Here is a 460,097-nt window from a genome sequence, read left to right on the forward strand (position 1 = left end):
TGCCCTGGAGGAACCGCAGCAGCACGAGCAGCACCGGCGCCGCCACGCCCAGCGTCGCGCTGGTCGGCAGCAACCCGATCAGGAACGTCGCCGCGGCCATCAGCGCCAGGCACGTCACCAGCGCGGGCTTGCGGCCGAACCTGTCGCCGACGTGCCCGAACACCAGCCCGCCGACCGGCCTGGCGATGAACCCCGCCCAGAACGTGCTGAACGACAGCAGCAGTCCCACCAGCGCGGACGCCTCGGGGAAGAACAACTTCGGGAACACCAGCGCCGCGGCGGTGGCGTAGATGAAGAAGTCGTACCACTCGAGCGACGAGCCGACGAGCCCGGCCGCCATGAGTTTGCGCAACGTGCGCCGCTCGGGGGGAGCGGTCGTGACCATGTGCTTGTTCCCTTTCACCAGGTGTCCACGAACGGGCGTTTCTTGCCGGTCCGGACCGGGACGGGGTCGGGACCGGTGAGCAGGGTGGTGATCCAGCGCCGGGTGTCCGCCGGGTCGATCACGTCGTCGATCTCGTACGCGGACGCCACGTTGAGCGCCTTGCCGTGCTCGTAGGCGGCGGAGACCATCGCCTCGAACATCTCCTTGCGCTGCGCCGGGTCGTCGATGGCGTCCAGCTCGCGCCGGTACCCGAGCCGCACCGCGCCTTCCAGCCCCATCGGGCCGAACTCGCCGCTGGGCCACGACACCGCGAACAGCGGCACCTTCAAGCTGCCCGCCGCCATCGCCTGCGCGCCCAGCCCGTAGGCCTTGCGCAGCGCCACGAACCCGAACGGCACGTCGAGGTTCGCGCCGGCCACGAGCATCCGGGTCAGGTGCCGCACGGTCGCGGTGCGCTCGGCGTCCGGCCCGACCATGAACCCCGGCGTGTCGCACAGCGACACCACCGGCAGGTCGAACGCGTCGCACAGCCGCAGGAACCGGGCGGCCTTGTCGGCGGCGTCGGCGTCGATCGCGCCGCCGAGGTGGCCGGGGTCGTTCGCGATCAGCCCCAGCGGCCTGCCCTCGACCCGGACCAGGGCGGTGACGATGCCGCGCCCGAACTCCGGTCGCAGCTCCAGCACCGAGCCGGTGTCGGCGAGGGTCTCCACCACCGCCCGCACGTCGTAGGCGCGGACCCGGTCCTCCGGCACGAGGTGGCGCAGCAGCCGCTGGTCACCGCACTCCCAGCTGTCCACCGGGCCCTGGAAGTACGACAGGTACTTCCTGGCCACCGCGACGGCCTCGGCCTCGTCGGACACGAGCACGTCGATCACGCCGTTGGGCACCTGCACGTCGACCGGGCCGACCTCCTCGGGCCGGAACACGCCGAGCCCGCCGCCCTCGATCATCGCCGGACCGCCCATGCCGATGGTCGCGTCCCGGGTCGCGATGACCACGTCGCACGTGCCCAGCAGCACGGCGTTGCCGGCGAAGCAGCGGCCGGACGCGATGCCGATCAGCGGCACCAGCCCGGACAGCTTCGCGAACAGGTGGAACGCCATGCAGTCCAACCCGCTGACGCCGCCGTGGTCGGTGTCGCCGGGCCGCCCGCCGCCGCCCTCGGCGAACAGCACCACGGGCAGCCGCCGCTGCTCGGCCAGCTCGAACATCCGGTCCTTCTTGGCGTGGTTGCGCAGGCCCTGCGTGCCCGCCATGACCGTGTAGTCGTAGGACAGCGCGACGACCTGGCCGCCGTTCACCCGCCCGACGCCCGCCACCAGCCCGTCCGCCGGGGTGCGCTCGACCAGCTCGTCCAACGACCGGCGGCGGCGTTGCGCGGCGATGGCCAGCCCGCCGTACTCCACGAACTCCTCGCACAGGTCGGCGATGTTCTCCCGGACCGTGCGGCGGTTGGCCGCGTGCCGCTTCGCCTCCACCTCGGGACGCGAGAAGTCGTGCCGCGCCAACGTTTCCGCGAGGTCGGGCCGCACGTCGTCCAGGTCGACCTCGACGGCCTTCTCCTCGACGGCCAGGTCCACCCCCTCGGCGAGCAGCGCGCCCTCCGCGACCGTGTCGCCGACCTCGACCAGCACGCGCGCGTCGCCGACCGGCACGACGTGCTGCATCTTCATCGCTTCCACGACGACCGCGCCGTCCTCGATCGCGACGACCGTTCCCTGCACGGGAGCGCGCGCTCCGGTGTCCTCACGGGGGAGCGAGTCGACCAGGCCGGTGTGCGCTTTCAGGACGTCCGGGTGGTCCAGGAGCCCGCGCAGGAAGCCGATGTTCGTCCGCGCGCCGTCCACGGTGAACTCGTCCAGCGCGCGACGGGCGCGCCGCAGCGCGGTCTCCAGGTCGTCGGCGTGCACCACGACCTTCGCCAGCAGCGGGTCGAAGCCGAGGCCCGCCCGGTAGCCGACGGACGCGTGCGTGTCGACCCGCACGCCCGGTCCCGTTGGCGGGACGAACGCCGACAGCCGCCCTGTGGACGTCAGGCTCACGCGCAGCTGCAACGCGCTGCCGCGTGGCGTGTGCGACAGGTCCGGCTCGACCTCGGCCGCCAGCAGCAGTTGGGCCCGCACCAGGTCCAGCCCGGTGACCTGCTCGGTGACGGTGTGCTCGACCTGGAGCCTGGGGTTGGCCTCCAGGAACGCGAACCGGCCGTCCGGCGCGACCAGGAACTCCACCGTGCCCAGCCCGGTGTACCGGACGGCGCGCGCGATCGTCGCCGCCGCGTCGTGCAGCGCGGACCGCAGGTCGGGGGAGAGGTCGGGCGCGGGCGCGACCTCGACCAGCTTCTGGTGCCTGACCTGCAACGAGCAGTCGCGGTCGCCGAGCACCGTGGTGCCGACCAGCTGCACCTCGACGTGCCGGGCCGGTTCGAGCAGCTCCTCCACGAACACGGTGCCGTCGCCGAACGCGGCCAGCGACTCGGCCCGGCACCGCTCGACGACGGCGGCGAGGTCGGCCAGGCGGCGCACCACCCGCACGCCCTTGCCGCCGCCACCGGCCACGGCCTTCACGACCACCGCGCCGTGCGCGCGGAAGAAGTCCTCGAACCCGTCCTCGGCGCCCGCGAGCACCGGCACGCCCACCTCGGCGGCCAGGGCCCGGGCCCGGCTCTTGTCGCCGAGCAGCTCCAGCACTTCCGGCGGCGGTCCGACGAACGTCAGCCCGACCTCGGCGCAGCGGCGGGCGAACCGGGCGTTCTCGGCCAGGAACCCGTAGCCGGGGTGCACCAGGTCGCACCCCTCGGCGGCGGCGAGCACGGCGTCCACGTCCAGGTAGGAGCCTTGCAACCGGACGGCGCGGTCGGCGAACCGGCCGTGCGCGTCGTCGGAGTCGGTGACCAGTGCGACGGTCCGCCAGCCGAGGTCGGCGGCGGCGCGCAGCACCCGGACGGCGATCTCTCCCCGGTTGGCGACGAGCAGCGTGGGCACTTCAACCTCCTGAGCGACCGCTTAGTATGTGACGGCGGTCGCATAGTGGCACCCGTGCTCCGCGTTCGTCCAGAGGGAACCGATGCATCTCTCACGACGTCCTTGGAGCAACGCGAGCTCAAGGGCGTGACCCACAGCAGGCCAGGAGGCACCCACCGTGGTTTTCAAGAGGATGTTGCGCGCGTTCGGAGTCGGCGGTCCGTCGGTGGACACGGTGCTGACCAACCCGAACACCCGGCCGGGCGAACTGCTGACCGGCGAGGTGCGGATCGCGGGCGGTGACCACCCCGTCGAGATCGACCAGGTCAAGCTGTCGCTCGTGACGCGGGTCGAGGTGGAGAGCGGCGACGACGAGCACAACCGCGACGTCGAGTTCGCGCGGGTCGTGGTCGGTCAGCGGATCACCGTCGCGCCGGGGCAGAACCTGGTGCTGCCGTTCCAGTTCCCGGTGCCGTTGGAGACGCCGCTGACCGTCGTGCACGGGCAGCACCTGCACGGCATGACGATGGGCCTGCGCACGGAGCTGGAGGTGCGCGGCGCCGTCGACCCGGGTGACCTCGACCCGGTGGCCATTCACCCGATCCGGTCACAGGAACACGTGCTGAACGCGTTCGGCGCGCTCGGGTTCCGGTTCCAGCGCGCGGACAACGAGTCGGGGCGCATCCACGGCGTGCCGCAGCAGCTGCCGTTCTACCAGGAGGTCGAGTTCCTGCCGCCGGGGCAGTTCCTGGGCAAGATCAGCCAGCTGGAGCTGACCTTCGTGACCGACCCGCACCGGCTGTACGTGGTGCTGGAGGCGGACCGCCGCGGTGGTCTGTTCCGGGCGGGCGGCGACTCGTTCGGGCACTTCGCCATGTCCCACGATGAGGTGATCCGGACGGACTGGGCGGCGCTGCTGCACCAGTGGATGGACCAGGTCTCCGGCAGGCGATCTTCCCACGGTTTCGGCCACTAGGGCGGCCGGCGCGGAGTTCGTCGCTGCGGCGGGCGCAAGTGGGTGAAGTCGTCGCTGACACTGCGGCTGGAGTGCCCGGTGGGGATGATGATGGGTGAGGCCCTCGGCGAGGTCGGGGACTTCTTCGCAGGCGACTAACCCGCAGGAGGCATCGTGGGCATCGGCGGTGTGATCAGCGCTCTGATCGTGGGTCTCATCATCGGCTTGCTGGGCAAGCTCGTCGCGCCGGGCAAGCAGGCCATCCCCATCTGGCTGACGATCGTCGTCGGCATCGTGGCGGCGTTCCTGGGCACGTTCATCGCCCGGGCGCTCGGCGTGGAGGACACGCCCGGCATCGACTGGATCGAGGTCATCGTGCAGGTGGTCCTCGCCGCCATCGGCGTCAGTCTCGTCGCAGGGTTCTACGGCAGGAAATCCGTGCGCTGACCGCGAGAGTCCTACGTTCGGCCCGCGTGAGTCCTACCTTCAGGTCTCGCGTGTCCTACGTTCAGAACGACCGTGTCCTACGTTCAGGACACCCGAGTTGAACGCTCAGCGCAGTCGAGCGCGTCCTGAGTGTTCAACTCGGGGTACGCGAACGTAGGACACGCGCGTTCCGAACGTAGGACACGCGCGGGCTGAAGGTAGGACTCACGCGGGGTCAGGGGGTGCGGACCATGCGGAGGACCAGGTCGGCGTAGAGGTCGCCGATCTCGGTGGGCGTGCGGTGCGCCGTCGGCCGGTACCAGCGGGCCACGTCGATGCACAGCGACAGCACCGCCAGGGTCGCGCCGCGCACGTCCGGCACGTCGAACGCGCCCGCGGCCACGCCCGCGGTGATCATGTCGCGCACGGCGGCCTCGATCCGCCGCCGCAGCTCCACCACCTCGGCCAGGTGCTCCGGCGTCAACGCGCTCAACTCGTACTGCACGACCCGCGCCGTGGTGTGGTACTCCGCGTGCCACGACGCGAACGCCCGCACGGCCGCCGCCAGCCGCGCCACCGGATCGACCTCGGACACGCCCGTCAGCACCGACAACGACGTCGCGTGCCCGACCCGCGAGATCTGGAACAGCAGTTCCTCTTTGGACCGGTAGTGGATGTAGACCGCGGCCGGTGACATGCCCGCCTGCGCCGCGATGTCACGGGTCGTCGTCGCGTGGTACCCGCGCACCGAGAACGCGGCGGCGGCGGCGATCAGCATCCGCCTGGCCGCCGGCGGCGTCACCGAGGACCACGTCTCATCCAGGAGCGCGAACTCACCACTGGTCGTCGTCACAGCCGGCCCTCCTTGACACGAACCCGAACGATACCGCAGGCTAAGCACACGCTTAGACCTAAGCAACCGCTTAGTATGGAGGATCCGAGAGTGCGCCGCACGCTGTTCGAACCCGACCACGAAGCGTTCCGCGAGACCGCGCGCGCGTTCTGCGACCGCACCCTCACCCCGAACTACGAGCGGTTCGTCGAGCAGCGCCACATCGACCGCGACGTCTGGCTCGAAGCGGGCAAGCAGGGCCTGCTGGGCCTGGAGGTCCCCGAGGAGCACGGCGGCAGCGGCGCGAACGACTACCGGTTCAACGCCGTGCTCGGCGAGGAGCTGTCCAAGGTCAGCGCCGGCATGTCGTCCTGCCTGGGCATCCACGGCGACGTCGTCGCGCCCTATCTGGTCGACCTGTGCACCGAGGAGCAGAAGCAGCGCTGGCTGCCGAGGTTCTGCTCGGGCGAGCTGACCACCGGCATCGGCATGACCGAGCCCTCCGGCGGCTCCGACCTGGCCGCGCTCAAGAGCACCGCCGTGCGCGACGGCGGCGACTGGGTCCTCAACGGCTCCAAGACGTTCATCACCAACGGCTTCTCCGCCGACCTGATCGTGGTCGCCGCGCGCACCAGCCCGGAGAAGAAGGCCAGGGGCATCACCCTGTTCGCGGTCGAGACCGGCATGAAGGGCTTCGAGCGCGGTCGCAAGCTGGACAAGGTCGGCCAGCCCGAGTCCGACACCGCGGAGCTGTTCTTCGAGGACGTCCGCGTGCCGCACGAGAACGTGATCGGCGAGGTCGACCAGGGCTTCATCTACATGATGGAACGCCTGCCGCAGGAACGCCTCGGCGGCGCGATCTCCAACCTCGCGCACGCCAAGCAGATCCTGCTGGAGACGATCGCGTACACCAAGGAGCGCAAGGCGTTCGGCCAGGCCATCGGCTCGTTCCAGCACAACAAGTTCACCCTCGCCGAGCTCGTCACCAAGATCGACGTGACGCAGGCGTTCCTGGACCAGTGCACCGACGCGCACACCCGCCGCGAGCTGACCGCCGTGGACGCGGCGAAGGCCAAGTGGTGGAGCGCGGACGTGCAGAACGACGTCATCGACGCGTGCGTGCAGCTGCACGGCGGCTACGGCTACATGACCGAGTACCGGGTGGCCCGCGCCTGGATGGACGCCCGCGTGACCCGGATCTGGGCGGGTTCGAACGAGATCATGAAGGAACTCATCGGCCGCGACCTCGGCCTCTAGACACAGGAGCACCGCCATGCCCGAGGCTGTCATCGTCGCCACCTCGCGTTCGCCGATCGGCCGCGCGCGCAAGGGCTCGCTGGTCGACCTGCGCCCGGACGACCTGGCCGCGCAGGTCGTCGCCGCCGCGCTGGACCAGGTGCCGGAGCTGGACCGGGGAGAGATCACCGACCTGCACCTGGGGTGCGCCGAGCCGCAGGACGAGCACGGCCAGAACGTGGCCCGCCGCATCGCCGTCCAGCTCGGCCTGGACTCCCTGCCCGGCACCACGGTCAACCGGTTCTGCGCGTCGTCCGTGCAGACCGCGCGCATGGCCTTCCACGCCATCAAGGCCGGCGAGGGCCACGCGTTCATCAGCGCCGGTGTGGAGTGCGTCTCCCGCTACCGGCACGACGACCCGCACTTCAACCCGCTGTTCGACGCCGCGCGCGAACGCACCCAGCACACCGCCGAGACCAACGAGCCGTGGCACGACCCGCGCGCGGACGGCGAGCTGCCGGACTACTACATCTCGATGGGCCAGACCGCCGAGAACGTCGCCACCTCGCTCGGCATCAGCCGCCGCGACCAGGACGAGTTCGGCGTCCGCTCGCACAACCTGGCGGAGAAGGCCATCGCGGACGGCTTCTTCGCCCGCGAGATCACCCCGGTCACCCTGCCGGACGGCACGGTCGTCGCCACCGACGACGGTCCGCGCAAGGGCGTCACCTACGAGGCCGTGTCGGCGCTCAAGCCGTCCTTCCGCCCGCAGGGGACCGTCACACCCGGCAACTGCTGCCCGCTCAACGACGGCGCGGCGGCCGTGGTCGTCATGAGCGACGTCCGGGCCAAGGAACTGGGCCTGACCCCGTTGGCGCGCATCGTGTCCACCGGCGTGTCCGGCCTCTCCCCGGAGGTCATGGGCCTCGGCCCGGTCGACGCCACCAGGCAGGCGCTCGCGCACGCGAACCTCACCATCGACGACATCGACCTGGTCGAGATCAACGAGGCGTTCGCGGTGCAGGTGCTGGCCAGCCAGCGCGCGCTCGGCATCGACATGGACAAGCTGAACGTGCACGGCGGCGCCATCGCGCTCGGCCACCCGTTCGGCTCGACCGGCGCCCGCATCATGACCACCCTGATCAACGGGATGCGCGCCCGGGACGCCCGGTTCGGGCTGGAGACGATGTGCGTCGGCGGCGGTCAGGGCATGGCGATCATCCTGGAGAGGCTGAGCTGAATGGGAATCCTGGACAAGTTCCGGCTGGACGGGCAGGTCGCGATCGTCACCGGCGCGTCCTCGGGCCTGGGCGTGGCGTTCGCCAAGGGCCTCGCGGAGGCGGGCGCGGACGTCGTGCTCGCCGCCCGGCGGGTGGACCGGCTCGAAGGCACCGCGAAGCTGGTGGAGGACGCGGGTCGGCGCGCGCTGGTCGTGCGGGCGGACGTGGCGCAGCCCGACGACTGCCGCGAGGTGGCCCGTGCCGCGGCGGAGTTCGGCCCGGTCCGCGTGCTGGTGAACAACGCCGGTGTCGCGTCGGCGGTGCCCGCGTCCCGGGAGACGCCCGAGCAGTTCCTCGGCGTCATGGACGTCAACCTCAACGGCGCGTACTGGATGGCGCAGGCGGCGGCGGCCGTGATGACCGACGGCGGTTCGATCGTCAACGTCTCCAGCGTGCTGGGCCTGGTCTCCGGCGGCCTGCCGCAGGCCGCGTACTCGGCGTCCAAGGCGGGGCTGCTCGGCCTGACCCGCGACCTGGCGCAGCAGTGGACCGGCCGCAAGGGCATCCGGGTCAACGCGCTCGCGCCGGGCTACTTCGCCTCCGAGATGACCGACCAGTACCCCGAGGGCTACCTCGAAGGGCACATCTCGCGCCTGCCGCTGGGCCGCGTGGGCGACCCGGAGGAACTGGCCGCGGCCGTCGTGTTCCTCGCGTCGGCGGCGGGCGGCTACACCACGGGCGCGACGTTCGTGGTGGACGGCGGCGTCACGCTGGGCGGCTGAATTCCCGACTTGTGACCCACCGCGGCGGTTCGGCGATCTAGCCTCTAGGCAGGGAAGATCGCCGTCCGCACGGGGGAGTTCCGGTGGTCGTGAGCAGCTCGACCGAAGAGCCCGCATTAGTCGTCCTCGACCCGCCCAGGTCGGTCTTCCGGCGCAAGCGCTTCCTGCTGCCGTTCGGCGTGTCGACGGCCATCGCGCTGGTCGGCGCCATCACGCTGCTCGCCAACGGCGTCGTCGCGCTGCCGTTCCAGGGCGTCACGATCGTCCGCGCCATGATGGCCTCCAAGGTCGAGTTCTTCGCCGACCCCGAGGTCCGCCGCATCCTGATGGCCAACGGCGTCCAGGTGCACGTGACCGACTCCGGCGGCTCGACGGAGATCGCCAAGGAGCGGGCGAACCCCACGTCGTTCGACTTCGTCATGCCCTCCGGCCAGCTCACCGCGCGGCAGATCCACGACCGGGTGGGCGGCAAGCCGTACTACCCGTTCACCACCCCGCTGGTGATCGCCGCCTTCAGCGACTACGCGCAGGCGCTGGCGAAGCTGGAGGTGGCGCGCCCGCAGGAGAACACCGAGGGGCTCTACTACACCCTCGACATGGCGAAGTTCGTCCAGCTCACGCTCGACGGCAAGACCTGGGACGGCATCGAGGGCGGCGGCCTCACGAACGTGAACCAGATCATCGCCCAGTCGCCCGATCCGTGCCGGGCCTACTCGGGCGCGGCCTACCTCGCCGTGGTCGCGTTCGCCGCCAACGACAGGCGCGCGCCGACCGAGGCCGACGCCAAGGCGGTCGCGGCGAAGATCAAGCCGCTGTTCGAGGTCGAGGGCCAGTTCGGCGCGGGCATCGGCCGCACGTTCTTCTCGCCGGACGGCCGCACGTTCGCCCCGGTCGGCGTCATGTACGAGCACCAGTACCTGGCCTACCAGATCCGCACCAAGGAGCAGCGCGGCTCGGTCGACCACGAGCGCGTGCTGCTCTACCCCGACGCGCACCACCACGCCGAACCGTGGCTGATCGCGTTCAGCGAGCAGGGGGAGAAGGTCGGACGCCTGTTGCAGGAGGACCCCCGGCTGCTCCGGCGCGCGGTGGAGCTCGGCTTCCGCCTCGGCCGGGCGGGCAGCGCGTCGGTCGGGACCGTGCTGGACGAGCGCGGCATCCCCAAGGGCAACCCCGGTCAGGGCGACACCGAGACGTTCGTGGCCAAGCCGGAAGCCCTCGCGGCGATGATCGAGGAGCTCGGCTCCTGCCCGAGCGGGGTGCCGCTGTGAGGGCTGCCCTGGCCGCGTCGCTGGTGGTCGTGGCGGCGCTGGCCGGCTGCACGGCCGGCGCCCCCGAGCCGGTCACGTTGACCGTGCTGGCCAGTTCGGAGCTCGCGGACCTCGCGCCCGTGCTGGACGACCTGCGCCGCGACACCGGCGTCGAGCTGAAGCTCGACCGGCGGGGCACGGTGCGGGCGAGCGAGGAGCTGGCCGCGGGCGTCGACCACGACCTCGCCTGGCTGGCCACGAACCGGTACCTGAAGCTGAAGGCCGCAGACCTGCCGCTGTCCACCAGCACGATGGTCTCCCCGCTGGTCCTCGGCGTGAAGGCGGGCAAGGCGGACCTGCTGCGCGGTGCGTCGTGGGCCGACGTGGCGAGCCGCGCGGCGGCCGGTGAGCTGCGCTTCGGGATGGCCGACCCGAGGGTGTCCGGCAGCGGGATGGCGGCGTTGATCGGGGTGGCCACGGCCGCCGCCGGCACCGGCGCCGCCCTGCGCGCCGAGGACGTCACCTGCGACAAGCTCCAGGGCTTCCTCACCGGACGGGTGTTCGGCGCGCCCGGCGCGGCGGAGGTCGGTGACGAGTACGCGAAGCGGCAGGACGAGGTGGACGCCGTGGTCGCCTACGAGTCGACGGTGCTGTCGCTCAACGCGTCCGGGCAGCTCCGCGAGCCGTTGGAGGTCGTGTACCCGAAGGACGGCATCGTGCTGTCCGACTACCCGTTGATGCTGCTGAAGCCGGACAAGCGGGCCGCGTACGACCGGGTGGTGGAGTGGCTGCGCTCGCCGCCGGCCCAGCGGGCGATCATGGAACGGACCTTCCGCCGGCCGTCCGACCCGCAGGTGGAGCGCGTGGCGGCGCTGCGCGAGCCGATCGGCACCGCGCTGTACTTCCCGGGCACGCAGGCGGTCGTGGACACCCTGCTCGCTGCCTACGACCGCGCCGGCCGGTCCGGTCGGGTGGTGTTCGTGCTCGACCACTCGACGTCCATGGCGGGCGCGCGGATCGCCGGGCTGCGCGAGGCGTTCGCGACGTTGAGCCGGGCGGGCGGGTTCGACCGGTTCCGGCTGGGCGAGACGGTCGTGCTGGTGCGGTTCGCGGGCGCCGTGCTGGAGGAGCGCGGCATCGTCATCCGCACCGCCGCGGACCTGGAGGAGTTGGCCGGCGCGTTGACGTCGGCCGAGCTGTCGGAGACGGGCACCGCGATCTGGTCGGCGCTGGACCACGCCTACCGGGTGGTCGGCGACGGCACGGTGGTGCTGATGACCGACGGCGAGAACAACGCGGGGATGAGCGCGGACGAGTTCCTGGCCGCGTGGCCGACCCCGCCGGCGCGCACGTACGCGATCCGGTTCGGCGAGGCCGACCCGGTGGAGCTGGACCGGGTGGCGCGGGCGACCGGCGGGCGCGTGGTGGACGCGGGCTCGGGGTCGCTGCTGGAGGCGGTGAAGGAGATCCGTGGCTGTCGATAGAGCGCTGTGGTGGTCGGTGTGGTGGCCGTGGGTGGTGCTGTGGGTCGTGACCGCGTCGGCGTTCGCCGTGGCCCTCGGCGTCGGCCTGTGGACGTGGCGGTCGCGGCGCCGGTTCACGCCGTCGCGCGAGATCCCCGGGTTGACCATCTACCTGCACGAGAAGTCCGTGATGGACCTCTACCAGGTCGGGCGGTACGGCGACGCGATGACCAAGGAGGTCGTGGACCGGGTCGGCGTCACCAAGGACGGCAAGATCGCGTTGAAGGGCCTGGACCTGGGGGTGGAGGGCGCGCGGACGTCCGGGCGCGAGGTGGTGAAGACCTACATCGAGCAGTACGAGCCGATCGCGGTGGTCGGCGTGCTGCTCGACGCGCTGGAGGCGGCGTCCGGTGTCGTGCACGTCGACCTGCGCGACCTGTCCGTGCGGCGGAACACGGCGCTGGAGCAGCACCTCGAACAGCACCTGAAGCCCGCGGACGTGGTGCGGCTGCGGCGGATCGACTCGTACGTGTCGGTGAAGGGCGTGTTCCGGGTGACGTCCGACCGCGACGGCACGACGGTGTTCCTGGCGCCGTTCGGCGACCCGGACGACCCCGAGGCGGGGCCGCAGGTGCGGGTCGAGTGCTACCACGCCGGGCTGCGCGACGACGTCGTGCCCGAGGGCGGCTTCCAGGCGCGGTGCCTCGGCAAGGTGCAGGCGTGGAAGGCGGACGACCAGCAGTTGGTCATCCGACCGATCGCGATGTTCCAGTGACGCGGCGTGCGATGCTTGGCCCATGGCATCGGTACCGGAGCGGCTGATCGACGCCGCGACGCGGTTGTTCGCCGCCAAGGGCTTCGACCGGGTCGCGGTGCAGGACATCGTGGACCTGGCGGGCGTCACCAAGGGCGCCATGTACCACTACTTCGGGTCCAAGGACGACCTGCTGCACGAGATCTACGGCAGCCTGCTGCGGATGCAGACCGAGCGGCTGGACCACTTCGCGTCCGGGTCCGCGCCGGTGGCCGAGCGGCTGCACGCGGCGGCGGTCGACGTCGTGGTCACGTCGGTGGACAACTTCGACCAGGCGCGCGTGTACTTCCGGTCGGCCGACCACCTGGCCGAGGACAAGCGGCGCGAGATGCGGGTGGAACGGCGGCGCTACCACGAGCGGTTCCGGTCGCTGGTGGAGGAGGGGCAGGCCACCGGCGTGTTCCGCGCGGACGTGCCCGCGGACCTGACCGTGCACTACTTCTTCGGCACCGTCCACCACCTCGGCCAGTGGTACAGCGCCGACGGGCCGCTGTCGGCCAAGCAGGTGGGACGCCACTTCGCGGACCTGCTGCTGGCGTCCCTGCGCCCGGTGTGAGGATCGTGCCGTGAAATCAGACCTGCACCGCTACCTGCGGATCGCGCGCGAGGCCGTGCTGTGGAAGCTGGAGGGCCTGTCCTCCTACGACGTGCGCCGCCCGTTGACGCCGACGGGCACGAACCTGCTGGGCCTGGTCAAGCACCTGGCCGCGATGGAGATCGCCTACTTCGCCGACACGTTCGACCGGCCGTTCGGCGAGCGGTTCGAGTGGATGGACGAGGACGCGGAGCCCAACGCGGACATGTGGGCCACGGCCGACGAGTCGCGTGAGGACGTCGTCAGGCTCTACCGGCGGGCGTGCGAGCACGCGGACGCGACGATCGAGGCACTGGACCTGGACGCGCCGGGCGCCGTGCCGTGGTGGTCGGCGGAGCGCCGGGCGGTCACCCTGCACCGCGTGCTGGTGCACATGATCGCGGAGACCAACCGGCACGCGGGGCACGCCGACATCGTGCGCGAGCTGGTCGACGGCGAGGCCGGCCTGCGCCCGGACAACGACAACATGCCGTCGTTGGACTGGCAGACGTACCGCGAGCGACTGGAGCGCGTGGCCCGCGAGGCACGGGACTGATCGTCCGCGCCGGAGGTCGGCGAGCCCACGGCGCGAGACCGGTAGGACGACGGGCACGGCACTCGTCGGGGGGAGTGCCGTGCCCGTCGGGTCAGGCGGCCGGCACGAGCAGGACCACGGTCTCCGCCACGCACCCCGGCTTCGGGTTGCCCTCGATCTCGACGGTCACCTTCACCACGGCCTGCTTGCCCTGCGCCACGTCGGTGATCTCCGCCAGCTCCGCGCCGGCCCGCACCCGCGACCCCACGACGACCGGGCTCGGGAAGCGCACCTTGTTCAACCCGTAGTTCACGCCCATCGCCAGCCCCCGCACCGCGTAGATGTCCCGGACCAGCAACGGGATCAGGGACAACGTCAGGTAGCCGTGCGCGACCGGACCGCCGAACGGCCCCGCGGCGGCCTTCTCCAGGTCGACGTGGATCCACTGGTGGTCGCCGGTGGCGTCGGCGAACAGGTTGATCTCCGCCTGCGTGATCTCGTGCCACTCGCCGTGGCCGAGGTGCTCGCCCTTGGCGGCGGCCAGTTCCTCCAGGTCAGCGAATACCCGCATGTCAGTCCTTCGGTCCGCCGGCGACGTAGATGACCTGACCGGACACGAACCCGGCGCCCTCGCTGACCAGGAACGACGCCGTGTGCGCGATGTCCTCGGGCGTGCCGACGCGCTGCACGGGGATCGCCGCCGCCGCGCCCTTCTTGAAGTCCTCGAAGTCGATGCCGACCCGGGCCGCCGTCGCGGCGGTCATGTCGGTCGCGATGAACCCCGGCGCGATCGCGTTGACCGTCACGTTGAACTTGCCGAGCTCGATCGCCAACGTCTTGGTGAACCCCTGCAGGCCCGCCTTCGCGGCCGAGTAGTTCGCCTGGCCCCGGTTGCCCAGCGCCGACGTGCTGGACAGGTTGACGATCCGGCCCCACTTCGCCGCCGTCTGGAACTTCTGCACCGCCCGGCTCATCAGGAACGTGCCGCGCAGGTGGACGTTGATCACCGCGTCCCAGTCGTCGTCGGTCATCTTGAACAGCAGGTTGTCCCGCAGGATGCCCGCGTTGTTGACCAGTACGGTCGGCGCGCCGAGCTCGTCGGCCACCCGCTGCACGGCCGCGTCCACCGCCGCGCTGTCGCTGACGTCCACGCCCACCGCGACGGCCGTCCCGCCGGAGGCCTTGATCTTCTCCACGGCCTCGGCGCAGCTGCCCTCGTCGAGGTCGAGCAGCGCGACGGCCAGGCCGTCCTGCGCGAGCCGCGTGGCTACGGCGGCGCCGATGCCGCGTGCGGCACCGGTGACGATGGCCACCCGTGCGTCCGTCTCGGCCACGGTCAGTCCTCCTTGATCTGCGGGCCTAAGCAACCGCTTAGTAACCTACCGGCGACATCGCCTTGACGCCAGAGCGTGTCAGGAGAACCATACCGACTGGTCGGAATGCCAGCCAGAGGAGGCGCGGTGGAGTTCTCGGGCAAGGTCGCACTGGTCACCGGAGCCGCGAACGGCATCGGCGCGGGGGTGGCACGCCGACTGGCCGCCGCCGGCGCGTCCGTGGTCGTCGCCGACGTGGACGACGCGCGGGGCGAAGCCGTGGCCGACGAGGTGGGCGGCGTGTTCGCGCGCTGCGACGTGCGCGACCCCGGGCAGAACGAGGCGGCGGTCGCGACGGCCGTGGCGCGGTTCGGCGGGCTCGACATCGCCGTGCTCAACGCGGGCATCGCCACCGGCTTCGGACTGGGTGACGACTTCGACGCCGAGCGGTACCGCACGGTCATGGGCATCAACCTCGACGGTGTCGTGTTCGGCGCGCACGCGGCGTTGCCCGAGCTGAAGAAGCGCGGCGGGCGCATCGTCGCCACCGCCAGCATGGCCGGCCTGATGGCGATGCCCATGGACCCCCTCTACGGCGCGAACAAGGCCGCCGTCGTCGGCCTGGTCCGCGGCCTGGGCCCGATCGCCGCCGCCGACGGCGTCACCGTCACCGCGGTGTGCCCGTCCTTCGCCGACACCGCCATCATCACCGGCTTCAAGTCCACCCTGGAGTCCGCCGGGATGCCGGTCATGAGCGTGGACGACGTGGTCGACGCCTTCGTCTCCGTGTTGCGCGACGGCAAACCAGGTGAATGCTGGTTCGTGCAGGCCGGACGCCCCAGCGCGCCGTTCACCTTCCCCAACCCACCCGGCCCGCGCACCGCCACCGGTGAGCGCGTGCGCCTCGACCACGACCCGATCGCCAAGGAGAACTGACCACCGTGCGCGCCATCCAGATCACCGAGTTCGGCGGACCCGAGGTCCTCGACGAGGTCGAGCTGCCCGACCCCGTCGCGGGCGAGGGCGAACTGCTCGTCGACGTCAGCCGCGCGGGCCTCAACTACGCCGACACCCACCAGGCCGAGAACTCCTACCTGTCGAAGATGCAGCTGCCGATGGTGCCCGGCGGCGAGGTCGTCGGCACGGCGGGCGACCGGCGCGTGGTCGGCCTCACCAACTTCGGCGGGTACGCGCAGAAGGCCGTGGTGCCCGAGGCGACCGCGTTCGACGTGCCGGACGGCGTGGACGACCTGACCGCGTTGAGCCTGGTCGTGCAGGGTGCGACGGCCTGGCTGCTGCTGCGTCGCAGCGCGCACTTGGAGCCGGGGGAGAGCGTCGTCGTGCACGCGGCGGCCGGCGGGGTCGGGTCGCTGGCCGTGCAGCTGGCGAAGAAGTGGGGCGCGGGTCGCGTCATCGCCACCGCCAGCACCGAGGACAAGCGCAAGCTGGCGCTGGACCTCGGCGCGGACGTCGCCGTCGACTCCACCGCGCCGGACATGACCGACGTGCTGCGCGAGGCCAACGGCGGTCGGCGCGTCGACGTCGTGCTCGACATGACCGGCGGCGCGGTGACCGACCAGAGCATCGCCGCGCTGGCCCCGTTCGGGCGGCTGGCGTTCTACGGCATGGCCAGCCGGGAGCAACCGACCCCCGTCGCGCCTGGCAAGCTGCTGGTCAAGTCGACCGCGATCGCGGGCATGTGGCTGCCGCACGCGTTCAAGCTGCCCGGCCGGGTCGTGCACCGGGCCATGGGCGAGCTGTTCGACCTGGTCCTGGCGGGCGACCTGCGTGCCGTGCCGGGGGGCGAGTACGGGATGTCCGAGGTGCGCCGCGCGCACGAGGACCTGCGCGCCCGCCGAACCACCGGCAAACTCGTCCTCGACCCGTCACGCTGACGTCGACGTGCGAGAACCCCGCTCCGCCTGCCACAGCGGAGCGGGGTTCTCGCACGTCGAGGTGTGCGAAAGCCGTTGGCCGAAGAGGGGGCTTCTCGGCCGTTCCAGGTCAGCGCGACGGTCGTGACGCGATCGAAGCTGACCTCGCGGTCCCCGTCCGCGATGATCGACTCTTGGGCCTCCGCCTGACATCTCTTCGCGTAGGTGCTGGTTATCGGCAGCTGTCCAGGCTGTCCGGATAGGTTCTACGATGGGTGATGGTCCAAATGAGGCCATCGATCAACTCCGTGCTGAGGGGTTGGTGCTGAGCGTGGCCGGCAGGGGTTGGTTCGTCTCCGAGCGGAAGCCGATCGTCCGCCTCGCTCGCAACCGTCTGAGCAAGGCGGAGCGAACCGGGGGTCGCGGCACGTTCATGTCGGACGCGGCGGCCGGGCGGTGGCAGCCCGCTGTCACGGTGAAGGTCGGGCGGGAGCAAGCAAGCGAGGACGTCCGCTCCTACCTCGGGTTGGATGCGGAGCAAGAGCACGAGGTGGTCGTGCGAGACCGGGTCATGCGCGCCGACGGCGAGGTGGTGCAGCTCGCCGTGTCGTACCTGCCCGCCGAGATCGCCGGTGGCACCCGGCTCGAAGAGGTCGACACCGGGTCGGGCGGCGCCTACGCACGGCTGGAAGAGATGGGGTTCGAGCTGACGCACTTCACCGAGGTGGTGTCGGCCCGCTCTCCGCGACCGCGAGAGGCGGAACTCCTGCAGCTCCCGCTCGGCTTCCCCGTGCTCCAGGTGATCCGGGTCGCCTTCGCGGGCGACCGTGCGGTGGAGGTCAACTACATCACCATGAGCAGCGAGCGCTATCAGCTCGTGTACCAGATCGACGCCGACTGACGCGGAGCACGGACTGGTGCTCGACCCGTCACGCCGAGGAAGAGTGCCGTCGCTCTGCTCGGGCGGCGGCACCCGTCCTGGTAGGTCAGTCGCTCAGCTCGGCCAGCGCGGCCTTGACCCTCGCGAGCTCGGCCTCCAGCTCCTCCATCCGCGTGCGGTGCTGGGCGCGGGCCGTCTCGATGACCTCGTCGATGCCGCCCGCGATGTCGTCGTGCAGCTCCTTGGCCGCCCGCGACACCGCCGCGGCCGAGATCGACAGGCCCTGCACGACCCGCTTGGTGCCGTGCACCAGGTCGGCCTGCCAATCGCCGTCGGCCGTCCCGGTGACGGTCAGCGTCAGCTCGACCGTGCGGGTCTTCTTGGCCGTCGACTTCGGCCGCTTGGCGGGCTTCGCCTCGGCGTCCGCGGGCTTGGCCTCGGGCTCCGCGGGCTTCGCCTCGGCCTCGACCTTGGCGGGCTGTGCTGCCTGCTCTGCCTGCGCCACGGGTGCGACCTCCTGCTGCACGGGTGCGGCGGGCGCCTCGGCGTCCACCGTCTCTTCCTGCTCCACGAGCGTGTCCGCCTGCACGTTCTCGTTTTCCTCTCTGCGCATCCGGCTCGACCCGGCGTGATCATAGAACACGTGTTCGATGGTGGGTCGATTGCCCCGCACAGCGTAGGGTGTCCGCCTTGTGAGTGGTTGGAGGGACTTCCCCGCTCGCCGGTTCTTGGACCGGTTGAGCGACGAACTCGGTATCGCGGCGGTGCTGGCGCCTGGCGTCCTGGCGCCCGGGGTGCTGGCGGCGATCGACCAGCACGGTGCGGCGGTGCGCGACATCCTCGCGTTCGGCGTGCCGGCGGTGGCGGTGGCCGGCGCGGTGCTGCTGGCCGGGTACGCCAAGGGCGTGCTCGACGAGGCGGAGGCACACGGCTGGGCGCCGCCGGCGATCGTGGACTGGGCGAACGCGGACTGGCTGACGCTGAGACTGGCCTCGGTCTGCCACCTCGCCCGGCGTGACGAGCCGGCCCTCGAAGCCTGAGTCCGCGCACCGGCGGCTGCCGGTGCGCACGCCGCCGGGATCATGCCGGTCGGTCCGAATCGCGCACGTCCCGCGTGTCCCGAGTGCCGGCTGGTTCATACCTGCCCAGGGTGTGGACGCCCGGTTTTGTCGGTGGTCGCCGGCACAATAAAAGCAGGGGTCCCCTGGGCGAGCAGGGTTCCGGCAAAGTCGTTTGTGCTGGTGAGGGTTTGATTGTGGGACGGGCACGGCGCTCTGGTCGATCATGTGAGTGTCTACGTCGCATGATCTTGGGAGTGCCGTGCCCGCGTTGTCATCCTGCCCGATGCCCGTGGTTGTCGACCGGCTGGCCTCGGTGCCGGTCGGGCAGGTCGCGGACCTGCGGGTTTTTCTGGATCGGGTGCCGGATCCGCGCAAGCGTCGTGGGGTGCGGCACTCCCTGTCGTCGATCCTGCTGCTGTCCGCGGCGGCGGTGGTGGCGGGTGCGCGGTCGTTCGCGGCGATCGCGGAATGGGCCGCCGACGCGCCGCAGCGGTTGTTGCGACGGCTCGGGGTGCGGTTCGACATCGTCGGCGACCGGTTCCTGGCACCGGAGGAGTCCACGGTGCGCAGGGTGTTGTCGCGGGTGGACGGTGACGCGCTGGACGCGGTGATCGGCGCCTGGTCCGCGTCGCGGGTCGACGGACGGGAGACCGGCGGGGTGTTGCCGGCGGTGGCGGTGGACGGCAAGTCGGTGGCCGCCACGTTCGGCCGTGCCGGCGGCTCCGGGGTGCACCTGATGGCCGTGTTCCGTCACGAGGACGGCATCGTGGCCGGTCAGCGGCAGGTCCCGACCGGCGGCGAACTCGCCGGGTTCCGGCCGCTGCTGGACACCGTCGACCTGGCCGGGGTGGTGGTGACCGCCGACGCGCTGCACACCCAACGCGACCACGCCCGCTACCTGCACGAGCGGGGCGCGCATTACGTGTTCACCGTCAAGACCGGCTGGCCGAGGGTCTACACCCAGCTCGATTCGCTGCCCTGGGACGACATGCCGTGCCTGGTGTTCCGGGAGCGCGGGCACGGCCGCACCGAACTGCGCACCGTCCGTGTCGCCCCGCTCGGGGACCGCGGGTTCGGCGAGGTCGACTTTCCCCACGCGAACCACGCGTTCCTCGTCGAGCGCTACCGGACCTGTCACACCACCGGCAGGCGCGGTGCCTACGCCGCGCTCGGGGTGACCAGCCTGACCGGCGAGGACGCCCACCCCGCCCGCGTCGCCACCTACCTGCGCGGACACTGGCAGATCGAGAACCGGCTGCACTGGGTCCGTGACGTCACCTACGGCGAGGACGCCTCCCGGATCCGCGCCGGCCACGCACCCCGCATCATGGCCGGCCTGCGCAACCTCGCCGTCAACGCCCTGCGCCTGGCCGGCCACACCAACATCGCCAAAGGGTCACGGGCCATGGCCCGTGACCCCCGACGACCACTCCAACTCCTCGGAATCACCCACTGAACAGCACAAACGACTTTGCCGGAACCCTGCCCTGGGCGAGGACCCCTGCGTAGCGTTCGTTGACGCGTTCCGCCGGTGACGGGTGTTCCGCCGCGTGGCGGTGGAGGTCAGCGCTGCTCGCCCGGCGGGAACTGGCCGGGGTGCGGCTGGACCGGTCGGGTCGGCTGGACGGTGGACGGTCCCGGCTGCATCGGCGTGCCGACCGGCGGCGTCGGCATGCTCGCCGCGTGCGCCGGGGTCTCGGTCATCCGGGTGGTCTGCTCGGCCGGCGACACGCCCTGCGCGGTCCGCCGCACGTCCTCACGGCCGCGCTGGTAGGCCTGGGCCTTGGCCTGCGGAGCCTCGTTCTCGGCCTTCGTCAGCCACCCCTCCCACCGCTGCTGCATCGGCTTGATCAGGCCACCGCCGACGCCGATGACCGCGATACCGCCGACCGTCGCCAGGATGGTGATCAGGATCGGGGTGGTGACGGTGGTGGCGACACCGATCTGGTTCAGCGCCGCGATCACGCCGAGCGCGATGATGAACCACGAGGCGGCCTTGCCGAGCGTCGGCCCGTAGGACAGCCCGCCGAGCGCACGCGTGGCGATGTCCTGCACGGCGCGCGCGACGGCGAAGGCGACCACGATGATCACGATCGCCACGATCGCCCGCGGCAGCCAGGCCACGATCTCGGTCAACAGGGTGCTCACCGGGTTCGAGCCGAAGACGCCGAACGCGATCTGGAGCGCGATCAGCAGCACCGCGTAGTACACGATCTGCGAGACCAGCCCCGAGGCGTCGAACTTGGACTTCGCCATCGCCTCGCTGAGCCCGCCGCGCTGCACGGCGCGGTCGAAGTTCAGCCGGCTCAGCAGCTTGTTCACCGCCGCGCGCAGCACCCGGGCGACGATCCACCCGATGAGCAGCACGACGAGGAACCCGACGAGCTTGGGCAGGAAGGTCACCACGTTGCGCAGGGCGTCACCGGTGGCGTCACCGATGCCTTGAGCCTGCACCGTCTGCACGGCGAGCAGGGCTTCCATCGTCTTCGACCTCCTCGGACGACCGGTTCGTCTCCCGAAAACCGGTTACCCGAGGTGGCCGGGCCAAACGTCTCGTCCCCCGAACGGGTGACGCCGGCCCAGCCCACCATGAACGCCCTGGTCAGACGTCCGGCGGGAGGTGAACCGCCCGATCCACCTCCACGTGCGCGACGCCGGGCACGGCACCGAGCAGGTCGCCCGCACCCGGCGCGACCGACCCGGTGACCACGCCCAACCCCGCCAGCACCTGCTCGACCACCATCCCGGCGTCGCGCAACGCCGAGACGACGGCGGGCAGGTCCGCCACGCTGTCGTCGGCGACCGAGACCACGACCTTGACCACGGGCGCCTCCGTCAGGGGCTCAGGGAGCTTGCACCAATCCTGCACCCACGTCCGTGGAGGGCAAGCCCAGCCGACGACCGGACTGCGCCAGCCTCGCCCACAGCTCCCACCCGCGCGCGTCGTGCTTCTCCGCGATGAGCGCCGCGACGCCCGCGACGTGCGGCGTGGCCATGCTGGTGCCCTGGATGCGCTTGTGCATGCCCAGGCCGCCGTCCTCCTTGTTCCAGCTGGAGTAGATGTCCACACCGGGGCCGACGATGTCGACCTGGCCCACGGTGTCGACCGTCCCGCAGGAGAAGAACGCGATCCCCCGCTGCACGTCCACCGCGCCGACCGACAGGATCGACGGGCAGTTGGCCGGGTGCCCGACCGGCGCGACCTTGCCCGGCCGGTTGCTCTCGTTGCCCGCAGCCGCGATGATCAACGTGCCCTTCGCCAACGCGCGCGTGGCGGCCTGCTCGAAGATCTGCGAGTGCGGCGTGCCCGGTCGCACGCTCGCGCCCAGCGACATCGAGACGACCGCGCAGCCGTTGGCGATGGCCCACTCGATGCCCGCCAGGATGCCGCTGTCGGAGCCGCTGCCCCGGTTCGAGAGCACCTTGCCCGCGTAGATCTCGGCCTCGTGGGCGACGCCGTACCCGGGACCGCCGCTGGCGGCTTTGCGCGGACCCGCGGCGGAACCGATGCAGTGCGTGCCGTGGCCGTGGGCGTCGTCCACCGTCTCACCGGTGATGAACGACTGCGTCATCACGGCGCGGCCCGCGAAGTCCGGGTGCGCGACGGTGAAACCGGTGTCGAGCACGGCGACGCGCACGCCCTTGCCGGTGGCCGAGCTGATGTTCGCGCCGACGGCCTGCAAGCCCCACGTGAACACGGACTCGTCCACGGCGGGGGCCGCGGCCTGGTCGGTGCCCGTGTCGGGCGGCGCGGTGTAGGCGTGCACGACCCGTTCGGCCTCGACCACGGAGATCGGCCCCGGCGCCTCGACGGCCCGGGACAACCGCTGGACCTGGTCCGGCGTCGCGGTGACCACGGCGATGCCGAGGTCCTGGAAGATGATCCCGTCGGCCGCGGCCAGCTCGGCCCTCGTGGCCGAGTCCGCGGTGCTCGCGGCGCTGATCCCGGCGACCCGGTTCATCTCCCGCGCGCCCGCCGCGACCGATTTGTCGTCGAGCAGCACGAGGTAGCGGCCAGTGGTCTCGGCGTCCTTTGGTTGTGACATGACGACCCCCTTCGGGGTTGGACGGCAGTCAGGTGTAACCCCGGATCGCACCCGGGCTCAATCGGCCGGAAGAGTGGCCGCGAGCCCGAGCACGTCCGTATGCCGTAGTGGAGCCGTCAGGACGCGAAGAGATACAGGTCAGGCAGTCGCCGGAGCGGTACCACGCTTTCGGGTGAACTTCTTGGCCAACGGCTCCACGACCCGCGCCGCGACCGGTCCCAGCACCGCCATCAGCAGCACGTAGGCCGTCGCCAACGCCGCCAGCTGCTGGTCCACCGCGCCGGACGCCACCGTCAACGACGCGATCACGATCGAGAACTCACCGCGCGCCACCAGCGCCGCCCCGGCCCGGGCCCGACCCATCCGACCGATGCCCTGCCGCCGCGCCGCCCACCACCCGGTGGCCACCTTCGTCAGCGTCGTCACCACGGCCAGCGCCACCGCGAGCGCCAGCACCGGCGGGATCGACGCCGGATCGGTGTTCAGGCCGAACACCACGAAGAACATCGCCGCGAACAGGTCGCGCAACGGCTCCAGCATCCGGGTGGCGTTCTCCGCCGTCGACCCCGAGATGGCGATGCCCAGCAGGAACGCGCCCACCGCCGCCGACACCTGCAGCTCCGACGCCACGCCGGCGACCAGCAGCGCCGCGCCGAGCACCTTGAGCAGGAACACCTCCGGGTCGGGGCTGTCCACCAGCGCCGACACGTACCGGCCGAACTTCAGCGCGATCACCAGCACCACCGTGATCGCGGCCAGCGAGATGCCCACCGCGGTCAACCCGCCGGCGAAGCTCACGCCCGCCAGCACGGCGGTCAGGATCGGCAGGTACACCGCCATCGCCAGGTCCTCGAACACCAGCACCGACAGCACCACCGGGGTCTCCCGGTTGCCCAGCCGGCCGAGGTCGCCGAGGACCTTGGCGATGATCCCGGACGACGAGATGTAGGTGACGCCGCCCATCGCCAGCGCGCCGAGCGGCCCCCAGCCCAGGATCAACGCCGCGATCACGCCCGGCGTCGCGTTGAGCGCGATGTCCAGGAGCCCGGCCGTCCACGACCGCTTGAGCCCCGTCACCAGCTCGGCGGCCGAGTACTCCAGGCCGAGCAGGAGCAGCAGGAGGATGACGCCGATCTCGCTGGACAGGTGCGTGAAGTCCTCGATGCCGTGCAACGGCACCAGGCCGCCCTGCCCGAAGGCCAGGCCGCCGATCAGGTAGAGCGGGATCGGGGAGATGCCGATCCGCCACGCCATCTTGCCGAGCAGGCCCAGCCCGAAGAAGACCGCGCCGAGTTGGATCAGTGCGAGTGCGGTGCTGTGCAAGGTGCTCAGCCACCGCCCAGCAGCTCGGCCGCGGCGCCGAGGCCGTCCGCCGTGCCGACCACGACCACGAGGTCGCCGCCGCCGAAGACGAAGTCCGGGCGCGGCGACGGGTGCACCGAGCCCGCGCGCACGACGGCCACGATGGACGCGCCGGTGCGGGTGCGCAGCTCGGTCTCGGCCAGCGGGCTGCCGTCGAACCGGGAGCCGGGCACGATCGGGAACTGCTTGGTGGAGATGCCCGCGACCTCGCGGTGCTGCTCCTGCAGGTGCGCGACGAGCTGCGGCGAGCCGAGCAGCCCGGCCAGGGTGCTCGCCTCGGCGGGCGTCAGCGGTATCGAGGCGGTGCAGTCGTCGGGATCGTCCAACGAGGAGACGATCAGCTCGAACTTGCCGTCCCGGTGGGTGATCACCCCGACCCGGCGGCCCGCGCGGATCATGAAGTCCTGACGGGTGCCGATCCCCGGAAGCGGCGTCACCTCGACGTTCACAGCATGTGATCCTAGACGAATGCGTACAGGTGTTCGGGCGATAAGTCGCGGTTGGGTGGTTCGCGACCGGGTGCCCGGTCCGGACGTGGACGAGTTCGCCGAGCCGGAACGCGTCGTCGCCGCCCTGGCCCGCGCCCGCCCCGGCACGCTGCTCGCGGTCCAGCACCCGCACCGCACCCCCACTGCGCTGGCCGCCGGGTCATCGCTGCTCGACGCCCTGCCGCACGCCGTCGCCGAGCTCGCCCACCTGCGCGGCACCGCCTACCGCGAGGTGCGGGACGTGGTCGCGCCGTACCGGGTGGACGGCCCGGACGGCACCGCGCACGGGCTGCTGTGCATGGTCGACCCGGCCGCGGTCGGGCACACCGAGGACGTGTACCCGGACGTCGTCGCCGAACGCGCCCGCGTGCTGTCCGGCCTCGGCTGCGTGACGAGCGCCGCGATGCTGGTGCCGGTGGCCCGCGAGGTCCGGCTGACCCGGCTGGTGGCGGAGGTGGACGACGAGCCCGCCGTGTCCGTGGTCGATCCCGGCGGGCGGCGGCACTGGTTGTGGCTCGTGGGTCCGGGCGAACGGCAGGACGCCCTGCTGCGAGCCGCGGGCGAGCACCCGCTGATGGTCGCCGACGGCAACCACCGGGTCGCGGCGTCGGCCGGGCTGCCCGGACTGCTGGCGCTGGTCACGGCCGGTCCGGACCTGCGGATCGGGGCGATCCACCGCGCGGTGGCGGGCACCGGGCTGTCGTTGGCGGACATGGTGGCCGCGTGGCGTGCGCACGGCCTGGTGGTGCGGCCGGTCGACGCGACGACCCGCCCGTCACCGGGGGTGGTGGTCGCGGTGGCCGGGTCGTCCGCGGTGCGCGTCGAGCTGCCGCCGTCCGGCGTGGCCGTCGACCACGCGTTCGTGGAGGCCGTGCTGCTGGACGAGGCGCTCGGGCTGGACCCGGAGAGCCCGCACGTGCGCCCGGTGACCGGTGACGTGCCCACCGAGGGCGTGGACGCCGTGCTGCTGATCGCTCCCGTGCCGCTGGCGGACGTGCTGGCCGTGCACGAGGCGGGCGGCCGGATGCCGCGCAAGAGCACCTACTTCACGCCGAAGCCGCGCAGCGGTCTGCTGCTCGCCGACCTGGGCTGAGTGGCGTTCTCGGCTCGATGCCGCCCGACGACCCCGCCCGCGACCACTGCGCGGCCGACCTGCAACTCCATACACCGCGCACGTCTGCGGGCAGGTCGCGTCCCACGACGATGTTGCCTGGGTGGTGGGGGAGTCGACCGGGAAGCACGAGGCCGCTGCGAGACCGGCCGGCGAGCAGTCGGCCAGTAGCCCGACGAGTTGTCCACAGCCGCCCTCGGGAGCGACGACGTTGTCAGGCCGCTCTGGCAGGATAAAAGCAGGGGTCCCCTTGGCGAGGACGCCTGCGTAGCCCGCGCGTCGAAGCCTTGCCGCGAAAGTTCGTGTCGAAGCCGCGCGTCGGAGGTTCGTGGCGCTGGGCAAGAATCACCTCCCCGCAGACGTCCTGACCCACACGCCGTAGCGCCGCCCGGTCACGCTGGAGAGGTCGCCACGACCCCGGTCTTCCCGCCCGTGTCAGGGGCATCCGGCGTGACCGGACGGCAGCCGCTCGTCCACGGAGGCGAGGTCCGGCCACCTGATGCGGGTGTGACGGGCCGCACCAGGCACAATTGAAGGCCGACGACCGTCGTCGCGTTGAGGAGGAAAACCCGTGCAACACGGTGAGCTGCGTGGCGTGGTGGCCCTCGACGGGCCGTCCGGCACCGGCAAGTCCTCCGCTGCGCGCCGCCTCGCGGCCACGCTGGGCGCGCGTTACCTCGACACCGGCGCGATGTACCGCGCGGTCACGCTGGCCGTCCTGCGCGCCGGCGTCGACCTCGCCGACGCCACCGGGGTCGCCGAGGCCGCGTCCGCCGCCCTGCTCGTGCAGGGCACGGACCCGGAGCGCTCGACCACCCACCTCGACGGCGCCGACGTCGGCGCGGAGATCCGCGGCCCCGAGGTGACGCTGGCCGTGTCGCCGGTGTCGGCCGTGCCCGCGGTGCGCGAGCTGCTCGTCGCCGAGCAGCGCCGGATCATCGCGGAAGCGCTGGACGAGGCGGGCGGCATCGTGGTGGAAGGCCGGGACATCGGCACCGCCGTCGTGCCCGACGCGCCGCTCAAGGTCTACCTGACCGCGGACGCCGAGGCCCGCGCCCAGCGCCGCGCCAAGCAGGACAGCGCGTCCGGCCGCGAGTCCACGCTGGACGCCACGCTCGCCGACGTGCAGCGGCGTGACGCCTACGACTCGTCACGCGCGGTGTCGCCGTTGCGCGCCGCCGAGGACGCGGTCGTGCTCGACACGACGTCGCTCGACCTGCCGGGCACGCTGGCCGCGTTGCTGGCACTGGTGGACGCCAACGGGCTGCTGGCCCAGCCGAGCGGACGGGTGCGCGGGTGACCGGACAGCTCCCCGAGGGGTCGTCGCCCTGGCTGCACGAGGTCGGCCGGTGGATCGGGCGCGTGCCACTCCGGTCGGGGTTCCGCGTCCGGGCGCGCGGCGTCTCGCGGATACCGCTCGAAGGTCCCGTGGTCGTCGTGGCCAACCACAGCTCGATGGCGGACGGGCCCATCCTGTTCGGCCTCCTGCCCCGGCGTGTGGTCTTCTTGATCAAGCAGGAGATGTTCAAGGGCGTGGCGGGCACGCTGCTGCGCAAGATCGGCCAGCTGGCCGTGCGGCGCGGCGCGCCCGACCGGGCGCCGCTGCTCGCCGCGCAGAAGGTGCTGCGGGCCGGCGGCGTGGTGGGCGTGTTCCCCGAGGGCACCCGCGGCACGGGCGACGTGGCCGAGGCGCAGGCGGGCGCGGCGTGGCTCGCCCGCTCGACCGGCGCGGTCGTCGTGCCCGTCGCGTGCCGGGGCACCCTGCGCCCGGCCGGAACCCGACGGCGGTTCCGGCCCGTGGTGGACGTGCTCGTGGGTGAGCCGTTCGAGCTGCCGAGCGACAAGGGTCGCCAGGCGCTCGTGAAGGCCACCGAGCAGGTCCGCGACCGCTTGGCCACGCTGGTGGCCGAGCTCGACAGCCAGCGAGGAGAAGTCAGATGACGGACTTGGACGGCACCTGGGCGGACGAGTCCGACTGGACAGCGTTCGACGAGACGGTGGAGGGCGAGGAGGGCGGCGCGCCGCCGATGCCCGTGCTGGCCGTGGTCGGCCGGCCGAACGTGGGCAAGTCGACCCTGGTCAACCGCATCATCGGCCGACGTGAGGCGGTCGTGCAGGACGTGCCGGGCGTGACCCGCGACCGGGTCGCCTACGACGCGCTGTGGAACGGCCGCAAGTTCACCGTCGTCGACACCGGCGGCTGGGAGCCCGACGCGGTCGGCATGATGGCCGCCGTCGCCGCGCAGGCGGAACTGGCCATGGCCACCGCGGACGCGATCCTGTTCGTGGTCGACGCCGCCGTCGGCGCGACCACCAACGACGAGGCCGCGGTCAAGCTCCTGCGCCGGTCCAAGCGGCCCGTGCTGCTGGTCGCGAACAAGGTCGACGACGAGCGGCTGATGTCCGAGGTCGCGTCGCTGTGGTCGCTCGGCCTCGGCGAGCCGATCCCGGTCTCCGGCCTGCACGGCCGCGGCTCCGGCGACATGCTCGACGCCATCCTCAAGGCCCTGCCCGAGACGCCGCGCGAGACCTTCGAGGCCGTCCGCGGCGGCCCGCGCCGGGTCGCGCTCGTCGGCCGGCCGAACGTCGGCAAGTCGTCCCTGCTCAACCGCCTGACCGGGGAGAACCGGTCGGTCGTGCACGACGTCGCGGGCACCACCGTCGACCCGGTCGACTCGCTGGTCGAGCTGGACGACGAGATGTGGCGGTTCGTCGACACCGCCGGCCTGCGCAAGCGGGTCAACTTCGCGTCCGGCGCCGAGTACTACGCGTCACTGCGCACGAAGGCCGCGATCGAGTCCGCCGAGGTGGCGGTCGTGCTGCTGGACGCGTCCGAGCCGATCAGCGAGCAGGACCTCCGGGTGCTGACCATGGTCGTGGAGTCCGGACGGGCGTGCGTGCTGGCGTTCAACAAGTGGGACCTCGTGGACGAGGACCGGCGCCACGCCATGGTGCGCGAGCTGGAACGCGGCCTCGTCCGGGTGCCGTGGGCGGAGAAGGTGAACATCTCCGCCTTGACGGGACGCGCGGTGCGCAAGCTCGCGCCCGCGTTGCGGACCGCCCTGAACTCCTGGGACACCCGCGTGCCGACCGGGCAGCTGAACTCGTGGCTGACCGACCTGATCGCCGCGACCCCGCCGCCGGTGCGCAGCGGCAAGCAGCCGAAGGTGCTGTTCGCCACCCAGGCGAGCACGCGTCCGCCGACGTTCGTGCTGTTCACGTCCGGTTTCCTGGAGGCCGGGTACCGGCGGTTCATCGAACGCAGGCTGCGCGAGGAGTTCGGCTTCGCGGGCAGCCCGGTGCGCATCTCGGTGCGGGTGCGGGAGAAGCGCCCGAAGAAGTGATCGGCCGGACGGGGGCCGTTCGTCGCGGCAGGTTGCTCCGGCAGGCGGAATGCTGTTGCCTGGCGTCGTGCCGGTGCGATTGGTCCTCGCCGATGACGAAGCGCTGCTCCGTCGAGGGCTGAAGGTCCTGCTCGAAGCGGACGGCCGGATCGAGGTCGTGGCGGAAGCCGCGGACGGCGCCGGCCTGCTGGACGCCGTGCGCCGGTGCCGGCCGGACGTGGCGCTGGTCGACGTGCAGATGCCGGGCATGGACGGGCTGGCCGCGCTGCGGGCGCTGCTGGCCTGGCCCGACCCGCCCGCGCTGGCCGTGCTGACGACGTTCGACCTGGACGACTACGTGGTCACGGCGTTGGAGCTCGGCGCGCAGGGCTTCCTGCTCAAGGACGCCGAGCCGGACGCCCTGGTGCGCGCCGTGCTCGACCTCGCCGCCGGTGGCGCCGTGCTGGATCCCCGGATCACCGCCCGGCTGCTGCCCAGGATGCGCGCCGCCCGGTTGCGGCGCAGCCCGCGGCTCGACGGCCTGAGCGCGCGTGAGCGGCAGGTGCTCGAACTGCTGGCGAAGGGGCAGCCGAACGGCGCCATCGCCGCGGCCCTTGGCCTCAGCGAGGCGACGGTGAAGAGCTACGTGTCCACCGTGCTCACGAAGCTCGGCGTCGAGAACCGCGTCCAAGCCGCCCTCGTCGCGCACCAGGTGGGCACGTGGTGATCGTCCTGGAGCTCCTGGCCGTCCTGGTGCCCGCCGCGATGGTCCTGCTCGCCGACCACGTCCCGTACACGTGGTCGATCCCGACGGCGCTGGCGGCGTGCGCGTTGCTGCCGGTGCGACGTCGGCGGCCGTGGGTCGCGGCGCTCGCGTGCCTGCCGGGCCTCGTCGGCGGCCTGGGCCTGCCACCCACCGTCGTCGCCCTGTACCGCATCGGCCGCAAGTCCAGCGCGCCGGTGATGATCACGTGGGTGGCGCTGGCCACCGTGCTGCCGTCCGCGCTGGTCGTCGTCACCCAGGGCCTGCCTCCCGGCGCCGCGCTCCTGACGTTCGCGTTCAGCCTGTTCGTGGCCGGTGCGCCCACCGCCCTCGGAGCCCTGATCACGACCAGGCGCGAGCTGACCGCGAGCCTCGCCGAGGCGTCACGGGCCCGGATCGCCGAGGTGGAGGCCCGCGAGGACGGCGCGCGTGCGGCGGAACGCGCCCGGATCGCCCGTGAGATCCACGACGCCGTGGGGCACCACGCCACCCTCATCGCGGTCGAGTCGGCAGCCCTGGCCGCCACTGCCGAGGACGCCAAGACCCGCGACACGGCGCTGCGCCTGCGTGCGTCGGCGAAGGAGGCCCTGGCCGAGATGCGTGCCGCCCTGGGCCTGCTCAACACCGAGCCGAGCCCCGGCTACGACGGCATCGAACCCCTCATCGCCCGCGCGCGGTCAGCCGGCCTCACCGTCCGCTTCGAAGACCGGAGCGACCACCCCCCACCACCGGCCACCGGCCGCGCCGCCTACCGCGTGGTGCAGGAAGCCCTGACCAACGCGACCAAGCACGCCCCCTCCGCCCCGGTCCGCGTGCGACTGTCGCAAGAGGACGGTCACCTCCACGTGACCGTGACCAACGACCGCCCCCCGACCCCACCGCCGCCGTCGGACCAGGGAGGTCAAGGTCTGCACGGCCTGAAGGAGCGGGTGACCCAAGCGGGCGGCACCCTGACCACCACGGCGCGCGCCGACGGCGGCTTCGTGATCGACGCGACCCTACCGACGAGTCCGTCGAAAGTTGACACAGACGACTCGACTTTCGGCGGTAGTGCACGAAACCCGGCGAACGCATAGTTGACCGCGAGGCGTCGAACCGGGGGGAGGGGCGACACCGAGGGGACCAGGGGCCCGCTCCGGCGGGCCCCTGCCATTTCCCCAGGCAGACCGCTTGATCCGCCAACCTGGGGGGCCGTGTCGGGGGCCTGCCGCGAGTGCGCTAAGCTATCCGCGCACCCCACAACGGGATGCGGCCGGGACGTGGCGCAGTTTGGTAGCGCACTTGACTGGGGGTCAAGGGGTCGCAGGTTCAAATCCTGTCGTCCCGACGGTCAGTGACCAGCGGGTTTGCCTTTCGAGGCAAGCCCGCTGGTGTCGTTTTCGGCTAGTGTGGTCGCAGTGTGGTCGCGTCCTGCGGGTCAGGCGACGTCGGCCTCGTTCAGGGCGTGGGCGATGACGTCGACCGCGTCGTGGGCGACGTGGCGTAGCAGGTGGCCGTAGACCTCGGTGGTGGTGGACAGCGTCGAGTGGCGCATCGCGCGGGAGATCACGGCGAGCGGCACGTTCGAGTTCAGCATGGTGGTGGCGGCGAAGTGCCTCAGGTCGTGCACGCGGATCCTGGCTAGTCCGGCGGCGTCGGAGAGTTGGTGGAAGTGCCGGAGCACGTACTCGGGTCGCAGTGGCCTGCCGTCGCGTCGGTGGAACACCAGGTCGTCCCCCGGCTGGCGGAGCCGCTGATGACGCAAGGCGGCGACTACTCGGTCGGACAGGCCGATCCAGGTGCGGCTGCTCTTGGTCTTGGGTGCGGTGAGGACCGGTGTGGTGTTGTTGATGTTGGACAGGGTGTAGCGGATGAACGCCACGTGGTCGTCGAGGCTGATGTCGTCCCAGTGCAGGGCGAGCGCTTCGCCTTTGCGCAGTCCGGTGCCGATGATGACCTCGAACAGGTCTGTCAGCGGGTCGTCGTGGTCGTGGCAGTAGCGCAGGAACCGTGCTGCCTCGCTCGGTGACCAGCAGGTGGGTTCGTAGTTCGGTGGCCGCGGCACCAGGACGTAGCGGGCAGGATTGTGGGCCAACCGTCGTTGTCGGACGGCGTCGGTGAGGGCGCTGGACAGGGTGGCGACGCAGCGTCGCAGGGTGACCGGGCCGCGTCCGGCGGCCAGCTGGTCGTGGATGAACAGCGCGATGTGCTGGTGGCTGAGTGCGTCCAGTCGCACCGCGCCCAGGGCGGGGACGAGGTCCTTGCAGACGTAGTCGTGGTAGCGGGCTGTGGTGGTCGGCTTGAGCGCCGATGCTTTGTCGTGCAGCCAGGAGGTCAGGTAGTCGGCCACGGTCTGCTTGTCGTCGACGACGATGCCGGTGCGCTCGTACTCCAACACCTTGCCCAACGCTGCCTGAGCCTCTGTCCTGGTGGCGAAGCCGCTGCGCCGCATGGTCCGCCGACGCCCGTCCAACGACGGCAGATCGACCGCGAACGCCCATCGCCCGTGCCGACTGCCCGCCAGCTCGGGACACCGGGAGCCGAGCTGCCTGCCTGCGCCGTCCCGGCAGCCGCACCGCCGGTACACGCGTCCACGTTGAGGGTTGCTCATCATGACCTTCTTTCGTGTTCCGCCTCCGGTGTTGGAGGTGGAACACGAGCGTGCGCCGCGTGCGACCACACCGCGACCACCTGCGACGTCACCGCAGGTCTGGTTCACGGCACTTGTCGACAAGACACTAGATAGGCTCCATGATCAGGACCCGTCACTGTCGTTCGTCGCACCGCCTGCACTTGCTCGCCGCTGGTTCGGTGCAAGCCAGGGATCGTTTCCGGTGATGATCAATTCGCCGTCGGGGTGCGTGGTGGGACTGCTGGAGTCGCGTACGAATTCTGCGGAATACTGCCGTTCTCGCCGCAGTTGCGAGCTGTTGTGGCAGGTCGTGGGGGTCTTTATCGATGCGCTGCTTATTCTTAGTCACGGTGACTGATTGTTGTGGATTCACTCGGTCGGCCGTGTCTTTGGTTGCCGGGTTTCCGCTTCAATGGCACGGCACCGCCGTCTCGGCGGCGGGTTGATCACTTTGACATCCGGGGGGATGTTCATGCTGCTCGGTGGGGAATTTCTGACGTTGTAGTCGCTGGGTGCGTGTGGGCGGGCACGGCTCGTCCGGGTGGCTCCAGGGGCTTCGTTCCTGTGGTCGCGTCCTGACATGTATCGGCTGATTCCGCGTTTCGTGTCGGTTTCGGCCAGTTTCCTCATGTCCGGTTTTGTGCTGCGCACGATTCGCGTGTCGATCGAATTCGGGATTTGGGGGAGCGGTGACGGAACCGGGCACGATTCGGATGAGCCGGATTCGCTGGTTGGCGTCGGTGTGCGTGTTGTTGGTGGCGGCGAGTCTGCTGCAACCGGTGACGTGGGCGCGTGCGGTGGCGGGCGAGGTGCCCGGGGTGGCGGCGGGAGCGGGGCCGGTGGACAGACCGGCTCCGGAGTCCGCACGTCCGGACAAGGCGGTTGCGCCGGAGAAGTGGCCGCCGGTCGTGCCCACAGGTGTCAAGGCCGGTGGTGAGCCGGTACGGCTGTCCGCTCAGGACTGGGAGCGCGTCCGCAAGCCGGGCCAGGCGGCGGCGAACGCCGAGGAGGTGTTCGCCGGCGTCCTGACGCGACCGGGGTTCGCGTTGGGTGACACCTCGTTGGTGGCCTACTTCGACGTGCGGGAGGACGACCGTGCGTGGTCGTCGTGGCGTGCGCGGGTTTTCGAGGCCTCGACGGGCACCGAGCAGGCGTCGACGGTGTTGCCGCGGTCGGAGTTGCAGACCCCGTGTGGCGTGGTGCGGCAGTTCTGCCGCACGTTCGGCGCTCGTGAGGGTTGGGTGCTCGACCCGGGCAAGGAGTACTTCGTCACGCTGGCGGCCATCCTGGACGAGGGCGGCGAGCTGGTGTCCGCGCCGGGGCCGAACACGCGTCCCCGCACGACGATCGAACCTCCGCCGATCCCGGTCGAGCAGACGTCCGGTTGTGGCTGCGGCACGGCGTTGAGCACGACCGCCGCGCGGCAGGCGTTCCGCGGTGACGGTGTGAACACCGCGACGGGCGCGTTCACCCGGATCGAGCCCGACCTGGCGATGGCGTCGTTCGGCGTCCCGTTCTCCTCCACGCGCGTGTACTCCTCGACGTTGGCCGCTCCGGGTCTGTTCGGACCGGGCTGGGCGTGGTCGTACGGCATGCGCGTGACGCAGACCGACGATGGCGCGATCGTGCTGGCGGACGACGGCGCAAGCGTGCTGTACCGGCTGGTCGACGGCGGCTACAAACGTCCGCCGGGTGTGCGTTCGACGTTGCGCAAGACCGACGCCGGCTGGGAACTGGTCACGGTGAGCCAGCTGGTCTACGGTTTCGACGCGCAGGGTCGCCTAGTGTCGATCCGCACGCCGCGCGGTGTCGGCGTGACGCTCGCCTACAGCGAGCAGGAGATCACGATCACCGACCCGTCGGGCCGGGTGATGCGTGCGCGCGTCGAGGGCGGCCTGATCCGCTCGATCACGCTGCCCGACCACCGCAAGGTGCAGTACGAGTACGACGAGGCCGGCAGGTTGGCGGTCTATAAGGACGCCCGCGCCGGCCAATGGCGCTACGGCTACTCCGCCGAGGGCCGACTGGTCGAGGTGACGGATCCGCAACCGCACCGGACCACGTTGGTGCGCAACGAGTACGACGCGTCCGGGCGGATGGCGCGCCAGCTCGACGCGGTCGGCAACGCCACCACGTTCGTCTGGAACGCGGGCGAGCAGGAGGCGACGACCACCGACGCGGACGGCGTGATAGTTCGCGACGGCTATCGCGGCAACGTGCTGCTCTATACCCGGCGAGGGGCGGGTGATACCGATAACCACCGCTACGACGGCTCGCTCAACCGCAACCTGCTCGTCAACGGCAGCCACAACCAGCACGAGTCGCAGCACGACGCCAACGGCAACCCGACCCGGCGCGTCGCGCCGCAGGGTTTCGACGAGAAGACGAAGTACGACGAGCGCAACAACCCGATCGAGTTCGTCGACGCCAAGGGCAATGTCTGGAAGAACACCTACAACGAGTTCAACGAGCTGATCCGCAGCACCGACGCCGAGAACCACTCGATCAACCACACCTACGACGAGCGCGGCCTGCGGACCACCACGACCGACCAGCGCGGCAAGGTCACCCGCTACGAGCACATCCCGGCCGGACAAGTCAACTCCGGACTGCTCGCGGCCGTGACCTCACCGGAGGGGCGGCGCACCGAGGCCAAGTACGACACTACCGGACGTCGGATCGCCTCGACCGACCCGCGCGGGACGGTGCCAGGGGCAGACCGTCGGGCGTTCACCACCGAATACCGGTTCGACGCGCAGGACCGCGTGGTCGAGGTGTCCGAGCCCGGCAAGCACCGCTCATGGCGCACCGACTACGACGAGGTCGGCCGGGTCTCCAGCACCGTCAACCCCGAACACGTGAGGGTGGAGTACCACTACCTCGCCAACGGCCGGTTGGAGAAGGTCACCGACCCGCGCAAGACCACCTCGATCACCTACACCAACGCCGGGCGCCGTGCCGCGGTGCGGATCGAGATGGGTCGCGGCGAGCAGGACATCGTCACCGCCTACCGCTACAACGCCAAGGGCCTGCTGCACCAGACGGTCTCGCCGCGCGGCAACGTGCCGGGTGCGGTCGAAGCGGACTTCACCACCACCTACCGCTACGACGCCAACGACAACCTCGTGCGCATCTCTCGTCCGTACCCCGGCGGTCAGGTCGTCCATAAGGACATCAAGGTCGACGAGCTGGACCGCACGACATCCACAGTGGACGAGTTCAACAAGCCATCCACCTTCCAGCGCGACAACACCGGCCAGGTCACCGAGACCAAGGACACCCTGGGCCGCAGCCTGACCATGGGCTACGACCGCAACGGTCGACAAACCTCGAACACGGACGCCGGGCGCAACACCACGAAGTCGACCTACGACGAGGCCGGCAACAAGATCCGCCAGGAGAACGCCACCGGCGGCGTCACCACGTGGACCTACACCGACGACGGCCTGCTCGCCACCGTCACCGAACCGCGCGGCAACGTCGAGGGCGCCGACCGCGAGCGGTTCACCACGCACTTCGAGTACGACTTGGCGGGCAACCGCACCAAGGTCATCGACCCGCTTGACCACACCACGGTCTCGACCTACGACGCCAACAACCGGCTCACCTCGGTCACCGACGCCAACGACCACACCACCCACTACAGCTATCGGGAAGACAACCAGATCGAGAGCGTCCACTCTCCCGACGCCCGGTACCACCCGCACGCGCCGCACAACGACGCCACGGTCTACAGCTACCACGCGGACGGTCTGCTCGCGGCGATCCGCGACCCCAACCACCACGTACGGCGCATCGACTACGACCGGGCCGGACGCCCCACCAGCACCACCGACCCGCTCGGCCGCCGCGTCGAGGCCACCTATGACGTGGAGAACAACCTCGTCGCGGCTCTCACCCGCGGTGAGCACGAGTGGATCAGCGACGCCGAACGCGCCAAACGCACCATCATCGACACCTACGACATCGTCGGCCGCCGCGCCGACCGAGCTCTCGGAGACAGCGGGCCGAAGTACAAGTGGGGTTACGACGCCAAGGACCGCATCACCTCCTACGGCGACCCGCTCGGCGTGCGCAAGGTGTCCTACGACGACGAGGACCAGATCACGCGCGTCACCCGCGAGGAGGCGGCCGGGCGCAGCGAGACGTTCGACTACGACTACGACGTGCGCGGCAACATCACCGCTCGCGCCTATCCCGACGGCACCCGCGTCACCAGCGGATACGACGCCGACAGCCGCCTGTCCGAACTGACCGTGAACGGAGGCAGCGCGGGCGCCGACGCGGCCACGTGGCGGTTCGGTTACGACATCGCGGGCCGTCGCACCAGCACCACCCTGCCCCAGGGCACCGGCCTGGTGGAACGACGAACCTACGACGACGCCGGCCGCCTCACCACCATCGGCACCGACCGCACCCCCGGCACCGGCCCACCGGCCGACGTACAAGATCCGATTTCCGCCTACCAGCTCGACCTGGACCCGGTCGGCAACCCGACCAAGGTCACCACGACCCGCGGCGGGGTGTCCGAGGCCGTCGCCTACGCCTACGACCCGGCCGACCGCGTCACCTCCGCCTGCTACGCCGCCAGCGACTGCAATCAGCATGCGCAGGCCGCCGGCCGCATCGACTACAGCTACGACCTGGTCGGCAACCGCCTGACCCAGCAGCGCACCGGCACCGCCGGCAGCGACACCACCCGCTACCACTACGACGCCGCCGACCAGCTGCGCAAGCGCGTCCTCACCCAACATCGAACCGACGTCGCCAACGTGCCCGACGGTGAGACGAACGGGTGGCCCAGCACGGTCACCGAGTTCGACTACGACCTCAACGGCAACCAGACCAAGGCCGGCCGGGACGCCTTCGCTTACAACCTCGACAACACCCTGGCCAGTGCCACCACCGGTGGGCGCACCACCGCGTTCGCCTACGACGCCACCGGCCTGCGCCTGACCGCCACTTCCGGCGCTGGCCAGGCCGCCACCACCCAGCGGTGGAGCTGGGACGTCAACGGCACCCTGCCCCAGATCGCCCTCGACACGACCAGCAACGCCGCCGGTGCCACCACCGAACGTCGGGGCTTCACCTACGGGCCGGACGACGAACCGCTCGCCCTGCTCGACCCCGCTACCGGCGCCCACCCCTACACGCACGACTGGCTGGGCGGCATCGCCAACATGCTCAGCCCGAACGGCGTGCCCGAAGCGGGCTACGACTACGACCCGTTCGGCAACCCCCGCGAAGGCGGCACCCTCAAGCCGGGCGACCCGACCGGCCCCGCGAACCCGCTGAAGTACACCGGCGCGTACCAGGACTCGACCTCAGGCGAGGGCAACTACTACCTCCGCGCCCGCAACTACAATCCCGACACCGGCCGCTTCACCAGCACCGACCCCATGCCCCAACCCGGCCCGGCCATATCCGCCTACGCCTACGCCGAGAACAACCCGCTCTCCTACACCGACCCCACCGGCGCCGTGGTCGACGCGGGCGGCGGCAGCGGCTCACCCTCCGAAACCGGAGCCACCCAACCCACCGGCCCCAGCCCCGAGGACGTCGCCAAGGCCCAGCAACTTCAGAGCAAGAGCCTGCTCGACGTCATCCTCGAAGCCGGCGGCCAGATCCTCATGGAGTTCCTGGGGATCAACGACATCGTCAACTGCCTCAAAGGCGACATCGGCGCCTGCGTCTCCATGGTCATCGGCGCCCTGCCCTGGGGCAAGATATTCAAGGCCAAGAAGATCGCCGAAGCCATCTTCCGCGCCGGCAAAGCCGTCGTCACCTTCTTCCAGGAACTCAAGTGGGCGCGCGCCATCATCCAGGGCGCGGAGAAGGCCGCCGAAGCCGCCAAGGCAGCCGCCGCGGCCGCCGCCAAGGCAGCGGCGGAGAAGGCGGCCAAGGCACGAGCGGCAGCGGAAGCAGCCGCCAAGAAGGCAGCCGCGAAGGCAGCTGAACGGGCCAAGGCTCAAGCAGCCAAGGCGAAAGCAGCGACCAAGAAGAAGGCGGAGGGAGTCGGCGAGACCTGCCCCACCGGCCGCCGTCACAGCTTCCCGGCGGGCACCCGCGTGCTGCTGGCGGACGGGACGAGCAAGCGCATCGAGCAGTTCGCGCCCGGTGACGTAGTCCGAGCGACCGACACCACGACCGGCCAGTCCGGTGGTCGGCAGGTCACCAGGACCATCCGGACCGATCACGACAAGGACTACGTCGACCTCACCGTCCGCGGGACGGACGGGCGGATGCACGCGATCACCACGACCGACAACCACCCGTTCTGGTCGGTCACACGAGGGCGCTGGATCGACGCCGGACGTCTGGAGCGCGGCGAAGCGCTGCGCACCGCCAGTGGAACCGAAGCGCGACTGGACGACGTTCGCCCGCACCACGCCGGGCAACGCACCTACGACCTCACCGTCAACGGCACACACACCTACTACGTGGTAGTAGGTGAGCTGTCGCTGCTGGTGCACAACTGTGGTACGAATCCGGACAACCGCGGCGGCATGGACTTCACGGACGCGGGTCGGCAGGAGGTGTACGACGCCAACGCGGCGAAGAACGGCGGCCAATTGAAGTGCGAGTACTGTGGTCGTGACGTGGTGCGACGGCCTTCGGTGAGCGGTGTCCCCGGTCGGCCCGATGACGCGCAGATTGACCACCAGATTCCCAAGGCGTGCGGTGGCTGTGGGGATCCGCACAACGGAGTGGTGGCCTGTCGAGCGTGCAACCGGGACAAGTCAACGAAGACGGTGGAGGAGTGGGACGATGAACTGCGTGAGTTCCTACCGCCTCAAATCCTGGACGTCACACATCTCAATCTGATCCAACTCTAGGGAAGAGGGCCAGGTGGCAGAGCACCCCCGGAGACCGCCCGGTATGTTCCGGGTCGCGTTCGACCTTCCGCAGGTCTCTACCACCTGGCCGCCGTTCAACACCGAGCGGATCTGGGCCAGGAAGACTTCCGTCCCGTACCAGCTCGAAGTGCAGAACATCCCTTTCTTCGTGATCGGCCTGTCCTGTGGGGACATCATTCGGGCCAAGCCTGATCATGACCGGCGTGAGCTCGTGTTCGACTCGCTGGTGATGCACTCCGGGCACTCCACGATCCGCGTCCTCGTGCGAGAGGAGATGTCGGATCGTCGTGACGGGATCCTGGATTTATTCCGCTCGCACGAGTGTTCCTGGGAGTTCACCAATGTGGACCGCCACTTCGCTGTAAATGTACCGAAAAGTGTCGACTACGCATCACTGAGGGTGGAGTTGGTCAAGCTCGTCGAGGAAGGTGAGATCGAAGTAGAGGAGGCGTTCATCGCTTCGGGGCACAGGTCCCAAATCGGCGGTTGACGCCTCCGGTGCCCGAGGAGCGGTCCGTCCTCAGTGCCTGTATCCGAGCTTGGTCGGACGGAGAAGCTTTGGTGCGCGGACAGGGGAACTCCTGGTAGATCGGACGGTGTCTATGCGCCGTTCCACCAGGAGTTCCGTTGTTATCGTGCCCGATCCCCGCGGGCGCTTCGACCGCAGGTACCCCGTGCTGTCGTCTGGCCGCCTCGTATCAGCCCGCTCGACGGACAAGGCGGTATCCCACCGACGTCACCGACGCCCAGTGGGCCGAGCTGGACCCGTTGTTGCCCGATCCGGCGTGCCTGGCCGGTCGGGGCGGGCGGTGGGAGAAGCACTGCCGCCGGGTGATCGTGGACGCGATCGGCTACGTGGTCGACAACGGCATCAAGTGGCGGGCCCTGCCCGCGGACTTCCCGCCCTGGCCCACGGTCCACAAGCGCTTCGCCCTGTGGGAGAGGGCCGGTGCCACGCAGCGGTTGCTCGACGCGTTGCGCGACCGGGTCCGGCTCGCGGAAGGGCGGGTGGCGGCGCCGTCGGCGGCGGTCATGGACTCGCAGTCGGTACGCGCCGCCGAGACCGTCGGTCGGACCACCCGGGGCTGGGACGGTGGCAAGAAGGTCGCGGGGCGCAAGCGCCACATCGTGGTGGACACCATGGGACTGCTGTTGACGGTGCTGGTGACCCCGGCTTCGACGCAGGATCGGGTCGCCGCGCGCAGCCTGTTGCGGCGCCTGCGTGACACCGGAGGCAAGCGGGTGGCGCTGGTGTGGGCCGACGGCGGTTACACCGGCTCTCTGCTCGACTGGGCCCGGGCAACCCTGGGCCTGCTGGTGGAGATCGTCCAACGCCCGCAAGTGCCGTACTTCACCGTGCTGCCACGAAGGTGGGTGGTAGAGCGGACTCTGGCGTGGATCAGCGGACACCGCCGCTGCGTCCGCGACTACGAACGCCTACGCCACCACCACGAGGCCATGGTCCGCTGGTCCATGATCCGCATCACCAGCCGCCGACTCACCCAACCCCAGTAGCTCGGAAACAGCTACTGAGCTTGCCGTTTGAGGTCCCGGACCGGTGAGGTGCACCCCGGTTGATCATGGAAGCAGCCCTTGTTCGATCATCACTCTTGCGACAGAAGGATGTTCGACCGAAGGGCTGCGTGATCAGTGTGCACCATCTCGACCGCGAGCGGTCACTCGGGGCGTTGTCCGGGTTCCGGCGAGAGTTCCACCGGTGCCTGACTCGCCGGGCGGACGGGCTGTTCGAACTGGCCGACGCCGTGTTGTGCGCCGATGGGCCGGTGCGGACCCTGGTGGGGTTGTCGTTGGCGCCGGAGCATCGGCGAGGGCACGGCGGTCTCTACGACGCGGTCAACAACGGCCGCGTCGAGGTCGACCGGTTACGTGACGTGCTGGCCGGGATGCCGTTACCGAGGGCGGCCGACGGCCGCCTGGTGCTTGCGGTCGACGTCTCGCCATGGTTGCGACCGGACGGCGACACGTGCCCGGAGCGGTCGTTCTGCCACGTCTACGGACGCGGTAAAGGTGAGCACCACATGATCCCGGGATGGCCGTACTCGTTCGTGGCCGCGCTGGAGACCGGCGGCACGTCCTGGACCGCCCTGCTGAACGCGGTCCGCCTCCCGCCCGGCGCGGACCTCGCCGCGGTCACCGTCGCCCAGCTGCGCGGGGTGGTCGAACGACTGATCGCCGCCGGCCAGTGGAAGCAGGGCGATCCGGAGATCCTGGTGGTGTTCGACGCCGGCTACGACGCGCCCCGCATCGCGTACCTGCTCAGCGATCTGCCGGTGCGGGTATTGGGACGGATGAGGTCGGACCGGGTGCTGCGCCGCCCGCCCCCACCCCGGGTCCACAACCCGCTCGGCGGACGCTTTCCCAAACACGGGGCTGAGTTCGTCTTCGGCGACCCGGCCACCTGGGGCGCCGAGGACGTGGTCACCCGCACCGACACCCGCCTCTACGGCACCGCCACCGCACAGGCATGGAACCGACTGCACCCGCGACTGACCCGCCGAGCCGCCTGGATCGACCACGACGGCGCGCTGCCGATCATCGAGGGCACCGTCATCCGCCTGACAATGCAACACCTGCCCTCCGGCGGGGTGAACAAACCGGTCTGGCTGTGGTGCTCCGCCACCGACGCCGGACCCGCCGATGCCGACCGCTACTGGCAGACGTTCCTGCGCCGCTTCGACATCGAGCACACCTTCCGGATGCTCAAGCAGACCCTCGGCTGGATCAGGCCCAAGCTGCGCGACCCCCAGGCCGCCGACCGCTGGACCTGGCTGATCCTGGCCGTCCACGCCCAACTCCGCCTGGCCCGCCCACTGGTCGCCGACCTGCGCCACCCCTGGGAACGCCCCATCGAACCCGACCGGCTCACCCCCGCACGCGTCCGACGCGGGTTTCGCAACCTGCACACGAAGATCGCGAGACCAACGGCAGTACCGAAACCGGTCCGCCCCGGACGCGGACGACCGCCCGGGTCGAAGAACCGCGTCACCGCACCGCGCTTCGACGTCGGACTCGTCCTCGCTACCGGCCAGGCCCACACCCGACCAACTCACCACAAGAAGGGCACCAAACCCCGCCGAACAGCTTAAAAGACAAGCTGAGATCAGGGGACGCGGGTCCCCGGAGGGATGTCCCATCATGGAGTCCGTGGGCAGGAAGAAGCGGCGGCCTCGGCGGTCGTTCACCCCGGAGTTCAAGGCCGAGATCGTGGAGCTGTGCGGGCGGGGTGACCGTTCGGTCGGTCAGGTCGCGAAGGATTTCGACCTGACCGAAACCGCGGTGCGGCAGTGGGTCGTGCAGGCCGAGCGCGACGCCGGCACCCGCGCAGACGGGTTGACCACCGACGAGCGGGAGGAGCTCGCGAGGCTGCGGCGGGAGAACCGCCGTCTGACCGAGGACGTGGAGATCCTCAAGCGCGCCACGGCTTTCTTCGCGAAGGAGATCCGGTGAACGTGTATCCGTTCATCGAGGCGGAGCGAGCGGGCGGCGGCAACGTCCATCGGGTGTGCACGTCTCCCGGTCCGCCTACTACGCCCACCGCACCGCCGCGCCCACCGACCGCGCACGGCAGGACGCCGAATTGACCGCGGGGGTCGTCGCGATCCACGACGAGTCGCGGGGCACCTATGGCGCGCCCAGGGTGCACGCCGAGCTGCGGGCACAAGGCCATCGGCATTCGCGTAAGCGCGTCGCCCGGCTCCTGCGCGAAGCGGGACGCGCGGGACGCGCCCCGAAGCGGTGGCGCACCACCACCGTTCCCGACCCCGTCGCGACCGTGCCCGCGGATCTGATCCGGCGTGATTTCTCCTGCGCCGCAACAGATGTCGACACCCGGTGGTGCGGGGACATCACCTACGTCCACACCTGGGAGGGGTGGCTCTACCTGGCCACCGTCATCGACATCGCCTCACGCCGCGTCGTCGGCTGGGCCACCGCCGACCACCTGCGCACCGACCTCGTCGCCCAAGCCCTGGACAACGCCGTCCGACAGCGGCGCCCCGAATCCGGAGTGATCTTCCACGCCGACCGCGGCTGTCAATACACCTCCGCCCGGTTCGCCGCCCTCGCCGACGACCTGGGCGTCCGGTTGTCGGTCGGCCGCAAGGGCCAATGCTGGGACAACGCCGTCGCCGAGTCGTTCTTCGCCACCATCAAGACCGAACTGCTCGATCGGTGGCCCTGGCCCACCAGGACCAGGGCACACAAGGCGATCTTCGAATACATCGAGGGCTGGTTCAACACCCGACGCCTGCATTCCAGCCTCGGCTACCTCAGCCCCGCCACCTACGAAGCCACCCGCCACCACCCGGTGGACCGGGTAGCCTGACCACACTCATCGACCCTGTCCGTCAGAACGGGTCAACCCCACTACTGGCATGTGTCTGACCGCTCGACCGGCGACAGCGTCGTGCACAGCATATAAAGGCGTGCATGCCTCATACGGCAAGATGGCATGGTGGACTACGACTTGACGAGGCTTGGCACGCGGGAATTCGAGCACCTCGTCCAAGCCTTGGCGCTTCGGGTCCTCGGTGCGAAGGTGGAAGTGTTCGGTGACGGCCGCGACGGTGGCCGGGAAGTGACCTTCGACGGGAGGACGCACTATCCCGATCCGGATGCGCCCTGGGATGGGTACGGAGTCCTCCAGGCCAAGTTCCACCAGCGTCCACGTGACCCTGCGGCGAACGCCACGTGGTTGTGCGCTGAAGTCAAGGCTGAAGCCGAGCAGTGGCTCAACCGGCGCCGCGGTGAGTTCGGCAACACCCGCAGGCCGAAGTACATGATCTTCGCGACGAACGTGGTCCTCTCGGCCGTACCCGGCTCGGGCGGCATCGACAAAGTCAAGGAGACGCTTAGGTCCGTCGCCTCGTCGATGGGGTTACACGATTGGGCGTTGTGGCACTACGACCAGATCTGTCGCTTCCTGGACGGCCATGCCGACATCAGGAGGGCGTACGCCGCGTTCACCACGCCGGGAGACGTGCTGGCCAAACTGGCTGAGCCGCCCAGCTCGCCGCTGCTGAATGCCGAGCTCGCGGTGGCGGCCGACCGGCTGGCGGTCGAGGTCGCGAGCCAGTGGGCCGCGGAGGCCGACCACAGGAGGCTCCGCGTTCCGATGCCGGTGCCTATCCGCTGGCAGTGGGCGAAGGGCATGACCAGCACAGTGGGGGTCGTCGCGAACGTCCCGCCGCGGCGAAGACCGCTGTTCCCGCCGCTGCCCGGGGTGAACGCGGTCGGTACGGCGGGGTTGCGGTCCGGTGGGCTTCGTGACCTGTTCTCGGTGTACGCCGGACTCGACGGTGGGCGCACCGTGATCCTCGGCGACGCGGGTTCCGGGAAGTCAGCCGCCACGATCCTGACGTTGATCGAAGCGTTGGCCCACCGGGCGGGACTGGCAATGCAGCAGCGGTCGGCGGTGCCGGTGCCGGTCCTGTTTACGACGAGTGGGTGGGATCCGGGCGATCAACGGCTGGGGGAGTGGCTGGCCGAACGGTTGGCCGTGGACCACCCGTTCCTGCGCGCCGAGCAGTTCGACGACAGCATGGCCGCCCAACTCGTCAAAAGCGGTGGGGTCGCGCTGTTCCTGGACGGGTTCGACGAGATGGACCCGCGGTTACGCGCGGCGGCCCTGGACGACATCAGCAAGCCGTCGACATTCCGCCTGGTGCTGGCGACCCGGACGAGGGAGTTCGCCGACGCGGTGATCACCGGCGAACATGTCCACGCGGCCGCGGCGCTCGAACTGTTGCCGGTCCCGGCCGCGGACGCAGCCGATTACCTCGACGGGCTCAACCGCGACGACGCCGCACCGCAGTGGACAGAGCTGACCGCTCACCTGCGCGGGCACCCGGACAGCGTCGTCGCGCACGCCCTCGACTCCCCGCTCACCCTGACCCTGCTGCGTGACCACGCCGACGCGGACCTCGTTCGAGACCTGCTGACGCCGGGCAGGTTCAACATCAGGGAGGAGGTGGAGAACGCGCTGCTCGACCGCTCGGTCGGGACCGGTGAACACCGAGCGCTGCTGACCTTCGTCGCGGAGCGGATGCTGGAACAGGACAACACCCGCGACCTCGCCTGGTGGCAGATCCACCGGTGGGTGAAGCGGTGGCACGAGCGTGCGGTTCGCGTGAGCGTTCCCGCGGTCATCGGAGTGGTCATGGGCGCGGTGTCCGGGCCGGTGATGTTCGGACCGCACGGCAGGTACGTGGTCGACGGATCCACCGGTGCCGCTTTCGGCCTCGTCTACCTGTCCGCGATCGGCCTGGTGTTCGGTCTGTTGACCGGCCTCATGTCCGAACTGCGCCATTCCCGCCGGTTCGCCAAGACGAGCGGCAACACCGCGGCGTTCAGCCTCGGCGCGGCGGTGACCACCGGGGTCGCCACAGTCATCGCGGTCGGGAACCAGACGCAGTGGGGCCTCGGAGTCTTGGCGGGCCTCAGTGCGGGCGTGGTGATCTGGCGCGGGCCGACCGGCGCTGCGGCTCCGCTACGGACGGGCGATCGCTCGCGGTGGCGATCGCTCGCGAGCCGGTTCCACCCGCTGTCGGGTCTCGCGGGCGGACTGCCCATCGGGCTGGCGTACGGGTTCACCGACGGACTGTGGCAGGGTATCGGCGCGGGCTTGACGATGACGTTCGTCTTCGGGGTCATGGTCGGCTTCGGCCGTCCGTCCATGCAGACCGCCACGGATCCGTATGTGGCATGGGTCCAGGACGTGAAACGCGCCATCACCTTCGGTCTCACTTGCGGGTTGGCCCTGGGCGTGCCGCTAGGGTTGAAACAGGGGGTGCTCCACGGACCGTTGGCCGGGGCGATCGCCTTCGCGGCGATCACGGTCATGGTGGGACTCAGCCTCGGCATCGGTTCCTGCGATGCGTGGCGGACGACACTGGTGTGCCTGCAACTGAGGCTGCGAGGCATCCGGATCCGCGGCGTTTCCTCGCTCGAGGTGGAGCGCGACCGCCGCGTGCTGCGCACCGTGGGCACGCTGTATCAGTTCAAGCACCCTCGCCTGCAAGACCGGCTTGTGGACGAAAGATCGGCCGGTTGAAGCAAACTCCGCGATGACGGCGTGAACTGGGTGTCCTCGCGCCGCTCGCGTCGACAGAGCACTTGATTTGCGCTCAAGCGGCGCAGGCTGGGGACTGTTCAGCCGGTTTTCCAACAGTCCATGATCTCTTGCGGTCCCCATACGAGGTCGGCGTCGTCGGTGTCGATGTCGGCTCCGGATAGGGACACGACGGCCAGGCCGGAGCGGCCTGTTTCGTAGCCGGGGATGTGGTTGGCGGAGTGGCGGAGCGTTTGGAGGTCGTGGCGGTCGAAGGTGTTGCCGATCCACTTGATCGACCCGGCGAAGTCGATGCGGCCGGCGACGGGGGAGCGGTCGGCTCCGACGAGGTCGATCTCGGGGTTGTGCTGGCGGTTCCACCAGCCGCCTACTGCGGCGGTGTCGGGCCAGGGTAGTTCGCCGGCTTGTCCGGCGAGTTCGAGTGCTTCGCGGATGAGTGGTTCGACGGCACGTCCGCGCCAGGTGGTCCATTGGCGTTGCAGGACGCGGGCGCCGATGTGGGGGCGTCCGCGGCGGGCTTGTTCTTGGATGGCGCGTCCGATGGGCAGGTAGAAGCGCAGGTTGCTGTCGGCGATTCGGTAGAGGGCCGGTTTGCCGGGCTTGGTGGAGAGCGGGTGGTCCACCGCCAGGACTCGTTTCTCCTGGGTGAGTCGGCGCAGCAGCGGCGACAGCGTCCCGGAGGGGATGTGTCCCTGGTTGCTTCCGGCGGTGGCGGCGATGTCGGCGTGGGTGCGGTTGTCCCCGCCGATCGATTCCACGACGCGGTGGGCCTGGTCGGGTGAGGGGAACTCGGCCAGCAGGGAGGATTCGGGCACGCCGAACAGGGGCGCGGCCGGGTCGTCGCACTCCCCGCGCAGGAAGTCGGCCGGTGGCATGGCGTGGGGCCAGGTGCGGATGATGCCGGGCAGTCCGCCGGTGACGAGGTGGGCGTCGATGGCGTCCGCCGCGTCCAGGCCGAGGGCCTGTCCGGTCTCGGCGGGGTTGAGCGGTCCGAGCACGAGGTTGTCCGCACGCCCGTAGAAGGGGCGGTCGTAGGCGGTGAGGCGTTCCATCATGTGCAGGTCGCTGCCCAGCAGCACCAGCAACACCGGACGCCGCGACCACAAGGTCTGCAACGCGCCGTCGAAGACGTCGTCCTGTTCGGCCAGCCACGGCAACTCGTCGAGCACCACGACCGCGGGGGTGTCCGGCAGCGTCGCGCCCAGGACGCGGAATGCGTCGGGCCATCCGCCGGTGACCCCGCTGGGCGGACCGACTTGGCCGGCGGTCAGGGACGAGTCGGCGAGTTCGGCGAGGAAGGCGGTGGTCGACTCGACCGAGGACGCGCCCTTGGTGGCGGCGAAGTAGAAGTAGGGAACGTCGGCCCGGTCGCAGAACTCCTGGACCAGCCGGGACTTGCCCACCTGCCGTCGTCCGCGGATGGCGACCGCGGCCCCTTCCCGTGAGGTGATCACCCGGTCGAGGCGCTTGCGCAAGAGGCGCAGCTCGGCCTGTCTGCCCACGAAACCCGACATGGGCATCAGCGTAGATCGGATCTACGTAGATTGCATCTACACGCTTCGGGAGCTGTGGATCGCCCGCCGAAGCCGATCGGTCTGCCAGGGTTGACCCCGCTCGTCGATCAGCGCGAACCCGGATCGCTCGTACGGCTTGCCGGCCTTCATCGCCTCGCCGGCCTGCCTGGCTTTGAACGCCTCGAGTGCTGCGTGCAGGGGTGTGGGTAGGGGCAGCTTGCGCTTGCCCTTCCCCGACTTCGGTCCCTTCCCCTCCACCTCGCCCTCGACCGGCGTGCGCGTCAGCTCGATCGACAGCGTCTCCGCGTCGAGTTCGACGGCGCTCCACTTAAGCCCGCAGATCTCGGTGGGCCGCATCCCGATCGGCACCGGGAGCACGGGTGCGTGGAGCCGGTGGTCGCGGATCGCGGCGAGGAACTGTCTCACCTCCGTCTCACTCCAAGTCCGCTACCGACCTTGCCACCGCGCTTGCGGATTTAAGTCGCACCGACTGGACAAGGGACCGCATCATGTCTGGTTGCCCTTGGAATGTGCTGTTTTAGCTGCTACCGATTAGCGTTTGATCATTTCGAAATTTCAGAATAGCGCGATCGGCGCGGCGTGGGTCATATCTGCACTACGCTGAAGGGTGGTTTCGGTAGGCTGATCGGTCTAGCTTCGGAGATCGAGTGGCCGCGTCGTCGACGGTGACCTGTCCGCAAAATTGCGGACTGGCTATGTAACGGTGTGGTGTCGGATGTATCGCTGCGCGCCTCGCCGGCGATGAGCAGCGGGATCAGTTCGGTGGTGAGGAAGGGGGGACGGCTGTGGCGAACAACGGCGCTGCTCCGAATCCGCAGGGTACGGCGGTTGATCGAGCGGTACGGCTTTTCGAGTTCCTCGCGCGGAGCCAACAGCTCAAGTCGAACCCGCCCCGCACCACCGACAGTTACGACTCGGTGCTGTGGTTCGGGCAGTTGCCGGACCACCCTGCCGTCCGGCCCGCGCACCGGGAAGACGCGGCGGAGCCCGGTGCCACCCTGCTCACGGTCGAGCGGATCGCGCACCAGGAGCCGCCTGAGCCCGAGGCGGAACTGCGGCCCTGGCTGGACGGGGAATGGGACGACCCGAGCACGCCACCTCGCCTGCGCCAGTCGATCGGCGAGGGTGAGCAGCGCACCGCGCTCGACGATGCCCCCGAGATCCGTGACGCCCACGTCGAGTGGGAGGCGCGCTGGTCGGAGTGGGCCGAGCGCGAGCGGGGCGATCGACCGGCGCGGAACGTCTACAACGACTTGTTCTCCGCCTACGTCACCGCAGCCGGGCACGCCGAAGAACTCGAACTCGTCGTCGGGGTCGGCTGCCTGTCGTGGTCGCCGCCCGGCCACCACGTGGTGCGGCGACACCTCGCCACCGTGCCCGCTGTGATCCACTTCGACGACGGCACCGGGCGGCTGACGCTCCAGCAGACCGAGATCGCGGACGGCCTGAACGTCGAGCTGGACATGCTGGACCCCGGTCGCGTGGCCAACCCGCAGCACGTAGTGCAGATCAGGAACGAGGCACGCGAGCTCACCACCGCCGTCTTGGACCGCGAGGTCGTGGGCGGCGTGCTGCGCCGTCTGGTGCACGCCCTCGACGGCGATGCCGCCTACCTGGACGAGGACGACGCGCAGAAGCCCGGCACACACGCCGTGGCGGCGTTCGCGCTGGCCGTCATCCTGCGCAGGCGTTCGCGGCAGGGGATCGTCGACATCCTCGATTCGGTCGCGGTTCAGCTCGGCGAGTCCGGCGTCGTCCCGGACGGGCTGCTCCCGCTCGTCGACCCGGACCACCGGCCGACCGCGGAACGCTCGCCCGAGGCCGGTGCCCTGGTCGAACTCGACGCGGACCTCTTCCTGCCGCTGCCGGTCAACGACCGCCAGTTGCGCGTCCTCACGCAGGTCGACGCGAAGGCTCAGACCCTTGTCCAGGGCCCGCCCGGAACGGGCAAGACCCACACCGTCGCCGCTCTGCTGTCCCACCTCCTGGCGCAGGGCAAGCGGGTGCTCGTCACCGCGCACACCGACCGCGCGCTCAAGGAGGTGCGGGCGAAACTGCCCGAGGCCATCGCACCGCTGGCCGTCTCGGTCGTCGGCTCGTCGCGCTCGGACCTGGCGGACCTCAAGGTCGCCGTGGAGCGAATCAGCCACGTGGCCAGTGAGTACGACGCCGAGGCTGCACGCCGGGCCATCGAGGATCACGTCACGGCGGTCGAAGGACTCCGCCTGCGCCGGGCCGGGCTGTACCGGCGCCTGCTCGACGCACGGGGCGAAGAGGTGGCCGAGCACCAGGTCGGCGACTACCGCGGCACGCTCGCCGCCCTCGCGCAGCGCGTGGAAGCGGAGCGGGAGCGGTTCGGCTGGATCTCCGACCTGACCACCCTGACCGGTGTCGCCCCGTCACCGGTCTCCGTGAGCGACATCGCCGAGTGGCACCGGAGCGTCGTGGACGACGCGTTGAACGACGATGAGGCCGAATCGCGGCTCAAGCTGCTGCCTCTCGCCGACGTGCCCACCCCCGAGGCGTTCTTCGCCCTCGTGACGGCGGAGCGACAGGCCATCTCGGCCGAGGAGGGGCACGGCAGCCTGACGCAGCACACCGCCTTCGACGCCGTCCGCCGCCTGGACCAGTCCACGCGGACCGTGCTGCGGCAGCGGCTCAACGGGTTCGCGCGGGAGGCCGAGGACCTGTCGCGGCGGCGTGAGCAGTGGATGAACGACGCGCTGTCCGAGGTGCTCGCCGGCCGAGCGAACCACTGGCGGTCACGCGGGAGCCAAGTCGCCCAGCTCATCGGGCGCGTAGGCCCCCTCGTCGACCGCCTCGGCCCGCTCACCGAGGTGCGTGTCGTCGGTCCCGCCGACATGGGCGCGCTCGTCGCCCTGGCCGGTGCGCTCCGCACGCACGTCGGCGACGGCGGCAAACTCAAGACCAACCCGGACGGCTCGCCCAAGACCGGAGCGTTCGCCCCGAAAGCCGTGAAGCAGGCGCAGCCGCTGTTCCAGGCGGTACGGGTCAACGGCCTCCCGCCCACTGGAGCCGACCATCTCGACGCGGTCCTGATGTGGGCCGAGGCCACTCGGGCGCTGGACGCGTTGGACCGGGCGTGGCCCGACTCGGTGCACATCCCGGCCGAGGACACCTTGAGCGAACGGCTCCAGTGGCACGTGACCGAGCTGGAGCAGTTGCGTCGCGTGCTGGCGCTGGGCGAAGCCCTCGAAAGGGAGGAGCGCGGCCTGGCGGGACTCGGTCTGCCGCGCCCGAACTGGACGGACCTCGACGCAGTCCAGACCTACGCCCGGCTCGTCGACGCCGCCGCCGCGTCCGACGCGCGCACCGCCGCGACCGTGCCGCTGCTGGAGATCGTGCGGACGATTGCCGAGGTGGCGCAGTGGGCGGACGCCGCGCCCTGCGTGAAGCACCTGGCGCAGGCCGTGGAGGAGCGCGATCACGAGTCGTACGCGGTTGCGCACCACAGGCTGGTGCGGCTGACGGAGGTCGTCGGGCTGGCGCGTCGTCGGGACGAGATCGCGGCGAAGCTGGCCGGCGCGCTGCCGCGGGTGTACGAGGCCGTGTCGGTGGACCCGCGAGACCCGGCGTGGGTGGAGAAGCTGGCCGAGTGGGACGCCGCGTGGGCGTGGGCCGTGGCACGGGCCTGGGTACTCGGCCGTGGTGTCGAGGACGTCAACGCCCTCCAGTCCGAGGTGCTGCACGTCGAGGAACAGGTGCGCGGCGGGGTTGAGCGGTTGGCGGCCGAACGCGCCTGGGGGCACGCCGTGTCACCGCAGCGGTTGTCCGGCAAGGCCCGCGCCGACCTGCTCCAGTACGCCCAGCTGGTCAAGCTGCTGGGCAAGGGCACCGGCGTCTACGCGAACCAGCGCCGGGCCGACATCAAGGCGGCCATGGACCGCTGCCGCCCGGCCGTGCCGGTGTGGATCATGCCCGTCTACCGGATCGCCGAGCAGTTCCGCGTCCAGCCGGACATGTTCGACGTGGTGATCGTCGATGAGGCGTCCCAGGCGGGACTGGAGGCAACGTTCCTCCAGTACCTCGCGCCCAAGATCGTGGTCATCGGTGACGACAAGCAGGTTTCCCCGACGGCCGTGGGCACCGACCAGCAGCAGTTGCGCGACCTCGCCCAGCAGTACCTGTGGGACGACCCGTACCGCGCGTCGTGGCAGGACCCCAAGCGCAGTTTGTTCGACGAGGCGAAGATGCGCTTCGAGGGCATGATCACGCTCGTCGAGCACCGGCGCTGCGTGCCCGAGATCATCGGTTTCTCCAACCGGATCGCCTACGAGCCCGACGGCATCCGCCTGGTGCCCGTGCGCCAGTACGGCGCGGACCGCCTGGAGCCGATCAAGCCGGTGTTCCTCGACAACGGCTACGAGCGCGGCGTGACCGACAAGGTCAACCCGGTCGAGGCGGACGCCATCGTCGACCAGATCGAGAAGTGCATCGCCGACCCGCGGTACGACGGCCTGACGTTCGGCGTCGTATCACTGCTCGGCCGTGCTCAGGCCAAGAGGATCGAGAAGCGCCTGCTGGAGCGCATCCCTCCGGAGGAGTGGAAAGCGCGCGACCTGCGCTGCGGCGATTCCGCCGACTTCCAGGGCTCCGAGCGAAACGTCATGTTCCTCTCCATGGTCAAGGCCGCGGAGCCCGGCAAGCGGATCGGCGCGCTGACCCAGGACCTGTACGTCCAGCGCTTCAACGTCGCCGCTTCCCGCGCCAAGGACCAGATGTGGGTGTTCCACTCCCTGCGCCTGTCCGACCTCGGCAACCCTGAGGACATGCGGTTCCAGTTGCTCGACTACTGCTACGCGTTGTCCGGGCGCGTGGACGGCGTGGACGACGCCACGCACACGGCCGTGCCCGAGGACCGGAAGGTGGAGCCCTTCGACTCGCTGTTCGAGCAGCGGGTGTTCAACCGCCTCGTCGACCGCGGCTACAGCGTGGTCCCGCAATTCCCGGCCGAGGGTTACCGGATCGACCTGGTGGTCGTGGGCGCCAAGGCCAGGCTGGCGGTCGAGTGCGACGGCGACGCGTGGCACGGGCCCGACGCGTACGAGCGCGACATGGCCCGGCAACGCGACCTGGAGCGGTGCGGCTGGAGGTTCTTCCGCATCCGCGAGTCGGAGTTCTACGCGGACCGGCCGGCGGTCATGGCCCGACTGTGGGAGACGTTGCAGGAGCTGGACATTCACCCCTCTGGGTGGGTGCCGGACGGTGACGTCCCGTCAGCGGTGGGGTCGCGTCCGCCGGTGGCGGCCGTAGAGCACACTTCGGTGACGACCATGCCTGAACTTGTGGTGCCCGATCCGGTCGTCACCGATCCGGTGGTTCCAGAGCAGGCTGTGCGTATCGCGGGCGCGGTGGAGTCCGTGGTGGTGATCGAGCCCGTGGTGACCGCAGACCTCCCAGACCTGTCCGTACCGGTGGTCGCGGAGCACGAGGACGAGTTGCCACCCCTGGTCATCGAGGAACAAGCGCCACCTGCCGGGGATTCCGTGCTGGCCGCGTACGGGACGTTCACGGGAGCCGTGGTCCAGGTAGCCGAGGCATCACGACGGGACCTGCTCGACGGCCTTGTGCGCCTCGTCGAAGCCGAAGGGCCCGTGTTGGGCAACCGGCTGCACACCGCTTATGTTCGAACCTCGGGCTTCATCAGGGTCACGAAACTGGTCGCGGGCGAGTTGAACAAGGCGATCGCCCAAGCCGTGCGCGAAGGACGGCTCATCGAGGACAACCCGCTCGGTGAGAGCGGTGTCAAGCCACGCACGTACCGGCTGCCCGGTCAGCCGGAGGTGCGGATGCGCCACCTGGGACCGAGGTCTTTTGAGGAGGTGCCCCCGAGCGAGCTGGCGGCGCTGCTCGACCACGTCGCCGAGAGGGACGGGAGCAAGGGCGAAGAGGCATTGCAGCGCGCCGTGCTGGAGCTACTGGGCTTGAAGCGACTCACCGACAACGTTAAGAACCGCTTCGCTGCAGTTCAGACCCTCCGATCCTGATGCCGTGATCATCCGGCTCCCTGATCGCGATCGGACGGGGAGCCGGAAGCGGCGATGCGGACCACCTGTCAGTTCGTCCACCCCGAGTACTGGGTCAACGACTCGAAGACCGAGGACTGTACTCCCACCGACCCGCCGAGCCCCACCCGTTCGGGGACCAGGTCGCGACGGCAGGTTCCACCGGCGCCTGCCTCGATCTGGAGCGCTGAAACGTGTGAGGCGCGAGTTGGCGCGGGGCGTTCTGGACGAGGTGCTGTGGAGATGGTCGACGTTGAGCGCTGGGACCGGGTGTTCGTGCAGTACGGCGCCGGTCGCCGGGCACGGGTCGGTTCGGTCAGGGGTCCGAGAGCCGTTGGGTGGTGGCGATGGAGGCGGCTGATCAGGCCACGGCGATGCCGCGGGCTTTGAGGGTGTCTGCGGCGTCGGGGGCGGACATCATGGACTCGTTGCCGCCGTGGATGACGCGGAGGTTGGGGAGCAGGGCGAGGTCGTCCAGTGAGGTGATGTCGAAGAGGTCGTCCTCTCCGTCCCAGAACGGCGAGCACTGGTGGTAGATCTCCAGGCCGCCGTCGGTGGTCAGTTCTTCCACGGTGGCCAGTTGGTCGGGGGTGATCTCCAGGTCGGTGAAGTACTGGCGGGCTTCTTCGAGGACGGTGTACAGCAGGTCCTGTTTGTACAGGTACTTCCACAGGTCGCCGGTGGCGCCCTTGGCGTGGAGGACGTCGGCGATCCGGAAACGGGGCTGGATCACCTTGTCCTGGTACATGAGCTTGTCGATGACCAGCAGCTTGAAGTTGAAGTCGCGGAACATGCCCCACTATCTACCAGACCACCCCGACAATCCGGACGGGCAACACCGCTGCGATCGTGGGGGAGACGAGGCGAAGCTCCCGGTGGATGACCTCTCGATCAAGAGCAGGGCCATCGACCTGTCCAGTTCGCACCTGCGGTTCCTCCGCGAGTCGGGTGTGACGACGCGGTGGTGGTGGTGGGCGGTGCGATGACGTACGTCGGGACCGTCGTTTGACGGACGCGGCCGGCTCGGTTCGGTTCCTAGGTTGTGTCGTGCTCGGTTCGCGCAGGGCGGACGGGCGGGAAGGCACACTATGGGCACCATCACGGTCGGTACTGAGGGTTCGACCGACGTCGAGCTCTACTACGAGGACCACGGCTCCGGGCAGCCGGTCGTGCTGATCCACGGTTACCCGTTGGACGGGCAGTCCTGGGAGAAGCAGACCGCTGCGCTGGTCGGGGCCGGCTACCGCGTCATCACTTACGACCGCCGGGGCTTCGGCCGATCGAGCAAGACCATGATCGGCTACGACTACGACACCTTTGCCGCTGACCTCAACGAGGTCCTGACCCGGCTCGACCTGCGCGACGTCGTCCTCGTCGGCTTCTCGATGGGCTCGGGTGAAGTCGCCCGCTACCTCGGGACCTACGGCTCGGAGCGGGTGGCGAAGGCGGCTTTCCTCGGCGCGTTGCAGCCGTTCCTGCTCCAGACCGACGACAACCCGGCGGGCGTGCCGCAGTCGGTGTTCGACGGTATCGCCGACCAGGCCGAATCCGACCGGTACGCGTGGTACGAGAACTTCCTCGTCGACTTCTTCAACACCGACGAGAACCTCGGGTCCCGGCTCAGCGACGCCGCGCTCCGGGCGACCTGGGCCACCGCCATCGGCTCGGCCCCCGTGGCGGCGTACGCGTGTGTGCCGGCGTGGCTGACGGACTTCCGGGCCGACGTGGAACGCATCGACGTGCCGTCGCTGATCCTGCACGGCACCGCCGACCGCATCCTGCCGATCGACGCCACCGCCCGCGAGTTCCACCGCCGCCTGCCCCACGCCCGCTACGTCGAGATCGACGGCGCCCCGCACGGCCTGCTGCTCACGCACGCCGCCGAGGTCAACGCGGCCCTGATCGCCTTCCTCGAAGACTGAGAACCGGACATGAACACGCTCAAGCACCGCGTCACCGCACGCGTCACCGCCCTGCTGGCCGTCCTCGCCACCGTCGCCGGTCTCGGTGCGTCGACCGCGGTGGCCGACCACCCGACAGGCGGGCGCAAGCCCACGATCGTCCTCGTCCACGGCGCCTTCGCCGACGGCTCCAGCTGGATCCCCGTCATCGAGCGGTTGCAGCGGCGCGGTTACACCGCCGTCGCCGTCGCCAACCCCCTGCGCGGGGTCCGTGCCGACGCCGACGCCCTCGACGCGCACCTCGCCGCCATCGACGGGCCGGTGGTGCTCGTCGGCCACTCCTACGGCGGCGCTGTCATCACCAACGTGAAGGCCCGGTCCCCGAAGGTGAAGGCGCTGGTGTACGTCGCCGCCTTCGCCCCGGCGGAAGGGGAAGCCGCGGCACAGCTCGCCGGGAAGTACCCCGGCAGCACCCTGGGCGAGACGCTCGCACCGGTCCCGCTGCCCGACGGCTCGCAGGACCTCTACATCAAGCCCTCGCTCTTCCGGCAGCAGTTCGCCGCCGACGTCCCGGCACGACAGACCGCCCTCATGGCCGGCACCCAGCGCCCCATCCGGGACGCCGCGCTGGGCGAGGCGTCCGGTGAGCCTGCCTGGGCGAGCACCCCCTCGTGGTTCCTGCTGGCCGGCGCCGACAAGAACATCCCCTTGCAGGCGCAGAAGTTCATGGCCGACCGAGCCCGCTCACGCGCCACCGTGACCGTCGACGGTGCCTCGCACGCCGTGGCGGTCTCGCGTCCGAACGCGGTCGCCGAACTCGTCCTCCGCGCCGCGGGCTGACGCCTCCCCCGACCCCGTGAGCAGGGAGGCTCTCGGGGTCGGGGCGGTTGCCAAGCCGGAATGACCGTCGTCACCCGGATGAGGTGGGCGACGTCCTCTGCCCTTCCGATCAAGGAAAAGTCATGCGCTTCAGGCCGTCAATCGTGCTGTCCCGGATCATCGAGGGCGCGCTCGTCCTGCTCGGCGTCCCCATCTTCTTGGCGGACGTGGAGGACATCAGGTGGATCGCGCTGTGGGACCTCATCGCCGTCGTCTACCTCGCGATCCGCGTCATCCGCCTCAGTCGCGGCAAGCGGGCGGGTGACGACCAGGGCGCGTGGGTCAAGAGCGCGCTGGGTCGTCGCAGCGGCACCCTGTTCACCCTGTTCACCAGCTTCACCGGGATCACGTCCGGCCTGACCATCGCGCTCATCGAGGACGGCACCCAGGCGGCGGTGCTCGGCAAGGCCATGGGCGTGCCCGCCGTGCTGCTGGCGTGGGCGATCCTGCACTTCGGCTACGCCGACCGCTACGCGCAGGCCTATTACCGCGCCCTGCCCGAGAAGCCGCTGGTGTTCCCCGGCACCGAGCACCCGACGTTCATCGACTTCGCGTACTTCTCGTTCACCGTCGGCACCACGTTCGCGGTCTCGGACGTCGAGTCACGCACCTCCGGGATGCGGCTGCGGGTCCTCGCGCACGGCGTGCTCTCGTTCATCTACAACACCGCGATGCTCGGCATCGCCATCGGCGTGATCAGCGGCTGATCGCCGGCCCGGTGCGGGGGCGTTCGGTCAGCGGCTTTCTTCCTCGGTCAGCTGCTCTAGCAGGGTGAAGCCGTGCTGGTCCACCGAGAGCGCGGTCGCGGAGAGGAGGACCACCGCGGTGCCGGCGGCGCGGTCCAGGCCCAGCCAGGTGCGGAAGCCGCCGGTGCTGCCGTTGTGCCACGTGATGGCCCGGTCGTCGCGCTCGATGGTGATCCACGCCGCGCCGATGCGCGCCACCCGGCCGGTGAAGTTCTCGACGGGGTCCAGGGCGGCGGTGCCGGGGGCGGAGCCGTCGAGCAGCGCGGCGGTGAGGCGGGCCATGTCGCCGATGCGCGCGCGGATGCCCCCGGCCGGCCCCAGCGCTTCACCTGTCCACGGCTGACGCTCGCGGCCCCACCTGGTGGTGCCGGTGAGTGCGGCTGGTCGCAGGTCGGCCGGGGTGGCGGGCGCGTAGAGCACGTCCAGGCCGAGAGGGGCGGCGACCCGGCTCTGGAGCAGGCCTTGGAACGTCGTGCCGGCGGCGCTGCCCAGGGCGTGCCCGAGGAGCTGGAAGCCCAGGTTGGAGTAGCGGGGGCGGGGTGGGCCGGGGCGCACGCCACGGGCCTGGGCGAGCAGCTGGTCGAGCGTGTCGCCGTACGGGTTCGCGCCGTGCAGCCACAGCGCCAGCAACCTGCGCAGTGGCGAGGCCCCGGTGGGCAGGCTCGGCAGGCCCGAGCGGTGGGTGGTGATGGAGGACAGCGTCACGCCCGCCACCGCGGTGCCGCCCAGCGGCAGCAGGTCGCCCAGCGTGGTGGACGGCCCGATCTCGCCACGTTCCCGAGCGTCGGCGTAGAGCAGGCCGGTGATCCCCTTGGAGATCGAGCCGATCTCGAAGTCGGCGTCGGCGGGCGCGCCCACGCTCGCCACCGAGGTCCCGGCGGGCGAAACCGCGGCGACGGCGGCCACCGGGTGCCGGGACCCCAGGCGTGCGACCAACTTCTCCGCGAGGGTTGCACCTGACAAGACCCACACCCCTTGAGCTTCTTCCACCCGGTGACGAGCACACGGTAGTCGGCGTGCCCGTGATCGACATTGTCCCTTCGGCTACCGGTGGTGCGACTTCGGTATGAGCAGGCCGAGCGCCTGTCCGGCCCCGGTGAGGTTGAGAGGGCCTTACCCGGCCCCTCCGCAGGGTGGTCCAGCGGAGGACCGGGTAAGGCGACCGCTACTCGATTCGAGCGCTCACGGTGGCTGCGGGACGGACAGAGGCCGTGGTGGCGCGTGCCTCGTTGTCGTCACCCTTGTCGTCACCCCGCCGGCCGTAGCCGGCCACCTCGGCGCGCACCCGGAACGTCACCTGGCCCGCCGTCACGTCCTCCGGCCGGTAGGTGTAGGCGAACGGGAACTCGGTCGTGCCGGTCGTCGAGACCGGAACCCGCTGCGTGAGCCGGCCGATCTCCTTGTCGCCCTCCCCGTTCGCGCCGACGCGGTAGAAGGTGACGGTGACGTCGTCCTCACGACGGGTGCCGGACACGAACGCCTTGACGGGCTTGCTCTGACCGGCGCGTGCCGAGGTCGGCACCGTCAGCCCGGACACCGACACGTCGTGCGTCTCGACCTTGAGCGTCCGCACGCTCGTGCCGGTGCGGCCGTCGGGGGTCGTGACCGTGGTCGTGACGCGGTAGTCGCCGTCCTTGGTGAACCGGTGCGTCACGTGCCCGTCGGTCACCGGGATGACGGTGCCGTCACCGAGGTCGATGGTGCCGCTCGCGACCGGCTGGTAGATCGGGTCGCCCGACGACGCGCCGAGGGTCGTGTCGCTGAGCACGTTCGGGACCTCCGGCCGCGTGGACGTGTGCGGAACGATGTCGGGGGCCGTGCGCAGGCTGACCTCGAACCCCTCGGTCGCCTCCGGGGAGGCGGCCATCCTGATCAAGTAGCTCTCGTTCGCGGTCGCGCGGAACACGGCGGTCGAGTACCGGGTCGAGCAGTCCACTTCGGACAGGTCGTCCGCGCGGTGGACGCTGATCGCCTGCTCCGAGCCGACCTGGACGAACTTGGTGTGCGTGGGCGTGTAGCGGTACCAGACCGACCGGGTCGCCTCGGGAGCGCAGCTCGGTGGCGCCTCGCCCGGCTCGGCCGTGGCGCGGGTGAGGTCGGCCTGGTGGTCGCCGGGCACGGACGTCACCGTGGCCGCCGCCCGGTTGTCGTTGGGCTCCGGGGTGGTCTCGCGCAGGGCGAACGAGACCGTGTCGGCGGTGCTCCCGCTGCGCTCGACCAGCATGAAGTAGTACGTGGTGCCCGCCTCGGCGTGCACCGTGTAGTTCCCGTTCTGGACGCAGGCGCTCGGCTCCAGGTCGAGCGCGCCGCGCTGCCCGGTGTAGACGGCGAGCATCCTGCCCCACGTGTCCGTGCGCGCGCTCACCCGCAGCAGCCCGTCGCTCTGCGCCGTGTACTTCTGCCAGACGGAACCCTCACCCCAGAAGTAGCAGGGGTTCGGGTCGTCGGCGGCCTTGCCGGCTCCGCTGGTGTCGATCGTCGTGGTGAACGGCAGCGAGGTGATCCCGGTGGCGGAGTCGAAGTCGTCGCCCGCCGGCGCCGCGTGGGCGACGGCGGGTGCCAGCGCCGCGACCACGGCGAACGCGATGAAAGTCGAACTGGCCCGTCTGAACACGGTGTCCCCCTGATCAGTTCACGAGAGCGGTGGTGGTGGCCGCCGGGAGGACGGTCGTGGCGGTGGAGATCACCTCGTTGTCCAGCGGCAGCGCGTCCCGCGACGGGTACGGCAGCGAGACGACGGCGCGGAACGTCACCTTGCCCCTGATCGCGTCCTCCTGCGTGAACGTGTAGGCGAACGGGAAGGTGACCTTGCGCGTCGGGTGCGCCGGCACGTCCAGCTTCGTCAGGCCGACCTCCTCCCACCCCCACTGGCCGTACTTGTAGAGCGTGACCGCGGTGTCCTTCTCCAGGTAGCGCGTGTTCGACACCTGCACGGAGAGCTGCTTCTGCTGCCCTGCCCGCACCGAGGACGGCGTGGTGAACTTGGCGATCCCGACGTCGTGCGTCTTCACCACGACGGGGACCGCGTCCGTGGCGACGCGGCCGTCCGCGGAGGTCGAGCGGACGGTCACGGTGTAGTCGCCGTCCTCGGCGTAGCGGTGGACCGCCTGCTCCTCGGTGCTCGGCGGCACGCTCGTGCCGTCCCCGAAGTCCCATTCCGCCGTGACCGGCTGGTCGTAGTCGTTGCGGTGGTACAGCCTGAAGTCGATGTCCTGGAAGGTCGACCACTCACCGGACGAGGTGGGGGTGAGCTCCGTCTCCAGCGGCGGCGCCTCCTCCAGCACCACGGTGGCCTCGGCCGAGCTGTAGAAGCTGTACTGCAGTTGCAGGTGGTAGGTCGTGCCCGCGACGAGCCGGAACGCCTTGCCGTCCCAGTAGTGGCCCTCCGCGCACCCGAGCGACCGGAGCTCCGGCAAGGACGAGCCTTCGTAGACGGACAGGACGGGGCCGGCGCCGTCCGTCCTCACCCGGGCGAGGACGGACTCCGTGCGGGTCGGCGTGTAGCTGAACCAGACGGTGGGTGCGCCTTCCCGCACACCGGCGCACTCCGTCGCCCAGGGCTCTTCCGGCTCGGCGCCGGCGAGCGTGAAGTCCGGCTGTGGCGCGCTGAACGGCAGCGACGTCACCGGCTGCGCGTCGGCGAAGTCGTCGTTGGCCACGGGCGTCATCCGCTGCACGCTCAGGTTCAGCCCGGCCCCGCGACCGTCGTACCCGTCGGCGGCCATGAAGTAGTACGTCTGGCCCGCGGTCACCCGCAGCGTCAGCGGGCCTCCGGGACCGCTGCACCCGAGGGACCGCAGGTCGCCGCGAGTGCCGATGAGCACCGACAGCTTCACGTCGAGGTCGCTGCCGTTCGTGTCGACGCGGACGATCCCGCTCTCGGTCGCGGTGTGGTGGAACCAGACGGACCCTTCCGCGGGCCGTCCCACGCAGTTGGTCGGGTCGTCGGGTCCTCTGGTCGCTTCGGTCCTGTCCGACTGCGTGGTGAACGGTAGTGCGGTGATCGGCGTCGACGCGTCGAAATCGTCGTTGTCCGGTGGTGCCGCGTGCGCCACGCCCGGCGCCGGCGTCCCCAGTAACACGGCCACGACGACCGCTAGTGATCTCAAAACAGGCATGCGAAATTTCCCCCAAAGTCCCCTGCGCCCCACACCTCCCGTGGAGGCGCCCCACCACGTGGATACAGCCGGGGCGGGGATGTGTAGCGCGCTTTGCCCCGAAATACGCCGTTCAGCCCACTGCCGGTTCGCCCGGGATCCGCCGATGACCCCACCACGGGTTGTCTCCGGTGAAGCCGCGGCATGGTGCGTCGATCGGTCTCGAATGTGAGTCGGGTGGCCGGGTGGCGGCTGAATGGACTATTCTCGGCTCACTCGGCCCGAAGTGAATTCGATCGAATCCTCCGTATCATTCTTCCAGTGGCGCGATCAAGCTGCCGAACAGGTCGGACCGATGAACTTTCAGTGGGTCCCCGCAGCGGTTGCTGCGCTTCTCGGGTGATGTGCCCGACGATTCCCGGAATGCGGTAACGAGCGCTGCGAACGGCTCGATGACCGCGGCAGTGCGCCGAGGTCAAAGGGGACCGTCATGCCTGTTCCGGGTCGTCGTCAGTCTGCGTCGGCGCTGCTCGTCCTGGCCTTGCTGGTGGCGGTGCTGGTGCCCGGCAGCCAGTCGACGGGGGCGCCCGCCCTGGTGAGCGGCAGCACGGCCGTCGACGTGCCCGAGCACCCCGAAGGGGACTCGTTCAACCCGAACCGGATCAAGGACCTGGAGGCCGCGAACCCGGGGGAGGGCGTCGCGCTGATCGGCGCGCCCGGCGCCTCGGCCACCGGCGACGCGAAGCTGAGCTACCCCCTCCCCACCCCACCGGGACGTGCGGGGGTGGAGCCGTCGTTGGCCCTGCAGTACAGCTCGGCGGGCGGCAACGGGTGGCTCGGCGTCGGCTGGGACCTGCCGATGCCGGCCATCGCCATCGAGACCCGCTGGGGCGTGCCGCGCTACGACGCCGCGCTGGAGACCGAGACCTACCTGCTGGCAGGCGAGCAGCTGACCCCGCTCGCGCACCGCTCGGCCGCGGTCGCGCGGACCGCGGAGAAGGAGTTCCACACCCGCGTCGAAGGCCGGTTCGCCAAGATCACCCGGCACGGTTCCGCGCCCGGCGAGTACTGGTGGGAGGTGACCGACAAGAAGGGCAGCGTCTCGGTCTACGGCCCCGACCCCGGCACCCGGCTGACCGACGCCCGCGGCAACGTCGCCGTGTGGGCGCTGCGCGAGGTCCGCGACGCCAACGACAACCTGATGCGCTTCAGCTACACCACGGTCGCCGACGGCGGCGTGCCCAACGCGAGCACCCCCGGCTCGAACCTGTACCCGCAGCGCATCACCTGGACCGGCAGCGGCACCACCGAGGGGCGCTACTCCGTCACCTTCCTGCGTGATCGCGACCGGGGCGAGCCGCGTCGCACCGACGTGCAGATCGACGCCCGCCTCGGGTTCAAGAAGGTCACCGCCGACCTGCTGCGCCGGGTCGAGGTCGAGCTGGACGACCAGCTCGTCCGCGCCTACGAGCTGAACTACGGCACCGGCGCGTTCTCCAAGACCCTGCTGCGGTCGGTGTCGCAGTTCGACGCCGACAACGCGCTGTTCACCACGCACTCGTTCGACTACTTCGACGACATCCGCGACGCGGGCGGCGACTACGACGCGTTCACCCCGGCGGACGGCTGGACCGTCCCGGGCGACGGCCTGGCCGCGGGCGTCGTCGACGGCGACGCCAGTGCCGTGCAGGCCAACTCGACCGACAGCGCCGGCGGGCACCTCTACGTCGGCTACAACCCCACCGGCATCAGCAAGTCGAACTCGGCCGGTGTGAAGGTCGGCTACAGCGAGGGCTCCAGCGAGGGCCTGCTCGCGCTCTCCGACGTCAACGGCGACACCCTGCCGGACAAGGTGTTCCGCACCGGCGACGGCATCTTCTACCGGCCGAACCTGTCCGGTCCCGGCGGCGAGCCGCGCTTCGGCGACACCCCGATCCCCCTGCCCGGACTGCCCGGCATCTCCTCGGAGGAGAGCAGCTCCGGCACCGTCGGCGTCGAGTCCTACTTCGGCGTGGCCGCCCAGCTGGACTACGTCTCCACCACGACCACCTCCGACCGCTACTTCGCCGACGTCAACGGTGACGGCATCACCGACCTGGTCAACAACGGCGGCGTGCTGTTCGGGCGGGTGGACGCGAACGGCAACCCGACCTACACCGCCGACAGCGCCCAGACGCCGTCGCCGGTCGGGCCCGGTGCGGTCAGCGGGCCGGTGGTCGGGGACCGGACCGCCGAGTTCGAGCGCAAGGTCGACGCGTTCCCGCTGCTCGACGGCGTCCGCCGCTGGGTCGCGCCCTACGACGGCGTGATCGCCGTCGACGGCCGGGTGCGGCTGGTCGAGGACACCGGCCCCGCCCGCGCGGCCTACCGCAAGGCCGACGGCGTGCGGGTGGCGATCCAGCACGAGGACGCGGAGCTGTGGTCGCAGCGCATCGGCCCCACCGACCACATCGAGTTCGCCCCGACCGGCGTCGGCGCGATCACCGTGCAGCGGGGTGACGCCCTGTACTTCCGGGTGCAGTCGGTGCTCGACGGCCGCTTCGACCAGGTCGCCTGGGACCCGCGCGTCACCTACACGTCGCGGCCCGCCGCCACCGACGTCAACGGCCTGGACGCGGTCGGCTTCCTGGCCTCCCGCGACTTCACCCTGGCCGGACGCCCGTCCGCGGTGGTCGCGCCGCTGACCGGCGCCCTGCGGCTGACCGGCGACCTGGTGAAGACCGCCGCGACCACCGACGACGTCCGCGTGGTCATCACCCGCGGCACGACCGAGGTGTTCTCCCGGAGCGTGCCGGCGGGCGCGACCGGCACCACGCCGATCGCGCTGGACGTGCCGGTGACCCAAGGCGACACGCTGGCCTGGAAGCTCTCGATCGACTCCCCGGTCGACGCGGGCGCGCTGCGCTGGGCGCCGCGGGCGCACTACACCGCGGCGGAGGGCGGCGTGCCGGTGACCAACCCGGCGGGCGAGCCGACGATCGTGATCAACCCGCCCTACGAGCAGGACGTGTACCCGGCGACCACGCTGACCGCGCCGCAGCAGTCCCACACCGCGAGCGCCGACGGCACCGTCTCGGTGCGGCCCAGCCTGGCGCTGACCGGCACGGGCGACGCGCGGGTGGTGTTCACCGTCAAGAAGCGCGGCGCGCTGCTCGGCAAGCAGGTCGTGCAGGTCGCCGGCGGGGTCGTGCCCGCGATCCCGGCGCTGTCGGTGCCGGTGGCCGCCGGTGACGAGCTGTACTTCGACTTCTCCTCCACCGACCCGGCGGTGCTGGGCCGGGTCTCGGCGCACGCCGCGACCGTCGACGGCGCCGCCGTGCCGACCGCGGTGCACACCGCCGTGGAGCAGGGCGCGTTCGCCCAGCCCTACCGCGGGTGGGCCGCCATCGGCTACCAGGGCAACCGCGCCCGCGCGGACCAGCCGATCGCGCAGTCCGACCTGGTGATCGACGAGGACTTCCGCGACCAGCTCCCCGACGGCCCGACCGAGGACGACGTGCCGGGCTTCCGCGACGACCCGACCGTCGCTACCCCCAAGATCGTGGTGTTCGCGCCGATGCCCGGCGAGCAGCGCTGGGCAGGCTCCGACGCGAACACCTGGGTTGCCGCGGCTGGCGCGTCCAGCTCGCGGCTGGGCGCCGACACCATCGACGTGGCCGGCGACGCGGACTTCGCGGGCGCGACCGCGGTGCCGCGGCGCGGCAGCACCGAGCAGGTCTCCACCACGTTCGGCGTCGGGCCGCTGGGCGGCAGCCTGGCCCAGGGCGACGCCGAGTCCACCGTCGACTTCCTGGACCTCAACGGCGACCGCTACCCCGACGTGGTCGGCTCCGGCGGCGTGCAGTACTCCGACATGACCGGTGGTCTGGGCGGCACCAGGGGCAGCGTCGGCGGCAACGTCCGCGAGTCCGACTCGCGGGCGTACTCCGTCTCGGCCAGCGCGGGCAGTCCGGCGCGCACCGGCGGCACGGCGCGCGGCACCGACCTGCCGTCGGGGCGCGGCACCGCGAACACCACCCGGTCCGGGTCGGAGATGCCGTCGCTGGGCATCGGCGGGAACCTCGGCGGCGGCGAGTCCGAGACCAGGCACGACCTGGTCGACATCAACGGCGACGCCCTGCCGGACCGCGTCTACGCCAACGGCGACACCGCGCTCAACCTCGGGTACGCCTTCGCCGCGCGCGAGCCGTGGCCGGGTGGCCCGATCAACACCGGCAAGACCGAGAACGCGGGTGTCAACCTCGGCTTCAGCACCGACTACTACGGCTTCGCGGGCGGTGTGTCCGCCTCCACCGGCACCGGCAGCGCGGACGCCTCGCTGATGGACATGAACGGCGACGGCCTGGTGGACCGCGTGTTCGCGGGCGACCCGGTGACCGTGGCGATCAACACCGGCAGCGGGTTCCTCCCGCCGAAGCCGTTCCGCGGCAGCCTCGACGGCCTCAACTCCGACGTCAACGCCAACTTCGGCGGCGGTGCGTACTTCACGTTCGGGTTCTGCTTCGTGTTCGGCTGCATCGTGTTCAACCCGGGCGTGGACGCCTCCACCGGGGTCGGCCGCACCGAGCTGGCCCTGCGCGACGTCAACGGCGACGGCTACGCCGACCACGTGCGCTCCACGGGCGACGACGAGCTGGTCGTCGCCGAGAACCGCACCGGCCGCACCAACCTGCTGCGCACGGTCACCCGGCCGATGGGCGGGCGCATCGATCTCGACTACGCCCGCGACGGCAACACCTACGACCAGCCCGAGTCCCGCTGGGTGCTGACCCGCTCGGCGCTGTTCGACGGCCACCCGGGCGACGGCGTCGACAACCGGCTCACCACCTTCCGGTACGAGAACGGCCGCTACGACCGGTTCGAGCGCGAGTTCTACGGCTACGGCACGGTCGTCACCGAGGACCGCGACACCGGCCACGGCGACGCCCTGTACCGATCGTCGACCAGCGAGTACCGCACGGACAGCTACCCGACCCGCGGCCTGCTCGCCAAGCAGACCACGGCCGACGCGGCGGGCCGCAAGTACTCCGACGCGGTCAACACCTACCAGCCGCGCGACGTCGCCACCGGCGCGACCGCCGACCTGGCGAGCCCGACCGCGACGGTGTTCCCGCAACTGGTGCGCACCGAGCGCAACTTCTACGAGGGGCAGGCCACCGCGGGCAAGAGCACGTCGGTGGAGATGTCCTACGACGAGTACGGCAACACCGTCCGCACCGTGGACCGCGGCGACACCGGGGCCGCCGACGACCTGGCGAGCCTCCTGACCTACTCCTCGGCGATCCCGGCCTGCCGGGACCGGCACATCGTGGGCGTCGGCACGGCGCTGCGGGAGACCGGCGGCACGGGAACGCTGCTGCGCCGCCGCGAGGCCACTGTGGACTGCGCGTCGGCCGACGTCACCCAGGTGCGCAGGTACCTGGCGGACAACTCGGTGGCGGTCACCGACATGACCTACTTCCCCGACGGCAACCTGGCCTCGGTCACCGACCCGGTGACCAAGCACGGGCAGCGGTTCCGGGTCGACTACGGCTACGACACCGTCGTCGGCGTGCACGTCCAGTCGACCACCGACAGCTTCGGCTACCGGTCCACCTCGACGCACGACCTGCGGTGGGGTCAGCCGACCAGCCAGACCGACAAGAACGGCCGGCGGATCCAGCGCACCTACGACGCGGTCGGCCGGGTGGGCTCCGTGACCGGGCCGCACGAGCTCCCGGAGAACCGGCACACGATCGACTTCGAGTACCACCCCGAGGCGCCGGTGCCGTACGCGGTGACCCGCCACGTCGACCGCGCCGCGGACGGCGTGCGCGCCGACACCATCGACACGATCACCTTCGCCGACGGCGTGAAGCGGTTGCTGCAGACCAAGAAGGACGCCTCCGTCTCGGCCGCGCCGGGTGACGCCCCCGAGGCGGTGATGACCGTGTCGGGCCGGCAGAAGATCGACTTCCTCGGCCGCACCGTCGAGGAGCACTACCCCGTCAGCGAGCCGAAGGGGCCCGCGAACACCGCGTTGAACCCGGCGTTCGACACCGTCGCGCCGACCCGCACGACCTTCGACGTGCTCGACCGCGTGGTCCGCACGGTGGTGCCGGACCAGACGGCCACCACGCTCGCCTACGGGTTCGGCCCGGACCGCGCGGGCGTCACGCAGTTCGAGACGGTCACCACCGACGCCAACGGCAAGGCGCGGCGCACCTACCAGGACGTCCGCAACCTCACCACGGCGGTGAAGGAGGCCAACCCGGCCGGCGGGCAGCCCACCATCTGGACCAGCTACCGCTACGACGCCCTCGGCAAGATCACCGCGGCGGTGGACGACCGCGGCAACACCACCTCGACCGCCTACGACGACTTCGGCAGGCGCACGGTCATCGACAGCCCGGACGCCGGGCGCACCGAGACCCGCTACGACCTGGCCGACAACATCACCCACAAGGCCACCTCGAAGCTGCGCGCGGCCGGCAAGGCGATCGAGTACGACTACCAGTACAACCGGCTCGCCGCGGTCCGGTACCCGACGTTCACCGGCAACAACGCCACCTACACCTACGGAGCCCCCGGCGCGGCCGACAACGGGGCGGACCGGGTGATCCGGGTGACCGACGGGGCGGGCGTCGAGACCCGCGCCTACGGCCCGCTCGGCGAGCTGGTCCGCGAGACCAGGACCGTGCCGGACGCGCTGCTCAACGGCCCGGCCCGCGACTACACGACCAGTTACCGGTACGACTCGTTCAACCGGGTGCTCGACCTGACCTACCCGGACGGCGAAGTCCTGACCTACCGCTACGACACCGGCGGCATGGTCGACCGCGCCACCGGCCGCAAGGGCGGGTTCGACTACACCTACCTGGCGCGCCAGGACTACGACAAGTTCAACCAGAAGCTGCTCACCGACACCGGCACCGGCGTGCGCACCACGTACACCTACGACGCGGCGGACCGGCAGCTCACCACCCTGCGCGCGCAGCTGCCCGACGGCCACCGCTTCCAGGACATCAGCTACGACTACGACAACGTGGGCAACATCCTGCGACTGCGCAACCAGGTGGCGCTGCCGCACGGCAAGCCGATCGGCGGGCCGAGCACCCAGACCTACACCTACGACGACCTGTACCGGCTGACCTCGGCACGCGGCGAGTACACCTACGCCGACAACAAGCTCGACCGCTACTCGCTGGAGATGTCCTACGACTCGATCCACAACGTGCTGACGAAGAACCAGCGGCACGAGATCGTGGTCGACCCGGACCCCTCGACGGCGTCGGCGAGTGCGGTGGGTTCGGCGAGTGCCGTGGGTTCGTTGGGTTCGTTGGGTTCGGCGGGTGACTTCTCGGCCTCGGCGGTGGCCGCCCCGGTCGCCGACAGCTCGCCGATCACCGTGCCCGACGAGCCGTCGACCGACCCGGTCACCGATCCCGTGCCCCCGGAGCAGCTCTACCCGCCGCTCGGGGTGATCGAGGAGCCCGAGGACGAGCCGCTCGTCGACCCGCTGGACAGCCTGTCGGGCACGCAGCTCCGGGTCGCCGACGTGGGGTCGCTCGCGGCTCCCGCCGCGGGCACGCAGGCGAACGTGCAGCCTCAGCGCAAGACCAGCTACGAGTACGACTACGCCTTCACCGGTGGCCGCCCGCACGCACCGAGCAGGATCGGGCCGATCAACCAGGCCTACGACCCCAACGGCAACCTGGTCGACACCGTCAACACCATGCCGCCCGCGCCGGGCAAGCGCAGGCAGCTCGTGTGGGACGAGGAGAACCGCCTGGCCTGCAACCAGGACCACAACCGCAACCAGGTCGTCGCGCAGGACCCGAGCACCTGCACCAGCCCCAACCAACCCGCCACGGTCCGCTACTACTACGACGACCAGGGCACCCGGGTCGTCAAGATCGCCGGCCCGCAGCACGTCTACCCGAACCGCGGTTTCAGCGAGCGCAACGGGACCGGGTTCAAGCACATCTTCGTGGGCGAGGACCGGTTGCTCACCAAGACCGTCAAACCCGTCACCACCTACGAGAACCACGTCTTCTACTTCCACGGCGACCACCTCGGCTCCTCCGGCTACGTCACCGACGAGCACGCGGGCCTGACCGAGCACATCGAGTACTTCGCGTCCGGCGAGACCTGGGTCGACGAACACCCGGGCCAGCCGACGCCGGTGCCGTACCAGTACGGAGGCAAGGAGCTCGACGAGGAGACCGGCCTCTACTACTACGGCGCTCGCTACTACAACCCGCGGACCAGCGTCTGGCAGTCGCCCGACCCGGTCCTGGGGTCCTACTTGGGCGGTAGCCCGAACGACGGCGTCTACAACAGCGCCAACCTCGCCCTCTACACCTACTCGCAGAACAACCCGATCACCTACCGCGACCCGAACGGGATGTGGGGCATCGTCGGCCACCAGCTGACCCCGCAGGCCGCCGCCCTGGCCGTCGGCTTCTCCCCGACGGTGGCCCGCGCGATCGGCAACGCGGCCTGGGCGCCCGACACCGACGACCGCAGCGCCACGCACCTCAGCTCCATCATGGGCTCCCTCTTGCCGGGCTTCGGCAACGCCGACTCGCGGCGCATCCACCTGCTCACCGGCGGCAGTGCCGCCCAGACGCAGGCCGCGGCCCGGCAGCGGTTCCAGCAGGTGGTCGACAACATGCCGCTGACCGGCCAGTTCACCCAGGAGCAGGAGAACATCCTGCACTCCTTCGGCGACTCGTTCGCCCACGTCGACCCCACGTCCGCGCGACCCCGCACCGTCCTCATGCAGGCCGGCCCGAGAGGCACCCTGACGACCCCGGTGACCATCCCGCCGGACCCGAACTGCCCGTGCATGTTCGGCCTCCCCATCGGTCACGCGGCCACGGCGGACGGCGGCCACCAGCCGGACAACCCGAACCTCAACCCGGGCCAGTACCGGCAGTACCTCGGCGGCCTGTACGACGTGCTCTCCAGTCGCGCCCAACGGGAGAAGCTGACCCCGCGGATGTCCCGCGACCAGTTCATCGACACGATGATGGGGGGAGTGGCGGGCGTCGCCGGTGAGGCACGGCAGCAAGAGGCGGCCAACGGGATCATCCGCGGGATGGAGGGCCCGAACCCCTAGAGCGCGACCACGACGCGGCCCGGACCACCGGTGGAGGTGGTCCGGGCCGCGTCGTGTCCGGTGATCGGGAGAACGCCCTACGTCGAGGTGATCGACAGGACGAGGGTGGAGGTGGTGTCGGAGACGGTGCCCAGGCCGAGGGTGCACAACAGGATGGGGAGGGACGGGCCGACGGTGGTCGACAGCACGCTGTCGCCGGCGAAGAGCCCGGCGGTGACGGTGCCGGTCGTGGTGACGACGTGGGTCGCGCCGACGGTGGCGACGGTCGAGTCGCCGGAGATCGTGCTGGTCTGGCCGGTGTTCCAGGTGATGGTCAGGGTGATGGGGAATCCGGTGAGCAGGTCCAGGCAGGACCGGCCCGGGGAGGTGACCTCGACGGAGCGCGAGCCGGAGGTCAGGCCGGGCACCGTCGCGGACACGCAGCTGTACTGACCCGACGAGTTGACCACGACGGTCTGCGGTGTGGCGGTCAGCGGTGGGGTGTAGGTGTTCACGTTGGTGCTGGGTGGGCCGCAGGTGACGTCCAGGACTCCGGCCGCGGCGGGGGTCACGGTGGCCAGTGGTGCGGCGAGGCCGAAGATCGCGGCGATGAGGAGGTGCGGTAGGCGCATGAGGAATTCCTTTCCCGAGCGTTTCTCCTGTGATCGGGTGTCAGGGCTGGAGGGTGGTGATCTGGGCGACGACAGGGCCTGATTGGCTGGTGACACCCGGGCTGCTCAGGCACTGCGGGGGGTTCAGGACGGGGTAGAGCCAGAGCCGACCGCGTGGGCGATCCCGGCCGTGCCGGACACCGTGGCGGCGGTGGCCATCACCGCCGCCGTCACGAGCGCGGCGATCCGGCGCGAACGACGATGGTGTCTGGTGGTCGTGCTACGAGGGGTCATGACGGATGTCTCCCGGATCTGTGAGGGGGCGCCGGTCACCGGATCCCTGCGGGTGTCGTGTGCCGGAGTGGGATCTGGTGACCGGTCGCCCTGCGGTGGAGGTGGTCGGTCAGCAGCTGCTGGTGCTGTCGCCTCCGTCGACGGTGCAGGTGTCGGTGCCGAGGCCGCCGTTGGCGGTGTCGCCGCCGATGCCGTCCTGGACGTCGATGGTGTCGTTGCCGAGGCTGCCGGCCATGGTGTCGGTGCCGTCGTGGTCGATCAGCGTGTCGTTGCCGTTCTGGCCGTCGAGGTTGTCGTTGCCGGGACCGCCGTCGATGGTGTCGTCGCCGTTGTCGAACAGCCCCAGCAGGCTGTCCAGCAGCGACTCGCCCTTGCTCGTGTCGTTGCCGAGACCGCCGTAGAGGGTGTCGGCGCCGTTGCCGCCGACGATGGTGTCGTCACCGGCACCTGCGTAGACGGTGTCGGTGCCGTTTCCGCCGGTGATGGTGTCGTTGCCGCCCAGGCCGCAGATCACGTCGTTGCCGTTGGTGCCGTTGAGGGTGTCGTTGCCCGCGGTGCCGATGATGGTGCAGCCCAACGCGTTGTTCACGGTGGTGGACTCGGTGTCGGTGTTGTTGGCGGGCACGGGGTCGGGTTCGGTGGCCGAGACCCCGGCGGTGGCGGTGACCGTGCCGGACGTCGACGGGGTGACGGTGATGGTCACGCTCGCCGAGCCGGAGCCGGCGATCGTGCCGAGCGCGCAGGACACGGTGGCGCCGCTGGTCGAGCACGATCCTTGGGATGGGGTCGCCGAGTTGATCGTCGCGGAAGCCCCGCTGAGGGTGGTGGACACCGTCACGCCGGTGGCGGTGCTGGGTCCGGCGTTGGCCGCGGTGACGGTGTAGGTGTACGGGTCGCCGCCCAGGGACACCGGGTCGGCGGAGTCGGTGACCGCGACCGACAGGTCGGCGTCGGCGTAGGTGTAGCGGGACGCGGCGGTGGACGCGCTCGTGCCGCCGACGGTGGTGACGGTGACGTCGACGGTCCCGGCGGTGTGGGCAGGGGCGACCGCGGTGATGGAGGTGGAGCTGGTGACGGTGAACGAGGTCGCGTCGACGCCGCCGAACTTCACCGCTGTCGTCCCGGTGAGGGCGGTGCCGGTGATGGTGACGGAAGTGCCGCCCTCGGTGGGACCGCTGGTCGGGTTGAGGGCGGTCACGACCGGGGCTGCGACGTAGGTGTACCCGCTGCCGGGCGCGCTGGTGCCGCCGGCGTTGGTGACGGCGACGTCGACGGTGCCGGGCGTGCCCGCGGGTGCGGTGGCGGTGATGGTGGTGTCGTTGACGACGGTGAACGACGTGGCGGGGGTGCCGCCGAAGGCCACGGCGGTGGTTCCGGTGAAGTGGGTTCCGGTGATGGTCACCGGGGTGCCGCCGGCCGCCGGGCCCGTGGCCGGGTTGACCGCGGTGATCACCGGGGCGGGGTCGAGGTAGGTGTACTGGTCGGCGGCCGAGGTGGTGCTGGTACCGGTCGGGGTGGTGACGGTGACGTCGACCGTGCCGCTTGCGTGGGTCGGGGCGGTGGCGGTGATGGTGGTGTCGTTGACGACGGTCAACGACGTCGCGGGCGTGGTGCCGAACCGGACGGCGGTGGCCGCGGCCAGGCTGGTGCCGGTGATGGTGACGGTCGTGCCGCCCGCGGTCGGTCCGGTGGTCGGGCTGATCGCGGTGACCCGCGGCTGGACCGTGTTCGCGGTGGTCACGCCGAACGGGCCGGAGCCGACCGCGAAGGTCGTGGTGACGGTGTTGGTGGCCGTGTCGATGGCCGAGACCGAGCCCGCACCGTTGTTGGTGGCGTACACGGTGGACCCGTCGCCGGTGACGGCCACCCGACTCGGGTTGCTTCCGACCGGAACGGTTGCGGTGACGGTGTTGGTGGCCGTGTTGATCACCGAGATCGTGTCGGGGCCGATGTTGGCGACGTAGGCGCGGGTGCCGTCGGGGCTGACCGCGACACCCGACGGGACCGCGCCCACGGTGATGCTGCCGGTGACGGTGTTCGTGGCGGTGTCGATCACGGCGACGGTGCCGGTGCCGTACCGGGCGACGTAGACGGTGGCACCGTCGGGGGTGATGGCCACGCCGGCCGGCTGGGTCAACCCCAGGTTGATCGTGGCGGTCGCCGTCGCCGTGGCGGTGTCGATCACCGAGACGGTGCCCGAGGCGTCGTTGGTGACGTAGGCGGTGGCTCCGTCCGGGCTGATGGCCACGCTGGTGGGGTTGGCGCCGACGGTGACGGTCGCGGTCACCGCGTTGGTGGCCGTGTCGATCATCGACACGGAGTTCGACCCGCTGTTGACGACCAGGATCCGAGTGCCGTCGACCGTGATCGCGATTCCGTTGGGCTGTGAGCCGACCGCGATGGACGCCACGACCGCGCCCGCGGCCGTGTCGATGACCGACACGCCGCCGCTGAGCTTGGTGACGTAGACCCGCGCGCTGTCCGGCGTGGTCACCAGGCCCAGCGGCGTGGCGCCGACGACGATCGTCGAGGCCACCGCTCCGGTCACGGAGTCGTACGCGGTGACGGTGTTGCTGCCGCTGTTGGCGACGTAGGCGAACGAGTGGGTGACGACCGCGGCCGAGGCGGGCTGCGCGCCCACGGCGAGCAGGCTCGCCGACGCCGCCGACACGGCTGCCGTCATGGCCAACCGCCGACGCCAACCGCCTCTGCGGCGGCGCGATCTCTGGAAGGTTTCCACACTCATGCGACGTTCACATTCCCTTCGGGAAGTACATGCACATATCGACGACAAACGGGGAGGAGTCAGTGCACACCTCGGCCACGGTGAAAGCAATGCACACTTTTTGCGGACATCGTTTTCGCGCCTTGGTGGCGTGAACGTTAAAAAATGCAATCGGAGCGTGTGCGAGTGGGCACGTCGCGGAACCATACGCGTCCGGCAAGGCCTTGACCAGGCATGAAGTACCGTGCTGCGGATACCCGAACAGGGTCGGGTGACCCAGGGCGACCTGTCGGCACAATCAGTGGTCTGTTATTCCGGGTGACATCGCCACGATTCTCGGCACGTTTGCGGGCGGGTCGTCCGCGAACTGCGGAAAGATGAACTGCGGGTGTGCGTCCTTGCGCCGTCCGGGAGACTTTCTGTACCCGCTCGGCCCTGCGAGGTGTCGGAATTCGATCACACGGTCTGTCGTGCGGGTGCGGCGCGCGTTTCCGGTGCGGTCGCCCGATGGGGTGGGGTTGGTGGCGTCCGGTGCGTGCGACGGGTGGTCGGGTAGCCGTGACCAGTACCGGCCGGCACCGGCCGTCACCGAAATGACAGGACAGCCATGACGAACGCCAAGCGCACGATCCTCTACTACCAGACGCACTTCGCGAAGGTCGGTCAGACCGAACACCTGGTCTCCCCGTTGGCCCTGGTGACCAATGACGCCGGGGTCACCGACATCAACCTCGGCGCCGTCCACCTCAACGACCTCGACCAGGACGACCAGAAGGACGCCCCGCTCACCATCAACGACACCGTGCCCGAGGCGGACAAGTTCAAGCCCATGTGGGAGGAACTGGAAGAGATCCAGGCGAACCGGAGCGCTCAGCGGACGCAGGTGCACGCCTTCGTCGGCGGTGCCGCGGAAGGTACTTTCACCCGGCTCGAGAAGCATTTCGGCCGCTACTACCCGTTGCTGCGGGGATTCCTGGAGAAGTACCACTTCGACGGCGTCGACCTGGACATCGAGACGGAGGGGCGGAAGATGGAGAATCCCACGAAGGCGATGGGAGCACTCATCGACCAGCTCAGGCGGGACTTCGGGGACGGGTTCACGATCTCCCTGGCGCCCGGTGCCAGGGAACTGACCCAGGACGAAGGCGGACTGTCCTGCGTCAAGTACAAGGAACTCCACAAAACGCACGGCCAGGCGATCACGCGCTTCCACGCCCAGTTCTACTGCGGCTGGGGTGACATGTCCACAAAGGATGGTTACTTGACCGTGGTGCGCGACAGCGGCATCCCCGCCGAGAAGATCGTGGCCGGGGTGGTGACCCGCCGAGGCCATTGCGACGGCGCGGGTTACGTCGGCCTGGCCGACCTCAAGGAGGTCATCGCGGCCGTCAAGAAGGACTGCCCCGGTTTCGGTGGCGTCTTCGGCTGGGAGTACCACCGCTCGGGCGAGAGCGACGGCCCGCAGTACCAGGACAAGCCCTGGCTGTGGGCGAAGGAGGTCTCCACGGCCCTGCGCGGCGACTGAACGGCTGGCACGGTCCGCGCACGACTGCTCAGGGTGCGCGCGAGTCGTCCACGAGGTCGAGGTCCAGCGGGACGAGGGTGGTCGAGGAGACCAGTTCGCGCAGCAGGTTGTCGGTGAGGGTCAGGCCGACCGGCTCGCCCACCTCCTCGCGCAGCAAGCCGTAGACGCCGTTCGCGGCCAGGCGGGTGCGGACGGCGGCGACGGTGTGCTCGACGCGCTTGATCGTCCACTTGTCGGCCGGGTTCAGCTCGGTGAGCTGCCGCGCCGCCTGCTGACGGGACAGCGGTGACGGGTGGGGGTCGTGGAGGAGGTAGCGCCGGCCCAGCACGACGAGTGCCAGGCGTTCGTCTCGGCTGAGCCGCCAGCGCTTCGGCGGCTGGGTGACGTCGCCGGGGCGGGCCGCGGGCGGACCGCCCGACGGGCCCGCGACGTACAGTTCGAGGACGTGCTCGCGGCCCCGTGAGCCGCGCAGGAACAGCGGCGTGTAGCCGGTCGCCAGCGGGTGCGGCTCGCCGTCGTGGTGCAGCATGAGGGAACCCGCCAGCCGGATCGGGGAGCGTCCGGTGTTGCTGACCCACCACCGGCCCTCCCTGTGGTCGAGCAGGCCGTGCCGGCGGCTGACCATCAGGTCGTTCTCGCCGACGCACACCTCGACCTCCGGCCGGTTGCGGCCGAACCGGACGAGGTGTCCCTCCGCCGGGTCCGCGGTGACGCCGCCCGCCAGCGTGAGCGCGCACAGCGCGCCGGGTGCGATGTGAGCGGCGCCGAGCACCAGGCTGCGCCTGGCGATCGGCTCCAGGGGCGTGAGCGGCATGTGGGCCTCCCGGTGGCTGCTGGTGTGCCGCCACGGTAGGGCGGCGGGCAGGGGACCGGTCCCGACCGGCGGGGGTCGGCAGTGCTCCGAGCGGGTGACGGAACGTGTCGTCCGCACGGCGGTGACTGCTACCTTCCGACAGGTGCACCGCAACGCTCTGATCGCGAGCCGTTACCGGTTGGACGAGCAGATCGGCGTCGGAGGCATGGGCGTCGTGTGGCGGGCAACCGACACGGAGTTGGGCCGGCAGGTGGCGCTCAAGCGGTCCAGCACCGGGGACGGCGGCCAGATCAGGCGTGAGGCGAGGATGGGCGCCGGCCTGCACCACCCCCACGTGGTCACGGTGTTCGACGTGGTGGTCGACGCGGGCGACCGGTGGCTGGTGATGGAGTACCTGCACGCGCGCAGCCTGTCGGCGGTGCTCCAGGTGGACGGCCCGCTCGTGCCGGAAGCCGCGGCACGGCTGGGCGCGCAGATCGCCGCCGCGTTGGCGGCGATGCACGAGCGCGGGATGGTCCACCGGGACGTCACGCCGGGCAACATCCTCCTCGCGGAGGACGACACCGCGAAGCTGACGGACCTCGGTATCGCGCGGTGGGCCGAGGTGACCCTCACCGGGGACGCGCAGATCGCCGGCACACCCGCCTACCTGGCGCCCGAGGTGGCAGCCGGTGGTGAGGCGCGGGCGTCGTCGGATGTGTTCTCCCTGGGCGCGGCGCTGTTCACCGCGGTGCTGGGCCACCCACCGCTCCGGTCCGGAGACGAGGTCCGGGGGTGGGGCCGGGTGATGACGGGGGAGCAGGACGGCACGGAGGACCTCGGGGCACTGGCTCCGGTGCTGGCCCGGCTGCTGCGGCACGACCCCGCCGAACGCCCGAGCGCGGTGGAAGCCAAGGAGCTGCTCGAAGCCGTCGCGGGGGTCACGATTCCGCCGGCACCGCTGTCCGACCCGACACCGCTGTCCGATCCGGTACCGCCGATCGTGAGCGGTCGGCGATGGCCCGGCCGGCGCGCGCTGAGGCTGACGGTGGCGGCGGTCGTGGTGGTGGGGCTCGCGGTGGGGTCGGTGGTCTACTTCACCGCCGACCGGTCCCACCCGTCGGACCGCGGCACGGTCGGGGACAAGCGCACCGCGGACCCGTGCGCACTGCTCGATCCGGCGACGATGTTCCGGTTCGGCGAGAACCCGGTCCAGGTCGATTCCGAGTACGGCGGGTTCAACCAGTGCGGCCTGGTGCTCAGGCTCGACAGCCGCGAGGACAACATCGCGGAAGTGCGGCTGGAGATCCTCGATCCCCCCGAGTACGAGGTTCAGCCCCACACCCCCGGTGAGCTCGGGCCGATCAGGCTGGAGCCCGAACGGGACGGGGTGTGTCGACGGCCGATCCCGTTGGCGGACGGCAACGAAGTCCTGATCACGGCGCGCAACCAGGGCGGGCACCCCAGCGAGGTGTGCGCCATGGCCGACGCGGTGGCGAGTGCCGCCCTGGCCCGGCTCGGCCGGGGGCCGATCCCGCGTCGCACCGAGCCCTTCCCCTCCTGGTCGCTGGCCCACGTCGACGCCTGCGGCACCCTGGCGGCCGACGACCTCGCCACCGCGTTCGCCGGCATCGCCGTCACGGCGGAACCCGCCTTCGGCAACTGGACGTGCTACTGGGAGGACGGACCGCTCCAGGTGACCGTCGGGTTCGCGCGGGAGTGGCGGGAATCGCCGGAGGAGGGCGAGACCGTGCTCCGGATCGGGGCGAGCACGGCGACCGTGGACCTGATCACCTCCGGCGACGGGGACGAGGGCTGTGAGGTCGACCTCCCGCGCCGCGGCTACGACAAGGACACCGCCATCCACGACGAGTGGGTGGAGACGGCCACGGTCACCCTGGAGACCTCGGACGAGTCCACCGCACCGAGAGCATGTGCACCGGCGCGATCGCGCTCGCGCGGGCGGTGGAGGACCGACTCCCGGCGATCTGACCCGGTTCGCGACGGGGAGGGCACCCGAAAAGGATTACTACGCTCCGGCGGTGACGAGTCGAACGATCCGGGACCGTGATCGCGGATCGCACCGCGAGGAGGTTGGGCCGATGCTCGACGAGGTTGTCACACCCGTGCACAGGACCGTGGTCGTCGTGGACGTCGAGGACTCGACGTCGCGGACGAACACCGCACGAGCCAGGCTCCGGCGGTCGATGTACGAGCTGATCGGCGACGCGTTCCGGGCCAGCGGCATCGGGGAGCGGTGCCTGGACCCGTTCTTCGACCGGGGAGACGGGCTCATGGCGCTGGTGCGCCCTTCGGATGACGTGCCCAAGACGTTGCTGCTGCACACCTTCGCGCCGACGCTGGCCGGGCTTCTCGCCGCGCACAACGGGAACCGGCCCGACGACAGGTTCAGGTTGCGGGTCGCGATACACGCCGGTGAGGTGCACTACGACCGCTACGGCGTGTTCGGCGAGGCGGTCGACCTGGCTTTCCGCCTGGTGAGCGCGCCGAAGGTGAAGGCGGGGCTGCGCCAGGCGTCGGCGCCGCTCGTCCTGGTGGTCTCCGACGACATCCGCCACTCCGTGATCCGCCACCACTACGACGGCGGCGCCGGGCAGGTGTTCGAGCCCGCGGTGCGCCTGTGGTTCGCCGGGAGGCAGCAGTGCGGGTGGGTGAGCCTGTCCACGCCGCTCGGCGTCTCCTCGCCGGCCCGCGCCGGCCGGCCGGACCCTTCCCTCCCGCCGGATGCCTCCCCCGCGCGTTCGGCTTCACCGCTGGTCGCCTGATCGGTGCCGGGACCTCGTGCTCACCGACGTGGCACTGCGGCCATGGTGCGCGACCATCGCAGCCCGGAGACCGAGTCCGATCCGCAGGTCGCACCGTTCGGTCGATGTCGCGGATGGCCGGGACCGGTGATGCTGGTCACCGCCACACCGGATCGCCTCATCCGAAGGGGTCGAACTCGTGCGAAGACTGTCCCGTGCCCTCGCGGCCGTCATCGGTGTCCTGCTGCTCGTCGTCCTGCCCGCGACGGCTCGGGCCGAACCCGACCGGGTGGCCGGTTCACCGGTCGGAGTCCAGGCCGGCGGGCTCGAATGCACGGTCTACCCCTATTGGACCTATCCGCCCGTCTACAGCAACTCCTGCGCCTCTCCGCGTCCGTCGTACAGCTCCACCATCGCCTTCCGGGTGCAGTCGCCGACTCCGGGAGCCACCTACTCCTGGTCGCTGAGCGGCGCACCGCTGCCGTCGACCTGCACGTCCACGTCGTCCACCTGCGCCGTGACGGTGAACACCACCCGGGCCGACCGCTACGTCACGGCGACCGTCGTCGTCTCGGTGGCCGGCACGATCGGCCAGTTCGAGTCCTACGCCTGGGCGCTCGCGGCCTGTCCCGGACCGACCGGCGTCGAGTTCTGCTGAGCGGAAGAACCTCCGGGCGATGCGCCGTCGAGGGCCGCGGGTTCAGTACTTCGCCGGCCGGCCACGATCGGGAACCGGGCGAAGAAGGGCACCGATCCGGCGAACGGCATCGTGGCGACCGACGCGGAGTCCTTCAGCTGCGCTTTCCGGTGATGGTGCGTTTTCCGGTGGGATGACCGACGGCCGTTGTCCCCCGTGAGGACTACGGAAAAGTGTCCACACCAAGGGGAATCCGCAGCGGCGCGGTCGCACTGCCGAGGACCGCGCGGCCTGGCCGCTCACCGCGGGGATGCCCGCCGACATCCGGGCGTGCGCGTTCTGGCCGAAGCCGATCGAGGAGCCCGTCCGCGTGACGGACGAGGGACCGCGCAACACGCTGATCCTCCAGAACCGCGTGCCGGTAGCCGGGGAGCTCCTGGTGGGTGGGTTCACGTGCGCTGGAGGGGTGTCCGGAGACCGGTGACCACCATGTGGATCAGCAGGTCGTAGGTCTCGTCCAGCTTTTCGGGCAGTTGGAACGCGTTCTCCGCTTGCAGCACCGCGAAGCCGTGCATGGCCGCGCGCAGGCAGCGGGTCGCGTGGATGGCTTCGGCGTCCTCCAGGCCGTACGCGCGCAGGGCGGCCAGCATGATGTCGATCAGCCGCTGCCCGGCCCGCGCCACCATCGGCTCGGGCGTCTGGACGAGCGCGGCGTAGCGGTGCGGGTGCTCCACCACGTACTCGCGCCAGGTCGTCATGAGCGCGCGGATCGCCTCGTCGGCGGCTCGGCCGAGCACCGCGCCACCGATCCGCTCGGCCAGGTCGTCGATGACCTGCACCGACATGAGCGCGCGCAGCTCGGCCAGGTTGCGGACGTGCTTGTAGAGCGACGGCGTGGCGACGCCCGCGCGGGAGGCCACTGCCGCCAAGGTCAGCGCGGCGGGGCCTTCCTCGTCGACCAGGCGCAGCGCCACGTCGACCACCGCGTTCGCGGACAGCGCCGCCCTAGCCACGGGTGTCCGCCCCGAGGAAGGCCAGGACCGCTGCGGCGACCTCGGTCGGGAACTGCACGTGCGGGTAGTGGCCCGCGCCCTCGATCACCTCGACCCGGCCCAGTCCCGGCGGCATGGCCGCCACGATGCCCTCGCCCTCGGCGCGGGCATCGGTCCAGTCGGGGTCCAGCGAGCCCTCGACGACCAGCGCGGGGCAGCGGATGTCGCCGAGCCGGGCGCCCGCGTCGGTGGGCGCGGACATGCCCATGCTGCTCACCACCGCCATCCGGCCGGGCCTGCGGAGGTCGGCGTCGAGCGCGGCGACGTGCCCGTCGAAACCCGCCGGCTTGGCGCCGGGGTAGGCGTGGTCGAGGTAGCGCTTCCACAGCCCGACGCTGCGGAACACCCCCGCGCCCATGAGCAGCGCCATTCCCTTGCGGTAGCGGGGATTGGCGAGCACACCGCGGAAGTCGACCTTCTGCGCCCGGGTGAACGGGCTGATCTGCACGATGGCGCTGACCGACTCGGGCTCCAGCGCGGCCGCGATGGTGACGGAACCGCCGGTGAACGAGTGGCCCACGAGCACGGCCGGACCGCCCAGGTGCCGGACCACGGCGAGCAGGTCGGCCGCCGAGTCGGTGCGGCTGTAGGAGGCCCAACCGGTGCTGGACTCGCCGTGGCCGCGCTGGTCCACGGTGGCGACCCGGTACCCGGCGTCGGCCAGTCGGCCGGCCACCTCGCGGTAGGCGGCCCGGTTGTCGCCCATGCCGTGGGCCAGCACGATCAGCGGCCCGTCGCCGATCACGTCGTAGGCGAGCCGGCCGCCATCGAGCTCCAGGAACCGCGTCATGATCCATCCCCTGTCAGCTAATGACTGTAGCCCATAAGCTAATGCCATTAGCCGCAGCTGTCAACCGACTCGACCTGGGCGGAACCGCCGCGTCGATCCGGCGTGGCCTCGGTGGCAGGTGGGGATCGGGGTGGCAGGCGGGGATCGGGCGCGGTGCGGATCAGGCCGGGTCGCGCCCAGGTCCGACCCGCACCGCGCAACCAGACCGCCGTGGGCGCTGTCTGCTCAACGACACCGCGTCGAGCCTGGCCCACCACTTTCGCGGTCCCGCCGTACCCGCACGCGTGGGCACGGCGAGGCTTGGTTACCCCTCGGGTCTGCCTCAAACACGTCTGCGGCAGACCTCGTGATCCGAGTTCCGGGGTGGTCGACGTGATCGCTTCCGACGCGCTGTCGCCGCGGTCGGGAGTCCGGCCCGGCCACGAGTGCCGCCTCCGGGCGCCACCGCCTACGCGGCTGATCGGGCGATGTCCAGGGCTTCCCGCAGCGTCGGGCGCACCCGCAGCACCTCCACCGTCCCGGTGACCTGCAACGTCCTGAGGACCGGACGCCGACCCGCCGCCACGGCGAACCCGACGCCCAACCGGGCCGCCCGCTCGCGTGCCTCCAGCATCGCCGTCACGCCCAGCGAACCGAAGAACTCCACGCCTTCCAGATCGACCACCAGGCCGACGGGCCGCCGGTCCAACCGGGCGATCAGCTCCGCGCTGATCACCTCGACGCTGCCGTGGTCCACCTCGCCGCTCACGCTGGTGACCAGCACCCCGTCCTGCTCGGTGTGCGCGATGTCGACCCACGGGCCGATGTCGATGAGTCGGTCGTCCACCTGAGGGGACCACCCTTCGCCTTGTGACGGCGGGAACGCTCGTCCGAGCACGCTGTTGAACCCGGGAGGACGTTCCGCGAACAGCCCGCGACGTCACCGGGCACCACCACGGTACGACGCCATTCGGTGAAACTCCAACCTCGGCGGACCGGCCGGGAAGTGAGTTCACCTGACGGGACGACAGCGGTCAGAGCGGGACGCCGTCGAGGCCGGTGATGCGGTGACGGGCCAGCACTCCGTCGAACTCGCCGCACTCGTGGGCGGCCACGAGGTCGTGGGCGATGTCGCGCAGCTTGCGGTTGGTGCGCTGGGACGCCTGCCGCAGCTGCGTGAAGCTCCGGTCGGTGTCGTGGGCGAAGTGCCGCATCAGCAGGCCCTGGGCCAGGCCGATGGTGTGGCGGGTGTCGAGCGCCGTGGTCAGGTGCCGCACCAGTTGCCTGCTGTGGTGCAGCACCTCGATGTTGTCCAGGGCGACGCCGGCGTGCAGGGCGATCAGCAGGATGATGTCGTAGGAGTGGTCGTTGAACCGGTGCGGTTCCCGCGACAGCAGCACCGCCGCGGCGGTGGGGGAGTGCTGGGTGGGCACGGGCAGCACGAGGCAGCTGCGGTGGCCGTCCTCGGCGAGGCGTGCGGCGAACAGCGGCCAGCGGTGGTCCTGCGCGGTGTCGCCCAGGCGGCGCGGCTCGCGGTAGCGCAGCACCTCGCGGACCGGGTCGCCCCCGGCGGCGGCGAGGTCGGGCGGCGGGTGACCGGTGGACGCGGCGATGTCGACCTCGCCCCCTCGATCGACCGCGAGGAGCGCCAGCTCACAGCCCGGGACGGCACGGACCAGGTGCTCGGTGAACCGGCGCCCGACCTCTTCGTGCTCTTCGTCCTCGACCAACCTGCCCATCCGGACCAACTCGGAAGCCAGTGCGCGGACGGAGACGTCCTGGTCATGTGTCATCGGTGCACCCCTCGACAGGCCGCGCCCCGCACGACGGTCACGAGACCGGGCGGAGCTGGGAACCGGGATGCTGTGCTGCTCAACACCCTTCAAGCGGCCAACATAACGCACTCCCGGGCCGGGTTCCCCGACCTGTGACGGCGGAGGCAGTCGGCGCGCACCGGGACGCGGACGGCCTCGTCGTGCCCGGGCAGGCGGGCGGCGCCGTTGTCGGTGCGGCGGGAAGATCATGCCTCCGCGCGGCCCGCGGCGCGTGATCACCGCAGCTCAACGGGCCGGTGCGGCGTTCTCGCACCCGGCGCCCGTCGATCCGCCCACCGCCGGTCTCGAGCCCGCCCTGGCTGGTCTGGTCAGCGCGAACAGTCGTTACGCTGTGTCGAGCCGGTGATGACGGAAGGGTGGCCATGGTGTTCGAGCGGAAGTACAGCGACGAGGTGCGCGACGCCGCTGTCCGCCGCGTCGTCGAGCGCCGCCAGGCGGAGCCGGGCAACCGGTCGATCCTGCGCGAGGTGGCCGAGGAGTTCGAGGTCGGCGAGCAGTCCCTGCGGATCTGGGTGAAACGGCTGGACGACGGGATGTTCAGCGTGGGCGAGGCGGTCAGGCTGCGGCAGGCGCCGCGGGAGCGGTTGCTCGCGCGCATCGCCGAGCTGGAGGCGGAACTGGAGTCCGCGCACGTCCGGATCGGCACGATGGAGGAGGAGATCGAGGTGCTGAAGAAGGCCTCGGTGATCTTCGCCGCGGAGCTGGCCAAGCGGTGACGGGGTCCGCGGTGTCCAAATAGCGGTACGGCTCCGGTCCGAAGGGGTGCTTGGCGCACACTGGACGCGCGACCTCGCGCTCTCGGAGGGCAGATGACCGGCTACGACTACATCAGCGCCATCACCGGCTGCACGACCGACGTCGGCGGGCGCTTCGCCGTGCGCGGTCCGGCGTTCGAGCTCCTCGCCGACGGCTCGGTGGCTTCGGGTGGCCCCGGCAAGGCCCCCGGACCGCTCGACCTGCTGGTCTCCGCGCTCGTGGTCAACCTCCTCAACGTGCTGCGCACCGACGGCGACCCCGACGCGGACAACCCCGGCACGCGGGCGGTGAACGTGCGCGCGCGCACGTCCCGCTACACCCCGAACCGGCTCAAGGTGGGCCGGGTGCTGGTCGAGGTGCTGGTGGACGGGTTGGCCGAGCCGGAGGTCGAGCTGCTGCTGGAGCAGTACCGCGCGGGCTGCCGGGTGCTGCCCGCCGTGTCGACCGTGCTGGACGTGGACATCCGCGCGGTGGTGCCCGCCCCGGTCGGTTGACCGCGGCCGGCCGGGGTGGGGGTCACCCGGCCAGCAGCGCCTGCGTGTAGTGGTGCCGCGGCGCCAGGACCACCTCCGAGGTCGGCCCGTGCTCCACGATGCGCCCGGCGCGCATGACCGCCACGTGCCGTGCGACGTCCGCGACCACCGCCAGGTCGTGGGTGACCAGGAAGTAGGTCAGGTTCAGCTCGCGCTGGAGTTCGACGAGCAGGTCGAGCACGCGGGCCTGGACCGTGGCGTCCAAAGCGGACACCGGCTCGTCCAGGACGAGCAGCTCGGGGCGCGGCGCCAGTGCCCTGGCGATGGCGACGCGTTGTCGTTGGCCGCCCGACAGCTCGGCCGGTTTGCGGTCCTCGTAGGACCGCGGCAGGCGGACCAGGTCGAGGAGTTCGCGCAGGCGGGCGTGGCGTTCGGCGCGGGTGCCGGTCCGGAAGGAGTCCAGCGGCTCGCTGATGATGTCGCGCAGGGACAGCCGGGGGTTCAGCGACTCGAACGGGCTCTGGTACACCACCTGCACGTCGCGGCGCAGCGCCCGCAGTTCGGCGCGGCGCAGCGCGGGCACGTCGCGGCCGAGCACCCGCACCGAGCCGCGGTCGGGGCGTTCCAGGCCGAGGATCAGCCTGCTGGTGGTCGTCTTGCCCGAGCCGGACTCGCCGACCAGCGCGAACGTCGTGCCGCGTGGCACGACGAGCGAGACGTCGTCCACGGCCTGGGTGCCGCGCCTCGCGGTGCCGAACCGCTTGGCCACCGACACCAGCTCGATCGCCGGCGGCGCGGTGGGCTCACCCGCCGTCGCCTGGTTCGGCCGCCGCGCGTGGGCCTCCGCGATGCTGAGCACGCGGCCACCCGACACCCGGGCGGAACTGGCCAGCAGGGTGCGGGTGTAGTCGTGCGCCGGGTCGGCGAAGACGTCCTCGATCGGGCCGGCCTCGACCACCTCGCCGCGGTGCAGCACGACCGCGGTCTGGGCGTTGCGGCTGGCCAGGGCGAGGTCGTGGGTGATGAGCACGACCGTGGTGCCGTGCTTGGCGCGTGCGGTGTGGATGGCGCGCAGCACCTCTCGGCCGACCAGCGCGTCCAGTGCGCTCGTCGGCTCGTCGGCGATCACCAGGGCGGGTCGCTGCGAGAACGCGATGGCCACCAGCACCCGTTGGCGCATGCCGCCGGACAGCTCGTGCGGGTAGCGCGCCGTCAGCGCGTCCGGGTCGTCGAAGCCCAGGTCGAGCAGGTCCTGCCGGATGCGGGTGGCGACCTCGTCCGGTGACAGGGTGGACCGGGCCAGCGTGAACGCCTCGCGCAGCTGCGCGCCGACCGTCTTGGTCGGGTTGAGCGAGGCGATCGGGTCCTGCGGCACGAACCCGATGTGCCTGCCGCGCAGCTCCCGGAAGTCCTTGTCGCCGCGCCGGAGCACGTCCTCGCCCGCGAACTCGACGCGACCGCCGGCGATGTGCCCGTTGTGCGGCAACAGGCGCACGACGGCGTGCGCGAGGGTGCTCTTGCCCGAGCCGGACTCGCCGATCACCGCGGTCACCTGGCCCTCGGGGATGTCCAGGGAGACCGAGTCCAGGGCGGTGCCCACGGCGCCGTCGCGCGCGTGCCGGTAGGTGACGGTGAGGTCGGTGATGCGGACGAGCGGTGTCATGCGCGGTCCTCCTGGAACAGGTAGGCGATGCGGCTGAGCAGCACGACCACGGAGGTCAGCGCCAGGCCGGGGACGATGGCGACCCACCAGGCGTGCGCCAGGTACTTCTGGCCGCCCGCGATCAGCACGCCCCACTCCGCCGACGGCGGGGCCTCGCCGAAGCCGAGGTAGCTCAGCGAGCCGATCGCCAGCATGGCCAGGCCGAAGTGCAGCGCGGTGTAGGACAGCACGGGGTGCAGGATGCTGGGGATCACGTGCCGGGTGATCACCCGCAACGGCCCGGCGCCGCAGGTGCGGGCCGCTTCGACGTAGGTCAGCGTGCCGGACCGGACCACGCAGCCGCGGATCAGCCGGGCGAAACCGGTCGCCTCGCCGACGCCGATGGCGATCGCCGCCACGAACGCGCCGCGCCCGTAGGTGGTGATCACCGCGAGGGCGAGCAGCACACCGGGGATGGCCATGACCGCCTCGGTGAGGATGCCGAGCCCGCGGTCGAGCAGGCCGCCGGGGCGCAGCCCGGACAGCACGCCGACCACGACGCCGCCGGCCAGCGCCACCGCGACCGCGAGCACCGAGGAGAACAGCGAGATCCGCAGGCCGTGCACCACCCGGGAGAACAGGTCGCGGCCGATCTCGTCGGTGCCGAACCAGAAGTCGCCGCCGGGCGCGGTGAACGGCAGCCCGTCGAGTTCGTACGGGTCGTGCCAGGTCACCAGCTCCGGGAAGACGGCGACGAGCACCAGGAACGCGAACAGTGCCAGCAGTACGTGCAGCTCGCGGACCCGCCGCCGGCGCGGCCCTCGGACCGGGGCGGGGGCGCCCGGCGACACGGGCGCGGGTTCGACGACGGTGGTGGTGATGGTGTCGGTCACGCCCGGACCTCCTGGGCAACGGCGCCGGCCGCACGGCGGCGCAGACGTGGGTCGAGCAGCACGTACCCGATGTCGACCAGGGCGTTGACGGCCACGTAGGCGACCGCGAGCACCACGACCAGGCCGAGCACGACGGTCAGGTCGACGGCCTTGACCGAGTCGACCATCAGCCTGCCGAGCCCGACCCGGGAGAACACCACCTCGACCACCACCGTGCCCCCGAGCAGCTGCCCGACCCGCAGGCCGAACACCGCCAGGAACGGGAACGACGCGTTGCGCAGGCAGTGCCGGTACAGGGTGTGGAAGCGGCCGGCGCCCTTGGCGGGCGCGGTGACCGCCGCGTACGTGGCGCCGAGCTCGGCGCGCAGGCCGCTGATCAGCACCTGGGCGAACTGCGCGGCGCCGAGCAGCGCCAGCACCGCCGTGGGCAGCACCAGCGAGGCGAACCCCTGGCTGCCGTTGGACGGGAACCAGCCCAGCGTGAGGGAGAAGAAGTAGATGAACAGGATCCCGACCCAGAACACCGGCAGGCTCACGTAGGCCGACGGCGCCAGCGAGGCCAGCGAGCGGACCGACCGGGAACGCGGGTTGACCGCGAGCACGGCCAGCAGGAAGCCCAGCGGCACCGAGAGCGCCAGTGACGCGAGGGCCAGCGTGATCGTGTTCGGCAGCACCTCGCCGAGCAGCCGCGTGACCGGTTGCTCGGTGATCAGCGAGTGGCCGAGGTCGCCGCGCAGGAGGCCGGCCAAGCCGTCGAGGTACTGGGTCCACAGGCTGTCGGACAGGCCGATCTCGTCCCGGAGCAGGTCCAGGTCGAGGTCGGCGACGTCGGCCGAGCCGATGGTGTCGGTGGTGCCGACGCGGGCCAGCACGGCGTCGCCCGGCAGCACGAACAGCAGGAAGAAGGACGCGGAGTAGGCCGCGAAGATCACCGCGGCGGCGTGCGCGAGCTTGGCCGCCACGACGCGGGCGAGGTCGCGCGCGGCGCCGGCGCGGGTGGGCGGTTCTGGTTCGCTCATCGTTGGCTCCCAACGGGTCGGGGCCGCGGGGACGGCCCCGACCGGTGACTCACTGCTGGTCGATCCAGGCGTCGCCGAGCCACGGGATGTGGGTGGCTTCCAGCAGGGGCAGGTGCGTGCTGTTGCGGTGGGCGAGCGGCTGGATGAAGTCGTAGAGGGGGATGTAGTACGCCTCGTCGAGGACGATCTCCGAGGCCCGGGCGGCGAGAGCCTTGCGCGCGGCGATGTCCGGCTCGGCCAGGATCTGCCCGAAGATCCGGTCCAGCTCCTCGTCCAGGCCGCCGTAGGTGGAGCGCAGGACGTCGGCGTCGGGCCGGGTGCCCGAGCCCCAGGAGAACGAGTAGTTGCCGGACTGCAGGCGCTGGTTGAGCTCGGCCTGGGTGAGGCTGCCGAACTTCAGCTCGACGCCGATGGCCTTCCACTGGGACTGCACCACGGCGATGTTCGGCTCGTGCGAGATCGTGGACGGGCTGTAGACCAGTTCGAGGGACAGCCGGGCGCCGTCCTTGGCCCGGACGCCGTCCGCGCCCCGCCGCCAACCGGCCTCGTCGAGCAGGCGTTCCGCCGCCGCGACATCGGTCTTGATCTTGGCGGACTGGTCGGTGAAGTACGGGTTGCTCGCGGTGTAGGCGCCCTTGGGCGCGATGTCGATCGCGGAGGCGCGCTTGAGCACCGCGTCGCGGTCGACGGCCAGCGCCAGCGCGCGGCGGACCCGCACGTCGTCCAGGCCCGGCACCTCGGTGTTGGCCGCGAACCCGAGCGCCGACCCCGGCAGCGGCTCCCGCCGGATGGTGATCAGGGAGCTGGTGGAGAACTCGGTCTTGTCCGCCGGTTCGGTGTTGTGCAGCAGGTCGAGGCCGCCGGAGCGCAGCTCGGCCGCGGCGATGCTGTTGTCCTGGATGTTGCGCACCTCGATCTTGTCGAGGTAGGGCGCTCCCCGGTTCGCCGCGGGCTCGGGCGCCCAGGCGTAGTCCTCCCGGCGGACGAGCGTGTAGCCCTCCTCACCGCGGCTCTCCGCGGCGACGAACGGTCCGGAGCCGATGATGCCGAGACCTTCCTGGCGCTTCTCGAACGGCAGCTCGGCGGTGGCGGGCGCCACGACGCCGAGCACGGTGGTGGACACCGCCTGGAGGAACGACGAGTTCGGCTTGGCGAGGTCGAACACGACCGTGTGGGGGTCGGGCGTGGTGATCTGCGCGAGCGCGCCGATCCACTGGTTGGCGACGGCGTACTTGGCGCCGCCGTCGCGCAGCGCCTGGTAGCTCAGCCGGACCGCGGTGGCGTCGAGCTTCTCGCCGTTGCTGAAGGTGACGTCCTGGCGGAGCGTGAACGCGTAGCGGGTGGCGTTGTCGTTGACCTCCCACTTCGTGGCCAGCCACGGCGCGAACGTGCCGTCCGGGTTGTTGAACACCAGGGAGTCGACCAGGCCGCGCAACGGCACGGCCAGGCCGTAGCCGGTCGTGGTGGCGGGGTCGATCGACTTGCCGCCGCCCGCCGCCCGGTACTTCAGCACGCCGCCCTTGACGGGGGTGCTGCTCACGTTCTGCACGCCGCCGCCCGCCGCGGCGCAGCCGGAGAGCAGGAGACCGGCTGACGTCAACAGGGCGAGCGCCGCGGTGGCGCGTCGGGGGAGCCGGACGCGCCCGGTCGCGTCGCGGAGGTGCCGCTTCATCGTTGGTGACCCACTCTCGTCTCGAGCACGTGCGCCGTCCGCAGCCGGCGTGTGCGCCAGAACGTTAGAGCTGTCATCGCCCGTAGTGGATGCCGTCTCGCTATATGAAACTTCTACGGTGAAGTGCCTGAACTACCTAGTCTGTGCGTGCACCCGTCGTAGAACTTCTAGCGTTCGCACTTGGGGATACCTCATGCCGAAGATCAAGATTGAGGCGACCAGCGCCGTCTTCTACCTGCCGTACTACGTGGCGGAGGAGGAGGGCTACTTCACCGACGAAGGGCTGGAGGTCGAGCTCATCCGCCACCGGCCCTCCGACGAGACCGGGCTCCGCTTCATCGAGGACCCGCGCAAGGTGTCCTCGTTCAGCAGCTTCAAGCTGTTCGAGGCCGGCGCGTCGCAGCTGTACAACGCCTGCGAGTGGGGCCAGCTGCGCCGCTCCCAGGACAGCCAGGTCAACGGCAAGGTGGTGGCGCGCCGGGCCGCGGTCGCCAGCCAGGCGATCATCGTCCGCCCCGACTCGCCCTACAACGTCCCCGGCGACCTGGCCGGCGTCCGGGTCGGCGTGAACTTCCACCACGGCTCGCACTACCTGGTGCTGCAGACGCTGGAGGGCTTCCTGGCCCGCGCCGACATCAACCTGGTCGGCATCAAGGGCAAGGAGCGGTTCGAGGCGCTGCGCGACGGCGACATCGACGCCGTCGCGGTGATGGAGCCGTGGATCACGGTCGCCGAGAAGCAGGGCTACAAGGTGCTCGCCGAGGCGCACTACTACGGCGCGGAGGTCGCCAACGACTCGCTCGACGCCGAGACGTTCACCAGGATCAACCGGGCCGTGACGCGCGGCGTCGACCGGATCCACGAGGACATCCGGCCGTACCTCAAGTACTTCATCACGCAGGCGGCGCCGATCGCCGAGCTGGCGCCGGAGGACTTCAAGACCGGGCGGCTGCGCTACATCCACCCCGGCCCGTACCCGGAGGACCACTTCAACCGGACCCTGGACTGGGTGGCGAGCTGGGGCCTGATCGACCCGGGCAACGAGTTCGGCGCGCTCGTCGACTCCGGCAAGATCCTCCAGGAGGCCTGAGGACAGGCGGGCGGCGGCGCGGTCAGCGGTCGCGCCGCCGTCACGGGGTCCCACCATGCCCACCACCGTCGTCAACCGCCGGGCCGTGCTGCTGCTGTGCGGCACCACCGCCGGCTTCCTCCTGCTCGACATCCACAAGGTGTCGATCGCCGTGCCCGCGATCGAGCGCGCCCTGCGGCCCGGACCGGCGGGCATCCAGCTGATCCAGGCCGCCTACGTCGTCTGCTTCGCCATCACCCTGGTCCCCGCGGGCCGCGTCGGCGACGCGGGCAGGCGACTCGCGCTCGCCTACGCGGGCACCTACCTCTACCTGGCCGCCAGCGTGCTGTGCGCGGTCGCGCCCACCGCGGGTGTCGTCATCACGGGCCGAGCGCTGCTCGGTGTCGCCGCCGGGCTGCTCATGCCGCAGGTGATGGGCATCGTCCAGCAGCTGTTCCCCGCGGCGGAGCGCGGCAAGGCGTTCGGCGTCTACGGCATGTGCGTGAGCCTGGCGACCGCTCTCGGCCCGAGCCTGGGCGGGCTGCTGGTCACCACACCGCTGCTGGGCTGGCGCGGGGTGTTCGTGATGAACGTCCCGGTGGGCATCGCCCTGATCGTCGCGGTGCACACCCTGCTGCCCGCCGTCGGCCGTGACCAGGGCGGGCGGCGCAGGCCGGACATCGACGTCGTCGGCCTGGCCCTGGGCAGCCTGGCCCTGGTCGCGCTGCTGACCCCCTTCATCCTCACCACCGGTCGACCGTCCGACGTGGACGCGCGGTGGCTCGCGCTGGTCCCGGCGGTCGTGCTCGCGGCGCTGTTCGCGACCCGGTCACGACGACGCGTCGCGACGGGCCGCTCCGGCGTGATCGACCCGGCCCTGCTGCGCATCCCGTCGTTCCGCAACGGCGTGCTCGTCTCGCTCACCTGGTTCGCCGCCGGACCGGGCGTCGCGCTCGCGCTGACCGTCTACCTCCAGGAAGCCCGCGGTGTCACACCGTTCCTGGCGGGCCTGGTGGTGCTGCCGTCGTCGGCCACGTCCGTGCTGGGCGCCTGGCTCGGCGGCCGGCACGTCGCCGCGCTCGGCCGGGTGCTGACCGGCACGGGCATGCTGCTGGTGCTCGCCGGCACCCTGGGCACCGTGGCGCTGGTGCACTCGGACCTGTCGACGGCGGCCGTGCTGGCGGTGATCCCGGCGCTGCAACTCGTGCAGGGGCTCGGTGGCGGGCTGGTGGTCTCGCCCAACCACTCCATGACCCTCGTGGACGTCCCGCCCGCACAGGGCAGCGCGGCGGGCGCGATCGGTCAACTCGGCCAGCGCATCAGCAACAGCACCGGTGTCGCGGCCGCGTCGACCGCGTACTACTCGACGATCTACGGTGCGGGCTCCACGCTGACCGACGCCCCGGCTCCGCTGCACCGCGACGCGCTCGACCGGGCCACCGCGGTGGCCTGCCTGTTCCTGTGCGCGGCGATCGTCGTCGTGGCCGTCGACCTGCGCCGCCAGAACCGGGCGCGGCGCGAGGTGGACGCCGTCGCCGCGACGCCCTGAGATCCGCGTCCGGCGTCCCGGCGGCCGGCGGTCGCGTCAGGACGGGTCAGGCGCCGGTCGACCACGGCGTGGTGGAGCGTTCTTCGGAGGTCAGGTCCGGGCGGACCCGCCCGCCTCGTCGCCCGATCCGGCCTGCCCGGCGTCGAACACCTCGTCGACGAGCTTCTGCGTCGCCTTCCGGAACGCCTCGGCCAAGGACATCGAGGCGTCGTCCACGTAGTTCAGCGCGGCGGTCAGGGTCTTGCCGCCGTCGAGGGTGCTGTACATCAGCGCCGCGTGGCCCGCGATGCCGCCGTTGTGGGAGATGACGGTGCCGCCCCCGGCCGTGGTCACCACGAACACCCCCAGGCCGTAGTCCATGTTCGGGATGCCCGTCGGGTGCGGGGTGAGCATCTCGGCCAGCAGCGGGGCGGGCAGGAGCTCGCCGCCCACGAGCGCGGAGATGAACGTGTGGAGGTCACGGGTGGTCGAGATCATGTCGCCGCCGCTGGAGATCCAGGAGGGGTTCTGGCGGGTGACGTCGACCGTCTCCTGCTCGCCGGCGTCCTCGTACCGGTAGTAGGCGTGGGCGTGCGGCTCGGGGAGCTCCGGCCTCGTCGTGCACGCGCAGCAGGACCCCGACGCAACCGGCGTCGACGATGTCCTCGATCACCTCCCGCAGCTCCGGGCGGTCCGGCCCGGTCCGCTGGGTGAACTCGTCCTGGTCGGTAACGGTGCTGGACATGGTGGTGTGCTCCCGTGGATCCCTCGTAGCGGTTGTCGGGACCACGATCGCCGTCGGACCGGACATGGCGCTGACACGGCCCTGACACCGACCACGCCGGGCACGTGGCGCGTGGCGCGTGTCAGGGCACGTCCTCCAGGCCGACCTCGACCACCTGTCAGTGCCACGAGGGTGGTTCGGGGTCGAGGTGCCCGAGCCGCACGACCCCGTGTCCGACATCCGGGATCAAGGCCCAGGAGCGCTTCAGGTGCCGTCCGGGCTGATGGCGGTGTCGTCGAGTCGGCGCTGTACTCGGGCAGCGTCGTCGTCGCGGCTTTGTTCGCGGTACAGGTCTACTGCTTCCTGCCAGGCTGCGCGGGCTTGGACGTGGTGACCAAGGGCGGAGTAGGGCTGCCCGAGGTGGTCCAGTGCGGTGGCGGCCCCGGTGGTGTGGCCGAGCGAGCGGCGCAGGGTGAGGGCCTGCTGGTAGTGCCGGATGGCCTGGTGGTGGTGTCCGGTGTGGTGCTCGATGTAACCCAGGCTGCTCAGGTCGGTCGCCTCGCCGTGCGGGTTGTGGTGCTCGCGGTGCAGGGTCAAGGCGGCCTGGCAGTGATCGCGGGCGGCGTCGTAGTCGCCCAGGTGTGCGGCGTACCAGCCCACCAGGTTGAGCGCGGTGGCTTCCCGCACCGGCTGGTCGAGTCCGCGGTAGAGGTCCAAGGCGTGGCGAGCGTGCTCCAGCGCCCGCCCGTGCTCTCCCTGCCGCTCCCAGACCCACGCGAGGGCCTGATGGGTGTAGGCGGACTGGACGAGGTCGTGGTGGCTTTCGGCCGTGGTGAGTGCCTGGTGCAGGTGGGCGATGGCCTGCTCGTGCCGCCTCAGCGCGGCGTGAGCACGGCCGATGTGCCGGTGGATGCGGGTTCGGGTGGCGTGGTCGGGCAGGTGGTCGACGGCATCGGCCGCGGCCTGCCACACGGCCAACTCGTCTTGGCGGTGGCCGCGTCGCAGGTGGAACGTGGTCAGGGTCCAGGCCACCTGCCACACCGCCTGGTGGCGGCGGTGCGCGGCGGCGGTCTGCTGGACGGCCAGCAGGTGCAGGTGGTGGACGTCCAGCCAGGACAGCGCGGCCGAGTGGTCGGGCAGCGGGTGGGGCTGGGTGCCCGAGGCGGGTGGGTCGAGCCGGACCGGCGCGCGGTGGGGGTTGAGAAGGCGGTCGGCAGCGTGGGCGGTGTGCAGGTAGAAGTCGATGATCCGCTCCAGCGCGGCGTGCCGTTCCGGTTCGGAAAGGGTGTGGTGGGCGGTGGTGGTGGCGTAGTCGCGGACCAGGTCGTGCATCGAGTAGCGGCCGCCGGGTGCGTGGGTGATCAGGGATGCGTCGGCCAACTCGCGCAGCACGGCGTGGGTGTCACGTCCGGACAGCCCGATGAGCCTGGTGACCGCGGGCAAGTCCGTGTCAGGTCCGGGGGCGATGCCGAGCAGGGCGAGTGCGGTGCGCTGCTGTCCGGTGAGGCGGCGCCGGGACCACGATAGGACGGTGGGCAGGCTGGCGTCGGGATCGTCGGAGTCCAAGGCGTCCAAGCCGTGTTCGCGGAGTTCGGTGACGACGTCCTCCAGGAGGTCGGGTTCGGCTTGGATGCGGGCGGCGACCAGTCCGAGCGCCAGCGGATGCCTGCCGCACAGCGCGACCAGCTCGCTGACGGCCCGTTCGACTTCGGCCCTGACGGGGGAGCCGCCGAGTGCGGCGCCCAGCAGGGCACGGGCCTCGGTGTCGGTGAGCACGTCGACGTGGACGGGGTGGGTGTTGTGGCGCGCGAGCAGGGCGGGCAGACGGTGGCGGCTGGTGACCAGGACGGTGCAGGTGATCCCGCCGGGCAACAGTGGGGTGACCTGGTTCGAGTCGGCGGCGTTGTCCAGCAGGATCAACAGGTGCTTGCCGGTGGTGTGGGTCCGGTACAGCGCGGCGCGGGCGTCGAGGTCTTGTGGTTGGCGGTCGCGGTCGACGCCCAAGGCGGTGAGGAAGTCGGCCAGCACGTCGGCGGCGGGCTTCGGGTCGCCGAGGCTGAAGCCGCGCAGGTCCGCGAACAGTTGTCCATCGGGGAAGCGGTGCAGGTTGCGGTGGGCCCAGGTCAGCGCGAGCCAGGTCTTCCCGACACCGCCGGCACCTCTGATCGTGGAAATCGCCATCGTCGCTCTCGCGCCTGACGCGCTGCTCCGGAGCGACGGGTCATCGGATCCGTCGGAGAGGACGCGGTCCATGTCGGCCAGTTGGGGCAGGCGGCCGGTGAACCGCGCGGGCGCGGCCGGCAGTTGCAGGGGCACCACCGGTGACCTGTCCGACCCCGACTTCACCCGGGCCGCGGACAGGGTGCCGTCGCCGGCGAGTATCCGCAGGTGCAAGCCCCGCAGGGCGGTGCCGGGATCGGTGCCCAACTCCTCGACCAGCCGTTCCCGCAGCTCTCGGTAGTGGGCCAAGGCGTGGGCGGTGCGTCCGGCCTGGTGCAGGGCCAACAGGTACTGGCCGGCGACCCGCTCGTCCAGGGGGTGTTCGGCGGTTCGTGCGGCCAGTTCGTCCACCAGGTCGGTGCCCTGGCCCAGGCGTAACCGGACGTCGGTCAATTCGTGCTGCGCGGACAGTCGTTCACGCTCCAACCGGTCGCGTTCGGCCTCGGCCCACTCGCCGTACACGCCGGTCAGCACCTGCCCGCGCCACAACTCCAGCGCCTCGGTGAGCAGCCGCGCCGCCTGCGCGTCATCGGTCTGTTCGCGGGCACGGGCGCACAGTTCGCGGAAGCGGTGCAGGTCGACCAGCGGCCGGGTCGGATCGGTGGTCAGGGTGTAACCACCTGGGCGGCGCTCGATGGCCACATCCCCCACCTGCGTCAACGCCCGGCGCAGCCGGGAGATGTAGCCGTGCAGCGTCGCTCGCGCCCGCAGTGGCGAGTCGGCGCCCCAGACCTGCTCGATCAACCTGTCCACCGGCACGACCCGGCCGGCATCGACCGCCAGCACCGCCAGCAGGCATCGCTGTTTGGCGTGGCCCAGCTCGACCGGCCGCCCGTCGACGTAGACGGCCACCTCACCAAGTAGGCACAGCACGCGACCACCTCTCCCGTCACCGTTCCCGGACCAGGGATAGCGCACTGAGCAGGGCAGCGAAGGAACATTGCCGGCTTTTCACACGATCACCCGCCGACGCTGACACCCGTGGCGGCCGACCCCGCCGCACCGGGGTGGGAGGGCCGGCGCCCTTCGTCCCGTGATCACCACACCGTCGTGCAGATCATCGAGGAGAGATCATGAACCGGGTCCGAACCCTGCTCGCCGCCCTGGGGGTGGTGGTGCTCCCCTGCGGGCTGACGGGGCTCGCCCAGCTCCCGCAACCCCCAATGGCACCGCCGGTTCCCTGAGGCCTTGCCGACCAGCCCGATCCTGGTCTGGTTGTTGCGCACCAGGGCCTTGGGCTCCGGTACGTGCCGCGTTCTCCCGCACGATCGATTCTGGGAAAGGTTGACGTGATGGAAAAACTGTTACCGGCAACGGAGTGGTTCGACCGGCGAGCAGAGCCGCGACGGTGGTGGACCCTGCTGATCGTGTCGCTGGTGGTAGCAGCCGTGACCGTCGTGGGAGCCCCGTCCGGTGTTCCGGCGCACGCCGCCCAGTCGACGTCGAGCGGCACGGGTGGGGTGATCACCCGGGACGAGGTGCTGTCACGGGCGCAGTACTGGATCGACCACCACGTTCCCTACAGCCAGACGTCGAGCTACCCGGACCCCCAGGGTGTGCGCTACCGGCAGGACTGCTCCGGCTACGTGTCGATGGCGTGGCACCTGCCGAAGTTGCCCGGCGGAGGCGACTACAGCACCGCCACCATCACCCAGGTCACCAGCACCATCGCCCGAACCGACCTCAAGCCGGGCGACGCGCTGTGGCGCCGGGACAGCAGCGTCCAGCACATCGCCCTGTTCGTCCGCTGGGCCGACAGCGCCCACACCAGGCCCGTCGTCCGCGAGGAGCCCGACTTCGGCAAGTTCGCGCAGGAGACCACCTGGTCTGCTTCGTACGCGAACACCTTCACCCCGCTGCGGTACCGCAACATCGACGTGTCAGTGCCCCGACCGGTGGACCGCACCGAGGGCGACGTCACCGGTGACGGATACGCGGATCTGACCGCGGTCGACGCCGACGGCCGACTCGTCGTGTTCGGCAACGGTCTGTTGCTCCCGGAGCACCACGGCGTGCCGTTCAAGGGACGGATGTGGCAGACCGACAACACGAACTGGGGTCGGGATGCGAAGTCCATGACCGTCGCCGACGTCACGGGGGACGGGTACGGGGACTTCCTCGTGTTGAACGCTTCCGGAAAGCTCCAGATCTACGGCAACGGATCGCTTGTCAACACCGGTGGGGCACCCTTCACCACGGTGTACCGGGAATATCCGAACTGGGCCGGTGCCGCCCGTATCGCCGCCGGCGACGTCAACCACGATGGTTGGGCCGACCTGGTCGCGACGATGACTGATGGGAGCTTGCGGATCTTCCTGAACACCAAGGAGGTCGGCGGTGATGCGTGGCCGTTCCGCGATGTCGACATCACCTACCCCGGAGGCTGGGGCGGCGACGTCCGTGACATCGCCATCGGCGACGTCACGGGTGACGGCTACGGCGATCTGGTCAGCATCCGGGACGACGGAACGCTGACCGTCTTCGGCAACGGCATCCTGTTGCCCGGCAACAACGGCTTGCCCTTCATCAACCCGACCTGGTCGGTCAAGTCCGGGTGGAACCAGGTCGACGACACCACCGTCAGCGACGTGACCGGTGACGGTTACGCCGACATCATGGGTGTGACCCGGTCCGGCGAACTTCAGATCTACGACAACGTCATCCGCAAGACGAACGGTCAGGACTACTACCAAGCAGCCGGCTGGCGCTACACCGACTGGGTCGGCGTGCACCACATCGCCTGAAGCACTTCCGGCTGCTGCGGTGTCGTCGGCTACTGCACGCAGCCGACGACACCGCTGTGCTGCACGAGAGGCGGTGGTCGACGCGTGGTACTGGTCGACCACCGCGGACAACCGGCCGGCGCGCCGCGCGCTGTTACCGGCGGGCCCACTTCTGGTTGGCCTGGCCGTTGCAGTTCCAGGACTTGACCTGGGTGCCGTTGGTGGTGGCCTGGTTGTTGGCGTCGAGGCAGAGGCCTGTTTGGGTGTGGCGGAGGGAGCCGTCGGTGTTGTGGGTCCACTTCTGGTTGGCGCCGTTGTTGCAGTCCCAGATCTGGGCTTGGGTTCCCGCGGTGGAGTTGGTGGGCAGGTCGAGGCATTTGCCGCCGTAGACCCGGAGTTCGGCCGCGCTGGTGAGGGTCCACTTCTGGTTGGTCTGGTTGTTGCAGTCCCAGAGCTGGATCTTCGCGCCGTTGGTCTGGCTCACCCCGCTCACGTCCAGGCAGCGGCCGGACTGCTGACCCACGTACGCACTACCGGCCGGGTCGCCCGGGGTCGTGGTGGTCGTGGTGGTGCTGGTAGTGCTGGTGGTCGTCGGCGGCGTGGAGGGCACGAGGGGGCACGTGCTCTGGTAGGTCCTGATGCCGTTGGAGTCGGCCAGCGGGCAGAGGAACTGGGTGTAGCGGGTGTCGCTGTCGACGAAGATCTTGAACCAGGGGATGATGGTGCGCATCATCGTGGTGTTGTTCGAGGTGGGGAAGCCGTGGCCGGCTCCGGTGAGTTCGAGGTAGGCCTTCTCGACGCCCGCCGGGATCCCGTTGTACAGGTTCAGGACGCTGGCGGGGGTGACGGTGCCGTCGTTCTGCCCGGACAGCAGCATGGTCGGGACCTTCGTGGTGGTCAGGTTCTGGGAGAAGCTGGCCGGCGCGAGCCCGATCGCGGTCTTGAGGGTCGGCCGCTGGAGGGACGCGTACGCCGCACCGCCGCCGCCCATGGAGTGACCCATCACCGCCGTGCGGCTCGCGTCGACCCGGTCCCGCACGGAGCTGCTCTGGGTCAGGTAGTCCAAGGCGGCCAGCAGTTGGGTGCCGCGGGCGTTGTCCCAGTCGTTGCGGCCGTTGGTGTCGATCCCGATCACGACGAACCCGAACGACGCCAGCCAGTGCCCCATCCAGGCGCCCTCGGCGGCCCACGTGGCGGTGTAGCCGGGCACGACGGCGATCGCGCCGAACCTGCCCTGGCTCGTGTCCGTCGGGTAGTAGATCACCCCGCCGCCGAAGCCGTTGCCCGCCGCCACGCCGACCTGCGCGGTGGCGAAGGTGCCGCGGTTCGCGGCGACGCTGGCCGGCGTCGGGTCCGGTCCCCGCTGGTACGGGTTGTCGGCCCCGGTCGCCTGCCGGCCCCCACCGGTGACCGTCAACGCCACCAACGTGATCGTTGCCGCGGCGAGCGCGATGCCGTACCTCCACGACCGACCCGCTATTGGTCCTGAATGGACAGTCTTGGACGGGTCGTGGGAAGGGCTTTCACTTCTGATCATGGTCGACTCCCTGTCGAATGCGGCGGACGGACTTGTGCGCGGCCCATCGCCACCGAGGCGATGAAGACCGTCAACCCTCTTGCGGCGTCACCGGACGGTCGGGTAACGCCGTAGGCACATCCACCACACCCGACACCGGCCGTCAACGTCGTTGTCCATGGCCTCACTGGCTCTCTGCGGAACCCGAATGTGTCATTCAGTCTGGCCAGGGTCGTGAGAAGTGTCAATCGTGTCTCGATACGGTTCCAGGCCTCGCGCGGCACGTCGTAACCCAACATTGTTAAGTTCTTGATGAAACCAAGTCAAGGAGCTGTCTCGATCGGTTCGCGCCCTTGACTTTGTTTCGTCGGGAACCTAACAATCTTCGGGCTGCTCCTGCCTCCGCCTCTTCCGCGATGATCAAAGGAGATCAGATGCGCGTTCCACCCCGCCTCGGCAGAGCCCTGCTCGCCCTGGCGCTGACCGCCCCGGCGCTGGCGCTGGTGACCACCCCGGCACAGGCTGCCCCGGCCCCCCTCGTCGGCGTCGCGTCCGGCCGCTGCCTGGACGTCACGGGCAACTCCAGCGCCAACGGCGCGCAATTGCAGCTCTGGGACTGCGGCGGCGGCGCCAACCAGGGCTGGGAGTTCACCTCGTCGGGCGAACTGCGCGTGTTCAACGGCGCGAAGTGCCTGGACGTGCCCAACGGCAGCACCACCGCCGGCACGCGCCTGGCGATCTGGGACTGCAACGGCGGCGCGAACCAGAAGTTCCGGCTCAACTCGAACGGCAGCATCACCGCCACCCAGTCCGGCCTGTGCCTGGACGTCCACAACCAGGCCACCGCGAACGGGACCGCCGTGAACACCTGGAACTGCAACGGCCAGCCCAACCAGTCGTTCCGCTCCGGCACCGGTGGCGGCACGCCCCAGTGCTCGGTGAACCCGGTCAACCCGAACGCGTCGCCGCAGGCCCGCAAGCTGCTGTGCTACCTGTACTCGCAGTACGGCAACCACATCCTGTCCGGTCAGCAGGAGTCGACCTGGATCGGCGGCCCGGACTACGAGATCAACCACATCCGGAACAACACCGGCAAGTACCCCGCCATCCGGGCGCTGGACTTCGGCGACTCCAAGGACCTCGCACCACGCGCCATCGCCTGGTGGAACGCGGGCGGCATCCCGATGATCGGCTACCACATGGGCGCGCCGACCAAGCCCGACACCTACGAGGGCACCCAGATGCAGGTGTCGATCAATGCCGTCCTCACCTCGGGCACGGCCGAGAACCGCTCGTTCCTCGACCGGCTCGACCAGGCCGCGGCCATGCTCCAGCAGCTCGAGAACGCCGGTGCGGCGGTGATCTGGCGACCGTTCCACGAGGCCGGCGGCACCTGGTTCTGGTGGAGCAAGGAGGGCGGCGGCCAGTACAACCGGCTGTGGAACTTCATGTACGACTACTTCACCCGCACCAAGGGCCTGGACAACCTCGTCTGGCTGCACGGCTACAACGGCCAGCCGCAGTCCTCGTTCTACCCCGGCAAGTCGGTCGTCGACGTCGGCGGGGCGGACACCTACGCCGGCGACGGCAACTACGACCCGCAGAACGCGATGTACAACTCCGTGCGCAACATCGTCGGCTCCTCCGTGCCGATCGCGCTGCACGAGAACGGGCCCATCCCCGACCCCGACCGGTTGCAGTCCACCGGCACGCGCTGGGTGCTGTTCGGCACCTGGCACGGCAACCATCTGACGGTCAGCAACTCCATCGCCCACCTCCAGAAGGTCTACAACCACAGCTACGTCGTCACCCGTGACGAGCTGCCCAACCTCAAGTAACCCTCCTGCGGAGGCGCCGGGGCCCGCTGCGGTCCCGGCGCTCGCCGACGGCCGGGGTGCCGGCCGCACGCGGAACAGGACCACCGTCTCGCTCGGAAGGTGTCACATGAAGACGCGCTCGACGTTGAGCAGTGTGCTCGTCGCGGTGCTGGCCGCGTTGTTCCTGACCGTGCCGCACGCTTCGGCCGCCACACCCACGAGGATCATGGCGCTGGGCGACTCCATCACCGGCTCGCCCGGCTGCTGGAGAGCCCTGCTGTGGCAGCACCTGCGCGACACCGGCTACACCGACGTCGACTTCGTCGGCACCCTGCCCGCGCCTGGCTGCGGGTTCGCCTACGACGGCGAGAACGAGGGCCACGGCGGGTTCCTCGCCACCCGGATCGCGGATCAGAACCAGCTCCCCGGCTGGCTGTCGGCCACGCGGCCGGACGTCGTGCTGATGCACCTGGGCACCAACGACGTCTGGAGCAACATCCCGGCGAGCACGATCCTGAACGCCTACACCAAGCTGCTGGGGCAGATGCGGGCGAGCAACCCGTCGATGAAGGTCGTCGTGGCGCAGATCCTGCCGATGAACCCGTCCAACTGCTCGGCCTGCTACCAGCGCGTGGTCACCCTGAACAACGCCATCCCGGGTTGGGCCGCGGCGAACTCCACGTCGCAGTCCCCGATCAGGGTCGTGGACCAGTGGAGCGGGTTCTCCACCTCCTCCGACACCTCCGACGGCGTGCACCCCGACGACAGCGGCATCCGCAAGATCGAGGCACGGTGGTACCCGGCGCTGGCCGCCGCGCTCACCCCGGGCAGCGGACCGACCGGTAACGCCTACGTGGGCCAGCAGTCCGGCCGCTGCCTCGACGTCACCGGCGCGAGCCAGACCAACGGCGCGAAGATCCAGCTCTGGGACTGCAACGACCAGACCAACCAGAAGTGGACCCTCACCAGCGCGGCCGAGCTCCGCGTCTACGGCGGGAAGTGCCTCGACCTGCCGTCGAACTCCGCCCCCGGCACCCAGGCCCAGATCTGGGACTGCAACAACGGGGCGAACCAGAAGTGGGCCCACAACACCGACGGCTCCCTCCGCCACACCCAGACCGGGCTCTGCCTCGACGCCGACAACCAGGCCACCACCAACGGCACCCGGGTCAACTCCTGGAACTGCAACAACCAACCCAACCAGAAGTGGGCCCGCCGATGAGACGCCTCATCACCTTGGTCGTCACCGCAGCCCTGGCCGTGGCCATCCCCACGACCGCCTCCGCGCACCGTGACCGGCCCGTCGACGTGCGGGTGGCCGATGAGGGAGCGACCCCGGAAACCCGGTCGTTGTTCGCCTACCTGCGCGCCCAGCGCGGTCGGGGTGTGCTGTTCGGGCACCAGCAGACCACCGAGTTCGGTCTCACCTTCCCCACCGCCGACGGCGTCAGCTCCGACGTGGAGGCCGGGGTCGGCGACCACCCCGCCGTGTTCGGCTGGGACATGAGCGACCAGGGCCACGGCTCCTCACCCGGCACGCCGGAGGAGAAGTTCGCCAAGTACGTCCAGCTGGTCCAGGCCGCGCACCGCGTCGGCGGCGTCAACACCATCAGCGCCCACATGAACAACTTCGTCACCGGCGGGAACTACGGCGACACCGCCGGCGACGTGGTCGCCCGCATCCTGCCCGGCGGCGACCACAACGCCGAGTTCCGCACCTACCTCGACCGGGTGGCCCGCCTGGCGCACGCGATCACCGACGACCGCGGTCGCCCCATCCCGGTCATCTTCCGGCCCTTCCACGAGAACAGCGGCTCCTGGTTCTGGTGGGGCGCGGCGCACGCCTCCGCGTCGCAGTACATCGAGCTGTGGCGCTACACCGTGGAGTACCTGCGCGACACCAAGGACGTCCACAACTTCCTCTACGCCTACTCACCGGGCGGCTCCTACGGTGGTGTCGGCGACGTCTACCTGCGGACCTACCCGGGTGACGACTACGTGGACGTGTTCGGCTACGACAACTACGACGGCAGCGACGGTTCGGCGCAGTGGCTGGACGGCCTGGTCGCCGACCTGGCCATGATCGCGCGGATCGCCGACGGGAAGGGCAAGGTCTCCGCCGCCACCGAGTACGGCATCAGCGGCGCGCTGAAGCCGAACGGGCAGAACGGCAACCTGCACTGGTACACGCAGGTCCTCGACGCCATCGAGGCCGACCCGGACGCCCGCCGGACCGCCTACGCGATGACGTGGACCAACTTCGGCCCCGAGCAGTACTTCGTGCCCCACCCCGCCACGGGCGACCTGCCGGAGCACGAGTTGCTACCGGACTTCCGCGCGTTCCACGACGACCCGTACTCGGTGTTCGCCGCCGACCTCGACCACGTCTTCGACCGCCGCACCAAGGCCGTCCGCCAAGCGCCGTCCGCGCACATCGTGTCCCCGACCGATCGCGAGCGCGTGGTCACGCCGACCACGACGATCCGGGTGAAGGTGAACAACGCCAAGGCTCTGCTGGTGTACTACACGGTCGGCACGTCGAAGACCCGGCACCTGCTCGCCTACGACCGCGCCACGGGCTACCACACCGGCACCTGGCGGATCGGCCAGGACAACCTGGACAACACGGTCACCCGGTTGGACGTCCACGCACTGGTCGTCGGTCGCGCACGACCACTGGAACTGGCCAACACCGTCATCCTGGGCGCGAAGCCGCCGCTGCCGCCGGGCGTGGTGGACGACTTCGAGGGCCACCCCGACGACACCGCGCTGCGCGCGGACTACAGCGCCTACGGTGCCAACACCATCTCGTTGGCGGCCGACAACGGCGGCAAGGCCCTTGAGCTCGACTACGACTTCGCCTTCCAGACCTACACCGGCATCGGCAAGCGGTTGGCGGGCGACTGGTCGGCCTACGACGGGTTGTCGCTGTGGCTGAGGCCCGACGGCTCCGGACACAAGCTCGTGCTCCAGCTCAACGCCGGCGGTGTCGCCTACGAGGCGTACCCCTCGCTCGCCGGCACCGCGGCGGGGGTCGTCACCATCCCGTTCGCCGACTGGCGCCCCGCGCCCTGGGACACCGCCAACGCCCACCGCCGCATCACCGCCGAGGACCTGCGGAACCTCTCGCAGTTCACCATCTTCGTCAACCAGGCCGACGGCGCGACCACGACGACCGGCTCCCTCGTCCTGGACGACATCCGCGCGGGCTGAGCGGTCGCGGGACGTTCTCGCCGTCAGGTCCGGGCGGGTCGCCGGCGACGGGCCGCGAGGCTGTCGAGATCCCCGACCGGGTCGGGTTCGGAACGCGTGCCGGCCGTTTCCGGGTGGGCGTCGGCGCTGGTGACGCCGACGGCCATCTCGGCCACGCTGTGGGCGCGGATGTCGGGGCGCGGTTCGTCGTCCACCTGCGCGGCGACGGCTCGCACGTAGTCCTGGGCCGGTTCCGCCAACCCGTCGTACACCGCGACGAACGCCTGCCGCGCACGGGTGCGCGGCCAGTCCGGCGGCAGGAGTTCGAGGGGGAGCAGGGGGTCGAGGGAGGGGAAGCGGCGGTAGGTGTCCATCACCTCGGTGCGGGCGAGCACGGCGTCCGCACCCGTGACGTCGTCGGCCCGGATGCGGGGCAGCAGAGGGGTCCAGCGCCGGATGAACCTGTCGTACTCCTCGGCGATGGCCGCGAGGTCCCAGGCTTCGATCGGGTCGCGGGTCGTGCCCGAGGCGAACCGCAGGTGCCGCGCGCGGAACGCGGTCGTGGCGCCGGGCGTCGACGCGACGAGCTCGGCGTGGTCCTGCTCCTTCATCGGGTGCGGTGACACCCAGACCCCGTCGTAGAGCGGCGCGTACCCCCGCCACCTCAGCTGTGCCCGCAGGGAGCTCCGCCGGGTCTTCTCCTCCTTCGGCATGGTGAAGACGAAGGCCGTCCACGACCCGTCCCAGGAGTCGGGCCCGGCGGCGAACCCCGCGATGGAGATGCCGCCGGAGGACAGGTCGCCCGCGGCGGGCCCGGTCAGGCGGTAGGAACTGTGCCTGCCCCGCCTGCTGCCCTCCAGCACGCCTCGGCGGGCCAGCCTGCTGATGGCGGTGCGAGCCGCGCCGGTGGTGACACCGGACTGGCCCAGCAGGGCCACGATCGCCGCGGTCGGCAACCAGGCGCGGCAGCGCAGGGTGTAGTCGGCGATCAGGGTCACCGCCAGGCCCTGGGGCGAGCTGCCGCTCTGCCGGCGCGGCAGCCGCACGGACTCGGCGCCGACGTCGGGGAAGATCTCTTCGACGTCGAACGGGCTTACCACGGTGCGCTCCGTTGCAGGTGGGCGTGCAGGACCACGTCGACTGTAGCGGGCGGGCACGACGACCAAGCCGGTCCGGCGCCTCGCGAGCGAGCGGCAGGGCGGCACCCCGGGTGATCGGGCAGGTTCGGGAACCGTGATCGTCCGCGCTGCCGCCTCGGGCTACCGGAACTTCACGAACCCCGTGACGCCCTTGCCGCCCTTCGGTTCGAGCTCCTCGATGTTCGTCGCCCCGTCGACCACGTAGCTCGCGCCACCCCCACCGCCCCCTCCTCCGCCGCCCCCACCGCCGGCCTGACCGCCCTTGCCGCCACCGGCGCCGACTATCGGGCCGCGATAACCACCACCGCCCCCGCCGCCACCACCGGCGGTCTGCCCCGCGTCGCTGCCACCGTCGCCGTCCGTTCCTCCGGCGTTGCCGCCCGAGCCGCCGGCGCCTCCGTAGGTGGCGTCACCGTGGGTGCCGTCGCCGGGTCGCAGGCCGCCGGCCCCGCCGTTGCCGCCGTCGATGTCCACGGCGCCACCACCACCGCCACCGCCACCGCCCCCGCCACCGCCGCCGACGATGAGGACGCCGTGGGCTTCGCTGATGACGGCACTGGCTCCGCCTCCGCCGGCCCCGCGAGTGGAGTCGACGTTGCCGCCTCCGTCAGAACCGCCTGGACCGCCGTTCGCCCACCCGGTGCCCTTGTGGTAGCCGTGTCCGTGATCCGCGACGTGGATCGTGAGGTGGTCCCCGGGGGTGACCTCCACCGTGGCCTGGATCGGTCTCCCGCGCCCCGGGCCGCCGGTGGGCCCGGTGCCGTACCCGCCCTGCCCGCCGGCCACCTGCATCGTCAGGGTGGAGATCCCGTCGGGGACGCGGTAGTCGTGAGTCCCCGGTGTGCCCCAGCTCCCGGTCGCGCCGTCGCCGTCGGGTGCGGCATCGACGGATAGAGTCTCGCGCGTGGAAGAATCTTGAGTGGTCACGAATTCCCTCTTTCCAGTGCGGAAGGCAGGGTGAATTGCCGGTACTGGCACGGATACCCGCTCGGGCGCGAGTAGTCGATGATCCGTCGAGTGCGGATCACCGCGATATCCGCCCGGCGGGGCCGTTGGTCCGGGCTTGCCGATTCGGGCAGCTCGACTGTAAGCGCCGGGTCGAGGGCCCGTCCACACCTCTTCGGCGAACCCGCGAGCAATCACCCGTACGTGTCGGAATGACGTGACACCCTGGACGAGGAGGCGCAGCGAGGTCAGCCGGCTCGCACTCGGGCGAGCCCTGGGAACTCAGCCCTTCACGGCCCCCGCGGTGAGGCCTTCGGTCAGGAACCGCTGCCCGAAGCCGTACATGATCGCGACCGGGATGCTGATCAGCAGCGAGGCCGCGGCCAGCTGCCCCTGCGGCACGACGTCGCCGAAGATCATCGACTGCATGCCGACGGGCAGGGTCTTGTGGTCGTCCTTGGTGATGAACACGAAGGCGAACAGGAACTCGTTCCACGCGTTGGTGAGCGTGAACAGCGCGACCGCGAGCAGGCCCGGTTTGGCCAGCGGCAACGTGATCCGGAGGAACGCCCCGAACCGCGTGCAGCCGTCGACCAGCGCGGCTTCTTCGAGGTCGGCCGGGATCGACTTGAAGTAGCCGACGAGCAACCACGTCGCGAACGGCAGCGTGAACGTCGGGTAGGTGAGCACGAGCGACCACAACGAGTCGTTGAGCCCGATCCCGCTCATCATCCGGTACAGCGGGATGAACAGCAGCGCGCCCGGCATCACGTAGGTGAGCAGGATCGTGACCGTGAAGCTCTCCGAGCCCCGGAACCTCAGCCGTGCCAGCGCGTAGCCGGCCAACGCCGCGCAGACCAGGGCGATCACCGTGGACGCCACCGACACGAGGACCGTGTTGACGTACCAGGTGCCGAACGCCCCGCCCGTGAACAGGTTGGCGAACTGCTCGGTGCTCCACGGGGTCGGCCACAGGTCGTCGGTGCGCGCGACGATCTGGGAGTCGGACTTGAACGCGGTGACCGTCATCCAGTAGAGCGGGACGAGCACGAAGCCCAGCAGGCCCACGAGCGCGATCCCCGAGCCCGTGCCGCTCACCAGGCGCGCGGCCAGGTGGTTGCCCCGCGCGGCGAGCGCGGAGACGACCCGTCCGACAGCAGCCGCGAGCACCACGAACACGCCCAGCACGAGCGCGGCCTTCCACACGATCCGCGGTGACGCCCAGACCAGCACGAGCACCGAGCCCACGACGACCACCCACGGCAGCGCCCGGCGCTGAGCGGGAGTCAGCCGCCTGCGCCCCCTGTCGCCCGCGCCCGGCAGGTCACCGCGCCGCATCATCCGCACGAGGATCACCACGAGGATGCCGATGATCGGCAGCATCACCAGCGTGACCGCGGCGCCCGCGCCCAGCTGCAACTGCTGGATGGCCTTGGAGTAGGCCACCATCACGTACGGGGCGGTGGCGTCCCCCGGTCCGCCCTGGGTCATCAGCCAGATCAGGTCGAAGTTGTTGAACGTCCAGATCGACGACAGCAGCACCGTCACGATCATGATGTTGCGCAGTCCAGGCAGCGTGATGTGCGCGAAGCGCTGCCACGGCGAGGCGCCGTCCACCATCGCCGCCTCGTGGAGACCCCGGTCGATGGCCTTGAGCCCGGCGAGGAACGTCACCGTGAAGAACGGGACGCCCTTCCAGACGTTGACCAGGATGACGGCGGGCATCGCGAGCGAGGGATCGGACAGCCACTGCGCGGGCCAGGAGTCGACGAGCCCGACCGCGGCGAGGACGGGGCCGATCCCGGAGTCGGTGAGCAGCACGTTGACGCTGCCGAAGATCGGGTCGAACAAAGACCTCCAGGTGAAGGCCGTGACGACCGTCGGCACCACCCACGGCAGCAGGATCACCCCGGCGATGATCGTCCGGCCGCGGCGCATGTGGTGCAGCATCAACGCCGCGATGAGACCGAGGACGACCTTGAAGATCTCGGCGTACGCGGTGAAGACGAACGAGTTGAGCACGCCCTTGTGGAACACGGAGTCGTGGATGAGGGCGGTGTAGTTGTCGAGCCCGACGAAGACCGTCTCCGCGCCGTGGCGCTCCGTGGCGCTGGTGAGGACCGAGCTGACGATCGGGACCAGGATCAGGGCCGCGACCAGCACCAGCGTCGGCCCGATGAACACGGCGGCGAGGCGCCAGTCGCGCCCGAGCAACCGCTGCGACGGGGTGAGCGAGGACGACGCTCTCCGCACCGGACGGTCCTGCGCCCGCCGCGGACGCAGGACGGTCACTGCGGGTAGCCCTGCTGCTCGAAGACCTGGACGATCCGGGCGTGGGTCGCGGCGACGGCGTCGGCCGGCCGGGCGCCCTGGACGACCGACTGCATCATGTCGGTCAGCAGGTAGGCGGCGGTGGCGGCCTGCTCGCCGGGGCTCGGGGCCTGGGGGAAGGCGTAGCCGGTCCTGGTGGTCAGCGGGAGCGGCGTGCGGGTCTGCTCCCGCAGCGCCGGGAAGGCCGGGTCACCGCCGGTGTAGTACGGGTCGGAGTCCCACACCTCGTCCCAAGCCGGGTTGACCAGGCACGGCGCCCCCTTCGCGACACCGAGCAGCGCGCTCCCGCCGGCCATGAACTTCGCCACCAGCTTGGCCAGGTCGGGGTTCTTCGCCCCCTTGAACACGACGAACGAGTTGGACTCGCCGTACGCGAGCGGCCGGTCGATCGCCGGTCCGGTGGCGCCGTTGAACGGGTGCGTGGTGGCGTAGACCGGGTTGTTCTTGGTCTTCGAGTCGGCGTAGACGCTGAACTGGTTGAGCGTGAGCCCCAGGACCTGGGCCAGCCAGTTCTCGTTGTTGCTCGAATCGGTCCAGCTCCCGACCCCGGGTGGCAGCATCGGCGCGTACTTCGGGTTCGTGTAGATGTCGCCGATGAACGCGACCGCGGCGACGGTCTCCGGCGAGTCGAACACCACCTTCGTGCCGGTGTTGTCCGCGATCGCACCGCCGTAGCAGTTGACGACGTTCGTGATGAAGCCGTTGGCGTCGCCGGAGCGGTTCACCGTGAGGCCCCAGCCGAAGCGCCGCTTCGCCGGGTCGGAGACCTCCAACGCGTTGTCGCGCAACTCCTCCCACGTGTAGTGGGGCTTGAGCGGGAGGCCCTTCTCCTCGTACCAGTCCTTGCGCAGGTACATCGCGGTCGCGATGAAGTGGTAGGGGATCGCGAACCAGCGCCCGTCGAACACGCAGAAGTTGGCCGCCTCCGTCGCCGGCTCGCCGTAGAGCTCGCGCATCTCCTCGACCACGTCGGTGACGTCGGTGAGGGCGCCGAGGTTGTGCAGCTGGCCGACGAACCGCCGGTCGCTCAGGAAGGCCAGGTCACGGCTGGTGCCGGCCTTCACCTCGGTGTCCATCTTCGCGACCATGTCGCCGGCGTCGCCGGAGACCAGGTCGTTGCCGATCGTGGTGCCGGTGGCCTGCGCGAACGCCTGCAACGACCGGTCCAGCGCCTGGTTGGCGGCCTCCGAGTAGAGCTTCTGCGAGAGCATCCCCACCGACCCGCCGCGCAGCGCCGCCGCCTGGTCGAGCAGCGCCCGGGGAACCTGGACGTCGACCTGCGGCACGGCGGGGCCGCCCCCGCACCCGGCGAGACCGAGCACGCCCAGCGCGCTCGCCCCGAGGAACGCGCGCCTCGACAAGTCCGTGTTCCCTGCCATGACAACTCCTCTCGCGCCCGATCGAGCGGACGCTTGCCGACGGGGCGACGGTGCAACCGGCGGGACAGCGGGGCGAACGCCGCGCTGCCGGGTCGTTCATGCGGCGGACGGAGCCGCACTGCTGATTCGACCGACGCTAGCGACCGGATCTCAGAATTCACTGAGATCCCGGTCCCGCCCGCGCTCCGTTGTCCGTGCTCGTCGACCGGGCCTTGCCGGCGTGACGTGGACCGGTGGGTGTGGTGCGAACGACCGATGCGGCCCGGTGACCACCCGGATAGCCTGTCGGTCCCGGTGAGCGGTGGACGTGCCGTCCTTGGGGAACCGATGGCTCGACCCGCGTAGGGTCACGTGACAAAGGCTTGTCCCTGGTCTTGAACCGGACGGTGCGCGTGCTCGGGGGCGTGGCCGCCACTGTGGACAGTCGAGCAGACGAGAGAGAACCTGATGACCGGAGACAACAACCCCGAGGTGGTCGCGGAGCTGGACCGCCTCGACGTGGCCGTCAGAGCGGCTCCCGCGGGGGACACGACGGCGCAGATCGCGCTGTGGCGGCAGGTGACCGCGCTGGAGCACTGGTTCTTCATCGCACGGGGCTCGGCCGACCGGCCCCGTCCCTACGCCGTGGCCGCCGAGCAGGGGTCGATGATCTGCCTGTACAGCAGCGCCGCACGGGCGGGTGAAGCCGCCCGCACCCTCGGGCTGACCGGCTCGGAGAGCGGCGCGGCGACGTTGTTCAGCGTGCCGGTGCCGGCCGCGATCGACTACGTGGCCTCGTTCGGCCAGGCCGGTGTCTTCGGTGTGACGCTGGACCACCCGCGGCTCGGCCACTACATCCCGCTGGGGAACCTGGGTCTGCTCAAGGGCTGGGTCCAAGGGGCCGGGCGGTGAGCGGCGCCGACCCGGGCGACGGCTTCGTCGAGGTGATCGCGAGCGAGGTGGAGGCCGACCCCGGCAACCTGGCGCTGCGCGAGGACTTCATCACGCTGCTGCTGGAGCGGGACCCGGACCGCGCCGCCACCGAGCTCAGCGCGTTCGAGGCGCGCGGCGGTGATCCGGCGCGGGTCCGCGTGCTGCGCGCCCGGCTGATGGCGGCGCGGTTGCGGACCTCGAACCCGCCGCCGCCCGCCGAGACCGCGCCCCCGGCCGCGTCATCCCGGCCGACGGCAGGGCGGCCGGCGACAGGGCGGAACCCGATCCCGACCCCGGCCGACGAGGACCGCCACGACAGCGGCGCTGCCGCGTCGGAGTCGCTGTGGGACGCCGAGCGCCCGGCGGTGACGCTGGCCGACGTCGCGGGTCTCGCCGAGGTCAAGCGGCACCTGGACATCGCGTTCCTGGCCCCGCTGCGCAATCCCGCGATGGCGGCGGCGTTCGGGCAGAAGCCGGGCGGGTCGCTGCTGATGTACGGCCCACCCGGCTGCGGCAAGACGCTCATCGCCAAGGCGATCGCCGGCGATCTCGGCGCGTCCTTCCTCCACGTGACCCTCGCGGACCTGCTCGGCAAGTGGGTCGGGGAGAGCGAGAAGGCGATCCAGAGCGTGTTCCGCAACGCACGCGCGGCAGCACCGTGCGTGATCTTCTTCGACGAGTTCGACGCGCTCGGCGGACGGCGCACCTCCGGCGGCGGCGGGTCGCAGACGATGCGGATGCTCGTCACCCAGCTGCTGGAGGAGCTGGACGGCGTGGCCAGCGTGAACGACGGGGTCTACTTCCTGGCCGCGACGAACCGGCCGTGGGACATCGACTCCGCGCTGCGCCGACCGGGCCGGATCGACAAGACGGTGCTGGTGCTGCCACCGGACGCGGTCGCCAGGGCGGCGATCGTCCAGGGCGCGCTGGCGGGCAAGCCCGCCGACGACGTCGATGTCGTCGCCGTCGCGGCGGTCACGGAGGGGTTCTCCGGCGCCGACCTCAGCCACCTGACGACCACTGTGCTGCAACAGGCGATGGTCGAGTCCATGAGCAGCGGTGACCTGGTGCCGGTCACCACCGATGCCCTGCTGGCCGCGGTCGGCGGCATCACCCCGTCCACGGCGTCCTGGTTCGACCAGGTGGCGCCGGTGCTGGAGTACGGCGTCGATGACGGCACCTTCGACCAGCTCCGGGCGTACCGGGTCAAGCGAGGCATGCGATGAGGGACTTCGAACACCACGTTCCCGACGGCGCCGATGCCGTGGCGCGGGACCTGGACCTGGCCTGGGAGCTCTTCGCGGCGCAGCCCGCGCATCCCAAGGTCGCCGAGCTGGCGCTGCGGGTGCTCGCGGCCCAGCCGGAGCGGAGCAGCGTGTCGCTGCTGCTCGGCAACCACCGCGAGGTCCGCGGCGAGCTCGCCGAGGCGCGGCGGCTCTACCTCCAGGTCGCCGGTCGCCGAGACAACCAGTTCGTCAACGCGGCTCGCGCCCTGCGGCACCTGGCGTTCGCCGAACACGATCATCCCGAGGCGCTGCGGTGGGCGCACACCGTGCTGGCCGAGGAGCACGAGGACTGGGCCGACTGGATGGAGCTGGGGTCCGCCCAGGCCCTCTGCGGGGAGCACGAGGACGGGTGGCGCCAGCTCGACGAGGCGGTGGCACTGTGCTCCCGGACGGCGCCGGACGACCTGCCCGCGGCGCTCGGGAAGCGCGCGGTGTGCCTGCTGGGGAGCTTCGCACCACCCGACCGGTTCGTCCCCGCGGCCGAGGAGGCCGTCCGGGCCGACGCGGTGAACTCCTCGGTCGCGCTGCTGCTCGGCTGGGCCTACCTGGTGCAGTACCGGTTCACCGACGCGGAACGACTCGGTCTGCGGCTGCTGCGCGAGAACCCGACCGAAGACCTGCTGCAGAACCTGGTGGGGACGGCTCGGACGATGCTCCGGATCGTCGAGAACGCCCACGCCCAGGACGTCACGCTGGAGGACATCCGCCGCACCGGGGTGATCGAGCTGGGGTGGCGGCAACTCCGCGACCAGATGCTCGGCACCGACCTGGCTTCCGCGTTGGCGGCGTTGGACGACGTGATGCCGGCCGAACTGCGCGCCACCTTGCGACCAGGAGCCTCGATTTCGGACGAGGCCGAGGCCGAGGCCGACAAGATCGGCTCCATGGTCGCGGAGGACCTGGTGGCCTGGCACGACGGCCAGCCGCCCGGCTCGGGCGCGGCCTGGGGGCAGGCCGAGCCGTTCCGCCTGATGTCGGCGGCCGAGATCATCGCCGGGGCCACCGAGATCGAGGCCGACCAGGCGGCGCACCCGGACTGGCCCGAGGACGAGGTCTGGGAGCAGGTGATGACCGACGACGCCGGGGCGTACCTGGTCGCCGTCGCCTTCGGGACGCTGGTCGCTCGTCGACCCGGACGACCCGACGAGCCCGTCGCCGCGTCGATGGCCGACTGGATCTGGGACCGGGTGGTCGACTTCGGTGGCCCGGACCCGCGCCCGGCGCCCCGGAAGGCCGGGGAACTCCCGGCCGACGACCTGCCCCCGGTCCCCGGGACGTCGCTGACCGGCGTCATCGCGACGGTGTACGCCGCTCTGGGCGCGTCCGAGAGCTCTGCGCCGTACGCGGAACTGCGCGAGCTCTTCCCCGGCGCGTCCGTCCGGCCGAGTGTGCTGGACCCCGTGATCCCGAGTCCCGACGGCGTCGACATCGCGTTGCTGGACGGACTGGTGAAGAAGGTCACGGTCGACGTGGCCCTCTGCCCGGGCGCCGACCACGTGATCTCCGGGCTCGACCTCGAAGGGCAACGTGGATCGGTTGACGCCTACCTGCGAGCGCACGGCGCGCTTGCGCACAACAGCTGGGACGACCGCGCCACCGGCGAGGTCACCGTCAACTACGACCTCGCCGAGCACCGGCTCGGCTTGCAGTGGGAGAACGGGAGGCTCGCCCGGATCTTCGCGTCCGCCACCGGCCGGTGACCGGCCACCACGGACCGTGACAACCGCTGCCACTGGTCACATCGAGTGGGGCAGCGGTCATGATGGTGCGGTGAATGCTGCTGACTCGCCTACCCCCGAGTTGACCACCGAGTCGCACGGCGACGCGACGATCGTCCGCGTTGTCGGCGACATCGACATGGTCAACAGTGATGACCTGCGTGATCGCTGCGTGGAACTGCTCGACAGCGGAGTGGACGCCTTGGTGATCGACCTGTCCGAGGTGCCGTTCTTCGCCTCCTCCGGCATCGCCGCGCTCGGTCAGATCCGTGCGCACAACGCCTCGCTCTCCCCACGACCGGTCCACGTGGTGGCCGGCCGCGCCGTGCGCCGTTCGCTGACGGCCACCGCGATGGACAAGCTGCTGCCGTTGCACGAGACGCTGGAAGACGCGCTGGCCGCCGCTCAGGCGGACCCTTCCTAGGACCGGGACGAGCAGCGGGCCCGCCGGCTGTGCGCCGGCGGGCCCGTGTGCTGTGGTGGGGGTGTCAGCTGTGTGCGCGGTGGCCTCGGCTGGTGACGACGTGGTAGATGCCGAGCACGACCAGCGAGCCGAGGATGGCGAGCAGCCAGGTGCTCAGGTCGAAGAAGCTGCCGATGTCGGAGCCGAAGATGGCCCGTCCGATGAAGCCGCCGATGATGGCGCCGACGATGCCGAGCAGCATGGTGATGACGATGCCGCCGGGGTCCTTGCCGGGCATGATCGCCTTCGCGATGGCGCCGGCGATGAGGCCCAGAACGATCCAACCCAGGATGCCCACAGTAGCTTCCTTGTCCTCGTGCCACGCCGTCTCTGCGACGCGGCGTGATCGTTGCCGAGGTCTGGATGCCCACATCGCACGGATTTCACACCTGGCGAACCGAGGGTCTCGTCCCGCGGTGGTGGTCCGCAGTCCGGTTCGTACTACCAGTGAGTAGTGGGTATACCGGCGGTGACACCGCGGTGGTTCGGCGGCGATCCGGCATGAGGAGGCAGGGTGGTGGAGCAGTCCCCGCGTTCCCGGCGGCAGTCACCCGACCCGCGCGTCTACGGGGAGGCGGAGGTGCGGGAGTTCCTCGACCCCTGGCACCCGCGGGCCAGCGTCGAGACCGACCATCCCGAGCAGGTGCTGGTCGACCCGGAACGCGTGCTGGACAACATCACCCTGGCCCTGCACCGGTTCGACGTCGACGTCGACGCGCCGCCGGCGTTCGAACCGGACACGGTGACGGTGAACGAGCTGGCGGTCATGCTCGACGACCTCGACCGGGCGGCGGCACTGGTGGCCCGCCTGGTCAACATCGCCGTGCAGCTCATGACGGCCCGCTACCCCGAGGAGCTCGTCCGCTTCCCGCTACCGGAGACCTACGACCTGCGTGCCGTCGACCGGCTGGCCATCAAGGACCGCGAGCACGACCTCGCCCGCGACATCCTCAACCAGCGCCTGGGCGCCGACGCCGACCTGCACCCCGACGACCTCGTGGAGCAGCTGCGCCCGCTGGGCCCCGGTGAGCAGGTCCACCTCCTGGTCGCCCTGTGCCGCATGTACCGCCACAAGCTCCTGGCCCTCAAGCACCACACCGGGACCCGCTGACGCCACCGGACGGCGGCGCCTCACCCGGCTTCGGCCCGGTCGACCGCGATCCGGACGGCGAGGGCGTCGCCGGTCAGGCCGTGCAAGCCGGACAGGGACAGCACGCGCGCGGGCGCGGTGCCCTCGACGGCGTGCACGGTCAGCGCGCGGCGGGCGCGGTGCGCGGTCGCGGCGGCGTCCAGCAGCAGGGCGATGCCCGAGCTGCTGAGGTAGCCGACCTGGCCCAGGTCGATCTCGACCGGCCGCGGGTCGGCCGAGTCGATGCCGGCGGTCAGGGCCACGCGCAGGTCGTCCACCGTCATGAGGTCCACGTCGCCGGCCAGGCGCAGGACCTGCACCGGGGCGTCGTCGGTGGAGCCGTTGACGTCCGCGTGCCCGCGGGTCGGCTCGTGCGCCGCGGCCACGGGCGTGCGCGTCGGCCCGTCGGCGAGGTCGAACTCGACGGTCGTGCCGCCTTCGGTGCGGTGGAACACGGCCCGTTCGGAGATCGAGCGGATGATCTGCAAGCCGCGACCGCGGTAGCCCTTGTCCTCGGGCTCGGGCCGCCAGTGGCCCCGGTCGCGCACCGTGACGCGGACGCCGGCCGCGGTGGTGGCGAGGTCGTAGCTGAAGTCCCCGGGCGCGTCGGGCGGGTACGCGTGGTCCACGGCGTTCGCCGCGGCCTCGCCGAGGGCCAGTTGCAGGTCGTCCAGCAGGTCCGCGGACAGGCCGGCGGTGGTGGCCCACGCCGTGACGTCGCGGCGCATCACGGCCAGCTCGGCGGGACGCGCCGGCACGGTGTTGAGCAGCGGCGGGGGCAGGTGACGGGCGAGGACCAGCGCCACGTCGTCGTCCTGGCCGTCGGCCAGCAGCGACCGGATGATGGTGTCGCTGAGCGCTCGGGGCGAGAGGTCGTGCGCGTCGCGGACGGTGTCGAGCAGCCGTTGCAGGCCCTGGTCGATCACCGTGCCGCGGCGTTCGACCAGCCCGTCGGTGTAGAGCACCACGGAGCCGCCCGGCGCCAGGCCGGTGGTGTTGTCGAGGTAGGGCGCGCGTCCCGGCGCGCCCAGCACCGCTCCGGTCTCCCCGGCGAGGAACCGAGCGCCGCCGGAGGCGTCGAGGACCAGCGGTGGCGGGTGCCCGGCGAGGGCCCAGCACAGCCGGCCGGTGCTCCAGTCGAACGTCAGGCAGGCGCAGGTGCTGCCCGCCGCGCCGTTGACCCTCGCGGTGAACGCGTCGAGCCGCTCCAGGGCGGCGGCGGGGGAGTGGCCGTCGAGCAGGTAGCCCGCCAGGGCGCTGCGCAGCTGCCCCATCACCGCGGCGGCGGCCGGGCCCTTGCCGACCACGTCGCCCACGGACAGGGCGACCGAGGTGCCTGCCAGCGGCAGCACCTCGTACCAGTCGCCGCCGATCCGGGAGTGGGTGGAGGCGGGCAGGTAGCGGGCGGAGGTGGCCAGCCGGTCCAGCGCGGGCAGCGCGCGGGGCAGCAGGCTGAGCTGCAACGCCTCGGCGATCTCGTGCTCGTGCCGCAGCAGCCTCTCCCGCTCGGCCTCGGCGCGCTGCCGCTCGGTGACGTCGCGCCCGATCGCCTGCACGCCGGTCGGGGTGGCCTGGATGCTCAGCTCCACGTCCACCACCGTGCCGTCGGCGCGGCGCAGGCCCCACACCTCGGTGACCACCCGGACGGCGGACAGGTCGGTGGTCAGCCGGGCCAACCGGTCCGGCGACTCCGGCACGACCAGGTCGCCCACCGCGCGGCCGACCAGGTCGTCCCGATCGCGCCCGAGCAGCGCGCACGCGGCCCGGTTGACCTCGATGAACCGCAGCTCGTGGTCCAGCACCCAGATGGCGTCGGTGGCCCGTTCCACGAGCAGCCGGTGGCGCTGCTCGCTGTCCCGCAGCGCCCGGTCGGCGTGCGCGCGCTGCAACGACTCCCAACAGCGGTTGACCACCACCGACACCACCTCGACCTCCTCCGGTCTCCAGTGCCGGACGGTCGCCTGGTGCACGGCCATGGCCGCGGCGAACCGCCCGCCGCGCAGCAGCGGCAGGCAGATCACCGCCCGGATGCCGGTGAACCGGTAGGCGGCCAGGTCCGCCGGACCGAGCCGGGTGTCGTGCTCGCTGTCGGCCACCACCCACGGCTCACCCGCGCGCATGGCCCGCAGCGCGCCCTCGCCGAACTCGGCCATGGCGAACCGGCCGGGCAGCGGGGGCAGCCCGGTGGCGTAGTCGCCGCTCATCACGAAGTGGTCCTCGTCGGCCTCGGCCCGCGCGTAGGCGCACCGGTCCACCCGCAGGTGCTCGCCGAGCAGGCGCGTCGCCAGCGCCATCAGCTCCTCGGCGTCGTCCAGCCGCTGCAACTCGCGGTCGAGGACGGCGAGGAACCGCTGCCGCTCCGACTCCGCGTGACGGGCGGTGACGTCGTTCACCGCGCCGCGCACGATCTCCGGCGTGCCGTCGGGGGCCCGCACGACGTGCAGCTTCTCCTTCAGCCTCCGCACGTCGCCCCGCGCGGTCACCGCCCGGTACTCCACCTCGAACACGTCCCGCCCGGGCTCGTCGCGCCACCGCGCCCCGGTGGCCTCGGCCCGGTCCTCGGGGTGGATCAGCGAGCCGAGGAAGTCCGGCTCGGTCAGCCAGCGACTCGCCGGGTGGCCCAGCAACCGCTCGGCGTGGGCGGACACGAACGTGCAGCGGCGGGTCCGCGCGTCGGCCTGCCAGAGGACCACGGCCAGCCCGTCCACCAGTTCACGCAGGTCGGTGGCATCGGCCGGTGACGACTCGGACGCGGCATCCACGTGCGCCGACCTCCCACCCTCGCGCGAACCGGTCGTCGTCCGGACTCCTGCCCGGAGCCCGGACGACCCGGCGACGACTGGGCCGAGGGTACCCACGCGTTCGCCGGACATCCCGGACGGCCGCGTGGTCACCACCGCGCGGACCGCCCGGTCACCTCCCGGGTGACACTCCGCGGTGACGTTGCGCGGCACCCCGTCCCCCACCGGTGGGGGACGGGGTGGAGACGCGGTGCGGGTTCAGCCGACGGTGATCGTGCCGTCCGCCGCCCTGGCGCAGGCCACCGCCCGGGTCGTCGTGGCGGCGGCCCCGGTGAGGCAGCGGCCCAGCGCCGCGTGGCCGGCGGCGTTGGGGTGCCACGACTCCTGGCACGTCTGGAAGTGCGTGACGCAGGTGTTGGCGATCCGCTGCACGTCGAGCTTGTCCTTGCCGGCCAGGCTGGTGACGAACGTGCCGCTCGGGCCGTCCTGGAGCCGGATGGGGGTGGCCAGGGAGTCGGCCGGGCTCCCGTCCTGCTCGCACAGCCGCGCGCCGTCGAACGCCCGCTGGACGTTGACGTAGACCAGGTCGGCGCCGGGGAACTCGGCGGACAGCGCCGCGTGCGCGCCCTGCACCACGGTGCCCAGCCGGGCGGAGAACACGTGGCCCGGGGCGAGGCTGGCGCGGTGCACCGGGCAGCCGGCGGCGTAGCGCTCGGCGCCGAGGTCGCGGAACTTGTCGCGGGTGTCGCTGCGCCCGTCCTCCTCGTGGTAGCGGGCGGCGAGGTCCAGCGGCAGGGGGTTGGTGTAGTCCTGGAAGACGATCCGGTGGCGGCCGTCGGCGTCGACCTGGGCCAGCGTGGTGAGCAGGGACCGCAGTGCCGCGGTGGTCTCGGCGGTGGCCGTCGCGATCTCGGCTTCCGTGGCCAGGTCGGACACGGCGCACGGCTCCTGCGGCACCGGGCCGCCGAGGTAGGCCCAGAACTCCCACCACCCGGTCCAGGCGTCGGCGATGAAGCGGTTGGCGCACAGCGTGGCCACGTCGCCGAAGGTGAACGAGCTGTTGTTCGAGCCGAGGCCGACCAGGACCAGGTCGATGTCGTGGGTGGCGCCCACCGCGCGGAGCTGGTCGAGCTGCGAGGCGACCGCGCGCCCCTTGGTCCGGCTCGCCGAGGGGTTGAGCACGTCGTGCGGCTGCCCGCCCGAGCAGGCCAGGTTGAACCGGGTCTGGATGCCGGGCAGGTCGGCCTTGTGCAGGGAGGCGTTGGCGGACCGGTGGCAGAAGAAGGCGTTGTCGTTGGGCGCGGACCAGCCCGGGAACCCCTGGAGCACGCCGTTCACGTCGGTCACCGGCTGGTAGGAGCCGGCGCCCTCGCCGCTGACGAAGCTGTCGCCGATCGCGACGGCGGCGGTGGGCAGCGCGGCGGCTGACGGAGCGGGTCGGGCGGCGGCGGTGCCACCGGACCAGGCGGTGACACCGGACCAGGCGAGGACACCGGACCAGGCGAGGACACCGGACCAGGCGAGGACGACGGCGAGCGCCGTCGTCAGCACCGGGCGTCGTAGCAGGGACATGACGACCTCCTCGTTGACGGCCGATCTGACGTGAAATTGGTTCACGTCGGCTGCCGGCGGTCAAGACCGAAGGCGTTTCCCGGGACGTCGTTGACGGGACGACGTCCACGCGGCACCACGCGCGACCCCGCGGCTGACGGCTCGCTTCAGGACGTCCGTGCCCGGGCTGCGGCCTCCGCGCACATCAGGAAGCTCACGGTGCGCACCGCGTCATCCGCGAGGTCCGGGTGGGCGCGGCGAACCGCGCGGTCGACCTCCCGCTCCATCAGGGCCCACTCGCCGTCCTTCTCGAAGGCGCCGCGGCCTCCTCGCCGGTCGGGGGAGATCCGCATCCCGGCGCACGCCCGCTCCGCGGTGGCGACCACGCGCACGACCGCGGGCAGCAGGTCGGGATCGACGGCATCGGGCTCCCGGGTCGGGACCCGTCCGCCGTGCGCGTAGCGGCCCGTGTACTTGAGGAGCGCCGCGTCGAGCGGGGTGAGCCGCACGCCGCGGCGGGCGCGGTCGCGGTCCGCGTCGTAGGTGTGGACGCGCTGCCAGTCGGACCGCGCGGTCGCCGAACGCAGCGCGGCGAAGACCTCGCCGCGCTCCAGCAGCGCGATGTCCGCGCCCTGGGCGATGAGCCGGCGCAGGTCGCAGGGGACGTCCCGGAACAACGACTCGACGTCATCGGGCGTGCCGAAGAGGATCGGGTCCAGCAGCGCGACCGCCGCGCGTTCGTCAAGAGGACCCCGGGTGCCCGCGGCCGTGCACAGGGGCAGGATCGCGCTCCACAGCAGCAGGTGCCGGACCAGGTCGTCCCGGATCACCCCGAGGTGTGCCTCGGTGATCGGGACGTGGAACGTGCGGGGGTCGCGGTTGGCGTCGGCTCCGGCGCCGAGCTGGAGCTTGAGCTCGCCGTCCGCGCGGATCACGCGCGGGATCCAGCCGTTCTCCCGGGTGAAGAGGACCTCACCCGTCCCGCCGGTCATGACCAGTGCCCGAGTTCGGCGTCGATCCGCGGGTCCGTGCGGACCCACACCTCGCCGGTGGCGGCTCCCGGCGGTGCGTCGACGCGCTCCAGCCCGAGCGTCCGGACCAACCCCAGGAGTTCGTCCCGGGCTTCACCCGCCTCTTCGAGGGTGTCGCCGTCGAAGAGCACGTAGTGCACGTCCCAGCGGTCGTTGTACCCGGAATCGGCCCAGATCCGGCAGAAGCGGTCCACCGCCTCCCGGTCGAGGGGCGCGGTCGCGGACCGCTCCCGCCCGGAGGTCGCGGCGAAACCTCTCGCGATGTCCTCGGCGCTCCACCACCGCGCCGCCTCCGCGACCGCGGCGGGGGTGAAGTCCTCCACCGTCAGGAAGCCGTCCAACAGCCGGCCGACCCCGGTGTCCGCCACGTCCAGCCGCGCGGCCTGCAAGCGGGACACCAGGCCGTCCGCCATGGCGCAGGGACCGGCGAAGGTGAAGATGCCGGTGGCGGCCACCAGGGTGCCGCCGTCGGGGTGCGGGACGACGAGCGTCGTTTCCGTCGGCGGCACGTCCCTCACCAGGGCGAGGAGGTCCGCCGGCATGCCCTCGTACAGGGCCGCCTGCGCGTGGGGGTCGTCGGTGGAGTCGAGCGCGCCGGCGTGGTCGAACGTCACCACCAGGCCGCGACCGTCGGCGGTGAACCAGGCGTTGACGGTGTCGCCGCCGCCGTTGCCGAAGCCGAGGTGCGTGACGCCGTCGGTGGCGATCGGCTCGCGTCCGTCGACGTGGGTCAGGACCTCCAGCCGTCGGCGCAGCTCGCGCGGGTGGGTCCGGCGCAGCACGGACCCGTCGAACTCGTGCCGGAGCTCATTGCCCCTGTCGTCGCTGAAGGTCAGTGCTCTCATCGCCATCCTCGGTGCGTCGGTCCGCGAATTCTTCCCCGGACGGTCGCGCCCCGGCTACCGAACCTCGAATCCCGGGCGCGCGTCACAGCGACAGGCTCCACCGGTCGAGGTCGCCCGGGCCCACCCAGATGACGTTGTGCACCCAGAGTTGCCAGGTGCCCTTGCGGGTCTCGCGGGACAGGTCGAGGGTGAAGGAGCCGCCGGGGTCCGGCAGGGTGCTCACGAGCTGGTGCTGGAGGCGGTAGGCCGTGCCGTCGGGGGCGACCAGGTCCAGCGAGATGATCGAGCTCATCAGGTTCTTGAAGCGCACCTCGACCCGTGACGCGGACCGGGCGTTGCCCTCGCAGCCGGTGACGGCGATGCGCACGGTCACCGGCGGGGTGCGGGTGACCGCCGGGGTGTCGGTGTCGTCGATCCGGGTGGCGCAGTCGGTCGACGGTTCGGGCGCCGGCGCGTAGGGGGCGGCGGTGTGGCGGGCCGAGTGCAGCAGCATGGGCAGCGCCTTGGGCCAGAAGAACCCGTCCTGGCACGAGTGGGCGGGGAAGAAGCCGCCGCACGCCTGCTCCGGCGGCGGACCCACCTCCCACACGAAGGAGGCGACGCCGAGGTCGTCGTAGACCCAGTCGTCGGTGGTGCCGGACGCGGAGTAGAGCACCTGGCCGGACTGCCCGTACTGCCAGCCGGAGCCCGCCAGCTCGGCCAGTCGCTGGGCGTGGTCGCGCAGCGCGGCGTCGTTGCCGGTGCGCCGGTCGGCCGCGCCGCCGCTCCAGGGGAACAGCACGTAGTTGCCGTAGCTGTGCAGTGACAGCACCAGACCCGTGGTGTCGACGGGCGCGGGCTGGGACTGGTCGGCCGCGCGGCGGTCGCGGTACAGGGAGCGCCACAGCGCTTGCAGCGCACGGGTCTCCGGTTCCGACTCGGGCCCGACGCCTCGGTAGTTCTGGTCGCACTGCCGTTCGGAGGCGTTCTGCAGGCCCGGGTTCGAGCCGGTGTTGCGGTTGAGGTCGACCCCGTGGTGGCTGTGGGACACGGCGCCGCAGGTGGTGCCCTGGTGGTCGGTGTCGTTGCCGTTCTTGCGGTGCGAGATCGGGGAGTCACCGCCCCGCTGGACGTTCTCCACGCCGTCGGGGTTGGCGACGGGCACGACCCAGAACTCGGTGGTGTCCAACAGGTGGGCGACCTCCGGGTCGGTGCTGCCGACGAGGTGGTCGATCCAGCGCCAGGCGATCTCGCCGGTGGTCAGCTCGCGGGAGTGGAGCTGACCCATGACGAAGAAGCGGGGTTTGGGCGCGTCGGGGGAGAGCGCGCAGTCGCCGGGGCGCTTGCGGGTGACGCAGATGGCGCGCAGGTCGTGCCCGCCGCGGTTCCGGGTCTTCAGCCACGAGTCGCCGTAGTCGACGACGGTGGCGAGGTCGGGGTGCTCGCGGGCGACCTGGTCGAGGTGCTGCCGGTGGGCGTCGACCGTGCGGTACCCGCCGAAGAAGGTGTCGGCGGTGGCCGTGAACCCCTCGGACGGCTCGGGCAGCACCTGGTCGACGGTGGCGGTGAACCCGGCCCGTTCGAGCGCGGCGCCCGTGGTCCGGTCACCCAGCACGAACAGGCTGTCGCCCTCGCGGTGCTCCATCACGTCGAAGCCGCCGGCGGACAGGGCCTGCTCGGCGCCCAGCGGGGCGTGCACCTCGTAGAGGTGTGGCCGGTCGTCCGGGGTCGCCACCGCCGGACCGGTCGCCACGAGCACTGCGGTCGCGCACATGAGGGCGAGCCGTGATCGGTTTCGCTTCATCGGGTCCTTCCCTGGCCGGGGGACGCGGCGGTCCGACCACTTTCCCAGCACCTGCGGGCGCGGAAGCTGTCGATCACGACAGGAACGCGAAGTCTGCCCTTAAGTGCTTCGTGGCCGGTGGCGCGGGGTGGTGCGATGACGACCGACACGTTGTTCTGGCTCGCGTCGATGAGCAAGCCGATCACGGCGGCGGGATGGCGCGCACCACCGCCAGGATCGAGCCGCGGATCCAGGCGCTCGTGCTGGGTTCCCTGACCTGACGCGCGACGGCCGGACCGCGGCGCTCGGGCGTCGGACCTCGATCGCCGGGCACGTGTCCGAGTCGCCGTTCGCGCTCGAACGGCAAAGGCGCACGCGATTTCTCGATTGTGGGGCACATCGCGTGAGCAGGCCACGCCTGCGAGCCCATACTTGTTGCTCCGCGCGGCATCGCTTGCTTATTCTGCGCGGGACGCGGGCATTCCTTCTGCCGCGGCCACTTCACCGGGGGGATTTTCGTGCGCACTTTCCGTGGCGCCAGAGCCTGCGCTGCCGCGCTTCTCGTGGGGACGACGGTGGTGGTGGGGGCGCCGTCGGCGGTGGCGGCGGAGCCGCCGGTCGCGCCGTACACGGCCCTGACGGTCCACTTCGAGGGCTGGGACGTGGACGGGAGCTTCTCCTACGAGGAGTCCCGCAGCACGGTCAACGTCTACCAGCAGACCACCAACGGCTACGCGTTGTCCATGCACGGGTACACCGAGGGGAACAAGCACTGGCACCACTTCAACGTGTCGCCGCCGAACGGGACGCGGTTCGAGGCGGGCCGGTCGTACCCCACGGCGACCTCCTACACCCCGTTGGACTCGATCTCGGTGTTCAACATCAGCGGTGACGGGCGTGGATGTTCGGCGCCGGGACCCGGCTCGGGCACGCTCGACGTCCACGAGGTCGGCTACGACGAGGCCACCGGTCAGTTCACCACGTTCGCGGCCGACTACTCGATGCAGTGCGCCAACCCCGACCGCACGGCCAAGGGCCAGATCCGGTTCCGGTCGGCCCTCGACTACCGGGCCGCCGACAGCTGGGACTACAAGCTCCAGTTCTACGACCAGCCGTGGGGGCGGACGGGCACGCCGCTCCAGGTGCCGGTCGAGGTGAACGGCACCCTGCCGTCGACCTTCGGCACGGCGTCGGTGACGGGCTCGCGCCCCGACTCGTTCCGGATCACGGCGGACACCTGCTCGGGCAAGACCCTCTCCTACGGCCAGAAGTGCTCGCTGACCGTCACGCCGGTGGCCATCGGGAAGGGCGAGCAGACGGCTCTGCTGACCCTGCCGGAGGACTCCTTCGGCGGCAAGGTCAGGCGCCTGCTGACGCTGAACGGCTACGACGCGCGCGGTGACCGCGGCACCTACTTCCCGGTGACGCCCTATCGCGTGCTGGACACCCGTTCCGGTCACGGCGCGGCGCGGGCCGTGGTCGGTTCCGGCCAAGCGCTGCGCCTGCAGGTGACCGGTCAGGGCGGGGTGCCCGCCGAGGCGTCGACGGTCGTGCTCAACGTGACCGTCACCGAGCCGTCCGGCGCGGGCCACCTCTCCGTCTACCCGACCGACGTGGCACGGCCGACCGTGTCCTCGTTGAACTACACGCGGGGGTGGACCGGGGCGAATTCGGTCACGGTGAAGGTGGGCGCGGACGGCGCGGTCAACCTCTACAACCACGGCGCGGCCGTGCACCTCGTCGCCGACATCAACGGCTTCTACTCCAAGGGCCGCCCGAGCTACCTCGGCGGGCAGTACCAGCCGTTGGCGCGCCCGGTGCGGTTGGCCGACACCCGTGAGTGGGGCATCGGCCGGGTCCCGGCGGGCTACTTCTTCAACGTCTCCGCGTCGTGGGACACCTCGACCAACTGGAGCGTCCGCGCCTTCGCGGTCAACATCACCGCGACCGACACGCGGGCCCCCGGCTTCCTCACCGCGTGGAACGGCTGGGGCCCGGGCCTGCCCGACACGTCCACGTTGAACTACGGGGCCGACAACACCGTGACGAACTTCGCGGTGGTGCCGACCACGCGCTGCTCCGACTGCGGCCAGTCGAACGCGCCGTCCATCGGCGTGTACACGAGCCAGGACAGCCACGTCATCGTGGACATCGTCGGCTTCTACGACGACAGCACGTTGCCGGGCGGGTTGCGCTTCAACCCGATCGTGCCCGAGCGGATCGCCGACACCCGCGAGGGTCTGGGCTGGCCGTCCGCGCTCGGCCACGGCGCCACCGCGACGGTCGTCGCGCCGGGTTCGGTCGCGGGCGCCGCGACCTGGGCGTTGGCCACCAACGTCACCGCCGTCGCGCCCACCGCGTCCACGTTCCTGACGGTGTGGCCGGCGGGCTACACCGACCTGGAGCGACCGGACACCTCCAACCTCAACCCGTCCGCCGGGACCGTCGTGCCCAACGCCGTGCAGACGATGATCGGCCCGGAGAACGGGTTCCACGTCTACAACAACCACGGTTCGACCCACGTCCTGGTGGACGTCGTGGGCACCTTCTACCTGGACGGACTGCCGTCCTCGCCCTCGCCGGCGACCGCGTCGGCCCAGGGCCCGCTGCCCACCCCGAAGGCGGTGCCCCTCAACCGCCTCCACCGCGCGTAGTCGCGGGCCGGCCGCCGGTCGCCCCCACTGCCGGCCGATGCCGCACGTGCGCCTCGAATCGCCTGTGCGGCATCGGTCAGCGCCTTCGCGTGGCATCACCGCGACGAGCGCGGGGTCGGCGGACAGGACGCGCTGGTGCAGCTCCCGCAGCGCGACACCGACCTCGGCACCGCGCACCTGGCGTCGCTGATCGAGGTGAGCCAACGGCACCTGACCCGCCTGTTCACCGAGCACACCGGCCGCACGCCGGCGCGGTTCGGCCTCACCCCGTCCCGCTTCCGCGCGGTGCACACCCCTCGTCCGTCGGCCGTGAGCGAGCGCTGACCGAGGCACGACATTGCGGTGGGCGTATCGTCGCGAGGCGTGTTGCCGAAGTGGAGGTGTGGCGTTGGCGCGCTAAAGTTTAGCAGTTCCGGGAGTGGTGCGGCGGTGCTGCGGACTCGGTCCGGATGAGTGGTCTGACCTGGGCGTTCAGGGGTCGGCGCAGCTAAATTTTCGGCCGTTCTTTGAGCAGTACACAATGCGTCCCGGTCGTCCGTCCGATTACCGTGCGAAACTTTTTCGTCCCATCTTGACCGCGCGGAAATCATCCTTCACAGTCTGGTGAATGCGATCGGCAACCGCGGCAGCGGCGCCTCAGTCCGTGCGCCCCTTTTCGGTCATCGAGTCGTCCACGCCGACGTAATCGTCGTTCGTCCAGAGGGCGCGTGATGGACCACTCGACGCAAAGCGGTCGTCCCGAACGTCGCCCGTGCCGCGGTTCTGCCCCCACCTCGACGAAGAGGAGCCCGACCATGGCCGGATCAGGCCATCACCCGACCACCGCCGTCCCCCGTGTGCGCAGACGTCATGCGATCGGCGTCACCGCCGTCGTCGCCGTGCTGCTCGGCGGCCTGATGACGGCCCTCGGCGCCACGTCCGCCTCGGCGGCGACCGTCGACACGACCGCCTGGTACGTGCTGGTGAACCGCAACAGCGGCAAGGCGCTGGACGTCTACAACCTGGCCACGAACGACGGTGCCCGCATCACGCAGTGGGCCCGCAACGACGGCAACCAGCAGCAGTGGCAGTTCGTCGACTCCGGCGGCGGCTACTACCGGGTGAAGTCGAGGCTGTCGGGCAAGGTGCTGGACGTCCACAACTTCTCCACCGCCGACGGCGGCGCCATCGTGCAGTGGGCCGACGGCAACGGCACCAACCAGCAGTTCCGCCTCGCCGACTCCGACGGCGGCCACGTGCGCCTGATCAACCGCAACAGCAACAAGGCGGTCGAGGTGCAGGGCGCGTCCACCGCCGACGGCGGCAACGTCGTGCAGTACAGCGACTGGGGCGGCGCGAACCAGCAGTGGCAGCTCGTCCGCGTCGGTGGCGGCGGCACCACGACCACCACGACGACGACGAGCAACCCGGGCGGGTGTTCTCTTCCGTCGACCTACCGGTGGTCGTCGACGGGGTCGTTGGCGAACCCGCGGTCCGGGTGGGTCTCGCTCAAGGACTTCACCACCGTGCCCTACAACGGCAAGCACCTGGTCTACGGCACGACCCACGACAACGGGACGTCCTGGGGATCGATGAACTTCGGGCTCGTCACCAACTGGTCCGACCTGGCCTCCGCCCCGCAACAGGCCATGAACTCCGGCACCGTCGCGCCCACGCTGCTCTACTTCGCCCCCAAGAACATCTGGGTCCTCGCCTACCAGTGGGGCGGCACCGCCTTCACCTACCGGACGTCGACCGACCCGACCAACCCGAACGGGTGGTCCTCGCCGCAGGTCCTCTCCACGGCGAGCATCTCCGGCTCCGGCACGGGACCGATCGACCAGACCCTCATCGGCGACGGCCAGAACATGTACCTGTTCTTCGCCGGCGACAACGGCAAGATCTACCGCCAGGTCATGCCCCTCGGGAACTTCCCCGGCAGCTTCGGCTCGAACTACACCACCATCATGAGCGACACCACGAACAACCTGTTCGAAGCCCCCGAGGTCTACAAGGTCCAGGGCCAGAACCAGTACCTCATGATCGTCGAGGCCATCGGCTCCAACGGCCGCTACTTCCGGTCGTTCACCTCCAGCAGCCTCAGCGGCTCCTGGACCCCCCAGGCCGCCACCGAGTCCAACCCCTTCGCGGGCAAGGCCAACAGCGGCGCCAGCTGGACCAACGACATCAGCCACGGCGACCTGATCCGCACCACCGCCGACCAGACCAAGACCATCGACCCCTGCAAACTCCAACTGCTCTACCAAGGCCGCGACCCCCGCTCCAACGGCGTGGACTACGGCCTGCTGCCCTACCGACCCGGCGTGCTGACCCTGCAACGCTGATCGTCCGACGCAGGTAGTCCGACGCAGGTCGACTCCAACCGGGCCGGCGCCCCACCCCTCACCGGGTGGAGCGCCGGCCTGTCGAGTACCGGGGGTGTCAGCGGGCATCGGCGGTGACCAGCAGCCGGAGGTGGGCGCTGAGCCAGGTGGCCGTGGACGGTGCGTCGGCGAAGGCCGTGACGTGGGCCGCCGCCGTGCGCAGGCCCGTGGCGTGCAGGTGGGCGCCGATCTCGCGCAGGCGGGTGAGCAGGCTGCCAGTCAGGTGGTCCAGGCCGCGGTGCGAGGCCTCGGCCAGCACGGTCAGCGCGCTGTCCACGCTCTCGCTCAACGGATCCGCCGTGATGAAGCCCGGCGGCAGTGGTCGCGGGGCCGTGTCCGGCGCCAGGTCCGGGACGACCACGCCCGCCGAGGTGCGGACGGCCAGGGGGTCGACCACCAGCGTGCCCCGGTGGCGGCGGACGGAGCCGGTGATCGTCGTCGGGTCGGCGCGCATCGCCGCGGCCAGCGCGTCGAGCGACCGCGGCGCGACGGCGCGGTGCGTCGTCTCCAGGACGCACGAGGCGCCGGCGGAGTCGTGCAGCGTGGCGGTGAGGCGTTGCGCGGCCGGGTCGTAGGCCAGGTCGGACACCTCGGCGACGCGGACCACGCGGACCAGCTCCGCCTCGACCCTCGCGCGGACCTGCCGCGGCGGCAGCTCGGCCAGGCGTGCCGCGGCCGTGGCGTAGTCGTCGACGACCAAAGCCCGCGGCAGGTCGTCCCAGGCCGTGCCGACCGGGGTGAGCGAGGTCTTGGCGACCCGGCCGGTCCTCAACGCCACCGCGCGGCTCGCGCTGCGCGTCGCCGACTCCGAGACCACGTTCGACGCGGCCAGGAGCCGGGCGGTGCGCGGGGGAGTGGCCCGCTGGACCAGGACCACGTCGCCCGAGGCGAAGTAGACGTCCGCCGCGGACCCGGAGCGCAGCCGGGCGCCCAACGCGGTCAGCCGCACCCTGCGCAACGGCGTCTCGGCGGGCTCGTCAGGACCGAGGACCTCGGCGCGCGGACCGTCGGCGGTCGTCCGCGCGTGCAGTTCGGTGAGCAGTCCGGCGAACCGTTCCGCCTGGTAGTCGGCGCTGCGCCCGCGGTACGCGGCGAGCTGGGCGAGCAGTTCGGCGATCACCGCGGCCGGCCAGTGCAGGCGCTGGGCCGTCAGGTCGCGGTGCAGGCGTTGCCACGCCACGTCGAGCACCTCGCTCGCGTTCGCGGCGCCGTCGAGCAGCAGTTGGTCGAGCAGGTCCGCCACGGCGGTCAGGTCCGTCGCGGTGGTGGGGGAGCCGCCCACGTCCACGACGTCGACGCCCCGCGCGTCGGCCTCGCGGAACGCCCACACCGCCAGCGCCGTCGCCTCGTCGCGGTTGACCGCGTCCGTGTGGACGTAGGACAGGTCGCCGGGCACGAGGAACGTCACCGTGCAGGTGGGCAGTTCGGCTTGGGCCGTCGGGTCTTCCGCCGCGGGTCGGCGCAGCTTCGCGCGGTAGCCGGCCTGCCGGACCCTGCGGGCGCGGCGCAACGTGCGTTCGCCCATCGACCTCGCCAGGTCGTCGTCCGTCACCGACCCCGGCGACCACGGCTCGGCGGGCGCGGTGCTCTCCTGGGTGCGCTGGTACGCCAGGACGACCGCGATGCGGTGCCGGCACACGCCCGTCGCGCCGCAGCCGCACCCCGCCGCGTCGAGCGCGACGCCGGGCGGCAGCGTGGTCGTGGTGCCGTCCGGGAACCTGCCCCGCACGGTGCCGGCCGGGTCGGTGTCGAGCACCGGGACGACACCCGCGTCCAGTTCCTTGACGGCGCGTTTCACCAGACCGCGGTTGGCCAGCGCCGCGAGCGCGTCCGGGGTCAGCGCCATCAGGTCGGGTCTGGTCATCCGAGCTTCTCCGCGACGAACTCCGCCAGCTGACCCGGGGTCATCGCGCCGACGTGGGCGCCGACGTTCGCCAGGCGCTGGGCCAGCGCGCGGTCGTAGGCCGGGTTCGCCTCGTCGTCCAGCGCGGCCAGGCACAGCACGTGCGTGCCCTGCTCGCACAGGCCCTTGACCGCGCGGACGAGGTCCGCCTCGCTGCCGCCCTCGTAGAAGTCGCTGATGAGCACCACGATGGACCGGCGCGGGCTGTCGACCAGGTCCGCGCCGTACGCCACGGCCTTGGCGATGTGCGTGCCGCCGCCCAGTTGCACCTTCATCAGCAGCTCGACCGGGTCCGTCACGTCCGAGGTCAGGTCGACCACGCTGGTGTCGAAGGCGACGAGGTGCGTCCTGATCCCGGGCAGCCCCCACAAGCATGCCGCGGTGACCGCCGAGTGGATCACCGAGCCGGTCATCGACCCCGACTGGTCCACGAGCAGGATCACCTGCCACGGCTCCAGGTGCCGCTTGGCGCGCGAGACGAACTTCGGGTGCTCGATCGCGAGCTTGCGCTCCTCGGGCTGGTAGCGGCGCAGGTTCGCCCTGATCGTGGCGCGGAAGTCGAAGTTGCGGGAGTTCCGGTGGATGCTCGGCCGGCGCGACCTGGCGCCGCCGAACGCCGTGCGCACCTCGGTCCTCAGCTTCGCCACCAACCGCTCCACCACCGCCTCGACGATCCTGCGCGCCATCGTCAGCACGGCGGGGTTCATCAGGTGCTTGGTCCGCAGCACCGCGCGCAGCAGCGCCGGGTTCGGCTCGATCCGCCGCAGCACCTCGGGATCGGTGACCACGTCGGTGATCTCGTACCGCTCGACCGCGTCGCGCTCCAGGCGTTCGATCGTCTCCCTCGGGAACAGGCTGTGCACCTCGTCGAGCCAGTCGACGGTCCGCAGCACCGAGTCCCCGCTGCCCGCCTTGCGCACACCGCGCTCGGCGAGGTCCGGATCACGTCCGTACAACCACTCCAGCGCTTCGTCGCGGCGCGCGTCCTCGCCTCGCAGCCCGCCGGTGTGGCGCGACGCGGGCTCACCGAGGATCAGCCGCCAGCGCTCCAGGTCCGTCATGCCAGGCCGCCCTTCGCCAGCAACGCGTCCACCCGCTTCTCCACCGCCATCGCCTCGGCCACGACCACCGGGTCGGCGCGGAGGCGGGTGACGCCCCTCGCGTCGCCCCCGACACCGCGATGGGCGAGCACGGCGGCGGCGATGGTCTCCCGCTCACCCGGCGGGAAGTAGCCGAAGGCGAGGCGCAACGCGGGCAGGGCCACCAGGAACTCCTCCTCCGTCATCGCGCCGACCAGGTCGTCGAGCACGCCGACCAGGTCCGGGCTCGCCAACACCTCTTCCCGGGCGACCGCGAACAACCCGGCCAGCCAGTCGCCGAGCGACCCGACGCCGCGCACCTTCCGCACGTCCGGCTTGGCGCCGAGCGCCCAGGCGAGGCCGAGCGCCGCGCCGCGCAGGTCCGGCGGCGCCTGCCCGTCGTCGCTCACCCGGATCGCCACGCCCGTGACGTCCGCCGCGTCCAGCGACAGCGCGGCCTCGGCGTGCCGCACGGCGTCCCTCGTCGCCGCCATCGCCCTGAGGCGGTGCGGGTCGGCCGGCGCCGGTCCGCCGTGCAGGCCCTCGACCAGCCACAGCACCCTCGCCGTGCCCGCGTCGATCACCGCGCCCAGCAACGGGTCCTGCCTGACGCCGAACAGCCGGTCGTGCCGCCACAGCCCGATGACCCCGCTCAGCACGCGACCGAGCGTCGCGAGGTCGCCCGTCTCCCGGACGCCCTCGCCGAGCGACTCCTCGACGTGGCCGGACAACGTCGAGATCCCGCACAGCACCGCGTCGAAGAGGAGCCCGGCCAGTTCGTCCAGCCGCGCGTGCCGCGACCGGCGTTCCAGGGCCACCCCCGCTGCTTCCGCGAGCGTGGCGCCGTTCTCGGCGGCCTCGATCAACGCCGGCAGCCGCCCCTCGACCGGCCTGAGCGTCCACTGCTCGTCCAACCGCGGCGCGGCGCCCTCCGCCGGCCCGCTCGTGCGTTCGAAGCCGGGGACACCCAGCACCCGCAGCCGGTGCAGGATCCTGCTCCGCTCCAGCGCTCCCGCGTCGGTGAGGTCGAGCGCGACCTGGCCCTCCCGGTCGAGGCCGTGCGCCCGCAGCAGCTCCCGCACCTCGGGGACCAGGGGTGGCGCGGGCGTGTCCGGGTGCAGCCGCCCGACCTTGTCGCCCCGCAGCGCGCCGATCATCTCGACCAGCGCCGGGTGCGCACCAGGGAGGAGGGGACCGCGCCGCGTCCACGGTGGTGGCTGCGTCAGGTCCTCGGAGATCAGCGTGCTGGTCAGCCCGTCCAGCACGTCGGTGCGCGTCGGGTGCTCGTGCCCCCGCAACCGGGCCAGCGCGCCGGCCTGGGTGCGCGCCGCGATGAGGTCGGCCGTCGACACCGGCTGTCGCCTGCGGCGCAACCGCGTCGCCACCGACTCGACGAGCCAGTCCGCCGCGCGCCGCGCGCCGTTCTCCCACACCTGCTGGTAGTAGCCCGGCGACGGCATTCCGGACTGGTAGCCGGTGAACGCGTCCAGGCGCGCGTGCGAGTACGGGACGAGGTAGCTGGCGCCCCGGTCGCGCTCGGGCACCTCCGGCCACTCGGCGTCGCCGTCGAGCGCGGCCTTGAGCGCGGGCGTGTGGAAGCCACCGGTGACCACGACGACGGGCCGGTCCCCGGCGTCCCCGACCGCCGCCCGGACCCAGCGCGCCATGTACTCCTCGCGCGCCGAGTCACCCTCGTTCGCGCCGGCCGTGCCGCGCAGCAGGTCGAAGTACTCGGCCAGGCCAGTGGGCTCGGTCTCGCACTCGAACAGGTGGTCCCACAGCACGTCCACGTTGTCGACCGCGAACTCGCGGCACAACCGCTCCACGACCTCGGCGTACCTCAGCTCCGCGTCGGCGTACCGGTTGCCCACGCCGCGGAACGCCTCGTGCCACGCGGGCAGGTCGATGAACCTGACCCGCGCTCCGAGGCGGCGCGCTTCGGTGATCGCGACCCACTCCGGCGAGTAGTCGCAGAACGGCGACCACGACGCGTGCTCGTCGGAGTAGCTGAACAGCGCGACGGGCAGCTCGTGCCCCAGCAGCAGCTCGTCGATCCGCCCGTTGAAGTCGGCGGGACCCTCGACCAGGACGTACGCGGGCCGCTGCTCCTCGATGGTGGCGGCGACCAGCCGGGCACAGGCGGGGCTGTGGTGCCGGACGCCGACGAACACGGCCCCCATCAGCCGGGCAGCAGGTGCCGCGCCCGGTGCAGCTCCTGCCACTGCTCGCCCTTGCGCCGGGGGGCGTGCTGCTCCAGGTACCGCCGCAACCGCGCCAGGTCCTCCGCGTTGTCCTTCGCCGCCGTGCCCGCCAGGCACTCGACGACGTCCGCGGCCGAACCCGCCTCACCACGCAGGAACCAGCCCCGCACCCCCACCGCGTGCGCCACCGACACCGCCTCGGCCGTGCTCATCACGGCCGTGAGCCGGTCGCTGCCCTCGCGCAGGTCGCGGAACGCGCGCACGAGGACCTCCAGCACGTCCCGCTTCGGCGCGGGCGCCACCCCGGACCTCGCCAGCAGCTTCGCCGCCTCCTGCTCGACCAGCGCGAGCTCGGTGTCGAAGTCCGCGATCGGGAACACCGTCTCGAAGTTGAACCGCCGCTTCAGCGCCGCGCTCATCTCGTTGACGCCCCGGTCCCGCGTGTTCGCCGTGGCGATCACGGTGAACCCGTCCTGCGCGAACACCATGCCGTCCGGTCCGGCCAGCTCCCCGATCGCCATCACGCGGTCCGACAGCACCGACAGCAGGCAGTCCTGCACCTCGATCGGGCAGCGGGTGATCTCCTCGAACCGCACGACCTTGCCCTCGGTCATGCCCCGCAGCACCGGCGCCGGCACGAGCGACCGCGGCGACGGCCCCTCGGCCACCAGCAGCGCGTAGTTCCAGGAGTACTTGATCTGGTCCTCGGTGGTGGCCGCACCGCCCTGGATGGTCAACGTCGACTCACCGCAGACGGCGGCCGCGATCAGCTCGGACAGCAGCGACTTCGCCGTGCCCGGTTCGCCGACGAGCATCAGGCCGCGACTGGTGGCCAGGGTGACCAGCGCCCGGTCCACGAGGGACGGGTCGCCCACGAACTTCCTGGTGACACCGTGCTCGTCGTCGCCCACCACGAACCGGCGCGCGGCGGTGAGGCTCAACGCCCAGCCCGGCGGCTTGGGCGCGGTGTCCGCGTCGCGCAGGCGCGCGAGCTCGTCGGCGAAGCGGACCTCGGCGGGCGGGCGCTGCATCGTCCGGGTGCTGGTCATGACCGCAGGGACTCCAGTTCGGAGAGGAGCTCGGAGCAGGTGATCGGGTCGACCTCGTAGGTGGTGGGCGCGTTGCCCAGGGCGGACCAGTCGCCGCGACCGCTGGGCGAGAACCACACGTCGCTGAAACCGACCTCGGGGAAGACGTCCACGGCGCCCACCGCGATGCCGGGGTCGAGCGAGGCGACGAGGGCCCCGCCGCCCGGGAACGGCCGGGTGATCCAGCACTCCACGCCCGCGTCCTGCGGCGTGCCGCGGACCCAGCCCTTCTTGGTCAGGCCGAGGATCTTGCCGATCGGGTAAGGGGTGGCGCAGTACTCCTTGAGCCGGGGGAGGAGCGCGTCGGCCGACTCCAGCAGGTGGACCGGGCGGCCCAGCTGCGCGAACGGCTGGAGGATCTCGTAGTCGGCGAAGACCTCGCCCCACGCCGCCGCCGTGTCCCGGAGGTCGACCGGGTGCGCGACGCGGACGGTGGCGTTCCCGGGCAGGGTGAACCCGTCGTCCGCCGAGTCGGCGAGCGTGCGGTCCTCGGCCAGGCGGAACGACACGCCCGCGTCGGTGAGCCACACCAGCCGGCGGACCAGGTGCCACAGCAGCGGGTGCGCGGCGAGCACCGTCCGGAACTCCTCGGCGGTCCACGTGCGCTGGTCGACCATCGCCCGTTCCAGGCGCTGGACCTGGTCCGACGCGATCGTGCGGACGTCCTTCTTCAACGCCGCGAACCGCTTGTGCTCCAGCGGCGCCAGGTCCGGGTCGTCCTTCGCCCCGGGTTTGGGCAGGTCCTTGCGGCGCTTGCCGTCCGAGTCCAGCACGTAGGGCTTGAGCTGCTCGTCGAAGCCGACGGTGAACCGGCGCGAGCCGTAGTCGACCGCCAGGCTCGCGGCGTCGTCGAGACCGAGCCGGGGCACCAGCCGGTCCGCCAGCTGGTCGCGGGACAGGCCAAGCTCGGCCGCGATCTGGGCCACCTTCTCCTGGGCCTTCGCCTTGAGGCCGCGGAACTTCACCTTCTCGGCGATGCCGTTGAGGTGGGACAGGGCCACCTCGGTGCCGATGTCGGCCAGCACGTCCAGGCCCGTCACGGCCCTGGCGTGCCGGCTCTCGCCCGGCCAGGCCCGGATCAGCGGCGACAGCGCGCGGACCGTGGAGTCGTCGCCGAACCAGCCGAGCGCGGTCAGCGCCCAGCTCTCCTTCGAGGGCGCGCCGGCCTCCTGCCAGCGCAGGTGCACCGTCCACGCGAACTCCGCCAGGGACGCCCGGTCGAGCGCCTCGCGGACCACCGGCAGACCGGCGTAGACGTCGTCCGGCTCGGACAGCGCGGCCATGATCAGCAGGTTCTCGGCGGCGGCCGGGGACAGCGCCTGCTTGCGGTCGCGCAGCAGCACCCGGGGCAGCAGCCGGGTGTCCGCCCACTCGCCGATCACCGGGAGCTTGGCCGGGAGCACGTCCAGCGGGTCGACGGCCAGGAACGTCCGCAGGGCCGCGGCGGCGTCGGCGGTGGGCGCGAGCGACGCCACGTCCACGCCCAGGGCGCGCAGGTGGCGCAGCGCGGTCTCGGCGTTGCGGCGCTCGGCGCCCGGCTTGCCCAGCGCGGCGGGGATCAGGAAGCGGGCGGCCGTCTCGCGGTGCCGGTCCAGCCACTCCAGCGCGACCTTGCGCACCTGCTTGAGCCGCACCAGCCAGTCCGCCATCAGCGCCGCCACCTCGGGGGTGGCGAACGGCAGCACGATCGCCGCGGCCCCCGAGTTGCCCTTCACCACCCGCACCAGCGCGGGCAGGGCGTCGAAGCCGAACTTCGCGGCCAGCCGCTTGCCCGCGGACTCGGCCCTCCAGTCCAGGTCGGGGTCCCACTCCGCCAGCAGGTGCCGCACCTCGTCCGCGGGCGCGTCGACGAGCAGGTCGATCATGCGGTAGCCGATCCGACCCGCGTGGTACTCCGCCAGCCAGTGCTGCCAGGTCCGGTTGCGCGGGCCGTCCCAGTGGCCATCGACCAGCCACCGCTCGCGCTCGTCCGGTCGCCACGCGATCGACGGGTCGGGCACCGGGAGGTCCGGGACCACCACCGGCGTCACCGGCGGCTTGCGGTGCAGCCACGGCGGCGAGACCAGCAGCGGCGGCAACTCCGCCGCGGGCGCTTCCGGCACGGCGGTGGACTCGACCGGGGTGAAGCCCTCGGGCGTCGCCAGGTGCGAGTGGGTCTTGAGGTGCACGCCGAGCAGTTGGCGCAGCTCGGCGTTGCCCGACTCCCGTTCGGCCAGCAGCCGGGCCGCCCGTGCGGGGAAGGCCGACATCGCGGACAGCAGCGCCGGCCGCACGTGCTGGGCGTCGATCCGGTCGAGCAGGATGGTGAACGCCTCGTCGGTGGGCAGTGCCGCGAGGACCTTCAGCACCAGCCTGCGGCGCTCCGCGCGCTGGTGCTCGTGGTCGAGCGCCGCCGCCAGCAACGGCGAGACCGCCGGCCCGAGCGCGTAGAGGGCCGTGTAGAGGAGGAACGCCCCGTCGTCGAGCGACACCTGCGCGTTCTGGAACTGGTCGAGCGTGGTGGCGCTGCACGGGAGCATCCACCGCCGCGGCGAGCGCTGCGGCAGCCGGCAGGCCTCGTCGAACCAGTCGGTCCGTTCGGGCACCAGGTACGCGCGGACCACGGTCACGCCGCTCTGCCGCGCCAGCACCGCTTCCGCCGCTGCGCGTTCGGCCTCGCCCGCGACCGCGATGGCGTAGCGGACCGTCGTGAGCAACTGGGCCGTCGAGTCGTTGTGGCTGATGTTCGTGGCGTTGTGGCGGTGCAGGTGCTTCTCGCTCCGGTGCTGCTGGTGGGAGATCCACCGCCAGGAGTAGTCGATCGAGAGGCCCTCGACCACCGCCTCCACCGCGAACGCCAACCCGTGGTCGGCGAGCCAGGCGTGGAAGGACGGGACGATGCCCTCCGCCGTGGCCGCGACCGCCGCCGCGCCGACGGGGTCGTGCCGTCCGCCGAGGTGTTCCCGCGCGGCCCGCACGAGCTCCGGATCGGACTCCGGCGCGGAGAGGGCTTGGTCGAGCTCGGCGGGCTGGTCACGTCCCTGCGCGGCCAGCCCGGGGTCGACCGCGAACACCGGCTGCGGGTGGAACCCACGCTGCCGCACCACGTCGCGCAGCCAGGCCTTGGGCATGACCCAGGTGTCCTCGTCGACGGCCGTGGGTGTGGCGGCGGCCGACGCGGTGGTGGTCGCGGCGGTCGGTCGGGCCGTGGCCGAAGAGGCTGGCTGGATGGTGGGCGAAGTGGTGGTGGGCACCTCGGCTGGCTGGGCGGTGGAGGAAGTGGCGGTGGGTCTGGTGGTCGGATCGGAGGTGTCGTCGGTGTTGTCGGGACCCTCCGCGACCTCGGCCGAACCGACGGCGCGGTAGCCCTTCTTCTCCTTCTCCGCCACCAGTTTCGCGATGTGGGCCTCGGCCGCCTCGGCGGACGCCAGTTCCTTGGTCTGGGTCTGGCCGTTCGTCCCCAGTCGTCCGAACCGGACGGTCACGGTGCCGCCGGCCCGCCCGATCTCCCAGAACTTCGCCGAACCGCCCGAGACGAGCTCCCACTTGCGCACCACGAGAATCCCCTGAACCCGATCCGGAAACCTGATGTCCGGGGACTGTACGCAGGGGGTCCGACACTCCGTCGCCGTTCGAGGACGGTGATCCGGTCGCGTGGACGCCTCAACCGCCCTACCTGGCCGCCAGCCCGTCCAGCACGATGCCGAGATGCCGGTCGAACCGCCGGTCGCCGTCGTCGTGGAGGCGCCCGGCCTCCTTGACCAGCGCCGCGCCTTCGCCCAGCCAAGCTTCCAGCAGGGCGACCGAGTGCCGCGTCGGATCGGTCTCGGCGGCCTGTCGCCGTTCCTGTTCCTCGATGACGAAGCCGACGACGAACGCGGTGACCACATCGACGGCGTCGTCGGCGTCGGCGGCCGTCCAGCCGGCCGCCGTCCACCGCTCGAACCACGGCTCCTTCAAGCGGACCACGTCCGGGTCGGTGAGCCGCGTGCCGCTGAAGGTGCGGGCGCCGTCGCGGTGGAGCAGGTACTCGGCGCGCAGGACGTGGGCGTAGGCGGCGAGGTCGTCGCGCCAGCCCGCGCCGGGCGGGATCGCCGCGAGGGCGCCGGTGACCCGGCGCATGACCTCGGTGGCCATCTCGTCCAGCAGTTCCTGCTTGTCGCGCACGTGCCAGTACAGGGCGGGCGCCCGGACGTCGAGCCGGGTGGCGAGCGCGCGGACGGTGAGGCCGTCCATCCCCTTGTCGTCGAGGAGTTCGAGCGCTGCCGCCACGATCCGCTCCCGGCTGATGCCCTTGGCCATGGTTGACAGCTTAACAATGTTCAAGGACGCTGGAGGCATCACTGAACTTAGTTAAGGAGATGCTGATGCGCGCCGCGATCGTCACGAACCCCGATGCGCCACCCGTCTGCGGTGACGTCCCCGAGCCGGCGGTCCTGCCTGGTCAGGAGCCGTTGCACCTGGTCGGCGCAGGCCTGCACAACATCGTGCGCGGGCTGGCCTCCGGCCGGCACTACCACGGTCGGATGACGTACCCGCTGGTGCCGGGGATCGACGCGGTCGCCCGCACCGGTGACGGGCGCCTGGTCTACACCGGGTACGCGCGTCCACCGTTCGGCACGATGGCCGAGCGGCTGCTCGCCCCGTTCCAGGCGGAGGTGCCGGCGGGCGCGGATCCGCTCGCGATCGCCGCGGGCATGAACCCCGGCCTGTCGGGCTGGCTGGTCCTCACCTCGCGACGCGCGGAAACGGGCGCGCTGGGCACCGTGCTGGTGCTGGGCGCGACCGGGATGTCGGGCAGCCTGGCGGTGCAGGGGGCGCTGGCGCTCGGTGCGGACCGGGTCATCGCCGCCGGGCGTGATCCGGAGGCGCTGGAACGGTTGCGCGGTGCGGGGGCGACGATCGTGTCGCTGGTCCAGGACGGGCCGGACGCCTTGGCGGAGGCCCTGGCGGGCGCGCTCGCCGGGACGGCGCCCGGCCTCGTGCTGGACTACCTGTGGGGACCGGTCGCCGAGGCCGCCTTCGCCGCGCTGGGTCGGGGCGGCGCGGACACCGAGGCGGACACGGCCTACGTGCAGATCGGCTCGCTCGCGGGTCCGGAGGCGTCGCTGCCCGGCGACCTGCTGCGCGGCCGGCGGATCCGGATCAGCGGCAGCGGCGCCGGCTCGGTGCCCGTCGAGCGGATGCTCGCCGCCGCGCCCGAGGTCATGGCCCGGTTCGCCGACGGTTCCCTGCGAGTGCCCTACACCGCGTACCCGCTGAGCCGGGTCGGTGAGGCGTGGGCCCACACCGGGCGCAGCCGGGCCGTCGTGGTGCCGGACTGAGCCGCGGCGCTGACCGGTTCCGGGCGGTTCGCCTCCGACCCGGTCGTCACGGCGAGGCGGGCGGGTGCGCCGAGGGTCCTGCCACGGTGTAGTCGCGGTGGTGCTCCAGTCGGGACACCGAGACCACGGTGTCGCCTCGGACGACGACCTCGGCCGCGGCCTGCCTGCCCAGGAACCGCAGGAGGCTCGCGGTCAAGCCGTAGGCGCCCGCGTTGGGGATCGTCACCACGTCGCCGACCGCCAGCTCCGGCAGGGTCAGGTCACGACCCAGCAGGTCGCCGGGGGTGCACAGCGGTCCGGTGAGGGTGGCGACCATCGACCCGCGACCGCTCTCGACGGGGCGCACCGAGGTGGGCAGCAGCCGGCCCAGGCCGGACAGCCCGCCGAAGGCGTTGATGCCGACGTCGAGCACGACGAACGTCTGCCCCCGGCTGTGCTTGACGTCGATCACCTCGGACACCAGCGCGCCGCTGCCGCCGACCAGGTGGCGGCCGGACTCGAACGCCAGCCGCGGCTGCCCGCCCCGCCAGTCCGGCAGGTGCAGGTCCAGTGCCTCCTCCAGCTCGGCGCGCAGCTTCGGGTAGCCCGGCCGGTCGCCCGGCACTCCGTAGGGCGCCGCGAAGCCGCCGCCGAGGTCGAGGAACCGCAGGGGCAGACCGGCTTCGTCGCGCAGCCGTGCGGCGACCTCGACCGTCCGCCGGAACTCGTCCACCAGGCTCTGCTCGTCGTCGGCGTTGCTGAGCGGGAAGAAGTGCGCGCCGATCACCCGCGTGCCCGGCACGCCGAGCAGACGGGGGAGCAGGTCCGGGAGCGTCTCGGCGTCGATGCCGAACCGCGAGGGGACGCCGGTCATCCGCACGCCGGTGGCCGAGCCCGACGCGGTGCTGTTGACGCGCAGCAGGCAGTCCACCACCACGTGGTGCTCGTCCGCCGCCGCGCCGATGCGTCGCAGGTCGGTCTCGGACTCGGCGGAGAACAGCCGCACCCCGCCGGCGACGGCTTCCGCGAGCTCGGCGCGGGTCTTGCCCGGTCCGGTGTACAGGCACGACGAGGTCGGGTACCCGGCCGCGCGTGCGGCGGCCAGCTCGCCGGTCGAGCTGATCTCGGCGCCGCACGCGCGATCGGGGCCCTCGCGCAGCGCGCGGGCGACGTCCGGGTGCGGGTTGGCCTTGAACGCGTAGAAGAGCTCGCACGGGTCCGGCAGCGCGGCGCGCAGCGCGTCGTGCGCGGCGGCGACGTCGTCGAGGTCGTAGACGTAGAGGGGGGTGCCGAAACGCGCGGCCAACGAGCGGTGGTCCGTCACTTCGGCATCCTGTCCACGAGCAGCGCCAGCTCCGCCGTCGCGTGCTTGCCGTGCGGGGTGAGCGGGAAGTCCGCGACGCGGTGGCAGGTCGCGGGCACCTTGGCCGGTTCGAGGCGGGCCGCCAGCTCGCGGAGCACGGCCTGCGGGGACAGGTCGCTGTCCACGAACAGGGTGAGGTCGCGGTCGGCGGTCGGGCGCAGGACGGCCGCGGCGCGGACGCCGGGCACGTCCATCGCCGCGGCCTCGATCTCGATCGTGCTCATCCGGGTTCCCCGGCGCTTGAACACGGCGTCCCGGCGACCCTCGAAGTAGAGGTGACCGTCGTCGTCCAGGTGGCCGTAGTCCCCGGTGTGCAGGCGTGGTGAGCCGGTGGCCGGGTCGTGTCGGAACACGCGTGCGGTCAGCTCGGGCTCCCGCCAGTACCCCCGCATCACGTGCGGTCCCGCCACGACGATCTCGCCGGTCTGCCCGGCGGGCAGCGGCTCGCCGTCGGCGTCGACGACGAGCACCGTCGTCCCGGGCAGCGGCAGGCCGACCGAGTCCGGGCGCTCGCGGTCCCGCTCGGGCGGCATGATGGTGATCCGCTTGCACTCCGTCTGGCCGAACTGGCGCACCACCCGTGCCGAGGGGAAGGACCGGCGCAGCGCGTCGATCGTCGCGCGCGGCAGGACCGCGCCGGTGCTGGTGATCAGGCGCACCGGTGGCGGGTCGCCGGGGTCGCGGCCGGCCAGCGCCGTGAGCACGGTCGCGAGCGAGGGGACCACCGGCACCACGGTGGCGCCCACGTCACGCATCCGCCGGATCGCGGTGAGATCCGCGCCGTCGCCCAGCACCAGCTCGCACCGGCCGAGGCAGCACAGCAGCGCCTGGTACAGCCCGTAGTCGAAGGACAGGGGCAGCGTCGAGTAGACGACGTCACCCGGCCGGTAGCCGAGCACGTCGTTGATGGCCGAGGCCGCGAACACCACCTGGGCGTGCGGCGACACCACGGCCTTCGGGGTGGCCGTGCTGCCCGAGGTGTACACCAACAGCGCGACGTCGTCCGGCGTGACGCCGCCGGGCCGGTCGGCACGCCCACCGCGGCGGGCGGTCTCCTCGGCGCCGCGCCGCAACGCCCCCGTGCCGCACACCGGCGCCGACGTCAGCGGTCGCAGCCGCGCGTCGTCGTCGGCGACGACCAACGCCGGGTCGGCGTTGTCCAGCACGGAACGCAGGTGGAACGCCTGCATCTCGGGGTTGAGGGGCACGAAGGCCGCGCCGACGCGCGACGTCGCGTACAAGAGGGCGACCAGGTGCCGTGACGGGCGCGCGTGCGCGACGACGCGATCCCCCGCCGTCACGCCCCGCTCGCGCAGCCACTGCGCCAGGGCGTCGCCGACCTCCCCGAGCCGCGCGTACGTCCAGGCCCCGTCGCCGTCCCGGACGGCCGCGGCGTCCGGAGCGGCCGACACCGCCTCGTCCAGAATGGTGTGCAGCAACCTCATCCGGCATCATCCCGATCTGCGTGTGGTCGTTCGACACTTCCGTGCGGCAGGACCGCGATTCGTCGTCGTCGACCAGACCAGATCAGACCAGACCCCCGGCGCCACCAACGGACTCAGCCGCCGCCGAGCGCGCGCCGGCCCGGGGGCCGCCCCGTCTCGCGGTCGTCGCACAACCCGGCCCAATCTGGCACCACCACGCTCACGCGGACGTCACGTGACGACCCCTTTCACCCACCCGGGACGCGTTTTCACCCCGGCAGGTAGCGGCGGGATCAGCGGCGGCCGGTGGTCAGGACGACGAGGAACTGGCCGCCGCCCGCCTCGACACCGGCGGTCACCGGCAGGTCCGGCGTCAACCGGGAGAACCGGTCCGCGAGCCACTCGGCCGCCTCCTGCGCGTCCTTCCTGGTCGGGCACCGCGCCACCACCTCGCGGCCACCCTTGCGCTCCAGCCGCCCGGCGACGGTGATCAGCGGCGCGGGGTCGGCCACGTGCAGGCGGTCCGGCCAGGCGATGACCACCTTGACCGCGCCCTTGCGGGTGTTGCACCCGCGGTGCGCGAGCCGTTCGGCGAGCTTGGCCTTCCGGTCGGCGGTCCGGCTGTCGACGCTGGGTCCTCGCGGGTCGTTCACCGACATGTCGGGGTCGACCGGCTCGTCGCACACCCAGCACCGCCAGCCGTCGCGCTCGGCCACGTCATCGAGGAGGCTCATCCGGGCAAACTAGCACCGGCCCGGGACGACCCCGGGCGCTTCGCGCCGATCTGTCCACTGTGGTCGGAGCCCGGCCACTCCGGGACAACGGCGAACGCCCGTGCGCCACCCCGGTTCTGGTGCGTAGTCGAGGAACTACGCGCAGTGCTCGCAGTTCGGTGTGACGAAGGCTATTTTGATTCGTTCCAGACAAGGCGTCTAGGGTCGTGGGGTGACAACCGACTTCGAGGCGCAGCTGCGGTCGGTCTCGCTGCGGGTGACCCGGCCGCGGTTGGCCGTGCTCGCCGCGCTGCGCGACCACCCGCACGTCGACACCGAGACGGTGATCACGTTGGTCCGGGCCGGCCACCCGACGGTGTCCCACCAGGCCGTCTACGACGTGCTGCGGGCGCTGACCGACACCGGCCTGGTGCGGCGCATCCAGCCCGCCGGCGCGACGGCCCGCTACGAGTCGCGGGTGGGCGACAACCACCACCACGTCGTGTGCCGTTCCTGTGGCGCGATCGCGGACGTCGACTGCGCCGTCGGCCACAGCCCCTGTCTCACCGCCTCGGACGACGGCGGCTACGTCGTCGACGAGGCCGAGGTCGTCTTTTGGGGCACCTGCCCCGACTGCTCGACCCAGAACACCGCCACTGAACCACCCGCTGGAAGGAAGTAAATTGAGCGACCTCGGGAAGACGCCCCCCTCAAGCGCGCAGGGCGTGGACCAGAAGGCCGCGGTCGGCTGCCCGGTCGCGCACGACTCGGCGACCGCGCACGGCAGCGAGAGCGAGAACCCGGCGATCGACTCACCGACCCCGAAGACGGGCGGCCGCCCGCGCACCAACCGGGATTGGTGGCCCAACCAGCTCGACCTGTCCGTGCTGCACGCCCACTCGACGAAGAGCAACCCGCTGGGCGCGGACTTCAGCTACGCCCGGCAGTTCGCCAAGCTCGACGTCGAGGCCCTCAAGCGCGACATCACGGAGGTGCTCACCACCTCGCAGGACTGGTGGCCCGCCGACTTCGGCCACTACGGCGGCCTGATGATCCGGATGAGCTGGCACGCCGCGGGCACCTACCGCACCCATGACGGCCGCGGTGGCGCCGGCGACGGCGGCCAGCGCTTCGCCCCGCTCAACAGCTGGCCCGACAACGCCAACCTGGACAAGGCGCGGCGTCTGCTGTGGCCGGTCAAGCAGAAGTACGGCCAGCAGGTCTCGTGGGCCGACCTGCTCGTGCTCGCCGGCAACGTCGCCCTGGAGTCGATGGGCTTCAAGACCTTCGGCTTCGGCTTCGGCCGCGAGGACGTCTGGGAGCCGGAGGAGATCTTCTGGGGCCCGGAGGACGCCTGGCTGGGTGACGAGCGCTACGTCAGCGAGTCCGAGATGGCGCCCGAGGTCGGCGCGACCGAGATGGGCCTCATCTACGTCAACCCGGAGGGTCCCCGCGGCAACGCGGACCCCCTGGCGGCGGCGCACTTCATCCGGGAGACCTTCGGCCGGATGGCGATGAACGACGAGGAGACCGTGGCCCTCATCGCCGGTGGCCACACCTTCGGCAAGACCCACGGCGCCGGTGTCGCCGACGACCACGTGGGCGCGGAGCCCGAGGGCGCGCCGCTGGAGGCGCAGGGCCTGGGCTGGCTGAGCACCCACGGCAGCGGCAAGGGCGCCGACACGATCACCAGCGGTCTCGAGGTGACGTGGACCGACCGCCCGACGCAGTGGAGCAACCGCTTCTTCGAGATCCTGTTCGGCTACGAGTGGGAGCTCACCACGAGCCCGGGCGGCGCCAAGCAGTGGGTCGCCAAGGACGCCGAGGCGATCATCCCGGACGCCCACGACCCGTCGAAGAAGCACAAGCCGACCATGCTCACGACGGACCTGTCGCTGCGCGTGGACCCGGCGTACGAGAAGATCTCCCGCCGCTTCCTGGAGAACCCCGACGAGTTCGCGCTGGCGTTCGCCAAGGCGTGGTACAAGCTGCTGCACCGCGACATGGGCCCGGTCAGCCGCTTCCTGGGGCCGTGGGTCCCGGAGGCCCAGCTGTGGCAGGACCCGGTGCCGGCCGTCACGCACGAGCTCGTGGGTGACGCGGACGTCGACGCCCTCAAGGCGAGGATCTCCGACTCGGGCCTGACGACCGCCCAGCTGGTCACCACCGCCTGGGCCTCCGCCGCGAGCTTCCGGTCCACGGACAAGCGCGGCGGCGCGAACGGCGCCCGCATCCGCCTCGAACCCCAGCGCGGCTGGGAGGTCAACCAGCCCGAGCAGCTCGCGAAGGTCCTGGAGACCCTCGAAGGCATCCAGCGGGACTTCAACGCCGCGGGCGGCGCGCAGATCTCCCTCGCCGACCTGATCGTGCTGGCCGGCTCGGCCGCCGTCGAGAACGCGGCGCGCGACGCCGGGTTCGAGGTGACCGTGCCGTTCCGCCCAGGCCGCACCGACGCCGACCAGGAGCAGACCGACGTCGAGTCGTTCCGGTTCCTGGAGCCGCGCGCCGACGGGTTCCGCAACTACGTGCGCGCCGGCGAGAAGCTCCAGCCGGAGGTGCTGCTCGTCGACCGCGCCTACATGCTCGACCTGACGGCGCCGGAGATGACCGTCCTCATCGGCGGCTTGCGCTCCCTCGAGGCGAACGTCAACGGCTCCCGGCACGGCGTCCTCACCGACCGGCCCGGCGTGCTCACCAACGACTTCTTCGCCAACCTGCTGTCGCCGGGCACCCGGTGGCAGGCGTCGGAGTCCGAGGAGCACGTGTACGAGATCCGGGACGCGGCCACCGACGAGCTGAAGTGGACCGCCACCTCGGTCGACCTCGTCTTCGGGTCCAACTCCCAGCTGCGGGCGCTGGCGGAGGTCTACGCCGGCGAGGACGCCCGCGAGAAGTTCGTGGCCGACTTCGTGGCGGCCTGGACCAAGGTCATGGAGCTCGACCGGTTCGACCTGGCCTGATCCCCGCCGCACCCGACGAGCCCGGCCGATCGGCCGGGCTCGTCCCTTTTCCCGGCGATCGGGACGTCAGTCGAGGCGCAGGACGGTTTCCTCGATCTCCGCCTTCCGGGCGGACGCGTAGGAGACCTCGGTGCCGACGACCGCGAAACCCGCCCGTCGCAGCACTCGGAGCGATCCGAGGTTGTCACTGGCCGCGCGGGCGTGCAGGGGTCGGACCTCGACCGCGTCGAGGAACAGGGCCAGCGCCCGGCCGGCGACGCCCCGGCCCCACGCGGAACGGTCGAGCCAGTAGGTGATCTCGGTGTCGCCCTCCACCACGAAGCTGGAGATGGTGCCGACGAACCGCCCGTCGAGGGTCACCGCGCGCAGCGTGGTGTCGGGGGCGGCCCTGATCTTCGCCAGGTGGAGGTCGAACGCCGCGCGGTCGTCGGGGTCCTCGGCGGTGAAGGCGGCCATCCGGACCGACTCCGGGTCCCGCATCTGGTCGAACAACGCGTCGAGGTCCGAATCCTCGACCGACCGCAATGCCACCTCTGCCACCGGCGTCCCCTCGTCGTGATCCACCCCGAACCCGTGCCGGGGAACGTACCAACGACCACCGACAGCGTCGGTCGTGATCGTTCCCGTCGGTCGGGGAAGCGGGAACAAGCACTGTGCGCGGCACGTTGACCGCACCGTGCGACTAGACGTGTGGTCCGACGTGGTGTGCCCGTGGTGCTACATCGGGAAGCGGAAGCTGGAACGGGCGTTGGACCGGTGGGACGGCGAGCCGGTCGAGGTGGTGTGGCGGCCGTTCGAGCTGAACCCCCGGCTCAAGAGCACGGGTGCGGCCGTGCGCGAGGTGCTGGCGGGCAAGTTGGGCAGCGAGGACCTCGCGGACCAGGCGATGCTCCGCTCGACGGCGGCGGCGGAGTCCGAGGGCTTGCGCTACGCGATGCCGAAGGCCATCGCCGCGAACACCTTCGACGCCCACCGCCTCGTCTCGCTGGCCCGTGACCAGGACCTCCAGCACGAGGTCAAGGAGCGCTTCCTCCGCGCCCACTTCGTCGAGGGCGAGGACCTGGGCGACCACGGGACCCTGGTCCGCCTCGCCGCGGAGACGGGCCTGACCGGAGCCGCCGACGCCCTGGCCGCCGACGCCCTGGCCACCCGCCTGCGCGCGGAACTGGACGAAGGCGTGGCCATCGGCGTCCGCTCCGTCCCGACCTACGTGGTGGGCAACCGGGGTGTGGCGGGCGCCCAGGACCCGGACGTCATCCTCGACCTCCTCCGCTCCGCTCCCTGACCCCTGTCGACCCGGAACGCCGTGCCGGCCGCGATGACCTCCGTCATCGCGGTTTGGTTTGTAGTGCGAACAATGCTGCGTAGGATCGCGGCATGAGCCCTGACGACGCGCTTGAGGACGCCCTCGTCCGGACGTCCTTCCGGGTGATGGCCGTGCTCACCCGCGTCGGCGCGGAGCACGACCTGTCCCTCACCCAGCTGCGGCTGCTCGGCATCCTGCGCGACCGCCGACCGCGGATGACCGACCTGGCGGCGTTCCTGGGGCTGGACAAGTCCACGATGTCCGGTCTCGTCGAACGGGCCGAGCGCCGGGGTCTCGTGGCCCGGGGCAAGTCGCCGGAGGACCGCCGGGTGGTCGACGTGCTCATCACCCCGGCGGGGCGCGACCTCGCGGAGCGGTTGGAGGTGGAGGTCCGCTCGGCCCTCGCGCCCTTCACGGGCCGGCTGCGCGCCGACGACCGCCACCTGCTCACGGACCTGCTCGGCGCCCTGTCCGACACACCTCCGGCGGCGGACGACCACCCCACCGGGTGAACGTGGGCGTGCCGGGCGTCCGATCCGCACGACCCGTCGTGCGTCACCCGGCGCAGCCGCTCAGACTCGGCCCATGGGCGAGAAGAGGGTGCGCGAGGGCGACGAGGTGACGTGGTCCAGCCACGGGCAGGTGGTGCACGGCGAGGTGGTCGAGGAGATCACCGAGGACACCGAGGCCGCGGGCAGGCGGGTGCGCGCGTCGGAGGAAGAGCCGCAGTACCGCGTGCGCAGCGACAAGAGCGGCAAGGACGCGGTGCACAAGCCGTCCGCGCTGGGGGACGACTCGTGAGCGACGAGTTCGCGGACGCCGTCAACATGACGGCGACCGAGTTGGCGCGGTGGTTGGAGACCGACGAGTCCCGGTCCGTCGGCCAGTCCGACGGCGGCGAGTCGGTCGGGCACGAGTCCGGCAGGCGGATCGTGGCACTGCTGCGGACTAGGAAGAACGAGTTGACCGACGACGACCACGCGCACATGCGCAAGGTCGTCGGGTACGTCCACCGCCACCTCGCGCAACGCCCGGACGGGGACGTGGAGCACACGAGGTGGCGCTACTCGCTGATGAACTGGGGGCACGACCCCCTCAAGGACTGACCCGGTCACCGCTCTCTCACCGCCGCCGCAGCCGTTCGGCGGCCAGCCGGCCGGAGATGAGCACCGGCGGGATGCCGACGCCCGGCGTGGTGCCGCTGCCGGCCAGCACCACGTTGCCGTCGCGGAACGGGAGGTTGCGCGGCCGGAACGGACCCGTCTGGGCGAAGGTGTGCGCCGCCGAGAACGGGGTGCCGGCGGCCTGGCCGTCCCGGGCCCAGTCGTCCGGCGTCGTCACGGACAGGATCTCGACGTCCGGGTCCACCAGCTTGCGGGCGACGAGCTCGTCCACGACCTCCGCGGCGTAGCGGGGCCCGACGACGTCCCACCTGATCGGCGCGGCGTCCAGGTTCGGGCACGGCGCGAGCGCGTACTGGAGGTGCCGCCCCGCCGGCGCCAGCCCGGGGTCGGTGACGGTCGGGGTGGTGAGCAGCAGCGACGGGTCGCCCATGAGACGGCCCTGGCGGATGATCTCGTCGAACGTGGCCTCCCACGCGGAGCCGAACGAGATGGTGTGGTGGGCGGCGCCCTCGACCACCCGCCGGGCGCCGAGGTGCACCACCACCGCGGACGGCGACCACCGCAGCGGACGCGGGCGGCGGGGTTCGCCGCGCAGCAGCCGCGTGCTCTGGGCGGGACCCGTGGCGAGCACGACGGCGTCACAGGGGACGCGGCCGTCCCCGGTCAGGACGGCGGTCACCCGGGAGCCGGTGCGGTCGAGCGAGACCACCTCGGTGTCGTAGTGGAACCGGACCCCCGCCTCGACCGCGGCGTCGGCGAGGGCCTGCGGGACCGCGCGCATGCCGCCGCGCGGGAACCAGACGCCGGCGATCGTGTCCATGTAGGCGATGACGGCGTACGCGGCGAGCGCGTCGGTGGGGGACACCCCGGCGTACAGGGCCTGGAACGTGAAGACCCGGCGGAGCCGGTCGTCGCGCAGGAACCGGCCCACCGCCCGGGACAGCGAGCCGAAGCCGCCGAGCCGGGCGAGGGTGACGAGGTCGCGGCCGAGCAGGTCGAGCGGCGAGTCGAAGCTCGCGCCGATGAACCGGTCGCGCTCGACCCGGTACAGCCGGGTCAGCCAGGCGCGGAGCTCGCGGTAGCCCTCGGCCTCGCGGTCACCGGCGAACCCGGCGACCGCCTGGCCCATCGCGTCGGCGTCGGTGTGCACGTCGAGCGCGCTGCCGTCGGCGAACTCGGCGCGGTAGGCCGGGTGCAGCGGCACCAGGTCGAGGTGGTCGGCGAGCCGTGCGCCCACCGCCGCGAACGCGTCCTCCAGCAGCTCCGGCATGGTCAGCACGGTCGGCCCGGTGTCGATGAGGTGCCCGGCCACGTCCAGCCTGCCCGCCAAGCCGCCGGGGTGGCCGTGCCGCTCCAGCACCGTCACCTCGTGCCCGGCCCCGCGCAGGTGCAGCGCGGCGGACAGGCCGGACAGTCCCGCGCCGACCACGACGACCGAGTCGGTGCGGCCCTTCACCACGTGCGTCATCGCGTTCCCCCGTCAGTCGCGGCGGCGGACGGCCTTGGCCGCCAGCTGCCTCAGGTGCGTGCGGGCGACCTCGTCGACGGCCGCCCGGTCGAGCGCGGCGAGACCGCTCGCGGCCAGCGCCTCGATGTGCTCCTCGACGGCCTCCGCGGCGCCGTGGTGGACCAGCAGCTCCCGTACGGCGGCCACGGTCCCGTCCGTCACGTCCACGCCGTCGAGGCAGCGCAGCAGCGTCCGCGCCGCCGAGTGGTCCCCCGCCGCGGTGGCCCGGGCGATGGCGATCGCCATCAACGGGGTGCGCTTGCCCTCGCGCAGGTCCTCGCCGACGGGTTTGCCGGTCACCGCCGGGTCGCCGAACATGCCGATCAGGTCGTCGCGCAGCTGGAACGCCACGCCGATGTCGCGGCCGAACACCCGCAGGCACTCGACCACGTCGGGCGCCGCGCCCGCGAGCGCGGCGCCGAGGTGCAGCGGGCGTTCGACGGTGTACGCGGCGGTCTTCAGCGCCGCGACGCGCAACGCGCCCTCCAACGACTCGTCCCGGCCCGCGGTCGCGAGCAGGTCGAGGTGCTGACCGGCCATCATCTCCGTCCGCATCCGCTGCCACGGCCGCCACGCGCGCTGCAACGCGTCGGCGGGCAGCCCGGCGGTGACGAGCGCGTCGTCCGCCCACGCCAGCGCGAGGTCGCCGGTCAGGATCGCGGTGGAGTCGCCGAAGCGGCGGGCGCTGCCGGACCACCGCGACCGCCGGTGCCGCGCCGCGAACGCCTCGTGCACGGCCGGCCTGCCGCGCCGGGTCGCCGAGCGGTCCATCACGTCGTCGTGCACCAGCGCGCAGCACTGCAATAGCTCCAACGCCACCAGCGCGCGCACGACGGCCTCCGCCGTGTCGCCGCGCACCTCGCCGCCCGCGGCACGCCAACCCCACCACGCGAACGCGGGTCGGATCCGCTTGCCGCCGGCGAGCACCAGCTCGCGGACCTCCTCGGCCAGCTCCCGCGCGGCGTCGACCTCCGGGCGGGTGCGGAAGAAGTCGTCCAGCTCGCCGGCGAACCGCGCCGCGAACGAGTCGGGCGCCGGGGGAGTGGGCGTGCGGGTGCCGACGCCGGCCAACAGCGACATCGTCGCTCCCTCGCGTGGTGGGGTTCGGGACTCAGTGGATCGAGCTAAGCAGCGCGGCACCCGCGCCGCACAACGAGCGGCACTGGTTGTGCGGAGCGGCGCGGGCCGACCTAGCGTGAGGAGGTGCCATCGCGGAGGGAACGCCCACACATGTCCGCAGACCGGGAACTGGATGCCGCGGGCATCACCGAACCGCGGCTGCGCGACGCCTATCGCCGGTGCCGTGCGCTCAACGCCGAGCACGGCCGGACCTACTTCCTGGCGACGAGGATGCTCAGCCCGGAGCAGCGGCCCGCGATCCACGGGCTGTACGGGTTCGCCCGTCGCGTGGACGACGTCGTCGACGACCTCGACAGCGGGTTGCCGCGCAAGGTCGAGGGCCTCGCGGCGGTCCAGGCCGACCTCGACGCCGCGCTGGACCACGGCACGGGCACGGGCACGGACCCCGTCGTCACGGCGTTGTCGGACACCGTGCGCCGGTACGACATCCCCACCGCGCACTTCCGCGACTTCATGGCGTCCATGCGGATGGACCTGACCGTCACCGACTACGCGACCCGCGCCGAGCTGATGCGGTACGTGCACGGTTCGGCGGCGGTGATCGGCCTGCAGGTGCTGCCGGTGCTCGGGACGGTCGTGCCGAGGGAGGAGGCGGAGCCCGCCGCCGCCGCGCTGGGGATCGCCTTCCAGCTCACCAACTTCATCCGCGACATCGGCGAGGACCTCGACCGCGACCGGGTGTACCTGCCCGCCGACGAGCTGGCGGCGTTCGGCGTCGACCGGGACCGGCTGTCGTGGGTCCGCGCCGCCGGCCGGGTCGACGACCGGGTCCGGGCGGCGTTGCGCGACCAGGTCCACCGCACGCGCCAGGTCTACGCGCGGGCGCTGCCGGGCATCGCGATGCTCGCGCCCCGGTCGCGGCCGTGCGTGAGCACCGCCTACCGGCTCTACGGCCGCATCCTCGACCTGGTCGAGGAAGCGGACTACGACGTGCTGTCCCGACGCGTCGCGGTGTCGAACGGCCGACGGCTCGCGGTCGCGCTGCCCGCGTTCGCCAGGGCCGTGCTCGCCCGCACGGCCTGATCACCGGAGGAGAGACATGCCCGACCGCCTGCCGCTGCGCGCGTTCACCAGCCCGCCCTGGTCGAAGCAGGAACCGACCTGGCGGGACGCGAAGCCCGCGCTCATCGAGGCGGCGCTGAAACGCGCCACCGCCCGGCCCTCCGGCAACTGGTTCGTGGTCGGCGCGAGCCGCGACGTCGTGCCGGGCAAGCCGTTCGGCCGGACCGTCGCCGGTCGCGAGGTGGTGCTCTGGCGCGGGCCGGGTGACGTGCTGGTGGCCGGTCCCGGGTCGTGCCCGCACCTGGGCGCGCCGCTGTGCGACGGCGCGGTCGTCGGCGGCGAGCTGGTCTGCCGCTGGCACGGGCTCGCGCTGGGCGGCGGGCGGTTCGGCGGGTGGAGCCCGTACCCCGCGCACGACGACGGCGTGCTCGCCTGGGTGCGCCTGGACGACGTGGGCGGCGAGGACCCGCTGCCCGAGCCGGTGCTGCCCGAGCGGCCGGCGGGCAAGGCGCTCGACGCGGTCGCCACGCTGATCGGCCGGTGCGAGCCCGAGGACGTGATCGCGAACCGGCTCGACCCGTGGCACGGCGCGTGGTTCCACCCCTACTCGTTCGCGAACCTCCGGGTGCTGGAGACGCCCACCGAGGAGCTGGACCGGTTCCTGGTCGAGGTGACGTTCCGGGTCGTCGGCAGGTTCGGCGTGCCGGTGACCGCCGAGTTCACCTGCCCCGAACCGCGCACGGTGGTGATGCGGATCGTCTCCGGCGAGGGCGAGGGCAGCGTGGTCGAAACCCACGCCACGCCGCTGGGCGAGGGCCGCACAGCCGTGGTCGAGGCCACCATCGCGCAGTCCGACCGACGTGGGTTCGCGCTGGTCAACAGGGTGGCACCGGTAATCCGGCCGGCGATGCGGTGGACCGCCGCGCGGCTGTGGCGCGACGACCTCGCCTACGCCGAGCGCCGGTACGCCCTCCGGTCGAAGGGTGCGCTGCCCGGCTGAGGCACCCCGAGTTGAATCGGTTTTGAGTCGATTTTACGATGGAGCCGTCATCGTCGTCGACTCGCGAAGGACGCGCGCCATGCCCGAGCTCTCCCGCCTGCCCCGCCCCGTCGCCGAGTCCTGGGACTGGCAGCTCTCCGGTCTGTGCCGCGGCATGGACAGCACCTACTTCTTCCACACGCCCAACGAGCGCGGCTCCGCCCGTGAGCAGCGCGAAGCCATGGCCAAGTCGATCTGCCGGCGCTGCCCGGTGATGCGCCAGTGCCGCGAGCACGCCCTCGAAGTGCACGAGACGTTCGGCATCTGGGGCGGCCTGGGCGAGAGCGAACTGCGGGCTATGCTCTCCGAACGCGCCAGGAAGTGAGCTTGTGGTCGATGAGCTGGACACCCCGCGCGGTCGCGGCGATGCTCGGCATCTCACCGACCACGCTGCGCACGTGGGACCAGCGCTACGGGCTGGGCCCCTCCGAACGCACCGCGGGCGGTCACCGCCGCTACCGCGACGACGAGGTCGACCGGTTGCGGCGGATGGTGGCGCTGACCGCGCAAGGCGTCGCACCCGCCGACGCGGCACGGCGGTCGCGGGAACAGGTCCCGGCGTCACCGCGACCTGCCAGGCCCGTGCTCACCGCCGACACGGCCCGGTCCGTCCGCCGGGGGTTCATGACCGCCGCCGACCGGCTCGACGAGCCGCAGGTGCGCCGGCTGGCGGCCGAGCTGATCGCCGCGCACGGTGTCGTGGCGGCCTGGCAGGCGGTGCTCGCGCCGTTCCTCGCCGAGCTGGGCGACCGCGTGCACCGGCGCGGCGCCGGGGTCGAGGTCGAGCACCTGGCCAGCGCCGGCCTGCTGCACGCGCTGCGCGCCGTGCCCTACCCGGACCGCGAGGGCGTGCTGACCGCGTTGCTGTCGTGCGCGCCCGACGAGCAGCACACACTGGCGCTGGAAGCGCTCGGCGCCGCGCTGTCCGAAGAGGACTGCCTGTGGCGCGGCCTCGGCGCGCGGGTGCCGCCGACGGCGTTGCGCGACGCGCTGGAGCGCCTGCGCCCGGCCGCGGTCGTGATCTGGGCCCACCACGTCGACTTCGCCGCCGCCGTGCCGATCGAGGAGCTGCGCCGGGGCACCGAGGCCGTGCTGGTGGCCGCCGGCCCCGGTTGGGCGGGGCTCGCGCTGCCCGCGTCCGTGCGGCGGCCGGCCACGCTGACCGACGCCGTCCGCCTGGTCGTGGACCTGAGCCGCGGCTGACCCCGGTCAGCCGGTCACCGGTCACCGCGTCCGGTGTCGTGGGTGAAGTCGCAGGTGAGCCCACTCGCGTGGGACGGCAACCTGCGCCGAGAGCGCGCGGACGGTGCCGATGCGGCACGCGTGGATCGCGTCGGTTCCGGGCCGGACCGGCGTACCCGGGTCCGAACGTGGTGCGCCTCAACGAGCGGGTGCCGGCCCTGTTCGAAGCGGCGGGCTCCGCGCTGCCCGAGGCGGACCGGGCGCTCGGCGCGGTGATGGGGCACGTGATCGGCGCGGGCGGCTCACCAGGGCCGGGTCAGGTCCGGTCCGGGTCTCCGCCCACCGGCGTCCGGCCCCACCGGCGGGCGACGGCGCGCAGCACCGGCCCCCGACCCGCCGTGGGCACGCTCCACAGCTCCGTCCCGGCGACGCCCCACCGGCCCAGCAGCCGGTTCGCCGCGTCGAACCCCGTGGTGGCCGCGCGTTCCATCAGCGCCACCGGCAGGTCGATCCGCACCAGGTCGCCCGCCAGCACGAGGTAGTCGTCCGGGGTGGTCACGGCGGGTCGGCGGGCGAACCCGCCGGCGGGGAACAGCGGGCAGTCGGCCCGCAGCTCGTGGCGCTCGTCCACGACACCCGCCCGCTTGGTCTCCGGGTAGACCTCGGTGAGCTGCTCCCACAGCCGGGTGCGGGGATCGGGCTCGTCGGGCGGCAGCGCGTACCCGTGCAGCTCCACCACGGAACCGCCGGTCCGCGCGGCCCACGCCCGCGCCTCGTGCTCGTAGTGGTCCAGCACGCTCACGTTGTCCAGCAGGCCGTAACCGCTGGTGCCGAGGAAACCCGGCCGGTCCGGGTCCACCGGCCGGTCGAGCCAGTACCGCGACACCAGGAACGGCGGCGCCGTCCGCAGGTCCGCGATCCGCTCGCGCCACGCGGCGTCGCCCAGCCGGGGTGACGCCGCGACGACCCGGCGCAGGCCGGGGACGTCGGCGGCCAGCACGACGGCGTCCGCGTCGAGCACGTCACCGGCCACGTCCACCGCGAACCGCCTGGACCCGCCGGGCGCCACCGACCGCACCTCGACACCTCGCCGCACGGTGGCGCCCAGCTCGGCGAGGTGACGGCCGAGCGGTTCCCACAGGCCGTGCGGGAACGGGTCGGCCGCCACGTCGAACAGCAGGCCCTCCGCCGAGCCGAGGAAGTAGATGTGGAACATCACCGCCAGCTCGGCCGCCGACATGCGGCTCGGGTGGGCGAAGAAGCTGCGCGAGAACACCTCGAACGCCAGCGCGTGCGCGGGCCGGGGGAAGCGGATCCGCTCCAGGTAGGTCGCCGCGTCCAGCCCGTCGAGCTCCCGGTAGACCTCCGGCACCGACACGTCCAGCAGCGGCAACGCCGCCCGCGCGTCCACCGACGGCAGGTCGGACCACCGGAACGTCGGGCTGCGGCGAAGGAAGGCCAACGCGTTCCACGGCAAGGTCGTCGGCAGCCCGGCGAACCCGTCCCGGTGTCCGCCGGTGTGCCACAACGGGTAGTCGGGCATGGCCACCAGCGCCCGACCACCGGGGTCGACCCGGCGCAGCAACGCGCGCAGGTTGTAGTACTGCCGGAAGAACGCGTGGAAGCCGCGGGTCATCGTGACCTCGCTGCCGTCGGCGAGCGTGGTCGGCCACCCGCCCACCCGACCGCCGAGGTGGTGCTCGCGCTCGCACACCACGACCCGCGCGCCGCGCTCGGCCAGGATCGTCGCGGCGGCCAGCCCCGCGATGCCCGCGCCGACCACGACCACCGTCGGCGCGTCCCCGCCGAACCGGGCGCGTCCGGCGGGCGCGGCGACGCGCACCGCCCTGCGGTCGCGGGGGATCACGACCGCTCCCGTTCCGGCGCTCGCCCGAGGAAGGTGTGCACCACGCCGAGCTGCCACCCGGGCACCGGGCGGCTGCGCACGCCGACGAACCCCTCGCGCCGCAGCCGGTCGCGCAGCGCGCTCGCACCGTCGAACCGCAGCACGCTGCGCCACAGGTAGGTGTAGAGCGAGCGGTCGCCGGTGAGCAGCCACCCGGCCGGCACGACGACGAGCCCGCACATCGCGGTCCAGATCGCGGTGCTCAGCGGTGAGTCGCGCACCGAGTACTCGTGCAGCACCAAGCGCGCACCCGGCGCCAGCAGCCCGCGCACGACCCGCAGCGTGGGGTCGGGATCGGGCAGGTTGCGCACGAGGTAGGCGGCGAACACCGCGTCGAACGGCCCGTGCGCGTCCAGGTCCTCGACGCGGCTGTGCACGAACGTGACGGTGTCCGGCCACCGCTTGGCCCGTGCCCGCGCGAGCATCCCGGCGGACGCGTCCACCGCGACGACCTCCACGTCCGGCGCCACGGCCAGCAGCGCCGCGGTCGACGCGCCCGTGCCGCAGCCCAGGTCGAGCACGCGTTGCCCGGCCCCGGTCCCCCGCAGGCCGAGCGCCCGCGCCGAGGTCCGCAACGCCCGGTGGTAACCGGGGTTCAGGCCGACCAGCCGGTCGTAGTCCTCCGCCGCGTCGTCGAACGACCCCGGCACCTCAGCGGCGCTCAGCCGTGTCATGCGCTCTCCTCCTCCGCTCCCACAGCAGCAGCACCGCGGTCACCATCGCGAACCCGTACAGGAAGTCCTCGACCGGGATGTCCCACGGCGCCCGCACACCGCTGATGGCCCAGTCCGCGTACAGCACGATCGGCGCGTCGAGCTTGGTCAACCACCCGTCCACCGGGACCTGGAAGGCGAGCACGATCGCCATCGTGACCCAGTAGGCGCGGCGTCGGAACAGGCCCGTGCGCAGCACCAACAGCTCCCACGACACCACCAGGACCGCCGCGGTCACCGCGGCCAGCAGGTACTCCCTAGCCATCGCGCAACAATCGACCGACGGCCTCGTAGGTCAGCAGCGCGCACAGCGGGATGGCCACGAAGAACAACACCTCTTCGATCGGCAGGACACCGGCCAGCACCACGCCCGTCGTGCCGTCGCGGTGGAAGCTCCAGTGCCCGCGCACGATCGCCACCACGTCCCACACGGCCAGCACCAGCAGCACCGGCACGACCGCCCGGACCACGTCCGTCCCGCGGCGGTACACACCGCGGCCCACCCATTCCAACGGCACCGTGACGAGCAGGCACGCGGCCAGCACGGCCAAGTACTCGTACTGGCTTCTCATCCCACCTCCGCGACTCGCCTGCGTCGACACTAAGAGCCCACCGGCGGGTCTGCACGACAAGTCGCCGCGGACCCGAGCGGAAACGGTTCTGCGGTCGAGGGGGTGTCACGTAGGCTCCGCTCCGGGTCGGGGGACCCTCTGAGTGGAGATTCCGTGTTCCGATCCGCACGTGGCCTCGGGGTCGCGTTCTCCGTGCTGGTGGCGTTGACCGCCTTGTCCGACCTGATCATGGCCGGGTGGGTGTGGCGCGTGCACGGCGTGCTGCGGGACTACACCGCCGGCCGGGTCGGGGAGGCCGAGCTCGATCGCACGCTGGCCACGACCGACTTGCTCGACCTGGGCAACGCCGCCCTGTACCTCGTCGCGGGCGTCGTGTTCGTGATGTGGGTGTGGCGGGTCCGCGCCAACGCCGACCTGGTCGCGCCGGACGCCCACCAGCACGCCAGGCGCTGGGTGATCTGGGGCTGGCTGCCGATCGTCAGCTTCTGGATCCCGCGTCGGGTGGTGGCGGACGTCCGGCAGGTCGGCCTGCCCCCGCACGAGCGCGGTCGCGGCCAGTCCGAGGTCAACTGGTGGTGGGGCCTGTTCATCGCCTACCAGGTGGTCGACCGGATCGCGGACCGGGTGCTCGCCCGCGGCGAGTCGGCGGCCGATTTCGCCGACGGCGCGGCGCTGCTCGGGGTGGTGGCGCTGCTCTCGGTGGCCGCCGCCGCGCTGGCGGTGATCGTCGTGCGCGGGATCGACGCCTGGCAGTCCACGCCCGGCTTCGTCACGCCGCCCGAGTTCGTCTCGCCCACGTCCGTCGGGTTGGTCCCGGTCGACGTCCCGGGACCGCCCGCCGCCCGGATCACGCCGCCCGCCCACGACCCGAGGTGGCAGCGCCCGGAGTAGGCGCCCCGTTCGCGGCGGCGCGAACCGCTCGTGCCGGCCGGGTGACCTCGGGCCAACGGGGTGGCCGACGCCGTGCCGCCGCGGCCCGCCCACCCCGTCGTGACGGAGACGGATGCCGGTCGACCGGGCCTGATACACGTTCCGTGGCAAGGGATTCGGTGTGCGCGGGCCGGGGCTGCGGGGGTCCTGCTCTGATCGAGTGTCGGTTGTTCCGGGAAACCTGACCGGGGGTGATCCTTGGTCCCACTCGGGCTTCACGGACTTCTTCGAGAGGGTGGGACTCAGTGTCGGGAACCGTTCAAAGAGTGGTGACGGTGGTGTTCGCGGTCCTGGCGTTGGCCGGGTTCGGCGCGGTGGGCGCGCAGGCGTCGGCGGCGGCGGTGCAGCGGGAGGTGGCGACCCTGCCGGTGCCGCCGCTCACCCCCGCCAAGGGCAAGGTCGAGACCACGTCGATCGGCTGCTCCTGGGAGTACTACCCCGGCCGGAACTCCACCGTGTGGGTCGACTGCCACCAGTTCGGCGGCGGCGCGTCCGGCTTCTCGGTCTCGGTGTGGTGCAGCGACGGCAGCTTCCACAGCAGCGGCGTGACCCGGTTCGGGTCTTCCGCGGTGGCCGTCTGCCCCGGGTCGACGACGATGCGCAGCTTCACCATCTGGGCCCACTACTGATCCGCGTGACGGCGGCCCGCGCGACCCGGTGGTCCGCGCGGGCCGCCGTCCGCGCTCGCGAGGCGTTCGAGGGCTTCGGCCACCCTGGCGGACGGGAGGAGCTCGATGTCGGCGGTGATGTCGTGGGGGACGGGGACCGTGTCGATCAGGACGTCGAACCGGTCGCACAGGACGTACTCGGGGGACCGCGCCACCGCGCGGCTCAGTCGTCCCAGCGCATCGGGATGTCGGTCGGCGCGCCCAGGTCCTCGGTCCTCACCAGGTACCTGGCCAGTGAACCGACCGGGGCCTTGGTGGGGAGCGCCCGAGCCTGCCCGACGATCGCGGTGTGCAGGGCCGTCGCGGTGTTCAGGCGCGGGTAGCGGGTGTGGAGGTCGGCGGCCACCTCGTCGGTGACCGCCTCGGGGTCCACGCCGAAGTCCAGCGCCGTGCCGGCGGCGACCAGGCGGCACAGCAGGCCGCGGCGGTCTGCGATGCCGATGGAGGTGTGCAGGGCGATGGCCTCCCACACCAGGTCCGTCGTGCCGGCGTCGACGTCGTGGTCGCGGAGGTGCTCGGCGGCGAGGTCCGCTCCCGCGACCTCGAACCGGTCCGGTCGTCGGCCGCCGGCGGCGCTCAGGCCGAGGTCGTGCAGGACCGCGGCGAAGAACACCGCCCTGGCGTCGTACTCCTCGTGCCCGCGGGCGTCCCACCGGTCGACCAGGAACTCGGCGTAGGCGTAGGCGCGGATGCTGTGGTTGACCACGGCCGGGGACACCGAGGCGCGCAGGAAGTCCAGCGTCGCGCGGGCGAACGGCTCGGTCAGCAGCGGGGGAGTGGTGATCATGGGATCGATCCTGCTGCGGTGCGGGGACGGCGGCCAGTGGCCGGAACGCCATCTGCCAACGGGTTCTGGCCAACAGGTGAGGTGCGCCCGCCCCCGCTCGACAAGGCCCCCTCCGCCCGGCGGGACCGCCGGCGAAATCCCGGGGCGCGGTCGGCCGGGTGGTTGCTAGAGTCCGCGGGCCGGCCGCGGGACTTCGGTGCGACTTCCGGAAAACGCTTTGGAAGCGATGATTCGCTGATCGTGCCCCCATTCCCCGGCCGGCCCCGACACCACCCGGGGAGACCGCATGGACGCCCTCGCCGCCGACGACATGATGATGTTCATCAACGCGGCGACCACGTCGACGTCGCAGCGCGAGTTCCACGGCGGCGCCGACGACCAGCGGCTGTCGCTGGACTTCCTGCACGACTACGTGATCGGCAACTACCGCGACCTGTACGCGGCGGCGCTCGCGCTGGACATCAACCACCACAACGCCGCGCTGATCGTCCGCAAGCTGCTGGAGACCGCCGGCGACGCCACCGCCGGCCAACGGCGGGTCGAGGGCGGGCTGATCGCCCGGCGGCTGCGCGCGCTGCCGCCGCAGCGGGTGTACGACCTGTTCCGAGCGTTGCGCCGGGCCCGGGTGAACAACCGGCGCACCCGCGCGATCATCCGCGAGTGGGTCGCGGGTCGGCCCGACCCGACGTTCGACGCCGTCAAGTACCGCACCGGCCTGAAGCGGGCGCTGCGGCACGCGCACGTCGCGCCGGACGGCGAACTGGGCCCGTTCCTGTTCACGTCCGGCCACCACCACCGGTACGACACCCCGCTGCTGGAGACGTGGCGGCGGGCGCACTACGAGCAGGCGTCGGTGTACGGGCTGCCGTACACCGTGGCCGAGGGGTTCGCCGCGAAGCACGGGATCGACCGGACCACGTTCCTCAAGCGCATCGAGCCCCGGATGACCAGGCTGGAACGGCTCCGGGCACAGGAGTCCGCGCGACGGGACAAGGCCGCGGTGGTGGTCGACCTCGGGTCGATGCCGCTCACGCGCCTGGCCTCCTACGTCCTGGCCCTGCCGGTGCCGGTGCGGGTCGAACGGCGCGATGAGCTGACCGGCGCGCTGCGCGCGGCGGCGGTCCGGGCGGCCGGGAGGGACGCGGGGCGGTGGGGTCGGGTCGCGGCCGTGCTGGACGACAGCTTCTCGGCGTCCGGCTCCGCGCAGAAGCGCCGTCGGCCGCTCGCGGTCGCGCTGGCGTGCCACTACCTGCTGGCGGAGTTGGCGGCCGAGTACGTCCCGCTGTGGACGTCGGGGCGCGCCGACGCCCTGCTGGCCCACCCCTACGGGATGACGCCGCTGGGCGAGCGGGTGCTCGACGCGCTGGAGCACGCGCCGGACCGGCTGCTGATCGTGTCCGACGGCTGGGACAACGCGCCGTACGGGCTCGCGTCGGAGGTGCTGCGGGTGTGGCGGGCGCGGCTCGACCCGGCCCGCCGGGTGGTCGCGGTGCACCTGAACCCGGTGTACGACGCGGCCGACTTCGACGTGAAGCGGCTCGCGGAGGCGGTGCCGACCGTCGGCGTGCGCGACGCCGAGGACGTGCCCGCGCTGGTCGGCTTCGCCCGGTTCACCGAGGGCCGGACCGGCTTCGCCGACCTGCGGGCGCACTTCGACGCGCGGGTCGCCAGGTTCCTGGAGGAGGGGTGACGGTGGAGCTCGACCTGACCGGCCTGACCACGCGGGCGGCGCAGGTGTGGGGCGGTGTCCGGCTCGTGCCGCTGACGCGCGACGAGCCGATCACCGGGCTGCGCCTGCACGCCCGCGTCCACGGCGACGAGCAGGGCGTGGTCGAGGTGGACCGGCGCACCCACTACGTGTCCTACATTCCGCACGGTTTCGTGGCGACGTGGTCCGACGACGACACCCCGGTCGCGGCGTACGGCACGCAGCTGACGCGGAGAGCCACCGACGAGCCGCACGGCATGAGGTTGCGCTTCCACCGCCGGATGGCGCGCCGGGTCGAGCGCAACCGCTTGCGGTTCCTGCCCCTGCACGTGGCGGTCGAGGGGTACCTGGCGCTGCACTTCGGCGGCCCGGAGGTCGTGTGGGGCGAGTGGTCGCAGCGCGCGATCCGCCGCGGCCTGTCACCGCGCGTGGAGGAGGCGTACGCGGGCGCGCAGGTCGAGGGCCTGGCGGACGCGGTGAAGCACTTCGAGATCCACCCGGGCCAGTGCGGTGTGCTGGTGTACGTGGCCGACGCGTTGGCCGCGGCGTTCGTCGTGCCGCACCCGGACGACTACCGGGCGCTGCACCCCACCCTCTTGCAGGACCTGTACGGCGAACTGGTCCACCGCTACGCGACCCTGGCGACACCGGCCCCCCGGTTCGACGTGCGACTGCCCGACGACGTGGCGTCGTTGGCCGACCTGCGCGCGGCGGCGGTGCGGGAGCAGGCGGAGTGGGCCCGGTTCCACGACCTGACGATGGTCGACGGGCTGCTCGGCGAGACCTGCGCCGTGAGCCGCGTGTACCGGATGGGCGACTACGCGCTGTCCCGCTTCCTGCCGGCGTTCCGCCTCGACGAGGAGAACCACATCGGCGAGCTGATCACCGACCGGAACGGCCGCACGGCGTACCTGAAGACGTTCCGCCTGTCGGAGGCCCAGGTCCGCCGGGGCCACCTGCTGACCAACCTGGCGGCCCACCACTGGCACCTCGCGACCACCGCGGACGCCCTCGGCACCACCGAGCCGCAACTGGGCCTGCGGCTGCGGGCAGCCGGTTTCGGCGCGCTGCTGCGCGAGGACGTCCTGGCCCGCTACCGCGCGGGCTGACCACTCCTGGTCAGCGCCAGCCGAGGGCCGGTGCGACGTGGGTGAGGATGTCGTCGAGCAGGTGGGTGTTGTAGTCGACGCCCAGCTGGTTCGGCACGGTCAGCAGCAGGGTGTCGGCTTCGGCGATGGCCTCGTCCTCGGCCAGCTGCCCGACCAGGACGTCCGGTTCGGCGGCGTAGGTGCGGCCGAAGACCGCCCTGGTGTCGGCGTCGAGGTAGCCGATCTGGTCGGTGCTGTCGGAGTCGTCGCCGAAGTAGGCGTGGTCGAGGTCCGAGGTGAGCGCGAAGATGCTGCGCGAGACCGAGACGCGCGGCTCGCGCGGCCACCCGGCTTCGGTCCAGGCCTTGCGGAACGCCCGGATCTGCTCGGCCTGCTGGACGTGGAACGGCGCACCGCCCTCGTCGTTCTTCAGGGTCGAGCTCATCAGGTTCATGCCCTGCCGCGCCGCCCAGACCGCGGTGCCGTTGGAGCCGGCGCCCCACCAGATCCGCTCCCGCAGGCCCGGCGAGTGCGGTTCGACGCGCAGCAGCCCCGGCGGGTTGGCGAACATCGGGCGCGGGTTGGGCTGGGCGAAGCCGTCGCCCTCCAGGACCGCCAGCAGCACCTCGGCGTGCTTGCGGGCCATGTCGGCGTCCGTGTCGCCCTCACCGGGCCGGTAGCCGAAGTGGCGCCACCCGTCGATCACCTGCTCCGGCGAGCCGCGGGAGATGCCGAGCTGGAGCCTGCCGGCGGAGATGAGGTCCGCGGCGCCGGCGTCCTCGGCCATGTGCATCGGGTTCTCGTAGCGCATGTCGATCACGCCGGTGCCGAGCTCGATGCGCTCGGTCCTGGCGCCGATCGCGGCCAGCAGCGGGAACGGCGAGGCCAGCTGCCTGGCGAAGTGGTGCACCCGGAAGTAGGCGCCGTCCACCCCGAGCTCCTCCGCCGCCACGGCCAGGTCGACGGCCTGCAGCAGCGCGTCCGACGCCGTCCTCGTGCCCGAGTGCGGCGTGTCGGACCAGTGCCCGAAGGACAGGAATCCGATTTTCTTCACGCCCGTGGAACGCGTCGTCGGACCGGTTGATTCCGCCCTCACCCTGTGCGAGCGGACCGGCACGGTCCGGCGTGCGACCCACCGGCTGTCCGGTGTGGATGATCACGTCCACACCGGACGGCCGTGCCGGTGCCGCCGCGAGGTGTCCCGCGCGTCGGTCACGTCCGCTGCGCGTACATCTCCGCGAGCCGGCGTTCGAACCCCTTGGTCGAGCCGTTGTGCCAGGCGTCGGCCATGTCCTGCGACATGGGGTCGGGGAAGATGTCCTCGACGTCGTCCTCGACCCCCTCGAAGACGTTGTGCGCCACCAGTTCCGGCGGCGTCCTCGGGAGGACGTCGAAGCGCACGCCCATGTCCGTGTCCGCCGGGCCGGTGAGGATCGCGTGGACGCGCACACCCCGGGACGCCAGGATGGCCCGCAGCGACTGCGTCATGGCGAGCACGGCCGCTTTCGAGATCGAGTAGGACGCGGCGAGCGGGTAGGGGGCGATGGCGGTCAACGACATGTTGGTGGCGATGGCGCCCGCGGACTCGGTCAGCAGCGGGAGGAACGCCTGCGTCACGTGGTGCGCGCCGTAGAGGTTGACCGCGAGCATCCGGTCGAGCACGGTGGTGTCGGTCAGGTCGTCCACCGCGGCGACGCCGGCGTTGTTGATCAGGAGGTCGAGGGCGTCGACCCGCTCGACGGCCGCCTGGATGTGCGCCGGGTCGGTCACGTCCAGGGTCACGGGCGTGACCCGGTCGTCGGGGTGCTCCAGCGGTTGGCGCGTGCCCGCGTAGACCCGCCTCGCACCCCGCCTCAGCGCCTCGTCGACCAGCGCCTTCCCGATACCGCGATTGGCCCCGGTCACCAGCACCGCCTTGCCGGCCGTGATCACGCTTTCTCCTCACCGTGGACAGTGCGATCGCCGTAAATTTGCATGTATCAACTATGTTATTACCGACGGTCGCGGACATCTTCTCGGGAATTGCCCTGTGGTCACTGCCGGTGATCGGTGGGCACGGTGAGCGTGGAATATTTCAGACCATTTGGAATTGCATTCCGCACGACTGCCGCCCGGTGCGGTGGGATAGGGAACGCCGGCGCCGGCCGGTCGGCGTCAGGATTGCGCGGTGAGGTCGTCGGAGCGGCCGGCGCCGAGGCGCGACCAGTGCGGGATGGGGCGTCCGTCGTACCGCGTCACGTGGCCGGTGGCGCCGACCCCGGCGCCCCACTGCTGCGGCCAGCCGGCGGGGGAGTCCTCCTGCGGCTCCTGGCGCCCCCACACGGTGAGGTCCATGAGCGCGTAGCTGTAGTCCAGCACCTCCACGCCGCGGCGGCTCGTCCAGTAGGTCTCGAAGACCCGGTCGCCCTCCCGGACGTAGCAGACGATGTGCATCAACCCGATCTGCTTGCCGGCGAGCAGCGCGTCGAGGGAGTCCTGCGCCGAGTACCACGGCATCCGCCAGCCCATGAAGTCCCGGTAGCGGTAGCTCTCGTCGAACGGCCCCTGGCACAGGACCGCGTAGGTGATGCCCCGGGAGTGGAGGTAGGACAGCTCCGAGATCTGGGTGTTGTTCCAGGTGCAGCCCTCGCACTGCTGGGCCGCCGGTCGGCCCGGGTACCACATGAAGTAGTACGAGACGAGCTGCGGCCGTCCCTCGAACGCGTCGAGCAGCGTGACCGGACCGTCGGGTCCGATCAGCTCGGTGGCGCCGTCCACCTCGACCGCGGGCAGGCGACGTCGGGCCGCGGCGATCGCCACGGCTTCCCGCGTGTGCGCCTTCTCGCGGAGGCGCAGCTCGTCCAACCGGGCTTGGAACGCGGACCGGTCGACCACCTCGGGCAGGGCGGGCGCTTCGACGCCGAACGTCGGCCAGCCGAGGCTCGTCGGCTCGTTCTCCATGGGTTTCCCTCGAGTTGTTCCGGGGTGCGGCGACCCGAACGGCAGGGGAGCTGTGATGACACTCCGTGTTCACAACGTGGCGTGGAGTATACGCGGACCGTCGTGCCGCACACCGTTCGCGCGCGAACGGCACTCGACCCGCCGGGATCGGCTCCCGGCGGGTCGAGTGAGGTGGAATTCGGAATGGGTTCGAGGACGGGCTACACGCTCCCGGCGGTCTTCACCCGGCCTGTCTCGGCGTCGATCTGGTCCGCGCCGAACGCGGTGACGTTGACCTCGGCCGGCGGTGGGAAGCGCGTGACGAAGTCGACCACGACGAGGTGGGTCGGCACGATCGTGATCAGCGCCATGCCGCTCGTCTCGGCACGCCGGACGCGGGCCCACTCCTCCCACTTCTCGTCGTCGCCGATCATCCGCCGGGAGGCGTCGAGGTGCTCCTGGGGAACCCCCGGCGTCATCTCGACCGTGGCGATCCCGCGCCCGTGGATGGCGATCGGCGCGAAGTCGTAGGCCGCCGGCGGCGGACCGATCAGCGCCGAGACCTTGGCGCGCGTCTCGCGCCCCGGCCGGCCGGCGCCGACGTCGAGGGTGAAGGCGACCCGCGGGTTCGCCTCGATCGCCCTCACCTTGTAGGCCAGGTTCGGGGTGGCGAACAGGAACGCCTTCCCGTTCCAGACGTGGTTGATCGGCACCGAGCGGGGAGCGCCGTCCAGCCCCAGGTAGGCGAGCCGGATCGGGATCGGCTCCGCCATGAGGGTTTGGATCACCGGATCGGTGTTCACCATGTCGACGATCTCGTGGTATTCCACGGGCGGGCCCTTCTGTGCAGCGAGTTACGACAGTGGGCGCTCACGCTGCTCCAGCAGGGTGGAGGAGGTGGGCGAGTGGGTGACGGAAAACGTGCGCGCGGCCGGTGTGGTTATTCCCGGTCGGCCGGAAATCGCGGCGATTCCGGGCCCGCGCGGGTATGTCGTCCAACTCATCGCGGCCCTTCGTCACTCGGACGCCGCAACGGCGTTCGGTTCGGCTTCCCGGCGTGGGTTCTCCCGCGAGTCGGGTCGACCGTTTTTCTGCGCACCCGCGAGTCACTGTGCCACGGCCGGTGTGCCGGATCTTCTCCGAGAGTGCGGGGCCGCCGGTCCTGACGCAGGGTGTTCGCGCGATGACACGAAGCAATTTCGGAGAGGTGGTCCGGTCCGTGGTCGCACTAACCTGGCCAGAGGCGACCGATGACTCTTTTCGGGTCGACGCCGCACCCTGAACTCGTCCGCCGAAGTGAAGATGGCCGAATTGACGATCTCGACAACCGGCAGCGGAGCGCCGACCGGTCGGCCCGGTCACCCGGGTTCGAGTGGGCCGGGAATTCCGGCCGGAGTGGCAATTCCACGAGGTGCGCGCGCCCGCCCGGGCCGGGCGGTCGATCCCCGGCGGGCCCACGCCGCCGCGCGCAGGGTCCCCTTCCCGCATCCCGCCATCGCATCGAGGAGCAGTGCAGCATGAGTTTGATCATGTCCCAGTCGAGGCCCGACCTCGTCAGCCGGGCCACGGGTCTGGTGGAAATGATCCGGAAGCACGCCGGGTGGCACGAGGAGCACCGGGAACTGCACCCGGAGGTCCTGGAGGCGTTGACCGACAACGAACTGCTGAAGATGCGGATCCCGGCGCGGTACGGCGGCAGCGTGCCCGACATGCGCACCGTGGTCGACGTGATCGCCGAGCTCGCCCGCGCCGACGGCTCCGTCGGCTGGACCGCGGTCTCGTTCACGATGGCGTCCTGGCTGTCCTCGCTGCTCCCCGACGAGGCGCAGGACGAGATCTGGGCGGACCCGGACGTCCGGTTCTGCGGGTCCGTCGAGCTGAACGGCGTCGCCGAGCCGACCGAGGGCGGCTACCTCCTCAACGGCAACTGGCACTTCCAGACCGGCTCGCCGCACGCGACGTGGGTCGCCCACTTCGCCGTGCTGAAGAACCCGGACGGCACGGGCGAGCCGGCGCTCGCCGTGGTCCGGCTGGCGGACCTGGAGGTGACCGACGACTGGCACACCTCGGGCCTGCGGGGCACCGGCAGCCGGTCGACCGCCGCGAAGGACCTCTTCGTCCCCGAGGGCTGGCTGGTGCGGGTGCTCCCGATGGCGCTGGAGGGCAAGCTGGAGACCAAGCTCAACGCGGAGTACCAGGCGTGGCGGGTCCCGTTCATGCAGATGGCCATCGCGGTGGCCGCCGCGCCCGCGATCGGCATGGCGCACGCCGCGCTGGAGAACTTCCTGGAACGGGTGCCGAACCGGAAGATCACCTACACCCACTACGACCGCCAGGCCGACGCGCCGGTCACGCACCTGCAACTGGGTGAGGCCATCCAGCTCATCGGCGAGGCCGAGTACCACCTGTACCGCGTGGTCGAGGGCTTGGAGGCCAAGTCCGCCAGTGGCGAGCCGTGGACGGTCGAGGAGAAGGCCATCGCGCGCATGGACGCGGGCGCGGCCGTCGGTCGGGCCAAGCAGGCGGTGGACATCCTCGCCAACGCCGCCGGCGCCTCGTCCGTCTACTCGCACGTGCCGCTCCAGCGGATCCAGCGGGACATCGGCGTCCTCCAGCGCCACGCGATCATGTACCCGAACACGAACCTGGAGACCCTCGGCCGCGTCAAGCTCGGCTTGGAGCCGAACACCGACTTCCTGTGACCGCCGCTTCGTGATCTCCGCCTTCGCTGCCTTGGGCGCCTCCGACCACCGGAGACGCCCAAGGCTTTTCGCGCTGTGCGGGCACGTCCGCGCACACCGCCGGCCCCCCACTTCGCGAGTGGCGGGCCGGCGGTGCGTGCGGCGCGGGAGCGCGCCGATCAGATGTAGTAGGTGTTGGGATCGAGGCCGCACAGCACCCGACCGTAGATCTCGGCGTTGACGTCCGGGGTCATCAGCGCGTGCAGGGCGACGGTGTTCAGGTCGTTGACGAACCGCTGGATCGGCACCTTGGTGTAGGCCGAGGAGCCGCCGCTGGACCCGGCGAAGATCTCCGCCGCCTCCTTGGAGAGCTTCACGGCCGCGCCCTCGTCCGCCCGGATGCGCCCGCGTTCCACCAGTTCCAGCGGCTCGCCGGCGGCGGCCTTGGCATCCACCGTCGCGGCCAGCCGCTGCGCGTGGAACTCCGCCTCGTCGATCTTCATCATGGCCTCGGCGATCCGCAGGTGGGTCACGGGCGCCTCGGCCTGGCTCGGGTAGTTGGTGTAGGTGACGTTCCGGCTGGGCAGCCGCTCGAAGAAGCTGTCCCTGACCGCCTTCGCCATGCCCGTGACCACACCGACCGTGGACGCCACGCCCACGGGGATGAACGGGACCCGGTACATCTGCGAGCCGGCGTTGGCCTTCGAGGCCGACTGGCCGGTGAGCACGGCCGGCGCGGGGAGGACGCGTTCCTGTGGGATGAAGACGTCCTTCGCGGTCGTTCCGACGCTGCCGGTGCCGCGGAAGCCGTTGGTGTGCCAGTTGTCGGTGATCTCCAACTCCGACATCGGGACCGGGCCCATCACCGGGTACGGCTCGCCGTCCGGGTTGAGGAAGATGGCGCCGATCTGCTGGTACTTGCTGCTCAGCGCGCCGCTGATGGACGGCCACGTGCCGTTCACCAGGATGCCGCCGTCCACGGGGACGGCTGTCGCGGTGCCCGGTCCGATGGTGGTGCACACCTGCACGTCGGGGTCGGCGAACAGTTCGTCCTGGACCTCGTCGGGGTACAGCCCCAGGCCCCAGGTGGCGACCCAGGAGCAGGCCACCACCCACGCCGCGGAGCCGTCGGCCTGCGCGATCGCGTCCGACACGGCGACCATGGCCCGCGCGTCGCTCTCGAATCCGCCGTACCGCTTGGGGATGCGCATCCGGAACACGCCCGTGTCGGTGAGGGCCTTGACCGTCTCCTCGTGCAGTCGCCTGTTCTCCACCGACCATTCGGCATTTGCCCGGAGCACCGGCGCTATCTTGGAAACCCGGTGCACCAGTTCTGCTGGGGACGGGACGACGAGAGTCGACATGTCCTCTCCTTAATGGTTTTTGTAGAATCCACTGACCAGCGTTCCCGAACCGCCGTGAACCGCGCTTCTTCTACATTGCCTCGTAGTTCCGCCCTGGACGTATCGGTGTCGGATGGAATATTCCGCCACTCGCCGTGACCGGTCGTCGGGCCGAGTGCGCCGCTGACGGAGAAAATGGAGCAGACGGGAATGCGGTCGCGCGGAACCGTGTTCACGCACCCCACGGGCGCGCAGCGGCTGTGCGACCGGGCCCGGGCGCGTGGTGCGCGACCTGCCTGCCGGTCGGGCGAGGATCGTTCTCGTGTATTTTCGGATTCATTTTCCGGCTCTGGCCGAGGTCGAATATCGCGTTTTTCGGCCCTTCGGCGCCCTCGGCGCGGCCGGTGCGGCGCTCCCCGGTCCGAAATGACCACGCGGGGTTTCCGGGTGTGCCGGTGACGTGACACGATCAACGGCGACCGACCCGGCCCCAGGAGCGTCATGAACCGGCTTCACGATCGTTTTCCACTGTCCGCCACGCCGGCGGTCCTGGCGACCGGCGTGCTGTTCGGCGCGCTTTCCTGCGGGCACCTCGTCGCCCAGTCCACCGGCGCCGGCGGGGTCGCCCGGATCACCCAGTGGCTGCTCGTGCCGGTGCTCGCCGCGGCCGTCTGGTTCGCGACCGCGGGCGCGCCCCGGTCGCGGGCGGTGCGCCTGGTGCTGCTCGCGCTCGCCTTCTCCTGGCTCGGCGACAGCGTCCCGGCGTTCTTCTCCGGCGACGCCCGGTTCCTGACCATGGTCGGGCTGTTCCTGTGCGCCCAGGTCGTCTACGTGGCGGCGTTCTGGCCGTGGCGGCGGCGTTCGGTGCTGCGCCGGCCCGCCGTGGTCTGGTACGTGCTCGCGTTCGGCGCGTTGACGGCGGCCTGCGCGCCCGGCGCGGGCGGCCTGCTCGGTCCGGTGGTCGGCTACGGCCTGTGCCTGACGCTGATGGCCGTGCTGGCGACCGGCGTGGGCCGACCGGTCGCGATCGGCGGCGCGGTGTTCTTCGTGTCCGACGGGCTGATCGCGCTGGAGGCCTTCGCCGGCTGGTACGACCCGCCGGCGCCGGGCTTCTGGGTGATGCTGACCTACCTCACCGGCCAAGCCCTGATCGCCGCCGGCGTGTGCGCCCACCCCCGCCCGTCCGACACCTGACCGGCCGGGGGTGGCACCGGCGGATCCACCGTGGACTGTGCGCTCCCGGGTCGTGGACCAGGTGACGGCGACAGTGGACGCGGCGGTGTGCACGACCGCGCGACGGCACCCGCACGTACGATGTGCTCGCGGCGAGCACCCCGGGATTCGGTGCTGTGGCAGCCTGAGCGGCAACACCTGGTCGAGGTGATCGGGCACTTCCGCGCCTTCGTGGAGGGACGGTCACGTCGCCGCCTTGGCGCAGCGGCGGGCCAGGTGGGCGAAGGCGTGCTTGAGCTCGGGCGGCCCCACGACCTCGATGTCGGCGTCGAACCTGCCGACGGTGGCGGCCAGGGCGGGCCACGACCAGGAACCCAGGGTGAGCCGGCAGCGGTTCGGGGCGAGTGGTTCGACCAGGCCGTCGTGGACGAACGGCGACACGTCGGCGGCGGGCAGGTCGAGGATCACCTCGCCGAGGCAGGGCCAGCCGCCCGAGCCGGCGGAGCCGGAGAACCTGTCGGCGACGAACGCGGCCACGTCCTCGGCGGGTAGCGCGCGCGGGGTGAAGCGGGGGCCGGTGGGGGTGCGCGGGGTGATCCGGTCGGCGCGGAACGTGCGCCAGTCGGCGCGGTCGAGGTCCCAGGCGACGAGGTACCAGCGGCCGGCCCGGGTGACGAGGTGGTGGGGCTCGACCCGGCGCGGTGGGGCCTCCGCGTCGCCGCCCGCGTAGTCGAAGCGCAGCACCTCGCGGGCGTGCACCGCACCGCTGATCGCCATCAGGACGCCGCTGTCGACCTGCGGCGCCGAGGCCCGTTCGACCGCCGTGACCTGGAAGGTGTCGATGCGGTGGCGCAGCCGGGCGGGCATGACCTGCCGGATGGTGTGCAGCGCCCGCGCCGCGGCCTCCTCGATGCCGGCGCCGGCGGTGGTGGCGATCCGCAGCGCCACGGACAGGGCGACGGCCTGCTCGTCGTCGAAGAGCAGCGGCGGCAGTCGCGAGCCGACTCCGAGCCGGTAACCGCCGTCCGGGCCTTTGGTGGTCACGATGGGGTAGCCGAGCTCGCGCAGGCGGTCGACGTCCCGCCGCACGGTGCGCGGACTGACCCGCAACCGCTCGGCCAACAGCGCACCGGGCCAGTCCCGACGCGCCTGCAACAGCGACAGCAGTGACAGCAGCCGGGCTGAGGTCTTCGGCATGTCCTTCAGTGTGCCCGACAGAAGAGGACACAACCTGGCCACTACCCCTGCGACTGTTGCCTCACGTCAGGAAGCAAGTCGACATGAGGAGCGAGCTTGTCCGTCACCACCACCGCCCACCTGAACTTCCGCGGTGACGCCCGCGCGGCGCTGGAGTTCTACCGATCCGCGTTCGGCGGCCACCTCGTCGTCGTCACGTACCGGGACGCTGGGAACGTCCAGGAGGAGTCCGAGGCCGACCACGTGATGTGGGGCCAGGTGCTCGGGGAGAACGGCTTCCACGTGATGGCCTACGACGTGCCCTCGCGGCTGGCCTACGACCAGGGCGAGAACTCGTTCTTCGTCTCCGTGCGCGGCGGGACCGTCGAAGAGGTCACCGGCTGCTGGGAGCGGCTCGCCGACGGCGCGACCGTCGTGGTCCCGTTGGGCCCGGCGGGCTGGGCTCCCGCTTACGGGATGCTGCGGGACCGCTTCGGCGTCGTCTGGGTCGTCGACGTCGTCGGCCCCGCATGACGGTGCTGGGGGCCGGGGCGCTCAACCGGGCGACGCTCGCCCGGCAGTCGCTGCTCGACCGCGCCGACCTGCCGGCGTTCGACGCGGTCGGGCGCCTGTGCGGCCTGCAAGCGCAGGAACCGCAGGAGCCGTTCGTCGGGCTGTGGACGCGGCTGCGCGCCTTCGACCCGACGACGCTCGACGACCTGGTGACCGGGCGGCGCGTGGTGCGGACCCACCTCATGCGCCGCACCGTCCACCTCGTCACCGCCGACGACGCGGTGGCGTGGCGCGCCCGGCACGGCTCCATGCTGCGCCAACGGGTCCTCGGGGTCTACCGCCGGGAGTTCGAGGGCGTGGACCTCGACGAACTCGCGGCGGCGGCACGGGAGGCGATGGCGGACGGGGAGCCGCGGACGATGCCCGAGCTCGGCCGGGCGCTCGTCGCGCGGTGGCCGGCGGTCGGACCGCGGGCGTTGGGCGAGATGGGGATCGCCGCGCTCCTCCCGACGGTGCAGCTGCCGCCGCGAGGGTTGTGGCGACAGAAGGCGGGCGCGCGCACCGCGTTGCTGGAGTCGTGGCTGGGACGCGAGGTCGACCCGCCCGCGCCGGACGGCTCCGACCCGGTCGGGGAGGCGCTGGTGCTGCGCTACCTGGCCGCGTTCGGTCCCGCCACCGCGGCCGACCTGCGCGCCTGGTGCGGCCTCTCCGGGTTGCCGCGCGCGGTGGCCGCGACCCGCGAGCGGCTGGTCGCCTTCCGCGACGAGCACGGCCGGGAACTGCTGGACCTCCCGGACGCGCCGCGCCCCGACCCCGACACGCCCGCCCCGGTGCGGTTCCTGCCCGCGTTCGACAACGCGATCCTCGGCTACCACGACCGCGGCCGGATCATCGACCACGCCCACCGGGGTTTGTCGGTGGCCGGCGCGCGCGTCGTCCTGGTCGACGGCCGGGTCGCCGCCACGTGGACGGTGGACGCGGGCGCCGTGCTCGTGACCCCGCTGCGCCACTTCTCCCGGCCCGAGCGCGCCGCCGTGGTCGAGGAGGGGCGGGAGCTGGCGTCGTTCCTGTCCGGCGGTGACGGCGACGTCGTGCGGGTGTCGGCGTCGGCGGAACACCCGCGGTAGGCACGCGACCGCGGTGACACCATCGTCCCGACAGGACGGTGGTGTCACCGGTGAAGTGCCGTCTCGGCGGCACGGGTGTCCAGGTGGTCACCGGGCGATGGAGCTGCCGCGGGCGCCGGTGCACCTGTTGTGGCACCAGCGTGGCTAGCCGATCGGGGTCAGCTTGACGTTGGGGCCCACTTCGACGTCCGTGCCGCCGCCGTCGAGCGAGGGTTGCGCGGTGAGGGCGAGCCCGGCGTTGCGCAGCGCCTTGGCCCGTTGGAGCGCGATGCGGCGGCCGGTGTCCTCCAGCCCGGGGTAGTGGGGGTTGCGCGTGGTCTGGGCGGGGTGCTTGCGGTAGAGCCAGGTGACGGTGCGGTCGTTCCACCCGTCGGCGAGCTCGGAGATCGCCACGAGGGCGGCGAGGTCGTCGTCCACCGGGATGCCGGTCCAGCCACCGAGGGCGCGGAGCGTGTCGGCGCGCACCATGAGACCGCCCCCGTGGACGGGCCAGTTGCCGCCGTGCCGCTCGGCCCACCGGTTGACGTGGCCGGCGCGCAGCAGGCCGAAGGGCAGGGCGGAGTCCCAGGACCGGCGGGTCCCGTCTTCGAGGAGGTCGTCGGCCGCGCCGACCGCCCAGTGGATCGGGTGTTCCTCGAAGCGGCGGATGAGGGTGGCCAGGGCGTGGGGCAGCAGCACGTCGTCGTGGTCGAGGTTCTGGACCAGCGTGCCGGTGGCCCGGGCCAGGGCGAGGTTGCGGGTGGCGGCGATGCCCAGCCGGGTGCCGTTGTGGCGGTACTCGGCACGCGCGCCGAGCGCGTCGGCCAGGACCGGGTCCTCACCGTCCTCCTGGACGACCCACTCCAGCGACCAGCCCGGTGGGAGCTGTTGCGCCTCGACACCGCGGGCGGTCTCGGCGAGGTGGTGGGCGCTCGGACCGTAGGCGGCGGTGATGACGGAGACCGTGGGCATGGCCCCGACTTCTACCCGGCCGGCCCGACGACCGTCAACGCGACACCACTCGGCCACGCGTGCCGGTCGTGGTCGGCGGCGGTCCGGACCGGGGGTGACGCGGTGGACGGCCGTGTCAGTGGCGGTGTCAGGGCAGTGTCAGGGCAGTGTCAGGCAGGCCGCCGACAGTTGCCGACATGCCCCCTGTCCGCCCGAACGCCGTGCCGACGACCAAGAGGAGAGCCGTCATGCCCTCATTCCCCACCCCCGGTCCCATCACCGCCACCGTCGTCGTCGCCGGCGTCCGGGTGCGGGTCACCGCGAGCGATCGGACCGACACCTCGGTGCTGGTCGAACCCGTCGACGGGGAGAACGAGTCGGACGTCGAGGTGGCGGCCAGGACCGAGGTCGGCTTCGCCGGCGGGCGACTCTCGGTCAAGACGACCGTGTCCGGGCGGAGAAGCGGCTCCGTGGCCATCACGATCGACCTCCCCGCCGGCTCCGACCTGGTCGCGTACCTGGCGAACTCGACCGTCCGCGCCGACGGCTCGTTCGGCGAGTGCGAGCTGCACACGGCGTCGAGCCGGGTCGAGCTGGACCGCGTCGCCGTGCTGCGGGCGAACATCTCGGCCGGCGAGGTCGCGGTCGGCCACGTCACCGGGCACGTCGACATCGAGGGCAGCGTGGTCGCGGCGCGGATCGGCGAGGTCGGTGGCCCGGTCAGGTGCTCGACCTCGGGCGGGCAGGTGTGGATCGGCCACGCCTCGTCCGCCCTCGACCTCAGCAGCGGCAGCGGCGGTGTCGACGTCGACCGCGCCGACGGCGGCGTCACCGCCAAGACCGGCAGCGGCGCCATCCGGATCGGCCGGTTGACCCGCGGCCAGGCGGAGCCGGCGAACCGCTCGGGCGACATCGAGGTCGGCATCGGCGAGGGCACCGCCGTCCTGGTGGACGCCGAGAGCAAGCGGGGCTCGGTGCGCGACTCCCTCGCGTCGGAGGAGGACCCGGCCGACTTCGACGACGAGGTCACCGTCCACGCCCGCACGCGGCACGGCGACATCATCGTCCGGCGTGCGGCGAGCTGACCCACGACGCGTCCGCCGTCCCACGCGACGGCGGACGGCATCGCGTCCACCGGGAGCCGCGAGTGCGAGCCACGCTCAGGGGACGAGCGCGGCTCGCGCCAGTTCGGACCAAGCCGTCTCCGCGCCCTCACGAGCCACCTCGGCGAACCGCGCGTCGCCGAGGTGGCTCCGCGCGCTCTCCTCGATCCGGGCCACGTCCGGGTGGGAGCGGTCCTGGAGCCCGCCCGCGGCGGCGCTCGCCGCGAGCAGCCGGACGGCCTGCTCGTGCCGGTCCTGGCGCAGCGCCAGGTCCGCGATCCCGACGAGGACCAGCGCGGTCGTGGTCGGGTGCCCGGCCTCGGCCACCGCCTGGCAGGCCACCTCGCGGTGGGCACGGGACTCGTCCAGGTCGTCGGCGAGGTAGCCGAGCAGGTCGTGGGTGATCGCGCGGATGTGCGGTCGTTCCGCGTTGTCCCCCAACAGGGTGGCCGCGGTGGCGAGCTGCCGGCGTGCTTCCCCGGCGTCACCGGTCCACCGCGCGAGCTCCGCCTTCGCGAGCGCCAGCTCGGCCAGCGCGTCCGGCCAGGTGACCCGTGCCGCGGCCCGCTCCGCCTCGGCCATGGCGGCCTCACCGGCGTCCTTGTCGCCCATCAGCCAGCACAGCTGCGCCTGCCGCGACCGCATCCGGATGACGTCCTCGGCCGCGCCGATCTCGGAGACGACCGCGATGGCCTCCTCGTAGTGCCCGCACGCGGCGGCGAACTCGCCGCGCGTCGTGATGCGGTCCGCCAACGACGTCAGGGCGAACGAGATCCCGAACCGCTCGCCGATGGCCCGGAACTCGGTGAGCGCCGTCTCGAGGTACGCGTCCGCGTCACGACCGCCGTGGCCGAGGACGATCCGCATCTTGCCCAGGTGCAGCCGGGCCAGCGCGCGGACCCACGGGTCCTCGTTGTCCAGCAGCGGTTCCCACGAGGGCAGGAACGCGCCCGGCGTCCGCAACATGCGTTCCAGCGGGACGACCAGCGCCAGCAGCGGGTTGCCCCGCTCGACCCGCCGGCTGTACTCGTACGCCTGGTGGATCCACTCGGCCGCCTGGTGCTCGTCGCCGAGGCCGGAGCTCGCGAACATCGTCATCAGGCTGTAGACCATGGCCCGCACGTCGTCCGGCACGTCGCCGGGCGTGCCGGTGGCCGCGAGGATCAGCTCCGCGCCCTCGGACTTGTGCCCGGCCAGCCACCAGTACCAGCCGGCGCCCGCCGCGAGCCGCATCGCGCCGTGCGCCTCGCCCGCCGCCAGCGCGCCGCGCATCGCGGCGGCGATGTTGTCGTGCTCGGCCTTGAGCACGGCGAGCCACGTCACCTGGTCGGCCCGGCGGAGCTGCGGTTCCGCGGTCTCGGCGAGCTCGGTGAAGTAGCCGAGGTGCGCGTGGCGCGCCAGGTCCGCTTCCCCCGCCTCCGCGAGGCGCTGGGCGGCGTACTCCTTGATCGTGCCGAGCATCCGGTAGCGCGGCGCGCCGTCGCCCGACGCGACCAGCAACGACTTCTCGGCCAACGCGGTGAGCAGTTCGAGCACCTCGTCCGGCTCGACCGCGTCGTCGGCGCAGACCCGCTCGGCCGCCTCCAGGCTCGCGCCGCCGGCGAACACCGAGAGCCGGCGCAGCACGACCCGCTCCGCGTCGGTCAGCAGCTCCCAGCTCCAGTCCACCATCGCGCGCAGCGTCCGGTGCCGCGGCAACGCGGTGCGGCTGCCGCCGGTCAGCAGGCGGAACCGGTCGTCGAGCCGGTGGGCGAACTGGTCGAGCGACATGGTGCGCAACCGGGCCGCGGCCAGCTCGATCGCCAGCGGCATGCCGTCCAGCGCCCGGCAGATCCGCGCCATGGTCGCCATCGCGTCGGCGTCGACCGCGAGGTCCTTGCGCACCGCGCTCGCCCGGTCCCGCAGCAACCGGACGGACGGCGACGTCCCCACCTCGTCCGCGTCGGCGTCCTCCGCCGGCAGGCCGAGCGGCTCGACCAGCCACAACGCCTCACCGGTGATGCCGAGCGGCTCCCGGCTCGTGGCCAGGACCCGCAGCCGCCGGCACTCGCCGAGCACCCGGTGGGCGAACGCCGCCGCCGCCTCGATCACGTGCTCGCAGTTGTCCAGGATCAGCAGCGCCTCCCGGTCGCGGAGCGCGGCGACGAGCCGGTCCGTGGGCTCCGCGTTCGGGGTGTCGCCGAGCAGGGCGTCCCGCAGGCCGAGCCCGGCGAGCGCCGCCTGCGCCACGTCGCCGTCGGCGCCGATGGCCGCGAGCTCCACCAGCCAGGCGCCGTCCGGCAGGTCGTCGAGCAGCGTGCGCGCGGTCTCCGCGGCCAGCCTGGTCTTGCCCGAGCCGCCCGGCCCGATCAGGGTGGTGAGCCGCTGCTCCGCGATGAGCCCGCGGACCACGGCGACGTCGGCGTCCTTGCCGACGAAGCTGGTCAGCTCGGCGCGCAGGTTGGTCTTCCGGTCCTCGTCGCGCCGGCTCACCTCGCCGCGCAGCAGCGCGACGTGCAACGCGGACAGCTCCGGCGACGGGTCGACGCCGAGCGCGTCGGCCAGGGCTTCCCGCGTGCGCTCGTAGACGAGCAGCGCCTCGGTGTCGCGGCCGGTCGCGACGAGGGCGCGCATCAGCGCGACGGCGAACCTCTCCCGCATCGGGTGGGCGGCGGCCAGATCGGTCAGCTCCGGGACGAGGTCCGCGCCGCGGCCGAGGCCGACCTCCGCGTCGAACCGGTCCTCCAGGGCGGTCAGGCGCAGCCCGTCGAGCCGGGTGACGGTCGCGTCGAAGGCCTCGCTGTCCTGGAGGCCGACGTCCTGCATGGCCGTGCCGCGCCACAGGGCCAGGGCCTCGCGCAGCAGCCGCACCCGCTGCGGGGCCTCCTCGCCGCGGGCCCGCGTGACGAGGTGTTCGAACCGGACGGCGTCGACGGCGTCGGGTGCCACGAGCAACCGGTAGCCGTTCGGCTGCCCCTCGACCGCGCCCTCCGGGAGCGCCTTGCGCAGCCGGGAGACCAGGCGCTGCAAGGCGTTCGTCGCGTCGGAGGGCGGGTTCTCGCCCCAGATCCAGTCGACGAGCGACGCCTTCGGGACCACGTGGCCCGGTTCCAGCGCGAGGGCGATCAACAACCCGCGCAACCGCGCGCCCGGCACGTCGGCCAAGACGCCGTCGTCCGTGCGAACCTCGAATGGCCCCAGCGTCCCGATCTGCACGTGGCCGATTGTGTCACGGAGCCCCGGCAGGCCTCTGACGAGCGCGAACCAGCCCGAGAGGTGCCCGCCGACCGGTCCGCGGACAGGACGGGGCGCGTCACCGCTCGTGACGCGCCCCGGTCGTCGACCGCGTTACCCCAGCCGCACAGGCAGGGAGCGGTGACCGTTGGAGATGAAGGACTGGCCCGGCTCCAGCTCGTCCGGCGCGACCGCCAGCTCCATCCCCGGGAACCGGGCGAACAGGGCCGGTAGGGCGATCTCCGCTTCCATCCGCGCCAGGGGGGAGCCCAGGCAGTAGTGGGCGCCGTGGCCGAACGCCAGGTGGGTCTTGTCGGCCCTGGTGATGTCGAACTCGTCGGCCGTGTCGCCGTGCACCGACCGGTCGCGGCCCGCCGCCGCGTAACCCGCCAGGATCGCTTCACCCTGGCGGATGACCACACCGCCGACCTCGACGTCCCGCACGGCGTACCGCAGGGGCAGGTTGGCGATCGGGGCCTGCCAGCGCAGGGTCTCCTCGATCACGTCCATCCAGCCACTGGCGCCCGCGCGCACCGCGGCCAGCTGCTCCGGGTGGGTCAGCAGGGCGGTGATGGCCTGGTCGAGCAGGTTCACCGTGGTCTCGTAGCCCGCCGAGATCATCAGGATCAGGGTGTCGACGAGCTCGGCTCCGTCCAGCGACGAGCCGTCGTCCTCGCTCACCGCGATCAGGCCGCTGGTCAGGTCGTCACCGGGCGTCTCGCGCTTCGCCGCGACCAGCTCGTGCATGATCCCGTACAGCTGCACGACGTTCGCCTGCGCCGCTTCGGGCGTGACCGAGGTGTCGAAGACGCCGTCGACCACCTTCCGCAGCCGGGACCGCGCCTCGGCGGGCACGCCGAACAGCTGGCAGATGACCTCGATCGGGATGGGGTAGGCGAAGTTCTCCCGGAGGTCGACCGGCTGCTCCGCCGCGTCGAGCCGGTCCAGCAGCCGCTCGGTGATCTGCTCGATCCACGGCCGCATCGCCGCCACGCGCCTGGGCGTGAACGCCTTCGACACCAGCGAGCGGAGGCGGCGGTGGTCGCCGCCGTAGGCGGTGAACATGTTCTGCACCGACACCCACAGGTGCAGCGGCCAGTCCGCGGGCAGCTCGCCGTTGTTGAACGCGGGCCAGTGCTGCCGGGGGTCCTTCGAGACCCTGGGATCGCTGAGTAACTCGCGTAATAACTCCTGGCTGGTCACCGCCCACGCAAGAACCTGACCAGGGAGCTCCACCAGGGTCGCCGGCCCTCGCTCGGCGATGGCCGCGGACTCGGCGTGGAGGTCGCGGCCGGTGGGGTCGAGGACGATGGGGTCGGCTGCACGTTCCAACGGGTGTCTCCAGGTGACTCGTCGGGCTGGACGGGCTGGACGGGCACGGCTACCGGGCTGAAGCGCACGGGGAGGGCGGTGAGCGCCCGGTGGAACGGCCCGGGCCGCCAGACCAGCTCGTCGGCGGGAACGGCCAGCCGCATGTCCGGCAGGGCGTCGAGGATCTTCTCCATCGCCACCGACGCGATCAGCCGCGCGGGCTGCTGCGCCGGGCAGGAGTGGACGCCCGCGCTCCACGCGAGGTGGGCCCGGTTGCCGGAGCGCTGCTGGCCGGCCAGCGCGGGGTCGTTGTTGGCCGCCGCGAAGCTGATCACCACGGGCTCGGCGGCGGGCAGCCGGACACCGGCGAAGTCGATGTCCTCGACGGGGTAGCTCGCCGAGTAGTTCGCCATCGGCGGGTCGGTCCACAGCACCTCGTCGAGCGCTTCCTCGACCGGCATGCTGCCGCCGCCCAGGTCGCCCGCGAACCGGTCGTCGGCCAGCAGCAGCCGGATGCCGTTGGCGATCAGGTTCTGCTCCGGCTCGGTGCCCGCGCCCATGAGCAGGACGAGCTGGTGGATCAGCTCCTCGTCGTTGAGCCTGGCCGGGTGGGCCATCATCCACGAGGGCATGTCGTGGCCGGGCCGCTCACGCTTGAGCGTGACCAGCTCCACCATGCACTGCGTCAGCTCGACGTTGGCCTGCTCCGGGTCGACCATGTCGAAGACGTTGCGCATGGCCACGACCAGCCGCTCGCCGAGCTCCGGCGGGCAGCCGTAGAGGTGGTTGAACATCATCAGCGGCAGCAGCTTCGCGTACTGGCCGAGCAGGTCGGCCTCGCCCTCGCCGGCGAACCGCGAGATCAGGCGGTCCGCGGTCTGCTCGACCTGGGCGCGCAGCGCGTTCGGGTCGACCCGGGCGAGGCTGTCGGTGACCACGGCGCGCAGCCGCGCGTGCTGGGCCCCGTCGGTGAACAGGCAGTTCGGCCGGTACATCATCATCGGCAGCACGGGGGAGTCCGGCGGCATCTTCGCCTGCCACCGGCGCGGGTCGCGCGGGAACGCGCTGGGGTTGCGCAGGACGTCCAGCGCGGCGGTGTAGCCGACGACGAGGGTGGCGGGCACACCGGGCGCCAGCTCGACCGGCGCGACCGGTCCGTGCGCGCGCAGGGCCTGGTAGGTCGCGGCCGGGTCGGCGGCGAACTCGGGGCCGTGCAGCGGCATCCGGCCGTGGTGTGCGGGACATGCCTGCCCGGGGGCGGCTTGCGAGGTCACGCGTTCTCCTGGTTGCGGGTCAACAGGTACTCGACGAGTGAGACGAGCGCCTGCGTGGACGACGTCACGTCGCGGGCGTCGCAGAACATCAGGGGGGTTTCGGGCAGCAGGTCCAGCGCGTCCCGCAGCTCCTCGCCGGGGAACGGTGGCGCGCCGTCGAAGGCGTTGACCGCCACCGCGTACGGGATGCCCAACTCCTCCAGCAGGCCCATGACCTCGAACGACTGCTCGAGGCGTCGGGTGTCGGTGAGCACGAGCGCACCGAGCGCGCCGAGCGCGATGTCCTTCCAGATCGGGGTGAACCGCTGCTGGCCGGGCGCGCCGAACAGGTAGAGCACCAGCTCGTCGGTGAGCGTCAGCCGGCCGAAGTCGAGCGCGACCGTGGTGGTGCTCTTGTCGTCCACCCCGGCGAGGTCGTCGACGAGGGCGCCTGCCTGCGTCATCGTCTCCTCGGTGCGCAGCGGGCGGATCTCCGAGAGGGTGCCGACGAAGGTGGTCTTGCCGACCGCGAACGGACCCACGACCAGTAACTTCACCGTCGTGCGCACGGTGTCGCGCAGGTAGACGCCGTCAGAGGCGAGCACGGAGGCCATCGAGCACGTCCTTCAGCAGCTTCATGTCCGGGCGGGCGGCGTGCGAGACCGCGGCGTGCGTGGCGATGTGACCGCTGTCGACCAGGTCGGACAGCAGCACCTTGGTCACGCTCATCGGCAGCGAGAGGTGCGCGGCGATCTCGGCGACCGACAACGCGCCGCCCCGGCACAGCTCCATCAGCCGCTTCTTCTCCGGCGACAGCCCGGAGACCTGCTCGCGGGTCGCGATCACGACCGTGACCGCGTCGAAGGTGTTGCGGCTGGCGTGTGCTCGGCCGCCGGTCACGACGTACGGTCGCACCAGCCCGCGCAGGCGCCTCCCGGCGCTCTCGCCGCTCACGCCGGGCTGCCTGCCTCGCGCTGCGGCGGGGTGCGCTCCGCCTGCCTCGGCGGGCTGGTCAGCTCCTTGCCCAGCCGTTGGACGAGCTCCTGGATCCGGAAGGAGACCGCCTCCATGTCCACCCGCGCGGTCGCCGACACGGCCAGGTACGCGCCCGGACCGGCGGCGGCCAGGAAGACGTAGCCGTCGGCGAACTCGCTGACGGTCTGGCGCCAGTCCGCGCTGGTCTGCGCGCAGAACTCGGCGGTGGCGCGGGCCAGCGCCTGGAGCGCGGACATCGCGGCGGCGTGCCGTTCCGCGTCGTCGCGGTCGATGCCGGCGGAGTGCGCCATCAGCAGCCCGTCGGCCGAGAGCAGGACGGCGTGCCGCGTCTCCGGCATCTTCAGGGCGTCGTCGAGCATCCAACCCAAAGTGTTCATGCCTGGGTGTTCCCTTCAGCGACAGGCGGCGGCGTGGTGGCCCGGCCCGAGTCGGTGCCGCGTTTCCAGGCGGCCAGCCCGGTCGCGATCCGCTGGTCGGCCGGCGCCGGGACGGTCGGGGGCCGCGGCGGCGCGCCCTGGTCGACGGTGTGCGTCCGCCGCCGCCGGGGCAGGCCGCCGGGGGTGCGCTCCAGCTCGGCGGGCTGCGCGGGCGCGACGGGCTGCCGCTCGGGCGGCAGCGCCACGGCGTGGTCGGGCATGGTCGGCTTGCTGACCCGGGTGAGCAGCTCGTTCGGCAGGAACACGACCGCGCGCACACCGCCGTAGGGCGAGCGCGTGTCCACCGAGACGCGGAAGCCGTAGCGCTTGGCCAGCACGCCGATGACCGCGAAGCCGACCTGCGGCGGGTCGCCGAGCCGGTTGATGTCGCTGCCGCCGTCACCGGCCAGCAGCCGGGCCGCGCGGTGCAGCTCCTCGACGGTCATGCCGACGCCGCCGTCGTCGATCATCACGACCATGCCGTTGTGCGCCTGCTGGAAGTTGACCTCGACGCTGGTGTTGGGCGGCGAGTGCCGGGCGCCGTTGTCGAGCAGCTCGGCCACGGCCAGCACGACGGGTTCGACCGCGCGGCTGACCACCGCGACGTCGGACTCGGCCGGCACGTTGACCCGCAGGTAGTCGCGGATCCGCGAGGTGGCGCCGCGCGCCACGTCGGTCAGCGAGGACGCCGACCGCTGCTGCCCCGGCCAGGAGCCGCAGAGCACCGCCGTGGCCTGCGCCCGGCGGTTGAGCTGGGAGTTCATGTGGTCGATGCGCATCAGCCCGGCCAGCACGTCCGGGTCGTCGTGCCGCTCCTGCATGGCCGAGATCGCGACCTGCTGCTCGTTGGACAGGCTCTGCACCGCGCGCATCATGGCCTTGAGCGTGGCGCGGGCCGACTGCTCGCCCCGCGCGCCCGCCTGCCGGACCGAGTCGGTGAACAGCGCGAACACCGGCTCGTGCGCCTCGGCGAGCCGGGGGTGCCGCGGGCCGGGCACCTCGACGGGCCGGTGGTTCAGCGACTCCGCCAGGGCGGGCAGCCGGGCGTCGACCAGGTGCCGCTCCTCCTCGGCGCGGCTGCGTTCCCGGGCCTCCGCCGCCTCGGCCCGGAGTTGTAACGCGTGGGTGGTCCGTCGTTGGCGTACCAGCAGGAACACGACGATCAGCACGATGGCGAGCAGGAACCAGAACGCCACCGCGAGTGTTTGTTGGTCCATCAATTCCTCTGGTGCGGGCGAGCTGCCGGATACCAGTGCGTCAGCAGGGGTCTGAATCTTTATCACGGGACTTCATCGGCCGCCAAGTGGTTGCCCCGGTCTCCCTCCGATAGGAGTAACTCACCGGGAATACCAATACCATATGTCCACTGTGGACAGTGTGATGAGGTGGTCGACGAGCGCCGCTCGGGCGAGCCGCATAGGATTGCGCGGTGACCGAAGTCGCGATCTTGATCGGGCTTCGGGCGTCGGGGAAGACGACTTTCCACCGCACCGCGTTGGCGGGCACGCACGCGCACGTGGGCAAGGACGCGTCTCCGAATGCGCGACGGCGGCAGCTGCGGCAGTCGTGGCTGGTCAGGGAGGCGCTGACCGCCGGGTACGAGGTCGCGGTCGACAACACCAATCCGTCGACCGAGGAATGTGCGCCGCTCATCGCGGCCGGTCGGGAGCGCGGCGCGCGGATCGTCGGATACCGGTTCCCGCCGGATCTCACCGCGTCGATGGCGCGCAACGCCGCCGGGGACGACAAAACCGGGGCGCTCGACGTGGGGCTTTATGCGGCGGTTAAGCGACTGCGGTCGGATCAGCGGGGGTCGACGCTCGGGAGGGCGTTCAGGAGGTCGCTCCGTAGCGGGTGGCGATGGCGGTGGCGCGGTCGCGCAGGGTCGTCCGCAGCCACGGCGGGGTCAGGGCTTCCGCGCTCGTGGAGAGCTGCCACAACGCCCACTCGGCGTGCCGGGAGTCCTGGAACGTCACCTCCAACCGCAGCCACCCGTCCGCGCCGGCCTCCTCGACCTCCTCGGCCTCTTCGGCGAGGACGGCCAGCGCGGTGTCCACCAGGTCCTCCCGTCGCGCCGGGCGCACCCGCACCAGCGCGGTGACCTGGTCGCCGCCGGCCCGGAACCGCGTGCCGCGCTCCTGCCAGGCCCGGTCCAGGTCGACCCGGTCCGGTCGCTGCGCGGGTTCGGCCAGCTCCTCGGCGGCCAGCACCCGCGACAGCCGGTAGGTGCGGTCCTCGCCGGACCTCGTGGCGAGCAGGTAGCCCTGCTCGCGGACGGTGACCAGGCCGATCGGGTCCACCGTGCGCCACTTCGGGGCCTGGTCCACGGCCGCGTAGCGGATGCGCAGCTTGTGCCCGGCGAACACCGCGCGCCGGACCTCGGCGACCACGGCGTCGGGCACCTCCTCGACGGCCTGCCGGCGCGACAGCAGGTCGGTGCCCGGGTCGACGAGCAACCGCCGGGCCGCGCCGGCCGCCGTGTCCCGGTAGTGCTCGGGCAGCGCGTCGACCACCTTGCGCATGGCCGAGGCGAGCGCCGAGCCGAGGCCGAACGCCTGCGCACCGCGCCGCGACCCGGCGACCAGCAGGGCGAGCGCCTCGTCGTGGTTCAGCCCGGTGAGCTCGGTCCGGAAACCGGGCAGCAGCGCGAAACCGCCGTGCCGGCCGCGTTCGGCGTAGACCGGGACGCCGGCCGCGGACAGCGCTTCGACGTCCCGCAGCACGGTGCGGGTGGACACCTCCAGCTCGCGGGCCAGTGCCGTCGCGGAGAGCCGACCGTGCCGGCGCAGCAGCAGCACCAGCGAGACCAACCGGTCGGCACGCACGGGCGAACTCTATCGGGATACGTGACACAGGGTGTCGTGTATTGCGCGGAGGCTTACCGGCATGACGAGTGAGAACGTGGCCGTGGAGCCGAACGACCTGGGCAAGCACTTCATCGAGCGGGGCAACGCGGGGGACGTCGACGGGCTGGTGGCGCTGTATGAGCCGGACGCCGTGCTGGCGTTCCCGCCGGGCAACCTGGCCACCGGCCACGCGGAGATCCGGGAGGTCTACGAGCAGTTCGTCTCGGCCGCGCCGGTGCTCACGCCGGGACGGCAGCACCCGGCACTGGTGAGCGGCGACCTGGCGCTCACGATCTCGACGCTGACCAGCGGTGAGCTGACCGTCGAGGTCGCCCGGCGCCAGCCGGACGGGTCGTGGCTGTGGGTCCTGGACCAGCCGGTGCTGGTGCCGTAGCGGAGGGCGGCGGTGGGCCGGCGCGACCGCGCCCACCGCCGTGCGGCGGTGACCGCACGCGGAATTAGGGTGGCCCCATGGTGTCGGTGAGGCAGGTCCAGGTCACCTTCGACTGCGCGGATCCCGAGCGGGTCGCCCGGTTCTGGTGCGAGGTGCTGGGTTACGTCGTGCCGCCGCCACCGGAGGGGTTCGCCACCTGGGGCGACTACGACCGCTCGCTGCCGGCTGGGCGCCAGGGCGCGGCGTTCGCCTGCGTCGATCCCTCGGGCGTCGGCCCGCGGCTGTTCTTCCAGCGCGTGCCCGAGGGCAAGGTCGTCAAGAACCGGGTGCACCTCGACGTGCGGGTCGGGACCGGGCTGGTGGGCGCGGAACGCCTCGCCGCGCTCGAAGCCGAGTGCGCACGGCTGGTCGAATTCGGCGCGGCGCACGTGCGAACCCTGCACGCCGATGGCGTCGAGGAGTCGTGCATCACGATGCAGGACGTCGAGGGCAACGAGTTCTGCCTCGACTGAGCGCCGGGGGAAATCCTTCGAGGACACCGCCTCCCGCCTGCCACCCTGGTGTGGTGCTGCTCAAACTGACCGGCTCCAGCTGTGCGGGCAAGACCACGCTCGCCCACGCGATGGGCGACCGGCTGGGTCGGCTCGCCGTGCACGACTTCGACGAGCTCGGCGTGCCCGAGGACGCCGATCGGCGGTGGCGCAACCGCATGACCGAGGTGTGGGTGCGCCGCGCGCTGGAGTACCAGGACCGCGGCGTCGACCTGCTGCTGACCGGGCAGTCCCCGCTCGGTGAGGTCCTGGCCACCCCCTGCGCCCCGTTGCTGGACGGCATCGCGGTGTGCCTGGTCGACGTGTCCGACGAGGTCCGGCGCAGCAGGCTCACCACGCGCGACGGGGGCCGGTGGGACGCTCCGGCGGTGGACGCCTTCCTCGGGTGGGCCGCCTGGCACCGCGAGCACGCCAAGGACCCCCGGCACCGGCCCGACGCCATCACCGACGGCGGCTGGCCCCGGATGGCCTGGCACCGCTGGACCGGGTGGACCGCCGGCGACCGGCGGTGGCGCACCCACCTGATCGACACCACGGACCGGCCCGTCGCGGAATCCGCGGCTCGGGTCGAGCGATGGGTGACCCGGCAACGCGACGCGCTCCGATCCGGCCGTCTCGCCCTCTCGCGGGGTTGGGAGGATCCGCCGGTCGCCTGAGCCGATCACGCCGACAGCCGTTCGCGCATCGCGCGGGCGCGCATGATCAGTCGGCCGGCCTCGGCCTCGCGACCCGTGAGGCTCAGGGCCAGGCCCAGCCTGCTCAACCTCGTGGCGACGTCGGGGTGGTCGCCGCGGTGCCACGCCTCGGTGATCTTCAACGCCCGTTCCACCAGCGGGAGGGCGAGGTCGGGGTGCCCCTGGGCCTGCCAGGCGCCGGCGAGGCCGTCCAGGTGCTTGGTCACGTCGGGGTGGTCGACGCCGTGCGCGGCCTCGGCGATGGCCAACGCGCGCTCGTGCAGCGCCTTCGCCTCACCCGGCCGGCCCAGGTCGCTCAGGACCAGGCCCAGGTTGCCGAGCCGCACCGCGACGACCGGGTGGTCGCCGCCGAACACCGCTTCGCTGATGGCCAGCGACCGCCTGAGCAGGGCTTGCGCCGTCACCAGCAGGACGTCGTCGGCCGGGCTGTGCAGCCGGCGCAGCGCCATGGCGAGATCGCTCAAGGTGCCGGCGACCTCCGGGTGGTCGAGCCCGTAGGCCGCCTCCTTGATCCTCAGCGCCCGTTCGAACAACCGCCGCGCGTCGAACGGGTAGCCGCGGTCGAACAGGGTCGCGCCCAGGTTGTGCAGCGCCCTCGCCACGTCGGGGTGGTCGGGTCCCCGCTCGGCTTCGGTGATGGCCAGGGCCCGCCGGTGCAGGGCTTCGGCCTCCTGGGCGCGTTCGGGCGCCAGGTCGCGCATGACGAGCCCCAGGCTGCCCAGCCGGAGGGCGATGATCGGCCGGTCCGGGCCGTAGGCCGCCTCGGTGATCGCCAGCGCCCGCTGCATCAGCGGCAGCGCCTCGCCCGGCCTCCTGAGGTCGTGGAGGGCCAGCCCGAGGTTGTTCAGCCGCACGGCCACGGCGGGGTGGTGCGGCCCGTGGGCGGCCTCGGTGAGCGCGAGGGCCCGGTGCAGGAACGGCAGCGCGCGCTCCGGCTGCCCCAGCTCGCTCAGCACGACGCCCAGGTTGCTGAGGTGGACGGCCGCGCCGGGGTGGTCCGGCCCGAAGGCCGCCTCACCGCGCTCCAGCGCCTTGGTGAACAACAGCCGTGCGTCGTTGAACTGCCCCGTCTCGAGCAGGTACGCACCGGCCCGAGCGAGCAGCCACCCGCTGACCTTCGGGTCGACGTCCACGTCGAACCCCACGCAGGCCAGCACGTGCGGCAGCACCAGGCGCCAGCGCGGCCACGCCGACGTCGACCTCGGGTGCCGCTCGCGCAGGTCCGCCACGAGCAGCCTCGCGGCGACGGCCTGCGGGTGCGACCCGGCGTCACGCGACCGGCTCGCCACCCTCGCGCGAACGGCGAGCTGCACCATGCGGTGCACCCGCACGCTGTCGTCCACCCGGCGCAGCAGCGAGTAGTCCACGAGCACGCCGACCGTGTCCGCGAACTTGCCCGACCGGTCCGACACGGTCGCCGCCAGGGCTTCCGGCAGCGCGGGCGCGTTGTCGGCGAACAGGTCGAGGGGCACCGCTTCGGACGCGAGGTAGGAGCAGAGCTCCAGCAGCCGCGCGGAGGCCGGGAACGACTCCTCGATCAGCCGCAGCGGCAGTTCCCACAGCGAGGCGAGCGTGTCGTGGTCCGGCGTGCGGTGCGCGTCGCGCCCCCGATCGGCGGTGGTGTCGGGGCTGCGGCGTAATCGGTCGAGGTAGTCCGGCACGGGCACCGAGGTCTGCTGGAGGTAGGCGGCGGCCTGCTCCAGCGCGAGCGGCAGGTCCCCGAGCAGCTCGGCCAGCTCGTCGGCCTGCGCCGCGGACAGCACGGGCACGCGCCGCCTCAGCAGCGACACCGAGTCCGGCCGGCGGAACGTGTCGACCTCCCTGACCGCGGCGATCGCCTCGAACCCCGCCCGCCGGGTCGTGACCAGCACGTGGCCCGCGCCCGACGGGAGGTACCGGCGCACACCGGACACGGTCTCGGCGTTGTCGAACACCAGCAGCCAGCCCTGCCGCCGGCGCAGCTCCGCGAGCACCACGCCGACGGACTCCTCGACGTTGGTGGGCAACGTGAGCCCGAGCGCCCGGCCGAGCAGCGTCAGCTGGCCCGGCACGAGGGCCGCGTCCTCGGCGGTGATCCACCAGACCGCCTGGTACCGGCCCGCCCACCGGTGGCAGAACTCGATCACCACCTGGGTCTTGCCGACGCCTCCCATGCCGCGCACCGCGTGCACGGCGACGTTCCGGTCGCGCTTGAGCCGGTCCCGCAGCCACCGCTGCTCCTCCGCGCGGCCGGTGAAGTTCGGGTTGCGCGGCGGCACGCTCCACACCGGCGGCAGGCTCGGCCCGGCCGGCTCACGCCGGAAGGTGACCGCGAGCGTCACGCCGAGCACGGCGACCAGCACCGGCCACACGACCCAGGAGAGGGTCATCCACCTGGGCAGGTGCTCGCTCGCCGCGTTGACCACCAGCCCGGTCAGGAAGACCAGCGCCACCTCCGCGGCGACCAGCGCACCCCGTGGAAGTCTCATGCACGCTCCTGACCGCCGGGCAGCACCGCGCCCGACGGTATCCACCCACGCCGTCGCCAGGCCCCGGAACCGCGCACCCCGAACGCCATCAGCCGGCGCGGCGGCCGATCACCGGACCGGCCGCACGTAGACCTGGGCGTCGTGGACGTGGACGACCTCGTTCGACCGGCCCGCGTACGAGTGGGTCGTGCAGCCCGCGCCCGCGGCCACCCGGCTGATCGCGTTGGTGCTCCGGTTCCACGAGTACAGGTCCCAGCTCCGGGGGTCGCCTCCCGGCAGCAGGGTCGAGTCGGACAGGAACGCCACCCGTGACGAGTCCTCGGCGAGACCGCACGGCATGACCAGCGGGCTGCGCACCGGCGTGGCGCCGGTGCCGATGTACAGCGCCGACTGGGTGCTGCTCACGTCGAGGGCGGCGGTGAAGTCGCCCGCGGCGGTGGGGATCAGGCGCTCCAGGCACAGGCTGCCCGCGTTCCAGCCGCACCAGGTGGGGAACACCACCCGGGACGTCCCGGTGGCGGTGTCGAAGCGGTAGCCGGAGTCGTACGCCTCGCCGCAGCGGTCGGAGATGAAGAAGACCGACGACGCGTCACCGGCGAACCGCACGTCGTGGGCGAAGTCGCCGATCGGGGACGTGGAGCCGGGGCAGCGCAACTGGGTGACGGCCTGGGTCGACAACCGCACCAGGCGGCCGTAGCCGAGGTACACCACGTCACCGTCGTCGGAGATCGAGTTCTCGCGCGACGTGCTCCCCGCCAGCAGGTCGTCCGGCAGGACCAGCCGGGTGGAGGCGCCGGTGACGAGGTCGTGCCGCCAGAGCGCGTCCTGCTGGGGCCGGTCCAGGGTCGAGCGGATGAGGGAGTAGCGGCCGTTGGTGGAGATCGCACGCAGCTCGTGGCGGGCGCCGGTGTCGCCGGGCGGGTCGACGCGCGCGGTCGTGCGGGTGACCCGGTCGCGGACGAACACCGACGGCTGCCGGGTCAGCGGGCTGGCGGTGAGGTCGGTGGCGGCGGACTCGAAGTAGGCGAACCGGCCGTCCGCGCCGATCATGGCCCGACCCGCCGGCGCGTTGCCCGGGGCGCCGGACGGCGTCACCGACAGCAGTTCGGCGCCGTCGCCGGTGGTGGCGACGACCAGTTGCACGGAGGTGGTGCGCTGGGTGCCCGCCGCGTCGGTGACCTGCACCCAGAGCTGCTCGCTGCCCGGCGCGGGCGGCGTGCCGCCGAGGTGGCCTGCGTCGTCCCAGCGCAGCCAGGTCGGGCCGGAGGAGACCTGCCACGCGTACGGCGCGACGCCGCCGGAGGCGGTCAGCGTCGCCCGGTACGGCTTGCCGACGAGCCCCATCGGCAACGTCGACACCGCCACCCGCAGCGGCCCGGCCGAACCGCCCTGGCACGACGTGAGCAGCGTCCACGGCCCGATCACGAGGCTGATCAGGGTCTTCTTGGCGTGGATGAACAGCAGGTCGACGCGCACGTCGAGCTCGAACCGCATCGCCACCGACAGGGTCAGGCAGCCCGACGTGTCCAGCGCGGCGGTGAACTGCGGCCCGATGGTGAAGCCGACACCCGCGATATCGAGCACCTTCACCGACACGTCCGCGCCCATCAGCACCGACACGGCCACCTGGCCGGACAGCGACGTCCCCTCGTTGCGGTGCGAGGAGGAGTTCAGGGCGCGCAGCGACAGGTCGGGGTTGGTCTCGAAGCCCACCATGCGGCGGAGTCGCACGGTCATGTCCACGGTCACCGCCGCGCTCGCCTCGAACCGCAGCACGGGCGCGAGGTCGACCGTGATCGGGACGCTCGTGGGCAGCCGCCACACCAACCGGACGCGCTCGCGGACGGCGGGGGACAGCTCGCACGTCACCTTGCCCGAGAACTCGGCCGCGAACCGCACCACCGGCTCGGTCTCCACCGAGACGTGCATGAACGGCGTCGTCAGCGGCCCGAACCGCTGCTCGAACCGCACCCTGGTGTTGTCGAACCGCACCAGCGCCGCCGACAGCGTCGTCCCGGTCCCGGTGGAGCACGAGAACGCGCCCGGCCGGCCCAGGTCCATCACCGACTCGTCGACGGGCACCTCCACGCCGACGCCGCGCGTGGCGGCGGACGTGGGCGGCAGGAGGTCGGCCGGTCCGTCGTAGGCGATGTCGACCCGGTCGAACAGCCGCTCCAACGGCGCGGCGGCGAGCGTCACCGCGGTCGTCCCGCCCGGCCCGGAGGTCACCGCGGTCACGGTTCCGGTCCGGCCCTGGGGTGCGAGCGATCCGCCGCCCCGCAGCACCAGGCCGGCACCGACCGCGGGGCGCGCGACACCGGCGGCCAGCGTCACCGTCGTGGCGGTCAGCGCGGTCACGGCGGGCGGGTCGAGCACGACGGTCGACGCGGCCGGGTCCACGTCCTCGTGCGACGTGGCCGGCGCGCCGGGGTCGAGGTCGGCGGTGAAGTACCCGGCCACGTCCAGGACCAGGTGCGTGGGCGCGGTCGGGAACAGCTCCACGGCCCCACCGCCCAGCGGCACCGTCACCAGGTTGGGCCGGGTCTGGCCGGCGGTGTCGATGTTCAGGCTGGACGCCTGCGGCCGGGCCGTGCCGCCGGGGTGGACGGTGACGTGCCCGGGCCGCTCGGCCTCGGTGACGGTCACGTTCGCCACGACGGCCGCCGCGCCCGCCGGCACCGGCTCGCGCCCGGCCAGCACGGCGGACACCGCGCTCGACGCGACGGGTTTGCCTCCCTGGTGCCCGATCCGGGAGTCGGGCCGGGTGTCCAGCAGGCGGGTGGGGGTGGTGGGCACGAACAGCCCGGCGGTGCCCGACGCGGCGGTCTCGCCGGTGAACCAGCCCGCGACGTCCACCACCAGGTGCGCCGGCGCCGAGGTGAACAGGGCGACCGACCCGTCGGCCGACAACGGCGCCCACACCGCGTTCGGGATGGTCTGGCCGGCCCGGGTGGTGTTGAGGTTCGAGGCCGTGGGCCGGGGCCGGTCGGTGGGCCACACCGTCACGTGACCCGGCCCGACGACCTCGGTGGCGGTCACGTTCAGCACCACGCCGACCGCGCCCGCCGGGGGCACCCCGCCCACCCCGGCGGCCCGGACGGTGATCGTCGACCCGGCCGCCGGCCGCGACCCGGTGCGGGTGTCCGCGAGCCGGGCCGGGGTCAGCGGCGCCAGGCGTCCCGCCGTCGCCGACGAGGACGTGACGAAGTAGCCCGCCACGTCGGCGATCAGGTCCGCGGTCGTGGTGGTGTGCAGACCCACCTCGCCGCTCGCGGACAGCGGGACCACGACCAGGTTGGCGATCGTGTCGCCAGCCCGTTCCACGTTCAGGTTCGAGGTGGCCGGCCGCGTGCCCGCGCCCGACCAGGCGGTGACGTGACCGGGCCCGGCCGCGTCGGTCACCGTCACGTTGAGCGCCACCGCGGTCGCGCCGGCCGGCATCCCGGGGCGGAAGCGGACGGTCGTGCCCGCGTTCGGCCTGCCACCGGTGTGACCCGTGCCGTCCCGGGTGTCGAGGACGCGCGCGGGCGGCAGCGCGACGAACCTGCTCGACCCCGCCGGGGTGACCACGAGCTTCGCGCCCGGACCGGCGTCGCCCGCCGCGAAGCGCTGGTCGCCGTCGTACACCGCGCCGACGCGGTGCGCGCCGACCGCAGCCGGCGGCAGCACGGCCGACGCCTGGCCGCCGACCAGCGTCACGGGGGTCCCGACGGGCGTGCCGTCGAGGGTGAACCGGACCGTGCCGCCGACCTCGGTCGGGTCCGGTTCGGTCGGGTCCACGACGGCCGTCGCGCGGACCGCCGTGCCGACGGGCACCGGCGAGGTGGACAGCTCGACCGACACCCCGACCGGCGCCGTCCCCTCGGCCGGTGGCGGCGTCGTCACCGTCACCGCGCCCGCCAGCAGTGCCGCAACCACCAATGACCGCACCATGAAGATCCCCTCGCCGCTCGACAGGAGTTCGGCGGAACCGCCGGCGGCGTTACGAGACCTGTTCGTCACCTCGGGTCTTCACGGGTCGAACCGGGCGCGGGCGTCGTCCTAGACCTCGTCCCGCTTCCACTCCTGGTCCTGCCAGGCCGGGTCCAGCGGGGTGTGCGCGATGTGGTTGGTGTAGTTGGACAAGGTCTTCATCCCGACGCCGAGGATCACGTCCAGCACCTGGCGGCGGGTGTGGCCCGCGGCCAGGAACTCCTCGACCTCCTGGCCACCCACCCAACCCCGGTCGGTGACCACCCGCTCGGTGAGCTTGCGGACGGCCTCCAAGGCGTTGTCCGACAACGGCTTGCCGGCGCGGAGGGACTGCACGGCCTCCTCGTCCAGACCGGTCTTCAACGCGATCGTGGAGTGCGCGGCCACGCAGTACTCGCAGCCGTTCAGGACGCTGGTGGTGATCCACACGACGTGCTTCGCGTGCGCGGACAGCGAGGACTTGCCGAACTGCTCGGCCAGGGCGTTGTAGCCGGCCAGCAGTTCCGGCGACTCCGCCATCACGGCGTTGAGCGAGCTGACGAAACCCAGGCGGCGCTTGCCCGCTTCCAGCAGCGGGCGGGCGTCCTCGGGCGCGGTGTTCTCGTCGTGAACGGTGAACTGCACCATGTCAGCGGATCTCCTCGGGTCGGTTCGCCAGTGAGTCGAGCACGGCCGTGACGGTGTCGCCGAGCGCCTCCGGGGTCGCGCCCGCGCGGGAGCGCACGTTCACCCCGTGGGCCAGCAGCGCGAGCACGTCGGCCGACGTTCCGGGCACCACGCCGGGCCGCAGCTCGCCGGCGGCCCGCGCGCGCTCCAGCGCCGCGCACATCGCCGCCCGCAGCCGGTCGTGGTGTTCGTGCAGGACCGCTCGGACGTCCGGGTCCTCGTTCTCCGTGCCGGCGTGCGCGTTGGTGACCATGCAACCCCACCGGGCGTGCTCGCCGGCACAGCGCGCGCCGATCAACGCGCGGAAGAAGTCCGCGATCGCCGGCAGCCCGCGGTCGTCCTCGGCGAGCCGCCGGAAGACCGGCCCCGAACGGCGGTCGGCGTAGCGGCGCAACGCGGCCACGTAGAGCTCGCGCTTGCCGCCGAACGTCGCGTACAGGCTGGACCGGCTGACGCCGGTCGCCGACACGATGTCCCGCACGCCGGTCGTCGACACGCCCCGTCGCCAGAAGAGCTCCTCCACCGAGTCGAGCACCGCCTCGGGGTCGAAGTGCTTCACGTCCGGCATGTCCGCCTCGCTATCTTGGAATGATTGTTCCAAGATAGCTCCGGCCGAACCCGGTCGCAACGAACCGCTTCGGTGTCACGCGCTCACGACGTCGGGTTCTTGTGGCGCCGGTAGTAGCGGGCGACCCGGGCGCGGTTGCCGCACCGCGTCGGCGAGCACCAGCGCCGGCGGGGGTGTGCCGGGAGGAAGACGAGCACGCAGTCCTCGGCCTCGCACTGCCTGAGGTCGCCGATCGCGCCGTCGGTGAGCAGGTCCGCGGCGGCTTCGGCCAGGCGGGCGGCCAGCCGGACGCCGAGGCGGCCGGCACGCCGGGGCGTCGCGGTGACGGCGGCGCCGTCCCAGCCCAGTTCGCGCACGGCGGGCGCCGCGCGCGCCGCCTCGGTCAGGCCGCGCAGGGCGGCCTTCGGCGGCCGGGTCCCGTGCAGCAGCGCGTGGACCACCGCGTCGACGTGCTCGCGCACCGCGTGCACCGGTGCGAGGTCGGCCGCCGTCGCAACGGCGTCCCCCGCCTCCGCCCGGAGCGCGGGTTCCAGTGCCACCCAGGCGGCCAACCGCCCCGGGGTGTCCAGCAGGTCGGCGCGGCCGTCCTCGGTCGACGGTCGGGTGTTGACCAGGTCCACCGCGAGGTGCTCGCCGGTGAGCGGGCCGGGATCACTCATATCACTAATGCTACCAAGCCCACTTGACCCATTAGGTCAGCCCGGCTATACCTAACGCATCTTCACGCCAAGGAGGCATGTGACATGATCGCTCGGGTCGCCCATCGCCACGTCGACGTGGACGGGGTTCGGGTCTTCTACCGGGAATCGCTGCCGGACCGACCCGACGCGCCGGTCCTCCTGCTGCTGCACGGTTTCCCGTCCGCTTCGCACCAGTTCCGCCGGCTCGTGGACGCCCTCGGCACGCGCTACCGGCTCGTCGCGCCCGACTACCCCGGCTTCGGCCACACCGAGGTCCCGGACGGGTTCACCTACTCGTTCGACCGCCTCGCCGACGTGGTCGAGGGCTTCGTCGACCGACTGGGGTTGACCCGCTTCGCGCTGTACCTGTTCGACTTCGGCGCGCCCGTGGGCTTCCGGCTGGCGCTGCGCCACCCGGAACGGGTCGCCGGGCTGGTCGTGCAGAACGGCAATGCCTACGTCGAGGGCCTGTCGGACGCGGCGCGGGACTTCATCGCCACCACGCCCGACCGGGAGCAGACCATCCTGGACCTGTTCACGCTCGACGCGACCCGCGGCCAGTACGAGGGCGGCGCGGCCGATCCCGCCCTGGTCGCACCGGAGGGGTGGCTGCTGGACCAGCTGTTCCTGGACCGGCCCGGCCGCAAGGAGGCGCAGCTCGCACTGGCCTACGACTACCACCGCAACGTCGAGGCCTACCCCGACTGGCAGGCGTGGCTGCGCGAGCACCGCCCGCCGACGTTGATCGCGTGGGGCGTCGGCGACCCGTTCTTCACCGAGGCGGGTGCCCGGGCCTACCTGCGCGACGTGCCGGACGCCGCGCTCCACCTGCTCGACGCGGGCCACTTCGCCCTGGAGGACCAACTCCCCGTGATCGCCCCGCTGATCGCCGACTTCCTCGACCGCACGGCGGCGTGAACCCCCGGGCGGTCCGCTACTGCGTGCTCACCGACGTCGGCTTCACGACGTAGACGACGCGGTGCGGTGCGTCGGCCGGCGGGCCGTCCAGCCGGAACCCGTAGCGCGCGGCGACTTCGAGGAAGAACCGGCCCTCCGAGTCGTCCTCGACCCGCTCGACCACGCCGCGGACCTCCAGGTACCTGGTCGGCCGCTCCGGGTCGTTGACGGAGAGCGCGATCTCCGGGTGCAGGGCCACGTTCTTGTGCTTCTGGCGGCGCGTCGTGCTCGTGAAGCGCACGTGCTCGCCGTCCCAGGTGAACCACATCGGGTTGACCTGCGGCTTCCCGTCCGGCCGGACGGTGGCCAGGTGGGTGTACAGCGGCCGTTCCAGCAGGTCGCGGTGGCTGTCCGGGATGACGCTCATGCGTTCACCATAGGGGCGTCGGCGCGCCCCCGGTCCGTCGTCCGCCGATTCGTCCGACGACTCGCAGCGCGCCGCCAGGTTGCCCGCCGTCGCGCAACCGTGAGGTCGTCCTCGTCACTTTGACCGGCGGGCGGTCGAACCGGCATCCTGGTGGCAGAGGGGAGTACCCACTCTGCCCGTGATCGTCATTACGGCCGCTCCGCAGCGGTCCGGTCACGGCGCCGCCGAGGTCGGCGGTCGGGGAGACCTCTGGTTCGGGACCTGAGCCGGAGGAGCACGCCATGCGCGTCACCACCCGTCTAGCCGCCGCTGTCACCACGATCGTCGCCGTCACCGCGTTGACCGCCTGCGGAACGCTCCAGGACGCCTCGCAGGCGGCCGGGGCCGTCGCCGACACCGCGTCCACCGTCCAGCTGTGCACGGAGGCGCTGGCCCAGGCCACCACCGCCTTCGACGCCGACAGCCCGGAGCGGGCCGTCGAGCAGGCGCACTCCGCCGCGGACAGCCTGAGCGCGCTGGCCGCGAACGCCGCCGACACGACGATCAACGAAGCCATCACCGCCGTGGCCGCGACGCTGCGCGCGGTGACGCTGGACGACCTCGTGCTCCAGCCGGCCGCGTGGCTGGAGGACAAGGCGACCAAGGTCGCGAACCTCACCGCCGCGTGCACGTGAGCGCGGGAGTACGGGAGCGGCGCCGGACGTTGGCAGTGCTGTGATGACTGGACGACTCCGGTTCCGCGTCCTGGGTGACTCGCTGGCCGCCGGGGTGGGGTGCGATCGGCCCGAGGAGACGTTGGGCGAGCGGTTGGCGGCGGTGCTCCGCTCGGCGGGGCACCCCGTCGACCTCGGCGTGCACGCGGTGTCCGGCGCGCGTTCGGCCGGCCTGGACGCGCAGGTGCGCGCGGCGGTGCGGACGGGCGTCGACGTCGCGCTGGTCGTGATCGGGGCGAACGACCTGACGTCGTTCACACCGCCGGCGGTGGGCGCGGGGCTGCTGCACGACGCCGTGCTCGGCCTGCGCCGCGCGGGCGGGCAGGTGGTGGTGGCGACGGCGCCCGACCTCAGCATCGTCTCGCACGTGCCACCCGCGTACCGGACCTTCGTGTCGCAGGCCAGCGGTCTCTACGCACGGGTGCAGGCCGACGCGGTGGTCCGCGCGGGCGGTGTGGTGGCGGCGGCCGGGCCGGCGCTGTCCGACCGGTTCGCCACCGACCCGACCCTGTTCTCCGCCGACCGCTTCCACCCCTCACCCGCCGGCTACGCGCTCATCGCCGCCGCCCTCGCGCCGTCCGTGCTGGCGGCAGCCGGCCGCTGGGCGGCTTAGTCCACCGACACCCATTCGGACAGTTCCGATATCCGACGTCACCACCGTCGCTCGTGGCGCCGGTGGTGGGCCGCCGGTGGTAGGAATGTGAAGAAGAAGTGGAAGCGCCGACCCGGTCGTTGACACCCCTTTCCGGCCTGGGTTAGCGTCGTTTCGCTGCCGTGGGGGCGGCGCGAGGGGGTCGGCGCGTGATTCAGGTTCGCTGCTTCTCGTAATTCCTGTCGCGTTCGGCGCGTGGCGGCCGGCGTGTGGCGTTCTCCGGTTCACCGTCGGGTTCCCGGCGGTTTCCGGCTGCGTCCGAGGGAATTCGAGTCGGCGATTGCCGCGGCACGCGCGCACCGGTTGTCCGGTGGACGTCTCTCGTTGTTCCGCGCTGGAGGGATGACGCGTGACACTGCTCGGGAAGATCGCCTCGGCGACCGGTGTGGTCGCGATGTCGCTCGGGTTGTCGGTGTTCGCCGTCCCGCCGGCGGGAGCGGCGTCGTGCCCGGACAACGGGTGGTGGGTGCTGGACGGCCTCCTGCTGCACAACGGGGCCAACGGCACCTGCTGAGCGCGTGCCGGCAGTGGTGGACGCGGCCCGGCGCGGGACCGCGCGACCTTTTCCAGACGATCCCGGGGGACACGGACGATGGCTGACCCGAAGGTGCTCGAGGCCCAGCGCTGGGTGAACTCGACCTACGGCTCGGTGCCGGGCTACGAGCGCTGCGCGGAGAACGGTGTGACCGGGTGGGGCACCATGTTCTCCCTAACCCGCGCGTTGCAGCACGAACTCGGCATCACCACCCTTTCCGATTCGTTCGGCCCGACCACGTTGGGCACGCTCGCCGAGCGGGGCGACATCGGCTTCGGTTATGCCCACGCGAACATCGTGCGAATAGCGAAGTACGGTCTGTTCTGCAAGGGCTATTGGGCGGGCGACACGTCGAACGGCAGCTACGACAGCGACGTGCACGACGCGGTGCGCGACCTCAAGAGCAACATCGGGTTCGCCGCCGACGGATACATCTCGCCGAAGATCTTCAAGGCGATCCTCAACATGGACGCCTACGTGCTGCTGTCCGGCGGTCGGGTCGAGGTGCGGGACATCCAGCGCTGGCTCAACGCCACCTACATCACCAAGTCGACGTTCTTCGTCATCCCGTGCGACGGCCACTACACGCGGGACGTGCAGGTCGCGTTGATGCGGGCCATCCAGTACCAGCTCGGCATCCCGGAGGACCAGGCGACCGGCAACTTCGGGCCCGGCACCCAGAACGGCCTGCGGAACAACACCGTGCGGCCCGGCTCCCCGGCGGCCTGGGTGCGGCTGTTCAGCGCCGCCTGCGTGGTCAACGGCGGCGTCGGCGGGGTGTTCGCCGCGTTCACCTCCAGCTGGGACGCGGCGCTCGCTGACTTCGTGCGCTCGTTCCAGGACTTCTCCGTGCTGGCCCGCACCGGCATCGGCGACTACGCCACGTGGGCGCAGCTGCTGGTGTCGACGGGCGACCCGGACCGGCCGGCGGGCGCGGGCGACACCCGGTTCCACATCAGCGTCGCCCGCGCGCGGGCGTTGAAGGCGGCGGGTTACGAGGTCGTCGGCCGCTACCTGGACGAAGACCCGTGGAGCACCCTCGACAAGGAGATCCAGCCCGGCGAGCTGGACGCCATCTTCACCGGCGGCATGAGGGTGTTCCCCATCTCGCAGTACGCCGCCGACACGGTCGACGACTTCACCTGGTCCAACGGCTACGACCACGCGCTGCGGGCGCACGACCGGGCCGTCGGCTACGGCTTCAACCGGGGCACGGTGATCTACTTCGCGGTCGACTACGACGCCACGGGCGAGCAGATCGCCAGTCACGTCATCCCGTACTTCCAGGGCATCCAGGCCGGTCTCGGCACCCGGGGCAAGCGGTACGTCGCGGGCGTCTACGGCTCGCGCAACGTGTGCGCGCAGGTCAGCGACCAGGCGTTCGCGCGGTACTCGTTCGTGTCCGGCATGTCGTGGGGCTTCTCCGGCAACCTGGGCTTCCCGCTGCCCGCGAACTGGTCGTTCAACCAGATCAAGGAGTTCGACTTCGACGCGGGCGGCGACGTCTTCGCGCTCGACCGCGACGTCCGCCGGGGGAACGACCCCGGCGTCGGCCGGGAGAACATCGGCGGCGGCGACTCGCCCGTCGACGCCTACCTGCGGTACGTCGACGGCCTGTACGCGACGGCGGTGGCCTACGGCGGCGACGCGAACCAGCGGGTCATGGAGTACCTGCGCCACCCGACGTACAACGGTCCCTGGTCCGGCTGGGAGACGTTGATCGGCAACGTCGACCAGGCGTGGATCGACCACGCCCGACGCCATGCCCCGGCCCGGGTCGAGTCCTACGTGGACCCGTCGCTCGGCATCACCGTCAACGTCGACCACTTCGGCGCCACCGCGAACGCGGTGTACCTCAAGGGCAACAGCGGGCGCGGCGACTTCGGCGGCTGGTCGGGCGACCTGGCCACGTTCTACGGCGAGTGGCGGTCGCACGGCGACGAGTACGCCTCGGGGTACGCGTTCTGCGCCGACCGCCTGGCCAAGATCACCGTGCTGTCGTCGTTCCCGCTCAACGACCTCGTGGAGGACGTCGACGGGTACCTGGTCGGCAGCGCGGTGCGCGACGGCGCGCGGATCGATCGGGCGATCCGGGCCCACCTCACCGACGGGCACCGGACCAGGTTCCGGCAGTTCTACGCCAACCGCTACGGCGGGACGGTGACCGGCGTCCGGGACGCCGCCTGGAACGCGCTGGGCGGCAGCACCGCGGACGCGCAGCTCGCCGCGCTCACCGAGGCCGCGATCCGCAGGACCGGCGGGGTCTGCCTGCTGCCCGCGCAGCTGCCCTCGGCGAAGCTGGAACCCTTCCTGCAAGGCTACGCGGAGACGATCGAGAGGTTGTCGCGCAGCTGACGGCACGCCCGGGCGGCGTGCGAGGGGGAGGAACTTTGGGCGTACCGGGAACGGCCCGGCGGTGGGCGGTCGCCGCGTCGTGCGCGCCGCTCGCGGCGTTCCTGGTGTACGCCTGGGGTGCGATCCACCTGTACACGCCGGACATCAGGGAGACGTGCGACCTGGAGCACGGCGGGTGGGACCGGGCCTACGGGCGGGTGACCTACCTCCCGCTGTCCCGCCGGTGCAACGCGGTGCAGGACATGGTGCCCGGTTGCGTGAACCCGACGGTCGCCGTGCTGCTGGTCGCGACCGCGCTGTTCGCGGGCCTGGCCGTCGCCGCCCGCCGAAACCCCCGATCCCGCAAGGAGCAGTGAGCCACCATGGACGAACCCACCGAGGACGTGAGCCGGCTCGGGCGTCGCCGGTTCCTCGCCATCACCGGCGGCCTCGCGGTCGCCGCGTCGGTGGGCCTGGCCGTGCCCGCGGCACCCGCCTCCGCCGCGCCGGCCGCCAACCCACCCGCCCGCCCGGACGACCTCGCCACCTACCCGGTCGAGGGCTCCAACGCGTCCGTGACGCTGCGGTCCGGCCCGTCCGCCGTCGTGCTGCTGCACGTGGCCCGGCGCTTCCACTACGAGGTCGCCACCCTGCGGGCGAACGACATCACCGGCTACGCGGAGGCGCCGGCCGGCACGCCGTTCGACGCGGACTACCGCTCCGGGACCGCCATCGCCATCCTGCCCGCCAGGTTCCCGGCGGGTGCGACCGGCGGTCTGTTCCCGCACGAGGTGGCGATCGTCCGCGACATCCTCGCCGAGTGCGAGGGCGTGGTCCGCTGGGGTGGCGACTTCCGCAAGGACCCGAAGGAGGGGCACTTCCGGGTGGACGTGCGGCCCGGCGACCCGGCGCTGGCCAGGGTCGCGGGCAAGATCGGCGGGTGGGTGGCCGCGCCGGACCGGGCAGCACCCGCCGACCCGTTCACGCCGGGACGTCGTCAGGCGGCGGAGCGGCTGGCGGAACGGCAGATCGCCACGGCCTGACCACCACCCGGCCACACGCAGCCTCGACCAGCCGCGCTGGTGGTCGTGGTCCGTGCAGTGGCAGGCCGGTTGATCGGGGGGACGGGGGTTCCGGGTTGGGGGGGTGGCCCGGAACCCCCGTCGAGTCAGAGCCTCGGGTAGGCGTTGGCGATCAGCTGGCGGAACTGGGCGGAGAACCAGTGGCCCGACAGCGGGGCGTCGGCCAGGGCGCCCGACCGGTTGTTGCCGTTGCGCGCGTTGCCCGTGTAAGTGGGGTCGCACATCCGGTCGAAGCCCTTGCCCTCGTTGTTCGGGATCTCCCGGCTCGCGCCGTCGGACTCGCCCGGCGGCTTGGCCCACACGTAGGCGTCGATGCCCGAGGCCGGGCTCGCCTTCGGCCGCTCGCCGATGCCCGCCCCGGACTGGTTGCACCAGTTGCCGAGGTGGATGCGGCGGTCGTACCGGCCACCGTCGACGTACGCGTCCACGCTCGTCGTCGGCCCCTTCGCGGTCGGGCGTTGGGAACCGCCCCAGCCGTTGCGCGAGGTGTCGACCAGCATGCCGATGTTCGACGGGAACCCGGCGCTGATCAATTGCGTGCGGAACGCCTGGGCGAACGACAGCTCATCCACGTAGCGGTTCCAGTCCACCCACTTCGACTGGCGCACGGACGTGCCGTTCACGCTGTCGTTGATGGTGTAGTGGTCCTCTTTCAGCACGCCGTAGTTCGCCGTGTTCGAGATGAACCCGGTGACGTTGTTGACCGTGCTGCCCGACGCGCGGGCGGCCTGGGCGAACAGGGTCGCGGAAGTGCCGAAGTTGTCGTCCCACCCGATCCAGCCGTGGTGCGCGGCGTCGATGTAGTTGTAGACGTTGCCGATCGCGCCGAGCTTCGCCAGCGCGTACCCGACGCCGTTGACGTAGTTGCCGTTCTGCAGCATCCGGTCGCACGCCGCGGTGGCGGTCGGGCGGCTGCCGACGTTCGTCACGAGGTTGGGCAGCGAGTCGATCTCGATGATCGTCACGATGCGCAGGTTCGCGTACTTCGACTCGCGCATGATCGCGGCGATCGGGTCGATGTACTCGGACTTGTAGCGCGGCAGGTCGTCCGGGCCGAGCTCGCCGTTGGACGCGAGCGCGGCGCAGTCGCGGCCGGGCAGGTTGTAGATGACGAACTGGACGACCATCGTGCGGCCGGCCGCCTGGCTCAGGGCGTTGTCCAGGTGCGAGCGCAGGCCGCGGGCTCCGGTCACGCCGTTGATGGCGGCGATCCGGTCCAGCCAGACGAACGTCGGCTGGTTGGCGATGGCGGACCCGCCATCGGCCCGCGCCTTCGCGGACCAGTCCGGGTTCACGTACACCGACGCGCCGGCGTACGGGTTGTCCACGCGCGCCGCGGCCGTCACGTCCGCGGCGGCCGGGCCCGTCCCGAGCGCCATGGCCGCGGCGAACGCGAACGCCGCGGTCGCCGCGATCCCGCGACGTGCCCGTCGCCTGCCGGTCGGGCCTGGTGATGACTTCAGTGGCATCTTCGGCTCCCTGGTCGGATGAGCGGAACAGGTGGCGGCGAATTCCGGGAACGCTCCGGAGAATTCGGACGTTAGCAGGGGAATAACTTTTCGTGAAGAGTTTCGGGGTTGCCGGATCATTGCCCCCGATATTCCAGATCGCCCGGAAGCGCGAGGGGCTCGTTCCTGTTCCGGACTATTCGACCGCATTCGACTTCGAATGCCTTCGAATAATCGCGCGCTCAGAACCGGGGCAGTTCGACCCGCAGCGCGGCGGCCCGCGCCACCTGCTCGCGCGACGGGCCGAAGGCGCTCGCGGCCGTTCCCCCGAACAGCGCGGCCGCGGCTTCGGCGGTGCGCCTGGCCTCGGGGGTGCCCCAGCCGGCGCAGCAGCTCGGCGCGCAGCAGGACGACGTCGCCCAGCCCGGCCGGTCCCGGTTCGGCGCCACCGGAACCGGGGTCAGGACCGGGACCGGGACCGGTCAGCAGGTCCGCCACCAGCCGGTCGCCGAACTCCGGTGTGCCGACCACGCGACGAGTGGGAGGTCTCGTTCTACCGGTCGTTGTTCTCCGCGCACGGCGTGCTGCTGATGGGCGGCGGCCGGCGCGTGGCCGACCTCGTCGTGCCGGACGGACCAGGCTGCCGGTCCTGAGCCGTTCCCGAGCGCGTCCGCGGCGAAGCTGTTGACCCCCCCTCGACATCGTCGCCGTCCACCTGCCCGCCGCGCCCTGGCACACACCGGCAGGGTGTGGCTGTGCCGGCCGGCGGCGTCGAGACTTGCCCCATGGACGCGAAACGCCGGCTCGGGGAGTTCCTGCGGGCACGTCGGGCGCGGTTGCGGCCGGAGGACGTCGGACTGGTCGACCACGGCGACCGCAGGCGGGTCGCGGGGCTGCGGCGGGAGGAACTGGCGATGGTCGCCGGGGTGAGCGCCTCCTACTACTCGCGGTTGGAACAGGGGCAGTCGCCGAACGCGTCGCGCGAGGTGCTGGACGCGGTGGCGAACGCGCTGCGGCTGGACCCGGCCGAGCGCCGCCACCTGCACGACCTGGCGGCGTGGAGCAGGCGTGAGCCACCGGCTCGACGGCCTGCGAGCGAGCGGCTCACGCCCGCGGTACGGCAGCTGCTGGCCGTGCTGGGCGACGCGCCGACGCTGGTGCTGGGACGTCGCGGCGACGTGCTGGCGTGGAACCGCGCCGGGCACGCCCTGTACGCGGGCCACCTCGACCCGGCCGCACCGGACCGGCCGGAGCACCGGCCGAACATGGCGCGCCTGGTGTTCCTGGACGCGCACACCCGGGAGCTGTACGCCGACTGGCCGGCCAAGGCGCGCGCCGTGGTCGGGAGCCTGCGGCTGACGTCCGGGCAGCACCAGGACGACGCCGCGCTGGCGTCGCTGGTCGGCGAGTTGTCGGTGCGCAGCCCCGAGTTCGCGTCCTGGTGGGCCGACCACCGCGTCAAGTCGCGCGGTGACGCGGTGTACGGGATGCGGCACCCGCTGGTCGGCGCGCTGACCGTCACCCAGCAGACATTGCGGACCGAACAGGGGCCGTACGTCGTCGTCACGACGACCGAGGCGGGGTCGCCCTCGCACGCGGCCATGACCCTGTTGGCGCACCACACCGCCACGGCGCACCAGGCCGCCACGGGTGCGCCCGAACCACTCCACCGGAAGAACTGAGGGAAGAATGCGAAGAAGGTCCATCATCGCCCTGGCCGCGACGGCCGGAGCGGTCGCCCTGCTCCCGGCACCCGCTGCGGCGGACCCGCACGCCGCGGTGGTGCGGTCGCGGGTCGCGGTGCACTTCGACCTGGCTTCGGGGCAGACGCCGGAGAACGTCGCCCTGGCGCCGGACGGCACCGCGTACGTCACGTTCGCGGTGGCTCGCCAGGTCGCCGCGGTCAGTCCCGCCGGCGTCACCCGGATCCTGGCGACCCTGCCCGCGCCGGCCGACGGCGGCGTGCGCACGCCCGTGCTGGGCTTCCCCCTCACCACGGGGATCGTGCGCACCCACGACGGGACGCTGTACTACCTCTACGCCAGCGGTGACCCGGCGTCCACCGGGCTCTACCGGCTGAGGCACGGTGGCGCGGCGCAGCGCATCGCCGCACTGCCGGCCGACGGCCTGCCCAACGGCCTGGCTCTCGACGACCGCGCCGGCACGTTCTACGTCACCGACTCCGTGCTCGGCACGATCACGACCGTGCCGCTGCGCGGTGGCACGGCCGCGGTCTGGTCGGCCGCGCCGGAGCTCGCCGCCACCGGCTTCCTCGGCGCCAACGGCGTCAAGGTGCGCGGCGGGGCGGTGTGGGCCACGAACCTGGACCAGGGCACGGTGCTGCGCATCCCGGTGCGGCGCGGCGGTCCGGGCGACGTCGAGGTCCGGGCTCGGGGCCTCGTGGGCATCGACGACTTCGCGTTCGCGGGCGGCGACGTGCTGGCCGCGCTGAACGGGCCGAACCAGGTGGTCCGCATCGCGCCGGACGGCGCCGCCACCGTGCTGCTCACGTCCGCCGACGGCTTGCGGAACCCGACGTCGGTGGCCGTGCGCGGTCGCACGGCGTACGTGCTCAGCGCGGCCTACTCCACCGCCGCGGACCCGAACCTGCTGCTGGCGAAGGTGCGCTGACCGTCGCCAGGGCCACCGCGGTGACCCACGGCAGGGCCAGCAGGAGGCTGCCGAGCAGGTCGGTGGGGTAGTGGACGCCCGAGTAGAGGCGTTGCGCGGCGACCGCCACGGGGATCGCCAGGGCGGTCGCCGCCACCACCCACCGCCACCACCCCGCCGCGCAGCGCACGACCAGGACGGCCACGGTCGTGCCGAGCACCAACGACGCGGCGACGTGTCCGGACGGGAAGCTCGACGTGGGCGGCAGGTGCTCGGGGAGCTTGGCCGCCGGGCGGGCGCGGTCGATGATCGCGGTGGTGAGCAGGAACAGCGTGACCTCGCCCAGCATCCCCAGGGCGACCAGCAGCACGGGACGCCAAGAACGCGTCGTGGCCAGCGCCAGCACGCACACGACCACCGCGGCCCCGATCACCGGCCCCGTGCCGCTGAAGGCCTCGACCTTGCCCATCGCCGCGTCCCAGCCGGGGACGCGGCGTTCGGCGATCCACTCGACGACGCCCCGGTCCCACGCGGTCGGCACGTCCGGCCCGGCGGCGGTCAGCCACGAGCCGAGGGCGAACAACGCGCCCAGCAGCAGGCCCCACACCACCAGCAGCCGGGCCGCCACGAGCCGGAGGTCGGCCGGCACGTGGACCGGGCGTCCGGCCAGGGGCCGCAGGTCGTCCGCCGCCTCGGGCGCCAGACCACCCGACAGCGGCACGGCAGGCAGTCCCTCGTCCCGCCGCCACTGGCGGAACACCTCGGTGGTCAGGGCCAGCCACAGCAGGCCGAGCAACCAGCCGCCGAGGACGTCGGTGGCGTAGTGCACGCCGAGCGCCACCCTCGTGAAGCCGACCACCACGACGACCACGACCACCAGCGCGGTCAACCGGCGACGTGCCCGCCGCGCGGACGCGAACACCAGCAACAGCACGCCGTACGTCACGGTGGCACCCAACGTGTGACCGCTGGGGAAGCTCCAGCCCGGCGCGGTGGCCACCTCGACCTCCACCAACGGCCGCAGCCGTTCGACCAGCTCCTTCACCACCACGCCGAGCAACCCGCCACCGACCGTCGTGACGACCACGTGCGCCGCCACCCAAGGCCGCCGGCGCACGAGCAGCCACACCACCGCCAGCGCGGTCACGCCGGTGAGCGTCGCCGTGTCACCGAGCCGCGTGATCCCGCTCAACGCCGCGCCGAGACCTCCCGACCCGCCGACCCAGCGCGTGAGCCCGTCCGAGATCGCCTGGTCGACCTCGCGCACGGGCGCCCACCCCGTCCACACGGCCACCAGGACCACCGCGAACGCGACACCGGCTGCGGAAGCGGCCACCCACGACACCGCACTCCGCACCACGAAGCGCTCGACGACCACCACCTGCCGCGCATCACGTGTCGTAGTCACCAGGGTGGTGTGCCCAAACGGCTCACCGGGCAATCCTGTCATCCCTGGACCTCGTGGTCCGGGTGCGTTCACCGATCAAGGCAGGGAGTCTGCCGGTGCTCGTCAGGGCACTGCGGGTCGGCGACGTCCCGCTAGCGCCCGGAGCGCGAGGGAGAGGGCGGGCAGGGGCTCACCACTTGCCTCCGGGTACGGATCTGATCCATTCCTCGTACTCGCACACCCGCGTGTAGACACCACCGTCGCCACAAGGTCGGACGCGCCTGCCGCTGATGGCACGGGACGTCGCGCCGGCGAGCAGCCACTCACCGTCCACGGACACGTACGCGGGTCCACCGCTGTCCCCACTGCAGCTGTCCAGGTCGAGGAAGGGCGCACCGGCCACGAACTCGGTCGCGAGATCGGCGCCGTACCCCTCGGAGGTCCCGGCCAGTGGAACGTCCACCTGTCGCCTGATGCCGTAACCGCGGTTGCCCCGGAAATCGGTGTTCCCGTAGCCGGCCACGCGGACGAAGGTGGCGTCGTCCAAAGCACCCCGTCGGGCGATCTTCCGGGGCTCCACCTCCACGGCCCGGTCGAGGACCAGCACCGCGATGTCGCCGATCCGGCTACCTGGCGCGTACTGGGGTGCCACGACGGCGCTCCGCACGGCGACCACCTGCCCGACGTCGGGGAACTCCACGTCCTCACCCAGGAAAACTCTTTCGGCGCAACCACCTCCGACGCAGTGTGCCGCGGTCAGGACGACGTTCGGGGCGATGATCGTGCCGGAACAGCACCAGTCGTGCGCGCTCCCGACCGCGACGCAGTCCGGGAAGCTCGATGTGCGGACACCGCCGATGATCCTCTTGCGGTTCGCGACCATCGCCCGGGCGTTGCGCCGGAACGTCCGGTCGCCGTACAACCCGTCGGCCTCACGCGATCGACCGCTGGGTGCTGCCCGCACCTCCGCCGCGCCGCGCCGGAGCATCGACTTGGCGAGGTGGGCGGGGTCCTCGGCGTCGGCGAAGTTCCGCGCTTGGTTGAGGAAGGTCTGGAAGGCGAGCACGAACCGTGCGTCGTCATCACCCGCGACCGCGCGTGCCATTTCCTCCGCAGGTCCTCGGAACGGGTCGGGTGCTTCACTCAACTGCGGTCTCCTGTGCGATGTCTGTGGTCGGCGATGAGGTCGAACAGCGCGGCGCCCGTCGCGCGATCCGTCGCGGAGGTGGAGCGCTCATCGGCCCGGCGGGGCTTGTCGTTCACAGCCTGTTGCGCGCGTCCGAGGATGATGCTCTGGCTCCTCGCGGCTTGCCGAGGATCTTCTTCGAACGCGATGCGGCTGCCGGCGACGAGCGAACGGATGTCCAGCGTGCTCGGCGCCTGTCTGTTCAACGCGGCTTTCGCGGCGGTCAACGCGTGGCGGTGCTGTTCCGGTGTGAACCGCCTCAAGTCGAGCAACGTGCGGTCGCGCAGCTGAGGATAGGCGACCGACACGAGAACTCCGGCGATCGTGTCCACGTCGTCGGCGAACGGACCGACCTGTTGGCGTGCCGACGAACCACGGATCTCGTGCGCCTCGGGTGCGAACCCGATGCGTTCGAGCAACCGGGTCGCCACGGCGATCCGCAACCGCGTCGGCGGGTGGATGGTCCCCCTCGACGGCATCTGATCGTCGGACGTCATGTCCGGACCGAATGCGAGGAAGTCGACGAGCGCGCTGACGAAAGCCGGTCCGGCCATGACGGTGGCGAAGCAGTCGGCGAAGAGCTCGCTCAACCAACCGCGCCACGTGGACCGGCGGTCACCCGGGATGTCCTGGGCCTGGTAGCTGAGGTGTCGGCTGGTGGTGAAGGCGAGATCGAAATCCCGCTCGACGCAGTGGCCGACCTCGTGTGCGAGGAGCAGCAGCTCCGGCAGGTGATCCAGCTGGTAGCGGGGAAGGGCGACGACCGGAACCGGTAAGGACAGGAGTATGTCGTCGTACTCCTCCGTGCCCTCTACGTCCTCGACGTCGAAGTTCTCGCCTCTCAGGTGGATGAAAGGGCTGAAGTCCCCGCTGAAGTAGACCAGCGGCGGTTCCGTGCCGGTCGCCCCCGGTCGGTCGGTGACCTCGGCGTGTTCGAGTGCCGGCTCGTAGCACGCCCAGACGAACTCGTCCGCCACGGCGAGGAACTGCCGGTAAGGCTCGTGGTACCGGAGGGCGAACTTCGACCGGAAGAACTCCCAGATGCGGTAGACCTCGAGGATCCCGTCCTGCACCTGCCGACACCGGTCGAGCACGTCCTCGGTGGCGCCCGCCATGGCGGCGCGCTCCTTCGCAGTGCGTTCGGTGAGACCGCGCAACGTGTCGACAACCCTGGTCAGCTGGGATCGGTGCTTGCGCAGCGGACCTCTGTCGCCGGCGTCTGCCAGCCACGGCCGGAACTCCTCGTCGATCCCTGCCAGCTTGCCGTCCAGCTCGAGAAGCTTGCGCTCGACGAGGCTCACCGGTGCCTCTCCCGTTCCGGGGCGAGCCGCAGCCAGGGCAAGTGGGTGAAGAGCGCGGCGCCGAGGAACGGGACGATCCGGTCGAGCTTCATCTCTCCCGGAGCGAGTCCCCGCAGGGTGGTGATCACCTCGCTCAGCGATCGTCCCGAGGCCAGTGAGTAGACCAGTTCTTCGTAGAGCTGGTTGCCCTCCCGGCCCACCAGTCCAGTGCCGAGAACGGCCGCGCACCGACCCAGGGAGAAGAGCTCACCGGCGAAGGCGTTGCGCTGCACGAGGTGCAGCGCCATGTCGGTGACACCGCGTGGCCGGTCGACGTCGAGCACGACGACAGGACGGACGCCGTCCCTCGGGAACGAGGCCAGCAGTCGGTCCATCGAGCTGACCGGGATCTCCTCCGCGGCACGCGGCCCGATGTAGGACTCGTCCTCCCAGGGGCTTGTGACGAACGAGAACGCGACCCCGCCGCTGAACTCCCGCAGACCTCCGGAGAAGTGGAGGACCGCGGGGACCCGGCCCCCGTCGATGACCTCCCGCAGGCGTTGCGCCAGGCGGTCGAGCGTCGGGTTCTCCACCACCTCGACGTCGAACCCGCTCCGCCGGTACAGCCGTTGGAGGTCGACGCCGGTGCTGGCGTGACCGCGGTTCGACACGAGCTGTTGCCACGGGCTCTGCTGGATCAGGACCACGAGCGGTGTGTCCGACAGCATCTCCTGCTGTAGTCGCTTGCGCAGGTCGTCGTTGATCTTCCCGTCCGGTGCGAGGTCGTGTTGTCGCTGGTAGGCCAGCACTGCTCGACGTGTGCGGTCGCCGAACGAGCCGTCCACGGGCATGTCGGAGCCGGTGAGGCGGTTGAGCGCCATCTGCACGTACCCGACCTCGTCACGCCGGGCCGCTTCGGGTGATGTCGTGCGGTATAGCGGCCCCGCGGTCGAGTGCGAGCCCATGAGGTCGGCGGTGCTCGAGCGGTGGGCCAGTTCCCACGGCATCATGTTCCAACGGCGATCGCCGACGATGAGCATCAGCTCAGTGGCGGTGTCCGCCTGCCCGTGTGACCGGAAGGCGGCACTAGCCGGCATGACCTCGCCCAGCTCGCGCGCGATCGCCGTCCAGTCGTCACCGAGCAGGGCGGCGAGCGATTCGGACAACTCCTCCGCGGTGAGGTCCGGGTTGTCCTGCAGCAGCCGCAGGGAACGTCCGACCAGGTGCCCCAACGGTAGCTGAGACCTGCTGGCAAGCCACTTCGCGATGTCGACCTGCTGGCCCACGAAGGTCAACGCGTTCGGTGGGGGGGCGTGCCTGATGAAGTTCTCCGACAGCGGTGACAACCGGATGCTGCTGCCGAGCAGGTTGAACGTGGCGTAGGCCCGTGCGGCCGATTCCTCGACGGACTGCTCCTGTGCCAACCGCTCGATCTCCGCCTCGACCAGCGCGAGTCGGCCCTGCCACTGCGTTTCATGCTCCTTGGCACTGTCGATCGCGTCCCGGGCGAGCACGAACGCCTGCTCGGCGCCCTCGACGTCCTGCCGCTGCAGCGCCGCTTCCGCCCGCTCGACTTGGAATATCCCGCTCAGCATGTGGTGATGTCGGAACGCGTCGAGGAAGTGGTGGACGACCGCCCAGCCGTCCGGCACCGGCTTCTCGAGGCAGTCCAGTGCGCGCGCCCAGTCGCGGACGAAGAAGGGCGATGCCAGCCTTTCGCCGTGCAGAGCCGCCGATCCCAGTGTTCTCCGGGCCTTCTCGCGCTTACCCGAAAGCCTGTGCACCTCGGCGATCGTCAGTTCCTGCAACGCGATGTCACCGGTGCTCAGGTGGCGTCGATGTCCCCGCAGCATCCTGCGCACCCTGCGGAACTGCCTGCTCGACTCCTCATCACCCGCGGTCGGCACCCGGTGCAGTTCGCCGAGCGCGGCGACTCTCGCGGATGGTGGGGTGATCCGCCTGAGGTTGGTGGTCAGCAAGTGCAGGAACTCCGCACGGCGGTCCGGCAGCCCGATGGCCAATCCCTCCACCGCGGTGCGCACCAGCGAGGACGGGTGCGCGTTCCCTCGCAGGTGCTCGACCACGTCCAGCACCAGCGCCAGCGCTTCCTGCTGCCCGTTCCGCTTGGCGAACAGCTCCGCCCGGGCCAGCGTGAGCGTGAGCCAGGCCTGCTCGGGAGAGGGCGGGTGAAGTTCGAATGCCTCGGCCAAGTGCTGTTCAGCCAGCGTGAAGTTACCCACGTCCCGCATCTGCAGGAGTGCGGAGTGGGTGTGGCACCGGGCCACGGCCTCCAAATCGCCTTCAGCGTGCCACAGCGCTCTCGCCGACTCCAACGCGCTGAGCGCCTCGTCGAACCGCGCGAGTGACCCCGCCGCCAGACCGGCCAACTCGTGCTCGCCGGGGTGCGGTGGGCCGGACCGCGCGGTGTCGACGAGATGGGGGTGCGTCGGCACGACGAGGCTGAGGGCGCCGACCGGGTCACGACCGGCGAGAGCGACCTTCGCCCCGGCGATCACGGAGTCGTGCTTCGTCGGCGTGTTCGGCAGTGCCTCGGCCTGGCTCCGCGCCCAGGCCAGGCGGCCGGTCGAGATCCCGTTGTCCACCGCCAGTAACAGCAGTTCGTCGCGATGATCCCGGTCGAGCCCGTCGACGCCGAGCGCTTTGGTGAGCACATCGATGGCTCTGTCAAACCTCCCCGCGACGTGGTAGGCCTTGACCTGGCGGGTGTGGATGATCGTGGTGAGCCTGCTCGGCGCCAAGCCGTGCCGCACCACCGCATCGTGCGCTCGTGCGTAGGTCTCGGGCGCCGAGGCCCGTCCCAAGGCCAGCTCGACGTCGCCCAGCAGCACGTGCAGCCGAACCTCGTCGTGCAGTCCCCGGACGTGCGGCAACGCGTCGTTGAGCAGCCGTTCGGCCTCGTGGGGGGCACCGATCTTCAACTGCAGGGCCGCTTGGACATAGGCGAGGCGCCACCACGGCACCACGTTACGCCCGATCCGCTCGTGCGCCGTGGCGATCTCGGCCAGGTCCCGCTCGACCCGGCTCCACCGCTGATCGTCAGGAGGTACCTGTTTGATCCTCGCGATCTGGGTCAGCGCGCTCATCCGGATGAACCGGGCTTCCACCGCGGTCTCCAGGTCGATGATCGGTTCCGTCCCCTGCCATCGCAGGGGGTCGCCGGATGACGGGTCCAGGTAGTCCTGGCCGAGCACCTCTGCGGCGATCGCCTCGCATCGTTCCGGTTCGTCGAGCCCGATCTCGCCGATCACCCGCCGCCAGTACGCCGCAGCACCCCGGCCTTCCAACTGGAAGCGGTGGTAGATGGCCTCACAGGTGTACTCGATCCACCGCGTGTGGTGCTCAGCGGCCTTCCGCTCGAAGTACTTCCACGCGCCACGCTGCAAGTGCTCGTGCACCGGGTGGCGTCGGACCACAGCCCTCATCGGCGCGAGCACGCTCGCGTGGAAGCGCAACGAATCCGACGCGCGGTTTGCCGAGGTCACCCAGGAACTCGTTCCCGCGTAGGCGTGCAGTCGACGCCAGACCTGCTCGACGTCCAACCGTTGATCGGGCGCGGGTCGGGTGTTGATCGGGAAGGTGGATCCGTTTCTGCGCAATTCGGACGGCAACGGGTCGACGTCGGGGTTGTCGAGGTCGACGTCGCCGGACATGGCGCGCCTCAGATGAGGTTCGGCGACCGCGCGCACGAAGTCCAGGTCCAATGTTCGCGGAATCACCCCGTACCTCAGCAGCCACCGGACCTGGGGGTCGTCGACCCGGTTGATGACCCGGAGCACGAGGTAGATCAGGTCGGCGTCGTGCTGTTCGATCTGCTCCGGGGTGAGCGAGGGCTGTTGCTGGACGAGGTCCGCCAGCAGCGACAGCTTGAACGGATTGCCTCCTGCCTTGGTGACGACGGCGTCGCGCACAGGCGGGTCGACGATGCCGCGCAACCTCAGGTAGCCCTCGGAATCCGCGGCGGTGAACGGGCCGGGTTCGCGCTTCGCCGCGGGCAGGGGCACCTCTTTCGACTTGCCGCTGGGCGGGTAGCGGCCGGAGAGCACCAAGCGGACGCCGGGGCACCTGTCGTGCAAGGACCGCAGTAGCACCAACAAGGCGTCCAGGTCGCCTTGGGGCCTGAGGTGCACCTCTTCCAACGTGTCGAAGATGAGGACCACGGGTTTGTCCCCGAGGACACCGTTCAAGGTGCTCATGAACCGGTTGGGCACACTCCGGGCCAGCCGCGCGCGTTGATTCCGCAAGCGGCGGCTCGCCGCGGCGGCCCGGTCGGGATCGACGACCTCGCGGCGCAACAGGGGCGCGGCCCAGCCGTAGGCTTCGAGGAACTCCTGGAAAGGTGATCCCGGCAGTTGTTGGTTGAGCTGCACGGCGGCATCCAGCAACACCAGCCAGGGGTGCCTCGTGACGTTCACCGGGTCCAAGAAGTCGAAGTCGCTCTTCGCGACCGGTATGCGCCCCAAGTCCAACGGGGAGCGCTCCGGGACCAGCACACGCGACAGCAGCCAACGCAGCTCCATGGTCTTTCCGCTGCCCGCGGGCGCGTGGAGCTCGAGGACACGCGGCTCGACGTCACTCAGCAGCTCGCGGTAGGCGGTGATGGTTCCGCTGGTTTCGTAGAACGTCCCCGTCCGGAGGAAGTCGTTGGACGAATGGCTCCTGGCGCGCAGGTACGTGGTCTTGTCATCGTGGAGTTCGACGAGCGTCGGGTCGAGGACCACCGTGCGGTCGGCGTCGCACAACGCGTTGAGCAGGTCCTGGCAACCGGCGAGGTCGAACCGTTCGTCGGCCGCCTGGAAGAGCTCTTCGAACAGGTCCTTCGCCCCTGTCGGCTCGATGAGCGCCAGCTGCTTGAGGAGTTCGTGCGGCCGGTACGGGTCGCGGTAGTGATCGGCGAGGCGGCGGACCAGGTCCTCGAGTCCGTCCGGCAGCGGCAGGGAGGACTCGGGGTTGTCGTCCCACCAGGCGTTCCAGTAAGTGGACCGCGACCCGTCGCGCAACCTGTGGAGTCCGATCGACCGCGGCACCCGCTCGATCTCGGGCAGTCGGACGACCTCGTCGAAATCCGGGAAACCCGTGGCGCCGCCCACCTTGAGCACCGCGTCGTAGACGTCCCGGTCGAACGTGTGCACCAACGAGATCCGCTTGAGCGCTTGGCGTCCACCGGGCGGTCGCAGGGAGTCGAGTGCCTCCTGCAGCGACTGCCCGGCGGCTAATCGCTCGAGGACCTCTGCCCGGTCGGCGCTCATGAGGCTCTCCGGCGGCCCTCGCGCAGCCAGTTGGTGATTTCCGTCAACCGGCTCGGCTTCCACGGTTTCAGGACGTGCTTGGCCATCGTTCCGATGGTCTCCACGTCGAGGTCGCTGAGGTCGCCGTCGAAGTGCAGGACCGCGTCTTCCGCGAGCTCCGCGAAGTCGTCGCGGTCGAGGTAGTCGACGGTGATCCACTGTGGCGCGGCGCGGTCCTGTGCCGCGGGCCAGTGGGTCACCGATTGATTCCTGTCCAAGGTCACGATCAACCTCAGGTTCAGGAGTTCGCCCTGGAGCACCCGTTTGACCAACAGCGGGTGGACGTAGTTCTTGAAGTCGTAGGGGAGGACGCCGTCCACGTGGTCCAGGATCAGGACGAGTGGACTGTCGGTGACGGCCGCCTTCAGGCTCTCGACGACGGAGTCGAACGCATCGGCCACGTGTCGAGGTGGTGCGTTCTCGCGATGCTCCAGTGGGTCGGAGTACGGGCTCGGCCGATGAGCGTCGACATCATCGACCGGTGCGTTCCCGGTCGATCCGGCCGCGGTGCTCGATACCGTCGCACCCCCGGATGTCGTGCTCGTCCGCGGCGTCAACGACACCAGATCCTCATCCGTGGTGCGGATCACCCGCAGCACGGCGGCGTAGTCGAGGACGGCCTCGTCCCTGAGGTCCACGTACTTGACCCGTTGGCCGCGCAAAGCGCACCAGCGGCGCAACCAGTGCAGGAAATTGCTCTTCCCGCTGTCCTTCTCGCCGTGCACGACGACGAGGCGGGCTGGTTCGGTGTCACGCGGTGCGAGGCTCTCGATCATCCGTCGGCGCTCTTCGCTCCGGTTGACGAACTGACCGACCTTGTCGGTCAGCATCAGGTCGATGGTCGTGGCGTCCTGCGGGGACAACACCGCCCGGTGGCCCAGGGCGTGCTCGGCGGCGCCTCGAACGGTCAGGACGGGCAGGACCCAGTCGCCCTCGCTCTCGAGGGCGTCGCCTTTCAGGTGGAGCTCGGCGCGTGCGACGGTCACCGCGGCGTCGACCGCCATCCCCTTGGCCAGGGCGCGGTAGAAAGCGCCCCCGAAGCGCGCTGCGGCAGCGCCCCTGACGTTGCCTTGCATGCCGATCACGGCTGCTGCGCCCTCCACGCCGGGTTCGTCGGTGAAGAAGCACTCGGCCAGGGGGCGGAACTCGTCCGCGGTGGCGGTGCGGCAAGCGTTGAGCACTGCGACCCGGGGCGGCGGCCGGAGGCGGCGGAGGACATCGGGAGTGATGGTCTGATCGAGGTCCCGTGCCTCGTCGCGCAGTCGAAGCGCGGGCTCGTTCTGGTCGAAGTCGTGCGTGTTGTGCCCGACGAAGTGGAAGACATGGGGCCGCAAGCGCTCGTACGCGTCGATCAGCACCTGCCGCGTCGGTGCCCTGAGGTACTCGGCCTCGATCCTGCCCTTCGTGGTCGACAGCGCCTGCTTGATCGCCCGGATCTCCGTCGCCGTACCGATCGTGCTGTCCCGTTCGCCTTCGACCACCATGATCCGGATCGGGAGCAGCGGATCGGTGTCGCCGCGCCGACCGGCGGTGTCGGGGAACCGGTCCACCCTCAGGAACGGACGGTCCGGCGACGTGAACAGCGTCCCGCCGTTCGGGTACTTCATCATCTCCCACGGGACTGACCGCAACTCTGGGGGCTTGACCAGGAGATAGGTGCGCAAGGGCTTTTCGGCCGCTTCCCGCCACCGCAGTTCGACTTCATCCTTGAACAACAACGAGTGCAGCAATTCGCCGGTTTTGCCGAAGTCGGCGACCCGCCCGTTCCCATCGACCTGAGCATTCCTCATATTTGACGCTCCGTCACCGGGAGGCCGCCCGGGGGTCGGGTAATCGCCGGGTTCGAAAGCCACTGTAGCGGAGGCGACGGGAGAAGTGGGCCATGTTTCGCCCTCTCGAAGAAAAAGCTCGACACGGTAGTGGGCCGCGTCGTCGCCCGTCGAGATCTGGATCAATCCGTTCCGCATCAGTGCCCACTACCCGCTTCCACTCGGCCGACCTGCACTCCTGCGGCTGACGGCGCTGGTAGGTGCCGCATGGCGCAGGCGTTCCCCGGTGTGTTCGTCGTTGTACCAGAAAGAGTTACGTCCTTCACCCGAACGTTGTAATAACGGTTCGGGCACTCCGAACCGCTAGGTGTTCGAGGTGTTCACGATGGGACTGGAACGGTTTCGTCACACCGCAAAGTTGCGCCTTTCCGCATAAATGTGGAGGCGTGCTGGCCCTGGGTGATTATTTGTTACTCTGCGTCAAGTGGTGCCCGCTGGTGGTCGGCGACTTCTCGTGGTCGACGCTTCGTGCTGCGCTGGAATATCCCGCATTCACCGCCGCCTCATCGAGGTGACCGCCGTTGCGGGGGACGTGGGGCATCCGATAAAGCTCAGTGGTTGCCCGTCGTGCCGAAGGAGCCACCGCGTGAACCCCGACCTGCTGCGCAACTACCTCGCCGGACACCGACTCGGACGTCGTGACGTGCTCAAGTTGGCGGGTGCGGCCGGCGCCGTCGGCGCCACTGGTCTGGTGGGCGCGCCCGCGGCGGCCGACCCGGCTCCCGCCGACGCCGGCCGACCCGATGCCGGCCGACCCGACGACACGCCGTTCGACTACGCCGACCCGGCGAACCTGGGCGACTGGGCGCCGAGCAGGTACGGGCCCGACGACCAGCGCGGCACGTTCAACGAGGTCACGCCGGCCAAGACGGCCGCCGCGCTCGGACTGCTCCGCGCGCACCGCGAGGTCACCACCTACAACCTCGGCGAGCTGATGTGGAACGGCTTCCCGGCGTTCGCCACCGACCCGCGCCGCACGTACGAGCAGCGGCTCACGATCTGGGGGTACCCGCCGCCGCCGGGGTTCGCCGAGCAGGGCGGCGTCCTCGTCTCGCTGGAGCCGTTGGGCGCCAACCGGGTGAGCGTGCACGAGGAGCGGTTCGAGGCGGAGTTCTCGCCCAAGCACCCGAAACCCCTCGCCACGACCTACCAGATCGGCAGCCAGCTGGACAACCTCAACCACATCGGCGCGGCCGACCTGTTCTACAACGGCCTGCGCGGACCCGACATCGCCCGCGGCCACGGCACCATCCGGCTCGGGGCCGAGAACATGGGCCCGGTGGTCACCCGGGGCGTGCTGCTCGACGTGCTCGGGGTGAAGCTCGCCCGCGGCCGGGTCGGGGACCTGGCCGAACCCGCGGGCAACGGGCGGCCGCTGCTGCGCGAGAACTACCGCATCACGGTGGAGGACATCCGCGACGCCATGGAGTTCGGGGGTGTCGACCGCCTGGAACCCGGCGACGTCGTGCTGTTCCACACCGGCTGGAACCAGCTGCTCGCCCGCCGCGACCCGGCCGACATCGCCCGCTGGGAGGGTTCGCGCGGGCTGCCCGGCATCTACCTGCGCGAGGCGCGCTGGCTGGCGCGTTCCCGCCCGGCGATCGTCGGCAGCGACACGTGGGCCCTGGAAGTGCTGGGCAACCCGGTCAACGACGACGGCACGGCGTTCCCCGTGCACCAGGAACTGCTGATGCGCAACGGGATCCGCATCGGCGAGTCCTACGTGGTGGACCGGCTCGCCGCCGACCGCGTGCACGAGTTCGTCTTCATCGTGACACCGCAGCACGCCGAGGGCGCCACGGCGGGCAACACACCACCCGCCGCGCTGGGGCACCCCCGACGTCGCTGACCACCTCGCCCGCCGGCGCCGGGGACGGGTCTCGACCCGTCCCCGGCGCGGCCGGTGTCCTCAGCTGGGCACGGCGAACAGGTGCGTCATCGCCGAGTTGTGCTGCGGCACGCCGGGACCCGCGGAGCCGGTCTCGTCGGTCAGGTTGTCCGCCTGTCCCTGGATGGCGCCGGTGGGGCCGCCCACGTACTCGGCCCGCACGTAGGCGTAGATCCGGTCGCAACCGGGGACCAGGGGGATCGTGGTGTAGAGCGGGACCACCTTGTGGTGGGTCTGCCGGTTGACGGTCACGCTCGTCTGGGCCATCGGCGCGGAGGAGCAGAAGGCGGCGCCGTCCATCTGGTGGGCGAACAACGTGAAGCGGGCGCTGGACGTCGTGTAGGAGTACTTGCACACGGCGGGGAGGCAGGACATGTACTGCACGTCCGCGATGACCGCGACCTGCGAGTGGCCGGCCCCGATGGTCCGGTCGAGGATCGACGTGTAGACGTCCGCGTCCCCGACCACGATGTTGCCGTTGGGCAGCGACGTCTGCATCGCCGACCCGTTCACGTCCTCCGCGACCTGGAGGGAGGCGAACCGCAACGTGCCGCTGACCGTGAACGAGGACGTGGCCTGGGCCAGCGAGTGGGTCCGGAGGTAGAGGGCGCACGACAGCGTGCCGGTCGTCGTGGCGGACACCAGGAACCGATTGACGAGCGTGATGTCGTCACGGCCGGGGTTGGCGGTGCCGACGGGGTCGATGTTCTCGCCGACGACGACGTTGCCGCCGCCCGCGCCGGAGCAGCGCACCTCGTTGTCGACCAGGTTGACGTGCCCGGAGTCGTACGCGCGCAGGGTCGAGTAGACGTAGGCGGTCTGCCCGGCCGTCATCGACGCCGTGATCCGGTCCATCTCCTGGACCTTCTGGATCCCCAAGCCCAACGACGGCACGTTGGTGATCGTCACCGGCCCGAAGGTCTCGGACGTGGCCGCGCCGGCCGGTGTCGTGACCCCCACGAGCGCGGTGGCGACGACCGCGCCGATCGCCATGAACCGTGTCGACAAACGTGTCGACAAGCGTGCGGAAACCATCAGGACCCCCCTAGTCACGGCCGAAGCCGTCCCCTGTGCTGCCGTCAGGCCAGGCTAGCCCGTTCCACCGTGCCCCGAGGCGGTGTTGGGTAGCCTTGACCGGCCGTGACCACGGCCGTCAGCCTGGACTGGAACACCTGGCGCCCACTCCGGACGCCGGTCGCGAGGTCGTCGTCTGGGACGCGCGTCCCCGTGCCGTCACCGCGCGGGTGGGCGGCCTGTCGCGGGAAGAGGGACTGGGCCGGGTCGGGCTCGACGGCGCGGGCTCGACCCTGCTGATCCACTGGTCGGAGGACTTCGACCACTCCGTCACCGACATCGGCAAGCCGGCCGGCCGGCACCGGGACCACCTGTCCACCTGGGCGTTGCCGACGGGGGAGAAGCGGGGCACGGTGTCGTACGACCGGAGCTGGTCGAACCTGGTCGCGCTGGCGGACCTCGGCACCGGCCCCCTCGCCCTGATCAGCACCAGTGCGGTCGGGTTGGTCCTGCCGCGCCCGGACCGCCCGCCGCCGCTGGGCAGGCTGGTGGGGGAGCCGGGTCGGAGCGACGGTCCACCGGCGAGATCATGGACCGGCTGTGCGGGTTGCTCGCCGATCCGAACACCGACGACGCGGTCCAGGCGCTGGTGCCGCAGGACGCCTACCAGGGGGACGTGTGCCCGAGCTGATCAGCTTTCCCTGCCCGACGACGACGCGGTGCTGGTCGAGGTGGAGTCCGACGGGCCGGAGATCTCGCCGGTCTCGCGCCGCGGCGACGTGATCCGGTCCGCCGCGACCTCGCTGGACGGCGCGCTGCGGCACGTCCGCAACGCCGCGTCGACCGCGTTGGCGAACTTCCGCGAGATGGACGTGCGGCCGGACGAGGTGCAGGTCGAGTTCGGCGTGAAGCTCACCGCGCAGGCCGGCGCGGTGATCGCGAAGACCGGGGTGGAGGGCCACCTGAAGATCAAGCTCACGTGGACGCGCGACTTGGCGGCCGAGCGCGAGGAGGAGGTCGCCGGCTCGTCGCCCGACCAACCGTGACGAGAGGGTGACTCAACGTAGAACGATAGGTGCCGATTGACATTCGATAGGTAGTGCGTGAGACTCGATGCATGGTTACAACGCATCGAGCGGTTGTCGCGCTCCGGGTGTTCCTCGTGCTGATGTTCGGCGTGCTGGTGCTGTTCCAGGTCATGTCGCTGCCCGGGCAGTTCCGCCACATGGCCGAGCAGTCGCCGGACCTCGCCCACCTGAGGTGGCCGCTGACCGCCGTGTCGGTGTTCTGGGTGCTGTGCGTCCAGGTCGTCGTCGTGTCGATCTGGAAGCTGCTCACCCTGGTCGAGAAGGACCGCATCTTCAGCGAGGCGTCGTTGAAGTGGGTGGACGCGATCGTGTGGGCCATCGGCGCCGCGTGGGTCGTGTTCCAGTGCTTCTTCCTCTACGTCGGCTTCAACGCGGACGACCCCGGCGTGCCCCTCGTGCTGTTCCTGATGTCCGTCGGCATCACCGTGGTGGGGCTGTTGGTGGTGGTGATGCGCGCGTTGCTGCGGCAGGCCACCACGTTGCGGTCCGACATGGAGCAGGTCATCTGATGGCGATCATCGTGCGCATCGACGTCGAGTTGGCCAAGCGCAAGATGAGCGTCGGCGAGTTCGCCGAGCGGATCGGGCTCACGCCGTCGAACGTGGCGGTGCTGAAGAACGGCCGGGCGAAGGCGGTGCGGTTCAGCACGCTGGAGGCCATGTGCCGGGTGCTGGAGTGCCAGCCGGGCGACCTGCTCGAATGGGTGGACGACGACGAGGACGGCGTCCTCGTCGCGGGGGCCGGGGACGAGGACGACCGGTGATCGAGGTGCGCGGACTGACCAGGCGTTACGGCGACGTGCTCGCCGTGGACGACCTGAGCTTCACCGTCGAGCCCGGCAAGGTGACCGGGTTCCTCGGCCCGAACGGCGCCGGCAAGTCCACCACGATGCGGGTCGTGCTCGGCCTCGACCGGCCGACCTCGGGCACGGCGCTGGTGAACGGACGGCCGTACGCGACGTTCGCCGAACCGCTCCGGGAGGTCGGCGCGCTGCTCGACCCCGGCGCGGCGCACCCCGGCCGCACCGGGCGCGCCCACCTGCGCGTGGCCGCCCGGTCGAACGGCCTCCCGAGCCGTCGGGTGGAGGAGGTGATCGAGCGGGTGGGGCTCGGCCGCGCGGCACGTCGCCGGATCAAGGGCTACTCGCTCGGGATGCGGCAACGGCTGGGCATCGCGACGGCGTTGATCGGCGACCCCGGCGTGCTGATGTTCGACGAGCCGATCAACGGGCTCGACCTCGACGGCGTCCGGTGGATCCGCGGCCTGCTGCGCCAACTCGCCGACGAGGGCCGCACCGTGCTGATCTCCAGCCACCTGCTCGGCGAGATGGAGCAGATCGCCGACCGGCTGGTCGTCATCGGCCGGGGACGGCTCATCGCCGACGCCACGACGGAGGAGATCCTCAACGGGCTCGGCCACGTCCGGGTGCGCGTGCTGAGCCCGGAACCGGACCGCCTGCTCGCGGAGCTGCGCGAGCACGGGTTCGACGCGCGGCGGGTCGACGCGCGGGAGCTGCTGGTCGACGGCGGCACCGCCGAGGAGGTCGGCGGGCTCGCCCACTCGCTGGACGTCCCGCTGCACCACCTGTCCGAGGTGCGCCAGTCGCTTGAGGACGCCTACCTGGAACTGACCGACAGCAGCGTCGAGTACCACGGCCGTGAGCCCGTGCGCACGGCGGAGGAGGCAAGGTGACGGCAGTGGCGCGAGAGGTCCGCGTCGGTCGGGTGTTCGCGCGCGCGTGCGCCGCCGAGTGGACGCGACTGTGGACGGTGAAGGCGACGTGGTGGTTCCTGGCGGCGGCGGCCGTGACGATGGTGGGCATCGCCACCATCGCGGGACTGGAAGCCGCCGCGAACCCCGATCCGCCGCAGGGCGGGTCGGCCTGGGCGGCGGCGGCCGTCACCGGTCTGCCGGGCCAGTTCGCGCTGCTCGCCCTCGCCCTCACCGCCGTGACGTCCGACTACGCGACCGGCGGGATCGTGCCGAGCCTGCAGTGGACACCTCGGCGCGCGGTCCTCTTCCTGTCCCGGGCGACCGTGGCGGTGGGCGCGGCCACGGCCGCCGGTGTGCTGCTGGCGTCCGCCGCGACCCTCGCGTCCTTCATCGCGGCACGGCCGCTGCTCACCCTGGCCGGCGGCTGGGACGTGCTGCCCGACGTGGCGTTCGTCTTCGCGGCCGGGTCGGCGTTCGCGCTGGGCCTCGGCTTCCTGCTCCGCAACACCGCGGGCACCCTGGTCACGGTGTTCCTGCTGATGCTCGTCCTGCCGCTGATGCTGCCGAACTTCGGCTACGAGTGGATGTCCGCGCTCGCCGACCTGCTGCCCGGTTCGGGCGCGGCGTTCCTGCTGATCGGGGAGGTGCCCGGGATGACGCGGACGTCCTCGGTGGTCACCATGCTCTGCTGGGCCGCGGGTGCGCTGCTGCTCGGCCGGCTGCGCCTGTCCCGGGACGACGCCAACCGCTGACCCCGCGCTGCTACGATGCGTCGTTCCACACCGTCGGGAGGCGTCTTCTCCATGCAGGGCAACAAGACCGGGGCGGACGCGGTGGCCGTGCACGCGGTGGTCGACAGCCCGGTCGGCGAGCTCACGCTGGTGGCGCGGGACGGGGTGCTCGCGGGCCTCTACCTGCCGGAGCACCGCCACCGTCCCGCGCTGGAGACCTTCGGCGAGCGCGACGCGTCGCCGTTCGGCGAGGTGGTCGCCCAGCTGGCGGAGTACTTCGCGGGCGAGCGGACGGTGTTCGACCTGCCGCTGTCGCCGGCGGGCACCCCGTTCCAGCGGACCGTGTGGGACGCGCTCAAGGAGATCCCGCACGGGGAAACGGTGTCCTACGGCGAGCTGGCCGCCCGCATCGGCCGGCCCACCGCGTCCCGCGCGGTCGGGCTGGCCAACGGCAAGAACCCCATCAGCGTCATCGTGCCGTGCCACCGGGTCGTCGGCTCGACCGGCGCCCTGACCGGCTACGGCGGCGGCGTCGAGCGCAAGCGCGTGCTGCTGGCCTTCGAACGCGGCGACCACTCCTGGTGAGGGTGGCTGTTCCGCCACGGTCGCGAGCACCGCTCGACCGACATCCGCGCGTGCGGATCTCATTCCACGTCCCCTACGACGAGCAGCGGATGGCGTGGTCGACGATCCAGCGGGTGGTCCCGTCAGCGGACGATCAACCGGTGGAGCAGGAGACCGAGGGCCAGGTCCAGTTGCCGTTCGCCTGGATCGTCACGCCGAAGTTGTCCGCTCACGCACGCGTGCCCGACACCGGGTGGTGCCGGGCACGCGGGTCCGCCGGAACGTCAGCTGGCGGCGCAGGTGAGCACCGGTGTGCTCGGCGCCCCGCCGGAGGACCCGAGGAACCCGAACGTGGTGCCGGCCCCCGCGCCGACCGAGCCGTTGTGCGCGGCGTTGCGGGCGGTGATCGTCGAGCCCTGGCTGGTCACCGCGGCGTTCCACGACTGGCTGACGGTCTCGCCGCCGGCGTAGGTCCACGACACGGTCCAGTTGCTGATCGGCGACGTGCCCGCGGTGACGCGGACCTCGCCCTGGAACCCGCCCTGCCACTGGTTGACCACCGTGTACGTCGCCGAACACCGCGCACCACCGGGTTGAGTGGTCGTGGTCGTGGTGGTCGTCGTAGTGGTGGTGCCCGTGGTCGTGGTCGTGGAGGTCGGCGTCGTGGTCGACGTCGGAGTGGTCGGACCGCCCCAGCCCTGCGTCGAGTCCAGCCACGTGACGCGGCGCTGCATCCAGTCCCGCATCGCCTGCACCTGTCCCTGCCACGTGGGCGCGGTCGGGGTGCGGAAGAAGCCGACGGTCGGCGAGCTGAGGTTCGGCCAGCGCTGGAAGTTGCGCTGCGCGCCGTTGGTCAGCGGCCGGGACAGGGCGTCGACCCGGCTCGCCAGCGAGGAGTCGGAGAGCGGGCCGCGCCGCAACGCCTGCCAGCGCGACTTGACCTGGTTCACGAACGCCGGGTCGCGCAGCAGCTGCGCGTGCCAGTCGTTGGCGCTCGGCTGCCGGGTCTGGAGGTGCTGCCAGCCGGCGACCTGGTCGTTCTGGAAGAAACCGCCGACGCCGAACGTGAGGTCGAAGTCCCACAGCGGCCCGGCGACGATCTTGCCCTCCCGGTCCTTGTAGAAGTGGGCGCTGCGGAGGTAGGCGTCCATGCCGCGGCTGAGCTCGTTGACGATCATGTGGTCGATGAACGACGGCACGTCGATGTACTTCTGGTACCCGGTGACCGGGTCGGCGAAGTTCGGCGCCCGGAGCACGTTGTGGAACTCCTGGACGTGACCGCGCAACCAGTCCCGCTGCTGGGCGTTCAACGGGTCGGGGTCGACCACCTCGAGGTAGTTCCAGCAGGTGTTCGCCGGCCCGGTGCACGCCAGCGTGGGCTCCTCGGCCGCCATCCACTCGAACTTGAAGATGTACCCGCCCTGGATCTTGGGCAGGGTGGTGTCGTCCTCGTCCAGACCCTTGAGGTCCAACCGGTTCTTCGAGTTCTTGATGGTCTCGACCATCATGTAGACGCCCATGTAGTCACCGGCGCCCACGGGGGTGGCGTCGGTGTTGAGGTAGAACTCGACGAACTTGTACCGCGGCGCCTTGAGCCCCATCTCGCGGCCGAGGTCGTAGACGAACGCCTCGCGGATCAGGGACTTGTCGGTGAACGGCCCGCGCAGCACCCAGTCGGAGTCGGCGGGCATGCCGAGCACCGGGTAGTCGGCGTCGTCGCCCGCGTTGTCCCAGAACTCCAGCCGGTACGGCGTCTTCTCGAACGAGGCCGACGACTGCCCGCGCAGCTTGAACCCGCCGCGCGTGGCGACCGCCGGGGTCGCGGCCAACGACGTCGTGCCGCCCGCCTGCGGTTCGAAGATCATGGTGGCGCCGTCGAAGTACTCGCGCTGCGGCTTGCCCGCGCCGTAGGAGTCGATCGCGACCACGGGCAGGTCGTGCGCCGTGGTGGTGGCCTCGCGGGCGACGTACATCGCCGTGCCGGGACGGCCGGACGCGGCGTTGGCGACGAACGCCTGCGCGCGCAGCTGGGTGGTCCGGGTGAGCTGCACCGGTGAGCCCTGGTAGGGCGTCGACTGCGCGGTGGGCAGCTGGCCGTTGGTGGTGTAGCGGATCTGGGCGCCGGCGATCGCGGTGCCCAGCGTCACCGACACCTGTCCCTGGAACGTGCCGCTCGGCACGGAGAACGTGATGTCGCCGACCAGGTCGTCGGCCGCCGCCGCGGCGATGGCGTCGGCGGCGGCCGTGCCACCGGTGGACGCGGCGGGGGAGGCGGGTTCGGCGCCGGCCGACAACGGGATGAGCAGGCCGGTGAGGAGCACGGCGGCGACCGCCAGGCCGTGGGCCTTGTGGGTTGCCGCGGCGCCGTTGCTGCGGGGGGTCAAACGCACGATGCCTCCTGTTCGGGTCGGTGGGACGAGATGGTGGGCGCCGCGCCGGCCGACGACGTGGCGCCGTGGAAGTGGCGGCGCAACGTCCGCCGCCAGGGCGCGTCGGGCAGGTCGAGGCGGAGCGCGGCCAGACCGGTGGCGTACTTGGAGATCCGGGCGGGCCGCACCCCTCGCTGCCACAGCATCCGGTCGACCGGCGACGCGGCCGACGCGGTCTTGGTCTCGATCACGGCCCAGCCGGACAACCTCAGCGCGGCGTCGTCGTGCCGCCAGGACAGCGCGGTGTCGATGGTGACCCGGCTCGCGGAGTCGGGCAGCAGCAACGTGGTGCGCTGGTAGCCCGTGACCAGGACCGGGTCGAGCGAGCCGTCGGCGCCGGGCGCGATCGACTCCCGGGCGAGCGCCTCGTCGACGAAGTCGCGTCCCGGGTGGACGGTGTCGCGGTCGCCCTGGTGGTAGGGCAGCCGGTGCTTGGTGATGCTGCCCCGGGCGCCGCTGATCTTGACCTCCAGCCAGCACTCGGCGGAGTCGAGGTAGGTGCGGGTGCGCACCTTGAACCGGCGGCGCCTGCGGTAGGCCGCGGAGTGGTAGCTGTCCAGCCGCGGCGTGTCGAAGTAGACCGACTCGTAGCGGAACGTCCGCTCACCGCCGATGTCGAGCACCCGTGCGTGCGGCACGAGCTGTTCCAGCAGGGGTGGCAGCGCTTCGGCCGGCACGACGTACTTGCGGTCGACCCTGGTCTGCAGCGCGGCCCGCTCGATCAGCTCGGCCAGCCCGACCGGGCTCATCCGCGCGAGGGCGGGCACGAAGGCCGTCGTGGTCATCGGCGCGCTCCCTGGTGTGCGGTCGCGGTGGGCGCCTTGGCCAGGGCGTGCTCGGTCAGCGCGTACCGGACGTCGACGATCGTGGTCTCGTTCACCAGGTCCAGCCGCTGCACGGTGACGGAGTGCACCCTGGCGTTGAGCAGTTGCTCCAGGTGCGCGACGAGTGCGACGTGGTCGGCGATGGCCGAGTCCAGGACCAGGACCTGGTGCCGGTAGTGGCGGAACAGCCTCCGGTTGTCGCCGAGGAACATCACCACGACGATGAGCCCCATGAGGCCGCCGTTGAGCCACATCGAGGTCGTGCTCAACGCGCCGAGCAGGCCGAGGGCCAGGGCGGAGAAGTAGTACGCCACCTCGTGCTGGTCGAGTTCCGTCGAGCGCAGCCGGATGATCGACAGCACCCCGAACAGCGCCATGCCGAGCCCGATGCCCGCACCGGTGTTGCTGGTGCTCAGCGCGCTCGCGACGGCGAGGACGCCGACGTTGACACCCAGGTAGGCGACGACCAGGTCGCGGCGGCGGTGTCGCGGGAAGTAGAGCCCGAAGACGAGCAGCACCACCGCGCAGATGTCGATCGCGAACAGGACGAGTTGGGACATCTCGTTCGTTCCTCCTACAGCCGCATGCCGAGGTCGGCTGGGCACCGCCCGCTTCTTGGCGGGGGTCTGCAGGACGGTCGCCGAAACTTTCGAATATTCAAGTAAACTTTCGGGATCTCGTTCGAAACGATAGGGGGCACCATGGTGTCGCGTCAATGAACTGCCGGTGTACCGGCGCGTATCAAAAGGTGGATACTCCGCTGGTAGAGCCCATTTGGACGCGGTCGCGGCGGCCTTTTGGCAGAGGGACGATGTAGTACGGACTGTCATCGGCCCATGTCAGCGGGTGTCGAAACTTTCGACTTCAGTTCCCCTGCTGGAGCACAAGTCATGGTCGACGTCTGCTCCACGCGGGTGCGTGGAGCAGACGTGTGCCGGTCGGCCGGGAGGGGTCAGGACGGCCAGTTGCCGAGGGCGACGTGGAGCACGTCGAGGGTCTTCGCCCAGGACGCCTCGGTGTCGCGCGGGTGGTGGCCGAACCCGCCCGCCGCTTCGAGGGTCGTGTAGCCGTGGAACGTGCTGTGCAGCAGGCGCACCGCGTCGGTCTCGGCCGGCTCGGGCAGGTGGTAGCCGCGCAGGATCGCGCGGGTCATCTCGGAGTGCCGGTCCGCCCGGCTGGTGGCCGCGATCTCCGGGGTCAGGTCGACCCGCATGGCGGCGTAGCGGCCGGGGTGCTCCCTGGCGTAGTCGCGGTAGGCGTTGGCGAAGGCGACCAGGGCGTCCTTGCCCGCGCGTCCGGCCAGGGCGGAGGCGGCGCGGTCGGCGAGCTCCGCCAACGCCAGCACGGCCACCCGTTCCCGCAGGTCCTGCGCGTTCTTCAGGTGGGAGTACAGGCTCGCGTCCTTGACGCCGAACCGGCGGGCGAGCGCCGAGACGGTCAGGTTGTCGAACCCGACCTCGTCCGCCAGCTCCGCCGCCGCTCGGACCAGTCGTTCGACGGTCAGCCCCGCGCGTGCCATGACGCCTCCTCGAACCTAGGAGTCCTAGGCTATCACTTATATGTTTGTCCTTGGTGACTAGCTGACGTAGCTTGGAGGCATGGAACCCGTGACCGAGCGCGAGATCCGCGCGTCCTTCGTCAACTGCACCAAGGGCGAGGCGAAACGCCTCTCCGTGCCGGGTGACCTGTCCGCCCGCCCGTGGGACGACCTGGACTTCCTGGGCTGGCGCGACCCGGCGTCACCGCAGCGCGCCTACCTGGTCACCGCGACCGGCGACGGCCTGGTGGGCGTGGCGCTGCGCCTGGCCGCACCGCACGCCGGTCAGCCACGCCGCACCATGTGCTCGCTGTGCCTGACCACGCACCCCGGCGGCGGTGTCTCCCTGATGACGGCGCGCAAGGCGGGGCGCGAGGGCCAGCAGGGCAACTCCGTGGGCGTCTACCTGTGCGCCGACCTGGCCTGCTCGCTCTACCTGCGCGGCAAGAAGGACGCCGGTCCCGGCGCGCGCCTGCACGAGTCGCTCACGGTGACCGAAAAAGCCGACCGGACCGCGGCCAAGCTCGCCGCCTTCCTCGCGCGGGTGACCGGCTGAGTGCCGCCTGTGTGGACTGTGACCGAGTTCGCCGAGGACTGTGACCGAGTTCGCCGACGGGAAAAAGCGAGGTGGTGTCGGGAACTCCGGAGGTAGGGTTGAGGAGTTCGGGGCGCCGTCGCCTCTTCGTCGCGCCCTTCTTTTCCTCTGGGGGACCCACGCATGACTTCCGCAGGTGTGTCCGACGCCGTGACGTCGCCGCCCGCGCTCACCCGCGCCGACCGCGCCGTGATCGGCGTGCTGCTCGTGGCCACGTTCGTGGTCATCCTGAACGAGACCATCATGGGCGTCGCACTGCCCGTGCTGCTCACCGAACTCGACGTGACCGCCGCCGTGGGCCAGTGGCTCACCGCCGGCTTCCTGCTGACCATGTCGGTGGTCATCCCGATCACCGGCTACCTCATCCAACGCGTGACGACCCGCGTGCTCTACGGCGTGGCGATGGGCCTGTTCAGCGCGGGCACGTTGCTCGCCGCGCTGGCGCCCGGCTTCGAAGTCCTCCTCGCGGCCCGCGTCGTGCAGGCCTGCGGCACGGCGATCATGCTGCCGCTGCTCATGACGACCGTCATGACGCTCGTGCCGCCCGCGCGTCGCGGCGCGGTGATGGGCAACATCTCCATCGTCATCTCCGTCGCGCCCGCCATCGGGCCGACGGTGTCCGGTGTGGTGCTGGACATGTTCAGCTGGCGCGCCATGTTCTGGGTCGTGCTGCCGATCTCGGTGGCCACCCTCGTGCTCGGCCTGCGCTGGGTGTCGCGCATCGGCGAGACGAGCGACGCGCCGATGGACGTGCTGTCGGTCGTGCTGTCGGTGGTCGGCTTCGGCGGCCTGGTCTACGGGCTGTCGAGCATCGGGCACAGCGGCAGCGGGTCGTCCGCCACGCTGTGGGTGTCGCTCGCGGCGGGTGTGCTGGGCATCACGGCGTTCGTGCTGCGCCAGGTGCAGCTGCAACGCTCCGAGCGGGCCCTGCTGGACTTGCGGACGTTCGCCTTCCGCACGTTCACGCTGGCCAGCGCCCTGATGATGGTGATGATGGGCCTGCTGCTCGGCGTCGTCACCATCCTGCCGATCTACACCCAGAACGTGCTGGGGCTCGACCCGCTCGCCACCGGCCTGCTGCTGCTGCCGGGCGGTCTGCTGATGGGGCTGCTGTCGCCGTTCGTCGGCCGCCTCTACGACCGGGTGGGGCCGCGCGTCCTGCTCATCGTCGGCACGATCGCCACGAGCGGCTCGCTGTGGTTCGCCACGACGTTCGACGAGGGCACGCCCACGCCGCTCGTGCTGGTGTTCCACCTCGTGCTGAGCCTGGGCCTGGCGTTCTCGTTCACGCCGCTGTTCTCCTCCGGCCTCGGCGCCCTGCCCTCCCGGCTCTACTCGCACGGCAGCGCGATCTTCAGCACGACCCAGCAGCTCGCCGCCGCGGCGGGGGTGGCGTTGTTGGTCAGCGTGATGAGCGCGCGTGCCGCCGAGCTGGCCACGGCCGGTGAGGCGCGCGTCGGCGCGGAGATGGGCGGCATGCACTCCGCGATCCTGCTGGCGGCGATCCTGTCGCTGGTCGCGGTGGCCGGTTCGTTCATGGTCAAGGCGGGCAAGGCCGAAGACGCGCCGCACCACTAGCGAACGGCGGGTGCGGGGGCGGCATTCGCCCCCGCACCCGACCCGGGTGTTTGTGGCGATTTGTTCATAATTGTGAATCCGCAGATTCGCCCGGACGAAAACATTGCGTGCTTCCAAAGGTGTGCGTTAACGTGCCTGGGAACGCTCCCAGAATGAGTTTGCGCAGTTCAGAAGCGTGAACTCGGGCCGCTCCGCGTCACACCAAGGGAGAAACAATGAGGTTGAAACCCTTTGTCGTCGCCACTGCGGTGGTGGCAGTCGCGACCCTCGGATTACCGGGCGCCACGGCGACCGCGGCAACCACGCACCACGAGGCCGAGTCCGCGCCGGCGGTGTGCACGGGCGCCGTCGAGAGCAACTGGTCGGGCTACTCGGGCACGGGCTTCTGCAACGCGGCCAACGCCGTCGGCGCCCACGCGCAGTTCACCGTCACCGCGCCGGCCGCGGGCACCGCGACCGTCCTGGTCCGGTTCGCCAACGGCGGCGCCGCCGCCCGCACCGCCGACCTCGTGGTCAACGGCTCCACCGCGCAGTCGGTCTCGTTCGAGGCGACCGGCGCGTGGTCGACCTGGGTCTCGAAGACCCTGTCCGTGACGGTGCCGGCGGGCTCCGCCACGATCCGGCTCAGCCCCACCACCTCGGCCGGCCTGCCGAACGTCGACTACCTGGACTTCACCCAGGACGGCACGCCGCCGCCCGCCGACGCGCTGCACGTGGCGACCGACGGCGACGACGGCAACCCCGGCACGCTCGCCGCGCCCCTGCGCACCATCCAGCGCGGTGTCGACCTGGCCCAGCCCGGCGACACGATCCACGTGCGCGGCGGCACGTACGCGCCGAGCACCAACATCCAACTGCTCAAGAACGGCACCGCGAGCGAACCGATCACGCTGCGCAACTACAACGGCGAGCACGTGGTCATCGACGGCGAGAACATGCCGCACACGCCGGGCGCGGTCGGCTCCAGCATCCCGCGCGCCGAACGCGGCGCCGTCCACGTCGAAGGCGACCACTGGCGGCTGATCGGCCTGGAGATCGTCCACGGGCCCTACGGCGTGTTCGGCCTCGACGTCAACAACACCGTCTTCGACCGGCTCGTCACGCGCGACAACTACGAGTCCGGCCTGCACCTCCAGGGTGCGTCGAGCAACAACCAGGTCGTCAACCTGGACGCGTACGGCAACCGCGACCCGCGCAAGAACGGCGAGAGCGCCGACGGCCTGGCCATCAAGGAGGGCTCCGGCACCGGCAACGTCGTGCGCGGCGCGCGGCTCTGGAACAACTCCGACGACGGCCTGGACTACTGGATGTTCTCCTCGCCCATCCTGCTGGAGAACAGCCTGGCCTGGGGCAACGGCTTCAACCGCTGGAACCTGCCCGACTTCACCGGTGACGGCAACGGGTTCAAGCTGGGCGGCAACGGCGTCGCCGCCGACCACACCGCGCGCAACACGATGGCGTGGGACAACGCGGCCGGCGGCTTCGTGGACAACAACAACCCCGGCCGGCACCGGATCGAGCGCAGCACCGCGTGGGACAACCCGAAGACCGGGTTCCAGTTCGACCGCTCGACGAGCACGCTGACCAAGAACCTGGCGGTGGCCAACGGCACGAACGCCTCGCTCGGTTCGAACTCCGGCGGCAGCGGCAACTCGTGGGACCTCGGCGGCTCGTGGTCGTTCGCGAGCACGAACCCGGGCGCCATCACGGGTCCGCGCACCGCCGACGGCTCGATCCCGTCCTCCACCTTCCTGCGTCCGAGCAACGGCGCCGACGTGGGAGCGCGTTTCTAGCACCAGCACCAGCACCAGCACCAGCACCAGCACCGCGGCGGGGCCGGGCACGACGCCCGGCCCCGCCGTGCGCCGTCACCCCGCGCCTCACCGGCGAAGCGACTGCCGGCGATCCGCCGACCGGCCGCCTGCTCGACGCCGTCCCTCCATGTGCCTATAGTGCTAGGTAGCTAGATAAATGGAGGTAGTCGTGATCGAGTTCCACCTGGACGGCAGGTCGGGCCTGTCGCCGTACCAGCAACTGGTCCGACAGGTGCGGCACGCGTTGCGGCTCGGCCTGCTGCGCCAAGGCGATCAGCTGCCGAAGGTGAAGGACGTGGTGGCGGACCTCGCGATCAACCCGAACACGGTGCTCAAGGCCTACCGCGAACTGGAGCACGACGGCCTGGTCGCCGCCCGTCCCGGGGTGGGCACGTTCGTGACGGGCACGCTGTCCGGCACCTCGCTCGCCGCGCTCGCGCCGCTGCGCCAGGACCTGCGGCGCTGGCTCGCCAAGGCCCGCCGCGCCGGCCTGGACGAGGAGGGCGTCGAGGCGTTGTTCCTCACCACGTCCCGCGCCGCCGCCGAGGAGGACACGGCGTGACCGTCCTGCGCGCCCGGGGTTTGGGCAAGAGGTACCAGCGGCGCTGGGCGTTGACCGGGTGCACGCTGGAGGTGCCCGCCGGGCACGTGACCGGGCTGGTCGGCCCGAACGGCGCGGGCAAGTCCACGTTGCTCGGCCTCGCGGCGGGGATGCTCGCACCGTCGAGCGGCACGATCGAGGTGTGCGGCGGCGTGCCGGGCAGCGGTCCGGCGCAGCTGGCGAAAGTCGGCTTCGTCGCGCAGAACGCCCCGGTCTACGCGAACCTGACCGTCGAGGAGCACCTGCGCCTCGGCGCGCGCCTCAACCCCGGCTGGGACGACGCGCTGGCGCGGGACCGGGTCGCCGGGCTCGGGCTCGACCCCGCGCTGGCCGCGGGCAAGCTGTCCGGCGGCCACCGCGCCCAGCTCGCGCTCACCCTCGGCATCGCGAAACGGCCCGAACTGCTGCTGCTGGACGAACCGGTCGCCTCGCTGGACCCGTTGGCGCGGCGGGAGTTCCTCCAGGACCTCATGGCGGCGGTGGCCGAGCACGGGCTCAGCGTGGTGCTGTCCTCGCACCTGGTCGCCGACCTGGAACGCGTCTGCGACCACCTCGTCGTGCTGGTGGACTCCCGGGTCCGGCTCACCGGCGACGTCGACGAGCTCCTCGCCACGCACCGCAGGCTGACCGGGCCGCGTCGGGACGTCGACACCCTGCCGGCGGACCAGCGGGTCGTCTCGGCGCGCCACACCGACCGCCAGACCACCGTGCTGGTGCGGACGGAGGCGCCGATCCTCGACCCCGCCTGGGACGTCGGCGAACTCGACCTGGAGGACCTGATCCTGGCCTACCTGGGCAACCCCGGCGTCGAACGCCCGAACCTGGGGGTCGTCCGATGACGTGGCTGACGTGGCGGCAGCTGCGCTTCCCGGTGGTGTCGGTGTGCGCGGGGCTCGCGCTGGTCGGCGTGGCGCTCGTGATCACGCGCCCCGACCGCGGCGGTCGCGGCGACCTGGAGCCCTGGTACGACGGCAGCCTGCTCGCGGTCTACGCGCTGCCGGCCGCCCTCGGCGTGTTCTGGGGCGTGCCGATGATCACCCGCGAGCTGGAGGCCGGCACGCACAACCTGGTGTGGAACCAGAGCGTCACCCGCACCCGGTGGCTCGCGGTCAAGCTCGGCGTGGGCGCGCCGGCCGCCGCGGTCGCGGTCGCGCTGCTCAGCCTGGCCGTCACCTGGTGGGCCGAACCCGTCGACGCCACGGCGGGCCTCGACCGCACCTTCAAGTCGCGCATCGTGCCGGTGGTGTTCGCCGCACGGGGGATCACGCCGATCGGCTACGCCGCGTTCGCGTTCGTCCTCGGGGTCGCGGTCGCGATCCTGCTGCGCCGCACCGTGACGGCCATGGCCGTGACCCTCGTCCTGTCCGCCACGCCCGCGTCGGCGGCGGAGCCCGAGCATCCCGACGCGACGCCGCGCCTGCCCGCGCCGACCGGCCGGCACGCGGTGGGCACGACCTCGCTGCACCTCGTCGACCCCTCGCGCCCGGACCCGTGGGTGCCCACGACGAACCGGGAGCTGATGGTCTCCCTCTTCTACCCGGCGGCGTCGGCGCACGGTCCGAAGAAGCAGTACATGACACCGGCCGAGTCGCGGGCGGTGCTGGCGGAAGGCGGCATCACCACCGTGCCGCCCGACGCGTTGAGCACGGTGCGGACCAACGCCGCGGTGGACGCCCGACCGGTCGGGCGGCGGCACGGCCTGCCCCTGGTCGTGCTGTCGCCGGGCTACCTGCGGCCCCGCGCCACCCTGTCCTCGCCGGCGGAAGACCTGGCCAGTCACGGCTACGTCGTCGCGGTGGTCGACCACACCCACGAGAACGTCGCCACCACGTTCCCGGACGGGCGGGTCGCGCCGTGCGCCTCCTGCGAGGTCCTCCACGACCCCCCGTTCTGGCTCGCGCTCGGCGCGGGCCGCGCGCGGGACGTGTCCTTCGTGCTGGACCAGCTCACCGGGCCGCTGCGCCACCACCGCGGCGCGAACCTGGTCGACGCCTCGCGGATCGCGATGGGCGGCCACTCCGTGGGCGGGGCGAGCAGCTTGGAAGCAGCGCGGGCCGACTCCCGCATCCGCGCCGCGATCGACGTGGACGGTGTCCTCGGCACGCCGGTGCCCGAACCGGGGATGTCGCAGCCGGTCATGCTGCTGGGGCGGCAGGAGAACTACGACCCGGGCGCGCCGGGGGCCGAGAGCTGGCAGGACGCCTGGCCGTTGCTGACCGGGTGGAAGCGCTGGCTGGTGGTGGCGGGCATGGCGCACCCGTCGTTCACCGACATCGGCGTGCTGGGGCCCCAGCTGGGCCTGGACCTCGGCACCGAGGTCGGTGGCGAGCGCGGCGCGGCGATCACCCGCGCGTACGTGCGGGCGTTCTTCGACCTGCACCTGCGCGGTGAGCCGCAACCGCTGCTGGACCGCGCGTCGGCGCGCTACCCGGAGGTCTCGGTCGTCGAGCCGTCGAGCTGACCGACGAGCACCCGCTTCGCCGAGTGGACGTGCTCCTCGGCGAAGCGGGTGACCTCGGCGGCGTCGCCGATGTCGAGCAGGCGCACGATCTCCCGGTGCTCGTCCACGACCACCGCCCGGTAGTCGTGGTGGCCGAGGCGGATCCGGGTGAGCTGGAACAGGTGCACCTGCGACCGCACCGCGCGCCACGCCTCGAACAGGCGCCGGTTGTCGGCGGACCGGTAGATCGCGTCGTGGAACTCCATGTCCAGCGCGAGCAGCTCGTCGCTCGGCGCGCCCGCGGCCAGCCGGCGGGCCATGGCGTCGACCAGACCGCCGAGGGCGTCCAGGTCGACCCGGCCGATCGCGCGGCGGCCGGCCAGCCCTTCCAGCGCGGCGCGGACCGAGTAGACCTCCTCGGCGTCCCGCGCGGTGAGGTCGATGACCCTGGTGCCGCGGTGCCAGGCGCTGCGCACCAGCCCCTCGCGTTCCAGCACGGCGAGGCCCTCGCGCACCGAGCCGCGGCTGACGTCCAGTGACGCGGCCAGTTCCACCTCGCGCACCGGCGAGCCGGGCGGGAACACGCCGGCGAAGATCGCTTCCCGGATCAGGTCGGCGGCCTCGTCCGCGAGGCCCCGCCGGTCGGCCTTGCGCAGCTGCATGATGTCGAATGTTGACATCAGCGCGGTCGTTGGTCAAGGTGGGGGCATGAGACCCGGTTTCCACCTCGCCGTGCCCGTCGACGACCTGGCCGAAGCCCGCGAGTTCTACGGCGGTGTGCTCGGGCTCGAAGAGGGCCGTTCGGCCGAGACGTGGGTCGACTGGAACTTCTACGGCCACCAGTTCGTGACGCACGTCGTGCCCGGACCGCGCGGCGACGCCGGCCGCAACCCGGTCGACGGCCACGACGTGCCCGTGCCGCACTTCGGCCTGCTCCTGCCGATCCCCGGGTTCCACGAGCTGGCCGAGCGGCTGCGCGCGGCGGGCACGGACTTCGTGATCGAGCCGTACCTGCGGTTCGAGGGCGAGCCGGGCGAGCAGTGGACGATGTTCTTCCGCGACCCGGCGGGCAACGCGTTGGAGTTCAAGGCGTTCAAGGACGAGTCGCAGGTGTTCGCCAAGTGAGCCGGGGTGTGCTGGTCACCGGTGGCAGCCGCGGCATCGGCGCGGCCATCGCCCGAGCCTTCCGCGAGCTGGGTGACGAGGTCGTCGCGCTGTCCTCCGCGGACGTGGACCTGGCCGACCCGGCGGCGGTCGAGCGGGTGGTCGGCTCCGCCGCGGACGCCCTCGACGGCATCGACGTCCTGGTGAACAACGCGGGCCTGGTGGAGCTCGGTTCGCTGGACCTCCCGTACGAGCAGTGGCAGGCGTTGTGGCGGCGCACGTTCGCGGTGAACGTGTTCGGCGCGGCCGACATGTCGTACTGCGTGGCCCGGGACATGATCTCGCGCGGCACTCGCGGGCGGATCGTCAACGTCGGTTCGCGCGGCGCGTTCCGCGGTGAGCCGGACATGCCCGCGTACGGCGCGAGCAAGGCGGCGTTGCACTCGATGGGTCAGTCGCTGGCCGTTTCCCTCGCGCCGCACGGCATCGCCGTGGCGTCGGTGGCCCCCGGATTCGTCGGCACCGACCGGGTGGCCGACCTGGTGACCGACGAGGTGCTGGCGCAGAGCCCGTTCGGCCGGGTGGCGACGCCGGAGGAGGTGGCCGCCGCGGTGGTCTACCTCGCCTCGCCCGCGGCCGAGTGGGCGTCCGGCGCCGTGCTCGACCTCAACGGCGCTTCGTACCTGCGGACCTAGGAGTGTGTGGTGAGCCGTTCCGGATCGGTCGGCCTGATCCTGCCCCGCGACCTCGCGCCGTCGCGGGTGCTGCCGTTCGCGCGGCGCGCCGACGAGCTCGGGTTCGACGAGCTGTGGGTGGTGGAGGACCTGGGTTTCCGCGGCGGGATCGGCCAGGCGGCGGCGGTGCTGGCGGTGACGGAGCGGATCCGGGTCGGCATCGGCCTGCTGCCCGTCGGCGCGCGCAACGCCGCGTTCGCCGCGATGGAGGTGGCGACGCTGGCCCAGCTGTTCCCCGGGCGGGTCGACATCGGCATCGGGCACGGGATGCCGGGGTGGATGCGGTCGGTGGGGGAGTGGCCCGCCAGCCCGTTGACGTTGATCGAGGAGTACCTGGGCGCGGTGATGGCCCTGCTGCGGGGTGAGTCGGTCGAGCCGGGTGAGTACGTTCGGCTGGCCGGGGTCCGGCTGGAGCCCGAGTGCGTGCCCGAGGCCCCGCCGCGCGTGCTGGCCGGGGTGCGTGGTCCGCGTTCGCTGGCGGTGTCGGGGCGGGTCGCGGACGGGACGGTCCTGGCCGAGCCGACGACGCCGGAGTACGCGCGGGCGGCGCTGGCGCACGTCGACGCGCGCCGGCCGCACCGGCTCGTCGGCTACAACGTGGCCGCCGTGCACGCGGACGCGTCGGTCGCGGTCGAGGAGGTCCGGGCGGGGCTGGAGTGGATCGGCGAGCCGGACTGGGCGCCGCACATCGCCCCGCTGCCGTTCGCGGCGGAGTTCGCGGCGCTGCGGCGGGAGTCGGGCAGCCGGGAGGAGTTCGTGCGCCGGCTGCCGGAGGAGTGGGTGCGGCAGCTGGCGGTGACGGGCACGGCCGAGGACGCCAGGGCGCGGTTGGCCGAGCTGTTCGCGGCCGGTGTGGACAGCGCCGTCCTGTTCCCGATCGGCCCCGACCCGCTGGAGGCGGCGGAGCGGTTGGCCGCGGTGCTCTGAAGCCGGCCGCGCCGCACTGACGGGTTCAGGCGGTCGTGGTGAGGCGTGGTGGTCGAGCGCCCGGGGGCGTCGGCTCCAGCCGGTCGAGCAGCGCCCGCACCGGACGCGGGTCCGCCACCGCCGGGCACACCGCGCCGCCCGCCTTCACCAGCCGGTGCAGGTGCACGCGCTCGTGCGACGACAGGCGCAACGCGTCCGCCAACGCCCCGACCACCTGCGCCGACGGGTGCCGGTCACGCCCGCGTTCCAACCGGGTCAGGTACTCGACGCTCACCCCGGCGAGCGACGCCGGCTCCGCGCGGCGCAGACCGGGCGTGCGGCGGCGCGGTCCGGTCGGCAGGCCCACCTCGGTCGGGGCGATCGCCGAACCTCGGCGCGCTGGAGCCGACCCTGCCCGACGACGCGGTCCGCCGGTTGGAGGCGGCGGTGGAGTTCCGGCTCGGGTTCCCCGGCGACTTCATCGCCGAGTGCGAGCCGTCCCCGTTCGTCTTCGGCGACACGGCCACCAGGGTCGAGCCGCGCTGAGCCCTCAGAGCACGCCGGCGACGACCCCGGTCACGGCCTTGTGCACGGCGTCGCGCCCCGGCCGCGCGCCGCGGTCGGCGAACAGCAGGTGCGCGGTGCCGATGAGGGTGGGCGCGAGGGCGTCGACCGCGGCGTCCGGCGCGATGCGGCCGAGGTCGCGTTCGGCGGCGAGGTAGGCCGCGATCATGGTCACCGCCTCCGTCAGCACCGGCACCCCCGCCGGCCACGCCCGCCGCAGCCGGGCGCGCAGCTCGTCCCGGAAAGTCACCAGGGCGACGATCGCCACCGCGACCGACCCGAACAGGGCGATCAGCGCGTCGGTGACGTTGTCGGCGACCGTGCCGGAGCCCACGGCCTCGCGCAGGGCGGCGGCCTGGCCGTCCATCCGGTGGACGCGGTCGAGCACGAACTCGGCCAGGAAGGCGTCGAAGTCCTCGAAGTGCCGGTGCAGGACGCCCTTGGCGCAGCCCGCCTCGGTGGTGACGGCACGGCTGGTCAACGCGCTGGGACCGTCCCGCAGCAGGATGCGGTCGGCGGCGTCGAACAGCTGCTCGCGCACGTCGCGGATGGCCACACCGGTCGGCACGGTGCTCCTCTCGGTTGACGAGTGGGCGCTTGCCCACTCATAGTGGGCACATGCCCACGATACCGTCGGAACCCCACCGCGCCCGCCGGATGGCCGAGTCGTTCGGCACGGACCCCGAGCGCTACGACCGCACCCGACCGTCCTACCCGGACGCCCTGGTGGAGGCGATCGTCGCCGCCAGTCCCGGTGTCGGCGTGGTCGACGTCGGCACGGGCACCGGCATCGCGGGCCGGCAGTTCCAGGCGGCCGGGTGCCGCGTGCTCGGGGTCGAGGTCGACCCCCCGGATGGCCGCCTGGGCGCGGCGGCGCGGGCTCGACGTCGAGGTGTCCTCGTTCGAGGACTGGGAGCCCGCCGGCCGGGTGTTCGACGCCGTGGTGTCCGGGCAGACCTGGCACTGGGTCGACCCGGTCGCGGGCGCGGCCAAGGCGGCGCGCGTGCTGCGGCCGGGCGGCCGGCTGGCCGTGTTCTGGAACGTCGCCCACCCGCCACCCGCCCTGGCCGGCTCCTTCGCCGACGTCTACCGCCGCGTGCTGCCGGACTCCCTGCCCGCCCGCGCGCCCACCACCTCCGGTGACTCCGTGTTCACCACCAGGGCGATCGACGGCATCCGGCGGGCGGGCGCGTTCGGCGACCACGAGGAGTGGCGGTTCGACTGGACCCGGACCTACACCCGGGACGAGTGGCTGGACCAACTGCCGACCTCCGGCGCGACCGCCCTGATCCCGCCCGGTCAGCTGGCCGAGGTGCTGTCCGGCGTCGGCGCGGCCGTGGACGCGGCGGGCGGCAGCTTCACGATGGCCTACACGGCCCTCGTGATCACCGCCGCGCGAACCGGGGCCGCGCCGGCGCCCGGCCGGCGCCCGACCAGCCGGTGACGACCCGCGACGTGGCCGCGCCTCCCGGTGGCCACCAGCCGGCCGCGCGGCGATCCGCCGCACCGGGCGGAAACCGGTCGGGTTACGTTTTCGGGCATGGGGGACGAATGGGTGCGTGAGGGCGGTCACGAGCCGGTGTGGGCGCGGTGGCGGCGACCCGGGCCCACCGGGGCCGAGTGGCGCGGCGACGTCTGGCTGGCGCTCACGGCGCTGGCGGGCGCCGTGCTGGTGACCGTGCTGATCAGCAGCATGGGCGCGGGCCTGTGGGGTGACGGGCCGCCGCTGGCCGAGCAGATCGCCTGGGGGGCCGCGCTGACCCTGCCGCTGGTGGCGCGACGCCGTTACCCGCTGACCGTGATGGTCGTCGTCGGCGCGCTGCTCATCGCGGTGCAGGTCAGGCAGGTGGGTGACAACCTGGTGCCCTCGGTCGCGTTGTTCCTGGCCATCTTCAGCGCCGGCGCCTGGGGGCAGGACCGGACGCGGGCGCGATGGGCGCGGATCGCGGTCGTCGTGGCGATGTTCGGCTGGCTCGGCTTCGGGCTGGTGAAGTTCCTGCTGGCGCCCACGCCGCCGTTCGAGGACGCGGCCGGGCCGCTCGACCCGGTGCTCGCGACCGTGCTCTACGGCATCGGGTTCAACGTGCTGTTCTTCCTCTCCGCGTACTTCTTCGGCGAGATGGCGTGGGTCTCGGCCCGCCGGCAGGCCGAACTGGAGCACCGCGCCGAGCAGCTGCGCCGGTCGCAGGAGCAGAACACGCGTGGCGCGATCGTGGCCGAACGCGTCCGCATCGCCCGCGACCTGCACGACGTCGTGGCGCACCACGTGTCGGTGATGGGCGTGCAGGCGGGCGCCGCGCGGCGGGTGCTCGACCGCGACCCCGACCTGGCCCGCGAGGCGTTGCGGACCGTCGAGGACACCGCGCGCACCGCCATCGGCGAGCTGCGCGGGCTGCTCGGCGTGCTGCGCGCCGACCAGGACGAGGCGCCGGACGGGGCGGGCGAGACGTCGTCGCCGGGGCTGGACCGGCTGCCCGAGCTGGTCGAGCTGGCGCGGTCGGCCGGGCTCCACGTGGAGCACGGCGTGTACGGCGAGCCCCGGCCCGTGCCGGAGGGCGTCGCGCTGTCGGTGTACCGGATCGTGCAGGAGTCGTTGACGAACGTGGTGAAGCACGCGGACGCGCGCAAGGCCGACGTGCGGGTGCGGTTCCTGGAGAGCTCGCTGGAGGTCGAGGTGGCCGACGACGGCCGGGGGCACCCGGGCACGTCGCCGGGCCGGGCCGGGTTCGGCCTGGTCGGCATCCGGGAACGGGTCGCGGTGCACGGCGGCGAGCTGGAAGCCGGACCCCGCCGTGACGCCGGGTACCGGGTCCGTGCGAGGTTCCCGGCATGACGACCCCCTTGCGCGTGGTGCTCGCCGACGACCAGGACCTGGTGCGGGCGGGCTTCCGGGTGATCCTCGGCACCGAGGACGACATCGAGGTGGTCGGTGAGGCACGGGACGGCGTCGAGGCCGTGGCGGTGGTCGGCAGGCTCCGGCCGGACGTCGTGCTGATGGACGTGCAGATGCCGGGCGTCGACGGGCTGGAGGCCACCCGGCGCATCCTCGGCCCGGCCGGCGCGGGCAACCCGATCAAGGTCGTCATCCTCACCACGTTCGACCGCGAGGACTACCTGTTCGAGGCGCTGCGCGCGGGCGCGAGCGGGTTCCTGCTCAAGAACGCCTCGCCGGAGGACCTGGTCGACTCGGTCCGGGTCGTCGCCCGGGGTGACGCCCTGCTCTCGCCCGAGGTCACGCGGCGCGTCATCGCCCGGTTCACCGGGCCGCCGCCCGCCACGCCCGCGCGCCGGCCGGCGGAGCTGACCGACCGCGAGTTCGAGGTGCTGGTCCACCTCGCGCGCGGCGCGAGCAACGCGGAGATCGCCGCCGCGCTGTACCTGGGTGAGACGACCGTGAAGACGCACGTGTCGCGCATCCTGGCCAAGCTGGGCCTGCGCGACCGCACGCACGCCGTCGTGTTCGCCTACGAGCACGGGATCGTGGAACCGGGCCAAGGGGGTCCTCCGCGAGGATGACCCCCGGAGTCGATCTCGCGCCGGACGTGCCCGAGGCGCGCGCGACCTAGCGTTGCGGCCATGTTGACAGTGACGTCGGTGAGCCGGAGCTTCGGCGACCTCCAAGTCCTCGACGGGGTGTCCTTCGAGGTCCGACCCGGCCGGATGACCGGGTTCCTGGGCGCGAACGGCTCCGGCAAGACCACCACCATGCGCATCGTCCTGGGCGTCCTCGCCGCGCACGGCGGCACGGTCGCCTGGCACGGCTCGCCGGTGACCGGCGGCGTGCGGCAGCGGTTCGGCTACATGCCCGAGGAACGCGGCCTGTACCCGAAGATGGCCGTCGGCGAGCAGATCGCCTGGCTGGGGCAGCTGCACGGCCTCGACAAGGACACCGCGCGGCGCAACACCGGACGCCTGCTCGACCAGCTCGAACTGGGGCACCGGGCCGAGGACAAGCTGGAGGAGCTGTCGCTGGGCAACCAGCAGCGCGCGCAGGTCGCCGCCGCGCTGGTGCACGACCCGGTCATGCTGATCCTGGACGAGCCGTTCTCCGGGCTGGACCCGATCGCGGTCGAGACGGTGCTCGGCGTGCTGCGCGAGCGGGCCGCGGCCGGTGTGCCCGTGCTGTTCTCCAGCCACCAGCTGTCGGTGGTGGAACGGCTGTGCGACGACGTGGTGATCATCTCCGGTGGCCGGATCGCGGTCAGCGGCGCGCGCGACGAGCTGCGGGCCCGGTACGGCGCCACGCGGTTCGAGCTGGTGGTGGCGTCCGACGCCGGGTGGGTGCGCGACGTGCCGGGCGTCCGGGTGGTCGACGTCGACGGTCCGCGCATGGTGTTCGAACCGGACGGCGCCGCCGGAGTGGACCAGGTGGACCAAGTGGTCCTGGAAGCCGCCCTGCGCCGGGGTTCCGTGCGCAGCTTCACCCCCGTCGTGCCGACGCTCGGCGAGATCTTCATGGAGGCGATCTGATGACCGGCGTGACGGAGCGGGAGCGGGACGGCGGGTCGCGCGGGTTCGCCGCGGCGACCCGGCTGGTCGCCGAGCGGGAGATGAAGACCTTCCTGCGCGCCAAGGCCTTCTGGATCGGCCTCGGCGTGATCGTGGTGGGGCTGTTCGCGATGTCGATCCTGCCGACCGTGCTCGGCGGCGGCGAGACCAAGGTGGCCACGGTCGGCGCGCGGGCCGCGGCGGCGTTGGCGGACACCGGCGTGGAGGTCCGCGCGGTCGACGACCTGGCCGCCGCCGAGGCGTTGATCCGGTCGGAGGAGGTGGAGGCGGCGGTCGTGCCGGACACCACTGGCGAGTCGGCCACGGGTATCCGCGTGGTCGCGCTGGCCGACCCGCCGACCGACGTCGTGGCCGCGCTGCGCACCGCGCCGCCGGTCGACCTGCTCGACCCGGCCGAGGTCGGCCAGGGGCAGCGGCAGCTCGTGATCATGGTGTTCGCCCTGGTCTTCCTCATGTTCGGGATGAGCGGGACGGCCATCGCGCAGAGCACGGTCACCGAGAAGCAGACGCGGATCGTGGAGATCCTGGTGTCGACGGTGCCGGTGCGCGCGCTGCTGGCGGGCAAGATCGTGGGGCACTCGCTGCTGACGATCGGCCAGGTCCTGGTGATCGCGGTGGCCGCGCCGGTGGCGATGCGGCTGGGCGGGCACTCGGAGCTGCTGGCGCTGGTCGCGCCCGCGCTGGGCTGGTTCGTGCCGTTCCTGGTGCTGGGCTTCGTGCTGCTGGCCGCGATGTGGGCGGTGGCCGGGTCGTTGGTCAGCAGGCAGGAGGACCTGGGTTCGAGCATGGGCCTGGTGATGCTGCTGGTGATGGGGCCGTACTTCGGCGTGATGTTCTTCTCCGACAACGTCGCCGTGCTCACCGTGCTGTCGTTCCTGCCGTTCTCGTCGGCGATCGCGATGCCGGTGCGGTTGTTCGCCGGCGACGCGGCGCTGTGGGAGCCGCTGCTGGCGCTGGGGCTGCTGGCCGGCGCGGTCGTGCTGACCGTGATGCTGGCGAGTCGCGTGTACTCGGGCTCGCTGCTGCACACCGGGGGCAAGCTCGCGCTGGCCAAGGCGTGGGCCAGGGAGGCGTAGCGGCCACGCGGTGCCACCGGGGCACCCCGGTGGCACCGTGAACGCGACGGCGCGCTGCGGGCAACACCTGGTGTGAGGATGATGACCGAGCACGCGGACGACGGGCCCCCGGTCCCCGACGACCGGCCGGACCTGGCCGGACCGCACCCGTCGCGGCTCTTCGGGCAGCTGTTCGACCGGCACGCCCGGCCGCTGCACCGGTACCTGGCGCGACGGGTCGGCGACCTGGCCGACGACCTGGTCGGCGAGACGTTCCTGATCGCGTTCCAGACCCGCGCCGGCTACGACCCCGGCCGCGGCACCGCCCGTTCCTGGCTCTACGGCATCGCGACGAACCTGCTGCGCCGGCACGTGCGGCAGGAGGTGCGCGGGCTGCGCGCGGCGGCGCGGGCGGCCGGGTCGGCGGCGGGCGTCGAGGACCACGGCAACCGGGTGGCCGACGAGGTCGACGCCTCGGCCCGGGCCCGGCTGCTGGCCGGCGCGCTGGTCGAGCTCGAACCGGGTGACCGGGACGTGCTGCTGCTGACCGGCTGGGCCGGGCTCGACTCGACCGAGGTGGCCGAAGCGCTCGGCATCCCCGTCGGCACGGTCCGCTCCCGGCTGCACCGCGTGCGGCGTCGGCTGCGGGCCCACGCGTCGGACACCGGACACACGAGGAGCGGCGATGAGTGACGACGACATCCGCCGACCCTGGACCGAGGACGAGCTGGACTCCGCGCTGGACGCCTTGAACGCCGACGTCCGCGCGGCCGGGCCGGTGCTCGCCAAGGCCAGGGCGGCGTTGCTCGCGCACGTCGAAGAGGCGGAAGCGGCCACGGCGCGGGAGGGCCGACCTCGCCGGTCGAGGCTGCGCTGGGCGGCCGGCGCGGCGGCGGTGGCCGTGCTCGTGGCCGGTGCGCTCGTCGCGCAGACCGTGTCGTTCGGCCCGCCCGCCCCGGCGACCGCCGAGGCCGTGCAGACGCTCGACCACGCGGCGGCACGGGCGCTCGGCGCGGTGGACGAGCCCGTCGGACCCGGTCGGTACCGCTACGTCGCCACGCACGCCTGGTGGATGGCCACGTCCTCGGTGGAGGGCAAGGGCTTCGCCCGGCTCACGGAACACCTGCTGGAGACGTGGGTGCCCGCCGACCCGCGCGACGAGTGGCTGCTCCGCCGCGACGTGACCGGCAACGAGCAGTGGGTCATCGGAACGGAGGAGGAGGCGCGGGCGGCGGGCCTGGTCGGCGGGCGCGGCCTGCCCGAGGGGGAGTGGCGCGCGGCCTGCGGGGACTTCCACGGCGAGTCGAAGTGCGGCGGCGGCTCCTGGCAGAACCCGACCGCCGAGTGGCAGGCGGGACTGCCGACCGATCCGGCGGCGCTGTTCGACCGGTTGCGGGCCGACGTGCCGGACGACGACCGGGGTGACGCCGCGCTGGTGACCTACGCCGCCGACGCGTTGCGCAGCGGGCTGGTCGACAAGGACGTGCGCGCCGCGATCTACCAGGCGCTGACCAGGATCGCGGGCTTGGAGGTGACCGAGCGGCGGGCGAACCTGGGCGGTCGGGTCGGCATCGCGCTGGGCGTGGACGACGGCGAACGGCGGCACGAGATCATCATCGACCCGGAGACCGGCGCGTTCATCGGCGAGCGGCAGGTCGCGACCGACGACGTGGAGGACTTCGAGGCCGGGACCGTGCTGGGGTTCACCTCGGTGACGACGGGCGTCGTGGACGCCATCGGGGTCGAGTCCGCCGGCTGATCGGGCGACCAGGAGGGCCCGCGCGGGGTGCGCGGGCCCTCCGGCGTGCTCACGCAAAGTTACGGGCAACGGGGTGGGTGCGGACGCCGTATAGGAGGTGAGCGAGTGGAGGAGGTGTCACGTGCCCGATCGGGACCGCGAGTTCCGGGCGTACTTCGAGGCACGGGCGGCCGTCGTGCGGCGGACCGCCTACCTGTTGTGCGGTGATTGGCACCGGGCCGAGGACCTCGCGCAGACGGCGCTGGCCAAGGTCTACGTGCACTGGGGGCGGTTGGACCGGGACGGACGGGTCGACGCGTACGTGCGCAAGGTCCTCGTGCGAGCCGTGATCGACGACTCGCGGTGGCGGGGACGGCGGCCTGAGACGGTGGTCGAGGCGGTGCCGGAGGTGGCCGCGGCCTCGACCGGGGTCGAGGAGGCCATGGACGTGCGGCGGGCGTTGGCCGCGCTGCCGCCGAGGCAACGCGCCGCGGTCGTGCTGCGGTACTGGGAGGACCTGCCGGTCGCGGAGACGGCGGCGGCGCTGGGCTGTAGCGAGGGAACGGTGAAGAGCCAGGTGGCCAAGGGGTTGAGCGCCCTGCGCCGGGCGCTGGCCACCAGGCGGACCGTGCTGTGGGAGGGCTCGTGAGCGACGAGGTGCGGGACATGATCAGGTCGGCGCTGGTGGGCGAGCCGTCTTCGGGCCTGGAGTTCGAGCGCGTCGTCCGGGACGGGCGCAGGCGGCGGGCACGGCGGCTCGGCGTGCTCACCGGCGCGGCGGTCGGGGTCGTCTCGGTGGTCGCGATCACGGTGAGCGGGCTGTCCTCCCCGATGTCGGCGCCGCCCGCCGGGGTGCTGTCGACGTCACCGACCACGAGCGCGACGTCGTCCGCCCCGCCGCCGCCCGGCTGCGTCGTGGACCGGATGACGGGCGGCTTCCCCGACCTGCCGCGCGGTTCGGCGACGCCGGAGGAGCTGGCCGAGTCCGGTCGGCTCACCGAGGCGTTCCAGCGGTTCGCGCTGCCGCTGCCGGCGGGGGTCGAGGCGACCCCGTTGCGGCTGTGCGCCATCGACGGGAGCTGGGGCGGCGACTTCGGCCTCACCGGCGACCGGTCGGTCATCGTCTACGTCCGGCCGCTCGGCGGTCAGCCACCCGGCGAGTGCGTCCTGTTCACGCCGGAGACGCGGTGCTCGGTCAAGGTGCTGCCGGACGGCTCCACGGCACGGGTCACCGTGGAGCCGGGCGCGGAGGCGACGTTGGTCAGCGCGGACGTGTGGCGCGTCGACGGCACGTACGCGAGCGTCATGGAGACCGGCGGCAGGGGTTCCACGACCAGGGTGCTCGACGACGACCGGCTGGTGGCCATCGCCGCCGCGCCGCAGCTCCAGGTGCGGTGGGTGGGCCGTCCGGTGCCCGCCGCGCCCTCGGACCGCCGTGCGGCCGAGCTGGACCTGGTGCTGGCCGCCGCCCTCCCGGACGGCTTCGAGGTCGAGCCGACCCCCGCCGGCGAGTCGCTGCGCTTCCGCGTCCGGCAAGGCGGCTACCGCGCGATCGGCAACCTGACCGACGCCGAGGGCGCCGGCTGGGTGATGGTCGAACTGGGGCAGCCGGGCGCCGGCGAGGTGGACTGCGGCGGTCGGCCGACGTGCCGCCTGCTCGACCTGTCGGACGGCCGCAAGGCGGCGGTGGAGACCTCGGTGGAAAGCGGCGTGATGAGGATTTCACTGCACGCGAGGGCGGCGGACGGCACCGTGATCGGCGTGCAGACCACCAACGCCGCCGACCGCGGCACGCCGTCCGACCCGCCGACCCGCCCGAGCCCGGTCCTGTCGGTGTCGGACCTGGTCCGGCTCGCGGAACTGCCGGACCTGCACTGGTGATCGCGGTGCGGGCGCGGGAAGTGCTGCGAGGGGTTCGCGCCCGCACCGCGGTCTCCTACCGCTGGGTGATGTCGGACGGGGAGTAGAAGCAGTTCACGCCGTCCGCGCCGGAGCCGATCTTGGTCGGCTCGCTGCCCTTCGGCACGCCCTTGTACTTGTCGCAGATGGACGTCGAGCCGTACACCGTGATGCGGGAGAAGCGGGCCGTGTCACCCCAGTTGGTGTTGATGCCCGCCAACGCGCCCGTCGACCGCGCCGTGACACCGTCCATGACCACGTGCCGCTGGTAGGACGTCGCGCAGTTGCCGCACGCCCGGTACAGCTTGCCCGCCCCGTTGACCTGGAAGTTCCGGATCGTCACCGTGCCCGCGCCGTTGTGCTGGAACACCTTGTCCGACGCCGACCTCGCCCCACCGCCGTCGACCAGGTACGTCGCCGAGGAACTGGAGGACTTGAACGTCGCCGCGTCCTCGCCCACGTCGTTCCACCACACGTTGCGGATCGTGCACGACCCCTCGCAGTGGATGCCGTCACCGGCCGGCGCGTCCAGGATCACGTTCTCGATCGTGCCCCCGTTCGCCACCACGAACATCGGGTCCTGGCTCTCACCCTGACCACCGTCACCGATGCCGTAGTACTTCTTCATCCCACCGTTGAAGTACGACCCCACACTCCGCGTCGTGGTCTGGTGCACACTGCCCGTATCGCTCGGCCACGGACCACTGCCATCCCCACCACCGGGAGTGGTCGTCGTGGTGGTGGTCGTGGTCCGGCTGGTGGTCGTCGTGGTGCGCGACGTCGTGGTCGAGGTGGAGGTGGACGTGCCGGTCGGCGAGCCGGTGCACGTCACCCCGTTGAGCTTGAACGAGGTCGGCGCGGGGTTCGAGCCGGACCACGTGCCGTTGAAGCCGGGCGTGGTGCTCGCGCCCGTGGCGAGGGAACCGTTGTAGCTCGCGTTGCGGACGGTCACCGTGCTGCCCGACTGGCCGAACTCGCCGCCCCACAGCTGGTCGACGCGCTGGCCGGCGGTGAAGGACCACTCCAGGTTCCAGCTCGACAGGGCGTCACCCAGGTTGGTGATCGTGACGTTCGCGCCGAACCCGCCACCCCACTGGTTCGTGACGGTGTAGTCGACGCGGCACCCGACGGCCGCGTAGGCGCTTTGACCGCCGGCCACCACCATGGCGGCGGCCATCGCGGTCACCGAGGTCGCGGCGGTGATCGCCGCGAACGTGCCGGTCAATTTTCTCTTGCGCGTGCCAGCAATCGTCATCTTGCGTCGCCTCCTTGCGAGCAGAGCATTTCTGGGAGCGCTCCCAGCGAGGGTAACCCCGGGCGGTCACATTTGTGTAGAACGTTCATGCACGTGAATAGGGCGCGTGTTTCGACGAATTCGCGAATGGTGTCGAACGGTGATCGCATTCAGCGCGGCGCGCAGGCGTCCCGGCCGGGTGGGAGACTTCACCGAGCCTGTCGAGAGGAACCCGGAGCATGTCTTCGATCGCCGTCACCGGAGCCACCGGGAACCTCGGAGGGCGGGTCGCCCGCCGCCTCGCGGACGCGGGCAGGAGCCTGTCGCTGCTCGTCCGCGACCCGGCCCGCGCGCCCCGGTTGGCCGGCGCGACCGTGGTGCCGGCCGCGTACGCCGATCACGACGCCGTTCGCCGAGCCCTCGAAGGCATCCCGACGGTGCTGATGGTCTCGGCTTCCGAATCGACCGACCGGGTGGACCAGCACCGCGCCTTCGTCGACGCCGCGGCCTCCGCCGGGGTCGCCCACCTCGTCTACACCTCGTTCGTGGGCGCCGCGCCGGACGCCACCTTCACGCTCGCCCGCGACCACTGGGCCACCGAACGGCACATCGAGGCCAGTGGCGTGGGGTTCACGTTCCTGCGCGACAACCTCTACGCCGACTTCCTGCCCGGCATGGTCGGGGACGACGACGTGCTGCGCGGACCCGCCGGGAACGGTCGCGTGGCCGCCGTGGCGCAGGACGACATCGCCGACGCCGCCACCGCCGTGCTCACCGACCCCGCTGCCCACGCCGGCCGCACCTACGACCTCACCGGCCCGGCCGCGCTCACGTTCCACGACATCGCCGACGTGCTGTCCGCGGCCACCGGCCGGACGATCACCTACCACCCCGAGACGGTCGAAGAGGCCTACCGCTCGCGCGCCGGGTACGGCGCGCCGGACTGGCAGCTCGACGCCTGGGTCTCCACCTACACCGCCGTCGCCAACGACGAGCTGTCCGAGGTCGGCGACGCCGTGCCCACCCTCACCGGCCACCCCGCCACGTCGTTGGCGGACCTGCTCCGCCGACGACGTGACGGGTGACCGGGCTCAGCGCGCCAACGGGATCTCGAAGTGGACGGTCTGGAAGCTAATCGGGTCGCCGTCACGCGCGTCGTGCACCTCCTCGGCCACGGACCGCCAGAACGGCTCGGCCCCCGCGATCCGGGTGTCGGTGTGCAGGTAGAGCCGCTCGTAGCCGGGCGTGCCCGCGACGAACGCGGTGGCCATGTCGACCAGCGCGCGCGCCAGCCCCGCCCGGCGGTGGTCCGGCCGCACGTACACGCGGAACAGCTGCGCCGTGCTGCCGTCCGGGTAGCGCGCGGCCAGCCAGGCGGGGTGCGGCGGGCTGGCCGGCGCCGTGGCGCGCACACCGGTCGTGCCCACGACCTCGTCGCCCTTCACGGCGACGAACAACGCGTGCCGCGCCGGCCGCAGGTACGCGCCGTCGAGGTCGACCACGTCACGGTGCCACTCGGGCCGGTAGCCGTAGCCGAAATCCTGGTAGAACGTGTCCAGCATGACGCTGCGCGCGCCGTCCACATCGGACGGCGAAGCCAGGCGGACCTCGTAAGGCCCTACTTCGCGGTGGTACACGGTCATGTCTTCCTCTCCTCTGTTCCTTCCATCGAGCGGCCCAGCAGGCCGATGGTCACCGGGTGGGTGGGGGAGCCCAGGACGTCGCCCGCCGGCCCGTGCTCGACGACGTGCCCCCGGTGCAGCACGGCGACGCGGTCGGCCAGCCGCGCGACGACGGCCAAGTCGTGGCTGATCAGCACGACGGTGCAGGTCAGCGCGGCGAGCTGGTCGAGCAGGCTCGCCTGGGTCAGGGTGTCGAGGCCGGAGGTGATCTCGTCGCACACCAGCACGTCCGGCCGGGCCAACAGCGCCCGCACCAGCGCCGCGCGTTGCAGCTCGCCACCGGACAGCGCGGCCGGCCGACGGGTCACGGTCGCCTCGTCCAGCCCCACGGCCGCCAGTTCCGCCAACGCCGCCGAACGCGCGTCGGCGACCCCGCGCAGCCGCACGGCGGTCCGGCCGACCTGGTCGAGCACGGTGCGGTAGGCGTCGAACGACGCGCGGGCGTCCTGGAACACGTACTGCACCGCCGCCAACCGCGCCCGTGACCGGCGGCGCAACGACCGGGGCAGCGGACGCCCGTTCAGCAGCACGTCACCGGTGAACCCGGCGTGCAGCCCGGCGACGCACCGGGCCAGCGTGGTCTTGCCGCTCCCGGACCGCCCCACGACGGCCAGGCACTCACCGGCGCCCACCCGGACGTCCACGTCGTGCAGCACGGTCGTGGCACGGTGCCGCGCCGTGAGCGCGCGCGTCTCCAGCCTGGCCGGCGCGACCGGTCGTGCGGCGGGCACCGTGACCCGGGGCTGCGCCGCGACCAGCGCGGCGGTGTAGGCCGACCGGGGCCGGTCGAGCACGTCGGCCACCGGTCCCGCCTCCACCACCTGGCCCGCCCGCAGCACCACGACCTCGTCCGCCAGCGCGCGCACCACGTCCAGGTCGTGCGTGAGCAGCACCAACGCCACCCCCTGCGCCACGACCGACGACAGCTCGTCCACCACCTCGGCCCGGGTGATCGGGTCCTGCCCGGTGGTCGGCTCGTCCGCGACCAGCACCGCCGGCGCGCCGACCAGCGCCTGCGCCAGCACCACCCGCTGCTGCTGACCGCCGGACAGCTCGTGCGGGTACCGGCGCAGCAGCTCCACCGGCACCCGGGCCCGGCGCAACGCGTCGGCGACGAGCGCGTCGCGGTCACCGGGGTGCAGGGCGGCGATCTCCCGGAACACGCCACCGAGCCGCCGGACGGGGTTCAGCGCCGCCGACGGCTGCTGCGGCACGAACCCGACCCGCCCGGTCACCGTGATCCGCCCGGTCACCGACACCCCGGGCGCGTGCTCGCCGAGCAGCGCCAACCCCGTGGTGGTCTTGCCGCTGCCGGACGCGCCGACCAGCGCCACCACCTGTCCGGCGGACAGCGCGAAGCTGACGCCGTCGACCAGCGTGCGCGACCCGGCCACCGCGCGCAGGTCCTCCACGTGCACCACCGTCGTCATCTCCGCGCCTCCGCCCGCAACGCCCGGTCGAACACCAGGTTCAACCCCACCGACAACGCCACCACCAGCAACGCGGGCACGACCACCGCCCACGGCTGGAGGAACAGCCCCACCCGGTTGCGGTCGACCATGACGGCCCAGTCGGCGGCGTCCGGCGCGACGCCGACGCCCAGGAAGCTGGCCGACGCGACCAGGTACAGCGCGCCGGTCAGCCGCACGCCCAGGTCGGCGGCGAGGGTTCGCAACATCGACCGTCCCGTGTAGACGACGGACGTCCGCCACCACGTCTCGCCCTGCAACCGCATCGCCTCCAGCGCCGGCCGGCCGGCGATCTCCAGCGCGGCGGCCCGCGAGATCCGCGCCACGTCGGGGAAGTTGACCAGCGCCACCACGCCGACGAGCACCGGCAGCCCCGGCCCGGCGATCGCCGCGACCAGGATCAGCACCAGCAACGACGGCACCGCGAGCAGCAGGTCGAGGGGCCGCATCAGCACCTCGTCCACGATCCGCAGGCGGGTCATCGCGGCGACCACGCCCCACGGCACGCCCAGCAGGTACGAGAACACCGACGCCAGCAACGCCACCAGCACCACCGTCTGCCCGCCCGCGAGCACCTGGTGCCACACGTCCCGGCCGACGAAGTCCGTGCCCAACGACGCGTTCTCCGCGAACGGCGCGCCACGCGTCGGCACGTCCGGCACGAACCACGGCCCCACCAGGGCCAGCGCCAGCGGCACCAGGACGAGCAGCCAGCCGACGCCCCTCACGCGATCGCCACCGATCGCGGCGCGAGCCGGAACACGAGCAGGTCCGCGACCAGGTTCACCACCACCGTGGTCACCGCGAACACCACCGCCAGGCCCTGCACCACCGGCAGGTCGCGGCCCGCGACCGCGTCCACCAGGATCGTGCCCAGACCGGGGATGACGAACACCGCCTCGACCACGATCACGCCGCCGAGCAGCCAGTCGGTGGTCCGCGCCACCTGCTGCACGGCCGGGGCCAGCGCGGTCGGCAACGCGTGCGCGAACCGGACCCGCGCCACACCGATGCCCAACCGCCGCGCGTGCCGGACGTGGTCGGAGGCCAGCGCGTCGATCATCCCGGCCCGCACGAGCCGGCTGATCGAGCACAGCGGGCGCGCGACCAGCACCACCAGCGGCAGCACCAGCACGGAGGGCTGCCCGAGCAGGTCGGCGCCGACCGCCGTGGGCGGCAGCCACCGCAACTGCACCCCGAACAACGCGATCAGCACCACGGCCAGCGCGAACTCCGGGATCGAGTGCAGACCCACGGTCACCGTCGTGACCGCCCGGTCCAGCGGACCGCCCTCGCGCAGCGCCGCCAGCACACCCAGCAGCACCGCCGACGGGATCAGCAGCACCAGGGCGAGCACCGCCAGCACGAGCGTCGGCCCCAGCCCGTCGTGCAGGAACTCGGCCACCGGCCGCCCGGAGATCAGCGACACCCCGAAGTCGCCCCGCGCCAACCCCCGCAGCCAGTCGCCGAACCGCTCCAGCGGCGGCCGGTCCAGACCCATCGCGGCGCGGATCTGCTCGATCCGCCGGGGGTCGGGGTTGTCGCCCGCCAACGCCACCGCCGCGTCCCCGGGCAACGCCTGCACCAGCAGGAACACGACGGTGACGACGGCGAGCACCTGGACCAGGCCGAGGGCCAGCCGCCGGGCCGCGTACCGGCGCAGGCTCATCCCAGCCACACCTGGTCGAACCGCGCCCAGTCGAGCGTGTTCGCGGGCGCGGTGGAGATGCCGCCCACGTTCGGGGCCGCGCCGACGATCCAGTCCGCGAAGCCCCACATCAGGTAGCCGCCCTCGGCGTGCAGGGAGCGTTGCATCTCCCGGTACACCTCACCGCGCCGCTTGTCGTCCACAGTGGACACGGCCTGGTCGTACAGCGCGTCGAAGTCGGGCCGGGCCCACTTGGTCACGTTGGTGCCCGAACCGCTCAGCAGGCGTTGCGCGACGTGGGTCTCGATCGGCATGGCGCCGGACCGGAAGCTCGACAGGGAACCGTTCTTGAGCGTGTCGGACCAGTAGCTGTCCTTGTTGCCGGTGACCACTTCGACGGTCAGCCCCGAGCCCTTGACCTGGTCGGCGAACACCGTGGCGGCCTCGACCATGCCGGCCGCCGCGGTGGACGTGTCCAGCTTGACCGTCAGGCCCTCGGCGCCCGCGCGGCGGATCAGGAACTTGGCCTTGTCCAGGTCGCGCGTGCGCTGCGGGATGTCGTCGGCGTAGTGCTGGTAGCCCTTGCCGAACAGGTCGTTGCCCACCTGCCCGCTGCCCGCGAGCACCGACTCGACCAGCTGCGGCCGGTCGGCGAGCAGGAACATCGCCTCGCGCAGGTCCCGGTTGTCGAACGGCGGCCGGTCCAGCTTCATCGCGAACGCCTGCACGGCGCTGTTGGGCGCGCGGTGGATCGCCATCCGGTCACCGGCCGCGTGGCCGCGGGCGGTGGTCGGGGTGAGGTCGTGGGCGTACTCGACCTGGCCGCCGAGCAGCGCGTTCGCCCGCGCCGACTCCTCGTTGGCGATCACGAACTCCAGCTCGTCCAGGTGCGGCGCGCCCTCCCAGTACCCGTCGTGCCGCTTGAGCAGCACCGACTTGCCCGGCTCGAACGACACGAAGCGGAACGGCCCCGAGCCGACGGGCGTGGTGAAGTCCTCCGTGCCAGCGGGCACGACGTACGCGCCGAACGCGGCCAGCACGTTCGGGAACTCCACGAACGGCCGCTTCAGCGCGAACTCCACCGTCCGCTCGTCCACCGCGCGGCTGTTCGGCAGGTCGATCAGCGCGAGGCTGGACTTGGCCCGGAACGCGCGGGCGGGGTCGAGGACGCGGGCGTAGCTGGCCAGCACGTCCTCCGCGCGCACCGGCTGCCCGTTGTGGAACGTGGCCTGCCGCAGCGTGATCCGCCAGCGGGTCAGGGTGGCGTCCGGCTCCCACCTCTCGGCGAGCCTGGGCTGCGGGGAGACGTCCGGGCCGAGGTCGGCGAGCTTGTCGAACAGCGCCTTGGACCGGGCGGCCTCGACGAACAGGTTCGCCAGGTGGGGGTCGAGCACCTCCTTGGCGCCGCCGCCCGCGAACGCGGCGCGCAGCCGGCCGCCGTTGCGGGGGGTGGACGCGGAGGAGATCGGCTCGGCGGTGCCGCACCCGGTGAGGGCGGCGACCGAGAGGCCGGCGGTGAGGCCGAGGAAACCGCGGCGGTTGAGGGGGTGCATGTCGTTCCTTTCAGTGGCGCAGGCGCGCGACGAGGTGCAGGCGGTCGCCCGAGAGGGCTTCGCCGAGTTCGGTGTCGGCGGAGAACGGCTCGTCCGTGCGCGGTCCCGGCGAGTCGAAGAGGGCGAGCACGTCGAAACCGGCGTGGTCGAGGACGTGCCGCAGCTCCTGCGGGAACAGCAGCCGCCACGCCGAGCGCTGCACCAGCGGCTGCGCGCCTGGCCACCGCCACTCGCGGCGGCGGCGCAGCAGTTGGGCGGCGTGGTCGATCCAGAGCCTGGTGTGCGAGGTGTAGGAGACGCCTTCCCAGACGACCGTGCGGGTGCGGACGTCGTCGAGCAGTTCGGTGTTGCCGAGGAAGAACGCGCCGTTGCGCATCTCCGCCACCAGCAGGCCGCCCGGTTCGAGGTGCTCGCGGCAGCGGCGCAGGAACTCGTCCAGGTCGGCGTTCGTGTGGCAGTACAGCAGGGCGCTGTCCAGGCAGGTGATCACGTCGAAGCGCCGGTCCAGCGCGAACGACCGCATGTCGCCGAGCACGAACCCGGCCGCCGGGTGGTGCGCGCGGGCGTGCTGGACCATGCGCTCGGAGCTGTCCAGCCCGACCACCTCGTAGCCGAGGCCCGCCAGGTGGCCGGCGTCGCGGCCGGTGCCGCAGCCGACGTCCAGCAGGGTCCGCGCGGTCCCCGGGCGGTCGACCCCGAACCTGGTCACGACGTCGTGCGCGAACCGGGCGGCGACGTGGTCGGGGTCGGGGAACTGCCGCTCGTAGAGGCCGGGGTTGTCGGTCAGCAGGTTCTCGCTCATCGGGCCACCTCTCGGGTCACGGTCAGCACGCCACGCCGGTGCAGCCAGGTCACGGCCGCCGCGCAGCCGAGCCCGACGCCGACGCACAGCAGCGACGCCACCGGGGCGGACCGCTCGAACACCCAGCCGATCGCCGCGTTGCCCAGGGCCGCCGCGATCCCCGAGACCAGGTAGAACACGCCGAAGTAGGTGCCCGCCAAGCCGGTGCGGGCGAACGCCGGGATCAGCTCGTAGACGAACGGGTGCGCGATCATCACGCCGACCGACAGCAGCAGCGCCGTGACCAGCACGGGCGTGATGCCGCCGAGCGGACCGACGTGGCCGACCGCCGTGGCGGCGAACCCGAGCCCCATCACCGCGAGCCCGAGCGCTATCGCCCGGCCGCGCGCGAACCGGCCCAACGCCCGCGTGACGCGCACCTGGAACAGCAGGGTGGCCACGGTCGACACCAGGAACACCGCCGCGACGGCGAACGACGAGCCGGACAGCCGCCGCGCCTCCAGCGGCAGCACCAGGTACAGCTGGTTCTGCAGCACGAACATGCCGGTCAGCGCGCCGGTGAACGCCAGGAACCGCCGGTCGGACAGGCACTCGCGCCAGTCGTCCAGCACGGTGCCCCGGTGCGGCGGCGCCGGCCGGTCGGGCAGCGCGAAGGCCTGCGCCACCGTGAGCGCGGCGAAGATCCCGGCCGCCACCAGGGCCGCGGCCCGGAAGTCCCACAGCATCAGCAGGCCGCCCAGCAGCGGCCCGGCCAGCGCGCCCGCCTGGCCGTAGGCGTTGAACAGCGCGAACGCGCCCGCCCGGTCGGACGACTCGTCCGCGATGTACGCGCGCACCGCCGGGTTGAACAACGCGCCGGCCAGTCCGCTGAGGACGGACGCGGCCAGCAGCACCGCCACCGACTCGCCCGCCGCGAACAACCCGAACCCGACGGCCCGGACCGCGCAGCCCGCGATGATGACGCGGCGCGGCCCGAGCCGGTCGGACGCCGAGCCGCCGAACAGGAACAGCCCCTGCTGGCTCAACGTCCGCACGCCCAGCACCACGCCGATGGCGGCGACCGAGAGGCCCAGGTCGCCCAGGTGCGTGGCGAGGTAGGGGATGAGCAGGTAGAAGCCGGTGTTCACGCCGAACTGGTTGACCAGCAGCAACCGCACGGACAGCGGGAAGCGCCTCATCGCGCCGCCACGCCGGGACCGGGTGCGCCGCGTCGCGCTGCCACGCCGAGGCCGGGCGCGCCGGTTAGCCGCAGCGTCCCGTCCTCACCGCCGATGCCGGTCCACGGGTCGTCGGCCAGCAGCAGGTGGCCGTCCAGGTCGACCCAGCGCGCGTACCCGGTCAGGTGCACGGCCGGCGCGATGCCCAGCGAGCTGGCCACCAGGCAGCCGAGCATCACGTCCAGGCCGCAGGCCCGCGCCACGTCGACGACCTCCAGCGCCGCCGTGATCCCGCCGCACTTGGCCAGCTTGACGTTCACCCCGTCGACCAGGTCCGCCAGCGCCCGCACGTCGGCGACGGTGGCGGCGTCCTCGTCCGCGATCAACGGCACCGGGCAGCGCTCGCGCAACCACGCCAGCTCGTCCCAGCGACCGGGCGCGATCGGCTGCTCCAGCGCGTCGACACCGGTCAGCTCGTCGACCACCCGCAGCGCTCGCTCGGCCGTCCAGCCGCCGTTCGGGTCCAGGACGAGCCGGGCGTCGGGCGCGGCGGCCCGGACGGCTTCGACCCTGGCGACGTCGTCCGCCGAGCCGACCTTGACCTTCAGCACGGTGAACCCGCGCGCGGCCAGCGCCGAGGCCTCCGCGCGAGCCTCGGCCGGTGAGCCGATGCCGATCGTGTACGCGGTCGGCACGTCCGTCCACTGCGGAACGCCGACGGCCGCGTGCACCGGCACGCCGGCGCGCAACGCCGCCAGGTCGTGCAGCGCGGCGTCCACGGCGGCGAGCACGCCGGGCGGCAGCTCGGGCAGGCGCTCGCGCAGTTCGTCGGGACCCGCGCACGCCGAGACCACCGGCGCCAGGTCCCGCAGCAGCCCGGTGATCCGCTCCACGTCCAGCCCGTAGTACCGACTGGTGACCACCTCGCCGTGCCCGCGGACCCCGTCCCACTCCAGGACCACGCGCACGGCGTCACGACGCGCCATCACCGACCGGGAGATGCGCAACGGCGACCGCAGTTCCAGCCCGTACACCGTCCAGTCGAGCTTCACGCCGGCACCCCGACGGCCTTGGGCGCGTAGACGGCCCGGCACCTGGCCCAGCTGGTGACCTCGACCTCCGCGGTGTCCGCGATCTCGACCGGCCGGTCCTCCGGGGTGGCCAGCAACCCGCGCGACCGGCAGAAGTCGTCGTCGAAGATGGTGCCGAGGTAGCGGTGCGGGCCGTCCGGGAAGATCGTCACCACGGTCGCGCCCGGCTCGACGCGCGCCGCCCACGCCGACACCAGCGCGACCGCGCCGGTGCTCCAGCCGCCGGTGACGAAGCAGTCCCGCGCCAGTCGGCGGCACGCGTCCACCACCTCGACCGGACCGAGCCAGTGCACCTCGTCGAACTCCTCGTAGGCGACGTTGCGGGGGTGGATGCTGCTGCCCAGCCCGCGCATGACCCGCGACCGGGCCGGTTGGCCGAAGATGGTCGAGCCGACCGTGTCCACGCCGATCAGCCGCACGTCCGGCCAGTGCCGGCGCAGGGCCGTGACGACGCCCGCGCTGTGCCCGCCGGTGCCGACGCTGCACACCAGCACGTCCGCGTGGTCGAGCTGGGCCGCGAGCTCCCGCGCCAGCCCCGCGTACCCGGCGGGGTTGTCCGGGTTGTTGTACTGGTCGGGCCAGTACGCGCCGGGCAGCCCGCGCAGCACCGCGTGCAGCCGGTCCAGCCTGGCCTGCTGCCAGCCGCCGGTGGGGTGCGGCCGGTCCACGACCTCCAGCCGCGCGCCGTGCGCCCGCAGCAACGCGCGCATCGACGGTTCCAGCTCGTGGTCGACGACCAGCACGACCGGGTGCCCCAACGCCTGGCCGGCGAACGCCAGGCCCAGGCCGAGCGTGCCGCTGGTCGACTCCACGACCACCGCGCCGGGGCGCAGTTCGCCGCGGTCCCGTGCGGCTAACAGCATCGCGACCGCCGACCGGGCCTTCATGCCGCCCGCGCTCAGGCACTCCAGCTTCGCCCAGAACCCGCCGTGCCGGTGGGGCAGCGGCGTGTCGATGCGGGCCACCGGGGTGTTGCCGAGCAGGTCGAACAGGTGGGGGTTGCGCCGGACGGTCACCGGGCACGTCCCGGGGCGCGGTAGTGGTGCAGCGTGGTCGGGCCGCCGTGCAGCCAGAAGAACGGGTACGGCTCGGCCGACACCGCCGTGACGCCCGAGCCCAGGAACCACGGCACGATCGCGCTCGCGGTCTGGGCGAACACCACCAGCGGCCGGTCGGCGGCGACGGCCGCGCGCAGCAGGGGTTCGAAGCTGCCGTTGCCGACCGTCATGCCGGAGGCCAGCACCAGGTCGCAGTCGGCGACGGCGGCGAGCGCGTCGGTCACGACCGGCTCGTCCCACTCGGTGCGACCGCCCTTGAGGTCGCACGGCACGTACCGCAGGCCGCGGGCGCGCAGGTGGTGCAGCAGCGAGTTCACCACGCCGACGACCAGGACCCGCTGCCCGGGCACGGCGTCGAGCAGGTCGACCACCGCCGCCGCGCGGGCCATCGACTTGGCCAGCGAGTCGCCGGCGCCGATCACGACGTGCCGGGCGGCGGAGAGGTGGTGCGGGTGCGCGTGCATGAGGTACGCGTCCAGCACCGCCGTGCGGATCGCGGTGTCGGGGTGGGCGAGCAGGTCGGCGACGGTCTCGCCGACGCAGTCGGTCACGCCCGCGTCGTCCGCGCCCTCGGGCTCGACCGCGCACGAGCCGACCGCGTCACCGACCCGCACGCTGACCACGGTGTTGCGATACCCCCGGCCGCGCGAGACGTGCCGCGCGCCCTGCCTGGTGGTGAACGCGACGCTGACCCGGCATTCCGCCGGGTCGGGCCCCAACGCCCCCGCCCGCGCCAGCGCGATCAGCTCCGCGACCCCGGACAGCGGACGCCGGTCTGCCTGCGCGGTCACGCGGTGGGCTCCGCGTAGCGGACGTCCAGCGTGCCGACGACGCGTTCGGCGCGGGCGCGGGCGTCGGTGTCCGGGGAGGTGACCATGACGTGCCCGAGGTAGCTGTTGTTGCTGGTCGGCTCGCCGGCGCGGTGGCCGGCGGGCTTCGCGGACCAGTCGACCACCTCGGGGTTCGAGGACAGGGCGGCCACGCCGTCGATGCCCGCCACCACCCCCGCCCGCGGCGGCAGCAGGAACGAGATCGCGGCACTGCGGACACCGGTCTCCCGCGCCCGCAGGTCGGGCCGGCGGCCGACGGCGAGCTCGGCGAACACCGACGGCAGGTCGACGCCGGTCACGCGGCGGACCAGCTCGGTGATCCGGTTGCCCGCCGGGCGCGGGTTGACCTCGATCAGCCGGGGGCCGTCGGCGGTCAGCTTGACCTCGGTGTGCGCGACCGCGTGGTCGAGGCCGAGCGCGTCGATCGCGTTCACGGCGGTGTCCACGGCCGCGTCCCGGTCGGCGTCGCTGAGCGCGGCCGGGAACATGTGGCCGCTCTCCACGAACCACGGCCGCCCGGCCAGGCTCTTGTCGGTCACCCCGATCACGTAGGTGGTGCCGGCCGCGGTCACCGTCTCCACGCTCACCTCGGGGCCGACCAGCAGCTCCTCCAGCAGCACGGTCGGCACCCGCTCCTGGCCGCGGGCGTTGACCGGGAACGCCTCCAGCGCCAGGTACGCCTCGCGGAGCGCGGCCTCGTCGCGCACCTCGCGCACGTGCATCCCCGCGCACAGGTCGACCGGCTTGACCACCAGCGGGTAGCCCAGCCCGGCGGCGGCCTTCGCGGTCGCGGGCCAGTCCCGGGTCAGCGCGAACCGGGGGCCCGGCACGCCCGCCGCCGAGGTGGTCGCGCGGGTGAGGTCCTTGCGGTAGGCGCGTTCGACGGCCTGCGGGTCCGCTCCGGGCAGGCCGAGGTGCGCGGCGACGGCGGCGACCGTGGAGAGGTAGTAGTCGCAGGAGGAGATCACGCCGTCGAACGCCAGCACGCCGTGCACGCGTTCCACATAGGACAGCAGCGACGGCACGTCGTTGGTCTCGGCGGTCAGCACGTTGTCCGCCGCGAGCAACGGGTGCGGGTGCGCGGGCGCGGACCGCAGGTAGTGCTGGAGGTCGCGGGTGAGGAAGGTGAACCGGTGGCCGGACTCGTGGATCGCCCGTGGCAGCAACGAGCTCATCGCGCCGACCCAGCTCTCGATCATCAACAAGTGCGCCACGCGTGCTCCTCCGAAGGGGCGTCGATCCGGGACTGAGAGAATGGTAATCATTATCAGTCCGCTGGCGAGGCCGCCAATCGAGTGATGTGGCTCACCGGGGTCGGGCCAGGTTTCCTCCGCGGTCGACGGTGCGAAAAGGCTTCAGCTCTTGCGGGCGCGGTAGGCCGCGACGGCGATCCGGTTGCCGCACGCGGTGCTGCAGTAACGGCGCGAGCGGTTGCGCGACAGGTCCAGCACGAGCCCGTCGCACGTGTCGTCGGCGCAGACGGAGAGGCGGCTCAGCTCGTCGGTCCGGATGACGTCGACCATCGCCAGGGCCGTCTCGACGGCGATCCGGTCGGCGAGCGGCGTGGCGGGGTCGGTGGCGTGCAGGTGGTAGTCGAAGCCGTCGTGCCGCACGAGCCGCGGCACGACGTGGTGCCGCGCCAGGATGTCGTTCACGATCCCCGCGGCCGTGTCGCGGTCGCTGGTCAGCAGCCGGCGCAGCGGGGCGCGCAGCGCGCGGACGGCCGCCAGTTCGGCCGCGTCGTGCGCACGTGAGCCGGTGTAGCCGTGCTCGGCGTAGAACGCGTCGAGCCGGGCCTGGTCGGTCATCGTGTCCGGCTCCTCGGCCGAGTTCACCAGGGCGACCGCGGCGACGAGCGACGCGGTCGTGTCATGGGTGAAAAGCATGTTGACACATTACTCCCGGGGTCCATAGCGTCATGGGCCATGACGACCATGACGCATGACAGGCCGGTGATCGGGCTGCGGGCCGGGTTGGGGCTCGCGCTGCTGTCCGCGTCGTCCTTCGGGTTGTCCGGGCCGCTGGGGCGCGGGCTGATGGACGCCGGCTGGTCGTCGGCCGCCGCCGTCGCGGTGCGGGTGCTGCTGGCCGCGGCGGTGCTGGCGCCGGTCGCGGTCGTGCAGCTGCGCGGCCGGTGGCGCCTGCTGCGCCGCACCGCGCCGCTGATCACGGTGTACGGGCTGGTCGCGGTGGCGGGCTGCCAGCTGGCGTTCTTCAACGCCGTCGCGCACATGGAGGTCGGGGTCGCACTGCTGGTCGAGTACACCGCGCCGGTGGCCGTGGTCGGCTGGCTGTGGCTGCGGCAGGGTCAGCGGCCGACCCGGTTGACGGTGCTCGGCGGCGTGCTGGGCCTGCTCGGGCTGCTGCTGGTGCTCGACGTCGTGTCCGGTGCGCACGTGAGCACCGTCGGCGTGCTGTGGGCGTTGGGCGCGATGGTGGGCGCGGCGGCGTACTTCGTGCTCAACGCGCGTGACGCCGAAGGGCTGCCCGGGACCGTGCTGGCCGCGGGCGGGCTGCTGGTGGGCGGTGTCGTGCTGGTGCTGGCGGGCGCGGTCGGGCTCGTCCCGTTCGCGGTGTCGGCGGCACCGGTCGTGTTCGACGGGTTCACCGCGGCGTGGTGGCTGCCGGTGCTCGTGCTCGGCGTGGTGACGGCGGCCCTCGCCTACGTCGCCGGCATCGCGGCGACCAGGCGGCTCGGTTCGCGGCTGGCGTCGTTCGTGGCGCTGACGGAGGTCGTGTCGGCGCTGGTCTTCGCGTGGCTGCTGCTCGGCGAGGCGCCCGGCCTGGTCCAGCTGGCCGGTGGCGTGCTGATCCTCGGCGGCGTGGTGGCCGTGAAGCTGGGCGAGCCGCGGTCCTGACGGGAGGAGGGGTTCCGGGCCGGGCGATCGAGGACCGGCCGGGCGCTCAGCCGGCGAGCACCTGCTCGCGCAGGATGTCGGCGTGCCCGCAGTGCTGGGCCAACTCCCGCAGGACTTGCAGGTACACCCAGCGCAGCGTGCGCGGTCCGGTCCGGTGGCCGGTCACGACGGCGTCCAGCGGCAGGTTCGCGACCGTCGCCCGGGCCGTGGCGCAGGCCTCCCGGTGGACCGCCGTGACCGAGGCGGCGGTGTCGTCGTCGGCGAGCCGGAAGGACTCGTCCGGGTTCCCCGCCAGGCCGAGCTCCCGGCGGGGCGTGCCGCCCACGCACTCCTCGAACCACACCTGCTGCATCCACGTGACGTGCTTGAGCAGCCCGAGCAACGTCGTCGCCGACGGGACGAGCCGGCGGCGGACCTGGTCCTCGGACAGCCCGTCGAGAGCGGCCTCGATGGCGGCGCGGTGCTCCTCGACGAAGGCTTCGAGCTGCGTGCGCTCGTCGTCCAGCGGCACGTCGAACGACCCCATCGGAGTCTCCTTCCCCTTCGCCCGAGCGGGTTCAGGCGTCTCGGTCGTCGGTCCGGTCGGTGATCCACCGGGTCAGCGCGTCGAGGTAGCCGGGCGCCAGGCCGGCCCCGCCGCCGGTCCGGACGCGGTGGTCGGCGCCGGGGAACACCTCGACGGTCAGCGTCGCCCGGGGGTCGCGGTCGGGGTGGCGGGCGGCGGCGGTGAACAGGTGGACGCTGTCGGCGACCGGGACCACGTCGTCTGCCGCGCCGAAGACCGCCAGGTGCGGGCAGCGCAGGCGCACCGCGTCCGGCACGGGGTCGTGGTCCTGCTTGCGCTTGAGGAACGCCCAGAGGCGCTCGTCCACCTCGGCGGCGTGCTCGCTGAACGCGGTCGGCGGGGACTGGGCGAGCCGGCTCGCCTCGGCGAGGTCGGCGTCACGCCGACCGGCCTCGATGACGCGGTCGTAGCCGGCCAGCGCGGCGTCGACCTCCTCGTCGGTGATCCCCCCGGTCCGCCGCAGGGCGTTGGCCAGCGCGTAGCGGTCCTGCACGGCGGGTGTCGTGGCGGGACCGCCGTTGGTGACGACCCACGGCACGTCGTCCCGCAGCGCGGTGGCGCGCAGGACGACCCAGCCGCCTTCGCTGTGCCCGAACAGCCCGACGGCCCCGCTCCGCACCTCCGGCCGCGCGCGCAGGAAGTCCAGCGCGGCGGCGGCGTCGGACGCCAGGTCGTCGATCGTCGCGTCGAGCCAGTCGCCGGACGACCCGCCGACGCCGCGCTTGTCGTAGGACAGCACGGCGATCCCGGCGTCCACCAGGTGTCGCCGGATCGCCGGGAAGTGCGTGTCGTTGTCCCGGTCCGACGGCCCCGACCCGCCGACCATGACCACACCCGGCGCAGGCGTCCCGCCGTCCGGCGAGGTCAGCGACCCGGCCAGCACCACACCGGCGTTGGCGAAGGTGACGTTCTCCGACAAGATTCCCCCTGAGCTGATGGCGCTCGCCATCGTAACGCCGCCCACCGCGACGCGGACGAGTACGCGCCGGGTGGAATCGGCCGCGCACACCGGTTCCCGGTGTCCGCGCGTCGATGCAACCGGGTGGTCCTTGTCACGCCACCGCGGGCTTCCTATGCTCGGAAAGCGCTTACCTCATCCCTCGACGACGGGTGGACGATGGACATCGCTCACGGGCTCCGGATCGGCGCCCTCGGCACGGCCGCGGCGCTGCTGGTCTCCGGGTGCTTCGGCGGGCGGCCCGCCGACGGCGGGGGAGGCGGCGACGGGCCGATCCGCGTCGGCGTCTCGTTACCCCTGACCGGCGACTTCTCCGAACCGGGCAAGGGCGTGCGGCGCGGCTACGAGGCGTGGGCCGAGCACGTCAACGCCACCGGCGGGCTCCTGGGCCGGCCGGTCGAGCTGATCGTCCTGGACGACCAGTCCAACGCCGACCGGGTGGCCGCCGACTACGAGAAGCTGATCAACTCCGACGGCGTCGACCTCGTCTTCGGCCCGTTCTCCACCCGCCTGGTCATCCCGGCCGCGCAGGTGGCGCGCGACTACGGCTTCCTGTTCGTGGAACCGGCCGGCGCCGCGCGCGAGGTCTTCGAGCAGGGCTTCGACAACCTCTTCTACGCCGCGCCCGCCATCGCGCAGGACCACTACGACCACCTGGCCGAGGCGATCATCGCGATGCCCGAGGCCACCCGGCCGAAGACGGCGGCGTACGCGGCGATGGACGACCCGTTCGCCCAGGGCACGGCCAACGGGCTCAAGGAGAAGCTGGCCGCGGCGGGCATCCGGACCGTGGTGGACGAGGTGTACCCGCCCAACACCACCGACTTCGGCTCGATCGCGGCCAAGATCGCCGACTCGCGCGCGGACGTCGTGGTCGGCGGCACGCAGTACCAGGACGCGGTGAACCTGATCGTGGCCCTGAGGCAGCTGGGCTACCAGCCGAAGCTGGCCGCGTTCTCCACCGCGCCGACCAACCCCGAGTTCCCCGCGGCGATCGGCGCGCAGACCGAGGGCATCCTCTCGCCCACCGGCTACACGCCCGAGGCGGACTACCCGTCCAACGAGGAGTTCGTGGACTTCTACACCCGCGAGCACGGCGTCGCGCCCACCGAGGACGAGGCCAACGCCTGGACCACCGGGCAGGTCGTCGCCGCCGCCGTCACGGCCGCGGGCTGCGCCGACCCGTCGCAGGAGTGCCAGCGGAAGATGATCGACTGGTTGCACGGCAACGAGGTGGGCACCGTCGTCGGTCCGCTGCGGTGGGACTCGGCCGGCCGGCCGCAGGGCGCGCACCTGATCCAGCAGTACGTGGCCGGCGAGATCCGCATCGTGCTGCCCGCGGCGGCGGAGGAAGCCGAGCTGGTCTACCCGAAGCCCGCGTGGTGAGGCCGGGTGTCCCTCGTCTTCCAGAGCCTCGTGCTCGGCGTGCTCATGGGCGGGCTCTACGCCCTGCTGGCCGCCGGCCTGACCCTCTACTTCGGCGTGATGCGCGTGGTGATGATCGCGCACTCCGCGTTCCTGGTGCTGGCCGCGTACCTGGCGTGGGCGTTCACCGCGGCGACCGGGCTCGACCCGATGCTCTCGCTGGTGGCCACGGTGCCGTTGTTCTTCGTGGTCGGCGTGGCGGTGCAGCGGCTGCTGGTCGCCCGGCTGCGGCCGGCCACGCTGACGATGATGTCGGTGCTGCTGACGTTCGCGGTGGCGCTGGCGGTGGAGGGCGCGCTGGGACTCGTGTTCAGCGGCACGCACCGCCGCGTGCCGCTGTCCTACTCGGGCGCGCGGCTGGAGCTGTTCGGCGCGAGCGTGGCGCTGGTGAAGCTGATCGCGTTCGGGCTGGCGGCGGTGACGTTGGCCGGCCTGCACGTGCTGCTGAAGGTGACCCGGTTCGGCCAGGCGCTGCGGGCCACGATGCAGCACCGCGAGGCGGCCCGGCTGCTGGGCGTGGACACCGACCGGGTCGCCGGGCACGGCTTCGGGTTGGGCCTGACCACGGCCGCCGTCGGCGGGACCGCGCTGGCGCTGGACGCCACCATCTACCCGTCGCTGCACTGGCACTGGATCGGACCGCTGATGGCGATCATCGTGGTCGGCGGGCTCGGCAGCGTCGGCGGCGCGGCCGTCGCGGCACTGCTGCTGGGCGTCGGGCAGAACCTGCTGCAACTGCCGCTCGGCACCACGTGGGCGCAGACGTTCTTCTACGCCGCGCTGTTCGTGACGCTGATCCTGCGTCCCCAGGGGTTCTTCGGAGGCCGTCTTGCGCAGCGGTTCTGAGGCCCTCCTGAAAGCGGCCGGGCTGGTCGTGCTCGCGGCGTTCCTGGTGGCGTTCCCGAGCCTGGCCCCGGACCCGTTCGTGCTGTCGGTCGGCGTGGTGATCGTCAGCTACGCGGTGCTGGCCACGTCGTGGAACTTCGTCGGCGGGTTCACCGGCTACATCTCGCTGGGCCACGCCGCGTACTCCGGCCTGGGCGGCTACGCGACCGGTCTGCTGATCCTGCGCGCGGACGTCGACCCGTGGGTGGCTTTGCTGCTCGGCGGGGTGGTGGTGGCGGTGCTCGCGGTGCCCGTCGGCATCGCCGCGCTGCGGGTGCGCGGCGCGTCGTTCGTCATCGTGTCGATCGCGGTGGTGCTGGTCCTGCTGCTGGTGTTCCAGAGCTGGGGATCGGTGACGGGCGGCTCGGACGGGCTGCGCGTGCCGCGACCGTTCGGCGCGGGGGTGTCGCGGCCCGAGCAGCACCAGCGGTTCTTCCACCTGCACGAGGTGCTGCTGGCCGTGGTGCTGCTGTGCTGGTGGGCGATCGACCGGTCGCGGTTCGGCATGGGGCTCAAGGCGATCCGCGAGGACGAGGACAAGGCGCGGTCGCTCGGCGTGCCGACGGTGCGGTACAAGCTGGTGGCGTTCGTGGTGTCGGCGTTCTTCACCGCGTTGGGCGGCGGCCTGTACGCGCTGTGGTTCGGCTTCCTCGACCCGATCTTCCAGTTCTCCGTCCTGGTCGGCTCGAACATGGTGCTGATGAGCCTGCTCGGCGGGGTGCGGAGCCTGTTCGGGCCGTTGGTCGGCGCGGTCGTCGTCGGCTACGCCACGGAGTTCTTCAAGGCGCGCTACGGCGACACGCAGCTGCACCTGGTCGCGATGGGCGTGCTGCTGGCGGTGGTGGTGCTGTTCCTGCCCGACGGGATCATCCCGGCGCTGCGCGGGTTGGTGGCGCGGCTGAGGCCGGGCGCGGCGTCGATCCGTGAAGTCACGCAAGAGGAGTTGGTGCGCCGATGACGGGACTGCGCGTCGAGGGCCTCACCAAGTCCTACGGCGGGATGCGGGCGGTGGACGACGCCTCGGTGGAGTTCCGGCACGGCCGGATCAACGCGTTGATCGGGCCCAACGGCTCGGGCAAGACGACGTTCTTCGACTGCGTCACCGGGATGGTCAAGCCGGACGCGGGCACGGTGACGTACCAGGGCCGCGACATCACCGGCCGGCCCGCGCACAAGATCGCGCACGCGGGCATCGGCCGCAGCTTCCAGCTGTGCCGGGTCTTCCCGCGCCTGACCGCCGTGGAGAACCTGCTGGCGGCGGTGCGGCCCGGTTCGGTGCCGCGCGCGCTGGCCCCGGCCCGGCTGAGGTCCGACGTGGACCGCGCGACGGCGTGGCTGACCCGGGTCGGCATCGAGCACCTGGCCGACGTCGAGGCGCGCGACCTGTCTTATGGGCAGCAGAAGCTGCTGGAGCTGGCGGGCGTGCTGATGGCCGAGCCGGAGACGATCCTGCTGGACGAGCCCGCCGGCGGCGTGAACCCGGCGTTGGTCGAGCGCATCGGCGAGCTGGTGCGGTCGCTGAACGCGGAGGGCCGGACGTTCCTGATCGTGGAGCACAACATGGACGTGGTGATGAGCTTGTCCGATCACGTGGTCGTGTTCGACCGGGGCCGGCCGATCGCCTCGGGGCCGCCGGCCGCGGTGCGCGCCGACCCTCTCGTGCTGGCGGCCTACCTTGGCGGCTGACCTGCTCGAACTCGTGGACGTCGAGGCCGGGTACGGCCGGGCGGCGCTGGTGCTGCGCGGGCTGACGGTGCGCGTGCCGCCGTCGTCCGTGGTGTGCCTGGTCGGGCCGAACGGCGCGGGCAAGTCCACGGTGCTGAAGGTGGCCAGCGGGCTGCTCGCGCCGCGGTCCGGCCGGGTCGTGCTGGACGGCCGCGACGTCACCGGGCGCGGGCCGCAGGCGCTGCTGGCGGACGGCCTGTCGCACGTGGTGCAGGGGCACAGCGTGTTCCGCGAGATGACCGTGGGGGAGAACGTGGTGCTCGGCGCGTACACCGTGCGGGACAAGGCGGTGGTGGCCGAGCGGGTCGACTTCGTGCGGACCCTGTTCCCGGTGGTCGGCGAGAGGTGGGACGCCTTGGCCGGCGCGTTGTCGGGGGGCCAGCAGAAACAGGTGGAGTTCGCCCGCTCCCTCATGGTCCGGCCGCGGGTCGTGCTGCTGGACGAGCCGTCGATGGGCCTGGACCCGAAATCCACCGCGACCGTGTTCGAGCAGGTCGTGCGGATGCGCGACGCGGGCACGGCCGTGCTGCTGGTCGAGCAGAACGCCAGGCGCGCGCTGGAGATCGCCGACCTGGGCTGCGTCCTGGACCTGGGCCGGGTCCACCTCGCCGGCCCCGCCGCCGACCTGCTGACCGACCCCCGACTGGGCGACCTGTACCTCGGCCGGCCCCGGAACGGGACGTGAACGCCTCCAGGTGAGGAGACAGCGATGGGCAAGCGAAGGTGGCGGGCGGCCCTGCTCGCGTCCGCCGTGGTGGTCTCGGTCGCGGCGCCGGCGGGTGGCGCGGTGGACGGACCCCGTGGCCGACCCGATCCCGCAGGACCCGATCCGGTCGAAGCTCGGGCTCGTGCTCCAGGAGGTGACGCGGCTACCACCTCCACCCGCCCCAGGAGCTCGGCAACCCGGCGGGCAAGCTCCTGCGCGTCGACCCGGCCGGCACGAACGGCCCCGGCGGGCGGTACGGCATCCCGGCGACCAACCCGTTCGTCGGCCGGCCCGGCGCGCTCGGCGAGATCTACGCCTACGGCTGGAGCAGGCGCGAGGGCGCGTTCACCTACCGCCGTGACGACGAGTGCCACCTCTACCCGCTCCCGGCCGACGACGACCGCCACGGCTACACCTACCCGGTGGCCGCCTACGACCACGACCCGCCGGCCGGGTGGTCGTGCACCGCCGACAGCGGCCACGCCCTCTCCGGCGGCCAGGTCTACCGGGGCCGCGCCGTGCCTGCCCTGCACGGCAAGTACGTCTTCGGCGACCTGGTCGACGGCCGCGTCTTCGCCACCGACGTGGCGGCGATGACCATGCGGTGTCAGAACGCCGGGCGGTGCCGCCGGACCGGGCGGTGTCAGAACGCGGGCAGTGCTGCCGGGCCAGGCGGCGTCAGAAGGTCGGGCGTTCGGCGGACTCCGGTTGTCGGTGCCAGGACAGCAGCCTCGCCCGGTCGGTCCTGGCGCGGGCGGCGCGCTCCGCCTGGTCCGGCCGGCCGGACAGGACGAGTTCGGCGGTGTCGAACTCGCGCAACGCCTCGGTGTCCGCCTCGTCGGACCCGAGCGAGGCCAGGCCGATGCCGCGCCACAGCCGCAGCACGCCGACCACCGGCGCGCCGGGCGCCCGTGGCTCGATCACGGCGAGGTGCCGGTCGATGCCGGGCAGGGCGTCGTGCGGCCCCTCCCGCGCGAGCACCACCTCGCACCACCGGTCGACGGCGTCGGCGGTCACGGACGCGTCCGGCGCGTGCCGCAGCAGGAGGTCGATGCCGCGCACGAGGTGCGCCTCGGCCTCGTCCGCCCGCCCGAGGTCGTCCAACGCCTGCCGCAGGGAGTGGTGGCTGACCGCCGCCGCGAGGCCGCCGGGCGCGATCCGCTCGGCCAGCTCGACGGCCTCCCGGGCGGCGTGCTCGGCGGCCCGTCCCTCGCCCCGCGACCGGAACGCGTGGGACAGGTCGTTGAGCGTGCGGATCACCGTCTCGCCGGTCCGGTCCACCGCCCGCTGGATGGCCAACGCGCCGCTGAACGCCGCGACCGCGTCGTCCAACGCCCCCGTGTCCCGCAGCGCGTGCGCACGGCAGGCGAGCGTGTTCGCGTGCAGCACCCCGTTCGGCTCGGCCCCCTCGACCAGGTCGAGGGCGTTCGCCAACGTCTCCAGCGCGCGGTGCGGGTTGCCGAGCTCCACGTCCACCCGCCCGTGCCCGGCCAGGGCCTGGGCGAGCAGCACGGCGACCTCGCGGTTGCCGCGGTCCAGGCCGTCCAGCTCGAAGATGGCGACGGCGTACAGGTCGGCGGCCTCCGGGAACCGCCCCGCGAGCACCGCCGAGTCGGCCTCCCGCAGCCGCCAGCGCGCCGACCCGACCCGCCCGTTCCGCTCGTCCCGCCGCTTGCCGCCCACCGCACCTCCCCATCGCGGCGGTGCGGACCGCCCACGCGAGAGAACGCCTTCCTTTCCTTGATCGCCTCGACTTGATAGCCCGTTAGACGGACTTCGCGTGATTCACTCGAACGGTCCTCACAGCTGGCCGGTGCGGAACTTGTCCAGGACTCGGCGTTCCCGCTTGGTCGGCCGACCCGCGCCACGCTCACGGCGGGCGACCTGGGCGGGAGTTTCCGTCGGCGGTGGTGGCGGCGGGGTCCGGTCGATGAAGCAGCCGACCGCGTCGGCCGCGCCGACCCGTTTCTGGATCACCCGGACGACCTCCACGATCCGGGTCGTGTCACCCACTCGTGCACGCACCTCGTCACCGGGTGACACCGCCGTGGCGGGCTTGGCGGGGCGGTCGTTGACGCGCACGTGCCCGCCCTTGCACGCCGCCGCGGCGTCGGATCGGGTCTTGGTCAGCCGGACCGCCCACAACCAGCGGTCCACACGGGTGGACTCCACGCCCTACATCATGACCTGTCCGCGACCCGGGTGGTGGTCCGGTCAGGGACAGGTGGCGCCGGCGGGCGGCAGGCGTCGGTCGGTGACGTAGGCGCTCACGTGCTCGATGACGCACGGGTTCGCCATGCCCGCGAACAGGTTGTGGCCCGGACCGTCGTGGCGGATCGTGCGGCTGCCCCGGACCTGGTCGGTGACCCGCTTCGTGAGCCCGTGGTCCTGCCAGGTGCCCGCGCCCAGGAACGGCGGCAGCGTCGACGGCAGCGGCGCGGGCGGGTTGGTGGTCGGTGTCGGCCAGCCCGAGCACGTCAGCGGCAGGTGCCAGGCCATGGGGAACGCCGCGCCGGTGTTCGGCGCGATCCGCCGCAGCCGTTCGACGGTGCGCGTGACCTGCCGGAAGTCCGAGTGGGGGAAGTCGAGGCACTCCTTCACGCCGCCGCCGGGCAGGCCCGGGTTCGGGTCACGGCCGGCCGGCGCGAACCCGGACGCGTCGTCCGCCTCGGCCGCCGTGACGGCCCGCAGGACGTCGTCCCACTGGTCGGGGCCCCGCCTGATCTTGTTGAAAGCGAGCGCCTGCAACTGGGTGCCGTCGTACGTGGCGCCCACCGAGGGCGCGGGCACCGGTTCGGCGTCGGCCTTGGCGACCAGCGCCTGCCAGCGCTCCTCGACGCCCGGCCCGGCCCAGTCCAGGAACCGCCGCGCGACCGCTTCGTAGTCGCGGGCCATGGCGTCGAGCTCGCGGTCCCAGTCACGCGTGCTGTGGTTGCCCGTGCCGTCGAGGTAGACCGTGCGCACCCGGTGCGGGAACCGCCGGGCGTAGGCCTGCGCGATCACGCCGCCGTAGGACGTGCCGATGAAGTTCACCCGCCGCTCGCCGAGCGCGACCCGGATCGCCTCGACGTCACGGGCGTCGCTGCCGGAGTCCATGTGGTCGAACAGCTCGGGGTCGGTGTCGCGGCACCGGTCGCCCCGCGCGCGGTTGTCGGCGACGAGCCGGTCGAACGCGGCCTGGTCGGTGGGGAAGCGGGGCGTGCGCAGCACGCCCCAGTCGCAGTCCAGCCCCGGACCGCTCAGGCCGGGGTAGCCGCGCGGGTCCCACGTGACGACGTCCATGGACTCGCGGATCCGGTCGAAGATCCGGGGCCGGGACCGCATGATCGCGATCTGGTCGCCCTGGGGACCACCGAAGTTGACCATGACCGTGCCCTTGCGGACCCCGGTGGCGGGCAGGCGGCCCAGCTTCAGCGTGATGGCGCGGGTCGTGGTGACGGGCACGGTCAGGTCGGCGCACTCGGCGATGACCGCGCTGTCGCCGGGACAGGGCAGCCAGTCGAGCGCGGGTGGCCGGTCGACGTGCGCCGGCACGACGAGCAGCAGCGGTAGCAGGAGTTTGATCACGCCGCCCACGCTAGGAAGCCCCGGCCACCGGTGGCTGTTCGCGATCGTCGTCGGCGGTGTCGACGAAAGTGGACGGCTCCGCCACGGCACTAGGGTGGCGGCCATGGCGAGGACTGCGCTGCTGCTCGCGGTGGTGGTGGCCGACACGGGGTTCGGCTGGCTGGTGGGCACGTCGGCCGCGGGACTGGCCGGGTGGGCCGCGCTGACCGCCGCGGTGATGCTCCTGGCCACCCGCCGTCCGCTGGTGGCGTTCCCGATCGCGGTGGCGTCGGCGCTGCTCACCGGTGGCGCGCTGGCCCTGCTGGCGTGCACGGGCTACCAGGCCGGACGGCGCGTGACGTCCCGCCGGCAGCTGGCCCTGACCGCCGCCGCCGCGATCGGCTGCCCGATCGTGCTGCTGGCGCCGACGCCGCTGCCCGCGACCGAGCCGTACCCCGCGCTGGCCCGCATCGCGCTGCTGGTGGCGTTGCCGCTGGTCGCGGGCGTGCACTTCACCAGGCAGGCCGAGCGGCTGGACCGGGAACGGCGGCTGCACGCGGAGCGGGAGCGGTCGCGGGAACGGCGGCGCATCGCGGTGGACATGCACGACTCGCTCGGCCGGTGGCTCAGCCTCGTCTCGGTGCAGGCGGCGGCGCTGGAGGTGGCCCCGCTCCCGGCCGACCAGCGCCCGGTGGCGCGCAACCTCGCGCACGCCGCCCGCACCGCCGTGGACGAGCTGCACGCCGTCGTGGCCACGCTCCGCGAATCGCCGGGTCTGGAGGGCGTCGACGACGTGGTGGCGCAGTTCCGCCGCGCGGGCGTCGAGGTGACCGTCGAACGCTCGGGTCCCGCCCGACCGCTCGCGACCGGCGACGCGGGTCACGCCGCCTACCGGGTCGTGCAGGAGGGGCTGACCAACGCGGCCCGGCACGCGCCCGGCGAGCCGGTGGTGGTGTCGCTGGCCTGGCAGCCCGACGCGCTGCTGCTCGGCGTGGCCAACCCGACGCGCGGTCGGGTCCGCGCCACCGGGGGGACGGGGTTGGCGGGGTTGTCCGAACGGGTGCGATCGGCCGGTGGCCTGCTGCGCGTGCACGCGGAGCCGGGCGGGTTCCGGCTGGTCGCGATGCTGCCCGTGGCGCCGGACCGGGTCGGGGCCGTCCCGTGATCAAGGTGCTGGTCGCCGACGACGAGCCGCTGATCACGGCGGGCATCCGGGCGGTGCTGGAGTCGGCGGGCGACCTCGACGTGGTCGCGGTGGCCGGCGACGGCCGGGAAGCCGTGGACGCCGCCCGCCGGCACCGCGTGGACGTGGCGCTCCTCGACCTCGCCATGCCGGTCATGGGCGGCCTGGCCGCCGCCGCCGCGCTGAACGGGCCGCGGGTGGTGGTGCTGACCGCGTTCGGCGACGAGGCCACCGTGCGGTTGGCGCTGCGGCAGGGGGTCGACGGGTTCGTGCTGAAGAACTGCGCGCCGGACGAGCTGATCCGCGCCGTGCGGGCCGTGCACGCCGGCGAGGCGTACCTGTCGCCCGCCGTGACGCGCCACGTGCTCGGGATGGTCGCGGTGGACGGGCGCGACGAGGACGCGGCACGCAGGCTGGCCGTGCTCACGCCGCGCGAGTCGGACATCGTCGCGCTGGTGGCGGAAGGGCTGTCGAACGCCGAGGTGGGCCGCCGCGTGCACATGAGCGAGGCCACGATCAAGACCTACGTCAGCCGCATCCTGGCCAAGCTGGGCTGCCGGAACCGGGTGCAGGCGGCCCTGCTGGTCCGGGACGCCACGCGGGCGTGACCCGGCGGTGGGGACGCCCGTGAGGCCGTCCCCACCGCCGGCCTGGGTCTACTCCAGACCGCAGAGCGCGTGGTCGATCAAGTCCACGGTGGTGTCCTTCGCCAGGTCGGGCGCGCCGGGCTCGGCCACCATCGAGTCGGTGTTGACCGACACCACCACGCTGCGCTCGCCGTCCGCCGTCACGCCGTTGCGGGTCATGAAGCCGGGGATGTCGCCGCCGTGCGCCCAGTGGCCGCCGCACGAGTTCGGGATCCACATGAGACCGAGCCCGTACTCGGCGCCCGCCCACGCCGGGTCCAGGCTCGGCGCGCGCACCGTCTTCGTCATCTCGGCGAGCTGCGCGGGCCGCAGCACCTTGCCGCCGATCAGCGCCTTGAGGAACTTGTTGCCGTCCTCGGTGGTGCTGATCATGTCACCGGCCGCGCCGCCCCAGGACGGGTTGTAGTGGGTCACGTCGAGCGCCCGGCCGTACCGCGGGTCGTCCGGGTCGGCGTCCAAGCCCTTCTCCGGGAACCGCTCGTACGCCGTGGCGTGCGGCCGGGGCAGGAACGCCGAGGTGCCCGGCAGGGAGGTGTCGCGCAGGCCGAGGGGCTCGATGACACGGGTGCGCACCTCGTGCTGCCAGGTGTCGCCGGTGACGCGTTCGATGATCATCCCGGCCAGGACGTAGCCGGTGTTGGAGTAGTTCCACCGCTCGCCGGGCTGGAAGTCCGGCTGCACCCGCACGGCGAGCGCGACGAGCTCCTCCGGTCGGTAGGTCCGGAACCGGACGTCGTCGAACTCGTCCTCCAAGAACAGCTCCGGCAGCCGGCTCACGTAGTTGTTCAGGCCGCTGGTGTGCTGCAACAGGTGCCGCACGGTGATCTTCGTGCCGTCGTTGCCGTTGCCGGCGACGACACCGGGCAGCCACCGCTCGACGGTGTCGTCCAGCGACATGCGGCCCTCGCCCACCAGGTGCAGCACGGTCGCCGCCACGAACGTCTTGGTGTAGCTGCCGATGCGGAACTTCGCCTGCCACGGCACGGGCGTGCGCCGGTCCACGTTGCCGTAACCGCTGCGCACCCGCACGTCACCGCGTGGAGTGTCCACTTCGACCAGCACGCCGGGCGCGCCTTGCGCCAACAACGCGTCGGCGTGCCGTTGGAGGGTCCTGGTGTCCGGTCGGCGCTCGGCGTTGGCCGTGCCCGCCGCGGTCAGGGTCAGCGCCGCGATCACCGCTGTCGCGAGAAGTCGTTTCATGTCACCGAACGTTAGGCACGCCGCGTGCTCGTGTCGTCGCCCTACGACGGCATGTCCGCCTACCCTTCTGGGGGTAGCGGGTGATCCACCCACAGGGTGGCGACGGGGGACGCGGCCCGGCACTACGTTGGGCGGGTGCTGGCGAAAATCACGCCGATCCGGCTGGACCTGCTGCTCGCGGTGGTGCTGACCACGTTGACCGTGGTGACCACGGCGAACCAGACCGGCGCGGTCGACTGGGTGGCGTACGTGCTCGCCGCGCTCACCGTCGCGCCCATCGCGCTGCGCCAGCTCGCGCCGCTGGCCACGGTGGCGGTCATGCTCGGCGCGGTGGCGGCCTACAGCCTGTTCGCGTTCGGCGGCCTGCCCAGCGCCGGGGTCGGTGTGCTGGTCGGCATGTTCACCGTGGCCACGCTGCGGTCCCGGGCGACCGCCGCGGTCGTGTTCTCGGTGACGACGGTGGTGGTGGCCGTGGCGGTCCTCGGGGTCGCCGTGGTCTCGTGGTCCGAGGTGGCGCAGTCGGTGCTGGTGGTGATGGGCGCGTGGATGCTCGGCGAGGGCACGCGGCGCTGGGCGCACCGGGCCGAGCGGCTGGCGGAGGAGGCGGCGCGGGCGGTGGCGGACGAACGGGTGCGCATCGCGCGTGAGCTGCACGACATCGTCGCGCACCACATGTCGGTGATCTCGTTGCAGGCCGGGGTGGCGCAGTACGTGCTGGACACCGACCTGGCGACGGCGCGCAAGGCGATCACCACGGTCGGCGACACGAGCCGTGAGGCGTTGACCGAGATGCGCCGCCTGCTCGACGTGCTGCGCGTGGACCACGACGACGACTACCGGCCGCAGCCCGGGTTGGCGGCCTTGGACGAGCTGGTGGAACGCGCGCGCGGCGCGGGGCTGCCGGTGGACGTGACCGTCACCGGTGAGGCCCGCGAGCTCCAGCCGGGGCCGGACCTGTGCGCCTACCGGGTGGTGCAGGAGTCGTTGACCAACGTGCTGAAGCACGCCGGGCGGGCCGAGGCGCGGATCGACGTCGACTACGGCGAGCAGACGTTGGTGCTGAAGGTGACCGACAACGGCCGGGCGGCTCGACCGGCCGCTCCCGGCCACCAGGCGCACGGCATCCGGGGGATGCGGGAACGCGCCGAGCTGTACGGTGGCGTGCTCACCGCCGGCCCGACGGCCGACGGCGGGTTCGGCGTGGTCCTGCGGCTGCCGATGGGCGAGGTGGCGGCGAGGTGACCATCCGCGTGCTCGTCGTCGACGACCAGGCGCTCATCCGCGCGGGCCTGGTCGCGCTGTTCACCGCCGCGCCGGGCTTCGAGGTCGTCGGCGAGGCCGCCGACGGCGAGCAGGCCGTGGCCGCGGCGGCGCGGACCTCGCCCGACGTGATCCTGATGGACATCCGGATGCCCGTGCTGGACGGCATCGCCGCCACCCGCGCGATCCTCGCCGCGCACCGGGACCGGAACCGGGAGCAGGACCAGAACCGGGAGCAGGACCAGGACCGGGCCGACGACGACCCGCCGCGCATCGTCGTGCTGACCACGTTCGACCTGCCCGAGTACGTCTACACCGCGTTGGGCGAGGGCGCGTCCGGCTTCCTGGTCAAGGACACCCCGCCCGAGCGGATCATCTCCGCCGTCCGCACCATCGCCGCCGGCGACATCCTGGTCGCGCCGCACATCACCCACCGGCTGATCGAGACCTACGCCCAGCACCACCGCGCCACCGCCGTCGGCGCGCCGCGGCTGGCCGCCCTGACCGCGCGGGAGACCGAGGTGCTCCGGCTGGTCGGCAACGGGCTGACCAACGGCGAGATCGCCCAGCGCCTCGTGCTCAGCGAGGCGACGGTGAAGACGCACGTCAAGCGGATGATGGGCAAGCTGGCCCTGTCCAGCCGCGCGCAGGCCGTCGTGGTCGCCTACGAGAGCGGCCTCATCGTGCCGACGGGCACCCGCGACCGGCCCACGTAGTCAGCCGGCCGGCCGCTCCAACGCCGGCACCGCCCGTGCGGGCTCGGGCAGGTCGAGCTTCTCGGCCGCGAGCACGCTGCCGAAGTCCACTTCCTCGCACACGACCACATCCGGCCGCCCCCTCACCCACCGGGATCGCGGTGAACCCGGCGGCCTCGACCACCCGGCGCCGATCCGGCCCCGCCGCGACCGCGACGGTGTGCCCGGCGGCGGCCACGGCGGCGGCGAACGGCACCAAGGGCTGGAAGTGCCCCACCCCGCCGATGAAGGTGAACAACACGCGCATCGAGCCGGCCTACGGCTCAACCGCCGAACCGCCGTGCCCTCCCGCGTCCGGCGGCTCGGCTCAGGGCCGGCCCCGGGAAGGCGTCTGCCCGGCCTGACCGTGCCGCAACGGAGTGTTGTCGTCGGGGGAGTGGGCGGGCGACACGGGCGAGGTGTGCGACGTCGACGTGGCACCCGGCGCGTTGCGCTGATCACCGCCGGACGGCTCGGCACCTTCCTCCAGCTCGGCCAGTCGTGCGGTCAGCGCCTGCACGACCGGGACGCGGTCACCGTGTTGTCGTTCGTGGTCCAAGACCTGGTCCAGCTGGTCCTTCGTGAGCGAGCGGATGCGGTGCCGCAGGTCACCGAGGGCGAGCTGGTCGTAGTCCGGGATGGGCAGGTCGTTGCTCATGTTCGGCGGCTACCCGGCCGATCGGCGGGCAAACGCGGCCCTCGACCCACCGGCGTCCTCGTTGACCTAGCATCCGCGCCGTGGACAAAATTCGGGTCGGCTGCTGGTCGATGATCGCGCTCGTCGTCGCGCAAACGCTTTCCACGCTGCTGTCCGGCGACCTGGCCGAACTGGTGGTCGTCGGCGTGGTCCTCAACGCCGCCGCCGCGTTCTCGACCTACCTGGTGCTGCGCCGCCCCGACCGCAACCGCTGGCCGCTGGTCGCCTGGGCGGCGGGCTTCTTCGGCTGGCACGTGACCGGCCTGCTCACCCTGGCCGGTGTCGCGACGACCGGGCTGGACGCGGTGTTCACGGTCGGCAGCGACCCGCGTCCGTCCATCCTCTACCAAGTGGTCCTGACGACCGTGGCGGCCTTCGCCGTGCACCTGCTGCTGCCCCGGCCGGCCAAGTCCTAGGCCGACCAAAGTCCTAGGCGTCGCGCAGCCGCAGCGCCACACCGCCGACCAGCAGCGCGCCGCCCGCCCACAGCCCGAGCACACCCAGGCCGGCCCACGGGCTGATCGGCAGGCTCTCGACGTTCGTGGTGGCCTGCACCGCCAGTCCCGCCGTCATCGGGCTGATCCGCTGCAACCGCCTGACCCAGTCCGGGTCGGACACCACCGCGGCGACGATCGGGAACAGGTACAGCAGCCCGAGCACCACCCCGATGGCCGCTGCCGCGTCACGCACCGCGGTGGCCACGCCCAGACTCAGCAGACCCACCAGCACCAGGTAGAGCACCGAGCCGACGGCCGCGCGCACGTCCGCCGACGACAGCGCGGAGGCACCCGACAGGACGCGTCCCGACACCACCGACACGAGCACCGCCGCCGAGCCCGCCACCAGCACGAGCGCGCCGACCACGGCCCCCTTCGCGGCCAGCACGGTGGCCCGGCGCGGCAGCGCGGCGAACGTCACCCGGATCATCCCCGTGCCGTACTCGCCGCTCATCGCCAGCACCGCCAGCACCGCGACCACGGCCTGCCCGAACGCGATCCCGGTCAGGCTGGTCTTCGTCGGGTCGCCGCACCCCGCGTCGCCGCACGCCGCCGACGCCGTCACACCCAGCGCCGCGGTCAGCAGCACCACGGCCGCCAGCAGCCACGCGGTGCCCGCCACCGTGCGCAGCTTCGTCCACTCCACGTGCAGCGCGGCCTTCACGCGTCCCTCCGCCGCAGCACGTGGAACGCCACCCCGAGCGCGACCGCCGTGTACCCGCACAGCACCGCGAAACCACCCAGCGGGCTCAACGGGAAGTAGCCGTCCGCCGGCGCGTAGTCGGCCGTGACCTGCTGGTACTCCGGCAGGCTCTGCTGCACGGCGAACGCGGCGGCCGGCGTGACCCGCAGCAGCCAGTCCGACGGCCCGGTCGGCAGCACGGACGCGATGGCCAGGATGTACGGCAGCACGATCGCCACGACCACCACCGCCACCGCGCCCGCGCTGCGCCGCGTCACGGCGCCGACGGCCAGGCTGAGCACCGCCGCCGCCGCGAGCAGCGCCGCCGTGCCGACGACCACCCGCAGCTCGGTCGCGGTCGGCACGGGGAACAGGAAGAACCCCTTGTCCACCTCCACCGCCCGGACCAGCGGCACCGTGACCAGGGCCGCGGCCAGCGCGGTGACGAACGTGGCCGCCGCGATCACCACCGACTTCGCCGCCAGCACCCGGCCACGCCGGGAGTCGGCGCTGAGGGTGGTGCGGATCAGGCCGCGCCGGTACTCCGACGTCATGAACGTGGCCGCCACCACGATGATCGCGATCAGCCCGGCGAACGCGCCCACCAGCCGACCCTCGACCGTCTTGCCCAAACCGCCCCGCCCGGCCACGATCGGCGCGATGTCGCCCGACCCGCTGACCGTGACGCCGTCGGCGGTCTCCTCGACGTCCGCGCGCTCACCCCGGCCACCCACGACCTCGCCGACCCACTGCCGGTCGGGCCACGAGCCCTGGAGGTCGATCCGGTCGAACTCGGCGGTCGCCAGCGTGGGGTGGCTGTCACCGCTGGCACTGGCGAACGACTCGGTGATCACCTCGTGGTTGGGCGAGGCCGCGAACAGCCCGGCCCGCACGGTCGACGGCAACCCGGGCAGGGTGACCGCGCCGACGAGGTGCCAGGTCGTGCCGTCGGGCGACTCGTGGCCGGTGATCGTGTCGCCCGACCGGGTGAGGCGCAGCCAGCTCGGCGTCGCGTGCAGCGTGCCCGCGACGTCGCCGGTGAAGTCGTGCTGCAACCGCACCCCGTGCCCGCCGGTCAGCGTCAGCGCCGCGTACGGCGATCCCGGCGCGAGGTCCCGCTTGACGATGATCCCGCCCTTGGTCCACGGTCGTGTGTCCGGCTGACCGTCCGAAGCGGACACCGCGGTCAGCGACGTCACGCGCGCGGTGATGCTGCCGTCACCGGTGAACGCCCGGTGCGCGAACGAGAAGGCGTCGACCACCGGCTCGCCGCCCGGCCCCGGCACGGGCGTGGCGCCGGCGCACGGCCGGCCGTCCGGGCCGCTGCACGAGAAGGTGCTCGCCGCCGCCGCGAACAACCCCATCAGCACGATCACCAGCGCCGCCGCGACCAGACCGGACACCCAGCCGCGCACGGTGCGCAACTTCGTCCACTCGGCCCGCAGCGCGTGCCCGAACCCGGTCATCGGGACGCCTCCCCGGACGCGTGGAACTCGACCGCTTCCCTGGTCAGCTCCATGTACGCCTCTTCGAGGGACGCGCGGTGCGCCGACACCTCGGAGAACGGGACCGCGCCCTCGCCGAGCAGCTCCACCACCCGCTCACCGGACAGCCCGGCGACGGTGAGCGTGTCCGCCCCGGTCAGGGCGACCGTCGCGCCCGCCCCGGCCAGCACCGTCATCGCCTGCGTGCGCGCGCTGGTGCGCACCGTGACCCGGTCACCGGACGCGGTCTCGATCAGCTCGGCCACGCCGACGTCCGCGATGACCTTGCCGCGACCCACGACGACCACGTGGTCGGCGGTGTCCTGCAACTCGCTCATCAGGTGGCTGGACACCAGCACCGCCCGGCCCTCGGCCGCCAGCGACCGCAGGAAACCGCGCATCCACCGGATGCCCTCGGGGTCCATGCCGTTGACCGGCTCGTCCAGCACGAGCACCGGAGGGTCGCCGAGCAGCGCCGCCGCGATGCCCAGCCGCTGCCGCATGCCCAACGAGTAGCCGCCGGCCTTGCGCCGGATCGCCGAGGTCAGGCCGACCCGCTCCGCGACCTCGTCCACCCGCCGCGCGCCGAGGCCCTGCGAGTGGGCCAGCCACAGCAGGTGGTTGCGGCCGGTGCGGCTCGGTTGGAGCGCCGACGCGTCCAGCAGCGACCCGACCTGCCGCAACGGGTGCCGCAGGGTCCGGTACGGCCGGCCGCCGACCAGCGCGTGGCCCTCGTCGACCGAGTCGAGCCCCAGGATCACCCGCATCGTGGTGGACTTGCCCGCGCCGTTGGGCCCGACGAAGCCGGTGACCTTGCCCGGTGCGACGGTGAACGTCATCCCGTCCAGTGCCGCGGTCGTCCCGTACCGCTTGCGCAGCCCGGAGACTTCGATGGTTGCTTCCATGCCGCGAAGGCTAGGAGCGCGGCCCGGGTCCGGTCGTCACGCGGGAGAGCCGTCCCCGCCTCGCTGACGTGGGGGAGGGCCATCCCTCCTGAGGGGGATGCCGGGGTCACCACCTGCGGTGACGCGTCGGGACAGATCGGCGACGACAATGACCGGGTGAGCGAAGAGGGGTGGGCCCGGCGGCTGGCCGACGGCCCGCACGTGCCGGTGGCCGCCGTGGCGCCGCTGGGCGTGGGCGCGGTGGGCGAGGCGGTGGTCCGGGCGGTGGCCGGCGGCGCGGATTCGCGGCTGGTCCTGGTGCTCGGGGTGCTGGCCCTGGCGACCACCGCGCCGGCGGCGTTCCTGCGACCGGCGCCCGCCGCGGTCGCGGTGTCGGCGGCGGGCGTGCTGTCGCTCGGGTTGTTCCACGGCCTCACGGCGGCGGGGCTCGGCGCGCAGCTGATCGTGCTCTACCGGCTGGGACGGGTGGGCGGGCAGGTCCTGGCGACCTGCCTGGCCGCGCCCTACCTGGCGCTGGCCCTCGTGCGCGCCGCGGACGCGGTGACCGTGCTGGCGGCGGCGTCGGGACTGGCGGCGGGGTGGGTCGGGGTCGCCCAGTGGGCGCGCGGCGAGGCGCTGGTGCACCGGGCCGCCCGGCAGGCCGTCGCCGGGAGCCTGCTGGAGCACACCGCGCGGGGTGAACGGGCCCGGATCGCCCGCGAGCTGCACGACGTCGTCGCGCACCACATCTCGATGATCGCGGTGCAGGCGGAGACGGCCCGGCTGACCACGCCCGGCATGCCCGCCGCCGGCGCGCAGCGGCTCTCGGAGATCGGCGACACCGCGCGGGCCGGGCTGACCGAGATGCGGCGGCTGCTGGGCGTGCTGCGGGAGGACGTGCCGGAGGAGGTCGCGGACCGGCGCCCGCAGCCCGGGTTGCGGCAGCTCACCGACCTGCTCGACGACGTGCGCGACACCTCCGGCGCGAGCGCGCGGCTCATCGTCTCCGGCACGCCGGCTGCGCTGGACCCCGGCGTGGAACTGGCCGCGTACCGGATCGTCCAGGAAGCCCTCACCAACGCGCGGCGGCACGCGCCCGGCGCGGCGGTCGACGTGGAGCTGCACTACACCGAGGAGGCGTTGCGGTTGCGCATCAGGGACAACGGGCCGGGCCTCCGCGTCGCGTCGCCGTCCGGCGGGCACGGGTTGACCGGCATGCGCGAGCGGGCGGCGGCGGTCGGCGGCCGGTTGCGCACGGGCACGACGGCCGTGGGCGGGTTCCTCGTCGAGGCCAGCCTCCCGGCGGGGGCGGCCGGGTGAGCGCCGTCCGGATCGTGGTCGCCGACGACCACCAGGTGATCCGCACCGGGTACGCCGCGCTGCTCGACACGCAGCCCGACTTCACCGTCGTCGGCACGGCGTCCGACGGCGGCGAGGCGGTGCGGGTCTGCCGGGAGCTGTCACCCGACGTGGTGCTGATGGACGTGCGGATGCCGGGCGTGGACGGCATCGAGGCCACGCGGCGGCTCGCGGACGGGCCGAGGGTGCTGATCCTGACCACGTTCGACCTGGACGAGCACGTCTACGACGCGTTGCGCGCGGGCGCCAGCGGCTTCCTGCTCAAGGACGTGACGGCGGAGCGGCTGTTCGACGCGGTGCGGGTCATCGCGGCCGGCGAGGCGCTGCTGGCGCCGACCGTCACCCGCCGGCTGATCGGCGAGTTCACCCGCCTGCGACCCGAGCCGCCCGCGCCCGCGACCGCGCTGTCCACCCTCACGCCACGGGAGACCCAGGTGCTGCGGCTGATCGCGGAGGGCCTGTCGAACACGGAGGTGGCGGCCCGGCTGGTGGTGACGGAGGAGACGGTGAAGACGCACGTGAGCCGGGTGCTGGGCAAGCTGGGCCTGCGCGACCGCACCCAGGCGGTGGTCGCCGCCTACGAGTCGGGCCTGGTCGTCCCGCGCTCCCGCGGTTAGACCCGCGTCGACTTCTTGTCGGCGGCCTGCGGTCGTCCCGCGCTCCCGCGGTCAGACCGGGTCGACTTCTTCTCGGTGGCCCGGGGTCGTCCCGCGTGCCCGCGGTCAGACCGGGTCGAGCGGCAGGACGGCGGTGAAGCGGGCGCCGTCGTGGTCGGGCGCGTCGTGCGCGTCGAGCGTGCCGTGGTGCAGCCGGGCGATGCGGCGGGCGATGGGCAGACCGAGGCCGGTGCCACCGGTCTCCCTGGTGCGGGCGTCGTCCAGGCGCGTGAAGCGCTCGAAGACGCGCTCGCGGTCCTCGGGCGGGATGCCCGGGCCGTCGTCCACCACGTCCAGCAGCGCGACCTGGCCCAGGACCGTCAGCCGGACCGCGATCCGGGCTCCGGCGTGGCGTTCGGCGTTGTCCAGCAGGTTGCCGAGCAGGCGGGCCAGCAGGGAACGGCTGCCGCGCACGTGGACCGGGTGGTCGGCCACATCGGTCGTCACGGTGTGGCGGGAGCGGTGGCGGTCGGTTTCCGCGCGCACCAGCCCGGCCAGGTCCACCGGTCCGGTCACGGCGGTGGCGGGCGCGTGGTCGAGCCGGGCGAGCGTCAGCAGGTCGTCGGCCAGGTGTTGCAGGCGGTAGGTGTCCTGGAGGGCACCGTCCACCACGGCCCGCCGGCCGGTCAGGTCCGGGTGGGCGTGCGCGATCTCCAGCTCGGCCCGCAGCGCGGCGATGGGGCTGCGCAGCTCGTGCGACGCGTCGGCGACGAAGCGCCGGTTCTCCTCCACGGCCGCCTGCAACCGGTCCAGCGTGGTGTTCACCGTGCCTGCCAGGCGGGCGATCTCGTTGCGCGTGCCCGGCACGGGCACCCGGCGGGACAGGTCGTGCCCGGTGATGTCGGCGACCTCCCGCCGGATGGCCTCGACCGGCCGCAGCACCCGGCCCGTGGCGAACCACACCACGAACGCGAACAGGCCGGTGAGCAGCAGCGCGCCGCCGACCAGGCCCAGCACCCGGCCGTTCAGCGTCGCCTGCGCCGCGACCAGGTCGTCCCGCCACCACCGGGACAGGCCCGCCGCGGGCCTGCTCGGGCCGATCTCGCCGGTGTCGGTCAGCTGCCGGGCGTCGATGGCGAACGGATCGGTGAACGGCCACAGCGACAGCTGCGGGATCTCCGCTGAGGAGCTGTACCGCGCCTCGTAGAACACGACCCGGTCGGCGTCCGCGAGGCCCGGGACGGGGTGGTCCCCGATCCGCTTCGAGGTGATCGCGATCTCGTGCTCGCCGGCCGCGCACTCGTCGCCCAGCGACACCGTGCCGGAGGTCCGCCGGTTCGCCGCGCCCGAGGCGTCGGCGCTGAGCGAGCCGGACAGGCAGATGACGGTGATCTTGTTCGCCGCGGTGTCGAACCGCATCGCCTGGTCGCGCAGGAACACCGAGGCCACGGCGGCGATCCCGAGCAGCGGCAGTGCGATCACCACCGTCGCCACCACCGTCACGCCGAACCGCAACGACCGGAACCGGCTCACCGGCCCTCATCCCGCACGCAGTACCCGACGCCCCGGACGGTGGTGATGCTGCGCCGTCCGAACGGCGCGTCGACCTTGCGCCGCAGGGTGGAGACGTAGACCTCGACCAGGTTCGGGTCCGGGTCGTGCGCCGAGTCCCACACACCCCGGATGATCTCGGTCCTGGTGACCACCTGGTCGCGGTGGCGCACCAGGAACTCCAGCACCGCGAACTCCTTGGCGGTCAACGGGATCGGCACGCCACGACGGCGGCAGGCGCGCAGCGCCGGGTCCAGTTCGAGGTCGCCCGCGCGCAGCACGGCCGGGCGGGCCACCCCGCCGCGCCGGACGAGCGCGCGCAGCCGGGCCACCAGGACGACGTAGGAGAACGGCTTGGTCAGGTAGTCGTCCGCGCCGGTGTCGAGGCCCTCGGCCTCGTCGAGCTCGCCGTCCTTCGCCGTGAGCATGAGGATCGGCGTCCACACGTCGGCCGCGCGCAGCCGCTCGCACACGCGGTAGCCGTTCAGGGACGGCAGCATCACGTCGAGCACGATCACCTCGTAGGCGTGCTCGACGGCCCGCCGCAACCCGTCCCGGCCGTCGTGCTCCAGGTCGACCGCGAACCCCTCCGCGGCGAGGCCGCGGCTGAGCAGCTCCGCCAACCGCCGGTCGTCCTCGACCACCAGTACCCGCATGGGCGCAACTATGCCGTGACCCGCCCGAACGGCGCCTGAAGTCCGCTTCAGGTTCCTTCAGGACGGCTTCAGGCACCCCGCGCGCGCTCCGAACGCAGGACTCGCGCGAGAGTCCTACGTTCGGGACAGGTGAGTTGAACGTTCGGGTCAGGGCGAGGGGGTGCGGCGGCCCAGGGTGCTCTGGCGGGCGATGAGCTTGTGCGCGGCGCGCACCTCGACGCCCGGCAACGGCTCGGTGCTACCGATGCGCGCGAGCAGCCGCTCCACCGCCGTGGTCGCTATGGTCACCTTGTCCGGCGAGATGGTGCTGATCGTCGGGTTGGAGTAGCGACCTTCCTCGATGTCGTCGTACCCGATGAGGGCGATGTCCTCGGGCACGCGCAGCCCGCGTTCCAGCACCTCGTGCAGCGCGCCGAGCGCGACCAGGTCGCTGTAGCAGAACACGGCGTCCGGCGGGTCGTCCCGGTCGAGCAGCAGGCGCATCGCGCCCGAGCCATCGGCCCGGTTGAACCTCGGGGTGCGGATCACCAACGACTCGTCCACCGGCAACCCGGCCTCGGCGTGCGCCTGCCGGTAGCCCAGCGTGCGCAGCTGCGCCGCCTCGCCGGTCGGGTACGGCTGGTCGCCGATGGCCGCGATCCGCCGCCTGCCCAGGCCGATCAGGTGCGCGGTCGCCTCCCGCGACGCCGCCACGTCGTCGATCCCCACGTGGTCGAACGTGCCGTTGGAGGACCGCTCGCCCAGGACGACCAGCGGCAGCGTGGGGTCGCCGTCGTCCAGGTCCTCCTGCGCCAGCCCGAGCGGACTGAAGATCATGCCGTCGAACAGCAGCGCCCGCGCGCCGCGCCGGATCAGCTCGCGCTCGTGCGCCGGGTCGCCGTCGGTCTGGTCGATCAGGACGTTGTAGCCGCGCTCGCGCGCCCTGGGGATGATGGCCTGCAACAGCTCCGCGAAGTACGGCGTGTCCAGGTACGGCACGACCACGGCGATCTGCCCGGACCGGCCGTTGGCCAGGTTGCGGGCCAGCACGTTCGGCCGGTAGCCCAGCTCCGCGATGGCCCGCTCCACCTTCTCGCGGGTCCGCTCGGTGACCTTGGCGTAGCCGTTGACCACGTTCGAGACCGTCCGCGCGGACACGCCCGCGAGCTCTGCTACGTCACGCAGCGTGGCGTCGCGCATCGTTCTCCTCCGTCGGACCGGCGCGGCGGCCCTACCGCTACAGCGCTGCAAAGGAGTGTGCATCGCAGCTCCCGTCACGACAAGTCCCGACGGCCGGGTGGGAGCAGCCGTCTCAAATATCGTTTGAGTTACGTTCAGGTGAGGTCTTGCAGCGCGGCAAAACGCCGTCCATAGTGCTTTGCAGCGCAGCAACACCCGGTGCCACGGCGGCAGCCACGGTGGGGTCCCCAGGACCCACCGGCCGTGGCGCGACACCCGGACCCGGCCTCCAGGCACCAGTTCGAGCCTCGTGGGGTCGCCGCTCACCCTGTCCGTCTCGTTCACGCACCGTGATCGTGGTCGTGCATGCCCGGACGCATGCGCGACGGGAAGGCGCACTCATGCTCGGCACCACATGGACGGCGAAACTCCGAGGGGGGCTCGCCGCCTGCGGCCTGCTCGCCGCGGCGGCGTGCGGCGGGGCAGGCGGTGACGACGGCGGACCCGTGACGGTGTCCGTCTGGGCCTGGTACCCGGAGTTCAAGGGGGTGGTCGAGGCGTTCAACGCCAGTCACCCCGACATCAAGGTCGAGTGGACCAACGCGGGCACCGGGGCGGACCACTACGCCAAGCTCAAGACCGCCATCACCGCGGGCAAGGGCGCGCCGGACGTGGCCATGGTGGAGTTCCAGCAGATCCCCACGTTCATCATCCTCGACGCCCTGGCGGACATGGGCGAGCACGGCGCCAACGAGGACGAGGGCCGGTACGCCGAGTGGGCGTGGGAGCAGGCCACCGACGGCGACAAGGTCTACGCGATCCCGGTCGACGGCGGCCCGATGGCGTTGATGTACCGCAAGGACCTGTTCGACCAGCACGGCATCCCGGTGCCGGTCACGTGGGCCGAGTACGCCGAGGCGGCCGTGAAGATCAAGGCGGCCGACCCCGACGCGCACATCGCGAGCTTCGGCAGCGACGGCGGCTGGCTCAACGGCCTGATGTGGCAGTCCGGCTGCCGCCCCTACGGCTACTCGCACACCACCGCCAAGGACCAGGTGCGGATCAACCTGACCGCGCCGGAGTGCGAGCGCGTGGTCGACCTGGTCGGTGACCTGGTCGACAAGGGCCTCATGGCCAAGGACCCGTTCTTCACCGCCGACGCCACCGCCGCGCTGGACTCCGGCAAGTACTGGACGTGGGCCGCGGCCGGCTGGACGCCCGGCTACCTGGCGGGCTCGTTGAAGAACACGGCGGGCAAGTGGGCGGTCGCGCCGATGCCGCAGTGGAACGCGGGCGCCGACGAGCAGGGTGACTGGGGCGGCTCCACGTTCACCGTGACCAAGCAGGCCAAGAACCCGAAGGCGGCCACCACCGTGGCGCGCGAGCTGTTCGGCAAGTCCAAGGCCGCCTGGGACATCGGCCTGGACAAGGCGTTCCTCTACCCGCTGGTCAAGGACGTCGCGGCGGACCCGGCGTTCACCGGCAAGGCGTACGACTTCTTCGCCGGCCAGAAGGTGAACGAGATCTTCGTGCCGGTGTCGGAGAAGCTGGGCGACTTCCAGTTCACGCCGTTCCAGGACTTCGTGTACGGCGAGCTGAACGACCGCGGCGCCGAGGCCATGTCGGGCAGCAGGCCGTGGAGCACGGTGCTGGCGGAGACGCAGAAGAACGTCGTCGCCTACGCCGAGCAGCAGGGCTTCAAGGTCAGCCAGTAGCGCTCCGGCGGCCCGTCGCGGCGAGCTCGACGCCGCGGCGGGCCCAGGCCAAGTCAGGAGGTCCACCGTGACGCGGTCCACGCCGATCACGGCGTCCGAGGCCGACGACCCGCCGGTCACGCGGGTCGGACCGGTCGCGCCCGTCGAATCCCGCGCCCGGCGCAGGTCACGCCGGGTCACCGCGCACCCGGTGGCCGGGATGCTGTTCGTCCTGCCGTTCTTCCTCGTCGTCGTCGCGTTCCTGGTGGTGCCGCTGGGCTACGCGTTCTGGCTCAGCCTGTCCAGCCGGAGCCTCGCCCTCGGCACGCGGTTCAGCGGCATCGACAACTACGTGCGCGCGTTCACCGACCCGCTGCTGCTGGACGGCCTGCTGCGGGTCGTCCTCTTCGGACTCGTGCAGATCCCGGTCATGCTCGGCATCGCGCTCGCGGGCGCGCTCGTGCTGGACGCCGTGACCACGAAGGTCGCCCTGGCGTTCCGGCTCATCGCGTTCATGCCCTACGCCGTGCCCGCCGTCGTCGGTGCGCTCATGTGGGGCTTCCTCTACAGCCGCACGTTCGGCCCGTTCGCGGACCTGCCGACGCTCCTCGGCGGCGACCCGATCGACTTCTTCGGCACCTCGTTGCTGCTGGTGTCGCTGGGCAACATCGTGACGTGGGCGTGGACCGGCTACAACATGATCATCCTGTACTCGGCGTTGCAGGGCGTGCCGCGCGAGATGCACGAGGCCGCGGTGATCGACGGCGCCACGCCGGTGCAGGTCGCGCTGCGGGTCAAGGTGCCGGCGATCAGGCAGGCCATCACGCTGGCCGCGATCTTCACCGTCATCGGCACCATGCAGTTCTTCACCGAGCCGCAGATCATGGCCAGGTTCGCGCCGCAGATCTCGGCCGGGTACACGCCGAACCTCTACGCCTACAACCAGGCGTTCGCCTACTCGGACTTCCACTACTCCGCCGCGCTGTCCTTCGCGCTCGGCTTCCTGGTGTTCGTGGTGGCCTACGCGTTCGTGTTCGTCAACAACCGCAGGCGGGGGAAGCGCGCATGACCCTCGGCAAAGCCGAAGACCGGCCCAGGGTGAACACCCGGCTCCCGCACCTGCTGATGGGCGTCGGCATCCTGTACTTCCTCGTCCCGCTGCTCTGGGTGCTCGTCGCGGCCACCAAGAGCCAGCCCGACCTGCTCGACAGCCCCGCGCTGTGGTTCGCCGAGTTCAACCTGTTCGAGAACATCGGGCTGCTGTTCCGCGAGGACGACGGCGCCTACGGCAAGTGGCTGGTCAACACCGCGCTGTACTCCGGTCTGAGCGCGGTGGGCGCGACGGCGCTCGCGGCGGCGGCGGGCTACGGCCTGGCCCGGTTCCGGTTCCCGGGCAAGAGGCTGTTCGAGACGGCGCTGCTGGGCATGATCATGGTGCCGGCCACCGCGCTGGTGCTGCCGACGTACCTGATCCTGTCCGAGGTGGAGCTCGTCGACACGATGTGGGCGGTCATCCTGCCGTCGCTGCTCAGCCCGTTCGGCGTGTACCTGATCCGCGTGTACGTGGACGAGAGCGTGCCGGTGGAGCTGATCGACGCGGCCCGCATCGACCGGGCGGGCGAGCTGCGCGTCTTCTGGCAGATCGCGGTGCCGATGATGCGGCCCGCCCTCGTCACCGTCTTCCTGTTCACCCTGGTCGCGACCTGGAACAACTACTTCCTGCCGCTGGTGATGCTCAGCGACGCCGACCTCTACCCCCTTACCGTGGGTCTGACCACCTGGTTCAACACCGCCCAGCAGGAGGCAGGCACCCGGATGCTGTTCAACCTCGTGGTGACCGGCTCACTGCTGGCCATCGTCCCGCTCATCGTCGCCTTCGTCCTGCTGCAGCGCTTCTGGCGCAGCGGTGCGGCGGCAGGCGCCCTGAAGTAGGAGCACCGTGCTCAACGCCTCTCTCGCCCTCAACCCCGACTACGTCATCGCGCCCGTGCGACGCCGGCTCTTCGGGTCGTTCGTCGAGCACATGGGCCGGTGCGTCTACACCGGCATCTACGAACCCGGCCACCCGACCGCCGACGAGGACGGTTTCCGGGGCGACGTGCTGGAGCTGACCCGTGAGATGGGGGTCGAGCTGGTCCGCTACCCCGGCGGCAACTTCGTCTCCGGCTACCGCTGGGAGGACGGCGTCGGCCCCGTCTCGCGGCGACCCGTGCGCCGTGAGCTCGCCTGGCACAGCCTGGAGACCAACGAGGTCGGCGTCGACGAGTTCGTCCGCTGGGCGCGCAAGGCCGACGTCGAGGTCATGTACGCGGTGAACCTCGGCACGCGCGGTGTCGCGGAGGCGCTCGACGTGCACGAGTACCTGAACCACGAAGGCGGCACGCACCTGTCGGACCTGCGCCGCGAGAACGGCTCCGAGAAGCCGCACGGCGTGAAGCTGTGGTGCCTGGGCAACGAGCTGGACGGCCCGTGGCAGCTCGGCCACAAGACCGCCCACGAGTACGGCCGGCTGGCCGCCGAGACGGCCCGCGCGCTGCGGCAGGCCGAACCGGACCTGGAGCTGGTGGCGTGCGGCAGCTCCAGCTCGTCCATGCCGACGTTCGGCGAGTGGGAGTCCACCGTGCTGGAACTGGCGTACGACGAGGTGGACCACATCTCGCTGCACGCCTACTACGAGGTGCTCGACGGCGACGTGGACAGCTTCCTGGCCTCCGCCGCGGACATGGACCACTTCATCGACAGCGTGGTGGCCACCGCGGACGCGGTCGGCGCGCGGCTCAAGAGCAAGAAGAAGATCACGCTCTCGTTCGACGAGTGGAACGTCTGGTACATGAAGCGGTTCCAGGCCGAGCCGCGCACGGAGTGGGAGGTCGCGCCGCGGGTCATCGAGGACCAGTACGACGTCACCGACGCCGTGGTCGTCGGCAACCTGCTGATCTCGCTGCTGCGCCACAGCGACCGGGTGGCGGTGGCGTGCCAGGCGCAGCTGGTGAACGTGATCGCGCCGATCCGCAGCGAGCCGGGCGGCCCGGCGTGGCGGCAGACGACGTTCCACCCGTTCGCGCTGACGTCGCGGCTGGCGCGGGGGGAGGTGCTGCGGGTGGAGACGTCCTCGCCGACGTACTCGACCAAGCGCTTCGGCGACGTCCCGGTGGTCGACTCGGTCGCCACGCACGACCAGGAGACCGGCGACACGGTGGTGTTCGTGGTCAACCGGCACCGGTCCGAGCCGGTCGACCTGACGGTCGCGCTGGCCGCGTTCGGCGACGTCGAGGTGGCCGAGGCGTGGACCGTGCACGACCCGGACGGATCGGCCACCAACACCGAGGCCGATCCGGACCGCGTCGTGCCGCAGCCGCAGACCGCCACCATCGCCGACGGCGACCTGCACGTCGTCCTCCCACCGGTCTCCTGGACCGCCGTGCGCCTCGCCCGCACCTCCTGACCCCGAGAGTCCTACGTCCACGCCGCGAGAGTCCTACGTTCGGAAGGCGTGAGTTCAACGCTCGGCGCACGAGGTCGGGGCGTTGAGCGTTGAACTCGGGGTCCTTGAACGTAGGGCTCTCGAGCGGTGGAGGTAGGACTCTCGCGGGGGTCAAGGGGTGACGTAGGCGGCGAGGTGCTCGCCGGTCAGGGTGGCCCGCTTGGCGACGAGGTCGGCGGGCGTGCCCTCGAAGACGACGCGACCGCCGTCGTGGCCCGCGCCGGGACCGAGGTCGATGATCCAGTCCGCGTGCGCCATGACCGCCTGGTGGTGCTCGATGACGATGACCGACTTGCCCGAGTCGACCAGCCGGTCGAGCAGGCCGAGCAGCTGCTCGACGTCGGCCAGGTGCAGGCCGGTGGTCGGCTCGTCGAGGACGTAGACCTCGCCCTTCTCGGCCATCTGGGCGGCCAGCTTCAGCCGCTGCCTCTCGCCGCCGGACAACGTGGTCAGCGGCTGGCCCAGCGACAGGTAGCCGAGACCGACGTCCACCAGCCGGTCGAGGACCTTGTGCGCGGCCGGCACCCGCGCGTCACCCGTCCCGAAGAACGCCTCCGCCTCGACCACGGACATCGCGAGCACCTCGGCGATGTTCCGCCCGCCCAGCGCGTACTCCAGCACGGACGCCTGGAACCGCTTGCCCCCGCAGTCCTCGCACGTGGTCTCGACGGTCGCCATCACGCCCAGCTCGGTGTAGATGACACCCGCGCCGTTGCACGTGGGGCAGGCCCCCTCGGAGTTGGAGCTGAACAACGCCGGCTTCACGCCGTTGGCCTTGGCGAACGCCTTGCGGATCGGTTCGAGCAGGCCGGTGTACGTCGCCGGGTTGCTGCGCCGCGAGCCGCGGATCGCGCCCTGGTCGATCACCACCACGCCGTCGCGGCCGGCCACCGAGCCGTGCACCAGCGAGCTCTTGCCGGACCCGGCCACACCCGTGAGCACGCACAGCACGCCGAGCGGGATGTCGACGTCCACGTCCCGCAGGTTGTGGCTGTCGGCGCCACGCACCTCCAGCGCGCCCGACGGCGTCCGCACCGACGCCTTCACCGACGCCCGGTCGTCCAGGTGCCGCCCGGTGAGGGTGTCACCGGCGCGCAGCCCCTCGACCGTCCCCTCGAACACCACCTCGCCGCCGCCCGAGCCCGCCCGGGGCCCGAGGTCGACCACGTGGTCGGCGATCGCGATCACCTCGGGCTTGTGCTCGACCACCAGCACGGTGTTGCCCTTGTCCCGCAACCGGAGCAGCAGCTCGTTCATCCGCTCGATGTCGTGCGGGTGCAGGCCGATGGTGGGCTCGTCGAAGACGTAGGTCACGTCGGTGAGCGACGAGCCGAGGTGGCGGATCATCTTGGTGCGCTGCGCCTCGCCGCCGGACAGCGTGCCCGACGGCCGGTCGAGCGAGAGGTAGCCGAGCCCGATGTCCACGAACGAGTCGAGAGCCCGCCGCAGGTTCACCAGCAGCGGCGCCACCGACGGCTCGTCGAGGTCGCGCACCCAGTCGGCCAGGTCGCTGATCTGCATCTGGCACAGCTCGGCGATGTTCCTGCCCTTGATCCTGGACGCGAGGGCTTCCTTGGCCAGCCGCGTGCCGTCGCACTCGGGGCAGGTCGTGAACGTCACCGCCCGCTCCACGAACGCGCGGATGTGCGGCTGCATCGCGTCGACGTCCTTGGCCAGGAACGACTTCTGGATCTGCGGGATCAGGCCCGAGTAGGTCAGGTTGACCCCGTCGACCTTGATCTTGGTCGGCTCCTTGTGGAGCAGGTCGTGCAGTTCCCTCTTGTTGTACTTGCGGATCGGCTTGTCCGGGTCGAAGAAGCCGCAGCCGCGGTAGATGCGGCCGTACCAGCCGTCCATGCTGTAGCCGGGGATGGTGAGCGCGCCCTCGTTGAGCGACTTGCCGTCGTCGTAGAGCGCGGTCAGGTCGAAGTCGTTGACCGAGCCCATGCCCTCGCAGCGCGGGCACATGCCGCCGAGGCGGTTGAACGTGGCCTTCTCGGCCTTGGTCTTGCCGCCGCGCTCGACCGTGATCGCGCCGCTGGCCTTCACCGACGGCACGTTGAACGCGTACGCGTTGGGCGGGCCGATGTGCGGCGTGCCGAGCCTGCTGAACAGGATGCGCAGCATGGCGTTGGCGTCGGTGACGGTGCCGACCGTGGAGCGGGGGTTCGCGCCCAGCCGCTCCTGGTCGACGATGATCGCCGTCGTCAGCCCTTCCAGCACGTCGACCTCGGGACGCGCCAGCGTGGGCATGAAGCCCTGCACGAAGGCGCTGTAGGTCTCGTTGATCATCCGCTGCGACTCGGCCGCAATCGTGCCGAACACCAGTGAGCTCTTGCCCGAGCCGGACACGCCGGTGAACACCGTCAGCCGGCGCTTCGGGATCTCGACGCTGATGTCCTTGAGGTTGTTCACGCGCGCGCCCTGCACGCGGATCAGGTCGTGGCGGTCGGCGAGGTGGTGCGGCTCGGGCGACCGCGCGTCCGTCCTGGTGGCCTTGCTCATCGGGTCTCCATCTGGTTGTGCCGGGCGCGTTCGCGGATCGCGTTCGGGGGGCGCGTTCGGGGGGTGCGGCGGCCCCGCTCCCGCGGACGTCGGAGCGGGGCGGCCACGTGTGGTTCAGCGCAGCTGCTGGATGCGGATCAGGTTGCCCGCCGGGTCGCGGAACGCGCAGTCGCGCACGCCGTAGGGGTGCTCGGTCGGCTCCTGCACGACCTCGGCCCCACCGGCCTGGAGCTCGTCGAACGTGCCGTCGAGGTCCTTGGTCGCGAGGTTGATCCCGGCGTAGGTGCCCTTGGCCATCATCTCGACGATGGTGCGGCGCTCCTCCTCGGTGACGCCGGGGTCGGCGGCCGGCGGGTGCAGCACGATCGAGGTGCCGGGCTGACCGGCGGGACCGACCGTGATCCAGCGCATGCCCTCGTAGCCGACGTCGTTGCGCACCTCGAAGCCGAGGGTGTCGCGGTAGAAGGCGAGCGCGGCGTCCGGGTCGTCCTGCGGGAGGAAGGTCTGGTGGATGCTGATGTCCATGGCGATCACGCTAGGTGCGGCCCCGGAGCGGACGCTTCTCGATTCCTGACCGGTCTGGTGACCTGCTTGGCCACGCACGCCGGCATCCCGCCGGTCGGCCCGGTCGCCTCCCGCCGGTACTCGCTCGGCGGCACGCCGACCAGCTCGGTGAACCGGGTGCTGAACGTGCCGAGCGACGAGCAGCCGACCGCGAAGCAGACCTCGGTGACGCTGAGGTCGCCGCGCCGCAGCAACGCCATCGCGCGCTCGATGCGCCGCGTCATCAGGTACGAGTACGGCGACTCGCCGTAAGCGCGCCGGAACTGGCGGCTGAGGTGCCCGGCCGACATGTTCACGCCGCGCGCGAGCGCCTCGACGTCCAGCGGCTGCGCGTACTCGCGGTCCATCCGGTCGCGGACGCGGCGCAACCTGGCGAGGTCGCGCAGGTGCTGCGTCGCGGCGGAGGTGCTGGTCACGTGCGTGATCGTGCCACATCACGGTCCGTGGAGCAGGCCGAAACCCGGTGTCACACCGGGTCTGGACCGCGGCAGTCCGGCCGACGTGGTCACGCGTGAGCTCCGGGCGCGGGGGACGGCGCACTGCCTGGTGAGGTCGGGTCGGGTCACGGCAGTGAGGCGGGCAGGGCGAACAACGGGAAGTGCTCCGCGCCGACGAACGACGTGACGTCCCGGATCAGGTCGCCGCGCAGCGCCAGCACGTTGATCGCCCACGCCCGGTACGCGCCCGTGCCGTCGTCCCACAGGTAGCAGGCCACGGCGGGCTGGCCGTTGGCGCTGGTCACCCGGTGCCGCCACGGCGGGCAGTCGCCCATCGGCACGCGCGCGACGAAGTCGGCGACCGCCTCGACGCCGCGGTACCAGTGCGGCAGCGGCGGCATCGACCAGGTGACGTCCTCGGTCAGCAACGCGACCATCGCGTCGGCGTCGCCGCGTTCCAGCGCACCGGCGTAGTCGGCCACGACCTGCCGCAGGCGCGCGTCGCCGATCAGCCGCAACGCCTGCTGCTGGGTGCGCTCGGGCACCCTCTCCGCCACCACCCGGCGGGCCCGGGCCAGCGCGGAGTTCACCGACGTGGCCGAGGTGCCCATCATGGCGGCGATCTCGGCCGCCGAGAACCCGAGCACCTCGAACAGCAGCAACGCCGCCCGCTGGTTGCCCGGCAGGTGTTGCAGCGCGGCGACGAAGGCCAGCTCGACGGCCTCGCGCCGCGCGTAGCGCCCGGCCGGCCCGCCGTCGCCCAGGCCCTCGTCCGGGTACGGCCCGAGCCAGGCGACGTCGGTCACGGGCGCGTCGTCGACCACCGCCCGTTCGCTGGAGGGCCCGAGGTCCACCGGCAGCGCGCGCCGACCACGGCTCTCGACGGTGTCCAGGCACGTGCGGGTGGCCACCTTGTACAGCCAGGACCGCAGTGAGCCGCGCCCCTCGAAGCGGCCGAGCCCGCGCCACGCCCGCAGCAGGGCGTCCTGGAGCGCGTCGTCGGCGTCGTGGGCGCAGCCGAGCATCCGGTAGCAGTGGGCGTGCAGCTCCCGGCGCAGGGGCTCGACGAGACGGGTGAACGCCTCACCGTCGCCCTCACGGGCCCGCGCCAGGTCGGGCTCCTCGACGCCCGTCGCCGGACTCGCCGGACCTGGCGGACTCGCCGGACTCGCCGGGAAAACTTCGCTCACGAGCGACGATTCTGCCCCACGGGGAGAGTCACTACCGGTGAACGAGCACTTCAGCGGAGTCCCAGGAGGACCAGCGATGACCAAGACCGCCACCACCGCCACCACCGACACCCTGCGGGTGCCCGACGCGCTGCTGCACTACGAGGTGCGTGGCCGGGGACCGCTGGTCGTGCTCGCCGCCGCGCCGATGGACGCCAGGTCGTTCGAGCCGCTGGCCGACCTGCTCGCCGCGGACCACACCGTGCTCACCACGGACCCGCGCGGCATCAACCGCAGCGAGGTGGACGACCCGGACGCCGACGCCACGCCGGAGCTGCGCGCCGACGACCTGGCCAGGCTCATCCGGCACCTCGACGTCGGTCCGGCGGCCGTGCTCGGTTCCAGCGGTGGTGCGGTGAGCGTGCTGGCGCTGGCGCAGGCGCACCCGGAGCTGGCGCACACCGTGATCGCCCACGAGCCGCCGCTGGACCAGCTCGTGGACGACCGGGAAGACCTGCTCCGCAGGACCGACGAAATGGTCGCCACCTACCTGTCCGGCGACCCGCTCGGCGCGTGGCGGCAGTTCATGGCCATCGCGGACATCGACATGCCCGACGAGGTGGTCGAGCACGTGTTCGGCGGTGAGCGCTCGCCGCAGGACCTCGCCGACGAGCGGTTCCAGTACGAGCACATGCTCCGGCCGACCGTGCGGTGGGTGCCCGACCTCGACGTGCTGCGATCGGCGTCGAGCCGGATCGTGGTCGGCATCGGCGAGGACTCGGGCGGCGAGCTGTGCGAGCGCACGTCGGAGGCGCTGGCCAAGGGTCTCGGCGTCGAGCCGACCAGGTTCCCCGGCGGTCACGTCGGCTTCGCCGAGGCCCCGGACCGGTTCGCGGTCCGGCTGCGGGAGGTGCTGGGGGAGGGCTGAGCGGCCGTCCGCCGGCACCGGGTCCCGGTGCCGGCGGACGCACGGCGGGCGATCCGCGGCGGCCAGGGCCGCCAACCCGGCAGAGCGCTAGGCGGGCACGCGGGAGCGGGTGGTCAGCACGGACAGGGCGGCCACCGCCAGGCCGGCCAGGCTCAGCACCACCCCGACCCACGCGGTGGAGGTGTAGCCCCAGCCCGCGCCGATGGCCAGGCCGCCCAGCCACGCGCCCGCGCCGTTGGCGATGTTCAACGCCGAGTGGTTGGACGAGGACGCCAGCGACGGCGCGTCCGGGGAGGCGTCCATCAGCCGCACCTGCAACGCCGACGCCAGGACCTGCGACACGAGCCCGAGCAGGAACACGGTCGCGAACGCCATCACCGGCGAGGTCGCGGTCAGCGCGAACACCACCAGCACACCCGTCACCGCGATCAGCGAGCCGAACACCGTGCCCATGACCGAGCGGTCCACGAACCGGCCGCCCACCGTCGCGCCGATCGTCATGCCGAGCCCGAACACCGCGAGGACCCACGGCACGGCGGACGCGGACAGCGCGGTCACCTCGGTGGTGATGGGGGAGATGTAGGAGTAGACGGCGAACATGCCGCCGAACCCGATCATGCCGGTGAGCAGCGCGAACCACACCTGGGGCCGGCGGAACGCGCTCAGCTCGGCGGCCACGCTCGCGTCACGGGGAGCCGGCACCCGAGGCAGCCACCTGGCCACCGCCAACGCCGTCGCGACCGCGATCACGGCCACCGCCAGGTACGCCACCCGCCACCCGATCTGCTGACCGGCGGCGGTGGCGACCGGCACGCCGACCAGGTTGGCCACGGTCAGGCCGACCATGATCCGGGCGACCGCCGTGCCACGCCGTTCCGGTGGCACGAGGGTGGTCGCGACCACCGCCGCGATGCCGAAGTACGCGCCGTGCGGCAACCCGGCCACGAACCGCGCGGTCATCAGCAGGGCGGTGTTGGGCGCGATGGCGGACAGGCCGTTGCCCAGCGCCAGGGCCAGCGTCAACCCGATCAGCAGGCCCTTGCGCGGCAGCTTCGCGGCCAGCCCGGCGATCAGCGGCGCGCCCACCACCACGCCGAGCGCGTACAGGCTGATCGCGTGGCCGGCGGTGGGGATGGAGATGTCGAACGTGGCCGCCATCTGCGGCAGCAGGCCCATGGTGGCGAACTCGGTCGTCCCGATGGCGAACCCACCCAGCGCCAGCGCGACCATGGCGGCCCCACCGTTACGGGTCGCGGTGGACTCGGCGGTCGCCGTCATGCATCGCTCCTGTCAGCTGTCCCGAGTCGACAGTGACCGCGCGACGTAGATTGCTTAGCCAGCGAAACTATTTTACCGGCCGGCGCCGCCGCACCCGAACCCGCACCGCGTGCCGCTGCTCACACGCCCCCCACGTCCAGCGCGGTGCCGTAGAGGCGGGTGGCGGGGAACGTGATGGTCAGGCGGCGGTCCGGCGCGAGGTCCGGGCCGTCCGTCGCCTCCACCAGTTCCGCGTGGCCCTCCACCACCGCGAACGACCACACGTCCGGCCCGCTCACGTGCAGCGAGACCCTCGGGTCGGCCCGGACCTGGCGGGCTTTCAGGCGGTCGGCCGTGGTCGACACCCGGATCACCCGCTCCTCCGCGTCCCACTGGTAGAGCACGGTGGACAGGTGGGGGTGGCCGCTCCGCTTCACGGTGGCCAGCACGCCGAACCGCTGCCCGCCGAGCAGGTCCACCAGTTCGTCGTCGGTCAGGGTGCGGGGCGCGGGGCCTGAGTTGGCGGTCATGTCGTTCTCCTTCGGGAAAGTCAACGGGAACATCTGCGCTGGACGATCAGCGGGAACGCTTGCGCTGGACGATCAGCGGGAACGCTTGCGCTGGACGATCAGCGGGAACGCTTGCGCGGGACGATCAACGGGAACGCTTGCGCAGGACGATGAGCGTGACCACGAACGCGGCGGCCAGCAGCGAGGCGGCGACGGTGAACGCCACGTGGTACCCGGAGGTCAGCGCGACCGGCTCGGCGACACCCGCCGCCAGCTCCTCCCCGGTCCGCGCGGCGGCCAGCGTGGACAGCACGGCCACCCCCACCGCCATGCCGACCTGCTGCGTGGTGTTGAACAGGCCGGACGCCAGGCCCGCGTCGGCCGGTTTCGCGTCGGACATGCCCAGCGACGCCAACGCGGGCAGCACCAGCCCGCCACCGGCGATCAGCAGCATCACGGGCAGCAGGTCGGTCACGTAGTCGGCGTCCACCGGGACCACGGCCAGCTTGACCATCGCGCCCGCCAGCAGCACCAGCCCGACCAGCAGCACCGCGCGCTCACCGAACCGCGTGATCAACCTGGCCGAGACGAACAGCGACACACCGCCGATCGCGACCGCCGCCGGCAGCATCGCCAACCCGGTGGCGAGCGCGCTGTACACCAGCACCTTCTGCATGAACAGCGCGACGATGACCTGGAACGCGAACATCGCCGACAACGTGAGCACCTGCACCAGGTTCGCGCCGACCACGGTGCGGGAGCGCAGGATCCGCAGCGGCATCAACGGCGTCCGCGCACGGGCCTGCCGCACGGTGAAGGCGGCCAGCAACGCGACCGACAGCGCACCGAGGCCGAGCGTATGCGTCGCCGTCCAGCCGTGCTGCTCGACCTTCACGACGGTGTAGATGCCGAGCATCAGGCCGCTCGTCACCAGTGCCGCGCCGAGCACGTCGGCGCCGGCGGACAGCCCCGAGCCCCGGTCGGTCGGCAGCACCCGGATCGCCAGCAGCACGGTGGCCACGCCGATCGGCAGGTTGATGAAGAAGATCCAGTGCCAGCTCAGCGCGTCGGTCAGCACGCCGCCCAGCACCTGCCCGATGGACGCGCCCGCCGCGCCGGTGAAGCTGAACACGCCGATCGCCTTGGCCCGTTCCGCCGGGTCGGTGAACAGCGTGACCAGGATGCCGAGCACGACCGCCGACGCCATCGCGCTGCCCGCGCCCTGGAGGAACCGGGCCGCGATGAGCAGTTCCGGCGTGCCGGCCGCGCCCGCCAGCAGCGACGCGGCGGTGAAGACCGCGGTGCCGGCCAGGAACATCGCCTTGCGCCCGATCAGGTCGCCGAGCCGGCCGGCCAGCAGCAGCAGGCCGCCGAACGCGATCAGGTAGGCGTTGACGGTCCAGCTCAGGCCGGCGGGGGAGAAGCCGAGGTCGTGCTGGATGGCGGGCATCGCCACGGTGACGATGCTGCCGTCGAGGACGGTCATCAGCATCGCGGCGGACAGCACGACCAGCGCCGACCAGCGGTTGGCGCGGGGCCGGTCGAGCGGTGAGTCGAGGCGCGGGTCGAGCGGTGCTTCGAGGGGCGGGTCGAGCGGTGAGTCGAGCGAGGACGACATGGTTCTCTCCTGTTCCGGCGGTGACAGGAGGAACCGTAGCGGATAGTTTCGTTACAGACAATCTAGCTCGGACTCACCTGCTGCTCTCGCGGGCTCGACGGGCCGTCTGCGGTGCCGGGATCGGGGTCGACAGATGGCCGCCGACCAGCAGGTTCAGCGCGTTCAGGAGCGCTTCGCGATCTTTGCCGGGCAACGACTCAAGAGCCGCCCGGTGCACCCCGTCGACGATCGCCTGGCTCTGGTGGGCCAGCTCGGCGCCCTTCTCGGTGACGGCGATGATCCGGGCCCGGCGGTCGGTGCTGGACGGCCGGCGCTCGGCGAGGCCAGCCTTCTCCAGCGCGTCCACCGTGACCACCATCGTGGTCTTGTCCATGTCGCCGAGCTCGGCCAGCTGGATCTGCGTGCGCTCTTCTTGCAGGGCGTGGACGAGCACGCAGTGCATGCGCGCGGTCAGCCCGATCTCGGCCAACGCCGCCGCCATCCGGGTGCGCAGCACGTGGCCGGTGTGGTCCAGGAGGAACGACAGGTCGGATTCGGTGCGGGCCGGGGCCATGGCGGACATGGCCCCAGCCTACCTACTGGGACAACACTGGATTATCCGCAAGAGAACGGGTTACAGGGGCGGGTGGGCGTTGCGCAGCAGCTGCTGGAACTGCGCCGAGTGCCAGTGACCGGCCAGTGGCGCGTCCGGCCACGCACCGGTCGGGTCGGGCGTGGCGTCCGGGCGACCGGTGTAGGTGGGGTCGCACTCCCGGTCGAAGGGCTCGTCGGCGATCGGCAGCGGGATGCTCACGCCGTCGGACTCGCCCGGCGGCTTCATCCACACGTACGCGTCCACGTTCGGCCGGGGCGCGGCGACCGGGCGTTCACCCAGGCCGGTGCCGTACTGGTTGCACCAGTTGTGGATCCGCGCCCGGCGGTCGACCCGGCTGGTGTCGACGTAGATGTCCAGGCTCGTCTCCGGGCCCGGCTCGGTCGGCCGGTTCGGGCCGCCCCACCCGTTGCGGGAGGTGTCGACCAGCACGCCGACGCGCGGGTCGAACCCCGCCGCCACCGCCTCGGCCCGGAAGGCGTCCGCGAAGGACAGCTCGTCGATGAACGGGTTCCAGTCGATCCACCTGCTCTGCCGGATGTGCGCCCCGTTGATCGTCGTCTTGACGATGAACTCCTCCCGCAGCGCGGAGTAGTCGGCGGTGTTGGTGATGAAGCCGTGCACGTTGCCGAGCCGGCTGCCGCCCGAGGTCGCCGCCTTCGCCAGCAGCGCCAGCGTGGGCAGGCGGTTGTCGTCCCAGCCGATGCGGCCGTGGTGGCTGATGTCGAGGTAGTTGTAGGTGTTGCGGATCGCGCCGAGCTTCGCCAGCGCGTACCCGATGCCCTCGGTGTACGCGCCGGACGCCTTGACCTGCTCGCAGATCACGGTGGCGTCGGAGCGCGGCTGGACGTGGGTGACGAGGGACGGCAACGAGTTGGGCTCCACGACCGCGACGATCCGCAGCCGCGCGTACGCCGGGTCGGCCAGGATCGCGGCGATCGGGTCGACGAACTCCTGCTTGTAGCGCGGCAGCTGGTCCCAGGTCAGCTCGCCGCGGGTGGCCAGCCGGTTGCAGTCGCGTCCGGGCAGGTCCCACAGCACGAGCTGGACCAGGTTGGCGTTCTGCCGCCGGGCTTCGTCGAGGTGGGCGCGCAGGCCCCGCTTCCCGTTGGCGCCCTGCACGGACGCGATGCTGTCGAGCCACACGCCGGTCGGCCGGTCGGAGACGGCCGCGCCGCCCGGTTCGGCGGCGGCGCGCGCGGACCACTCCGGGTTGACGTAGGGGCGGGCGCCGACGTACGGGTTGTCCACGCGTGGCGACCAGTGCTGGGTCGTGGTGGCGGCGGCCGGGGTGGCGACCGCGAGCCCGGCGGCGAGCGCGACCGCGGTCAGCGCGTGGCCGACGCGGGTGGGGGATCTCATGTGCTGCTACCTCCGGTGATCACAACGATGTGAGGAGGCGGTGTGCCGTCCACCGTACCGTCCCGGCGTGATGCCCGGCCGTGAATCACGTGGAAGTCGCTTCGGTGTGGAACTCCCGGTGGGTCGACGTGGAACTCCCGGTGGGTCGACGTCCGACCCACCGGGAGCGCGCGGTCAGCTGGTGTCCGCGTTTCTGCTGATCGTCGACGCGGTCGTCGTAGTTGTCGTGGTCTCCGCGATCGTCACGGAGTGGTCACCGCGGCATTTCCGTAGCTGAACCGGGAAACCGGGTTCCCGTTCGTGTCGCGCAATTGCGCGGTGTCGCCCTGGTCGTTCCAGATCGGCCGGCCCTTGCCGTAGGAGAAACCGCCCCACTGCGGGTGCACCTGATTGGTGTAGACGCGGATGCGCTGGCCCGGTTGCAGCACCGTGCCGGGCGGGAACGTGAAGTCCTGGCCCGGGTCGTCCGCGCCGAGCACCCAGTTCGAGATGTCGCCGGGCACGCTGCCGCGGTTGACGATCTCGACGTACTCGTCGGCCTGGGTCGTCTTGACCTGACCCTTGTGCTGGACGTGGGTGATCGCGATCTCGGGCCGGCCCGCCTTGGCGAAGATGGCCACCACGTCGGCGCTGTTCGCGCCGTTCTCGGCGCTGATGAACTTGCGGACCACCTGCCCGCCCTGCTTGAAACCGCTGATGACGACCGCGTACTCGTCGCCGGCGACGGTCACGGTCTGGGGCGAGACGAACGTGGGCAGGTCGACCTCGTCCTCGGGGTTGGGCCCCACGTTGGGCGTCTCGTTGTGGTGGAAGCTGAAGCTGAAGTCGGCCTTCGTGCCGTCGTCGAACACGACCGCCACGGTGAGGTCGACGTCGAACTGCGACTGGGGCATCGCCTGGATCGGGAAGTTCTCGTGGGTGAACGTGCCGAGGGTGAATTCGGTGCCGTCGAGCTCCACGTCCACGGTGCCCCCGCGGAAAACGTACCCGCTCTTGCCGCTACCGGCCGGAATTCCCCAGGTGACGTGGTCGGTGCCCAGTCCGGAGAGATTGGGCGGGGTGACGCTGATGCTCGGCCAGGTGCCGGATGTCGTGGCGTTGCTCATGGGATTCGATCATTCGCCGACGCGGGGGTGATCGGTAATACCGCGACCAGGTGAGGGCTTTCACAAATGTCGTGGACGATGGCTTGTCGGACGAGGTGCGCGTGTGTCGAGTGCCCGCATCCGGGTTCACGGGAACACCCGATTGGTCCATCTGCCGCAGAAATGCGTGTTCAACGGAAAGGAATCGGGTCGATCCGGTTGTGGGTGAACTGATTCGGATCGGTGGCGGGTGGGTGGGTGGGTGGTCGGGTGGTCGGTCGGGTCGGATCGGTCCCGGTGGTCCGGTTCAGAGGTCGTCCACGCCGATCAGCCCGTCCTGGATCGCCCGCGCCACCAGCGCGGCCTTCGTCGGCGCCTCCCGACCGATCAGCGCGTACTTGACCCGGATCCGCTCCAGGTGCGAGTTCACCGTGCTCAGCGAGATCCCCAGCCGCTGCGCCACGAACTCCTTGGACTCCGACTGGAACCACTCGACCAGCACCTCGACCTCGCGCGCGGACAACGCGGGCCGGTGGTCGGACCGGTCGCCCGCCAACGCGCCGGCCAGCGACGGCGGCGTGTACGGCCTGCCCTCCGCCGCCGCCCGGGTCGCCTGCACGAGGTGCTCCGCGCCCTCCGCCTTGGTCAGGTAGCACAACGCGCCCAGCTCCAGGCACTGCAACGCGATGTCGTCGTCGGCGCGCATCGAGTACACGACGACCCGCCGGCCCGCCTCGACCAGCCGGCGCAGGTCGCCGAGCACCGGCGTGGGTCCGCTCAGGTGCAGGTCGAGGATCACCACGTCGGCGTTCGCGCCCTCGCCGAGCCACGCCGAGCGCACGTCCTCGCCGCTGGCGACGACCCGGATCGGTGGCGTGCCGGAGGACAGCCAGTAGGCGACGCCCGCCCGCACCGCCGGGTGGTCGTCCACCACCACCGCGCTCAGCTCGTCCGCCATCTGGCCTCCATCCGCGTGTGCCGACCGTACGTCCCGCTTTGGACCTCGACCGCACCCGTCGCGGTTCCCACCTCGGCGCCCGCGTCGGCGATCACCGCCACCCGCACCTCGCCCTCGGTGCGCAGCAGGCTCACCCGGGCCTGCTCCCGTGCCGCCGACAACGCCTCCGCCAGCGGCCCGGTCAGCGCGCGCCGCACGTCGGTCGGCACCGGCACCGGCGCGCCGCTGACCGCGAGCGACACCGCCACCCCGCGCCGTTCGGCGACGTGCACGCACGCCGTGACCTCGTGCACCAGGGGGTCGGGCACGTCGTCGTTCTCGGCGAACAACCGCCGCAGCTGCGTGGCCGCGAGCGCGCACCGCCGCCGGGTGTCGTCGGCACGCGGGTCGAGCACGCCGTCGGCGAGGTCCGCGAGGAGGGGCAGGGTGGCGCCGAGCTGCCCGGCGAACCCGGCCCGCAGGTCCTGTTCCCACTGCTGGGCCAACGCGGCCCGGGTCGCCGCGCGCTCCCGTTCGGCGGCGACCTCGGCGGCCTGGCGGGCGCTGCGCAGCATGATCCGCGACATCGCCACGACGCCGAGCTGGAGACTGGTCACGCTGAGCATGACCACGCCCGCGTTGCCGATCTCGGCCCGGTCGGGCGTGCCGTTGAACAGCCACTGGGCGATCTTGAGCACGAGGAGCGCCGCCTGCGCGGTGAGCAGCGCGGGCACGCGGTCCAGCAGCAACAGCAGCAGGTGCCACCCGACCAGCCCGTACGCCCAGTCCGCCTGGCCGAAGTGCGCGTCCGGCGGCAGGGCCGCGCTCGCCGTCGCGGACGCGGCCAGCACCGCCGTCACGCCAACCGCCACCACCGGCCCCGGCAACGGCTTGCGCCGCACCACCCACACCGCGCACAGCAGCGTGACCAGCGCGGGCACGGCGAACGCGACCCGCTCGGCCGGCCCGTGCGCGTTGGCGAGGAACGGGGCGATGCCGAGGCTCGGCTGCACCACGGCCGTGAGGCCGAACAGGATCAGCCGCAGGCTGGCGAACACGTGCGCCTCGGCCTCACGGCTCTCGTCCCCGGCCTGCTCCGCTTCACGCCGGTTCCAGCGGAGGCCCCAGCGGGGACTTTGGCGGAGGTTCCGGCGCGGGTTCCGGCCGAGGTTCCGATAGGGGTTCCGGTGCAGGTCCGGGCGGAGCTGGTCCGGGTCGGAGGCTTCGCGGTGGTTCCGGGGCGGTGATTCGTGGCTGTCGGTCTCGCGGTGGGGCGAGCGCGGCGGTTCAGGGTTGTCAGCCACGTGGCCACTCCAGCCGCACGGTCGTCCGGCCCGGCCGGGACGTCACCTCGGCGGTGCCGCCGACCGCCGCCATCCGCTCGACCACCGACCCGCGGATGCCGCGCCGGTGGTCCGACACCGCGCCGACGTCGAACCCCCGCCCCGCGTCCGTCACCCGCACCTCGACACCACCGCCGCTCGCCCTCACGTGCACCTCGGCCGCACCCGTGCCCGCGTGCCGCTCCACGTTCGCCAACGCCTCCCGCACCGCCCGCACCAGCGCCAACGCCACCGAAGCCGGCACGAGCGCGCTGTCCCACCGCGCGTCGACGGTCAACGGGCTGTGCTCCACCACCGCCCGCAACGACGAGCCGACGTCCACCGCGCTGTCCCTCGGCACGCCCGACGCGCCGGTCAGCAGGTCGAGGTCCCGCCGCGCGTACCCGGCGACCTCGGCCCGGTCGGCTTCCCGCCCGTTGACCGCCACCACCAGGAACGTCGCCGACGCCGTGTCGTGCAGCAGCGCCAGGTACTCGCGCTCACGCCTGCGCCGCTCCAGCGCCACCGCCTCGGCCCGCTCCATCGCGGCCCGCCTGGTCCGCAGCTCGTCCACCCGCCGCGACGACCGGCGCACCAGCTGGAACGCCGCCAGCGCCACCGCGCACTCCACGACCACCCGCAGCACCGCCGCGCCGTCGAACCCGGCCGCGGTGACGTACACCGCGAGCAGCGCGGCCGTGGTCGGCACGGTGACCTTCGGCGACCACTGCCACTGCAACGTGATCGCGGTGGTGGCGAGCACGTTGAACGTCCACTGGCCCGTGCCGCCGATCTCGGCGTGCGCCGCGCACAGCGCCACCACCCGCACCACCGCGAGCACGAACGACAGCCGCGGCGACCCGAAGTCCGCCACCGCGCCGATCAGCACCAGGCCGAGCAGCCCCAGCCCGAGCGGCAGGGCGTCGGTCGGCACGGACAGCACGCCGAACACGCTGATCAGGCTCACGCCGACACCGCGGACCGGTCCGGCGAACCGCGCGATGGCGGTCAGGAGTTCGGTCTCGACCTGCCCCGGCATGCCGCGACCCTAGCCGCCCGACCCCCGGTCCCCGGCGTCCGTCGCACCACCCCAACCCGCGTGTCCCACGTTCAGAACCCGCGTGTCCTACGTTCAGAACGCGCGTGTCCCACGTTCCGAACGCGCATGTCCTACGTTCCGGTACCCCGAGTTGAACGCTCAGAGCGTCGAGAGTCCTACGTTGGCGAAGGGTGAGTCCTACGTTCAGAGTGCGAGAGTCCTACGTTGGCGAGGGGTGAGTTCAACGTTCGGCGGTTGGTGGTGAAGGTCGGCTCGATTTGACATGGGCCCCTTACGGGCACTCCAGGCAGGCCAAAGCCGGGCAGGCCCGGCGGATAAAGCGCCCGCCAAGCCTGCCCGGCTTCGACCAGCCTAAAGCACCCGAACCCATGTCAAATCGGGCCTTGGTGGGATGTGACGGGTTCGTTGGTGGCGAAAATCGGTGGAGTGGTGTTGGGGTGCGTGGTTAACGTGCTGGGGTCCGGGTCGTCCAGTTGAAGGATTTGCCGTTGTACACCGCGTGAGACCTCCCAAGAGCTGATCTGTCGCGCGTCGCGCCTTGTGCGCCCGCGCTCCTTCTGCTGCGGACTTCTCACAGAAACGGTGTACTTCTGTGCTCAAAAACTGGATGGTCGTGCCCACCCGCCTGCCACTCGTGCGCCGCCGTTGCCACGTGTGCGCGTCCGAACGCTTCCGGGCGAGCGGCAAGTTTCGCGTCAACGCCAACCACAAGATCATCGACGCCTGGCTCCTCCTGCTCTGCACCGCGTGCGGTGACACGGTGAAGCTCACGATCCTCGATCGGGTCAACGTGCGCTCCGTGCGGTCCGACCTGCTGGACCGGCTGCACGACAACGACCTCGGCCTGATCGCCGAGCTGCTCCAAGACCCGGTCTTGCAACACCGCAACCGCGTCACCCTCGACTGGGACGGCGCCTGGCGGCTCGACACCGGCGGTCCGGATGACCTGGACCACGAGGTGATCGACGTTTCGGTGCGGTTCGCGGCCCGGATCCCCGTCCGGCCGGTGCGCCTGATCGCCGAAGGGTGCGGTCTGGCGCGGGCCGAGGTGGAGAGGCTGGTGGTGGAGGGGAAGCTGGTGTCGGCGTTCCGGTTGGGCGGCAAGCTCTCCGGCGACTTCACCTTCACCCTGAAGCGCTGAGCCCGTCGGGGCCTGTCCGGGCTGACCGGGCAGGCCCCGACCGACTCAGGCGGATCTCGGCGCGGAGTTCCACCGGGTCCCTGATCTATGACTTTCGTCAGGGGTGGGTGCCGGTCCGTGGCCTGATGTCCGCGCAGGGGTGGGGTTCCTAGGTTCGTCGGCATGAAGGCATTGCCGATCTTGATCACGGTCGCCGCCACGGCGCTCCTGGCACCCGCCGCGCCGACCTCCATCGACGACTACCTGGCCGAAGTCGTGCGCGAAACCGGCGTGCCGGGCCTGTCGGTGGTGGTGACGCAAGGCGACCGCGTGGTGCACGCCGCCGGGTACGGCGAGGACTCCCGGGGAGCTCCCGTCACCGAGGACACGCCGATGCGGATCGCGTCGGTCAGCAAGTCGTTCACCGCGATGGCCGTGATGACGCTGGTGGAGGACGGCCGGATCGCGCTGGACGACCCGGTGGCCGACCAGCTGCCCGGCTTCACCATGGCCGATCCCCGCTTCGCCGACGTCACCGTCCGGCACCTGCTCAACCAGACCTCGGGCTTCTCCGACACCACGATCGACGTGACCGCGCTGGAGACCTCGACCTCCCTCGCCGACCACACCGCGAAGCTGGCCGACGCCGAGCTGGCCGCAGACCCGGGCACGCGCTACGAGTACTGCAACGTGAACTACGACCTGGCCGCACGGCTGGTCGAGGTGGCGAGCGGTCGGACGTTCGACGACTACCTGAAGGAGCACGTGTTCGGACCGCTGGGCATGGCGCGCAGCACGGTGGGGTCGGACATCCCGCCCGCCGACGGCTACAACTCGGTGTTCGGCGCCTGGCTGAGCAGGCCCGAGCTGCCCGGCTTCCTGGCCCACGGCGGCTCGGGCGGGATCGTCACGACGGCCGCCGACATGGGCAAGTGGCTGATCAGTCAGACCGGCAACGGCACGCCGCTCGTGTCACCCGACAGCCTGCGCACCATGCACACGTCGTCCACTGTGGACTACTACGCGATGGGCTGGATCCCCAACCGGGGACCGGACGGCGTGGAGCAGCTCATGCACCCCGGCAACCTGTTCACCTACTCGGCCGTGCAGGCGATCGTGCCCGCCACCGGCCACGGGTTCGCGGTGCTGGCCAACAGCGCCTCGCTGTACGACGAGACCTACGACGTCCTCAACGGCCTCATCGCGTTGAGCCAGGGCCGTGACCCGGAACCACCCGGCGGCGGTCGGCAGGCGTTCGAGCTGGTGCTCGGCCTGATCGCGCTGGCGGCCATCGGCCTCGGCGTGCTCGGTGTGCGGCGGTCGGGCCGCTGGGCACGACGTCGTGCGGGTTCGCCGGCGTGGCGGGTGGCGCCGCGGTTCCTGCCGCTGCTCGTGCCGGCGGCGCTGCTCGCGGCCTACCCGGACCTGATCACGATCCTGATGGACGGCCGCACGGTCACCTGGGCGCAGCTGACCTACTTCCCCCTGCCGTTGACGATCACGGTGGTGGTAGCGGCCCTGGCCGGCGTGGCGACGGCGACCGCCCGGCTGCTCCGCCTCCGCGCGACGGCCCACGCGGGATGACGCTCGGTAGGGTCCGCACCATGCGGAACGGCGTGGTCCTCGCGGCGCTCGCGGTCGCGGGGCTGGTCAACGGGCTGGCCACGGACGCGCTGCCGGTGTGGCGGCAGCTGCTCTACCCGGTGCTGTCCGCGCTGGTCTACCTGCACGGCCGGCACCGGCCCGTGCGCCGGGGCGGGCTGGTCGTCGGCGCGGTCGCGGCGGTCGGGCTGGTGATCGCGGTGGTGCGGGTCTGGGAAGGCGTCGGCGCGTTGGCGACCCTGGGTTTGTTCGTGGTGCTGCCGTGGCTCGCCGGCCGGTTCCGGCGGCAGCAGGCCGAGCTGGTCGAGGCGGGACGGGAGCGGATCGCGCAGCTGGAACGGGCGCAGGAACTGGTCGCCGACCGGGCCCGGCTGCGCGAGCGTGCCCGGCTCGCGGCGGACGTGCACGACTCCCTCGGCCACGAGCTGGCGTTGATCGCGCTGCGCGCGGGCGCCGTGGAGCTGACCGCCGACACCGAGCCCGCCCGCCGGGCCGCGGCCGGGCTGCGCGAGTCGGCGGTGACCGCCACCGACCGCCTGCGCCGCACCGTCGGCGTGCTGCGGGAAGCCACGGTCGAACCGCCCGACGAGACGGTGGAGGCGCTGGTGGCACGGGCCGCCCAGGCCGGCCTGCCGGTGGTCCTGACCCGCACCGGCGACCCCACCCCGCTGCCGCCCCTGCTGGACCGCGCCGTGCACCGGGTGGTGCAGGAAGCGCTGACCAACGCCGCCCGGCACGCGCCCGGCGCGCCCGTCACCGCGGAGCTGCACATCACCGACGAGGTGCTGGTCACCGTGACCAACCCGGTGGACCGGACGCCCTCGGGCGACGGCAGCGGCTTGGCGGGCCTGGCCGAACGGGTCCGGTTGCTCGGTGGCACGCTGCGGTCGGGCGTGGTCGACGACCGGTTCACGGTGACCGCCCGACTGCCGCTGGAAGGTGGGGCGTGATCCGCGTGCTGCTCGCCGACGACGAGGCGATGGTCCGCGCCGGCGTGCGGGCGATCCTGGAGACCGACCCGACCATCGAAGTGGTCGCCGAGGCCGTCGACGGGCGCGAGGCGGTCGAACTGGCCCGAGCCCACCGGCCGGACGTGGTGCTGCTGGACATCCGGATGCCCCGCCTGGACGGCCTGTCGGCCGCCGCGGAACTGCGCCAGGTCGTGCCGGAGGTCGCGGTGGTCGTGCTGACGACGTTCGACGAGGACGAGTACGTCGCGCGGGCGTTGGGCGAAGGGGCCGACGGCTTCCTGCTCAAGGCCTCCGACCCGAGGGAACTGCTGATCGGCGTGCGCGCGGTGGCCGAGGGCGGGGCCTACCTGTCGCCCAGGATCGCCCGGCGCGTGGTCGCCGACCTGCGCGGCGGACGCCTCACCCGCTACGACCGCGCCCGCGAACGAGCCGCCAGCCTGACCGGACGTGAGCGCGAAGTCCTGGCACTGGTCGGCGAAGGACTGTCCAACCAGGACATCGCACGACGCCTGACCGTCACCGAGGGCACGGTGAAAGCGCACGTCAGCGCCATCCTGCACCGCCTCGACGTGACCAACCGGGTCCAAGCCGCGATCCTCGCCTACGAGGCCGGGCTGACCACCGCCAGGTAGCCGTGCAGGGCGGTCGCGGCGTCGAGCATCGACCGCGCCCGCCGGCCCAGCTCGGCCTCCCGGGCGGTGATCGCGGCGCGCAACGCGTCCGCGCCGCCCGAGCTGCGGAACTCGTCCATGATCGGCTTGATCGTCGGCAGCGGGTAGCGGCTCTGCCGCAGCGTGGCCACCAGGCGCGCGTCGCGGACGTCCGTCGGGCCGAACCGCCGGTGCCCGTCGACGTCACGTCCGGGCAGCAGCAGGCCCGCCGCCTCCCACACCCGCAACGCCGACGGCCGCACACCCAGCCGCGCCGCCAACTCGCCCACCCGCAACCCCGTCCGCGGCACCGCGTCCGGCGGGTGCCCGGCCACCGCCTCCAACGCCTCGGCCGTCGCCCGCAACGCCAGCCGCTGCCCGTGCGCCGCCGCGTGCTCGGCGTCCACCCTGGCCAACGCCGGATCCGGCGCGCCGGCGTGGATCGAGCGCATGATCGCCTTGGCGGCGTCCCACCCGTACCCGCGACCCAGCGCCCGGTACGTCGTCACCGCCCGCCGGTGCCGTTCGTCGAACACCCGGTACCCCGCCGGCGAGCGTTCGGCCGGCGGCAGCACCCCGGCGTCGAGGTAGTTGCGCACCTGCTGCGCCGAGATGCCCGCGGCACGGGCCAGATCCACCGGGCGAAGCCCCACCGGCACACACCCCACACGCGCTCGGGTTCAACGGGAATTTGAAGGTTGTCAGGAAGCTTGCTGGGGCAAGTCACGAAAACCTTAAACATGGTACTTCAACGATACGGTTCAAGTCATGGAAACCAACGACAACCAGCGAAAACCGTCGGTTGTGCGCACGCGCGGCCTGCGCATGAGGTACGGGTCCACCGACGTGCTCAAGGGCGTCGACCTGACCGTCGAACCGGGCGAGGTGGTGGCGCTGCTCGGACCCAACGGCGCGGGCAAGACCACCACCATCGAGGTCCTGGAGGGCTTCCGCAAGCGGTCCGCCGGCGAGGTCCGGGTGCTCGGCGTCGACCCCGACGACGGCGACGAGGCGTGGCGCGCCCGGCTCGGCGTGGTCCTCCAGTCGTGGCGCGACCACGGCCGGTGGCGGGTGCGCGAGCTGCTGTCCTACCTGAGCCTGTGCTACGAGCCGTACCGCGAGCGGGCGTTCGACCTCGACGAGCTGATCGGGTCGGTCGGCCTGACCGACCACGCCGACAAGAGGATCGCCACGCTGTCCGGCGGGCAGCGGCGGCGGCTGGACGTCGCCATCGGCCTGATCGGGCAGCCCGACCTGCTGTTCCTGGACGAGCCGACGGTCGGCTTCGACCCCGAGGCCCGGCGCGAGTTCCACGAGCTGGTGCGCGGGCTGTCCGGCACCACCATCCTGCTCACCACCCACGACCTCGCCGAGGCGGAGAAGCTGGCCGACCGCATCGTGATCCTCGTGGCCGGACGGGTGGTCGCCGACGGCACGGCGGCGGAGCTGGCCACCCGGATCGCCGGCGAGACCCGGGTGCGCTACCGGCTGGGCGGTGAGGAGCACGTGCTGTCCGTGGCCGACTCCACCGGTTACGTGCGGGAGCTGTTCGCCGAGCACGGCAAGGCGGTGGACGACCTGGAGGTGCGGCGCGCGAGCCTGGAGGACGTGTACCTGGCGCTGGTGCGCGAGTCCGAGCTGGTGACCGCGTGAACGCCCGGGCCGGTGATCGCGCGAACGCCCGGGCGGTGGCCGTGCGCGCCGGGGTGCGGCGGGGTCGGATCGAGTTCGGTCAGACCATGGGCAACGCGGGCGAGCTGATGGGCTGGCTGTGGCTGCCGGTGGTCGCGCTGGTCGTGATGTACGCGTTCGGCGACGGCGCCGTGCCCGGCCTGGACTTCCCGCTGGGCGCGCGGGCCGTGCCGGGGATCCTCGCGATGAGCGCCGTCTTCTCCGGCCTGATGGGTCTGGCGATGACCCTCACCATGGACCGCGAGGACGGCACGTTGCTGCGGGCGAAGGCGACGCCGAACGGCGTGCTCGCGTACGTCGTCGGCAAGGTGCTGGGCAAGGCGGCGATGACGGTCGCGGTGCTCGTGCTCATCCTGGTGCCCGCGATGCTGCTGTTCGACGGCCTGCGGCCGGGTCGCGTGTCGACCTGGGTCACCCTGGCGTGGGTGCTGGTCCTCGGCCTGCTCGCGGTCCTGCCGTTGGGTGCGATCGTGGGGGCGGTGTTCGGCAGCACCCAGAGCCTCGGCTTCGTCACCCTGCTGGTCATGGCCCTGGTCGTGGTGTCGGGCGTGTTCTACCCGATCACCGCACTGCCGGAGTGGGTCCAGTGGGTCGGCCAGGCGTTCCCGCTCTACTGGCTGGGGCTCGGGCTGCGGTCCGCCCTGCTGCCGGACGCGGTCGCGGCGGCCGAGATCGGTGGCTCGTGGCGTCACCTGGAGACCGTGATCGCCCTCGGCGCGTGGACCGTGGTGGGCTTGGCCCTCGCGTCCGTCACCCTGCGCCGGATGGCCCGGCGCGAGTCGGGCTCCTCCGTCGCGGCCCGCCGCGAACAGGTGGCCCAGCGGCTCAACTGACCGGTTCAGCGGCTCAGCTGAACAACCTCGGCAACTCACCCCGCTGCGACGCCTGGAGCACCCGACCGATCCGCGCGCCCGGCGCGTCCGGCGCGAGCACCCGCACCAGGCCCGCCTGGTCGGCGGGCTGCTCGACCGTCGCGCCGGGCAACACCTCCGCCCAGTGCGCCGTCTCCAGGTTCGTCCGCACGACGTCCTTGAGCGCGTTGGGGTTCTCGTCGGGCACGCACACGACCTCGGTCCCCTCGCCCGCCGGGGTCGTGCGCACCCCCGCCGCCACCGGCAACCCGCTCTTCGGCTTGCTGATCAACGCGGCGGAGACGTCGCCGAGGCACCGCGCCAACTCGCCGATCATGGGGTCGTCGGCCAACGACTTGTCACCCGGCGGCTCGGTGACCCACTTCAGCGACTCACCGGCGGGGGAGCGGACCACCGAGCCCGCCTCCACCCGCACCTGCTGGAACCCGGTCACGATCCCGGCCTCCGCCAACGGCCCGTCCGGGTCGAGCTGGTCGTCCTCACCGGTCGTCCACACGCCCGAGCCGGCGCGCCGCGCGCCCAGCCCTTCGAACTTGGCGTCCACCACCGGCACGTCGACGTCCATCCGCAGCACCGCGACCCACCTCGGCGGCTGCCCGACCCGCAACGCCGTGGTGGCCTCACCCGGGTCGAACCCGACCAGGTCGGGCAGCACGCGGCGGTGACCGGCCAGGTCCGAGTACCCGTAGCCCTGGAGGCCGCGGAAGCGCTCGGCGTCCTCGGCGAGCAACGCCCGCACGGCCGCGACGTCCCCGTACTCCACCAGCACCGACGACTCGGCAGTGGCCCGCACGTCCGCCAGTGCGCCCAACAGCCCGGTCCGGGGCGGCGCTTGCGGCGTGTCGGCCTCGGCGACGCACCCGGCCCCGGCCAGCAGGACGGCGACCAACGCCACGCTCGCACGCTTGTTCACCGACCGAATGCTAGATCCGAACCTCCTTCGACACTCCCGTTTCCGCGAAGGCGGCCCAGCGAACCGAGGCTGCCCCACCAGCGTTGCGCACCTGACCAAGCAGCGTTGCGCGTCCGCACGACCAGCGTTCCGTGTCCGCCCGACCAGCGATCCGCGTCTGCCCAACCAAACGAACCGCGTCTGCCACCCGTGGTCCGCGTCTGCCCACCCGTGGTCGCCGCCGGGCCGGCCGTTTTATCCGGCTAACACGAGTAATGCGGTTCGGGTTGCGTCAGGTTGCACTCTTCGCCCGGTTGAGGGACCCACTGCTGCTGAGACGGACTGACGCGCCGCCGAGGTCGGGTGACGCCGAGACCGGGAGCGGTCATGGTGTCGGGGGGATTTCCACCGCGATCTCCTCGCCCAGTCGCGCCCCGCCCACCAGGCCCAGCTCGTCCCCGCTCCAGAACCGGCCCGGGTCGTACCAGTTCGCCCGACGACCGCCCGGCAGCAGCCCCATCTCCTCGTAGGTCACCGCCACCACCTCCGCGCAGTACGCCGTCTCCAACGTCGCGTCCGACGACTTGCGCAAGTTCGGCAACCGCCCGCGCAACCACCGACCGGCCAACCTCGCCGTGGACGGGAACGGCGTGCCGTTGAGCCGGGCCACCGTCCTCAGCACCGCGTCGTCCTCCTCTCGCGTCGTCGGCCGGTCGAGTTGCCGCAGCCACGCCCGCTGCCCGTACCTGCGCGCCCACACCAGCACCGCGTCGCGCAAGTCGTGCAGCTGCACACCCCGGTGGTGGGTGCCCGTCCACACGTCCGGCAGGGAGCGGCCCATCTCGGCGTGCCACATCAACGGCGGCAGGTCTTCGACGGCCACGGTCATGCCGACGTGGTTGACCGGGCTGTTCGTGGTCACCCGGATCGCCCGGTCGGCCACCGAGCTGCCCCGGAACAGCCACACGTCACCGGTGCGGGTGAGCTCGACCGCCTCGTCCAGACCGATCTTCGTTCCAGCCATCCCGGTAGCCTAGGCAGATGCGCTGGTGGAAGCTGCTCGGCCTGGCCGGTGTCGCGGGTGTCGCGGCGACCGGGGTGGTGGTCGCACGTGCGGAGCGCAAGCGCCGCGCCTACACGCCGGACGAGGTCCGCGCACGGCTGCACGCCCGGGTCGACCAGGCAGAAGATCAGGCAGAAGGTCAGGTAGAAGGCCAAGCAGAAAGCCAGGCAGAAGGCCAGGCGAAGAAACGGGCAGGAGGCGTGCGCGGAGCGGCGGGCAAGCCGAGGCGCCGACCAACGGCGGGTTGACCGAGCACGGTGACCGGGGCTGGGGTGACCACCATGCGATCCCCGCTCGCGGCCCTGCTGTGCGTGCTCGTCGTCCCGCCAGGTGGTCCGCGATCGGCGGGCAGACCACCAACCCGCACGTCCTCGACCGCAACCCGTGCGGCTCGTCGTCCGGCTCGGGCGCGGCGGTGGCGACGCCGGGGCCGACCGGGTCGTGCGGCAAGCGGTGGACGTGCTGCGGCGGTCCGGCGCGGTGGTGGTCGAGGTGGAGCTGCCGTACCAGTCCCAGGTCGAGGCCGCCGAGTTCCCGGCGCTGGTCACGGAGTTCAAGCACGACCTGGAGCGGTACCTGGCGACGCGGCCGGGCGTGCCGCGCACGGTGTCCGAGCTGATCGCGTTCAACGAGGCCGACCCGGTGGAGTTGGCCGAGTTCGGGCAGGAGCTGGTCATCGAGGCGGCGCAGGCGCCGCCGGTGACCGATCCGGTGTACGTCGAGCAGCGCCGGACCGCGACCGCGCTCGCCCGCCGTTCGATCGACGAGGTGCTGGCCGCGCACCGGCTGGACGTGATCATGGCGCCGACGAACGGGCCGGCGTGGTGGACCGAGTACGGCGACGGTGACGCCTTCGAGCTGGGGTCGTCGACGCCGGCGGCCGTGGCCGGCTACCCGAACGCGACCGTGCTGCGGTTCGCCGCCGCCTTCGAACAGGCGGCGCACGCGCGACGGACGCCGGGGTACCTGGCCTCGTCGACTCCCTGATCGGGCTACTTCACCGGTGCGACAAGCGTTCATGATGCGGCTCACCGCCCGCGGTGCGATGTTGGGTCCATGCGCGTGGCGGTGTTGGGAACGGGTCTGATGGGCGCCGGGATGGCGCGGAGCCTGCTGCGGTCCAAGGTGGACGTCGCGGTGTGGAACCGCGGCTTGGCCAAGGCGCGTCCACTGGCCGACGAGGGCGCGGTGGTCGCCGACGACCCGAAGGGCGCGGTCGTCGGCGCGGACGTCGTGCTGACGATGCTGTTCGACGCCGACGCGACCGCCGGGGTGATGGCCGAGGCGTTGCCGTCGGTCGAGCGCGGCGCGGTGTGGGCGCAGTGCGGCACGGTCGGCTTGGCCGGTGTCGACCACCTGGCGGAACTGGCCGCGGCCTACGGCGTGCCGTTCGTGGACGCGCCCGTCCTGGGCGCCCGCGCGCCCGCGGAGCAGGGGAAGCTGACCGTGCTGGCGGCCGGGCCGGTGGAGGTGCGGGAGTTCCTCGCGCCGGTGTTCGACGCCATCGCGCTGCGGACGGTGTGGGCGGGCGAACGGCCCGGGGACGGGCAGCGGCTCAAGTTGGCGGCCAACTCGTGGGTGCTGTCGATCACCGCCGCGACCGCGCAGGCCGTGGCGTTGACGCGGGGGTTGGGGTTGGACCCCGACGCGTTCCTGGAGGCGATCGCCGGTGGTCCGGTGGACAGCACTTACGCGCAGGTCAAGGGCCGGGCGATGATCGACGGTGAGTTCTCGGCGTCGTTCGGGGTCGACGGCGCGGTCAAGGACGGCGAGCTGATCGTGGCGGCGATGGCGGCGGCGGGCACGGACGACCGGCTGATGCGGGTGCTGACCGAGCACTACCGGGTGGCGGCGGGCCGGGTGGGCAACGGGGCGGACCTGGCGTCGGTGATCGCGGCGTTCGGCTCCTGAGCGACCCGGCGGGGGTGCTGACGGCGGTAGGGCCGTCAGCACCCCCGCCTGCGCCCGTGATGCTAGGACTTCGGGTTGAGGGTCCAGTCCGACTTCATGGCGTTGATCATCGGCCAGTTGGCGTTGGACTGGATCTCCAAGCCGCTGCCCTTCTTCGTCATGGTGGAACTCTCGTTCTCGTTCTCTCCGTTGGCGTTGAACGCGAACGGGCCGATTCGAACCGTCGCGTTCGCTTCCCAATGGGTGTACAGGAAATTCGACACGGCTTCACCCAGGTCCAGCTTGATCGTCGGTCGGTAGCCGACGATCAAGCCGGTGTAGAGCCGGCTCAGCGCGCCGCCGGGGCCGAAGAAGTAGTTCTTGTCGCCGTCCTTGAAAGCCGAATAGCCCGTGGCGTAGGGGCCGCGACCGTAGGTCGTGATGTCCGTGCCGGCGTACCAGCCGTCGGGGGACACCGTCACCGTGGTCAGATCCTGGTAGGTCACCTCGACCGAATAGTTCTCGGATACCTCGTTCCACTTGATGGACTGGTAATTGCCCTGCACGTCCACGGCGTAGCCGAAGTCCTGCCAGGTCACCTTGCCGCCGAACTCGTAGGCGTCCGAGTCGTACTTCGTGGAGCTGTAGTCGAATTTGATCGTAGCCTTGTTCCCCTTGGTGGCATCATGGCCGTAGTTGGTGTCGGTGATGGTGTTCACGTGCTGGATGGCCGCCAGCGGGTTGGTGGCCCAGGTGCGGAGGACTACGTCCTTGTTCGTGATCGGGTTCCAGACGGTGACCTTGTACGACGGGTCGTTGTACCGTTTCTTGATGTCCTTGACCGGCGTCTGGAGGCGGTCCAGGTACTCGTCGATCGTGTCCTGCTGGTTTTCGAGCTCTTTGCGCGCCTCCTTGATTGCCGCGTTGTAGCTGTAGCCGTCGTCGGTGGACAGCCACACCGCGAAAGTGGCGGTGCTGCCGGAATTGATCCAAGCGGCCTTCCCGGTGTTCAGCGCGCGGTTGTACTTGCCCTCCAGGGTCTTGAGCTCGGCTTGGAGGCGCTGGTAGTGCTCGTCGCCCTGCGTGTCGCCGATGGCCAGCTTGGTGTACCAGTTCTTGAACCCGGTGGAGAAGCCCGACTGGGCGGACGCCGGTGATTCCTTCGCGTTCTGCAGCGGTAGGGCCGGCACGACGTCGAGGGCCGCCCACTGCTCGTAGGGATAAGTCCCCTCGACCCAGTCCTTGCCGCCCCAGTCCCAGGGCGTGAACGGGTAGACGACCTGCAGCGCCTCGCTGCCGGTCAGGCTCACCGTGTCCGTGATCGCCTTCATGAACTGCCGCCAGAGCTTCTCCTGGAACTGCACGTCCTGAGTGGGTCGCTCCTGCAATTGCGTCATGGTTTTTCCACTCTTTCCTATTGATGCGAGCTGTTCATTCACCATCCCTGGCGGGCCGTGCGCGTGCAACTGCCGGTGGCGGGTTCACTCGGACGGGAATCAAACGTTCGCGACGATCACCGACGGCATTACTCGTGGTGTTCGGGCTGCCGGTGCGCCGGAGTTCTTTCGTGAGGTGTCACTCGGTCGGGCTCGCCGGGTCCGGCGCGGCGCGGCCGGTGGTCCTTCGGTGGACCCGGCCTGTCCGAAGTCGGCAGGTGAGGGTTACCGTCGAACCGGGTACCAGTCGGTGACGGGTGCCGGTCGGTGGTGGAGGTGGTGGGGTGGGGTCCGGTGGGTTGATCGCCGCCGCCGCGCTGGCCGGTGTGGTCGCCGCCGGGGCGGGTGGGCTCGCGGCGCCCGACGACCCCGACGAGGTCTGGCGCGACACCGGGCTCCGGGTCGTCGACCGGGCGACCCGGGCCGACGAGGAGTGCGCGTCCCACTCGTTCGGGCAGGTGCAGGAGCTGCTGAAGGCCGTGCCCTGCGTGGCGCTCGACCGGATGCTGTTCACCGTCACCGACGACAAGGGCGGGACGGCGGTCGTGTTCGTCGCCTGGATCGAGTTCGACGACCGGGACGAGGCCCGCGAGTTCAAACGGCTCGAAGACGTCCACGGCACCGGTGACCTCACCCCGCTGTCGGGGTCGTTGTTGCAGATCAAGGACGTCCCGTTCACCGCGCACAACTACGACTCCACCGTGGTCGACGGCGTCACGGTGGTGATCGCCGAGGCGGAGAACGTCGCCGGTGGCTTCACCGCCGAGTACCTGGACGACATCGCGGGCGTCGCGGTCCTCACACCCCGGCCCTGACCCGTTCCCCGTCCGTCGACCCCCCGAGCGGGGGATACTCCGCACGCGCCCGTGGCCGGACCCCGGGACCCGGTCGGTGCGCGGATGATCGGCAGAATGGGCGGCGATGGAGGCGCGAGTGATCCGGTGGGGCGTGCTGGTCGGCATGGTGGTGGCCCTGGTCGCCGCTCTCGCCGCCGCACCCGCCGAGCAGGGCGCGACGATCCGGCCCGTGGCCGAGTGCGCGGACCTGGTGGGCGACTTCGAGATCCCCGGCACGCGTGCGCACGTGACGCAGGCGGAAGCGGTGGCGAGGGGTCGCGAGGCCGCTCATTGCGCCGTGCTCGGTTACGTCGAGCCGGAGGTCCGGTTCCAGCTGAAGCTGCCGACCACCACCTACACCGGCCGCTACCTCCAGCACGGCTGCGGCGGGTTCTGCGGCGAGCTCGTGTCGCCCTCGTTCCCCGACTGCGGCCCGGAGGTCGGCGGTGTCGCGGTCGCCACCACGGACGACGGGCACGTCGGGCGGGGCGCGGTGAGGTCGGCCGACGGCAGGCCCGCCGCCGCGAACCAGGCCGCCCGCGACGACTTCGCGTTCCGCGCGCCGCACGTGGTGTCGATGGCCGCCAAGCGGGTCATCGAGGACTTCTACGGCGACCCGCCCGCGTTCTCCTACTTCGCCGGCTGCTCCAACGGCGGTCGGGAAGGGCTGCTGCTGGCCCAGCGCTACCCGCACGACTTCGACGGCGTCATCGCCGGCGCGCCCGCCAACTACCAGAGCCCGCTCGTGCTCTACCAGGCGTGGCTGGCCCGCACGAACACCGGCGCGGACGGCCTGCCGGTCCTCACCACCGACCTGCTGCCCCTGCTGCACGACGCCGTGATGCGGCACTGCGACCGCATCGACGGCCTGGTGGACGACCAGATCGACGACCCGCGCCGGTGCGACTACGACCCCGCGCCGCTGAAGTGCGCCGACACCGGCGGCAAGTGCCTCACGGCCCGGCAGCTCGACGTGGTCCGCAAGCTGTACGCGGGCCCGAAGGACCCCGACGGCAGGCGGCTCTACCCGGCCGGGCAGGAACGCGGCTCCGAGCTGGCCTGGTCGGACTGGATCACGCCGACCACCGACGCCCGCGCCGCCACGTTCTCCGCCCTGCTCGCGGACAACTTCCTCAAGCACATGGGCTTCCCGGTCGGCTCGCCCGGCTCGTCGCTGGCCGACGTCGAGTTCACCGCCGAGCAGCTCGCCCTGCTCAACGTCGAAGGCGTGCGCGGCAACGCGATGAGCCTCGACCTGGACGAGTTCCGCGACGCGGGCGGCAAGCTGATCCTCTGGCACGGCTGGAGCGACCAGGGCGTCCCGCCGCGCGCCCTGCTGGACTACTACGAACGGCTGGCGCGGCGCGACGGCGACCTCCGCTCGTGGGCCAGGGTGTTCATGGTCCCCGGCCTGCACCACTGCGGTGGCGGTGGCGCGGTGACCACGTTCGACCCGATCCGCGAGCTGCTGGCCTGGGTGGAGCGGGGCGTCGCGCCGGACCGGGTGGTCGCCACGGGCCGGGCCGGCGACGCGGTCCGCACCCGGCCGGTGTTCCCTTACCCGCTGACCGCCCGCTACGACGGCACCGGCAGCATCGACGACGCGGCGAACTTCGTGGCCGCCCCGCCGGCGGGGCCGACCCGTGACGCGGTCGACTGGGTGGGCGTCTACCTGCACGAAAAGCCTGGTCCAGCCGCTCCCTGACGCCCGCGCCGGCCAAGCAGTCCGGACGTCCGTGTTTTGAAACCGCACGATCGGGCTACCCGAACCGTGCCGGGGTGCTGGCGCAGGCAGGGAACAGCGGGGCGGGGACGGTGGTGCGCGATGGACTGGGAACTCGATGACGACAGCGCGGTGCGCGCGTTGCTGGGCTACGTCTCGGCGGTGACGCGGGCGCTCGGCCTCAGCGGCGAGTGCTCCTGCGTGCAGGCCGACGGCACCCGCCTCAACGCCTACCTCGCGCTCGACGGCCACCTGCCCGGCTTCGCCGACCGGGACGTGGCGCTGCTGTGGGACGAGGGCCGCGGCTGGTCGGTCGCGGTGGAGGCCGACAGCGTCGAACCGCCGTTCGTGCTGGCCAGGCTGCGCGGCCCGATTCGACCGGACCCCGCCGCCGTGGCCCGCTGGGTCGACGGGCTCGGCCTCGTGCTCGGCGACAACGAGCTGCTCGCCGCGAGCTGAGCGACCGTGAGCCGAGCAGCCCGGAGCCGGCCGGCTTCGTGCTAAGGCAGCACCGGGCCGAGGGTGGCCTGCGCCTCGTCGAGGAGCGCCCGCACGCCCTGGAAGAAGCCGCCGGCGCTGTGCAGCGCCTTGTGGAACTGCTCGGCCTTCTCGTCCGACGCGCTGGTGAACACCAGCATCTCGGTCAGCTCCAGCCGCCGGTTCACCGACGCGACCGCCGTGCGCCACCGGTGCAGCAGGTCGATCAGGTCGGCGTCGCGGTGCGGGCTGAGCGCCCCCGACGACAACGCCGCGTCCACCGCCGACTGCACCAGCCTCGGGTACACCCGCCGGCCGGGTGAGCTCGACGCGCTGAACGCCTCGCCGTCCAGCGTCTCCCGGTTGCGCGCCATCTCCAGCCGGATCGACCCGAGCGCCTGGTTGCGCTGCTCGCGCTGCGCCGCCCACCGCTCGGCGAAGATGCCGGTGATGCCCGCGAGCAGCGCGAACGAGTTCACCGCCGGCTCCCACCGGTCGCCGGGCGGTGACACCGCGAACCAGGTCACGCCCAGCGCCACCGCCACCGCGAGCGCGCCGAACGTGAGCGCCGTGATCGCGATCCGGGTCATCGGCGGTCAGTTCCCCAGATGACGTTGGCCACGTCGTCGTCGGCCCTCGGCGCGGGCACCGGCTCACCGGGGGCGAGCAGCAGCAGGTCCATGCCGAAGCCCTGCGACGAGCGCGGCACGCCGAAGTCGGAGTGCGTGCCGGTGACCTTGCGCATCCCGGCCTCGCGCACGATCCCGTCCAACGCCTTGCGCGCGTACTTGCGGGTCAGGTACAGGCGGATGGTGTCCCGGTCGGGGAACGGCACCCGGTTCCGGTCGGGCAGCATCATCATGATGTCGCCGCCGGTCTGGTTCTGGTAGACGACCTTCACCTTCAACGCCCGGTCGCCCTCGACCGCGCCGCGGAACTGCACCGCGTCCACGTTGATCGTCAGGTCGGTGTTGTGCAGCAGCGCGCTGGTCACGAACTCGCGGTAGGCCCGGCTGCGGGCGTACTCCTCGACCGCGTCCTGCGCCAGGTCGTCGTCCAACGCCTCGGTGGTGGCGACCTCCAGCAGGAACAGGTCCTGCGGCCGGGCCAGCGCGGTGAGGTTCGCGAGCAGCTCGCCGTCCTGGTCGAAGTTCGCCAGCGTGTTGCCCAGCAGCGAGTACAGCACCGGCTCGTCGCCGACCAGCCGGTGGACCAGCTCGCGCAGCTCGGCCAGGTTGTCGGGGATGGAGAAGTCGAGCTGCACCGGCACCACGCGGTGCCCGCGCAGGCCGACGCGGTGCGTGGCCTCCTGCGTGCCGAGCCGCAGCATCTCCGAGCTCATGTCGACCGGCACGTAGAGCAGGCCGGGGTTGCGCTCCAGCAGGTGCTCCAGGATCAGCCGGTCCTTGTGGCCGGTGCCGACGCCGAAGCTGACGTGGTGGAACCCCTCGCCGATCCGGCCGCGCACCCGGCCCCAGCGGCGGGTGAACGAGTCCAGGCTCTGCTTCATCACCAGGTAGAACGGGTCCGCGCAGGCGTGCGCCCAGGCGATCGTCGGCCCGATGCCCCAGTAGGCGTAGCCGGAGGTGATCTGCTTGCCGTCGCCGCTGGTCGACGGCTTGTTGATCAGGTCGCTGGTCAGGGCGGCCAGCTTGTCCCGCTGGTCCTCGCCGACGAGCACCAGCGACCAGGCGAAGTCCGACTCGTCGATGGCCCTGGCCAGGTCGCCGACCAGCCGCCCGTCGCTCGCCGTCACTCGGCCTCCTCCGCTGTGGTCCGCACCGCGGAGCCTACCGATCACCACCGACGGTCACGCGACTTTCGCCACCGCGGGCTCGGCGCGTCGTCGGTCGACCCGGCCCGGCCCGGCTCGCGCGGACCCGGTCGACCCGGCCCACCGCCGCCGGTTTTCCCGCGCCACCAACGAGAACGGGGCCGCGGGCGGTTGCCCACGGCCCCGTCGGGGGAAAGCTGCCGCGCCTCACCGGCCCACCGGCTGGAGGACGCGGCCCGACGCGGTCAGGTGTTCCCAGGTCCGGCCGCGCTGGCTGGGCGGCGCTTCACCGTCAGCCGTGCACGTCGGGTACACCAGGCCGTAGGGGACGGGTTGGTGGAAGAGGTCTCCGCTGCGGACGTCGATCAGGTCCCGCGACTGCGCCATCACAGCCTCCCGTCGCGGAAGGGGAAGAGGGAGGTGCCCATGGTCCTGCTCCTCGTCGAACCGGGTTGGGGTCCTTCGGATACCCGTTGAGCTGCACTGATATGCCCGGTTCGTTGCGACGTAAGGGTGAAGTGGCCGGTCGCGCTCAGTGCCGGTGGCGCGCGACCTCCTGCTCGGCGTCGTCGGCGGGCGGGATGCCCCGGTCGACCTGGTCGGCGTGGAAGAGCGCTTGCGCCAGCAGAGTTCTCACGTGGTCGTTGGCGGCGGAGTAGTAGACGAACGTGCCCTCGCGGCGGCCCTTCACCAGACCGGCGAGGCGCAGCTTGGCCAGGTGCTGGCTCACCGCGGTCGGCGCGGCGCCCGCCAGCTCGGCGAGGCAGGCCACCGAGGACTCGCCCTGCAACAACGCCCACAGCACCTTGATCCGGGTCGGGTCGGCGAGCAGGCGGAACGACTCGGCGGCCAGGTGGACCTGCTCGTCGTTGGGCATGTCGAAGTCCGACAACGCGGTGTGCATGGAGGACAGTCTACTTGCTTGCGTATCTGCGTGAATGCGCAGGTATGCTGGCAACGGCGCACTCGGAGATCGACGAAAGGCGGACCGGTGACCGGCAGAACGCACGGACATGGCCACGGGCACGGGCACGGCCACCGCTCGGCGGACCGCGTGGACACCGCCCTGGAGAGCAGCGAGCGGGGGATGCGGGCGGAGCCGGCGATCGGGGTGGACGCGGGGCTGAGCGTCGAGCAGGGCCACCGCATCGCGCACGAGGTCGAGCACCACCTCAAGCGCGCCGTCCCCACGCCTGACCGCCGTCACCGTGCACACCGAGCCCGCCGACGCGGAGGTCGGACTGCCGCCGGCGCACTGAGTCGGGGACCTGGAGCACCGGCTGACTCCATCTGCTGAACCAGGTCCGACCAGCGAACCCGTCCCGGGCCTGCGCCGACCACCCGCCCGCCCGGGGCCGATCGACCGCATGCTCCTCTGTGGACGGTCCGGGGCCACCGGGCGCCGCGTTCGGCCGGTGGGCCGCGTGCGGACGGCCGAAGGTTCGAGTGAAACAGCCGATCGGACGTTGTCGGCACGTTACGCGCGCCCTACGGTCGGATCACGTCCGATCGACGGCAACCCCCTTGGAGGCCTGCGGTGTCGCGGAAACAGGTTGGCGCCGTGGTCGGCGCGCTCTTGCTCACCGGTTCCACCTTCTTCGCGGTCCCCGTCACGGCGAGCGCCGTCGACGACCGGCCGACCGCCGTGGTGTCGCTCGGCGACAGCGCGATGTCCGGCGAGGGCGCCGGGTCCTACGAGCCGGGCACCGCGGGCGAGAACGGCAACTGGTGCCACCGCTCCACCCAGGCCATGGTCCACCGCACCCGGTTGGCCGACCGCACGATCAACCTGGCCTGCTCCGGCGCGGACTCGGCGAACGTGTCGCTGGCCGACACCGTGCACTACACCGAGGGTTCGCAGGCGCGGCGGCTGATCGACATCGCCCGCCAGTACCGCGTCACCACCGTGGTCGTGCAGGTCGGCGCGAACGACGACGTGCGGTTCGCCGACACCATGGTCGACTGCGTGGCCGCGTGGGCGAACCCGTTCGGCTCGAGCTGCCGTTCCACGCTGGAACGCGAGTGGTCCGGCCGGCTGGCCGCGATGGCGCCCAAGGTGGAGAACGCCCTGCGCGACGTCCGCTCCGCGATGGCCCAGGCCGGTTACGCCGACGCCGCCTACAACCTGGTCCTCACCTCGTACGCCTCGCCGGTGACCGAGAAGATGGACCGCTACCTGCACGGCCCGCAGGGCTGCCCGCTGCGCCTGGCAGACGCGGGCTACGGCCGCACGACCGCCGTGCCGCAGCTGTCCGAGGCGCTGCGCGGCGTGGCCACCCGGTCCGGCGTGAAGTTCCTCGACTTCTCCCGCGCCACGGAGAACCGCGAGGCGTGCAGCAAGGGCGAGAGCTCCGCGGGCGAGTGGCAGCGTAGGCTGACCGTCGACCCGTACGCGCTGGTGACCGGCGGCCTGGACGCCATCGGCCTGCACCTGGCCCAGCAGTCGTTCCACCCGAACGCCGCCGGCCACGAGCAGCTCGGCCGCTGCCTCACCGAGTTCGTCGGCGGCGGCACGGGCTCGGCCCGCTGCCTCGCCGGCGCCGACGGCAACCTGCACGCGGTCGCATAACACCCTGAGCACCGGAAACCGCTCTCGTCCCGGTCGGGGTGAGAGCGGTTTCCCGTTGGCACGCAACCCCGATGATCCCGCCCGCGTCTCATGGGTAAATTGGCGAGACCGGACAGGGGAATCGCTTTGGGGGGACCGGTGTCCACATCTGCCTTCGTCCGCGTGTGCGGACTGGCCGCGGCGGTGCTCGCCGCGGCCTCGTGCACGTCGACCGGAGCCGAGCCGGTCAACCCGGAGCTCGCGCCGCGCGGCACCGTGCAGACCACGGCCACGCCGACCAGGCAGGACCTGACCAACAAGGTCAGCCTGACCGGCAAGGTCACCATGAACCCGCTGTTCGGGATCGTGGCGCCGGTCGCGGGCCAGGTGCGCTACTGGACCGTGGCGGAACCGACCGCCACGCCGACCAGGCCGACCCGGATCGCCACGGTGTGGACCGACGGCCAACCCACCAACGTCGACGTGCCCGCCGGCTCCACGTTCGGCGGACGCCTGGTCGACGACCGCGCCACGGTCACCGCGGGCATGCCGATCGCGTCGGCGAAGCACGCGGGCTACGGCATCGTCGCCGAGGTCGACGGCGAGCAGGCCTACCGGATCTCCGACGCCGCGCAGGGCACCGTGCAGGCGCAGATCAAGAACGGCCCCGGCCCGTTCCCGTGCACCCTGCTCGGCACGATCGCGGCACTGCCCGTCGGCACCGTGCCCGCGCCGCCGCCCGCGCAGCCGGACCCCGACGACAGCGGCACCACCGGCGCCGACACCCCCGCGCCGCCTCCCCGGCAGCAGGAGCCGGACAACTCCTCCGAGCCGACCGGGCTGCGCCTGGTGTGCACCGCGCCCGCCGACGTCAAGATGGTCAACGGGGCCGCCGCCACCCTCGAACTGGTCACCGCGTCCGCGCAGAACGCGCTGGTCGTGCCGGTCGAGGCGGTCGCGGGCGGCCAGGGCAAGGGCAAGGTCGACGTGGTCGGCGCCGACGGCGCCAAGGTGACCACCGACGTCGTGCTCGGCCTCACCGACGGCAAGGTCGTGGAGATCAAGTCGGGCCTCACGGGCGAGGAGACGCTGGCCGTGCCCGGACCGAACCTGCCGCCAGGCGAGGTCGCCGGCCAGGTCGAGCCGGGGGCGGGGCGCAAGTGACCACGCCACCCCCGTTCACGCCGCCCCCACCCGTGCCACCTCCGCCCGTGCCACCCGCGCTGGTGCCGCCACCGCCCGCCTCGTCGTTCTCCCCACCGCTCTCCCCACCTCTCTCCTCGCCGCCGCTGATCCACCTCACCGGCCTCACCAAGACCCTCAAGGGCCAGGACGAGCCGCGCGCCATCCTCGCGGGCGTCGACCTCACCGTGCACGCGGGCGACAGCGTCGCCATCCTCGGCCGCTCCGGCTCCGGCAAGAGCACGCTGCTCAGCCTCATCGGCCTGTTCGACCGGCCAGACGGCGGCCAGTACCTGTTGGGCGACCGGGACATCACGAAGATCCCCGAACGCAAGGCCGCCGCGTTGCGCAGCGCCGAGTTCGGGTTCGTGTTCCAGCGCTTCTTCCTGCTCAAGCACCTCACGGCGGCGCAGAACGTGGCCATGGCGCTGGTCAACGGCCAGGGCTGGCTGCCCAGGCGCAAGCGCAAGGCCAAGGTGCTGGCGGCGTTGGACCGCGTCGGCATCGGCCACCTGGCCAAGCACAAGCCGCCCCGGCTGTCCGGTGGCGAGCAGCAACGCGTCGCGATCGCCCGCGCCCTGGTGCGCGAGCCCCGGATCCTGCTGGCCGACGAGCCGACCGGCGCGCTGGACACGGAGACCGGCAACCTCGTCGTGGAAGTCCTGCGCCAGGCCACCGACGTGGGCTGCGGGCTGGTGCTCGTCACCCACGACCACGACCACGCCGCGAAGATGGGCCGGGTGCTGCACCTGTCCGACGGCCTGCTGCGCCCGGCCGGACAGCGGGTGGTCGCGTGATCAGGCTGTCGGGCAGGCTCCGGGCGTCGCTGATCATCGGCGGCCAGGGCATCCGGGCGCGCAAGCTGCGCACGTTCCTGTCGATGGTCAGCCTGTTCCTCGGCGTGCTCGCCGTGGTCGTGGTGCAGGCGGGCGCGGAGATCGCGAACCGGGCCATGCTCGCCGACGTCGAGCTGAACCAGGGCAAGGACGGCACCCGGCAGATGTACCTGTCGCCGGAGGGGCAGACCGTGCCGGTGGCGTTGGAGGTCCTCCGGGGCCGCACCGACGCGGTCGCCATGACCAGCGCGCGGGCGATCATCGGCGAACCCGGCGTGAAGCCGATCAACGAGGGCGGCGGTCCGATCGACCAGCCCGGCGGCGGCGCGCGGATGACGTGCGACGAGTCCGGCTGCCGCCCGCTCGACGACGGCGACGCGAACTCGCCCCGGGGTCAGGCGATCGAGCTGCAACTCGTCGGGCTGACGGGCGACATCCGCCAGTTCCGGCCGTTCCGCCCGTCGCAGGGCCAGTGGCTCGACTTCGGCGGCGCGCCGTCGCTGGCGCCGAGGCTCGTGCTCAACCAGGAGGCGGCGAAGGCCTTCAGCCGCTACCAGGTGCCGGCGGAGATGAGGGTCGACGGCGCGACCGCCAACCCCACGCCCCGGTTCGTCGGCGTGATCGACGACGGCGGCTACGAGCCGACCGCCTACGTGCGGGTCGACGAGCTGCTGAACTGGCTGCCGGTGACCGGCATGAGCGACAGCCGGTCCGGCCCCGGGTTGCAGGTGCTCATGACGCCGACGGCGGTCGAGGTGGAGCACGTCCTGCGGGCCAGGCTGGTCGCGGCGGGCACACCCGCGGACAGCATCCACGTGAACACGGTCGAGACGCTGGAGCGGATGTCCACCGAGCTGGCGCTGATGCGCTGGATCTTCCTCGGCATGGCGGCGCTGGTGCTGATGATCGGCGTGGCGGGCATCCTCAACGTCGGCCTGGCCACCGTGGGCGAGCGCATCGAGGAGTTCGCGCTGCGCCGGGCCGTCGGCACGCCCCGGCTGCTGCTGGCGGGCATCGTGCTGGCCGAGACGCTGCTGACCGGTCTGCTCACGGCGGCGTTGGCGATCGGCGCGGGCGTCATGGGGCTGAAGCTGGCACTGGTGGTGTTCGGCTCGCGGTTCCCCGCGCTGGAGGGCACGGCGTTCCCGTGGCAGGCGGGCGTGGCCGGGGTGATCGCGGGCCTGGTGGCCGGCGTCCTCGGCGGCCTCGTCCCGGCGCTGCGCGCGGCGCGGATCCCCATCTCCACCGTCATGCGGGCCTAGGCGCGGCGGCCGGGGCACGGCGGTCGGCGGTTCAGGGGCGCACACCCTGACGTGTCGCCGACTGGCCGTGCCCCACCGCGAAGAAGTCGGGGCACGTCACCGATCTCGCACAATGCGGAAGTTGCCCGACCGCGCATTCCCGGGATAGGCTCGCACTCGTGACTGCCGGGTCGGCCTTGGGCCACGAGCGAGAGAGTCACCCGGCCACGGTTTGACCGCCGGGTGGGCCAGAGGCCCGCCGCGCACCGGAATTCCCGGGTTTCCGCGCACGTGGTTCCGCACACGTCGCCGCGACGCACCCGGTTCCTCCTCACACCAGCACATCAGCGCACTGACGCGTGCCTGCCCGCGTGCACACGCACGCGCGCACGCGCCTTCGCGCGCACTTGTGCCGCACACGTGACATCGCGCGGGACCGCTGTGCCCGCGCGCCTCCACAAAACCTTCACCGAAAACCACGGCGCAATTCACCCGTGGTGATCCGGTCATGCCCAAAATCAGGAGACGAACCGCAGATGGATTTCAACCAGCAGGTGATCGACGAGTTCCGCGCCAACGCGGGCAACGTCGGCGGACCCTTCGAAGGAGGCAGGCTCATCCTGCTGACCACCACCGGCGCGCGGACCGGCGCACGCCACACGAACCCCGTCGGCTACCTGCCGGACGGCGACCGGATCGTCGTCGTCGCGTCCGCCGGCGGCTCGCCACGCCACCCCGACTGGTTCCACAACCTCGTGGCGAACCCCGTCGTGCAGGTGGAGGACGGGGTCTTCACCTACGACGCCGAGGCCACCGTCCTGGACGGCCAGGAACGCGACGAGCTGTGGGCGCGGGCGGTCGAGTCCGACCCGGGTTGGGCCGACTACCAGGCCAAGACGTCCCGGCGGATCCCCGTGGTCGCGCTCGCGCAGGTCTCCGGCGGCCCGCCGAACGCGTCGAGCTGGGGCGCGGCGCTCAAGCTCGTGCACGGCGCGTTCCGCCGGGAGCTCGCCACCATCCGGCGGGAGGTCGCCAGGTCGGCACCGGTGCTGGGCGTGCAGCTCAAGGTCAACTGCCTGACCGCGTGCCAGGGCCTGAGCTTCCACCACACGTCCGAGGACAGCGGCATGTTCCCGATGCTGCGGGACCGGTTCCCGGAGCTCGCGCCGACCCTCGACCGGCTGGCCGAGGAGCACGGCAGCATCGCCGCGTTGCTGGCGCGGCTGCAGGAGACCCTCGAACGCGGCGACGCGGAGACCCTGCGCGCGGACGTCGACAAGGTGATCGGCGAGCTGGAGGCCCACCTGACCTACGAGGAGGAGCAGCTGATCCCCTTCCTCGACGTCTGACCGGGCTTCACCGCCGGGGCCGGCCCCCGTCGGGTTGAATGCCCGTGTTCCTGAACTCAGGTTTTCCGCAACTCAAGTTTCCATCGAGCAAGGAGATGTCCGTGGGTAGAGCAAGGGGCTTGGGGGCCCTGTTCGCCTCGTTGGTCGTCGTGGCGACCGCGGTGAGCGCGACAGGAGGAGCCACCGCTGCGCCGTCGGCGCGTGCCACGCTGGACCCGGCGGTGGTCGCGGAGTCCGTGCGGTACCTCGTCGACAGCTACGGCGTCAGCGAGCGGGAGGCGCTGCGCCGGCTCGAACTCCAGCAGGAGTCGGTGCGCTTGGACGGCGTGCTGCGCCAGGAGAACCCGGCCGAGTACGGCGGCATGTGGCTCGACCAGACGTCCGGCGAGCTGGTGGTGGCCCTGACCGACCCGGCCTCCGCGGACCGGCGCCTGGCGGAGTTGCCCGACCGGGCGCGCGTGCGGACGCGAGCCGTGCGGCACTCGTTGGCCGACCTGACCGCCGCCAAGGACCGGATCGCCGCGAAGGTGGGCGCCGGGGCCGACGCGGTGTACCTGCCCGCGGTCGACGAGCGCGCCAACGAGGTCGTCCTGTGGGAGCGCTCTTGGGTCGCGCGGGAGAAGGCCGCCGTGGCGCCGGACGTCGCTGCCGCCGTCACCCGGGAAGGTGACGCGGCACGACGGGCCGTGGCCGAGGAGCCCGGCGTGTCCGGCCTGACCGTGCGGACCGAGGTGCTGCCCAAGCCGAACCCGCTCGCGGCCACCTACCCCGACCAGGGCGCCTGCCACCCGCTCGCGTGCGTGAACTACGGGCCGATGCGCGGTGGTCTGCGGCTGGACATGAAGCGGGACGACAACACCTGGGGCGGCTGCACGGCCGGCTTCAACCTGCGCTCCACCGGTGGCGGCCACCCCGGCAAGGCGTGGGTGCTGACCGCGGGGCACTGCATGGCGACCAAGACCAACAACACGCCGACGCAGCACAACGGCGTGCCCGTGCTCCAGCAGCACGGCATCGAGCGGAACGCCTACCCGTACGACTACGCGGCTCTGCTGTACGTCGACACGCCGACCCGCGAAACGTGGCTGGAGAACCACACGGGCCGCAACCGCGTCCTCAAGTTCTGCCGCAACGGCGGCACGGACAGCAACGCCGACACGCCGTGCGGCACGCAGGCCACGTCGGCCGACGAGTACATCACGGGGACCCGCACCCTGGCCCAGGTCAAGGCGGGCTGGGTGGTGTGCGCGACCGGCTCCGGCTCCAACGCGGTCGACGACCCGGGCGCGATCGACAGCGGAGCCGGCCGGGGCTACCTCGTGGGCACCCGCTGCGGGCGCGTCCTGTCCACCGACGTCGGCATCAACACCGACCTCTGCGCCCGCCCGGGCGACAGCGGCGGTCCGCTCTTCAGCCAGGTCGACCACACCGCGTTGGGCATCCTGGAGGGCAACCAGCAGTCCCGCCAGGGCGCCTGCGTCTCCGGCGAGCTGAACAACTACGTGCCGATCGACACCATCCTGACCGACATCCACACCCGCTACGCGAGCCTGCGGTCGACCTTCTCGGTGATCACCACCCCGAACGGCTGACCTCCCGCACCCGCCCGCCTCCTCCGCCTCTCCCGACGCTGAGGAGGCGGGCACCCGCCGGCCGCCCGTGACGGTGCCAGAGGTGTCCGTTGTGGACGGTGAGAGGCGACTGGTCGCCGGAGAGGCCGACCGGGGCTCAGTAGTGGCGGATGCCCTTCGACAGCGTCCGCGCCCACGGCGCGTCGACGTCGTCCGCGTGCGTCGCCATCACCAAGTGGCACAGCATTCCCGTGGCGAAGAACTGCTGCACCTGCTCCTCGCTGCCGCCCGACACCCCGCGCACGTACTCCACCGTCCGCGCCACCCCGCGCTGGAAGACCTCGCGCACGGACGGCTCGGAGATCGCCGCGCACTGGGCGTGCATCTGCACCAGCAGGAGCGTGCTCTCCTCGGAGATCAGGTGCGCGTAGGCGTCGCCCATCGCGGACAGGACGTCCTCCGGCGTGCTCCCCCTGGCCTGGGCCACCCCGTCCGCGAACCGTTCCCTGACCCGCGCGAAGCTGTGCTCCACCACGGCCAGGAACAGGGTCTCCTTGTCCGGGAACAACCGGTAGACGTAGGCCTGGGAGATGCCGGCCGACTTCGCGACCTCGCCGGTGGTGGTGCCGTAGTAACCGCGGGCGGCGAACGCGCCGATGGCGGTGCGCAGGACCGTCTCGCGACGCTCCTCGGCGGTCGACAGTCGACGTTCGCTCGCTGCGGCTGGCACGGGTGTAATCAACCACTCACACCTGGCGGAAGTCAAGTCGGTCCACGCGTCGGCGCACGTTAAGGTCGCCCCTATGTCCCGTGGTGCGTTAGTGCTGATCTTCCTGCTGACCGCGTGCACGTCGTCACCCCCGTTCGCCGCACCGTCCAGCAGCAGCCGGCCCACCACGACGCCAACGACGACCACCACCACCGCAACGACCACCACCGCAACGACCGCAGCGACCACCACCACCCGGTTCACGCCCCTACCCGCCGGCAACCCGAACGGCGGCGTGGCGGTGCCTCCCGAGGCCGCGGCCGTGGACACGGCGAACCCCACCCGGGTGATCGGCAACGGCACGCCGGCCAGTTGCACGCCCCAAGCCGTGGTCGCGGCCGTGGCGGCCGGCGGGGTCATCACGTTCGAGTGCGGCCCGGAGCCGGTCACCATCACCATGACCGTGACCGCGCAGGTCCGCAACGACGCCGCCCCCGACGTCGTGCTGGACGGCGGGGGACTGGTCACGCTCAGCGGCGCGGGACAGCGGCGGATCCTCTACCAGAACACGTGCGACGAGGCGTTGGGCATCACGACGTCCCACTGCCAGGACCAGGACCACCCCCGGCTGACCATCCAGAACCTCACGCTGGCGGACGGGAACTCGGCCGGCGCGGCGGAGGGAGGTGGCGCGGTGTTCGTGCGCGGCGGTCGGGTGAAGGTGGTGAACTCGGCGTTCCTGCGCAACCGGTGCGGCGCGACCGGGCCGGACCTCGGTGGTGCGGGGCTGCGCGTGCTCAGCCAGTCGGGGGGACGGCCGGTGTTCGTGGTCGGCAGCACGTTCGACGGCGGCACGTGCGCCAACGGCGGCGCGTTGAGCGGCATCGGCGTGTCCTGGGTCGTGCTGAACAGCCTGCTGCGCAACAACTCCGCCACCGGCAGCGGCGCGAACCCGGCCCGCCCCGGCACCCCGGGCGGCGGCAGCGGCGGCGCGATCTACGCGGACGGCAACGCGTTCACCGTCCGCATCGCCGGCAGCGTCGTGGAGGACAACAGGGCGAACGAGGGCGGCGGTGCGGTCTTCTTCGTCAGCAACGACCGCTCCGGCACGTTGGCGGTCGAGTCCTCCACGCTGCGCCGCAACCCGAGCGCCGGCTTCGAGACGCCGGGCTACCGGGGCATCTTCTTCCTCGGCGCGGCCGACCCGACCGTCACCGCGTCCACCATCCAGTAGCGCGGCAGAACCACGCCCTACCACGGAGCGCACCGCGAGAACTCCCGTCGATCGACGGATTGTGAGCAGGCCGTCCGCCGCGCACGATGAGTCGCCGGCAGAGGGGCCGGCTGGATAGTTCCCTGCGATCTCGACGTCCGGCCACCCTGCGAGCACGATCCCGGCCGGGCGCGGGAAGGATCAACCGTGCGCGACACCGTGAGAAGGACGCTTGCCCTCGGTGTGGGCATCGTCGCCGCCCTGGCCGCTTTCGGGGGCCAGGCGGTCGCCGCCCCACCAGTGCCGGACACCGGCACCCCCACGCCCATGGTCGTCGGCGGCACCCAGGCCGCCAAGGGCGAGTTCCCCTGGATGGTCCGCCTGTCCATGGGCTGCGGCGGCTCGATGCTGACGGATCAGCTGGTGCTGACGGCGGCGCACTGCGTCAGCCGCACCGGCAACAACACCTCCATCACCGCCACCTACGGCGTGGCGGACCTCCAGGACACCACCCGCGTCACCCGCACGTCCACCTACGTGCACCGCTCGGCCACCTACGACACGGCCACCGGCGGCGACTGGGCGATCATCAAGCTGGCCGGCCCGATCACCGGCGCGGCGCTGCTGCCCATCGCCACCGCCGCCACCTACAACACCGGCGTGTTCACCGTGGCCGGCTGGGGCGCGACGCGTGAGAACGGCGGCCAGTCCCGCTACCTGCTCAAGGCGAACGTCGACTACATCGACGACACCACGTGCAAGAACTCCGACCCGTACTACGCGGACCTGATCCCGGCCGCCGAGCTGTGCGCGGGCAAGCTCGCGGGCGGCGTCGACACCTGCCAGGGCGACTCGGGCGGCCCCATGTTCCGCCGCGACAACAACGGCGCGTGGGTCCAGGTCGGCATCGTCAGCCACGGCAACGGGTGCGCGCGGGCGGACAACCCGGGCGTCTACACCGAGGTGAGCACGTTCGCGGCGGCCATCAACCAGGCGGCGGCCAACCTCGGCGGCACGCCGCAGCCCCCCGGCAAGGTCTTCGAGAACCTCGACAACGTCGCCATCCCCGACGCGGGCGCGGCGGTCTACAGCAACGTCACCGTCAGCGGCGTCACGGGCAACGCGCCGTCCACCCTCAAGGTCGGCGTGGACGTCAAGCACACCTACAGCGGTGACCTGGTGATCGACCTGGTCGCGCCGGACGGCTCCACCTACCGGGTGAAGAGCTCCAGCAACTCCAGCACGCCCGACGTGGTCGCCACCTACACCGTGAACGCCTCGTCCGAGGTCGCCAACGGCACGTGGCGGCTCAAGGTGCAGGACGTCTACAGCCAGGACACCGGTTACGTGGACGCCTGGCGGCTCACCTTCTGACCCACCCGACGACCGCGCGCCGAGCCTCTCGGCGCGCGGTCCGCCATCCGCGTGCCAGAAGATCCGGCCAGGTCCGCACAGGGGAAGAAGCACAGCGGTGGCCGACGCTGTCAGAGTCGCCGGATGACGCATGCGGTGGTGTTGGGCGCGAGCATGGGCGGGCTGTTGGCAGCGCGCGCGTTGGTCGGCTCCTACGACCGGATCACGGTGGTCGACCGCGACCCGCTGTCCGAGGACGTCGTGCACCGGCGCGGTGTGCCGCAGGCCAAGCACTTCCACACGATCCTGCTGCGCGGCGGGCAGGCGCTCGACGGGATGTTCCCCGGCCTGACCGACGAGCTGGTCGCCGCGGGCGCGTTGCGCGTCGGGTTCAACGTCGACGCGCGGTTCGTGCTCGCGGGGCACCCCATGGTGCGCACCGACACCGGCGCGGCCGACATCCAGACCACCCGGCCCATGCTGGAGGGCGCGGTCCGGGCGAAGGTCGCGCAGCACCCCGGCGTGCGGCTCCTGCCGGGCCACGACGTGGTCGGCCCGGTGTTCGAGGGCGGCCGGGTGGTCGGCGTCAAGGTGGCCCGGGACGGCGCGGAGGAGGTGCTGGCCGCCGACCTCGTGATCGACGCGATGGGCCGCTCCGGTCGGGCACGGGCCTGGTTGGCGTCCTTGGGCTTGCCGACGCCCGCCGAGGACCGCATCGACGTCGACATGATGTACGCGAGCCGGCTGGTGCGCCCGCCCGTGCCGTTCCCGGACAAGCTGGTGCTCGTCGGCCCGGTGCCCGGCCGGCCGACCGGGTTCGCGTTCGCCGCGCAGGAGCACGGCCAGTGGATGGTCACCCAGGTCGGCATGGCGGGCGACCACCCGCCCACCGACGAGTCGGGCTTCCTGGCGTTCCTCAAGCGGTCCGCGCCACCGGACGTGCAGGACGCCGTCGCCGCCTCCGAACCGCTCACCGAGATCCGCACGCACCGGTTCCCGGCCAGCCTGCGCCGCCGGTACGAGCGGCTGCGGCAGTTCCCGGCCGGCCTGTTGGTCTTCGGTGACGCGATGTGCAGCTTCAACCCGATCTACGGCCAGGGCATGACCGTCGCGGCGATGGAGGCCGAAGCGCTGCGGAAGTGCCTCCAGGACGGCGAGGCCGACCTGGCGGGGCGGTTCTTCCGCGCGGCGGCCCGGATCATCGACCCGGTGTGGCAGCTCAACGCGCTCGGCGACCTGGCGCTGCCGGAGATCACCGGCCACCGCTCGCTGTCCACCAAGGCGCTGAACCGGTACGTCGCCCGGCTGCAACGCGTCGCCACGCACGACCCCGTGGCCGCCACCGCGTTCATCCGCACCATCGGGCTGCTCCAGCCGCCGTCGTCGATCCTGCGCCCGGACGTGCTGGCGCGCGTCGTGATCGGGGGTGTGCGCCGCGGCTGAGCCCGGGTCACCGGCGCGGCTACCTTGGGCACCATGCTGCTGCCGTTCGCGATGTTCGCGGTGAGCGCGGTCTACGTGATCGCGGGTGTGATCAGCCGCCGCGCGCAGCCGCGCAACCGGATCGGGCTGCTGTTCGTGCTCGTCGGGGTGGGCTGGCTGCTCGACTACCTCGTCGGCGACGGTTCGATGCTGCTGATGCTGGCGGCCAAGGGGTGGCCCTCGCTGCTCGGGCACGCGCTGGTCGCGTTCCCGACGGGCAGGCTGCGCACCCTGCCGCGCCGGCTGGTCGTCGGCGCCGGGTACGCCGAGAGCGTGGTGCTCACCGTGGCCGCGGAGTACCAGCGCCAGCCGTGGGCCGCCGGGATCGGCGAGTCCGAGACGATGATGACCGGTGCCGTCGGCATCTCCATGCTGGTGCTGCAACTGCACCGCTGGCGGTGCAGCAGCATCGCGCAGCGGCGGACCCTGACCGCGATGCTCGGCGCGACCGCGGTGGCGATCCTCGCGTTCGTGGTGTGGGAGCCGGTGGAACGCGCGGGCCTCGAACCGCCGTACGTGGTGCTGACGCTGGCGTTGAGCGGCATCCCGTTCGCCTACCTGGCCGGGTTGCTGCGCCGCCGGATGGACCGCGGCGAGGTGGCCGACCTGGTGGTGCGGCTCAGCGGCGACAACCGGCGCGACGGCGTGCAGGAGGCGCTGGCCGCCACCCTGCACGACCCGGGCCTGCGGGTGGCGTACTGGGTGGCCGAGCAGGAGCGGTACGTGGACGTGGACGGGGAGCCGGTCGCGCCGGACTCCGCGCACACCAGGGTGGACCGGGGCGGCACGCCGGTCGCCGTGCTGCTGCACGACCCGGTGCTGGACCTGGAACTCGTGGACGCCGCGTGCGCCGCCGTCGGCCTGGCGCTGGAGAACGAACGGCTCACCGCCGAGCTGCGGGCCAAGGTCCGGCAGCTTGCCGAGTCGCGCGCGAAGGTGCTGCGGACGGCCGAGGACGAGCGCCGCCGGTTGGAGCGCGACCTGCACGACGGCGTCCAGCAGCGGCTGCTGTCGGCGGTGATGACGCTGGGGCTGGCCGAGACCGTGCCGCCGGAACGCGCCAGGGCGCTCGCCGCCGAGGCCAAGCAGGCGGTGCTGGCGACCATCGACGACGTGCGCGCGGTGTGCCACGGCATCCACCCGCCGGTGCTGACCGAACGCGGCCTGCACGGCGCGGTGCGCGAGCTGGCCGCGTTGGCCGAACCGCGGGTCGACCTGACGCTCGACCTGCCGGACACGGTCCCGCCGCTGGTGGAGACGACCGCGTACTACGTTGTCGCCGAGGCGCTGGCGAACGTCACCAAGCACGCCGAGGCGTCCCGGACCAAGGTCGTGATCAGCGGCGGGGACGGTCGGCTGGTGGTGGAGGTCGACGACGACGGGCGCGGGGGAGCGGACCCGGTGCGCGGCTCGGGGCTGCGCGGCCTGGGCGAACGGGTGGAAGCGAACGGGGGCACGATGCGGGTGGTCAGCGCGGCGGCGACGGGCACGAGCCTGCGGGTGGTGCTGCCGTGCGGGTCGTGATCGCGGAGGACTCGACGTTGCTGCGCGAGGGGTTGACGCGGCTGCTCGCCGAGGCCGGGTTCGACGTGGTGGCGGCGGTCGAGGACGCGCCGGCGCTGATGGCGGCGGTGGCCGGGCACCGGCCCGACGTGGCCGTCGTGGACATCCGGATGCCGCCGACGCACACCGACGAAGGGCTGCGCGCGGCGGTGGCGCTGCGCCGCCAGTACCCCGCGACGGGTGTGCTCGTGCTGTCGCAGTACGTCCGGGTGAGCTACGCGGCCGAGCTGCTGGACGCGGGCGCGGACGGCGTCGGCTACCTGCTCAAGGACCGGGTGTCGGACCTGGCCGAGTTCGCCGCCGCGATCCGGCGCGTGGGCGCGGGCGGCTCGGCGTTCGACCCGGAGGTGGTGAGCAGGTTGCTGGTGCGGCGGCGCGACGACAGCGACGACCGGCTCACCGACCGGGAACGGGCGGTGCTCGCGCTGATGGCGGAAGGGCGCACCAACCAGGCCATCGCGCGGCGGCTGTTCATCGCGGAGCGGACCGTGGAGAAGCACTGCACCAGCATCTTCACCAAGCTGGAGCTGACCGCGAGCCCGCACGACCACCGCCGCGTGCTCGCCGTCCTGCGCTACCTCAACGCCTGAGAGGTGCGGTTAACCGCACCACGCGGTGGGGGTGGCACGATTCCGGGGAGGTGCCCGGCGCGGGCAGGCTCGTCCCATGACACCGGGGCGCGAAGCAGCAGTTGACGACTCGGCGGGGAGCCCGGCGACGAGCCGTCGTTCCCGCGCCGACTACCGCACGGACCTGATCACGGTGCTGCTCGGCACCTGGTTCTCGATCGGGTTGTTCCTCGACGCGTGGGCGCACTCCAACGTGCCCGAGCTGGAGTCGTTCTTCACGCCGTGGCACGCGGTGTTCTACTCGGGCTTCGCCGCGACCGGCGCGTGGATCCTCTGGGTGCTGTGGCGCAACCACCAGCAGGGGCTGCGCGGGCTGGACGCGGTGCCGATCGGCTACGGCCCGGCGGTGATCGCGCTGCCGCTGTTCGCCGCGGCGGGCGTCGGCGACTACCTGTGGCACACGTTCATCGGCGTCGAGCAGGGCATCGACATCCTGTTCAGCCCGACCCACCTGGCGCTGATCACGTCGATGGTGCTGATCCTCACCGCGCCGCTGCGCGCGCTGTGGAGCGACCCGGACGTGGTGAGCCCGTCCCTGCGGCGGTTCCTGCCTGCCGGGCTGGCGCTGGCGTTCACCACCTCGCTGGTGCTGCTGTTCGCCGGGTACGCCGACGCGACCGTGTTCACCGGCGAACAGGTGATCAGGGCGTTCAGCTTCGAGAAGGGCGCCAACGGCACCGGCCGGGCGGCCGAGCTCGCCGCCTCGATCGTGGTCACCAACCTGATCATGATCCTGCCGCTGCTGCTGGCCGTGCGCCGGTTCCGGCTGCCGTTCGGCACGGCGACCCTGCTGGCCTTCGTGGTGATGCTGCTGAGCACCGCCGTGGCCGACTACGAGAACATCAGCACCGCGATCGGGTTCGTCGTGTCCGGTGTCGTGATCGACGTGCTGCTGCTCAAGCTGAACCCGTCGGAGGGCCGGGTCAAGGAGTACCGGATCTTCGCCGGCGCGGCGTCGTTCGCCACGTGGGCGGTGTTCTTCGCGGCGGCGATCATCGACCAGGGCACGACGCCGAGCGTCACCGAGATGTGGACCGGGGCGCCGGTCATGGCCGCGCTGCACGGTGTGCTGATGGCGGTGGTGCTCGTGCCGACCGCCCGCCGGTGAGGGCGCTGCTCCTGGCCCTCGTCCTGCTGGTCACCGCCGCCGGCCCGGCCCACGCGCACGCGGGCGGCCTCACGCCGCAGGACCACCTGAGCCGGGTGACCGGGATCGAACCGCCGCTGCCCGGCGTCACCGCGACGATGGTCAACCACGGCACGCAGTTGGAGATCCGCAACGGGGGCGTCGCCGCGGTCACCGTCGGGGGAGCCGACGACCGGACCGCGGCGGCCGGCCACGTGATCGGGCCGGGCGAGACCTACCGCTTCCGCGACGAGCGCACGACCGCGTCGCGGTGGGAGGTGCCGCTCGACCGGTCGGTGGTCAAGGGCCGGGTGGACGTCGTACCGGGGCCGAACCCGTGGTGGTGGCTGCTGATCACGGTCGCGCTCGCCCTCGGCGGCTACCTCCTGGGCCGCAGGCGGGAACTGCTCGCCGCCGGCGTCGTCGTGGTGACGGCCGCGCACGTGTGGCACGCGGTCGGCTCGACGCTCGCCGTGACGGGCGGGTCGTTCGTGCCGCTGCTGCTCGGCGCGAGCGGTGTCGGCCTGGTGGCGTGGCCGCTGGGCGCGGTCGCCGTGGTGGCGGCGGCGCGGCGCAGGCCCGCGGCGGCGTTCGTGGCGGCCGTCGTGGGCGCGATGGTGGTGGTGGCGGGGATACCGGACTTCGACAGCTTCCGGTTCTCCCAGCTGCCGTTCGCCGGTCCGGCCGACCTGGACCGGCTGCTCGTGGCCCTCACCCTGGGCGGCGGGCTCGGCCTCGCCGCCGGCGGGTTCGACTACTTGAGAAGGACTGGTCCCACCACATGAAGACCGTTCACGCGCTGGTGCTCGCGCTGCTCGTGCTGGCGGGCTGCTCGTCCGGACCCGAGACCGGACCCGAGACCGGGCCCGAGACCGCGCCGCCCGCCGTCGACCCGCTGGTGCTCGCCCTGTCGGTGGACCAGGCGTCGCCGCGGACGGTGGAGGCGGTGCGCGGTCAGGTCGTCGAGCTGACCGTCACCAGCGAGGAGCCGGTGGACGTGCACGTGCACGGCGTCGACGTGCTGGCCAAGGCGGAGCGGGGGAAACCGGCCGTGCTGGCGTTCACCGCGACGCGGACCGGCACGTTCGACGTGGAGGCGCACCCCGACACGCTGCTCGTGCGGCTGGTCGTGCGGTGACGGTCCTCGCGCACGGGGTCGGCGCCCGGCACGACCTGCCGCTCCCGCTGGACCTGGTGCTCCAGGGCGCGGCGGTCGCGCTGCTGGCCTCGTTCCTGGCGCTGGGCCTGCTGTGGACGACGCCGCGGTTCGACGCCGCGGAGCCGAGACCCGAGCGCGACCGGTGGCCGGTGCGGCTGCTGGTCGCGCTCGGGCTGGTGCTCGTGCCCGCGCCGGCGTGGCCGCACCTGGTGTTCGTGCTGCTGTGGGTGGGCGTGCCGGTGCTGTCGGTGCTGCTGGGCCCGGTGTGGCGGGTGGTCAACCCGCTGCGCCTGGCCACCCGCGTCACGCTCGGCCGCGCGTACCCCGAACGGCTCGGCCACTGGCCCGCCGCGCTCGGCCTGCTGGTGTTCACCTGGGTGGAGCTGGTCTCGCCGGCGGCGTTGCCGTGGTTCCTGGTGGTCTACGCGGTGGTGAACGTCGCCGGCGGCGTGGTGTTCGGCGGCACGTGGTTCGAGCGGGCCGACGGGTTCGAGGTGTTCTCGACGCTGCTGGGCCGGTTGTCGCCGCTGCGCGGCAACCCGTTCCGCGCGCTCGTCGCCACGCCCGTGCGGCCCGGCCTGGTCGCAGTGGTGGCGGTGCTGCTCGGGTCGACCGCGTTCGACGGCATCGGCTCCACCCCGGCCTGGGAACGCCTGTCCGTGCCGGACGCGGCGGGGCTGGTGGCGGCCGTGGCGCTGGTCGCGGGCAGCTACCTGGCGGCGTGCCGGTCGCTCGGCGGGCAGCTCGCCCACTCGATGGTGCCGATCGTCGCCGGGTACGTCGTGGCGCACTACTTCTCGCTGCTCGCCGTGGAGGGGCAGCGGGCCGTCGCGCTGCTGCTCGGCGTCACCGGCTTCACGCCCGACGACACGCTCGCCGCGCCCGCGCTGGTGGCGTCGGTGCAGCTGGGGGCGGTGCTCGCCGGGCACCTGCTGGCCGTGGTGTCCGCGCACGACCGCGCGTTGCGGCTGCTGCCGCCCGGCCGGCACCTGACCGGCCAGGTGCCGTTGCTGGCGCTGATGGTCGCCTACACCTCGGGCGGGTTGGCCCTGCTGTTCGCGGGCTGAGGGGATATTCTGGAATTTCATGACCGTCTGTCGTTATGAAAACAACTCGATTGGGCTAATCGGTTAGCTCGATTAGCTGGATTCCACCGCATTACGGCGGCTTCCGACTGGCGGCGCTGGTCGTATGGGGTGACCGTGTCACCTGACAGCTTGGGGTTTGCCGGCACTCGGATGAACGCACTTCTCACTGGATCGGGTCAATCACTAGCTTTCTCCTGAGTGAATCGGCGGATCTGTGGAATTCATCCGAGTGGGAAAGGGTGTCGATGAGCATTTACCTCACAGGTCTGCTGTGGGTCGGCGGCGCCGCCGTCGTGGCCGCCGTGCTGGCGTACTTGATCCGCAAGTACGGCGAGCTCGAAGGCCGCTCGGCGAACAACGAGTCCGCGGGCCAGGTCTTCACGATCGTGGGCGGCCTGCACGCGGTCCTGGTGGCGTTCGTGCTCATCGCCCTGTTCGACGCCTCCACCCAGGCCGGCGACTCCTCCTACCGCGAGGCGGACGGGCTGGTGGCGGCCACGTGGGCGAGCGACTCGCTGTCCCCGGAGACCGGCGCGAAGGTGCGCGAGCTGTCCCGCGACTACGCCGTCAGCGTGATCGAGGACGAGTGGCCGGGCATGACGGCGGGCACCTCGTTCGAGTCGGCCGGCTGGTCGCAGCTCGACGAGCTGCGCCGGGTCGTGGCCGAGGCGCAGACGGACGACGAGTGGCAGGTCGACCGCAAGACCGAGGCCGCGAACCAGCTCTGGCAGGTGTACCAGGCCCGGCAGGAGCGGCTGGACGCGGCGGGCGGCGGCGTCAGCTCGGTGGTCTGGTTCGTGCTGATCGCGGGCAGCGTGCTGGCCGTGTGCCTGCCGCTGCTGTTCGGCGGGGCGCGCATCCGCACGCACGTGCTCATCGTGGCGACCCTCGCCGCGACCATCACGCTGCTGCTGTACGCGATCTACCAGCTGCAGAACCCGTTCGGCGGTGGCGCCGGGGTGAGTCCCGCGGCGTTCGAGGCCGCCGTGGAGCGATTCGGATGATCGAGGCGTTCGCGCAGGTCGTGTGCACCGTCATCCAGGTCGAGGCGGGGGCCCACGGTCCGTCGACCGTCTTCCGGGTGCGGCTGCCGTCCGGCGAGACGACCGCGCTGAACGCGCTCGACGTGCGGCTGAACGCCATCGGCTTCTCGGCCGGGCAGAACCTCGTGTACGGCCTGGACGACCGCGGCAGGCTCATCGCCCTCGACCGGACGGGCCGGGTGGTCGGCGAGCCGACGCCGCCGTCGTCCTCGCTGCGGCTCGCGACCGCGGGCGTGGTGGTGGACGAGCGGTTGGTCGTGCGAACCGGGTCGTGGCTGCGCTCGGTCGACATCGACCCGGGCAGCCCCACGTTCGGGCATGTCCTGCACGAGGTGCTGCTGTGGCCGTGGAAGGGGGTGACGGTCGACGACTTCGACGTCAACCCGGACGACGGCCTGCTCTACGGCGTCGCCACGTACGAGCACGGCCACGGCGTGGTGGTCACCATCGACCCGCGCACCGGCAAGACGAAGCCCGTGCCCGGCGCGGGCAAGCTGCCTGGTGGCAGCGGTTACGGCGCGGTGACCCTGGCCCCGGACGGCGCGCTGTACGCCACGAACAACAGCCACGGCGGCCGGAGCACGTTGTGGCGGGTGGCGCTGGACGGCTCGGGCGTGGTCACGGAGATCTCGTCCAGGACGGCCCTGCACACCATCGACTCGTCGGGCTGCCTGACCACCATCCCGATCCCGACGACGACCACGACACCGCCCACGACGACCACGACCACGCCGCCCACCACGACGACGACCACACCGCCCACGACCACCACCACCACCACCACGACCGCACCGCCCACGACGAGGACCACCATCCCGCCGACGACCACCACGACCACGACCACCACCACGACCCCGCCGACCACCACCACGACCATCGCCCTGACGACGACCACCACGGTCCCGCCCGCGCCCGCGGCGCCGCCGTACATCCCGCCGCCGGAGAACCCACCGCCCCCACCGCCGAACACACCGCCGCCGCCACCTCCGCCGCCCCCACCGCCGGCCGACATCGAAGTGCCGGACCGGCGGGTGGAGACGTTGGCGCCCACCAGCAACGTCGTCCGCGACCAACGGCGCTGGGGCCTGGTCGCGATCATCCTGATCCTGGCCGCGGGCGCGCTCGCCCGCCAGGCCGCGAGCAGGCGGCGGTAGGTCAGACGGCCAGCATCCGGCGCACCTCCTCGTCGTGCAGCTCCTCCGTCGCGCCCGCGTGCACGACCTCGCCCGCGTCCAGCACCACGAAGCTGTCGGCCAGCCGCAACGCGAAGTCCAGGTACTGCTCCACCAGCAGCACGGTCACCCCCGCCTCCCGGTGCAGCCGCTCGATCGCCGCCTCGATCTCGTCGATGACGGACGGCTGGACGCCTTCCGTCGGCTCGTCGAGCAGCAGCAGCCGGGGCCGGGTGATCAACGCCCGGGCGATGGCCAGCTGCTGCCGCTGACCACCGGACAGGAAACCGGCCGGACGTTTGAGGAACTCCCGCAACGCCGGGAACACGTCCAGCGCCTCGTCCACCGCCGCCGGGTCGCGGTGGCCGGTGGCCTCCAGCGTCACCCGCAGGTTCTCCCAGACGGTCAGCTGCGGGAACGAGACGTGGCCCTGCGGCACGTACGCCATGCCCGCGCGCACCCGCAGGTGCGTCGGCAGCCGCGTGATGTCCTGCCCGTCGAAGGTGATCCGGCCGGCCGTGGGCGTGAGCGTGCCCATCACGGTTTTCAGCAACGTCGTCTTGCCGACCCCGTTGCGGCCCATCACGCACACCAGCGACCCGGCGGGCACCTCCAGCCCCACGCCGAACAGCACCCGTGCCCGCCCGTAGGCGGCGTCCACCTCGGACACCGACAGCATCACGTCACCGCCTTCCCCTTGGCCCGACCCAGGTACACCTCGCGCACCCGCGGGTCCTCCTGCACCTCGGTGACCGAACCCTCGCGCAGCACGTGGCCCTGGTGCAGCACGGTGACCTTGCGCGCGTACTTGCGCAGGAACTCCATGTCGTGCTCCACCACGACCACCGTGTGCGTCGACGCGATCCGGTGCAGCAGCTCACCGGTCCGCTCCCGCTCCGACCGGCTCATGCCCGCCACCGGCTCGTCCAGCAGCAGCAGCTTCGGCCCCTGCACCAGCAGCATCCCGATCTCCAGCCACTGCCGCTGCCCGTGCGAGAGCACACCGGCGGGCCGGTCGGCCACCGCGGTCAGCTCCGCCGTCTCCAACGCCGAGGCCACCGCGTCGGACACGCCGCGCCGCCGTCGCAGCAACGACCGCAGCGGCAGCCGGAAGCTGTCCGCGAGGTCGAGGTTCTCCACCACGGTCAGCTCCTCGAACACGGTGGCGGTCTGGAACGTGCGGCCGACGCCCATCCGCACGATCCGGTGCTCCCGCCGGCCCACCAGTTCCTGGCCGCCGAACCGCACGCTGCCCGCCGCCGGCTTGGTCAGCCCGGTGACCACGTCGATCAACGTCGTCTTGCCCGCGCCGTTCGGCCCGATCAGGAACCGCAGCTCGCCCTCCTCGACGGTGAGGTCCAGACCGTCGATCGCCGCGAAGCCGTCGAACACCACGCGCAGGCCGCGCACCTCCAGCAACGCCGTCACGCCGCCACCTCCACCGGAGCCGGAACGGCGCCCTTGCGGGACGACCACCGGTACCGCAGCGACTCCACGACACCGGCCAGGCCCTTGGGCGCGAACACCAGCACCAGCACGAACAGCCCGCCTTGCAGGTACAGCCAGCCCTCGGCGAAGTCCTCGCTGAACAGCGTCTTGGCGTAGTTGACCGCGATGGCCCCGGCGATGGCGCCGGCCAGCACGAACCGCCCGCCGACCGCGACGCCGACCAGCAGCTCCAGCGACGGCACGATGCCGAGCAGCGCGGGGGAGATGATGCCGACCACGGGCACGAACAACGCGCCCGCCAGCCCCGCCATCACCGCCGAGACGGTGAACGTGATCGTCTTGACCACGGCCGGGTCGTAGCCGAGGAACCGCACCCGGTCCTCGCCGTCGCGCACGGCCACCAGCAGCCGCCCGAAGCGGCTGCGCACCAGCAGCTTCGCCACCAGGAACGTCGCCCCCAGCACGAGCGCCGTGATCGCGTACACCGCCCGCTGCCCGTTCGGGTCGGTGAGGTCCAGCCCGAAGAACCGGCTGAAGTTCGTCATCCCGTTCGTGCCGCCGGTCAGCCCCTGCTGCCCGATCAGCAGGATCACGAACGCCGCCGCCAACGCCTGGGACAGGATCGCGAAGTACGCGCCGCGCACCCGTTGCCGGAACACCAGCAGCCCCAGCAGGAACGCCAGCAGCCCGGGCACCAGCACCACCGCCGCCAGCGCGAACACCGGGTTGCCGAACGGCTTCCACAGCGCGGGCAGCTCCTCGACCCCGCTCCACACCATGAAGTCGGGCAGCCCGGCCGACCCGGCTTCCTCCAGCTTCAGGTACATGGCCATCGCGTAGCCGCCCAGGCCGAAGAACACGCCCTGCCCGAGCGTCAGCATCCCGCCCCGGCCCCAGGCCAGCGCGATGCCGACCGCGACGATCGCGAAGCACAGGTACTTCGCCAGCAGCCCGAGCCGGAACGGCGAGAGCGCCAGCGGGGCCAAGGCCAACAACACCACGCACGCCACGAGGGAGATGCGACCCAACGTCATACCAACGCCCTCCCCTTCAGCACGAACATGCCCTGCGGCCGGACCTGGAGGAACGCGATGATCGCCACGAACACCAGCACCTTGGCCAGGCTCGCGTCCGTCCAGAACTCCAGGTAGCTGTTGAGGAACCCGAGCGCGAGCGCCGCCAGCACCGCGCCGCGCAACTGGCCCAGCCCGCCCGCGACCACGACCAGGAACGCGTCCACGATGTAGAAGGTGCCCAAGCTCGGGCCGACCGGTCCGACGAGCGTCAGCGCGACGCCCGCCACCCCGGCCAGCCCCGAGCCGAGCAGGAACGTGAACCGGTCCACCCGCCCGGTGGCGATGCCGCTGTAGGCGGCCAGCTCCCGGTTCTGCACCACCGCCCGCATCCGCCGGCCAGCCGGCAGCCTGGTCAGGTACAGCCACACCCCGACCACGCACACCACGGCCAGCACGATGGTGAACACCCGGTTGTGGGGCAGCCGCACGCCGAGCACGTCGACGCCGCCCACCAACCAGCCCGGCGCGGTCACCTGCACGTTCGGCGCGCCGAAGACGTCACGCGCGAGCTGTTGCAGCACCAGGCTCACGCCCCAGGTCAACAGCAGCGTGTCCAGCGGCCGACCGTAGAACCGCCGGATCAGCGACCACTCCAGCAGCAGCCCCATCAACCCGGCCACGGCGAACGCGACCGGCAGCGCGATGAGGAACGACTGGCTGGTGAATCCCTGCAACAGGTACGCGGTGTACGCGCCCGCCATGATGAACTCGCCGTGCGCCATGTTGATCACGCCCATCTGGCCGAACGTGAACGTCAGCCCGAGCGCGATGAGCAGCAGCACCGCGGCGATGCTCAGCCCGATGGGCAGCTGGTTCGCCAATGCCCCCACGTGGTCCTCCCGTCCCTGCCGGTTGTCGGGCTCAGCTCAGGCCGCCGGCCCAGTCGTAGCTCTTCAGGTACGGGTCCGGCTTGATCGGGCCGGGGGAGGACCACACCTCCTTGATCTGGCCGTCCGCCTGCACCACGCCGATCCGCGCGGTCTTGGCGACGTGCTGGTTGTCGCCGTCGATGGTGGTGGTGCCCTCGGGCGCCTCGATCGTGATGCCGCCCGCGGCCTTCTTCACCGCCTCGACCTCCGTCGTGCCCGCCTTCTTCACCGCCTCCGCCCAGAGGTAGACCGCGTTGTAACCGGCCTCCATCGGGTCGGACGTCACCTTGTCCGCGCCGTACTTCGCCTTGAACGCCTTGACGAACGCGTCGTTCGCGGGCGTGGTGGTGGTCTGGTAGTAGTTCCACGCCACCAGGTGCCCGGCCACGTTCTCCGGCCCGATGCCCTTGACCTCTTCCTCGGCGACGCTCACCGACACCACCGGCGTGGTCTGCGGCGTGATGCCGGAACCGCGCAGCTGCTTGAAGAACGCCACGTTGCTGTCGCCGTTGAGGGTGTTGAACACCGCGTCCGGCTTCGCGTCGGCGATCTTGTTGACCAGGGTGCTGTACTCGGTGTGGCCGAGCGGCGTGTACTCCTCGCCCAGCACCTCGATGCCCTTGGCGGCGGCGTACGCCTTGATGATCTTGTTGGCGGTGCGCGGGAACACGTAGTCGCTGCCCACCAGGAACATCTTCTTCTTGCCCTGCGAGGCCAGGTAGTCCAGCGCGGGCACGATCTGCTGGTTCGTCGTCGCGCCGGTGTAGAAGATGTACGGCGAGCTCTCCAGCCCCTCGTACTGCACCGGGTACCACAGCAGCGCCTTGTTGCGCTCGAACACCGGCAGCATCGCCTTGCGGCTGGCGGAGGTCCAGCCGCCGAACACCGCGGCCACCTTGTCCTGCGAGATCAGCTTCTGCGCCTTCTCGGCGAACGTGGGCCAGTCCGACGCGCCGTCCTCGGTGACCGGGACGATCTTCTTGCCCAGCACCCCGCCCTTGGCGTTGATCTCCTCGATGGCCAGCAGCTCCGCGTCGCGCACGGTCACCTCGCTGATGGCCATCGTGCCGCTCAACGAGTGCAGGACGCCGACCTTGATCTCGTCACCGGAAGCGCCCGCGCCGCCACCGGGCTCGTCGACGCAGGCCGTCGCGAGGAGGGCGGGCAGCAGGAGGGCGAGCAGACCGCGGCTGAGGGTTCTGGAACGCACCGGCGGCTCCTTTCGGGCTGGTGGAACCGAGAAGGTATGAACCGCGTGTTGCGTGCCGGGCGCGCGAGGTTACGTTCCCGTGGCCAAGTGCGCACGGTATGCACTTGTGACCTACCGGGTTCACCATCCGCTGTCGCGGTGTCATCCGTTCGGCCGCCGCCATCGTCCGAAGGTGCGACACGGCCGGGCACCTTCGGCCGACGATCGCAGACCGCCCCTCGTCCTACGTTCGGTTCGGGAGCCGTTCGGGAGCAGTTCGGGGAGGAGGGTCATGGGCGAGCGAATCGTGGCGCTGGACGTGCTGCGCGGTGTGGCGATCCTGGGCACGTTCGGGACCAACGTGTGGGCCTTCACGCATCCACGGGGCGTGACGGGTTTCCTGGCCGACTTCGGCTCGGGCGCGGGCGACACCGCGACGGCGTTGCTCCAGATGATCAGCAACGGCAAGTTCCTGGGCCTGCTGTCGATCATGTTCGGCATCGGCCTGGCGATCCAGCACCGCTCGGCCGAGCGGCGGGGGCGGCGGTGGCCCGGCTGGTACCTGTGGCGCTCGGCGCTGCTGCTGTTCGAGGGCCTGCTGCACTACGTGCTGGTCTTCGAGTTCGACGTGCTGATGTTCTACGCGGTGGTGTCCGTGCTGGTCGCCTACCTGGTGGGGCGCGGCGGTCGGGTCCAGGTCGGCTGGATGGTGGCGATGGGCGCGCTGAACGTGGCGGTCGTCGGCCTGATCACGGCAGCCCTGCTCACCGGCGGCACGACGGTCGGCGATCCCGGGTTCGTGGTGGCCACCGACAGCTGGTGGGACGGCGTGCGGGCGCGGGTCGAGCACTTCGCGGTCTTCCGGGCCGAGGGGTTCCTGGTGCTGCCGCTGAGCGCCCTGCTGTTCCTGGCCGGCGCGCGGCTGTTCCGGGCGGGCGCGTTGGAGAGCTCCGCGCGCGGCACGAGGATCCGCCGGCGGTTGATGGTGGGGGGCCTCGGTGTCGGCGTGCCGGCGAACGTCGCCACCACGCTGGCCGGCGCGGACTGGTTCGCCGTCGACCGGTACGTGTGCGCGCCGCTGGTCGCGTTCGGGCTGCTCGGCGGGATCGCCGAGGTGGTCGGCCGGCTGCGGGCCGAGGCGGGGCCGGTGCGGCGGGGCCTCACGGCGGTCGGCCGGTCGGCGTTGAGCTGCTACGTCGGCCAGAACGTGATCGCGTCCGCGCTCTGCTTCGAGTGGGGCCTGGGCCTGGCGCGCCGCTGGGGTCACCTCGGCCCGTGGTTCACCGGTGGCGTGTGGCTGGCGGTCGCCGTGCTGCTGCTGGTGGGCGCGTCGTGGTGGATGGGGCGGTTCGAGCGCGGCCCCGTGGAGACGGTGTGGGACTGGGCCTACCGGGCGCCGCGGCGACGGTCGGTCACGGCGTGATCCGGCGGCCAATACGCTGGCGGTATGAGTCCTCTCGACGTGGACACCAGGGTGCTGCGGTACTTCGTGGCCGTGGCCGAGCGGTTGAGCTTCACCGGCGCGGCGCGGGAGCTGTACGTGTCGCAACCCGCGTTGAGCAGGCAGATCAGGCAGTTGGAAGCGGACCTGGGCGTCGAGTTGTTCGTGCGGACCGGGCGGGAGGTCCTGCTCACGGCGGCGGGCGGCGAGTTGCTGCCGTTGGCGCGCAGGGCGCTCGTCGACTGGCGGGACGCGGTGCGGTCGACGCGGTCGGCGGCGGCGGCCGAGGCGAACGTGCTGCGGGTCGGGTTCGTCGCGTCGGGCGGCGGCAGCGTGGCGCGACGGGCCAGGGCGGTGTTCGCCGAGCAGCGGCCCGACGTGACGATCGAGCCGAAGCGGTGCGACTGGGGCGGCGAGCCGGACGCCCTGCGGCAGGGGGTGGTCGACGTGGCGTTCGTCTGGCTGCCCGCCGACACCGACGGCCTGCGCACCCACCCGGTGGCGACCGAGGCGCGTTGCGTCGCCCTGGCCCGCGACCACCCGTTGGCTGCACGGGAGTCGGTGGGCATCGCGGACCTGCGCGACGAGCCGTTGATGTGGACGCGCAAGGCGTCGAAGGCGTGGGTCGACTGGTGGGCCGTCAACCCGCGCCCGGACGGCGGGGAACCCGTGTGGGGACCGGAGAACGACAACGTGGACGAGATGCTGGAGCACGTCGCGGCCGGTGCGGCGGTGTGCCTGGGGCCGGAGTCGATGGCGGCGTACTACGCGCACCCCGACCTGGCGTGGCGCCCGGTGACCGACATCGAACCGCTGCGGATCGTGGTCGCGTGGACCTCGGGGGCCACCCGGCCGGTGGTGCGCGCGTTCGTGGAAGCCACCGTGCGGCTGGTCGATCGGTAGCCGGCCGCGTCGAAACACTGTTATCGTCCCGTCGAGGACTTGGGGGGTGCCGTGGTTTCCCAGCAGTGGCCGGTGGTGCGGGGCGTGCTGTCCGACGTGACGGGGCGGTTCGCGGACCTCGTCGCCGCGTCCGACCCGAGGGCGCTCGCCACCCCCGACTGGACGGTGGCGGACACGGCGGCGCACGTCGTCGCCATCGCCTCGATCTACACCACGTTGCTGGCGCCGGACGGCGCCGAGGTGGCCGACCCGGAGCTGGCCGCGCGCATCCCCACCGTCACGGTGGACACCGTCGCCGACCTGAACGACCTGGCGCTGCGGCGGTTCACCGAGCGCGACCCCGCCGCCCTGGCCGCGATGCTGCGCTCGATGGTGGCCACGATCCTGGACCTGACGGCGGGGACCGACCCGGAGCGGACCGTGCCGTGGCTGGGCGCGTCCAAGGTGCCGATCGCGGGCGTGCTGGCCCACCTCGTCAACGAACTGCTCGTCCACGGCCGGGACATCGCCCGCGGTGTCGACGCGCCGTGGTCCATCCCGCCGGGTGAGGCCGCGCTGTTCTTCGAGCTGTTCATCGTCGGCATGATGCGCAACGACGTCGGCGTCGTGCTCGACGGCGGACCGCCCAGCGACCGCCGCGTCGCCGTGGCCTTCCGCTCCCGCCACACGACACCGGTCACGCTCGTCCTGCACCGGGGCCGGGTGTCGGTCGGCGAGCCGGGCGACCCGGTCGACGTGCGCCTGACCTTCGACCCGGCCGTGCTGAACCTGGTGCTGTTCGGCCGCGTCAGCCGGGCCCGGGCCGCCTTGACGGGCAAGCTGCGGGTCGGCGGGCGACGTCCGTGGCTGCTGCCCGCGTTCCTCCGCACCGTCCGCCTGCCGACGAACTCCGTGCCGCTGTCCGGCTGAGCCCACCCGTCCGTCAGGGTCGCGGACGCGCGGAATCCTCCACCAGACGCCGCAGCGCCTCCATCGCGGTGGTCAGGTCCGCGCGCGCTTCGCGAGAAGCCGGAGCGGGCAGCCCGGCCTGGACCAACATGATGAGCTTCGCCTCGTCCAGCGAGGTGGCACTGGAACTGCGGGCGAACCGCTCCACGACGGTGAGGTGGTGCCGCGGGTCTACCGGGTACCGGCTGATCTGCGCCCCCTCCGCCAACTCCCGCAACAGCGCGGAGCCGAACTCCCAGTCGGCGGCGTCAGGACTCGCGAAGTACTCGAACACCTCGTGCGGCATGCGGGACCAGTTCCAACCTTGCTCGTTGACGGTCCGTCGCGCGCTCTCCAGCAGGCACTGGAACAGACGGTGCAGCCCGGGGTGCTGGCGGTCCGTCCGGGCGGTGGTCAGCCACACCAGGACGAGCGCGCCCAGGTCCTCCGTGGGCCTGGCCTCGACCCACCGCAGGAGCCGGTCGAACAGATCCTCGTCCTCCAGCACTTCGGGATGGGAGCACGCGATCGCGACCAGCTCGAAGAGGGTGCCGACAGGCCCGGGAGGCGTGTCGTCGGGGTCGGTGACCAGCTGCTTCAGCGCGCGCTGCACCAAGTCGAGCGGGAGCCGCCACGATTCCCGGGACAGCGCGGCGATCAGCGCGAGCCACCCGTTGCCGCGCAGCCGCGCGCCGGCCTCGATCGAGGCGAGCATGTTCCTGAGGTCCGTGATGTCGTCGGGAAGCATTCTGGGCGCCGTGGCCGTGCCCGACAGCTGGAAGATCCAGTACGCGAGTTGCTCCAGCAGCCCTTGGTCCTGGGGTCGCGAGGACAACGTGGAGTCGGCGAAGACGGTCCCGGTGCGCAGGATCCCTTCGAGTTCGGGATCGCCGAGCAACTGGGCTTCGGCGGCGCGGTAGCCGATCAGGAGGTCTGACCCCGACTCGCTGAACAAGCGCCAGCCGCCGTCGACCGGATCGAGCACCAGGGTGTCGAGCAGGGTCTGCCAGCCCTCGTCGTCCAGGCCCGCCCGCCACAGGCGCACCATCGCGCGCCAGTCGGCCAACGCGTCGGTGGCGGTGGGGAACAGCCGCTCCAGCGGCACGCCGGAGTCGTCCAGGACGACGCGCAGGCACACCAGGTTCGCCGAGTAGGTGGCGACCCTGGCCACCAGGGTGGCGGGGGACGGTGCGTAGGCGCGGTGGTGGTCGTTGGTCACCCGTTCGTGGACCGCGTGGATCAACTCGTCCAGCGTGTCGAGCACGTCGCCGCGCACCTCCTGGTCGAGGGCGCGGAACAGGCCGGACGCGAACTCCAGGATCGGCTTGCGCTTGGTGAACGGCTGGTGCGAGACCAGCGCGAACAGCAAGGCGTCGTCCAACGGGCTGAAGCGCTCGAACGGGTCCGACTCCCGCAGCCCCCGTTCCGTGGCGACCTTCCCCAGCAGCGTCAACGACACCTCGGCGATCAGGTACTCGCCGAAGGTGGCGTGCAGGAACTCGATGGTGCGCCGGCCGCTACCGGCCTGCCCCTGCTTCCCCAGCTTCGCGGAGTGGATGAAGAAGAAGTCCTCGACGGTCTGGTCGGCGGGGCTGAGCGGGTCGTCGAAGCTGCCGTGCCGCGCCGCGTCCGGCCCGCGCGAGAACGCCGTCAGGTCCTGGTTCAGCTCCGCGTCGGTCACGTACTGGCGTCCCCGGTTGAACATGGCCAGCGCCGCCAGGCCGAGTTGCCGCTTGCTCCGCTTGGCCTGCTTGGCGACGTGCTGCCCGGGGCGCGGCACGGGAGTCTTGTCGCGGGCCTGCCGCAGCACGAACGAGTCGATCAGGCGCTCGTACAGCTTGGCCTGCGAGAGGTCCTCGGCGTCGAGGTCGGGGTTGTCCGCGTCGGCGGCGTAGATGGCGAGCATCAGCAGGATCAACGGCTGCCGCGCCAGGTCGCCGTGGTGCAGCAGCCGGGCCGAGTCGAGCTCGCGGAAGTCCGGTGACGAGGCGTTCGCCTCGTTCCAGGCGGCCAGCCACTTGTCGATGCGACGGTCGTCGAACTCCTCCAGCTTGACCACCGGCACACCGTGCGGGATCCGCGCCCGGTCCACCACGAGCGTCCGGGAGGTGATGACGACGGCGACCGGTCGTTCCAGGTCCGCCTCGCGCTCCTGGAAGTCCAGCACCTGCTGGAGGTAGGTCGACTGCGTCACCCCGCTGGCCTGCACCAGCTCGTCGAACCCGTCCAGCAGCACCACGCGGATGCTGTCGGCGCACTCGTCGGCGAGCCTGCCCCAGTCGACCCGCTCGGCCAGCACCTCGGTCAGCGCCGCCTCGATCTGCCGGGCCACGGTGTTCTCCGCGTAGACCTTGCGGAGCTGCACGGTGACGACCGTGTAGCCGGCGGCGGGTAATCGGGCCGCGAGCACGGTCATCAGCAACGACTTGCCCGCACCGGGGTGCCCGAGGACCAGCAGTGGCCGGACGGTGCTGTCCGGGGTCGACAGGTGCGCCGCCAGGAAGGTGTCGATGTCCTCCCGCACCTCGGCGTGCGTGCTCCACCAGTCGTCCGACGAGGGGTTCGACTCCTCGTCGTGCACGATCACCCGGTAGCCGGGTGCGACGAAGCCGCGCTCGACGGTCGGGAAGCTCGCGTTCGCCGCCGGCGTGTCGGGGTTGGTCCGCAGCAGCGGCTTGGCGAGCGCGGCCCGCGCGGCGACGCCCAGCTTGCGCCGGTAGGACCGATCCTCGCGCAGGTCTTTCGGCGCCCCCATCGACAGCAGCCGGGAGAAGCGTTCGAGCGACTCCGTCTGCACGGTCAGCAGCTCTTCGACGCGTCGGCCGCCGGCCTCGATCGCGGCGCGCGTCGCCGAGTGCTCACCGATCAACGTCCAGATCCGGAACTCCGGGACCTGCGCGGCCAGGCCGAGGTAGTGGTGGACGTACTTCTCCCGGACGTCCACGACGATCGGCTGGGTCGGATCCACGAGGGCCGCCATCGGCGGGTCCGCCAAACCGTTCAGGAAGTCCTGCACGTGGCCGGTGGCGGCGGTGAAGAACCGCGTCAGGTCGTGGTCGAGGTTCTCCTCGAAGCCCCTGGTCGCGCCAGGCATCGGCACCCGCAGGGCGGCCAGACCGGGCAGAGCGGCCACCTCCCGCGTGCCGGTCGGCTCGACGCCCAGGATCCGGGACTTCTCCCGGTCGGTGATGTCGAGGCGGTCGAAGCGCCGGCCGAGCCGGTCGCGGAAGGCGTCGAACACCGCGTTGACCGCGATCACGGTGTGCGCGGCCGACACGAGTTCCTGGCGGTTCACCCCGGTCAGCCCGGTGAGCTTGGCCGAGACGCCGTCCAGGATCCGGCGCAGGGACGTCATCGCCTCGTTCTTCGGGTCGACCAGGCCGAGCACACCGGGGCCCCCGAGCGCGCCACCGGCCAGGATCGCGCCGCCCAGCGCGATGTTCAGCGCGTCGAAGCGGGGCCGGTCGTACTCGCCGAGCAGCCGGAGCGCTCCGGCGTAGGTGAACAAGGCAGGTCGCAACAGGCTCTCCCCACGGCTCGGCGACACCTCCGGGGGATGGTACGCGGACCGCCCCGCCGAGGAGGAGAGCCTCGGCGGGGCGGTCCTTTCACGCCGTCACGGGTAGTCGACGGCTCACGCGATCACGTGCGGTGGACGACTCACCCGGTCACGGGTAGTTGACGACGTAACGCTGCTGCGTGGCCAGGTTCGCCGCGCCGCCGACGCCGTTCACGACGTTGTCGATCGTGCCGACCCCGCCGAGCGAGACCGTCACCAGGTCGTGCAGCCGCACGCCCGGCCGGTTGGGCACCTCGAAGCCGTTGGCCGTGCGGATGCTCGGGTCGGCCTGGTTGAAGGAGTACACGCCCATGCCCCAACCCTCGTGGGTCGTGACGCTGTCGGCGACCTTGTACCCGGCCCAGCCGAGCTGGGAGCCGTTCATCCACGCGGCCTGGTTCGGCGGGTCGTACGGCAGCTCGTTCTGGTAGAAGTACGTGCGACCGCCGTTGCCGTTCCACACCGTGTTGTACTGCTGGTAGTGCTCGACGAACAGGCCGTACGCCGTGACGTTGTCACCGTTGACGATGACGCCGTTGCGGCCGGTGTTGGCGGTCCAGCCGGTCGGACCCGTGCCGTGGTCGGCGCGCCACACCCAGGTGTGGTCGATGATCACGTTGTCGGAGTTGACCTCCAGCGAGGTCGTCGCCTTGCCCGCCTGGGGACCGCCGACGCGCAGGTACACGTCGTGCATCGAGGTCGGGTTGGCGGCGTGCGAGGCCGACGAGCTCGTCGGGCCGAGCTGGAGCAGCACGGGGGAGTTCTGCACGCCGGCGTCGACCAGGAAGCCGGCCAGCTTCACGCCGTCCACATCGGACACCGCCATCGCGGCCTTGCCGGTGTCGGGCGACAGGGTCGCCAGGCCGAGGCCCAGCACCACGGTGTTCGGCCGGGTCACGTTGATCGTGTCGGTGAGGTGGTGCACACCGGGCGTCAGCAGCAGGTGCTTGCCCTGCGCCAGCGCCGCGTTCGTCGTCGCCACCGGGGTGCCGGGCTTGACGATGAAGAAGTCGGCCAGCGAGATCGACTGGCCGGCCGGCGTGCCGGACTCCCAGCTCGTGCCGCGGGCGTTCTGCCGCAGCGCCGGGACGAACACCTTGTACTCGCCGTTCTCGAAGTACAGGAACGGCTTCTCGCGCACGACCGGGCTGGTGTCGACGGTGGTGTGCGACGGGTTCGGGAAGTGCTGCGCGGGCGCGCCCTGCGTGCCGACGAACACCATGTTCCACACCGAGCCGCTCCAGCCGCCCGCGAGGTTGCTGTTGCGGGTCAGGAACTGCTGCTGCGAACCGGAGACCGCGACACCGTCGATCTTGCTGTCCACGATCAGACCGCCGGACGCCCAGCCGTCGCCACCGTTCCACAGGTGGATCTGGCCGCTGAGGTGCATCCGCCGGTAGGACGCGGCCTGCGACACGGCCCACCGCTCGATCTGCCCGGCCGGCAGGTTGACGTGCAGGTTCTCGGCCTGGCGCCAGAAGTTCTGCGTCGCGTTGCCGAGGTTGTTCGGGTTGTCGCCCTGCTGGAGCCAGTCCGCCTCGACGCGCACGTGGCCGTTGAGCCGCACGTCGTCCGGCCGCAGGCCGAGACCCGCGACCTGGGTGTAGAAGCGGAGGTTGACGTCCGCGTCGTACACACCTGGCTTGTACAGCACGGCGTACCGCTCGCTGCCGAACTGGTTGGTCTTCATCTGGGTGGCGATCTGGTCCAACCGCGTCTGCATCGCGGCGCGGTCGTAACCCGGGCCGTAGACGAGCACGTTCGGGCCGAAGTCCGGGTTGCGCGGGTCGGTCGGCGGGATGACGATCCCGCCGGTGGTCTCGGTGTTGACTGACAGCTCCCACAGTGAGTAGCCGTAGCCGGTGGCGCGCGCCGTGCCGTAGACCCGCACGTAACGGCCGGTGCCCGTGACGGTCAGGTTCTGCACGCCACCGGTGCTGGTGGTGGTGGAGTAGACGGTGTTCCAAGTGGACGCGTTGTCCGACAGCTGCACCTGGAACGCCCGGCCGTACGCGGCCTCCCAGGTCAGCGTCACGCGGCACACCTGCTGCGAGGAGCCGAGGTCCACTTGGACCCACTGCGGGTCGGTGAACGCGCTGGACCAGCGGGTGCCGGTGTTGCCGTCGACCGCGGCGGCGGCAGGGGTGCCGCCGTTCTCGACGGACGACGCGGTGGCCGGGCGGTTCAGCGCGGCGTTGGTCGTGCCGCACTCGGCGGCCTGCGCGGACTGGGTGATCACGGGGCTGAGCACCGCGGCGAGGCCGAGTGCCAGCGCGGCGGTCAGGACCCGTGACCGGGAACGGGGAGAACTCATTGTCCTACCTGACGAGGTAAGGGCCGCGAGAAGGCCCGGAGCTGTGCCTCCGTGGCACCGGAGGCGCTGAGAGAGCGCTCTCTCGGAGCGTAACGCCGATGTTGCGAAGACGTCAACGACAGTTCAGGCGGAGTCCCGCACCACGAGCGCGGGCTCGAAGATGACGGATTTGGGGCGCAGTCCCGGTTCTTCGACGTGGTCCAGCAGCAACCGGGACATCCCGGCCGCCATGTCCTCCACCGGTTGCCGCACCGTGGTCAACCGCGGCCGGCAGGCCAGCGCGGGGCTGCTGTCGTCGAAACCCACCAGCGCCACTTCCTCCGGCACGCGCCGGCCGTGCTTGTGCAGCACCATCAACGCGCCCTGCGCCATCAGGTCGTTGGCCGCGAACACGCCGTCGATGCCGGGGTGCTCGGCCAGCAGCCGTTCCATCGCGGCCTCGCCGCTGCCGGAGGTGAACCCGCCCTCGGCGATCGGGACGTACGGGAAGCCGTGCCGCGCCATGGCGTCGCGGAACCCGGTCAGCCGGTCCTGGGACGCGGGCACGTCCAACGGGCCGGCGATCGTCGCGACCCGCGTGCAGCCGCGGCCCACCAGGTGGTCGGCGGCGAGCTTCGCCCCGGCCTGGTGGTCGAGGTCGACGTAGCTGATCGGCACGGGCCGGGCCGGGCGCGCGAACAGCACGGCGGGCAGTTCGGCCTCGACCAGCCGGGAGGGCAGCGGGTCCTCGGCGTGGGTCGAGACGAGCAGCGCGCCGTCCGCGCTGCCCTGGCGGAGGAACGACAGCACGTCCTCGCGGGCCGCTTCGGTGTCGGCGACCATCAGCACGGGGTGCACGCCGCGCGTGCGGAGGAAGCCCAGCACACCGCTGGCCACCCGGCCGAAGAACGGGTCGGAGAACACGCGCGCGGCGAACGCGTCCTCGTCGCCCGGGTCGCCCGCGCCGGACACCACCAGCGCGATCGTCCCGGACCGCTTGGTGACCAGGGAGCGTGCCGCGCGGTTGGGCGCGTACCCGGTCTGGTCGATGGCGGCGCGCACGACCTCTTGGATCTTGCGGTCGACGTTGCGGGTGCCGTTGATGACGCGGGAGACGGTGGCGCGGGACACGCCGGCGACCCGCGCCACGTCTTCCAACGTCGGCGGGGTCGTCGGCGATCTGCTCATGGGGCTCATTCTGCCACGCCCCGGAGAGCGCTCTCCTACTCGCGTGTCCCACGCTCAGAACCCGCGTGTCCTACGTTCCGGTACCCCGAGTTGAACGCTCAGAACGGCGAGAGTCCTACGTTCAGGGTGCGAGAGTCCTACGTTGGAGAGAGGTGAGTTCAACGTTCGGCTCGATTTGACATGGGCCCCTTACGGGCACTCCAGGCAGGCCAAAGCCGGGCAGGCCCGGCGGGAAGAGCGTCCGCCAAGCCTGCCCGGCTTCGACCAGCCTAAAGCACCCGAACCCATGTCAAATCGGGCCTAGGTGGTTTGGGTCAGCCACTTCAGGATGGTCTGGTTGGTTTCGGTTGGCATTTCCTGCTGGATCCAGTGGCCGCAGTCGAGGGTGGCGATTTCCACGTTGGGCACGTGTTCCGCCAGCCGTTCGGACCTCAGGACCGCGTCACGGTCGCCGTAGATCATGAGTGCGGGTTGGCGGATGACCGGGTCGACGTCGGCCAGCAGGCGCCAGTTGCGGTCGAGGTTGCGGTACCAGTTGATGCTGCTCGTGAAGCCTGTCGAGGTGAAGGCGGAGATGAAGATGGCAAGTTCGCGGTCGCTCATGACGGGGTCGCCGAGGGGTTTCTCCGAACGGGCGAGGTCGATCATGGCCATGCCCGGCTGAGGTGGTTTCGGGGGCACGTTCTTCCGGAACACGTTGCGCAGGAACTGGGCCGCGTGCTCGTCGAGCACGGCGTCCGCGACGCCCGGCTGCCGGGTGAAGTGGACGAAGTAGAAGTCGGGACCGAGTGCGGCCTCCATGGACTCGATCCAGGGCACCTCGCCGCGCTCCTGGTAGGGCAGGCTCAGCGCCACCACGCCGTTCACCCGGTTCGGGTGCAGCAGGGTCAGGCCCCAGACGACGAACGCGCCCCAGTCGTGGCCGACGAAGGTGGCGTCCTCGTAGCCGTAGTGGTCGAGGAGTGCGACGAGGTCGCCCGAGAGGTGCTCGATGTCGTAGTCGGTCACCTCGGTCGGACGGGACGAGTTGCCGTAACCGCGCTGGTTCGGGACGATGACGTGGTATCCCGCCGCGGTCAGGGCAGGCACTTGGTGACGCCAGGAAAAGGCGTGCTCCGGCCAGCCGTGGCAGAGCACGATGGGTTTTCCCGCATTCTCCCGCCCCGCTTCGAAGACCTCGAGTTCCACGCCGTTGACGGGGATGAGGGTGGGTTCGGGAAAGTCGGTGGGGTTGAACGTCATGTTTTCCTCTGTCGTTCGGGACGCGGCGATGGCCGGTGCGGTCAGGTCGCCATCGTGCCGACCGAAACAGGTCACCTCCTGACCGGTTTTCTGTGCGAGTGTCACCGGTGTGCGAGCCGACCGGCTGATGGCCATCCTCCTGCTGCTGCAACAGCGCGAGCAGCTGACGGCGGCGGAGGTCGCGCGGGAACTTGAGGTGTCCGAGCGCACCGCCCGCCGTGACTTCGACGCCCTGGCCATGGCCGGGGTGCCCGTGTACTCCATCCAGGGCCGTGGCGGCGGCTGGCGGCTCGTGGGCGGCGCCCGCACCGACCTGTCCGGGTTGACCGCGGGGGAGGCCCGCGCCCTGTTCCTGGTCGCCGGCCCGGCCTCGGCGGCGACGCCGGCGGTGAAGGCGGCGCTGCGCAAGCTCGTCCGCGCCCTGCCGGAGCCCTTCCGCGCGCAGGCCGAGGCGGCGGCGGCGTCGTTCGTCGCGGACCCGCAGCGGTGGGGGTCGAGCCGGGTCGAGCGCCGGCCGCCGCCCCGCTTCCTCGACGAGCTCCAGGACGCGGTGATCCGCGGCGTCCAGGTGCGGCTCGGCTACGTCGACGGCAGCGGCGCCGAAACCGGGAGGACCGTCCACCCGCTGGGCATCGTCGCCAAAGGCCCGTGGTGGTACCTCGTCTGCGACACCGACGCGGGCCGGCGGACCTTCCGGGTCGACCGCGTGTCGTCCGCCGACCCGACCGGCGATCCCGTGCGCCGACCCGACGACTTCGACCTGGCCGCGAGCTGGCGCGAGATTGCCGACGAGGTCGACCGCAGGCGGACGCCCCTCGAGATCCGGGCGACCTGCGCACCCGACGGGACGGCCCGGCTCCGGATGGTGCTCGGCGACCGGCTCGAGGTCGGGGGTTCCACGGCCGACGGCCGCGTCGAGGTCGTCATCCGCGGCTACAACGAGTACGCGCTCGCCGGAGAGCTCGCCGGGTTGGTCGAATGGATCGAGGTGACCGGCCCCGCGGGTGTGCGGGAGCACCTGGCCGCGATCGGCACCGCGCTCGTGGCGCGGTACGGCTCAGGGGTGGACGGGGGTGGTGAGGGGGGTGTGGCCGGATGACGGGCCGATCAGCAGGGTGAAGGGGCCCGGTTCGGTGGTCCAGCCGGCGGTGGTCCAGTGCTGGTAGGCACGTCGGGGGATCTCGACGTCCGCCTCGACGGTCTCGCCGGGGGCGGCGGTGGCGGTGGTCCAGGCGGCCAGCCAGCGGGCGGGGCGTTCGACGGTGCTGTCCGGCCGCGTCACGTAGACCTGCACGACCTCGCGGCCGGGGCGGTGGCCGGTGTTGCGCAGGCGGACGCGGACGCCGGACCCGGTGGTGGTGACGGCTTCGTACTCCCAGGTGGTGTAGCCCAGGCCGTGGCCGAACCAGTAGGCGGGGACGCTCTCGGCACGGTGCCAGGCGCGGTAGCCCAGGTGCAGGCCCTCGTCGTAGCGCAGGACGCCGTGGTCCGGTCGGACGTTCGACACCGGCAGGTCCTCCTGGACGGCGGGCCAGGTGGTGGGTAGCCGACCACCGGGTTCACGCACGCCGAGCAGCACGTCGGCCAGGCCGTGCCCGGCTTCCTGGCCCGGGAACCAGGTCAGCAGGACGGCGGCCACGTCGTCGCGCCACGGCAGCTCGACCGGCCCGCCCGAGTTGACGACGACCACCGTGCGGTCGTTCACCGCGCGGACCGCGCGCACCAGCTCGTCCTGGCGTCCGGGCAGGGCCAGCGACGTGCGGTCGAAGCCCTCGCTCTCGATCTCGTCCGTGGTGCCCACGACGACCACGGCGACGTCGCTGGTGCGGGCCAGGCCGACGGCGCGGGCCAGTTCGTCGGCGTCGCTCAGGCGTGGCGGGTCGGCGGCGAGGACGGTTGCCGTGCCGGTGTGCTCACGCAGCTCACGGCGTGCGACGAGGTCGACCGCGGTGCCCGCTTCGAGGTGCGCGGTGGCCTGCCGGTACGGCGGGGTCAGGTGGATGACGGCCGGGTCGTCGGTGTCGAGCGGGACGTCTTCGTCCACCAGGCGGGTGCCGTCCAGGTCGACGGTGAGGCGGCCGAAGCCGGCGACGGACAGCGTCCAGTCGCCGGTCACGTCCACGTCGAGCTTGCCGTGGACCTCGATCGTGCGGGCGCCGTCGACCAGCGGCACCTCCAGGATGCGGCCGAGGAAGCGGTGGTCGGCGGACAGCTCCGCACCGTCGGCGTCGAGGAGGCGGACCAGCACGCCGGGTTCACCGTTGTGCGGGTGCCGGGCGTTGGCGGTGGTCAGGGGCGCGGGGCGGTCCTGGAGGCGGACGCCGGCGGTGTGCACGACCTCGGTGACCTCGGTGAGCCCTTCCACGAAGGACACGACCGACTCGGGGTAGACGCCCGCGCTGCCGCCGCCCTGGATGCGGGCGGTGGCGGCGTTGGGTCCGAGGACGGCGACCTTCACGCCGGGGGACAGCGGGAGGACGCCGTCGTTGCGCAGCAGCACGGTGCTCCCGGCGACGGCTTCGCGCAGCAGTTCCAGCGGGGCGTCGACCTGGGGTTCCCGGGCGGTGGCGCCGTTGAGGGCGCCCACCCTGGAGGCGAGGCGGAGCAGCCGTTCGACCTTCAGGTCCAGCGCGCCCTCCGGCACCTCGCCGTTCTCGACGGCGGCGACCAGGTCGTTCCACGGGCTCTCCGGGCCGGGCATGGCGAGGTCCTGGGCGGCGCGCGCGGACGGCGCGGTGGACCGGATCGCGCCCCAGTCGGAGACGACCAGGCCGTCGAAGCCCCAGGAGCCCTTCAGCGGCTCGTCGAGCAGCGCGTTCTCCGACATGGTGACGCCGTTGACGCCGTTGTAGGCCGACATCACGACCCACACGCCGGCTTCGACGGCGGCCTCGAACGGGACCAGGTAGACCTCGTGCAGGGTGCGTTCGTCGACGTCGGCGTCCAGCGTCATGCGCTCGGTCTCGGAGTCGTTGGCCACGTAGTGCTTGGCGGTGGCGGCCACCCCGCCGCTCTGCACGCCGGTGATGTAGGCGGCGCCGGTGCGCGCGGTGAGCAGCGGGTCTTCCGAGTAGCACTCGAAGTGCCTGCCGGCGAACGGCGAGCGGTGCAGGTTGAGCGTGGGTGCGAGCAGCACGTCGACGCCCTTGCGCCGCGCCTCGGCCGCCAGCAGCACGCCCAGCCGCCGCACCAGGTCGACGTCCCAGGTAGCGGCCAGCGCGGTGGGGGAGGGCAGGGCCAGCGACGTGCTGCGCTCGTCCCACCCCTGGCCGCGCACGCCGATCGGCCCGTCCGACACCACGATGGACCGCAGGCCGATGTCCGGCTCGTCGTGCGTCCGCCACCCCGTGGCGCCGGTCAGCAGCCGGACCTTGCGCGCCACGTCCAACTTGTCGACCAGCAGACCCAGATCCGGCTCGTCCACACCCAACCCCTTGCCTCGGAGAGCGCTCTCCCGCCCAGCGTCAGGCCACACGACCCACCGTGTCAACTACCTGAGCGTTGAACTCACGCGTTGTGGACGTAGGACTCTCGCGGCGTGAACGCAGGACTCTCGCGGGTGCGGGGGTCGGCGGCGCGGTCCAGGAGGGCGGCGACGGGCAGGGTGGCGGCGCCCACGGCGACGGCGTCGGGGCCCAGCCGGCCCAGTTCGATCGAGATCTGCTCGTACGGGTGGCGCAGGGCGTGGGCGCGGGTGGCGGCGACGATCCGGTCCAGCTGGTGCGAGCCGAGGGCCAGGCCGGCCCACCCGCCGAGCACGATGCGCTCCGGGTTGAACAGGTTCACCAGGTTCGCGATGCCCGCGCCCAGGTAGCCGGCGGTCTCGTCGAGCACGCGGGCGGCGGTCTTCGAGCGGGACGCGGCGTCGATCAGGGCCGCCACGGTCGCCTGCTCGTCACCCGCCGGCAGCTCGCGCCCCCGCGCCTTGCGGTACCGGTCGAGGATGCCCTCGGCGCCCACGTAGGCCTCCAGGCAGCCCAGGGCCCCGCACCGGCACGGCCGACCGCCGTACACGATGGTCGTGTGCCCCCACTCGCCCGCCGAGCTGGTGGCGCCCCGGTAGACCCCGCCGTCGGTGACGACGGCCGCGCCGACACCCGAACCGATGAGGGCTATGACGACGTGCTTGGCGCCCTGTCCCGCGCCGAACCACATCTCGGCCTGCCCCTGCGTCTTCGCCCCGTTCTCCACGTACAACGGCCAGGCGGACTCCGACGCGGCGTCGACCAGCTCCTCCAGCCGCACGCCGTCCCACCCGATGGTGGGCGCGTGCACGACCGCCGTCGCGCCCTGCTCCACGGTCCCGGGCACGCCGATGCCCACGCCCAGCACGGTCGACGCCGGGACGCCCGCCGACGCGACCACGTCCCGGACGGACGAGGCGATCAGCGAGGCGACGGCGGTGGGCGAGGACGGCGACAGGGCGTGGTCGAGGGCGGCCAGCTGGGTCAGCGCCAGGTCGAACAGCTCGACCTTGATCCCGGTCTCGCCGACGTCGACCCCGACCACGTGCGCGAACGCGGGGTTGACGCGCAGCAGCACGCGCGGCCGGCCGCCGTCCGAGTCCACCGAGCCCGCCTCGACCACGAGCCCGTCGTCGACCAGCTCGCCGGTCACGTTGGACACCGTCGCCGCCGACAGCCCGGACAGCCTGGCCAGCTCGTACCTGCTCAACGGCCCGTCGAAGAACAGCGTCGACAGGAGGGTCGAGCGGTTCTGCCGACGCAGGTCGCGGACGGTGGTGCGCTTCGGTGCCACACCACGGACCTTAGTTTGCGACTTAAAATTAGCCTAAGTTTGTAACCTGTTCGTGATTGACGTGACTTGGCTCACCGGGGTTGAGTCTGCAACGACACGAGGACGCCCCCAGCGTCCCAGCCGCGATGGCACCCGCGGCCCGCACTCCCGAGCGCTCGCCCTTCCCCCGCCCGACAAGGAGAACCCATGCGACTCAGGCGAACGTCCGCTCTCGCCGTCGCGGCAGCACTGCTGTTCTCGGCAGCCTGTTCGACCTCGAACCCCGGCGCGAACAGCACGAACGAAGGCGTGCTGAACGTCGGCATGCCGAACGGTCCGCAGACCGAGAACAACAACCCGTTCCTCAACACGTCCGCGGCCAGCTCCCTGGGCTACCGCCGGCTGCTCTTCGAGCCGCTGGCCATGGTCAACGAGACCAAGCCCGCCGAGAAGGCCAAGCCGTGGCTGGCCACGGAGTGGGAGTGGTCGGACAACTTCCACAAGTTGAGCCTGACCATCCGCGACGGCGCGACGTGGTCGGACGGCAAGCCGCTGACCGCCGAGGACGTGGCGTTCACCTTCGACCTGCTGAAGAAGAACCCCGGCCTGAACGTCGACTCCGTGCCCTACGACACGATCACCGCGTCGGGCAGCAAGGTCGAGGTCGGCTTCCCGAGGTCGCAGTTCGTCAACCAGAAGAAGATCCTCGAACAGCTGATCGTGCCCAAGCACATCTGGTCGACGATCGCGAACCCGAGCACGGAGACGCTCAAGAACCCCGTCGGCAGCGGCCCGTACACGCTCAAGACGTTCACGCCGCAGACCGTGACGCTGACCGTGCGCGACTCGTACTGGCAGGACCTGCCGAAGGTCAAGGAGGTCCGCTACACCTCCTACAGCGACAACAACGCGCAGACCACCGCGCTGGCGACCGGCGCGGCCGAGTGGAGCTTCGTGTTCATCCCGAACTACGAGGCCGTCTACACCTCCAAGGACCCCGAGCACTACAAGCTCTACTTCCCGCCGGTGCTCGGCATCCACGGCCTGTGGTTCAACACCAAGGTCGCGCCGTGGGACAACGCCGCGCTGCGCCGCGCGGTCAACATGGTGATCAACCGCGACGACATCTTCACCCAGGGCGAGGCCGGGTACTTCTACCCGAAGGTCGACAACATCACCGGCATCCCGACGCCCGCCGGCGACTCGTACATCGCGCCGGAGTTCCAGAGCAAGATCGTGAACGTCGACGTGGACGGCGCGAAGAAGGAGCTGGCCGCCGCCGGCTTCACGTTCCAGGGCGAGAAGCTGCTGGACCCGACGGGCAAGCCCGTCACGCTGAAGATGACCGTGCCCTCCGGCTGGTCGGACTACGTGACGAACCTCGAGATCATCAAGGACAACGTGTCCCAGATCGGCATCGAGGCGACCGTCGACCTGCCGAACGCCGACGCGTGGAGCAAGGCGCTCGACACCGGTGACTTCCAGGCCGCGCTGCACTGGACCAACAACGGTCCGACGCCGTACGACATCTACGAGAACATCATGAACGGCGCGCTGTACAAGCCGATCGGCGAGGGCGGCATCAACGGCAACTACGGCCGTTACGAGAACCCCGAGGCGACCGCGCTGCTCAACGAGTACGCCAACGCCGCCGACGACGCGGCGCGCACCGCGGCGCTGCACAAGATCCAGCAGATCCACGTGCGCGACATGCCGGTCGCCATCACCTCCGCGGCCAACGCGGGCGGCCAGTACAGCACGAAGAACTGGATCGGCTGGCCCGACGAGTCCAACCAGTACGCGCCGCTCCAGCCCACGCTGGAGAACGCGCTCGACGTCGTCCTGCACCTGAAGCCGGCCGCATGACGACGAGCACCCCACCGTCGGCCTCCGGGACCACTGAGGTGGTCCTGGAGGCCGATGGCCTGACCAAGCACTTCCCGGTCCGCAAACGCGGGCGAGAGCTGCTGTCCCGGACCGTGCGCTCGGTGCGCGCGGTCGAGGACGTGACGCTCAGGCTGCACCGCGGCCGGGTCACCGCGCTGGTCGGCGAGTCCGGTTCGGGCAAGTCGACGGTGGCCCGCCTGCTGGCGCAGCTCTACCCCCGGACCGCCGGCACGATCCGGCTGCGCGGCGAACCGGTCGAGGCCAAGGGCAGCAGGAGCTTCCGGGCGTACAGCAAGCGCGTCCAGATGATCTTCCAGGACCCGTTCGCCTCGCTGAACCCCGTGCACACCGTGCGCTACCACCTCACCCGCGCGTTGAAGATCCACGGCAACGCGGGCAAGACGCCGCAGGAGCTGGAGGAGGCGCTGGCCCACCTGCTCACCCGCGTGCAGCTCACCCCGCCCGAGCGGTACGTGGACAAGTTCCCGCACGAGCTGTCCGGCGGCCAGCGCCAGCGCGTGGCCATCGCGCGCGCCCTCGGCGCCGACCCCGAGGTGCTGCTGGCCGACGAGCCGGTCTCCATGCTGGACGTCTCCATCCGGCTCGGCGTGCTGAACCTCCTGCGCGACCTGAAGGAACGCCTGCACCTCGCGATCCTCTACATCACCCACGACATCGCGTCGGCCCGCTACTTCGCCGACGAGACGTTCGTGATGTACGCCGGGCGCGTGGTCGAGGGCGGCGACAGCGAGACCGTCACCCAACGCCCCGCGCACCCGTACACCCAGCTGCTGATCGACTCCGCGCCGGACCCCGACCGGCCCGCCGCGCAGGAGAAGGACGGCGGCACGGGCGAGCCGCCGTCGCTGATCAACCCGCCGAAGGGCTGCCGGTTCAACCCGCGGTGCCCGTTCGCCATGGCGGTCTGCGTGGAGAAGGTGCCGCCGCGGTTCGCCATCTCCGACGGCGACGGCCACTTCGCCGCGTGCTGGCTCTACGACACCGGCCTGTCGGACGCGGACAAGGTCGAGCTGCGCCCGGTCGAGGGGGTGTCGTGAGCTACCTCCTCAAGCGGATCGCGTTCTACCTGTTCACCGCGTGGGCCGCGATCACCATCAACTTCTTCATCCCGCGCGTCATCCCCGGCGACCCGGTGCAGGCGCTGATCACCCGGTCGCGCGGCCAGATGACCAGCGAGGCCGTGCAGTCGCTGTACGTGCTGTTCGGGCTGGACAAGGACGCGAGCCTGGTCGAGCAGTACTTCACCTACCTGGGCCAGTTGCTCAGCGGCGACCTCGGCCTGTCGTTCACCTACTTCCCGTCGCCGGTGTCGCAGGTGCTCGGCGACGGCCTGCCGTGGACGCTGGGCCTGGTCGGCATCACCACCGTCCTGGGGTTCCTCATCGGCACGGCGCTGGGCACGGGCATCGGCTGGCGGCGCGGCTCGTGGGCCGACGCGCTGATCCCGGTGACCACGTTCGTGTCGTCCATCCCGTACTTCTGGCTCGGCCTGATCGCCATCGCGCTGCTGACCGGCCCGGACAGCTTCTTCCCGGCCTCCGGCGCCTACGACAACGGCCTGGTGCCCAACCCGGACCTGGAGTTCATCGGCAGCGTGCTGCGGCACGGCATCCTGCCCGCGTTCACCATCCTGATCTCGTCCATGGCGGGCTGGATCCTGTCCATGCGCAACATGATGGTGACGGTGGCCTCCGAGGACTACGTGACCGTCGCGCACGCCAAGGGCCTGTCCGACCGGCGCGTGATGGTGTCCTACGCGGCGCGCAACGCGCTGCTGCCCAACGTCTCCGGCTTCGCGCTGTCGCTCGGCTTCATCGTCGGCGGCACGCTGCTGGTCGAGATCGTGTTCTCCTACCCGGGCCTGGGCCTGCAGCTGTTCCAGGCCGTCGGAGCCAAGGACTACCCGCTCATGCAGGGGATCTTCCTGATCATCACGCTGTCCGTGCTGCTGGCGAACTTCCTCGCCGACGTGGCCTACCTCGCGCTCGACCCGCGCACCCGACGGGAGGGCTGAGCCGTGACCGTGGTACCCACCACCGGGACCGCCACCCCGGTCGCGGCGCCGGTGAAGCGCCGCAGGCTGCGGTTCGTGGCCAACCCCAAGGCCACCGTCGGCCTGGTCATCCTGGGCTTCTTCGCCCTGGTCGCGATCGTCGGGCCGTGGATCGCGCCGTACGACCCGTCCGGGCGCAGCAACGACCTGCTCCAGGGGCCGTCGGCGGCGCACTGGTTCGGCACCACCCACCTCGGCCAGGACATCTTCAGCCAGGTCGTGGTCGGCACCCGCAGCGTCATGGTCGTCGGGTTCGTCGCGGGCATCGTGGCCACGATCCTGTCGATCCTGGTCGGCGTCACGTCCGGCTACCTGGCCGGCGCGGGCAGCGAGGTGCTCTCCGCCCTGTCGAACGTGTTCCTGGTGCTCCCGGCCCTGCCGCTGATGATCATCATCACGTCGACCCTGCCGGAGACGGGCACGCTCACCATCGCCCTGGTCATCGGCCTCACGTCGTGGGCCTGGGGCGCGCGCGTGCTCCGCGCGCAAACGCTGTCGCTGCGCGGGCGCGACTACGTGGAGGCCGCGCGGGCGACCGGTGAGAAGTCGTCGCGGATCATCCTGTTCGAGATCCTGCCCAACCTCACCGCGGTCATCGCCTCCGGCTTCGTCGGCACGGTCATCTTCGCGGTCACCCTGGAGATCACGCTGGCGTTCATCGGCATCGGCGCGGGCGGCGACTGGAACTGGGGCACGGTCCTGTACTGGGCGCAGAGCCAGCAGGCCCTCGCGCAGGGCGCCTGGTGGTGGTTCGTGCCCGCGGGCCTGGCCATCGCGCTCCTGGGCACCGCGCTGTCGCTGGTGAACTTCGGCATCGACGAGTTCGTCAGCCCGCGGCTGCGCGGCGGCGGCAAGACCAACGTCAAGACCGCCGACGGCCACACGGTCCGGATGCGCGTCGGCTTCACGCCGGTGCTCGCGACGAAGGCCCGGTCCGAGGGAAGGGAGACGCCGTGACCGACGCGGTGCTGGAGATCCGCGGCCTGAACGTGGACTACGGGCTCGGCGAGGAGGCCGTGCACGCCATCCGCGACGTGGACCTCACGCTGCACCGGGGCGAAGTCCTCGGCCTCGCGGGCGAGAGCGGCAGCGGCAAGTCCACCCTGGCCTACGGCCTGACCAGGCTCCTCCCGCCGCCGGGCGTGATCACCAGCGGCGAGGTGCTCTACCACCCCGACGGCGGCGACCCGGTGGACGTGCTCCGGATGACCCACCCGGAGCTGCGGAGGTTCCGGTGGGCGGAGACCGCGATCGTGTTCCAGGGAGCGATGAACTCGCTCAACCCGGTGCACCGGATCTCCGCCCAGCTCACCGACGTGATCAAGGCGCACGACCCGCGCGGCAGCAGCGCGGCCCGGCTGGCCCGCGCCCGCGAGCTGCTGCACCTGGTCGGCATCTCCGCCGACCGGCTGGACAGCTACCCGCACCAGCTCTCCGGCGGCATGAGGCAGCGCGTGATGATCGGCATGGCGCTGGCGCTGGAGCCGAAGGTCGTCATCATGGACGAGCCGACCACCGCGCTGGACGTGGTGGTGCAGCGGCAGATCCTGCGCCAGCTCGTCGAGCTGCGGGAACGGCTCGGGTTCTCGGTCGTGTTCATCACCCACGACCTGTCGCTGCTGGTGGAGTTCTCCGACCGGATCGCGATCATGTACGGCGGCCGGATCGTGGAGGAGGCGGCCTCGGCCGACCTCTACCGGGACCCGCTGCACCCCTACAGCCACGGCCTGCTCAACTCGTTCCCCGCGCTGCGCGGGCCGAAGCGCGAGCTGACCGGCATCCCCGGCTCACCGCCCGACCTGCGCGCCATGCCCGCGGGCTGCGCGTTCCACCCTCGTTGTCCGCACGCAATGGAGCGTTGCGGTGTGGAGGTCCCGGTGCTCGGCGTTCCCCCCGAGAAGAACCACTCGGAGCACGAGGGGCACGCCGACCGCACCGTGGCCTGCTGGCTGCACCCCGTTCACGACCACGGGCTCTGATCCCGTTCACGACAACGGGTTCCGACCTCCAGAGGAGTTTCCCCAAGTGGAGAGTTCAACCGACACCACGGCGTCGACCGTCGGGCTCGACCCCGCGATCGACACCCTGCCCGCCTCGTTCCGCTGGGGCGTGGCGACTTCCGCGTACCAGATCGAGGGAGCTCATGAGGAGGACGGTCGCGGACCGTCCATCTGGGACACCTACTGCCGCACGCCCGGCATGGTGCACAACGGCGACAACGGCGACATCGCGTGCGACCACTACCACCGGATGCCCGAGGACGTCGCGCTGATCGGCTCCCTCGGCGTGGACACCTACCGGTTCTCCGTCGCCTGGCCGCGCGTGCAGCCGGGCGGCAAGGGCCCGGTCAACGCGCCCGGCATGGCGTTCTACGACCGGCTGGTGGACGAGCTGCTGGCCAAGGGGATCGACCCGTGGGTCACGCTCTACCACTGGGACCTGCCGCAGGAGTTGGAGGACGCGGGCGGCTGGCCGGTCCGCGACACCGCCTACCGGTTCGCCGACTACTCGGTGCTCGTGTTCGACGCGCTGTCGGACCGGGTGCGCAACTGGACCACGCTCAACGAGCCGTGGTGCTCGGCGATGCTCGGCTACTACGAGGGCCGCCAGGCGCCCGGCAGGCAGGACTTCGGCGCCGCCATCCACGCCGTGCACCACCTGCTGCTCGGCCACGGCCTGGCCACCCAGCGGATGCGCGAGGCGGCCAAGGAGCCGATGGAGTTCGGCATCACGCTGAACATGAGCCACGCCAGCCCGGCCACCGACAGCGCGGCCGACCACGACGCGGCCCGCCGGGCGGACGGCCTGTCCCGCCGGATCTACCTCGACCCGCTGGTGCGCGGCGAGTACCCGGCCGACGTGGTGGCGGACCTGTCGGCGCGCGGGGTCGAGATCCCCGTCGAGCCGGGCGACCTGGAGATCATCAAGCAGCCCATCGACGTGCTGGGCGTGAACTACTACTCCAGCTCCAAGTTCTCCGGCGTGGACGAGCAGGGCAACACGGCGGACGCGGACGGCGTGCCGGTCTGCCGGGAGGTCCGCTACGGCCGTCCGGTCACCGCGATGGACTGGGAGATCGTCCCCGAGGGCTTCACCAACCTGCTGGTGCAGATCGGCGAGGACTACCCGGGCGTGCCGATGGTCATCACGGAGAACGGCGCCGCGTTCGACGACGAGGCCGACGGGTCCGGGTTCGTCCGGGACGACGACCGCACCGCGTACCTGGACTCGCACATCGCCGCCGTGGCCAAGGCCCGGACGGCGGGTGCGGACGTGCGCGGCTACTTCGCGTGGTCCCTGATGGACAACTTCGAGTGGTCCTACGGCTACGACAAGCGGTTCGGCCTGGTGCACGTGGACTACGACACCCAGGTCCGCACCCCGAAGAGCAGCGCGCTGTGGTACCGGGACACGATCCGTCGCGTCCGCGGCAGCTGACGGGAGGAACGAGGGGCGTGCCACGGGTGTTCCGCGGCACGCCCTTCAGCCACGCGTCGTCGCCGGAGTGGCCGCACCCGGTGGCGCGACGACCGAAGGGTCGGGGGGACGTGTGCCCACCGGCCCTTCGGCCGTCCCCGTCAGCGCCGGTAGACGCCGAGCTCGTAGAGCGAGTAACCCCACCCGGTGCCGCGCTGCGTGGCGTGCAGCCGCACGTACCGGCCGGTCGCGGTGACGTCGATCGAGTCGACGCCCCCGTTGCCGGTCGTGGTGCCGTGCACCGCGCGCCAGGTCGTGCCGTCGTCGGACACCTGGATCTCGTACGCCCGCCCGTACGCGCCCTCCCACACCAGCTGCACGTGCTGGAACGTGGTCACCGCGCCCAGGTCCACCCGCAGCCACTGCGGGTCGGCCCAGTCGGTGGCCCAGCGCGAGCCCGCGTTGCCGTCCACGGCGTTCGACGGCGGGAACGGCGCGCCGTCGCCCACCTGCTGGTAGGACGAAGCCGTGACGGGCTTGTTCAGGGCCACGTTCACGCCCGCGGGCTGCGGCGCGACCACCCGCACCGACTTCGTCTCGATGCCGATGTTGCCCCGGCCGTCCTCGGCCATCACGTACACCTTCCACACCCCGAGCCGGTCGGGCGCGGTGACCGTGAGCCGGTTGCCGTTGACCTGCACGGGCGTGGAGCCCAGCCCGCCGCTGTTGTCGACGTACTTGCTGTTGAACGCCGCCGACCAGGTGATCGCGTCACCGTTCGGGTCGCTCGCGGCCACGTCGATGGTCAGCTGCGCGCCCGCCGGGACGCTGGTGGGCAGGGTCATGCCGGTGATCACCGGCGGGGTGTTGGCCGGCGTCGCGCCGCCGAACGCCCGCTGCACCGCGTAGAACGACAGCCGCTTCTTGCCCGCCGGGGTCAGGTTGAACCACACCGCGCCGAAGTCGTACTCCGTGCCGTAATGGAACAACGTGCCGCCGAACGACACGCCGGTGTGCCCGGTGATGCACTCCCACGCCCGCGTGTAGCCGTCCCGCTTCTGCACGTCGGTCGGCTCGCTCGGCACCCCGTTGACGTCGTCGGGCACCTCCCACTCGCCGGCCGGACCGGCCTCGGTGAGGATGTACGGCTTGGTGTGGCCGCCGTTGACCCAGTCCTGCCGGACCTGGCACACGTTGCCGTAGGAGTTCACCGAGTACAGGTCGAGGTCGGGCGCGTGCGCCTTGAGGTAGGTCCAGGCGCCGGTCCACGCGTCGGTGTTCGTGACCGGGTGGTTGGTGTCGATGGCGTGGATGGCGCGCGCGGCCTCGTTGACGTACTTGGCGTAGGCGACCCGCTGGTTCTCCAGCTCCGTGCCCGAGTAGCAGTTCTGCAGGCCGAGGATGGACTCGTTGCCGACGTTCCACATGAGCACGCCGGGGTGGTCCTTGTAGGTGGTCACCCACTGCTTGATCGTGTTCATCATGTCGTTCTTGTAGGTGGCGTCGGTGACGTAGTCGACGCAGCCGCCCGAGCCGGGGCCGCCGCCGGGCTGCAACCAGAACCCGGCCATCACCTTGATGCCGTTGGCCGCCGAGGCGTCCAGCAGGGGCTTGGTGGTGCCGTCGGTGCCCCAGGTGCGCAACGTGTTGACGCCCATGGACTTCAGCTCCGGCATGTACCGGGCCGCGTCCGCCGCCGGCGGACCCCAGGTGAGGCCCTTCACCGTCCACGGCCGGCCGTCGACCACGAGCTGCCAGTTGCCCTGGGAACCGGTGACGTGCACGCCCGTGCCGGGCGGGGGAGTGTCGCCCTGCGTGCCGTAGACGCGGAACTCCCACAGCGAGTAGCCGTAGCCGTTGGCGCGCTGGGTGCCGTGGACGCGGACGTACCGGCCGGAGCCGGTGACGCTGAAGCCCTGCTTGCCGCCGGCGCCGGCGGTCGTGGTGTGGACGGGGGTCCAGTTGGCGCCGTCGGCGGAGACCTGGACCTGGAACGAGGTCGCGTACGCGGCCTCCCAGTCCAGTTCGACGCGGCTGAGGGTCGAGGTGGCGCCGAGGTCCACCCGCAGCCACTGCGGGTCGCTCCACGCGCTGGCCCACCGGGTGCCGGCGTTGCCGTCCACGGCCGCCGACGCGGGCGTGCCCGCGCCTTCGGTCGAGGACGCCGTGACCGGTTTGCCCTGGGACAGCAGCACGGGCGCGGCGTTCGCGGTGCCCGGGACTGCTGCGAGCCCCATGAGCAGGGCGAGCCCCAGCAGCGTGGGAAGCACCCTGCTGGCGGATCGGAGGCGGTACATGGCGTCTCCTGCCGGGATTGTCGGATCGAGGTGCGGGAGAGCGCTCTCTCAACCCGGCTCGAAGTGTTACGAACCGACTACGGATCTGTCAACGTCCGCCCTCTTGACACCTCGGTGGCGGGCGGGCAACCTCAGGTGGGAGAGCGCTCTCCCAGCCACGTTCCCCACGTCGGCAGGAGGACAAAGGTGTCCAGAAAACTCCGCGCGCTGGCCGCGACCGCTGCGGTCGGCCTACTGACGAGCGTCCTGGCGGTCGTCACCCAACCGGCCCAGGCCGATGAGCTGGTCACGCACCACGAGTTCCAGGCCAACTGCTCGGTCACCGCGCACCGGCCGGACGACCCGATCGTCTTCCCCGGGTTGCCCGGGGCGTCGCACATGCACACGTTCCTCGGCAACAACTCCACCACCGCGAGCAGCACCAACGCCTCGCTGAAGAACGGGCAGACCAACTGCAAGACCCCGGACGACAAGTCGGCGTACTGGTTCCCTTCGGTCTACAACGGCGACCAGCTGATCGTGCCCGACTTCCCGCAGGTCATCTACTACAAGTCCGGCATCCTGAAGTACCAGGAGGTCCGGTCGTTCCCGGCCGGGATCCGGTTCGTGGTGGGCAGCCCCACCGCGACGCAGGACCAGTTCCGCACCGCGCCCGGCGCGGTCGAGGGCTGGGAGTGCGGCAACAGCTCCCACAACTGGGACTTCCCGTCCTACTGCCCGCCGGGCAGCCAGCTCAACGTCCGCTACCAGGCGCCGAGCTGCTGGAACGGGCGCGACCTCGACTCGGCGGACCACAAGTCGCACATGGCGTACCCGGACCGGGCGACGCTGGTGTGCCCGTCCACGCACCCGGTGCCCGTGCCGATGCTGGAGTTCAAGATCGCGTTCCCGGTGTCGGGCGACATGTCGCGCGTGCGGCTGGCCAGCGGGCGCGGCTACACCTGGCACTACGACTTCATGAACGCGTGGGACGCGCCCACGTTGCAGGCGCTGGTCAGCCACTGCGTCAACGGTGGCCTGCAGTGCGACCCGCGCGGGTACGACCAGTACAAGCCGCAGCGGGGCGCCGCCCTCGGGCCGGACTACCGGCTGCCGCGGTGACGACGATCCCGTCCACCCCAGGGCGCCTCCGGGCGCTCTGGGGCACCGTGCTGCTGGTCCTGGCCGCGTGCGCGCCGGCCCCGACCCCGGCGCCACCGGCGCAGGCGTCGCCGTTCAACGCCACCGACACCGCGTGGATCCAGCTGATGATCCCGATGAACGAGCAGTTGCTGCCCGCGCTCGCCCTCGCGCCGCCCGAGCTCGCGCCGCTCGCGGCGGAGCTGAAGGTGTCGCACGAGGAGGAGTTGGCCCACCTCAAGCGGTTGCGCGCGCGTGCCGGGTTGTCGGACGAGAACCCGCACGCCGGCCACCAGATGCCCGGCCTGGTGTCGGAGGCGGACCTGGTGGGCCTGCGCCTGGCCCCGACCGGCCTGCCCGCGAAGCTGCGCGAGCACCTGGAGCAGTCGGCGTTGCTGGCCCGCGGCGAGCAGGACAGCGGCGCGGACCAGGAGACGCGCGACCTGGCGGCGTCGATCGGCACGGCCCGCGCCGCGCAGACCGCGCGACTGGGGGCGGTGTCGCCCTAGCGGTTCACCCCGGAGGAGACGAGCCCGAGGAGACGAGCCCGACGAGGTGGTCGACCGCCGCCGGCAGGTCGGCCGGTCCGTCGACCGCGATACCCGCGCCGCCCAGCTCGCGCAGCGGCGCGATGTCGATGTCGTAGCGGTCGCCCACGCCCCACACGTCGCGGGCCTCGACGCCGAACCGCCGCAGCACCACGCGGAACGCGCCGGGGTCCGGCTTGGGCGTGCCACCCACGTCGTCCGCGCTCACCACGCCGGCGAAACCGCGCACGCCGACACCGATCCGGTCGAGGATCGCCTCCGCCGCACCGGTGGTGTTGTTGGTGAGCAGCGCGATGGGCACCACCGCGCGCAGCCGCGCCAGCTCGCGCACCACCAGCTCGTCGGGCCGGACGCCGTCCGCGATCGACAGGTGCGCCTCGCGGTACGCGCGCCACTCGTCCACGTCGACACCGTTGGCGAGCACGAAGGCGGTGGTCGACGTGCGCGACCAGTCGGTGCGCATCAGCTCGCGCAGCTCCGCCACCTTGCGGGCGGCGTGGTCGGGCGCCTCGCCCCGCAGCTCCACGAACATCGCGCCGATCACGTCCAGCACCAGCCCGGTGTACAGCTCGCGCGGGTAGAGCGTCCCGTCGAGGTCGAAGACGACCAGACGCGGCGCCGACCCGTTGTCGACCACTTCGACCACCGGCCGAGCGTAGCCGTGCGCCACCCGTCGATCACCCGGTCCGGGTCCGGGTCCGGCTTCGGGTTCGGCAACACCGGAGAAGTGGGACGACTCCCGGCGTGCCGCGCTCGGGCGTACTTTCGGAATCATGAGTGCTGCGGAACGCGGACGTGTGCGCGTGGAGACCGGGACCAAGCGGGTCCGGGCCTACCTGGCGGGCGAACTGGTCGTGGACACCACCCGGCCGGTGTTGGTGTGGGAAGGGCCGTACTACCCCACGTACTACTTCCCGGCGGAGGACGTGCGGGCCGACCTGGCGCCCACGGGCGAGGTGAAGCGCTCGCCCAGCCGGGGCAACGGCGAGCTGTTCGACGTGAAGACCGGTTCGGCGTCGGCGGCGGGCGCGGGGCTGCGGTACCCGGACTCGCCGCTGGAGGCGTTGCGCGGCCTGGTCCGGTTGGACTGGGACGCGATGGACGAGTGGTTCGAGGAGGACGAGCCGGTCTACGTCCACCCGCGCGACCCGTACACCAGGGTCGACGCGCTGCCCAGCAGCAGGCACATCCGGGTGGAGGTCGGCGGCGTCGAGGTCGCGAACTCGCACCGCCCGGTGATCCTGTTCGAGACCGGGCTGCCCGCCCGCTACTACCTGCCGATGACCGACGTCCGGCTGGACCTCCTGCGGCCGACCGAACTGCGGACCAGCTGCCCGTACAAGGGCACCGCCGAGTACTGGTCGGTGGTGGTCGGCGAGCAGACCCACGAGAACGTCGTCTGGGGCTACCGCAACCCGCTGCCGGAGAGCAGGCAGGTCACGGGCCTGGTCGCGTTCTACAACGAGAAGGTCGACACTTACGTCGACGGCGTCCTGGAGGAGCGACCGCGCACCCACTTCGCCTGACGCCGGCGTGCTCACCCGGGGTGCCGCCCGGACGGCGGATGGTCGTGCCTGATCAAGACGGGAACGCTAGCGCCTATGGACGTCTTCCCCTCCACCCCGAGGGCACACCGGAACCCCGTGGTCGTCGCTCGGAAGATGGCTCTGCTCAAAGCGCCGCACCTGGCGAAGTTGACGGAGTTCGCGCAGCGCATCGCCACCGAGCGCAAGGCCGACGTGCCGCTGTTCGACCCGGCGAGCGGCGGTGTGAACGCCAAGGTCCTGCTGCTGCTGGAGTCGCCCGGGCCCGCGTCGTCGGGCTCGGGCCTCAACTCGCCGGACAACGACGACCCGACCGCCGCCAACGTGTTCGCCGCGATGGCCGAGGCGGGCCTGTCCCGGCGGGTGAGCCTGAGCTGGAACGTGGTGCCCTGGTACCTGGCCAACCGCGAGCCGTCGCCCGCCGACCTGCGCGCCGCCGTGCCGTACTTGGTGGAACTGCTGCGGATGCTGACCGCGCTCAAGGCGGTCGTCGTGCTGGGCAGGCCCGCCGGCACCGGCTGGACGCTGTCCGGCCGCGGCCACAAGCTCAAGGTGTTCAACGCGCCCCACCCGTCGCCGCTGTCGATCAACCGCGACCGGGCGGGTCGGTGGCCGCAGCTCGTGGCCGCCTGCCGGCAGGCGGCCGAGGCGGCGGGCTGAGCGCGGGCGCCCCGCACTCGCGGCCCGGCGAGGCTGACCCGGGCCGCGCGATCCGTCATGCGGACCGCGCCCGGCCTTCCTAGCCTTGGTGCATGGCACACCTGGCGGTACGACGACCCCTGGCCGGACTGGCGGTGTTCGCCGCCGCCGTCGCCGCGACCGCGGTCATCGGCTCCCTGTCCGCGATCTCCGCCTCGGCGGAGTACGAGGCACTGCGCACGCCGTCCTGGGCTCCGCCGTCCTGGCTGTTCGGCCCGGTGTGGACGGCGTTGTACGTGATGATCGCGCTGTCCGGCTGGCTGTTCTGGAAGCGGCACGGCGCGGGCCGGGAACTGGTCCTGTTCGCGGTCCAGCTGGTGCTCAACGCCGCCTGGACGCCGTTGTTCTTCGCCGCCGGGCGGTACGGCCTGGCGCTGGCCGACATCATCGCGCTGCTCGTGTCGATCGTCGCGCTGATCGTCGTGTTCGGCCGCGAGCACCGGCCGGCCGCGTTGCTGCTGGTGCCGTACCTGGCCTGGGTGGGCTTCGCGACCGCGTTGAACGCGAGCATCCTCAGCCTGAACTGACCGCCCGGCCGATGCCGACCGCCCGGCCGATCCGGTCGTGCAGCTCGCGCAGGTGCCGGACCAGCTCGGGCGGCTCGTGCACCTCGAACTCGCCGCCCAGCTGCAACAGGTGGAACGCCAGGTACTCCACCGTGTCGGTGAAGTCCCTGATCACGCAGGTCCGCTCGTCGACGGCCTCGACGCGCACGCCGGGGAACCGGGCCCGCACGTCACGGGCGGGCAGGTGGACCGTCGCGACGGCGGTGCAGGTCGGCGCGCGGCTGAGCATGTGCTCGGCCAGGTAGGCCGCCGGGTCGTCGGAGGGCAGCGCGCGCGGCGCGAACCGGGCTCCGGTGGGGGACAACGAGGTCATCCGGTCGACCCGGAAGAACCGCCAGTCGTCGCGCTCCGGGTCGAACGCCACCAGGTACCAGCGCCGCCCGGACGGCACCAGGTGCAGCGGCTCGACGTGCCGCGCGCTCTCCGCGCCGTCGGCCGCCGCGTACCGGAACCGCAGCCGTTCCCGGTTCGCGATGGCGGACGCCAGCACGGTCAGGTGCTCGGGGTCCACGGTCACCCCGTCGGCTCCCAGCACCACCGGCAACGTCGCCGCGCCCAGCGCCCCCACCCGCCGCCGCAGCCGGGCCGGCAGCACCTGCTCCAGCTTCGCCATGGCCCGCACCGACGCCTCCTCGATGCCCGCCACGGTCTGCCGCGCCGCCGTGCGCAACCCGACCGCGATGGCCACGGCCTCCTCGTCGTCCAGCAGCAACGGTGGCATGGCCGTGCCCGCGACCAGCCGGTAGCCGCCCTCGGCGCCCATCGACGCCTCGACCGGGTAGCCGAGCTCGCGCAGCCGGTCGACGTCGCGGCGGATCGTGCGCGGGCTGACCTCCAGCCGCCGCGCCAGCTCGCTGCCCGGCCACTCGCGCGGCAGCTGGAGCAGGGACAACAAGGAGAGCAGCCGGCCCGCGGTGTCGGTCACGCGGCCAAGGATGCCCGATCGGCGGGACAGTTCCCGGTCCGCTTCCCGATCAGCTCCCGATCAGGTTCCGACCCGCTCCCCGACCCCGCGCCCTCGAACCGGGTGAACCAGTCCTCGGCCCGGTCGGGGCCGTCCGTCGCGGGCGTCAGGTACAGCCCCGGCACGTCCGCAAGCACGGCTTCCAGCAGCCGCCGGCGTTCGCCGAACGGCGTGCCGGTCAGGTCCCGGTCGTCCAGCGCGAGCAGGTCGAACGCGACGAAGGCGGCCGGCGTGTCGACGGCCAGCTTGCGCACCCGCGACGCGGCCGGGTGCAGCCGCAGTTGCAGCAGGTCGAAGCTCAACCCCTCGGGCGTGACGATGACGACCTCGCCGTCCACCACGCACCGCGGCGGCAACCCGGCCGGCAGCGCCTCGACCACCTCGGGGAAGTACCTGGTCAACGGCCGGTCGTTGCGCGAGCCGAGCTCCAGCTCGTCACCGTCGCGGAACACGATGCACCGGAACCCGTCCCACTTCGGCTCGTAGACGAGCCCGGGCTCGCGCGGCACCAGAGTGCACGGCCTTGGCGAGCATCGGCCGCACGGGCGGCATCACGGGGAGGTCCACGGACGGAGCGTAATTCGAAGGGGTGAAATTCACCGTGGAGCGGCATCGAGGGCGGGAGTTGTCCGCAATGGTTCATAGGGTGGTGTCATCACTGGAACGGAAGGCAGAGCCACCATGAGCACCACCGCGACCCTCTCGACCGAACTCACCGACCTGCTGTCGAGCCTGGCCAGGCACCGCGAGTTCCTCCGCGTCACGGTGCGCGGGATGAGCGACGAGCAGGCGCGGCGGACGCCCACGGCGAGTGAGCTCTCGCTGGGCGGCCTCATCAAGCACGTCCGCACCGTGGAAGAGGCCTGGATGCGCTTCGCGGTCGGCGGCGCGCAGCTGATGGAGAGCGTGCGGTCGGACTGGGTCGACGGCTTCCGGATGCTGGCGGACGAGACGCTGGACGGGCTGCTCGCGGACTACGAGGAGACGGCGGCGAAGACCGAGCGGCTGCTCGCGGAGCTGGACCTGGACACCGCCCACCCGCTGCCCGACGCGCCGTGGTTCGAGCCGGGCGTCTCGTGGACCGTCCGCCGGGTGGTGCTGCACCTGATCGCCGAGACGTCCCAGCACGCCGGCCACGCGGACATCATCCGCGAGACCATCGACGGCCGGAAGACGATGGGCTGACCCGGGCCCCGGTCGGTCAGCGGCGGCAGAGCCGGCGGACCAGGTCGGCGTGCGAGGGGTAGCGCGGCGCGAGGGTGTCGGCCTCGCCGAAGGTGACCACGTCATCGGTGTAGGGCGGCACCACGACCGTGCCGGCCAACGACCACTCGCCGGCCGGTTCACTGGCCTGCCACACCCCGGCGGGCACCACCACCTGCGGTCGTTGTCCCGCGGCGAGATCCGGACCCAGCACGGGCGTGGTCACCGTGCCGTCCGGGTGCAGCAGCAGCATCCGCAACGGCGCGCCGCGGTGGTAGGCGTAGACCTCCACGTGGTCGAGCTTGTGCACGCCGGAGAACTCGCCCTCCCGCAGCAGGTAGTAGATCGCGGAGACCTCGGGCGACCGCCACGACTGCCCGAACCACCCGCCCTCCACCGGCAACTCGACCAGGCCCAGCGCCGCGATGACGTCCTCGGCGTTCACGTCAGCTCCGCCTCCACCGATCCGTGCACCACGACCATGCCCTTGCCCAGCCGCTTCGCCGTGTACATCGCCGCGTCCGCCGTGCCGAGCAGGTCGTCGGCGCTCAACGACGGGTCGAACCCCTCGCGGTGCGAGATACCGATCGACGCTCGGATCACGTGCGTGCCGCTCGCCGTGCGGTGCGGCTCGTCCAGCGCGTCGAGCACCCGCCGCCCGATCTCCTCCGGCGGCTGCGGGTAGCCGTCGACCAGCACGCCGAACTCGTCACCACCCAGCCGCGCCACCACGTCCTGCGACCGCACGCACGCCTGCAACCGGGACGCCACGATCCGCAGCACCGCGTCGCCCTCGGCGTGGCCGAAGTTGTCGTTGACGCGCTTGAACCCGTCCACGTCGATGAACAGCACCACCACCGGTGACGTCCCGGCCAGCGCCGCGTCCAGCCGTTCCCGGAACAGCGCGCGGTTCGGCACACCGGTCAACGGGTCGTGGTAAGCCTGGTGCCGCAGCCGTTCCCGGCTGTCCCGCAGCTGCTCCAGCAGCTTCACGTTGTCGATCAGGGTCAGCAGCTGCCGCGCGATCACCAGCAGCACCACGCCGAGCCCGACGTAGATCTCCAGCGGGTTGAGCCGCACGCCGGTCGCCGTGCCGACCACGATGAACAGGCCCGTGACCAGCATCGGCAGGTACGGCACCAGCAGGTGCAGCAGCTCGCCCGCGCGCAGCCGGGCCGCGCCGACCCGCTCCCGCGCCGCGTTGCCCGGTGCGATCGAGCTGAGGAGGAACAACGCCGGGCACACCATGAACCCGATGTCGGCGGCCGTCGGGATGGCGGTCGCGCCCTTGCTCACCAGGTACGCGAACACCCAGCCCGACCCCGACTGCGCCAGGCCAGCCAACGCGATGAACAGCACCGGCAGCTGCCGCACCGACCGGTGCGTCCACGACGACACCAGCAGCACGACCAGCATCACCAGGTACGCCGCCGGGTGCGCCACCACGGTCGCGAAACCGGGGCCGGAGGTGGCCCACGCGCGGACCATCGACTCCAGCGCCGACACCCACGTGAGCACGAACAGCGAGCCGACCACGATCAGGCCGTCCAGCGCGACGACCAGCCTGCTGCGGTGGCCGGGCAGCTTGCCCGACCCGCCGTGCGCCAGCACCAGGATCGCGCACAGCGTGAGCACCGGCACGAGCATGAACCCGATCGGCGCGAGCGTGGACGAGGGCAGCGACACCCCGAGGAACACCTGGCCCCAGATCCACACGGCCAGGCCGACGGCCAGGCTCGCCATCGCCGCGACCATCCACAGCCGCCAGCGCCGCGCCACGCCCTGCCGCACCCGCGCGGCCCGCCAGTACGACACCATCGCGGCGGTCGCGGCGAGCAGCTGGGTGAACTTGTCGACCGCGACGGACGTCGGCCGGTCGAACGCCCCGGAGACGACGAGGCAGACGATGCCGATCACCAGAGCGCAGACGGCACCGGAGATGACGCCGAACCGCCTCAGGGTCATGGCACCCCGCTCATGCCGCCACTGGAGTCGATCAGTTGACCGAGCCACTGTAATGACCTCGTGACGCTGTGTCGATCGGGGGGTGCCTGTTCGTCACCGTGCGCGTGTCATCGGGCTGTCCACCGTGACCACCCTCTAAGGTTTCGAACTGGTGTTCGTCGGCGGTTGAGCGGCGGTCGATCGGCGGTTGAGGGGACCAGCGTGCGCGTGTTCGGAGTCGACCCCGGCCTGACCCGGTGTGGGTTCGGGGTGGTCGACGGCGGTCCCGGTCGGACGGTGCGGCCGATCGCCGTGGACGTCGTGCGGACACCGGCCGACGAGGACCTGGCGTTGCGGCTGCTCCAGCTCTCCGACGCGGTCGAGCAGTGGCTGGACCGCTACCAGCCGCAGGTGGTGGCCATCGAGCGGGTGTTCAGCCAGCACAACGTCCGCACCGCGATGGGCACGGCGCAGGCGGGCGGCGTGGTGGCGCTGTCGGCGGCCCGCCGCGGCCTGCCGGTCGTGTTCCACACGCCGAGCGAGGTCAAGGCCGCCGTCACCGGATCCGGCCGGGCGGACAAGGCGCAGGTCACCGCCATGGTCACCAAGCTGCTCGGCCTGAAGACCGCGCCGAAGCCCGCCGACGCCGCCGACGCGCTCGCGCTGGCCATCTGCCACCTGTGGCGCGCGCCCATGCGGTCGCGGCTGGAGGAGGCGCAGGCGAGGGCGGCTGAGATCGCCCGGACGCACCGCGCGAGACTGGCGCAGGCGGGTGCGAAGGCGCCGGCCACGCCGACGGCCGCCCGGTCGGCGGTGCGGGCCAAGACCGCGTCAGCCAAGACCGCGTCAGCCAAGACCGCGTCGGTTGAGGCCGCGTTGGCTGAGGTGGCGTTGGCTGAGGTGGCGTCAGTCGAGGTCGCGTCGGCCAAGACGACGCCAGCCAAGACCGCGTCGGTTGAGGTCGCGTCGGGTGCGTCGGCCACAATCGCGTCGGTCGAGGCAGGCTCGGTCGAGGCCGTGGAAACCGGAGGGAAGACCCAGTGATCTCGTCACTGCGCGGGCAGGTGCTGTCCATCGGGCTCGACCACGTCGTCGTCGAGGTCGGCGGCGTCGGCTACGCCGTGCAGGCCACCCCCACCACGCTGGCCACGCTGCGCCGCGGCGAGGAGACCCAGCTGGCCACGGCGCTGGTGGTGCGCGAGGACTCGCTGACCCTCTTCGGCTTCGCCGACACCGACGCCCGCGAGCTGTTCGGCCTGCTCCAGACCGTGTCCGGGATCGGGCCGCGGCTGGCGTTGGCGACCCTGGCCGTGCTGGAGCCGGACAAGCTGCGCGCCGCCCTCGCCGAGGGCAACATCACCGTGCTCACCCAGGTGCCCGGCATCGGCCGCAAGGGCGCCGAACGCCTGATCATCGAGCTGCGCGACAAGGTCGGTCAGCTCGCGCCCGCGCCGAGCGCCACCGGCGACGCGGGCCAGGTCCGCGCGCAGGTCACCGACGCGCTGCTCGGCCTCGGCTTCCCGGCCAAGCAGGCCGAGCAGGCCGTCGACGCCGTGCTGGCCGGCGACGGCGCGCTGGGCACGTCCGAGGTCCTCCGCCGCTCCCTGGCCGCCCTGGGCCGCAAGCGATGAACTTCGACGAGGACGACACCCTCAACCCGCTGCCCGACCCGGCCGAGCGGGACGTCGAGACCACGTTGCGGCCGAAGGACCTGCACGAGTTCGTCGGCCAGCCGAAGGTCCGCGAACAGCTCGAACTGGTCCTCCAGGGCGCGATGCAACGCGGCTCGCCACCCGACCACGTGCTGCTGTCCGGCCCGCCCGGTCTGGGCAAGACCAGCCTCGCCATGATCATCGCCGCCGAGCTGGGCGCGTCCCTGCGCATCACCTCCGGCCCCGCCCTCGAACGCGCGGGCGACCTGGCCGCGATGCTGTCGAACCTGGTCGAGGGCGACGTGCTGTTCATCGACGAGATCCACCGGATGGCCCGGCCCGCCGAGGAGATGCTGTACCTGGCGATGGAGGACTTCCGGGTCGACGTGGTCGTCGGCAAGGGGCCGGGCGCGACCAGCATCCCGCTCGACATCGCCCCGTTCACGCTGGTAGGCGCCACCACCCGGTCCGGCGCGCTGACCGGACCGCTGCGCGACCGCTTCGGCTTCACCGGCCACATGGAGTTCTACAGCGCGGAGGAGCTGGAGCTGATCATCCGCCGGTCCGCCGGCATCCTCGGCGTCGACCTGCGCGAGGACGGCGGCCGGGAGATCGCGGGCCGGTCGCGCGGCACGCCCCGCATCGCGAACCGCCTGCTCCGCCGGGTTCGGGACTACGCAGAGGTGCGCGCGGACGGCGCGGTCACCCTGGAGGTCGCCCGCGACGCCCTGAAGGTCTACGACGTGGACGAGCTGGGCCTGGACCGGTTGGACCGGGCGGTCCTGGACGCGCTGGTCCGTTCGTTCGGCGGCGGACCGGTCGGCGTCTCCACGCTGGCCGTCGCGGTGGGTGAGGAGCCGACCACGGTCGAGGAGGTCTGCGAGCCGTACCTGGTCCGGGCCGGGATGCTCGCGCGCACGCCGCGTGGTCGGGTCGCCACCGCCACGGCCTGGCTGCACCTGGGTCTACAGCCGCCGCCCGGGGCGCCGGGTGAGGCCACCCGATCCCTGTTCGACGACGCCACCGGGTGATCCGGATGACTCACCTGGCACAATCGGCGGCGGCATCCCAGAAATTCGGACGTACCGGGCGCTGATCGCGCCCGCCCCGTCCGGTTGATCGGAGAATGATGGACCTGTCCTCCTTGATGTTCCCGCTGCTGCTCGTGCTGCTCGCGGTGCCGCTGTTCCTCAGCGCCCGCAAGCAGAAGCGGGCCGTCGCCGAACAGCAGGCGCTGCTGAACTCGCTGGAGCCGGGTGACCGGGTCATGACCACCTCCGGGCTGTACGCGACGGTGGCCGGCGTGAACGACGACGACAACACGATCGAGCTCGAGATCGCCGACGGCTTCGTCACCACTTGGCTGCGCCAGGCCATCCGCGAGAAGGTTGTCGTGGACACCGAGACCGACGCGGTCGTGGACGACGTCGAGGATGTCGACGACGTCGTGGACGAGACTGCGGACGTCGACCGCGCCCAGCAGGAACGCGCACAGCAGGAGAGCAAGAAGTAACCAGAAGTAACCAGCGGACCCCTCGCCTGGAGCCGGCAATTGTCAACGTGCCGACTCCAGGCAGTGACGCGCAGCTCACACCATCAGGGGTACGCTGCGGCCTCGCTGACCTTGTCAACTATCAGGAGACGGACGGACCGTGGCACCTCCGGCCGGGCAAATCCGCCCCGCGAAGTACCTGGGCGCATTTGTCCTCATCGTGGTCGCGCTGTACTCCCTGGTGTTCTTCACCGGGAACGGCAAGGCGACCCCCAAGCTCGGCATCGACCTGCAGGGCGGCACCCGTGTCACCCTGACCGCCCGGGCTCCTGATGGGAAAACGCCCTCGGAGGAGTCCCTCAACCAGGCTCGTACCCTCATCGAGACCCGTGTAAACGGTCTCGGTGTGGCCGGCCCCGAGGTCATCCGCGACGGCACCAACCTGGTGATCACGGTCCCCGGCTCCGACAGCGAGGGCGCCAAGCGCCTCGGCCAGACGGCGAAGCTCAACTTCCGCAAGGTCATCGGCTCGCCGGTGCCCAACGCGCCGGAGCCCGCGCCGACCGAGACCGCCCCGCCGTCCGCGTCGGGCTCGGCCACGCCGACCACGACCGGTTCGGCCGCGCCGACCGAGTCCGCGGGTTCCGCCGCGCCGACCACGACCGCGCAGGGCAGGCCGGCCCCGGTGTTCGAGGGCCAGCCGGCGACGACGACCCCGGCGGCGGACCCGAACGCGCCCGTGGACCCGAACGCCCCCGCCGACCCGAACGCGCCGGTGGACCCGAACGCGCCCGCCGGGGAGCAGCCGCCCGGTGAGTCGCAGGTCGACTGCCGCGCGGTCTTCCAGGGCCAGTACTCCGAGGACCCGACGAAGGCGATCGAGGAGTCCCGCACCTGCCGGCAGGACCCGCAGCTGACCACGCTGGACGCGCAGACCGTGTCCCAGGCGCTCGGCGCGTTCACCTGCCCCGCGGTCGACCCGCTGATCGGCAACGACGACCCGGCGCTGCCGCTGCTGACCTGCGACCAGGACCGCACCGAGAAGTACGTGCTGGCCCCGGTCACCCCGCCGACCGACGGCAGCGTCAAGGACGACGACTTCAGCCTGTACTCGCGGCTGAGCGGCGAGGACGTCGACAACGCGGTGTCCGGCACCGACCCGCAGGGCGCGGGTTTCGTGGTCGACCTGACCTTCAAGGGCGAGGGCGGTGACAAGTGGGGCAAGTTCACCTCGGCGAACGTCTCGCAGCAGGTCGCCGTCGTGCTCGACACCCAGGTCGTGTCCGCGCCGAACATCAACGAGCCCATCCTCGGCGGTTCGACGCAGATCAGCGGCAAGTTCACCCAGGCGGAGGCGAACAGCCTCGCCAACGTGCTCAAGTACGGCTCGCTGCCGCTGTCGTTCGAGGCCTCCGAGGCTGAGACCGTGTCCGCGACGCTGGGCCTGGCCTCGCTGGAGGCCGGCCTGATCGCGGGTGGCATCGGCCTCGCGCTGGTGTTCGTGTACTGCCTGTTCTACTACCGACTGCTCGGCGTGCTGACGATCCTGTCGCTCGTCCTGTCCGGTGTGATCGTCTACGCGGTGCTGGTGCTGCTCGGCCGCTGGATCGGGTTCACCCTCGACCTCGCGGGCATCGCCGGTTTCATCGTGTCGATCGGTATCACCGCGGACTCGTTCGTGGTGTTCTTCGAACGGTTGAAGGACGAGATGCGCGAGGGCCGGTCCTTCCGGTCGGCGGTGCCGCGCGCCTGGGTCCGCTCCCGTCGCACCATCCTGTCCGCGGACATGGTCAGCTTCCTGGCCGCGGCCATCCTGTACGTGCTCGCCGTCGGCCAGGTGAAGGGCTTCGCCTTCACCCTCGGCATGTCGACCGTGCTGGACCTGGTCGTGGTCTTCCTGGTCACCCACCCGCTGGTCAGCATGATCTCGAAGTCGAAGCGCCTGTCCAACCCGAAGCTCTCGGGCCTCGGCGGCGCCGTCCAGGCATCGGTCGACGACCGCGCGCTGTCGGGTGCGAAGAGCACCGCTGTGAAGGAGGTCTGACGTGGCCGAGACGAAGAAGCGCAACGTTTTCCAGCGGCTCTACGTCGGCAACGGCGCGTTCGACATCATCGGCAAGCGCAAGCGCTGGTACGTGGTGTTCGGCATCATCCTGCTGATCTGCATCGCGTCGATCGTGTTCCGGGGCTTCAACCTGGGCATCGACTTCACCGGCGGCACGCGCGTCCAGATGCCCGCGGTCAGCTCCTCCGGGACGATCGGCGTCGAGCAGGCCAAGGAGTCGTTCGAGAAGGCGCTCGGCAAGGAGCCGGCCGCCACGCAGACCGTGGGCACGGGTGACGCGGCGACCATCCAGATCCGATCGGAGACGCTGAGCGCCGACGAGGTCTTCAAGCTCAAGGCCGCGCTCAACGAGGACCTCGCGCCCACCGGCGGCACCGACGCCATCAGCGACAGCGCCGTGTCCGCCTCGTGGGGCGGTGAGATCACCAGCCAGGCGCTGATCGCGCTGCTCGTGTTCTTCGTCGCGGTGATGATCTTCCTGGCGCTGTACTTCGAGCTGTCGATGGCGATCGCCGCGCTCGTCGCGGTGCTGCACGACGTGCTGATCACGGCCGGCGTGTACTCGATCATCGGCTTCGAGGTCTCGCCGGCGACGGTGATCGGTCTGCTCACCATCCTCGGTTTCTCGCTGTACGACACGGTGGTGGTGTTCGACAAGGTCCGGGAGAACACCCGCGGCCTGCTCGGGCTCACCCGCCGCACCTTCGCCGAGGCCGCGAACCTCGCGGTGAACCAGACCCTGATGCGCTCGATCAACACCTCGTTGATCGCGGTGCTGCCGGTGCTGGGCCTGCTGGCGATCGGCGTCGGCCTGCTCGGCGTCGGCACGCTGAAGGACTTGGCGCTGGTGCAGCTCACCGGCATCATCATCGGCGCGCTGTCGTCCATCTACATCGCGACCCCGGTCGCGGTCGACCTGAAGATGCGCGACGCCCGGTACAAGGCGCAGGCCGCCCGGGTGCAGGCGCGTCGGGACAACCTGGCCCGCAAGGCCACCGCCGGTGAGGCGACGGGTGAGGTGCTCAGCGGTGGCGACATCGTGGAGTCGACCGACGACGAGTCGTTGCAGGCCGAGTTGCGCAGGGAGAAGGCGATGTCGGCCGCGGCGAGCGTGCCCGCGCGGACCGGCAAGGCGGGCGACGCGCGGCGCCGCCCGACGGGCAAGAAGCAACGTTGAAGCTCGACCGCGCCCTAGGGCTGCTGCGTGAGGTCCCGGACTTCCCCCTGCCGGGGGTCGTCTTCCGGGACCTCACGCCGGTCCTCGCCGACCCGGACGCGTTGCGCGCCGTGGTCGACGCCCTTCAGGACAAGATCCACCCCGACACCCAGGTAGTGGCCGCGATCGAGTCGCGGGGATTCCTGCTGGGTGCGGCTCTCGGGTACGGCTGGCACTACGGCGTCGTGCCGTTGCGGAAGCCGGGCAAGCTGCCGGCCGTGGCCCACCGGGTGTCGTACGACCTGGAGTACGGGACGGCCACGCTGGAGTTGCCGGCGGAGGCCGTGGTGCCCGGTCAGCACGTGGTCGTGGTGGACGACGTGCTGGCGACCGGTGGCACGGCTGCGGCGGCGTGCGAGCTCATCGAGCGGGCCGGTGGTGTGGTGACCGGCGTGTCGGTGGTGCTGGAGATCCCGGGGCTGGGTGGCCGTGAGCGGCTGGCCGGTCGTGAGGTCAACGCCCTGTTGAGCGTGTGACCGCCGGCTCCTACCAGGTGGTGGTGCCGAAGTCGCCGATCACCAGCAGGTCCGGGGGCGGGAGTTCGGCGCCGGACTGCACGGCGGTCTGGAGCGTCTCGGTTTCGAGGACGAGCGCGTCGGCGTCGGCGGTGGTGAAGTCGTCGACGGCCCGCTTGAACCACAGCAGCGCTGATTCGCGGTCTCCTCGGGCCAGTCGGGCCCGTCCGAGCAGCACGCGGCACTCGCCGCGCTCGGAGGCCAGCTCGGGGTCTTGGTTGTTCTCGTTGGTTTCGCTGTCCTCGCTGTACAGCTCGTCGGCGCGCGTGAACTTGGCGATGGCGTTGTCCAGGTCGCCGGTCAGGAGGGCGTGCGCGCCGAGTTCGCGGACGGCCCAGGCGACGCCGGCGTTGTTCCCGCAGGTGAAGTGCAGTTCGACCAGTTGGACGAGGCAGCCGGTGATGGCGTCCGTCAGGCCGCGGGCGCGGTAGGTGCTCGCGAGCAGGTCGAGGGCGAAGACGTGCCGGACCAGTCGGTCTTCGGTGGCCAGGTCGAGGCAGTGGGCCTCGCGGAGCTCGACCGCTCGCGCGGCCATGGTCGTGGCGGCCTGGAAGAGACCCATGCGGGCGTAGACCTGGGCGGCGATCTCCAGCGGGTCGGCGGCGGACTCGGCGAGCGGGTGTCGGTCGGCGAGGTCGAGGGTGGCCCGGTGCACCTCCAGGGCCGCCGCCAGGCCGTAGCCGTGGGGGACCTCCAGCCACTGACCGCTGAGGCGTTCGGCCAGTTGGTCTACGTTTTCGGTCATGGGTGCCACTCTATTGTTTGCGGGTGGCAAATTACCCGTAAGCAGTAGGGTGAACTCTGCGTGCAAGTCGGCTACGCACAGTGGTTAAGGTGATCGTCATGGCGGTAGGAACCACACGTGCCAAGCGCAGGCTCGGCCGACACGTCAAGCCGATCGTGGAACGGGCCGGGCTCAAGCCGGCGGAGGTAGCGGACCTGGTCAAGACGTCGAAGGACACGGTCAACCGGCTGTTGTCCGGCGACCACCTGCCGCGCTACCCGACGTTCCTGGCGATCATGATGGTGCTCAAGGCGACCGATGAGGAGTTGGGCGAGGGCACGGCGCTCTGGGAACGCGCGAACGTGGACGCGGTGGTGGTCGAGCACGCGTCCGCGCTCTCGCCGGGGTACCTGAGGTTCAGGATGGACGAGGGTGAGGCGACCAAGGAGCGTTCACTCGACTCGATGCTCATCCCGGGCATCCTCCAGCTCGGCGGCTACGCCGAAGAACTCGGTCGGCGAGCCCCGGCCTTGACCTCCGGCAAGGGCTGGACGGCCCAGGCGGCTGCGGAGCGGCGCGATCGACAAGGCCTGCTCTACCGCGAGTTCAACACGCTCCACCTGCACGCGCTGATCGACGAGGCGGCGCTGTACCGCGTGGTCGGCAGCCGTGAGCTGATGGCGGAGCAGTTGACGCACCTCCTCACCGCTGGTCGGCGCGACAACATCACGATCCAGATCGCCGCCTTCGAGGCCGGTGCGTACGGCGCGCACATCGGCGCGCTGACCCTGCTCGACTACCCGGAGCCCGATGAGCCGCTCTCGATCTACATCGAAGGCCACGACGGGATCAAACCGGTGGACAATGTGGGCATGGTGAGGCGGCTGGTCACTGCGTGGGACGACGTGGCAGAGCTGGCGCTGACCCCGGAGCAGTCCGCGAAGCGCATCCGAGAAGTGAGGGACACGAGATATGCCTGACCAGCAGAGGCAGTGGAGGAAGTCGACTTACAGCTCCACCAACCCGGACTGCGTCGAGCTCTTGGTTACCCCTGAGTCCGCTGCGGTGAGAGACAGCAAGCGGCCGGAGGGAGGGGAGCTGAGCTTCCCGAGGGAGAGGTTCGCGGCGTTCGTCGCGGGGCTCAAGACCGATTGGTCCAGGTGAATCACAGGTGCTGCTCACCGTGTGAACTGCACCGCTCATCGGCTCGGCGCCGGGGTAGGGCCTCCAACGGAGTTATCCTCGGTTCCTAGACCCGAGGAGCGTGGTTGAGCCAGGACACCGAACCCGCCCAGACGCCGCCGCCCGTGCCCGCACGGCCGCCGTCGGCGACGAGGCGCGTGCGCGCGCGGCTGGCACGTCGGATCACCGCCCAGCGCGCCGCGCCGGTCAAACAGGTGCTCGAACCGCTGGCGGCCGTCCACCGCGACCTGCACCCCAAGGCCGACCTGGCGCTGCTCCAGCACGCCTACGACGTGGCGGAGGAGAAGCACCGCCCCCAGCGGCGCAAGTCCGGCGACCCCTACATCACGCACCCGCTCGCCGTGGCGACGATCCTGGCCGAGCTGGGCATGGACACCACGACCCTGGTCGCCGCCCTCCTGCACGACACGGTGGAGGACACGGACTACTCGCTGGACCAGCTGCGGGTCGACTTCGGCACCGAGGTCTCGCTCCTCGTGGACGGCGTCACCAAGCTCGACAAGGTCAAGCTCGGCGCGGCGGCCGAGGCGGAGACCATCCGCAAGATGGTCATCGCCATGGCCAAGGACCCCCGGGTGCTGGTCATCAAGCTCGCCGACCGGCTGCACAACATGCGCACCATGCGGTTCCTCCCGCCGGAGAAGCAGGCCCGCAAGGCGCGCGAGACGCTGGAGGTGCTGGCGCCGCTGGCGCACCGCCTCGGCATGGCGACGGTCAAGTGGGAGCTGGAGGACCTGGCGTTCGCGATCCTCCAGCCCAAGAAGTACGACGAGATCGTGCGCCTGGTGGCCAACCGCGCGCCGTCCCGCGACACGTACCTCGGCGGGGTGATCACGGAGCTGTCCCAGCAGTTGGCGGGCGCCCAGATCACGGCCAAGGTCGAGGGCAGGCCCAAGCACTACTACTCGATCCACCAGAAGATGATCGTGCGCGGTCGGGACTTCGACGACATCCACGACCTGGTGGGCGTGCGCATCCAGGTGGACGAGGTCCGCGACTGCTACGCGGCGATGGGCGTCGTGCACGCGCTGTGGCAGCCGATGCCGGGCCGGTTCAAGGACTACATCGCGCAGCCCCGGTTCGGGGTCTACCAGTCGTTGCACACGACGGTCATCGGGCCGGACGGCAAGCCGCTGGAAGTGCAGATCCGGACCTACGACATGCACCGGACCGCCGAGTACGGCATCGCGGCGCACTGGCGGTACAAGGAGACGCGCGGCACGCACACCGGCAAGGGCGTCGAGGTCGACGAGATGGCCTGGATGCGCCAGCTGCTCGACTGGCAGCGCGAGGCCGCCGACCCGGGCGAGTTCCTGGAGTCGCTGCGGTTCGACCTGGCCGCGCGGGAGATCTTCGTCTTCACGCCGAAGGGCGACGTGGTCACGTTGCCGACCGGGTCCACGCCGGTCGACTTCGCGTACGCCGTGCACACCGAGGTGGGTCACCGGTGCATCGGCGCGAGGGTGAACGGTCGGCTCGTCGCGCTGGAGCGCAAGCTCGAGAACGGTGAGGTCATCGAGATCTTCACCTCGAAGGCGGAGGGCGCGGGCCCGTCCCGCGACTGGCTGTCGTTCGCGGCCTCGCCCAGGGCCAAGGCGAAGATCAAGCAGTGGTTCGCGAAGGAGCGCAAGGAAGAGGCCATCGAGGTCGGCAAGGACGCCATCGCGAAGGAGGTCCGACGCGTCGGGCTCCCGTTGCAGAGGCTGGTCTCGGCCGATTCCATGGGCGCGCTGTCGAAGGAACTGCACTACCCCGACGTGTCGGCGTTGTACGCGGCCGTGGGGGAGGGCCACACGTCCGCCCGGCACGTCGTGCAGCGGCTGGTCGCGCAGCTCGGCGGCGTCGAGCACGCCGAGGAGGAGCTGGCGGAGCGGTCCACGCCGTCCACCGTGGCGCGCCGGCGGGTCACCGGTGACGCGGGCGTCATCGTCAAGGACGCGACGGACGTGTGGGTCAAGCTCGCGCGCTGCTGCACGCCGGTGCCCGGGGACGACATCCTCGGGTTCGTGACGCGAGGTGGCGGGGTGTCCGTGCACCGGACGGACTGCACGAACGCGGACGAGCTGGTGAGGACGCCCGAGCGGCTGCTGGACGTCGAGTGGGCCCCGTCGTCGTCCTCGGTGTTCCTGGTGGCGATCCAGGTCGAGGCGTTGGACCGGCACCGGCTGCTGTCGGACGTGACGAAGGTGCTGGCCGACGAGAAGGTCAACATCCTGTCGGCGTCGGTGACGACGTCGCGGGACCGGGTCGCGGTGTCTCGGTTCTCGTTCGAGATGGGCGACCCGAAGCACCTCGGCCACGTGCTGAAGGCCGTGCGGAGCGTGGAGGGCGTGTACGACGTGTACCGGGTGACGTCGGCGTCGTGATCGGCTGACGGTGCTGGCCGCGAGCCGGCGCGTTGCCGGCTGGAACGTGGAAGGGCGAGAGAGCGAAAAGCGTCCTCGCCGGACGGGCAGATCAGCAGGATGACCCTCTGGTGGGTGGTTCTGTGCCGGGTCCGTTGTGGGTCGGGTTTCGTGTCATCCCACCGACCTCCCTACGGGCTACCACACGTATCAAGGGGGGCGGCCCCCAGTCGACGCCGCGGGCAAGCCTTCACTGGCCCCCCTTGACACGCGCGGTAGGGCGGAGCCAGGTCGGCGGGATGACACGAAGCCCTTCTGCGGGGGAAGAAGGCGGAAGGGCGGGGCGAGCGGGCAGGCAGGGCGGGCAGGCAGGGCGGGCAGGGCGAGCGGAGCGGGGTGAGAGGGGCGAGCGGGGCGGGGTGAGTGAGTAGGGCGTGGTGGGGGAGTCGCGTCAGTGAAACGTAAGCGGGTGGTGCGAGTATCCGGCTGTCGGCCTTCTTGGTCGACGGGGAAGACGCAGGGGCCCGCTACTCCTCTCCCGAGTAGCGGGCCCCTGCGTGTTCGTCGGTGGGTCAGGCGACGGCGACCGACTCGAACTTGACTTCCTTGTTCGGCTTGCCGCCGCCGGGGCTCGGGTCGAACGAGCCGTCGTGGCCCGCGCGGGCCACCTCGTCGATGAGCTTCAGGCCGGCTTCGTCCAGGCTGCCGAAGACGGTGTAGTCGGGCGACAGCTGGGCGTCGCCGTAGACGATGAAGAACTGGCTGCCGTTCGTGCCCTTGCCGGGCTCGGTGCCGCCGGCGTTGGCCATGGCCAGGTAGCCGCGGCCGTAGGTCAGCTCGGGCCAGGTCTCGTTGTCGAACGTGTAGCCGGGGCCGCCGGTGCCGGTGCCCGTCGGGTCACCGCACTGGAGCATCTGGAGGCCCTCGGTGCCGATGCGGTGGCACGTGCTGCCGTTGTAGTAGCCCTGCTTGACCAGGCTGACGAAGCTGTTCACGGCGCACGGCGCGAGGGCGCGGTCCAGGGTCAGCTTCAGCTCGCCGACGTTGGACGTGATGGTGGCGGTGGCGGTGCCGGTCGCGGGGGCGCTCGCCTCGGGGGCCTTCGTGCCCTCCTTGGAGGCGGGCTCCGTCGACGGGCGGTACTCGCACGTGGCCGGGTCCGCGATGGGCGTCGCGCGAGTCGGGAGCGCCTTCACCTCGGTCGGGATCTCGATCGGAGCCGGGGTGTTCGAGCTGGCGGCGGCGGCATCGTCGCCGGTGCTGCTGAAGTCGGTCGTGGCGAGGAAGTACACACCGCCCGCGATCACGACGACGATGACCGCCGTCGCGACGACTGCGATCACCCGGCGCCGCTTCGCGCGCTCCGCCCTGCGGACGAGCTGGCGTTCCAGCTTCCGCTTGGCCTGCTCGCGGCGCTGCACGTTGGTCGGCACCTGCAACCTCCCTGATCTCTGCGTCGACGGCGACGATCGGTCAGCAGTCTAGGGGGCACGTATGTGACTGGTGTATGCCGGATAGGCTGCTTGACGTGGTCCACAGGGATCCGTTGTCGATCCGTTGCCGACGAGAGGTGATCCCGTGCTGGTGATCGGGTTCCCGACCGGCGCTCTCCAGGCCAACTGCTTCGTGCTGGCCACGGGCGCGGGCGGGCCGTGCGTGGTGGTCGACCCCGGCCAGGACGCGGTCGAGCCGGTCACCGAGGCGTTGCGCGAGCACCGGCTCTCGCCGGTCGCGGTGCTGCTGACGCACGGGCACTTCGACCACACGTTCTCCGTCGCGCCCGTCTGCGACGGCAACGACGTCCCGGCGTGGATCCACCCCGACGACCGCGGGATGCTGTCCGACCCGCTCAAGGGCATGAGCGCGCAGTCGCGGGCGGCGTTCTTCGGCGGCAAGCTGGAGATGCGGGAGCCGCGCGAGGTGCGCGAGCTGACCGACGGCGCCGAGCTGGACCTGGCGGGTCTCCGGCTGACCGTCGACCACACACCCGGCCATACCGGCGGGTCGGTGATGTTCCGCGCCGGCACGGAGGAGGGCGGACGGCTCGTGCTGTCCGGCGACACCCTCTTCGCCGGCTCCATCGGACGCACCGACCTGCCGGGCGGCAACCACCGCGAGATGCTGACGTCGTTGCGCACGAAGGTGCTGGCGTTGGCCGACGACACGGTGGTGCTCCCTGGCCACGGACCGACGACGACCATCGGTCGCGAGCGCGTGAGCAACCCGTTCCTGCTGGAGCTGGGCTCACCGGGCGCGCCGGCCGCACCGCACCGAGGACTGTAGAGAACAGTGACGACCCCCTTCGCCGCCCCCAAGGGCGTTCCCGACTACTTCCCGCCCACCTCGGCGTCGTTCCTGGCGGTGCGCGACACGCTGGTGGAGTCGGCGCGTCGCGCCGGCTACGGCTACGTCGAGCTGCCCGTCTTCGAGGACACCGCGTTGTTCGCGCGGGGCGTCGGCGAGTCGACCGACGTGGTCAGCAAGGAGATGTACACGTTCACCGACCGGGGCGGGCGGTCCATCACGCTGCGGCCCGAGGGCACGGCGGGCGTCATGCGGGCCGTCATCGAGCACGGCCTCGACCGGGGCCAGTTGCCCGTGAAGCTCGCGTACGCGGGGCAGTTCTTCCGCGCCGAGCAGCCCCAGGCGGGCCGCTACCGGCAGTTCCACCAGGTCGGCGTCGAGGCGGTCGGGGTGGACGACCCGGCGTTGGACGCCGAGGTGATCGCGGTGGCCGACGCCGGGTTCCGGGCGCTGGGGCTGACCGGGTTCCGGCTGGAGCTGACGTCGCTGGGCGACGCCACGTGCCGGCCGCAGTACCGGGAGAAGTTGCAGGCGTTCCTGGCCGGGCTGCCGCTGGACGAGGAGACGCGCCGGCGGGCCGAGCTGAACCCGCTGCGGGTGCTGGACGACAAGCGGCCGGAGGTGCGCGAGCTGGTCGCCGACGCGCCGTTGATGGTGGACAACCTGTCGGCCGAGTCGCTGGCCCACTACGAGCAGGTCAAGGGCTACCTGAACGACCTGGGCGTGAAGTTCGTGGAGAACCCGCGGATGGTGCGCGGGCTGGACTACTACACGAAGACGACGTTCGAGTTCGTGCACGACGGGCTGGGCGCGCAGTCCGGCATCGGCGGCGGCGGGCGTTACGACGGCCTGATGGAGCAGCTCGGCGGGCAGCCGCTGTCCGGCGTCGGCTTCGGCCTCGGGGTGGACCGGGCGCTGCTCGCGTGCCAGGCCGAGGGCGTGTCGCCGGGTGACGTGACCCGGTGCGACGTGTACGGCGTGCCGCTGGGCGAGGCGGCGAAGTCGCGGCTGGTCGCGCTGTCCGCGCCGCTGCGCGCCGCCGGTGTGCGGTTCGACCTGTCGTACGGCGGCAAGGGCCTGAAGGGCGCGATGAAGGGCGCCGACCGCTCCGGCGCGCGCTTCGCCCTGGTGCTGGGTGAGCGCGACATCGAGGCGGGCGTCGTGCAGGTGAAGGAGTTGTCGTCGGGCGACCAGCGCGAGGTGCCGCTGGCGGACGTGGTGATCACAGTGCTGGAGGCGTTGGGCCGGTGAGCGAGCGGATTGCCCTTGACCTGCTTGACCCCAAGGCGGTGCGCAAGCGCGCGCGTACGGTCGCCATCGGCGCCCTGATCGTCGCCGCCGCGTTCGGCGGGTTGCTGGGGCTGCTCGCGGGCCGGACCGCCGGCCTCGTCACGGCTGCGGTCTTCGCCATCCCCCTCCTCATGCTGGCCTGGTCCGAGGCCAAGCGCCGAGTCTGGCTGGAAGGCCACGTCCTCTCGGTGCGGGCGTTCGGCACCCGTTCGGTGGACCTCCACACCGCGGACCAGTTGGACCTGCTGGTGACCGACGTCCGCGGCGCCCGCACGGTCGGTCTGTTCGTGCGCGGCGGGGGCAAGGCCATCAACCTGGCGCTGGCCATCTACGCCGGCACCGGCGGCCGGGAGCAGGGCATCCTCCCGCTGCGCAAGCTGGCCGACGTCCTGGCCGGCCGAGGCGACGCCCCGGGCCTCGTCTTCTCCGAACTGCTGGTCGCCCAACTCCGCGCGGAAGCCCGCGGCCTGGCCGCCGCCGACCGCCCCCTCTACCAACTGGGCTCCATGGCCCCCACCGGCCGCCTGGCGCAGAAGCTGAACCCCGACGCCATCTCCCGCTTCGTCTCCACCCTCGACCAACCCTGACACCCACGACCCCGCCCGCTCACATCCCCACCCCGATCCCGCCCGTGTCGTCCGGTTCACCCCTGGACCACTCGACCCGCCGTCAGCAACCGAACGGGTCACAACCCCCTCCCACCGACACCCCGCCCCGCTCACCCCGCCCCCCTCGCCCCGCCCCGCCCTTCGCCTTCTTCCCCCAGCAGGAGGGCTTCGTGTCATCCCGCCGACCTGGCTCCGCCCTACCGCGCGTGTCAAGGGGGGCCGGTGAAGGCTTGCCCACGGCGTCGACTGGGGGCCGCCCCCCTTGATACGTGTGGTAGCCCGTAGGGAGGTCGGTGGGATGACACGAAACCCGACCCACAACGGACCCGCAGCATGACCACCCACCAGGGCGTCATCCTGCTGATCTGCCCGTCCGGCGAGGACGCTTTGTTCTTTCCACCCCGGAGTCAACCCGCGCCCACCAGGAACGGGTGTGGATCCGTCACGAACTTCCCACGGCTTGATCTCCGCCTGATCGATCAACCTGATCATCCGGCCTGATCATCCGGCTTGATCGTTCGACCTAATCATCCGGCAGACCCCAGGTCCCCTTCGGTGGCGCGGGGGACTGGGTGGCCGTCGCGTCCGTCGTCGGAGGCGCACCGCCGATGAACCGGATCAACGAGTCGTCGTGCTCCACCCGGCCGGGGAACGGATCACCGGCCGTCAACCGGGTCAACGCCGCCACCGGCAGCTCGACGTGCGACCCGACCAGCACGAAGTTGCCGAACCGCCTGCCCTTGAACACCGCCGGTTCCGCCAGGACGCACACGTGCGGGAACACCGCCCGGACCGTCGCGGCCTGGGCCTTGGCGAACGCGAGCTTCCCGCCGTCACCGATGTTGGCCGCGTAGACACCACCCGCACGCAGCGCCCGTGACGCCAACGCCACGAACTCCACCGACGTCAGGTGCGCCGGCGTCCGCGACCCGGCGAACACGTCCGTCACCACCAGGTCGAACGCCGCCTCGGGCGCCTTCTCCAGCACCGCGCGCGCGTCGCCGTTGCGGATCCGCAGCCGCCAGTTCCGGTCCAGCGGCAGCACGCCGCGCACCAGGTCGACCAACGCCGCGTCGATCTCCACCACCTGCTGGCTGGACCGCGGTCGCGTCACCGCGATGTACCGGGGCAACGTGAGCGCGCCGCCGCCCAGGTGCAGCGCCCGGATCGGCTCGCTGCCCGGCGCGACGAGGTCCGCCACGTGACCCAACCGCCGCAGGTACTCGAACTCCAGGTGCCCCGGGTCGTCCAGGTCCACGTGGGACTGCGGGGTGCCGTTCAGGCGGAGCATCCACGCCCTCGGCACGTCGGGATCGGGGATCAGCTCCGCGATGCCCGAGTCGACCTCACGGCTGATGGTCTCGTCGGCTTTCCGGATCCGTCCCACCCGATGATTATCCCGGTAGCGACTGCGTGCGCCGCTTCCGGCCCGGCAGGCGGTCCACCAACCGGCCCAGCCGCTCCGCCGCGCCCTGCGACGGCCCGAGCGCGGCGCCCGGCGCCCGGATCGACTCGTCGAGCTGCCCGGTGTTCCCGCCCGACGTGGCGATCCCGGTCTCCGGCTCCGCCAGTCGGCGTTGCACCGCCTCCAGCCCCCGCAGCTCCACCACCTGCGGCAACGCCCGCGCCGGCGGCGTCAACCGCGCCGGCGGGTCGGCGATGCGCGGCAGCGCGAGCACACCCGGGACCAGCCCGGTGGCCGACACGGGCGGCGAGGCCGCGCACGGTCCGCGGCACGGCGGGTACGGTTCCCATCCGTGCAGCTCGCCGCAGACGTACTCACCGCGCTCGTCGCGGCCATCCACCTCTACATCGTCGTGCTGGAGATGTTCCTCTGGAACACCCCGCGCGGCCGTGCCGCGTTCGGCACCACGCCCGAGTTCGCCGCCGAGTCGAAGGTGCTCGCGGCCAACCAGGGCCTCTACAACGGGTTCCTGGCCGCCGGGCTGGTCTTCGCCCTGATCGCGCGTGGCACGACCGGGTTCGCGTTCGCCGTGTTCTTCCTGATCTGCGTGATCGTCGCGGGGCTGTACGGCGCGGCGACGGTCAGCCGTCGGATCCTCTTCGTCCAGTCCGTGCCCGCCGCGATCGCGTTGTTGCTGGTCCTGCTGGCCCGCTAGCCGGGCGGAGCCACGGCCCCTTGGCCGGGTCGTAGCCGGTGCGCAGGTCCCCTCGCACGTGCTTTCGCCACAGCGGATCGGCGACGGCCCGCTCGCGCACCGGCTCGACCGAGTCCTCCGACCCGTCCGACCCGTCCGACCCGTCCGACCCGTCCGACCCGTCCGACCCGTCCGACGCGGGCTCGCGCACCGGCTCACGACTGGCCACCCACGCCGCCAGCGCGGTCGTGATCGGCACCGCCGCGACCAGCCCGATGCTGCCCACCAGGGTCCGCACGACCTCCTGCGCCACCTCCTGGGCGGTCAGGATCTCGCCGAGGCTGCGCCCCGACAGCGTGAACGCCAGCAGCAACGGCAGCGCCGCGCCCGCGTATGCCATGACCAGCGTGTTCACCACGGACGACAGGTGGTCGCGGCCGATCCGCGACCCCGCCGCGTACAGCTCCCGGAACCCCAGCGACGGGTTGGCCCGCCGCAGCTCCCACACCGAGCTGGTCTGCGTCACGGTCACGTCGTCCAGCACGCCGAGCGCGCCGATGAGCGTGCCCGCCAGCAGCAGCCCGCGCGTGTCGATGCCGTGCCCGAGCAGCGAGACCAGGTTCGCCGTCTCCTGGTCCAGCCCGGTCAGCTTGGCGAACGCCGAGAACACCGCGCCCAGCACGCCGATCAACGCCAGGCTGACCAACGTGCCCAGCACCGCCGTGGACGTCCGCGCGGACAGCCCGTGCGTCAGGTACAGCACCACGAACATGATCAACCCCGCGCCGACCACGGCCACGGTCAGCGGGCTCTCCCCGGCCAGGATCGCGGGCAGCACGAACAGCGCCAGCACCACGAAGCTCAACACCAGCGCGCCCAGCGCCGCCAAACCCTGCCAACGCCCCAGCAGCAGCACGGCCGCCGCGAACAGCACGGCCAGCAGCAGCAACGGCACGCCGCGCTGGAAGTCGGCCAGCTGGTACGACGTGCTGTCGTTCGGGTTGCCGCCGCCGAAGGACAGCACCACGGCGTCGCCCACGGTGAACGTCGGCGTGCCCGGCTGGTCCGGCACCGGGACCCGGACCTCCCGGCCCGCCGCCACCCCGTCGCTCATCTGCACGGTCACCAGCACGCACCCCGTGCCGCCGGCCTCGCCCGAGTCCGGGCCGCACCCGCCCTTCGCCACGGCCGTCACGTCGCCGCGCACCGGCACCTGCGCGAGTCCCGCCTCCGCGCCCGTGCGCTGCTCGTGCCCGAACGGGTACAGCAGCAGCGCGCCGACCACGGTCGCGAGCACGAGCGGCAGCAGCAGGACCAGCAGCAGCTTCCGCACAGGTGGGGAAGCGGGCCCGACGGGGCCGTGCCCGTGGCCGTGTCCACGGGCGGCGATGAGGTCCTTGGCGCGCACGCGCACATACTGCCCGCACACCCCAGTCGTCCGCATGTCGGACAGTTCAGTGCGAATTTCGGGGTGAACCCTTCAACGGCGGCCCCGTCGGTGCCACGCTCCCCGCGTGACCACGAACTGGACACCCATCCACGGCCGGTCCTTCGAGCCGGTCCCGTACCGGCCGGCCAGGATGCCGGTCGACGAGTCCCTGCGCACGGCCGCCGACCTGCGCGCCCGCATGGGGGACCGCCGCACGGTGCGCATGTTCTCCACCGACCCCGTGCCCGACCAGGTGGTGCTCGACGCCATCGAGGTCGCCTCCACCGCGCCCAGTGGCGCCCACCAGCAGCCCTGGACGTTCGTGCTGGTCAAGGACCCCGCGGTGCGCCGCCGCATCCGGGAGGCCGCCGAGCACGAGGAACGGGTCTCCTACGCGGGCAGGCTCGGCGACGAGTGGCTGGACGCGCTGCGCCCGCTCGGCACCGACGACGTCAAGCCGCACCTGACCGACGCGCCGGAGCTGGTCGTCGTGTTCCAGCAGCGGTACTACCTGGAGCCCGACGGCAGTCGCCGCAAGCACTACTACGTGGACGAGTCGGTCGGCATCGCGGTCGGGATGCTGCTGACCGCGCTGCACCTGTCCGGGCTCGCCGCGCTGACCCACACGCCGTCGCCGATGAAGTTCCTCGGCGACGTGCTGGGCCGCCCGCGCAACGAGAAGGCGTTCGCGGTGATCCCGATCGGCTACCCGGCCGAGGACTGCGTGGTGCCGAAGCTGATCCGCAAGTCACTGGACCAGGTCGTCGTGACCGTCTGATGGCGACAACGGTTCGGCGAACCGGAAGTGCGCGGCCACCGCTTCCTCGCACGCCGCCAGCGCCTGCCGCAGCCGTTGGTCCGGCGACCCCGTGACCAACCGCCACGGCACGCCCCTGCGCGCGAGCCCGACCCGGAACAGGTCCGTCATCCACGACCGCAGGTGCTCGCCGTCCCGCCACCCGTCCTGCTCGAACGGCACGCCGACGTGATCGGTCAGCAGGTACAGGGCGGGGCGGTGGGCGTCCGGCGCGATGTCCGCGCGCGGCGCGCCGAGGTAGCGGTGGCCCCACGCGGTCGCCGCCCACGCGTCGTTGTCGCACACCAGGACCGGTCCGTCCACCGCCGCGTCGGCCAGCTCCTGCTGCCTGCGCGCCACGTCCTGGAAGTCGCCGACCGTCCACACCAGACCCTCGACGCCCACGCCGGGGTCGAACGCCCGGGCAGCGGCCAGCTTCGACTCGGTGTGCTCCCGCCCGTACTCGGGCACCCACGGCGCGCCCAACGCCTCCGCCAACTGCCGCGACAACGTCGTCGTGCCCGTGCTCTCGGCTCCCACCACCACGATCCGCGCGCACAACCCGACCCGCGTCGCCCGCCCGAGCCACTCCCACTGCCCGCGCGGATCGGCCCGGACCGCCGTCCCCGACACGGGAACGGCGCCGCGGTCGAGGTCCACCAGCACGTGCCGCGCGCCCAGCCGCTTCGCCATCTCGTCGCCGTACCGCTCGCTGGAGAACACCGCGTCGACCGCCGCCGACGCCGGGTCGCCGTCCAGGATGGCCCGGCGCGCGAGCACCGCCCGCGCCACGCCCATGTGCAGTTCCCACACCGCGTCGCTGTGGAAGTCCATCTCGTGGTCGTCCACGTCGCCGAGCACGACGAGGCCGGGCGTGCCCGCGTGCTCGGCGCGCAGCCACGACACCCGGTCGGTGACCGGGATGGACTCCGCGCTCGACGCCAACACGGTCACGGTCGTGCGCCGGCTGCGCGCGGCGGCCGTGCGGATGAGGTGGTGGTGACCGGCGTGCGGGGGGTAGAACTTGCCGAGCACCAGCGCGTGGTCGAAGTCGGTCACGCGGTCACCGCCTCGTCCTGGCGCAACGCCTTCGTCCAATTGCGCAGGCCGAGCACGCACAGGGCCATGAAGCCGACGTAGAGGATCGCGGTCAGCCACAGGTCCTTGTAGGCGTACAAAGGAACGTAGATCACGTCCGCGGCGATCCACAGCCACCAGCACTCGACCTTCTTGCGGGTCTGGCCCCACGTGGCCAGCAGGGAGAGCACGGTGGTCACGGAATCCGCCCACGGCACGGTCGAGTCGCTGAACGTGGTGAGCACCCACACCAGCAGCAGGGTGCCCGCCACGCCGGCCACGAGCAGCCACCACCACTGCTCGCGAGTGGTCCGGCCGACCGGCAGCGGGGTGTGCTGGACGCCGCCGCGCAGCCAGGCCCACCAGCCGTACAGCGCGAGCACCACGTAGACGACCTGGAGGCCCGAGTCCGCGTAGAGGTCGTTGGTCGCGAACAACACGAGGAAGGCGAGGTTGTTGAGGATGCCGATCGGCCAGTTGAGCGGGTTCTGCCGGGCCACCAGCCACACGCAGAGCGCGCCGGTCACGAAACCGGCCACCTCGCCCCAACTCGTGGTGGTGCCGGCGAACGTGAACGCTGTGGTTTTGAAGGGCCACAAGATGACGTCCAGCACAGGTACTCCGATTGACCGTTGTTCGAACGCGTGTTCGAATGTGGACATGCGATGGGACGGGCAGAAGGACGGGGCGGACCGGCAGCAGGCTCTGCCGGGTGTGCCGGGGCTGGTGCGCAGCGTACGAACTCCCGACCTCGCCGGCGTCGGGTTACCCGGGGTGAACGCCGAGTCCGTGCCGACCAGGGCGCCCGGCGGCGGCCTGCCGTCCGGCGGAACGGTCGACCCCCACCGCGGCTGCGCGCACGGCTGCACGTACTGCCTCACCGGTGACACGCCGGTGCTGCTGGCGAACGGCCGCACCAAGCCCATCGCCGAGCTGGCCGTCGGCGAGGGGGTGTTCGGCACGTCGAAGGGCCGGTTCGTGGTGACCCGCGTGCAGGCGCACTGGAAGACCGCCAAACCCGCCTACCGGGTCACGTTGACCGACGGCACGCAGGTCGTGGCGGGCGGTGATCACCGGTTCCTCGGCGACGAGGGCTGGAAGCACGTCACGCCCGGCCGGTGCGACGACTTCGAGGAACGGCCGTTCCTGGTCAAGGGCGCGCGACTGGTCGGGACGGGCCGGTTCGCCACGCCGCCCGCCCGCGGTGGGGAGTACCGCGCGGCCTACCTGTGGGGCGCGGTGCGCGGCGGCCTGCCCAGCGACCCGGACGTGCTGCGCCGCGTGCGCGAGTTCGCCGGCGGCGGGGTGCCGCGCGAGGACGAGCTGCTCGACCGGCCGGTCCAGCCGGGGGAGGAGTGGTCGAAGGGCTTCCTGGCGGGCCTGTTCGACGCGCGCGGCAGCTCGACCGGCGGCGAGCTGGTGATGTCCAGTTCGGACAGCGCGGTGTTCGAGGCGGCGGTGCTGGCGTTGATGCGGCTGCGCGTGCCGCACGTGGTCGAGGTGCGCGGGGTGCGGATCACCGGCGGGCTGGCCGAGCGGTTGCGGTTCCTGCACCTGGTCGGTCCCGCGATACCGCGCGGGAACGCGGTCGAGGGCATGGCGGTGCCCACGACGTCCGACCTGGTGGTGGTGTCGGTGGAGTCGCTGGGCGTGACGCGGACGTTGTACGACATCACCACCGGCACCGGCGACTTCGTGGCCAACGGCCTGGTCAGCCACAACTGCTTCGCCCGCGACCCCGACACCCGGGTCGTGGTGGAGGTGGGCGCGGTCTAGGGCGTGAGGGGTGGTCGTCGCGCCCGTGCTGCCCGGCTCGTCGACCCGGTGGAATCCTGTGTGGACGTCCGATGTCGGCGAGCTACGCTCGCCGCATGAGGGTGATCGTGTTCGGGGCCACCGGCATGGTGGGGCAGGGCGTGCTGCGCGAGTGCCTGCTCGACCCGGACGTGACGGCCGTGCTCGCGGTGGGTCGCGGCGGCACGGGGGTGTCCGACCCGAAGCTGACCGAGCTGACCCACCGGGACTTCACCGACTTCACCGGGGTGGCCGACCGCCTCACCGGTTACGACGCGTGCTTCTACTGCCTGGGCGTGTCGTCCGTCGGCATGTCGCCGCGCGAGTACGAGCACATCACCTACGACTACACGCTCGCCGCCGCCCGCGTGCTGGCCGAGGTGAACCCCGGGTCGACGTTCGTCTACGTGTCCGGCGCGGGCACCGACACGCACGGCCGCGCCAGGTGGGCGCGGGTCAAGGGCCGCACCGAGGACGACGTGATCGCCCTGCCCCTGGAGGGGTACGCGTTCCGCCCCGCCTTCATCCAGCCGGTCCACGGCGTCAAGTCGAAGGTCCGCTGGTACCGGGGCTCGTACGCGGTGGCGCGGCGGCTGTACCCGGCGCTGTCCCGACTGCTGCCCAGGCACACCACGACCAGCGAACGGCTCGGCCGGGCGATGCTGGCGGTGGCGAGGCGCGGCGCGCCCGTCCGACGCCTGGGCAGCGTCGAGATCAACGCCCTCTGACGGCTTGCGGGAACCGCAGCACCCCGTCCGGGTCGTAGCGGCGGGCGACGGCGCGCAGCCGGGGCAGGTTGTGCCGGTAGCCCGTCTCCGCCCAGTCCTCCTGCTCCGGGTCCAGGTAGTTGATGTAGGTCCCGGCGCCGATCAGGCCCGCCAACGCCGATTGCGCGTCGTCCACCTCGCGGGTGACCTGCTCGGGCGGCAGGTCTCCGACGGCGCCGAAGACCTCGACGGACGTCGGCGCGCCGCGGTGGGGGTAGGCCGTGTCGGCAGGGCCGAGCCGGTCGATCGCGCCGCCGAGCGCGCCCACGACGAGCAGCGCGCTGTCCTTGCCCCGCACCGTGCCCGCCACCGCCGCCGGGTCGCCCCACATGCCGTCCGCGATGCGCGAGGACGCGCGGAAGGCGTTGCGGGGCGGGTGCCCCTGGGTCATGATCGCCGTCGCGGTCGGGTAGTCGACCTCGGCGTGTTCGAGGGGCCCGGCCACGCCCAGGCGGGCCAGTTCCGCGAGCAGCGGCGCCTCCGGGCCGGTCGAGCAGCCGGTGAGGTCGACCGAGCCGTCGGGCAGGACCACGCAGGTGCTGGACAGGTGGTCGGGCGCCCCGGCGCTCCACGGCTGCCACGCGCCGAGCACGTCCGCCGCCGACCCGGCCGGGAACCGCAGCCGGAACACGGTCAGCACTTCCGGCGCGGGCGCGGTGGCGAACTCGAACGACGTGACCACGCCGAAGTTGCCGCCACCGCCACCGCGCAACGCCCAGAACAGGTCGGGCTCCCGGTCCGCCGAGGCGGTGACCAGGCGGCTGTCGACCGTGACCACGCGGGCGGCACGCAGCCAGTCGCACGTGAGGCCGTACGCGCGGTCCACCCAGCCGAGGCCGCCACCCAGGGTGAGACCCGCGATGCCGACGGACGGGCAGTTGCCCAGCGGCAGGCACCGACCGGCCGCCGCCAGCGCCGCGTAGACGTCGCCGAGGCGTGCGCCCGCGCCGATCACGGCGGTGCCGTCGGGGCGCACCTCGACGCCGTTCATCGGCCCGAGGTCGACCACCAGGCCGTCGTGCGGGGTCGAGTAGGCGGCGTAGCTGTGCCCGCCGCCGCGCGCGGCCACCCGGATCCCGCCGCGCCGAGCCTCCTCCAGGCACCGCCGCACGTCCTCGGCCCGCACGCACCGGGCGACGGCGGCCGGCCGGTGGTGGTCGAACAGCGAGTTGAACGGCAACCGGGCCGCGTCGTAGCCGTCGTCGCCGGGTAGCAGCAGCCCACCGGCCAGGTGGGCGCGCAGCCGCGCCCACCTCACGGGTCGGGACCCCGCTGCCGCACCACCCACCGCCGCCGTGCCGCCCGCGACCGTCGCCGCGCCCGCCCACCGCAACACGTCCCGCCGCGACACCGCCACTGCGACCTCCTCGTCAGCCCCGCACCCATCGAACAAGGCGGCCGATCACGGCGGCACCGCTGTTCGGACCGCCGGGGAGACGCCGGTCGACCGCCGGACTACACGGCCTTGAGGGTGCCGCCGTCGATCACGTAGTCGGCCCCGGTGATCCAGGACGCCTCGTCGGACACCAGGAACGCCACCAGGTTGGCGATGTCCTCCGGCGTGCCGGTGCGGCCGATCGGGATGCCGCCGATCAGCTCGACCAACGCGGCGCGGGCGGCGTCGTGGTCGCCGCCGGCGGTCGCGGCGATCTCGCCGATCACCGCGTCCACCGCCGAGGTCTCGGTCATGCCGGGGGAGACCCGGTTGACCCGCACGCCCTTGGCGGCCACCTCCTCGGCCAGCCCCTTGCTGTAGTTCGAGAGCGCCGCCTTGGCGGCCGAGTAGTGCAGCAGCGGGCCGACGGGGACGTGCGCCGAGGACGAGGAGATGTGGATGATCACGCCCGAGCCGCGTTCGACCATGCCGGGCAGGATCGCCCGGTCGAGCCGGACCGCGCCGAGCAGGTTCGTCTCCAGGACGTCCTGCCACGCCTTGTCGTCGATGTCGCCGAAGCCGCCCGGCTTCGCCTGGCCGCCGCCGGCGTTGTCCACCAGGATGTCCACCCCGCCGAGCTGCCTGACCGCCTCGTCCGCCAACCGTGACGCGGAGTCCGGGTCGGCCGCGTCCGCGGTGGTGAAGAGCACGCCAGCCGGCAGTTCCCCGACGCCCGCCGACCGGGCGGTGGTCAGCACGACCGCGCCCTCGGCGGCCAGTTTGCGCACGATCCCCGCACCGATGCCCCGCGTGCCGCCGGTGACCACCGCACGTCGTCCCGCCAACCTGCCCGAGTTATTTACCATGAGGTACACAATTGAGGTTCTGTACCGATCGGTCAAGAACGTGTGGCGGTCCTCACCAGGGCGGATCGAGTACCGTGCGGACAGGTCCGGGAACGAGGTGATGGGTCGATGGCCGGCGGGCGTCCGCGTGAGTTCGACGTCGACGAGGCGCTGGACCAGGCCGTGCGGGTGTTCTGGCAGCGCGGCTACGAGGGCGCGGCCCTGTCCGACCTGACCGAGGCGATGGGCATCAACCGGCCCAGCCTGTACGCGGCCTTCGGCAACAAGGAGTCCTTGTTCCGCAAGGCGCTGGAGCACTACACCGACCGCAAGGCCGTCCACGTGCGCGACGCGCTCGACCGGCCGACCGCCCGTGCCGCCGCCGAGCGCATGTTGCGCGGCGCGGTCGAGGTGTCGACCAAGCCCGGCTGTCCCGCCGGCTGCCTGAGCCTGCAAGGCGGGCTGGCCATGGGCGCGGACGCCGAGGCGACCCGTGAGCGGCTCGCCGACTGGCGGCGCGACGGCGAGGCCGGGCTGCGGGACCGCTTCGAGCGGGCCAAGGCAGAGGGCGACCTCCCCGCCGGGGCGGACGCGGCGGACCTGGCGAAGTTCGTGGTGCTGGTCGCGCAGGGGATCTCGGTCCAGGCGGCGGACGGCGTCGACGCCGAGCGGCTGCACCGCATGGTCGACCTCGCCTTGACCGTGTGGCCCTCCTGACCTGCGGTTCCCACTCCGGACAGACCCTTCGGCGATCAAGCGCGGCCGTCACCGTACGGCGTACGGTACAATGTACGACATGAGTGCTGTGCCGGGCAGTGGAGCGGGGTTCGTGCCGACCGACGAAGACGTGGCGGGTGTGCTCGCGTGGTTCGAGCAGTGGGACGCCCTGGCCGAGGCCAAGGACGTCGAGGCGATGGCCGACCTGGCGTTGTTCCCCGTCAACGCGGTGACCGACGGGTCGGCGCAGTCGTGGGACCGGGAGCGGTTCCTCGCCGACATGGGCGCCACGCTGGGCGAGGGCGACGTGCGGATGGAGTCGGTCCGGACGCCGGTGTTCGTCACCGCGGACCTGGTGTTCGTGATCACCGACGGGACCATCACCGCCGGTGGGTTCTCGCAGGTCGTGCGCTACGGCGACCTGCTGGTGAAGGCCGACGGCAAGTGGCTGTTCCAGACCATGGTCCAGGGCGGGTGGTAGCCGGGTAGTCGGGTGGCCCGAACGCGGCCGGACCCTCCGGCCGCGTTCGACCGCCTTCACCGCGCCAACTAACAATCAGTCTTGACTGTTTGTTAGTTGGCGCGGAACACTCGGCCCATGTCCACCGACACCGGGCAGCGGGAAACCAGGCGCCAGGCCGACCGCAGCCGCGAGACCCGGCGCAAGCTCATGCAGGCCACGGTCGAGTGCCTGGTCGAGCGCGGCTGGGCGGGCACGACGACGACCGTGGTGGCCGAGCGCGCCGGCGTGTCGCGCGGCGCCCAGCTGCACCACTTCCGCACCCGTGGCGAGCTGGTCGCCGCCGCGGTCGAGCACCTCGGCGCGGAGAGCGTCCTCGACCTGAAGGAACGCGCGCGCCAGGTCAACGGCAGCACGGTCGCCGTGGTCGAGCTGATCGCCGACTTCTACGCCAGCGACCTGTTCACCGCCGCCCTGGAGCTGTGGGTCGCCGCGCGCACCGACCCCGACCTCAAGACCGTGGTGGTGCCGCTGGAGGTCCGCCTCGGCCGCGAGACGCACCGCCTCGCCGTCGAGCTGCTGGACGCCGACGAGACCGAGCCGGGCGTCCGCGAGGCGGTGCAGCTCACCCTGGACCTGGTGCGCGGCCTCGCGCTGGCCAACCAGCTCACCGACGACGGCAAGCGGCGGAGTCGGATCGTCCGGCACTGGGCGCGGATGCTGGAGGAACTCCTCGAAGGGCAGGCACCGTGATCACCGACCTCCTGGGCGACCTGCGGGCCGAGAGCCAGGTGCTGGACGACCTGGTCGCGCCGCTCGACGACTGGACCGTCCCGACACCCGCCGAGGGGTGGACGATCGCCAACCAGATCAGCCACCTGCGCTGGACCGACCGCGTGGCCGCGCTCGCCGCCCGCGACCCGCGGGCCTTCGCCGAGGCGTTGAGCCGGGCCGCGCCGGACGCGGTGGACGAGGGCGCGCGGGAGCCGATCACGCTGGCGCAGTGGCGGGCGGGCCGCGTCGAGCTGGCCGATGCCCTGGCGGCCCTGCCGCCGGGCGTCAAGATGCCGTGGTTCGGGCCGCCGATGAGCGCGACGTCCATGGCCACCGCCCGGCTGATGGAGACGTGGGCGCACGGTCAGGACGTGGCCGACGCGCTCGGCGTGACCCGCGAGCCCACGCACCGGCTCAAGCACGTCGCGCACATCGCGGTCCGCACGTTCGGCTGGTCGTTCGTGGTCAACGGGCTGGCCGCGCCGCAGGTCCCGGTCCGGGTCGAGCTGGTCGCGCCGGACGGCGGGGCGTGGACGTGGGGCCCGCAGGACGCGGCGGACCGGATCACCGGTCCCGCCCTGGACTTCTGCCTGCTGGCCACCCAGCGGCGGCACCGCGACGACCTGGCCGTCACGGTGGTCGGCGAGGCGGCGAGTGCCTGGGTCCCGATCGCGCAGGCGTTCGCCGGAGCTCCCGGCACGGGCCGCGCTCCCGGCACGAGTGGCGCTTCCGGCACGGGTCGCGTTCCCCGGGAGCGGTCGTGATCCGCATCGGCAACGCCTCGGGCTTCTACGGCGACCGGTTCTCCGCCGTCCGCGAGATGCTCACCGGAGGCGACCTGGACGTCCTCACCGGCGACTACCTGGCCGAGCTCACCATGCTCATCCTGGGCCGCGACCGAGCGAAGGACGCCGACCTCGGCTACGCCCGCACGTTCCTGCGCCAGCTGGAGGAGAACCTGGCCGACGCGCTGGCCCGCGGCGTCAAGATCGTCGCCAACGCGGGCGGGCTGAACCCGGAAGGACTGGCCGAGGCGGTCGACCGGCTCGGGCTCGGCGCGAAGGTCGCCTACGTGACCGGTGACGACGTGCGCGAGCGGTTCCCGGAGGCGTTGACCGCCAACGCCTACCTCGGCGCGTGGGGCATCGCCGAGTGCCTGAACGCCGGCGCGGACGTCGTGGTCACCGGCCGGGTCACCGACGCGTCGCTGGTCGTCGGGCCGGCCGCCGCGCACTTCGGCTGGGGCCGGGAGGACTACGACGCGCTGGCCGGGGCGACGGTCGCCGGCCACGTGCTGGAGTGCGGCACGCAGGCCACCGGCGGCAACTACTCGTTCTTCACGTCGATCGACGCGGCCAGGCCCGGTTTCCCGATCGCGGAGGTCGAGGCGGACGGCTCGTCGGTCATCACCAAGCACGACGGCACGGGCGGCGCGGTCACCGTCGACACCGTCACCGCGCAGCTGCTCTACGAGATCGGTCCGCCCGCCTACGTCGGACCGGACGTGGTCAGCCACTTCGACACGATCCGGCTCGAACCGCACGAGCGGGGCGTGCGGATCTCGGGGGTGGCGGGCTCCGCGCCGCCGGACACGCTCAAGGTCTGCCTCAACGCGCTGGGCGGGTTCCGCAACTCCACCACGTTCGTGCTGACCGGGCTGGACGTCGAGGCCAAGGCGGACCTGGTCCGGCGCCAGCTGGAGTCGGCGATCGGGGCGGAGGGCCTGACGTGGGCGCTGGCCCGGACCGATCACGCCGACGCGGACACCGAGGAGACGGCGAGCGCCCTGCTGCACGTGACCGTCAAGACGGCGGACCCGAAGCGGGCCAAGGCGTTCTCGCGGGCGGGGGTCGAGCTGGCGCTGGCGTCGTACCCGGGCTTCCACGTCACGGCGCCACCCGGCGACGGCACGCCGTTCGGCGTGTACCGGGCCGCGTACGTGCCGCGGTCGTCGGTGCCGCACCGGGCCGTGCTGCCGGGCGGGAAGGTGGTCGAGGTATGAGGGCTTCTCCGGAGGAGGTGCCGCTGGGCACGATCGCGGGAGCGCGTTCGGGCGACAAGGGCGGTGACGCCAACCTCGGCGTGTGGGTGCGCACGGACGCGCAGTACGAGTGGCTGCGGGCGGAGCTGACCGTCGAGCGGCTGAAGGAGCTGCTGCCGGAGGCGGGCCGGGTCGACCGGCACGAGCTGCCGAACCTCCGCGCGCTGAACTTCGTGCTGCACGGCCTGCTCGGCGACGGCGTGGCGTCGTCCACCCGCTTCGACCCGCAGGCCAAGGGGTTGGGCGAGTGGTTGCGCTCCCGGCACGTGGCGATCCCGGAGGAGCTGCGGTGACCCCCACGTCGGAGTTGTTCGAGACGCCCGAGCGGCGCGACCTGCGCGCGGTGGTGCGGAGGTTCACCGAGCAGGAGGTCGTGCCGCACCTGTCCGACTGGGAGCGCGCCGGTGAGCTGCCCCGGTCGCTGCACCGCGCGGCGGCGGGGATCGGGCTGCTCGGGCTCGGGTTCCCGGAGGCGGTCGGCGGCGCGGGCGACCTGCTGGACACCGTCGTGGCCACCGAGGAGCTGATCCAGGCCGGTGGGTCGTCCGGGCTGGTCGCGGGGCTGCTCACGCACGGCATCGCGGTGCCGCACATCGTGGACTCCGGCGACGCGTCGTTGATCGACCGGTTCGTGCGGCCGACGTTGGCGGGTGAGCTGATCGGCGCGCTCGCCATCACCGAACCGGGCGGTGGTTCGGACGTGGCGGCCCTGCGCACCACGGCACGCCGGGACGGCGACCACTACGTGGTGAACGGGACGAAGACGTTCATCACGTCGGGCGACCGGGCGGATTTCGTGACGACGGCGGTGCGGACGGGTGGTCCCGGCCACCAGGGCGTGAGCCTGCTGGTGGTGGAGAAGGGCACGCCCGGGTTCGCGGTGGACCGCCGGCTGGAGAAGATGGGCTGGCACTGCTCGGACACCGCCGAGCTGTCGTTCGTGGACGCCAGGGTGCCGGTGGCGAACCTGGTCGGCGTCGAGGACGCCGGGTTCGCGCTGATCATGCGGCAGTTCCAGGTGGAGCGGATCTCGTTGGCGGTGCAGGCCTACGCGACGGCTCAGCGCTGCCTCGACCTGGCACTGGCGTACGTGCGGCGGCGCGAGACGTTCGGCAGGCCGCTCATCGCGCGCCAGGTGGTCCGGCACCGGCTGGTGGAGATGGCGCAGCGCGTCGACCTCGTCCGCGCGTACGCGCGGGAGGTCGCGGTGAAGGTGCTGGCCGGCGAGGAAGTCGTGGCGCAGGTGTGCTTCGCGAAGAACGCGGCCGTGGAGGCGTGCTCGTTCGTCGTGGACGCGGCGGTGCAGCTGCACGGCGGGGCCGGCTACCTCCGCGACACCGAGGTCGAGCGGCACTACCGGGACGCGCGCATCCTCGGCATCGGGGGCGGCGCGACCGAGGTGATGACGGAGCTGGCGGCACGGCGATTGGGGTACACGGCATGACGACGTTGCGCACGGCGGTGGACGGTCGGTCGCCGGGGTACGCCGAGAACCGGGAGGCCTTGCTGGCCAGGCTCGCCGAGCTGGAGGTCGAGCAGGCCAAGGCGTTGGCGGGCGGTGGGCCCAAGTACACCGCGCGGCACCACGAGCGCGGCAAGCTGCTCGCCAGGGAGCGGATCGAGCTGCTGGTCGACCGGGACAGCCCGTTCCTGGAGCTGTCGCCGCTGGCCGCGTGGGGGACCGACTACCCCGTGGGCGCGAGCGTGGTCACCGGGATCGGGGTGGTCGAGGGCGTCGAGTGCGTGATCGTGGCCAACGACCCGACCGTGCGGGGCGGTGCGAGCAACCCGTGGACGTTGCGCAAGACGTTCCGGGCCAACGACATCGCGGCGCAGAACCGGTTGCCGCTGATCGGGCTGGTCGAGTCCGGTGGCGCGGACCTGCCCAGCCAGAGCGAGATCTTCATCCCGGGCGGCCGGGCGTTCCGGGACCTGACCCGGCTCTCGGCGGCGGGTGTCCCGACGATCAGCGCCGTGTTCGGCAACGCGACCGCGGGCGGCGCGTACGTGCCGGGCATGTCGGACTACGTGGTGATGGTCAAGGACCGCTCGAAGGTGTTCCTCGGCGGTCCGCCGCTGGTCAAGATGGCCACGGGCGAGGAGTCCGACGACGAGTCGCTGGGCGGCGCGCGGATGCACGGCACGACGTCCGGGCTGGCCGACTTCGTGGCCGAGGACGAGGTGGACGCGCTTCGGCTCACCCGGCGCGTGGTGGCCCGGCTGAACTGGCGCAAGCACGGCCCCGCGCCCAAGGCCGTCGAGCCGCCGCTGCACGACGAGGAGGACCTGCTCGGGGTGGTGCCGGCGGACCTGCGGGTGCCGTTCGACCCGCGCGAGGTGATCGCCCGGATCGTGGACGGGTCGCGGTTCGACGAGTTCAAGCCCGACTACGGCGGCAGCCTCGTGACGGGGTGGGCCGACCTGCACGGGTACCCGATCGGGGTGCTGGCGAACGCGCGCGGCGTGTTGTTCAGCGAAGAGGCGCAGAAGGCCGCGCAGTTCATCCAGCTGGCGAACGCGAGCCGCACGCCGTTGCTGTTCCTGCAGAACACGACCGGGTACATGGTCGGCGCGCGGTACGAGCAGGGCGGGATCATCAAGCACGGCGCGATGATGATCAACGCCGTGTCGAACAGCCGCGTGCCCCACCTGACCGTGGTGATGGGCGCGTCGTACGGCGCGGGCAACTACGGCATGTGCGGTCGGGCGTACGACCCGAGGTTCCTGTTCACCTGGCCGAACGCCAAGTCGGCCGTGATGGGCCCGAAGCAGTTGGCCGGGGTGCTGTCGATCGTGGCCCGCCAGGCCGCCGCCGCGAAGGGCCAGGACTACGACGAGGAGCACGACGCGGCCATGCGCGAGGTGGTGGAGGGCCAGATCGAGCAGCAGTCCCTGGCCGCCTTCCTGTCCGGCCGCCTCTACGACGACGGCGTGATCGACCCCCGCGACACCCGCACCGTGCTGGGCCTGTGCCTGTCGGCCATCCACAGCGGACCGGTCGAGGGCGCGGACCGCTACGGCGTCTTCCGGATGTGAGGCAACGATGATCCGCAAGCTGTTGATCGCCAACCGGGGCGAGATCGCCCGTCGCGTGATCCGCACGTGCCGCGAGGTCGGGGTGTCGCCGGTCGCGGTGTTCGCCGACCCCGACGAGCGCTCGCCGCACGTCCGCGAGGCCGACGCGGCGGTCCGGCTGCCCGGCGCGACCCCGGCCGACACCTACCTGCGCGGTGACCTGCTGGTGGCCGCCGCCCTCGCCGCCGGCGCGGACGCGGTCCACCCCGGCTACGGGTTCCTGTCCGAGAACGCGTCCTTCGCCCGCGCCGTCCTCGCCGCCGGGCTGACGTGGGTCGGGCCGGACCCCGAGGTCATCGACGCGATGGGGTCGAAGGTCGCGGCGAAGAAGAGGCTGGCGGCGGCGGGCGTGCCGGTGCTGCCGGAGCTCGACCCGGCGTCGGCCGACGAGTTCCCCCTGCTCGTCAAGGCCTCCGCCGGTGGTGGTGGGCGGGGGATGCGGGTGGTGCGGTCCGCGTCCGAGCTGGCCGGGCAGGTGGCCGCCGCCCGCCGCGAGGCCGAGTCGGCGTTCGGCGACGGCACCGTCTTCTGCGAACCCCTGCTGGAGCACGCGCGGCACGTCGAGGTGCAGGTCCTCGCCGACGCGCACGGCACGGTGTGGGCGCTGGGCGAGCGGGAGTGCTCCATCCAGCGCCGCCACCAGAAGATCATCGAGGAGACGCCGAGCCCGGCCGTGACGCCGGCGGCCCGCGAGCGGCTCTTCGCCGCCGCCACCAAGGCCGCCGAGGCCATCGGGTACGTCGGCGCGGGCACCGTGGAGTTCCTCTTCACCGACGACGGCTCGTTCCACTTCCTGGAGGTCAACACCCGCCTCCAGGTGGAGCACCCCGTCACCGAGGAGGTGTTCGGCGTCGACCTGGTGGCCTGGCAGCTCGCCATCGCCGAAGGCGCCCGCCTCCCCGCCGAACCACCCGCCCCGAGCGGTCACGCCGTCGAGGCCCGCCTGTACGCCGAGGACCCCGCGCACGACTGGCGGCCCGCGAGCGGCACGCTGCACCGGTTCGCGGTGCCGGCCGGCGTGCGCGTGGACAGCGGCGTCGAGGACGGCAGCGAGGTGGGCGTGCACTACGACCCCATGCTGGCCAAGGTGATCGCCTGGGCCCCGACCCGGCACGCGGCGATCCGCAAGCTCGCCGCCGCCCTCGACCGCGCCGAGCTGCACGGCCTGGTCACCAACCGCGACCTGCTGGTCCGCACGCTGCGGCACCCGGCGTTCGGCGCGGGCGACACGCACACCGGGTTCCTGGACCAGCACGGCCTCACCACCCCCGGACCGGTCGACGTCCGCCCCGCCGCGCTGGCCGCCGCGCTCGCGCTCGCCGAGCGGCGGCGCACCACCCTCCCGCTGGGCTGGCGCAACCTCGCGTCCCAGCCGCAGCGGGCCGTGTTCGAGCACGGTGACGACACCGTCGAGGTCGACTACCGGCACACCCGCGCGGGCGTGGAGACGAGCCTGGACCTGACGGTCGTCGCGGCTTCGCCGGACGCGGTCACGTTCGAGCGGAACGGCGTGCGCACGACGTACCCGGTGGCGGTGTACGGCGACCGCGTCGAGGTCGGCCCGGGGGAGTCGGGTGCGGTGTCGCTCCGGCTCCGACCGCGCTTCCCCGAGCCCCGGACCGAGGTGGCCGAGGGCGCCACCGTCGCGCCGATGCCCGGCACGGTGGTGCGGGTGTCGGTCGAACCGGGGCAACGGGTCGAGGCCGGCGCGGAGCTGCTGGTGCTCGAAGCGATGAAGATGGAGCACCGCGTGCTGGCTGCCACCGGCGGCGCGGTCGCGGAAGTGCTGGTGCGGGCGGGGCAGCAGGTCGATGCGGGCGACGTGCTCGCGGTAGTGGGGGAGGCCGGGTCATGACGATCAACTTCACCGAGGGCGAAGAGCGCCGGGCGTTGCGCGAGGCGGTCGCCGCCCTCGCCGGCAAGTACGGCCACGAGTACTTCACCGCCAAGGCGAAGGCGGGCGAGAAGACCGACGAGCTGTGGGCCGAGGCGGGCGCGCTCGGCTACCTCGGCGTGGCCGTGCCCGAGGAGTACGGCGGCGGTGGCGGCGGGATCGGCGACCTGGCCGCCGTGTGCGAGGAGCTGGCCCGGGCGGGGTGCCCGCTGCTGCTGACCGTCGTCTCGCCCGCCATCTGCGCCACGATCATCGCCCGCTTCGGCACCGCCGGGCAGAAGCGGCGGTGGCTGCCCGGGTTCGCCGACGGCACCACCAAGATGGCCTTCGCCATCACCGAGTCCGACGCCGGCTCCAACTCGCACAAGCTCGCCACCGCCGTCCGCCGCGACGGCGACGAGTGGGTCCTAGCCGGCGGCAAGTCGTTCATCTCCGGCGTGGACGAGGTCGACCACGTGCTCGTGGTCGCCCGCCACGTGGACGCGACCGGTCAGCGGTTGCTCCCCTCCTTGTTGATCGTGCCGACGAACGCGCCCGGCTTCACCTACCAGCACATCCCGATGGAGGTGCAGTCACCCGAGAAGCAGTTCACCTGCTTCTTCGACGACGTGCGCCTGCCGCCGGACGCGCTGGTCGGCGCCGTGGACGCGGGGTTGGCCCAGCTGTTCGCCGGGCTGAACCCGGAGCGGATCATGGCGGCGTCCTTCGCCACCGGCATGGCCCGCCGCGCACTCGACCAGGCGAGCGAGTACGCCCGCACCAGGACGGTCTGGGACACGCCGATCGGCGCGCACCAGGGCATCGCGCACCCACTGGCGCAGTGCGCGATCCAGGTCGAGCTGGCGAGGCTGATGACCCAGAAGGCCGCGGCTCTCTACGACGCTGGGGAGGACCGGGCTGCTGGTGAGGCGGCCAACATGGCCAAGTACGCGGCGGGGGAGGCGGTGGCGGGGGCGGTGGACCAGGCGATCCAGGTCCACGGCGGCAACGGGCTGTCGACCGAGTACGGGCTCGGCGCCATGCTGGCCGCATCCCGGTTGTCCCGCATCGCCCCGGTCAGCCGGGAGATGATCCTGAACTTCGTGGCGCAGCACACGCTGAAGTTGCCGCGCTCCTATTGAGTCAGGTCCATTCCCAGCGCAGGCCGACTACGCCGGGCCCGAAGTCCAGCGCGACCGCGTACGCGTAGCCCCACGTGTCCACCGGGGTCTCGCGCACGTCGGTTGGTTCTTCACCGGTCAAACCGGTCGTGAATTGCTCACAACGCGCGGGTCGGCACCGTGAGTCGTACCGGACCTCCAGGACGTACTCGCGCACGGGGTGGCGGAAGCGCCGGGAGTGCGTGTTGTCGAACGTGGGGTGGTAGGGCGCGACGTGGATCAACTCGTACTCGACGGCGGTGCGCTCACCCCGGCGCAGCGGGCGGTCGAGCAGCAGTTCGGCGACCATCAGACCGTTGCGCGGGTCGGCGGAAACCCGCCCGAGTCTGCACGAGCGCAGGGTGCCGATGACCGGCAGCGGGTCGCCGGGCAGCCGGGTGTCGTAGCCGAGCAGGACCCGGTCGACGCCCGAGCGCTCGGCCCGCAGCACCTGGCGCGACCGCACCCGGCGGGTGCTGCCGTCCATCGCGAGCTCCACCTGGTCGCGCAGGCTGAGCCGGGTGAGGTCCTGGTCGGTGCTGGTGTCGACGTCGGCCAGCAGTTCCGCGATGGTCGCGTAGTCGCTCTCGCCGACCCAGCCCTCGGGGCCGGACACGCGAGTCCGGGGCCGGGCCTTGCCGCGTGGCCGCGGTGGACCGAGCAGTGAGCTCAACCCGTCGGCGCCGACGTCGAGGATCTCCTCCAGGTGGCTGACGGCGGTGAGCGAGTCCGGTCGTTCCGGCCGCCTGCGGCCGGACTGCCAGTAGCTCAGCGCGGCGATGCTGACCGCCACACCTCGCGCCCGCAGCTTGTGCTGGATGCGTTCCAGGCTGAGCCCTTTGGCGCGGATCGCCGCACGCAATGCGTCCGCGAAGGGGTCGGCCCCCGCATCGATCCGTCGGGGATCGCGTGTCCGCGATTCCGGTCCGACGACTGGCGTAGGCATCTTCGCTCCGTTCTCCCAAGGACAAGGCGAGCGACGTTATCGTGGAAAATCGCCGGCGCGGTACAGCCGATCGGGTTTCCCGCCCTGAATTTGACCGAAACGGACCGGAATCCGGTCGGCTGTGGAATGTTTGAATTCTCATTAACAGCAGGTGGGTGCGGCGGGTGTGAAGGTCCCGGCTACCGCGATCGCCGCACCGCGCTCGGTCATTCGGTCCCTTCCGGGTACCCGGCCCGGCCCATAGCCTCGGGTACGTGGGGTGACGCACGGCACATCCCGCGTGGTCGCGGGCTCCGGCCCCGTCTCGATCCGGCCTGGCGGCCGGCACCGCCGAGAACGGAACCCCTATGCCGAAGCTCACGTTGACCATCGGTCCAATAGTCGTGCCACCGATGTTCTCGCTGGTGGTGGACCTCGTGCCGGACGTCGGGGGAGTCAGTCGCCCCACCCGGGCCGCGGACCGCCGGCCCAACGGATACACAGTCACCCCGAAGAACTTCTCCGCAGTGGGCCCGGAGACGCTCGTCTCTCGTTTCGGCGGAGCGGTCGGCCGTATTTTATCCACAGCGTTGAATCGCTTCTCAATCACGTTGTCCGAGTCCGCCGCACGCGCCTCTCCGCCGTAATGCGGTCACGTTCGGGTCGCCCTCGCGCCGGCGATCCCAGCCGGTGGTCACCCGAACCGACTCCGCGCCCGGACGGCCCCCGTTCGCGCCGAGTTCGGCACACTGGCAGCCCCGCGCGTGATCCGCGCCGGGGATCCCTTACCCCGCAAAGGAAAGCCGTATGCGAAAGCTCTTACCGGGCCTCGCCGTGGCCGCGTCGACCCTCACCCTGTTCACCGCGCCCGCCCACGCCGAGGGCGCCGTCCTGCACGTGGGCTCCTCGACCGCCGTGCCCGGCAGCTACGTCGTCAAGCTCAAGGACCTCGTCGCGGCCGACGCCGTGACGAGCCGACTGGCCGGGCGCGTGACCCGCGAGTACGCCGCGTTCGGCGGCTTCGCCGCGTCGCTGACCCCGCGGCAGGCCCGCCGGCTCGCCGCCGACCCGGCGGTGGAGTACGTCGAGCAGGACCAGGTCGTGCGGGCGCACACCACCCAGACCGGCGCGCCGTGGGGCCTGGACCGGATCGACCAGACCGCCCTGCCGCTGGACACGACCTACAGCTACACCTCGACCGGCGCGGGCGTCACCGCCTACGTGGTCGACACCGGCATCCGGGTCACGCACGTCGAGTTCGGCGGCCGGGCCGTGCACGGCTACGACGCCGTGGACGACGACGCCGTCGCCCAGGACGACAACGGCCACGGCACGCACGTCGCGGGGATCATCGCCGGCCGCACGTACGGCGTGGCGAAGGGCGCGCGGGTGGCGGGCGTGCGCGTGCTCAACGGCCAGGGCAGCGGCACGATCTCCGGTGTCATCGCGGGCGTGGACTGGGTGCGGCTGAACGCGAGCCGCCCTGCCGTGGCGAACTTCAGCCTGGGCGGCGGCGCGTCCACCGCGCTGGACGACGCGGTGCGCCGGCTGATCGCCTCGGGCATCACCGCGTCCGTCACCGCGGGCGGCAGCAACACCGGCGTCGGCAGCACCTCGCCCGCCAGGGTCGTCGAGGCGATCACGTCGGGCGCCCACACGCAGACCGACGCCAGGGCCTCCTTCTCGAACTACGGCGCGGGCGTGGACCTGTACGCGGCGGGCGTCGGCATCACGTCGGCGTGGCACACCGGCGACACCGCCACCAACACGCTCAGCGGCACCTCCATGGCGACCGGGTTCGTCACCGGCGTCGCCGCCCGGTTCCTCCAGACCGACCCCGCCGCGACACCCGCCCTGGTGCACGCCGAGCTGATCCGCCCGCAACCGCAACCGTGGGGCGGCCGGCTCCTGCACCGGTCGCCCACGAGGTGACGGCCACCCGCGAGGTGACAGCCACCCACGCAGTGCCGACCCAACCGAGATACAGCCGACCCGAGGTAGCAGCCACCCTCCTCGCCCTGCGAAGGAAACCCACCATGCGAACACTGCTGTCCGGCCTGGGCGTCGCCGCCCTCGCCGCCGTCACCCTCACCGCGCCGGCGCACGCCGAAGGCGCGGTGCTGCACGCCGGCTCGGCCACCGCCGTGCCCGGCAGCTACATCGTCAAGCTCAAGGACGTGGCCGCCGCCGGCGCGGTCGCCGCCCGGTTCGACGGCCGGGTCACCCGCGAGTTCCCGTCGTTGCACGGCTTCGCCGCGACGTTGACCGCGAAGCAGGCCCGCCGGCTCGCCGCCGACCCGGCGGTGGAGTACGTCGAGCAGGACCAGGTCGTGCGGGCGCACACCACCCAGACCGGCGCGCCGTTCGGCCTCGACCGGATCGACCAGCGCGCGCTGCCCGCCGACGGCAACTACAGCTACACGTCGACCGGGCTGCGCACCCGCGCGTACGTGGTCGACACGGGCATCCGGACCACGCACGCCGAGTTCGCGGGCCGCACGTGCCAGGGCTACGACGTGATCGACAACGACGCCGTGCCGCAGGACGACAACGGTCACGGCACGGCCGTCGCGTCCCTCATCGCGGGCAGCGTGAACGGCGTCGCGAAGCAGGCGCTGGTGTGCGGCGTCCGGGTCCTCAACGGCTCCGGCGGCGGCACGACCGCGGGCGTGATCGCGGGCATCGACTGGGTGGCGCGCAACCACGTCAAGCCCGCCTCGGCCAACCTCAGCCTGGGCGGCGGCGCGTCCACCGCGGTGGACGACGCGGTGCGCCGGCTGATCGCCGCTGGCGTCACGGCGTCGGTCACGGCGGGCGGCAGCAACGCCGACGCGGCCAACTACTCGCCCGCCCGCGTGCGGGAGGCGCTCACCTCCGGCGCGACCACCCGGACCGACACCCGGGCCACGTTCTCCAACTACGGCTCGGTGGTCGACGTCTACGCCTTCGGCACGAGCATCACCGTGGCGTGGCACACCGGCGACACCGCCACGAACACCATCAGCGGCACGTCGCTGTCCACCGCGTACGTCACCGGCGTGACGCTGCGCTTCCTCCAGCTCAACCCCACCGCCACACCCGCGCAGGTGCACTCGGCGGTCGTCTCCGAGGCGACGCCGCTGTCGTGGGGCCGACTGCTGTACTGGTCGCCTGCCCGGTGACCTACTGCTCGGCGAGGTGAGCCGACGGAGCCGGTGAAGCCGTCGGAGCCGGCGGAGCCGACGGGGCGAGCTCGTGGCGCATCACGAGCTCGCCGCCGTCCACCTCGCCGGTGTCGGTGAAGCCGAACGCCGCGTACAGGCCGCGGGCCACCGCGTTGCCGGGCACCACGCTCAGCACCAGTTCCGCGCGGCCCTCGGAGCGCGCGACCTCGGCGATCGCGGCCAAGCCCTTGCGGCCGAGCCCGCGGCCCTGCGCGCGCCGGTCGACCATGAACCGGACGATGTGCAGCGCCTCGGGCCGGTCGCGTTCCAGGAGGGTGAAGCCGACGAGCTCCTCTCCGCCGTACAGCGCAAGGGGTTGCAACCTCGGGCGGTAGATCCAGGCGTCCGCGATCGACTTGAGGTTCGTCGCGACGAACGCCCGCTGCTCCTCGTGGACCTCCAGGCCGATGACGGCCCGGTAGTTGTCCTCGGTGACCGGTTCCAAACGCATGTCCGGACGGTAGCGCCGCGGTCACCGGACCGCGCCCGGATTATGGGAACACGCAGGTCAGGCGGTTTATTGACGCTGACGGCTCAACTGGCAAATGTTCACACTTCCGAGTTAACGCGTCGGGTGCCTACGGTGATGACTGTCAGCGAGGGCAAGGTGGCCCAACGTCACCCCCGAGCCCTGCACAGCTCCTCGGGGTGAGGTCGGGGTCACCGTTCAAGAACGGAATCCGCATGCGACAGTCACGACAGGTCCGGTTCCTGGCCGGGGTCGGGGTGACGGCGCTCGCCGTCACCGCGTCCTCCCTGTTGGCCGCTCCGGCGCAGGCCGCCGAGGGCGAGATCCGCGCCGCCGACGCCGCGAACAAGGTCCAGAACCACTTCATCGTCAAGCTCAAGGACGGCTCGGCCGCGTCCGCGCAGGGCCTGGCGAACCAGTACGGCGGCCAGGTCGACACCGTCTACCGCACCGCGTTGAACGGCTTCGCCGTGTCGCTGCCGGAGAAGGCGGCCAAGCGGCTCGCGGCCGACCCGGCCGTCGACTACGTCGAGCAGGACCAGGTGTTCACCACCCAGGCGACGCAGACCAACCCGCCGTCGTGGGGCTTGGACCGCATCGACCAGCGCAACCTGCCGCTGAACTCGTCCTACAGCTACACCTCGACCGGCTCGGGCGTGAACGTCTACGTCATCGACACCGGCGTCCGCATCTCCCACAGCACGTTCGGCGGCCGGGCCCGCAACGGCTACGACGCGGTGGACAACGACAGCGTCGCGCAGGACGGCAACGGCCACGGCACGCACGTCGCGGGCACCATCGCGGGCAGCCAGTACGGCGTCGCCAAGGGCGCGACGGTCTACGGCGTGCGCGTGCTGAACAACGCCGGCAGCGGCACCCTCGCCGACGTGATCGAGGGCATCGACTGGGTGACCTCGAACCACGTCAAGCCGGCCGTGGCGAACATGAGCCTCGGTGGCGGCGTCTCCTCCACGATCGACGCGGCCGTCAGCCGTTCGATCTCGGCGGGCGTCACCTACGCCATCGCGGCGGGCAACAGCAACGCCAACGCCTCCAGCTTCTCGCCGGCCCGCGTCGCCGCCGCCATCACGGTGGGTGCGACCACCAACACCGACGCGCGCGCCAGCTACTCGAACTACGGTTCGGTGCTGGACATCTTCGCGCCCGGCACGTCGATCACCTCGGCGTGGAACACCAGCGACACGGCCACCAGCACCATCAGCGGCACCTCGATGGCGACCCCGCACGTCGCCGGCGCCGCGGCCCGCTACCTCCAGAACAACCGGTCGGCCACCCCGGCCCAGGTGGCGAGCTACCTGACCGGTCAGGCCACCCCGAGCGTGGTCGGCAGCCCGGGCACCGGTTCCCCGAACCGCCTGCTCTACCTGGCTCCCGGCGCCTGATCGAGCACCCCGCGTGAACCGGGGCCGTCCCTCTTCGGGGCGGCCCCGGCCGGCGTCGGTCACACGTAGATCGACAGCGCGAGGGACGCCACCCAGCAGACGCCGATCACCTGGAGCACGTGGTCGCGCCGGGCGATGCGCTCGGGCTCGCCCGCGCCACCGTCGTCCACGTCGACCGCGTACCGCAGCACGGCCACCACGAACGGCACGATCGACAGCATCGCCCAGCCCGAGTTGTAGTCGGCGCGCTCCCGCATCTCGAACGCCCACAGCGCGTAGGCGAGGATCATGATCGCGGCGGCGGTGGCCCACACGAACCGCAGGTAGCTGGCCGAGTAGCGGCGCAGCGACGCGCGGATCTCCGCGCCCGTCCGCTCGAACAGCACGATCTCGGCGTACCGCTTGCCCGCCACCATGAACAGCGAGCCGAACGCCGTCACCAGCAGGAACCACTGCGACAGCGGGATGCCGGCCGCGATGCCGCCCGCGATGGCGCGCAGCAGGAACCCCGACGCGACGATGCACAGGTCGATCACCGGCTGGTGCTTCCACCCCAGGCAGTAGCCCAGCTGCGCGGCGCAGTAGACGGCGATCACCACGACCAGCGGCGGGCCGGAGCACAGGGCGACACCGACGGCCGCGACGACCAGCGCCGCCGCCGTGACGTACGCCGTGCGGGCGGAGACCGCGCCGGCCGCGATCGGGCGGTGCCGCTTGGTCGGGTGCGCGCGGTCGGCGTCCACGTCGATCGCGTCGTTGACGAGGTACACCGCGGACGCCGCGAGGCAGAACGCGACCAGGGCCAGCCCGGTGTCCAGCAGCACGGCCGGCTCACCCAGCCGGTTCGCGGCGAACGGCGCGGCCAGCACGAGGAAGTTCTTCACCCACTGGTGCGGCCGGACCGCGCGGACCAGCCCGGCGACCGCGCCGGCGGGGCGGGTGGCGGTGTCGGTCACCTCGCCGCACCGCCGTCCAGCCGGCGTCGGACGAGCCTGCCGAGCACCGCGCCCAACGCCGCGCCCGCCGCCACGTCGGTGGGGTAGTGCACGCCGAGCACCAGCCGGGACAGCACCATGGGCGGCACGAGCACCGGTTCCAGCCGTCGGCCGGTGAGGCGCGAGAACAGCACCGCGGCGGCGGCGGTCGACACGGCGTGCGCGGACGGGAAGCTCAGCCGACTGGGCGTCCCGACCAGCACGGTGACCGACTCGTCGTCCGGCCGCCGCCGCCGGACCACCTGCTTGACCACGATGGCGACGGCGTGCGACCCGGCGACCCCGGCGGTCGCGACCAACCAGTCCCGCCGCCGCACCCGGTCCACCGCCGCGCCCGCGAGCCCCAGCGCCAACCACCCGGCGCCGTGCTCACCGAACCACGACAGCCCGCGCGCCGACGCCACCACCAGCCGGTGGCCGAGCGCGCTCTGCACCTGGCTCAGGACGGTGATCTCGGCAGACATGGAGGTCCTCCTGCGATCGGTGGTGCGGGGCGGTTGGTCGTGCCGGCGGTGGTGCGGGTGTCGGTGGTGCGGGTGTCGGTGGTGCGGTGCGAGGAGTCGCGCCGCGATGCCGGTGATTCGGGGCGGCGCGGTCATCCGGGTCATCGGCCAAGTCATCGGTCGAGTGGTTGGCCGGGGCGGAGGGTGGGGCCGCAGTGGCTCCGCGGTGCGGCCAGACCCGCGCGGGTGGCGGGAGTCAGGTCGGTTCGGACGTAGTCGCGCAGCTCGGCCAGCCGCGCCCCGTCCGCGACGGCGTCCCGGCGCACCCAGTCCTGCGCGACCGGGCCGGTCGAGAGCACGTGGTAGTCCGCCGCCATCCTCGGGTCGTCCGCGATGCCGGTGGTCTGCGACCACCCTTCGTGCGAGTGGATGAACGTCGGCTTGACCCGGTCGAACACGTGGTCCCGCACCCCGGCCACGTCGCGGGCTCCCCACAGGTCCGCGAGCCTCGGCTCGGCCAACCCGACCAGGTCGACCACCGCGAGCCGGGACGTCAGCGCGGTGCCGCCGATGTCCGGCAGGAGCAGGCTGCCGCGCTCGACGCCGAGGACGTCCGCCAGACCGTTGAACCCGCGCCCGTACATCTCGACCACCAGGCACATCGGCACGGTCGGCGCGGCGCGGAACTCCCGGGCGGCGGTGGTGAACCGGGCCGCAGACGGCAGCAGCGCGAGGGCGAGCAGCACCGACAGCACCGCACGCCGTCGTGCCGTCCCACGCCCCAGCACCCGCGCGGTGGCGAAGACCGCGACCAACGCGCCGAGCACCCACACGGGCGTGGCGAACCGCAGCTCGCCCATCCAGTCGTGCGCCAGCACCGCGAACGCCACCGACGACAACCCCAGCGGCACCAGCAGCGCGACCAGCCCCGTCCCCAGCCGGGAATCCCGCGCCAGCACCATCCCCACGCACAGCGCCACCGCCAGCACGGCGAACCCGCCCGCGTACTGCACCAGCTCGCCGACCCGGGTGAACCGGGCCAGGTCGGGCGGGTCCTGGCTCTTCGCCGACGCGGGCAGCGCCAGCCACCGGCCGAACTCCACCCGCCGCCACACCAGGTAAGCGCCGAACGGCACCAGGAACGCCGCCGTGGACAACGCCACCGGCCGCACCGCCGCCACGAGCCCCGCCCGGCGCGACGTCAGCAGCACCAGCAACGGGTACGCCCCGGCGTAGACCAGCCCGTCCGGCCGGGTCAACGCGGCCAGCGCGACCAGCGCCCCGACCAGGACCGCGACCCGCCCGGACCGCAGCCGGTCGTCCAGCACCGCCTCGAACAGCACCACCGCCAGCCGGCACGTCACCAGCGCGTACAGCGGGTTCTCCAACCCGGAGAACACCCAGACCACGAACGAGGGCACCGCCGCCAGCACCGCGCCGAACGCCACCGTCACCAGCCCCGGCCGGCGGAACACCCGGCGCGCGGCGGTGTGGCAGGCCAGCAGCACGCCCGCGCAGCACAGCACCGCGAGCGCCTTCGGGAACAGCACGTAGTCCGGCACGCCGAAGAGCGAGCCCCGGTCGAACAGCCCCACCACCCGGCCCAACGCCAGCAACGCCAACCACGCCGGGTTCGAGTACGCCTCCGCCGGCTCGGCGCCCGGTTGCAGCACCACCCCCGCGCCGTCGGTGACCGTGCGCGCGTACGCGAACGTGATCGCCGCGTCGTCCACCAGCCAGTGGCCGTACAGCGCGCCGTGCCCCGCGATCAACGCCGTGCCGCCGGCCACCGGGGCGACCCACCGCCCGCGCCGCGCCCGACGTGCCGGCGGGACCTCGGCGGCGCGCTGCTCGGGAACGGTCGTCGCGGTCATACCGGCAACCGCCGGAACACGGCGCGGGGCAGGTGCCGCAGCGCCGACATCACCAGGCGCAGCGGCGCGGGCGCCCACACCAGCTCGCGCCGGTCGCGGACCGCGTTCACGACCACCTCGGCCACCTGGTCCGCGGTGCTCGACAACGGCGCTGCCGGCAGGCCGTCGGTCATCCGGGTGCGCACGAACCCCGGCCGCACCACCGTGACGGTGACGCCGTGCGGGCGCAGCGCCTCGCCCAGCCCCAGGTAGAACGCGTCCATCCCGGCCTTGGTCGACCCGTAGACGAAGTTCGACCGCCGCACCCGCTCGCCCGCCACCGAGGACAGCGCCACGATCGCGCCGTGCCCCTGCGCGCGCAGCCGGTCGGCGAGCCCGACGCCGACCGACACCGCGCCGGTGTAGTTGACCTCGGCCAGCTCGACCGCCGCCGCCGGGTCCTGCCAGGCGCGCTCGGCGTCGCCCAGCACCCCGAACGCCACCAGCGCCACGTCGACCCCGCCGTCGGCGAAGGCCTTGTCCAGCACGGCGGGGTGGCCGGCGACGTCACGCGCGTCGAAGTCCACCACCGTCACCGGCACGCTCGCCGCCGTCAGCTCCGCCACCGCCGCGTCCCGGCGGGGCGAGGGCCGGGCGGCCAGGACCACGCGCGGCTTGCGGGCGGCGGTGTAGCGCCGGACCACCGCCAGCGCGATCTCGGACGTGCCGCCCAGCACGAGCAGGCTCTGCGGATTGCCCACCGCGTCGATCACAGGTTCAACCTCCTGGACATGTCGGACGCGAGAACGCCGTCCGGGTCGACGGAGGCGCGCACCGCGCGCCACTCCTCGAATCGGGGGTAGCCGCGGCGGACGGCCTCGGCCGTGGTCCGCGACTCCTTGGCCAGGTAGTGCCGCCCGCCGGCGCCGAGCACCAGCTCGTCCAGCTCGTCGCACAGCTCGCCGAGGCCCGGCCGGACCGGCAGGTCCACGCACAGGGTCCAGCCCGGCACCGGGAACGACAGCGGCGCGCGGTTGCCCGGCCCGAACCGCTTGAGCACGTTCAACGCCGACACGTGGCCGGACGAGGAGATCCGCTCCACCACCCGCCGGATCACGTCGACCGCGGCGAACGGCACCACGAACTGGTACTGGAGGAACCCGCGCCGGCCGTAGCCCCGGTTCCACTCGCCGATCACGTCGAGCGGGTGCAGGAACTCGGTGATGTTCCGCACCTGCCCGTGCCGCGTGGGCGACTTGCGGTACCAGAGCTCGCTGAACGCCCGGCCGGTCGCCCGGTTGAGCAGCCCGGACGGCAGCCCGTCCGGCACGGTGAACAGCCGGGGCGCGTCGAACGCCAGCGGGTCGCGCCGCAGCTTCCGGGGCAGGTCGTCGAGCCGGGCGTGGTTCGCCCTGGTCAGCACGCCCCGGCCCAGTCGCGGTCCGGTGGCCGTGGCGTCGAACCACGACACCGACTCGGCGTACCGGTCGTCGTCGGCGGACTGGCGGGCCAGCAGGTCGTCCAGGTCGCCCGCCCGCTCGGTGTCCACCACGAAGTACGAGGTCTCCACCGGGACGACCCGCAGCGTCGCGCGCAGCACCACGCCGGTCAGGCCCATGCCGCCGACGGTCGCCCAGAACAACGCCGAGCCCTCGCCGTCGGGGGTGAGCGTGCGGACCGAGCCGTCCGCGGTGAGCAGGTCGAGCGACCGCACGTGGTCGCCGAAGCTGCCCACGACGTGGTGGCCCTTGCCGTGCACGTCGGCGGCGATCGCGCCGCCCACGGTGACCTGGCGCGTCCCGGGCAGCACCGGCGGCCACAGCCCGAAGGGCAGCAGCGCCCGCATCAGGGCGTCCAGCGAAACGCCCGCCTCGACGTCCACGAGGCCGTCGTCCACCTCGACCCGGCGAATGCGGTCGAATCGGGTCATGTCCAGCACGACGCCGCCCGCGTTCTGCGCCGGGTCGCCGTAGCTGCGGCCCAGGCCCCGGGCGATCACGCCACGTTCGCGGGATTCTTTCACGATTTTCGCGACGGTCTCGACATCGCCCGGCGAAACGACCCGGGCGACCGTCGGCGCGGTACGCCCCCAACCGGAGAGCCTGACTAGCATCGGCGCGGACTAACGGACATTCTCATTCCATCCGGGAAGGTGACAACGGTGGCGCGAAACGGTGGCGTGAACCGGCAGGTGGTCACGTTCGTGCTGGTGGGCGGCTTGTGCGCGGTGGTCGACTTCGGTGTTTACAGCGCTCTGCTCGCTTTCGACGCCTGGGCGCACGCGGCCAAGATGGCCAGTTTCACGATGGGCACCACGGCGGCGTTCTTCCTCAATCGGCGGTTCACGTTCGGGGTCTGCGCGGGAGGTGCCCGGCAGGTCGCGGCGTTCGCCCTGCTGTACCTCACCACGTTCGTCGTCAACGTATTGGTCAACGCGCTCGCACTGCACCTGTTGCCACCCGTTCGAGTGGAGTACGCGGTGGCGTGGCTGATGGCCCAGGGCGTGGCCACGGCCGTCAACTTCGCGGCGCTGCGCGGAGTGGTCTTCCGCCTCGGGAAACCTGGTGGCGTCGACCAGCCGGTCGTTGGCTAGCCTTGACGACCAGCCGTCGGTCGAGCCGACCGCCGGAAGAAGCCAACCCCAGAATCGAAGTCAACTCCGAGGAGAGCAGTTCCCGTGATGCGCACGCACGAGGCCGGGAAGCTCCGCGCCGAGCACGCCGGGCAGTCCGTCACCCTGACCGGGTGGGTGGCACGCAGGCGCGATCACGGCGGCGTGATCTTCATCGACCTCCGGGACGCCTCCGGCGTGGCCCAGGTCGTCTTCCGCGAGGGCGAGATGGCCGAGCGCGCGCACAAGCTGCGCTCGGAGTACGTGGTCAAGGTCGTCGGCGACGTGACCCGCCGTCCCGAGGGCAGCGAGAACCCGGAGCTGCCCACCGGCGACATCGAGGTCTACGCCAGTGAGCTGGTGGTGCTCAACGAGTCCGCGCCGCTGCCGTTCCAGCTGGACGAGCACCTGGAGGTCGGCGAGGAGGCCCGCCTCCGGCACCGCTACCTCGACCTGCGCCGCAGCGGACCGGCCAAGGCCATGCGGCTGCGCAGCGAGGCCAACCGGATCGCCCGCGAGGTGCTGCACGCCGAGGACTTCGTCGAGGTCGAGACCCCGACCCTGACCCGCTCCACCCCCGAGGGCGCGCGCGACTTCCTGGTGCCCGCCCGCCTGCGCCCCGGCTCCTGGTACGCGCTGCCGCAGTCGCCGCAGCTGTTCAAGCAGCTGCTGATGGTCGGCGGCCTGGAGCGGTACTACCAGATCGCCCGCTGCTACCGCGACGAGGACTTCCGCGCCGACCGGCAGCCGGAGTTCACCCAGCTCGACATCGAGATGAGCTTCGTCGAGCAGGACGACGTGATCGCGCTCGGCGAGAAGGTCGTCTCCGCGCTGTGGAAGGACCTGGCCGACCACGAGATCGCCCGGCCGTTCCGCCGCATCTCCTACGCCGAGGCCATGGCCAAGTACGGCACGGACAAGCCGGACCTGCGCTTCGACCTCGAACTCACCGAGCTGACCGAGTACTTCAAGGACACGCCCTTCCGGGTGTTCCAGGCGGCGTACGTCGGCGCGGTCGTCATGCCAGGCGGCGCGTCGCAGCCCCGCCGCACGCTCGACGCCTGGCAGGAGTGGGCCAAGCAGCGCGGCGCCCGCGGCCTGGCGTACGTGCTGGTCAACGAGGACGGCACGCTCGGCGGCCCGGTCGCCAAGAACCTCTCCGACGCCGAGCGCGACGGCCTGGCCAAGGCCGTCGGCGCGAACCCGGGCGACTGCGTCTTCTTCGGCGCGGGCGACCCGGACGGCGCGCGTGCCCTGCTCGGCGCGGCCCGCGTGGAGATCGCGCACCGGGTCGGCCTGATCGACCCCAACGCCTGGTCGTTCGTCTGGGTCGTGGACTTCCCGATGTTCGAGGCCGTCGACAAGATCGGCGACGACGTGGCGGTGGGCAGCGGCAAGTGGACCGCGCTGCACCACGCGTTCACCTCGCCGACGCCGGAGTGGATCGACCGGTTCGAGGAGGACCCGGGCAACGCCCTGGCCTACGCCTACGACATCGTCTGCAACGGCAACGAGATCGGCGGCGGGTCGATCCGAATCCACCGCGCGGACGTGCAGCAGCGGGCGTTCCAGGTCATGGGCATCACGCCCGAGGAGGCGCGGGAGAAGTTCGGCTTTCTGCTCGACGCCTTCTCCTACGGCGCGCCGCCGCACGGCGGCATCGCGTTCGGCTGGGACCGGATCGCCATGCTGCTCGGCGGGTACGACTCGATCCGCGAGGTCATCGCGTTCCCGAAGAGCGGCGGCGGCTACGACCCGCTGACCGCCGCGCCCGCGCCGATCACCGCGCAGCAGCGCAAGGAGGCGGGCGTCGACTTCAAGCCCGCGCCGGCGGAGAAGGCCGCCCAGGAGAAGGTCGCCCAAGAGAAGGCCGCGCAGTAGCGCCGTGCTGCACTTGCGGGCCATCTGCCCGGTCGAACGCACCGAGTCGGTACTGGCCCTGTTGAAGCAGGCCCCCGGCGTCGCGCACGTCGTGGTGCTGCGCGGCGCGGCCGTCGACCCGGCGGGCGACGTGGTGGAAGCCGACCTCGCCCGGGAGGCCACCGACGAGGTGGTGGCCTCCCTGTGCGAGCTGGGCGTCGACCGGGACGGCGGCGTCACGCTGGAGCAGATCGACACCGCCCTGTCCGACGCGGCCGACCGCGCCGAGAAGGCCGCGCCCGGTGACGGCGCGGACGCCGTGGTGTGGGAGGAGCTGCTGTCCCGCACCGGCGAGGAGTCGCGGCTCAACGCCACGTTCCTGGCGTTCCTGACCATCGCGTGCCTGCTCACCGCGGTCGCCGTGGTCACCGACTCGGCGGTCACGCTGGTCGGCGCGATGGTCGTCGGCCCGGAGTTCGGGCCGCTGGCCGCCATCGCCGTCGGCCTGGTGCTGCGGCGCTGGGACCTGGTGCGGCGGGCCGCGCTGGCGCTGGCCGCCGGGTTCCCGGTGGCCATGGCGATCACCGCGGTCGGCACGTGGCTCGGTTCGCTCACCGGCCTGTTCGACCGGGACCTCGCGCTGGCCGGGCACGAGCTCGACTTCGTCTTCGAGGTCGGGCCGTTCTCGTTGATCGTGGCGCTGCTCGCGGGCGCGGCCGGGATGCTGTCGATGACGTCCGCCAAGTCCGCCGCGCTCGTCGGGGTGTTCATTTCGGTCACCACCGTGCCCGCCGCCGGCTACGCCGCAGTGGCCGGTGTTCTCGGCCAGTGGGACATATGTCTCCAGTCGATTGCACAACTCGCGGTGAACCTCGTCGGTGTCGTGGCGGCGGCGGCGCTGGTCCTGGCGTTGCGCAACCGCCGCGCACGGGTCCGCGACCTGGGACGACCGCTCGCCGACGGCTGATCGGGCGCGGGATTTCCACAAAAGGTGGAGTGCGCGGACCGTGAGCACTACCGTCACGGTGCCCGGACGGCTTCTGTCAGGCCGGTCGCCACCCGGAGTAGGGTCGGAGGAGATGAGCGTGGAGATCACCGCCGGCCCGCAGGACATCGACGACGCTGCACCCTCCGAGCTTGACGACGCGGTGGCAGCGGCCGAGTCGGTGTTGAGCAAGAGGTTCGGCGCAGCGGTTCGACTGGCCGACCCCGAGGACCTCGGGGGTGCGGGCCGGTCGGTGGTCGCGCGCGTCCGGGTGGCCCACACCCCCTTCTCGCTGCCGCGCACCCTGGTGGTGAAGCGCTACCCGTCGCCCGTGGCGGACCGCGACCCGTTCGCCCACGAGGTGGTGAGCCACAAGCTGCTCACCGCGCTGCCGTCCGAGGAACGCCTCACCCCCGAGCTGGTCGCGCAGGACAACGCCAAGCGGCTGGTCGTGCTCGAAGACCTGGGCAAGGCGCCGCGGCTGGCGGAGAAGCTGCTGGGCTCCGACGCGCGGGCCGCCGAACGCGGGCTGCTGTCGTGGGCGCACGCGATGGGCCGGCTGCACGCGACGACCGCCGGTCGTGACGCGGACTTCGACGCGTTGATGCGCCGCCAGGGCTCGCAGTGCTGCGCCGACCCGATCGTGGTGGACGTGCACACGGCGTTGGCGGGTCTGCCCGAGCTGCTCTTCGACGAGCTCGAAGTCGACACGCCCGACTCCGTGCGCACGTTCGCCGCGCAGGCGGTGCGCGGGTTCGTCACGTCCCGCAGGCGTGCGTTCAGCCCGTCCACGTCGTGCCCGGACAACCACCTCGTGACCAGCAAGGGCGTCCGGTTCCTCGACTTCGAGGGCGGGTGCGTGCGCGACATCGTGTTCGACGCGGCGTGCCTGCGGGTGCCGTTCCCGTCGTGCTGGTGCGCCTACGGGCTGCCCGCGGGCATGTCGGAGGCGATGGTCGCGGCGTGGCGGGCCGAGGTGTCGTCGGTGTGGCCGGACCTGGACGACGACGCGGTGTTCCTGCCCCGGCTGCTGGAGGCCCAGCTGCTGTGGGTGTGGCTCGGCACGTGGCGCGGGCTGCCCGGGTTGGACTCGTCGCTGCCGTCCGGCCACCGCCCGCTGGACTCGCCGCCGCGCGTGGTCGTGCTGACGTCGCGGTGGGTGCGGCTGCGGCAGGACGCGCTGGCGTCGGGCGCTAAGCACATCGTCGCGCACGCCGACGCGGTCATCTCGGCGCTGGCCGCGCGCTACGGCGCGCGGACCGCGGAACTGCCGCTGTACCCGGCATTCCGATAGCGTTGGGCTGTTCGTCCACGGCGCGTCACGTGGCCGCGCGATCGTTCCGGTGTGGCCAAGACGGTGCGCAGCCTGGTGGTCCTCGGTGACTCGACGACGGTGGGCGTGGGCGATCCCGTGCCCGGTGGGTGGCGTGGCGTCGGCCCGCTGCTCGCGGCGGCGCTGCCGCACGCGCGGTACCTGAACGTTTCCGCTGCGGGTGCGCGCGTGGCGTCGGTGCGGCACGAGCAGCTGCCGGGGGTCCTGCCCGCGCGGCCCGACGCGGCCGTGCTGCTGGTGGGGATGAACGACGTGCTGCGATCCGACTTCGACGGGCGGCGGCTGCACGTCGACCTGGACGCGGTGGTGGGTGCGCTGGTCTCGGCCGGCGCCGCCGTGGTCACGGTGCGGTTCCACGACCACGGCCGGGTGTTCCGGCTGCCGGGCGCGTTGCGGCGGGCGTTGCGGGCGCGGATCGCCGAGCTGAACGGGATCATCGACGCGGTGGTGCGGCGGCACGGGATCGAGTGCGTCGACCTGGACCTCATGGAGGGCGCCTACTCGCCGGAGACGTGGGCGGTGGACCGGCTGCACCCGTCGGAGTCGGGGCACCGCCGGCTCGCGGCGGAGTTCGCGGCGCGGCTGGCGCGGGCCGGGTGCGAGGTGCCGGGCCGGGTGTCCCTCGCCTGCACGGGCGGGCTCAGGGTGACACCGCTGCACCACGCCGCGTGGCTGGTGGTGAAGGGGCTCCCGTGGCTCTGGCGCCGGGGCCACGACCTGCTTCCCCACGCCACCACGATCATGTACCGCTCCTGGGCCGGTCACCCGGAGCCGCCGCGCTATGTCCCCACGGAGGCCGAACCGGCGGTGTCCGGCCCGGTGGCGGTCGGTTCTGCGGTGGCCGGCCCGGCGCCGGTAGTGGCCGGCGCCGGGCCGGTAGTGGCTGGTCCGGCGGTGGCCGAGCCGGTGGTGACCAGTCCAGTGGTGGCTGGGCCTGCGGTGGCCGGAACGACCACCGCCCCGTCCGGTTGGCGTCAGCCCAGCTCGTAGACGGTCGACCCGCCGATCGTGGTGGCCTCGTAGTTCGCCGCGACCCACTCGGCGATCTCGCTGCCTCCCCCCATCGGCCCGCCGCCCGTGCCGCCGGACACGAAGTAGCCGATCCGGCCGTCCGCCACGTACTGCCGGAACTCGTCCAACGTCGGCGCGGGATCGCCGCCGCTCCAGCCGCCGATGCCGATCACGGCCTTGCCCGAGTCCAGCGACAGGCTCGCCGCGCCCTGCGCGCTCATCGTCGCCGCCGCCCACGTGCCGGTGGTGGCCTTGAGCAGGTCGACCAGCTCGGCGGACGACTCGCCCACCGGCCCGCCCATGCCGCCGTCACCCGAGTAGGACGGGGGACCGGACATCGGGATCGAACCGGCGTGCGGCGTGGCGGCGGTGGCCACGCCGAAGGCCGCGGTGGAGAGCACCGAGGTGGCCAGGGCGAGCGCGGCGACCCGGCGCACGCCCATCACGACCGCCGTGGCCACCAGCACGGTCAGCGCCGCCACCACCCAGCGCAACGCGGGCAGCCACTCGCCGAACCGCTGGAGCAGCGCGAAGCCCCAGAACCCGGCGCCGGCGACCATCATCGCCAACGCCACGCGCACCGGCGGGTGCTTGCGGCCACGCCACATCTCCCGACCGGCGATGGCGACGAGCGCGGCGACGCCCGGCGCGACGGCGACCGTGTAGTACGGGTGCGTGATGCCGCTCATGAAGCTGAACACGAGCCCGTTGCCCAGCACCCAAAGACCCCACAGCACGAGGGCCGCGCGCGTGCGGTCGGTGCGCGGCAGCCGGCGCGTGAACCACAGCCCCGCCACCAGTCCGACGAGGGCGGCCGGGAGCAGCCACGAGATCTCCGCGCCCATGCTCGCGTCGAACAGCCGGCCGATGCCGGTCTCGCCGCCGAAGCCGAGGTTGGCGTTGCCGCCGCCCATGACGACACCGCCACCACCGCCGCGCCCGCCGAAGATCCGGCCGAGGCCGTTGTAGCCCATGGCCAGCTCCCACAGCGAGTCGTCGGCCGAACCGCCGATGTACGGGCGCGACCCGCGCGGCCACAGCTCGACCAGCGCGATGAACCACCCGGCGGACACGACCACGGCGAGGCCCGCGCCGAGCAGGTGCAGCAACCGCTTGGGCAGCGTGGTCGGCGCGGCGAGGAGGTAGGCGGCGGTGAACGCGGGCAGCACCAGCAACGCCTGCCCCATCTTGGCCAGGAACGCGAACCCGACCGCGACGCCCGCCAGCGCGAGCCACCGGCCGGACCCCCGCTCCACCGCGCGCACGGTGCAGTACGCGGCGGCGACCATCAGCAGCACCAGCAACGCGTCCGGCAGGTTGAACCGGAACATCAGCACCGCCACCGGCGTCACCGCGAGCGCCGCGCCCGCGATCAGCCCGGCCACCGCACCGGACGTGCGCTTCACCGTGGCGTACAACAGCCACACGGCCAACACGCCCTCGACGGCCTGCGGCGCCAGCACCGTCCAGCTGGAGAACCCGAAGACGCGGGCGAACAGCCCGCTCACCCACAGCGCGGCGGGCGGTTTGTCGACCGTGATCACGCCACCGGCGTCCAGGCCGCCGAACAGCCACGCGGTCCAGCTCTGCGCGCCCGCCTGGGTCGCGGCGGCGTAGTAGCCGTTGCCCCAGCCGGACGCGGTGATGTTCCACAGGTACAGCACCGCCGTGCCGGCCAGCAGCACGACCAGCGCGGGCGTGGTCCAGTTCCGGCCCGACGGTGGCGACTCCGCGGTGGGTGCGGGCGCCGTCAGGGTTGCGGTGGTCATGGAAGGGTTCCCTAGGGTCGACGGTGTGCCATGAAAGCTGTGTGTCATGGAGCGGTCTCCGCGGCGCGGCGCGGCCGGAAGACCCAGTTGCGCAGCAACAGGAAGCGCAGCACGGTGGCGAGGAGGTTCGCGCCGACGACCGCGACCAGCTCGGCCGAGCCGCCGGGCGCGGCGCCCAGGTGCAGCAGGGCGAGCGAGCCGCTGGTGAGACCGAGACCGAGACCGAACACGATCAGCCCTTCGAACTGGTGGCGGCCCGCGCCGCGCCGACCGCGCACGCCGAACGTGAACCGGCGGTTGGCCGCGGTGTTGGCGATGGCGGTGACCAGCAGCGCCACCAGGTTCGCGCCCTGCGCGCCGAGCCCGCCGCGCAGCGACACGAACAGCAGCAGGTAGGCCAACGTGCTGATCGCACCCACCGCGCCGAACCTGACGAGCTGCTTGAACAACCCGGCGGGCACGCCCGGCGTCCGCGGTTCCAACGGTTGCCTCCCCAGCTGGGCGCGGAGCTCGCCGATCGGGATCCGCCCGCTCACCAGACCGCGGGCCACCCGGGCGACGCCCTTCAGGTCGGCCACCGCGGTCGACACGACGTCCACCCGGCTGTCCGGGTCGTCGACCCAGTCCACCGGCACCTCGTGGATGCGCGCGCCGGCCCGTTCGGCGAGCACCAGCAGCTCGGTGTCGAAGAACCACCCGGTGTCCTCGACGTGCGGCAGCAGGCGGCGGGCGACGTCGGCCCGGATCGCCTTGAAACCGCACTGCGCGTCGCTGAACCGGGTCGCGAGCGCGCCGCGCAGGACCAGGTTGTAGCAGCGGGAGATGAACTCGCGCTTCGGCCCGCGCACCACCCGCGCGCCCCGCGCCAGCCGGCTGCCGATCGCCAGGTCGGAGTGCCCGGAGATCAACGACGCCACCAGCGGCGCGAGGGCGGCCAGGTCGGTGGACAGGTCGACGTCCATGTACGCCAGCACGGCGGCGTCCGACGCGGTCCAGACGGCCTTCAGCGCCCGGCCGCGTCCCTTCTCCGCCAGGTGCACCGCGGCCACCCCGGGCAGTTCGAGGGCCAGCTCGTCGGCGACCGCACGCGTGCCGTCCGTGCTCGCGTTGTCGGCGATGGTGATCCGGAACGTGTAGGGGAACGTCCGCGTGAGGTCGGCGTGCAGCTTGCGCACGCACGGCGCGAGGTCGCGTTCTTCGTTGAACACCGGCACCACCACGTCGAGCACGGTGGTCGTCGTGAGCGTGGTCATGAGCCCACCCTCGGGCGCTCGGCTGGGCGGCTCGTGTGTCATCGCTGTGCGCCGGCTGTGAGGTCGTAGACGTCGACGTCGTCCACGGTCGTCGCGGTGAACGTGTCCGCCACCCACTCGGCGATCCGCTCGGCCGCGTCGCTGCCCGTCTCGGCGGGCATCATCGCGCCGCCGAGGAAGTAGTGGATCCGTCCACTTCGGACCAGTTCCTGGAACTCCGCCGGGGTGGGTGCGGGATCGGTGCCGTTGAACCCGCCGACGGCCATCACCGGCGCACCGCTGTCGAGCTGGTAGCCGGCCGCGTTGTTGGAGCCGACGGTCGCCGCCGCCCACGTGAAGCCCTCGCTGTCGCGCAGCAACGCCACCAGCTCGTCGCCCGGCGTCGGCGCGCTGAGCAGCCCGCCCATCCGGTTGCCGCCGCCCCGGACGTTGTCCGTGGCTCCGCCCGGCCCGATGAGGACCAACCCGCCCGGTCGGTTCGCCAGGGCGGGCCCGGCGCTGGGGATCGCGCCGGAGTGCGGCGCCGCGGCCGTGGCCACCGAGTAGGCGCCCGGCCCGAGCAGCGCGGCGACCACGGCGACCGGCACGACCACGGCGGCGGGCGCGGAGGCGGCGAGGAACAGCCCCACCGCGCCGACCAGGCCGAGGACCAGCACGACCGCGGCCAGCGGGGTGGACCAGTCGAGCAGCAGCAGGTAGCACTGGAGCGCGGTCACGGCCAGCGCGCCGGACAACGCCGCCGCCGCGCCGGGTTCCCGCCGCCTGCGCCACAGCGCGACCGCGCCGATCCCGGTCACCGCGCCGATCGCCGGCGCCAGCGCGACCGTGTAGTAGGCGTGGATGATGCCGTTCATGAAGCTGAACACCACGGCGGTGACGGCCAGCCAGCCGCCCCACAGCGCGAGCCCGATCCGCTCGGTCGCGCGGCCGGCCCACCAGCCGGCGACCAGCAGCACCAGCGCGGTCGGCAGCAGCCAGGCGATCTGACCGCCCATCTCGGCGCCGAGCAGCCTGGCCCACCCGCTCGAACCCGGCCCGCCGCCGACGCTGCCGATCTCCTCACCGGTCAACCGGCCGAGACCGTTGTAGCCCAACGCCAGTTCCAGCACGCTGTTCCCCTGCGACCCGCCGATGTAGGGCCGTGACCCGGCGGGCGTCAGCTCCACCGCCAGCACCCACCAGCCACCGGCGACGACCACCGCGCCCGACGCCGCGGCCAGGTGCCGGAGCTTGCGCGGCAGCGCGGCCGGCGCGAACGCCAGGTACACCGACCCGAACGCGGGCAGCACCAGGAACGCCTGGAGCATCTTCGCCAGGAACGCGAACCCGACCGCCGCGCCGGCCAGCGCCAGCCACCGCACCGAGGCCGTCTCGGTGGCGCGGACCGTGCCGTACGCGCCCGCCACGAGCAGCAGCACCATCAGCGCGTCGGGGTTGTTGAACCGGAACATCAACACCGCCACCGGCGTCAATGCCAGCACCGCGCCCGCGATCAGGCCGGCCGCCTCACCGGCCGCGCGGCGCACCGCGGCGTGCAGCAGCAGCACGGAGGCCACGCCCATCAACGCCTGGGGGACCAGGATGCTCCAGGCGTTGACGCCGAACAACCGGGCCGACAAGCCCATGACCCAGGTCGCGGCGGGGGCCTTGTCGACGGTGATCGCGCCGGCCGGGTCGGTCGCGCCGAAGAACCACGCGTGCCAGCTCTCGGCGCCGGCCTGGGCGGCGGCGGAGTAGTAGGCGTTGGCCCAACCGGAGTCGCCCAACCGCCACAGGTACAGCACCGCCGTCCCGGCCGCCAACAGCAACAGGGGAAGTCGCGCTCGCATGGGACCGAGCCTGTCGGCGAACCCTGGGCAGTCCTTGTGCACCGCCTGTGAGCCCGCTGTGCGAGACCAGCTTGATCAGCGTGGCAGGTGGACGGTGAACGTGGTCCGGCCCGGCCTGCTGGCCAGCCGCACGGACCCGTGGTGCGAGGCCACCACGGCGGCCACGATCGACAGGCCGAGGCCGGTGCTCCCGGCGGCCCGGGACCGCGACGTGTCGCCCCGGCTGAACCGCTCGAACACCTCGCTCTGGAGCCCGGCGGGGATGCCCGGCCCGTCGTCGCTCACCGCCACCCGCACCCCGCCCTCCACAGTGGACAGCGACGTGGTGACCGTCGTGCCCGGCGGCGTGTGCGTGCGCGCGTTGGAGAGCAGGTTCGCCAGCACCTGGTGCAGCTTGTGCGCGTCACCGGCCACCTGGACGGCGTCCGGCGGCAGCTCCAGCCGCCACTCGTGGTCGGGCCCGGCGATCCGGGCGTCGCTGACCGTGTCGACCACCAGCCGGGACAGCTCGACCCGGTCACGCGCCAGCGGACGCCCCGCGTCCAGCCGGGCCAGCAGCAGCAGGTCCTCGACCAGCGACGTCATCCGCACCGCCTCGGACTCCACCCGTCGCATCGCGTGCGCGACCTGGGGCGGCACCTCCTCGGACGAGCGGCGGGTCAGCTCGGCGTACCCGCGGATCGCGGTCAGGGGAGTGCGCAGCTCGTGGCTCGCGTCGGCGACGAACTGCCGGACCCGGGTCTCGTTGGCGTGCCTGGCCTCCAACGCGCTGCCGACGTGGCCGATCATCCGGTTCAGCGCGAGACCGACCTGGCCCACCTCGGTGTCCGGGTCGGCGTACTCGTCCGGCACCCGTTCGGCCAGCGCGACCTCGCCCTCGTGCAGGGGCAGCTCGGCGACCCGGCTCGCGGTCGCGGCCACCCGTTCCAGCGGGCGCAGCGTGCGGCGCACGATCAGCGCGCCGGCCAGGCTCACGGCGACCAGCCCGGCCAGCGCCACGCCGCCGACGGTCCACGCCATCCGCGACACCGTGCTGTCCACGTCGGCCATCGGCAGCCCGGTGATCACCACCACGCCGATCGGGGTGGTGGTCGCGATGATCCGGTGGTCGCCCAGCTCCTCGCCCAGCCACACCGTGCGCGGCCTGCCGTCCGCGGGCACGGTCTCGGCCCGCGCCGCCACGTCGGTCGACAGCCTGGTCCGGTCACCGCTCTCCCGGGCGATCCGCTCGGCGTCGGTGCCCCCGTCGGGGTGCTTGATCAGCACCAGCGTGCCCGGCCCGAACCCCGGCCCGTCCAGCGGGTTGGCGGACCGGCCCGGCATCGGCGGCGGCGGGACGTCGCGGCGCACCTTGGTCGAGGCCTCGACCAGCTGGTCGTCCAACCGGGCGACCATGGTGTCCCGCAGCGCGAGCCCGGTCGCCACACCGATGATCGCGCACACGACCGCCAGCAGCACCACCTGGGCCGCCACCAGCTTGGTCCGCAGCGGCCAGCTCCTGGCCCGCGAGGCGTGCTCAGGAGGAGGGCTTGAGGACATAGCCCGCGCCCCGCATCGTGTGGATCATGGGCGTCCTGCCCGCGTCGATCTTCTTGCGCAGGTAGGAGATGTACAGCTCGACGATGTTGGCCTGCCCGCCGAAGTCGTAGCTCCACACCCGGTCCAGGATCTGCGCCTTCGACAGCACCCGCCTGGGGTTGCGCATCAGGTACCGCAACAGCTCGAACTCGGTCGCGGTGAGGTCGATCGCGGAGCCGCCGCGACGCACCTCGCGCGTCTCCTCGTCCAGCACCAGGTCGCCCACCACGAGCTCGGTGCCCGCGCCCGCCTCGGTGACGCCGGTGCGGCGCAGCAGGCCGCGCAGCCGGAGCACGACCTCCTCCAGGCTGAACGGCTTGGTCACGTAGTCGTCGCCACCGGCGGTGAGCCCGGCGATCCGGTCCTCCACCGCGTCCTTGGCGGTGAGGAACAGCACCGGCAGGCCGGGCAGGTCCGCGCGCAGCCGGCGCAGCACCTCCAGCCCGTCGAAGTCGGGCAGCATCACGTCCAGCACCACCACGTCGGGCCGGAAGTCGCGCGCGGTCCGCACGGCGGACGTGCCGTCCAGCGCGGTGCGGACCTCCCAGCGCTCCATCCGCAACGCCATGGACATCAGCTCGGCCAGGGTGGACTCGTCGTCCACCACGAGGACCCGCACCGGACTTCCGTCCGGGCGGCGGAGTTCAGGGAAGGTCCCCGAAGCGGACACTGGGCGCATGCTCCGATCCTGGCCCCGGCGCTTGAGCCGGACCTGTGCCGATCCTGTGTACCACCTGTGAAGCCGCCCGACCGGTCGTGGCGCACGCACAGGCGGCGCCCAAGGGCCGCACAGCCGGTTCACAGGCTCGCCCGACACCGTGGTCGCCATGACTACCGAAACCGAGCAGCAACCGACGTGGGGTGACGAGCCGCCGCCGCAGGCCGCCGCTGCGGGAACCGGCTGGAACGGCCGCAAGACCCTCGCCGCGGTCGCCATCGCCGTGGGCATCGCCGCCGTCGGCGGTGGTGTCATCTACGCCGCGAGCAACTCCGACGCGGCCCAGGGCATGGGCGGACCAGGCGGTTACGGCCGCGGGCCCGGCGGCGGCCTGATGATCATGGGTGGGCCGTTCGGCGACACCCAGCACGGCGAGTTCCAGAACGGCGAGGTCACCGAGGTCGGCGACTCGTCCATCACGGTGAAGAGCGGCGACGGGTTCGGCGAGACCTACCTGATCGACGACGACACGCAGGTCAACGGCGGTCAGGGCGACCTGGACGACATCGCGGAGGGCGACGTCGTCACCGTCATCGCCGGCGAGCCCGCCGAGTCCGCCGACGGCAAGGCCACCGCGGACAGCATCATGAAGGGCGACGTGATGCGCGGCGGGCCGCGGCAGAAGCAGGGCGACGGCCGGCCGCCGGTCGAGCAGGACCAGCAGGGCGACTCGTCCGACGAGCAGGGGACCCCGCCGACCCGGTAGAACTACCGCATGACCCGACTGGCGCTCTCGGCACTGCTGGCACTGTTGGTCCTGTTCGGGGCGTCGCCCCAGGCGTACGCGCACACCGAGCTGGTGTCGAGCGACCCGGCGGCCGGCGCGTCGCTGGCGCAGCGGCCCACGCTGCTCACGCTGACGTTCACCGAGCCGGTGCCCGCCGAGAGCGCCGAGGTCACCGTCCTGGCCGCCGACGGGAGCGCGTGGCCCACGGGCCAGGTCGTGGCCGACGGCGCGAAGCTGACCGTGCCCCTGCTGGAGTCCGGGTCGCCCGCCGGGCAGCACACCGTGTCGTGGACGGTCGAGTCGCTGGACGGCGACTTCGTCGACGGCACGTTCGCCTTCACGGTGACCGCGCCGCCGGCCGCCCAGCCGCCGCCGGCCGCCACGACGCCCGCCACGACCCCTGCCGCGCCGCCCGCCGTGACGTCGGGGGACGCCGCGCCGACCGCCTCGTCGTCCGCCGCCACCGGCTCGGTCGCCACGATCACCGCCGCGTCCACCGACCAGGCCGGCTCCGAGCCGACGCGCGGAGAGGACGGCGGCGGCCTGCCGCTGTGGGCGTGGGTCCTGATCGTCGCGGCGGTGGTGGTGGTCGCCGTCGTGGTCGTCGTCGGCCTGAGCAGGCGCGGCCGGAAGGACGACGGCGACGGCACGCCGGCCGAGTAGCCGGCCGGGTGGTCAACGGTCAATGACTACGGTCGGCCCATGACCGGATCTGCTCTGCACCGCCGCGTCCTGCTCGCGGGCGGCGCCGCGGCCGTGCTCGCCGTGGCCGGGTTCCGCACGGCGGCGCACGCCGCACCGGACGACCGGGCCGGCGGGCGGCGGTTCACCCTCACCGTCCTCGGCACCACGGACCTGCACGGCAACGTCTTCAACTGGGACTACTACGCCGACCGCGAGTACGACGACGCCGGGCACGACGACGTGGGCCTGGCGAAGCTGTCCACGCTGGTCAAGGCCGTCCGAGAGGAACGCGGCGCGCACCGCACCCTGCTCGTCGACGCGGGCGACACCATCCAGGGCACCCCGCTGGCCTACTACTACGCCAGGGTCGAGCCCATCGGCCGCCGTCGCGTGCACCCGATGGCCGCCGCGATGAACGAGCTCGGCTACGACGCCTCCGCGCTCGGCAACCACGAGTTCAACTACGGCATCCCCCTGCTGCGGGCGTTCGAGAAGCAGCTGGACTTCCCGCTGCTCGCCGCGAACGCGATCGACTCGGCCACCGGTCGGCCGGCGTTCCGCCCGTACGTGGTCAAGACCGTGTGGCGCACCGGCGCGGCGCCGCTGCGGGTCGGCATCCTCGGCCTGACCAACCCCGGCATCGCGATCTGGGACAAGGCGCACGTGGACGGGAGGATGACCTTCCCGGGCGTGCTGGAGCAGGCCCGCGAGTGGGTGCCGAAGGTGCGCGCGGCGGGCGCGGACCTGGTGGTGGTCGCGGCGCACTCCGGCGCCGACCTCTCGTCGTCGTTGGGCGACCTGCTGCCCTTCCCCGAGAACTGCTCCGCGCTGGTCGCCGAGGAGGTGCCGGGCATCGACGCGATCCTGGTCGGCCACGCGCACACCGAGATCGCGCAGCGGTTCGTCACCAACAAGGCCACCGGCAAGCAGGTGCTGCTGACCGAGCCGCTGTTCTGGGGCAAGCGGCTGAGCGTGATGGAGTTCGACCTGGCGTGGTCGCCGGGGCGCGGCTGGCGCGCCGAGGCGTCCCGCTCGCAGGTGCTCGACACCAGCACCGTGCCCGAGGACCCGGCCATCGCCCGCCGGCTGCGCGACGACCACGACAAGGTGGTCGCCTACGTCAACTCCCGGATCGGCACGTCCAAGTCGGCGATGTCCGCCGCGACCGCGCGGTACGAGGACACCGCCGCGCTGGACTTCGTCAACCTCGTGCAGGGCACGGCGTTGAAGGCGTCGCTGACCGAGGCGCTGCCGGTGCTGTCGCTGGCCTCGCCGTTCAGCAAGGCGGCGGCGATCCCGGCGGGCGAGGTGTCGGTGCGCGACGTGGCCGGGCTCTACGTCTACGACAACACGCTGTTCGGCGTGCGGCTCACCGGTGCGCAGTTGAAGGACTACCTGGAGCGGTCCGCGGGGTACTTCAAGGCCGTGACGACACCCGGACCGCACCAGCCGGACGCGCTGACCAACGCGGGCGGCACGCCGGACTACCTCTACGACGTGGCGGCCGGCCTGGACGCGCCGCTGACCTACGACATCGACCTGTCGCGGCCGGTCGGGCAGCGGATCACCGGACTGGCCCACGACGGCGTCGCGGTGACGGCGGAACAGGAGTTCGCGGTGGCGGTGAACAACTACCGGCAGTCCGGCGGCGGCAACTTCCCGCACATCGCGACCGCGCCGGTGCTGCACAACCGGCAGCTGGAGATCCGGCAGCTGATCATCGACTGGGTGCGCGAGCGCGGCGAGATCGACCCGGCCGCGTTCCACCGGGTCGACTGGCGGCTGGTCGTCGACGGCACGCCGGTGGTCGTCGGCGGATGAGCCACGAGCGACCGACGCCGCCTGGCCTGCCGGACGTCCTGGGGCCGGGGTTGGACGTGCTGTTCTGCGGCATCAACCCCGGCCTGATGTCGGCCGCCAAGGGACAGCACTTCGCCCGGCCGGGCAACCGGTTCTGGCCCGCGCTGCACCTGTCCGGGTTCACGCCGCGCCTGCTGACGCCCGCCGAGCAGGACGAGCTGCCGCGGTACGGGCTGGGCATCACGAACCTGGTCGCGCGGCCGACGGCGCGGGCCGACGAGCTGACGGCCGAGGAGCTGCGGGCGGGCGGCGCGCGGCTGACGGCGTTGGCGCGGCGGCACCGGCCGAAGGTGGTGGCGGTCGTCGGCGTGACGGCGTACCGGGCGGCGTTCGGGCGCAAGGCGGCGGCGATCGGCCCGCAGGACGAGTCGATCGCGTCGTCGCGGCTGTGGGTGCTGCCGAACCCCAGCGGGCTCAACGCGCACTACCAGCTGCCCGCGCTGGCCGAGGTCTTCGGCCGGTTGCGGCTAGAGGTTGCGCAGGCCGACTAGCACCCGTTCCAGCAGCGTGAAGTCCGCGCCACCGGCCGCCACGGCGTTGTCGTGCACGGCGACCACGCCCATCGAGATGAGGTCGCCGAGCAGCACCCGCGCCACGCCGAGCGGCACGGCCAGCAGCGCGGAGACCTCGGCCACCGACCGGGGGTTCGCGCACATCTCCACGATCGACCGCTGCTCGGCGGTGGTGTCGCGCATGGCGGTCGCGATGCCGTCCTCCTCCAGCGAGATCAGCGTCTCCAGCCTCAGGTCGTAGCTGGACGCCGTGCGGCCACCCGTCCACGCGTAGGGGCGGACCAGGGGACCGGAGAACTCCTCGGCGGCCGGTTCCGGCTCGGGTTCGCGCTGCCGGACGACCGGCATGGGCGGGGGGTCGAAGTAGAGGTCGCGGTCGAACGGGGCGGTCTCGTCCAGCGGGTCGTCCGGCGGTTCTTCCAGGCTGCGCCGGAGCGCGGCCGAGCCGAACCGGGCGCCCGTGGCACCGACCTCGCCCCTTAGGGACCTCCGCCGCCGGGGTGGCTTCGGCTGTTCCGTAGGATCTCCGTCGTCGAGACTGCGCCGCAGCGCGGGGGAGCCGAACCGGGCGCCGGTCGTGCCGACGTCCCCGCGCAGGGACCGGCGGCGTCTGCGCTCGCCGCCGGTCGGCTCCGGGTCAGAGCTGCCTGTGCTCACATCCCGGGAACCGTAGACCGAACCACGTTCGGTTGATGTCGGGCGTGTTTCGAGTCCGTGCAATCCTCGTTAACCACCGCACATGCGCGGCTCCGGGCGGCCTGGAGGATGATGGGACGATGCGCATCCGCGAGGTCGAGATCTCCGACGACATGATCAGGTTGGGCCAGTTCCTCAAGCTGGCCGGCTTGGCGGACAACGGCGCGCACGCCCGTGACCTGGTCGAAGCCGAGGAGGTCTCGGTGAACGGCCGGCTGGAGACCCGGCGCGGCGCCCAGCTGCACGACGGCGACGTGATCGCCGTGGGCGAGGAGAAGGCCCGCCTGGTTACCGGTCGCTAGCATCCCGGGCCCCGCGACGGCTCCCGGCCGGTCGGGGGAGCGCGGCGATCGGCCGTAATCCGGTTGATCGTCGGCGGGTGGGGGCTGCACTGTGGCCCGGCGTCACGCGTCGTGGCGCCCGTACCCAGGAGGCCGTGCCGGCGATGGAGATCCGTTCCACGACCGACGAGGACCGCGACGTCTTCGTCGACACGATCCACGCCGCGTTCGCGCGCTTCCCGGAGACCCCGGTCGACGGCGGCGGGCTCTGGTGGTCGGCGATCGAGATGGACCGCGGTGTGCTCGCGACGGCGGAGGACGGGCGGCCCGTCGGCACCGCCGCCGCCTACTCGTTCGAGCTCACCCTGCCCGGCGCGGTCGTCGTGCCGGCCGCCGGTGTGTCCGCCGTCGGCGTGCTGCCGTCGCACCGGCGGCGGGGCGTGCTCAGCGCGATGATGCGGTTCCAGCTCGCCGAGCTGCGCGAGCGGGGCGAGTTCCTCTCCGTGCTGCTGGCCAGCGAGGCGCCGATCTACGGCCGGTTCGGCTACGGGCCGGCGACCTACACGCGGCGGCTGACCGTCCAGCGCCACCAGGCCGCCTTCGCGACGCCCCGGGCGGGCGACGTCGGCGCGCCCGGCTCGGTCGACGTGCTGCGGCGTGCCGAGTGCGGTGACGTCTTGGCGGACGTCTACGACCGGTACCGCCGCGCGCAGCCGGGCGCGCTGTCCCGGCCGCCGCGCTGGTGGGCGTTGCGCGCGGGCCAGCCGCCGATCTCGCCGGCGCCGCGCTACGTCGCGGTCCACCGCGACGCCGCCGGCGTGCCGGACGGGTACGCCAGCTACTCGTTGGCCGAGGCCGACACCCTGGTCGTCGACGAGACCATCGCCACCGACGACGCCGTCGCCACGGCCCTGGCCCGGTTCGTGCTGGAGCACGACCTGGTCGACCGGGTCGTGTTCCGGCACTGCCCGCCCGGGCACCCGCTGCGCCGGCAGCTCGCGGACTTCCGCGCCGGCGAGGTGAGCCACGAGACCGACTGGCTCTACGTGCGCCTGCTGGACGTCCCCCGCGCCCTGACCGCGCGCGGCTGGTCCGCCGACGGCGAGCTCGTGCTCGACGTCGACGACCCGTTCCTCCGCGAACGCGCCCGCTACCTGCTGACCGTCCGGGAGGGCCGGGCCGACTGCGTGCCGACGGACCGCGAGCCGGACCTCTCGCTGGACGTGCGCGACCTCGGCTCGATCTACCTCGGTGGCACCGCCCCGAGCGAGCTCGTGCGAGCCGGGCACGTCCGGGCCCACCGCCCCGACGCCGCCGCCCTCGCCGACACCCTCTTCCGCGCCGAGCGCGCCCCGCACTGCCTGCACTGGTTCTGATCACGCCGGCCGAGCCGGCGAGGGCTTCGCGTGGCGTGCGCCACAGGTACAGGCCAATGACCCGGGAAGTGGCCGTCGTCACTCTTGTTCGGCCGACCGGGTAAATGTCGAACAGCTCCTCGCCCGAAGTGGCCGATCCGTTGCGCCGAATAGCTGCCACCACACTGTGAAAGGGTGATCGCAGTCCGCCACGGTGCGGTCTCACCGCACCGTCCCAAGTCCTTATCGGGGCACATTCCGGGCTCGGGTTCGACCTCCGTCGACACTTCCTGTAACGGAAGCCGTCCCAAATTCGATGGTCGTGTCCCCGTGCCCACGCGGGCGGTCACCGGCCACTGTGGACTTCGGTGTCCCAGTGGTTGGGCAAGCCTTTTCCGGTGACCGTTGTGGTGACCTGAAGTCACCTGACGACCCGTCTGGGTGTGCGCCGTCTGTCGCCCCGAGGAATGACCGTCCAACGAAAGTTCACTGCGTGTGTAACGCGCGCCGTCGGTACAACGAATGACCGTTTGGCGAGGCGAGAAAACGCCGGCCGGCACATTTGCCGTACACCACGCGGGTCCGTCGGGGATGCCCTGCGAACGTGCACGTCCGAACCGGCCCAACCCGGGGAGAACCACGATGAGCGAGCAGGTCCAGCCCACGCGACGCAGACCGGTCGCGGGGGTCGGCACCACCCAGCGCACCGCCGAGCCCACCGCTCGGCGCACTCAACGCACCACGAGCCCGACCGTCGGCAGCTGGGAGCCCGCCTACCGCTACGGCGTCATCGCCGCCGACATCCTCTGCACCGTCCTGGTCGTCGTGCTCGCGGGCTTCGTGCTGTCCGCCCGCCACGCCTCGGTCGGCCCGCTGTCCCTGTTAGGGCTCGAAGCGGTCACCATCGGGGTGATCGTGGGATCGCTGTTCCTCAGCCGGGTCTGGAACCCCGTGGTGCTCGGCCAGGGCGCGGAGGAGTTCCGCCGCCTCGGCCGGGGCCTGCTCACCTCCGTCGTCGTGCTGGGCCTCGGCGCGCTCGCGTTCGAGCTGCCCGGCGCCCGGCTCTGGGTGTTCGTGGTCGGCCCGGCCGTCGCGCTGGTCGCCTTCCCGGCCCGCTACCTGCTGCGCCGCCCGCTGCACCGCGCCAGGGGCGAGGGCCGCTGCCTGCTGCCCGTGCTCGCCGCGGGCAACATCGACACCGTCGCCGACCTGATCGGCCGCACCCGCCGCGCGCCCCACCTCGGCTGGCGCGTGGACGCCGTGTGCACGGTCGACGGTCGCGCGGAGATCGGCCTGGAGCTCGACGGCGTGCCGGTCGTCGGCCGGTTCGGCGACCTCGGCGAGCAGGTCCGCCGCGGCGGCTACCGGATCGTCGCGGTCACCGCCGACGCCTACTGGACGCCGCGCAGGCTCCAGCGACTCGCCTGGGACCTGGAGGGCACCGGCACCGAGATGGTCGTCGCGCCCGCCCTGATGGACTTCGCCGGTCCCCGGCTGCACGTCACCGGCGTGCTCGGGATGCCGCTGCTGCGCGTGAGCGAACCGAGGTTCACCGGCTTCCGCCGCGTGGTCAAGACGGCCGTCGACAAGGTCGGCGCGCTGCTGCTGGTCGCGGTGCTGAGCCCGGTGCTGCTGGCCGTCGCGGTGGCGATCATGGTCGACACCAAGGGCCCGGTGCTCTACCGGCAGCGCCGCGTCGGCAAGGACGGCGTGCCGTTCACCATCCTGAAGTTCCGCACCATGGTCACCGACGCCGACGCGCTGCGCGCCAAGCTCCTCGCGGTGAACGAGGGCGCCGGCGTGCTGTTCAAGATGCGCCACGACCCCCGCGTCACCACCGTCGGCCGGTTCCTGCGGCGCTACTCGATCGACGAGCTGCCGCAGCTGTTCAACGTGCTCACCGGCCCCATGTCGCTGGTCGGTCCCCGGCCGCCGCTGCCGGAGGAGAGCGCGAAGTACGGCCCCGACGTGCGCCGCAGGCTGCTGGTGAAGCCGGGCCTGACCGGGTTGTGGCAGGTCTCCGGGCGCAGCGACCTGTCGTGGGAGGAGTCCGTGCGGCTCGACCTCCGGTACGTGGAGGAGTGGTCGCTCGCCCTGGACGTGCTGATCCTGTGGAAGACCATCCGCGCCGTGTTCGGCGGCCAGGGCGCGTACTGACGTGAGGAGCGGGATGGACCAGCCCATCGGCATCGCCGTCATCGGCGCCGGCTACTGGGGGCCGAACCTGGTGCGCAACGCGCAGGCCACCCCCGGCCTGGCGCTGCGGTACCTGTGCGACCTGGACGTGGAGAAGGCCCGGCGCGTGCTGGGCGACTACTCCACCGTCCGGGTGGCCGGCTCGCTGGACGACGTGCTCGCCGACCCGGCGGTCGACGCGGTCGCCATCGCCACCCCGGCCGCCACGCACCTGCCGGTCGCGCTGGCCGCGTTGCGCGCGGGCAAGCACGTGCTGGTGGAGAAGCCCCTGGCGGCCACCTACGCCGACGGGCTGCGACTCGTCCGCGAGGCCGAGAGCCGGGGCCTGACGCTGATGCTCGACCACACCTTCGTCTACACGCCGACCGTGCGGCACCTGCGGCACATGGTGCGCGGCGGCGAGATCGGCACCGTGCAGTACCTCGACTCCGTGCGGGTCAACCTCGGCCTGGTGCAGCCGGACGTGGACGTGTTCTGGGACCTCGCGCCGCACGACCTGTCGATCTTCGACGCGATCCTGCCCGACGACGTGGGCGTGACGCGGGTCTCCGCGCACGGGTCGGACCCGATCGGCGCGGGCCTCGCGTGCGTCGGCCACCTCACGCTGGAGCTGTCCGACGGCGTGATGGCCCACGTGCACGTGAACTGGCTGTCCCCGAACAAGATCCGCACCATGATCGTCGGCGGCTCCCGCCGCACGGTCGTGTGGGACGACGTGAACACCGTGCAGCGCCTGTCGGTGCACGACCGGGGCGCCGACCGGATCGAGGACGACGAGGACCGCCGCCAGGCGATCATCTCCTACCGGCGTGGCGACACCGTGGCGCCCGCGCTGCCGGAGAAGGAGGCGCTGCGCGGGATGATGGCGGAGTTCGCCGCCGCGATCACCGAGAAGCGCGCCCCGCTCACCGACGGCTGGTCCGGCCTGCGCGTGCTGGCCGTCCTCGAAGCCACCTCCGCCAGCCTCGCCGCGGGCGGCCGGTTCGTCACCGTCGCCCCGGTCGACCGGCCGGACGGCAGCGGGTCGCCGTGATCCCGGTGATGAAGCCGTGGCTCGGCGCGGAGGAGGCCGAGGCCGCCTCCGCCGCCGTGCTGTCCGGCTGGGTCGCGCAGGGTCCCAAGGTCGCCGCGTTCGAGGACGCCTTCGCCCGCCGCGTCGCCGCCCTGCACGCCGTCGCCACGTCGTCGTGCACGACCGCCTTGCACCTCGCGCTGCACCTGCTCGACGTGCGGCCGGGTGACGAGGTCGTGGTGCCGTCGCTGTCGTTCATCGCCACCGCCAACGTGGTCCGCCACTGCGGCGCCACGCCGGTGTTCGCCGACGTGGAGCCGGAGACCGGCAACCTGGCCGCGGCGGGGATCGAGGCGGTGCTCACCGAGCGGACCCGCGCGGTGGTCCTGGTGCACCAGGCCGGTGTGCCGGCCGACGTCGACGCGGTCCGCGCGCTGTGCGGCCCGCGTGGCGTCACGGTGGTGGAGGACGCCGCCTGCGCCGCCGGGTCGACCTACCGGGGCGTGCCGGTCGGCGCGGACGCCGAGGTCGCGGCCTGGTCGTTCCACCCGCGCAAGCTGATCACCACGGGCGAGGGCGGGATGCTCACCACGAACGACGCCGAGTGGGCGGCCCGCGCCAGGCGGCTGCGCGAGCACGGCACGAGCATGAGCGCGGCCGAGCGGCACAGCGGTGGCGGCGCGGTCGTGGAGCGCTACCTGGAGACCGCGTTCAACTACCGGATGACCGACATCCAGGCGGCCGTCGGCCTGGTGCAGCTGTCCAAACTGGACGCGATCGTGCGCCGGCGGCGCGAGCTGGCGGCCCGCTACCACGAGCTGCTGGCGGACCGGCTGGGCGACGTGCCCGGTCTGCGCCCGGTGCGCGACCCCGAGCACGGCGCCACCAACTACCAGTCGTTCTGGGTCGTGCTGCCCGAGGACGCGCCGGTGGCGCGCGACGACGTCCTGGTCGGGCTCGCCGCGCGGGGCGTGTCGGCGCGCCGGGGGATCATGGCCGCGCACCTGGAGCCGGCGTACGCGGGCCACCCGCACGTCGACCTGCCGGTGACGGAGGCGTTCACCAGGAGGTCGCTCATCCTCCCGCTCTACCACGACCTGACCGCCGCGGCGCAGGAGATCGTGGTGGACGAGTTGCGAGCGGCGCTGCACGTGCCGCTCGTCACGCGATAACCTCGCGGAACCACTCCACCGCACCACCGGATCACGCCGGGCGTCACGCATCGTGCTCACCTGAGCGCTGATCACGTTGTGCTGTAACGCGAAGTGCGGTCCCCGCGACCATCGGAGCAACAGGACTCCGCTGATCGACGTAGTGCGCACCGGATCACTCGCAGTTACGGCCGCTTTGCCCCGAGAGGTGAATCACCCATGACCGCCGACCAGACGCGGGACAGGTCCGCTCTATCGGTTCTCCTGCTGCGCCTGGCGGTCGTGGCCGCCCTCGTGGCGTCCACCATCGCGGTCGTCGGTCTGCTGCGCGCGCCCGAGGCGTCCGCCGCGCCGTGCGACGCGCCCGTGGTCAACAAGGTCGCCTGCGAGAACACCAAGCTGGGCACGCCCGACTGGCAGGTGTCGTACCGGGACGACGGCATCCTCGGCTACACCACCGACATCAGCGTCAACCCCGGTGGCCGGGTCGACTTCAAGATGCTGACCAGCGCGTCGTCCTACTACATCGACATCTACCGGCTCGGCTACTACGGCGGTGTGGGCGCGCGGTTCCAGGAGCGGATCACCCGCAACGGCGCGCAGAACCAGGACCCGTGCAAGCGGGGCGTGGACGGCAGCGCGTTGATCGACTGCGGCAACTGGCAGGTGTCGCTGAGCTGGAACGTGCCGCCGACCGCGGTCTCCGGCATCTACTACGCGCGCACCCACCGCAACGACAACGACGCGGAGAACGAGATCGTCTTCGTCGTCCGCGACGACACCAGCACGTCGAAGGTCCTGTTCCAGACCTCCGACTCGACCTGGGTGGCCTACAACCGCTACGGCGGCAACAGCCTCTACTTCGGCGACGGCCCCGGCCAGGGCGGACAGGCGTACAAGGTCAGCTACAACCGCCCCTACACCGGCGGCGACGGCGACGACAACTTCATCTTCAACGCCGAGTACCCGATGCTGCGCTTCCTGGAGGCCAACGGGTACGACCTCAGCTACACCACGGACGCCGACTCGGCCAGGCGCGGTCACCTGATCAAGAACCACCAGGTGTTCATGGCCGTGGGCCACGACGAGTACTGGTCCAACGAGCAGCGCGCCAACGTGGAGGCGGCCCGGGACGCGGGCGTGCACCTGGCGTTCCTGACCGGCAACGAGGTCTTCTGGAAGCACCGGTGGGAGAAGAGCATCGACTCCTCCGCGACCGACTGGCGCACCATCGCCTGCTACAAGGAGACCAAGGGCACCCAGAACGACCACCTGAGCGACTGGACCGGCACCTGGCGCGACCCGCGCTACCCCGACCAGGACGGCGGTCGCCCGGAGAACGCGCTGCTCGGCAACATCTTCACGGTCAACGGCCGCCGCGAGGACGCGCTCAAGGTGCCGGCCGCGTACGGGAAGATGCGGCTGTGGCGGCACACGTCGCTGAAGGACCTGGCCACCGACACCTCCTACACGTTCCAGCCGGGCACGCTCGGCTACGAGTGGAACTCGGTGGAGGACAACGGTTTCCAGCCGCCGGGCGTGGCGCAGCTGTCCCGCACCACGGTGGACATGCCCGAGGGCCCGTACGTGCTGCAGAACCACGGCGACCTCTACACCCCGGACACCAAGACCCACGCCATCACCTACTACAAGCACCCGAGCGGGTCGCTGGTGTTCGGCGCGGGCACGGTCCAGTGGGCGTGGGGCGTGGACGACGAGCACGCGTTCCTCACCAACACGCCGACCTCCGACGTGCGGATCAAGCAGGCCACGGTCAACTTCCTGGCCGACATGGGCGTGCCGGCGACCACGTTGCAGCCGGGGCTGACGCAGGCGACGAAGAGCACCGACGCCCAGGCGCCGGCGGTGGCGTTCACCAGCGTGCCGCCGATCTCCACGGTGGGCGCGGCGTACACGTTCGCCGGCACGGTGACCGACCTCGGAGGCGGCCAGGTCGGCGGCGTCGAGGTGTCCACCGACGGCGGCTCGCGCTGGCACCCGGCCGTCTGGCAGGCCGGCCGGACGGCCTGGAGCTACACCTACACCCCGGGCAAGTCCGGTCCGGCGAGCCTGCGCGTGCGGGCCGTGGACGACTCGGCGAACCTGTCCGCCCCCGTGGTGTCCGCGCCGGGGGTGAACCCGCGCACCTGCCCGTGCGGCCTGTGGACCAACGCCGACAAGCCCGACGTGGTCGACAGCGGTGACGCCTCGCCGCTGGAGCTGGGCGTGAAGTGGCGTGCGAACAGCGACGGCTACGTGCGCGGCGTGCGGTTCTACAAGGGGCCGGGCAACACCGGCACGCACACCGGCACCCTGTGGGACC

General features: G+C 72.0%; 398 protein-coding genes, 1 tRNA gene and 7 pseudogenes (2 of these 406 cut by a window edge). 223 read left to right on the plus strand and 183 right to left on the minus strand.

Annotation, left to right across the window (positions count from 1 at the left end):
- Both ACQPYE_RS09980 and ACQPYE_RS09985 read right to left on the minus strand, forming a co-directional pair.
- Window positions 1-403, minus strand: the 5' end (the start) of a protein-coding gene (locus tag ACQPYE_RS09980; RefSeq protein WP_498720749.1) for an MFS transporter. 902 nt of this gene lie to the left of the window's left edge; only the first 403 of its 1,305 coding nucleotides appear in the window; the start codon lies at window positions 401-403; the stop codon falls past the left edge of the window.
- Window positions 400-3,366: an acetyl-CoA carboxylase family protein gene (locus ACQPYE_RS09985; protein WP_498720750.1), complete on the minus strand. Its 2,967-nt coding sequence runs from the start codon at window positions 3,364-3,366 to the stop codon at window positions 400-402. The genes ACQPYE_RS09980 and ACQPYE_RS09985 overlap by 4 nt, the downstream gene beginning before the upstream one ends.
- A 157-nt stretch (window positions 3,367-3,523) precedes the next feature.
- On the opposite strand from ACQPYE_RS09985, the gene ACQPYE_RS09990 reads away from it, so the two are divergent.
- Window positions 3,524-4,321: a sporulation protein gene (locus tag ACQPYE_RS09990; protein ID WP_498720752.1), complete on the plus strand. Its 798-nt coding sequence runs from the start codon at window positions 3,524-3,526 to the stop codon at window positions 4,319-4,321.
- 153 nt (window positions 4,322-4,474) lie between these two features.
- Entirely contained in the window at window positions 4,475-4,747 is a 273-nt protein-coding gene (locus tag ACQPYE_RS09995; protein WP_498720753.1) for a GlsB/YeaQ/YmgE family stress response membrane protein, read from the plus strand.
- Window positions 4,748-4,961: 214 nt separating this feature from the next.
- On the opposite strand, the gene ACQPYE_RS10000 is transcribed toward ACQPYE_RS09995, so the two are convergent.
- Window positions 4,962-5,504 (minus strand): TetR/AcrR family transcriptional regulator, encoded by a 543-nt coding sequence (locus ACQPYE_RS10000; RefSeq protein WP_498722875.1) that lies wholly within the window; start codon window positions 5,502-5,504, stop codon window positions 4,962-4,964.
- Between the two features lie 165 nt (window positions 5,505-5,669).
- On the opposite strand from ACQPYE_RS10000, the gene ACQPYE_RS10005 reads away from it, so the two are divergent.
- From ACQPYE_RS10005 to ACQPYE_RS10040, 8 genes are all read left to right on the plus strand, one after another.
- Window positions 5,670-6,815 carry an acyl-CoA dehydrogenase family protein gene (locus ACQPYE_RS10005; RefSeq protein WP_498720754.1) on the plus strand — a complete coding sequence of 382 codons (1,146 nt, stop codon included), beginning with the start codon at window positions 5,670-5,672 and terminating at the stop codon, window positions 6,813-6,815.
- Window positions 6,816-6,831: 16 nt separating this feature from the next.
- A complete protein-coding gene (locus tag ACQPYE_RS10010; protein WP_498720756.1) occupies window positions 6,832-8,034 on the plus strand; it encodes an acetyl-CoA C-acetyltransferase in 1,203 nt (400 codons plus the stop codon).
- A complete protein-coding gene (locus ACQPYE_RS10015) occupies window positions 8,035-8,796 on the plus strand; it encodes an SDR family NAD(P)-dependent oxidoreductase (protein WP_498720757.1) in 762 nt (253 codons plus the stop codon).
- Between the two features lie 89 nt (window positions 8,797-8,885).
- Window positions 8,886-10,067 carry a VOC family protein gene (locus tag ACQPYE_RS10020; RefSeq protein ID WP_498720758.1) on the plus strand — a complete coding sequence of 394 codons (1,182 nt, stop codon included), beginning with the start codon at window positions 8,886-8,888 and terminating at the stop codon, window positions 10,065-10,067.
- Window positions 10,064-11,530 (plus strand): substrate-binding and vWA domain-containing protein, encoded by a 1,467-nt coding sequence (locus ACQPYE_RS10025; protein ID WP_498720759.1) that lies wholly within the window; start codon window positions 10,064-10,066, stop codon window positions 11,528-11,530. Before ACQPYE_RS10020 ends, ACQPYE_RS10025 begins: the two co-directional genes overlap by 4 nt.
- Entirely contained in the window at window positions 11,517-12,284 is a 768-nt protein-coding gene (locus ACQPYE_RS10030; RefSeq protein WP_498720760.1) for a hypothetical protein, read from the plus strand. Before ACQPYE_RS10025 ends, ACQPYE_RS10030 begins: the two co-directional genes overlap by 14 nt.
- Window positions 12,285-12,306: 22 nt before the next feature.
- Window positions 12,307-12,879, plus strand: a complete 573-nt coding sequence (locus tag ACQPYE_RS10035) for a TetR/AcrR family transcriptional regulator (protein ID WP_498720762.1) — start codon at window positions 12,307-12,309, stop codon at window positions 12,877-12,879.
- Between the two features lie 10 nt (window positions 12,880-12,889).
- The gene (locus tag ACQPYE_RS10040) at window positions 12,890-13,453 is read left to right on the plus strand and encodes a DinB family protein (RefSeq protein ID WP_498720763.1); all 564 of its coding nucleotides are present in this window, start codon (window positions 12,890-12,892) and stop codon (window positions 13,451-13,453) included.
- 91 nt (window positions 13,454-13,544) lie between these two features.
- Here ACQPYE_RS10040 and ACQPYE_RS10045 read toward each other — a convergent pair whose 3' ends face one another.
- Together ACQPYE_RS10045 and fabG are read right to left on the minus strand one after the other, a co-directional pair.
- Entirely contained in the window at window positions 13,545-14,003 is a 459-nt protein-coding gene (locus tag ACQPYE_RS10045) for a MaoC family dehydratase (protein WP_498720764.1), read from the minus strand.
- Window position 14,004: 1 nt separating this feature from the next.
- Window positions 14,005-14,766 (minus strand): 3-oxoacyl-ACP reductase FabG, encoded by a 762-nt coding sequence (fabG, locus tag ACQPYE_RS10050; RefSeq protein ID WP_498720765.1) that lies wholly within the window; start codon window positions 14,764-14,766, stop codon window positions 14,005-14,007.
- A gap of 105 nt (window positions 14,767-14,871) precedes the next feature.
- Here fabG and ACQPYE_RS10055 point away from each other — a divergent pair, with 105 nt between their 5' ends.
- The 3 genes from ACQPYE_RS10055 to ACQPYE_RS10065 all read left to right on the plus strand — a co-directional run bounded on the left by ACQPYE_RS10055 (window position 14,872) and on the right by ACQPYE_RS10065 (window position 17,520).
- The gene (locus ACQPYE_RS10055) at window positions 14,872-15,681 is read left to right on the plus strand and encodes an SDR family NAD(P)-dependent oxidoreductase (protein WP_498720767.1); all 810 of its coding nucleotides are present in this window, start codon (window positions 14,872-14,874) and stop codon (window positions 15,679-15,681) included.
- Window positions 15,682-15,686: 5 nt separating this feature from the next.
- On the plus strand, window positions 15,687-16,640 hold the full coding sequence (locus tag ACQPYE_RS10060; RefSeq protein WP_498720769.1) for a quinone oxidoreductase family protein: 954 nt from the start codon (window positions 15,687-15,689) through the stop codon (window positions 16,638-16,640).
- 310 nt (window positions 16,641-16,950) lie between these two features.
- On the plus strand, window positions 16,951-17,520 hold the full coding sequence (locus ACQPYE_RS10065) for a GntR family transcriptional regulator (protein ID WP_498720770.1): 570 nt from the start codon (window positions 16,951-16,953) through the stop codon (window positions 17,518-17,520).
- 85 nt (window positions 17,521-17,605) lie between these two features.
- On the opposite strand, the gene ACQPYE_RS10070 is transcribed toward ACQPYE_RS10065, so the two are convergent.
- Complete coding sequence (locus ACQPYE_RS10070; protein WP_498720771.1) at window positions 17,606-18,112, minus strand: DUF6319 family protein; 507 nt, start codon at window positions 18,110-18,112, stop codon at window positions 17,606-17,608.
- 124 nt (window positions 18,113-18,236) lie between these two features.
- On the opposite strand from ACQPYE_RS10070, the gene ACQPYE_RS10075 reads away from it, so the two are divergent.
- Entirely contained in the window at window positions 18,237-18,539 is a 303-nt protein-coding gene (locus tag ACQPYE_RS10075; protein WP_498720772.1) for a DUF6401 family natural product biosynthesis protein, read from the plus strand.
- A gap of 304 nt (window positions 18,540-18,843) precedes the next feature.
- The gene (locus tag ACQPYE_RS10080) at window positions 18,844-20,016 is read left to right on the plus strand and encodes an ISAs1 family transposase (RefSeq protein WP_498720773.1); all 1,173 of its coding nucleotides are present in this window, start codon (window positions 18,844-18,846) and stop codon (window positions 20,014-20,016) included.
- Between the two features lie 107 nt (window positions 20,017-20,123).
- Here the strand turns inward: ACQPYE_RS10080 and ACQPYE_RS10085 are convergent, their stop codons facing one another.
- The 5 genes from ACQPYE_RS10085 to ACQPYE_RS10105 form a co-directional block, all read right to left on the minus strand.
- A complete protein-coding gene (locus ACQPYE_RS10085; protein WP_498720774.1) occupies window positions 20,124-21,041 on the minus strand; it encodes a mechanosensitive ion channel family protein in 918 nt (305 codons plus the stop codon).
- A 121-nt stretch (window positions 21,042-21,162) separates the two neighbouring features.
- Window positions 21,163-21,384 carry a hypothetical protein gene (locus tag ACQPYE_RS10090; RefSeq protein ID WP_498720775.1) on the minus strand — a complete coding sequence of 74 codons (222 nt, stop codon included), beginning with the start codon at window positions 21,382-21,384 and terminating at the stop codon, window positions 21,163-21,165.
- A 19-nt stretch (window positions 21,385-21,403) separates the two neighbouring features.
- On the minus strand, window positions 21,404-22,606 hold the full coding sequence (locus ACQPYE_RS10095) for a S8 family serine peptidase (protein WP_498720776.1): 1,203 nt from the start codon (window positions 22,604-22,606) through the stop codon (window positions 21,404-21,406).
- A gap of 138 nt (window positions 22,607-22,744) precedes the next feature.
- The gene (locus tag ACQPYE_RS10100) at window positions 22,745-23,929 is read right to left on the minus strand and encodes a cation:proton antiporter (protein WP_498720777.1); all 1,185 of its coding nucleotides are present in this window, start codon (window positions 23,927-23,929) and stop codon (window positions 22,745-22,747) included.
- Window positions 23,930-23,934: 5 nt separating this feature from the next.
- Window positions 23,935-24,417, minus strand: a complete 483-nt coding sequence (locus ACQPYE_RS10105) for a cation:proton antiporter regulatory subunit (RefSeq protein WP_498720778.1) — start codon at window positions 24,415-24,417, stop codon at window positions 23,935-23,937.
- A 19-nt stretch (window positions 24,418-24,436) separates the two neighbouring features.
- On the opposite strand from ACQPYE_RS10105, the gene ACQPYE_RS10110 reads away from it, so the two are divergent.
- From ACQPYE_RS10110 to ACQPYE_RS10140, 7 genes are all read left to right on the plus strand, one after another.
- Complete coding sequence (locus ACQPYE_RS10110; protein ID WP_498720779.1) at window positions 24,437-25,549, plus strand: DUF1015 family protein; 1,113 nt, start codon at window positions 24,437-24,439, stop codon at window positions 25,547-25,549.
- A gap of 589 nt (window positions 25,550-26,138) precedes the next feature.
- Window positions 26,139-26,867 (plus strand): (d)CMP kinase, encoded by a 729-nt coding sequence (gene cmk, locus ACQPYE_RS10115; RefSeq protein WP_498720780.1) that lies wholly within the window; start codon window positions 26,139-26,141, stop codon window positions 26,865-26,867.
- Window positions 26,864-27,508 carry a lysophospholipid acyltransferase family protein gene (locus ACQPYE_RS10120; protein ID WP_498720781.1) on the plus strand — a complete coding sequence of 215 codons (645 nt, stop codon included), beginning with the start codon at window positions 26,864-26,866 and terminating at the stop codon, window positions 27,506-27,508. The genes cmk and ACQPYE_RS10120 overlap by 4 nt, the downstream gene beginning before the upstream one ends.
- Window positions 27,505-28,911: a ribosome biogenesis GTPase Der gene (der, locus tag ACQPYE_RS10125; RefSeq protein ID WP_498720782.1), complete on the plus strand. Its 1,407-nt coding sequence runs from the start codon at window positions 27,505-27,507 to the stop codon at window positions 28,909-28,911. The genes ACQPYE_RS10120 and der overlap by 4 nt, the downstream gene beginning before the upstream one ends.
- 49 nt (window positions 28,912-28,960) lie before the next feature.
- Window positions 28,961-29,617, plus strand: a complete 657-nt coding sequence (locus ACQPYE_RS10130; RefSeq protein ID WP_498720783.1) for a response regulator — start codon at window positions 28,961-28,963, stop codon at window positions 29,615-29,617.
- Window positions 29,611-30,729, plus strand: a complete 1,119-nt coding sequence (locus ACQPYE_RS10135; protein WP_498720784.1) for a sensor histidine kinase — start codon at window positions 29,611-29,613, stop codon at window positions 30,727-30,729. The genes ACQPYE_RS10130 and ACQPYE_RS10135 overlap by 7 nt, the downstream gene beginning before the upstream one ends.
- Before the next feature lie 177 nt (window positions 30,730-30,906).
- A tRNA-Pro gene (locus ACQPYE_RS10140) sits at window positions 30,907-30,980 on the plus strand.
- Window positions 30,981-31,070: 90 nt separating this feature from the next.
- Here ACQPYE_RS10140 and ACQPYE_RS10145 read toward each other — a convergent pair.
- Window positions 31,071-32,243, minus strand: coding sequence for a tyrosine-type recombinase/integrase (locus ACQPYE_RS10145; protein WP_498720785.1), 1,173 nt, complete (start codon window positions 32,241-32,243; stop codon window positions 31,071-31,073).
- Window position 32,244: 1 nt separating this feature from the next.
- On the opposite strand from ACQPYE_RS10145, the gene ACQPYE_RS10150 reads away from it, so the two are divergent.
- The 8 genes from ACQPYE_RS10150 to ACQPYE_RS10185 all read left to right on the plus strand — a co-directional run bounded on the left by ACQPYE_RS10150 (window position 32,245) and on the right by ACQPYE_RS10185 (window position 46,193).
- A complete protein-coding gene (locus ACQPYE_RS10150) occupies window positions 32,245-32,622 on the plus strand; it encodes a hypothetical protein (RefSeq protein ID WP_498720787.1) in 378 nt (125 codons plus the stop codon).
- A 355-nt stretch (window positions 32,623-32,977) separates the two neighbouring features.
- Window positions 32,978-39,100: an RHS repeat-associated core domain-containing protein gene (locus ACQPYE_RS10155; RefSeq protein WP_498720788.1), complete on the plus strand. Its 6,123-nt coding sequence runs from the start codon at window positions 32,978-32,980 to the stop codon at window positions 39,098-39,100.
- A gap of 43 nt (window positions 39,101-39,143) precedes the next feature.
- Window positions 39,144-39,611, plus strand: a complete 468-nt coding sequence (locus ACQPYE_RS10160) for a DUF4265 domain-containing protein (RefSeq protein WP_498720789.1) — start codon at window positions 39,144-39,146, stop codon at window positions 39,609-39,611.
- A 137-nt stretch (window positions 39,612-39,748) separates the two neighbouring features.
- Window positions 39,749-40,636 (plus strand): IS5 family transposase, encoded by an 888-nt coding sequence (locus tag ACQPYE_RS10165; protein WP_498720790.1) that lies wholly within the window; start codon window positions 39,749-39,751, stop codon window positions 40,634-40,636.
- A gap of 128 nt (window positions 40,637-40,764) precedes the next feature.
- Entirely contained in the window at window positions 40,765-42,228 is a 1,464-nt protein-coding gene (locus ACQPYE_RS10170; RefSeq protein ID WP_498720791.1) for an NF041680 family putative transposase, read from the plus strand.
- 58 nt (window positions 42,229-42,286) lie between these two features.
- Window positions 42,287-42,589 carry a transposase gene (locus ACQPYE_RS10175; RefSeq protein ID WP_498720792.1) on the plus strand — a complete coding sequence of 101 codons (303 nt, stop codon included), beginning with the start codon at window positions 42,287-42,289 and terminating at the stop codon, window positions 42,587-42,589.
- 55 nt (window positions 42,590-42,644) lie between these two features.
- Window positions 42,645-43,466, plus strand: a complete 822-nt coding sequence (locus ACQPYE_RS10180; RefSeq protein WP_498720793.1) for an IS3 family transposase — start codon at window positions 42,645-42,647, stop codon at window positions 43,464-43,466.
- 126 nt (window positions 43,467-43,592) lie between these two features.
- Window positions 43,593-46,193, plus strand: coding sequence for a hypothetical protein (locus ACQPYE_RS10185; protein ID WP_498720794.1), 2,601 nt, complete (start codon window positions 43,593-43,595; stop codon window positions 46,191-46,193).
- Window positions 46,194-46,291: 98 nt separating this feature from the next.
- On the opposite strand, the gene ACQPYE_RS10190 is transcribed toward ACQPYE_RS10185, so the two are convergent.
- Together ACQPYE_RS10190 and ACQPYE_RS10195 are read right to left on the minus strand one after the other, a co-directional pair.
- Complete coding sequence (locus tag ACQPYE_RS10190; RefSeq protein WP_498720795.1) at window positions 46,292-47,725, minus strand: ATP-binding protein; 1,434 nt, start codon at window positions 47,723-47,725, stop codon at window positions 46,292-46,294.
- 36 nt (window positions 47,726-47,761) lie between these two features.
- Window positions 47,762-48,151, minus strand: coding sequence for a hypothetical protein (locus ACQPYE_RS10195; protein ID WP_498720796.1), 390 nt, complete (start codon window positions 48,149-48,151; stop codon window positions 47,762-47,764).
- A 530-nt stretch (window positions 48,152-48,681) separates the two neighbouring features.
- On the opposite strand from ACQPYE_RS10195, the gene ACQPYE_RS10200 reads away from it, so the two are divergent.
- Window positions 48,682-53,754: a PDDEXK-like endonuclease domain-containing protein gene (locus ACQPYE_RS10200; protein WP_498720797.1), complete on the plus strand. Its 5,073-nt coding sequence runs from the start codon at window positions 48,682-48,684 to the stop codon at window positions 53,752-53,754.
- 379 nt (window positions 53,755-54,133) lie between these two features.
- On the opposite strand, the gene ACQPYE_RS10205 is transcribed toward ACQPYE_RS10200, so the two are convergent.
- A complete protein-coding gene (locus tag ACQPYE_RS10205; RefSeq protein ID WP_498720799.1) occupies window positions 54,134-54,565 on the minus strand; it encodes a DUF6892 domain-containing protein in 432 nt (143 codons plus the stop codon).
- Between the two features lie 295 nt (window positions 54,566-54,860).
- On the opposite strand from ACQPYE_RS10205, the gene ACQPYE_RS10210 reads away from it, so the two are divergent.
- The 3 genes from ACQPYE_RS10210 to ACQPYE_RS10220 all read left to right on the plus strand — a co-directional run bounded on the left by ACQPYE_RS10210 (window position 54,861) and on the right by ACQPYE_RS10220 (window position 57,259).
- Window positions 54,861-55,694: an alpha/beta fold hydrolase gene (locus tag ACQPYE_RS10210; RefSeq protein ID WP_498720800.1), complete on the plus strand. Its 834-nt coding sequence runs from the start codon at window positions 54,861-54,863 to the stop codon at window positions 55,692-55,694.
- 9 nt (window positions 55,695-55,703) lie between these two features.
- Window positions 55,704-56,513: an alpha/beta fold hydrolase gene (locus ACQPYE_RS10215; RefSeq protein WP_498720801.1), complete on the plus strand. Its 810-nt coding sequence runs from the start codon at window positions 55,704-55,706 to the stop codon at window positions 56,511-56,513.
- A gap of 122 nt (window positions 56,514-56,635) precedes the next feature.
- On the plus strand, window positions 56,636-57,259 hold the full coding sequence (locus tag ACQPYE_RS10220) for a DUF1345 domain-containing protein (protein WP_498720802.1): 624 nt from the start codon (window positions 56,636-56,638) through the stop codon (window positions 57,257-57,259).
- A gap of 27 nt (window positions 57,260-57,286) precedes the next feature.
- Here the strand turns inward: ACQPYE_RS10220 and ACQPYE_RS10225 are convergent, their stop codons facing one another.
- The 3 genes from ACQPYE_RS10225 to ACQPYE_RS10235 all read right to left on the minus strand — a co-directional run bounded on the left by ACQPYE_RS10225 (window position 57,287) and on the right by ACQPYE_RS10235 (window position 61,386).
- Window positions 57,287-58,261, minus strand: a complete 975-nt coding sequence (locus ACQPYE_RS10225) for a serine hydrolase domain-containing protein (RefSeq protein ID WP_498720803.1) — start codon at window positions 58,259-58,261, stop codon at window positions 57,287-57,289.
- Window positions 58,262-58,463: 202 nt separating this feature from the next.
- Complete coding sequence (locus tag ACQPYE_RS10230) at window positions 58,464-59,912, minus strand: PKD domain-containing protein (protein WP_498720804.1); 1,449 nt, start codon at window positions 59,910-59,912, stop codon at window positions 58,464-58,466.
- Between the two features lie 13 nt (window positions 59,913-59,925).
- Window positions 59,926-61,386: a PKD domain-containing protein gene (locus ACQPYE_RS10235; RefSeq protein ID WP_498720805.1), complete on the minus strand. Its 1,461-nt coding sequence runs from the start codon at window positions 61,384-61,386 to the stop codon at window positions 59,926-59,928.
- Between the two features lie 499 nt (window positions 61,387-61,885).
- Between ACQPYE_RS10235 and ACQPYE_RS10240 the strand changes: the two genes are divergently transcribed.
- Window positions 61,886-70,498, plus strand: a complete 8,613-nt coding sequence (locus tag ACQPYE_RS10240; protein ID WP_498720807.1) for a SpvB/TcaC N-terminal domain-containing protein — start codon at window positions 61,886-61,888, stop codon at window positions 70,496-70,498.
- 77 nt (window positions 70,499-70,575) lie between these two features.
- Here ACQPYE_RS10240 and ACQPYE_RS10245 read toward each other — a convergent pair whose 3' ends face one another.
- Window positions 70,576-71,109, minus strand: coding sequence for a hypothetical protein (locus ACQPYE_RS10245; RefSeq protein ID WP_498720808.1), 534 nt, complete (start codon window positions 71,107-71,109; stop codon window positions 70,576-70,578).
- 382 nt (window positions 71,110-71,491) lie between these two features.
- Window positions 71,492-74,065: an IPT/TIG domain-containing protein gene (locus ACQPYE_RS10250; RefSeq protein WP_498720810.1), complete on the minus strand. Its 2,574-nt coding sequence runs from the start codon at window positions 74,063-74,065 to the stop codon at window positions 71,492-71,494.
- Window positions 74,066-74,714: 649 nt separating this feature from the next.
- Between ACQPYE_RS10250 and ACQPYE_RS10255 the strand changes: the two genes are divergently transcribed.
- Window positions 74,715-75,632 carry a glycosyl hydrolase family 18 protein gene (locus tag ACQPYE_RS10255; protein ID WP_498720811.1) on the plus strand — a complete coding sequence of 306 codons (918 nt, stop codon included), beginning with the start codon at window positions 74,715-74,717 and terminating at the stop codon, window positions 75,630-75,632.
- 28 nt (window positions 75,633-75,660) lie between these two features.
- Here the strand turns inward: ACQPYE_RS10255 and ACQPYE_RS10260 are convergent, their stop codons facing one another.
- On the minus strand, window positions 75,661-76,446 hold the full coding sequence (locus ACQPYE_RS10260) for an FHA domain-containing protein (protein ID WP_498720812.1): 786 nt from the start codon (window positions 76,444-76,446) through the stop codon (window positions 75,661-75,663).
- A gap of 142 nt (window positions 76,447-76,588) precedes the next feature.
- On the opposite strand from ACQPYE_RS10260, the gene ACQPYE_RS10265 reads away from it, so the two are divergent.
- From ACQPYE_RS10265 to ACQPYE_RS10275, 3 genes are all read left to right on the plus strand, one after another.
- Entirely contained in the window at window positions 76,589-78,496 is a 1,908-nt protein-coding gene (locus tag ACQPYE_RS10265; RefSeq protein WP_498720813.1) for a serine/threonine-protein kinase, read from the plus strand.
- A gap of 31 nt (window positions 78,497-78,527) precedes the next feature.
- Window positions 78,528-79,211, plus strand: a complete 684-nt coding sequence (locus tag ACQPYE_RS10270; RefSeq protein WP_498720814.1) for a nucleotidyl cyclase domain-containing protein — start codon at window positions 78,528-78,530, stop codon at window positions 79,209-79,211.
- Between the two features lie 178 nt (window positions 79,212-79,389).
- Entirely contained in the window at window positions 79,390-79,848 is a 459-nt protein-coding gene (locus ACQPYE_RS10275) for a hypothetical protein (RefSeq protein WP_498720815.1), read from the plus strand.
- A 428-nt stretch (window positions 79,849-80,276) separates the two neighbouring features.
- Here ACQPYE_RS10275 and ACQPYE_RS10280 read toward each other — a convergent pair whose 3' ends face one another.
- The 4 genes from ACQPYE_RS10280 to ACQPYE_RS10295 form a co-directional block, all read right to left on the minus strand.
- Window positions 80,277-80,840, minus strand: coding sequence for a TetR/AcrR family transcriptional regulator (locus ACQPYE_RS10280; RefSeq protein WP_498720816.1), 564 nt, complete (start codon window positions 80,838-80,840; stop codon window positions 80,277-80,279).
- A complete protein-coding gene (locus ACQPYE_RS10285) occupies window positions 80,833-81,669 on the minus strand; it encodes an alpha/beta fold hydrolase (protein ID WP_498720817.1) in 837 nt (278 codons plus the stop codon). Before ACQPYE_RS10285 ends, ACQPYE_RS10280 begins: the two co-directional genes overlap by 8 nt.
- A gap of 448 nt (window positions 81,670-82,117) precedes the next feature.
- Window positions 82,118-82,495 (minus strand): STAS domain-containing protein, encoded by a 378-nt coding sequence (locus ACQPYE_RS10290; protein ID WP_498720818.1) that lies wholly within the window; start codon window positions 82,493-82,495, stop codon window positions 82,118-82,120.
- A 187-nt stretch (window positions 82,496-82,682) separates the two neighbouring features.
- Window positions 82,683-83,441: a GAF and ANTAR domain-containing protein gene (locus ACQPYE_RS10295; RefSeq protein ID WP_498720819.1), complete on the minus strand. Its 759-nt coding sequence runs from the start codon at window positions 83,439-83,441 to the stop codon at window positions 82,683-82,685.
- 404 nt (window positions 83,442-83,845) lie between these two features.
- Here ACQPYE_RS10295 and ACQPYE_RS10300 point away from each other — a divergent pair, with 404 nt between their 5' ends.
- Together ACQPYE_RS10300 and ACQPYE_RS10305 are read left to right on the plus strand one after the other, a co-directional pair.
- Window positions 83,846-84,199 carry a transposase gene (locus ACQPYE_RS10300; protein ID WP_498720820.1) on the plus strand — a complete coding sequence of 118 codons (354 nt, stop codon included), beginning with the start codon at window positions 83,846-83,848 and terminating at the stop codon, window positions 84,197-84,199.
- A gap of 93 nt (window positions 84,200-84,292) precedes the next feature.
- Window positions 84,293-84,733: a hypothetical protein gene (locus ACQPYE_RS10305; RefSeq protein WP_498720821.1), complete on the plus strand. Its 441-nt coding sequence runs from the start codon at window positions 84,293-84,295 to the stop codon at window positions 84,731-84,733.
- A 22-nt stretch (window positions 84,734-84,755) separates the two neighbouring features.
- Here the strand turns inward: ACQPYE_RS10305 and ACQPYE_RS10310 are convergent, their stop codons facing one another.
- The 4 genes from ACQPYE_RS10310 to ACQPYE_RS10325 are packed head-to-tail and all read right to left on the minus strand — an operon-like array spanning window position 84,756 to window position 89,938.
- The gene (locus tag ACQPYE_RS10310) at window positions 84,756-86,375 is read right to left on the minus strand and encodes an ABC transporter ATP-binding protein (protein WP_498720822.1); all 1,620 of its coding nucleotides are present in this window, start codon (window positions 86,373-86,375) and stop codon (window positions 84,756-84,758) included.
- Window positions 86,372-87,247 carry an ABC transporter permease gene (locus tag ACQPYE_RS10315; RefSeq protein ID WP_498720823.1) on the minus strand — a complete coding sequence of 292 codons (876 nt, stop codon included), beginning with the start codon at window positions 87,245-87,247 and terminating at the stop codon, window positions 86,372-86,374. Before ACQPYE_RS10315 ends, ACQPYE_RS10310 begins: the two co-directional genes overlap by 4 nt.
- Window positions 87,244-88,266: an ABC transporter permease gene (locus tag ACQPYE_RS10320; protein ID WP_498720824.1), complete on the minus strand. Its 1,023-nt coding sequence runs from the start codon at window positions 88,264-88,266 to the stop codon at window positions 87,244-87,246. Before ACQPYE_RS10320 ends, ACQPYE_RS10315 begins: the two co-directional genes overlap by 4 nt.
- Window positions 88,267-88,315: 49 nt before the next feature.
- Window positions 88,316-89,938 (minus strand): ABC transporter substrate-binding protein, encoded by a 1,623-nt coding sequence (locus tag ACQPYE_RS10325; protein ID WP_498720825.1) that lies wholly within the window; start codon window positions 89,936-89,938, stop codon window positions 88,316-88,318.
- 193 nt (window positions 89,939-90,131) lie between these two features.
- Between ACQPYE_RS10325 and ACQPYE_RS10330 the strand changes: the two genes are divergently transcribed.
- Window positions 90,132-91,028 carry an ABC transporter substrate-binding protein gene (locus tag ACQPYE_RS10330; protein ID WP_498720826.1) on the plus strand — a complete coding sequence of 299 codons (897 nt, stop codon included), beginning with the start codon at window positions 90,132-90,134 and terminating at the stop codon, window positions 91,026-91,028.
- Between the two features lie 55 nt (window positions 91,029-91,083).
- Entirely contained in the window at window positions 91,084-92,556 is a 1,473-nt protein-coding gene (locus ACQPYE_RS10335) for an MFS transporter (protein WP_498720827.1), read from the plus strand.
- 90 nt (window positions 92,557-92,646) lie between these two features.
- Here the strand turns inward: ACQPYE_RS10335 and ACQPYE_RS10340 are convergent.
- Both ACQPYE_RS10340 and ACQPYE_RS10345 read right to left on the minus strand, forming a co-directional pair.
- Window positions 92,647-93,081: pseudogene (locus ACQPYE_RS10340) on the minus strand (serine hydrolase); the annotation flags it as partial.
- Between the two features lie 442 nt (window positions 93,082-93,523).
- Entirely contained in the window at window positions 93,524-96,352 is a 2,829-nt protein-coding gene (locus ACQPYE_RS10345) for an AfsR/SARP family transcriptional regulator (protein ID WP_498720828.1), read from the minus strand.
- 494 nt (window positions 96,353-96,846) lie between these two features.
- On the opposite strand from ACQPYE_RS10345, the gene ACQPYE_RS10350 reads away from it, so the two are divergent.
- Entirely contained in the window at window positions 96,847-98,223 is a 1,377-nt protein-coding gene (locus ACQPYE_RS10350; protein WP_498720829.1) for an FG-GAP repeat domain-containing protein, read from the plus strand.
- Between the two features lie 133 nt (window positions 98,224-98,356).
- Here the strand turns inward: ACQPYE_RS10350 and ACQPYE_RS10355 are convergent, their stop codons facing one another.
- A complete protein-coding gene (locus tag ACQPYE_RS10355; RefSeq protein WP_498720830.1) occupies window positions 98,357-99,625 on the minus strand; it encodes a poly(ethylene terephthalate) hydrolase family protein in 1,269 nt (422 codons plus the stop codon).
- Between the two features lie 527 nt (window positions 99,626-100,152).
- Between ACQPYE_RS10355 and ACQPYE_RS10360 the strand changes: the two genes are divergently transcribed.
- From ACQPYE_RS10360 to ACQPYE_RS10370, 3 genes are all read left to right on the plus strand, one after another.
- Window positions 100,153-101,556 (plus strand): glycosyl hydrolase, encoded by a 1,404-nt coding sequence (locus tag ACQPYE_RS10360; RefSeq protein WP_498720831.1) that lies wholly within the window; start codon window positions 100,153-100,155, stop codon window positions 101,554-101,556.
- Window positions 101,557-101,662: 106 nt separating this feature from the next.
- Window positions 101,663-102,757 (plus strand): ricin-type beta-trefoil lectin domain protein, encoded by a 1,095-nt coding sequence (locus ACQPYE_RS10365; RefSeq protein WP_498720832.1) that lies wholly within the window; start codon window positions 101,663-101,665, stop codon window positions 102,755-102,757.
- Window positions 102,754-104,748 (plus strand): glycosyl hydrolase, encoded by a 1,995-nt coding sequence (locus ACQPYE_RS10370; protein ID WP_498720833.1) that lies wholly within the window; start codon window positions 102,754-102,756, stop codon window positions 104,746-104,748. Before ACQPYE_RS10365 ends, ACQPYE_RS10370 begins: the two co-directional genes overlap by 4 nt.
- A gap of 23 nt (window positions 104,749-104,771) precedes the next feature.
- Here the strand turns inward: ACQPYE_RS10370 and ACQPYE_RS10375 are convergent, their stop codons facing one another.
- The 4 genes from ACQPYE_RS10375 to ACQPYE_RS10390 all read right to left on the minus strand — a co-directional run bounded on the left by ACQPYE_RS10375 (window position 104,772) and on the right by ACQPYE_RS10390 (window position 110,521).
- Window positions 104,772-105,827, minus strand: a complete 1,056-nt coding sequence (locus ACQPYE_RS10375; protein ID WP_498720834.1) for a PaaX family transcriptional regulator — start codon at window positions 105,825-105,827, stop codon at window positions 104,772-104,774.
- 159 nt (window positions 105,828-105,986) lie between these two features.
- On the minus strand, window positions 105,987-106,793 hold the full coding sequence (locus ACQPYE_RS10380) for a PE-PGRS family protein (RefSeq protein WP_498720835.1): 807 nt from the start codon (window positions 106,791-106,793) through the stop codon (window positions 105,987-105,989).
- A gap of 300 nt (window positions 106,794-107,093) precedes the next feature.
- Entirely contained in the window at window positions 107,094-109,064 is a 1,971-nt protein-coding gene (locus ACQPYE_RS10385) for an ABC transporter permease (protein WP_498720836.1), read from the minus strand.
- 35 nt (window positions 109,065-109,099) lie between these two features.
- Complete coding sequence (locus ACQPYE_RS10390) at window positions 109,100-110,521, minus strand: ABC transporter substrate-binding protein (protein ID WP_498720837.1); 1,422 nt, start codon at window positions 110,519-110,521, stop codon at window positions 109,100-109,102.
- A gap of 447 nt (window positions 110,522-110,968) precedes the next feature.
- Between ACQPYE_RS10390 and ACQPYE_RS10395 the strand changes: the two genes are divergently transcribed.
- Genes ACQPYE_RS10395 through ACQPYE_RS10410 form a run of 4 tightly spaced genes read left to right on the plus strand, consistent with a single transcriptional unit; the run spans window position 110,969 to window position 114,861 of the window.
- On the plus strand, window positions 110,969-111,412 hold the full coding sequence (locus ACQPYE_RS10395; protein WP_498720838.1) for a hypothetical protein: 444 nt from the start codon (window positions 110,969-110,971) through the stop codon (window positions 111,410-111,412).
- Window positions 111,409-112,659 carry an ATP-binding protein gene (locus ACQPYE_RS10400; RefSeq protein ID WP_498720839.1) on the plus strand — a complete coding sequence of 417 codons (1,251 nt, stop codon included), beginning with the start codon at window positions 111,409-111,411 and terminating at the stop codon, window positions 112,657-112,659. The genes ACQPYE_RS10395 and ACQPYE_RS10400 overlap by 4 nt, the downstream gene beginning before the upstream one ends.
- Complete coding sequence (locus ACQPYE_RS10405; RefSeq protein WP_498720840.1) at window positions 112,656-114,419, plus strand: tetratricopeptide repeat protein; 1,764 nt, start codon at window positions 112,656-112,658, stop codon at window positions 114,417-114,419. Before ACQPYE_RS10400 ends, ACQPYE_RS10405 begins: the two co-directional genes overlap by 4 nt.
- 16 nt (window positions 114,420-114,435) lie before the next feature.
- Window positions 114,436-114,861: an STAS domain-containing protein gene (locus ACQPYE_RS10410; RefSeq protein ID WP_498720841.1), complete on the plus strand. Its 426-nt coding sequence runs from the start codon at window positions 114,436-114,438 to the stop codon at window positions 114,859-114,861.
- Between the two features lie 64 nt (window positions 114,862-114,925).
- Here ACQPYE_RS10410 and ACQPYE_RS10415 read toward each other — a convergent pair whose 3' ends face one another.
- Window positions 114,926-115,198: a GlsB/YeaQ/YmgE family stress response membrane protein gene (locus ACQPYE_RS10415; RefSeq protein WP_498715793.1), complete on the minus strand. Its 273-nt coding sequence runs from the start codon at window positions 115,196-115,198 to the stop codon at window positions 114,926-114,928.
- A 216-nt stretch (window positions 115,199-115,414) separates the two neighbouring features.
- Between ACQPYE_RS10415 and ACQPYE_RS10420 the strand changes: the two genes are divergently transcribed.
- Window positions 115,415-116,011, plus strand: coding sequence for a hypothetical protein (locus ACQPYE_RS10420; RefSeq protein WP_498720842.1), 597 nt, complete (start codon window positions 115,415-115,417; stop codon window positions 116,009-116,011).
- Window positions 116,012-116,031: 20 nt separating this feature from the next.
- Here the strand turns inward: ACQPYE_RS10420 and ACQPYE_RS10425 are convergent, their stop codons facing one another.
- From ACQPYE_RS10425 to ACQPYE_RS10445, 5 genes are all read right to left on the minus strand, one after another.
- The gene (locus ACQPYE_RS10425) at window positions 116,032-118,791 is read right to left on the minus strand and encodes a SpoIIE family protein phosphatase (RefSeq protein WP_498720843.1); all 2,760 of its coding nucleotides are present in this window, start codon (window positions 118,789-118,791) and stop codon (window positions 116,032-116,034) included.
- A 237-nt stretch (window positions 118,792-119,028) separates the two neighbouring features.
- A complete protein-coding gene (locus tag ACQPYE_RS10430; protein ID WP_498720844.1) occupies window positions 119,029-120,342 on the minus strand; it encodes an SGNH/GDSL hydrolase family protein in 1,314 nt (437 codons plus the stop codon).
- 146 nt (window positions 120,343-120,488) lie between these two features.
- Entirely contained in the window at window positions 120,489-121,313 is an 825-nt protein-coding gene (locus ACQPYE_RS10435; RefSeq protein ID WP_498720845.1) for a DUF6357 family protein, read from the minus strand.
- Window positions 121,310-122,197 (minus strand): DUF6357 family protein, encoded by an 888-nt coding sequence (locus tag ACQPYE_RS10440; RefSeq protein ID WP_498720846.1) that lies wholly within the window; start codon window positions 122,195-122,197, stop codon window positions 121,310-121,312. Before ACQPYE_RS10440 ends, ACQPYE_RS10435 begins: the two co-directional genes overlap by 4 nt.
- 82 nt (window positions 122,198-122,279) lie before the next feature.
- Complete coding sequence (locus ACQPYE_RS10445; RefSeq protein ID WP_498720847.1) at window positions 122,280-123,980, minus strand: M14 family zinc carboxypeptidase; 1,701 nt, start codon at window positions 123,978-123,980, stop codon at window positions 122,280-122,282.
- A 542-nt stretch (window positions 123,981-124,522) separates the two neighbouring features.
- On the opposite strand from ACQPYE_RS10445, the gene ACQPYE_RS10450 reads away from it, so the two are divergent.
- The 3 genes from ACQPYE_RS10450 to ACQPYE_RS10460 all read left to right on the plus strand — a co-directional run bounded on the left by ACQPYE_RS10450 (window position 124,523) and on the right by ACQPYE_RS10460 (window position 128,937).
- On the plus strand, window positions 124,523-126,613 hold the full coding sequence (locus tag ACQPYE_RS10450; protein WP_498720848.1) for a hypothetical protein: 2,091 nt from the start codon (window positions 124,523-124,525) through the stop codon (window positions 126,611-126,613).
- Window positions 126,614-126,748: 135 nt separating this feature from the next.
- On the plus strand, window positions 126,749-126,937 hold the full coding sequence (locus ACQPYE_RS10455) for a hypothetical protein (protein ID WP_498720849.1): 189 nt from the start codon (window positions 126,749-126,751) through the stop codon (window positions 126,935-126,937).
- A 470-nt stretch (window positions 126,938-127,407) separates the two neighbouring features.
- Window positions 127,408-128,937 (plus strand): non-reducing end alpha-L-arabinofuranosidase family hydrolase, encoded by a 1,530-nt coding sequence (locus ACQPYE_RS10460; RefSeq protein WP_498720850.1) that lies wholly within the window; start codon window positions 127,408-127,410, stop codon window positions 128,935-128,937.
- Window positions 128,938-129,034: 97 nt separating this feature from the next.
- Here the strand turns inward: ACQPYE_RS10460 and ACQPYE_RS10465 are convergent, their stop codons facing one another.
- From ACQPYE_RS10465 to ACQPYE_RS10490, 6 genes are all read right to left on the minus strand, one after another.
- Window positions 129,035-130,840, minus strand: coding sequence for a YehQ family protein (locus ACQPYE_RS10465; RefSeq protein WP_498720851.1), 1,806 nt, complete (start codon window positions 130,838-130,840; stop codon window positions 129,035-129,037).
- Window positions 130,837-131,940 (minus strand): VWA domain-containing protein, encoded by a 1,104-nt coding sequence (locus tag ACQPYE_RS10470; RefSeq protein ID WP_498720852.1) that lies wholly within the window; start codon window positions 131,938-131,940, stop codon window positions 130,837-130,839. The genes ACQPYE_RS10465 and ACQPYE_RS10470 overlap by 4 nt, the downstream gene beginning before the upstream one ends.
- The gene (locus ACQPYE_RS10475) at window positions 131,937-134,138 is read right to left on the minus strand and encodes a DUF5682 family protein (protein WP_498720853.1); all 2,202 of its coding nucleotides are present in this window, start codon (window positions 134,136-134,138) and stop codon (window positions 131,937-131,939) included. Before ACQPYE_RS10475 ends, ACQPYE_RS10470 begins: the two co-directional genes overlap by 4 nt.
- Window positions 134,138-135,208 carry an ATP-binding protein gene (locus ACQPYE_RS10480; RefSeq protein ID WP_498720854.1) on the minus strand — a complete coding sequence of 357 codons (1,071 nt, stop codon included), beginning with the start codon at window positions 135,206-135,208 and terminating at the stop codon, window positions 134,138-134,140. The genes ACQPYE_RS10475 and ACQPYE_RS10480 overlap by 1 nt, the downstream gene beginning before the upstream one ends.
- Complete coding sequence (locus tag ACQPYE_RS10485) at window positions 135,205-138,780, minus strand: DUF4132 domain-containing protein (protein WP_498720856.1); 3,576 nt, start codon at window positions 138,778-138,780, stop codon at window positions 135,205-135,207. The genes ACQPYE_RS10480 and ACQPYE_RS10485 overlap by 4 nt, the downstream gene beginning before the upstream one ends.
- 118 nt (window positions 138,781-138,898) lie before the next feature.
- Window positions 138,899-139,528, minus strand: coding sequence for a TetR/AcrR family transcriptional regulator C-terminal domain-containing protein (locus tag ACQPYE_RS10490; protein WP_498720857.1), 630 nt, complete (start codon window positions 139,526-139,528; stop codon window positions 138,899-138,901).
- A 65-nt stretch (window positions 139,529-139,593) separates the two neighbouring features.
- Between ACQPYE_RS10490 and ACQPYE_RS10495 the strand changes: the two genes are divergently transcribed.
- Entirely contained in the window at window positions 139,594-140,550 is a 957-nt protein-coding gene (locus ACQPYE_RS10495) for a quinone oxidoreductase family protein (protein ID WP_498720858.1), read from the plus strand.
- Between the two features lie 46 nt (window positions 140,551-140,596).
- Here ACQPYE_RS10495 and ACQPYE_RS10500 read toward each other — a convergent pair whose 3' ends face one another.
- The 3 genes from ACQPYE_RS10500 to ACQPYE_RS10510 form a co-directional block, all read right to left on the minus strand.
- The gene (locus tag ACQPYE_RS10500; RefSeq protein ID WP_498720860.1) at window positions 140,597-141,853 is read right to left on the minus strand and encodes an alanine racemase; all 1,257 of its coding nucleotides are present in this window, start codon (window positions 141,851-141,853) and stop codon (window positions 140,597-140,599) included.
- On the minus strand, window positions 141,850-143,337 hold the full coding sequence (locus tag ACQPYE_RS10505) for an AMP-binding protein (protein WP_498720861.1): 1,488 nt from the start codon (window positions 143,335-143,337) through the stop codon (window positions 141,850-141,852). The genes ACQPYE_RS10500 and ACQPYE_RS10505 overlap by 4 nt, the downstream gene beginning before the upstream one ends.
- 272 nt (window positions 143,338-143,609) lie before the next feature.
- Window positions 143,610-144,050 carry a hypothetical protein gene (locus ACQPYE_RS10510; RefSeq protein ID WP_498720862.1) on the minus strand — a complete coding sequence of 147 codons (441 nt, stop codon included), beginning with the start codon at window positions 144,048-144,050 and terminating at the stop codon, window positions 143,610-143,612.
- 211 nt (window positions 144,051-144,261) lie between these two features.
- On the opposite strand from ACQPYE_RS10510, the gene ACQPYE_RS10515 reads away from it, so the two are divergent.
- Both ACQPYE_RS10515 and katG read left to right on the plus strand, forming a co-directional pair.
- Window positions 144,262-144,711, plus strand: coding sequence for a Fur family transcriptional regulator (locus tag ACQPYE_RS10515; RefSeq protein ID WP_498720863.1), 450 nt, complete (start codon window positions 144,262-144,264; stop codon window positions 144,709-144,711).
- Between the two features lies 1 nt (window position 144,712).
- Complete coding sequence (gene katG, locus ACQPYE_RS10520; protein WP_498720864.1) at window positions 144,713-146,989, plus strand: catalase/peroxidase HPI; 2,277 nt, start codon at window positions 144,713-144,715, stop codon at window positions 146,987-146,989.
- A 66-nt stretch (window positions 146,990-147,055) separates the two neighbouring features.
- Here the strand turns inward: katG and ACQPYE_RS10525 are convergent, their stop codons facing one another.
- Window positions 147,056-147,529: a GNAT family N-acetyltransferase gene (locus ACQPYE_RS10525; protein WP_498720865.1), complete on the minus strand. Its 474-nt coding sequence runs from the start codon at window positions 147,527-147,529 to the stop codon at window positions 147,056-147,058.
- Between the two features lie 136 nt (window positions 147,530-147,665).
- Here ACQPYE_RS10525 and ACQPYE_RS10530 point away from each other — a divergent pair, with 136 nt between their 5' ends.
- The 4 genes from ACQPYE_RS10530 to ACQPYE_RS10545 all read left to right on the plus strand — a co-directional run bounded on the left by ACQPYE_RS10530 (window position 147,666) and on the right by ACQPYE_RS10545 (window position 149,401).
- Window positions 147,666-148,274 carry a DsbA family oxidoreductase gene (locus ACQPYE_RS10530; protein ID WP_498720866.1) on the plus strand — a complete coding sequence of 203 codons (609 nt, stop codon included), beginning with the start codon at window positions 147,666-147,668 and terminating at the stop codon, window positions 148,272-148,274.
- A gap of 92 nt (window positions 148,275-148,366) precedes the next feature.
- Window positions 148,367-148,807, plus strand: coding sequence for a MarR family winged helix-turn-helix transcriptional regulator (locus ACQPYE_RS10535; RefSeq protein WP_498720867.1), 441 nt, complete (start codon window positions 148,367-148,369; stop codon window positions 148,805-148,807).
- Window positions 148,808-148,880: 73 nt separating this feature from the next.
- Window positions 148,881-149,096: a hypervirulence associated TUDOR domain-containing protein gene (locus ACQPYE_RS10540; RefSeq protein WP_498720868.1), complete on the plus strand. Its 216-nt coding sequence runs from the start codon at window positions 148,881-148,883 to the stop codon at window positions 149,094-149,096.
- A complete protein-coding gene (locus tag ACQPYE_RS10545; RefSeq protein ID WP_498720869.1) occupies window positions 149,093-149,401 on the plus strand; it encodes a DUF3140 domain-containing protein in 309 nt (102 codons plus the stop codon). The genes ACQPYE_RS10540 and ACQPYE_RS10545 overlap by 4 nt, the downstream gene beginning before the upstream one ends.
- Window positions 149,402-149,417: 16 nt before the next feature.
- On the opposite strand, the gene crtI is transcribed toward ACQPYE_RS10545, so the two are convergent.
- Both crtI and ACQPYE_RS10555 read right to left on the minus strand, forming a co-directional pair.
- Window positions 149,418-150,887, minus strand: coding sequence for a phytoene desaturase family protein (crtI, locus tag ACQPYE_RS10550; protein WP_498720870.1), 1,470 nt, complete (start codon window positions 150,885-150,887; stop codon window positions 149,418-149,420).
- 12 nt (window positions 150,888-150,899) lie between these two features.
- Entirely contained in the window at window positions 150,900-152,006 is a 1,107-nt protein-coding gene (locus tag ACQPYE_RS10555; RefSeq protein WP_498720872.1) for a polyprenyl synthetase family protein, read from the minus strand.
- A gap of 150 nt (window positions 152,007-152,156) precedes the next feature.
- Between ACQPYE_RS10555 and ACQPYE_RS10560 the strand changes: the two genes are divergently transcribed.
- The 4 genes from ACQPYE_RS10560 (at window position 152,157) to ACQPYE_RS10575 (ending at window position 155,310) form a co-directional block, all read left to right on the plus strand.
- Window positions 152,157-153,089: a phytoene/squalene synthase family protein gene (locus tag ACQPYE_RS10560; RefSeq protein ID WP_498720873.1), complete on the plus strand. Its 933-nt coding sequence runs from the start codon at window positions 152,157-152,159 to the stop codon at window positions 153,087-153,089.
- Between the two features lie 16 nt (window positions 153,090-153,105).
- Window positions 153,106-154,068, plus strand: a complete 963-nt coding sequence (locus ACQPYE_RS10565; protein ID WP_498720874.1) for a Rieske (2Fe-2S) protein — start codon at window positions 153,106-153,108, stop codon at window positions 154,066-154,068.
- A gap of 79 nt (window positions 154,069-154,147) precedes the next feature.
- The gene (locus ACQPYE_RS10570) at window positions 154,148-154,432 is read left to right on the plus strand and encodes a WhiB family transcriptional regulator (RefSeq protein WP_498720875.1); all 285 of its coding nucleotides are present in this window, start codon (window positions 154,148-154,150) and stop codon (window positions 154,430-154,432) included.
- 11 nt (window positions 154,433-154,443) lie between these two features.
- A complete protein-coding gene (locus ACQPYE_RS10575) occupies window positions 154,444-155,310 on the plus strand; it encodes a MerR family transcriptional regulator (RefSeq protein ID WP_498720876.1) in 867 nt (288 codons plus the stop codon).
- A 295-nt stretch (window positions 155,311-155,605) separates the two neighbouring features.
- Here ACQPYE_RS10575 and ACQPYE_RS10580 read toward each other — a convergent pair whose 3' ends face one another.
- The 4 genes from ACQPYE_RS10580 to ACQPYE_RS10595 are packed head-to-tail and all read right to left on the minus strand — an operon-like array spanning window position 155,606 to window position 158,480.
- Window positions 155,606-157,153 carry an FAD-dependent oxidoreductase gene (locus ACQPYE_RS10580; protein WP_498722876.1) on the minus strand — a complete coding sequence of 516 codons (1,548 nt, stop codon included), beginning with the start codon at window positions 157,151-157,153 and terminating at the stop codon, window positions 155,606-155,608.
- Window positions 157,153-157,869 carry a class I SAM-dependent methyltransferase gene (locus ACQPYE_RS10585; RefSeq protein WP_498720878.1) on the minus strand — a complete coding sequence of 239 codons (717 nt, stop codon included), beginning with the start codon at window positions 157,867-157,869 and terminating at the stop codon, window positions 157,153-157,155. The genes ACQPYE_RS10580 and ACQPYE_RS10585 overlap by 1 nt, the downstream gene beginning before the upstream one ends.
- Window positions 157,847-158,173 (minus strand): lycopene cyclase domain-containing protein, encoded by a 327-nt coding sequence (locus ACQPYE_RS10590; protein ID WP_498720879.1) that lies wholly within the window; start codon window positions 158,171-158,173, stop codon window positions 157,847-157,849. The genes ACQPYE_RS10585 and ACQPYE_RS10590 overlap by 23 nt, the downstream gene beginning before the upstream one ends.
- A complete protein-coding gene (locus tag ACQPYE_RS10595; RefSeq protein WP_498720880.1) occupies window positions 158,166-158,480 on the minus strand; it encodes a lycopene cyclase domain-containing protein in 315 nt (104 codons plus the stop codon). The genes ACQPYE_RS10590 and ACQPYE_RS10595 overlap by 8 nt, the downstream gene beginning before the upstream one ends.
- A gap of 153 nt (window positions 158,481-158,633) precedes the next feature.
- On the opposite strand from ACQPYE_RS10595, the gene ACQPYE_RS10600 reads away from it, so the two are divergent.
- Entirely contained in the window at window positions 158,634-159,371 is a 738-nt protein-coding gene (locus ACQPYE_RS10600; protein ID WP_498720881.1) for a DUF4328 domain-containing protein, read from the plus strand.
- 305 nt (window positions 159,372-159,676) lie between these two features.
- Complete coding sequence (locus ACQPYE_RS10605; RefSeq protein WP_498720882.1) at window positions 159,677-160,039, plus strand: hypothetical protein; 363 nt, start codon at window positions 159,677-159,679, stop codon at window positions 160,037-160,039.
- On the opposite strand, the gene ACQPYE_RS10610 is transcribed toward ACQPYE_RS10605, so the two are convergent.
- Both ACQPYE_RS10610 and ACQPYE_RS10615 read right to left on the minus strand, forming a co-directional pair.
- The gene (locus ACQPYE_RS10610; RefSeq protein ID WP_498720884.1) at window positions 160,033-160,233 is read right to left on the minus strand and encodes a hypothetical protein; all 201 of its coding nucleotides are present in this window, start codon (window positions 160,231-160,233) and stop codon (window positions 160,033-160,035) included. The two genes, ACQPYE_RS10605 and ACQPYE_RS10610, sit on opposite strands and share 7 nt — an antisense overlap.
- 8 nt (window positions 160,234-160,241) lie before the next feature.
- Window positions 160,242-160,865 (minus strand): HD domain-containing protein, encoded by a 624-nt coding sequence (locus tag ACQPYE_RS10615; protein ID WP_498720885.1) that lies wholly within the window; start codon window positions 160,863-160,865, stop codon window positions 160,242-160,244.
- A gap of 286 nt (window positions 160,866-161,151) precedes the next feature.
- On the opposite strand from ACQPYE_RS10615, the gene ACQPYE_RS10620 reads away from it, so the two are divergent.
- Both ACQPYE_RS10620 and ACQPYE_RS10625 read left to right on the plus strand, forming a co-directional pair.
- Window positions 161,152-162,555, plus strand: coding sequence for a hypothetical protein (locus ACQPYE_RS10620; protein WP_498720887.1), 1,404 nt, complete (start codon window positions 161,152-161,154; stop codon window positions 162,553-162,555).
- Entirely contained in the window at window positions 162,552-163,682 is a 1,131-nt protein-coding gene (locus ACQPYE_RS10625) for an ARPP-2 domain-containing protein (protein ID WP_498720888.1), read from the plus strand. The genes ACQPYE_RS10620 and ACQPYE_RS10625 overlap by 4 nt, the downstream gene beginning before the upstream one ends.
- Before the next feature lie 10 nt (window positions 163,683-163,692).
- Here ACQPYE_RS10625 and ACQPYE_RS10630 read toward each other — a convergent pair whose 3' ends face one another.
- From ACQPYE_RS10630 to ACQPYE_RS10645, 4 genes are all read right to left on the minus strand, one after another.
- A complete protein-coding gene (locus ACQPYE_RS10630) occupies window positions 163,693-164,715 on the minus strand; it encodes an LLM class flavin-dependent oxidoreductase (RefSeq protein WP_498720890.1) in 1,023 nt (340 codons plus the stop codon).
- A 158-nt stretch (window positions 164,716-164,873) separates the two neighbouring features.
- Window positions 164,874-165,593: an SDR family NAD(P)-dependent oxidoreductase gene (locus ACQPYE_RS10635; RefSeq protein WP_498720892.1), complete on the minus strand. Its 720-nt coding sequence runs from the start codon at window positions 165,591-165,593 to the stop codon at window positions 164,874-164,876.
- Between the two features lie 222 nt (window positions 165,594-165,815).
- Window positions 165,816-166,601, minus strand: coding sequence for a DUF899 family protein (locus tag ACQPYE_RS10640; RefSeq protein ID WP_498720893.1), 786 nt, complete (start codon window positions 166,599-166,601; stop codon window positions 165,816-165,818).
- A gap of 200 nt (window positions 166,602-166,801) precedes the next feature.
- Entirely contained in the window at window positions 166,802-167,410 is a 609-nt protein-coding gene (locus tag ACQPYE_RS10645) for a pyridoxamine 5'-phosphate oxidase family protein (protein WP_498720894.1), read from the minus strand.
- Between the two features lie 687 nt (window positions 167,411-168,097).
- On the opposite strand from ACQPYE_RS10645, the gene ACQPYE_RS10650 reads away from it, so the two are divergent.
- Window positions 168,098-169,282 carry an acyl-CoA dehydrogenase family protein gene (locus tag ACQPYE_RS10650; RefSeq protein ID WP_498720896.1) on the plus strand — a complete coding sequence of 395 codons (1,185 nt, stop codon included), beginning with the start codon at window positions 168,098-168,100 and terminating at the stop codon, window positions 169,280-169,282.
- Window positions 169,283-169,440: 158 nt separating this feature from the next.
- Here ACQPYE_RS10650 and ACQPYE_RS10655 read toward each other — a convergent pair whose 3' ends face one another.
- A complete protein-coding gene (locus ACQPYE_RS10655) occupies window positions 169,441-170,625 on the minus strand; it encodes an acyl-CoA dehydrogenase family protein (RefSeq protein ID WP_498720897.1) in 1,185 nt (394 codons plus the stop codon).
- Between the two features lie 480 nt (window positions 170,626-171,105).
- On the opposite strand from ACQPYE_RS10655, the gene ACQPYE_RS10660 reads away from it, so the two are divergent.
- The gene (locus ACQPYE_RS10660; RefSeq protein WP_498720899.1) at window positions 171,106-171,798 is read left to right on the plus strand and encodes a lysoplasmalogenase; all 693 of its coding nucleotides are present in this window, start codon (window positions 171,106-171,108) and stop codon (window positions 171,796-171,798) included.
- 222 nt (window positions 171,799-172,020) lie between these two features.
- On the opposite strand, the gene ACQPYE_RS10665 is transcribed toward ACQPYE_RS10660, so the two are convergent.
- A complete protein-coding gene (locus ACQPYE_RS10665; protein ID WP_498720901.1) occupies window positions 172,021-172,974 on the minus strand; it encodes a helix-turn-helix transcriptional regulator in 954 nt (317 codons plus the stop codon).
- 96 nt (window positions 172,975-173,070) lie between these two features.
- Between ACQPYE_RS10665 and ACQPYE_RS10670 the strand changes: the two genes are divergently transcribed.
- Together ACQPYE_RS10670 and ACQPYE_RS10675 are read left to right on the plus strand one after the other, a co-directional pair.
- Window positions 173,071-173,487, plus strand: coding sequence for a VOC family protein (locus ACQPYE_RS10670; RefSeq protein WP_498720902.1), 417 nt, complete (start codon window positions 173,071-173,073; stop codon window positions 173,485-173,487).
- Window positions 173,484-174,593 carry a winged helix DNA-binding domain-containing protein gene (locus ACQPYE_RS10675; protein WP_498720903.1) on the plus strand — a complete coding sequence of 370 codons (1,110 nt, stop codon included), beginning with the start codon at window positions 173,484-173,486 and terminating at the stop codon, window positions 174,591-174,593. Before ACQPYE_RS10670 ends, ACQPYE_RS10675 begins: the two co-directional genes overlap by 4 nt.
- 144 nt (window positions 174,594-174,737) lie before the next feature.
- On the opposite strand, the gene ACQPYE_RS10680 is transcribed toward ACQPYE_RS10675, so the two are convergent.
- Window positions 174,738-175,544, minus strand: coding sequence for a glycosyltransferase family 2 protein (locus ACQPYE_RS10680; protein ID WP_498720904.1), 807 nt, complete (start codon window positions 175,542-175,544; stop codon window positions 174,738-174,740).
- Between the two features lie 227 nt (window positions 175,545-175,771).
- Between ACQPYE_RS10680 and ACQPYE_RS10685 the strand changes: the two genes are divergently transcribed.
- On the plus strand, window positions 175,772-176,608 hold the full coding sequence (locus tag ACQPYE_RS10685) for a DUF4097 family beta strand repeat-containing protein (protein ID WP_498720905.1): 837 nt from the start codon (window positions 175,772-175,774) through the stop codon (window positions 176,606-176,608).
- A 75-nt stretch (window positions 176,609-176,683) separates the two neighbouring features.
- Here ACQPYE_RS10685 and ACQPYE_RS10690 read toward each other — a convergent pair whose 3' ends face one another.
- From ACQPYE_RS10690 to ACQPYE_RS10720, 7 genes are all read right to left on the minus strand, one after another.
- On the minus strand, window positions 176,684-179,821 hold the full coding sequence (locus tag ACQPYE_RS10690; RefSeq protein ID WP_498720906.1) for an ATP-binding protein: 3,138 nt from the start codon (window positions 179,819-179,821) through the stop codon (window positions 176,684-176,686).
- Window positions 179,822-179,953: 132 nt separating this feature from the next.
- A complete protein-coding gene (locus ACQPYE_RS10695) occupies window positions 179,954-181,102 on the minus strand; it encodes a cytochrome P450 family protein (protein ID WP_498722877.1) in 1,149 nt (382 codons plus the stop codon).
- Window positions 181,039-182,424, minus strand: a complete 1,386-nt coding sequence (locus tag ACQPYE_RS10700; protein ID WP_498720907.1) for a cytochrome P450 — start codon at window positions 182,422-182,424, stop codon at window positions 181,039-181,041. Before ACQPYE_RS10700 ends, ACQPYE_RS10695 begins: the two co-directional genes overlap by 64 nt.
- Window positions 182,421-183,017, minus strand: a complete 597-nt coding sequence (locus ACQPYE_RS10705; protein ID WP_498720908.1) for a GTP-binding protein — start codon at window positions 183,015-183,017, stop codon at window positions 182,421-182,423. Before ACQPYE_RS10705 ends, ACQPYE_RS10700 begins: the two co-directional genes overlap by 4 nt.
- On the minus strand, window positions 182,995-183,357 hold the full coding sequence (locus tag ACQPYE_RS10710; RefSeq protein WP_498720909.1) for a DUF742 domain-containing protein: 363 nt from the start codon (window positions 183,355-183,357) through the stop codon (window positions 182,995-182,997). The genes ACQPYE_RS10705 and ACQPYE_RS10710 overlap by 23 nt, the downstream gene beginning before the upstream one ends.
- The gene (locus ACQPYE_RS10715; protein WP_498720910.1) at window positions 183,354-183,776 is read right to left on the minus strand and encodes a roadblock/LC7 domain-containing protein; all 423 of its coding nucleotides are present in this window, start codon (window positions 183,774-183,776) and stop codon (window positions 183,354-183,356) included. The genes ACQPYE_RS10710 and ACQPYE_RS10715 overlap by 4 nt, the downstream gene beginning before the upstream one ends.
- Window positions 183,773-185,032, minus strand: a complete 1,260-nt coding sequence (locus ACQPYE_RS10720; RefSeq protein ID WP_498720911.1) for an ATP-binding protein — start codon at window positions 185,030-185,032, stop codon at window positions 183,773-183,775. The genes ACQPYE_RS10715 and ACQPYE_RS10720 overlap by 4 nt, the downstream gene beginning before the upstream one ends.
- Window positions 185,033-185,244: 212 nt before the next feature.
- On the opposite strand from ACQPYE_RS10720, the pseudogene ACQPYE_RS10725 reads away from it, so the two are divergent.
- Window positions 185,245-185,541: pseudogene (locus ACQPYE_RS10725) on the plus strand (ATP-binding protein); the annotation flags it as partial.
- Window positions 185,542-185,647: 106 nt separating this feature from the next.
- On the opposite strand, the gene ACQPYE_RS10730 reads toward ACQPYE_RS10725, so the two are convergent.
- On the minus strand, window positions 185,648-186,640 hold the full coding sequence (locus ACQPYE_RS10730; RefSeq protein WP_498720912.1) for a helix-turn-helix transcriptional regulator: 993 nt from the start codon (window positions 186,638-186,640) through the stop codon (window positions 185,648-185,650).
- Between the two features lie 76 nt (window positions 186,641-186,716).
- On the opposite strand from ACQPYE_RS10730, the gene ACQPYE_RS10735 reads away from it, so the two are divergent.
- From ACQPYE_RS10735 to ACQPYE_RS10745, 3 genes are all read left to right on the plus strand, one after another.
- Window positions 186,717-187,055, plus strand: a complete 339-nt coding sequence (locus ACQPYE_RS10735; RefSeq protein ID WP_498722878.1) for a YybH family protein — start codon at window positions 186,717-186,719, stop codon at window positions 187,053-187,055.
- A 77-nt stretch (window positions 187,056-187,132) separates the two neighbouring features.
- Window positions 187,133-187,567, plus strand: a complete 435-nt coding sequence (locus ACQPYE_RS10740) for a VOC family protein (protein WP_498720913.1) — start codon at window positions 187,133-187,135, stop codon at window positions 187,565-187,567.
- Window positions 187,568-187,620: 53 nt separating this feature from the next.
- Window positions 187,621-188,262, plus strand: coding sequence for a hypothetical protein (locus ACQPYE_RS10745; RefSeq protein WP_498720914.1), 642 nt, complete (start codon window positions 187,621-187,623; stop codon window positions 188,260-188,262).
- A 5-nt stretch (window positions 188,263-188,267) separates the two neighbouring features.
- Here the strand turns inward: ACQPYE_RS10745 and fxsT are convergent, their stop codons facing one another.
- The 5 genes from fxsT to ACQPYE_RS10770 all read right to left on the minus strand — a co-directional run bounded on the left by fxsT (window position 188,268) and on the right by ACQPYE_RS10770 (window position 196,634).
- Window positions 188,268-190,769: an FxSxx-COOH system tetratricopeptide repeat protein gene (gene fxsT, locus ACQPYE_RS10750; protein WP_498720915.1), complete on the minus strand. Its 2,502-nt coding sequence runs from the start codon at window positions 190,767-190,769 to the stop codon at window positions 188,268-188,270.
- Between the two features lie 108 nt (window positions 190,770-190,877).
- Window positions 190,878-194,771, minus strand: coding sequence for an Ig-like domain-containing protein (locus tag ACQPYE_RS10755; protein WP_498720916.1), 3,894 nt, complete (start codon window positions 194,769-194,771; stop codon window positions 190,878-190,880).
- Between the two features lie 39 nt (window positions 194,772-194,810).
- Window positions 194,811-195,368 (minus strand): carboxymuconolactone decarboxylase family protein, encoded by a 558-nt coding sequence (locus ACQPYE_RS10760; protein WP_498720917.1) that lies wholly within the window; start codon window positions 195,366-195,368, stop codon window positions 194,811-194,813.
- A gap of 1 nt (window position 195,369) precedes the next feature.
- Window positions 195,370-195,975 carry a TetR/AcrR family transcriptional regulator gene (locus ACQPYE_RS10765; RefSeq protein WP_498720918.1) on the minus strand — a complete coding sequence of 202 codons (606 nt, stop codon included), beginning with the start codon at window positions 195,973-195,975 and terminating at the stop codon, window positions 195,370-195,372.
- Between the two features lie 83 nt (window positions 195,976-196,058).
- Window positions 196,059-196,634, minus strand: a complete 576-nt coding sequence (locus tag ACQPYE_RS10770; RefSeq protein WP_498720919.1) for a CGNR zinc finger domain-containing protein — start codon at window positions 196,632-196,634, stop codon at window positions 196,059-196,061.
- Window positions 196,635-196,718: 84 nt separating this feature from the next.
- On the opposite strand from ACQPYE_RS10770, the gene ACQPYE_RS10775 reads away from it, so the two are divergent.
- Entirely contained in the window at window positions 196,719-197,573 is an 855-nt protein-coding gene (locus tag ACQPYE_RS10775) for an alpha/beta fold hydrolase (RefSeq protein WP_498720920.1), read from the plus strand.
- 16 nt (window positions 197,574-197,589) lie between these two features.
- Here the strand turns inward: ACQPYE_RS10775 and ACQPYE_RS10780 are convergent, their stop codons facing one another.
- A complete protein-coding gene (locus tag ACQPYE_RS10780; RefSeq protein WP_498720921.1) occupies window positions 197,590-197,979 on the minus strand; it encodes a PPOX class F420-dependent oxidoreductase in 390 nt (129 codons plus the stop codon).
- 281 nt (window positions 197,980-198,260) lie between these two features.
- Between ACQPYE_RS10780 and ACQPYE_RS10785 the strand changes: the two genes are divergently transcribed.
- The 6 genes from ACQPYE_RS10785 (at window position 198,261) to ACQPYE_RS10810 (ending at window position 203,256) form a co-directional block, all read left to right on the plus strand.
- Window positions 198,261-198,653: a bacteriophage spanin2 family protein gene (locus tag ACQPYE_RS10785; protein WP_498720922.1), complete on the plus strand. Its 393-nt coding sequence runs from the start codon at window positions 198,261-198,263 to the stop codon at window positions 198,651-198,653.
- A 43-nt stretch (window positions 198,654-198,696) separates the two neighbouring features.
- Window positions 198,697-199,305: an SGNH/GDSL hydrolase family protein gene (locus ACQPYE_RS10790; RefSeq protein ID WP_498720923.1), complete on the plus strand. Its 609-nt coding sequence runs from the start codon at window positions 198,697-198,699 to the stop codon at window positions 199,303-199,305.
- A 388-nt stretch (window positions 199,306-199,693) separates the two neighbouring features.
- Entirely contained in the window at window positions 199,694-199,858 is a 165-nt protein-coding gene (locus ACQPYE_RS10795; RefSeq protein WP_498720924.1) for a hypothetical protein, read from the plus strand.
- 78 nt (window positions 199,859-199,936) lie between these two features.
- Complete coding sequence (locus ACQPYE_RS10800; protein ID WP_498720925.1) at window positions 199,937-202,234, plus strand: glycoside hydrolase domain-containing protein; 2,298 nt, start codon at window positions 199,937-199,939, stop codon at window positions 202,232-202,234.
- Window positions 202,235-202,269: 35 nt separating this feature from the next.
- A complete protein-coding gene (locus ACQPYE_RS10805; RefSeq protein WP_498720926.1) occupies window positions 202,270-202,590 on the plus strand; it encodes a hypothetical protein in 321 nt (106 codons plus the stop codon).
- A gap of 6 nt (window positions 202,591-202,596) precedes the next feature.
- Window positions 202,597-203,256 (plus strand): hypothetical protein, encoded by a 660-nt coding sequence (locus ACQPYE_RS10810; protein WP_498720927.1) that lies wholly within the window; start codon window positions 202,597-202,599, stop codon window positions 203,254-203,256.
- 125 nt (window positions 203,257-203,381) lie between these two features.
- Here ACQPYE_RS10810 and ACQPYE_RS10815 read toward each other — a convergent pair whose 3' ends face one another.
- Together ACQPYE_RS10815 and ACQPYE_RS10820 are read right to left on the minus strand one after the other, a co-directional pair.
- Window positions 203,382-204,764: a glycoside hydrolase family 6 protein gene (locus tag ACQPYE_RS10815; protein WP_498720928.1), complete on the minus strand. Its 1,383-nt coding sequence runs from the start codon at window positions 204,762-204,764 to the stop codon at window positions 203,382-203,384.
- Window positions 204,765-204,985: 221 nt separating this feature from the next.
- Window positions 204,986-205,192: a hypothetical protein gene (locus tag ACQPYE_RS10820; RefSeq protein WP_498720929.1), complete on the minus strand. Its 207-nt coding sequence runs from the start codon at window positions 205,190-205,192 to the stop codon at window positions 204,986-204,988.
- A 69-nt stretch (window positions 205,193-205,261) separates the two neighbouring features.
- Here ACQPYE_RS10820 and ACQPYE_RS10825 point away from each other — a divergent pair, with 69 nt between their 5' ends.
- The 3 genes from ACQPYE_RS10825 (at window position 205,262) to ACQPYE_RS10835 (ending at window position 207,374) form a co-directional block, all read left to right on the plus strand.
- A complete protein-coding gene (locus ACQPYE_RS10825; RefSeq protein WP_498720930.1) occupies window positions 205,262-205,396 on the plus strand; it encodes a hypothetical protein in 135 nt (44 codons plus the stop codon).
- A gap of 132 nt (window positions 205,397-205,528) precedes the next feature.
- Window positions 205,529-206,425, plus strand: coding sequence for a helix-turn-helix domain-containing protein (locus tag ACQPYE_RS10830; RefSeq protein WP_498720931.1), 897 nt, complete (start codon window positions 205,529-205,531; stop codon window positions 206,423-206,425).
- Window positions 206,426-206,432: 7 nt separating this feature from the next.
- Window positions 206,433-207,374, plus strand: a complete 942-nt coding sequence (locus tag ACQPYE_RS10835; RefSeq protein WP_498720932.1) for an SMP-30/gluconolactonase/LRE family protein — start codon at window positions 206,433-206,435, stop codon at window positions 207,372-207,374.
- Here ACQPYE_RS10835 and ACQPYE_RS10840 read toward each other — a convergent pair.
- From ACQPYE_RS10840 to ACQPYE_RS10860, 5 genes are all read right to left on the minus strand, one after another.
- Window positions 207,316-208,761, minus strand: a complete 1,446-nt coding sequence (locus ACQPYE_RS10840) for a phosphatase PAP2 family protein (protein WP_498720933.1) — start codon at window positions 208,759-208,761, stop codon at window positions 207,316-207,318. The genes ACQPYE_RS10835 and ACQPYE_RS10840 overlap by 59 nt on opposite strands.
- 169 nt (window positions 208,762-208,930) lie before the next feature.
- Window positions 208,931-209,845 carry a S1 family peptidase gene (locus ACQPYE_RS10845; RefSeq protein ID WP_498720934.1) on the minus strand — a complete coding sequence of 305 codons (915 nt, stop codon included), beginning with the start codon at window positions 209,843-209,845 and terminating at the stop codon, window positions 208,931-208,933.
- Between the two features lie 38 nt (window positions 209,846-209,883).
- Entirely contained in the window at window positions 209,884-211,227 is a 1,344-nt protein-coding gene (locus ACQPYE_RS10850; RefSeq protein ID WP_498720935.1) for a hypothetical protein, read from the minus strand.
- Window positions 211,224-216,473, minus strand: a complete 5,250-nt coding sequence (locus ACQPYE_RS10855) for a peptidoglycan-binding protein (RefSeq protein ID WP_498720936.1) — start codon at window positions 216,471-216,473, stop codon at window positions 211,224-211,226. The genes ACQPYE_RS10850 and ACQPYE_RS10855 overlap by 4 nt, the downstream gene beginning before the upstream one ends.
- Window positions 216,470-218,302, minus strand: coding sequence for a CHAT domain-containing protein (locus tag ACQPYE_RS10860; RefSeq protein ID WP_498720937.1), 1,833 nt, complete (start codon window positions 218,300-218,302; stop codon window positions 216,470-216,472). Before ACQPYE_RS10860 ends, ACQPYE_RS10855 begins: the two co-directional genes overlap by 4 nt.
- A gap of 625 nt (window positions 218,303-218,927) precedes the next feature.
- Between ACQPYE_RS10860 and ACQPYE_RS10865 the strand changes: the two genes are divergently transcribed.
- Window positions 218,928-220,190, plus strand: a complete 1,263-nt coding sequence (locus tag ACQPYE_RS10865; RefSeq protein ID WP_498720938.1) for a cyclase family protein — start codon at window positions 218,928-218,930, stop codon at window positions 220,188-220,190.
- A 60-nt stretch (window positions 220,191-220,250) separates the two neighbouring features.
- On the opposite strand, the gene ACQPYE_RS10870 is transcribed toward ACQPYE_RS10865, so the two are convergent.
- Entirely contained in the window at window positions 220,251-221,222 is a 972-nt protein-coding gene (locus ACQPYE_RS10870) for a hypothetical protein (protein ID WP_498720939.1), read from the minus strand.
- A 137-nt stretch (window positions 221,223-221,359) separates the two neighbouring features.
- On the opposite strand from ACQPYE_RS10870, the gene ACQPYE_RS10875 reads away from it, so the two are divergent.
- From ACQPYE_RS10875 to ACQPYE_RS10900, 6 genes are all read left to right on the plus strand, one after another.
- The gene (locus tag ACQPYE_RS10875; RefSeq protein ID WP_498720940.1) at window positions 221,360-222,289 is read left to right on the plus strand and encodes a CU044_2847 family protein; all 930 of its coding nucleotides are present in this window, start codon (window positions 221,360-221,362) and stop codon (window positions 222,287-222,289) included.
- A gap of 71 nt (window positions 222,290-222,360) precedes the next feature.
- A complete protein-coding gene (locus ACQPYE_RS10880) occupies window positions 222,361-222,840 on the plus strand; it encodes a DUF2975 domain-containing protein (protein WP_498720941.1) in 480 nt (159 codons plus the stop codon).
- The gene (locus tag ACQPYE_RS10885; protein ID WP_498720942.1) at window positions 222,840-223,094 is read left to right on the plus strand and encodes a helix-turn-helix domain-containing protein; all 255 of its coding nucleotides are present in this window, start codon (window positions 222,840-222,842) and stop codon (window positions 223,092-223,094) included. The genes ACQPYE_RS10880 and ACQPYE_RS10885 overlap by 1 nt, the downstream gene beginning before the upstream one ends.
- Complete coding sequence (locus tag ACQPYE_RS10890; protein ID WP_498720943.1) at window positions 223,091-224,023, plus strand: ABC transporter ATP-binding protein; 933 nt, start codon at window positions 223,091-223,093, stop codon at window positions 224,021-224,023. The genes ACQPYE_RS10885 and ACQPYE_RS10890 overlap by 4 nt, the downstream gene beginning before the upstream one ends.
- Window positions 224,020-224,796 carry a hypothetical protein gene (locus tag ACQPYE_RS10895; RefSeq protein ID WP_498720944.1) on the plus strand — a complete coding sequence of 259 codons (777 nt, stop codon included), beginning with the start codon at window positions 224,020-224,022 and terminating at the stop codon, window positions 224,794-224,796. The genes ACQPYE_RS10890 and ACQPYE_RS10895 overlap by 4 nt, the downstream gene beginning before the upstream one ends.
- 81 nt (window positions 224,797-224,877) lie before the next feature.
- Window positions 224,878-225,360: a methylated-DNA--[protein]-cysteine S-methyltransferase gene (locus tag ACQPYE_RS10900; protein WP_498722879.1), complete on the plus strand. Its 483-nt coding sequence runs from the start codon at window positions 224,878-224,880 to the stop codon at window positions 225,358-225,360.
- A gap of 263 nt (window positions 225,361-225,623) precedes the next feature.
- Here ACQPYE_RS10900 and ACQPYE_RS10905 read toward each other — a convergent pair whose 3' ends face one another.
- The 4 genes from ACQPYE_RS10905 to ACQPYE_RS10920 form a co-directional block, all read right to left on the minus strand.
- Window positions 225,624-227,729, minus strand: coding sequence for a CotH kinase family protein (locus ACQPYE_RS10905; protein WP_498720945.1), 2,106 nt, complete (start codon window positions 227,727-227,729; stop codon window positions 225,624-225,626).
- On the minus strand, window positions 227,720-228,553 hold the full coding sequence (locus ACQPYE_RS10910; RefSeq protein WP_498720946.1) for a polyphosphate polymerase domain-containing protein: 834 nt from the start codon (window positions 228,551-228,553) through the stop codon (window positions 227,720-227,722). The genes ACQPYE_RS10905 and ACQPYE_RS10910 overlap by 10 nt, the downstream gene beginning before the upstream one ends.
- Window positions 228,550-229,152 carry a DUF4956 domain-containing protein gene (locus tag ACQPYE_RS10915; RefSeq protein ID WP_498720947.1) on the minus strand — a complete coding sequence of 201 codons (603 nt, stop codon included), beginning with the start codon at window positions 229,150-229,152 and terminating at the stop codon, window positions 228,550-228,552. The genes ACQPYE_RS10910 and ACQPYE_RS10915 overlap by 4 nt, the downstream gene beginning before the upstream one ends.
- Window positions 229,153-229,544: 392 nt before the next feature.
- Window positions 229,545-230,111, minus strand: a complete 567-nt coding sequence (locus tag ACQPYE_RS10920; protein WP_498720948.1) for a TetR/AcrR family transcriptional regulator — start codon at window positions 230,109-230,111, stop codon at window positions 229,545-229,547.
- Between the two features lie 79 nt (window positions 230,112-230,190).
- On the opposite strand from ACQPYE_RS10920, the gene ACQPYE_RS10925 reads away from it, so the two are divergent.
- From ACQPYE_RS10925 to ACQPYE_RS10950, 6 genes are all read left to right on the plus strand, one after another.
- The gene (locus tag ACQPYE_RS10925; RefSeq protein WP_498720950.1) at window positions 230,191-230,685 is read left to right on the plus strand and encodes an FBP domain-containing protein; all 495 of its coding nucleotides are present in this window, start codon (window positions 230,191-230,193) and stop codon (window positions 230,683-230,685) included.
- Between the two features lie 162 nt (window positions 230,686-230,847).
- Window positions 230,848-232,302 carry a DHA2 family efflux MFS transporter permease subunit gene (locus tag ACQPYE_RS10930; RefSeq protein WP_498720952.1) on the plus strand — a complete coding sequence of 485 codons (1,455 nt, stop codon included), beginning with the start codon at window positions 230,848-230,850 and terminating at the stop codon, window positions 232,300-232,302.
- A gap of 251 nt (window positions 232,303-232,553) precedes the next feature.
- Window positions 232,554-234,095 carry a right-handed parallel beta-helix repeat-containing protein gene (locus ACQPYE_RS10935; RefSeq protein WP_498720953.1) on the plus strand — a complete coding sequence of 514 codons (1,542 nt, stop codon included), beginning with the start codon at window positions 232,554-232,556 and terminating at the stop codon, window positions 234,093-234,095.
- Window positions 234,096-234,285: 190 nt separating this feature from the next.
- Complete coding sequence (locus tag ACQPYE_RS10940) at window positions 234,286-234,678, plus strand: GntR family transcriptional regulator (RefSeq protein WP_498720955.1); 393 nt, start codon at window positions 234,286-234,288, stop codon at window positions 234,676-234,678.
- On the plus strand, window positions 234,675-235,556 hold the full coding sequence (locus ACQPYE_RS10945; RefSeq protein ID WP_498720959.1) for an ABC transporter ATP-binding protein: 882 nt from the start codon (window positions 234,675-234,677) through the stop codon (window positions 235,554-235,556). Before ACQPYE_RS10940 ends, ACQPYE_RS10945 begins: the two co-directional genes overlap by 4 nt.
- Entirely contained in the window at window positions 235,553-237,178 is a 1,626-nt protein-coding gene (locus ACQPYE_RS10950; protein WP_498720961.1) for an alpha/beta hydrolase family protein, read from the plus strand. Before ACQPYE_RS10945 ends, ACQPYE_RS10950 begins: the two co-directional genes overlap by 4 nt.
- Here ACQPYE_RS10950 and ACQPYE_RS10955 read toward each other — a convergent pair.
- Entirely contained in the window at window positions 237,142-237,837 is a 696-nt protein-coding gene (locus ACQPYE_RS10955; protein WP_498720963.1) for a GntR family transcriptional regulator, read from the minus strand. The two genes, ACQPYE_RS10950 and ACQPYE_RS10955, sit on opposite strands and share 37 nt — an antisense overlap.
- Window positions 237,838-237,865: 28 nt before the next feature.
- On the opposite strand from ACQPYE_RS10955, the gene ACQPYE_RS10960 reads away from it, so the two are divergent.
- From ACQPYE_RS10960 to ACQPYE_RS10970, 3 genes are read left to right on the plus strand one after another with little or no spacing between them, the layout of a single operon-like run.
- Window positions 237,866-238,282, plus strand: a complete 417-nt coding sequence (locus tag ACQPYE_RS10960; RefSeq protein ID WP_498720964.1) for a VOC family protein — start codon at window positions 237,866-237,868, stop codon at window positions 238,280-238,282.
- Window positions 238,279-238,956: an SDR family NAD(P)-dependent oxidoreductase gene (locus ACQPYE_RS10965; protein ID WP_498720966.1), complete on the plus strand. Its 678-nt coding sequence runs from the start codon at window positions 238,279-238,281 to the stop codon at window positions 238,954-238,956. The genes ACQPYE_RS10960 and ACQPYE_RS10965 overlap by 4 nt, the downstream gene beginning before the upstream one ends.
- Before the next feature lie 9 nt (window positions 238,957-238,965).
- On the plus strand, window positions 238,966-239,922 hold the full coding sequence (locus ACQPYE_RS10970) for an LLM class flavin-dependent oxidoreductase (protein WP_498720967.1): 957 nt from the start codon (window positions 238,966-238,968) through the stop codon (window positions 239,920-239,922).
- 25 nt (window positions 239,923-239,947) lie between these two features.
- On the opposite strand, the gene ACQPYE_RS10975 is transcribed toward ACQPYE_RS10970, so the two are convergent.
- Together ACQPYE_RS10975 and ACQPYE_RS10980 are read right to left on the minus strand one after the other, a co-directional pair.
- On the minus strand, window positions 239,948-240,268 hold the full coding sequence (locus ACQPYE_RS10975) for a helix-turn-helix domain-containing protein (protein ID WP_498720969.1): 321 nt from the start codon (window positions 240,266-240,268) through the stop codon (window positions 239,948-239,950).
- Between the two features lie 183 nt (window positions 240,269-240,451).
- Window positions 240,452-241,033, minus strand: a complete 582-nt coding sequence (locus ACQPYE_RS10980) for a TetR/AcrR family transcriptional regulator (protein ID WP_498720970.1) — start codon at window positions 241,031-241,033, stop codon at window positions 240,452-240,454.
- Window positions 241,034-241,122: 89 nt separating this feature from the next.
- On the opposite strand from ACQPYE_RS10980, the pseudogene ACQPYE_RS10985 reads away from it, so the two are divergent.
- The 9 genes and pseudogenes from ACQPYE_RS10985 to ACQPYE_RS11025 all read left to right on the plus strand — a co-directional run bounded on the left by ACQPYE_RS10985 (window position 241,123) and on the right by ACQPYE_RS11025 (window position 249,648).
- A pseudogene (locus ACQPYE_RS10985) lies at window positions 241,123-241,909 on the plus strand (class I SAM-dependent methyltransferase).
- Between the two features lie 96 nt (window positions 241,910-242,005).
- The gene (locus ACQPYE_RS10990; RefSeq protein ID WP_498720971.1) at window positions 242,006-243,298 is read left to right on the plus strand and encodes a sensor histidine kinase; all 1,293 of its coding nucleotides are present in this window, start codon (window positions 242,006-242,008) and stop codon (window positions 243,296-243,298) included.
- The gene (locus tag ACQPYE_RS10995; RefSeq protein WP_498720972.1) at window positions 243,295-243,981 is read left to right on the plus strand and encodes a response regulator; all 687 of its coding nucleotides are present in this window, start codon (window positions 243,295-243,297) and stop codon (window positions 243,979-243,981) included. The genes ACQPYE_RS10990 and ACQPYE_RS10995 overlap by 4 nt, the downstream gene beginning before the upstream one ends.
- Before the next feature lie 60 nt (window positions 243,982-244,041).
- Window positions 244,042-244,935 (plus strand): ABC transporter ATP-binding protein, encoded by an 894-nt coding sequence (locus ACQPYE_RS11000; protein WP_498720974.1) that lies wholly within the window; start codon window positions 244,042-244,044, stop codon window positions 244,933-244,935.
- Entirely contained in the window at window positions 244,935-246,050 is a 1,116-nt protein-coding gene (locus tag ACQPYE_RS11005; RefSeq protein WP_498720976.1) for an ABC transporter permease, read from the plus strand. The genes ACQPYE_RS11000 and ACQPYE_RS11005 overlap by 1 nt, the downstream gene beginning before the upstream one ends.
- 81 nt (window positions 246,051-246,131) lie before the next feature.
- Window positions 246,132-246,722 (plus strand): RNA polymerase sigma factor, encoded by a 591-nt coding sequence (locus ACQPYE_RS11010; RefSeq protein ID WP_498722880.1) that lies wholly within the window; start codon window positions 246,132-246,134, stop codon window positions 246,720-246,722.
- Window positions 246,715-247,788, plus strand: coding sequence for a CU044_5270 family protein (locus tag ACQPYE_RS11015; protein WP_498720977.1), 1,074 nt, complete (start codon window positions 246,715-246,717; stop codon window positions 247,786-247,788). The genes ACQPYE_RS11010 and ACQPYE_RS11015 overlap by 8 nt, the downstream gene beginning before the upstream one ends.
- Window positions 247,789-247,909: 121 nt before the next feature.
- Window positions 247,910-248,416, plus strand: coding sequence for a SigE family RNA polymerase sigma factor (locus ACQPYE_RS11020; protein ID WP_498720979.1), 507 nt, complete (start codon window positions 247,910-247,912; stop codon window positions 248,414-248,416).
- Window positions 248,413-249,648, plus strand: a complete 1,236-nt coding sequence (locus ACQPYE_RS11025; protein WP_498720981.1) for a hypothetical protein — start codon at window positions 248,413-248,415, stop codon at window positions 249,646-249,648. The genes ACQPYE_RS11020 and ACQPYE_RS11025 overlap by 4 nt, the downstream gene beginning before the upstream one ends.
- 55 nt (window positions 249,649-249,703) lie before the next feature.
- On the opposite strand, the gene ACQPYE_RS11030 is transcribed toward ACQPYE_RS11025, so the two are convergent.
- Window positions 249,704-250,921 (minus strand): pectate lyase, encoded by a 1,218-nt coding sequence (locus ACQPYE_RS11030; protein WP_498720983.1) that lies wholly within the window; start codon window positions 250,919-250,921, stop codon window positions 249,704-249,706.
- A gap of 218 nt (window positions 250,922-251,139) precedes the next feature.
- On the opposite strand from ACQPYE_RS11030, the gene ACQPYE_RS11035 reads away from it, so the two are divergent.
- Window positions 251,140-251,985 (plus strand): SDR family oxidoreductase, encoded by an 846-nt coding sequence (locus ACQPYE_RS11035; RefSeq protein ID WP_498720985.1) that lies wholly within the window; start codon window positions 251,140-251,142, stop codon window positions 251,983-251,985.
- 6 nt (window positions 251,986-251,991) lie between these two features.
- Here the strand turns inward: ACQPYE_RS11035 and ACQPYE_RS11040 are convergent, their stop codons facing one another.
- From ACQPYE_RS11040 to ACQPYE_RS11095, 12 genes are all read right to left on the minus strand, one after another.
- On the minus strand, window positions 251,992-252,543 hold the full coding sequence (locus ACQPYE_RS11040) for a GNAT family N-acetyltransferase (RefSeq protein WP_498720987.1): 552 nt from the start codon (window positions 252,541-252,543) through the stop codon (window positions 251,992-251,994).
- Window positions 252,540-254,012 (minus strand): ABC transporter ATP-binding protein, encoded by a 1,473-nt coding sequence (locus ACQPYE_RS11045; RefSeq protein WP_498720989.1) that lies wholly within the window; start codon window positions 254,010-254,012, stop codon window positions 252,540-252,542. The genes ACQPYE_RS11040 and ACQPYE_RS11045 overlap by 4 nt, the downstream gene beginning before the upstream one ends.
- A complete protein-coding gene (locus tag ACQPYE_RS11050) occupies window positions 254,009-254,779 on the minus strand; it encodes an ABC transporter permease (RefSeq protein ID WP_498720990.1) in 771 nt (256 codons plus the stop codon). The genes ACQPYE_RS11045 and ACQPYE_RS11050 overlap by 4 nt, the downstream gene beginning before the upstream one ends.
- Entirely contained in the window at window positions 254,776-255,720 is a 945-nt protein-coding gene (locus ACQPYE_RS11055) for an ABC transporter permease (RefSeq protein WP_498720992.1), read from the minus strand. Before ACQPYE_RS11055 ends, ACQPYE_RS11050 begins: the two co-directional genes overlap by 4 nt.
- Window positions 255,717-257,252 carry an ABC transporter substrate-binding protein gene (locus ACQPYE_RS11060; protein WP_498720994.1) on the minus strand — a complete coding sequence of 512 codons (1,536 nt, stop codon included), beginning with the start codon at window positions 257,250-257,252 and terminating at the stop codon, window positions 255,717-255,719. The genes ACQPYE_RS11055 and ACQPYE_RS11060 overlap by 4 nt, the downstream gene beginning before the upstream one ends.
- A gap of 10 nt (window positions 257,253-257,262) precedes the next feature.
- A complete protein-coding gene (locus tag ACQPYE_RS11065) occupies window positions 257,263-258,054 on the minus strand; it encodes a class I SAM-dependent methyltransferase (RefSeq protein ID WP_498720995.1) in 792 nt (263 codons plus the stop codon).
- Window positions 258,051-259,232 carry an MFS transporter gene (locus tag ACQPYE_RS11070; RefSeq protein ID WP_498720997.1) on the minus strand — a complete coding sequence of 394 codons (1,182 nt, stop codon included), beginning with the start codon at window positions 259,230-259,232 and terminating at the stop codon, window positions 258,051-258,053. Before ACQPYE_RS11070 ends, ACQPYE_RS11065 begins: the two co-directional genes overlap by 4 nt.
- Window positions 259,229-260,263, minus strand: a complete 1,035-nt coding sequence (locus ACQPYE_RS11075) for a dipeptide epimerase (protein WP_498721000.1) — start codon at window positions 260,261-260,263, stop codon at window positions 259,229-259,231. Before ACQPYE_RS11075 ends, ACQPYE_RS11070 begins: the two co-directional genes overlap by 4 nt.
- A complete protein-coding gene (locus ACQPYE_RS11080; RefSeq protein ID WP_498721002.1) occupies window positions 260,260-261,318 on the minus strand; it encodes a PLP-dependent cysteine synthase family protein in 1,059 nt (352 codons plus the stop codon). Before ACQPYE_RS11080 ends, ACQPYE_RS11075 begins: the two co-directional genes overlap by 4 nt.
- Window positions 261,315-262,151: a Rossmann-like domain-containing protein gene (locus tag ACQPYE_RS11085; RefSeq protein ID WP_498721003.1), complete on the minus strand. Its 837-nt coding sequence runs from the start codon at window positions 262,149-262,151 to the stop codon at window positions 261,315-261,317. The genes ACQPYE_RS11080 and ACQPYE_RS11085 overlap by 4 nt, the downstream gene beginning before the upstream one ends.
- Complete coding sequence (locus tag ACQPYE_RS11090) at window positions 262,148-263,404, minus strand: ATP-grasp domain-containing protein (RefSeq protein WP_498721005.1); 1,257 nt, start codon at window positions 263,402-263,404, stop codon at window positions 262,148-262,150. Before ACQPYE_RS11090 ends, ACQPYE_RS11085 begins: the two co-directional genes overlap by 4 nt.
- A gap of 141 nt (window positions 263,405-263,545) precedes the next feature.
- Window positions 263,546-264,076, minus strand: coding sequence for a CGNR zinc finger domain-containing protein (locus tag ACQPYE_RS11095; RefSeq protein ID WP_498721006.1), 531 nt, complete (start codon window positions 264,074-264,076; stop codon window positions 263,546-263,548).
- A gap of 39 nt (window positions 264,077-264,115) precedes the next feature.
- Between ACQPYE_RS11095 and ACQPYE_RS11100 the strand changes: the two genes are divergently transcribed.
- Complete coding sequence (locus tag ACQPYE_RS11100) at window positions 264,116-265,048, plus strand: EamA family transporter (protein WP_498721008.1); 933 nt, start codon at window positions 264,116-264,118, stop codon at window positions 265,046-265,048.
- A gap of 46 nt (window positions 265,049-265,094) precedes the next feature.
- On the opposite strand, the gene ACQPYE_RS11105 is transcribed toward ACQPYE_RS11100, so the two are convergent.
- Together ACQPYE_RS11105 and ACQPYE_RS11110 are read right to left on the minus strand one after the other, a co-directional pair.
- A complete protein-coding gene (locus tag ACQPYE_RS11105; protein ID WP_498721009.1) occupies window positions 265,095-265,574 on the minus strand; it encodes a DinB family protein in 480 nt (159 codons plus the stop codon).
- Between the two features lie 31 nt (window positions 265,575-265,605).
- Window positions 265,606-266,532 carry an alpha/beta hydrolase family protein gene (locus ACQPYE_RS11110; RefSeq protein ID WP_498721011.1) on the minus strand — a complete coding sequence of 309 codons (927 nt, stop codon included), beginning with the start codon at window positions 266,530-266,532 and terminating at the stop codon, window positions 265,606-265,608.
- Between the two features lie 198 nt (window positions 266,533-266,730).
- Here ACQPYE_RS11110 and ACQPYE_RS11115 point away from each other — a divergent pair, with 198 nt between their 5' ends.
- From ACQPYE_RS11115 to ACQPYE_RS11135, 5 genes are read left to right on the plus strand one after another with little or no spacing between them, the layout of a single operon-like run.
- Window positions 266,731-267,957, plus strand: a complete 1,227-nt coding sequence (locus ACQPYE_RS11115; protein WP_498721012.1) for an amino acid ABC transporter substrate-binding protein — start codon at window positions 266,731-266,733, stop codon at window positions 267,955-267,957.
- 6 nt (window positions 267,958-267,963) lie between these two features.
- Window positions 267,964-268,842 (plus strand): branched-chain amino acid ABC transporter permease, encoded by an 879-nt coding sequence (locus tag ACQPYE_RS11120; RefSeq protein WP_498721013.1) that lies wholly within the window; start codon window positions 267,964-267,966, stop codon window positions 268,840-268,842.
- On the plus strand, window positions 268,826-269,839 hold the full coding sequence (locus ACQPYE_RS11125; RefSeq protein ID WP_498721015.1) for a branched-chain amino acid ABC transporter permease: 1,014 nt from the start codon (window positions 268,826-268,828) through the stop codon (window positions 269,837-269,839). The genes ACQPYE_RS11120 and ACQPYE_RS11125 overlap by 17 nt, the downstream gene beginning before the upstream one ends.
- Window positions 269,836-270,567 (plus strand): ABC transporter ATP-binding protein, encoded by a 732-nt coding sequence (locus ACQPYE_RS11130; RefSeq protein ID WP_498721017.1) that lies wholly within the window; start codon window positions 269,836-269,838, stop codon window positions 270,565-270,567. Before ACQPYE_RS11125 ends, ACQPYE_RS11130 begins: the two co-directional genes overlap by 4 nt.
- On the plus strand, window positions 270,557-271,291 hold the full coding sequence (locus ACQPYE_RS11135; protein ID WP_498721019.1) for an ABC transporter ATP-binding protein: 735 nt from the start codon (window positions 270,557-270,559) through the stop codon (window positions 271,289-271,291). Before ACQPYE_RS11130 ends, ACQPYE_RS11135 begins: the two co-directional genes overlap by 11 nt.
- Before the next feature lie 699 nt (window positions 271,292-271,990).
- Here ACQPYE_RS11135 and ACQPYE_RS11140 read toward each other — a convergent pair.
- The 3 genes from ACQPYE_RS11140 to ACQPYE_RS11150 form a co-directional block, all read right to left on the minus strand.
- The gene (locus tag ACQPYE_RS11140) at window positions 271,991-272,995 is read right to left on the minus strand and encodes a hypothetical protein (RefSeq protein WP_498721020.1); all 1,005 of its coding nucleotides are present in this window, start codon (window positions 272,993-272,995) and stop codon (window positions 271,991-271,993) included.
- Between the two features lie 117 nt (window positions 272,996-273,112).
- Window positions 273,113-273,484, minus strand: a complete 372-nt coding sequence (locus ACQPYE_RS11145) for an RNA-binding S4 domain-containing protein (protein ID WP_498721021.1) — start codon at window positions 273,482-273,484, stop codon at window positions 273,113-273,115.
- Between the two features lie 42 nt (window positions 273,485-273,526).
- Window positions 273,527-274,879, minus strand: coding sequence for an alpha/beta fold hydrolase (locus ACQPYE_RS11150; protein WP_498721022.1), 1,353 nt, complete (start codon window positions 274,877-274,879; stop codon window positions 273,527-273,529).
- A gap of 103 nt (window positions 274,880-274,982) precedes the next feature.
- Between ACQPYE_RS11150 and ACQPYE_RS11155 the strand changes: the two genes are divergently transcribed.
- Together ACQPYE_RS11155 and ACQPYE_RS11160 are read left to right on the plus strand one after the other, a co-directional pair.
- A complete protein-coding gene (locus tag ACQPYE_RS11155) occupies window positions 274,983-276,023 on the plus strand; it encodes a sensor histidine kinase (RefSeq protein WP_498721023.1) in 1,041 nt (346 codons plus the stop codon).
- Complete coding sequence (locus ACQPYE_RS11160) at window positions 276,020-276,649, plus strand: response regulator (protein ID WP_498721024.1); 630 nt, start codon at window positions 276,020-276,022, stop codon at window positions 276,647-276,649. Before ACQPYE_RS11155 ends, ACQPYE_RS11160 begins: the two co-directional genes overlap by 4 nt.
- A gap of 48 nt (window positions 276,650-276,697) precedes the next feature.
- Here ACQPYE_RS11160 and ACQPYE_RS11165 read toward each other — a convergent pair whose 3' ends face one another.
- Complete coding sequence (locus tag ACQPYE_RS11165) at window positions 276,698-277,888, minus strand: serine hydrolase domain-containing protein (RefSeq protein WP_498721025.1); 1,191 nt, start codon at window positions 277,886-277,888, stop codon at window positions 276,698-276,700.
- A gap of 135 nt (window positions 277,889-278,023) precedes the next feature.
- Here ACQPYE_RS11165 and ACQPYE_RS11170 point away from each other — a divergent pair, with 135 nt between their 5' ends.
- Together ACQPYE_RS11170 and ACQPYE_RS11175 are read left to right on the plus strand one after the other, a co-directional pair.
- Window positions 278,024-279,130, plus strand: a complete 1,107-nt coding sequence (locus ACQPYE_RS11170) for a sensor histidine kinase (protein ID WP_498721026.1) — start codon at window positions 278,024-278,026, stop codon at window positions 279,128-279,130.
- Window positions 279,127-279,864 carry a response regulator gene (locus tag ACQPYE_RS11175; RefSeq protein ID WP_498721027.1) on the plus strand — a complete coding sequence of 246 codons (738 nt, stop codon included), beginning with the start codon at window positions 279,127-279,129 and terminating at the stop codon, window positions 279,862-279,864. Before ACQPYE_RS11170 ends, ACQPYE_RS11175 begins: the two co-directional genes overlap by 4 nt.
- 346 nt (window positions 279,865-280,210) lie before the next feature.
- Here ACQPYE_RS11175 and ACQPYE_RS11180 read toward each other — a convergent pair whose 3' ends face one another.
- Window positions 280,211-280,540 carry a DUF8129 domain-containing protein gene (locus tag ACQPYE_RS11180; RefSeq protein WP_498721028.1) on the minus strand — a complete coding sequence of 110 codons (330 nt, stop codon included), beginning with the start codon at window positions 280,538-280,540 and terminating at the stop codon, window positions 280,211-280,213.
- Window positions 280,541-280,620: 80 nt separating this feature from the next.
- Here ACQPYE_RS11180 and ACQPYE_RS11185 point away from each other — a divergent pair, with 80 nt between their 5' ends.
- Window positions 280,621-280,995 carry a hypothetical protein gene (locus tag ACQPYE_RS11185; protein WP_498721029.1) on the plus strand — a complete coding sequence of 125 codons (375 nt, stop codon included), beginning with the start codon at window positions 280,621-280,623 and terminating at the stop codon, window positions 280,993-280,995.
- Window positions 280,996-281,008: 13 nt separating this feature from the next.
- Here ACQPYE_RS11185 and ACQPYE_RS11190 read toward each other — a convergent pair whose 3' ends face one another.
- The 3 genes from ACQPYE_RS11190 to ACQPYE_RS11200 are packed head-to-tail and all read right to left on the minus strand — an operon-like array spanning window position 281,009 to window position 284,147.
- Window positions 281,009-281,740 carry an ABC transporter permease gene (locus tag ACQPYE_RS11190; RefSeq protein WP_498721030.1) on the minus strand — a complete coding sequence of 244 codons (732 nt, stop codon included), beginning with the start codon at window positions 281,738-281,740 and terminating at the stop codon, window positions 281,009-281,011.
- Window positions 281,737-283,224 carry an ABC transporter permease subunit gene (locus ACQPYE_RS11195; RefSeq protein WP_498721031.1) on the minus strand — a complete coding sequence of 496 codons (1,488 nt, stop codon included), beginning with the start codon at window positions 283,222-283,224 and terminating at the stop codon, window positions 281,737-281,739. Before ACQPYE_RS11195 ends, ACQPYE_RS11190 begins: the two co-directional genes overlap by 4 nt.
- Window positions 283,221-284,147 carry an ABC transporter ATP-binding protein gene (locus ACQPYE_RS11200; RefSeq protein WP_498721032.1) on the minus strand — a complete coding sequence of 309 codons (927 nt, stop codon included), beginning with the start codon at window positions 284,145-284,147 and terminating at the stop codon, window positions 283,221-283,223. Before ACQPYE_RS11200 ends, ACQPYE_RS11195 begins: the two co-directional genes overlap by 4 nt.
- 156 nt (window positions 284,148-284,303) lie before the next feature.
- Here ACQPYE_RS11200 and ACQPYE_RS11205 point away from each other — a divergent pair, with 156 nt between their 5' ends.
- Both ACQPYE_RS11205 and ACQPYE_RS11210 read left to right on the plus strand, forming a co-directional pair.
- The gene (locus ACQPYE_RS11205) at window positions 284,304-285,446 is read left to right on the plus strand and encodes a sensor histidine kinase (protein ID WP_498721033.1); all 1,143 of its coding nucleotides are present in this window, start codon (window positions 284,304-284,306) and stop codon (window positions 285,444-285,446) included.
- On the plus strand, window positions 285,443-286,102 hold the full coding sequence (locus ACQPYE_RS11210) for a response regulator (RefSeq protein ID WP_498721034.1): 660 nt from the start codon (window positions 285,443-285,445) through the stop codon (window positions 286,100-286,102). The genes ACQPYE_RS11205 and ACQPYE_RS11210 overlap by 4 nt, the downstream gene beginning before the upstream one ends.
- A gap of 105 nt (window positions 286,103-286,207) precedes the next feature.
- Here the strand turns inward: ACQPYE_RS11210 and ACQPYE_RS11215 are convergent, their stop codons facing one another.
- The 3 genes from ACQPYE_RS11215 to ACQPYE_RS11225 all read right to left on the minus strand — a co-directional run bounded on the left by ACQPYE_RS11215 (window position 286,208) and on the right by ACQPYE_RS11225 (window position 289,467).
- The gene (locus tag ACQPYE_RS11215; RefSeq protein WP_498721035.1) at window positions 286,208-287,614 is read right to left on the minus strand and encodes a sensor histidine kinase; all 1,407 of its coding nucleotides are present in this window, start codon (window positions 287,612-287,614) and stop codon (window positions 286,208-286,210) included.
- Complete coding sequence (locus tag ACQPYE_RS11220) at window positions 287,611-288,288, minus strand: response regulator transcription factor (RefSeq protein ID WP_498721036.1); 678 nt, start codon at window positions 288,286-288,288, stop codon at window positions 287,611-287,613. The genes ACQPYE_RS11215 and ACQPYE_RS11220 overlap by 4 nt, the downstream gene beginning before the upstream one ends.
- 147 nt (window positions 288,289-288,435) lie before the next feature.
- Window positions 288,436-289,467, minus strand: coding sequence for a LacI family DNA-binding transcriptional regulator (locus ACQPYE_RS11225; protein ID WP_498721037.1), 1,032 nt, complete (start codon window positions 289,465-289,467; stop codon window positions 288,436-288,438).
- 380 nt (window positions 289,468-289,847) lie between these two features.
- On the opposite strand from ACQPYE_RS11225, the gene ACQPYE_RS11230 reads away from it, so the two are divergent.
- From ACQPYE_RS11230 to arfA, 4 genes are all read left to right on the plus strand, one after another.
- Window positions 289,848-291,161, plus strand: a complete 1,314-nt coding sequence (locus ACQPYE_RS11230; RefSeq protein WP_498721038.1) for an ABC transporter substrate-binding protein — start codon at window positions 289,848-289,850, stop codon at window positions 291,159-291,161.
- Between the two features lie 67 nt (window positions 291,162-291,228).
- Window positions 291,229-292,209, plus strand: coding sequence for a carbohydrate ABC transporter permease (locus ACQPYE_RS11235; protein ID WP_498721039.1), 981 nt, complete (start codon window positions 291,229-291,231; stop codon window positions 292,207-292,209).
- Window positions 292,206-293,072, plus strand: a complete 867-nt coding sequence (locus tag ACQPYE_RS11240; protein ID WP_498721040.1) for a carbohydrate ABC transporter permease — start codon at window positions 292,206-292,208, stop codon at window positions 293,070-293,072. Before ACQPYE_RS11235 ends, ACQPYE_RS11240 begins: the two co-directional genes overlap by 4 nt.
- Window positions 293,073-293,079: 7 nt before the next feature.
- On the plus strand, window positions 293,080-294,585 hold the full coding sequence (arfA, locus tag ACQPYE_RS11245; RefSeq protein ID WP_498721041.1) for an arabinosylfuranosidase ArfA: 1,506 nt from the start codon (window positions 293,080-293,082) through the stop codon (window positions 294,583-294,585).
- Between the two features lie 150 nt (window positions 294,586-294,735).
- Here arfA and ACQPYE_RS11250 read toward each other — a convergent pair whose 3' ends face one another.
- The 4 genes from ACQPYE_RS11250 to ACQPYE_RS11265 form a co-directional block, all read right to left on the minus strand.
- Entirely contained in the window at window positions 294,736-297,129 is a 2,394-nt protein-coding gene (locus ACQPYE_RS11250; RefSeq protein ID WP_498721042.1) for an ATP-binding cassette domain-containing protein, read from the minus strand.
- 114 nt (window positions 297,130-297,243) lie between these two features.
- Window positions 297,244-297,654: a VOC family protein gene (locus tag ACQPYE_RS11255; RefSeq protein ID WP_498721043.1), complete on the minus strand. Its 411-nt coding sequence runs from the start codon at window positions 297,652-297,654 to the stop codon at window positions 297,244-297,246.
- 5 nt (window positions 297,655-297,659) lie between these two features.
- Window positions 297,660-298,109, minus strand: a complete 450-nt coding sequence (locus ACQPYE_RS11260; RefSeq protein ID WP_498721044.1) for a helix-turn-helix transcriptional regulator — start codon at window positions 298,107-298,109, stop codon at window positions 297,660-297,662.
- 146 nt (window positions 298,110-298,255) lie between these two features.
- Window positions 298,256-299,242, minus strand: coding sequence for a sigma-70 family RNA polymerase sigma factor (locus ACQPYE_RS11265; protein ID WP_498722881.1), 987 nt, complete (start codon window positions 299,240-299,242; stop codon window positions 298,256-298,258).
- A gap of 154 nt (window positions 299,243-299,396) precedes the next feature.
- Here ACQPYE_RS11265 and ACQPYE_RS11270 point away from each other — a divergent pair, with 154 nt between their 5' ends.
- On the plus strand, window positions 299,397-300,227 hold the full coding sequence (locus ACQPYE_RS11270) for an alpha/beta fold hydrolase (protein ID WP_498721045.1): 831 nt from the start codon (window positions 299,397-299,399) through the stop codon (window positions 300,225-300,227).
- 87 nt (window positions 300,228-300,314) lie between these two features.
- Here the strand turns inward: ACQPYE_RS11270 and ACQPYE_RS11275 are convergent, their stop codons facing one another.
- The 9 genes from ACQPYE_RS11275 to ACQPYE_RS11315 all read right to left on the minus strand — a co-directional run bounded on the left by ACQPYE_RS11275 (window position 300,315) and on the right by ACQPYE_RS11315 (window position 309,948).
- Complete coding sequence (locus ACQPYE_RS11275) at window positions 300,315-301,505, minus strand: MFS transporter (protein WP_498721046.1); 1,191 nt, start codon at window positions 301,503-301,505, stop codon at window positions 300,315-300,317.
- A gap of 119 nt (window positions 301,506-301,624) precedes the next feature.
- Window positions 301,625-302,014, minus strand: coding sequence for a pyridoxamine 5'-phosphate oxidase family protein (locus ACQPYE_RS11280; protein WP_498721047.1), 390 nt, complete (start codon window positions 302,012-302,014; stop codon window positions 301,625-301,627).
- 124 nt (window positions 302,015-302,138) lie between these two features.
- Window positions 302,139-303,611: an MFS transporter gene (locus ACQPYE_RS11285; RefSeq protein ID WP_498721048.1), complete on the minus strand. Its 1,473-nt coding sequence runs from the start codon at window positions 303,609-303,611 to the stop codon at window positions 302,139-302,141.
- 73 nt (window positions 303,612-303,684) lie between these two features.
- Entirely contained in the window at window positions 303,685-304,173 is a 489-nt protein-coding gene (locus tag ACQPYE_RS11290; RefSeq protein WP_498721049.1) for a MarR family winged helix-turn-helix transcriptional regulator, read from the minus strand.
- A 51-nt stretch (window positions 304,174-304,224) separates the two neighbouring features.
- Window positions 304,225-305,565: a glycoside hydrolase family 6 protein gene (locus ACQPYE_RS11295; RefSeq protein WP_498721050.1), complete on the minus strand. Its 1,341-nt coding sequence runs from the start codon at window positions 305,563-305,565 to the stop codon at window positions 304,225-304,227.
- A gap of 242 nt (window positions 305,566-305,807) precedes the next feature.
- Window positions 305,808-306,671 (minus strand): lamin tail domain-containing protein, encoded by an 864-nt coding sequence (locus ACQPYE_RS11300; RefSeq protein WP_498721051.1) that lies wholly within the window; start codon window positions 306,669-306,671, stop codon window positions 305,808-305,810.
- 286 nt (window positions 306,672-306,957) lie between these two features.
- On the minus strand, window positions 306,958-307,608 hold the full coding sequence (locus tag ACQPYE_RS11305) for a response regulator (RefSeq protein WP_498721052.1): 651 nt from the start codon (window positions 307,606-307,608) through the stop codon (window positions 306,958-306,960).
- The gene (locus tag ACQPYE_RS11310; protein WP_498721053.1) at window positions 307,593-308,891 is read right to left on the minus strand and encodes a hypothetical protein; all 1,299 of its coding nucleotides are present in this window, start codon (window positions 308,889-308,891) and stop codon (window positions 307,593-307,595) included. Before ACQPYE_RS11310 ends, ACQPYE_RS11305 begins: the two co-directional genes overlap by 16 nt.
- Entirely contained in the window at window positions 308,884-309,948 is a 1,065-nt protein-coding gene (locus ACQPYE_RS11315; protein ID WP_498721054.1) for a sensor histidine kinase, read from the minus strand. The genes ACQPYE_RS11310 and ACQPYE_RS11315 overlap by 8 nt, the downstream gene beginning before the upstream one ends.
- A gap of 613 nt (window positions 309,949-310,561) precedes the next feature.
- On the opposite strand from ACQPYE_RS11315, the gene ACQPYE_RS11320 reads away from it, so the two are divergent.
- From ACQPYE_RS11320 to ACQPYE_RS11335, 4 genes are all read left to right on the plus strand, one after another.
- Window positions 310,562-311,110, plus strand: coding sequence for a DUF1062 domain-containing protein (locus ACQPYE_RS11320; RefSeq protein WP_498721055.1), 549 nt, complete (start codon window positions 310,562-310,564; stop codon window positions 311,108-311,110).
- Between the two features lie 162 nt (window positions 311,111-311,272).
- Window positions 311,273-312,673: a serine hydrolase domain-containing protein gene (locus ACQPYE_RS11325; protein WP_498721056.1), complete on the plus strand. Its 1,401-nt coding sequence runs from the start codon at window positions 311,273-311,275 to the stop codon at window positions 312,671-312,673.
- A gap of 20 nt (window positions 312,674-312,693) precedes the next feature.
- Window positions 312,694-313,641, plus strand: a complete 948-nt coding sequence (locus ACQPYE_RS11330) for a sensor histidine kinase (RefSeq protein WP_498721057.1) — start codon at window positions 312,694-312,696, stop codon at window positions 313,639-313,641.
- Window positions 313,638-314,294 carry a response regulator gene (locus tag ACQPYE_RS11335; protein ID WP_498721058.1) on the plus strand — a complete coding sequence of 219 codons (657 nt, stop codon included), beginning with the start codon at window positions 313,638-313,640 and terminating at the stop codon, window positions 314,292-314,294. Before ACQPYE_RS11330 ends, ACQPYE_RS11335 begins: the two co-directional genes overlap by 4 nt.
- Here ACQPYE_RS11335 and ACQPYE_RS11340 read toward each other — a convergent pair.
- The gene (locus ACQPYE_RS11340; protein WP_498721059.1) at window positions 314,264-314,965 is read right to left on the minus strand and encodes a MerR family transcriptional regulator; all 702 of its coding nucleotides are present in this window, start codon (window positions 314,963-314,965) and stop codon (window positions 314,264-314,266) included. The genes ACQPYE_RS11335 and ACQPYE_RS11340 overlap by 31 nt on opposite strands.
- A 115-nt stretch (window positions 314,966-315,080) precedes the next feature.
- Between ACQPYE_RS11340 and ACQPYE_RS11345 the strand changes: the two genes are divergently transcribed.
- The gene (locus ACQPYE_RS11345; protein ID WP_498721060.1) at window positions 315,081-315,965 is read left to right on the plus strand and encodes an ABC transporter ATP-binding protein; all 885 of its coding nucleotides are present in this window, start codon (window positions 315,081-315,083) and stop codon (window positions 315,963-315,965) included.
- On the plus strand, window positions 315,962-316,837 hold the full coding sequence (locus ACQPYE_RS11350) for an ABC transporter permease (protein WP_498721061.1): 876 nt from the start codon (window positions 315,962-315,964) through the stop codon (window positions 316,835-316,837). Before ACQPYE_RS11345 ends, ACQPYE_RS11350 begins: the two co-directional genes overlap by 4 nt.
- Before the next feature lie 13 nt (window positions 316,838-316,850).
- On the opposite strand, the gene ACQPYE_RS11355 is transcribed toward ACQPYE_RS11350, so the two are convergent.
- Together ACQPYE_RS11355 and ACQPYE_RS11360 are read right to left on the minus strand one after the other, a co-directional pair.
- Window positions 316,851-317,789, minus strand: coding sequence for a hypothetical protein (locus ACQPYE_RS11355; protein WP_498721062.1), 939 nt, complete (start codon window positions 317,787-317,789; stop codon window positions 316,851-316,853).
- Between the two features lie 364 nt (window positions 317,790-318,153).
- The gene (locus tag ACQPYE_RS11360) at window positions 318,154-318,792 is read right to left on the minus strand and encodes a hypothetical protein (RefSeq protein WP_498721063.1); all 639 of its coding nucleotides are present in this window, start codon (window positions 318,790-318,792) and stop codon (window positions 318,154-318,156) included.
- A gap of 17 nt (window positions 318,793-318,809) precedes the next feature.
- Here ACQPYE_RS11360 and ACQPYE_RS11365 point away from each other — a divergent pair, with 17 nt between their 5' ends.
- The 3 genes from ACQPYE_RS11365 (at window position 318,810) to ACQPYE_RS11375 (ending at window position 320,742) form a co-directional block, all read left to right on the plus strand.
- Window positions 318,810-319,079 carry a hypothetical protein gene (locus tag ACQPYE_RS11365; protein ID WP_498721064.1) on the plus strand — a complete coding sequence of 90 codons (270 nt, stop codon included), beginning with the start codon at window positions 318,810-318,812 and terminating at the stop codon, window positions 319,077-319,079.
- A 136-nt stretch (window positions 319,080-319,215) separates the two neighbouring features.
- Window positions 319,216-319,818: an amidase family protein gene (locus ACQPYE_RS11370; RefSeq protein WP_498721065.1), complete on the plus strand. Its 603-nt coding sequence runs from the start codon at window positions 319,216-319,218 to the stop codon at window positions 319,816-319,818.
- 69 nt (window positions 319,819-319,887) lie between these two features.
- A complete protein-coding gene (locus ACQPYE_RS11375) occupies window positions 319,888-320,742 on the plus strand; it encodes an NAD(P)-dependent oxidoreductase (RefSeq protein WP_498721066.1) in 855 nt (284 codons plus the stop codon).
- Between the two features lie 62 nt (window positions 320,743-320,804).
- Here the strand turns inward: ACQPYE_RS11375 and ACQPYE_RS11380 are convergent, their stop codons facing one another.
- Window positions 320,805-322,118, minus strand: a complete 1,314-nt coding sequence (locus ACQPYE_RS11380; RefSeq protein ID WP_498721067.1) for a flagellar basal-body rod protein FlgG — start codon at window positions 322,116-322,118, stop codon at window positions 320,805-320,807.
- Window positions 322,119-322,441: 323 nt separating this feature from the next.
- Between ACQPYE_RS11380 and ACQPYE_RS11385 the strand changes: the two genes are divergently transcribed.
- The 3 genes from ACQPYE_RS11385 (at window position 322,442) to ACQPYE_RS11395 (ending at window position 325,175) form a co-directional block, all read left to right on the plus strand.
- On the plus strand, window positions 322,442-322,972 hold the full coding sequence (locus ACQPYE_RS11385; protein WP_498721068.1) for a hypothetical protein: 531 nt from the start codon (window positions 322,442-322,444) through the stop codon (window positions 322,970-322,972).
- Window positions 322,973-323,078: 106 nt separating this feature from the next.
- A complete protein-coding gene (locus ACQPYE_RS11390; RefSeq protein WP_498721069.1) occupies window positions 323,079-324,698 on the plus strand; it encodes a tannase/feruloyl esterase family alpha/beta hydrolase in 1,620 nt (539 codons plus the stop codon).
- Between the two features lie 120 nt (window positions 324,699-324,818).
- Window positions 324,819-325,175: a DUF6292 family protein gene (locus ACQPYE_RS11395; protein ID WP_498721070.1), complete on the plus strand. Its 357-nt coding sequence runs from the start codon at window positions 324,819-324,821 to the stop codon at window positions 325,173-325,175.
- Window positions 325,176-325,216: 41 nt separating this feature from the next.
- Here the strand turns inward: ACQPYE_RS11395 and ACQPYE_RS11400 are convergent, their stop codons facing one another.
- The 4 genes from ACQPYE_RS11400 to ACQPYE_RS11415 all read right to left on the minus strand — a co-directional run bounded on the left by ACQPYE_RS11400 (window position 325,217) and on the right by ACQPYE_RS11415 (window position 327,871).
- Entirely contained in the window at window positions 325,217-325,783 is a 567-nt protein-coding gene (locus ACQPYE_RS11400; protein WP_498721071.1) for a hypothetical protein, read from the minus strand.
- On the minus strand, window positions 325,780-326,949 hold the full coding sequence (locus ACQPYE_RS11405; RefSeq protein ID WP_498721072.1) for an L-histidine N(alpha)-methyltransferase: 1,170 nt from the start codon (window positions 326,947-326,949) through the stop codon (window positions 325,780-325,782). Before ACQPYE_RS11405 ends, ACQPYE_RS11400 begins: the two co-directional genes overlap by 4 nt.
- 225 nt (window positions 326,950-327,174) lie before the next feature.
- The gene (locus ACQPYE_RS11410; RefSeq protein ID WP_498721073.1) at window positions 327,175-327,354 is read right to left on the minus strand and encodes a hypothetical protein; all 180 of its coding nucleotides are present in this window, start codon (window positions 327,352-327,354) and stop codon (window positions 327,175-327,177) included.
- 145 nt (window positions 327,355-327,499) lie between these two features.
- A complete protein-coding gene (locus tag ACQPYE_RS11415; protein WP_498721074.1) occupies window positions 327,500-327,871 on the minus strand; it encodes an ArsR/SmtB family transcription factor in 372 nt (123 codons plus the stop codon).
- 657 nt (window positions 327,872-328,528) lie between these two features.
- Between ACQPYE_RS11415 and ACQPYE_RS11420 the strand changes: the two genes are divergently transcribed.
- From ACQPYE_RS11420 to ACQPYE_RS11445, 6 genes are all read left to right on the plus strand, one after another.
- Window positions 328,529-329,536 carry a GDSL-type esterase/lipase family protein gene (locus tag ACQPYE_RS11420; RefSeq protein ID WP_498721075.1) on the plus strand — a complete coding sequence of 336 codons (1,008 nt, stop codon included), beginning with the start codon at window positions 328,529-328,531 and terminating at the stop codon, window positions 329,534-329,536.
- Window positions 329,537-329,674: 138 nt separating this feature from the next.
- The gene (locus ACQPYE_RS11425; RefSeq protein WP_498721076.1) at window positions 329,675-330,679 is read left to right on the plus strand and encodes an efflux RND transporter periplasmic adaptor subunit; all 1,005 of its coding nucleotides are present in this window, start codon (window positions 329,675-329,677) and stop codon (window positions 330,677-330,679) included.
- A gap of 125 nt (window positions 330,680-330,804) precedes the next feature.
- Entirely contained in the window at window positions 330,805-331,494 is a 690-nt protein-coding gene (locus ACQPYE_RS11430; protein ID WP_498722882.1) for an ABC transporter ATP-binding protein, read from the plus strand.
- Window positions 331,491-332,795 carry an ABC transporter permease gene (locus ACQPYE_RS11435; RefSeq protein ID WP_498721077.1) on the plus strand — a complete coding sequence of 435 codons (1,305 nt, stop codon included), beginning with the start codon at window positions 331,491-331,493 and terminating at the stop codon, window positions 332,793-332,795. Before ACQPYE_RS11430 ends, ACQPYE_RS11435 begins: the two co-directional genes overlap by 4 nt.
- Window positions 332,796-333,310: 515 nt before the next feature.
- Entirely contained in the window at window positions 333,311-334,123 is an 813-nt protein-coding gene (locus tag ACQPYE_RS11440) for a nitroreductase/quinone reductase family protein (protein WP_498721078.1), read from the plus strand.
- A gap of 95 nt (window positions 334,124-334,218) precedes the next feature.
- Complete coding sequence (locus tag ACQPYE_RS11445) at window positions 334,219-335,715, plus strand: chymotrypsin family serine protease (protein ID WP_498721079.1); 1,497 nt, start codon at window positions 334,219-334,221, stop codon at window positions 335,713-335,715.
- Between the two features lie 136 nt (window positions 335,716-335,851).
- Here the strand turns inward: ACQPYE_RS11445 and ACQPYE_RS11450 are convergent, their stop codons facing one another.
- Complete coding sequence (locus ACQPYE_RS11450; RefSeq protein ID WP_498721080.1) at window positions 335,852-336,424, minus strand: TetR/AcrR family transcriptional regulator; 573 nt, start codon at window positions 336,422-336,424, stop codon at window positions 335,852-335,854.
- A 91-nt stretch (window positions 336,425-336,515) separates the two neighbouring features.
- On the opposite strand from ACQPYE_RS11450, the gene ACQPYE_RS11455 reads away from it, so the two are divergent.
- The 12 genes and pseudogenes from ACQPYE_RS11455 to ACQPYE_RS11510 all read left to right on the plus strand — a co-directional run bounded on the left by ACQPYE_RS11455 (window position 336,516) and on the right by ACQPYE_RS11510 (window position 348,213).
- Window positions 336,516-337,637, plus strand: coding sequence for a hypothetical protein (locus ACQPYE_RS11455; RefSeq protein WP_498721081.1), 1,122 nt, complete (start codon window positions 336,516-336,518; stop codon window positions 337,635-337,637).
- A 186-nt stretch (window positions 337,638-337,823) separates the two neighbouring features.
- A pseudogene (locus ACQPYE_RS11460) lies at window positions 337,824-338,624 on the plus strand (S1 family peptidase); the annotation flags it as partial.
- Between the two features lie 54 nt (window positions 338,625-338,678).
- Window positions 338,679-338,990 (plus strand): proprotein convertase P-domain-containing protein, encoded by a 312-nt coding sequence (locus ACQPYE_RS11465; protein WP_498722883.1) that lies wholly within the window; start codon window positions 338,679-338,681, stop codon window positions 338,988-338,990.
- A gap of 123 nt (window positions 338,991-339,113) precedes the next feature.
- The gene (locus ACQPYE_RS11470; protein WP_498721082.1) at window positions 339,114-340,412 is read left to right on the plus strand and encodes an FAD-dependent oxidoreductase; all 1,299 of its coding nucleotides are present in this window, start codon (window positions 339,114-339,116) and stop codon (window positions 340,410-340,412) included.
- A gap of 33 nt (window positions 340,413-340,445) precedes the next feature.
- Window positions 340,446-341,975, plus strand: coding sequence for a sensor histidine kinase (locus ACQPYE_RS11475; RefSeq protein ID WP_498721083.1), 1,530 nt, complete (start codon window positions 340,446-340,448; stop codon window positions 341,973-341,975).
- Window positions 341,963-342,604, plus strand: a complete 642-nt coding sequence (locus ACQPYE_RS11480) for a response regulator (protein ID WP_498721084.1) — start codon at window positions 341,963-341,965, stop codon at window positions 342,602-342,604. The genes ACQPYE_RS11475 and ACQPYE_RS11480 overlap by 13 nt, the downstream gene beginning before the upstream one ends.
- 76 nt (window positions 342,605-342,680) lie before the next feature.
- Window positions 342,681-343,751, plus strand: a complete 1,071-nt coding sequence (locus ACQPYE_RS11485) for a hypothetical protein (RefSeq protein ID WP_498721085.1) — start codon at window positions 342,681-342,683, stop codon at window positions 343,749-343,751.
- On the plus strand, window positions 343,748-344,554 hold the full coding sequence (locus ACQPYE_RS11490) for a hypothetical protein (RefSeq protein ID WP_498721086.1): 807 nt from the start codon (window positions 343,748-343,750) through the stop codon (window positions 344,552-344,554). The genes ACQPYE_RS11485 and ACQPYE_RS11490 overlap by 4 nt, the downstream gene beginning before the upstream one ends.
- Entirely contained in the window at window positions 344,551-344,907 is a 357-nt protein-coding gene (locus ACQPYE_RS11495; RefSeq protein WP_498721087.1) for a hypothetical protein, read from the plus strand. The genes ACQPYE_RS11490 and ACQPYE_RS11495 overlap by 4 nt, the downstream gene beginning before the upstream one ends.
- Window positions 344,904-345,995, plus strand: coding sequence for a hypothetical protein (locus ACQPYE_RS11500; RefSeq protein WP_498721088.1), 1,092 nt, complete (start codon window positions 344,904-344,906; stop codon window positions 345,993-345,995). The genes ACQPYE_RS11495 and ACQPYE_RS11500 overlap by 4 nt, the downstream gene beginning before the upstream one ends.
- A 266-nt stretch (window positions 345,996-346,261) precedes the next feature.
- Window positions 346,262-347,020, plus strand: coding sequence for a bestrophin-like domain (locus ACQPYE_RS11505; protein ID WP_498721089.1), 759 nt, complete (start codon window positions 346,262-346,264; stop codon window positions 347,018-347,020).
- Window positions 347,017-348,213, plus strand: coding sequence for an NHL repeat-containing protein (locus ACQPYE_RS11510; RefSeq protein WP_498721090.1), 1,197 nt, complete (start codon window positions 347,017-347,019; stop codon window positions 348,211-348,213). The genes ACQPYE_RS11505 and ACQPYE_RS11510 overlap by 4 nt, the downstream gene beginning before the upstream one ends.
- 1 nt (window position 348,214) lies before the next feature.
- Here ACQPYE_RS11510 and urtE read toward each other — a convergent pair whose 3' ends face one another.
- From urtE to urtA, 5 genes are read right to left on the minus strand one after another with little or no spacing between them, the layout of a single operon-like run.
- On the minus strand, window positions 348,215-348,910 hold the full coding sequence (gene urtE, locus ACQPYE_RS11515; RefSeq protein ID WP_498721091.1) for an urea ABC transporter ATP-binding subunit UrtE: 696 nt from the start codon (window positions 348,908-348,910) through the stop codon (window positions 348,215-348,217).
- Entirely contained in the window at window positions 348,910-349,659 is a 750-nt protein-coding gene (gene urtD, locus ACQPYE_RS11520) for an urea ABC transporter ATP-binding protein UrtD (RefSeq protein WP_498721092.1), read from the minus strand. Before urtD ends, urtE begins: the two co-directional genes overlap by 1 nt.
- Window positions 349,656-350,714, minus strand: coding sequence for an urea ABC transporter permease subunit UrtC (gene urtC, locus ACQPYE_RS11525; protein ID WP_498721093.1), 1,059 nt, complete (start codon window positions 350,712-350,714; stop codon window positions 349,656-349,658). Before urtC ends, urtD begins: the two co-directional genes overlap by 4 nt.
- Entirely contained in the window at window positions 350,711-351,586 is an 876-nt protein-coding gene (gene urtB, locus ACQPYE_RS11530; protein WP_498721094.1) for an urea ABC transporter permease subunit UrtB, read from the minus strand. Before urtB ends, urtC begins: the two co-directional genes overlap by 4 nt.
- Window positions 351,587-351,617: 31 nt before the next feature.
- Complete coding sequence (gene urtA / locus ACQPYE_RS11535) at window positions 351,618-352,835, minus strand: urea ABC transporter substrate-binding protein (protein ID WP_498721095.1); 1,218 nt, start codon at window positions 352,833-352,835, stop codon at window positions 351,618-351,620.
- A 271-nt stretch (window positions 352,836-353,106) separates the two neighbouring features.
- On the opposite strand from urtA, the gene ACQPYE_RS11540 reads away from it, so the two are divergent.
- The 3 genes from ACQPYE_RS11540 to ACQPYE_RS11550 are packed head-to-tail and all read left to right on the plus strand — an operon-like array spanning window position 353,107 to window position 356,067.
- Window positions 353,107-354,237 (plus strand): DUF418 domain-containing protein, encoded by a 1,131-nt coding sequence (locus tag ACQPYE_RS11540; RefSeq protein ID WP_498721096.1) that lies wholly within the window; start codon window positions 353,107-353,109, stop codon window positions 354,235-354,237.
- 24 nt (window positions 354,238-354,261) lie between these two features.
- Window positions 354,262-355,158: a LysR family transcriptional regulator gene (locus tag ACQPYE_RS11545; RefSeq protein ID WP_498721097.1), complete on the plus strand. Its 897-nt coding sequence runs from the start codon at window positions 354,262-354,264 to the stop codon at window positions 355,156-355,158.
- 51 nt (window positions 355,159-355,209) lie between these two features.
- The gene (locus tag ACQPYE_RS11550) at window positions 355,210-356,067 is read left to right on the plus strand and encodes a maleylpyruvate isomerase family mycothiol-dependent enzyme (protein WP_498721098.1); all 858 of its coding nucleotides are present in this window, start codon (window positions 355,210-355,212) and stop codon (window positions 356,065-356,067) included.
- A gap of 13 nt (window positions 356,068-356,080) precedes the next feature.
- Here ACQPYE_RS11550 and ACQPYE_RS11555 read toward each other — a convergent pair whose 3' ends face one another.
- From ACQPYE_RS11555 to ACQPYE_RS11570, 4 genes are all read right to left on the minus strand, one after another.
- Window positions 356,081-359,605, minus strand: a complete 3,525-nt coding sequence (locus ACQPYE_RS11555; RefSeq protein ID WP_498721099.1) for an NACHT domain-containing protein — start codon at window positions 359,603-359,605, stop codon at window positions 356,081-356,083.
- Between the two features lie 148 nt (window positions 359,606-359,753).
- Window positions 359,754-361,958, minus strand: coding sequence for a pectate lyase-like domain-containing protein (locus ACQPYE_RS11560; RefSeq protein ID WP_498721100.1), 2,205 nt, complete (start codon window positions 361,956-361,958; stop codon window positions 359,754-359,756).
- A gap of 123 nt (window positions 361,959-362,081) precedes the next feature.
- Complete coding sequence (locus ACQPYE_RS11565) at window positions 362,082-363,125, minus strand: LacI family DNA-binding transcriptional regulator (protein ID WP_498721101.1); 1,044 nt, start codon at window positions 363,123-363,125, stop codon at window positions 362,082-362,084.
- A 300-nt stretch (window positions 363,126-363,425) separates the two neighbouring features.
- On the minus strand, window positions 363,426-364,502 hold the full coding sequence (locus ACQPYE_RS11570) for an alpha/beta fold hydrolase (protein WP_498721102.1): 1,077 nt from the start codon (window positions 364,500-364,502) through the stop codon (window positions 363,426-363,428).
- Here ACQPYE_RS11570 and ACQPYE_RS11575 point away from each other — a divergent pair.
- Window positions 364,477-365,466 carry a helix-turn-helix transcriptional regulator gene (locus ACQPYE_RS11575; protein ID WP_498721103.1) on the plus strand — a complete coding sequence of 330 codons (990 nt, stop codon included), beginning with the start codon at window positions 364,477-364,479 and terminating at the stop codon, window positions 365,464-365,466. The two genes, ACQPYE_RS11570 and ACQPYE_RS11575, sit on opposite strands and share 26 nt — an antisense overlap.
- Here ACQPYE_RS11575 and ACQPYE_RS11580 read toward each other — a convergent pair.
- Both ACQPYE_RS11580 and ACQPYE_RS11585 read right to left on the minus strand, forming a co-directional pair.
- Window positions 365,425-367,791, minus strand: coding sequence for a glycoside hydrolase family 3 C-terminal domain-containing protein (locus tag ACQPYE_RS11580; protein WP_498721104.1), 2,367 nt, complete (start codon window positions 367,789-367,791; stop codon window positions 365,425-365,427). The genes ACQPYE_RS11575 and ACQPYE_RS11580 overlap by 42 nt on opposite strands.
- An 83-nt stretch (window positions 367,792-367,874) precedes the next feature.
- Complete coding sequence (locus tag ACQPYE_RS11585; RefSeq protein ID WP_498721105.1) at window positions 367,875-369,125, minus strand: ROK family transcriptional regulator; 1,251 nt, start codon at window positions 369,123-369,125, stop codon at window positions 367,875-367,877.
- Between the two features lie 186 nt (window positions 369,126-369,311).
- On the opposite strand from ACQPYE_RS11585, the gene ACQPYE_RS11590 reads away from it, so the two are divergent.
- From ACQPYE_RS11590 to ACQPYE_RS11615, 6 genes are read left to right on the plus strand one after another with little or no spacing between them, the layout of a single operon-like run.
- Complete coding sequence (locus ACQPYE_RS11590; protein ID WP_498721106.1) at window positions 369,312-370,970, plus strand: ABC transporter substrate-binding protein; 1,659 nt, start codon at window positions 369,312-369,314, stop codon at window positions 370,968-370,970.
- On the plus strand, window positions 370,967-372,049 hold the full coding sequence (locus ACQPYE_RS11595; protein ID WP_498721107.1) for an ABC transporter ATP-binding protein: 1,083 nt from the start codon (window positions 370,967-370,969) through the stop codon (window positions 372,047-372,049). Before ACQPYE_RS11590 ends, ACQPYE_RS11595 begins: the two co-directional genes overlap by 4 nt.
- Entirely contained in the window at window positions 372,046-373,026 is a 981-nt protein-coding gene (locus tag ACQPYE_RS11600; RefSeq protein ID WP_498721108.1) for an ABC transporter permease, read from the plus strand. The genes ACQPYE_RS11595 and ACQPYE_RS11600 overlap by 4 nt, the downstream gene beginning before the upstream one ends.
- Before the next feature lie 3 nt (window positions 373,027-373,029).
- Window positions 373,030-374,022, plus strand: a complete 993-nt coding sequence (locus ACQPYE_RS11605) for an ABC transporter permease (protein ID WP_498721109.1) — start codon at window positions 373,030-373,032, stop codon at window positions 374,020-374,022.
- Window positions 374,019-375,044: an ABC transporter ATP-binding protein gene (locus tag ACQPYE_RS11610; protein WP_498721110.1), complete on the plus strand. Its 1,026-nt coding sequence runs from the start codon at window positions 374,019-374,021 to the stop codon at window positions 375,042-375,044. The genes ACQPYE_RS11605 and ACQPYE_RS11610 overlap by 4 nt, the downstream gene beginning before the upstream one ends.
- 46 nt (window positions 375,045-375,090) lie before the next feature.
- Window positions 375,091-376,503, plus strand: a complete 1,413-nt coding sequence (locus ACQPYE_RS11615; protein ID WP_498721111.1) for a GH1 family beta-glucosidase — start codon at window positions 375,091-375,093, stop codon at window positions 376,501-376,503.
- Between the two features lie 140 nt (window positions 376,504-376,643).
- On the opposite strand, the gene ACQPYE_RS11620 is transcribed toward ACQPYE_RS11615, so the two are convergent.
- On the minus strand, window positions 376,644-378,779 hold the full coding sequence (locus ACQPYE_RS11620) for a discoidin domain-containing protein (RefSeq protein ID WP_498721112.1): 2,136 nt from the start codon (window positions 378,777-378,779) through the stop codon (window positions 376,644-376,646).
- A 186-nt stretch (window positions 378,780-378,965) separates the two neighbouring features.
- On the opposite strand from ACQPYE_RS11620, the gene ACQPYE_RS11625 reads away from it, so the two are divergent.
- Complete coding sequence (locus tag ACQPYE_RS11625) at window positions 378,966-379,880, plus strand: DUF1996 domain-containing protein (RefSeq protein ID WP_498721113.1); 915 nt, start codon at window positions 378,966-378,968, stop codon at window positions 379,878-379,880.
- Window positions 379,877-380,407, plus strand: coding sequence for a DUF305 domain-containing protein (locus ACQPYE_RS11630; protein WP_498721114.1), 531 nt, complete (start codon window positions 379,877-379,879; stop codon window positions 380,405-380,407). The genes ACQPYE_RS11625 and ACQPYE_RS11630 overlap by 4 nt, the downstream gene beginning before the upstream one ends.
- A gap of 4 nt (window positions 380,408-380,411) precedes the next feature.
- On the opposite strand, the gene ACQPYE_RS11635 is transcribed toward ACQPYE_RS11630, so the two are convergent.
- Entirely contained in the window at window positions 380,412-381,092 is a 681-nt protein-coding gene (locus tag ACQPYE_RS11635; RefSeq protein ID WP_498721115.1) for an HAD family hydrolase, read from the minus strand.
- Window positions 381,093-381,219: 127 nt separating this feature from the next.
- Here ACQPYE_RS11635 and ACQPYE_RS11640 point away from each other — a divergent pair, with 127 nt between their 5' ends.
- The 3 genes from ACQPYE_RS11640 to ACQPYE_RS11650 all read left to right on the plus strand — a co-directional run bounded on the left by ACQPYE_RS11640 (window position 381,220) and on the right by ACQPYE_RS11650 (window position 383,216).
- The gene (locus ACQPYE_RS11640; RefSeq protein WP_498721116.1) at window positions 381,220-381,972 is read left to right on the plus strand and encodes a DUF427 domain-containing protein; all 753 of its coding nucleotides are present in this window, start codon (window positions 381,220-381,222) and stop codon (window positions 381,970-381,972) included.
- Window positions 381,973-382,107: 135 nt separating this feature from the next.
- Complete coding sequence (locus ACQPYE_RS11645; RefSeq protein WP_498721117.1) at window positions 382,108-382,650, plus strand: uracil-DNA glycosylase; 543 nt, start codon at window positions 382,108-382,110, stop codon at window positions 382,648-382,650.
- Between the two features lie 92 nt (window positions 382,651-382,742).
- Window positions 382,743-383,216, plus strand: a complete 474-nt coding sequence (locus tag ACQPYE_RS11650; protein WP_498721118.1) for a TspO/MBR family protein — start codon at window positions 382,743-382,745, stop codon at window positions 383,214-383,216.
- Here the strand turns inward: ACQPYE_RS11650 and ACQPYE_RS11655 are convergent.
- Window positions 383,203-384,180 (minus strand): helix-turn-helix transcriptional regulator, encoded by a 978-nt coding sequence (locus ACQPYE_RS11655; protein ID WP_498721119.1) that lies wholly within the window; start codon window positions 384,178-384,180, stop codon window positions 383,203-383,205. The genes ACQPYE_RS11650 and ACQPYE_RS11655 overlap by 14 nt on opposite strands.
- An 83-nt stretch (window positions 384,181-384,263) precedes the next feature.
- Window positions 384,264-384,786, minus strand: a pseudogene (locus tag ACQPYE_RS11660) (ATP-dependent DNA ligase); the annotation flags it as partial.
- Window positions 384,787-384,900: 114 nt separating this feature from the next.
- Between ACQPYE_RS11660 and ACQPYE_RS11665 the strand changes: the two are divergent.
- Window positions 384,901-385,404, plus strand: coding sequence for a DinB family protein (locus tag ACQPYE_RS11665; RefSeq protein WP_498721120.1), 504 nt, complete (start codon window positions 384,901-384,903; stop codon window positions 385,402-385,404).
- Window positions 385,405-385,420: 16 nt separating this feature from the next.
- Here ACQPYE_RS11665 and ACQPYE_RS11670 read toward each other — a convergent pair whose 3' ends face one another.
- Together ACQPYE_RS11670 and ACQPYE_RS11675 are read right to left on the minus strand one after the other, a co-directional pair.
- Entirely contained in the window at window positions 385,421-385,867 is a 447-nt protein-coding gene (locus ACQPYE_RS11670) for a cupin domain-containing protein (protein WP_498721121.1), read from the minus strand.
- The gene (locus ACQPYE_RS11675; protein ID WP_498721122.1) at window positions 385,864-387,387 is read right to left on the minus strand and encodes a diguanylate cyclase domain-containing protein; all 1,524 of its coding nucleotides are present in this window, start codon (window positions 387,385-387,387) and stop codon (window positions 385,864-385,866) included. The genes ACQPYE_RS11670 and ACQPYE_RS11675 overlap by 4 nt, the downstream gene beginning before the upstream one ends.
- A 201-nt stretch (window positions 387,388-387,588) precedes the next feature.
- On the opposite strand from ACQPYE_RS11675, the pseudogene ruvC reads away from it, so the two are divergent.
- The 7 genes and pseudogenes from ruvC to ACQPYE_RS11710 all read left to right on the plus strand — a co-directional run.
- Window positions 387,589-388,167 (plus strand): annotated as a pseudogene (ruvC, locus tag ACQPYE_RS11680) (crossover junction endodeoxyribonuclease RuvC); the annotation flags it as partial.
- Window positions 388,168-388,406: 239 nt separating this feature from the next.
- Complete coding sequence (gene ruvA / locus ACQPYE_RS11685) at window positions 388,407-388,997, plus strand: Holliday junction branch migration protein RuvA (RefSeq protein ID WP_498721123.1); 591 nt, start codon at window positions 388,407-388,409, stop codon at window positions 388,995-388,997.
- Complete coding sequence (gene ruvB / locus ACQPYE_RS11690) at window positions 388,994-390,049, plus strand: Holliday junction branch migration DNA helicase RuvB (RefSeq protein WP_498721124.1); 1,056 nt, start codon at window positions 388,994-388,996, stop codon at window positions 390,047-390,049. The genes ruvA and ruvB overlap by 4 nt, the downstream gene beginning before the upstream one ends.
- A 98-nt stretch (window positions 390,050-390,147) precedes the next feature.
- Window positions 390,148-390,531 carry a preprotein translocase subunit YajC gene (yajC, locus tag ACQPYE_RS11695; RefSeq protein WP_498721125.1) on the plus strand — a complete coding sequence of 128 codons (384 nt, stop codon included), beginning with the start codon at window positions 390,148-390,150 and terminating at the stop codon, window positions 390,529-390,531.
- A gap of 139 nt (window positions 390,532-390,670) precedes the next feature.
- On the plus strand, window positions 390,671-392,554 hold the full coding sequence (gene secD / locus ACQPYE_RS11700; RefSeq protein ID WP_498721126.1) for a protein translocase subunit SecD: 1,884 nt from the start codon (window positions 390,671-390,673) through the stop codon (window positions 392,552-392,554).
- Window position 392,555: 1 nt separating this feature from the next.
- Window positions 392,556-393,752, plus strand: a complete 1,197-nt coding sequence (gene secF, locus ACQPYE_RS11705; protein ID WP_498721127.1) for a protein translocase subunit SecF — start codon at window positions 392,556-392,558, stop codon at window positions 393,750-393,752.
- Entirely contained in the window at window positions 393,749-394,267 is a 519-nt protein-coding gene (locus tag ACQPYE_RS11710; protein ID WP_498721128.1) for an adenine phosphoribosyltransferase, read from the plus strand. Before secF ends, ACQPYE_RS11710 begins: the two co-directional genes overlap by 4 nt.
- Window positions 394,268-394,277: 10 nt before the next feature.
- On the opposite strand, the gene ACQPYE_RS11715 is transcribed toward ACQPYE_RS11710, so the two are convergent.
- Window positions 394,278-395,051, minus strand: a complete 774-nt coding sequence (locus tag ACQPYE_RS11715; RefSeq protein ID WP_498721129.1) for a tetratricopeptide repeat protein — start codon at window positions 395,049-395,051, stop codon at window positions 394,278-394,280.
- Between the two features lie 98 nt (window positions 395,052-395,149).
- On the opposite strand from ACQPYE_RS11715, the gene ACQPYE_RS11720 reads away from it, so the two are divergent.
- The 3 genes from ACQPYE_RS11720 (at window position 395,150) to ACQPYE_RS11730 (ending at window position 398,599) form a co-directional block, all read left to right on the plus strand.
- Window positions 395,150-396,010 carry a Scr1 family TA system antitoxin-like transcriptional regulator gene (locus tag ACQPYE_RS11720; protein WP_498722884.1) on the plus strand — a complete coding sequence of 287 codons (861 nt, stop codon included), beginning with the start codon at window positions 395,150-395,152 and terminating at the stop codon, window positions 396,008-396,010.
- Window positions 396,003-396,194 (plus strand): DUF397 domain-containing protein, encoded by a 192-nt coding sequence (locus tag ACQPYE_RS11725; protein ID WP_498721130.1) that lies wholly within the window; start codon window positions 396,003-396,005, stop codon window positions 396,192-396,194. Before ACQPYE_RS11720 ends, ACQPYE_RS11725 begins: the two co-directional genes overlap by 8 nt.
- Window positions 396,195-396,298: 104 nt before the next feature.
- Entirely contained in the window at window positions 396,299-398,599 is a 2,301-nt protein-coding gene (locus ACQPYE_RS11730; protein ID WP_498721131.1) for a RelA/SpoT family protein, read from the plus strand.
- A gap of 551 nt (window positions 398,600-399,150) precedes the next feature.
- Here ACQPYE_RS11730 and ACQPYE_RS11735 read toward each other — a convergent pair.
- Window positions 399,151-400,011 carry a peptidylprolyl isomerase gene (locus ACQPYE_RS11735; RefSeq protein ID WP_498721132.1) on the minus strand — a complete coding sequence of 287 codons (861 nt, stop codon included), beginning with the start codon at window positions 400,009-400,011 and terminating at the stop codon, window positions 399,151-399,153.
- 145 nt (window positions 400,012-400,156) lie between these two features.
- Between ACQPYE_RS11735 and ACQPYE_RS11740 the strand changes: the two genes are divergently transcribed.
- From ACQPYE_RS11740 to ACQPYE_RS11750, 3 genes are read left to right on the plus strand one after another with little or no spacing between them, the layout of a single operon-like run.
- The gene (locus ACQPYE_RS11740; RefSeq protein WP_498721133.1) at window positions 400,157-400,861 is read left to right on the plus strand and encodes an MBL fold metallo-hydrolase; all 705 of its coding nucleotides are present in this window, start codon (window positions 400,157-400,159) and stop codon (window positions 400,859-400,861) included.
- Window positions 400,862-400,867: 6 nt separating this feature from the next.
- Window positions 400,868-402,133, plus strand: a complete 1,266-nt coding sequence (hisS, locus tag ACQPYE_RS11745; RefSeq protein ID WP_498721134.1) for a histidine--tRNA ligase — start codon at window positions 400,868-400,870, stop codon at window positions 402,131-402,133.
- Window positions 402,130-402,759: a hypothetical protein gene (locus tag ACQPYE_RS11750; RefSeq protein ID WP_498721135.1), complete on the plus strand. Its 630-nt coding sequence runs from the start codon at window positions 402,130-402,132 to the stop codon at window positions 402,757-402,759. The genes hisS and ACQPYE_RS11750 overlap by 4 nt, the downstream gene beginning before the upstream one ends.
- 544 nt (window positions 402,760-403,303) lie before the next feature.
- Here the strand turns inward: ACQPYE_RS11750 and ACQPYE_RS11755 are convergent.
- Window positions 403,304-404,167: a spermidine synthase gene (locus tag ACQPYE_RS11755; RefSeq protein ID WP_498721136.1), complete on the minus strand. Its 864-nt coding sequence runs from the start codon at window positions 404,165-404,167 to the stop codon at window positions 403,304-403,306.
- 7 nt (window positions 404,168-404,174) lie between these two features.
- Window positions 404,175-404,486, minus strand: a complete 312-nt coding sequence (locus ACQPYE_RS11760) for a hypothetical protein (protein WP_498721137.1) — start codon at window positions 404,484-404,486, stop codon at window positions 404,175-404,177.
- Between the two features lie 51 nt (window positions 404,487-404,537).
- Here ACQPYE_RS11760 and ACQPYE_RS11765 point away from each other — a divergent pair, with 51 nt between their 5' ends.
- Window positions 404,538-404,900 (plus strand): DUF1304 domain-containing protein, encoded by a 363-nt coding sequence (locus ACQPYE_RS11765; RefSeq protein WP_498721138.1) that lies wholly within the window; start codon window positions 404,538-404,540, stop codon window positions 404,898-404,900.
- On the opposite strand, the gene ACQPYE_RS11770 is transcribed toward ACQPYE_RS11765, so the two are convergent.
- Entirely contained in the window at window positions 404,827-406,287 is a 1,461-nt protein-coding gene (locus ACQPYE_RS11770; protein WP_498721139.1) for a YibE/F family protein, read from the minus strand. The two genes, ACQPYE_RS11765 and ACQPYE_RS11770, sit on opposite strands and share 74 nt — an antisense overlap.
- Window positions 406,288-406,459: 172 nt before the next feature.
- Between ACQPYE_RS11770 and ACQPYE_RS11775 the strand changes: the two genes are divergently transcribed.
- Window positions 406,460-407,086 carry a nitroreductase family protein gene (locus ACQPYE_RS11775; protein ID WP_498722885.1) on the plus strand — a complete coding sequence of 209 codons (627 nt, stop codon included), beginning with the start codon at window positions 406,460-406,462 and terminating at the stop codon, window positions 407,084-407,086.
- Here ACQPYE_RS11775 and ACQPYE_RS11780 read toward each other — a convergent pair.
- On the minus strand, window positions 407,057-408,163 hold the full coding sequence (locus ACQPYE_RS11780; RefSeq protein WP_498721140.1) for an AAA family ATPase: 1,107 nt from the start codon (window positions 408,161-408,163) through the stop codon (window positions 407,057-407,059). The genes ACQPYE_RS11775 and ACQPYE_RS11780 overlap by 30 nt on opposite strands.
- Entirely contained in the window at window positions 408,160-408,795 is a 636-nt protein-coding gene (gene pnuC / locus ACQPYE_RS11785; RefSeq protein ID WP_498721141.1) for a nicotinamide riboside transporter PnuC, read from the minus strand. The genes ACQPYE_RS11780 and pnuC overlap by 4 nt, the downstream gene beginning before the upstream one ends.
- Before the next feature lie 46 nt (window positions 408,796-408,841).
- Between pnuC and ACQPYE_RS11790 the strand changes: the two genes are divergently transcribed.
- Together ACQPYE_RS11790 and ACQPYE_RS11795 are read left to right on the plus strand one after the other, a co-directional pair.
- Window positions 408,842-409,957: a hypothetical protein gene (locus tag ACQPYE_RS11790; protein WP_498721142.1), complete on the plus strand. Its 1,116-nt coding sequence runs from the start codon at window positions 408,842-408,844 to the stop codon at window positions 409,955-409,957.
- A gap of 95 nt (window positions 409,958-410,052) precedes the next feature.
- Window positions 410,053-410,703, plus strand: a complete 651-nt coding sequence (locus ACQPYE_RS11795) for an NAD-dependent epimerase/dehydratase family protein (RefSeq protein ID WP_498721143.1) — start codon at window positions 410,053-410,055, stop codon at window positions 410,701-410,703.
- On the opposite strand, the gene ACQPYE_RS11800 is transcribed toward ACQPYE_RS11795, so the two are convergent.
- Both ACQPYE_RS11800 and ACQPYE_RS11805 read right to left on the minus strand, forming a co-directional pair.
- The gene (locus tag ACQPYE_RS11800) at window positions 410,690-412,099 is read right to left on the minus strand and encodes an FAD-binding oxidoreductase (RefSeq protein ID WP_498721144.1); all 1,410 of its coding nucleotides are present in this window, start codon (window positions 412,097-412,099) and stop codon (window positions 410,690-410,692) included. The genes ACQPYE_RS11795 and ACQPYE_RS11800 overlap by 14 nt on opposite strands.
- Window positions 412,100-412,197: 98 nt before the next feature.
- Window positions 412,198-412,962: an SDR family oxidoreductase gene (locus ACQPYE_RS11805; protein ID WP_498721145.1), complete on the minus strand. Its 765-nt coding sequence runs from the start codon at window positions 412,960-412,962 to the stop codon at window positions 412,198-412,200.
- A 129-nt stretch (window positions 412,963-413,091) separates the two neighbouring features.
- Here ACQPYE_RS11805 and ACQPYE_RS11810 point away from each other — a divergent pair, with 129 nt between their 5' ends.
- The 9 genes and pseudogenes from ACQPYE_RS11810 to ACQPYE_RS11850 all read left to right on the plus strand — a co-directional run bounded on the left by ACQPYE_RS11810 (window position 413,092) and on the right by ACQPYE_RS11850 (window position 423,044).
- Window positions 413,092-413,679, plus strand: coding sequence for a TetR/AcrR family transcriptional regulator (locus ACQPYE_RS11810; RefSeq protein ID WP_498721146.1), 588 nt, complete (start codon window positions 413,092-413,094; stop codon window positions 413,677-413,679).
- Between the two features lie 79 nt (window positions 413,680-413,758).
- Window positions 413,759-414,160 carry a nuclear transport factor 2 family protein gene (locus ACQPYE_RS11815; protein WP_498721147.1) on the plus strand — a complete coding sequence of 134 codons (402 nt, stop codon included), beginning with the start codon at window positions 413,759-413,761 and terminating at the stop codon, window positions 414,158-414,160.
- A 117-nt stretch (window positions 414,161-414,277) separates the two neighbouring features.
- Window positions 414,278-414,892, plus strand: coding sequence for a TetR/AcrR family transcriptional regulator (locus ACQPYE_RS11820; RefSeq protein ID WP_498721148.1), 615 nt, complete (start codon window positions 414,278-414,280; stop codon window positions 414,890-414,892).
- Window positions 414,892-415,677 (plus strand): TIGR03084 family metal-binding protein, encoded by a 786-nt coding sequence (locus tag ACQPYE_RS11825; protein WP_498722886.1) that lies wholly within the window; start codon window positions 414,892-414,894, stop codon window positions 415,675-415,677. The genes ACQPYE_RS11820 and ACQPYE_RS11825 overlap by 1 nt, the downstream gene beginning before the upstream one ends.
- A 56-nt stretch (window positions 415,678-415,733) precedes the next feature.
- Window positions 415,734-417,247 (plus strand): annotated as a pseudogene (locus ACQPYE_RS11830) (acyclic terpene utilization AtuA family protein).
- Window positions 417,244-418,398, plus strand: coding sequence for an acyl-CoA dehydrogenase family protein (locus ACQPYE_RS11835; RefSeq protein WP_498721149.1), 1,155 nt, complete (start codon window positions 417,244-417,246; stop codon window positions 418,396-418,398). Before ACQPYE_RS11830 ends, ACQPYE_RS11835 begins: the two are co-directional and overlap by 4 nt.
- The gene (locus ACQPYE_RS11840) at window positions 418,395-419,990 is read left to right on the plus strand and encodes an acyl-CoA carboxylase subunit beta (RefSeq protein WP_498721150.1); all 1,596 of its coding nucleotides are present in this window, start codon (window positions 418,395-418,397) and stop codon (window positions 419,988-419,990) included. Before ACQPYE_RS11835 ends, ACQPYE_RS11840 begins: the two co-directional genes overlap by 4 nt.
- A 7-nt stretch (window positions 419,991-419,997) precedes the next feature.
- Window positions 419,998-421,884: an acetyl/propionyl/methylcrotonyl-CoA carboxylase subunit alpha gene (locus ACQPYE_RS11845; RefSeq protein WP_498721151.1), complete on the plus strand. Its 1,887-nt coding sequence runs from the start codon at window positions 419,998-420,000 to the stop codon at window positions 421,882-421,884.
- Entirely contained in the window at window positions 421,881-423,044 is a 1,164-nt protein-coding gene (locus tag ACQPYE_RS11850; protein ID WP_498721152.1) for an acyl-CoA dehydrogenase family protein, read from the plus strand. The genes ACQPYE_RS11845 and ACQPYE_RS11850 overlap by 4 nt, the downstream gene beginning before the upstream one ends.
- A 1-nt stretch (window position 423,045) precedes the next feature.
- Here the strand turns inward: ACQPYE_RS11850 and ACQPYE_RS11855 are convergent, their stop codons facing one another.
- On the minus strand, window positions 423,046-423,924 hold the full coding sequence (locus ACQPYE_RS11855; RefSeq protein WP_498721153.1) for a hypothetical protein: 879 nt from the start codon (window positions 423,922-423,924) through the stop codon (window positions 423,046-423,048).
- A gap of 870 nt (window positions 423,925-424,794) precedes the next feature.
- Between ACQPYE_RS11855 and ACQPYE_RS11860 the strand changes: the two genes are divergently transcribed.
- Together ACQPYE_RS11860 and ACQPYE_RS11865 are read left to right on the plus strand one after the other, a co-directional pair.
- Entirely contained in the window at window positions 424,795-425,919 is a 1,125-nt protein-coding gene (locus ACQPYE_RS11860; RefSeq protein WP_498721154.1) for a S8 family peptidase, read from the plus strand.
- A gap of 104 nt (window positions 425,920-426,023) precedes the next feature.
- On the plus strand, window positions 426,024-427,148 hold the full coding sequence (locus ACQPYE_RS11865) for a S8 family peptidase (protein ID WP_498721155.1): 1,125 nt from the start codon (window positions 426,024-426,026) through the stop codon (window positions 427,146-427,148).
- 1 nt (window position 427,149) lies between these two features.
- Here ACQPYE_RS11865 and ACQPYE_RS11870 read toward each other — a convergent pair whose 3' ends face one another.
- A complete protein-coding gene (locus tag ACQPYE_RS11870; protein WP_498721156.1) occupies window positions 427,150-427,641 on the minus strand; it encodes a GNAT family N-acetyltransferase in 492 nt (163 codons plus the stop codon).
- Between the two features lie 233 nt (window positions 427,642-427,874).
- Between ACQPYE_RS11870 and ACQPYE_RS11875 the strand changes: the two genes are divergently transcribed.
- Complete coding sequence (locus ACQPYE_RS11875; protein WP_498721157.1) at window positions 427,875-429,062, plus strand: S8 family peptidase; 1,188 nt, start codon at window positions 427,875-427,877, stop codon at window positions 429,060-429,062.
- A 59-nt stretch (window positions 429,063-429,121) separates the two neighbouring features.
- Here the strand turns inward: ACQPYE_RS11875 and ACQPYE_RS11880 are convergent, their stop codons facing one another.
- The 5 genes from ACQPYE_RS11880 to dprE1 form a co-directional block, all read right to left on the minus strand.
- Entirely contained in the window at window positions 429,122-430,018 is an 897-nt protein-coding gene (locus ACQPYE_RS11880) for a decaprenyl-phosphate phosphoribosyltransferase (protein ID WP_498721158.1), read from the minus strand.
- Window positions 430,015-430,521, minus strand: a complete 507-nt coding sequence (locus ACQPYE_RS11885) for a phosphatase PAP2 family protein (protein WP_498721159.1) — start codon at window positions 430,519-430,521, stop codon at window positions 430,015-430,017. Before ACQPYE_RS11885 ends, ACQPYE_RS11880 begins: the two co-directional genes overlap by 4 nt.
- A gap of 152 nt (window positions 430,522-430,673) precedes the next feature.
- A complete protein-coding gene (locus ACQPYE_RS11890) occupies window positions 430,674-432,374 on the minus strand; it encodes a hypothetical protein (protein ID WP_498721160.1) in 1,701 nt (566 codons plus the stop codon).
- Window positions 432,371-433,126 (minus strand): decaprenylphospho-beta-D-erythro-pentofuranosid-2-ulose 2-reductase, encoded by a 756-nt coding sequence (gene dprE2, locus ACQPYE_RS11895; RefSeq protein ID WP_498721161.1) that lies wholly within the window; start codon window positions 433,124-433,126, stop codon window positions 432,371-432,373. The genes ACQPYE_RS11890 and dprE2 overlap by 4 nt, the downstream gene beginning before the upstream one ends.
- Entirely contained in the window at window positions 433,123-434,466 is a 1,344-nt protein-coding gene (dprE1, locus tag ACQPYE_RS11900) for a decaprenylphosphoryl-beta-D-ribose oxidase (RefSeq protein ID WP_498721162.1), read from the minus strand. The genes dprE2 and dprE1 overlap by 4 nt, the downstream gene beginning before the upstream one ends.
- Window positions 434,467-434,544: 78 nt before the next feature.
- Here dprE1 and ACQPYE_RS11905 point away from each other — a divergent pair, with 78 nt between their 5' ends.
- The 5 genes from ACQPYE_RS11905 to ACQPYE_RS11925 all read left to right on the plus strand — a co-directional run bounded on the left by ACQPYE_RS11905 (window position 434,545) and on the right by ACQPYE_RS11925 (window position 440,132).
- A complete protein-coding gene (locus ACQPYE_RS11905) occupies window positions 434,545-434,946 on the plus strand; it encodes a GtrA family protein (RefSeq protein ID WP_498721163.1) in 402 nt (133 codons plus the stop codon).
- Window positions 434,947-435,030: 84 nt separating this feature from the next.
- Window positions 435,031-436,845 (plus strand): aspartate--tRNA ligase, encoded by a 1,815-nt coding sequence (aspS, locus tag ACQPYE_RS11910; RefSeq protein ID WP_498721164.1) that lies wholly within the window; start codon window positions 435,031-435,033, stop codon window positions 436,843-436,845.
- Between the two features lie 4 nt (window positions 436,846-436,849).
- The gene (locus ACQPYE_RS11915) at window positions 436,850-437,791 is read left to right on the plus strand and encodes a DUF389 domain-containing protein (protein ID WP_498721165.1); all 942 of its coding nucleotides are present in this window, start codon (window positions 436,850-436,852) and stop codon (window positions 437,789-437,791) included.
- A 112-nt stretch (window positions 437,792-437,903) separates the two neighbouring features.
- Window positions 437,904-439,103, plus strand: a complete 1,200-nt coding sequence (locus ACQPYE_RS11920) for a hypothetical protein (protein ID WP_498721166.1) — start codon at window positions 437,904-437,906, stop codon at window positions 439,101-439,103.
- Window positions 439,104-439,154: 51 nt separating this feature from the next.
- Window positions 439,155-440,132 carry an SGNH/GDSL hydrolase family protein gene (locus ACQPYE_RS11925; protein ID WP_498721167.1) on the plus strand — a complete coding sequence of 326 codons (978 nt, stop codon included), beginning with the start codon at window positions 439,155-439,157 and terminating at the stop codon, window positions 440,130-440,132.
- On the opposite strand, the gene ACQPYE_RS11930 is transcribed toward ACQPYE_RS11925, so the two are convergent.
- The 5 genes from ACQPYE_RS11930 to ACQPYE_RS11950 form a co-directional block, all read right to left on the minus strand.
- Window positions 440,117-441,922 carry a glycosyltransferase family 39 protein gene (locus tag ACQPYE_RS11930; protein ID WP_498721168.1) on the minus strand — a complete coding sequence of 602 codons (1,806 nt, stop codon included), beginning with the start codon at window positions 441,920-441,922 and terminating at the stop codon, window positions 440,117-440,119. The genes ACQPYE_RS11925 and ACQPYE_RS11930 overlap by 16 nt on opposite strands.
- A 44-nt stretch (window positions 441,923-441,966) precedes the next feature.
- A complete protein-coding gene (locus ACQPYE_RS11935) occupies window positions 441,967-443,175 on the minus strand; it encodes a bifunctional glycosyltransferase family 2/GtrA family protein (protein ID WP_498721169.1) in 1,209 nt (402 codons plus the stop codon).
- 38 nt (window positions 443,176-443,213) lie between these two features.
- Window positions 443,214-445,004, minus strand: a complete 1,791-nt coding sequence (locus ACQPYE_RS11940; RefSeq protein WP_498721170.1) for an ArnT family glycosyltransferase — start codon at window positions 445,002-445,004, stop codon at window positions 443,214-443,216.
- 75 nt (window positions 445,005-445,079) lie between these two features.
- Entirely contained in the window at window positions 445,080-446,543 is a 1,464-nt protein-coding gene (locus tag ACQPYE_RS11945; protein WP_498721171.1) for a sensor histidine kinase, read from the minus strand.
- Window positions 446,521-447,261 (minus strand): response regulator transcription factor, encoded by a 741-nt coding sequence (locus ACQPYE_RS11950; RefSeq protein ID WP_498721172.1) that lies wholly within the window; start codon window positions 447,259-447,261, stop codon window positions 446,521-446,523. Before ACQPYE_RS11950 ends, ACQPYE_RS11945 begins: the two co-directional genes overlap by 23 nt.
- Before the next feature lie 148 nt (window positions 447,262-447,409).
- Between ACQPYE_RS11950 and ACQPYE_RS11955 the strand changes: the two genes are divergently transcribed.
- From ACQPYE_RS11955 to mug, 4 genes are read left to right on the plus strand one after another with little or no spacing between them, the layout of a single operon-like run.
- Window positions 447,410-448,006, plus strand: a complete 597-nt coding sequence (locus ACQPYE_RS11955) for a hypothetical protein (RefSeq protein WP_498721173.1) — start codon at window positions 447,410-447,412, stop codon at window positions 448,004-448,006.
- A 9-nt stretch (window positions 448,007-448,015) separates the two neighbouring features.
- Window positions 448,016-448,690: a copper resistance CopC family protein gene (locus tag ACQPYE_RS11960; RefSeq protein ID WP_498721174.1), complete on the plus strand. Its 675-nt coding sequence runs from the start codon at window positions 448,016-448,018 to the stop codon at window positions 448,688-448,690.
- Window positions 448,691-448,729: 39 nt separating this feature from the next.
- Complete coding sequence (locus ACQPYE_RS11965; protein ID WP_498721175.1) at window positions 448,730-450,532, plus strand: bifunctional metallophosphatase/5'-nucleotidase; 1,803 nt, start codon at window positions 448,730-448,732, stop codon at window positions 450,530-450,532.
- Complete coding sequence (gene mug, locus ACQPYE_RS11970; protein WP_498721176.1) at window positions 450,529-451,062, plus strand: G/U mismatch-specific DNA glycosylase; 534 nt, start codon at window positions 450,529-450,531, stop codon at window positions 451,060-451,062. The genes ACQPYE_RS11965 and mug overlap by 4 nt, the downstream gene beginning before the upstream one ends.
- Here mug and ACQPYE_RS11975 read toward each other — a convergent pair.
- Window positions 451,039-451,740 (minus strand): DUF742 domain-containing protein, encoded by a 702-nt coding sequence (locus ACQPYE_RS11975; protein ID WP_498721177.1) that lies wholly within the window; start codon window positions 451,738-451,740, stop codon window positions 451,039-451,041. The genes mug and ACQPYE_RS11975 overlap by 24 nt on opposite strands.
- 119 nt (window positions 451,741-451,859) lie before the next feature.
- On the opposite strand from ACQPYE_RS11975, the gene ACQPYE_RS11980 reads away from it, so the two are divergent.
- The 6 genes from ACQPYE_RS11980 to ACQPYE_RS12005 all read left to right on the plus strand — a co-directional run.
- Window positions 451,860-452,081 (plus strand): RNA-binding S4 domain-containing protein, encoded by a 222-nt coding sequence (locus ACQPYE_RS11980; protein ID WP_498721178.1) that lies wholly within the window; start codon window positions 451,860-451,862, stop codon window positions 452,079-452,081.
- A gap of 143 nt (window positions 452,082-452,224) precedes the next feature.
- Entirely contained in the window at window positions 452,225-453,436 is a 1,212-nt protein-coding gene (locus tag ACQPYE_RS11985; RefSeq protein ID WP_498721179.1) for a GNAT family N-acetyltransferase, read from the plus strand.
- Window positions 453,437-454,057: 621 nt separating this feature from the next.
- Window positions 454,058-455,572 (plus strand): sugar transferase, encoded by a 1,515-nt coding sequence (locus tag ACQPYE_RS11990; RefSeq protein WP_498721180.1) that lies wholly within the window; start codon window positions 454,058-454,060, stop codon window positions 455,570-455,572.
- A gap of 13 nt (window positions 455,573-455,585) precedes the next feature.
- On the plus strand, window positions 455,586-456,644 hold the full coding sequence (locus ACQPYE_RS11995; RefSeq protein WP_498721181.1) for a Gfo/Idh/MocA family protein: 1,059 nt from the start codon (window positions 455,586-455,588) through the stop codon (window positions 456,642-456,644).
- Window positions 456,645-456,652: 8 nt separating this feature from the next.
- Window positions 456,653-457,795 (plus strand): DegT/DnrJ/EryC1/StrS family aminotransferase, encoded by a 1,143-nt coding sequence (locus tag ACQPYE_RS12000; RefSeq protein WP_498721182.1) that lies wholly within the window; start codon window positions 456,653-456,655, stop codon window positions 457,793-457,795.
- Between the two features lie 198 nt (window positions 457,796-457,993).
- Window positions 457,994-460,097, plus strand: partial view of a DUF4082 domain-containing protein gene (locus tag ACQPYE_RS12005; RefSeq protein ID WP_498721183.1) — the 5' end (the start) only. Its footprint extends 2,741 nt past the window's final position; only the first 2,104 of its 4,845 coding nucleotides appear in the window; the start codon lies at window positions 457,994-457,996; its stop codon lies off the right edge, out of view.

The sequence above is a fragment of the Actinosynnema sp. CA-299493 genome, from assembly GCF_050946825.1.
GTDB lineage: Bacteria > Actinomycetota > Actinomycetes > Mycobacteriales > Pseudonocardiaceae > Actinosynnema.

What these genes read in the sequence shown, in the direction of transcription:
- ACQPYE_RS10000 (WP_498722875.1), bottom strand. Translation starts at nt 5,504, where the DNA reads ATGCTGATCGCCGCCGCCGCCGCGTTCTCGGTGCGCGGGTACCACGCG.
- ACQPYE_RS10010 (WP_498720756.1), top strand. Translation starts at nt 6,832, where the DNA reads ATGCCCGAGGCTGTCATCGTCGCCACCTCGCGTTCGCCGATCGGCCGC.
- ACQPYE_RS10015 (WP_498720757.1), top strand. Translation starts at nt 8,035, where the DNA reads ATGGGAATCCTGGACAAGTTCCGGCTGGACGGGCAGGTCGCGATCGTC.
- ACQPYE_RS10035 (WP_498720762.1), top strand. Translation starts at nt 12,307, where the DNA reads ATGGCATCGGTACCGGAGCGGCTGATCGACGCCGCGACGCGGTTGTTC.
- ACQPYE_RS10045 (WP_498720764.1), bottom strand. Translation starts at nt 14,003, where the DNA reads ATGCGGGTATTCGCTGACCTGGAGGAACTGGCCGCCGCCAAGGGCGAG.
- ACQPYE_RS10055 (WP_498720767.1), top strand. Translation starts at nt 14,872, where the DNA reads ATGCCAGCCAGAGGAGGCGCGGTGGAGTTCTCGGGCAAGGTCGCACTG.
- ACQPYE_RS10070 (WP_498720771.1), bottom strand. Translation starts at nt 18,112, where the DNA reads ATGCGCAGAGAGGAAAACGAGAACGTGCAGGCGGACACGCTCGTGGAG.
- ACQPYE_RS10080 (WP_498720773.1), top strand. Translation starts at nt 18,844, where the DNA reads ATGCCCGTGGTTGTCGACCGGCTGGCCTCGGTGCCGGTCGGGCAGGTC.
- ACQPYE_RS10085 (WP_498720774.1), bottom strand. Translation starts at nt 21,041, where the DNA reads ATGGAAGCCCTGCTCGCCGTGCAGACGGTGCAGGCTCAAGGCATCGGT.
- ACQPYE_RS10095 (WP_498720776.1), bottom strand. Translation starts at nt 22,606, where the DNA reads ATGTCACAACCAAAGGACGCCGAGACCACTGGCCGCTACCTCGTGCTG.
- ACQPYE_RS10110 (WP_498720779.1), top strand. Translation starts at nt 24,437, where the DNA reads ATGCGTACAGGTGTTCGGGCGATAAGTCGCGGTTGGGTGGTTCGCGAC.
- der (WP_498720782.1), top strand. Translation starts at nt 27,505, where the DNA reads ATGACGGACTTGGACGGCACCTGGGCGGACGAGTCCGACTGGACAGCG.
- ACQPYE_RS10130 (WP_498720783.1), top strand. Translation starts at nt 28,961, where the DNA reads ATGCTGTTGCCTGGCGTCGTGCCGGTGCGATTGGTCCTCGCCGATGAC.
- ACQPYE_RS10145 (WP_498720785.1), bottom strand. Translation starts at nt 32,243, where the DNA reads ATGAGCAACCCTCAACGTGGACGCGTGTACCGGCGGTGCGGCTGCCGG.
- ACQPYE_RS10150 (WP_498720787.1), top strand. Translation starts at nt 32,245, where the DNA reads ATGACCTTCTTTCGTGTTCCGCCTCCGGTGTTGGAGGTGGAACACGAG.
- ACQPYE_RS10155 (WP_498720788.1), top strand. Translation starts at nt 32,978, where the DNA reads ATGAGCCGGATTCGCTGGTTGGCGTCGGTGTGCGTGTTGTTGGTGGCG.
- ACQPYE_RS10160 (WP_498720789.1), top strand. Translation starts at nt 39,144, where the DNA reads ATGTTCCGGGTCGCGTTCGACCTTCCGCAGGTCTCTACCACCTGGCCG.
- ACQPYE_RS10185 (WP_498720794.1), top strand. Translation starts at nt 43,593, where the DNA reads ATGGTGGACTACGACTTGACGAGGCTTGGCACGCGGGAATTCGAGCAC.
- ACQPYE_RS10190 (WP_498720795.1), bottom strand. Translation starts at nt 47,725, where the DNA reads ATGTCGGGTTTCGTGGGCAGACAGGCCGAGCTGCGCCTCTTGCGCAAG.
- ACQPYE_RS10205 (WP_498720799.1), bottom strand. Translation starts at nt 54,565, where the DNA reads ATGTTCCGCGACTTCAACTTCAAGCTGCTGGTCATCGACAAGCTCATG.
- ACQPYE_RS10210 (WP_498720800.1), top strand. Translation starts at nt 54,861, where the DNA reads ATGGGCACCATCACGGTCGGTACTGAGGGTTCGACCGACGTCGAGCTC.
- ACQPYE_RS10215 (WP_498720801.1), top strand. Translation starts at nt 55,704, where the DNA reads ATGAACACGCTCAAGCACCGCGTCACCGCACGCGTCACCGCCCTGCTG.
- ACQPYE_RS10220 (WP_498720802.1), top strand. Translation starts at nt 56,636, where the DNA reads ATGCGCTTCAGGCCGTCAATCGTGCTGTCCCGGATCATCGAGGGCGCG.
- ACQPYE_RS10240 (WP_498720807.1), top strand. Translation starts at nt 61,886, where the DNA reads ATGCCTGTTCCGGGTCGTCGTCAGTCTGCGTCGGCGCTGCTCGTCCTG.
- ACQPYE_RS10245 (WP_498720808.1), bottom strand. Translation starts at nt 71,109, where the DNA reads ATGCGCCTACCGCACCTCCTCATCGCCGCGATCTTCGGCCTCGCCGCA.
- ACQPYE_RS10250 (WP_498720810.1), bottom strand. Translation starts at nt 74,065, where the DNA reads ATGACGGCAGCCGTGTCGGCGGCGTCGGCGAGCCTGCTCGCCGTGGGC.
- ACQPYE_RS10255 (WP_498720811.1), top strand. Translation starts at nt 74,715, where the DNA reads ATGACGAACGCCAAGCGCACGATCCTCTACTACCAGACGCACTTCGCG.
- ACQPYE_RS10260 (WP_498720812.1), bottom strand. Translation starts at nt 76,446, where the DNA reads ATGCCGCTCACGCCCCTGGAGCCGATCGCCAGGCGCAGCCTGGTGCTC.
- ACQPYE_RS10270 (WP_498720814.1), top strand. Translation starts at nt 78,528, where the DNA reads ATGCTCGACGAGGTTGTCACACCCGTGCACAGGACCGTGGTCGTCGTG.
- ACQPYE_RS10285 (WP_498720817.1), bottom strand. Translation starts at nt 81,669, where the DNA reads ATGACGCGGTTCCTGGAGCTCGATGGCGGCCGGCTCGCCTACGACGTG.
- ACQPYE_RS10295 (WP_498720819.1), bottom strand. Translation starts at nt 83,441, where the DNA reads ATGACACATGACCAGGACGTCTCCGTCCGCGCACTGGCTTCCGAGTTG.
- ACQPYE_RS10300 (WP_498720820.1), top strand. Translation starts at nt 83,846, where the DNA reads ATGGTGTTCGAGCGGAAGTACAGCGACGAGGTGCGCGACGCCGCTGTC.
- ACQPYE_RS10305 (WP_498720821.1), top strand. Translation starts at nt 84,293, where the DNA reads ATGACCGGCTACGACTACATCAGCGCCATCACCGGCTGCACGACCGAC.
- ACQPYE_RS10310 (WP_498720822.1), bottom strand. Translation starts at nt 86,375, where the DNA reads ATGACACCGCTCGTCCGCATCACCGACCTCACCGTCACCTACCGGCAC.
- ACQPYE_RS10320 (WP_498720824.1), bottom strand. Translation starts at nt 88,266, where the DNA reads ATGAGCGAACCAGAACCGCCCACCCGCGCCGGCGCCGCGCGCGACCTC.
- ACQPYE_RS10325 (WP_498720825.1), bottom strand. Translation starts at nt 89,938, where the DNA reads ATGAAGCGGCACCTCCGCGACGCGACCGGGCGCGTCCGGCTCCCCCGA.
- ACQPYE_RS10330 (WP_498720826.1), top strand. Translation starts at nt 90,132, where the DNA reads ATGCCGAAGATCAAGATTGAGGCGACCAGCGCCGTCTTCTACCTGCCG.
- ACQPYE_RS10335 (WP_498720827.1), top strand. Translation starts at nt 91,084, where the DNA reads ATGCCCACCACCGTCGTCAACCGCCGGGCCGTGCTGCTGCTGTGCGGC.
- ACQPYE_RS10360 (WP_498720831.1), top strand. Translation starts at nt 100,153, where the DNA reads ATGCGCGTTCCACCCCGCCTCGGCAGAGCCCTGCTCGCCCTGGCGCTG.
- ACQPYE_RS10365 (WP_498720832.1), top strand. Translation starts at nt 101,663, where the DNA reads ATGAAGACGCGCTCGACGTTGAGCAGTGTGCTCGTCGCGGTGCTGGCC.
- ACQPYE_RS10370 (WP_498720833.1), top strand. Translation starts at nt 102,754, where the DNA reads ATGAGACGCCTCATCACCTTGGTCGTCACCGCAGCCCTGGCCGTGGCC.
- ACQPYE_RS10390 (WP_498720837.1), bottom strand. Translation starts at nt 110,521, where the DNA reads ATGGCAGGGAACACGGACTTGTCGAGGCGCGCGTTCCTCGGGGCGAGC.
- ACQPYE_RS10395 (WP_498720838.1), top strand. Translation starts at nt 110,969, where the DNA reads ATGACCGGAGACAACAACCCCGAGGTGGTCGCGGAGCTGGACCGCCTC.
- ACQPYE_RS10405 (WP_498720840.1), top strand. Translation starts at nt 112,656, where the DNA reads ATGAGGGACTTCGAACACCACGTTCCCGACGGCGCCGATGCCGTGGCG.
- ACQPYE_RS10430 (WP_498720844.1), bottom strand. Translation starts at nt 120,342, where the DNA reads ATGTCCCTGCTACGACGCCCGGTGCTGACGACGGCGCTCGCCGTCGTC.
- ACQPYE_RS10435 (WP_498720845.1), bottom strand. Translation starts at nt 121,313, where the DNA reads ATGACCGGCGGGACGGGTGAGGTCCTCTTCACCCGGGAGAACGGCTGG.
- ACQPYE_RS10440 (WP_498720846.1), bottom strand. Translation starts at nt 122,197, where the DNA reads ATGAGAGCACTGACCTTCAGCGACGACAGGGGCAATGAGCTCCGGCAC.
- ACQPYE_RS10445 (WP_498720847.1), bottom strand. Translation starts at nt 123,980, where the DNA reads ATGAAGCGAAACCGATCACGGCTCGCCCTCATGTGCGCGACCGCAGTG.
- ACQPYE_RS10460 (WP_498720850.1), top strand. Translation starts at nt 127,408, where the DNA reads ATGGCCGGATCAGGCCATCACCCGACCACCGCCGTCCCCCGTGTGCGC.
- ACQPYE_RS10465 (WP_498720851.1), bottom strand. Translation starts at nt 130,840, where the DNA reads ATGACCAGACCCGACCTGATGGCGCTGACCCCGGACGCGCTCGCGGCG.
- ACQPYE_RS10470 (WP_498720852.1), bottom strand. Translation starts at nt 131,940, where the DNA reads ATGACGGACCTGGAGCGCTGGCGGCTGATCCTCGGTGAGCCCGCGTCG.
- ACQPYE_RS10475 (WP_498720853.1), bottom strand. Translation starts at nt 134,138, where the DNA reads ATGGGGGCCGTGTTCGTCGGCGTCCGGCACCACAGCCCCGCCTGTGCC.
- ACQPYE_RS10480 (WP_498720854.1), bottom strand. Translation starts at nt 135,208, where the DNA reads ATGACCAGCACCCGGACGATGCAGCGCCCGCCCGCCGAGGTCCGCTTC.
- ACQPYE_RS10490 (WP_498720857.1), bottom strand. Translation starts at nt 139,528, where the DNA reads ATGGCCAAGGGCATCAGCCGGGAGCGGATCGTGGCGGCAGCGCTCGAA.
- ACQPYE_RS10495 (WP_498720858.1), top strand. Translation starts at nt 139,594, where the DNA reads ATGCGCGCCGCGATCGTCACGAACCCCGATGCGCCACCCGTCTGCGGT.
- ACQPYE_RS10505 (WP_498720861.1), bottom strand. Translation starts at nt 143,337, where the DNA reads ATGAGGTTGCTGCACACCATTCTGGACGAGGCGGTGTCGGCCGCTCCG.
- ACQPYE_RS10510 (WP_498720862.1), bottom strand. Translation starts at nt 144,050, where the DNA reads ATGAGCCTCCTCGATGACGTGGCCGAGCGCGACGGCTGGCGGTGCTGG.
- ACQPYE_RS10535 (WP_498720867.1), top strand. Translation starts at nt 148,367, where the DNA reads ATGAGCCCTGACGACGCGCTTGAGGACGCCCTCGTCCGGACGTCCTTC.
- ACQPYE_RS10540 (WP_498720868.1), top strand. Translation starts at nt 148,881, where the DNA reads ATGGGCGAGAAGAGGGTGCGCGAGGGCGACGAGGTGACGTGGTCCAGC.
- crtI (WP_498720870.1), bottom strand. Translation starts at nt 150,887, where the DNA reads ATGACGCACGTGGTGAAGGGCCGCACCGACTCGGTCGTCGTGGTCGGC.
- ACQPYE_RS10555 (WP_498720872.1), bottom strand. Translation starts at nt 152,006, where the DNA reads ATGTCGCTGTTGGCCGGCGTCGGCACCCGCACGCCCACTCCCCCGGCG.
- ACQPYE_RS10560 (WP_498720873.1), top strand. Translation starts at nt 152,157, where the DNA reads ATGTCCGCAGACCGGGAACTGGATGCCGCGGGCATCACCGAACCGCGG.
- ACQPYE_RS10565 (WP_498720874.1), top strand. Translation starts at nt 153,106, where the DNA reads ATGCCCGACCGCCTGCCGCTGCGCGCGTTCACCAGCCCGCCCTGGTCG.
- ACQPYE_RS10570 (WP_498720875.1), top strand. Translation starts at nt 154,148, where the DNA reads ATGCCCGAGCTCTCCCGCCTGCCCCGCCCCGTCGCCGAGTCCTGGGAC.
- ACQPYE_RS10575 (WP_498720876.1), top strand. Translation starts at nt 154,444, where the DNA reads ATGAGCTGGACACCCCGCGCGGTCGCGGCGATGCTCGGCATCTCACCG.
- ACQPYE_RS10585 (WP_498720878.1), bottom strand. Translation starts at nt 157,869, where the DNA reads ATGACACGGCTGAGCGCCGCTGAGGTGCCGGGGTCGTTCGACGACGCG.
- ACQPYE_RS10590 (WP_498720879.1), bottom strand. Translation starts at nt 158,173, where the DNA reads ATGGCTAGGGAGTACCTGCTGGCCGCGGTGACCGCGGCGGTCCTGGTG.
- ACQPYE_RS10595 (WP_498720880.1), bottom strand. Translation starts at nt 158,480, where the DNA reads ATGAGAAGCCAGTACGAGTACTTGGCCGTGCTGGCCGCGTGCCTGCTC.
- ACQPYE_RS10615 (WP_498720885.1), bottom strand. Translation starts at nt 160,865, where the DNA reads ATGATCACCACTCCCCCGCTGCTGACCGAGCCGTTCGCCCGCGCGACG.
- ACQPYE_RS10620 (WP_498720887.1), top strand. Translation starts at nt 161,152, where the DNA reads ATGGACGCCCTCGCCGCCGACGACATGATGATGTTCATCAACGCGGCG.
- ACQPYE_RS10640 (WP_498720893.1), bottom strand. Translation starts at nt 166,601, where the DNA reads ATGGAGAACGAGCCGACGAGCCTCGGCTGGCCGACGTTCGGCGTCGAA.
- ACQPYE_RS10650 (WP_498720896.1), top strand. Translation starts at nt 168,098, where the DNA reads ATGAGTTTGATCATGTCCCAGTCGAGGCCCGACCTCGTCAGCCGGGCC.
- ACQPYE_RS10655 (WP_498720897.1), bottom strand. Translation starts at nt 170,625, where the DNA reads ATGTCGACTCTCGTCGTCCCGTCCCCAGCAGAACTGGTGCACCGGGTT.
- ACQPYE_RS10660 (WP_498720899.1), top strand. Translation starts at nt 171,106, where the DNA reads ATGAACCGGCTTCACGATCGTTTTCCACTGTCCGCCACGCCGGCGGTC.
- ACQPYE_RS10665 (WP_498720901.1), bottom strand. Translation starts at nt 172,974, where the DNA reads ATGCCGAAGACCTCAGCCCGGCTGCTGTCACTGCTGTCGCTGTTGCAG.
- ACQPYE_RS10675 (WP_498720903.1), top strand. Translation starts at nt 173,484, where the DNA reads ATGACGGTGCTGGGGGCCGGGGCGCTCAACCGGGCGACGCTCGCCCGG.
- ACQPYE_RS10680 (WP_498720904.1), bottom strand. Translation starts at nt 175,544, where the DNA reads ATGCCCACGGTCTCCGTCATCACCGCCGCCTACGGTCCGAGCGCCCAC.
- ACQPYE_RS10685 (WP_498720905.1), top strand. Translation starts at nt 175,772, where the DNA reads ATGCCCTCATTCCCCACCCCCGGTCCCATCACCGCCACCGTCGTCGTC.
- ACQPYE_RS10705 (WP_498720908.1), bottom strand. Translation starts at nt 183,017, where the DNA reads ATGGCCTCCGTGCTCGCCTCTGACGGCGTCTACCTGCGCGACACCGTG.
- ACQPYE_RS10715 (WP_498720910.1), bottom strand. Translation starts at nt 183,776, where the DNA reads ATGAACACTTTGGGTTGGATGCTCGACGACGCCCTGAAGATGCCGGAG.
- ACQPYE_RS10720 (WP_498720911.1), bottom strand. Translation starts at nt 185,032, where the DNA reads ATGGACCAACAAACACTCGCGGTGGCGTTCTGGTTCCTGCTCGCCATC.
- ACQPYE_RS10740 (WP_498720913.1), top strand. Translation starts at nt 187,133, where the DNA reads ATGGTGTCGGTGAGGCAGGTCCAGGTCACCTTCGACTGCGCGGATCCC.
- fxsT (WP_498720915.1), bottom strand. Translation starts at nt 190,769, where the DNA reads ATGAGACTTCCACGGGGTGCGCTGGTCGCCGCGGAGGTGGCGCTGGTC.
- ACQPYE_RS10760 (WP_498720917.1), bottom strand. Translation starts at nt 195,368, where the DNA reads ATGGTGCAGTTCACCGTTCACGACGAGAACACCGCGCCCGAGGACGCC.
- ACQPYE_RS10765 (WP_498720918.1), bottom strand. Translation starts at nt 195,975, where the DNA reads ATGCCGGACGTGAAGCACTTCGACCCCGAGGCGGTGCTCGACTCGGTG.
- ACQPYE_RS10770 (WP_498720919.1), bottom strand. Translation starts at nt 196,634, where the DNA reads ATGAGTGATCCCGGCCCGCTCACCGGCGAGCACCTCGCGGTGGACCTG.
- ACQPYE_RS10775 (WP_498720920.1), top strand. Translation starts at nt 196,719, where the DNA reads ATGATCGCTCGGGTCGCCCATCGCCACGTCGACGTGGACGGGGTTCGG.
- ACQPYE_RS10780 (WP_498720921.1), bottom strand. Translation starts at nt 197,979, where the DNA reads ATGAGCGTCATCCCGGACAGCCACCGCGACCTGCTGGAACGGCCGCTG.
- ACQPYE_RS10785 (WP_498720922.1), top strand. Translation starts at nt 198,261, where the DNA reads ATGCGCGTCACCACCCGTCTAGCCGCCGCTGTCACCACGATCGTCGCC.
- ACQPYE_RS10790 (WP_498720923.1), top strand. Translation starts at nt 198,697, where the DNA reads ATGACTGGACGACTCCGGTTCCGCGTCCTGGGTGACTCGCTGGCCGCC.
- ACQPYE_RS10800 (WP_498720925.1), top strand. Translation starts at nt 199,937, where the DNA reads ATGGCTGACCCGAAGGTGCTCGAGGCCCAGCGCTGGGTGAACTCGACC.
- ACQPYE_RS10810 (WP_498720927.1), top strand. Translation starts at nt 202,597, where the DNA reads ATGGACGAACCCACCGAGGACGTGAGCCGGCTCGGGCGTCGCCGGTTC.
- ACQPYE_RS10815 (WP_498720928.1), bottom strand. Translation starts at nt 204,764, where the DNA reads ATGCCACTGAAGTCATCACCAGGCCCGACCGGCAGGCGACGGGCACGT.
- ACQPYE_RS10830 (WP_498720931.1), top strand. Translation starts at nt 205,529, where the DNA reads ATGGACGCGAAACGCCGGCTCGGGGAGTTCCTGCGGGCACGTCGGGCG.
- ACQPYE_RS10835 (WP_498720932.1), top strand. Translation starts at nt 206,433, where the DNA reads ATGCGAAGAAGGTCCATCATCGCCCTGGCCGCGACGGCCGGAGCGGTC.
- ACQPYE_RS10845 (WP_498720934.1), bottom strand. Translation starts at nt 209,845, where the DNA reads ATGGCACGCGCGGTCGCGGGTGATGACGACGCACGGTTCGTGCTCGCC.
- ACQPYE_RS10855 (WP_498720936.1), bottom strand. Translation starts at nt 216,473, where the DNA reads ATGAGCGCCGACCGGGCAGAGGTCCTCGAGCGATTAGCCGCCGGGCAG.
- ACQPYE_RS10860 (WP_498720937.1), bottom strand. Translation starts at nt 218,302, where the DNA reads ATGAGGAATGCTCAGGTCGATGGGAACGGGCGGGTCGCCGACTTCGGC.
- ACQPYE_RS10870 (WP_498720939.1), bottom strand. Translation starts at nt 221,222, where the DNA reads ATGGCGATCGGCGCGGTCGTCGCCACCGCGCTCGTGGGGGTCACGACA.
- ACQPYE_RS10880 (WP_498720941.1), top strand. Translation starts at nt 222,361, where the DNA reads ATGGTTACAACGCATCGAGCGGTTGTCGCGCTCCGGGTGTTCCTCGTG.
- ACQPYE_RS10885 (WP_498720942.1), top strand. Translation starts at nt 222,840, where the DNA reads ATGGCGATCATCGTGCGCATCGACGTCGAGTTGGCCAAGCGCAAGATG.
- ACQPYE_RS10910 (WP_498720946.1), bottom strand. Translation starts at nt 228,553, where the DNA reads ATGACCACGACGGCCTTCGTGCCCGCCCTCGCGCGGATGAGCCCGGTC.
- ACQPYE_RS10915 (WP_498720947.1), bottom strand. Translation starts at nt 229,152, where the DNA reads ATGTCCCAACTCGTCCTGTTCGCGATCGACATCTGCGCGGTGGTGCTG.
- ACQPYE_RS10920 (WP_498720948.1), bottom strand. Translation starts at nt 230,111, where the DNA reads ATGGCACGCGCGGGGCTGACCGTCGAACGACTGGTCCGAGCGGCGGCG.
- ACQPYE_RS10925 (WP_498720950.1), top strand. Translation starts at nt 230,191, where the DNA reads ATGGAACCCGTGACCGAGCGCGAGATCCGCGCGTCCTTCGTCAACTGC.
- ACQPYE_RS10930 (WP_498720952.1), top strand. Translation starts at nt 230,848, where the DNA reads ATGACTTCCGCAGGTGTGTCCGACGCCGTGACGTCGCCGCCCGCGCTC.
- ACQPYE_RS10950 (WP_498720961.1), top strand. Translation starts at nt 235,553, where the DNA reads ATGACGTGGCTGACGTGGCGGCAGCTGCGCTTCCCGGTGGTGTCGGTG.
- ACQPYE_RS10955 (WP_498720963.1), bottom strand. Translation starts at nt 237,837, where the DNA reads ATGTCAACATTCGACATCATGCAGCTGCGCAAGGCCGACCGGCGGGGC.
- ACQPYE_RS10960 (WP_498720964.1), top strand. Translation starts at nt 237,866, where the DNA reads ATGAGACCCGGTTTCCACCTCGCCGTGCCCGTCGACGACCTGGCCGAA.
- ACQPYE_RS10990 (WP_498720971.1), top strand. Translation starts at nt 242,006, where the DNA reads ATGGGGGACGAATGGGTGCGTGAGGGCGGTCACGAGCCGGTGTGGGCG.
- ACQPYE_RS10995 (WP_498720972.1), top strand. Translation starts at nt 243,295, where the DNA reads ATGACGACCCCCTTGCGCGTGGTGCTCGCCGACGACCAGGACCTGGTG.
- ACQPYE_RS11000 (WP_498720974.1), top strand. Translation starts at nt 244,042, where the DNA reads ATGTTGACAGTGACGTCGGTGAGCCGGAGCTTCGGCGACCTCCAAGTC.
- ACQPYE_RS11005 (WP_498720976.1), top strand. Translation starts at nt 244,935, where the DNA reads ATGACCGGCGTGACGGAGCGGGAGCGGGACGGCGGGTCGCGCGGGTTC.
- ACQPYE_RS11010 (WP_498722880.1), top strand. Translation starts at nt 246,132, where the DNA reads ATGACCGAGCACGCGGACGACGGGCCCCCGGTCCCCGACGACCGGCCG.
- ACQPYE_RS11015 (WP_498720977.1), top strand. Translation starts at nt 246,715, where the DNA reads ATGAGTGACGACGACATCCGCCGACCCTGGACCGAGGACGAGCTGGAC.
- ACQPYE_RS11030 (WP_498720983.1), bottom strand. Translation starts at nt 250,921, where the DNA reads ATGACGATTGCTGGCACGCGCAAGAGAAAATTGACCGGCACGTTCGCG.
- ACQPYE_RS11035 (WP_498720985.1), top strand. Translation starts at nt 251,140, where the DNA reads ATGTCTTCGATCGCCGTCACCGGAGCCACCGGGAACCTCGGAGGGCGG.
- ACQPYE_RS11040 (WP_498720987.1), bottom strand. Translation starts at nt 252,543, where the DNA reads ATGACCGTGTACCACCGCGAAGTAGGGCCTTACGAGGTCCGCCTGGCT.
- ACQPYE_RS11045 (WP_498720989.1), bottom strand. Translation starts at nt 254,012, where the DNA reads ATGACGACGGTGGTGCACGTGGAGGACCTGCGCGCGGTGGCCGGGTCG.
- ACQPYE_RS11055 (WP_498720992.1), bottom strand. Translation starts at nt 255,720, where the DNA reads ATGAGCCTGCGCCGGTACGCGGCCCGGCGGCTGGCCCTCGGCCTGGTC.
- ACQPYE_RS11060 (WP_498720994.1), bottom strand. Translation starts at nt 257,252, where the DNA reads ATGCACCCCCTCAACCGCCGCGGTTTCCTCGGCCTCACCGCCGGCCTC.
- ACQPYE_RS11065 (WP_498720995.1), bottom strand. Translation starts at nt 258,054, where the DNA reads ATGAGCGAGAACCTGCTGACCGACAACCCCGGCCTCTACGAGCGGCAG.
- ACQPYE_RS11070 (WP_498720997.1), bottom strand. Translation starts at nt 259,232, where the DNA reads ATGAGGCGCTTCCCGCTGTCCGTGCGGTTGCTGCTGGTCAACCAGTTC.
- ACQPYE_RS11095 (WP_498721006.1), bottom strand. Translation starts at nt 264,076, where the DNA reads ATGCTTTTCACCCATGACACGACCGCGTCGCTCGTCGCCGCGGTCGCC.
- ACQPYE_RS11100 (WP_498721008.1), top strand. Translation starts at nt 264,116, where the DNA reads ATGACGACCATGACGCATGACAGGCCGGTGATCGGGCTGCGGGCCGGG.
- ACQPYE_RS11105 (WP_498721009.1), bottom strand. Translation starts at nt 265,574, where the DNA reads ATGGGGTCGTTCGACGTGCCGCTGGACGACGAGCGCACGCAGCTCGAA.
- ACQPYE_RS11115 (WP_498721012.1), top strand. Translation starts at nt 266,731, where the DNA reads ATGGACATCGCTCACGGGCTCCGGATCGGCGCCCTCGGCACGGCCGCG.
- ACQPYE_RS11130 (WP_498721017.1), top strand. Translation starts at nt 269,836, where the DNA reads ATGACGGGACTGCGCGTCGAGGGCCTCACCAAGTCCTACGGCGGGATG.
- ACQPYE_RS11155 (WP_498721023.1), top strand. Translation starts at nt 274,983, where the DNA reads ATGGCGAGGACTGCGCTGCTGCTCGCGGTGGTGGTGGCCGACACGGGG.
- ACQPYE_RS11165 (WP_498721025.1), bottom strand. Translation starts at nt 277,888, where the DNA reads ATGAAACGACTTCTCGCGACAGCGGTGATCGCGGCGCTGACCCTGACC.
- ACQPYE_RS11180 (WP_498721028.1), bottom strand. Translation starts at nt 280,540, where the DNA reads ATGAGCAACGACCTGCCCATCCCGGACTACGACCAGCTCGCCCTCGGT.
- ACQPYE_RS11195 (WP_498721031.1), bottom strand. Translation starts at nt 283,224, where the DNA reads ATGACCGGGTTCGGGCACGCGCTGCGGGCCGAGTGGACGAAGTTGCGC.
- ACQPYE_RS11200 (WP_498721032.1), bottom strand. Translation starts at nt 284,147, where the DNA reads ATGGAAGCAACCATCGAAGTCTCCGGGCTGCGCAAGCGGTACGGGACG.
- ACQPYE_RS11220 (WP_498721036.1), bottom strand. Translation starts at nt 288,288, where the DNA reads ATGCGGGTACTGGTGGTCGAGGACGACCGGCGGTTGGCGGAGCTGCTC.
- ACQPYE_RS11225 (WP_498721037.1), bottom strand. Translation starts at nt 289,467, where the DNA reads ATGCGCGACGCCACGCTGCGTGACGTAGCAGAGCTCGCGGGCGTGTCC.
- ACQPYE_RS11230 (WP_498721038.1), top strand. Translation starts at nt 289,848, where the DNA reads ATGCTCGGCACCACATGGACGGCGAAACTCCGAGGGGGGCTCGCCGCC.
- ACQPYE_RS11240 (WP_498721040.1), top strand. Translation starts at nt 292,206, where the DNA reads ATGACCCTCGGCAAAGCCGAAGACCGGCCCAGGGTGAACACCCGGCTC.
- ACQPYE_RS11250 (WP_498721042.1), bottom strand. Translation starts at nt 297,129, where the DNA reads ATGAGCAAGGCCACCAGGACGGACGCGCGGTCGCCCGAGCCGCACCAC.
- ACQPYE_RS11255 (WP_498721043.1), bottom strand. Translation starts at nt 297,654, where the DNA reads ATGGACATCAGCATCCACCAGACCTTCCTCCCGCAGGACGACCCGGAC.
- ACQPYE_RS11270 (WP_498721045.1), top strand. Translation starts at nt 299,397, where the DNA reads ATGACCAAGACCGCCACCACCGCCACCACCGACACCCTGCGGGTGCCC.
- ACQPYE_RS11275 (WP_498721046.1), bottom strand. Translation starts at nt 301,505, where the DNA reads ATGACGGCGACCGCCGAGTCCACCGCGACCCGTAACGGTGGGGCCGCC.
- ACQPYE_RS11280 (WP_498721047.1), bottom strand. Translation starts at nt 302,014, where the DNA reads ATGACCGCCAACTCAGGCCCCGCGCCCCGCACCCTGACCGACGACGAA.
- ACQPYE_RS11285 (WP_498721048.1), bottom strand. Translation starts at nt 303,611, where the DNA reads ATGTCGTCCTCGCTCGACTCACCGCTCGACCCGCCCCTCGAAGCACCG.
- ACQPYE_RS11290 (WP_498721049.1), bottom strand. Translation starts at nt 304,173, where the DNA reads ATGTCCGCCATGGCCCCGGCCCGCACCGAATCCGACCTGTCGTTCCTC.
- ACQPYE_RS11295 (WP_498721050.1), bottom strand. Translation starts at nt 305,565, where the DNA reads ATGAGATCCCCCACCCGCGTCGGCCACGCGCTGACCGCGGTCGCGCTC.
- ACQPYE_RS11300 (WP_498721051.1), bottom strand. Translation starts at nt 306,671, where the DNA reads ATGAGCAACGCCACGACATCCGGCACCTGGCCGAGCATCAGCGTCACC.
- ACQPYE_RS11305 (WP_498721052.1), bottom strand. Translation starts at nt 307,608, where the DNA reads ATGGCGGACGAGCTGAGCGCGGTGGTGGTGGACGACCACCCGGCGGTG.
- ACQPYE_RS11315 (WP_498721054.1), bottom strand. Translation starts at nt 309,948, where the DNA reads ATGCCGGGGCAGGTCGAGACCGAACTCCTGACCGCCATCGCGCGGTTC.
- ACQPYE_RS11325 (WP_498721056.1), top strand. Translation starts at nt 311,273, where the DNA reads ATGAAGGCATTGCCGATCTTGATCACGGTCGCCGCCACGGCGCTCCTG.
- ACQPYE_RS11330 (WP_498721057.1), top strand. Translation starts at nt 312,694, where the DNA reads ATGCGGAACGGCGTGGTCCTCGCGGCGCTCGCGGTCGCGGGGCTGGTC.
- ACQPYE_RS11345 (WP_498721060.1), top strand. Translation starts at nt 315,081, where the DNA reads ATGGAAACCAACGACAACCAGCGAAAACCGTCGGTTGTGCGCACGCGC.
- ACQPYE_RS11360 (WP_498721063.1), bottom strand. Translation starts at nt 318,792, where the DNA reads ATGGCTGGAACGAAGATCGGTCTGGACGAGGCGGTCGAGCTCACCCGC.
- ACQPYE_RS11365 (WP_498721064.1), top strand. Translation starts at nt 318,810, where the DNA reads ATGCGCTGGTGGAAGCTGCTCGGCCTGGCCGGTGTCGCGGGTGTCGCG.
- ACQPYE_RS11375 (WP_498721066.1), top strand. Translation starts at nt 319,888, where the DNA reads ATGCGCGTGGCGGTGTTGGGAACGGGTCTGATGGGCGCCGGGATGGCG.
- ACQPYE_RS11380 (WP_498721067.1), bottom strand. Translation starts at nt 322,118, where the DNA reads ATGACGCAATTGCAGGAGCGACCCACTCAGGACGTGCAGTTCCAGGAG.
- ACQPYE_RS11390 (WP_498721069.1), top strand. Translation starts at nt 323,079, where the DNA reads ATGGAGGCGCGAGTGATCCGGTGGGGCGTGCTGGTCGGCATGGTGGTG.
- ACQPYE_RS11395 (WP_498721070.1), top strand. Translation starts at nt 324,819, where the DNA reads ATGGACTGGGAACTCGATGACGACAGCGCGGTGCGCGCGTTGCTGGGC.
- ACQPYE_RS11400 (WP_498721071.1), bottom strand. Translation starts at nt 325,783, where the DNA reads ATGACCCGGATCGCGATCACGGCGCTCACGTTCGGCGCGCTCGCGGTG.
- ACQPYE_RS11410 (WP_498721073.1), bottom strand. Translation starts at nt 327,354, where the DNA reads ATGGCGCAGTCGCGGGACCTGATCGACGTCCGCAGCGGAGACCTCTTC.
- ACQPYE_RS11415 (WP_498721074.1), bottom strand. Translation starts at nt 327,871, where the DNA reads ATGCACACCGCGTTGTCGGACTTCGACATGCCCAACGACGAGCAGGTC.
- ACQPYE_RS11440 (WP_498721078.1), top strand. Translation starts at nt 333,311, where the DNA reads ATGGATTTCAACCAGCAGGTGATCGACGAGTTCCGCGCCAACGCGGGC.
- ACQPYE_RS11445 (WP_498721079.1), top strand. Translation starts at nt 334,219, where the DNA reads ATGTCCGTGGGTAGAGCAAGGGGCTTGGGGGCCCTGTTCGCCTCGTTG.
- ACQPYE_RS11470 (WP_498721082.1), top strand. Translation starts at nt 339,114, where the DNA reads ATGACGCATGCGGTGGTGTTGGGCGCGAGCATGGGCGGGCTGTTGGCA.
- ACQPYE_RS11475 (WP_498721083.1), top strand. Translation starts at nt 340,446, where the DNA reads ATGCTGCTGCCGTTCGCGATGTTCGCGGTGAGCGCGGTCTACGTGATC.
- ACQPYE_RS11485 (WP_498721085.1), top strand. Translation starts at nt 342,681, where the DNA reads ATGACACCGGGGCGCGAAGCAGCAGTTGACGACTCGGCGGGGAGCCCG.
- ACQPYE_RS11495 (WP_498721087.1), top strand. Translation starts at nt 344,551, where the DNA reads ATGAAGACCGTTCACGCGCTGGTGCTCGCGCTGCTCGTGCTGGCGGGC.
- ACQPYE_RS11505 (WP_498721089.1), top strand. Translation starts at nt 346,262, where the DNA reads ATGAGCATTTACCTCACAGGTCTGCTGTGGGTCGGCGGCGCCGCCGTC.
- ACQPYE_RS11510 (WP_498721090.1), top strand. Translation starts at nt 347,017, where the DNA reads ATGATCGAGGCGTTCGCGCAGGTCGTGTGCACCGTCATCCAGGTCGAG.
- urtE (WP_498721091.1), bottom strand. Translation starts at nt 348,910, where the DNA reads ATGCTGTCGGTGTCCGAGGTGGACGCCGCCTACGGGCGGGCACGGGTG.
- urtC (WP_498721093.1), bottom strand. Translation starts at nt 350,714, where the DNA reads ATGACGTTGGGTCGCATCTCCCTCGTGGCGTGCGTGGTGTTGTTGGCC.
- ACQPYE_RS11540 (WP_498721096.1), top strand. Translation starts at nt 353,107, where the DNA reads ATGGGCGAGCGAATCGTGGCGCTGGACGTGCTGCGCGGTGTGGCGATC.
- ACQPYE_RS11545 (WP_498721097.1), top strand. Translation starts at nt 354,262, where the DNA reads ATGAGTCCTCTCGACGTGGACACCAGGGTGCTGCGGTACTTCGTGGCC.
- ACQPYE_RS11560 (WP_498721100.1), bottom strand. Translation starts at nt 361,958, where the DNA reads ATGAGTTCTCCCCGTTCCCGGTCACGGGTCCTGACCGCCGCGCTGGCA.
- ACQPYE_RS11565 (WP_498721101.1), bottom strand. Translation starts at nt 363,125, where the DNA reads ATGAGCAGATCGCCGACGACCCCGCCGACGTTGGAAGACGTGGCGCGG.
- ACQPYE_RS11570 (WP_498721102.1), bottom strand. Translation starts at nt 364,502, where the DNA reads ATGGCCATCAGCCGGTCGGCTCGCACACCGGTGACACTCGCACAGAAA.
- ACQPYE_RS11590 (WP_498721106.1), top strand. Translation starts at nt 369,312, where the DNA reads ATGCGACTCAGGCGAACGTCCGCTCTCGCCGTCGCGGCAGCACTGCTG.
- ACQPYE_RS11595 (WP_498721107.1), top strand. Translation starts at nt 370,967, where the DNA reads ATGACGACGAGCACCCCACCGTCGGCCTCCGGGACCACTGAGGTGGTC.
- ACQPYE_RS11620 (WP_498721112.1), bottom strand. Translation starts at nt 378,779, where the DNA reads ATGTACCGCCTCCGATCCGCCAGCAGGGTGCTTCCCACGCTGCTGGGG.
- ACQPYE_RS11640 (WP_498721116.1), top strand. Translation starts at nt 381,220, where the DNA reads ATGAGTGCTGCGGAACGCGGACGTGTGCGCGTGGAGACCGGGACCAAG.
- ACQPYE_RS11645 (WP_498721117.1), top strand. Translation starts at nt 382,108, where the DNA reads ATGGCTCTGCTCAAAGCGCCGCACCTGGCGAAGTTGACGGAGTTCGCG.
- ACQPYE_RS11650 (WP_498721118.1), top strand. Translation starts at nt 382,743, where the DNA reads ATGGCACACCTGGCGGTACGACGACCCCTGGCCGGACTGGCGGTGTTC.
- ACQPYE_RS11665 (WP_498721120.1), top strand. Translation starts at nt 384,901, where the DNA reads ATGAGCACCACCGCGACCCTCTCGACCGAACTCACCGACCTGCTGTCG.
- ACQPYE_RS11675 (WP_498721122.1), bottom strand. Translation starts at nt 387,387, where the DNA reads ATGACCCTGAGGCGGTTCGGCGTCATCTCCGGTGCCGTCTGCGCTCTG.
- ruvB (WP_498721124.1), top strand. Translation starts at nt 388,994, where the DNA reads ATGAACTTCGACGAGGACGACACCCTCAACCCGCTGCCCGACCCGGCC.
- yajC (WP_498721125.1), top strand. Translation starts at nt 390,148, where the DNA reads ATGGACCTGTCCTCCTTGATGTTCCCGCTGCTGCTCGTGCTGCTCGCG.
- ACQPYE_RS11715 (WP_498721129.1), bottom strand. Translation starts at nt 395,051, where the DNA reads ATGACCGAAAACGTAGACCAACTGGCCGAACGCCTCAGCGGTCAGTGG.
- ACQPYE_RS11720 (WP_498722884.1), top strand. Translation starts at nt 395,150, where the DNA reads ATGGCGGTAGGAACCACACGTGCCAAGCGCAGGCTCGGCCGACACGTC.
- ACQPYE_RS11725 (WP_498721130.1), top strand. Translation starts at nt 396,003, where the DNA reads ATGCCTGACCAGCAGAGGCAGTGGAGGAAGTCGACTTACAGCTCCACC.
- ACQPYE_RS11775 (WP_498722885.1), top strand. Translation starts at nt 406,460, where the DNA reads ATGCCGGTCGACGAGTCCCTGCGCACGGCCGCCGACCTGCGCGCCCGC.
- ACQPYE_RS11790 (WP_498721142.1), top strand. Translation starts at nt 408,842, where the DNA reads ATGCGATGGGACGGGCAGAAGGACGGGGCGGACCGGCAGCAGGCTCTG.
- ACQPYE_RS11795 (WP_498721143.1), top strand. Translation starts at nt 410,053, where the DNA reads ATGAGGGTGATCGTGTTCGGGGCCACCGGCATGGTGGGGCAGGGCGTG.
- ACQPYE_RS11810 (WP_498721146.1), top strand. Translation starts at nt 413,092, where the DNA reads ATGGCCGGCGGGCGTCCGCGTGAGTTCGACGTCGACGAGGCGCTGGAC.
- ACQPYE_RS11815 (WP_498721147.1), top strand. Translation starts at nt 413,759, where the DNA reads ATGAGTGCTGTGCCGGGCAGTGGAGCGGGGTTCGTGCCGACCGACGAA.
- ACQPYE_RS11820 (WP_498721148.1), top strand. Translation starts at nt 414,278, where the DNA reads ATGTCCACCGACACCGGGCAGCGGGAAACCAGGCGCCAGGCCGACCGC.
- ACQPYE_RS11840 (WP_498721150.1), top strand. Translation starts at nt 418,395, where the DNA reads ATGACGACGTTGCGCACGGCGGTGGACGGTCGGTCGCCGGGGTACGCC.
- ACQPYE_RS11845 (WP_498721151.1), top strand. Translation starts at nt 419,998, where the DNA reads ATGATCCGCAAGCTGTTGATCGCCAACCGGGGCGAGATCGCCCGTCGC.
- ACQPYE_RS11850 (WP_498721152.1), top strand. Translation starts at nt 421,881, where the DNA reads ATGACGATCAACTTCACCGAGGGCGAAGAGCGCCGGGCGTTGCGCGAG.
- ACQPYE_RS11860 (WP_498721154.1), top strand. Translation starts at nt 424,795, where the DNA reads ATGCGAAAGCTCTTACCGGGCCTCGCCGTGGCCGCGTCGACCCTCACC.
- ACQPYE_RS11865 (WP_498721155.1), top strand. Translation starts at nt 426,024, where the DNA reads ATGCGAACACTGCTGTCCGGCCTGGGCGTCGCCGCCCTCGCCGCCGTC.
- ACQPYE_RS11870 (WP_498721156.1), bottom strand. Translation starts at nt 427,641, where the DNA reads ATGCGTTTGGAACCGGTCACCGAGGACAACTACCGGGCCGTCATCGGC.
- ACQPYE_RS11875 (WP_498721157.1), top strand. Translation starts at nt 427,875, where the DNA reads ATGCGACAGTCACGACAGGTCCGGTTCCTGGCCGGGGTCGGGGTGACG.
- ACQPYE_RS11885 (WP_498721159.1), bottom strand. Translation starts at nt 430,521, where the DNA reads ATGTCTGCCGAGATCACCGTCCTGAGCCAGGTGCAGAGCGCGCTCGGC.
- ACQPYE_RS11890 (WP_498721160.1), bottom strand. Translation starts at nt 432,374, where the DNA reads ATGACCGCGACGACCGTTCCCGAGCAGCGCGCCGCCGAGGTCCCGCCG.
- dprE1 (WP_498721162.1), bottom strand. Translation starts at nt 434,466, where the DNA reads ATGCTAGTCAGGCTCTCCGGTTGGGGGCGTACCGCGCCGACGGTCGCC.
- ACQPYE_RS11920 (WP_498721166.1), top strand. Translation starts at nt 437,904, where the DNA reads ATGAGCGTGGAGATCACCGCCGGCCCGCAGGACATCGACGACGCTGCA.
- ACQPYE_RS11930 (WP_498721168.1), bottom strand. Translation starts at nt 441,922, where the DNA reads ATGACCACCGCAACCCTGACGGCGCCCGCACCCACCGCGGAGTCGCCA.
- ACQPYE_RS11935 (WP_498721169.1), bottom strand. Translation starts at nt 443,175, where the DNA reads ATGACCACGCTCACGACGACCACCGTGCTCGACGTGGTGGTGCCGGTG.
- ACQPYE_RS11940 (WP_498721170.1), bottom strand. Translation starts at nt 445,004, where the DNA reads ATGCGAGCGCGACTTCCCCTGTTGCTGTTGGCGGCCGGGACGGCGGTG.
- ACQPYE_RS11945 (WP_498721171.1), bottom strand. Translation starts at nt 446,543, where the DNA reads ATGTCCTCAAGCCCTCCTCCTGAGCACGCCTCGCGGGCCAGGAGCTGG.
- ACQPYE_RS11950 (WP_498721172.1), bottom strand. Translation starts at nt 447,261, where the DNA reads ATGCGCCCAGTGTCCGCTTCGGGGACCTTCCCTGAACTCCGCCGCCCG.
- ACQPYE_RS11955 (WP_498721173.1), top strand. Translation starts at nt 447,410, where the DNA reads ATGACTACCGAAACCGAGCAGCAACCGACGTGGGGTGACGAGCCGCCG.
- ACQPYE_RS11960 (WP_498721174.1), top strand. Translation starts at nt 448,016, where the DNA reads ATGACCCGACTGGCGCTCTCGGCACTGCTGGCACTGTTGGTCCTGTTC.
- ACQPYE_RS11965 (WP_498721175.1), top strand. Translation starts at nt 448,730, where the DNA reads ATGACCGGATCTGCTCTGCACCGCCGCGTCCTGCTCGCGGGCGGCGCC.
- mug (WP_498721176.1), top strand. Translation starts at nt 450,529, where the DNA reads ATGAGCCACGAGCGACCGACGCCGCCTGGCCTGCCGGACGTCCTGGGG.
- ACQPYE_RS11980 (WP_498721178.1), top strand. Translation starts at nt 451,860, where the DNA reads ATGCGCATCCGCGAGGTCGAGATCTCCGACGACATGATCAGGTTGGGC.
- ACQPYE_RS11985 (WP_498721179.1), top strand. Translation starts at nt 452,225, where the DNA reads ATGGAGATCCGTTCCACGACCGACGAGGACCGCGACGTCTTCGTCGAC.
- ACQPYE_RS11990 (WP_498721180.1), top strand. Translation starts at nt 454,058, where the DNA reads ATGAGCGAGCAGGTCCAGCCCACGCGACGCAGACCGGTCGCGGGGGTC.
- ACQPYE_RS11995 (WP_498721181.1), top strand. Translation starts at nt 455,586, where the DNA reads ATGGACCAGCCCATCGGCATCGCCGTCATCGGCGCCGGCTACTGGGGG.
- ACQPYE_RS12000 (WP_498721182.1), top strand. Translation starts at nt 456,653, where the DNA reads ATGAAGCCGTGGCTCGGCGCGGAGGAGGCCGAGGCCGCCTCCGCCGCC.